Annotated in this window: 424 protein-coding genes, 1 tRNA gene, 6 pseudogenes and 1 riboswitch (1 of these 432 cut by a window edge); of the genes and pseudogenes, 187 read left to right on the top strand and 244 right to left on the bottom strand. The window is 68.3% G+C overall.

What is annotated here, in order from left to right; genetic code table 11:
- Positions 1-1,355: the start of an ATP-binding protein gene (locus tag AC5Y30_RS10705; RefSeq protein ID WP_499918105.1), read on the bottom strand. It extends 1,816 nt beyond the left edge of the window; 1,355 of the gene's 3,171 nt are visible here — the first part of the coding sequence; its start codon is at positions 1,353-1,355; the stop codon falls past the left edge of the window.
- A 189-nt stretch (positions 1,356-1,544) separates the two neighbouring features.
- On the opposite strand from AC5Y30_RS10705, the gene AC5Y30_RS10700 reads away from it, so the two are divergent.
- A complete protein-coding gene (locus AC5Y30_RS10700) occupies positions 1,545-2,780 on the top strand; it encodes a cytochrome P450 (protein WP_499918104.1) in 1,236 nt (411 codons plus the stop codon).
- 10 nt (positions 2,781-2,790) lie between these two features.
- Here AC5Y30_RS10700 and AC5Y30_RS10695 read toward each other — a convergent pair whose 3' ends face one another.
- Genes AC5Y30_RS10695 through AC5Y30_RS10670 form a run of 6 tightly spaced genes read right to left on the bottom strand, consistent with a single transcriptional unit; the run spans position 2,791 to position 9,614 of the window.
- Positions 2,791-3,945 carry a glycosyltransferase family 4 protein gene (locus AC5Y30_RS10695; protein WP_499918103.1) on the bottom strand — a complete coding sequence of 385 codons (1,155 nt, stop codon included), beginning with the start codon at positions 3,943-3,945 and terminating at the stop codon, positions 2,791-2,793.
- A gap of 51 nt (positions 3,946-3,996) precedes the next feature.
- Entirely contained in the window at positions 3,997-4,548 is a 552-nt protein-coding gene (locus AC5Y30_RS10690; RefSeq protein ID WP_499918101.1) for a DUF3592 domain-containing protein, read from the bottom strand.
- A 16-nt stretch (positions 4,549-4,564) separates the two neighbouring features.
- Positions 4,565-6,211: a 2-succinyl-5-enolpyruvyl-6-hydroxy-3-cyclohexene-1-carboxylic-acid synthase gene (menD, locus tag AC5Y30_RS10685; protein WP_499918099.1), complete on the bottom strand. Its 1,647-nt coding sequence runs from the start codon at positions 6,209-6,211 to the stop codon at positions 4,565-4,567.
- Between the two features lie 45 nt (positions 6,212-6,256).
- The gene (locus AC5Y30_RS10680; RefSeq protein WP_499918098.1) at positions 6,257-7,045 is read right to left on the bottom strand and encodes an alpha/beta fold hydrolase; all 789 of its coding nucleotides are present in this window, start codon (positions 7,043-7,045) and stop codon (positions 6,257-6,259) included.
- Positions 7,042-7,959, bottom strand: a complete 918-nt coding sequence (locus tag AC5Y30_RS10675; RefSeq protein ID WP_499918260.1) for an o-succinylbenzoate synthase — start codon at positions 7,957-7,959, stop codon at positions 7,042-7,044. Before AC5Y30_RS10675 ends, AC5Y30_RS10680 begins: the two co-directional genes overlap by 4 nt.
- 50 nt (positions 7,960-8,009) lie before the next feature.
- Entirely contained in the window at positions 8,010-9,614 is a 1,605-nt protein-coding gene (locus tag AC5Y30_RS10670) for an amidohydrolase (RefSeq protein WP_499918097.1), read from the bottom strand.
- Positions 9,615-9,709: 95 nt separating this feature from the next.
- Between AC5Y30_RS10670 and fadD8 the strand changes: the two genes are divergently transcribed.
- On the top strand, positions 9,710-11,344 hold the full coding sequence (gene fadD8, locus AC5Y30_RS10665) for a fatty-acid--CoA ligase FadD8 (RefSeq protein ID WP_499918096.1): 1,635 nt from the start codon (positions 9,710-9,712) through the stop codon (positions 11,342-11,344).
- 74 nt (positions 11,345-11,418) lie between these two features.
- Here the strand turns inward: fadD8 and AC5Y30_RS10660 are convergent, their stop codons facing one another.
- Positions 11,419-11,958, bottom strand: coding sequence for a TetR/AcrR family transcriptional regulator (locus AC5Y30_RS10660; protein WP_499918095.1), 540 nt, complete (start codon positions 11,956-11,958; stop codon positions 11,419-11,421).
- Positions 11,959-12,043: 85 nt separating this feature from the next.
- Here AC5Y30_RS10660 and AC5Y30_RS10655 point away from each other — a divergent pair, with 85 nt between their 5' ends.
- The 10 genes from AC5Y30_RS10655 to AC5Y30_RS10610 all read left to right on the top strand — a co-directional run bounded on the left by AC5Y30_RS10655 (position 12,044) and on the right by AC5Y30_RS10610 (position 20,330).
- Positions 12,044-12,967 carry an aldo/keto reductase gene (locus AC5Y30_RS10655; protein WP_499918094.1) on the top strand — a complete coding sequence of 308 codons (924 nt, stop codon included), beginning with the start codon at positions 12,044-12,046 and terminating at the stop codon, positions 12,965-12,967.
- An 11-nt stretch (positions 12,968-12,978) separates the two neighbouring features.
- Positions 12,979-13,434, top strand: coding sequence for a nitroreductase family deazaflavin-dependent oxidoreductase (locus tag AC5Y30_RS10650; RefSeq protein ID WP_499918093.1), 456 nt, complete (start codon positions 12,979-12,981; stop codon positions 13,432-13,434).
- 13 nt (positions 13,435-13,447) lie between these two features.
- A complete protein-coding gene (locus AC5Y30_RS10645; RefSeq protein ID WP_499918092.1) occupies positions 13,448-14,350 on the top strand; it encodes a 1,4-dihydroxy-2-naphthoyl-CoA synthase in 903 nt (300 codons plus the stop codon).
- Between the two features lie 98 nt (positions 14,351-14,448).
- Positions 14,449-15,345, top strand: coding sequence for an SDR family oxidoreductase (locus tag AC5Y30_RS10640; RefSeq protein WP_499918091.1), 897 nt, complete (start codon positions 14,449-14,451; stop codon positions 15,343-15,345).
- A gap of 26 nt (positions 15,346-15,371) precedes the next feature.
- Positions 15,372-15,779 (top strand): VOC family protein, encoded by a 408-nt coding sequence (locus tag AC5Y30_RS10635; protein ID WP_499918090.1) that lies wholly within the window; start codon positions 15,372-15,374, stop codon positions 15,777-15,779.
- Between the two features lie 97 nt (positions 15,780-15,876).
- Entirely contained in the window at positions 15,877-17,118 is a 1,242-nt protein-coding gene (locus tag AC5Y30_RS10630) for an inorganic phosphate transporter (protein WP_499918089.1), read from the top strand.
- Positions 17,118-17,417 (top strand): hypothetical protein, encoded by a 300-nt coding sequence (locus AC5Y30_RS10625; protein WP_499918088.1) that lies wholly within the window; start codon positions 17,118-17,120, stop codon positions 17,415-17,417. The genes AC5Y30_RS10630 and AC5Y30_RS10625 overlap by 1 nt, the downstream gene beginning before the upstream one ends.
- Positions 17,418-17,473: 56 nt before the next feature.
- Positions 17,474-17,776: a DUF3349 domain-containing protein gene (locus AC5Y30_RS10620; protein ID WP_499918087.1), complete on the top strand. Its 303-nt coding sequence runs from the start codon at positions 17,474-17,476 to the stop codon at positions 17,774-17,776.
- 68 nt (positions 17,777-17,844) lie between these two features.
- Positions 17,845-18,930, top strand: a complete 1,086-nt coding sequence (gene menE / locus AC5Y30_RS10615; RefSeq protein WP_499918259.1) for an o-succinylbenzoate--CoA ligase — start codon at positions 17,845-17,847, stop codon at positions 18,928-18,930.
- A 17-nt stretch (positions 18,931-18,947) separates the two neighbouring features.
- On the top strand, positions 18,948-20,330 hold the full coding sequence (locus AC5Y30_RS10610; protein ID WP_499918257.1) for a hypothetical protein: 1,383 nt from the start codon (positions 18,948-18,950) through the stop codon (positions 20,328-20,330).
- Between the two features lie 34 nt (positions 20,331-20,364).
- Here AC5Y30_RS10610 and AC5Y30_RS10605 read toward each other — a convergent pair whose 3' ends face one another.
- Genes AC5Y30_RS10605 through AC5Y30_RS10590 form a run of 4 tightly spaced genes read right to left on the bottom strand, consistent with a single transcriptional unit; the run spans position 20,365 to position 23,906 of the window.
- Positions 20,365-20,751 (bottom strand): DUF732 domain-containing protein, encoded by a 387-nt coding sequence (locus AC5Y30_RS10605; RefSeq protein WP_499918086.1) that lies wholly within the window; start codon positions 20,749-20,751, stop codon positions 20,365-20,367.
- Between the two features lie 43 nt (positions 20,752-20,794).
- Positions 20,795-21,457 carry a TIGR04282 family arsenosugar biosynthesis glycosyltransferase gene (locus tag AC5Y30_RS10600; RefSeq protein ID WP_499918085.1) on the bottom strand — a complete coding sequence of 221 codons (663 nt, stop codon included), beginning with the start codon at positions 21,455-21,457 and terminating at the stop codon, positions 20,795-20,797.
- Positions 21,454-22,116: a glycosyltransferase family 2 protein gene (locus AC5Y30_RS10595; protein WP_499918084.1), complete on the bottom strand. Its 663-nt coding sequence runs from the start codon at positions 22,114-22,116 to the stop codon at positions 21,454-21,456. Before AC5Y30_RS10595 ends, AC5Y30_RS10600 begins: the two co-directional genes overlap by 4 nt.
- A 2-nt stretch (positions 22,117-22,118) precedes the next feature.
- The gene (locus tag AC5Y30_RS10590) at positions 22,119-23,906 is read right to left on the bottom strand and encodes a DUF7159 family protein (protein ID WP_499918083.1); all 1,788 of its coding nucleotides are present in this window, start codon (positions 23,904-23,906) and stop codon (positions 22,119-22,121) included.
- A 308-nt stretch (positions 23,907-24,214) separates the two neighbouring features.
- On the opposite strand from AC5Y30_RS10590, the gene AC5Y30_RS10585 reads away from it, so the two are divergent.
- Complete coding sequence (locus AC5Y30_RS10585) at positions 24,215-25,933, top strand: DUF7937 domain-containing protein (RefSeq protein WP_499918082.1); 1,719 nt, start codon at positions 24,215-24,217, stop codon at positions 25,931-25,933.
- Between the two features lies 1 nt (position 25,934).
- Here AC5Y30_RS10585 and AC5Y30_RS10580 read toward each other — a convergent pair whose 3' ends face one another.
- Positions 25,935-26,963 (bottom strand): NAD-dependent epimerase/dehydratase family protein, encoded by a 1,029-nt coding sequence (locus tag AC5Y30_RS10580; RefSeq protein ID WP_499918081.1) that lies wholly within the window; start codon positions 26,961-26,963, stop codon positions 25,935-25,937.
- Complete coding sequence (locus AC5Y30_RS10575) at positions 26,960-27,736, bottom strand: S-methyl-5'-thioadenosine phosphorylase (protein WP_499918080.1); 777 nt, start codon at positions 27,734-27,736, stop codon at positions 26,960-26,962. The genes AC5Y30_RS10580 and AC5Y30_RS10575 overlap by 4 nt, the downstream gene beginning before the upstream one ends.
- Positions 27,737-27,820: 84 nt before the next feature.
- Here AC5Y30_RS10575 and AC5Y30_RS10570 point away from each other — a divergent pair.
- Positions 27,821-28,716: pseudogene (locus AC5Y30_RS10570) on the top strand (1,4-dihydroxy-2-naphthoate polyprenyltransferase).
- Positions 28,717-28,789: 73 nt separating this feature from the next.
- Positions 28,790-29,797, top strand: a complete 1,008-nt coding sequence (locus AC5Y30_RS10565; RefSeq protein WP_499918079.1) for a beta-ketoacyl-ACP synthase III — start codon at positions 28,790-28,792, stop codon at positions 29,795-29,797.
- Here the strand turns inward: AC5Y30_RS10565 and AC5Y30_RS10560 are convergent.
- Positions 29,794-30,156: a DUF4229 domain-containing protein gene (locus AC5Y30_RS10560; protein ID WP_499918256.1), complete on the bottom strand. Its 363-nt coding sequence runs from the start codon at positions 30,154-30,156 to the stop codon at positions 29,794-29,796. The two genes, AC5Y30_RS10565 and AC5Y30_RS10560, sit on opposite strands and share 4 nt — an antisense overlap.
- Before the next feature lie 82 nt (positions 30,157-30,238).
- Here AC5Y30_RS10560 and AC5Y30_RS10555 point away from each other — a divergent pair, with 82 nt between their 5' ends.
- Entirely contained in the window at positions 30,239-30,391 is a 153-nt protein-coding gene (locus AC5Y30_RS10555; RefSeq protein ID WP_499918078.1) for a hypothetical protein, read from the top strand.
- A gap of 62 nt (positions 30,392-30,453) precedes the next feature.
- Here the strand turns inward: AC5Y30_RS10555 and AC5Y30_RS10550 are convergent, their stop codons facing one another.
- The 8 genes from AC5Y30_RS10550 to AC5Y30_RS10515 form a co-directional block, all read right to left on the bottom strand.
- The gene (locus AC5Y30_RS10550; protein WP_499918077.1) at positions 30,454-31,770 is read right to left on the bottom strand and encodes a MinD/ParA family ATP-binding protein; all 1,317 of its coding nucleotides are present in this window, start codon (positions 31,768-31,770) and stop codon (positions 30,454-30,456) included.
- 63 nt (positions 31,771-31,833) lie between these two features.
- Positions 31,834-32,817, bottom strand: a complete 984-nt coding sequence (gene ccsB, locus AC5Y30_RS10545) for a c-type cytochrome biogenesis protein CcsB (protein ID WP_499918076.1) — start codon at positions 32,815-32,817, stop codon at positions 31,834-31,836.
- On the bottom strand, positions 32,814-34,415 hold the full coding sequence (locus tag AC5Y30_RS10540) for a cytochrome c biogenesis protein ResB (RefSeq protein WP_499918255.1): 1,602 nt from the start codon (positions 34,413-34,415) through the stop codon (positions 32,814-32,816). Before AC5Y30_RS10540 ends, ccsB begins: the two co-directional genes overlap by 4 nt.
- Before the next feature lie 59 nt (positions 34,416-34,474).
- Positions 34,475-35,254, bottom strand: coding sequence for a cytochrome c biogenesis CcdA family protein (locus tag AC5Y30_RS10535; RefSeq protein ID WP_499918075.1), 780 nt, complete (start codon positions 35,252-35,254; stop codon positions 34,475-34,477).
- A gap of 16 nt (positions 35,255-35,270) precedes the next feature.
- Positions 35,271-35,891 (bottom strand): TlpA disulfide reductase family protein, encoded by a 621-nt coding sequence (locus AC5Y30_RS10530; protein ID WP_499918254.1) that lies wholly within the window; start codon positions 35,889-35,891, stop codon positions 35,271-35,273.
- A gap of 17 nt (positions 35,892-35,908) precedes the next feature.
- Positions 35,909-36,517 (bottom strand): histidine phosphatase family protein, encoded by a 609-nt coding sequence (locus AC5Y30_RS10525; protein ID WP_499918074.1) that lies wholly within the window; start codon positions 36,515-36,517, stop codon positions 35,909-35,911.
- Positions 36,517-37,866, bottom strand: a complete 1,350-nt coding sequence (hemL, locus tag AC5Y30_RS10520; RefSeq protein ID WP_499918073.1) for a glutamate-1-semialdehyde 2,1-aminomutase — start codon at positions 37,864-37,866, stop codon at positions 36,517-36,519. Before hemL ends, AC5Y30_RS10525 begins: the two co-directional genes overlap by 1 nt.
- Before the next feature lie 79 nt (positions 37,867-37,945).
- Positions 37,946-38,290, bottom strand: coding sequence for a hypothetical protein (locus tag AC5Y30_RS10515; RefSeq protein ID WP_499918071.1), 345 nt, complete (start codon positions 38,288-38,290; stop codon positions 37,946-37,948).
- A 73-nt stretch (positions 38,291-38,363) separates the two neighbouring features.
- Here AC5Y30_RS10515 and AC5Y30_RS10510 point away from each other — a divergent pair, with 73 nt between their 5' ends.
- Genes AC5Y30_RS10510 through AC5Y30_RS10500 form a run of 3 tightly spaced genes read left to right on the top strand, consistent with a single transcriptional unit; the run spans position 38,364 to position 40,865 of the window.
- Positions 38,364-38,759, top strand: a complete 396-nt coding sequence (locus AC5Y30_RS10510) for a nitroreductase family deazaflavin-dependent oxidoreductase (protein WP_499918070.1) — start codon at positions 38,364-38,366, stop codon at positions 38,757-38,759.
- A gap of 4 nt (positions 38,760-38,763) precedes the next feature.
- Positions 38,764-39,951, top strand: coding sequence for an enolase C-terminal domain-like protein (locus tag AC5Y30_RS10505; RefSeq protein ID WP_499918069.1), 1,188 nt, complete (start codon positions 38,764-38,766; stop codon positions 39,949-39,951).
- Positions 39,948-40,865: a ketopantoate reductase family protein gene (locus tag AC5Y30_RS10500; protein ID WP_499918068.1), complete on the top strand. Its 918-nt coding sequence runs from the start codon at positions 39,948-39,950 to the stop codon at positions 40,863-40,865. Before AC5Y30_RS10505 ends, AC5Y30_RS10500 begins: the two co-directional genes overlap by 4 nt.
- Positions 40,866-40,933: 68 nt before the next feature.
- On the opposite strand, the gene AC5Y30_RS10495 is transcribed toward AC5Y30_RS10500, so the two are convergent.
- Genes AC5Y30_RS10495 through AC5Y30_RS10485 form a run of 3 tightly spaced genes read right to left on the bottom strand, consistent with a single transcriptional unit; the run spans position 40,934 to position 44,841 of the window.
- Entirely contained in the window at positions 40,934-42,289 is a 1,356-nt protein-coding gene (locus AC5Y30_RS10495) for an amino acid permease (protein WP_499918067.1), read from the bottom strand.
- 42 nt (positions 42,290-42,331) lie between these two features.
- Complete coding sequence (locus AC5Y30_RS10490) at positions 42,332-43,690, bottom strand: MFS transporter (protein WP_499918066.1); 1,359 nt, start codon at positions 43,688-43,690, stop codon at positions 42,332-42,334.
- 5 nt (positions 43,691-43,695) lie between these two features.
- Entirely contained in the window at positions 43,696-44,841 is a 1,146-nt protein-coding gene (locus tag AC5Y30_RS10485) for an LLM class flavin-dependent oxidoreductase (protein WP_499918065.1), read from the bottom strand.
- Between the two features lie 401 nt (positions 44,842-45,242).
- Here AC5Y30_RS10485 and AC5Y30_RS10480 point away from each other — a divergent pair, with 401 nt between their 5' ends.
- Positions 45,243-46,118 (top strand): alpha/beta hydrolase, encoded by an 876-nt coding sequence (locus tag AC5Y30_RS10480; RefSeq protein WP_499918253.1) that lies wholly within the window; start codon positions 45,243-45,245, stop codon positions 46,116-46,118.
- A gap of 51 nt (positions 46,119-46,169) precedes the next feature.
- On the top strand, positions 46,170-48,293 hold the full coding sequence (locus AC5Y30_RS10475) for an acyltransferase family protein (protein ID WP_499918252.1): 2,124 nt from the start codon (positions 46,170-46,172) through the stop codon (positions 48,291-48,293).
- A gap of 246 nt (positions 48,294-48,539) precedes the next feature.
- On the opposite strand, the gene AC5Y30_RS10470 is transcribed toward AC5Y30_RS10475, so the two are convergent.
- The gene (locus AC5Y30_RS10470; RefSeq protein ID WP_499918064.1) at positions 48,540-49,226 is read right to left on the bottom strand and encodes an Rv0518 family GDSL lipase; all 687 of its coding nucleotides are present in this window, start codon (positions 49,224-49,226) and stop codon (positions 48,540-48,542) included.
- A gap of 90 nt (positions 49,227-49,316) precedes the next feature.
- A complete protein-coding gene (locus AC5Y30_RS10465) occupies positions 49,317-50,552 on the bottom strand; it encodes an acyltransferase family protein (RefSeq protein ID WP_499918063.1) in 1,236 nt (411 codons plus the stop codon).
- Positions 50,553-50,910: 358 nt separating this feature from the next.
- On the opposite strand from AC5Y30_RS10465, the gene AC5Y30_RS10460 reads away from it, so the two are divergent.
- Positions 50,911-51,351 carry an STAS domain-containing protein gene (locus tag AC5Y30_RS10460; RefSeq protein WP_499918062.1) on the top strand — a complete coding sequence of 147 codons (441 nt, stop codon included), beginning with the start codon at positions 50,911-50,913 and terminating at the stop codon, positions 51,349-51,351.
- On the opposite strand, the gene AC5Y30_RS10455 is transcribed toward AC5Y30_RS10460, so the two are convergent.
- The 7 genes from AC5Y30_RS10455 to AC5Y30_RS10425 all read right to left on the bottom strand — a co-directional run bounded on the left by AC5Y30_RS10455 (position 51,346) and on the right by AC5Y30_RS10425 (position 57,538).
- On the bottom strand, positions 51,346-51,588 hold the full coding sequence (locus tag AC5Y30_RS10455) for a hypothetical protein (RefSeq protein WP_499918061.1): 243 nt from the start codon (positions 51,586-51,588) through the stop codon (positions 51,346-51,348). The genes AC5Y30_RS10460 and AC5Y30_RS10455 overlap by 6 nt on opposite strands.
- The gene (gene mce1N / locus AC5Y30_RS10450) at positions 51,585-52,130 is read right to left on the bottom strand and encodes a transport-regulating membrane protein Mce1N (protein ID WP_499918060.1); all 546 of its coding nucleotides are present in this window, start codon (positions 52,128-52,130) and stop codon (positions 51,585-51,587) included. Before mce1N ends, AC5Y30_RS10455 begins: the two co-directional genes overlap by 4 nt.
- A 13-nt stretch (positions 52,131-52,143) precedes the next feature.
- Positions 52,144-53,124: a porphobilinogen synthase gene (gene hemB, locus AC5Y30_RS10445; protein WP_499918059.1), complete on the bottom strand. Its 981-nt coding sequence runs from the start codon at positions 53,122-53,124 to the stop codon at positions 52,144-52,146.
- 2 nt (positions 53,125-53,126) lie between these two features.
- Positions 53,127-54,788 carry a bifunctional uroporphyrinogen-III C-methyltransferase/uroporphyrinogen-III synthase gene (locus AC5Y30_RS10440; RefSeq protein ID WP_499918058.1) on the bottom strand — a complete coding sequence of 554 codons (1,662 nt, stop codon included), beginning with the start codon at positions 54,786-54,788 and terminating at the stop codon, positions 53,127-53,129.
- 23 nt (positions 54,789-54,811) lie between these two features.
- Positions 54,812-55,759, bottom strand: coding sequence for a hydroxymethylbilane synthase (gene hemC, locus AC5Y30_RS10435; protein ID WP_499918057.1), 948 nt, complete (start codon positions 55,757-55,759; stop codon positions 54,812-54,814).
- A 13-nt stretch (positions 55,760-55,772) separates the two neighbouring features.
- Positions 55,773-57,143: a glutamyl-tRNA reductase gene (locus AC5Y30_RS10430; protein WP_499918056.1), complete on the bottom strand. Its 1,371-nt coding sequence runs from the start codon at positions 57,141-57,143 to the stop codon at positions 55,773-55,775.
- A gap of 125 nt (positions 57,144-57,268) precedes the next feature.
- Entirely contained in the window at positions 57,269-57,538 is a 270-nt protein-coding gene (locus AC5Y30_RS10425; protein WP_499918055.1) for a glutaredoxin family protein, read from the bottom strand.
- A gap of 60 nt (positions 57,539-57,598) precedes the next feature.
- Between AC5Y30_RS10425 and AC5Y30_RS10420 the strand changes: the two genes are divergently transcribed.
- From AC5Y30_RS10420 to AC5Y30_RS10390, 7 genes and pseudogenes are all read left to right on the top strand, one after another.
- On the top strand, positions 57,599-57,907 hold the full coding sequence (locus AC5Y30_RS10420; RefSeq protein WP_499918054.1) for a WXG100 family type VII secretion target: 309 nt from the start codon (positions 57,599-57,601) through the stop codon (positions 57,905-57,907).
- Positions 57,900-58,190, top strand: coding sequence for a WXG100 family type VII secretion target (locus AC5Y30_RS10415; protein ID WP_499918053.1), 291 nt, complete (start codon positions 57,900-57,902; stop codon positions 58,188-58,190). Before AC5Y30_RS10420 ends, AC5Y30_RS10415 begins: the two co-directional genes overlap by 8 nt.
- Positions 58,191-58,194: 4 nt before the next feature.
- Positions 58,195-60,716, top strand: a pseudogene (locus AC5Y30_RS10410) (TNT domain-containing protein).
- 15 nt (positions 60,717-60,731) lie between these two features.
- Positions 60,732-61,364: a hypothetical protein gene (locus AC5Y30_RS10405; protein ID WP_499918052.1), complete on the top strand. Its 633-nt coding sequence runs from the start codon at positions 60,732-60,734 to the stop codon at positions 61,362-61,364.
- 184 nt (positions 61,365-61,548) lie between these two features.
- Positions 61,549-62,457: an HAD family hydrolase gene (locus AC5Y30_RS10400; RefSeq protein ID WP_499918051.1), complete on the top strand. Its 909-nt coding sequence runs from the start codon at positions 61,549-61,551 to the stop codon at positions 62,455-62,457.
- 43 nt (positions 62,458-62,500) lie between these two features.
- Positions 62,501-63,022 carry an FAS1-like dehydratase domain-containing protein gene (locus AC5Y30_RS10395; RefSeq protein WP_499918050.1) on the top strand — a complete coding sequence of 174 codons (522 nt, stop codon included), beginning with the start codon at positions 62,501-62,503 and terminating at the stop codon, positions 63,020-63,022.
- On the top strand, positions 63,023-63,952 hold the full coding sequence (locus AC5Y30_RS10390) for a cyclopropane mycolic acid synthase family methyltransferase (protein WP_499918049.1): 930 nt from the start codon (positions 63,023-63,025) through the stop codon (positions 63,950-63,952).
- 62 nt (positions 63,953-64,014) lie between these two features.
- Here AC5Y30_RS10390 and AC5Y30_RS10385 read toward each other — a convergent pair whose 3' ends face one another.
- The 9 genes from AC5Y30_RS10385 to AC5Y30_RS10345 form a co-directional block, all read right to left on the bottom strand.
- Positions 64,015-65,103: a lysophospholipid acyltransferase family protein gene (locus AC5Y30_RS10385; RefSeq protein ID WP_499918048.1), complete on the bottom strand. Its 1,089-nt coding sequence runs from the start codon at positions 65,101-65,103 to the stop codon at positions 64,015-64,017.
- A complete protein-coding gene (locus AC5Y30_RS10380; protein WP_499918047.1) occupies positions 65,085-66,212 on the bottom strand; it encodes an SDR family oxidoreductase in 1,128 nt (375 codons plus the stop codon). The genes AC5Y30_RS10385 and AC5Y30_RS10380 overlap by 19 nt, the downstream gene beginning before the upstream one ends.
- 51 nt (positions 66,213-66,263) lie before the next feature.
- A complete protein-coding gene (locus AC5Y30_RS10375; RefSeq protein WP_003402602.1) occupies positions 66,264-66,365 on the bottom strand; it encodes a 30S ribosomal protein bS22 in 102 nt (33 codons plus the stop codon).
- 147 nt (positions 66,366-66,512) lie between these two features.
- Complete coding sequence (locus AC5Y30_RS10370; protein WP_040629292.1) at positions 66,513-66,770, bottom strand: cell division/environmental response transcriptional regulator; 258 nt, start codon at positions 66,768-66,770, stop codon at positions 66,513-66,515.
- Positions 66,771-66,908: 138 nt separating this feature from the next.
- Positions 66,909-67,781: a pyrroline-5-carboxylate reductase gene (gene proC, locus AC5Y30_RS10365; protein WP_499918046.1), complete on the bottom strand. Its 873-nt coding sequence runs from the start codon at positions 67,779-67,781 to the stop codon at positions 66,909-66,911.
- A 27-nt stretch (positions 67,782-67,808) separates the two neighbouring features.
- The gene (locus AC5Y30_RS10360) at positions 67,809-68,660 is read right to left on the bottom strand and encodes a thioesterase family protein (RefSeq protein ID WP_499918045.1); all 852 of its coding nucleotides are present in this window, start codon (positions 68,658-68,660) and stop codon (positions 67,809-67,811) included.
- Between the two features lie 26 nt (positions 68,661-68,686).
- Positions 68,687-69,529, bottom strand: a complete 843-nt coding sequence (locus tag AC5Y30_RS10355) for a sugar phosphate isomerase/epimerase family protein (RefSeq protein ID WP_499918044.1) — start codon at positions 69,527-69,529, stop codon at positions 68,687-68,689.
- 14 nt (positions 69,530-69,543) lie between these two features.
- Entirely contained in the window at positions 69,544-70,521 is a 978-nt protein-coding gene (locus tag AC5Y30_RS10350; protein WP_499918043.1) for an Rv0497 family membrane protein, read from the bottom strand.
- Positions 70,518-71,534, bottom strand: coding sequence for a Ppx/GppA family phosphatase (locus AC5Y30_RS10345; protein WP_499918041.1), 1,017 nt, complete (start codon positions 71,532-71,534; stop codon positions 70,518-70,520). The genes AC5Y30_RS10350 and AC5Y30_RS10345 overlap by 4 nt, the downstream gene beginning before the upstream one ends.
- A gap of 119 nt (positions 71,535-71,653) precedes the next feature.
- Between AC5Y30_RS10345 and AC5Y30_RS10340 the strand changes: the two genes are divergently transcribed.
- The gene (locus AC5Y30_RS10340; RefSeq protein WP_499918039.1) at positions 71,654-72,448 is read left to right on the top strand and encodes a DUF3109 family protein; all 795 of its coding nucleotides are present in this window, start codon (positions 71,654-71,656) and stop codon (positions 72,446-72,448) included.
- A 9-nt stretch (positions 72,449-72,457) separates the two neighbouring features.
- On the opposite strand, the gene AC5Y30_RS10335 is transcribed toward AC5Y30_RS10340, so the two are convergent.
- The gene (locus tag AC5Y30_RS10335; protein WP_499918038.1) at positions 72,458-73,174 is read right to left on the bottom strand and encodes a FadR/GntR family transcriptional regulator; all 717 of its coding nucleotides are present in this window, start codon (positions 73,172-73,174) and stop codon (positions 72,458-72,460) included.
- Between the two features lie 45 nt (positions 73,175-73,219).
- On the opposite strand from AC5Y30_RS10335, the gene AC5Y30_RS10330 reads away from it, so the two are divergent.
- From AC5Y30_RS10330 to AC5Y30_RS10320, 3 genes are read left to right on the top strand one after another with little or no spacing between them, the layout of a single operon-like run.
- Positions 73,220-74,164 (top strand): tocopherol cyclase family protein, encoded by a 945-nt coding sequence (locus tag AC5Y30_RS10330; protein ID WP_499918037.1) that lies wholly within the window; start codon positions 73,220-73,222, stop codon positions 74,162-74,164.
- The gene (locus tag AC5Y30_RS10325; RefSeq protein ID WP_499918036.1) at positions 74,161-74,490 is read left to right on the top strand and encodes a hypothetical protein; all 330 of its coding nucleotides are present in this window, start codon (positions 74,161-74,163) and stop codon (positions 74,488-74,490) included. The genes AC5Y30_RS10330 and AC5Y30_RS10325 overlap by 4 nt, the downstream gene beginning before the upstream one ends.
- A complete protein-coding gene (locus AC5Y30_RS10320) occupies positions 74,487-76,355 on the top strand; it encodes a GMC family oxidoreductase (RefSeq protein WP_499918035.1) in 1,869 nt (622 codons plus the stop codon). Before AC5Y30_RS10325 ends, AC5Y30_RS10320 begins: the two co-directional genes overlap by 4 nt.
- Before the next feature lie 8 nt (positions 76,356-76,363).
- On the opposite strand, the gene regX is transcribed toward AC5Y30_RS10320, so the two are convergent.
- From regX to AC5Y30_RS10290, 6 genes are all read right to left on the bottom strand, one after another.
- Positions 76,364-77,047, bottom strand: a complete 684-nt coding sequence (gene regX / locus AC5Y30_RS10315; protein WP_499918034.1) for a two-component sensory transduction protein RegX — start codon at positions 77,045-77,047, stop codon at positions 76,364-76,366.
- 49 nt (positions 77,048-77,096) lie between these two features.
- Entirely contained in the window at positions 77,097-78,320 is a 1,224-nt protein-coding gene (locus AC5Y30_RS10310; RefSeq protein WP_499918033.1) for a sensor histidine kinase, read from the bottom strand.
- A gap of 154 nt (positions 78,321-78,474) precedes the next feature.
- Entirely contained in the window at positions 78,475-79,224 is a 750-nt protein-coding gene (locus AC5Y30_RS10305) for a phosphoglyceromutase (protein ID WP_499918032.1), read from the bottom strand.
- A 72-nt stretch (positions 79,225-79,296) separates the two neighbouring features.
- Positions 79,297-79,857 (bottom strand): type III secretion system chaperone family protein, encoded by a 561-nt coding sequence (locus AC5Y30_RS10300; RefSeq protein WP_499918029.1) that lies wholly within the window; start codon positions 79,855-79,857, stop codon positions 79,297-79,299.
- Entirely contained in the window at positions 79,854-81,128 is a 1,275-nt protein-coding gene (gene mshA / locus AC5Y30_RS10295) for a D-inositol-3-phosphate glycosyltransferase (protein ID WP_499918026.1), read from the bottom strand. Before mshA ends, AC5Y30_RS10300 begins: the two co-directional genes overlap by 4 nt.
- A 60-nt stretch (positions 81,129-81,188) precedes the next feature.
- Entirely contained in the window at positions 81,189-82,466 is a 1,278-nt protein-coding gene (locus AC5Y30_RS10290) for an ROK family protein (protein ID WP_499918249.1), read from the bottom strand.
- A gap of 235 nt (positions 82,467-82,701) precedes the next feature.
- Between AC5Y30_RS10290 and AC5Y30_RS10285 the strand changes: the two genes are divergently transcribed.
- Positions 82,702-83,451 carry an SDR family NAD(P)-dependent oxidoreductase gene (locus AC5Y30_RS10285; protein WP_499918022.1) on the top strand — a complete coding sequence of 250 codons (750 nt, stop codon included), beginning with the start codon at positions 82,702-82,704 and terminating at the stop codon, positions 83,449-83,451.
- Here AC5Y30_RS10285 and AC5Y30_RS10280 read toward each other — a convergent pair.
- Positions 83,435-84,811: a L,D-transpeptidase gene (locus AC5Y30_RS10280; protein ID WP_499918248.1), complete on the bottom strand. Its 1,377-nt coding sequence runs from the start codon at positions 84,809-84,811 to the stop codon at positions 83,435-83,437. The genes AC5Y30_RS10285 and AC5Y30_RS10280 overlap by 17 nt on opposite strands.
- A 32-nt stretch (positions 84,812-84,843) precedes the next feature.
- Positions 84,844-85,959, bottom strand: a complete 1,116-nt coding sequence (locus AC5Y30_RS10275; protein WP_499918020.1) for a UDP-N-acetylmuramate dehydrogenase — start codon at positions 85,957-85,959, stop codon at positions 84,844-84,846.
- Positions 85,960-85,985: 26 nt separating this feature from the next.
- Between AC5Y30_RS10275 and AC5Y30_RS10270 the strand changes: the two genes are divergently transcribed.
- The 3 genes from AC5Y30_RS10270 to AC5Y30_RS10260 are packed head-to-tail and all read left to right on the top strand — an operon-like array spanning position 85,986 to position 88,415.
- A complete protein-coding gene (locus tag AC5Y30_RS10270) occupies positions 85,986-86,498 on the top strand; it encodes a DUF2505 domain-containing protein (protein ID WP_499918018.1) in 513 nt (170 codons plus the stop codon).
- Between the two features lie 49 nt (positions 86,499-86,547).
- A complete protein-coding gene (locus AC5Y30_RS10265) occupies positions 86,548-87,369 on the top strand; it encodes a carbon-nitrogen hydrolase family protein (protein WP_499918017.1) in 822 nt (273 codons plus the stop codon).
- On the top strand, positions 87,366-88,415 hold the full coding sequence (locus AC5Y30_RS10260; RefSeq protein WP_499918015.1) for an LmeA family phospholipid-binding protein: 1,050 nt from the start codon (positions 87,366-87,368) through the stop codon (positions 88,413-88,415). The genes AC5Y30_RS10265 and AC5Y30_RS10260 overlap by 4 nt, the downstream gene beginning before the upstream one ends.
- Positions 88,416-88,440: 25 nt before the next feature.
- On the opposite strand, the gene deoC is transcribed toward AC5Y30_RS10260, so the two are convergent.
- From deoC to AC5Y30_RS10230, 6 genes are all read right to left on the bottom strand, one after another.
- Entirely contained in the window at positions 88,441-89,118 is a 678-nt protein-coding gene (gene deoC, locus AC5Y30_RS10255) for a deoxyribose-phosphate aldolase (RefSeq protein WP_499918014.1), read from the bottom strand.
- Positions 89,118-89,558, bottom strand: coding sequence for a DUF2599 domain-containing protein (locus tag AC5Y30_RS10250; RefSeq protein WP_499918013.1), 441 nt, complete (start codon positions 89,556-89,558; stop codon positions 89,118-89,120). The genes deoC and AC5Y30_RS10250 overlap by 1 nt, the downstream gene beginning before the upstream one ends.
- Positions 89,559-89,562: 4 nt before the next feature.
- Positions 89,563-89,850 carry a DUF2516 family protein gene (locus AC5Y30_RS10245; protein WP_067122766.1) on the bottom strand — a complete coding sequence of 96 codons (288 nt, stop codon included), beginning with the start codon at positions 89,848-89,850 and terminating at the stop codon, positions 89,563-89,565.
- A gap of 88 nt (positions 89,851-89,938) precedes the next feature.
- Positions 89,939-90,544: a heparin-binding hemagglutinin HbhA gene (hbhA, locus tag AC5Y30_RS10240; RefSeq protein ID WP_499918012.1), complete on the bottom strand. Its 606-nt coding sequence runs from the start codon at positions 90,542-90,544 to the stop codon at positions 89,939-89,941.
- Between the two features lie 276 nt (positions 90,545-90,820).
- Positions 90,821-91,237 (bottom strand): helix-turn-helix domain-containing protein, encoded by a 417-nt coding sequence (locus AC5Y30_RS10235; protein WP_499918011.1) that lies wholly within the window; start codon positions 91,235-91,237, stop codon positions 90,821-90,823.
- 95 nt (positions 91,238-91,332) lie between these two features.
- A complete protein-coding gene (locus AC5Y30_RS10230) occupies positions 91,333-92,715 on the bottom strand; it encodes a DUF445 domain-containing protein (protein ID WP_499918010.1) in 1,383 nt (460 codons plus the stop codon).
- Between the two features lie 135 nt (positions 92,716-92,850).
- Between AC5Y30_RS10230 and AC5Y30_RS10225 the strand changes: the two genes are divergently transcribed.
- Together AC5Y30_RS10225 and pcaA are read left to right on the top strand one after the other, a co-directional pair.
- Complete coding sequence (locus tag AC5Y30_RS10225) at positions 92,851-93,564, top strand: TetR/AcrR family transcriptional regulator (RefSeq protein ID WP_499918009.1); 714 nt, start codon at positions 92,851-92,853, stop codon at positions 93,562-93,564.
- Positions 93,565-93,749: 185 nt separating this feature from the next.
- Entirely contained in the window at positions 93,750-94,613 is an 864-nt protein-coding gene (gene pcaA / locus AC5Y30_RS10220) for a cyclopropane mycolic acid synthase PcaA (RefSeq protein WP_499918007.1), read from the top strand.
- Positions 94,614-94,701: 88 nt separating this feature from the next.
- On the opposite strand, the gene AC5Y30_RS10215 is transcribed toward pcaA, so the two are convergent.
- The 3 genes from AC5Y30_RS10215 to AC5Y30_RS10205 form a co-directional block, all read right to left on the bottom strand.
- Positions 94,702-95,556, bottom strand: coding sequence for a 3-hydroxybutyryl-CoA dehydrogenase (locus tag AC5Y30_RS10215; RefSeq protein ID WP_499918006.1), 855 nt, complete (start codon positions 95,554-95,556; stop codon positions 94,702-94,704).
- 168 nt (positions 95,557-95,724) lie between these two features.
- The gene (gene aceA / locus AC5Y30_RS10210; protein ID WP_499918005.1) at positions 95,725-97,011 is read right to left on the bottom strand and encodes an isocitrate lyase; all 1,287 of its coding nucleotides are present in this window, start codon (positions 97,009-97,011) and stop codon (positions 95,725-95,727) included.
- Between the two features lie 266 nt (positions 97,012-97,277).
- Entirely contained in the window at positions 97,278-98,072 is a 795-nt protein-coding gene (locus AC5Y30_RS10205; RefSeq protein ID WP_499918004.1) for an acyl-ACP thioesterase domain-containing protein, read from the bottom strand.
- A 159-nt stretch (positions 98,073-98,231) separates the two neighbouring features.
- Here AC5Y30_RS10205 and ramB point away from each other — a divergent pair, with 159 nt between their 5' ends.
- Both ramB and AC5Y30_RS10195 read left to right on the top strand, forming a co-directional pair.
- Entirely contained in the window at positions 98,232-99,656 is a 1,425-nt protein-coding gene (gene ramB, locus AC5Y30_RS10200) for an acetate metabolism transcriptional regulator RamB (protein ID WP_499918003.1), read from the top strand.
- Positions 99,653-100,213, top strand: coding sequence for a carboxymuconolactone decarboxylase family protein (locus AC5Y30_RS10195; RefSeq protein WP_499918002.1), 561 nt, complete (start codon positions 99,653-99,655; stop codon positions 100,211-100,213). Before ramB ends, AC5Y30_RS10195 begins: the two co-directional genes overlap by 4 nt.
- Here AC5Y30_RS10195 and AC5Y30_RS10190 read toward each other — a convergent pair.
- The 6 genes from AC5Y30_RS10190 to exaC form a co-directional block, all read right to left on the bottom strand.
- Positions 100,208-100,489, bottom strand: a complete 282-nt coding sequence (locus tag AC5Y30_RS10190; protein WP_499918000.1) for a hypothetical protein — start codon at positions 100,487-100,489, stop codon at positions 100,208-100,210. The two genes, AC5Y30_RS10195 and AC5Y30_RS10190, sit on opposite strands and share 6 nt — an antisense overlap.
- Before the next feature lie 7 nt (positions 100,490-100,496).
- The gene (gene lpdA / locus AC5Y30_RS10185) at positions 100,497-101,906 is read right to left on the bottom strand and encodes a dihydrolipoyl dehydrogenase (RefSeq protein WP_499917999.1); all 1,410 of its coding nucleotides are present in this window, start codon (positions 101,904-101,906) and stop codon (positions 100,497-100,499) included.
- A 49-nt stretch (positions 101,907-101,955) separates the two neighbouring features.
- Positions 101,956-102,525, bottom strand: a complete 570-nt coding sequence (locus tag AC5Y30_RS10180) for a hypothetical protein (protein WP_499917998.1) — start codon at positions 102,523-102,525, stop codon at positions 101,956-101,958.
- Positions 102,518-102,796 carry a putative holin gene (locus tag AC5Y30_RS10175; protein WP_499917997.1) on the bottom strand — a complete coding sequence of 93 codons (279 nt, stop codon included), beginning with the start codon at positions 102,794-102,796 and terminating at the stop codon, positions 102,518-102,520. Before AC5Y30_RS10175 ends, AC5Y30_RS10180 begins: the two co-directional genes overlap by 8 nt.
- Positions 102,793-103,275, bottom strand: a complete 483-nt coding sequence (locus tag AC5Y30_RS10170) for a DUF779 domain-containing protein (protein ID WP_499918247.1) — start codon at positions 103,273-103,275, stop codon at positions 102,793-102,795. The genes AC5Y30_RS10175 and AC5Y30_RS10170 overlap by 4 nt, the downstream gene beginning before the upstream one ends.
- Before the next feature lie 92 nt (positions 103,276-103,367).
- Positions 103,368-104,891, bottom strand: a complete 1,524-nt coding sequence (gene exaC, locus AC5Y30_RS10165) for an acetaldehyde dehydrogenase ExaC (RefSeq protein WP_499917996.1) — start codon at positions 104,889-104,891, stop codon at positions 103,368-103,370.
- A 66-nt stretch (positions 104,892-104,957) separates the two neighbouring features.
- Between exaC and AC5Y30_RS10160 the strand changes: the two genes are divergently transcribed.
- From AC5Y30_RS10160 to AC5Y30_RS10140, 5 genes are all read left to right on the top strand, one after another.
- Complete coding sequence (locus tag AC5Y30_RS10160) at positions 104,958-106,994, top strand: prolyl oligopeptidase family serine peptidase (protein WP_499917995.1); 2,037 nt, start codon at positions 104,958-104,960, stop codon at positions 106,992-106,994.
- Positions 106,970-108,058: a YncE family protein gene (locus AC5Y30_RS10155; RefSeq protein ID WP_499917994.1), complete on the top strand. Its 1,089-nt coding sequence runs from the start codon at positions 106,970-106,972 to the stop codon at positions 108,056-108,058. Before AC5Y30_RS10160 ends, AC5Y30_RS10155 begins: the two co-directional genes overlap by 25 nt.
- 25 nt (positions 108,059-108,083) lie before the next feature.
- A complete protein-coding gene (locus AC5Y30_RS10150) occupies positions 108,084-108,395 on the top strand; it encodes a hypothetical protein (RefSeq protein ID WP_499917993.1) in 312 nt (103 codons plus the stop codon).
- 7 nt (positions 108,396-108,402) lie between these two features.
- Positions 108,403-109,314, top strand: a complete 912-nt coding sequence (locus AC5Y30_RS10145) for a crotonase/enoyl-CoA hydratase family protein (RefSeq protein WP_499917992.1) — start codon at positions 108,403-108,405, stop codon at positions 109,312-109,314.
- A gap of 79 nt (positions 109,315-109,393) precedes the next feature.
- Positions 109,394-109,846, top strand: a complete 453-nt coding sequence (locus AC5Y30_RS10140; protein WP_499917991.1) for a DUF5078 domain-containing protein — start codon at positions 109,394-109,396, stop codon at positions 109,844-109,846.
- Positions 109,847-109,893: 47 nt separating this feature from the next.
- Here AC5Y30_RS10140 and AC5Y30_RS10135 read toward each other — a convergent pair whose 3' ends face one another.
- The 3 genes from AC5Y30_RS10135 to AC5Y30_RS10125 form a co-directional block, all read right to left on the bottom strand.
- Entirely contained in the window at positions 109,894-112,824 is a 2,931-nt protein-coding gene (locus AC5Y30_RS10135; protein ID WP_499917990.1) for an MMPL/RND family transporter, read from the bottom strand.
- The gene (locus tag AC5Y30_RS10130; protein WP_499917989.1) at positions 112,821-113,369 is read right to left on the bottom strand and encodes an MmpS family transport accessory protein; all 549 of its coding nucleotides are present in this window, start codon (positions 113,367-113,369) and stop codon (positions 112,821-112,823) included. Before AC5Y30_RS10130 ends, AC5Y30_RS10135 begins: the two co-directional genes overlap by 4 nt.
- Before the next feature lie 71 nt (positions 113,370-113,440).
- On the bottom strand, positions 113,441-114,127 hold the full coding sequence (locus AC5Y30_RS10125) for a TetR/AcrR family transcriptional regulator (protein ID WP_499917988.1): 687 nt from the start codon (positions 114,125-114,127) through the stop codon (positions 113,441-113,443).
- Between the two features lie 120 nt (positions 114,128-114,247).
- On the opposite strand from AC5Y30_RS10125, the gene AC5Y30_RS10120 reads away from it, so the two are divergent.
- From AC5Y30_RS10120 to AC5Y30_RS10100, 5 genes are read left to right on the top strand one after another with little or no spacing between them, the layout of a single operon-like run.
- Positions 114,248-115,990 (top strand): cytochrome c biogenesis protein DipZ, encoded by a 1,743-nt coding sequence (locus AC5Y30_RS10120; protein ID WP_499917987.1) that lies wholly within the window; start codon positions 114,248-114,250, stop codon positions 115,988-115,990.
- A gap of 38 nt (positions 115,991-116,028) precedes the next feature.
- Complete coding sequence (locus AC5Y30_RS10115) at positions 116,029-117,327, top strand: NAD(P)/FAD-dependent oxidoreductase (RefSeq protein WP_499917986.1); 1,299 nt, start codon at positions 116,029-116,031, stop codon at positions 117,325-117,327.
- Positions 117,321-118,031 (top strand): DUF1365 domain-containing protein, encoded by a 711-nt coding sequence (locus tag AC5Y30_RS10110; RefSeq protein ID WP_499917984.1) that lies wholly within the window; start codon positions 117,321-117,323, stop codon positions 118,029-118,031. The genes AC5Y30_RS10115 and AC5Y30_RS10110 overlap by 7 nt, the downstream gene beginning before the upstream one ends.
- Entirely contained in the window at positions 118,028-119,314 is a 1,287-nt protein-coding gene (locus tag AC5Y30_RS10105; RefSeq protein ID WP_499917983.1) for a class I SAM-dependent methyltransferase, read from the top strand. Before AC5Y30_RS10110 ends, AC5Y30_RS10105 begins: the two co-directional genes overlap by 4 nt.
- A 2-nt stretch (positions 119,315-119,316) precedes the next feature.
- Entirely contained in the window at positions 119,317-120,102 is a 786-nt protein-coding gene (locus AC5Y30_RS10100) for a DUF1295 domain-containing protein (RefSeq protein WP_499918246.1), read from the top strand.
- Positions 120,103-120,112: 10 nt separating this feature from the next.
- Here the strand turns inward: AC5Y30_RS10100 and AC5Y30_RS10095 are convergent, their stop codons facing one another.
- The 3 genes from AC5Y30_RS10095 to AC5Y30_RS10085 are packed head-to-tail and all read right to left on the bottom strand — an operon-like array spanning position 120,113 to position 121,878.
- Positions 120,113-120,967: a hypothetical protein gene (locus AC5Y30_RS10095; protein WP_499917981.1), complete on the bottom strand. Its 855-nt coding sequence runs from the start codon at positions 120,965-120,967 to the stop codon at positions 120,113-120,115.
- A gap of 10 nt (positions 120,968-120,977) precedes the next feature.
- The gene (locus tag AC5Y30_RS10090) at positions 120,978-121,496 is read right to left on the bottom strand and encodes a mycothiol transferase (RefSeq protein ID WP_499917980.1); all 519 of its coding nucleotides are present in this window, start codon (positions 121,494-121,496) and stop codon (positions 120,978-120,980) included.
- Positions 121,497-121,506: 10 nt separating this feature from the next.
- Positions 121,507-121,878 (bottom strand): VOC family protein, encoded by a 372-nt coding sequence (locus AC5Y30_RS10085; protein ID WP_499917979.1) that lies wholly within the window; start codon positions 121,876-121,878, stop codon positions 121,507-121,509.
- A gap of 47 nt (positions 121,879-121,925) precedes the next feature.
- Between AC5Y30_RS10085 and AC5Y30_RS10080 the strand changes: the two genes are divergently transcribed.
- The 4 genes from AC5Y30_RS10080 to AC5Y30_RS10065 are packed head-to-tail and all read left to right on the top strand — an operon-like array spanning position 121,926 to position 125,297.
- The gene (locus AC5Y30_RS10080; RefSeq protein WP_499917978.1) at positions 121,926-123,656 is read left to right on the top strand and encodes an N-acyl-D-amino-acid deacylase family protein; all 1,731 of its coding nucleotides are present in this window, start codon (positions 121,926-121,928) and stop codon (positions 123,654-123,656) included.
- Between the two features lie 38 nt (positions 123,657-123,694).
- The gene (locus tag AC5Y30_RS10075) at positions 123,695-124,276 is read left to right on the top strand and encodes a PPE family protein (protein WP_499917977.1); all 582 of its coding nucleotides are present in this window, start codon (positions 123,695-123,697) and stop codon (positions 124,274-124,276) included.
- A gap of 24 nt (positions 124,277-124,300) precedes the next feature.
- A complete protein-coding gene (locus AC5Y30_RS10070) occupies positions 124,301-124,696 on the top strand; it encodes a pyridoxamine 5'-phosphate oxidase family protein (RefSeq protein WP_499917976.1) in 396 nt (131 codons plus the stop codon).
- Positions 124,697-124,736: 40 nt separating this feature from the next.
- Positions 124,737-125,297, top strand: coding sequence for a carboxymuconolactone decarboxylase family protein (locus tag AC5Y30_RS10065; RefSeq protein ID WP_499917975.1), 561 nt, complete (start codon positions 124,737-124,739; stop codon positions 125,295-125,297).
- On the opposite strand, the gene AC5Y30_RS10060 is transcribed toward AC5Y30_RS10065, so the two are convergent.
- The 3 genes from AC5Y30_RS10060 to AC5Y30_RS10050 form a co-directional block, all read right to left on the bottom strand.
- Positions 125,286-126,110: an SDR family NAD(P)-dependent oxidoreductase gene (locus tag AC5Y30_RS10060; protein ID WP_499917974.1), complete on the bottom strand. Its 825-nt coding sequence runs from the start codon at positions 126,108-126,110 to the stop codon at positions 125,286-125,288. The genes AC5Y30_RS10065 and AC5Y30_RS10060 overlap by 12 nt on opposite strands.
- Positions 126,111-126,266: 156 nt before the next feature.
- Positions 126,267-127,892 carry a chaperonin GroEL gene (groL, locus tag AC5Y30_RS10055; protein ID WP_007768358.1) on the bottom strand — a complete coding sequence of 542 codons (1,626 nt, stop codon included), beginning with the start codon at positions 127,890-127,892 and terminating at the stop codon, positions 126,267-126,269.
- Positions 127,893-128,113: 221 nt separating this feature from the next.
- A complete protein-coding gene (locus tag AC5Y30_RS10050) occupies positions 128,114-128,680 on the bottom strand; it encodes a TetR/AcrR family transcriptional regulator (protein WP_499917972.1) in 567 nt (188 codons plus the stop codon).
- A 111-nt stretch (positions 128,681-128,791) separates the two neighbouring features.
- Here AC5Y30_RS10050 and AC5Y30_RS10045 point away from each other — a divergent pair, with 111 nt between their 5' ends.
- Positions 128,792-129,703: an SDR family NAD(P)-dependent oxidoreductase gene (locus tag AC5Y30_RS10045; protein ID WP_499917971.1), complete on the top strand. Its 912-nt coding sequence runs from the start codon at positions 128,792-128,794 to the stop codon at positions 129,701-129,703.
- Here AC5Y30_RS10045 and AC5Y30_RS10040 read toward each other — a convergent pair.
- Positions 129,700-130,398: a M24 family metallopeptidase gene (locus AC5Y30_RS10040; protein WP_499917970.1), complete on the bottom strand. Its 699-nt coding sequence runs from the start codon at positions 130,396-130,398 to the stop codon at positions 129,700-129,702. The genes AC5Y30_RS10045 and AC5Y30_RS10040 overlap by 4 nt on opposite strands.
- Positions 130,399-130,427: 29 nt before the next feature.
- Between AC5Y30_RS10040 and AC5Y30_RS10035 the strand changes: the two genes are divergently transcribed.
- Complete coding sequence (locus AC5Y30_RS10035; RefSeq protein ID WP_499917969.1) at positions 130,428-130,922, top strand: cupin domain-containing protein; 495 nt, start codon at positions 130,428-130,430, stop codon at positions 130,920-130,922.
- Positions 130,923-130,947: 25 nt separating this feature from the next.
- Here AC5Y30_RS10035 and AC5Y30_RS10030 read toward each other — a convergent pair whose 3' ends face one another.
- Positions 130,948-132,399 (bottom strand): flavin-containing monooxygenase, encoded by a 1,452-nt coding sequence (locus tag AC5Y30_RS10030; protein ID WP_499917968.1) that lies wholly within the window; start codon positions 132,397-132,399, stop codon positions 130,948-130,950.
- On the bottom strand, positions 132,390-132,869 hold the full coding sequence (locus AC5Y30_RS10025; RefSeq protein WP_499917967.1) for a VOC family protein: 480 nt from the start codon (positions 132,867-132,869) through the stop codon (positions 132,390-132,392). The genes AC5Y30_RS10030 and AC5Y30_RS10025 overlap by 10 nt, the downstream gene beginning before the upstream one ends.
- Positions 132,870-132,941: 72 nt before the next feature.
- Between AC5Y30_RS10025 and AC5Y30_RS10020 the strand changes: the two genes are divergently transcribed.
- On the top strand, positions 132,942-133,892 hold the full coding sequence (locus AC5Y30_RS10020) for an SDR family NAD(P)-dependent oxidoreductase (RefSeq protein ID WP_499917966.1): 951 nt from the start codon (positions 132,942-132,944) through the stop codon (positions 133,890-133,892).
- 20 nt (positions 133,893-133,912) lie between these two features.
- On the top strand, positions 133,913-135,118 hold the full coding sequence (moeA, locus tag AC5Y30_RS10015) for a molybdopterin molybdotransferase MoeA (protein WP_499917965.1): 1,206 nt from the start codon (positions 133,913-133,915) through the stop codon (positions 135,116-135,118).
- 6 nt (positions 135,119-135,124) lie between these two features.
- Here the strand turns inward: moeA and AC5Y30_RS10010 are convergent, their stop codons facing one another.
- Positions 135,125-136,330: an MFS transporter gene (locus tag AC5Y30_RS10010; protein ID WP_499917964.1), complete on the bottom strand. Its 1,206-nt coding sequence runs from the start codon at positions 136,328-136,330 to the stop codon at positions 135,125-135,127.
- 63 nt (positions 136,331-136,393) lie between these two features.
- On the opposite strand from AC5Y30_RS10010, the gene AC5Y30_RS10005 reads away from it, so the two are divergent.
- The 3 genes from AC5Y30_RS10005 to AC5Y30_RS09995 are packed head-to-tail and all read left to right on the top strand — an operon-like array spanning position 136,394 to position 140,144.
- On the top strand, positions 136,394-137,116 hold the full coding sequence (locus AC5Y30_RS10005) for a phosphatidylserine decarboxylase (protein WP_499917963.1): 723 nt from the start codon (positions 136,394-136,396) through the stop codon (positions 137,114-137,116).
- Entirely contained in the window at positions 137,113-137,976 is an 864-nt protein-coding gene (gene pssA / locus AC5Y30_RS10000; RefSeq protein ID WP_499917961.1) for a CDP-diacylglycerol--serine O-phosphatidyltransferase, read from the top strand. The genes AC5Y30_RS10005 and pssA overlap by 4 nt, the downstream gene beginning before the upstream one ends.
- Positions 137,973-140,144: an AAA family ATPase gene (locus AC5Y30_RS09995; RefSeq protein ID WP_499917960.1), complete on the top strand. Its 2,172-nt coding sequence runs from the start codon at positions 137,973-137,975 to the stop codon at positions 140,142-140,144. The genes pssA and AC5Y30_RS09995 overlap by 4 nt, the downstream gene beginning before the upstream one ends.
- Here the strand turns inward: AC5Y30_RS09995 and AC5Y30_RS09990 are convergent.
- Positions 140,118-140,714: a TetR/AcrR family transcriptional regulator gene (locus AC5Y30_RS09990; protein WP_499917959.1), complete on the bottom strand. Its 597-nt coding sequence runs from the start codon at positions 140,712-140,714 to the stop codon at positions 140,118-140,120. The genes AC5Y30_RS09995 and AC5Y30_RS09990 overlap by 27 nt on opposite strands.
- 21 nt (positions 140,715-140,735) lie before the next feature.
- Here AC5Y30_RS09990 and AC5Y30_RS09985 point away from each other — a divergent pair.
- Positions 140,736-141,533: pseudogene (locus AC5Y30_RS09985) on the top strand (DUF2867 domain-containing protein); the annotation flags it as partial.
- Positions 141,534-141,538: 5 nt separating this feature from the next.
- Here AC5Y30_RS09985 and AC5Y30_RS09980 read toward each other — a convergent pair.
- From AC5Y30_RS09980 to napA, 7 genes and pseudogenes are all read right to left on the bottom strand, one after another.
- Positions 141,539-141,766: pseudogene (locus AC5Y30_RS09980) on the bottom strand (enoyl-CoA hydratase-related protein); the annotation flags it as partial.
- Complete coding sequence (locus AC5Y30_RS09975) at positions 141,763-142,785, bottom strand: TIGR03617 family F420-dependent LLM class oxidoreductase (RefSeq protein WP_499917958.1); 1,023 nt, start codon at positions 142,783-142,785, stop codon at positions 141,763-141,765. The gene AC5Y30_RS09975 and the pseudogene AC5Y30_RS09980, both read right to left, overlap by 4 nt.
- Before the next feature lie 16 nt (positions 142,786-142,801).
- Positions 142,802-143,440 (bottom strand): LON peptidase substrate-binding domain-containing protein, encoded by a 639-nt coding sequence (locus AC5Y30_RS09970; RefSeq protein ID WP_499917957.1) that lies wholly within the window; start codon positions 143,438-143,440, stop codon positions 142,802-142,804.
- Positions 143,440-144,570 carry a glutamate--cysteine ligase gene (locus AC5Y30_RS09965; protein ID WP_499918245.1) on the bottom strand — a complete coding sequence of 377 codons (1,131 nt, stop codon included), beginning with the start codon at positions 144,568-144,570 and terminating at the stop codon, positions 143,440-143,442. The genes AC5Y30_RS09970 and AC5Y30_RS09965 overlap by 1 nt, the downstream gene beginning before the upstream one ends.
- On the bottom strand, positions 144,560-145,204 hold the full coding sequence (gene sodC, locus AC5Y30_RS09960; protein WP_499917956.1) for a superoxide dismutase[Cu-Zn]: 645 nt from the start codon (positions 145,202-145,204) through the stop codon (positions 144,560-144,562). Before sodC ends, AC5Y30_RS09965 begins: the two co-directional genes overlap by 11 nt.
- Before the next feature lie 21 nt (positions 145,205-145,225).
- Complete coding sequence (locus tag AC5Y30_RS09955) at positions 145,226-145,702, bottom strand: LytR C-terminal domain-containing protein (RefSeq protein WP_499917955.1); 477 nt, start codon at positions 145,700-145,702, stop codon at positions 145,226-145,228.
- 19 nt (positions 145,703-145,721) lie between these two features.
- Complete coding sequence (napA, locus tag AC5Y30_RS09950; RefSeq protein WP_007768412.1) at positions 145,722-146,030, bottom strand: nucleoid-associated protein NapA; 309 nt, start codon at positions 146,028-146,030, stop codon at positions 145,722-145,724.
- Between the two features lie 202 nt (positions 146,031-146,232).
- Between napA and AC5Y30_RS09945 the strand changes: the two genes are divergently transcribed.
- From AC5Y30_RS09945 to AC5Y30_RS09930, 4 genes are all read left to right on the top strand, one after another.
- Positions 146,233-146,826: a peptide deformylase gene (locus AC5Y30_RS09945; protein ID WP_499917954.1), complete on the top strand. Its 594-nt coding sequence runs from the start codon at positions 146,233-146,235 to the stop codon at positions 146,824-146,826.
- The gene (locus tag AC5Y30_RS09940) at positions 146,826-147,668 is read left to right on the top strand and encodes a GNAT family N-acetyltransferase, cg3035/Rv0428c family (RefSeq protein ID WP_499917953.1); all 843 of its coding nucleotides are present in this window, start codon (positions 146,826-146,828) and stop codon (positions 147,666-147,668) included. The genes AC5Y30_RS09945 and AC5Y30_RS09940 overlap by 1 nt, the downstream gene beginning before the upstream one ends.
- 68 nt (positions 147,669-147,736) lie before the next feature.
- Positions 147,737-148,555, top strand: a complete 819-nt coding sequence (locus AC5Y30_RS09935; RefSeq protein ID WP_499918244.1) for an exodeoxyribonuclease III — start codon at positions 147,737-147,739, stop codon at positions 148,553-148,555.
- Positions 148,556-148,673: 118 nt separating this feature from the next.
- Complete coding sequence (locus tag AC5Y30_RS09930; RefSeq protein ID WP_499917952.1) at positions 148,674-149,120, top strand: hypothetical protein; 447 nt, start codon at positions 148,674-148,676, stop codon at positions 149,118-149,120.
- 13 nt (positions 149,121-149,133) lie between these two features.
- Here AC5Y30_RS09930 and AC5Y30_RS09925 read toward each other — a convergent pair whose 3' ends face one another.
- Positions 149,134-149,409, bottom strand: a complete 276-nt coding sequence (locus tag AC5Y30_RS09925; RefSeq protein ID WP_499917951.1) for an Rv1535 domain-containing protein — start codon at positions 149,407-149,409, stop codon at positions 149,134-149,136.
- Positions 149,410-149,472: 63 nt separating this feature from the next.
- Between AC5Y30_RS09925 and AC5Y30_RS09920 the strand changes: the two genes are divergently transcribed.
- On the top strand, positions 149,473-149,748 hold the full coding sequence (locus tag AC5Y30_RS09920; RefSeq protein ID WP_499918243.1) for a hypothetical protein: 276 nt from the start codon (positions 149,473-149,475) through the stop codon (positions 149,746-149,748).
- A 6-nt stretch (positions 149,749-149,754) separates the two neighbouring features.
- Here AC5Y30_RS09920 and AC5Y30_RS09915 read toward each other — a convergent pair whose 3' ends face one another.
- The 3 genes from AC5Y30_RS09915 to AC5Y30_RS09905 all read right to left on the bottom strand — a co-directional run bounded on the left by AC5Y30_RS09915 (position 149,755) and on the right by AC5Y30_RS09905 (position 154,819).
- On the bottom strand, positions 149,755-153,624 hold the full coding sequence (locus tag AC5Y30_RS09915; protein WP_499917949.1) for an ATP-binding protein: 3,870 nt from the start codon (positions 153,622-153,624) through the stop codon (positions 149,755-149,757).
- Positions 153,624-153,983: an STAS domain-containing protein gene (locus AC5Y30_RS09910; protein ID WP_499917948.1), complete on the bottom strand. Its 360-nt coding sequence runs from the start codon at positions 153,981-153,983 to the stop codon at positions 153,624-153,626. The genes AC5Y30_RS09915 and AC5Y30_RS09910 overlap by 1 nt, the downstream gene beginning before the upstream one ends.
- Before the next feature lie 128 nt (positions 153,984-154,111).
- Positions 154,112-154,819: a PAS and ANTAR domain-containing protein gene (locus AC5Y30_RS09905; RefSeq protein WP_499917947.1), complete on the bottom strand. Its 708-nt coding sequence runs from the start codon at positions 154,817-154,819 to the stop codon at positions 154,112-154,114.
- A gap of 107 nt (positions 154,820-154,926) precedes the next feature.
- Positions 154,927-155,037, top strand: a riboswitch (TPP riboswitch).
- Between AC5Y30_RS09905 and thiC the strand changes: the two genes are divergently transcribed.
- From thiC to AC5Y30_RS09880, 5 genes are all read left to right on the top strand, one after another.
- Entirely contained in the window at positions 155,029-156,708 is a 1,680-nt protein-coding gene (gene thiC, locus AC5Y30_RS09900) for a phosphomethylpyrimidine synthase ThiC (RefSeq protein ID WP_499917946.1), read from the top strand. Its footprint overlaps the riboswitch before it by 9 nt.
- Positions 156,709-156,748: 40 nt before the next feature.
- Positions 156,749-157,576, top strand: a complete 828-nt coding sequence (gene thiD, locus AC5Y30_RS09895; RefSeq protein WP_499917945.1) for a bifunctional hydroxymethylpyrimidine kinase/phosphomethylpyrimidine kinase — start codon at positions 156,749-156,751, stop codon at positions 157,574-157,576.
- The gene (locus AC5Y30_RS09890; protein ID WP_499917944.1) at positions 157,573-158,196 is read left to right on the top strand and encodes an alpha/beta hydrolase family protein; all 624 of its coding nucleotides are present in this window, start codon (positions 157,573-157,575) and stop codon (positions 158,194-158,196) included. Before thiD ends, AC5Y30_RS09890 begins: the two co-directional genes overlap by 4 nt.
- Positions 158,197-158,242: 46 nt before the next feature.
- A complete protein-coding gene (locus AC5Y30_RS09885; RefSeq protein ID WP_499917943.1) occupies positions 158,243-158,677 on the top strand; it encodes a MarR family winged helix-turn-helix transcriptional regulator in 435 nt (144 codons plus the stop codon).
- A gap of 16 nt (positions 158,678-158,693) precedes the next feature.
- Positions 158,694-159,569, top strand: a complete 876-nt coding sequence (locus AC5Y30_RS09880) for an LLM class F420-dependent oxidoreductase (RefSeq protein WP_499917942.1) — start codon at positions 158,694-158,696, stop codon at positions 159,567-159,569.
- A gap of 16 nt (positions 159,570-159,585) precedes the next feature.
- Here the strand turns inward: AC5Y30_RS09880 and AC5Y30_RS09875 are convergent, their stop codons facing one another.
- The 6 genes from AC5Y30_RS09875 to AC5Y30_RS09850 form a co-directional block, all read right to left on the bottom strand.
- Positions 159,586-161,031 carry a neutral zinc metallopeptidase gene (locus AC5Y30_RS09875; protein ID WP_499917941.1) on the bottom strand — a complete coding sequence of 482 codons (1,446 nt, stop codon included), beginning with the start codon at positions 161,029-161,031 and terminating at the stop codon, positions 159,586-159,588.
- 112 nt (positions 161,032-161,143) lie between these two features.
- Positions 161,144-162,616 (bottom strand): HNH endonuclease signature motif containing protein, encoded by a 1,473-nt coding sequence (locus tag AC5Y30_RS09870; protein WP_499917940.1) that lies wholly within the window; start codon positions 162,614-162,616, stop codon positions 161,144-161,146.
- Positions 162,617-162,698: 82 nt separating this feature from the next.
- On the bottom strand, positions 162,699-164,168 hold the full coding sequence (locus AC5Y30_RS09865; protein WP_499917939.1) for a M28 family peptidase: 1,470 nt from the start codon (positions 164,166-164,168) through the stop codon (positions 162,699-162,701).
- Positions 164,165-165,655, bottom strand: a complete 1,491-nt coding sequence (locus AC5Y30_RS09860; RefSeq protein WP_499917938.1) for a M28 family metallopeptidase — start codon at positions 165,653-165,655, stop codon at positions 164,165-164,167. Before AC5Y30_RS09860 ends, AC5Y30_RS09865 begins: the two co-directional genes overlap by 4 nt.
- A gap of 53 nt (positions 165,656-165,708) precedes the next feature.
- Positions 165,709-166,134: a DUF2752 domain-containing protein gene (locus AC5Y30_RS09855; protein WP_499917937.1), complete on the bottom strand. Its 426-nt coding sequence runs from the start codon at positions 166,132-166,134 to the stop codon at positions 165,709-165,711.
- 11 nt (positions 166,135-166,145) lie between these two features.
- The gene (locus AC5Y30_RS09850; RefSeq protein WP_499917936.1) at positions 166,146-166,493 is read right to left on the bottom strand and encodes a CD225/dispanin family protein; all 348 of its coding nucleotides are present in this window, start codon (positions 166,491-166,493) and stop codon (positions 166,146-166,148) included.
- A 338-nt stretch (positions 166,494-166,831) separates the two neighbouring features.
- Between AC5Y30_RS09850 and AC5Y30_RS09845 the strand changes: the two genes are divergently transcribed.
- Both AC5Y30_RS09845 and AC5Y30_RS09840 read left to right on the top strand, forming a co-directional pair.
- On the top strand, positions 166,832-167,362 hold the full coding sequence (locus AC5Y30_RS09845) for a serine/threonine protein kinase (RefSeq protein WP_499917935.1): 531 nt from the start codon (positions 166,832-166,834) through the stop codon (positions 167,360-167,362).
- A gap of 91 nt (positions 167,363-167,453) precedes the next feature.
- Complete coding sequence (locus AC5Y30_RS09840; RefSeq protein ID WP_499917934.1) at positions 167,454-167,975, top strand: serine/threonine protein kinase; 522 nt, start codon at positions 167,454-167,456, stop codon at positions 167,973-167,975.
- A 3-nt stretch (positions 167,976-167,978) separates the two neighbouring features.
- On the opposite strand, the gene AC5Y30_RS09835 is transcribed toward AC5Y30_RS09840, so the two are convergent.
- From AC5Y30_RS09835 to thiO, 4 genes are read right to left on the bottom strand one after another with little or no spacing between them, the layout of a single operon-like run.
- A complete protein-coding gene (locus tag AC5Y30_RS09835) occupies positions 167,979-168,746 on the bottom strand; it encodes an SGNH/GDSL hydrolase family protein (RefSeq protein ID WP_499917933.1) in 768 nt (255 codons plus the stop codon).
- Complete coding sequence (locus AC5Y30_RS09830; protein WP_499917930.1) at positions 168,743-169,501, bottom strand: thiazole synthase; 759 nt, start codon at positions 169,499-169,501, stop codon at positions 168,743-168,745. The genes AC5Y30_RS09835 and AC5Y30_RS09830 overlap by 4 nt, the downstream gene beginning before the upstream one ends.
- Positions 169,494-169,691, bottom strand: a complete 198-nt coding sequence (thiS, locus tag AC5Y30_RS09825) for a sulfur carrier protein ThiS (protein WP_499917929.1) — start codon at positions 169,689-169,691, stop codon at positions 169,494-169,496. The genes AC5Y30_RS09830 and thiS overlap by 8 nt, the downstream gene beginning before the upstream one ends.
- The gene (gene thiO, locus AC5Y30_RS09820; RefSeq protein ID WP_499917928.1) at positions 169,688-170,719 is read right to left on the bottom strand and encodes a glycine oxidase ThiO; all 1,032 of its coding nucleotides are present in this window, start codon (positions 170,717-170,719) and stop codon (positions 169,688-169,690) included. Before thiO ends, thiS begins: the two co-directional genes overlap by 4 nt.
- Before the next feature lie 154 nt (positions 170,720-170,873).
- Between thiO and thiE the strand changes: the two genes are divergently transcribed.
- Positions 170,874-171,545 (top strand): thiamine phosphate synthase, encoded by a 672-nt coding sequence (gene thiE, locus AC5Y30_RS09815; protein WP_499917927.1) that lies wholly within the window; start codon positions 170,874-170,876, stop codon positions 171,543-171,545.
- Here the strand turns inward: thiE and AC5Y30_RS09810 are convergent.
- Positions 171,517-172,158 (bottom strand): NUDIX hydrolase, encoded by a 642-nt coding sequence (locus tag AC5Y30_RS09810; protein ID WP_499917925.1) that lies wholly within the window; start codon positions 172,156-172,158, stop codon positions 171,517-171,519. The genes thiE and AC5Y30_RS09810 overlap by 29 nt on opposite strands.
- Positions 172,159-172,298: 140 nt before the next feature.
- On the opposite strand from AC5Y30_RS09810, the gene glnX reads away from it, so the two are divergent.
- From glnX to AC5Y30_RS09795, 3 genes are read left to right on the top strand one after another with little or no spacing between them, the layout of a single operon-like run.
- On the top strand, positions 172,299-173,618 hold the full coding sequence (gene glnX, locus AC5Y30_RS09805; protein WP_499917924.1) for a protein kinase G-activating protein GlnX: 1,320 nt from the start codon (positions 172,299-172,301) through the stop codon (positions 173,616-173,618).
- Entirely contained in the window at positions 173,618-174,595 is a 978-nt protein-coding gene (locus tag AC5Y30_RS09800; RefSeq protein ID WP_499917923.1) for a glutamate ABC transporter substrate-binding protein, read from the top strand. Before glnX ends, AC5Y30_RS09800 begins: the two co-directional genes overlap by 1 nt.
- Positions 174,595-176,883 (top strand): serine/threonine-protein kinase PknG, encoded by a 2,289-nt coding sequence (locus tag AC5Y30_RS09795; protein ID WP_499917922.1) that lies wholly within the window; start codon positions 174,595-174,597, stop codon positions 176,881-176,883. The genes AC5Y30_RS09800 and AC5Y30_RS09795 overlap by 1 nt, the downstream gene beginning before the upstream one ends.
- Before the next feature lie 126 nt (positions 176,884-177,009).
- Here the strand turns inward: AC5Y30_RS09795 and AC5Y30_RS09790 are convergent, their stop codons facing one another.
- The gene (locus tag AC5Y30_RS09790; RefSeq protein ID WP_499917921.1) at positions 177,010-177,864 is read right to left on the bottom strand and encodes an endonuclease domain-containing protein; all 855 of its coding nucleotides are present in this window, start codon (positions 177,862-177,864) and stop codon (positions 177,010-177,012) included.
- 612 nt (positions 177,865-178,476) lie between these two features.
- Between AC5Y30_RS09790 and AC5Y30_RS09785 the strand changes: the two genes are divergently transcribed.
- Positions 178,477-179,793: a DUF1800 domain-containing protein gene (locus AC5Y30_RS09785; protein WP_499917920.1), complete on the top strand. Its 1,317-nt coding sequence runs from the start codon at positions 178,477-178,479 to the stop codon at positions 179,791-179,793.
- Between the two features lie 10 nt (positions 179,794-179,803).
- Entirely contained in the window at positions 179,804-180,979 is a 1,176-nt protein-coding gene (locus AC5Y30_RS09780; RefSeq protein ID WP_499917919.1) for a DUF1501 domain-containing protein, read from the top strand.
- On the opposite strand, the gene AC5Y30_RS09775 is transcribed toward AC5Y30_RS09780, so the two are convergent.
- From AC5Y30_RS09775 to fgd, 3 genes are read right to left on the bottom strand one after another with little or no spacing between them, the layout of a single operon-like run.
- A complete protein-coding gene (locus AC5Y30_RS09775; RefSeq protein WP_499917918.1) occupies positions 180,968-182,131 on the bottom strand; it encodes an acetate kinase in 1,164 nt (387 codons plus the stop codon). The genes AC5Y30_RS09780 and AC5Y30_RS09775 overlap by 12 nt on opposite strands.
- On the bottom strand, positions 182,128-184,191 hold the full coding sequence (pta, locus tag AC5Y30_RS09770; protein ID WP_499918242.1) for a phosphate acetyltransferase: 2,064 nt from the start codon (positions 184,189-184,191) through the stop codon (positions 182,128-182,130). The genes AC5Y30_RS09775 and pta overlap by 4 nt, the downstream gene beginning before the upstream one ends.
- 24 nt (positions 184,192-184,215) lie before the next feature.
- Positions 184,216-185,229, bottom strand: a complete 1,014-nt coding sequence (fgd, locus tag AC5Y30_RS09765; protein WP_499917917.1) for a glucose-6-phosphate dehydrogenase (coenzyme-F420) — start codon at positions 185,227-185,229, stop codon at positions 184,216-184,218.
- Positions 185,230-185,287: 58 nt separating this feature from the next.
- Here fgd and AC5Y30_RS09760 point away from each other — a divergent pair, with 58 nt between their 5' ends.
- On the top strand, positions 185,288-186,034 hold the full coding sequence (locus tag AC5Y30_RS09760; protein WP_499917915.1) for an MBL fold metallo-hydrolase: 747 nt from the start codon (positions 185,288-185,290) through the stop codon (positions 186,032-186,034).
- Positions 186,035-186,169: 135 nt separating this feature from the next.
- Here the strand turns inward: AC5Y30_RS09760 and AC5Y30_RS09755 are convergent, their stop codons facing one another.
- The 3 genes from AC5Y30_RS09755 to AC5Y30_RS09745 are packed head-to-tail and all read right to left on the bottom strand — an operon-like array spanning position 186,170 to position 187,934.
- Positions 186,170-186,664 carry a GNAT family N-acetyltransferase gene (locus AC5Y30_RS09755; RefSeq protein WP_499917914.1) on the bottom strand — a complete coding sequence of 165 codons (495 nt, stop codon included), beginning with the start codon at positions 186,662-186,664 and terminating at the stop codon, positions 186,170-186,172.
- A 9-nt stretch (positions 186,665-186,673) separates the two neighbouring features.
- Positions 186,674-187,555, bottom strand: a complete 882-nt coding sequence (locus AC5Y30_RS09750; RefSeq protein ID WP_499917913.1) for an SAM-dependent methyltransferase — start codon at positions 187,553-187,555, stop codon at positions 186,674-186,676.
- Between the two features lie 7 nt (positions 187,556-187,562).
- Positions 187,563-187,934: a DUF3054 domain-containing protein gene (locus tag AC5Y30_RS09745; protein ID WP_499917912.1), complete on the bottom strand. Its 372-nt coding sequence runs from the start codon at positions 187,932-187,934 to the stop codon at positions 187,563-187,565.
- Positions 187,935-188,003: 69 nt separating this feature from the next.
- Between AC5Y30_RS09745 and AC5Y30_RS09740 the strand changes: the two genes are divergently transcribed.
- The 6 genes from AC5Y30_RS09740 (at position 188,004) to AC5Y30_RS09715 (ending at position 193,831) form a co-directional block, all read left to right on the top strand.
- Positions 188,004-188,750, top strand: a complete 747-nt coding sequence (locus AC5Y30_RS09740) for an SDR family NAD(P)-dependent oxidoreductase (protein WP_499917911.1) — start codon at positions 188,004-188,006, stop codon at positions 188,748-188,750.
- A gap of 4 nt (positions 188,751-188,754) precedes the next feature.
- On the top strand, positions 188,755-189,939 hold the full coding sequence (locus AC5Y30_RS09735) for an acyl-CoA dehydrogenase family protein (RefSeq protein ID WP_499917910.1): 1,185 nt from the start codon (positions 188,755-188,757) through the stop codon (positions 189,937-189,939).
- Between the two features lie 12 nt (positions 189,940-189,951).
- Entirely contained in the window at positions 189,952-191,100 is a 1,149-nt protein-coding gene (locus tag AC5Y30_RS09730; RefSeq protein ID WP_499917909.1) for an acyl-CoA dehydrogenase family protein, read from the top strand.
- Positions 191,101-191,107: 7 nt separating this feature from the next.
- Positions 191,108-191,770: a TetR/AcrR family transcriptional regulator gene (locus AC5Y30_RS09725; RefSeq protein WP_499917908.1), complete on the top strand. Its 663-nt coding sequence runs from the start codon at positions 191,108-191,110 to the stop codon at positions 191,768-191,770.
- A gap of 5 nt (positions 191,771-191,775) precedes the next feature.
- On the top strand, positions 191,776-192,387 hold the full coding sequence (locus AC5Y30_RS09720) for a hypothetical protein (protein ID WP_499917907.1): 612 nt from the start codon (positions 191,776-191,778) through the stop codon (positions 192,385-192,387).
- 64 nt (positions 192,388-192,451) lie between these two features.
- Complete coding sequence (locus tag AC5Y30_RS09715) at positions 192,452-193,831, top strand: NAD(P)/FAD-dependent oxidoreductase (RefSeq protein WP_499917906.1); 1,380 nt, start codon at positions 192,452-192,454, stop codon at positions 193,829-193,831.
- On the opposite strand, the gene AC5Y30_RS09710 is transcribed toward AC5Y30_RS09715, so the two are convergent.
- From AC5Y30_RS09710 to AC5Y30_RS09690, 5 genes are all read right to left on the bottom strand, one after another.
- A complete protein-coding gene (locus AC5Y30_RS09710; protein WP_499917905.1) occupies positions 193,828-195,054 on the bottom strand; it encodes an O-succinylhomoserine sulfhydrylase in 1,227 nt (408 codons plus the stop codon). The two genes, AC5Y30_RS09715 and AC5Y30_RS09710, sit on opposite strands and share 4 nt — an antisense overlap.
- Positions 195,055-195,061: 7 nt before the next feature.
- On the bottom strand, positions 195,062-195,502 hold the full coding sequence (locus tag AC5Y30_RS09705; protein WP_499917904.1) for a rhodanese-like domain-containing protein: 441 nt from the start codon (positions 195,500-195,502) through the stop codon (positions 195,062-195,064).
- A 167-nt stretch (positions 195,503-195,669) separates the two neighbouring features.
- Positions 195,670-196,932 (bottom strand): formate-dependent phosphoribosylglycinamide formyltransferase, encoded by a 1,263-nt coding sequence (gene purT, locus AC5Y30_RS09700; RefSeq protein WP_499917903.1) that lies wholly within the window; start codon positions 196,930-196,932, stop codon positions 195,670-195,672.
- Between the two features lie 39 nt (positions 196,933-196,971).
- Positions 196,972-197,619 carry a PaaI family thioesterase gene (locus AC5Y30_RS09695; protein ID WP_499917902.1) on the bottom strand — a complete coding sequence of 216 codons (648 nt, stop codon included), beginning with the start codon at positions 197,617-197,619 and terminating at the stop codon, positions 196,972-196,974.
- Entirely contained in the window at positions 197,616-198,914 is a 1,299-nt protein-coding gene (locus tag AC5Y30_RS09690; RefSeq protein ID WP_499917901.1) for an adenylosuccinate synthase, read from the bottom strand. Before AC5Y30_RS09690 ends, AC5Y30_RS09695 begins: the two co-directional genes overlap by 4 nt.
- A gap of 176 nt (positions 198,915-199,090) precedes the next feature.
- Between AC5Y30_RS09690 and AC5Y30_RS09685 the strand changes: the two genes are divergently transcribed.
- The 3 genes from AC5Y30_RS09685 to AC5Y30_RS09675 are packed head-to-tail and all read left to right on the top strand — an operon-like array spanning position 199,091 to position 201,470.
- Positions 199,091-199,741 (top strand): peptidase M50, encoded by a 651-nt coding sequence (locus AC5Y30_RS09685; protein ID WP_499918241.1) that lies wholly within the window; start codon positions 199,091-199,093, stop codon positions 199,739-199,741.
- Positions 199,742-199,750: 9 nt separating this feature from the next.
- Positions 199,751-200,533, top strand: coding sequence for a site-2 protease family protein (locus tag AC5Y30_RS09680; RefSeq protein ID WP_499917900.1), 783 nt, complete (start codon positions 199,751-199,753; stop codon positions 200,531-200,533).
- Between the two features lie 40 nt (positions 200,534-200,573).
- Positions 200,574-201,470: a cation diffusion facilitator family transporter gene (locus AC5Y30_RS09675; RefSeq protein WP_499917899.1), complete on the top strand. Its 897-nt coding sequence runs from the start codon at positions 200,574-200,576 to the stop codon at positions 201,468-201,470.
- Positions 201,471-201,474: 4 nt separating this feature from the next.
- Here the strand turns inward: AC5Y30_RS09675 and AC5Y30_RS09670 are convergent, their stop codons facing one another.
- Positions 201,475-201,888, bottom strand: a complete 414-nt coding sequence (locus AC5Y30_RS09670; RefSeq protein WP_499917898.1) for a DUF3151 domain-containing protein — start codon at positions 201,886-201,888, stop codon at positions 201,475-201,477.
- A 120-nt stretch (positions 201,889-202,008) separates the two neighbouring features.
- Here AC5Y30_RS09670 and AC5Y30_RS09665 point away from each other — a divergent pair, with 120 nt between their 5' ends.
- Positions 202,009-202,878 carry an Rv0361 family membrane protein gene (locus AC5Y30_RS09665; RefSeq protein WP_499917897.1) on the top strand — a complete coding sequence of 290 codons (870 nt, stop codon included), beginning with the start codon at positions 202,009-202,011 and terminating at the stop codon, positions 202,876-202,878.
- Positions 202,879-202,963: 85 nt separating this feature from the next.
- Here the strand turns inward: AC5Y30_RS09665 and fbaA are convergent, their stop codons facing one another.
- Positions 202,964-203,995, bottom strand: a complete 1,032-nt coding sequence (gene fbaA, locus AC5Y30_RS09660; RefSeq protein ID WP_499917896.1) for a class II fructose-bisphosphate aldolase — start codon at positions 203,993-203,995, stop codon at positions 202,964-202,966.
- 83 nt (positions 203,996-204,078) lie between these two features.
- Between fbaA and AC5Y30_RS09655 the strand changes: the two genes are divergently transcribed.
- Positions 204,079-204,771, top strand: a complete 693-nt coding sequence (locus AC5Y30_RS09655; protein ID WP_499917895.1) for a DedA family protein — start codon at positions 204,079-204,081, stop codon at positions 204,769-204,771.
- Between the two features lie 12 nt (positions 204,772-204,783).
- On the opposite strand, the gene AC5Y30_RS09650 is transcribed toward AC5Y30_RS09655, so the two are convergent.
- The 8 genes from AC5Y30_RS09650 to clpB form a co-directional block, all read right to left on the bottom strand.
- A complete protein-coding gene (locus AC5Y30_RS09650; protein WP_499917894.1) occupies positions 204,784-206,136 on the bottom strand; it encodes a 3-oxoacid CoA-transferase in 1,353 nt (450 codons plus the stop codon).
- Positions 206,126-207,265 (bottom strand): glycoside hydrolase family 76 protein, encoded by a 1,140-nt coding sequence (locus tag AC5Y30_RS09645; protein WP_499917892.1) that lies wholly within the window; start codon positions 207,263-207,265, stop codon positions 206,126-206,128. The genes AC5Y30_RS09650 and AC5Y30_RS09645 overlap by 11 nt, the downstream gene beginning before the upstream one ends.
- Positions 207,266-207,291: 26 nt before the next feature.
- Positions 207,292-207,939 (bottom strand): TrmH family RNA methyltransferase, encoded by a 648-nt coding sequence (locus AC5Y30_RS09640; RefSeq protein ID WP_499917891.1) that lies wholly within the window; start codon positions 207,937-207,939, stop codon positions 207,292-207,294.
- Positions 207,936-208,838 carry a hypothetical protein gene (locus AC5Y30_RS09635; protein WP_499917890.1) on the bottom strand — a complete coding sequence of 301 codons (903 nt, stop codon included), beginning with the start codon at positions 208,836-208,838 and terminating at the stop codon, positions 207,936-207,938. Before AC5Y30_RS09635 ends, AC5Y30_RS09640 begins: the two co-directional genes overlap by 4 nt.
- Before the next feature lie 36 nt (positions 208,839-208,874).
- Positions 208,875-209,414 carry an orotate phosphoribosyltransferase gene (pyrE, locus tag AC5Y30_RS09630; protein WP_499917889.1) on the bottom strand — a complete coding sequence of 180 codons (540 nt, stop codon included), beginning with the start codon at positions 209,412-209,414 and terminating at the stop codon, positions 208,875-208,877.
- A complete protein-coding gene (locus AC5Y30_RS09625; protein WP_499917888.1) occupies positions 209,401-210,177 on the bottom strand; it encodes an SDR family NAD(P)-dependent oxidoreductase in 777 nt (258 codons plus the stop codon). The genes pyrE and AC5Y30_RS09625 overlap by 14 nt, the downstream gene beginning before the upstream one ends.
- Positions 210,178-210,234: 57 nt before the next feature.
- Positions 210,235-211,116, bottom strand: coding sequence for a trehalose monomycolate transport factor TtfA (gene ttfA / locus AC5Y30_RS09620; RefSeq protein ID WP_499917887.1), 882 nt, complete (start codon positions 211,114-211,116; stop codon positions 210,235-210,237).
- Between the two features lie 112 nt (positions 211,117-211,228).
- Entirely contained in the window at positions 211,229-213,775 is a 2,547-nt protein-coding gene (gene clpB, locus AC5Y30_RS09615) for an ATP-dependent chaperone ClpB (protein WP_499917886.1), read from the bottom strand.
- A gap of 120 nt (positions 213,776-213,895) precedes the next feature.
- On the opposite strand from clpB, the gene AC5Y30_RS09610 reads away from it, so the two are divergent.
- Genes AC5Y30_RS09610 through AC5Y30_RS09600 form a run of 3 tightly spaced genes read left to right on the top strand, consistent with a single transcriptional unit; the run spans position 213,896 to position 216,458 of the window.
- Entirely contained in the window at positions 213,896-214,339 is a 444-nt protein-coding gene (locus AC5Y30_RS09610; RefSeq protein WP_499917884.1) for a DUF3060 domain-containing protein, read from the top strand.
- Between the two features lie 32 nt (positions 214,340-214,371).
- On the top strand, positions 214,372-215,553 hold the full coding sequence (locus AC5Y30_RS09605; protein WP_499917883.1) for an FAD-binding oxidoreductase: 1,182 nt from the start codon (positions 214,372-214,374) through the stop codon (positions 215,551-215,553).
- 2 nt (positions 215,554-215,555) lie between these two features.
- Complete coding sequence (locus AC5Y30_RS09600) at positions 215,556-216,458, top strand: aldose 1-epimerase (protein WP_499917882.1); 903 nt, start codon at positions 215,556-215,558, stop codon at positions 216,456-216,458.
- On the opposite strand, the gene AC5Y30_RS09595 is transcribed toward AC5Y30_RS09600, so the two are convergent.
- The 4 genes from AC5Y30_RS09595 to dnaK are packed head-to-tail and all read right to left on the bottom strand — an operon-like array spanning position 216,459 to position 220,582.
- Positions 216,459-216,854 carry a heat shock protein transcriptional repressor HspR gene (locus AC5Y30_RS09595; RefSeq protein WP_067358310.1) on the bottom strand — a complete coding sequence of 132 codons (396 nt, stop codon included), beginning with the start codon at positions 216,852-216,854 and terminating at the stop codon, positions 216,459-216,461. It abuts the gene before it with no gap.
- Positions 216,854-218,032, bottom strand: coding sequence for a molecular chaperone DnaJ (gene dnaJ, locus AC5Y30_RS09590; protein WP_499917881.1), 1,179 nt, complete (start codon positions 218,030-218,032; stop codon positions 216,854-216,856). Before dnaJ ends, AC5Y30_RS09595 begins: the two co-directional genes overlap by 1 nt.
- Positions 218,033-218,078: 46 nt before the next feature.
- Positions 218,079-218,723, bottom strand: coding sequence for a nucleotide exchange factor GrpE (grpE, locus tag AC5Y30_RS09585; protein ID WP_499917880.1), 645 nt, complete (start codon positions 218,721-218,723; stop codon positions 218,079-218,081).
- On the bottom strand, positions 218,720-220,582 hold the full coding sequence (dnaK, locus tag AC5Y30_RS09580) for a molecular chaperone DnaK (RefSeq protein ID WP_499917879.1): 1,863 nt from the start codon (positions 220,580-220,582) through the stop codon (positions 218,720-218,722). Before dnaK ends, grpE begins: the two co-directional genes overlap by 4 nt.
- A 318-nt stretch (positions 220,583-220,900) precedes the next feature.
- Here dnaK and AC5Y30_RS09575 point away from each other — a divergent pair, with 318 nt between their 5' ends.
- From AC5Y30_RS09575 to AC5Y30_RS09560, 4 genes are all read left to right on the top strand, one after another.
- Complete coding sequence (locus AC5Y30_RS09575; protein WP_499917878.1) at positions 220,901-221,494, top strand: hypothetical protein; 594 nt, start codon at positions 220,901-220,903, stop codon at positions 221,492-221,494.
- 200 nt (positions 221,495-221,694) lie between these two features.
- Entirely contained in the window at positions 221,695-222,921 is a 1,227-nt protein-coding gene (locus AC5Y30_RS09570; RefSeq protein WP_499917877.1) for a putative alpha/beta hydrolase, read from the top strand.
- An 11-nt stretch (positions 222,922-222,932) separates the two neighbouring features.
- A complete protein-coding gene (locus AC5Y30_RS09565) occupies positions 222,933-223,490 on the top strand; it encodes a hypothetical protein (RefSeq protein ID WP_499917876.1) in 558 nt (185 codons plus the stop codon).
- Positions 223,490-224,224, top strand: coding sequence for a hypothetical protein (locus AC5Y30_RS09560; RefSeq protein ID WP_499917875.1), 735 nt, complete (start codon positions 223,490-223,492; stop codon positions 224,222-224,224). The genes AC5Y30_RS09565 and AC5Y30_RS09560 overlap by 1 nt, the downstream gene beginning before the upstream one ends.
- A gap of 9 nt (positions 224,225-224,233) precedes the next feature.
- Here the strand turns inward: AC5Y30_RS09560 and AC5Y30_RS09555 are convergent, their stop codons facing one another.
- The gene (locus tag AC5Y30_RS09555) at positions 224,234-224,884 is read right to left on the bottom strand and encodes a DUF1345 domain-containing protein (protein WP_499917874.1); all 651 of its coding nucleotides are present in this window, start codon (positions 224,882-224,884) and stop codon (positions 224,234-224,236) included.
- 69 nt (positions 224,885-224,953) lie between these two features.
- Between AC5Y30_RS09555 and AC5Y30_RS09550 the strand changes: the two genes are divergently transcribed.
- From AC5Y30_RS09550 to AC5Y30_RS09530, 5 genes are all read left to right on the top strand, one after another.
- Positions 224,954-225,499: a hypothetical protein gene (locus AC5Y30_RS09550; RefSeq protein WP_499917873.1), complete on the top strand. Its 546-nt coding sequence runs from the start codon at positions 224,954-224,956 to the stop codon at positions 225,497-225,499.
- Positions 225,500-225,633: 134 nt separating this feature from the next.
- Entirely contained in the window at positions 225,634-227,325 is a 1,692-nt protein-coding gene (locus AC5Y30_RS09545) for an Hsp70 family protein (RefSeq protein ID WP_499917871.1), read from the top strand.
- 205 nt (positions 227,326-227,530) lie between these two features.
- Complete coding sequence (locus tag AC5Y30_RS09540; protein ID WP_499917870.1) at positions 227,531-230,461, top strand: (Fe-S)-binding protein; 2,931 nt, start codon at positions 227,531-227,533, stop codon at positions 230,459-230,461.
- Positions 230,462-230,493: 32 nt separating this feature from the next.
- Complete coding sequence (locus AC5Y30_RS09535) at positions 230,494-231,786, top strand: pyridoxal phosphate-dependent aminotransferase (RefSeq protein WP_499917869.1); 1,293 nt, start codon at positions 230,494-230,496, stop codon at positions 231,784-231,786.
- A 56-nt stretch (positions 231,787-231,842) separates the two neighbouring features.
- On the top strand, positions 231,843-233,090 hold the full coding sequence (locus AC5Y30_RS09530) for a YibE/F family protein (protein ID WP_499918239.1): 1,248 nt from the start codon (positions 231,843-231,845) through the stop codon (positions 233,088-233,090).
- Here AC5Y30_RS09530 and rfbA read toward each other — a convergent pair.
- The 3 genes from rfbA to AC5Y30_RS09515 are packed head-to-tail and all read right to left on the bottom strand — an operon-like array spanning position 233,035 to position 235,092.
- Positions 233,035-233,907, bottom strand: coding sequence for a glucose-1-phosphate thymidylyltransferase RfbA (rfbA, locus tag AC5Y30_RS09525; RefSeq protein ID WP_499917868.1), 873 nt, complete (start codon positions 233,905-233,907; stop codon positions 233,035-233,037). The genes AC5Y30_RS09530 and rfbA overlap by 56 nt on opposite strands.
- Before the next feature lie 28 nt (positions 233,908-233,935).
- A complete protein-coding gene (locus AC5Y30_RS09520) occupies positions 233,936-234,307 on the bottom strand; it encodes a nuclear transport factor 2 family protein (protein WP_499917867.1) in 372 nt (123 codons plus the stop codon).
- Positions 234,308-234,336: 29 nt separating this feature from the next.
- Complete coding sequence (locus AC5Y30_RS09515; protein ID WP_499917866.1) at positions 234,337-235,092, bottom strand: maleylpyruvate isomerase family mycothiol-dependent enzyme; 756 nt, start codon at positions 235,090-235,092, stop codon at positions 234,337-234,339.
- A 113-nt stretch (positions 235,093-235,205) separates the two neighbouring features.
- Here AC5Y30_RS09515 and AC5Y30_RS09510 point away from each other — a divergent pair, with 113 nt between their 5' ends.
- The 4 genes from AC5Y30_RS09510 (at position 235,206) to AC5Y30_RS09495 (ending at position 240,716) form a co-directional block, all read left to right on the top strand.
- On the top strand, positions 235,206-236,180 hold the full coding sequence (locus tag AC5Y30_RS09510; RefSeq protein WP_499917865.1) for a hypothetical protein: 975 nt from the start codon (positions 235,206-235,208) through the stop codon (positions 236,178-236,180).
- 105 nt (positions 236,181-236,285) lie between these two features.
- Positions 236,286-237,275 carry a hypothetical protein gene (locus AC5Y30_RS09505; RefSeq protein WP_499917864.1) on the top strand — a complete coding sequence of 330 codons (990 nt, stop codon included), beginning with the start codon at positions 236,286-236,288 and terminating at the stop codon, positions 237,273-237,275.
- Positions 237,272-239,833, top strand: coding sequence for a hypothetical protein (locus tag AC5Y30_RS09500; protein ID WP_499917863.1), 2,562 nt, complete (start codon positions 237,272-237,274; stop codon positions 239,831-239,833). Before AC5Y30_RS09505 ends, AC5Y30_RS09500 begins: the two co-directional genes overlap by 4 nt.
- Before the next feature lies 1 nt (position 239,834).
- The gene (locus AC5Y30_RS09495) at positions 239,835-240,716 is read left to right on the top strand and encodes a hypothetical protein (protein WP_499917861.1); all 882 of its coding nucleotides are present in this window, start codon (positions 239,835-239,837) and stop codon (positions 240,714-240,716) included.
- On the opposite strand, the gene AC5Y30_RS09490 is transcribed toward AC5Y30_RS09495, so the two are convergent.
- The 7 genes from AC5Y30_RS09490 to AC5Y30_RS09460 all read right to left on the bottom strand — a co-directional run bounded on the left by AC5Y30_RS09490 (position 240,713) and on the right by AC5Y30_RS09460 (position 249,976).
- Positions 240,713-242,038: a UDP-glucose dehydrogenase family protein gene (locus AC5Y30_RS09490; protein WP_499917860.1), complete on the bottom strand. Its 1,326-nt coding sequence runs from the start codon at positions 242,036-242,038 to the stop codon at positions 240,713-240,715. The genes AC5Y30_RS09495 and AC5Y30_RS09490 overlap by 4 nt on opposite strands.
- Before the next feature lie 92 nt (positions 242,039-242,130).
- Positions 242,131-243,579: a DUF7159 family protein gene (locus AC5Y30_RS09485; protein WP_499917859.1), complete on the bottom strand. Its 1,449-nt coding sequence runs from the start codon at positions 243,577-243,579 to the stop codon at positions 242,131-242,133.
- Between the two features lie 164 nt (positions 243,580-243,743).
- Positions 243,744-244,859 carry a DUF7159 family protein gene (locus tag AC5Y30_RS09480; RefSeq protein ID WP_499917858.1) on the bottom strand — a complete coding sequence of 372 codons (1,116 nt, stop codon included), beginning with the start codon at positions 244,857-244,859 and terminating at the stop codon, positions 243,744-243,746.
- Positions 244,860-245,035: 176 nt separating this feature from the next.
- Complete coding sequence (locus AC5Y30_RS09475; RefSeq protein ID WP_499917857.1) at positions 245,036-246,463, bottom strand: DUF7159 family protein; 1,428 nt, start codon at positions 246,461-246,463, stop codon at positions 245,036-245,038.
- Between the two features lie 208 nt (positions 246,464-246,671).
- The gene (locus AC5Y30_RS09470) at positions 246,672-248,606 is read right to left on the bottom strand and encodes a DUF7159 family protein (RefSeq protein WP_499918238.1); all 1,935 of its coding nucleotides are present in this window, start codon (positions 248,604-248,606) and stop codon (positions 246,672-246,674) included.
- Positions 248,607-248,737: 131 nt separating this feature from the next.
- The gene (gene dcd / locus AC5Y30_RS09465) at positions 248,738-249,310 is read right to left on the bottom strand and encodes a dCTP deaminase (RefSeq protein ID WP_499917855.1); all 573 of its coding nucleotides are present in this window, start codon (positions 249,308-249,310) and stop codon (positions 248,738-248,740) included.
- 30 nt (positions 249,311-249,340) lie between these two features.
- Positions 249,341-249,976, bottom strand: coding sequence for a VldE C-terminal domain-containing protein (locus AC5Y30_RS09460; RefSeq protein ID WP_499918237.1), 636 nt, complete (start codon positions 249,974-249,976; stop codon positions 249,341-249,343).
- A 172-nt stretch (positions 249,977-250,148) separates the two neighbouring features.
- Here AC5Y30_RS09460 and AC5Y30_RS09455 point away from each other — a divergent pair.
- A tRNA-Gly gene (locus AC5Y30_RS09455) sits at positions 250,149-250,222 on the top strand.
- A 139-nt stretch (positions 250,223-250,361) separates the two neighbouring features.
- Here the strand turns inward: AC5Y30_RS09455 and AC5Y30_RS09450 are convergent.
- Positions 250,362-250,922 (bottom strand): TetR/AcrR family transcriptional regulator, encoded by a 561-nt coding sequence (locus AC5Y30_RS09450; protein ID WP_499917854.1) that lies wholly within the window; start codon positions 250,920-250,922, stop codon positions 250,362-250,364.
- A 103-nt stretch (positions 250,923-251,025) separates the two neighbouring features.
- Between AC5Y30_RS09450 and AC5Y30_RS09445 the strand changes: the two genes are divergently transcribed.
- Entirely contained in the window at positions 251,026-251,955 is a 930-nt protein-coding gene (locus AC5Y30_RS09445) for an alpha/beta hydrolase (RefSeq protein ID WP_499917853.1), read from the top strand.
- A 112-nt stretch (positions 251,956-252,067) separates the two neighbouring features.
- Positions 252,068-252,859 (top strand): SDR family NAD(P)-dependent oxidoreductase, encoded by a 792-nt coding sequence (locus AC5Y30_RS09440; protein ID WP_499917852.1) that lies wholly within the window; start codon positions 252,068-252,070, stop codon positions 252,857-252,859.
- A 105-nt stretch (positions 252,860-252,964) separates the two neighbouring features.
- Here AC5Y30_RS09440 and mtnA read toward each other — a convergent pair whose 3' ends face one another.
- Positions 252,965-253,945 (bottom strand): S-methyl-5-thioribose-1-phosphate isomerase, encoded by a 981-nt coding sequence (gene mtnA, locus AC5Y30_RS09435; RefSeq protein WP_499917851.1) that lies wholly within the window; start codon positions 253,943-253,945, stop codon positions 252,965-252,967.
- Between the two features lie 46 nt (positions 253,946-253,991).
- Positions 253,992-254,651, bottom strand: a complete 660-nt coding sequence (locus AC5Y30_RS09430; protein WP_499917850.1) for a cutinase family protein — start codon at positions 254,649-254,651, stop codon at positions 253,992-253,994.
- 174 nt (positions 254,652-254,825) lie between these two features.
- Here AC5Y30_RS09430 and AC5Y30_RS09425 point away from each other — a divergent pair, with 174 nt between their 5' ends.
- Both AC5Y30_RS09425 and AC5Y30_RS09420 read left to right on the top strand, forming a co-directional pair.
- A complete protein-coding gene (locus AC5Y30_RS09425) occupies positions 254,826-256,169 on the top strand; it encodes a lipase family protein (protein ID WP_499917849.1) in 1,344 nt (447 codons plus the stop codon).
- A gap of 141 nt (positions 256,170-256,310) precedes the next feature.
- Positions 256,311-259,505 carry a Kelch repeat-containing protein gene (locus AC5Y30_RS09420; RefSeq protein ID WP_499917848.1) on the top strand — a complete coding sequence of 1,065 codons (3,195 nt, stop codon included), beginning with the start codon at positions 256,311-256,313 and terminating at the stop codon, positions 259,503-259,505.
- Positions 259,506-259,517: 12 nt separating this feature from the next.
- Here the strand turns inward: AC5Y30_RS09420 and AC5Y30_RS09415 are convergent, their stop codons facing one another.
- The gene (locus tag AC5Y30_RS09415; RefSeq protein WP_499917847.1) at positions 259,518-262,133 is read right to left on the bottom strand and encodes an ATP-binding cassette domain-containing protein; all 2,616 of its coding nucleotides are present in this window, start codon (positions 262,131-262,133) and stop codon (positions 259,518-259,520) included.
- A gap of 301 nt (positions 262,134-262,434) precedes the next feature.
- Here AC5Y30_RS09415 and AC5Y30_RS09410 point away from each other — a divergent pair, with 301 nt between their 5' ends.
- Positions 262,435-263,253: a L,D-transpeptidase gene (locus AC5Y30_RS09410; RefSeq protein WP_499917846.1), complete on the top strand. Its 819-nt coding sequence runs from the start codon at positions 262,435-262,437 to the stop codon at positions 263,251-263,253.
- A gap of 170 nt (positions 263,254-263,423) precedes the next feature.
- On the opposite strand, the gene AC5Y30_RS09405 is transcribed toward AC5Y30_RS09410, so the two are convergent.
- Positions 263,424-263,960, bottom strand: a complete 537-nt coding sequence (locus tag AC5Y30_RS09405; RefSeq protein ID WP_499918236.1) for a hypothetical protein — start codon at positions 263,958-263,960, stop codon at positions 263,424-263,426.
- Between the two features lie 352 nt (positions 263,961-264,312).
- On the opposite strand from AC5Y30_RS09405, the gene AC5Y30_RS09400 reads away from it, so the two are divergent.
- From AC5Y30_RS09400 to AC5Y30_RS09385, 4 genes are all read left to right on the top strand, one after another.
- The gene (locus tag AC5Y30_RS09400) at positions 264,313-264,654 is read left to right on the top strand and encodes a DUF732 domain-containing protein (protein ID WP_499917845.1); all 342 of its coding nucleotides are present in this window, start codon (positions 264,313-264,315) and stop codon (positions 264,652-264,654) included.
- Positions 264,655-264,841: 187 nt separating this feature from the next.
- Positions 264,842-265,186: a DUF732 domain-containing protein gene (locus AC5Y30_RS09395; protein WP_499917843.1), complete on the top strand. Its 345-nt coding sequence runs from the start codon at positions 264,842-264,844 to the stop codon at positions 265,184-265,186.
- Between the two features lie 46 nt (positions 265,187-265,232).
- Positions 265,233-266,636, top strand: coding sequence for a mannitol dehydrogenase family protein (locus AC5Y30_RS09390; RefSeq protein ID WP_499917842.1), 1,404 nt, complete (start codon positions 265,233-265,235; stop codon positions 266,634-266,636).
- Positions 266,633-268,075: a xylulokinase gene (locus tag AC5Y30_RS09385; RefSeq protein ID WP_499917841.1), complete on the top strand. Its 1,443-nt coding sequence runs from the start codon at positions 266,633-266,635 to the stop codon at positions 268,073-268,075. The genes AC5Y30_RS09390 and AC5Y30_RS09385 overlap by 4 nt, the downstream gene beginning before the upstream one ends.
- Here AC5Y30_RS09385 and AC5Y30_RS09380 read toward each other — a convergent pair.
- Positions 268,020-269,519 carry a bifunctional phosphatase PAP2/diacylglycerol kinase family protein gene (locus AC5Y30_RS09380; RefSeq protein WP_499917840.1) on the bottom strand — a complete coding sequence of 500 codons (1,500 nt, stop codon included), beginning with the start codon at positions 269,517-269,519 and terminating at the stop codon, positions 268,020-268,022. The genes AC5Y30_RS09385 and AC5Y30_RS09380 overlap by 56 nt on opposite strands.
- A gap of 28 nt (positions 269,520-269,547) precedes the next feature.
- Between AC5Y30_RS09380 and AC5Y30_RS09375 the strand changes: the two genes are divergently transcribed.
- Positions 269,548-270,321, top strand: coding sequence for a hypothetical protein (locus AC5Y30_RS09375; RefSeq protein WP_499917838.1), 774 nt, complete (start codon positions 269,548-269,550; stop codon positions 270,319-270,321).
- Here AC5Y30_RS09375 and AC5Y30_RS09370 read toward each other — a convergent pair.
- From AC5Y30_RS09370 to AC5Y30_RS09360, 3 genes are all read right to left on the bottom strand, one after another.
- On the bottom strand, positions 270,309-270,980 hold the full coding sequence (locus AC5Y30_RS09370; RefSeq protein ID WP_499917837.1) for a GAP family protein: 672 nt from the start codon (positions 270,978-270,980) through the stop codon (positions 270,309-270,311). The two genes, AC5Y30_RS09375 and AC5Y30_RS09370, sit on opposite strands and share 13 nt — an antisense overlap.
- Before the next feature lie 55 nt (positions 270,981-271,035).
- Complete coding sequence (locus AC5Y30_RS09365; protein ID WP_499918235.1) at positions 271,036-271,689, bottom strand: GAP family protein; 654 nt, start codon at positions 271,687-271,689, stop codon at positions 271,036-271,038.
- 74 nt (positions 271,690-271,763) lie between these two features.
- Positions 271,764-272,069 carry a hypothetical protein gene (locus AC5Y30_RS09360; protein WP_067134226.1) on the bottom strand — a complete coding sequence of 102 codons (306 nt, stop codon included), beginning with the start codon at positions 272,067-272,069 and terminating at the stop codon, positions 271,764-271,766.
- A gap of 231 nt (positions 272,070-272,300) precedes the next feature.
- Between AC5Y30_RS09360 and AC5Y30_RS09355 the strand changes: the two genes are divergently transcribed.
- On the top strand, positions 272,301-273,743 hold the full coding sequence (locus tag AC5Y30_RS09355; protein ID WP_499918234.1) for a glycosyltransferase family 39 protein: 1,443 nt from the start codon (positions 272,301-272,303) through the stop codon (positions 273,741-273,743).
- Here the strand turns inward: AC5Y30_RS09355 and AC5Y30_RS09350 are convergent, their stop codons facing one another.
- Positions 273,744-274,571, bottom strand: a complete 828-nt coding sequence (locus tag AC5Y30_RS09350; protein WP_499917836.1) for a glycoside hydrolase family 16 protein — start codon at positions 274,569-274,571, stop codon at positions 273,744-273,746.
- 308 nt (positions 274,572-274,879) lie between these two features.
- Between AC5Y30_RS09350 and AC5Y30_RS09345 the strand changes: the two genes are divergently transcribed.
- Positions 274,880-275,458, top strand: a complete 579-nt coding sequence (locus AC5Y30_RS09345) for a hypothetical protein (protein WP_499917834.1) — start codon at positions 274,880-274,882, stop codon at positions 275,456-275,458.
- On the opposite strand, the gene AC5Y30_RS09340 is transcribed toward AC5Y30_RS09345, so the two are convergent.
- The gene (locus AC5Y30_RS09340; RefSeq protein WP_499917833.1) at positions 275,455-276,474 is read right to left on the bottom strand and encodes an NADP-dependent oxidoreductase; all 1,020 of its coding nucleotides are present in this window, start codon (positions 276,472-276,474) and stop codon (positions 275,455-275,457) included. The genes AC5Y30_RS09345 and AC5Y30_RS09340 overlap by 4 nt on opposite strands.
- Before the next feature lie 57 nt (positions 276,475-276,531).
- Here AC5Y30_RS09340 and AC5Y30_RS09335 point away from each other — a divergent pair, with 57 nt between their 5' ends.
- The gene (locus AC5Y30_RS09335; protein ID WP_499917832.1) at positions 276,532-277,200 is read left to right on the top strand and encodes a DUF3060 domain-containing protein; all 669 of its coding nucleotides are present in this window, start codon (positions 276,532-276,534) and stop codon (positions 277,198-277,200) included.
- Positions 277,201-277,213: 13 nt separating this feature from the next.
- Here the strand turns inward: AC5Y30_RS09335 and AC5Y30_RS09330 are convergent, their stop codons facing one another.
- The 4 genes from AC5Y30_RS09330 to AC5Y30_RS09315 all read right to left on the bottom strand — a co-directional run bounded on the left by AC5Y30_RS09330 (position 277,214) and on the right by AC5Y30_RS09315 (position 282,611).
- Positions 277,214-277,621 carry an Rv0313 family protein gene (locus AC5Y30_RS09330; protein WP_499917831.1) on the bottom strand — a complete coding sequence of 136 codons (408 nt, stop codon included), beginning with the start codon at positions 277,619-277,621 and terminating at the stop codon, positions 277,214-277,216.
- 67 nt (positions 277,622-277,688) lie between these two features.
- Positions 277,689-279,116, bottom strand: coding sequence for a DUF7159 family protein (locus AC5Y30_RS09325; RefSeq protein ID WP_499917830.1), 1,428 nt, complete (start codon positions 279,114-279,116; stop codon positions 277,689-277,691).
- 132 nt (positions 279,117-279,248) lie between these two features.
- On the bottom strand, positions 279,249-281,204 hold the full coding sequence (locus AC5Y30_RS09320) for an Hsp70 family protein (protein ID WP_499917829.1): 1,956 nt from the start codon (positions 281,202-281,204) through the stop codon (positions 279,249-279,251).
- Between the two features lie 153 nt (positions 281,205-281,357).
- Positions 281,358-282,611: a hypothetical protein gene (locus AC5Y30_RS09315; RefSeq protein ID WP_499917828.1), complete on the bottom strand. Its 1,254-nt coding sequence runs from the start codon at positions 282,609-282,611 to the stop codon at positions 281,358-281,360.
- 38 nt (positions 282,612-282,649) lie between these two features.
- Here AC5Y30_RS09315 and AC5Y30_RS09310 point away from each other — a divergent pair, with 38 nt between their 5' ends.
- Both AC5Y30_RS09310 and AC5Y30_RS09305 read left to right on the top strand, forming a co-directional pair.
- Positions 282,650-283,294, top strand: a complete 645-nt coding sequence (locus AC5Y30_RS09310) for a TetR/AcrR family transcriptional regulator (protein WP_499917827.1) — start codon at positions 282,650-282,652, stop codon at positions 283,292-283,294.
- Between the two features lie 106 nt (positions 283,295-283,400).
- On the top strand, positions 283,401-283,877 hold the full coding sequence (locus tag AC5Y30_RS09305; protein WP_499917826.1) for a nuclear transport factor 2 family protein: 477 nt from the start codon (positions 283,401-283,403) through the stop codon (positions 283,875-283,877).
- Positions 283,878-283,881: 4 nt separating this feature from the next.
- On the opposite strand, the gene AC5Y30_RS09300 is transcribed toward AC5Y30_RS09305, so the two are convergent.
- Together AC5Y30_RS09300 and AC5Y30_RS09295 are read right to left on the bottom strand one after the other, a co-directional pair.
- Positions 283,882-284,541: a L,D-transpeptidase family protein gene (locus tag AC5Y30_RS09300; protein WP_499917825.1), complete on the bottom strand. Its 660-nt coding sequence runs from the start codon at positions 284,539-284,541 to the stop codon at positions 283,882-283,884.
- Between the two features lie 99 nt (positions 284,542-284,640).
- Positions 284,641-285,318 carry a phosphatase PAP2 family protein gene (locus AC5Y30_RS09295; protein WP_499917824.1) on the bottom strand — a complete coding sequence of 226 codons (678 nt, stop codon included), beginning with the start codon at positions 285,316-285,318 and terminating at the stop codon, positions 284,641-284,643.
- 134 nt (positions 285,319-285,452) lie between these two features.
- On the opposite strand from AC5Y30_RS09295, the gene AC5Y30_RS09290 reads away from it, so the two are divergent.
- Positions 285,453-285,935: a hypothetical protein gene (locus tag AC5Y30_RS09290; RefSeq protein WP_499917823.1), complete on the top strand. Its 483-nt coding sequence runs from the start codon at positions 285,453-285,455 to the stop codon at positions 285,933-285,935.
- Here the strand turns inward: AC5Y30_RS09290 and AC5Y30_RS09285 are convergent.
- Positions 285,919-286,200, bottom strand: coding sequence for a hypothetical protein (locus AC5Y30_RS09285; protein WP_499917822.1), 282 nt, complete (start codon positions 286,198-286,200; stop codon positions 285,919-285,921). The genes AC5Y30_RS09290 and AC5Y30_RS09285 overlap by 17 nt on opposite strands.
- Before the next feature lie 76 nt (positions 286,201-286,276).
- On the opposite strand from AC5Y30_RS09285, the gene bluB reads away from it, so the two are divergent.
- Both bluB and AC5Y30_RS09275 read left to right on the top strand, forming a co-directional pair.
- Entirely contained in the window at positions 286,277-286,945 is a 669-nt protein-coding gene (gene bluB, locus AC5Y30_RS09280) for a 5,6-dimethylbenzimidazole synthase (RefSeq protein ID WP_499917821.1), read from the top strand.
- A 72-nt stretch (positions 286,946-287,017) separates the two neighbouring features.
- Positions 287,018-288,427: a sulfatase family protein gene (locus AC5Y30_RS09275; protein ID WP_499918233.1), complete on the top strand. Its 1,410-nt coding sequence runs from the start codon at positions 287,018-287,020 to the stop codon at positions 288,425-288,427.
- On the opposite strand, the gene AC5Y30_RS09270 is transcribed toward AC5Y30_RS09275, so the two are convergent.
- A complete protein-coding gene (locus AC5Y30_RS09270; protein WP_499917820.1) occupies positions 288,424-289,206 on the bottom strand; it encodes a trans-aconitate 2-methyltransferase in 783 nt (260 codons plus the stop codon). The two genes, AC5Y30_RS09275 and AC5Y30_RS09270, sit on opposite strands and share 4 nt — an antisense overlap.
- 165 nt (positions 289,207-289,371) lie before the next feature.
- On the opposite strand from AC5Y30_RS09270, the gene AC5Y30_RS09265 reads away from it, so the two are divergent.
- Positions 289,372-290,571, top strand: a complete 1,200-nt coding sequence (locus tag AC5Y30_RS09265) for an alpha/beta hydrolase family protein (protein ID WP_499917819.1) — start codon at positions 289,372-289,374, stop codon at positions 290,569-290,571.
- On the opposite strand, the gene eccE is transcribed toward AC5Y30_RS09265, so the two are convergent.
- The 17 genes from eccE to AC5Y30_RS09180 all read right to left on the bottom strand — a co-directional run bounded on the left by eccE (position 290,561) and on the right by AC5Y30_RS09180 (position 312,798).
- A complete protein-coding gene (gene eccE, locus AC5Y30_RS09260; protein WP_499917818.1) occupies positions 290,561-291,580 on the bottom strand; it encodes a type VII secretion protein EccE in 1,020 nt (339 codons plus the stop codon). The two genes, AC5Y30_RS09265 and eccE, sit on opposite strands and share 11 nt — an antisense overlap.
- Entirely contained in the window at positions 291,577-292,977 is a 1,401-nt protein-coding gene (gene mycP, locus AC5Y30_RS09255) for a type VII secretion-associated serine protease mycosin (protein ID WP_499917817.1), read from the bottom strand. Before mycP ends, eccE begins: the two co-directional genes overlap by 4 nt.
- Positions 292,974-294,392 carry a type VII secretion integral membrane protein EccD gene (gene eccD / locus AC5Y30_RS09250; protein ID WP_499917816.1) on the bottom strand — a complete coding sequence of 473 codons (1,419 nt, stop codon included), beginning with the start codon at positions 294,390-294,392 and terminating at the stop codon, positions 292,974-292,976. Before eccD ends, mycP begins: the two co-directional genes overlap by 4 nt.
- A 75-nt stretch (positions 294,393-294,467) precedes the next feature.
- Positions 294,468-295,370, bottom strand: coding sequence for an ESX secretion-associated protein EspG (locus tag AC5Y30_RS09245; RefSeq protein ID WP_499917815.1), 903 nt, complete (start codon positions 295,368-295,370; stop codon positions 294,468-294,470).
- A 20-nt stretch (positions 295,371-295,390) separates the two neighbouring features.
- Positions 295,391-295,681 carry a WXG100 family type VII secretion target gene (locus AC5Y30_RS09240; RefSeq protein ID WP_067128585.1) on the bottom strand — a complete coding sequence of 97 codons (291 nt, stop codon included), beginning with the start codon at positions 295,679-295,681 and terminating at the stop codon, positions 295,391-295,393.
- A gap of 32 nt (positions 295,682-295,713) precedes the next feature.
- Positions 295,714-296,007 carry a WXG100 family type VII secretion target gene (locus AC5Y30_RS09235; protein WP_066860115.1) on the bottom strand — a complete coding sequence of 98 codons (294 nt, stop codon included), beginning with the start codon at positions 296,005-296,007 and terminating at the stop codon, positions 295,714-295,716.
- Positions 296,008-296,070: 63 nt separating this feature from the next.
- Entirely contained in the window at positions 296,071-297,552 is a 1,482-nt protein-coding gene (locus AC5Y30_RS09230) for a PPE family protein (RefSeq protein ID WP_499917814.1), read from the bottom strand.
- Between the two features lie 3 nt (positions 297,553-297,555).
- Positions 297,556-297,864, bottom strand: a complete 309-nt coding sequence (locus tag AC5Y30_RS09225; protein WP_499917813.1) for a PE family protein — start codon at positions 297,862-297,864, stop codon at positions 297,556-297,558.
- 39 nt (positions 297,865-297,903) lie between these two features.
- A complete protein-coding gene (gene eccCa, locus AC5Y30_RS09220) occupies positions 297,904-301,872 on the bottom strand; it encodes a type VII secretion protein EccCa (protein ID WP_499917812.1) in 3,969 nt (1,322 codons plus the stop codon).
- Positions 301,869-303,476 (bottom strand): type VII secretion protein EccB, encoded by a 1,608-nt coding sequence (gene eccB / locus AC5Y30_RS09215; protein ID WP_499917811.1) that lies wholly within the window; start codon positions 303,474-303,476, stop codon positions 301,869-301,871. The genes eccCa and eccB overlap by 4 nt, the downstream gene beginning before the upstream one ends.
- Complete coding sequence (gene eccA3 / locus AC5Y30_RS09210; protein ID WP_499917810.1) at positions 303,473-305,314, bottom strand: type VII secretion system ESX-3 AAA family ATPase EccA3; 1,842 nt, start codon at positions 305,312-305,314, stop codon at positions 303,473-303,475. The genes eccB and eccA3 overlap by 4 nt, the downstream gene beginning before the upstream one ends.
- Before the next feature lie 419 nt (positions 305,315-305,733).
- Positions 305,734-307,209, bottom strand: coding sequence for a PPE family protein (locus AC5Y30_RS09205; RefSeq protein WP_499917809.1), 1,476 nt, complete (start codon positions 307,207-307,209; stop codon positions 305,734-305,736).
- Positions 307,210-307,356: 147 nt separating this feature from the next.
- Positions 307,357-308,262, bottom strand: a complete 906-nt coding sequence (locus AC5Y30_RS09200; RefSeq protein WP_499917808.1) for a class I SAM-dependent methyltransferase — start codon at positions 308,260-308,262, stop codon at positions 307,357-307,359.
- Positions 308,263-308,404: 142 nt separating this feature from the next.
- Positions 308,405-309,142, bottom strand: a complete 738-nt coding sequence (locus AC5Y30_RS09195) for a TIGR03943 family putative permease subunit (protein ID WP_499917807.1) — start codon at positions 309,140-309,142, stop codon at positions 308,405-308,407.
- A complete protein-coding gene (locus AC5Y30_RS09190; protein WP_499917806.1) occupies positions 309,142-310,134 on the bottom strand; it encodes a permease in 993 nt (330 codons plus the stop codon). The genes AC5Y30_RS09195 and AC5Y30_RS09190 overlap by 1 nt, the downstream gene beginning before the upstream one ends.
- Positions 310,135-310,216: 82 nt before the next feature.
- Positions 310,217-311,797, bottom strand: a complete 1,581-nt coding sequence (locus AC5Y30_RS09185) for a PPE domain-containing protein (protein ID WP_499917805.1) — start codon at positions 311,795-311,797, stop codon at positions 310,217-310,219.
- Positions 311,798-311,889: 92 nt separating this feature from the next.
- Entirely contained in the window at positions 311,890-312,798 is a 909-nt protein-coding gene (locus AC5Y30_RS09180; protein WP_499917804.1) for an oxygenase MpaB family protein, read from the bottom strand.
- An 89-nt stretch (positions 312,799-312,887) separates the two neighbouring features.
- On the opposite strand from AC5Y30_RS09180, the gene AC5Y30_RS09175 reads away from it, so the two are divergent.
- On the top strand, positions 312,888-313,535 hold the full coding sequence (locus AC5Y30_RS09175) for a TetR/AcrR family transcriptional regulator (RefSeq protein ID WP_499917803.1): 648 nt from the start codon (positions 312,888-312,890) through the stop codon (positions 313,533-313,535).
- 22 nt (positions 313,536-313,557) lie between these two features.
- Here AC5Y30_RS09175 and AC5Y30_RS09170 read toward each other — a convergent pair whose 3' ends face one another.
- Both AC5Y30_RS09170 and AC5Y30_RS09165 read right to left on the bottom strand, forming a co-directional pair.
- Positions 313,558-314,106, bottom strand: coding sequence for a hypothetical protein (locus AC5Y30_RS09170; protein ID WP_499917802.1), 549 nt, complete (start codon positions 314,104-314,106; stop codon positions 313,558-313,560).
- A gap of 30 nt (positions 314,107-314,136) precedes the next feature.
- Positions 314,137-314,718, bottom strand: coding sequence for a VOC family protein (locus tag AC5Y30_RS09165; RefSeq protein WP_499918232.1), 582 nt, complete (start codon positions 314,716-314,718; stop codon positions 314,137-314,139).
- Positions 314,719-314,814: 96 nt separating this feature from the next.
- Here AC5Y30_RS09165 and AC5Y30_RS09160 point away from each other — a divergent pair, with 96 nt between their 5' ends.
- The 4 genes from AC5Y30_RS09160 to AC5Y30_RS09145 all read left to right on the top strand — a co-directional run bounded on the left by AC5Y30_RS09160 (position 314,815) and on the right by AC5Y30_RS09145 (position 320,268).
- On the top strand, positions 314,815-315,450 hold the full coding sequence (locus AC5Y30_RS09160) for a TetR/AcrR family transcriptional regulator (RefSeq protein ID WP_499917801.1): 636 nt from the start codon (positions 314,815-314,817) through the stop codon (positions 315,448-315,450).
- Between the two features lie 14 nt (positions 315,451-315,464).
- Positions 315,465-316,595: an alpha/beta hydrolase family protein gene (locus AC5Y30_RS09155; protein WP_499917800.1), complete on the top strand. Its 1,131-nt coding sequence runs from the start codon at positions 315,465-315,467 to the stop codon at positions 316,593-316,595.
- Between the two features lie 128 nt (positions 316,596-316,723).
- Complete coding sequence (locus tag AC5Y30_RS09150) at positions 316,724-318,925, top strand: acyl-CoA dehydrogenase family protein (RefSeq protein WP_499917797.1); 2,202 nt, start codon at positions 316,724-316,726, stop codon at positions 318,923-318,925.
- Between the two features lie 983 nt (positions 318,926-319,908).
- Complete coding sequence (locus AC5Y30_RS09145) at positions 319,909-320,268, top strand: ATPase (RefSeq protein ID WP_499918231.1); 360 nt, start codon at positions 319,909-319,911, stop codon at positions 320,266-320,268.
- 38 nt (positions 320,269-320,306) lie between these two features.
- On the opposite strand, the gene fadD2 is transcribed toward AC5Y30_RS09145, so the two are convergent.
- Positions 320,307-321,986 (bottom strand): long-chain-fatty-acid--CoA ligase FadD2, encoded by a 1,680-nt coding sequence (fadD2, locus tag AC5Y30_RS09140; RefSeq protein WP_499917796.1) that lies wholly within the window; start codon positions 321,984-321,986, stop codon positions 320,307-320,309.
- Between the two features lie 59 nt (positions 321,987-322,045).
- Between fadD2 and AC5Y30_RS09135 the strand changes: the two genes are divergently transcribed.
- Entirely contained in the window at positions 322,046-323,329 is a 1,284-nt protein-coding gene (locus AC5Y30_RS09135; protein WP_499917795.1) for a DNA polymerase domain-containing protein, read from the top strand.
- Between the two features lie 13 nt (positions 323,330-323,342).
- Here the strand turns inward: AC5Y30_RS09135 and AC5Y30_RS09130 are convergent, their stop codons facing one another.
- Positions 323,343-324,737 carry a NarK family nitrate/nitrite MFS transporter gene (locus tag AC5Y30_RS09130; RefSeq protein ID WP_499917794.1) on the bottom strand — a complete coding sequence of 465 codons (1,395 nt, stop codon included), beginning with the start codon at positions 324,735-324,737 and terminating at the stop codon, positions 323,343-323,345.
- Between the two features lie 309 nt (positions 324,738-325,046).
- Between AC5Y30_RS09130 and AC5Y30_RS09125 the strand changes: the two genes are divergently transcribed.
- The 9 genes from AC5Y30_RS09125 to AC5Y30_RS09085 all read left to right on the top strand — a co-directional run bounded on the left by AC5Y30_RS09125 (position 325,047) and on the right by AC5Y30_RS09085 (position 333,792).
- Positions 325,047-326,000 carry an alpha/beta fold hydrolase gene (locus AC5Y30_RS09125; RefSeq protein WP_499917793.1) on the top strand — a complete coding sequence of 318 codons (954 nt, stop codon included), beginning with the start codon at positions 325,047-325,049 and terminating at the stop codon, positions 325,998-326,000.
- Between the two features lie 71 nt (positions 326,001-326,071).
- Positions 326,072-326,656 carry an acyl-CoA-like ligand-binding transcription factor gene (locus AC5Y30_RS09120; protein ID WP_499917792.1) on the top strand — a complete coding sequence of 195 codons (585 nt, stop codon included), beginning with the start codon at positions 326,072-326,074 and terminating at the stop codon, positions 326,654-326,656.
- 57 nt (positions 326,657-326,713) lie between these two features.
- Positions 326,714-327,718 carry an ABC transporter substrate-binding protein gene (locus tag AC5Y30_RS09115; RefSeq protein ID WP_499917791.1) on the top strand — a complete coding sequence of 335 codons (1,005 nt, stop codon included), beginning with the start codon at positions 326,714-326,716 and terminating at the stop codon, positions 327,716-327,718.
- 112 nt (positions 327,719-327,830) lie between these two features.
- Positions 327,831-328,505 carry a 5-oxoprolinase subunit B family protein gene (locus AC5Y30_RS09110; RefSeq protein ID WP_499917790.1) on the top strand — a complete coding sequence of 225 codons (675 nt, stop codon included), beginning with the start codon at positions 327,831-327,833 and terminating at the stop codon, positions 328,503-328,505.
- 67 nt (positions 328,506-328,572) lie between these two features.
- Complete coding sequence (locus tag AC5Y30_RS09105) at positions 328,573-329,484, top strand: 5-oxoprolinase/urea amidolyase family protein (RefSeq protein ID WP_499917788.1); 912 nt, start codon at positions 328,573-328,575, stop codon at positions 329,482-329,484.
- A 365-nt stretch (positions 329,485-329,849) separates the two neighbouring features.
- Positions 329,850-331,262 (top strand): nitrate/nitrite transporter, encoded by a 1,413-nt coding sequence (locus tag AC5Y30_RS09100; protein ID WP_499917787.1) that lies wholly within the window; start codon positions 329,850-329,852, stop codon positions 331,260-331,262.
- An 89-nt stretch (positions 331,263-331,351) separates the two neighbouring features.
- Complete coding sequence (locus AC5Y30_RS09095; RefSeq protein ID WP_499918230.1) at positions 331,352-332,503, top strand: uroporphyrinogen-III synthase; 1,152 nt, start codon at positions 331,352-331,354, stop codon at positions 332,501-332,503.
- Entirely contained in the window at positions 332,494-333,261 is a 768-nt protein-coding gene (locus AC5Y30_RS09090; RefSeq protein WP_499917786.1) for a sirohydrochlorin chelatase, read from the top strand. Before AC5Y30_RS09095 ends, AC5Y30_RS09090 begins: the two co-directional genes overlap by 10 nt.
- Positions 333,262-333,339: 78 nt before the next feature.
- Complete coding sequence (locus AC5Y30_RS09085) at positions 333,340-333,792, top strand: TetR/AcrR family transcriptional regulator (protein WP_499917785.1); 453 nt, start codon at positions 333,340-333,342, stop codon at positions 333,790-333,792.
- A 15-nt stretch (positions 333,793-333,807) separates the two neighbouring features.
- On the opposite strand, the gene nirD is transcribed toward AC5Y30_RS09085, so the two are convergent.
- Both nirD and nirB read right to left on the bottom strand, forming a co-directional pair.
- Positions 333,808-334,176, bottom strand: coding sequence for a nitrite reductase small subunit NirD (nirD, locus tag AC5Y30_RS09080; protein WP_499917784.1), 369 nt, complete (start codon positions 334,174-334,176; stop codon positions 333,808-333,810).
- 10 nt (positions 334,177-334,186) lie between these two features.
- Positions 334,187-336,766, bottom strand: coding sequence for a nitrite reductase large subunit NirB (gene nirB, locus AC5Y30_RS09075; RefSeq protein WP_499917783.1), 2,580 nt, complete (start codon positions 336,764-336,766; stop codon positions 334,187-334,189).
- A 227-nt stretch (positions 336,767-336,993) separates the two neighbouring features.
- On the opposite strand from nirB, the gene AC5Y30_RS09070 reads away from it, so the two are divergent.
- On the top strand, positions 336,994-337,434 hold the full coding sequence (locus AC5Y30_RS09070) for an Hsp20/alpha crystallin family protein (RefSeq protein ID WP_499917782.1): 441 nt from the start codon (positions 336,994-336,996) through the stop codon (positions 337,432-337,434).
- Between the two features lie 69 nt (positions 337,435-337,503).
- On the opposite strand, the gene AC5Y30_RS09065 is transcribed toward AC5Y30_RS09070, so the two are convergent.
- The gene (locus tag AC5Y30_RS09065; protein ID WP_499917781.1) at positions 337,504-338,265 is read right to left on the bottom strand and encodes an isocitrate lyase/PEP mutase family protein; all 762 of its coding nucleotides are present in this window, start codon (positions 338,263-338,265) and stop codon (positions 337,504-337,506) included.
- Positions 338,266-338,372: 107 nt separating this feature from the next.
- Between AC5Y30_RS09065 and AC5Y30_RS09060 the strand changes: the two genes are divergently transcribed.
- From AC5Y30_RS09060 to AC5Y30_RS09045, 4 genes are all read left to right on the top strand, one after another.
- Complete coding sequence (locus AC5Y30_RS09060; RefSeq protein ID WP_064953694.1) at positions 338,373-338,678, top strand: Rv0250c family protein; 306 nt, start codon at positions 338,373-338,375, stop codon at positions 338,676-338,678.
- Positions 338,679-338,759: 81 nt separating this feature from the next.
- On the top strand, positions 338,760-339,587 hold the full coding sequence (gene sdhC / locus AC5Y30_RS09055) for a succinate dehydrogenase subunit SdhC (RefSeq protein WP_499917780.1): 828 nt from the start codon (positions 338,760-338,762) through the stop codon (positions 339,585-339,587).
- Between the two features lie 45 nt (positions 339,588-339,632).
- Positions 339,633-341,552: a fumarate reductase/succinate dehydrogenase flavoprotein subunit gene (locus tag AC5Y30_RS09050; protein ID WP_499917779.1), complete on the top strand. Its 1,920-nt coding sequence runs from the start codon at positions 339,633-339,635 to the stop codon at positions 341,550-341,552.
- Complete coding sequence (locus AC5Y30_RS09045; RefSeq protein WP_067123930.1) at positions 341,549-342,295, top strand: succinate dehydrogenase/fumarate reductase iron-sulfur subunit; 747 nt, start codon at positions 341,549-341,551, stop codon at positions 342,293-342,295. The genes AC5Y30_RS09050 and AC5Y30_RS09045 overlap by 4 nt, the downstream gene beginning before the upstream one ends.
- 13 nt (positions 342,296-342,308) lie before the next feature.
- Here the strand turns inward: AC5Y30_RS09045 and AC5Y30_RS09040 are convergent, their stop codons facing one another.
- The gene (locus AC5Y30_RS09040) at positions 342,309-342,797 is read right to left on the bottom strand and encodes a flavin reductase family protein (RefSeq protein WP_499917778.1); all 489 of its coding nucleotides are present in this window, start codon (positions 342,795-342,797) and stop codon (positions 342,309-342,311) included.
- A 59-nt stretch (positions 342,798-342,856) separates the two neighbouring features.
- Positions 342,857-343,911, bottom strand: a pseudogene (locus AC5Y30_RS09035) (isopenicillin N synthase family dioxygenase).
- Between the two features lie 199 nt (positions 343,912-344,110).
- Here AC5Y30_RS09035 and AC5Y30_RS09030 point away from each other — a divergent pair.
- Entirely contained in the window at positions 344,111-345,946 is a 1,836-nt protein-coding gene (locus AC5Y30_RS09030; RefSeq protein ID WP_499917777.1) for an acyl-CoA dehydrogenase, read from the top strand.
- A gap of 325 nt (positions 345,947-346,271) precedes the next feature.
- Here AC5Y30_RS09030 and AC5Y30_RS09025 read toward each other — a convergent pair whose 3' ends face one another.
- Positions 346,272-347,606: an acetyl-CoA C-acetyltransferase gene (locus tag AC5Y30_RS09025; RefSeq protein ID WP_499917776.1), complete on the bottom strand. Its 1,335-nt coding sequence runs from the start codon at positions 347,604-347,606 to the stop codon at positions 346,272-346,274.
- Positions 347,607-347,758: 152 nt separating this feature from the next.
- Here AC5Y30_RS09025 and AC5Y30_RS09020 point away from each other — a divergent pair, with 152 nt between their 5' ends.
- The gene (locus AC5Y30_RS09020; RefSeq protein ID WP_499917775.1) at positions 347,759-349,123 is read left to right on the top strand and encodes a 3-oxoacyl-ACP reductase; all 1,365 of its coding nucleotides are present in this window, start codon (positions 347,759-347,761) and stop codon (positions 349,121-349,123) included.
- Positions 349,124-349,132: 9 nt separating this feature from the next.
- Positions 349,133-349,975, top strand: coding sequence for a MaoC/PaaZ C-terminal domain-containing protein (locus AC5Y30_RS09015; RefSeq protein ID WP_499917774.1), 843 nt, complete (start codon positions 349,133-349,135; stop codon positions 349,973-349,975).
- A gap of 7 nt (positions 349,976-349,982) precedes the next feature.
- Here AC5Y30_RS09015 and AC5Y30_RS09010 read toward each other — a convergent pair whose 3' ends face one another.
- The 3 genes from AC5Y30_RS09010 to AC5Y30_RS09000 are packed head-to-tail and all read right to left on the bottom strand — an operon-like array spanning position 349,983 to position 353,117.
- Entirely contained in the window at positions 349,983-351,236 is a 1,254-nt protein-coding gene (locus tag AC5Y30_RS09010; protein WP_499917773.1) for a chloride channel protein, read from the bottom strand.
- A gap of 25 nt (positions 351,237-351,261) precedes the next feature.
- Complete coding sequence (locus AC5Y30_RS09005) at positions 351,262-351,900, bottom strand: TetR/AcrR family transcriptional regulator (protein ID WP_499917772.1); 639 nt, start codon at positions 351,898-351,900, stop codon at positions 351,262-351,264.
- Between the two features lie 59 nt (positions 351,901-351,959).
- A complete protein-coding gene (locus AC5Y30_RS09000; RefSeq protein WP_499917771.1) occupies positions 351,960-353,117 on the bottom strand; it encodes a glycoside hydrolase family 3 N-terminal domain-containing protein in 1,158 nt (385 codons plus the stop codon).
- 121 nt (positions 353,118-353,238) lie between these two features.
- Between AC5Y30_RS09000 and AC5Y30_RS08995 the strand changes: the two genes are divergently transcribed.
- The 4 genes from AC5Y30_RS08995 to AC5Y30_RS08980 all read left to right on the top strand — a co-directional run bounded on the left by AC5Y30_RS08995 (position 353,239) and on the right by AC5Y30_RS08980 (position 359,495).
- A complete protein-coding gene (locus AC5Y30_RS08995) occupies positions 353,239-353,442 on the top strand; it encodes a DUF2613 family protein (RefSeq protein WP_499917770.1) in 204 nt (67 codons plus the stop codon).
- An 87-nt stretch (positions 353,443-353,529) separates the two neighbouring features.
- Entirely contained in the window at positions 353,530-353,703 is a 174-nt protein-coding gene (locus AC5Y30_RS08990; RefSeq protein WP_007769006.1) for a DUF2613 domain-containing protein, read from the top strand.
- Between the two features lie 52 nt (positions 353,704-353,755).
- The gene (locus AC5Y30_RS08985) at positions 353,756-357,946 is read left to right on the top strand and encodes an alpha-(1->3)-arabinofuranosyltransferase domain-containing protein (RefSeq protein WP_499917769.1); all 4,191 of its coding nucleotides are present in this window, start codon (positions 353,756-353,758) and stop codon (positions 357,944-357,946) included.
- An 88-nt stretch (positions 357,947-358,034) separates the two neighbouring features.
- Complete coding sequence (locus AC5Y30_RS08980) at positions 358,035-359,495, top strand: lipase maturation factor family protein (RefSeq protein ID WP_499917768.1); 1,461 nt, start codon at positions 358,035-358,037, stop codon at positions 359,493-359,495.
- A 7-nt stretch (positions 359,496-359,502) separates the two neighbouring features.
- Here AC5Y30_RS08980 and AC5Y30_RS08975 read toward each other — a convergent pair whose 3' ends face one another.
- Positions 359,503-360,657: an NAD-dependent formate dehydrogenase gene (locus AC5Y30_RS08975; RefSeq protein ID WP_499917767.1), complete on the bottom strand. Its 1,155-nt coding sequence runs from the start codon at positions 360,655-360,657 to the stop codon at positions 359,503-359,505.
- A gap of 108 nt (positions 360,658-360,765) precedes the next feature.
- The gene (locus AC5Y30_RS08970) at positions 360,766-361,677 is read right to left on the bottom strand and encodes a LysR family transcriptional regulator (protein ID WP_499918229.1); all 912 of its coding nucleotides are present in this window, start codon (positions 361,675-361,677) and stop codon (positions 360,766-360,768) included.
- A 91-nt stretch (positions 361,678-361,768) separates the two neighbouring features.
- On the opposite strand from AC5Y30_RS08970, the gene AC5Y30_RS08965 reads away from it, so the two are divergent.
- A complete protein-coding gene (locus AC5Y30_RS08965; protein ID WP_499917766.1) occupies positions 361,769-361,981 on the top strand; it encodes a hypervirulence associated TUDOR domain-containing protein in 213 nt (70 codons plus the stop codon).
- 18 nt (positions 361,982-361,999) lie between these two features.
- Complete coding sequence (locus AC5Y30_RS08960; protein ID WP_499917765.1) at positions 362,000-362,593, top strand: DUF488 domain-containing protein; 594 nt, start codon at positions 362,000-362,002, stop codon at positions 362,591-362,593.
- Here the strand turns inward: AC5Y30_RS08960 and AC5Y30_RS08955 are convergent.
- Together AC5Y30_RS08955 and AC5Y30_RS08950 are read right to left on the bottom strand one after the other, a co-directional pair.
- Positions 362,570-363,043 carry a DUF309 domain-containing protein gene (locus AC5Y30_RS08955; protein WP_499917764.1) on the bottom strand — a complete coding sequence of 158 codons (474 nt, stop codon included), beginning with the start codon at positions 363,041-363,043 and terminating at the stop codon, positions 362,570-362,572. The two genes, AC5Y30_RS08960 and AC5Y30_RS08955, sit on opposite strands and share 24 nt — an antisense overlap.
- Positions 363,044-363,061: 18 nt before the next feature.
- Positions 363,062-364,708, bottom strand: coding sequence for an acetolactate synthase large subunit (locus AC5Y30_RS08950; protein WP_499917763.1), 1,647 nt, complete (start codon positions 364,706-364,708; stop codon positions 363,062-363,064).
- A gap of 81 nt (positions 364,709-364,789) precedes the next feature.
- Between AC5Y30_RS08950 and AC5Y30_RS08945 the strand changes: the two genes are divergently transcribed.
- Positions 364,790-366,208, top strand: a complete 1,419-nt coding sequence (locus AC5Y30_RS08945) for an NADP-dependent succinic semialdehyde dehydrogenase (RefSeq protein WP_499917762.1) — start codon at positions 364,790-364,792, stop codon at positions 366,206-366,208.
- A gap of 10 nt (positions 366,209-366,218) precedes the next feature.
- On the opposite strand, the gene AC5Y30_RS08940 is transcribed toward AC5Y30_RS08945, so the two are convergent.
- The 3 genes from AC5Y30_RS08940 to AC5Y30_RS08930 form a co-directional block, all read right to left on the bottom strand.
- Positions 366,219-367,154 carry a R2-like ligand-binding oxidase gene (locus AC5Y30_RS08940; RefSeq protein WP_499917761.1) on the bottom strand — a complete coding sequence of 312 codons (936 nt, stop codon included), beginning with the start codon at positions 367,152-367,154 and terminating at the stop codon, positions 366,219-366,221.
- Positions 367,151-367,846 (bottom strand): TetR/AcrR family transcriptional regulator, encoded by a 696-nt coding sequence (locus AC5Y30_RS08935; protein ID WP_499917760.1) that lies wholly within the window; start codon positions 367,844-367,846, stop codon positions 367,151-367,153. Before AC5Y30_RS08935 ends, AC5Y30_RS08940 begins: the two co-directional genes overlap by 4 nt.
- Positions 367,847-368,043: 197 nt before the next feature.
- Positions 368,044-369,744, bottom strand: a complete 1,701-nt coding sequence (locus tag AC5Y30_RS08930) for an acyl-CoA dehydrogenase family protein (protein ID WP_499917759.1) — start codon at positions 369,742-369,744, stop codon at positions 368,044-368,046.
- Positions 369,745-369,868: 124 nt separating this feature from the next.
- Between AC5Y30_RS08930 and AC5Y30_RS08925 the strand changes: the two genes are divergently transcribed.
- Together AC5Y30_RS08925 and AC5Y30_RS08920 are read left to right on the top strand one after the other, a co-directional pair.
- Positions 369,869-370,849 carry a phosphotriesterase family protein gene (locus AC5Y30_RS08925; protein WP_499917758.1) on the top strand — a complete coding sequence of 327 codons (981 nt, stop codon included), beginning with the start codon at positions 369,869-369,871 and terminating at the stop codon, positions 370,847-370,849.
- On the top strand, positions 370,842-372,314 hold the full coding sequence (locus AC5Y30_RS08920; protein ID WP_499917757.1) for an AMP-binding protein: 1,473 nt from the start codon (positions 370,842-370,844) through the stop codon (positions 372,312-372,314). Before AC5Y30_RS08925 ends, AC5Y30_RS08920 begins: the two co-directional genes overlap by 8 nt.
- Here AC5Y30_RS08920 and AC5Y30_RS08915 read toward each other — a convergent pair.
- Entirely contained in the window at positions 372,311-373,483 is a 1,173-nt protein-coding gene (locus tag AC5Y30_RS08915; protein ID WP_499917756.1) for an acyltransferase family protein, read from the bottom strand. The two genes, AC5Y30_RS08920 and AC5Y30_RS08915, sit on opposite strands and share 4 nt — an antisense overlap.
- Before the next feature lie 169 nt (positions 373,484-373,652).
- On the opposite strand from AC5Y30_RS08915, the gene pgfA reads away from it, so the two are divergent.
- Both pgfA and AC5Y30_RS08905 read left to right on the top strand, forming a co-directional pair.
- Positions 373,653-374,957: a cell envelope lipid trafficking protein PgfA gene (gene pgfA / locus AC5Y30_RS08910; RefSeq protein ID WP_499917755.1), complete on the top strand. Its 1,305-nt coding sequence runs from the start codon at positions 373,653-373,655 to the stop codon at positions 374,955-374,957.
- Between the two features lie 21 nt (positions 374,958-374,978).
- Complete coding sequence (locus AC5Y30_RS08905) at positions 374,979-376,697, top strand: MmpA family trehalose lipid delivery protein (RefSeq protein WP_499918228.1); 1,719 nt, start codon at positions 374,979-374,981, stop codon at positions 376,695-376,697.
- On the opposite strand, the gene AC5Y30_RS08900 is transcribed toward AC5Y30_RS08905, so the two are convergent.
- The gene (locus tag AC5Y30_RS08900) at positions 376,677-377,843 is read right to left on the bottom strand and encodes a glycosyltransferase family 4 protein (RefSeq protein WP_499917754.1); all 1,167 of its coding nucleotides are present in this window, start codon (positions 377,841-377,843) and stop codon (positions 376,677-376,679) included. The genes AC5Y30_RS08905 and AC5Y30_RS08900 overlap by 21 nt on opposite strands.
- 65 nt (positions 377,844-377,908) lie before the next feature.
- On the opposite strand from AC5Y30_RS08900, the gene AC5Y30_RS08895 reads away from it, so the two are divergent.
- Both AC5Y30_RS08895 and AC5Y30_RS08890 read left to right on the top strand, forming a co-directional pair.
- Entirely contained in the window at positions 377,909-378,676 is a 768-nt protein-coding gene (locus tag AC5Y30_RS08895; RefSeq protein WP_499917753.1) for a class I SAM-dependent methyltransferase, read from the top strand.
- 95 nt (positions 378,677-378,771) lie between these two features.
- The gene (locus tag AC5Y30_RS08890; protein ID WP_499917752.1) at positions 378,772-380,241 is read left to right on the top strand and encodes an aldehyde dehydrogenase; all 1,470 of its coding nucleotides are present in this window, start codon (positions 378,772-378,774) and stop codon (positions 380,239-380,241) included.
- 73 nt (positions 380,242-380,314) lie between these two features.
- On the opposite strand, the gene AC5Y30_RS08885 is transcribed toward AC5Y30_RS08890, so the two are convergent.
- Positions 380,315-381,130 (bottom strand): crotonase/enoyl-CoA hydratase family protein, encoded by an 816-nt coding sequence (locus AC5Y30_RS08885; RefSeq protein ID WP_499917751.1) that lies wholly within the window; start codon positions 381,128-381,130, stop codon positions 380,315-380,317.
- A 203-nt stretch (positions 381,131-381,333) separates the two neighbouring features.
- Between AC5Y30_RS08885 and AC5Y30_RS08880 the strand changes: the two genes are divergently transcribed.
- Together AC5Y30_RS08880 and AC5Y30_RS08875 are read left to right on the top strand one after the other, a co-directional pair.
- Positions 381,334-381,465 (top strand): hypothetical protein, encoded by a 132-nt coding sequence (locus AC5Y30_RS08880; RefSeq protein WP_499917750.1) that lies wholly within the window; start codon positions 381,334-381,336, stop codon positions 381,463-381,465.
- An 8-nt stretch (positions 381,466-381,473) separates the two neighbouring features.
- The gene (locus AC5Y30_RS08875) at positions 381,474-382,151 is read left to right on the top strand and encodes a TetR/AcrR family transcriptional regulator (protein WP_499917749.1); all 678 of its coding nucleotides are present in this window, start codon (positions 381,474-381,476) and stop codon (positions 382,149-382,151) included.
- On the opposite strand, the gene AC5Y30_RS08870 is transcribed toward AC5Y30_RS08875, so the two are convergent.
- The 7 genes from AC5Y30_RS08870 to AC5Y30_RS08840 all read right to left on the bottom strand — a co-directional run bounded on the left by AC5Y30_RS08870 (position 382,134) and on the right by AC5Y30_RS08840 (position 389,671).
- The gene (locus AC5Y30_RS08870; RefSeq protein WP_499917748.1) at positions 382,134-382,430 is read right to left on the bottom strand and encodes a hypothetical protein; all 297 of its coding nucleotides are present in this window, start codon (positions 382,428-382,430) and stop codon (positions 382,134-382,136) included. The two genes, AC5Y30_RS08875 and AC5Y30_RS08870, sit on opposite strands and share 18 nt — an antisense overlap.
- Before the next feature lie 20 nt (positions 382,431-382,450).
- Positions 382,451-383,977, bottom strand: coding sequence for a class I adenylate-forming enzyme family protein (locus tag AC5Y30_RS08865; RefSeq protein ID WP_499917747.1), 1,527 nt, complete (start codon positions 383,975-383,977; stop codon positions 382,451-382,453).
- Positions 383,978-384,215: 238 nt separating this feature from the next.
- Positions 384,216-385,007 (bottom strand): crotonase/enoyl-CoA hydratase family protein, encoded by a 792-nt coding sequence (locus AC5Y30_RS08860; protein WP_499917746.1) that lies wholly within the window; start codon positions 385,005-385,007, stop codon positions 384,216-384,218.
- Positions 385,008-385,148: 141 nt separating this feature from the next.
- The gene (locus AC5Y30_RS08855) at positions 385,149-386,558 is read right to left on the bottom strand and encodes a WS/DGAT/MGAT family O-acyltransferase (RefSeq protein WP_499917745.1); all 1,410 of its coding nucleotides are present in this window, start codon (positions 386,556-386,558) and stop codon (positions 385,149-385,151) included.
- A gap of 43 nt (positions 386,559-386,601) precedes the next feature.
- The gene (locus AC5Y30_RS08850) at positions 386,602-387,807 is read right to left on the bottom strand and encodes an alpha/beta hydrolase fold domain-containing protein (protein ID WP_499917744.1); all 1,206 of its coding nucleotides are present in this window, start codon (positions 387,805-387,807) and stop codon (positions 386,602-386,604) included.
- Between the two features lie 168 nt (positions 387,808-387,975).
- Positions 387,976-388,629: a class I SAM-dependent methyltransferase gene (locus AC5Y30_RS08845; protein ID WP_499917743.1), complete on the bottom strand. Its 654-nt coding sequence runs from the start codon at positions 388,627-388,629 to the stop codon at positions 387,976-387,978.
- A 313-nt stretch (positions 388,630-388,942) separates the two neighbouring features.
- Positions 388,943-389,671 (bottom strand): alpha/beta fold hydrolase, encoded by a 729-nt coding sequence (locus AC5Y30_RS08840; protein WP_499918227.1) that lies wholly within the window; start codon positions 389,669-389,671, stop codon positions 388,943-388,945.
- A 179-nt stretch (positions 389,672-389,850) separates the two neighbouring features.
- Between AC5Y30_RS08840 and AC5Y30_RS08835 the strand changes: the two genes are divergently transcribed.
- Complete coding sequence (locus tag AC5Y30_RS08835; protein WP_499917742.1) at positions 389,851-390,750, top strand: alpha/beta hydrolase; 900 nt, start codon at positions 389,851-389,853, stop codon at positions 390,748-390,750.
- A gap of 6 nt (positions 390,751-390,756) precedes the next feature.
- Here AC5Y30_RS08835 and AC5Y30_RS08830 read toward each other — a convergent pair whose 3' ends face one another.
- The 3 genes from AC5Y30_RS08830 to AC5Y30_RS08820 are packed head-to-tail and all read right to left on the bottom strand — an operon-like array spanning position 390,757 to position 394,287.
- Entirely contained in the window at positions 390,757-392,070 is a 1,314-nt protein-coding gene (locus tag AC5Y30_RS08830) for an amidohydrolase family protein (RefSeq protein WP_499917741.1), read from the bottom strand.
- The gene (locus AC5Y30_RS08825; protein WP_499917740.1) at positions 392,064-393,245 is read right to left on the bottom strand and encodes a CoA transferase; all 1,182 of its coding nucleotides are present in this window, start codon (positions 393,243-393,245) and stop codon (positions 392,064-392,066) included. The genes AC5Y30_RS08830 and AC5Y30_RS08825 overlap by 7 nt, the downstream gene beginning before the upstream one ends.
- A gap of 31 nt (positions 393,246-393,276) precedes the next feature.
- Positions 393,277-394,287, bottom strand: coding sequence for a MaoC family dehydratase (locus AC5Y30_RS08820; RefSeq protein ID WP_499917739.1), 1,011 nt, complete (start codon positions 394,285-394,287; stop codon positions 393,277-393,279).
- 168 nt (positions 394,288-394,455) lie between these two features.
- Here AC5Y30_RS08820 and AC5Y30_RS08815 point away from each other — a divergent pair, with 168 nt between their 5' ends.
- Both AC5Y30_RS08815 and AC5Y30_RS08810 read left to right on the top strand, forming a co-directional pair.
- Entirely contained in the window at positions 394,456-395,598 is a 1,143-nt protein-coding gene (locus AC5Y30_RS08815; RefSeq protein ID WP_499917738.1) for an acyl-CoA dehydrogenase family protein, read from the top strand.
- Positions 395,599-395,681: 83 nt separating this feature from the next.
- Positions 395,682-396,149, top strand: a complete 468-nt coding sequence (locus AC5Y30_RS08810; protein ID WP_499917737.1) for a CD225/dispanin family protein — start codon at positions 395,682-395,684, stop codon at positions 396,147-396,149.
- On the opposite strand, the gene AC5Y30_RS08805 is transcribed toward AC5Y30_RS08810, so the two are convergent.
- The 4 genes from AC5Y30_RS08805 to AC5Y30_RS08790 are packed head-to-tail and all read right to left on the bottom strand — an operon-like array spanning position 396,134 to position 400,423.
- Entirely contained in the window at positions 396,134-397,093 is a 960-nt protein-coding gene (locus tag AC5Y30_RS08805; protein WP_499917736.1) for an enoyl-CoA hydratase/isomerase family protein, read from the bottom strand. The genes AC5Y30_RS08810 and AC5Y30_RS08805 overlap by 16 nt on opposite strands.
- A 3-nt stretch (positions 397,094-397,096) precedes the next feature.
- Positions 397,097-398,614: a fatty-acid--CoA ligase FadD4 gene (gene fadD4, locus AC5Y30_RS08800; protein ID WP_499917735.1), complete on the bottom strand. Its 1,518-nt coding sequence runs from the start codon at positions 398,612-398,614 to the stop codon at positions 397,097-397,099.
- A 34-nt stretch (positions 398,615-398,648) separates the two neighbouring features.
- Positions 398,649-399,710, bottom strand: coding sequence for an S-adenosylmethionine:tRNA ribosyltransferase-isomerase (locus AC5Y30_RS08795; RefSeq protein ID WP_499917734.1), 1,062 nt, complete (start codon positions 399,708-399,710; stop codon positions 398,649-398,651).
- On the bottom strand, positions 399,707-400,423 hold the full coding sequence (locus AC5Y30_RS08790) for an SDR family NAD(P)-dependent oxidoreductase (protein ID WP_499918226.1): 717 nt from the start codon (positions 400,421-400,423) through the stop codon (positions 399,707-399,709). Before AC5Y30_RS08790 ends, AC5Y30_RS08795 begins: the two co-directional genes overlap by 4 nt.
- A 60-nt stretch (positions 400,424-400,483) precedes the next feature.
- On the opposite strand from AC5Y30_RS08790, the gene soxR reads away from it, so the two are divergent.
- The gene (soxR, locus tag AC5Y30_RS08785; protein ID WP_499917733.1) at positions 400,484-400,951 is read left to right on the top strand and encodes a redox-sensitive transcriptional activator SoxR; all 468 of its coding nucleotides are present in this window, start codon (positions 400,484-400,486) and stop codon (positions 400,949-400,951) included.
- A 21-nt stretch (positions 400,952-400,972) separates the two neighbouring features.
- On the opposite strand, the gene AC5Y30_RS08780 is transcribed toward soxR, so the two are convergent.
- The 3 genes from AC5Y30_RS08780 to AC5Y30_RS08770 all read right to left on the bottom strand — a co-directional run bounded on the left by AC5Y30_RS08780 (position 400,973) and on the right by AC5Y30_RS08770 (position 405,605).
- Positions 400,973-402,799, bottom strand: coding sequence for a phosphoenolpyruvate carboxykinase (GTP) (locus AC5Y30_RS08780; protein ID WP_499917732.1), 1,827 nt, complete (start codon positions 402,797-402,799; stop codon positions 400,973-400,975).
- A 140-nt stretch (positions 402,800-402,939) separates the two neighbouring features.
- Positions 402,940-404,508, bottom strand: a complete 1,569-nt coding sequence (locus AC5Y30_RS08775; RefSeq protein ID WP_499917731.1) for a hypothetical protein — start codon at positions 404,506-404,508, stop codon at positions 402,940-402,942.
- Positions 404,505-405,605, bottom strand: a complete 1,101-nt coding sequence (locus tag AC5Y30_RS08770) for a hypothetical protein (protein ID WP_499917730.1) — start codon at positions 405,603-405,605, stop codon at positions 404,505-404,507. Before AC5Y30_RS08770 ends, AC5Y30_RS08775 begins: the two co-directional genes overlap by 4 nt.
- Positions 405,606-405,797: 192 nt before the next feature.
- Here AC5Y30_RS08770 and trmB point away from each other — a divergent pair, with 192 nt between their 5' ends.
- From trmB to mmpL3, 3 genes are read left to right on the top strand one after another with little or no spacing between them, the layout of a single operon-like run.
- Entirely contained in the window at positions 405,798-406,577 is a 780-nt protein-coding gene (gene trmB / locus AC5Y30_RS08765; RefSeq protein WP_499918224.1) for a tRNA (guanosine(46)-N7)-methyltransferase TrmB, read from the top strand.
- A gap of 13 nt (positions 406,578-406,590) precedes the next feature.
- Positions 406,591-407,304: an NYN domain-containing protein gene (locus tag AC5Y30_RS08760; RefSeq protein ID WP_499917729.1), complete on the top strand. Its 714-nt coding sequence runs from the start codon at positions 406,591-406,593 to the stop codon at positions 407,302-407,304.
- 49 nt (positions 407,305-407,353) lie between these two features.
- Positions 407,354-410,245: a trehalose monomycolate exporter MmpL3 gene (gene mmpL3 / locus AC5Y30_RS08755; RefSeq protein WP_499917728.1), complete on the top strand. Its 2,892-nt coding sequence runs from the start codon at positions 407,354-407,356 to the stop codon at positions 410,243-410,245.
- Positions 410,246-410,281: 36 nt separating this feature from the next.
- Here mmpL3 and AC5Y30_RS08750 read toward each other — a convergent pair whose 3' ends face one another.
- Positions 410,282-411,430, bottom strand: coding sequence for an AI-2E family transporter (locus tag AC5Y30_RS08750; RefSeq protein ID WP_499917727.1), 1,149 nt, complete (start codon positions 411,428-411,430; stop codon positions 410,282-410,284).
- 180 nt (positions 411,431-411,610) lie between these two features.
- Here AC5Y30_RS08750 and AC5Y30_RS08745 point away from each other — a divergent pair, with 180 nt between their 5' ends.
- Positions 411,611-412,780: a lysylphosphatidylglycerol synthase transmembrane domain-containing protein gene (locus AC5Y30_RS08745; RefSeq protein ID WP_499917726.1), complete on the top strand. Its 1,170-nt coding sequence runs from the start codon at positions 411,611-411,613 to the stop codon at positions 412,778-412,780.
- A gap of 104 nt (positions 412,781-412,884) precedes the next feature.
- Here the strand turns inward: AC5Y30_RS08745 and AC5Y30_RS08740 are convergent, their stop codons facing one another.
- Entirely contained in the window at positions 412,885-413,427 is a 543-nt protein-coding gene (locus tag AC5Y30_RS08740) for a hemophore (protein WP_499917725.1), read from the bottom strand.
- A gap of 342 nt (positions 413,428-413,769) precedes the next feature.
- Here AC5Y30_RS08740 and AC5Y30_RS08735 point away from each other — a divergent pair, with 342 nt between their 5' ends.
- Both AC5Y30_RS08735 and AC5Y30_RS08730 read left to right on the top strand, forming a co-directional pair.
- Positions 413,770-416,805: an MMPL family transporter gene (locus tag AC5Y30_RS08735; RefSeq protein WP_499917724.1), complete on the top strand. Its 3,036-nt coding sequence runs from the start codon at positions 413,770-413,772 to the stop codon at positions 416,803-416,805.
- Positions 416,802-417,338 (top strand): XRE family transcriptional regulator, encoded by a 537-nt coding sequence (locus tag AC5Y30_RS08730; protein WP_499917723.1) that lies wholly within the window; start codon positions 416,802-416,804, stop codon positions 417,336-417,338. The genes AC5Y30_RS08735 and AC5Y30_RS08730 overlap by 4 nt, the downstream gene beginning before the upstream one ends.
- Positions 417,339-417,342: 4 nt before the next feature.
- Here AC5Y30_RS08730 and AC5Y30_RS08725 read toward each other — a convergent pair whose 3' ends face one another.
- Positions 417,343-418,026 (bottom strand): hypothetical protein, encoded by a 684-nt coding sequence (locus AC5Y30_RS08725; RefSeq protein WP_499917722.1) that lies wholly within the window; start codon positions 418,024-418,026, stop codon positions 417,343-417,345.
- A complete protein-coding gene (locus AC5Y30_RS08720; protein ID WP_499917721.1) occupies positions 418,023-418,685 on the bottom strand; it encodes an Rv1363c family protein in 663 nt (220 codons plus the stop codon). The genes AC5Y30_RS08725 and AC5Y30_RS08720 overlap by 4 nt, the downstream gene beginning before the upstream one ends.
- 41 nt (positions 418,686-418,726) lie before the next feature.
- On the opposite strand from AC5Y30_RS08720, the gene AC5Y30_RS08715 reads away from it, so the two are divergent.
- A complete protein-coding gene (locus AC5Y30_RS08715; protein ID WP_499917720.1) occupies positions 418,727-420,715 on the top strand; it encodes a M13 family metallopeptidase in 1,989 nt (662 codons plus the stop codon).
- On the opposite strand, the gene AC5Y30_RS08710 is transcribed toward AC5Y30_RS08715, so the two are convergent.
- The 5 genes from AC5Y30_RS08710 to ricR form a co-directional block, all read right to left on the bottom strand.
- Positions 420,699-422,939, bottom strand: coding sequence for a molybdopterin-dependent oxidoreductase (locus tag AC5Y30_RS08710; protein WP_499917719.1), 2,241 nt, complete (start codon positions 422,937-422,939; stop codon positions 420,699-420,701). The two genes, AC5Y30_RS08715 and AC5Y30_RS08710, sit on opposite strands and share 17 nt — an antisense overlap.
- Positions 422,936-423,532, bottom strand: a complete 597-nt coding sequence (locus AC5Y30_RS08705; RefSeq protein ID WP_499917718.1) for a TetR/AcrR family transcriptional regulator — start codon at positions 423,530-423,532, stop codon at positions 422,936-422,938. The genes AC5Y30_RS08710 and AC5Y30_RS08705 overlap by 4 nt, the downstream gene beginning before the upstream one ends.
- Positions 423,533-423,680: 148 nt before the next feature.
- Entirely contained in the window at positions 423,681-424,724 is a 1,044-nt protein-coding gene (locus AC5Y30_RS08700; RefSeq protein WP_499917717.1) for a L,D-transpeptidase, read from the bottom strand.
- 118 nt (positions 424,725-424,842) lie between these two features.
- Positions 424,843-426,075 (bottom strand): MFS transporter, encoded by a 1,233-nt coding sequence (locus AC5Y30_RS08695; RefSeq protein WP_499917716.1) that lies wholly within the window; start codon positions 426,073-426,075, stop codon positions 424,843-424,845.
- A gap of 134 nt (positions 426,076-426,209) precedes the next feature.
- Entirely contained in the window at positions 426,210-426,500 is a 291-nt protein-coding gene (gene ricR, locus AC5Y30_RS08690; protein WP_112634682.1) for a copper-sensing transcriptional repressor RicR, read from the bottom strand.
- Positions 426,501-426,569: 69 nt separating this feature from the next.
- Between ricR and ilvD the strand changes: the two genes are divergently transcribed.
- A complete protein-coding gene (ilvD, locus tag AC5Y30_RS08685; protein ID WP_499917715.1) occupies positions 426,570-428,285 on the top strand; it encodes a dihydroxy-acid dehydratase in 1,716 nt (571 codons plus the stop codon).
- A 69-nt stretch (positions 428,286-428,354) separates the two neighbouring features.
- On the opposite strand, the gene AC5Y30_RS08680 is transcribed toward ilvD, so the two are convergent.
- Positions 428,355-428,795 (bottom strand): SPW repeat protein, encoded by a 441-nt coding sequence (locus tag AC5Y30_RS08680; RefSeq protein ID WP_499917714.1) that lies wholly within the window; start codon positions 428,793-428,795, stop codon positions 428,355-428,357.
- A 160-nt stretch (positions 428,796-428,955) separates the two neighbouring features.
- Here AC5Y30_RS08680 and AC5Y30_RS08675 point away from each other — a divergent pair, with 160 nt between their 5' ends.
- Positions 428,956-429,945: a nitronate monooxygenase gene (locus AC5Y30_RS08675; protein WP_499917713.1), complete on the top strand. Its 990-nt coding sequence runs from the start codon at positions 428,956-428,958 to the stop codon at positions 429,943-429,945.
- Here the strand turns inward: AC5Y30_RS08675 and AC5Y30_RS08670 are convergent.
- Positions 429,942-430,595, bottom strand: a complete 654-nt coding sequence (locus tag AC5Y30_RS08670; RefSeq protein WP_499917712.1) for an O-methyltransferase — start codon at positions 430,593-430,595, stop codon at positions 429,942-429,944. The two genes, AC5Y30_RS08675 and AC5Y30_RS08670, sit on opposite strands and share 4 nt — an antisense overlap.
- 158 nt (positions 430,596-430,753) lie before the next feature.
- On the opposite strand from AC5Y30_RS08670, the gene mymT reads away from it, so the two are divergent.
- Positions 430,754-430,900, top strand: a complete 147-nt coding sequence (mymT, locus tag AC5Y30_RS08665) for a copper-binding metallothionein MymT (RefSeq protein WP_067124138.1) — start codon at positions 430,754-430,756, stop codon at positions 430,898-430,900.
- Positions 430,901-430,942: 42 nt separating this feature from the next.
- On the opposite strand, the gene AC5Y30_RS08660 is transcribed toward mymT, so the two are convergent.
- From AC5Y30_RS08660 to AC5Y30_RS08645, 4 genes are read right to left on the bottom strand one after another with little or no spacing between them, the layout of a single operon-like run.
- A complete protein-coding gene (locus AC5Y30_RS08660; RefSeq protein WP_499918223.1) occupies positions 430,943-433,018 on the bottom strand; it encodes a beta-glucosidase in 2,076 nt (691 codons plus the stop codon).
- 44 nt (positions 433,019-433,062) lie between these two features.
- Positions 433,063-433,575, bottom strand: a complete 513-nt coding sequence (locus AC5Y30_RS08655) for a TIGR04338 family metallohydrolase (RefSeq protein WP_499917711.1) — start codon at positions 433,573-433,575, stop codon at positions 433,063-433,065.
- A complete protein-coding gene (locus AC5Y30_RS08650; RefSeq protein ID WP_499917710.1) occupies positions 433,572-434,321 on the bottom strand; it encodes a DUF2786 domain-containing protein in 750 nt (249 codons plus the stop codon). The genes AC5Y30_RS08655 and AC5Y30_RS08650 overlap by 4 nt, the downstream gene beginning before the upstream one ends.
- A 36-nt stretch (positions 434,322-434,357) precedes the next feature.
- The gene (locus tag AC5Y30_RS08645; RefSeq protein ID WP_499918222.1) at positions 434,358-435,152 is read right to left on the bottom strand and encodes an alpha/beta hydrolase; all 795 of its coding nucleotides are present in this window, start codon (positions 435,150-435,152) and stop codon (positions 434,358-434,360) included.
- Here AC5Y30_RS08645 and AC5Y30_RS08640 point away from each other — a divergent pair.
- Both AC5Y30_RS08640 and AC5Y30_RS08635 read left to right on the top strand, forming a co-directional pair.
- A pseudogene (locus AC5Y30_RS08640) lies at positions 435,145-436,279 on the top strand (sigma-70 family RNA polymerase sigma factor). The gene AC5Y30_RS08645 and the pseudogene AC5Y30_RS08640 sit on opposite strands and share 8 nt — an antisense overlap.
- A gap of 13 nt (positions 436,280-436,292) precedes the next feature.
- Positions 436,293-437,702 (top strand): alpha/beta hydrolase domain-containing protein, encoded by a 1,410-nt coding sequence (locus AC5Y30_RS08635; protein ID WP_499917709.1) that lies wholly within the window; start codon positions 436,293-436,295, stop codon positions 437,700-437,702.
- 2 nt (positions 437,703-437,704) lie between these two features.
- Here AC5Y30_RS08635 and AC5Y30_RS08630 read toward each other — a convergent pair whose 3' ends face one another.
- Positions 437,705-438,838 carry an NAD(P)H-dependent amine dehydrogenase family protein gene (locus tag AC5Y30_RS08630; protein WP_499918220.1) on the bottom strand — a complete coding sequence of 378 codons (1,134 nt, stop codon included), beginning with the start codon at positions 438,836-438,838 and terminating at the stop codon, positions 437,705-437,707.
- Positions 438,839-438,912: 74 nt separating this feature from the next.
- Between AC5Y30_RS08630 and AC5Y30_RS08625 the strand changes: the two genes are divergently transcribed.
- The 4 genes from AC5Y30_RS08625 (at position 438,913) to AC5Y30_RS08610 (ending at position 443,245) form a co-directional block, all read left to right on the top strand.
- On the top strand, positions 438,913-439,791 hold the full coding sequence (locus tag AC5Y30_RS08625; RefSeq protein ID WP_499918219.1) for a MarR family transcriptional regulator: 879 nt from the start codon (positions 438,913-438,915) through the stop codon (positions 439,789-439,791).
- Positions 439,792-439,815: 24 nt separating this feature from the next.
- The gene (locus tag AC5Y30_RS08620; protein ID WP_499917708.1) at positions 439,816-440,541 is read left to right on the top strand and encodes a pirin family protein; all 726 of its coding nucleotides are present in this window, start codon (positions 439,816-439,818) and stop codon (positions 440,539-440,541) included.
- 57 nt (positions 440,542-440,598) lie between these two features.
- On the top strand, positions 440,599-442,056 hold the full coding sequence (locus AC5Y30_RS08615; RefSeq protein ID WP_499917707.1) for a YhgE/Pip domain-containing protein: 1,458 nt from the start codon (positions 440,599-440,601) through the stop codon (positions 442,054-442,056).
- Between the two features lie 79 nt (positions 442,057-442,135).
- Positions 442,136-443,245, top strand: a complete 1,110-nt coding sequence (locus AC5Y30_RS08610; RefSeq protein WP_499918218.1) for a phosphodiester glycosidase family protein — start codon at positions 442,136-442,138, stop codon at positions 443,243-443,245.
- Here AC5Y30_RS08610 and AC5Y30_RS08605 read toward each other — a convergent pair.
- The 11 genes from AC5Y30_RS08605 to AC5Y30_RS08555 form a co-directional block, all read right to left on the bottom strand.
- Positions 443,238-443,903 (bottom strand): YoaK family protein, encoded by a 666-nt coding sequence (locus AC5Y30_RS08605; RefSeq protein ID WP_499918217.1) that lies wholly within the window; start codon positions 443,901-443,903, stop codon positions 443,238-443,240. The two genes, AC5Y30_RS08610 and AC5Y30_RS08605, sit on opposite strands and share 8 nt — an antisense overlap.
- A 73-nt stretch (positions 443,904-443,976) precedes the next feature.
- Positions 443,977-444,762, bottom strand: coding sequence for a mammalian cell entry protein (locus tag AC5Y30_RS08600; protein WP_499917706.1), 786 nt, complete (start codon positions 444,760-444,762; stop codon positions 443,977-443,979).
- The gene (locus tag AC5Y30_RS08595) at positions 444,729-445,289 is read right to left on the bottom strand and encodes an Rv1363c family protein (RefSeq protein WP_499917705.1); all 561 of its coding nucleotides are present in this window, start codon (positions 445,287-445,289) and stop codon (positions 444,729-444,731) included. The genes AC5Y30_RS08600 and AC5Y30_RS08595 overlap by 34 nt, the downstream gene beginning before the upstream one ends.
- Entirely contained in the window at positions 445,286-446,257 is a 972-nt protein-coding gene (locus tag AC5Y30_RS08590) for an RDD family protein (RefSeq protein ID WP_499917704.1), read from the bottom strand. Before AC5Y30_RS08590 ends, AC5Y30_RS08595 begins: the two co-directional genes overlap by 4 nt.
- Positions 446,254-446,997, bottom strand: a complete 744-nt coding sequence (locus tag AC5Y30_RS08585; RefSeq protein WP_499917703.1) for an Rv1363c family protein — start codon at positions 446,995-446,997, stop codon at positions 446,254-446,256. The genes AC5Y30_RS08590 and AC5Y30_RS08585 overlap by 4 nt, the downstream gene beginning before the upstream one ends.
- Positions 446,967-448,517 carry a virulence factor Mce family protein gene (locus AC5Y30_RS08580; protein WP_499917702.1) on the bottom strand — a complete coding sequence of 517 codons (1,551 nt, stop codon included), beginning with the start codon at positions 448,515-448,517 and terminating at the stop codon, positions 446,967-446,969. Before AC5Y30_RS08580 ends, AC5Y30_RS08585 begins: the two co-directional genes overlap by 31 nt.
- Complete coding sequence (locus AC5Y30_RS08575; protein ID WP_499917701.1) at positions 448,511-449,662, bottom strand: virulence factor Mce family protein; 1,152 nt, start codon at positions 449,660-449,662, stop codon at positions 448,511-448,513. The genes AC5Y30_RS08580 and AC5Y30_RS08575 overlap by 7 nt, the downstream gene beginning before the upstream one ends.
- 17 nt (positions 449,663-449,679) lie before the next feature.
- The gene (locus AC5Y30_RS08570) at positions 449,680-451,296 is read right to left on the bottom strand and encodes a virulence factor Mce family protein (protein WP_499917700.1); all 1,617 of its coding nucleotides are present in this window, start codon (positions 451,294-451,296) and stop codon (positions 449,680-449,682) included.
- The gene (locus tag AC5Y30_RS08565; RefSeq protein ID WP_499917699.1) at positions 451,293-452,885 is read right to left on the bottom strand and encodes a virulence factor Mce family protein; all 1,593 of its coding nucleotides are present in this window, start codon (positions 452,883-452,885) and stop codon (positions 451,293-451,295) included. Before AC5Y30_RS08565 ends, AC5Y30_RS08570 begins: the two co-directional genes overlap by 4 nt.
- On the bottom strand, positions 452,882-453,922 hold the full coding sequence (locus AC5Y30_RS08560) for a virulence factor Mce family protein (RefSeq protein WP_499917698.1): 1,041 nt from the start codon (positions 453,920-453,922) through the stop codon (positions 452,882-452,884). Before AC5Y30_RS08560 ends, AC5Y30_RS08565 begins: the two co-directional genes overlap by 4 nt.
- The coding region (locus tag AC5Y30_RS08555; protein WP_499917697.1) for an MCE family protein at positions 453,919-454,345 on the bottom strand (427 nt) is incomplete at its 5' end. The genes AC5Y30_RS08555 and AC5Y30_RS08560, both read right to left, overlap by 4 nt.

Here is a 454,345-nt window from a genome sequence, read left to right as displayed (position 1 = left end):
CCGAGCAGGTGCGAGACCAGTCCTGCGGTCTCCGAATCGCTCAGGGGCGAAAGGGCGATGGTTCGCGCACCGGCGACTTCGCCCAACGCGCCTCGATATTCGGGGCGATAGGTGACCAGCACCAGCGTGGGCGTCCTAGGGATTATGGCGATGAAATCGGTCAGCAGCGACTCGCTGACCTCGTCGATCCAGTGGGCGTCTTCGATGACGAACAGCGCCGGGGTTTCGCGGGCCAGCGACGCGGCGTTGACCAGCCCGGTCAACCGCCGCCTGCGCGCCTCGGGATCGATCTTGGGCAGCTCGACATCGGGATCGGCGATGCCCAGCAGGTCGTTCAAGAGCAGCAAGTCCTCCGGCTCCGCATGGCGAGCCCGACCCCGGATCCGCGCCCGGGCGGTGGGCGGGTCAAGGCCTTTGATGCCCGTGACCGCGCGCAGGAGTCGCCCCACAACGTAAAACGGGATCTGGCTGGTGTGCGATTCGCAGGAGGCGACGAACACGTCGGCACCCCGCACGGCTGCCATGGCCGAGACGTCGCGCACCAGACGGCTCTTGCCGATGCCCGGTGGCCCCGCGACTCCGACAACCGCCCCGTGGCCATCGAGCGCGCGCTCCAGCAAGCCCTCGACCGCCGACATCTCCCCGCCCCTGCCGATCAGCTTCGACTCGCCATGCCAGGCATCGCGCTGCTTCTCGCCCATGCCCAGCAGCCGATGGGCCGGCACTGGCGTGTCAGAACCCTTGATCCGGACCAACTCTGATCCACCCAGATTCGCCGCGCCCTCGACGAGTCGCGCTGTCGGGGCGCTGAGCATCACCCCGCCCGGCGGAGCCGCCGATTCCATCCGCTGAGCCATGCCGACTTGCTCACCAATCGCGGTGTAACCGAAAGGCCCCGAGCCGATTTCGCCGGCGATCACCTGACCGGAGTTGAGGCCTACCCGCAGCTGCAGATGCACACCGTCGCGGGCGTCGACGTCGACGGCTAGCCGCTTCACGTCCTCCTGAACCCCCAGCGCCGCCAAACAGGCGCGAACCGCGTGGTCCTCCAATGCAACCGGCGCGCCGAACACCGCCATGATGCCGTCGCCGGTGAACTTGTCCACCGTGCCGCCGTAGCGCTGCACCACCGCCGCGCAAAGGTCGGCGACGTCGGCCATGATCTCTCGCAGTCGTTCCGCACCCACCGCCGCGGCGATGTCCATCGAATGCACCACGTCGGCGAACAGGACTGTGACCTGCTTGTACTCTGCACGGACATCCGGTCCTTTGACCGGGGATCCGCAGCCGTGGCAAAAGCGGGCGTTCTCCAGCGGCTCGGTGCCGCACGTTTGGCACGCCGCTATGGCCGTCATTCGACCCTCCGCCGGTCCGGGGCCCCAAGGTTTCCAGAGTTCTCAAAGAATAGGCGGTGGGGCACCCGCACGCACCGGGCGGCGAGTACTGCTACGGCAAGACAGGTAGTCGGCTACGCATGTGCTTGAAGGCCGAACCGCCCAGGCTGAGGCGTGAAGGTACTTCGCCGACCAGCCCTGGGGGCCACCATGACCATCACCGTTGACGCGCCGAGCTGCCCGAACGTCTTCGACGCCGGACTTCCGGCGATTGATTATGAGCGTTGCCGAAGCCTGGAAGAGGCGCACCAGATCATCAGCCGCGCACGACGGCAGGCGCCTATCGCGATCGGCCCCCACGGGCCGGAGTTCTTGACCTATGAACTGGTTCGAACCGTCCTGCGCGACCCGCGATTTCGCGTGCCCCAGGGGATGTTCCTGGCCTCACAGGGCATCACCAGTGGCCCGCTGTGGGAGCGGGTGGCAACGAACCTGATCAGCCTCGACGGTCCCGCGCACCAGCGGCTGCGCCGCCTGGTGTCCAAGGCCTTCACACCGCGGGCCACCGCGCGGCTGGGCACCACGATCGTCGACGTGATCAACGAACTCATAGACCACCACAGCGCGGCCGGACGCTGCGACGTGGTCAGCGACATCGCCCGCCAATATCCGATCCCGATCATCTGTGCGCTGTTGGGCGCCCCGGCCGAGGACTGGAAGCTGTTCTCGGAGTGGACAGACGACATCTTCAAGGCCTTCAGCTGGGAGGTCGCGGCGCATGAGCGGGCCATCCTGGCGGCCTGGAATGAGCTCGACGCCTACATCGACGACATGGTCGCCCAGCGGCGGCTCACGCTGACCGACGACCTGCTCTCGGACCTGATCCGCGCGGAGGACGACGGTGATCACCTCAACGCCGAGGAGCTGCGGATGCTGGTAGCGGGCCTGCTGATGGCCGGCACGGACACCACCCGCAACCAGCTGGCCGCCTCCGTGCAGGTGCTGTGCGATCACCCCGACCAGTGGGCGCTGCTGGCCCAGCACCCCGAACTCGCGGCAAACGCGGTCGAGGAGACGATGCGGCATTCACCGATCGCGGGCCTCACCCTGCGCATCGCCCTCGAGGACGTCGAGGTCGCCGGGTTCATGATCCCGGCCGGCACGCTGGTGATCGCCAACACGGCCGCCGCAAACCGCGACCCCGCCGTCTACGACGTTCCCGACCGGCTCGACATCACCCGCGTGGATGCCGCGCCGATGCAGACCTTCGGTGCCGGCATGCACTACTGCCTGGGCGCCAATCTGGCCCGACTGGAGCTGAGCGAAGCCCTGAAGGTCATGGCCCAACGCATGCCCAACGCCCGCCGCACCGGCCCCGCCCCGTGGAAGCCCCTCACCGCTATCAGCGGACCGGCCACGCTGCCAATCGAATTCGACCCGTCATAGGGCCGCTGGCTTACTCGCCCTGCGCGTGCCGCCCGGCGGCGATCTGCCGCCGGACGAACGGCGACAGCACCGCCTCGTAGTGACCCAGCAACTCGTCGCAGATGATCGGCCAGCTCCGGCCGACCACACTGCGCCGCGCGGCCGGGGCGTAGCGGGGCCGTTCGGCGATCAGGTGGGCGACCGCGTCGGGCAGCCGGGACTCGAACTCGTTGACGGCCAGCAGCAGACCGGTACGCCACGGTGTGACGAGGTCACGAGGGCCGCCGGCGTCGGGGGCGATCACCGGCAACCCCGACGCCAGCGCTTCCTGCACGACCTGACAAAACGTCTCGTGCTCGCCGGGATGCACGAACACGTCCATGCTGGCGTACGCCGCGGCGAGTTCGTCGCCGTACAGCGCACCGGTGAAAACCGCTGTCGGCATTGCCGATTGCAGCTTGCTGCGGTCGACGCCGTCGCCCACGATGACGAGCTGAACCGCGTCGTTCGCGGCCAGCCCGGCCAGACGCTCGACGTGTTTCTCGGGCGCGAGGCGACCCACGAACCCGACGACGGGCTTGCCCTGCGGTGACCACTGTCGTCGCAGCGCCTCGTCGCGCGCTGACGGCGCGAACCGCAGCACGTCGACGCCGCGCGCCCATCGATGCACCCGCGGAAACCGGTGAGCGACAAGCGATTCCATGGTCACACTGGATGGCGCCAGGGTGCGGTCGGCGAGGCTGTGCAGATGACGGAACCAGGCCCAGGCGGCGCGCGCGGTCATCGGAATGCCGTAGCTGGCCGCGAAGCCCGGCACATCGGTCTGGTACACCGCGACCGTCGGAATTCCCAGCCACCGGGCCGCCCGCAGCCCGCCGTAGCCCAGCAGCGCCGGCGACGCCAGGTGAACCACGTGGGGATCGAATCCGCGCAGCACCTTCACCAGCCGGGGCGTCGGCACACCGAGCGGCAGGGTCGTCACCTTGGGAAACATCCGGGACGGCACCCGGTGCACCCGGATCCCGTCGTAGATGCGATCCGCCCGCGGCTGCCCGGGAGGGGTGTCGGGGGCGATGACCAGGGCTTCGTGGCCCGTCCGGCGCAGATGCTCGAGCACCCGGATCACCGAGTTGCTGACACCGTTGACCTCGGGGAGAAACGATTCCGCGACGATGGCAACGCGCACATCAACACCGTGTCAGCGCCGACTGTCGACAAGGTTGCCTGCGGGCATACGTCATGCGAAATTTGCAGGTCCGACGCTATCGGCGGGCGGCTTCTCGGTCGCGGCGGGGGGTACGTCACGCCGATCGAGCCACTTGTCGCCCAGCGCCAGCGCGATCAGGATCGCCGCCGCGCCCAGCCAGCCCACCACCGCGATGGACCCGGCCGGGATGATCGCCAGCCCGGCATTGCGATGCTGCACGCGCACCAGGTTCGGATCGTTCTTGTTGTACTCGACGTAGATCCGCATCCCGGTGGCCAAATGCGACGGGTAGAGCACCCCGAGCTCGGGACGATAGGTGACCCGCTCGGGGGTGACGAATTCGATGGTGGACCGGCGCGGTCCGGCGCTGAGCACCTCCGCCTGCGCGACACCCATGTTGTGAGTGATCGCGAGGTCGTCGCGCCAGGCGCCGGCCACCAGCAACATGGACTGCAACGTGACCAGGCCGGCCACGATCAGCACCGCAATTCTGGCCCACCGCAACGCAATTCTGGCTCGCGTTCTCGGCGGTTCGTCCCTTCGGCCATGAATCAGCAAGCGCAGCAGGGCTTTTGGTGACATCGGCACTAGGTGCGCCTCATAGCGCGGCCTTGATCGCGGCGTGCAGCTGCCGCAATGACGACCGGTCGGCTTTGACCTCCAGCACCCGCATGCCGGCGCCGGGTTCGTCGAGCGCGGTGGGCAATTCGCCCACCTCGATCTGCCGGCTCTCGACGTGGTAGGCGCGGCACAGCGCACCCACGTCGACGTCGTGCGGGGTCCCGAAAATCCGCGACGAGACGTCGGAGAACCGCGGGTCGCCCTGTTCGAGCAATTCGAAGATGCCGCCGCCGTTGTCATTGGAGACGACGATGGTCAGCCGGCGCGGGGTGGGCTCGGTGGGCCCGATGAGCAACCCGGAGCTGTCGTGCACGAACGTCAGGTCGCCGATCAGCGCGACGGTGCGCGCCGGGCTGTCCGGGCCGCCCTCGCGTTCGTGGGCGAGCGCCGCCCCGATGGCGGTGGACACCGTCCCGTCGATCCCGGCGACGCCGCGGTTGGACCGCACCCGGATGTCGCGGGTGTCCAGGCCGACCAGCGCGGCGTCGCGGACCGGGTTGGAGGCCCCGAGCACCAGCTGATCGCCGGGCGCCAACGCGTCGGCCACGGCCGCCGCGACGTGCAGGCCGGTGGTCAGCGGGTGGGCGTCGAGCTGTTCGCGGACGGCGGCCAGCGCGTGCCGGTTGGTCTCCGCGCAGCGGCGCAGCCACGCCGGGTTCGGTGCTCCGGTGGTGACCGCCCGGGTCCCGGTGGCCTGCGAGTTGCCCGAAACGTCCGGCCAGCGCGGCCCGGTGGTCAGCGCGAACACCGGCACCTGCGGGTCGGCCAGCAACGCCGACACCGGCCGGTGCAGGGTGGGGCGGCCGAGCATGATCACCTGCTTGGGCCGCAGCAGGGGCAGCGCGAGCGGGTGCAGCGGGTTGGCCGGCGCGGGCGCGGTCGGCTCGGCGACGGTCGGCAGCTGGGCGAGGTTGGGCTGCAGGCCCGCGCCGTGCCCGGCGATGACGACCGTGTCGGGTGACAGGTCGATGTCCAGCGGCTGGTCGAAGCTGACCGGCGGGGTGTAGGTCCACGGCCGCCCACCCGGGCGGCCCTGCGGCGTCGGCGTTTGAGGGTCGGGATCGGGCACCAACGGTTCGCGCAGCGGGATGTCGAACTGCACGGGGCCGGCGTTGGCGGTCCGGGATCCCGTGGCGGCCACCAGCACCCGGCAGGTCGCCGACCGCCAGGTGGCGTTCAGGGAATCAAGCCGCTCGGGTGCGTCCTCGGCCAGGCCCAGGCTGATGGTGGCCCGCACCTGCGTGCCGAAGTAGCCCAGCTGTTCCATGGTCTGGTTGGCCCCGGTGCCCAGCAGCTCGTAGGGCCGGTTGGCCGAGAGCACGATCAGCGGCACCCGGGCGTAGTTGGCCTCGATCACCGCCGGGCCGAGGTTGGCGACGGCCGTCCCGGAGGTCATGGCGATGCAGACCGGCGCGCCGGCGGCGATGGCCAGGCCGATCGCCAGGTAGCCGGCGGTGCGCTCGTCGATGCGGACGTGCAGGCGGATACGTCCGGACCGGTCGGCGTCCTGCAACGCGAAAGCCAGCGGGGCGTTCCGCGAACCGGGGCAGAGCACCACGTCGCGGACACCGCCGCGAATCAGCTCGTCAACGACGACGCGAGCCTGGGTCGTCGAGGGGTTCACTCCTACAGGGTGTCACAGCCGGCTGAGGATGCCCGCCGGGTGCGCTCAGCCGTAGGCCTCGCCGAAGAACTTGAGCATGGCGGCGTTTACCTCGTCCGGTCGCTCGAAGAACCCGAGATGACCGGCGTCGGGTATCTGCACGTAGCGGCCGTTGGGTAGCGCGTCCGCGACCTCGCGGCCCATGTGCGGCGGGGTCAGCACGTCGTCGGAGAAGCCGATCACCAGCACCGGGGTCGTGATGCTGCGGTAGGCGGTCAACCGGCTGGTGTACGGCGCGATATCGAGCTGCGCGCGCGTGCCCGGGGTGGGCTTGAGGGGCCAGGTGGAGAACATCGCGATCCAGTCGGCGACGGCGGTGTCATCGTTGAGCGTCTTGCGGGAGAAGTTCTCCAGCAGGCGGATTTTGGCGTCGTACGCGGCGGGCATCTCGACACCGGTGTCGGACAGCTCGGCCTCGGCGTCGCGGAAGAACTGCCGGGCCCGGTCCATGCGGCCGCGGGTCCCCATCAGCACCGCCGAACTGACCAGCTCGGGCCGGGCCAGCATGAGCTCCTGGGCGATGTACGCGCCCATCGACATCCCGACGATGCGGGCCGGGGCCGCATTCAAGCCCTCGATCAGCGCCGCGGTGTCGGCGACCATGGTTTCCGTCGTGAATCCCTGGGCGTTCTCCGTGGCGCCGATTCCGCGATTGTCGAAGGTGATGACGCGGTATCCGGCCGCCAGAAACGCGGGGACTTGATAGGGGTGCCAGGTTCGTCCGGCGCCGCCGTGGCCGGCGATGAATACCACGGGATCACCGGAGCCGCGGTCGTCGTAAGCCAGGTTGATCACCCGGACGACGGTACAAGCAACCGATGGCACGCCTTGACCCGGTCGATCCACCACTGCCGCCGCTCCGGCGCCGCCCGCAGGGCCCGCAGCCGCTCGGGGTCGGGCGTGACCGGCCCCACCGGCAGGGCGCCGTCGACCGGCGCGGCGGTCTCGGCGACGTCGTCGACGAAGAGCCCGCCGGTGCCCAGACCGCAGGCGTGCCGGAGTTGCGGCAGGGCCGCCGCGGCGTGCAGCCCGGCGCCGATTCCCACCGCCGAATCCAGCGCGCTGGAAATCACGACCGGGATGTCGATCTGCGCAGCGATCTCGAGCATGGCCGAAATCCCGCCCAGCGGAGCGACTTTGAGCACCGCGATGTCGGCGGCGTGGGCGCGGACCACGGCCAGCGGGTCGTCGGCCTTTCGGATGCTCTCGTCGGCGGCGATCGGCACGTCCGTGCGCCGGCGCAGCTCCGCGAGCTCGTCGACGGTCGCGCAGGGCTGTTCGATGTATTCCAGCGGCCCGTCGGCGGTCAAAGCGGCCGCGGCCCGCACGGCCTCCTCGACGCTCCACCCGCCGTTGGCGTCCACCCGCACCGTGGGGACCAGTGCGCGCACGGCGTTGACCCGGGCGACGTCGTCGGCCAGCGACTGCCCGGGCTCGGCCACCTTCACCTTGGCAGTGCGGGCCCCGGGGAAGCGGGCGAGCACTTCCGGAACGTCGGCGGCGAGCACGGCCGGCACGGTCGCGTTGATCGGGACGCGGTCGCGACGGGTCGGCGGCGGCGTCCGGTAGGCGGCTTCGATGCCCGACGCCAGCCACTGCGCGGCCTCGCGCGGCTCGTATTCGACGAAGGCCCCGAATTCGCCCCACCCGGCCGGGCCCTCGATCAGCGCCACTTCGCGGGTGGTGATGCCGCGAAAGCGCACCCGCATCGGCAGCGCCACCACGTGCAGGCGGTCGAGCAGGTCCGCGAGCGTCGGCGTCACGCGCTGTGGACCTGGCGGCCCGCCAGATACGTCGCGCGCACCTGAAGGTCGGCGATCTGCTCGGGCGGCACCGTTCGCGGATCGGCGGAGAGCACCACCAGGTCGGCGTATTTGCCGACCTCCAGCGAGCCGATCACGTCGTCGGAGAACAGCTGCCAGGCCGCGTCGATGGTTTGCGCGCGGATCGCCTGCTCCACGGTCAGGCGTTCCTCGGGTCCGAGCACCCGGCCGCTGGGCGCCGTGCGGGTCACGGCAACGCTGATGTTGCGCAGCGGCTCCTCGGGCGTGACGGGCGGGTCGTTGTGCAGCGAGATGCGCATCCCGGTGGCCACCGCGGATCCGGCCGGCATCCAACGGGTTCCACGTTCTTCGCCGAACAGGCCGTCGACGATGACGTCGCCCCAGTAGTGGATCTGGTCGACAAAGATGCTGCAGGTCACCCCGAGGTCATGGGCCCGCTGGAGCTGCTCGGGCCGGATGGCGCCGACGTGTTCGAGCCGCAGCCGGTGGTCGTCGCGCGGATGGCGCGTGAGGGCCTCTTCGTACACGTCCAGGATGGTGTCCACGCCGGCGTCGCCCTGCACGTGGCAGGCCATCGGCCAGCCCAGCGGGAAGTACGCGCCGACGATCTCGTGCAGCTGCTCTTTCGTGTAATTGGCGCAGCCGCAGGAGCCCGGCACGACGCCGATGATCCGGGTGGCCTCGGTGTCCAGGTACGGAAACGAAAGGTCGATGTTGCCGATCCAGGGCGAGCCGTCGACCCAGATCTTGATGCCGACCTGCCGCAGGATGTCGTCGCCCTGCCCGGGTGTGGCGGCGGTGGACATCTGCGGGTTGGAGATCTCGTAGGTGCGCAGCCGAACCGTGAGTTGCTCGCGGAGCTGTTCGACCACCGGCCGGAAGTTCGGGTCGAACGCCATCTCCGAGCAGGTGGTCAGGCCGGCGCGGTTGAGCCTCGCGCACTCGGCGAGCAGCATCTGCGGGTAGTCGGCGAAGTCGATGGCCCCGGCCAGCAGCGGGAACACCGCGCCGGTCTCCTCGGCGGTGCCGTCGAGTTCACCGTTGGCGTCGCGGCCGTACTTGGCGCCCTTGGGGTCCGGGGTGTCGCGGTCGAGCCCGTGCAGCTTGGCGGCGCGCGAGTTGAAGTAGGCCTTGTGCCCCGAGTTGTGGATGATCACCAGCGGGCTGTCGGGCGCGATACCGTCGAGCCAGTTCAGGGTCGGCTCCGGAAGGCCCTTCTGCAACAGCGGATCCCAGCCGTTGAGGAAGGCGCCGTCGGATCCCCGCCGGGCGACCTCGGAATGAATCGCCCCGACGACCTCGTCGGCGCCGCGCATGGTGACCGGCCGGATGTCGACGAGGCGGTCCGACAGCGCGACCGCCTCCATCAGCGGATGCCCGTGTGCCTCGACGAAGCCGGGCATCACACAGCCGTCGCCGACATCGACGGTCCGGGTGCCGGGGCCGGCGAAGTCCGCTATTTCCGCACGGGTTCCAACGGCGACGATTCTGCCGTCTTTCACCGCGAGCGCCTCCGCGGTAGGCCGTGCCTCGTCGACGGTCAGGATGGTTCCGGTAACGACGAGATCTGCATCGGCCATGGGCAGGAATCGTACTGATTGCCGGTGTCGAACAGGGTGCGGCTGACGCAAATTGCAACACGTTCTAGTCTTGCTCATGAGTCGCGTCGGCGACGATGCAGAGCAAAGCGATGAGGAGGAGCGGCGCCATGACGGACGACCTGTTGCGCAACCCGACCCATAACGGCCACCTGCTCGTGGGCGCGCTCAAGCGCCACAAGACCAAGCCGGTGCTTTTCCTCGGCGACACCACGCTGACCGGTGGTCAGATGGCCGAGCGGATCAGCCAGTACATTCAGGCGTTCGAGGCGCTGGGCGCGGGCACCGGCGTCGCCGTCGGCCTGCTGTCGCTCAACCGCCCCGAGGTGCTGTTGATCATCGGCGCCGGCCAGACCCGGGGCTACCGGCGCACCGCCCTGCACCCGCTGGGCTCACTGGACGACCACGCCTACGTGCTCAACGACGCCGGCATCAGCTCGCTGATCATCGACCCCAACCCGATGTTCGTCGAACGGGCGCAGGCGCTGCTGGAGAAGGTGCCCGGGCTCAAGCAGATCCTCACCATCGGACCGGTGCCCGAGGCCCTCAGCGGGGTGGCGGTCGACCTGGCGGCCGAGGCGGCCAAGTACGACCCGCAGCCACTGACCGCCGCGGACCTGCCGCCGGATCAGGTCATCGGCCTCACCTACACCGGGGGCACCACCGGCAAGCCCAAGGGCGTGATGGGCACCGCGGCGTCGATCTCCTCGATGACCCAGATCCAGCTCTCCGAATGGGAATGGCCGGAGGAACCGCGGTTTTTGATGATCACCCCGCTGTCCCACGCGGGGGCGGCGTATTTCCTGCCCACCCTGATCAAGGGCGGCGAGATGCATGTGCTGCCCAAGTTCGACCCGGCCGAGGTGCTGAAAACCATTGAGGAGAAACGCATTACGGCCACCTTCCTGGTGCCGTCGATGCTGTACGCGCTGATGGACCACCCGGATTCGCACACCCGCGACCTGTCGTCGCTGGAGACCGTCTACTACGGTGCCTCGGCGATCAACCCGGTGCGGCTGGCCGAGGCGATACGCCGGTTCGGCAAGATCTTCGCCCAGAACTACGGGCAATCCGAGGCGCCGATGGCCATCACCTATCTGGCCAAGAACGAGCACGACGAGAAGCGGCTCACCTCGTGTGGGCGCCCGACGCTGTTCGCGCGGGTGGCGCTGCTCGGCGAGGACGGCAAGCCGGTGGCGCAGGGCGAGCCGGGCGAGATCTGCGTCAGCGGACCGTTGTTGGCGGGCGGTTACTGGAACCTGCCGGACGCGACGGCCGAGACGTTCAAGGACGGCTGGCTGCACACCGGCGACATGGCCCGCGAGGACGAGGACGGCTTCTACTTCATCGTCGACCGGGTCAAGGACATGATCGTCACCGGCGGCTTCAACGTGTTCCCGCGCGAGGTCGAGGACGTCGTCGCCGAGCATCCGGCCATCGCCCAGGTGTGCGTCGTCGGCGCGCCGGACGAGAAGTGGGGCGAGGCCGTCACCGCGGTGGTCGTGCTGCGCTCCGATGCGCCCCGCGATGACGCGGCGATCGAGAAGATGACCGCCGAGATCCAGGCCGCGGTCAAGGACCGCAAGGGTTCGGTGCAGTCGCCCAAGCGCGTGGTGCTCGCCGACTCGCTGCCGTTGACGGGGCTGGGCAAGCCGGACAAGAAGGCCGTGCGCGCCCAATTCTGGGAGGGCGCCGCGCGCTCGGTGGGCTGATAGCTCGCGAGCGTGAAACTAACTTCACGTTCGCGCGCGAGCGTGAAAGTAGCTTCACGTTCGGCGGGTAGGGCCTAGGCCGAGATACCCGCGACCAGCAGGTCGAGCATGCGGGCGGTCTGCTCGGGCGAACCGCTGACCAGGAAGATGCCGATCAGGCTGGACACCACGTCGTCGGCCCGCACGTCGGCGCGCAGGGTCGTGTCGTCGGCGCCCGCGCGCAACAGCAACTCGACGGCGCCCACGATGCTGTCGCGAGTCTGGCTGGGCGCAAGAGCGCCCGAGTCGAAAATCGCGTGCAAGGACTCGGCCATGCCGCGTTTGGCGGCCACGAAGCTCGCGTAGCGGTCCATCCACCGTCGCAGCGCAACCTTGGGTCGATGCCGCTTGAGCAGCTGCCCGGCCGCCGCGGCCACCTCGGCGAGCTCGGCACGGTAGATCGCCTCGACGAGGGCCTCGCGGTTGGGGAAGTGGCGGTACAGGGTGCCGATGCCCACCCCCGCGTCGCGGGCGATCGACTCGAGCGACACCGATCCACCGTGCACGGTGAAAGCGGCAGTGGCCGCCTGCAGCAACCGTTCGCGATTGCGACGGGCATCCGACCTTCCAACCAAAGCGGAGGCTCCTCCGTTTCTGCTACGCTGACACAAGCGGAGGACCCTCCGCATTTATCCAGTGTCTCACGATCGAGGGAGCACCATGACTGACCAACCCCGGCCCGGCGGCATCGGCACTCTCGGCACGAGGTCCGTCGCCCGCATGGGCTACGGCGCCATGCAACTGTTCGAGGCACCGACCGTCGACGACGCGGCGGCGGTCCTGCGTCGCGCGATCGAACTCGGCGTCAACCACATCGACACCGCGTCGTTCTACGGCCCCGGCGAGGTGGACCGCCGGATCCGCGCGGCGCTGGCCCCCTACCCGGACGACCTCGTCATCGTCAGCAAGGTCGGCGCCCGCTACACCGGCGAACAACCCATTCCGCTGGCCGCCGCCCAGAAGCCCGCCGAACTGCGCGCCGCCGTCGAGGACGATCTGCGCGAACTCGGCCTCGACCAGATTCCGGTGGTGAACCTGCGCCGGCTTGATCTCGGTCCCGGCCTGGCCGCCGAGGGCGACCAGATCGTCGACCTCGACGACCAACTCGCCGAGATGATCGCCCTGCGCGATGCGGGCAAGATCGGCGGGATCGGGATCAGCGCCGTGCCGCTCGAAATGGTGCGCCGCGCGCTGCCCGCCGGAATCGTCTGCGTGCAGAACGCCTACAGCGTGCTGGACCGCTCCCAGGAAGCGACGCTCGAACCGTGCAAGGCCGAGGGCATCCCGTGGGTGCCGTACTTCCCGCTCGGCTCGGCGTTCCCGGGATTGCCAAAGGTCGCCGACCATCCGGTGGTCGTCGACATCGCCGGCGAAATCGGCGCGACACCGTCCCAGGTCGGGCTGGCCTGGATCGTGGCCCACGCGTCGAACACGCTGCTGATTCCCGGCACCCGGTCGATCGCCCACCTCGAGGAGAACCTCGGCGCGGCCGCGGTGTCGCTGGACGCCGACGCGATGGCGCGGCTCGACGCCGTCGGTACGACGGTGCCCCAGGCTCATGGTGCGGAGCCCTTTCAGAGGTAACGTCGCTGCCTATGGGAAGCGGCAAACGCGTCAGGCCGCCGTGGTGGCTGAAGCCGGCCAACAAGGTCTTCATCCGGATGTCACGGCTGGGCCTGGGCTTCGGCGGCGAGAGCCCGGTGGTGTTGACCGTGCCCGGCCGCAAGTCCGGCACGCCGCGCTCGACGCCGGTGACACCGATGACGGTGGACGGCAAACGCTATGTGGTGGGCGGGTTTCCGGGCGCTGACTGGATCCGCAACGTCCGCGCCGCCGACGTTGTGACGCTGGCCCGCGGCCGGAGCTCCGAGCGGGTGCGGATGGTGGAGTTGTCCGAAGAGGCGGCACGGCCGTTCTTGCGGGCGTTCCCCACCGAGGTGCCCACCGGCGTCGGCTTCATGAAACGCTCTGGGTTGGTGAAGGACGGACGCCCCGAGGAGTTCGAGGCGCTGGCCGGCGTGTGTCCGGTATTCCGGCTTGACCCGGCATAGGAGTTCAAAAACGTTGAGTGGCAACCCCTTTGATGCACAGGCCTGGCGTCCCGTCGACGGCTTCGACGACCTTACCGACATCACCTATCACCGGCACGTCGAGGACGCCACGGTGCGGGTGGCGTTCGACCGGCCCGAGGTACGCAACGCGTTCCGGCCGCACACCGTCGACGAGCTCTACCGGGTGCTCGACCACGCCCGGATGTCCCCCGACATCGGCGTGGTGTTGCTGACCGGCAACGGACCGTCACCCAAGGACGGCGGCTGGGCATTCTGCTCCGGCGGCGATCAGCGCATCCGCGGGCGCAGCGGCTACCAGTACGCCAGCGGCGACACCGCCGACACCGTCGACACAGCCCGCGCCGGCCGGTTACACATCCTGGAGGTCCAACGGCTGATCCGGTTCATGCCCAAGGTGGTCATCTGCCTGGTCAACGGGTGGGCGGCCGGCGGGGGGCACAGCCTGCACGTGGTCTGCGACCTCACCCTGGCCAGCCGCGAGCACGCCCGCTTCAAGCAGACCGACGCCGACGTCGGCAGCTTCGACGGCGGCTACGGGAGCGCGTACCTGGCCCGTCAGGTCGGCCAGAAGTTCGCGCGCGAGATCTTCTTCCTGGGCCGCCCCTACACCGCCGAGCAGATGCACCACATGGGCGCGGTCAACGCCGTCGTCGACCATGCGGAGCTCGAATCCGAGGCGATCCAGTGGGCGCGCGAGATCAACGCCAAATCGCCTCAGGCACAACGAATGCTGAAGTTCGCGTTCAACCTGCTCGACGACGGCCTGGTGGGCCAGCAGCTGTTCGCGGGCGAGGCCACCCGGCTGGCGTACATGACCGATGAGGCCGTCGAGGGCCGCGACGCCTTCCTGGAAAAGCGGGATCCGGACTGGAGCCGGTTCCCCCGCTACTTCTAGCGGCGGGCGCCCACGTCACGCTGGCGTGACGCTCGAGCACCCACGTCACGCTGGCGTGACGCTCGGAGCGACGCGCGCCCCGCCTAGACTCGCGTCACGTGAGCAAAAGTCCTCTCCGCCGGATCGCCGACCAATTCTCCCTGGCGATCATGCGACCGCCCATGGCGCCGCAGATACTGGTCAACCGGCCGTTGATCAAGCCGATCGAGTTGGCCGGCAAGCGCATCCTGCTGACCGGGGCGTCCTCGGGCATCGGCGAGGCCGCGGCCGAACAGTTCGCCCGAGCGGGCGCCACGGTGGTTGCCGTCGCACGCCGCCAGGATCTGCTGGACGCGCTGGCCGGGCGGATCACGGCCGCGGGCGGTGCGGCCATATCGATCCCGTGCGACGTCTCGAACATGGACGCCGTCGACGCCCTGGTCGCCGACGTCGAACAGCGTCTCGGCGGCATCGACATCCTGGTCAACAACGCCGGCCGGTCCATCCGCCGGCCGCTGGCCGAATCGCTGGACCGCTGGCATGACGTCGAGCGGACCATGGTGCTCAACTACTACGCGCCGCTGCGGCTGGTCCGCGGGCTGGCGCCCGGCATGCTCGAGCGCGGCGACGGCCACATCATCAACGTCTCCACCTGGGGCGTGATGTCGGAGGCTTCGCCGCTGTTCTCGGTGTACAACGCCTCGAAGGCCGCGCTGTCAACGGTGAGCCGGGTCATCGAAACCGAATGGGGCGGTAAGGGCGTGCATTCGACGACGCTGTACTACCCGCTGGTCGCCACCCCGATGATCGCGCCGACCAAGGCCTACGAGGGAGTCGCCGCGCTGACCTCGGAAGAGGCCGGCGAGTGGATGCTCACCGCCGCCCGCACCCGGCCGGTGCGGATCGCACCGCGGATCGCGATCGCCGGCCGGGCGCTCGACATCGTCGGCCCGCGCTGGGTGAACGCGATGATGCAGCGCCAAAGCATCCAGCCCAACCGCGCCGGCACTGGCTGATCCGGCCGCATGGTAGACACGACGCTATGGAGATCCTGGCCAGCCGGATGCTGCTGCGGCCGTCGGACTATCAGCGCTCGCTAGCGTTCTACCGCGACGAGATCGGGCTGGCGATTTGGCGCGACTACGGCGCTGGCACAGTCTTTTTCGCGGGCCAGTCGTTGCTGGAGCTGGCGGGTTACGGCGCCCCGGACCCCGCCCAGGCCGCCTTCCCCGGTGCACTGTGGCTACAGGTCCGCGACATCGAGGCCACCCAGGCCGAATTGGCGGGCCGCGGGGTGTCGATCGCGCGCGAGGCTCGCCGGGAACCATGGGGCCTGAAAGAGATGCACGTCACCGATCCGGATGGGCTGACGCTCATCTTCGTCGAGGTGCCGCCGGAGCACCCGCTACGGCGCGACACCCGCGGTGAACAACAGGGAAACGCCGGTTAACTGAGAGGTAACATCTGGCGACGGTTCAAGGTACACCCGCGTTTCGGCCCCCGCATCATTCGACAATGGAAACCTCCTACCACCAGAATCAGGCGCTGTGAACATCCAATTGTTCCTCTTGATCATTGTCGTAATCACGGCACTGGCTTTCGATTTCACCAACGGCTTCCATGACACGGGCAACGCGATGGCGACCTCGATCGCCAGCGGTGCGCTCAAGCCCAAAGCGGCCGTCGCCCTGTCCGCGGTGCTCAACCTCGTCGGCGCGTTCATGTCCACCGCCGTCGCCGCGACGATCGCCAAGGGCTTGATCGACGGCCACATCGTGACGCTGGAGCTGGTTTTCGCCGGCCTCGTCGGCGGCATCGTCTGGAACCTGCTGACCTGGCTCCTCGGCATCCCCTCGAGTTCGTCGCACGCCCTGATCGGCGGCATCGTCGGCGCCACGATCGCCGCCGTCGGCGCGCACGGGGTGATCTGGAAGGGCGTGGTGTCCAAGGCGATCATCCCGGCAGTCGTGTCGGCGATCCTGGCCATCGTGGTCGGCGCGGTGGCGACCTGGCTGGTCTACCGAATCACCCGCGGCATCCCGACCAAGCGCACCGAGGCCGGCTTCCGGTACGGCCAGTGGGGCTCGGCATCGCTGGTCTCGCTGGCCCACGGCACCAACGACGCGCAGAAGACCATGGGCATCATCTTCCTGGCGCTGATGTCCTACGGCTCGGTCAGCAAGACCGCGTCGATGCCGCCACTGTGGGTCATCGTCGGTTGCGCGGTGTCGATGGCGCTCGGCACCTATCTGGGCGGCTGGCGGATCATCCGCACCCTGGGCAAGGGACTGGTCGAGATCCAGTCGCCGCAGGGCATGGCGGCCGAATCCTCTTCGGCCGCGGTGATTTTGCTGTCCGCCCACTTCGGCTACGCGCTGTCGACCACCCAGGTCTGCACCGGCTCGGTGCTGGGCAGCGGGTTGGGCAAGCCCGGCGGCGAGGTCCGCTGGGGCGTCGCCGGCCGCATGGGCGTCGCGTGGCTGGTCACGCTTCCGCTGGCCGGGCTGGTCGGTGCGGTCACCTACTGGATCGTGCACCTGATCGGCGGCTACCCGGGCGCCATCGTGGGCTTCGCGCTGCTGATCGGGGTGTCGGCCACCATCTACGTCCGGTCGCGCAGGGTCAAGGTCGACCACCACAACGTCAACGCCGAGTGGAAGGGCGACCTGACCACCGGGCTCGAGGAGTCCATTGATCAGCACCCGCCCTCGAACGCCGGCCCCACCTCCGGCGGCGGCATGACCTCCCGATTCGACTCCGACGACCCCACGATCAAGGCGAACGCGTGATGAGTCACTTCGGCGATTGGTTCAACTACCAGGCCTCCCTCAAGATCCTGGCGTTCGCCATGCTGGCCGGCGCCGCTTTGCCAGGGCTGTTCGCCCTGGGGCTCCGCTTCCAGGCGATCGGCGCGGGACAGGCCGGCACCGATGGCGGCTCGCCGCAGAAGAACCCGGCGCTGCTGGCGGTCGCGTGGGCAATCTATGCGGTGGTGATCCTCGTGATCGCCTTCGCTTTGCTGTACATCTCGCGCGACTTCATCGCCCATCACATCGGCACCCCGTTCCTCGGCGCCAAACCCAAGTAGCATCGATTGATGCCCACCGAGTTACCACGCCGGACACCGGGGGAAGCTGCAACAGCGTGAACGGATTTCTCAATTCCATCGTCTCCTGGCTTCGTGCGGGATACCCGGAAGGCGTTCCGGCCACGGACACCTTCCCGGTGCTCGCATTGCTGGCCCGCCGGCTGTCCAACGACGAAGCCAAGGCGGTCGCCTGTGAGCTGGTTCGGCGCGGCGAGTTCGACGATGTCGACATCGGCGTGCTGATCACCCAGATCACCGATGAGCTGCCGTCGCCCATCGACGTCGAGCGGGTCCGGGTGCGGTTGGCGGCCCAGGGCTGGCCATTCGACGATGCCGACCAGGCCGGGGACCCGGCATAGCCGTACTGCGCGCGGTGCACGTCCCGCCCGGGTCGGCGGTCTCGTCGCTGTTGCCCGCACTCGAGCGCGTGCTCGACGGGCGCGAACCCGCACTGGTCGCCCTGTCCTCGAGCGACGATCGTGAGTCGGATGCGCTGCGGGTGGGTCTGCGCGTCGGGGAAGCCATCGACGACGACGTCGCCCTGGTCGCGGCGACGTCGGGAACCACCGGAGTTCCCAAGGGCGCGTTGCTTACCGCCGACGCCCTGACCGCCAGCGCGACGGCCACCCATGACCGCCTCGGCGGACCGGGCAGCTGGCTGCTCGCCCTGCCGCCCCACCACATCGCGGGGATCCAGGTGTTGGTGCGCAGCGCGCTCGCCGGCTCGGTACCGGTCGAGATGGACGTCTCCGCGGGGTTCGATGTCGCCGAATTGCCCGGTGCGGTAAGGGCATTGGGACCGGGACGGCGATACAGCTCGCTGGTCGCCACGCAGTTGGCCAAGGCGCTCGGCGACCCGGCGGCGGCGGACGCGCTCGCCGAACTGGACGCCGTGCTGCTCGGCGGCGGACCCGCGCCGCGACCGGTTCTCGACGACGCGGCCGCGGCGGGCGTCACCGTGGTCCGCACCTACGGGATGAGCGAGACCGCCGGCGGGTGCGTGTACGACGGCGTCCCGCTGGACGGGGTGCGGGTGCGCACGGTCGACGGGCGCATCGTCATCGGCGGCGCGACGCTGGCCAAGGGCTACCGCAACCCCGTCGAGCCGGATCCGTTCGCCGAACCGGGCTGGTTTGCCACCGACGATCTGGGCGCCGTCAGCGACGCGGGCGTGCTGACCATCCTGGGCCGCGCCGACGACGCGATCAGCACCGGCGGGTTGACGGTGCTGCCGCAGCCGGTCGAGGCTGCGCTGTCCAGTCATCCCGCCGTCAGCGATTGCGCGGTGTTCGCAGTGGCCGACGACCGGCTGGGCCAGCGGGTGGTTGCCGCGGTCGTGGTGCGCGACGGGTCCGCCGCGCCCACCCTGGACGCCCTGCGCGCGCACGTGGCGCGCACCCTGGACGCCACCGCCGCGCCGCGCGAGCTGCACATCGTCGACGCACTGCCGCGTCGCGGCATCGGCAAGGTCGACCGCACCGCGTTGGCGCGCCGGTTCGCCGGCGATCAATAGGCTGTTCGTCCGTGAGGATCGGTGGGCGGGCGGCAGCGCGGGAAGCGGTGGCGGTCACGGTCGGGCTCGTGCTGGTGGCCGCGGCGTTCGTGCTGCCGCGGATGAACTCAGGCGTGCGCCCGCGCCTCGACATCGCCCGGGAGAAGTTCGCCACCCACGCCGGCTCCGCGCCGATCTTCGGCGAATGGTTGATCCACGCCGGCTGGGGAACCGGGCCCGCGATTGTGATCGCGATCGTCATCGTGGCGTGGGGACCCGTTCTGGCGCAACGCCTTTCGTGGCGTGCCTTGACGCTGGGCAGCTGGGCCACCGCGTGCGGGTGGGCGTTCGCGCTGGCGATGATCGACGGCTGGCAGCGCGGCTTCGCCGGCCGGTTGACCACCCGGGACGAATACTTGTGGCAGGTGCCGGGCATCAGCGACATCGGTGCGACGCTGCGCACGTTCGCGAGCCGGATCGTGGACTACCAGCCGAACTCGTGGACCACGCACGTGTCGGGACATCCGCCCGGCGCGCTGCTGACGTTCGTCTGGCTGGACCGGCTCGGCCTGCACGGCGGCGCCTGGGCCGGGCTGCTGTGCCTGCTGGCCGGCTCGAGCGCGGCGGCCGCGGTGGGGATCGCCGTGCGCGCGCTGGCCGACGAACAGATGGCACGGCGCGCCGCCCCGTTCGTCGCCCTGGCGCCGACCGCGATCTGGGTGGCCGTCTCCGCCGACGGATACTTCGCCGGGGTGGCGGCCTGGGGCATCGCGTTGTTGGCCGTGGCTGTGCACCGTCCGGTCCGCTTCCCCGCGCTGACGGCCGCGGGCGCGGGCCTGCTGTTGGGCTGGGGCGTGTTCTGCAACTACGGCCTGATGTTGATGGGGCTGCCGGCGGTGGCGGTGCTGGCCTCGGTCCGGCAGCCCCCGGGCAGCCGCTTGGCGGACTGGCGAGCGATCCTGCGGGCCCTCGGCCCGGCGGCGCTGGCCGCGATCGCGGTGGCGGTAGCCTTCGCGATCGCCGGGTTCTACTGGTTCGACGGTTACACCCTGGTGCAGCAACGCTATTGGCAGGGCATCGCCAAAGACCGCCCCTTCCAGTATTGGAGCTGGGCCAACCTGGCGTCCGTGGTGTGCGCGATCGGGTTGGGTGGGGTCGCCGGTATCAGCAGGGTTTTCGACTGGCCCGCCATCCGCCGCCGCTCCGGCTTCCATTTGTTGCTGCTCGGCATGCTGGCCGCCATCGTCTGCGCGGACCTGAGCATGCTCAGCAAGGCCGAGGTGGAACGCATCTGGCTGCCGTTCACCATCTGGCTCACCGCATCGGCCGCTCTGCTGCCGACACGGTCACACCGGATCTGGTTGGCGCTCAACGCCCTCGGCGCGCTGGCGCTCAACACGATCATCCTGACGCACTGGTAGAGACCAGTCCGTCCGGCGGACTACCGTTCTCGTGCTACGCGGCCCCCGGCGCCGGCAAGGGAATCCAAGGAATATCCCACCAGGCGGGCGGGGGCGGCGGCTCGGTGGTGGGCTCGCCGAGGTGTTGTGGGCAATAGGCGCTGACGGCGCTGGTCGTGAAGTGGGTCGCGTCCGCCACGGTGAATCCGGCATTTTCCGACGACACACTTTGGATGACATCGGCCTGGGAGTGGCCCTGATCCATCAATTCACAGGCCTTCTTGCCGACCCGAATCGCGATGGCGCCGTTCTTGTATGGCACGCCGGCCTGATCGAGCGCCGCCAAGAAATTCGCATCCGGGTTGCCGCCGGGCTCGGCCTGTGCCGGCGCGGCCGCGCCGATGACCGCGGCGAAGCCCGCCAGCACGAGAAGCGTTCGCACCGCCTCATCCTTGTACAAAACGCCGGTGTTGTCCTGCGGATCTCTAGAGACCGGCGGCGCGGGTGACGCGCGCGAACCGGCTGGCGGGGCCGCAGGCGTCGCGCACCACCGCGACGTCGTCGACGAAGTCCACGTCGGCCAGCGTCTCGAGGGTAACCACATCAATGCCGTTGTCGCGCAATGCCTTCAGGGTCAAACCCCCGGTGTCGGGCACCGACATCGGCACGGTGCGCAGGCACTGCGCCGTCGCGGGGTCCGCGACGCCCAGCACCCACCAGCCGCCGTCTCGGGCCGGCCCGAGGACGGCCGGCGCGTCGAGAAGCCGGCGCGCGCAAGCCGTCAACAGATCCGCGCTCACCTGAGGCGTGTCCATGCCGATCTGCAGCACCGGAAGCCCGCCGGCCGCGTCGGTGTGCGCGTTGGCGAGCCGGTCCGCGAAATCGTCACCGCGCTGGGGAATCACGGTGAACGAAGCGAGCCGCTGCCGTATTTCGGCGGCGTTCACCGCGGCGTCCAGGTCTCCGGTCAGGGCCGCCACCCGCGCCGCCACCGGAGCGGCGGCCACGGCATCGAGGGTGTCAAGCAGTGCGGCGGCGGCGATTTCGGCGGCGACGCGATCGCCGACGGTCGCCGCGAGCCGCGTCTTTGCCCGGCCCGGCTCGGGCGCCTTCGCGACCACCAGCAGGGTGACCGGAAGGACGCTCACGAAATCACTTTCCAGAAGTCCAGGATCGCGGTGATGCTGCCCCGCAGTGAACCGCTGACCTTCGACTTGCCGCCCGTCCGCGGGCCGTAGCTGACGTCGAGTTCGACGACGCGCCAGCCGGCGGCCGCGGCACGCACCAGCAGTTCCAGCGGATAACCCGATCGCCGGTCGGCGACGCCCAGCGCGAGCAGCGCCTCGCGCCGGGCGACTCGCATCGGCGCGATGTCGTGGACCGGTAGGCCGTGGCGGGTGCGCAGTCGCCAACTCATGACCACGGTGCCCACCCTGGCCACCCACGGCCAGTGCAGCCCGGCTACCGGCCGGCGCCGGCCGGTCACCAGGTCAGCGCCGCGTTCCAGCTCCGCGACCAGCCGGGGCAGATCGGCGCCGTCCATCGAGCCATCGGCGTCGATCACCGCCACGATCGGGGTCGTCGCTGCCAGCACGCCCGCGTGGACGGCCGAGCCGTACCCGGCCCGCGGTTCGGCGACGACTTGGGCACCGTGCCTGCTCGCGACCGCGGCGGTGTCGTCGGTGCTGTTGTTGTCCACCACCAACGCCCGGTATCCCGCGGGTATGGCGGTTAACACCGCGGGCAGTGACTCCTCTTCGTTGAGGCAGGGCAGGACCACCGTGACCAGGCCGTCGGTGTCGGCCACCCTCAGAATCCGTGGTGTTGGTGGGGCTGCTGTGGGAACACCGGCTGCTGCTGCGTGGGCGGCGGCAGGGTCTGCTGGGTGTGCGGCGGGAGCGTCGGGGCCTGGGTGGCCTGGGTGCTCGGCGGCGAATACGTGCTCGGCGGCGGCGCCTGGGTGGTCGCCTTGGTGCTCGGTGGCGAATACGTCGTGCTCGGCGGCGAATACGTCGTCGTCGGAGGCGAATACGTCGTGGTCGGCGGCGAATACGTGGTGGTCGGAGGCGAGTACGTCGTGGTCGGCGGCGAGTACGTCGTCGTCGGCGGCGAATACGTGGTGGTCGGCGGCGAATAGGTCGTCGTCGGTGGCGTGTAAGGCGTGATCGTCGGCGACGTGAAGGTCGGCGACGTGTACGGCGGGTAGTTCGGGCCCCACCCCGGGATCGGGATGGGTATCGGAATAGGAATGGGCACAATGGGATTCGGGCGGGGCGCCCAACCCGGATCGGGATTCGGCACGGCGCTGGGATTGACCGGCGCCTCGGGAGCGGGAGCGTTCGGCACTCCGCCACCCGACGGGGGGCCGACCTGCTGTGGGCTCGGGACGTAGCTGGGAGCCTCGACGGTGCCGCCCTGGAATCCGGCGTTGGGTTGGTCGGGCGGCGGCGGGGGCAGTGGGGCCTGCTGCTGGCTCGGCAGGATCGGCATGAACTTGCCCGGGGTGCCGTTCTGGACCCCCACCACCGGCTGCTGGCTGGCGGTCGGGCGAACGGCGACCGCGATCGCGGTGGCCAGCGACGCCAATCCGATGACCGCGAAAGCGATGACGGCGTTACCGATCACCAACGATCGCCGCGACAGCTTCGTCGGCTCGTCCTCGTCGGCCTCGCCGTACTCGTAGTCGTCCAATTCCGCGTCGTACTCGGCGAATTCACCCGGGTACTGCTCGCCCTCGTCGGCCATCGAGTAGGCCAGCTGCTGGTCTTCGGCGCCCGGGTCCGCGAACCCCGATGCTGGCACGAAGGCCGTCTCATCGCCGATCGGTCCCGTCGACGGCACCGCCGTGGTGGCGTCCCCGAACGCCGAAGCCATCGCGGTCTCATCTCCCGTCAGGCCGGGCGCCGGCACCATGGCCGTAGCGCCCCCCGCCTGCAGCGCCGCCGCCGTTGCGGCGGCAATCGCTGCGCCGCGGGCCAACGCGAAGGTGGGGTCCTCGGCGACCTGCACCCGCATGGTCGACGCGTCGCGGAGCTCGTCGGCGACCCGGTTCAGCTCGGGCGACGCACCGAGGAGGTACACATCCTGCGGGGCGTCGGGGTGGGCGCCCAGGTTCGCCATCATCGTGTGGAACGCGGCGGTCGCATCGCCACCCGACCCACCCGCCAGCTGCTGGCTCGCCAGCACGGTCGGCGGCGCGTCCGGATCACCGTCACCCGAATCCACCATCGACAGCGTCGCGGTCGCGTCGTCCATCACCAGCGCGGCGCCGGGCCGGCCGGCCGCGCGCATCAGGGCGGCCACCGCCTGCGACTCCGAGAGCACCGCGACGTTGTGGACGCCGGAATCCTCCAGCGCGCGCCGAAGCTGGTCGGCGGCGGGATGATCGGTCCAGCACAACCGGGTGCCGACCAGGTGGTGGTTCTCACCGGCCAGCAGCCGATTCGTGCCGACCACGGTCTCGGTCAGCGTCCCGATCGGATTGTCAGCGAGGTCGACGACGGATTGGTCGATCACGTCGGTTCCCTGCGCGCCGGACCCGACCAGGGCCAAGCGCGCGACGGGTCCGGTGACCGCAACCCCCAAAACGACGTCCATCCCGGCTCTCCTTCGGCTGGCTACCCCGCAACCAGCAATGTCCCGGCATCATTACACTTGCGATACCGTTGGAGTATCAATCATTCAGGCGACAAGCTTCGTCTACTAGCGCAGCGTAACCAGCTTTTCGAACGACAGGACGATTGCCGCAGGATCATCTCCGCCCCAGCAGCCGGCCACAGCCCCTGCCACGGCATCCGAACGGAGAATATGTTCGCAAGCGAGCAGTGCACTTCGCCCGGCGGGGTAATCCCTCGCCGAACACCGGAAACTGTGCCAAGAATGTCGGTCCTCGCATCCCGGGAGGCATGGTGAGCCAGAGCAGCGACGACGCGCCTACCGGCCCGATCCGCAGTCAGACCCAGCAGGCGCCGGCGCCGCGCATCATCCGCCCGCACGCCACGGCCGGCCCCGCGCCGGCCGCCGCGGGAGCGCAGCGGTACCGGCACGCGGGTGACCTGGCCGCGGTGGCACTGCTGATCCTGGCGGTGTTCCTGCCGTGGAACCTCTACTTCGGAGTCGGCATCCCGAACAGCAGCGCGACGCTGTTCGCGGTGCTGATCGCGGTGACGGTGCTGGCCGTCGCCGCCGTCGCGGTCGCCGGTTCCTGGCGGTCGGCCGGCGCGCGTTTCGATCCCGCGCGGGCCGCCCGGCTTCGCCTGGCGCTCAACGTCCCCTACCTGCTGCTGGTGCTCGCATTCGTCGTGTTCGACGCGTACGAGACCGTCCGCTTCGGTGGCACGGTCAACGTGCCGGGCGGCGTCGGGCCGGGGGCATGGGTCGGGATCGCCGGCTCGCTGTTGAGCGCCCAGGCGATGCCCATTGGCGCACTCGCCGGACCCGTGCCGGCGGGCGACGAATCCACCGGGTGGCACAGGTCCGCACGGATCATCGGCTCGCTGTCGATGCTCGCGGCGGTGCTCAGCTTCGGTTTCAACCTGTACTGGCGGGTCCGGTACGCGCTGCAAAGCACCGGCGGCACCGACCAATTCGGCAAGCAGAACATCGCCGTGATCGCGACCGCGGTGGTGTACGGCGTGGTGGCCCTGGTGGCCGTGCTGGTCGCCTCCAGGTGGTTGCTGCGCGACACCCGGGCGAGCCGGCTCACGATCGTCGCGCTCGGCGCGTCGACGCTCGCCGCCGGGATCCTGGTGTGGCTCTTGCCCGCCGGTCGTGACATCGACGCGTTCCACGGCATCGCGCAGAACACGTCCACCGCCGGCGTCGGGTTCGAGGGCTACCTGGCGTGGGCGGCCGGCGCGGCGCTGTTCGCGCCGCGGGCGCTGTTCGGTCAGCGGAACGCCTCGCCGACGGAGGAGTCGGCGTGGCGCGGGGCGACCCGAAATGGCTTGCTGCTCATCGCCGTTTGGTGCGTGGGGTCGATAGCGATGCGGATCACCGACCTGGTCGTCGGCATAATCCTGAACTACCCGTTCTCCCGGTACGACAGCATCGTGCTGGCCGCGTTCGATCTGGCTACCGCGGTCCTGGCGATCTGGCTGCGCGGCAGGCTGGCCGCCCTTTCGCCAAGGGTGGTCACGTCGCTGTGCGGGCTCGTCGCCACGCTCAGCGTCGCCCGCGTCGTCGTCGGCGTCGTGCTGGCGCCGCGGTTCGCGGACTCACCCAATTCGCCTGCGCTGCACCCGGTCTACGGCAACAACCTGGCCCAGCAGATCACCAGCGTTTTCGACGTGGCGTTGTGCGGCCTGGCGCTGGGCATCCTGGCGGCGGCTATCGTCGCCGGGCAACTGCGCGGTCGCCGGCGGGCCAATCGCGCGGCCCGCAGGCGCGCGGCCGCCGCCAACGCGGCAGCACCGACCACCCGGGTGCCGGTGGCCCAGGGCGCCGCGCCGTCGGCCGCGCCGACCACCCGCATCCCCGCCGGAGTCCCCGGCGGGGACAACGAACCGGCGACCTCGGAGATACCGCCGCTGGCCAACGCCCCGCGGATCTTTAGGGGCGACGACTCCGGAACGCGTCAAATACCGGTGCAGAAGCCGCAGATCTACCGGCCCCCGCAGGGCTGATTCAGCGAAGGGGCGCGAACGCGAATTCGCGCAGCCCGTCGCCCGGTGTGACGGCCGCACGAAAACCCAACACCTCGGCGGCCCTCGACGGATCGGCGACGATGTGGCGCACGTCGCCGCTGCGATACTGCCCGGTGACCACCGGCGACAGCGAGCCGCCGCGCGCGTCGCACAGCGCGCCGGCCACCTCCAGGATCGAAATGGGTTGTCCCGAGCAGACATTGACCGCGGTGAAACCCTCGCGCTGTTGTGTCGCCGCGACGTTGGCAGCGGCCACGTCGTCGACGTGGACGAAGTCGCGCATCTGGCCGCCGTCCTCGAAAACCCTTGGCGATTCGCCTTTTTCCAGCGCCGACCGGAAGATCGCCGCCACCCCGGAGTAGGGGGTGTCGCGCGGCATGCCGGGGCCGTAGACGTTGTGGTAACGCAGCGCCACCACCGAACCACCCGTGGCCTCCGACCACGCCAGCGCGTAATGCTCCTGGGCGGTCTTACTGGCGGCGTACAGGCTTCGTGGCCGCAGGCAGGCATCCTCGCCGACCAGGCGCCAGTGCAGTTCCTCCCCACCGGCCGGGCAGCGGTGCTCGAAGATCCCGGCGTCGAGGTCGCCCCGGCGCCGGGGCAGCGGGTCCACCGCTCCGTGTCGGTCGCAGTGATAACCCCCCTGGCCGTACACCACCATCGACGAGGCCAGCACCAGGTGCCGCACCCCCGCGGCGAACATCTGCGCCAGCAGGACGGTGGTAGCCAGATCGTTGTGGCCGCCGTAAGCCGGGGCGTCGGCGGCGTCCACGCCCGCGCCCACCATCGCCGCCTGATGGCACACCAGGTCCACGCCGGCCAACAGCGGGGCCAGTGCGTCGGCGTCGCGCACGTCGACGCGATGACATCCCTGCGGCAGCACCGGGTTTGGGCCGTGCGCGGCGGGCAGCAACGCGTCGACGGCGACGACTTCGTGACCCGCGGCCCGCAGCTTGGCGTCCACCCGCGCACCGATGAAGCCGGCCGCACCGGTCAGCAGCACCCTCACGGCAGCTCGATCGGCAGGGTGACCCCGGCGTGCGGCAGGCAATGCGTGCAGGTGCGGTCGGCGGCCAACCGGCCGATGGCCTGGCGGACCAGCGCCTTGAACCCGTCGATGTTCTTGGCGAATTCGGCGAACACGTCGACGGTCTTCACACCCCCGCCGGCGCTGACACCGGCGTCCAGATCGGTCACCAACGCGATTGCGGCATAACAGATTTCGAGCTCGCGAGCGAGCACCGCCTCCGGATAGCCGGTCATGTTGACCAGCGAGAAGCCGGCTGAGGCGAACCACTGGCTTTCGGCGCGGGTGGAAAAGCGCGGGCCCTGAATCACCACCATGGTGCCGCCGTCGGTCACGCCCGGCAGGACGGTCACCGCGTCGCGCAGCGTAGGGCAGTACGGGTCGGCGAAGTCGACGTGGATGCCGCCGGAGTCGAAATACGTGTCGGCGCGGCCCCGGGTGCGGTCGACGAGCTGGTCGGGCACCACGAAGGTGCCCGGACCGAGTTCGGGATCGAGGCTGCCCACCGCGCACGGCGCCAGCACCCGCCGCACGCCGAGCTTGCGCAGGGCCCACATGTTGGCGCGGTATGGCACGGTGTGCGCGGAGAATTCGTGTTCGGCGCCGTGGCGCGGCAGGAAAGCGACCTCGTGGCCGCCGATGGTGCCGAGGGTGACCGGGGCGCTGGGCGGGCCGTACGGAGTGTCGACGGTGACGTCGCGGGAGTCGGATCCGAAGAAGGTGTAGAAGCCGCTGCCGCCGATGACTCCGAGCATCCGACCATTGTGGTGCATCACACCGAAGCGATCGCGGGTGCGGGGCCCGGGGATGGGCGGCTTGCATCCTGGCAGGATGGTCGGGTGGCCAATTTCGGGCAGTGGGTTTCCGGTGCGCGGCCGCGGACGTTGCCCAACGCGGTGGCGCCGGTTGTCGCGGGAACCGGTGCCGCAGCATGGCTGCATTCCGCGGTGTGGTGGAAGGCGCTGCTGGCGCTTGCCGTCGCGCTCGCGATGATCATCGGTGTCAACTACGCCAACGACTACTCCGACGGCATCCGCGGCACCGACGACATCCGGGCCGGCCCGGTGCGCCTGGTCGGCTCGCGGCTGGCGGCGCCGAGGGCGGTGCTGGCCGCGGCGATCGTCAGCCTCACCATCGGCGCGCTCGCCGGCCTGGCGCTGGCGCTGTTCAGCGCGCCGTGGCTGATCGCGGTGGGAGCGGCCTGCATCGCCGGGGCGTGGCTGTACACCGGCGGGTCGAAACCGTACGGCTACGCCGGCTTCGGCGAGATCGCCGTGTTCCTGTTCTTCGGACTCGTCGCCGTGCTCGGCACCCAGTACACCCAGGCGCTGCGCGTGGACTGGGTGGGCCTGCTCCTGGCGGTGTCGATCGGCGCGTTGTCCTCCTCGGTCCTGGTGGCCAACAACCTGCGGGACATTCCGACCGATGCCCGCACCGGAAAGATCACCCTGGCGGTGCGGCTGGGCGATGCCCGAACCCGGATCCTGTACCAGGTGCTGTTGGGGACCGCCGGGGCGCTGACCCTGGTGCTCATGCTGGCGACACCCTGGTGCGCCGTCGGATTGGTGGCCACGCCGCTGGCCCTGCGCGCGGCGGCGCCGGTGCGATCCGGCCGCGGCGGCCCGGAGCTCATCCCCGTGTTGCGCGACACCGGGCTGGCCATGGTGGTGTGGGCGATCGCGGTGTCCGCGGCGCTGGCGCTGGCCAGCTGAGCGCCCACCGGGAGTATCTATAGTGCAGACAAAGGTTTTCGAGGGCCCCCCGGTGGAGTACCTTTGCGTCTGCTGGGGCGATAGCGAAGGACCGCGATGAAGCAGATTGCCGCGACCACCGGGCCCACCAACATCGGCTTACTCAGCGTCGGGTCGTACCGGCCGGAGCGGGTCGTCACCAACGACGAGCTCTGCGAGAACATCGATTCGTCCGACGAGTGGATCTACTCCCGTACCGGCATCAAAACGCGCCGGTTCGCCGCCCGCGACGAATCCGCCGCGTCCATGGCGACCGCGGCCGGGCAGGAGGCGATCGCCAAAGCGTCGCTGACCGCGGCCGACATCGACTGCGTGATCGTCGCCACCAGCACGCATTTCCTGCAGACACCCGCGTGCGCCCCATCGGTAGCGGCGGCGCTGGGCGCCACCGGCGTGCCCGCGTTCGACGTCTCGGCCGGGTGCGCCGGCTTCGGCTACGCGCTGGGCGTGGCGGCCGACATGATCCGGGGCGGCACCGCGGCCAAGGTGCTGGTGATGGGTTCGGAGAAACTGTCCCCGACCGTGGACATGCAGGACCGCACCAACTGCTTCATTTTCGCCGACGGCGCCGCCGGCGTGGTGGTGGGTGAGACACCGGACCAGGGCATCGGCCCGACCGTCTGGGGCAGTGACGGCGCGCAGGCCACGGCCATCCGCCAGGACATCGACTGGATCGACTACATGGACCACCCGTCGGGCCCGCGGCCCTTCCTGCGGCTCGAGGGGAGCGCGGTATTCCGTTGGGCGGCATTCGAGATGGGCAAGGTCGGCCGGCAGGCCATGGACGCGGCAGGCGTCCGGCCCGACGAGATCGACGTGTTCCTGCCGCATCAGGCCAACAGCCGGATCAACGACGTGCTGGCCAAGGGCCTCGAGCTGCGTCCGGACGCGGTCGTCGCCAACGACATCGAGCACACCGGGAACACGTCGGCGGCGTCCATCCCGCTGGCGATGGCCGAAGTGCTGGCGACCGGCGCGGCCAAGGCCGGCGATCTGGCCCTGCTGCTCGGCTACGGCGCCGGCCTGAGCTATGCCGCACAGGTCGTGCGGCTGCCGAGCGGCTAACCGGGCCCCGAATCACGGCCGCCCTCGTCCGGCGTGGCCTCGGCGTCCCCGTGCAGCCGGGCTTGCAGCAGTTCGCGCTCCCGGCGCCGCCGCTCCCCGGCGATCGCCAGCGCGGCGGTCGCGCGGCGGCGCAGCGGCGCGAACACCAGCATGCCCAGGGGCATCGCGATGATCAGGGCGAACAGCACCGCCACCACGATCGGGAACTGCGAGATGCCCGCCAAGCGGGCGACGCCGTAGATGACGCCGGTGAGCACGACCGCCAACAGCACCCGCGCCGTCAGGTACGCCGCCACCGGGATGGCGACGCGGCTTGCGCCCTGTCGCGCCGTGCCCTGGTTCGCGGCGTGGTCCCGCATGCCGCCGGTGCTGTCGTCGCTAGCTTCTTGTGACACAGGGTGAGCCTACGGCGCGGGTATATTCGCCCCAAGGAGGTGTTGCGTGCTCTACCTGCTGCTCGTCGTGATTTTGGGGACGCTGATCTACGTCGGCTGGCGTGCCGCGCGGTCGCAGACCCACCGGCCGAAGACGCGCGTCATCGGACCCGACGACGATCCGGATTTCCTGCGGCGGTTGGGTCACGGCGACAGCTGACCGGCACTAGCCGATGGCGGCGGCCCGCGGCGCCCGGCTCCGCCGCGCTTGCGACCGCAGACCTAGCCGAGCACTCCCGGGTTGTGCTGGTCGCCGGGGAACCCGTCGGCGACGATGGCGGCCAGCTCGGTGAGCGCTTCGCGCGTCCCGCGCCGTAACCGGTCCAGTTCGATCTCGGCGCCCTCTTCCAGGTGCGGGTCGAAGGGGACCAGCTGCACCGCGCGGCAGCGCCGGGAGAAGTGGTCGATCACCTTGTTCATGTCGACCTTGCCCGGCCGTGGCTTGACCCCGTTGATGACGGCGATGGAATTGCGGACCAGGTCCTCGTGGCCGTGGGCGTCCAGCCAGTCCAGCGTCGCCGATGCGCTGCGCGCGCCGTCGATGGACGCCGAGCTGACCACGACGAGCGCGTCGGCCTTGTCCAGCACCGAGCTCATCACCGAGTGCAGCAGGCCGGGCCCGCAGTCGGTGAGCACCAGGCCGTAGAACCGTTCCAGGATGTCCAGGACGCGCACGTAGTCGTCGGCGCCGAACGCGTCCGAGATGCCGGGGTCCGTTTCGGACGCCAGCACCTCCAGGCCGCTCGGCCCCTTGGAGGTGTAGCGGCGCACGTCGCTGTAGCGCTCGATGGTTCCCGCGTCGTGCAGCAGCTGGCGCACCGTCGCGGCCGTCTCCAGCGGGATCTTCTGGCTCAACGTGCCGCGGTCGGGGTTGGCGTCCACGGCGACCACACGGTCACCGCGGATGGAGGCGAAGGTGGCGCCCAGCGTCGCGGTGATCGTGGTCTTGCCGACGCCGCCCTTCAACGACAGGAAGGCCACTCGGTAGGAACCCCGCAGCGGCCGGTTCACCTGGGCGACCAGGTTGTTGTACCTCGTGGCGCGAGGGCTCTCGCCCAAGTTGATCAGCCCGCCGGACAGCTTGAACAGCAGCAGCCGCCATCCGTCCGACGGCGGCGGGGCCACCGGCCGCAGCAGCATGCCGGTGGACAGCTCCGGATACGGCGTGTGCGGCAGGTGCTCCGGCCGCTGCGGCGCCCCCTGGAACTGCGTGGGCGGCGCGTCCGGGCCGGTGTAGTAAGCGCCATACGCCGTCGGATCGACCCGTGGGATGCCGGTCACCGGCGTGGCGTCCCAGGGCGGCATCCCGCCCGGCCTGGGGGCAGTGGGCGGTGCGGCCTGCTGGCGTTCGGGACCGGGCACGCGGCGTTCGGTGCGGAAACCGGCGAAGGCGCGGGTCGGGGCCTCGGCACCCGAGCCACCCGATTCGGCCTGGGGTTCGGCGCCCTCGTGCTGGGCCGGCGCGGACTCCGTCTGCGGGGGTATCTGCGTGGTCGGTTGTTCGGGCGCCCCCACGCCCGACGTTGGCTGCTCGGTCACTGCACTCCCCTTTGTTGTGCGGTCTTCAGCGTGTTGTGCGTTGCTTGGGCCGGTTGAGCACCGTCACCCGACGCCCGCATACGAATGCAGGCCCACAGTGACCAGGTTAACGAAGAACAAGTTGAAGACCATGGCCACAAACCCCGCGACGTTGATCCAGGCGGCCTTCCTGTCCCGCCATCCCGCAGTCGACCTGGCGTGCAGGTACGCGGCGTAAATCACCCACGCGACAAAGGACACAGTCTCTTTCGGATCCCAGCCCCAATATCTGCCCCACGCCTCCTCGGCCCAGATCGCACCGAAGATGACGCCGAAACCGAACACCGGAAAGGCGAAAATCGTCGTCCGATAGGCGATGCGGTCCAGCGTCTGCGCGTCAGGGAACCGCTGTATCAGCCGGCTCAGCGCGCTGCGCTCGGTGCGGTCGGGCTCTGCCAGCGGCGACGTCCGCAGCAGGAACAGGATGCTGGCGATGCCGGCGACCAGGAACACCCCCGAGCCGAGGCTGACCACCGACACATGGATCGGCAGCCAGTAGGACTGCAGGGCGGGCATCACCGGCGCGGCGTTGGTGTAGAGCCACCGACCGGACACGGTGAGCAGGATCAACACCGGCAGCAGCAAGAACACCCACAGCGGGCGGTATTGCGGGCGGCGCAGCACGATCGCCCCGGCGATCAACCCGCACAGGCAGGTCAGGTTGATGAACTCGTACATGTTGCCCCACGGCACCCGCAGGGTGGCCAGGCCGCGCAGCACCAGGCAGGCCAGCAGCAGTCCGGTGCCCAGGTAGACCACGGACAGCCCGGCCCGGCCGACACGCTCGTCGATCGGGCGCTGGGCCGCCTCGTCCACCACGCCGGGGGTGGCGGAGTCGGCGCTGACGGCGCCGGCCAAGACCCGGGCCCGCTGATCCGCGCGGCGCCCGCCGGCGTAGGCCAGCTCGAAGGCCAGCAACAGCAGCGCGATCACCAGCGCCACCACCGCCGACGTGAACGCCCAGTCGGAGTAGCGCGCCAGCTCGACGTTGACGTGCACGGTATTCATTTGACGTCCACCTCAGAACTCCTCTTGGACGCTGCGGGTGTCGCGTCGCCGTCGGACGCAGTGGGCGGCTCGGCGCGAGCGACGCCGGAGACCAGCCGCTCGGACAGCCGTTCGAACTCGTCGCCCCAACCGGAGTTGTCGGTGCGCGCGAGGCCGCCCAGTTCGACGTTCACCGTACCGGGCGACCCGCCGGCGTCGGGCGTCAGACGGACCCACACCCGGCGGCGGCGCACCAGCAGCGACACCACCAGACCGCCCATCATCGTGATCGCGAAGACCAGCACCCAGGCCTGCCCGGGGTCGTGCGAGACCTGCAGGTTGACGAACGGGACGGCGCCGTCGAAGCGGACCACGGTGCCGGTCGCCGGCCCCTGGTCGATCCGGACCGATTGACCCGCCCGCAGATTGACCCGCTTCTCCTTGGTCAACCGGTGTTGCTCGATCAGGCGGGGATCCAGCGTGAACAGCGACTGCGGCCGCCCGGTGTCCAGCCCGGTGTCACCGCGATAGATGTCGACGGCCACGGCCGGGGCGTCCAGCGCCGGGAACCGCGAGGACAGCAGCGTGCCCTCGAGCTGCTCGGTCGGGGCCAGCAGTCCCTGGATGGCGATCTCGTGGTTGCGGCGCTCCGCGGGGCTGGGATAGCTGCCGGCGGGTGGATCGATGCGCACCACACCCGACGACAGCAGGGTTTGCGGATTGTCGGGCCGCCACTGCACCGTCGCCGTGCGGATCTGCCCGTCCGGGAAGGTGACGCTGAAGGTGGGTGCGTAGCCGTGTCCCTGCAGGTAAACCCGGTCGCCGCCGAGCCGCAGCGGGTGGTTGACCTCCAGCTGGTAGTGGCGCCAGGTGTTCGCGGTCAGGTCCCTGCCGGACTGGTAGTCGATGTTCGCCGCGAACGACGTGGCCTGCCCCGACGGCAGATAGTGCGCCACGAAGTCGTCGACCCGGATGCACAGGGGGTGCAGCGAGGTGCCGTCGACCGTGTTGCCGGCCCGGAACGAATCGAACGCGGCCGGCGAGGCCGAACAGAAGCCGGGGCCGCCGTCGGCGATGACGATGACGTTGCCCTCGTAGCCGAAGAGCTTGCCGACGGCCACCGCGACCAGCAGGCCCAGCAGGGAGAAGTGGAAGACGATGTTGCCGAACTCGCGCAGGTAGCCTCTCTCGGCGGACACCTCGACGGTGTCGTCCTGATGCCGGATCGCGGTGCGCCACCCGCGCAGCTGCGCGGCCAGCGTGTTCGCCAGGGCGTTCAGCTCGTCGGCGCCGGCCTGGATCTGCCGGCGCGAGTACTTGGGCAGCCGGGCCAGGTTGCGCGGCGCGGCCACCGGGGTGGACCGCAGGCTGCGGACGTGCTCGATCATCCGCGGGGTGAGGCAGCCGACCAGCGATACGAACAGCAGCACGTAGATGGCGGTGAACCAGAAACTGGAGAAGACGTTGAAGGCCTGCAACCGATCCAGCCACGGCCCGATCACCGGGTGGGCTTTCAGGTAGTCGTCGACCTTGCCGGCGTTGAGGCTGCGCTGCGGCAGCAGCGCCCCCGGGATCGCGCCGAGCGCGAGCAGGAACAACAGCACCAGCGCGGTGCCCATCGAGGTCAGTGCGCGCCAGGTGTTGCGGCCTTTTTGAACAAGCCCTGCGACGACGTGCCTCAAATCGGCAACCTCACGTCGGACACGAACGCGTCGCGCAGCCACGCGACGAAGTCATTCCAGACGCCGGTGACCAGCAGCGCGCCGACGGTGATCAGCAAGATGCCGCCGAAGATCTGGATGGCCCGGGTGTGCCGGCGCAGCCAGCCCAGGCCGCCCACCGCGCCCGCCGAGCCGAACGCCAGCAACACGAACGGGATGCCCAGGCCCAGGCAATACGCGATCACCAAGACGATGCCGCGGGCCACGCTCGCGCCGTCGGTGGCCGAGGCGACGGTGATCACACCGGCCAGCGTGGGCCCCAGGCACGGCGTCCAGCCCAGGGCGAACACCGCACCCAGCAGCGGCGCCCCGGCGACCGTGGTCAGCTGGCGCGGACTGAACCGGGCCTGGCGCTGCAGGGCCGGGATGAGGCCCACGAACACCAGGCCCATGACGATGGTCAGCACTCCCCCGGCCCGTTGCAGCAGCAGCTGGTTGGTGATCAGCGTGGTCGTCATGCCGAGGACGGCGACGGTGCCGAGCACGAACACGGTGGTGAAGCCGGCGACGAACAACGCCGCCGATCCCGCGACGCGCCAGCGGGCGCCCGGCGGGGCTTTAACCGCACCCGCCGGCGGCTGTTCGTCCACGCCGACGACCGCGGCCAGATACGACAGGTAGCCGGGCACCAGCGGCACCACGCACGGCGAGGCGAACGACACCAGCCCCGCCAGCAGGCAGGCGCCGAGGGCCACCAGGAGCGGGCCGGCGGCGGCGAGCTGGGTGAATCCGGTCATCGCCGGCTCGAGCCCGTCACGGCGCCGCCTGGCCGACCGGGGTCGGCGAGGCCTCGCCGGCCAGTCGTTGCACCACCGGCCGCAGGTCGGACGCCAGCAGTTCGCGCAGGAAGACCGCCGCGACGCGGTGCTGGCGGTCCAGGACCAGCGTGGACGGGATCACGGTGGTGGGGTATTTGCCGCCGAACGCGATCAAGGTGCGCATCGGCGGGTCGTAGATGGACGGGAACGTCACCGCGCGGTCGTTGACGAAGTCCAGCGCCGCTTGGCGGTTGTTGTCCCGGACGTCGATGCCGAGGAAGGACACCCCGGCGCCGCGGGTGGCGTCGTACACCTGCTGCAGCTGGGTGACCTCGGCCCGGCACGGCCCGCACCACTGCCCCCAGATGTTGATGACCACGACCCGGCCGGCGAAGATCGGGTCGTCCAGCGACAGCGTGTGCGCCGGGTCGGCCAGGTCGGGTCCGGCCAGCGGGCCGGGCCGGCCGCGGCGCGACGGCGGGTCGTAGTAGATGTCGGTCTTGCCGCCGGGCGAGACGAACTCGAAGGTGCCGCCCTGGGCGACGGCGTCGTGGCCCGAGGAGCAACCGGCGACCAGGCCGGGCAGCAGGGCCGCCGCCAGCACGGCCCCGGCCATCGCCTGTCGTCGCGCGGTCAAGGCGCCGCCGGTTCGCTGTACTCGACGTCGAGCAGCCGGTCGCCGTCGTAGACCAGCGTCGTCACCGACGCGAGCCCGCACTGCCGCCGCCGCGGGTCGTGCCACAGCCGGCGGCCCGTCGCGTGTAGCCGCAGCGTCCACACCGGCAGTTGGTGGCTGACGCACACCACCTCGTGGCCGGCGCCGCGGGCGCGGGCCTTGTCCACCGCCGTCTGCATCCGGGCTGCGATCTCGGCGTACGGCTCACCCCAGGACGGCCGGAACGGGTTGCGCAGCTGCCACCACACCCGCGGGTCGCGCCAGGCGCCGTCACCCGGGCTGACCCGTTTGCCCTGGAAGAAGTTGGCCGATTCGATCAGATCCGGGTCGGCGTCCACGGCCAGGCCGTGCTCGGCGGCGATGGGCGCGGCGGTCTCCTGGGCCCGTTCCAGTGGCGAGGCGATCACCGCGGCGATGTCGCGGTGAGCCAGCGCGTCGGCCACCGCGGCAGCTTGCGCTCTGCCGTTGTCGGAGAGGTGAAATCCGGGCAGCCGCCCGTAGAGGATGCCGCTCGGGTTGTACACCTCCCCGTGCCGCACGACGTGCACCCGGGTGCGCTCGGCCATCAGGACTTCCCCTCCTCGGCTTGGGCGGCGGCCCTGGCCGCGGCGGGCAGGGCGTCGGCGATCCGGTCGAACGCGCCGTCGTCGAGCGCGGTCGAAACGAACCACGCCTCGAAGGCGCTGCACGGCGGGTAGACGCCCGCGTCCAGCAACGCGTGGAAGAACGGCGGGTAGCGCCACGTCTGGGTGGCCCGCGCGGACGCGAAGTCCGTCACCGGGGTTTCGGAGAAGAACACGCTGAGCATGTTGCCGGCCCGCGGAATCTGATGCGGCACACCGGCATTCGTGAGCGACTCGGAGAACAGCCCGGCCAGGCGATCGGCGTTGGCGTCCAGGGTGGCGTAGGCGGCGGCGTCGGCGTTGCGCAGGGTGGCCAGCCCGGCGGCCATCGCGACCGGGTTACCCGAGAGCGTGCCCGCCTGATACACCGGCCCCAGCGGGGCCAGCCGCTCCATCACGTCGGCCCGGCCGCCGAACGCGGCCGCCGGCAGGCCGCCGCTCATCACCTTGCCGAAGGTGAACAGGTCGGCCTCGACGGGATCGATTCCGTACCAACCGCTTCGGCTCACCCGGAAGCCGGTCATCACCTCGTCGATGATCAGCAGCGCGCCGTGCTCGGCGGTGATCGCGCGCAGCGCCGCGTTGTAGCCGGGTGCGGGCGGGACCACGCCCATGTTGCCCGGGCTGGCCTCCGTGATCACCGCCGCGATCTGCTCGCCGAACCGGGCGAAGCTCTGCCGCACGGCGTCGATGTCGTTGTAGGGCAACACGATTGTGTCGGCCGCCGTCGCGCCCGTGACTCCCGGCGAGGACGGCAGCCCGAGCGTCGCCACCCCGGAGCCCGCGTCGGCGAGCAGCGCATCGACGTGGCCGTGGTAGCAGCCGGAGAACTTGATGACCTTGGCCCGGCCGGTGAAGCCGCGGGCCAGCCGGACCGCGCTCATGGTGGCCTCGGTGCCGGAATTGACCAGCCGAACCCGCTCGACCGGCGCGACCCGCCCGATCATCTCGGCGGCCAGCTCGCTCTCGGCCGGTGTGGGCGCCCCGAAGGACAGGCCCGACGCGGCGGCCTTGGTGACGGCCTCGACGACGGCAGGGTGCGCGTGACCCAGGATCATCGGGCCCCACGAGCAGACCAGGTCCACGTAGCGGTTGCCGTCGGCGTCGGTCAGGTGGCAGCCGCGCGCCTCGGTGATGAACGGCGGCGTCCCGCCCACCGCGCTGAACGCCCGGACCGGGGAGTTCACGCCACCGGGAATGACGGCGCAGGCGTCCTCGAACAACCGGGCCGACGACGCCGTGGCCCTGGGGACCCCGGTGGCGCGCGCGGTCGCCTGATCACTGCTTCCCATGACGACCAGTGTCCCAGCCCGCGCGGCACGTTCCACTACAGGGTGTAGCAGAACGTGCTATGAGTGGGCGGCGCGCTGGTTAGTCGGCGTCCTGCTGGCCGGCTTCCTGCGCCGCGATGAAGTTGCGGCGCGCGGCCTCGCGTTCTTTTGCCGCCGTCCGCCGGTGCGCGGCGACATCGCCGAGGCCCTCGGCGACGGCTCGTTCCGCGACTTCGGCGGCGCGCTCGTGCGCGGCACCGGCTTCGTAGTGACGCTGGACCGAGCGTTGATGGGCCGCCTGGTCGCGCAGGCTGGATTGCTCGGCGTGCTCGGCGGCACGCTCCACGTCGTCCGCGGTGACGGCCTGGCCCGCGGACAGCTCCTGCCCCCGGCGCAGCAGCTCCTCGGCGCGCTGGGCGGCCTCGTTACCCGCTGCCTCTCCCATGAGACGACAGTAGACCGATTGATGCGCCGAGGCGGGGTTGTCCTCGTCCCGCGCCTGCGAGTTGGATAGCGGTATGCAACTCCCAGAAGGGCTCGCCCGGTTCAACCGTCACGTCACCAACCCGATTCAGCGGATGTGGGCCGGTTGGCTCCCGCCGTTCGGGATCGTCGAGCATGTTGGACGCCGCTCGGGCAAGACGTACCGAACACCGGTGAACGTGTTCAACACCGAGGTCAACGGCAAACCCGGGGTGGCCATCGTGCTGACCTACGGCCCCGACCGGGATTGGCTGAAGAACCTGAAGGCGGCGGGCGGTGGCCGGCTGCGCAGCAAGGGCAAGACCATCGACATCGCGGATCCGCGCGTGGTCACCAGGGACGAGGCGGCGGCGTACGTAACACGCGGGGTGCGACGGGTTTTCGCCCGGCTGCCGTTCGAGCAAGCGGTACTGCTCACGCGGACTTCCTGACACCATGCGGATCGCGGCGATCGTCGAGCGGGCGGTCGCCCTCGCCGGCGGGCCACGCGGCGGTCCGGCCAACGCGGTGGTCGACTTCTCCCACCACACGGTCTCGCTGGTCGCAGTCGTCACCGATGTGATCCGGCACGGGCGGCCCGTGGTGGGCGTGGCTTTCGATTCGATCGGCCGGTTCGCCCAGAGTGGAATCCTGCGCGACCGGATGATCCCGAGGCTGCTCGCGGCGTCTCCCGATGTGCTGCTGGACCCCTCCGGATACCTCGACCCCGCGGCGGTTCTGGCGTGCGCGCTCACCGACGAGAAGCCCGGCGGTCATGGCGATCGGGCGGCGGCCGCGGCCGCGCTGGAACTGGCCTGCTGGGACTTGAACGCGAAACTGCGCGACGAGCCGGCCTGCGTGACCATCGCCCGCCACGCCGGACGCGACCCCGCGCCGTCGGTGCCGGTGTACGCCGCCGGTGGCTACTACTACGCCGACGGCGGCGTCGAGCGGTTGCGCGCGGAAATACGGGGGTACCTCGACGCCGGCTATGACGCGGTCAAGGTGAAGATCGGCGGAGCCGCGTTGACCGAGGACCTCGCGCGGATCGATGCCGTCGTCGACATCGTCGGCGACGCGGGGCGAGTCGCTGTGGACGCCAACGGCCGGTTCGGCCGGACCGAGGCAACCCGCTGGGCGAACGCGCTGGCCCCCTACGGCCTGCGCTGGTACGAAGAGCCGGGCGATCCCCTCGATTACGCGCTCAACCGGGCGGTGGCGGAGTGCTACGACGGAGCGGTGGCCACGGGGGAAAACCTGTTCTCGGTCCAGGATGTGACCAATCTGCTGCGTCACGGCGGAATGCGGCCCAATCATGATGTCTTCCAAATGGATCCGGGCCTGAGCTACGGCCTGACCGAATACATCCGGATGCTCGACGTCGCGGCGTCGCATGGCTTTGATCGCCGCTTCGCGTTCCCACACGGCGGCCACCTGATCAACCTGCATGTCGCGGCCGGGCTGGGCCTGGGCGGATGCGAGGCCTACCCCGGCGTCTTCGCCCCGTTCGGCGGCTACTCCGACGGGTGCGCGCTGTCAACGGGCCGGGTCTCGCCGACCGACGCCGCGGGCTTCGGGCTCGAGCAGAAGGCGGGGCTGGCCGAACTGATCGCCGAGCTGACCGACGGGAGGTGGCGCGGATGAAGATCGCCGTAATCGGTTGCGGTGCCATGGGTTCCATCTATGCCGCGAGGCTGGCGGCGGCAGGCAACGAGGTGCTGGCCGTGGACCGCCATCGGGCCGGCATCGACCAGATCGCCCGGCACGGGCTGCGGGTCACCGGCCCGGGCTACGACCAGGTGGTGGCACTGCGGGCGAGCACCACCGCGCCGGACGAGGCGATGGACCTGATCGTGCTCGCCGTCAAGGCGGCCGACGTGAAAGCCGTTGCGCGACAAGCCCTTTCGATGCTGGGTCCGGCCACGCCGGTGCTGACCATCCAGAACGGCCTGGGATCGGCGGAGACGGTGGCGGGCATCGTCGGCGAGGAGCGGGTCGCGGTCGGAATCGCCAGCGGATTCGGCGCGGCGACCGTGGCCCCCGGACATGTCCGGCACAACGCCATGAAGGCGATGCGGTTCGGCGCGTATTCGTCGCTGCCGCACTCGACCGTCGAAACGATCGCCCGCGCGTGGACGGCCGCCGGATTCGATGCGGCCGCGGTCACCGACATCGCGGCCATGCAGTGGGAGAAGCTCATCTGCAACGCCGCCTACAGCGCCCCGTGCGCGCTGACCGGCATGACCGTCGGGCAGGTGATGGACGACCCGGAGATGGCGCCGGTCAGCCAGGCGGCCGCGACGGAGGCGTGGACCGTCGCGCGGGCGTCGGGCATCGCCGTCGCCGTCACCGATGCGGTCGAACACGTCCGCGCCTTCGGCGCGCAGATGCCCGACGCCAAACCGTCGGCCCTGCTGGACCACGAGGCGCGCCGGGTCAGCGAGATCGACGTCATCAACGGCGCGGTCCCGCGCCAGGGCGCCCGGGTGGGGGTCGCGGCGCCGGTGAACGCGACGCTGACCGCGCTGATCAAGTCGATCGAACGGCGATGGAGCTGACTGGATGTGCGTCACGGCGCCACATCGGCACCGGAACGGTCATTCCTCATGTGCGAGTTCGGAATTGGCTAGCGCGTCTGAGAGGGAGTCCGGCCGCGCGATCGCGCGAGGAAGTACACCCCGATCACCACCGCCCAGGACAGCAGGCTGAGCCACAGCTGGCTGCGCGCGGTGTGGTCGAACGCCATTTGCACCAGCACGGCGGTGATTCCGGTCAAAGTGAGGATGGACAACACCGGGTAGAACCACATCTTCACCGTCAGCTTTTCGGCGGGTGTCCGGCGGCGCAGGATGATCTGCGAGCACGCGATCAGCCAATAGACGAACAAGATGATGGCGCCCGACGAGTTGAGCAGGAAGAGGAACACCGTGTTCGGCGCGACGCGGGCCATGATGACGCACAAGAACCCGACCGCCGACGAACACAGGATCGCGAAGTGGGGCACGCCGCGCCCGCTGAGTTTGACCAATCGGGTCGGCGCTTCACCGCGCTCGGCGAGCACGAACAGCATGCGCGACGCGGTGTACAGACCGGAATTCAGGCAGGACAGCACCGCGGTCAGCACGACGGCGTTCATCACCTGGTCCGCGCCGGGAAGCCCCAGGTGTTTGAGCGCGGCGACGTACGGCGAGGCGCCGAGTTCCACGGAATCGCAAGGCAACAGCGCCGCGAGCAGGAAGACCGAACCGACGAAGAAGATCCCGATGCGGGCCACCACCGATCGGGTCGCCTTCTGGACCGCGAGCTCGGGGTCGCGGCTTTCCGCGGCGGCGACGGTGACGATCTCGGCGCCGACCATGGAAAAGATCACCACCACGATGGCGGCGAACACCGCACCCACGCCGTGGGGAAAGAACCCGCCGTGTGCCTGCAGATTGGTCAGGCCCCCACGATGGCCGGGCACCAACCCCAGAACGTACGCCGTGCCCACGATCAGGAAGATCACGATCGTCGCGACTTTGATTCCGGCGAACCAGAATTCGAATTCGCCAAAGGACGACACCGAGAACAGGTTGGTCGCGGTCATCAACACCATCAGGCACAGCGACAGCAGCCATAGCGGCGCATGGAACCAGTAGTTGAGCACCTTCCCGCCGGCGACCGCCTCGAAGCCCACCACGATCACCCAGAAATACCAATAAAGCCACGCGACGGAGAATCCCGCCCAGCCGCCCAGGGCCTTGGCCGCGTAGTCGGCGAACGATCCGGTCGACGGGTTCGCGGCCGCCATCTCACCGAGCATCCGCATCACCAGGACGATGAGCAGACCGCAAAGGGCGTAGGTGAGGAACGCCGCCGGGCCGGTGTCCTTGATCACCACGCCCGACCCGACGAACAGTCCGGCACCGATCACGCCCCCGAGCGCGATCATGCTGAGCTGCCGCTGCGACAACCCTTGGCGTAGTTGCGGATTGACACCCATGCCCGGACGCTATCCGGCTTTGGGACCCGCAGCAACAACGACTTACAGGTAGAGGTCTCGATCGCGAATCAAAGCAGTGGCGACCACACTGATCACCGCCGTCGCAACCAGGTACCCGCATGCCAGCCACGGCGCACCGCCGAGCGCCGCGATCAGCGCGGTCAGGATCATCGGCGTGACGCCGGAGGCGTAGATTCCCGAGACCTGGTAGACGAACGACAATCCGGTGTAGCGCGTATTCGTGGGATACAGCGCGGAATACAGCGTGCCCTGCGCGCCATAGAACAGCGCGTGCACCGCGCCGAACACGACGATCATCGCCAGCCCGAACCACACCAGGTTTTTGGTGCCGAACAAAGCGAACGCCGGAAAGGCCGCCAGGCCGTAGCAGGCGATGCCGGCCAGGTACACCCGCCGCGGACCGAAGCGCTCGGTCAAGCGTCCCGATACCGGCAGCAGCACCGCCATCACCAGGGCGGCGATCGTCACCACCACAAGCACCGAAACCCGGTTCAACCCCAGGGCGCCGGTGGCGTAACTGATGGCGAAGACGCCCCAGGTGTTGAACGCCGAGCCCTCGGCCCATCGCGACAGCAGGCCCAGCACCGTGTTGCGCCGGGAGCGCGGCTCGCGGACGATGTCGCGGATCGGCACGGTGGACGCGGTCTGCAGGTCCTGCAACTCGCGGAACGCCGGTGTCTCGTCGACCCGCAGCCGGACCACGATGCCGATCACGACCAGCAGCACGCTCAGCAGGAAGCCGACGCGCCAGCCGTAGGAGAGAAACCGCGCCGGCCCCAAGACGACTTGCAGAACGGCGAATATGCCGGTGCCCAAGGCCAATCCGAGCGCCAAACCGATCTGCGGAATCGCCCCGAAGCGGCCGCGCCGGTCGCCGGGGCTGTGCTCGACGGCCAGCAGTACCGCCCCGCCCCACTCACCGCCGAGCGCGAAACCCTGCAGCACGCGCAAGACCAGCAGCAGCACCGGCGCCCACGCCCCGATCTGGGCCGCCGTCGGCAATGCACCGATCAGTGCCGTCGCGCCGCCCATGATGAGCATGGTCAGCGCGAGGCTGCGCTTGCGACCGATACGGTCGCCGATGTGGCCGAACACCAGACCCCCGATGGGCCGCATGACGAACCCGACGGCGAAGGTTGCGAACGCCAATAGCGTTCCCACCAAGGAACTCTCGTTGGGAAAGAACAGCTTGTTGAACACCAGGCCGGCCGCGGTGGCATACAGGAAGAAGTCGTACCACTCGACCGTGGTGCCCAGCAGGCTCGCCGCGACGACGATGCGCAGCCGCCGGCGCTGCTGCTCGGCGGGTTCGTCGACCGCGTCGGCCAGCCCGGTGGCGATCCCGGCGTCGGGAACCGACGCCGGCAAGGTTGCGGCCATGGCCGTCAGTGCGCCGAGGCGACCGCGAACGGCGTCGCCGCTGCCGGGTGCGACTGGCGGTTGGGGTGCCGCCACAAACCCATCCGTTCGAGCAACGGCAGGACGCCCTCACCGAACCAGTAGGCCTCTTCCAAATGCGGATATCCCGACAGGATGAAGTGTCTGATGCCCAATTTGGCGTATTCGGCCAGCCGCTCGGCGACTTCGGCATGCGACCCGACCAGCGCGGTGCCCGCTCCCCCGCGAACCAGCCCCACCCCGGCCCACAGGTTGGGCGCCACCAGCAATTTGCTGCTGTCGCCGCCGTGCAGGTCCAGCATGCGGCGCTGGCCTTCGGATTCGCTGCGCGCCAGGCTGGCCTGCACGCGTTCGACGTCGGCCGGGTCGATCGCGGCCAGCAACCGGTCAGCCTCGGCCCACGCCTCGGCGGCCGTATCGCGGCTGATGACGTGAATCCGTAAGCCGTACTGCAGGATACGGCCGGCATCGACGGCGAGCCCGCGAATCCAGTCGAGCTTCTTGGCCACCGCGGTCAGCGGCTCACCCCAGGTGAGATACACATCGGAGTGCTTGGCCGCCACCGGTCCGGCGGCTGCCGAGGACCCGCCGAAGAACACTGCCGGTATCGGGTCCGGCGGGTTGTTCAGCTGTGCGTCCTGCACCTGAATGTGTTCTCCGGCAAAGGATACCGGCTCCTTGGAGGTCCACAGCTGGCGCACCACATGCAAGAACTCTGCGGTGCGCGCGTAGCGCGCCTCCTTGTCCAGGAAATCACCGTAGGCCCGTTGCTCGTGCGGTTCACCGCCGGTGACCACGTTGAGCAGCAGCCGGCCCTCGGAGTGCCGCTGGAAGGTGCCGGCCATCTGGGCGGCCAGGGTCGGACTCAGCATGCCGGGACGGAACGCGACCAAAAACTTCAATGTCTCGGTCGATTCGACCAGCATCGCCGTCGTCAGCCACGCATCCTCACACCACAGGCCGGTGGGCGTGAGGACGGCGTCGAAACCGTTGTCCTCGGCGGCCGCGCAGATCTGGTGCAGATACTTCAGGGTTGCCGGCCGGTCGCCGGACATCGCCGTGCCGTGCCCGCCCGCGACCAGATTCCGCGAATCGCCGTAGGTCGGCAGAAACCAATGAAACGCGAGACTCAATGCACCATCCTCTTTCGCCTCTGAGCACTAAAGGCTCCATCCTTCTCAAAGCGGCGCCGGCGGGCGAGGGTTGGAACCTGCGAGATTGCATCCCGGGCGGGACGCCGCCTACACCGCGGCGCCCGACGGCCGCGCGCGCCTGACCGCACGGCGAGGCGCCGCGCAGGACGGGCCGCGTGGCCGCGTCTCCCGCTGTCCCGGAAGGCAATACGATCGCAATGATTCGGCGCGCGGCAACCGGCGGAATCGGCGCTACGATGACTACGATCCGGTGCGACAGGCGCAACTCGGCGCCGGGCGGTGGCCGAAAGGATCACCGCTGCGTGACCGAAAGGTCACGCCAGATCACACAATGCTTCCAATACGGCGTGGCTCGGCGGGTAATCCCCGCTCAGCGCGGCATCATTGCGATCATGCCTGACCTCACACGCCGAGCGGTGCTCCGGATGGGCGCCGGTGCCAGCCTCGGAGCCGCCGGCGTGCTCACCTTCAGCTCGCTGCTGGCTCCGGCCGCTTCGCGCGCCGCGACATGGCCGCAGGCTCCCGCGCCGTTCGAGCCGTCGGCGGCGGGCAAGACCCTGCCGACCCGGCTCACCGGGTCGTTCGTGTCGGCGGCCCGCGGGGGCATCAAGACGAATTACGTGATCGCCATGCCGCCGGGCCAGACCGGGGCGCTGCGCCCGGTGATCGCACTGCACGGGATGGACGGCGACGCCAACCAGATGGTCGACATGGGCGTCCCGGACGGGCTCGCCCAGCTGGCCAAGGAGGGCAAGCCGCCGTTCGCGGTCGTCGGCGTCGACGGCGGCAACACCTATTGGCACAAAAGGACTTCCGGCGAGGACTCCGGTGCCATGGTGCTCGACGAGTTGCTGCCGATGCTGTCCACCATGGGTTTCGATACCTCCCGGGTCGGTTTCATGGGGTGGTCGATGGGCGGATACGGCGCGCTGCGCCTGGGGGCCAAACTGGGGCCGGCGCGGACGGCCGGCATCTGCGCGATCAGCCCGGCGTTGTACACCTCGTATCCGCTGAGCGCGCCCGGGGCGTTCGACAGCAACGACGACTTCGTGCAGAACAGCGTGCTGGGCCTGCCCGCGCTGAATTCGATTCCGCTGCGGGTGGACTGCGGCAACTTCGACCGTTTCTATTTCGCCACAAAGCAATTCGTCTATCAGTTGAAGACCCAGCCGGCGGGCAGTTTCTCCCTCGGCGGACACGACGTCGCCTACTGGCGCAGCCAGTTGCCCGGTGAGCTTGCCTGGATGGCGACCTAGCGGAGCCAGATGACACTTCGGGAGGAATCGGTCGCCGGCACCCCACACCAGTTGGGGCGGCGTACTTCTCGAAGGGGCTTCCGGCCCGACATCGAGGGGCTGCGCGCCGTCGCCGTGATCGCGGTCGTGCTCTACCACGCGGGCATCCCGGGAATCACCGGCGGCTACATCGGTGTGGACGTCTTCTTCGTCATCTCCGGCTTCCTGATCACCGGGTTGCTTTTCCGCGAGGCGAGCACCACGAATACCGTTGCGCTGGGCCGGTTTTACGGAGCCCGCGCCCGGCGGCTGCTGCCGGCCGCGGCCATCGTCGGCACCAGCACCGCGATCGGCGCGGCCGCGGTGCTGCCCCCGCTGCAGGCGCGCAGCGTGTTTCTCGACGGCGTCGCCAGCGCCCTGTATGTCGGCAACTACCGGTTTGCGGTGCGCGGCACCGACTACCTGGGCTCCGACGCCCCATCGCCCTTCCAGCACTACTGGTCCCTGGGGGTGGAAGAGCAGTTCTACCTGGTGTGGCCGGTGCTGATCATCGCGGTCGCGTGGTCGGCCGGGCGCATCCCGCGGCTTCGCGGAGCCGCGACGCGCATGACGCCGTATGCGGTGATCCTCGCCGTCGTCGCCGTGGCGTCGTTGACGGCGGGCGCGCTGTGGACCCGCATCTCGCCGTCGTGGGCGTTCTTCTCGCTGCCCACCCGCGCCTGGGAGCTGGCCGCCGGTGGCCTGGTGGCGCTGTCGCTTCAGCAGTGGCGCCGGCTGTCGGTGCGGACCGCCTCGATCGCCGGGTGGGGCGGTTTGGCGCTGATCCTGCTCACCTGCACCCAACTCGACTCCCACACCCCGTATCCCGGCACCGAGGCGCTGCTGCCCGTGCTGGGCACCGCGCTCATCATCGGCGGCGGCGCCGTCACCGGCGGGCTGGGGCCCGGTCGCTTGCTGTGTCGCCCGGCGATGCGCGCGATCGGCCGCATCTCCTACTCGTGGTATTTGTGGCACTGGCCGGTGCTGTTGCTGATGCCCGCGCTGCTCGGGGAGCCGGCGGGGCTACCGGCCCGGCTGAGCGCGACGGCCGTCTCCGCCGGGCTCGCCGTCATCACGCTGCATCTGGTGGAGAACCCCGGCCGCTTCGCCGCGGCGCTGCGCCGGTCGGCGAAGGTCAGCCTGGTCGTGGCGGGCGGCGCCAGTGCCGCCACCGCGTGCGCGTGCATGTTGCTGCTCAACGTCATCCCCGCGCCGGTGGGCCACGGGGTGGCGGCCCCACGCGCCAACATCACCGCGGCGTCTCCGACCAGCATCCCGGCCATCAGCCCCCAGGAAGCGGCGGTTCGTCACGCGTTCGATCAAGCCCGCGAGGCGCTCGCCGCGGCCGTCGGCCTGCGAGCCGTCCCGTCGAACCTGGACCCGCCGCTGGCCAAGGCGCCCGCCGACAAGGCCGCCGTGTTCGTCAACGGCTGCGTGCGGTCCTGGCGCGACGTCGGACAAAGCGAGTGCGCCACCGGTGACACCGCCTCGCCGACCACCGTCGCGCTGATCGGTGACTCGCACGCCGCCATGTGGAATCCCGCCTTCGAAGAACTCGCCGAGCAGCGGCACTGGCGGCTGGAGACGCTGGCCAAGGTCACCTGCCCGCTGCAAGACCTGCACATCGTGAGCCCGTACCTGGGCCGCGAATACACCGAATGCGAGCAGTGGCGCGCGCAGATCATGGATCGGATGAACGCCGAACACCCGCGCCTGATCGTGTTGGACATGAGCCGGCGCTACGGCGCAGACTTCGGCTTCACCTCCTACGACCCGGCATGGATCGACACCGTGGGACGCACCGTGGCGCAGTTGCGCCGCACCGGCGCGACCGTCCTCGTGTTGGGACCCGCCCCCGACCCGCATGCGTCCGCGCCGACGTGCCTGTCCGCCCACCTCGACGACGTAAGCGTCTGTACGCCAACCAAATCCGACGCAGTAGACGGCGACGGGATCGCCGCTGAGCAGGCGGTGACGGTCCGCAGCGGGGGCCACTACGCCGACCTGACCGACATGTTCTGCACGCCCGACCGCTGCCCGATCATCGTCGGCAACACCCTAGTGTTCCGCGACGACAACCATGTGACAACCGAATACGCGCGGTTGGTGGCGCCGCTGATGGGCGCGCTCGCCGACCGCGCCCTGGCGAAGGGATGAGTTGTGAATGAACTTCTCGTGGCTGACCAACGTCAGATCAGTGAAGGACTTTTGGAGGTTTTCGGGTCATGTCACCGCTATTGCTGGTCTGCGTCGCAGTAGCCGCGCCCTTCGCCGGAATCGGGTTCCTCCACGTCCAGGACCGCTTGGAGCGCTGGGACTACGAGCGGCACGCGGACGACTGAGTTCGAAACTCGTTGCCGCGCGGCGGTTTCGGCTCGGCCACCCCGGCGGGCCCGCCCTGAGTCAGGTCGACAGCTGCGACCGGATGAGGGGCGCGATCTTGTCCGCCATGTACTGATGGCCCGCATCGTTCGGATGCACCCCATCGGCACCGATCAGGTCGGGCCGGCCGACGAACCAATGCTCGGCGATCGGGTCGATGAACGTCGCCCCCGCCGCCCCGGCGGCGCCGGCGAGGACGTCGCGAATCAAGAACATCGACGGCGGCACGTCGGCGGTCGGCCACGGCGGTCCGATCACCAGCAACCGCGCCGCGGGGGCCAGCCGGCGCCCCAGATCCAAAGCGGCGTTGGTCTTCACGGTCAGCGTCCCGGGATCGACACCCTGGTCGTTGCGGGAGCCGAAGAACACCACCAGCGCATCGTCGGGCTGGACCGCCCGGGCCGTCAGATCCTCGAAGACGCTGCCGTGGTCGCCCGGGGTGGCATAGCCGGCCCTGCCCTCGGCCGCCACACTGCCTGAGATTCGCGAGCCCCGCGAACTGAGCACCTGCCAGGCGCGCGACGGCCACGATCTCGATCCCAGCCCGCCCTCACTGGTCCCGGTAGTGTACGAATCCCCCACCACCGCGACATGATTCAGCCGAAAGTCGAGCGTCAGTGTCTCGTAGGTGCGCACCTGCGCCGGACATGCGATGCCCACGCCCGCCAGAAAACTCAACCCAATGAGAAAGGTGGCCAGACGACTCACTCTCACCTCCACTGTCGACGGCATAGTCGGGTGCCGCCGAGTCCTCATCAAGTATTCCCCGGGAGTCGCGGCCGGCCGCTGAGGCGGCCGTCACACCGCGCGGGCCGAAACCGCTTCCAGCGGACGGTCGATCGGAAGCAGCTTACTGCCCGACTCGCCGGGATCGCTTGTCGCGGTGACGGCTCTGACATCGACCATCTTGCGCATCCAGCGGCGGGCGGGCTCTTCGACGCCGTGATACAGCAGCACCGAGGCGATTAGGGCAATCGCCAGCAGGCCGATGACGTTCCATTTCCATGGGTCCTCGGAGGTGTTGAGCTCGAATTGCTCCACGGCCCAACCCCAGGCGGTGTGCACCAGCTCATGCACCATGTACAGGCAGAACGAGATCTTGCCGCCGTACACCATCACCCGCGCCGACAGGACCCTCGGCAGGCTGCCGAGCCCGATGGCCAGCGAGATGACCAGCGGAACGAACAACACGTCGACGACGCCGCCGCTGTCGTTCTCCACCACTCCCGATATCGGGTGCGCGCCAAACCAATACAGCACGCCCACCATCGCGGCCAGGAGTAGCAGGGAGACGTATCCCGCGACGCGGCGGCCACGGTCGCTGAGCCGCAGCCTGCGTACGGCGGCACAGGCCAGCGCTCCCGCCGTGAACTGCGTGACGATTCGCGGCAGCCAACTCCACGGCGTGTAGAAGTGGCCGCTGGCGAGCAACATCAACACCGGCGGCAGCGATGCCGCGAATGCCAGGACCATCAGGCTGCGCGCCCTGGTCGCCTGTTTCATCCGCAACAAGACCAGCACCAAGACGGCGAACAGCACATAGGCCAGCCATTCCGCGCTGATCGACCAGGCCGGGCCGTCCCAACTCGAGTCGTCGAAGAACGGCACGAACCACAACTGCACCAACAGGATCTGGCGCACATAGCTGATCGCGGTGAGCTGCGCGGCATCCGGCGACGGCACATGGCCGACGTGCAGGGTGAAGATCACCCACAGGGCGGCGAGGTGCAGCGTGACCAGGTACACCGGCCACACCCGGGCCAGTCGCAGCCACAGGAAATGCAGGGTCGCGCGGGTCGACCAGGATCGCCCCATGCGATCGAGGTAGTTGTACGTCAGCACGAACCCGCTGAGGATGAAGAAGAGGTCGACGCCCTGCGCGCCGCAATTCAGCACCGGCGCGAGAGCGTCGCGGAAGTCGGTGGACACATCGCCGAGCATCGGCCGGAAGTGGAAAAGCACCACCCAGACCGCGGCGACGATACGGAGCCCCGTCAGGGCCGTGATCTCGCCCCTGATCTCTACGCCCCGCACGCTGCTCTTCCCGTCCGAATCCTGCTGTTTCGTCCTGCACTCCGATTGAGTGGAAAATCTCGCCGAGTGAAAGCACCGACCAGCAACCGGCAGCCTTGGCAGCCTAGCAGCGCGATCGCCGCCATGCGGGGACGGTCGTGGTGTGGCACACCGGATTCGGGGTATTCCCTTTGCTCGATATCGCGCTAAGCGTTTGCTCAGCGCAATATCCCGGCCGGCCCGCAAATGTTTCTTAGCAAAGCGTTAGACACGGCTTTCGGTCTCCTTATGCTTGGCGCCTAGCGTCGGAAACGTCCTTTGGCGAGCGTCCAAGCACCGCCGAAGACGGCGCGAGCGCCACGGAGAGTGAGGGGTCCGCATGACGATCGCAGGCAGCCAGACCGGCCACGACAACTGCGTGTTTGACTGCGCGGGCGCGCAGGTCCGGGCGCACCATCGCCACCTCGCGACGGTCGTGCACATTCGCGGCGAAATAACCGATGTGAACGTCGACCGCATCAGCGATCACATTGCGCGTTTCACCCTCGGAGAAAACCCTGTCGTGCTCGACGTGGCCGACGTCAACGGATTTGCTGAGACCGGTATCTCGCTGCTGTACGCGTTCGACGCCGATTGTCGCGCCGCGGGGGTGGATTGGACCCTGGTCGCCAGCTCAGCGGTGACCCAGGTGCTGGACGACACCGGTCATGACGCGAACTTTCCGATCATGCGCTCGGTTCACGAGGCCCTGCAGGATCGTGCGGAGGCCATCGCGCTGCGCCGCCGGATGGCGCTGCCGCTGGTCAAGAAGCCGCTATAGTCGCGCGCGCCGCAGCCTGGCAGCCGCGATGACCGCCAGCACCCCGGCGCTCGTCACCAGCACCAGCGTCAGCAGCAGCAGCTGTGGGTCGTAGGTCAGCGACGTGGTGGCGGGCTCCCCGTTCGCGATGGGAGCCACCGTCACCGTGTGATGCGAGTGCCACCAGCTCAGTGCCGAGCAGATGAGCGCGACGCAGGCCAGGCCGAGCTCGAGCGCTGCGCGGTAGCGGGGGTTCACTGGGCCGTCCCGGCGTCGTCGTCCCGGTCCCCGTCGATCGATGGGGTGGGCTCCACCCGCTCCTGGACCAGCGGGGTCAGCGCGGCTCTCAGCTGACGATGACGGCGTGCCCACGCCTGGGCCGTGCGCTGGTTGGTGAGTTTGAGACCGATGCCGACGCGTCCGCGCGGCACTCCGACCAGTTCGCCGAGCGCCCGGGCCGACTGCCACCTCGCCACCTCTTTCTCGGAGGCTTCGCGGTCGTCGGGCTCGGGATACACCTTGACGATTTCGCGAACCAGAATCGTTTCGGTGCCCTGGCGCAGGGCGTCTTCGGTGAGCTCGACCGAGACGTGGATCCGTGCGGCCTTCACCTGTATCCCCAGGAACGCCGATACCATCACCAGGAAGATCGCGGGCACCACCAGCGACACCGGTGCACCGCTCCAGATTTCGATCAGGACCATGGCTGCCGCCGCGGCCGGGCCGCACGCCAACCACCACCAGCTGGCGCCGGGTTCGTAGAACAACGGCTTGGGCGCGGCGTCGCTGTCGGTAGTCATCGCAAGCCCCATCTCACGAGAGCCACCCTGCCGCATCCGCGGCCCAATAGGTGAGAACGATGTCGGCTCCGGCGCGCCGGATGCTGGTCAGCGACTCCAGCGCCGCGGCGCGCTCGTCGATCCAATTGTTCGCGGCGGCAGCGCAAATCATCGCGTACTCCCCCGACACTTGATAGGCGGCGACCGGAACGGGCGACACGTGTGCCGCGGCCGCGACCACGTCGAGATAACTCATCGCCGGCTTGACCATCACGATGTCGGCACCCTCGTCAAGATCGAGCTCGATCTCGCGCAGCGCCTCCCGGGCGTTGCCTGACTCCTGCTGATAGGTGCGCCGGTCGCCGGAGAGGCTGGAACTGACCGCCTCACGAAACGGGCCGTAGAACACCGAGGCGAATTTGGCGGCGTAGGCAAGGATCGCCACATCGGTGAAGCCTGACGCGTCCAATCCGTCGCGAATCGCCCCCACCTGTCCATCCATCATGCCGCTCGGCCCCACCACGTGAGCACCCGATTCAGCTTGGGCCACAGCGAGTTCCACGTACCGCGCCACGGTGGCGTCGTTGTCGACCCGGCCCCGGTCGTCCAGGACGCCGCAGTGACCGTGGTCGGTGAATTCGTCCAGGCAGGTGTCGGCCATCAATACGGTGGCGTCGCCGAGGTCCTTGGCCAAGTCCCGCAGGGCGACATTGAGGATGCCGTCGGGGTCGGTCCCGGTCGACCCGATCGAATCCTTGTCCTGCTCGCGGGGCACGCCGAACAGCATCAGCCCGCCCACCCCGGCGGCGACCGCAGCGGCGGCCGCGCTGCGCAACGAATCACGGGTGTGCTGCACCACGCCCGGCATGGAACCGATGGGCCGCGGTTCGTCGATGCCGTCGGCGACGAACATCGGCAGCACCAAATGCCTTGGCTCCAAGGATGTTTGCGCCACCAGACGACGCAAGGCCGGGGTGGTGCGGAGCCGACGCGGGCGCTGCCGCGGGTAGGCCACAGCTAGCGCCTGCGGCTCTTTTTGCGCGGCGGTGGCAGCGCACCCTCGGCGCGCAACCGCGCGGCGTGTTCGGCCAGCGCGTCCACCAGCGGGCCAACCGCGGCGGTCTCGGGCTGGACATCCACCCGCAGGCCGAATTCGGCTGCGGTTTCAGCGGTCTTGGGACCGATGCACGCGATGATCGTCCGCGCGTGCGGCTTGCCGGCGATGCCGACCAGGTTTCGCACCGTCGAGCTGGACGTGAAGCAGACCGCGTCGAATCCACCGGTCTTGATCATTTCCCGGGTCTCCGCCGGCGGCGGGGCGGCCCGCACCGTCCGGTAGGCGGTGACATCCTCGATCTCCCAGCCCCGTTCGCGCAGACCCTCGGCCAGCGTCTCGGTGGCGATGTCGGCCCGCGGCAGCAGAACCCGATTGACCGGGTCGAAAATGCTGTCGTAGGGCGGGAAGTCGTCGAGCAGGCCCAACGAGGACTGTTCACCGGCCGGCACCAGTTCGGGGCTGATCCCGAACGCCCGGACCCGGTCGGCGGTCGACTCGCCCACACACGCGATCTTCACTCCGGAGAAAGCGCGCGCGTCCAGACCGAACTCGCCGAACTTCTCCCACACCGCACGCACCGCGTTGGTAGAGGTGAACACCACCCACTGGAAGCGGCCGTCGACCAATCCCTTGACGGCCCTTTCCATCTGGGCCGGGCTGCGCGGCGGCTCGACGGCGATGGTCGGCACCTCGATCGGCAGCGCGCCGTAGGAGGTCAGGCGCTCGCTCATCTCGCCGGCCTGATCCTTGGTGCGCGGCACCAACACGGACCAGCCGTACAGCGCGCGGCTCTCCCACCAGTTCAGCTTCGCGCGGCTGGCGACCGTCTTGCCGATGGTCACCACCAGCGGGCCGGTCAGCGGACCGGCGGGGTCGGTGCCGCCCAGCACCGCCGAGTCGGTCAAGCCGTGCAGCGTGGTTTCGATGGAACGCTGCTGACAGGTGGTGCCGTGCGCGGTCACCACGCACGGGGTGTTCTCGGCCAGCTCGTGCTCGATCAGGGTGCGCGCGGCGTCGGCCAGATGCGACGACGTGGCCTGCAGAATCAGCGGACCGGGCGCCGCGGCCAGCGCCTCCCAATCCACATGTGGGTCACGCACGTCGGCGACCGTGTGCGAGGAGCCCAGCGGCAACCCCGCGTATGTCGGGACGGCATCGCTGGGGGCCAGCCCGGGCACGATCTCGATGTGCAGGTGGCTGCGCGCGATGGCGTTCACCTCGGTGATGACCGCGTCGACCGTCAGCGGGTCGCCCGCCACCAGCCGCACCACGTCGACGCCCGTCTTCGCCTCGGCGGTCAGCGTCTTGGCCACCTCGGCGGGGTCGCCCAGCGCCGGGCGGATATCGGGACCGCCGGATATCACCGCGGGTTGCGCCTTGCCCTGGACGGCGCCGCCGTCGCCGTTCGGGGCGGCCGCCTCGGCCGGGGCCGGGCCGGAAACCGGCGGCAGGTCCTTGCCGATCAGGGCCAGCACCGGCTCAGGCACGTCCGGATCGGTGAACACCAAAGCGGCGTTCGCCAGCACCGTGGCGGCCCGGGTCGTCAGCAATCCCGGGTCACCCGGGCCGGAGCCCACGTACGTGATGCGGCCGGGTGTCGGCTTACGCCCTCGCGTCGTCATTGTCGCTCCCACGTAACTCGCAATTAATTTCCTCGCGCCGGGTCTTGCCGCGCTTCGCTCATCAGCTCTCGGGCGCCCAGCTCGAACAGTTCCGCGGCCACCGAAAGCCCAAGCTCTCGTGCCCGATCGGGACTGCCGATACCGGACGCGCGGATCACGTCGGACCCGTCCAGCGCCGCCACGCAACCGCGCAGCGACAGCTCTTCGAAGATCCGGCCCTCCTCATCGATGGACTCGACCACTTCGGCGATCGCGCCCACCGGTGCGGAACAACCGGCCTCCAGTTCGGCCAGCAGGGCTCGCTCCGCGGTGACCGACGCGCGCGTGTCGGCGTCGTCCAGTTCCGCCAGCACTGCCGCCAACCGGCTGTCACCGGCACGGCATTCGACGGCGAGCGCGCCCTGAGCCGGTGCTGGCAACATCTGCACCGGCTCTAGCGTCTCGGTGACATCGTCGAGGCGACCGATCCGGGCGAGTCCCGCCCGGGCCACCACGATCGCGTCGAGATCACCACTGCTTACCCTGTTCAACCTGGTATCTAGGTTGCCTCGTAGGGGGCGGATTTCCAAACCGAGACCCAATGCTCTAAGCTGCGCGGCCCGCCGCGGCGACGAGGTGCCCACCAGCGAACCGGCCGGCAACTCCGCGAGCACCAGCCCGTCCCGCGCCACCACCGCGTCACGCGGGTCGTTGCGTACCGGTATGGCCGCCACAGCAAACCTTGGGTCGTCGGCGGTCGGCAGGTCCTTGTGGGAGTGCACTGCGGCGTCGACACGCCCCTCTTCCATGGCCTCGCGCAGTGCGGTGGTGAAGACACCCACCCCGAGGGACTCGATGGGCGCCGACGAGCGGTCGCCTTCCGTGCTGATCGTCACCAGTTCCGCCGGGTGTCCCAACGCGATCAACGCGTCTCTGACGACCCCGGCCTGGGTGGTGGCCAGCAGGCTGCCCCGGGTACCTATCCGGATCACGTTCGCCGATCGCCTACTCGGCGGTTTGCTGCGGGTTGCCCGCGTCGAATCCGTTTGCGATGACTGGCAATTCGCCTGCGGCCACGGCATCGACAGCGGTCTGGTCGAGTTCGAAGAGTTCGCGCAGCGCTTCGGCGTAGCTGTCACCGCCGGGTGCGCTGGCGAGCTGTTTGATCCGCACTGTCGGCGCGTGCAGCAGCTTGTCCACCACGCGTCGCACGGTGCGCGCCACCTCTTCGCGCTGGGCGCTCTCGAGCCCGGGCAGCCGGTTGTCGAGACGCAGCAGTTCCGCCTCGACCACGTCGGCGGCGCGCTGGCGCAGCGCCGTGACCGTCGGTGTCACTTCGGCCATCCGCTGTCCGGCCAGATATGCAGCAACCTCGGTGGCGACGATGGTGCGGGCGGCGTCGACGTCCGCGGCCGCGGCGTGCGCCGAGGGTTCATGCTGCACGCGGTCCACGTCGACGACCCAGACGCCGGGCAGTCCGGCCACCGCCGGATCGACGTCGCGCGGCATGCCCAGGTCGCAGATCACCAGGGGGCGCGTCTCTTCGTCGCGGTGCGCGGCGGCCAGCGCGTGGTGCACGTCGGCCAGCGAGATCACCGGCGTCACCGCACCGGTACAGCTGACGACGACGTCGGCGCCGGCCAGAGTGTCGGCCAGGCGGTCCAAGCCCACGGCGTCGGCCCGCACACCGGCGTCGCGGATCTTGCGGACCAGACGCTGGCCCCGGGACAACGACCGGTTGACCACGTGCACGTGCCCGATGCCGGCGCGAGCGAGGTGTCCCGCGGCCAGCGCGCCCATCGCTCCGGCGCCGACCAGGACCGCGGTCTTGCCCGACAGTCCGCCCAGGCGGCGTTCGGCCATGTTGAGCGCGACGGAAACCACCGAGGCGCCCGCGGCGTCGATGGCGGTTTCGGAATGCACCCGCTTGCCCACCGACAACGCCCGCTGCGCCAGCTCGTGCAATATCCGCCCCACGGTGCGGTTGGTCTCGGCGCTGGCGTAGGCGCGACGGACCTGGCCGAGCACCTGCTGCTCGCCGACCACCGCGGAATCCAGGCCGCTGGCGACCGCGAACAGGTGCTCGACGGCGGCCTCGCTGTATCGGACATACGCATACTTGGTGAGATCGGCCATCGACATGCCCGACTGCTCCGACAGCACCTGCCCGATCACCGCCAACCCGCCGTGGAACGCGTCCACCACCGCGTAGACCTCGACCCGGTTGCATGTCGACAGCACCATCGCCTCGGTCACCAGTGGCGACTGCAGCACCCGGTCGACGATCTTGCCCTGATCGGACTCGTCGATGCTGAGTTGTTCCAGGACGGAGACCGGCGCACTGCGGTGCGAAACCCCGAAAAGCAAGACGCTCACGGCAGCATCACCTGGCCAGCTCCCTTGCTTCCTCCAGTAACTGAACTGCTGTCCACGGTAAACGTTTAGCAGCTGGGCTACCAAATAAATGGTCGGCGCTGGACGACCGCCCAGCGCCGGGCAGGTCAGCGGCCCAGATCGGACCGCAGCCGGGGCTCATCGATCTCCCAGTAGCTGTGTTCGCGGCCGTCGAGCAGGATCACCGGCAGCCGATCGCCGAACTCGGCCCGCAGCGCCGGGTTGCCCGCCGCGGCCGCGGCGTCGACGTCGGTCATCGACAACCCGAAGCCCAGCTCGCCGGCCAGTTCGGCCAGCCGGGCGTGCACGCGCTCGCAGATGGTGCAGCCGTCGCGGGTCAACAGCTCCACCTGCGGCCGGCCGGCGTCCTCGGTCATGGACACCAGTGTGGCATCGGTGACTTGTGGGGCCCGTCTACCAGCGGTTATGTTCCGACGATGGCCGACGAGACGGTGCGGGTGGATCCCGTGGTGATGCAGGGCGCCGCCGCCTCGCTGAGCGGTGCGGCGGAGCAGCTTTCGGCTCAGCTGTCCCAGCTTGACGATCAGGTGGGTCAGCTGCTGGGTGGTTGGCAGGGTGCGTCGGGGACCGCCTATGGAGCGGCGTGGGAGCTTTGGCATCGGGGTGCTCGCGAGATCGAGCTCGGGTTGTCGATGCTGGCGCATGTGCTGGGCCGGGCCGGTGACGCCTACCAGAGCAACGAATCCGGGTCCGCCCAGGCGGAGCGGGCGGTGCGTCGTGGCTGAGGCGTTTCGGGTGGATCCGCAGGCGTTGGCCGATGCGGTGCACCGGATGGCGGCATTTCAACGCTATGCCGAAGACATGATCGCCGAAATCGATTCTCGGGTAACACGTTTGCACGCGTCGTGGACGGGTGATGCCGCGGCGGCTCATGCCGAGGCGCATCAGCACTGGGTGCGCGGCGAGGCGATGATGCGCCAGGCGCTGGCGCAACTCGAGAAGGTGGCCACGACCGCGCACGGCAACTACACCGGCGCGATGTCGACGAACCTCGACATGTGGTCGTGAGCGAATGGCGCCGCTGGCGTGTGACCCGACTGCCCTAGACCGCGCCGGTGCCACGGTATTGGCCAGCGGTGTTTCGTTGGGGTCGGTGATCTCGGCCTTGACCTCGGCCCTGGCCGGCACCGCGGGCATGGCCGGTGACGATCCGGTGGGTGCGGCGCTGGGCCGCGCCTACAACGATGCAGCGGCCAAGGTGATCGAGGCGATGACCACCACCCGCAATGGACTGTGCAGCATCGGCGACGGGGTGCGGATGTCGGCGCACAACTACGCGCTGGCCGAGGGGATGTCGGATGTCACGGGCCGTGCCTCAGTTCTGCCGACTCCGCCGGTGACGGCGCCGCTGACCGCGACGTCTCATCCGCCGTCGGCGGTGGGCACCGGCAGCGGCGCGCCGGCGGGATGGAGCTGGGTCGCACCGTATATCGGAATGATCTGGCCCACTGGCGATTCGGCGAAGCTGCGCGCCGCCGCAGCGGCGTGGACGACTGCGGGTGTCAACTTCACGACGACCGAGATCGCGGCAGGCGGCGGCACGATGGCCGCCATTGCCGGGCAGCAGATTCCCGAGGCCGCGGCCATCAACAAAGCGTTGGCCGATGCGACTGTCGCCACCATCAGCGTTGCGCGGCAATGCCAAATGATCGCTACGCAACTTAACAGCTACGCGGCCAAGATCGACAAGGTACACGCGGCGATCCTGGATCTGTTGGCGCGCATCTGCGATCCGCTGACCGGGATCAAAGAGGTCTGGGATCTCCTGACCGACGAAGACGAAGACGAGATCAAAAGGATCGCCGACGACATCAAGACGGTGGTCGACAACTTTTCTCGGGAAGCCGAAACGCTGGGCGACCAGATCAAGGCAACCATGTCCGAAGCCGCCACTGCCACAAAGGATATGGCCCACTGGGCGGACATGGAGTGGGACCACTTCTTGCACGGGACGCCGGTGGGCAGGGCGCTCAATCAGGTGGACCAGACCTTCAAAGGCGTCGGCGTCGAGGGCTGGGATTTCCTCAAAGGCCTGTACGACGTCAGCCAATTCCACGCGCTGCTCGACCCCAAGGGTTACGCCGAAACCATGACCGGCATGGTCGCCGGGGCTGGGACGCTCGTCGGCTTGGGGCCCGACGGAGGGCCCGGAGTCGCCGAGTCCTGGAAAGCGCTGGGGAAGGACATCACGCACTGGGACGAATGGAGCAGCAATCCCGCCGAAGCGCTCGGCAAATCGATCTTCGATGTCGGGACTCTCGCGTTGCCCGGTGGACCCCTTTCCAAGCTGGGCAAAGTAGGACACACCGCGGCGGATGCGCTGAAAGGCTTGAAAAAAGCGCCCGAACTTCTGAAACCACCGGAGGTCAAGCCGCCGGAGGTCAAGCCTCCCCCGGCTGCGCCCAAGCCACCGGAATCGGGCCAACCCGCGCCAGCACCCGCGGGCAAGCCAGGGCCCTCGGGTAAGCCGGCGCCGGGACCCTCAGACGGTCCACTGCCGCACAGCCCCACCGAATCCAAGCCGCCGCCGGTGGCAAAGCCGCCGGCTGTCGAGCCGCCCAAACCGGCCGCGCCGCCGCCCGAGCCTGGGGCAAACCGCCGGTGCCGGTGCCCCCGGGGGACACACCGCTACCCCATCCGAAACCGCCCGAGCCCGTGCCCGCCCACGCGCCGGCGTCGGCCGGCGAACCCCCGGCCGCGCCGGTTCCCCACGGTGGGCCGCCACCGGTAGCAGCAGCCGCGACTCCGGCCGCGCCGCATCTGCCGGGGGCGCCGTCTGCCCCAATGGGTGGGGGGCTCCCCGCCGAGGCGCCTCCCGGCCTAGGTGAGGTTCCCCACGGCGGCGAACCACCCGCTCCCCCGCCGGTACCGCCGCATGATGGCACTCCCCCTCCGCCCGGCGGTCACGATGGGCCACACGAGCCTGGTGACAGCGGTCCACATCCGCCCGCCGACGAACATCCCCCGGGCGATGGCGACGGATCACAAGACTCACATCCAGGCGACGACGGGAGTGCGCCCGGTGACCATCCCGGCGGCGACGGCAGCGACCAGCAGCATCCGAAGGCGCGAGACGTTTTCCCTGACGCCAGTGAATTCGGCGAGCTTACTGAAAGTGAATATCGAGAACTCTTTGAGGACGAGTACGGTAACTTGAGGTATCCTGACGTTAATGACCCGGCAAAGCCTTACGCAATTCCTGGTACAGTTCGCGATTTAACACCGGCTGACATTAAATCATTAGACGGCCGATGGCTCGATCGTATCGGGCATCCGGGTGGGAATTGGCTGGCTTTCGAAGGAACTCCATATGAGGGTCGCGCACTTCCTCATACCAGTTTGGATAAAGATTATTACCGTTTTAAGGTCGATGCATCAGCGGGACTACCGCCGGGTTGGAAAATAGAGTTTTCGAGGGCAGCACCCTGGTTCGGGCATCCCGGCGGCGAACCTCAATTTCTGATCCTCGCACCCGAAGGAGAACGTGCCGACGTTCAGACCCTGATAGATCGGTTCTTCTTGAATGAACCCTAGACACGAGGAGTCGTGATGGCAGATTTCATTGTCGATCTCACCATGTTTCCTGAATCCCTCCACAGACTTGTGAAGTGTTGGTATGTGTGGCAGGTCGTTCATCTGAGGGGTCAAGGGCGTTTGCCGGGTGACACACAGCGCGAGCCGCGGGGCCGGGAGACGCGCGAGGAGATATTTTGGGGACGTCGTCCACCCCAAATGGTCAACCGTAACGAATTGGCTTTGATTGACGTAGGCGACGTTTCTTATTACATGGCCTGTAAAGACGACTGCTACTTTATCGATAGCGAAGAGCGCGGTTCGCGGAAAACCTATTGGATGTTCAGGCGGTTCGAAGATGTTGAAAAATATCTCTTGTTTCTGATCAGTCAGATGAGTCGTCCTGGCCGGTATAACCAATCACCCGCCTTTCGTTGGTATCAGGAAGGCTTGGATCCGAGGGTGACGTTGAGTAACCCGGATCCAGATAATTTTCCGGGACGGGTTAGTTTGAGAGTTGACCAGGAACCTACGGATCGCGGATGGATGGGGCAGAATGACGCCCCTGCGGGTTCTCATGTCTTAGTAATGAGCTTCGAGGAACTCGATTCCGCCCTTCGCGAGGGGATTCCAGCGGATTGGTTCACCGTCAACATTCTCGGCGACTAGCGTTCCCGCGACCCGGCCCCGGCCACGAACGTGACATTGGCGTCACACTCGGCGCCGAACGTGAAGCCAATGTCACGCTCACCGGCCCCGGACACGTAACGCCGGCGCGCCATCTGCCCGATAGGGTTGGGGATCGGGCACCCGCTGGGTCGCCAGGCAGCACAGCGATCTCGGAGGTTTGACGATGACTTCCTCTGGCCCGGCCAACGCAGACCACTCCGGTCACGTTGACCCGGAGTCGCTGGCCGCGGACGCCAGCGCCGCCCGCGCGATCGAGGGCATGCAGGAAGCCGCCGCTTCGCAGGACCATCCCCAGCCCCCGATCGACCTGACCGCCGCCGCGTTCTTCGACGTGGACAACACGCTGGTGCAGGGCTCGTCCGCGGTGCACTTCGGCCGCGGGCTGGCTACGCGCAATTACTTCACGTATCGCGATGTCGTCGGATTCATTTACGCGCAGGCCAAGTTCCAGATCCTCGGGACAGAAAACAGCAACGACGTCGCCGCCGGCCGGCGCAAGGCGCTCGCCTTCATCGAGGGCCGGTCGGTCGAAGAGCTGATCGCGCTGGGCGAGGAGATCTACGACGAGATCATCGCCGATAAGATCTGGCCCGGCACCCGCGAGCTCACGCAGATGCATCTGGACGCGGGCCAGCAGGTGTGGCTGATCACCGCGACGCCGTACGAGCTCGCCGCGACCATCGCGCGACGGCTCGGCCTCACCGGCGCGCTGGGCACGGTCGCGGAATCCGTCGACGGCGTCTTCACCGGCCGGCTGGTCGGGGACATCCTGCACGGCACCGGCAAGGCGCACGCGGTGCGATCCCTGGCAATTCGCGAGGGCCTCAATCTCAAACGCTGCACGGCCTACTCGGACAGCTTCAACGACGTTCCCATGCTGTCGCTGGTGGGCACCGCGGTCGCCATCAATCCCGACGCCCGCCTGCGCGCCCTGGCCCGGGAGCGCGGCTGGGAGATTCGCGATTTCCGGACTGCCCGCAAGGCAGCCCGGATTGGCGTGCCGTCGGCGTTGGCGCTGGGCGCAGCCGGTGGTGCGTTGGCCGCGCTGGCCTCCCGGAGGCAATCGCGCTGATAGGCTGCGCCGCGCAGACACAATTGACGGAGGGCATTGCGTCATGACGACCCCCAAGGAAGCCGAAGGACTCATCGGCAGCCATTACCGCGCGCCGGATTACTTCGAGGTCGGTCGCGAGAAGATCCGCGAGTTCGCGGCCGCGATCAAAGACGACCACCCGGCGCACTTTGACGAGGGTGAATCCGCGAAGGCCGGATACACCGACATGGTTGCGCCGCTGACGTTCCTCGCTATCGCCGGGCGCCGAGTGCAGTTGGAGATCTTCACCAAGTTCAGCATCCCCATCAACATCGCCCGGGTCATCCACCGGGACCAGAAATTCAAGTTCCACCGGCCGATCCTGGCGCACGATAGGCTGTACTTCGACACTTACCTCGACTCGGTTATCGAGTCCCACGGCACGGTGCTCGCGGAGATCCGCAGTGAAGTGACCGACGCCGACGGAAAACCGATCGTCACGAGTGTCGTCACAATGCTGGGAGAGTCTTCAAATCAAGAGGACGTCGAGGCAACCGCCGCAGCAGTTGCATCCATATCCGCAGGAAAGTTAGGGGCCCTGTAAATGTCTGGAGAGCGGGAAACGGGAAGCACGCAACTCAAGCCGCCGGTCGAGAAGGTCCGGTCGCACTACGACAAGTCGAACGAATTCTTCAAGCTCTGGCTCGACCCGTCGATGACCTACAGCTGCGGGTACTTCGACGAAAACCCGGACCCGCAGAATCTGACCAAGACGCTGGAAGAGGCGCAGTACGCCAAGCGCAAGCTCGCCCTGGACAAGCTGAACCTCGAGCCCGGCATGACGCTGCTGGACATCGGCAGCGGCTGGGGCTCGACGATGCGGCACGCAGTGGACGAGTACGACGTCAACGTCATCGGCCTGACGCTGAGCGAGAACCAGTACGCCCACTGCGTGGCGGAGTTCGACAAAATGGACAGCCCCCGCCGCAAGGAGGTGCGGATCCAGGGCTGGGAGGAATTCCCCGGCGACGTCCCGATCGACCGCATCGTGTCGCTGGGCGCGTTCGAGCACTTCGCCGACGGTGCAGGAGACGCCGGGTACGAGCGCTACGCCACCTTCTTCAAGAAGTACTACGACCTGTTGCCCGACGACGGCCGCATGCTGCTGCACAGCATCGTGGTGCCCACCGCCGAAGAGGGCAAGGCAATGGGCTTGCAGGTGAACATGACCCTGTTGCGGTTCATCAGTTTCATCCTCAAGGAGATTTACCCGGGCGGAAAGTTGCCGCAGGTCAACCTGGTCGACAAGTACGCCACCGATGCGGGTTTCAAGATCGAGCGGCATCACTTCATCGGTAAGAACTACGTTCCGACGTTGACCGCCTGGGGGGATGCCCTCGAGGCGCACAAGGACGAGGCCATCGCCCTGAAGGGGCAGGAGACCTACGACATCTACCTGAAGTACTTGCGGGGATGCTCGGACCTGTTCCGCGACGGCTACACCAACGTCTGCCAGTTCACGATGGTCAAGTAATCGGTTCCCGAAAGGTCAACGCCATCGCGGATTTTCCGCGGTGGCGTTTCCTTTTGCGCGGCTCAGCCGAAGAAGATGTTGCGGCGGCCGGCCAACAGCCGGTACAGCGTCTGCTGGATGGTCTCGCGCACCTGGTCGGTCAGCTCGAAGGTGACCATCGGATCCTCGGCGTCGGAGGCCGCGTAGTCGTCGGTGTGGATCGGCTCACCGAACGCGATGTGCCACTTCGAAGGAAGGGGCACCAGGCCCACGGGGCCGGCCAGCGGAAACAGCGGCGTGATCGGGAAATACGGCAGCCCGAACAGCCGCGCCAGCAGCTTGACGTCGGTCAGCATGGGGTAGATCTCTTCGGACCCGATGATCGAGCAGGGAATGATCGGCGCCTTGGTCCGCAGCGCCGCCGTGACGAATCCACCACGGCCGAACCGCTGCAGCCGGTAACGGTCCTCGAAGTGCTTGCCCAGCCCCTTGTAGCCCTCCGGGAACACGGCGGTCAGCTCGCCGGCGGCGAGCAATCGGTGCGCGTCCGTCGTGCAGGCCATCGTGTGGCCGGCCTTGCGGGCCGCCTCCCCCACCACCGGCAGATCGAACACCATGTCGGCGGCCAGCAGCCGCATGTCGCGCTGCGCGGGATGCTCATCGTGCACCGCCACCGAGAGCATCAGCCCGTCGAACGGCAACACCCCGGCGTGGTTGGCGACCACCAGCGCGGCGCCCTCGTCCGGCAGGTTCTCGATCCCGCTCACCTCGACCCGGAACCAGGATCGGAAGAACAACCGCAGCAACGGCCGGACGATCGCGCTGTTGAAGTGCGGGTCGAAGCCGAACTCGTCGACGCTGTAATCACCGGTGAGCCGTTGGCGCAGGAATCCGGCGACCGAGGCGACGCGCTGGGCCAAGTCATTCAGCGGCGCGTCGGCCGACGATGCCCCCGCGGCACGGCGGTGCTCGTCGATTTCGCGGACCACCGCGGCGATCTGCTCCGCAGATGCCCGACCTTTGGGATCGGAAAGCAAGGAGGGATGCTGGCGGGAGGACTCAGCACGTTGGTCCGCTCTCCGGCGCGCCGCTACCCGACCCCGATTCGTGTGCAGCGGAATGACATTCGCTCTGTTTTCGCCCGCCACGATACCTACCTGACCCCACCCCACGGAATTGGATTTCGGCTACCCCAGCGCTGAGCCAGGGCTATCGCGCGATCTTCCCAGGAGCGTACCCGAAGTGGGTCGATAATGGGAGTTAAGCTGCGGCCGCGAACGTAATCGTCAAACGCCTCCGCCGTCGACCATTTCGGCTGGTAGCCGAGCTCCGAACGCATCCGGCTGGTATCCATGACGCGGCCGTAACTCAAATAATCGAACTGATCACGACTGATCTCGTTGTAGCGGTTGGCTCGGCGTAACGAATCCAGGGCCCAGACACCGAAACTCGGTACTGGCAACGGAATCCGGCCGGCCCGCCGAATCGCCTGCGACAGCATGATGATCCCGTCGGCGCCGATGTTGAACGTTCCCGCCTTGCCGGCCATCGCCGCGCGCTCCAGCGCACCGAGCGCATCCTGCTCGTGCAGCAATTGCAGGCGCGCGTCGCGCCCGAACATGGTCGGCACTAAAGGTCCAGCCAGATAACGCGATAGCGTCGTGTCCATCGCCGGGCCGATCATGTTGGCCAGCCGCAGGATCGTCACGGCGATGTCGGGCCGGCGCCGTCCCAGCCCGCGCGCGTAGGCCTCGATGTCGAGGCTGTCTTTGGCGAAACCGTCACGGAACGGTCGACGGCTGGTGCTGTCCTCGGTGAACATCACCGGGTCGTGAGCGCTTGAGCCGTACACCTCCGACGTGGACTTGAGCACGACCCGGCGCACCGAGGGCGCCTTCTGGCAGGCCGCGAACAGCTGCATCGCACCCATCACGTTGATCTCTTTCAACGCGGCGGTGCCACCGGATCGCGGCGCGTAGGACGCCGCCGCCGCGTGCACCACCGTGTCGACATCGCCGTTGCGAATCACCTTGGCTATGAAGGGATTCCGGATGTCGGCCCGGACGAACTCGGCGCGCCCCATCCGGCGCAGCATGTCCTTGCTCGGGGCTATCGCATCCACCGCGATGACCGTATTGATCATCGGGTTCTGCGCGAGCCGAGCCGTCAGGTAGCCGCCCAGAAACCGGCACGCGCCGGTGACCAGCACGATCTTGGGGTAGTGCACGGTGTTGCCTGCGGTGTCGCCCGGCCCGGCGTTCTCCCCGTTCGTCGGATCCACTCGAACAGCCTAGCGGCCAGGCGAGACGGCGGCACTACGCCGCGAGCGGGGTTACTTACCGAGTTTTCTGCGCTGCACCCGGGTGCGACGCAGCAGCTTGCGGTGCTTCTTCTTCGACATGCGCTTGCGCCGCTTCTTGATTACTGAACCCATGAACTCCGCTATCTGACCGTGACCTGCTTCAAAGATTGGACCCGGACACTTTACCCGGCGGAACGCACCGAACACCAAACCGGTATCGGCCCGATCGCCACGCAACCGCGGAGTCTAGGTGCCGCACGCAAGAGGCACCGTTTCCGGTCAGCCGGCGTCGAAGTAGGACGTCTCCAGCATGTCGTGGACGGCCTTGGCGTGCACCCGGAAGGACCGGCCCACGCGGACCGCGGGCAGCTCACCGTTATGCACCAACCGGTACACCGTCATCTTCGAGACCCGCATCAACGCCGCCACCTCGGCGACGGTGAGAAACTGCGTCCTGCCCTGCTGGCTGTCGACGGAACTGGCGTCCCGTGGCTTACCTGCGGCATCTCGCGCTGATGGCCCGTTACTAGACGTCATCGCAACCCAATCGTGTCAGGCACGCGCATGCCAGCGGCTTCCCCTCCGCTGGCACCCACACGTGCTTACAAGAGGAGAATAGCGGGACTAATGGGGTTACTGGTACTGGTGGGGGACAATCAGTTCAAAAAACTTGGATTACTCTGATGTAATTCTTAGCTGCTCAGAGCGCGTTTTGGCGGCCTGAACGGCCGCGTCGACGGCCGCTCGCAGGCCCCCGCGTTCGAGCTCGCGCAGCCCGGCCGCGGTGGTGCCGCCGGGCGAGGTCACCGTCGCTCGCAGCTGCGTCGCCGTGGCGTCCGCCCGCGGGCCGGGCGCCTCGGCGTCGCCCGGCCGGTCGGCGTCCATGCCCTCGAGCAACATGGCGGCCGAGCCGGCCATCGTCTGCGCAGTCAGGTCGGCGGCCACCTCGCGGCTCAGGCCCGCAGCGACACCGGCGTCGATCAGGGCCTCGACCAGCAGGAAGAAGTACGCCGGCCCGGAGCCCGACAGCGCGGTGACGGCGTCCATCTGGCCCTCCGGAACGCTCAGGACGCCCCCGACGGAGTCGAACAGGGCCGAGACGCCTTCGAGCTGCGCCGCCGTGACGTACCTGCCCTTGGCCAGGGCCGTGACCCCGGCGCCGACCAGGGCCGCCGCGTTCGGCATCGCCCGAACCACCGGCGTCCCCGCCGGGAGCTTCGACTCGAAGTAGGTGATGGTGATGCCGGCCGCGACCGTGACGAAGACCTGCTCGGCGGTATCGCCGTCGGCGGCGGCGGCCGCGCGGGCGATCTGCGCCATCACCGACTCGACATCGGCCGGCTTGACCGCGACCACGACGAACGACGCGTTCTCGACCGCGTCCGATACCGAACTGATCAGCACGGAATAGGTATCGGCCAGGTACTTGGCGCGCTCGGGAACCCGCTCGACCACCACCAGATCTTTGACCTGCCGGCCCGCCCGCAGCAGACCCGACAGCAGTGCCTCCCCGATGCTGCCGCCACCGATGATCGCGATTCTTGCCATGCCGGACAGCATCGCAGACACCGCGCTCTAGCGAGCGGCAGGGACCAGTGCCAACTGGCGAGCCTGCACCACAAGGCGGCCCAGGCTGTCGACGACGGTGTGGTCCTCGTCGAACCAGTCCTGACCGATCTCGGTGCAGGTCGCGATGATGCGCAGCCAGCCATCGGCCGGCAGGCCGCGCAGAAACGCCGTGAGCTGGATGGTGGGGGCCCATCCGGTGCGGTCCACCGCGAAGGTCACCGGCGCCGACAGATCCCCGCACATGAGCGCGAACAGCGCGTCCGGGGCCACACCGCGGGGCCGCGCCCACATCTGGATCACCGGTGGACGCCCGTCACCGCGGGGCGCCATCGTCGACAACACCGGCCGCACGTCGCAGCCCTCGCCCAGGTGCACGAGGCCGGCCAGCGGATGCCCCGGCCCGATCGGCTCGATGTCGTCGGGCGGCTCGGGCGCCATCAGGTCAGCCACCGGGTTGGCCGACAGCAGCGGCCTGGCCACCCCTTCAGAACCGTCCCGATGCCAGTGCTCGGGTTCGCCGAGGTTGACCACGGCATGCACCGCGGTGCGGTCGCCCTGGTTGAGCTCGACATCGACGACGCTGATCCGGCGGCCCCGCTTGCGAAGCGAGGTCACCAGCTGCACCGGACCGGGGTCGGGCGCCCACAGGAAGCTCGCCGACACCGCGACCGGCTGCTGGACCGGTTGTAGCGCGTCGGACTGCCCACCCCAGGCGGTGCGGGCGGCGTTGGCGCAGAGCGCCAGCATCGCGCCGCCGTGCACCTTGGGACCAATGGTCCAGCGCTTGTCGAGCTCGCCCTCAAAGACGCCGGGACCGACCTCCCGCAGGGTCATTGCGGTGGTGAATAACGCGCTCATGTTGTCTGGGTTTTCTCCTGGCTGGGTCAGCGCAGCAGATGCGTGCGGGCAAACTGCAGCGATTCGGCGAGCATGGCCTCGCGCTCGTTGGCGGAACGGGCGCTGGACGTCGACACCTCCAGGATGACGTGCCCGGCGAAGTGGCTGCCGGCCAGCATCTGGCACACCTCGGCCGTCGGTTGCGTGCCGCGCCCGGGCACCAGGTGCTCGTCGGCGGGCAGGCCGTTGCCATCACACAGGTGCAGATGCACCAGCCCCTGCCCCATCCGCTCGGCCATGTCCAGCGAGTCGGTGCCCGCGGTCGCGGTGTGGGACAGGTCCAGCGTGTAGTGCGCGTGGTTGCCGTCGAGCGGGTCGTAGGAGGGCGCGAACGCCGATATCGCCGGGCCGGGGCCCCCACCGCGTCGACGCATCCGTTCCAGCGACTGGCCGGCACCGAAGAGCCGGTCCGCGCGGAACGGGAACATGTTCTCCACGGCGACCATCACGTCGCTGGACGCTTCCAGCTCCGCCACCTGCTCGCTGAAACCCTCGGCGTAGCGCCGCTGCCAGCGAAACGGCGGGTGGACCACCACGGTCTGCGCGCCCAGCTGTTCGGCGGCGCGCACGCTGCGATCCAGCTTGGGCACCGGGTTGGCGCCCCACACCCGCTGCGAGATGAGCAGGCAGGGCGCGTGCACGGACAGCACCGGGACGCGGTAGCGCCGCGACAGCTTCTTGACGGCGGCGACATCCTGGCTCACGGCCTCGGCCCACACCATGAGCTCGACGCCGTCATAGCCGAGCCGCGCCGCGTACTCGAAGGCGGCCTCGGCCCGCAACGGGTACACCGAAGCCGTGGACAGGCCGACTTTGATGGCTGGACGCACTGTCTACGGTGCCGCTAGCCCGATTGCAACGACAGCGCCAAGGGCCCCAGGGTGATCAGCGCACCCACCGCGACCGCGATCAACGTGCTGGCGATGTCCTCGGTTTTGCGAACCACCCGGACCCCGGCCACCAGGCCCAGGATGACCAGCACCGATAGCACCAGCGCCACCAGGCTGTTCCACCGCCACAGCTGGTCGAAGGCCACGAACAACCCGCCGCCGAACGCGACGGCGAGCATCGATTGCAGCACGACCACCCCGCCGCGCCACACCGCGTCGAACCTGCCGCCTTCGAGATGGGCATCGGCCTCTGCGTCCGCGTCGCGGTGCCCGATGTCGAGGTGATCGTCGCGGAGCACCCCCGCGGGCAGCGGTCCGGATCCGTCCTCGTCGGCGTCATCGCCCGAATCCCCGGACCGCAGGAAGGAGCGCACGTACGCGGAGTCCTCCAGCGCCGGTTCGGCCTCGCGCACCTCGGAGTCCATGACGTCCACCGGGACATCGGCGTAGTGATCCATCGGGTCGAAGCTCATGTCCTCGGCGCCCGAACCCGGCTCCCCGGTGCCGTTAACGGGCGAACCCGCCCTGCGGGCCTCGGGCAACGGCCGCGGGTATTCGCTGCGCTCGGGCCCCGCCGCCCGCTTGGGCTGCGGCGGTGACTTGGGCCAGCGCGGCTCGGGCTCGGACCAGTAGGGCGCCTTCGGCTCGTCCCTGACTACGGGCTTGGCTACGGGCTTGGCGGGTGAGCCCGGTTCGGCGACGTCGATCGTGTCGGCGGCTTCGGTGGATTCGAATCCGGGCTCGTCGTCATCGCGGATCACCGGGAGGTCGCCGGTCAGTTCGGCGACGGTCACCGCATCGTTGTCGCCGCGCCGACGACGTCGCCGCCGGGTGACGGCCGGGGCGCCGATGGTTCCGTTTTTGGCCAGCAATTCGGCAACCGAGATGGGCCGAGTTCCGGAGTCCTCGGGCTCGGGGTGCGGTCCGGTCATGGTTTGTCGCCTCTCGATCGGTTCTGATTCCGATCAACTACCTGGCCTCCAGCATTGCGCACCGAAGGCTCCATGAGGGCCGATCCGTCGGCTTCGCTGTCGAGTTTGCGCAAGATGAGACCTTCCCGTAATGCCCACGGGCAGATATCCACCGATTCGATCGACAGCGCTCGCATGCTTGCCTCCGCCACCAGGGCACCCGCAACGATCTGCGGTGCCCGCTCGGCGCTCACTCCTTCCAGTTCTGCCCGGTCAGCGGTCGTCATCCTAGAGATGAAAGATATGAGTTGCCTGAGGCCGTTTGCTGTGAGCGTCCTCTTGACGCGCGGTCCGGCGCCCGAGGGCGCCGCACCGGTGAGCCGCGCCAGCGAGCGAAAGGTCTTCGAGGTGGCGACCGTCAGGTCCGGACTACCCGACTCGAGGATGTTCACGCTGGCTTCGGCGAGCTCGGCATCCAGCCAATCGCGCAGCATCGCCACCCGGCGCCGGCCCGGCGGATCGTCGGGCAGCCACTCGCGGGTCAGCCGCCCGGCCCCCAGCGGCAGCGACAACGCGACCTCCGGCTCCTCGTCGACGCCGCTGGACATCTCCAGCGAGCCGCCACCGATGTCGAGGTTGATGATGCGGCCCGCGCTCCACCCGTACCACCGGCGCACCGCCAGGAAGGTCAGCCGCGATTCGTCGACCCCGGTCAGCACCCGCAACTCGACGCCGGTCTCCTTGCGCACCCGGCTCAGCACATCGTCGGAGTTGCCGGCTTCGCGGACCGCGGATGTGGCGAAGGCCATCAGCTCCGCGCAGCCCGAACTGTCGGCGATCTTGGCGAATTCGTCGAGCGTGGAAATCAGTTTGTCGGCACCACGTTTGGTGATCTTGCCGGCGCTGTCGGTGGCCTCGGCGAGACGCAGAGTGGCTTTCGTCGAACTCATCGGCGTCGGGTGGCCGCCCCGGTGGGCATCCACCACCAGCAGATGCACCGTGTTGCTGCCCACGTCGAGAACGCCCAATCGCACGTAAACAACCTAACGAAACCCCGGATGCGCTGCTTTGCGCGACCCGGTCAACCCGTCGCGACCGGGGCCATCCGGGCCCCGAGTGTCAGCGGCTCGGATGGCCCGAACCGTGGTCTAACGTGGACCACGTGGCGAATTCGCACCCGGAACCGGGCCAAGAGGTCGAGCTGGATTTCGCCCGCGAATGGGTGGAGTTCTACGACCCCGACAATCCCGAGCACCTGATCGCGGCGGACCTGACCTGGCTGCTCTCGCGGTGGACATGTGTATTCGGCACTCCGGCCTGCCGCGGCACGGTGGCGGGCCGCCCGGACGACGGGTGCTGCTCGCACGGTGCTTTCCTGTCCGACGACGACGACCGCGCCCGCCTGGATGACGCGGTCAAGAAGCTGACCGACGACGACTGGCAATACCGCGCAAAAGGGTTGGGCCGCAAGGGTTATCTGGAAATCGACGAGCATGACGGGCAACCGCAGTATCGCACCCGCAAGCACAAAGACGCGTGCATCTTCTTGAACCGGCCCGGATTCAGCGGCGGTGTCGGCTGCGCGCTGCACAGCAAGGCCCTCAAACTGGGTGTGCCGCCGCTGACCATGAAGCCCGATGTCTGCTGGCAGCTGCCGATCCGTCGCAGCCAGGAGTGGGTGACCCGGCCCGACGGCACCGAGATCCTCAAGACCTGGGTCACCGAATACGACCGCCGCGGTTGGGGTTCCGGTGGCGCCGACCTGCACTGGTACTGCACCGGCGATCCGGCCGCCCATGTCGGCGCCAAGCAGGTATGGGAAAGCCTGGCCGACGAACTCACCGAGCTGCTCGGCGCGAAGGCCTACTCCGAGCTGGCCGCAATGTGCAAGCGCCGCAGCAAGTTAGGGCTCATCGCGGTGCACCCGGCGACACGCATCGCCGAGTAACCGCGTACTTCAGGCTTCCGTTTGGTAAGCCGCCACCATCCGCAACGCGCTGGCGTTGAGGTACGCCTCGACCGCGGCGGCGGCCGCCGCCGCGTCGCGCGCCAGCACCGCCTCGGTGATCGCGCCCAGCTCGGCTACCACCACGGCGGCGTCGTCATAGGCGGCGGTGAGTTCGTGTTCGCGTCCACCGAAAGCTTGCTCGACCCAGCGGTAGAGCAATCCCAGCGCGCGGTTGCGACTGCTGTGAATGAGCACGCGGAAGTAGTCGAGGTCGGCGGCCTGCCGCGTGGTCGCGCTCTCGGCGTCGCTGACCGCCAGCAGGGCGGCGCGCAGCGCCTCGGCATCCTCGGGCAGGCTGCGCTGCGCCGCCAACCGGCCGATCAATGGACCCAGCGCAGCCCGGATGTCGAGCAGCTCCACCAAGAACTCGGGTCCTAATCGGCGGACCAGCGCCTCGACCACCGCGGGATGGGTGAGCGCCTGCGGATCGCGCACCAGGTTGCCGCTGCCGTGCCGGGTCTCGATCAGGCCCATCTGCTGCAGGCGGGCCAGACCCTGCCGCAACGACGTGCGATTGACCCCGAGTTGCTCGGCCAGGTCCCGCTCCGGCGGCAGGGCGGAACCCGGCGGAAAGGCGCCGTCGAGGATGGCGTCGGCGATCGAGGCCGCGATCTGTTCATCCACCCGCTGGCGGTCCGGCGGTTGAATCGGACTTGACTGGTTCATTGGCTCAACCAATATAGTGGACTGCGTCGGCGACGGGAGCAAGTTATGGATGACGAACAGCGTTCGGCCGCGGCCCCACGCTGGCGCGGCAAGCCAGGGCGCCTCGAGGTCTGGTACGCCACGCTCTCCGACCCACGGACGCGTGCGGGCTTGTGGGTCCATTGCGAGACCGTGGCGCCGCAGCAGGGCGCCGCCTACGCGCACGGCTGGATCACCTGGTTCCCTCCCGACGGCCCACCCCGCACCGAGCGATTCGGCCCCGAGCACACCCAGCCCGCGACCGGCCCCCGATGGTTCGACGCCGACGGCGTGCAGGTGGCCGACGGCCGGCTCTGCGGCCGCGCCGGATCGCTGGCCTGGGACCTGTCCTGGACGGACACCGCGCGCCCGCTGTGGACGTTTCCGCGCCCGGCCTGGGAGCGCGAGCTGCTGCCCGGCGCCCAGGTCGTCCTCGCCCCCGCCGCCGACTTCGCCGGCTCGCTGACCGTCGCAGACGCCGCGGCACGCATCGACGGCTGGCGCGGCGCCGTTGCCCACATCTACGGGCACCGCAACGCCCAGCGCTGGGGGTGGATCCACGCCGACCTCGGTGGCGGCGACGTCCTCGAGGTGGTCACCGCCGTGTCACACAAGCCGGGCCTGCGCAGGCTCGCCCCGCTGGCTTTCGTGCGGTTCCGCATCGACGGAAAGGACTGGCCCGCACGCGCTTTGCCGTCGCTGCGGATGCGGACAACGCTCGGCCCCAGGCACTGGCAGCTGGAAGGACGCATAGGCGCTCGCCGGGTGCTCATCCGGGTCGACCAGCCGCCGGACCGCTGCGTGTCCCTGGGCTACACCGACCCCGACGGCGGCGCCGCCGTCTGCACGAACACCGAACAGGCCGACATTCACGTCGACATCGACGACCGCCGTTGGTCGGTGCTCGGACATGCCGAGGTAGGCCTGCGCGGCGTCGAGGCGCCCGACATCAACGAAAGGATCCCGACATGAGCTTCCTACTCGACCCGCCGCTGCTGATGGCCAGCGGCGCGCTCATCGAGCGGCACGTGCCGCCGGACCGGCGAGACGTCGCCGAGGCCGCGGTCCTTGGCGTCTTCTTCGGCGGGTCGTTCGGCCTCTACCACGACGTGCCCGGCCTCGGACTGCTGTGGCGCCCGTTCCGCGCGCGCAACGGGCGCGACTTCATGTGGAACAGCGGGGTTTTCGGGGTCGACACCGCGAAAGCGGGTTGGCCCCTGCACGCGGCGGCGGCCGCCATCTTCGCGACCTATCCGCTCTTCATCAAGATCGGCCGCCGGTTCGGATTGCTGGCATGAGCCGCGCGGCCGAGCGGGCAGCCGCGTCGTTCGGCACCGCGCTGCTGCCCGAGGAACACGGCGGCCCGCCAGCGGCGGAGCTGGCTGAGCGCATCGAGCGATACCTCACCCAGCTCCCGGCGACATCGAGGCTGGGAGTGCGCGCCGGATTCGCATCAGTCAGTGCCGCAAGCTATCTCACCACCGGCCGGCCACTGTCGCGGCTCGGCCCCGGCGGCCGGGAACGGTTGTTGCGCCGAGTGGCTTCGCTCAGCCCGGAGGCCGGTGCCGCCCTCGAGGCGCTCAAGGCGATCGTGTTGCTCGCAAACGGTGCCGACACCTATGCGCCCGAACTGTTCGCCCGCGCCCGCGAGCACGACGTGGCGCGCCCCGATCCGGATCTGACCGTCATCTCCTCGGCCGACTGCCCGTCGGTCGTCACCGCCGACGCCGTGGTCGTCGGCTCGGGCGCCGGCGGCGCGATGGTGGCCCGCACCCTGGCGCGGGCGGGCCTTGACACCGTCGTAGTCGAGGAGGGACGCCGCTGGACGGTCGAAGAATTCCGCGGCACCCACCCGATCGACCGTTACGCCGGGCTTTACCGCGGCGGCGGGGCCACCGTCGCGCTGGGACGCCCGTCGGTGGTGCTGCCGATCGGCCGCGCGGTCGGCGGCACCACCGTCGTGAACTCCGGCACCTGCTACCGGCCGCCGCCCGCCGTCGCCCGGCGCTGGCGCGACGTGTTCGGTCTCGGCCTGGCCGACCACGACCGGCTGACGAACCACCTCGACGAGGTCGAACGCACGCTGCGGGTCGCGCCCGTGCCGATGGACATCATGGGCCGCAACGGGCGCCTGCTGCTGGACGCCGCCGCGACGCTGGACTGGCAGGCGGCGCCGATCCCGCGTAACGCTCCAGGCTGTGCGGGCTGTTGCCAGTGCGCAATCGGGTGCCCACGCAACGCCAAGTACGGGGTGCACCTCAACGCGCTGCCGCAGGCCTGCGCGGCGGGCGCCCGGATCGTCTCGCACGCCCGCGTGGAACGGGTACTGCACCGGCGCGGGCGTGCCTATGGGGTGCGCGGGCGCCGGGTCGACGGCACCGCACTGGACATCCTGGCCGACACGGTCGTCGTCGCCGCGGGCGCGACAGAGTCACCGAACCTGCTGCGGCGCAGCGGGTTCGGCGACCACCCGCGGGTCGGCCGCAATCTGGCGGTGCATCCGGCGACGGTGCTCGCCGGGCGCTTCGACTCGGACGTCGTCGCCTGGCACGGCGTGCTGCAAAGCGCCGCCGTCCACGAGCTGCACGAGTCCCAGGGTGTGCTCATCGAGGCCACGTCCACCCCGCCGGGGATGGGGTCAATGGTCTTTCCGGGCTACGGCGCCGAGCTACTCGGCTGGCTCGACCGGGCGCCGCAGGTCGCCACGCTAGGGGCCATGGTGGCCGACCGTGGCGTCGGCTCGGTGTCGTCGGTCCGCGGCCAGACGGTGATGCGCTACCCGATCGACAGGGGCGACGCCGCCAAGCTGGTGACGGCGATGGAGGCCATGGGGCGATTGCTGTTCGCCGCGGGAGCCGTCGAGGTCCTCACCGGCCTGCCGCATGCGACGACGGTGACGTCGCTGCCCGCACTGCGGGATGCGCTGCAGCGCGCCGACCCGAGAAGCCTGCACGTCGCGGCGTTTCATCCGACCGGCACCGTGGCGGCGGGCGCCGACGAGCAGTTGTGTCCGGTCGACGCGACGGGTCGGCTGCGCGGCGTGCGCGGTGTGTGGGTGGCCGACGCGTCGATCCTGCCCAGCTGCCCGGAAGTGAATCCGCAGCTGTCGATCATGGCGCTGGCCCTGGGCGTCGCCGACCACATCGTCGGCGCCGCCCGCTGAGCGTGCGGCTAGCCCTCGAGCTTGTAGCCCAGCCCGCGCACCGTCACCAGGTGCACCGGGTTGGCCGGGTCGGCCTCGATCTTGGACCGCAGGCGCTTGACGTGGACGTCGAGCGTCTTGGTGTCGCCGACGTAGTCGGCGCCCCACACCCGGTCGATCAACTGCCCGCGGGTCAGCACCCGCCCGCTGTTGCGCATCAGATATTCGAGGAGATCAAACTCCTTGAGCGGCAACGTGATCGTGTCGCCGTTGACCGAAACTACGTGGCGTTCGACATCCATCCGCACGGGACCGGATTCGAGCACGCCGTCGCTGATCTCGGAATCGTCGTCACCGCCGCGGCGCAACACCGCTCGGATCCGGGCGATCAACTCGCGCGCGGAATACGGCTTGGTCACGTAGTCATCGGCACCGAGTTCGAGGCCGACCACCTTGTCGATCTCGCTGTCCCGGGCGGTCACCATGATCACCGGCACGCTCGAGCGCGCACGCAGCTGCTTGCAGACGTCGGTGCCCGACATTCCCGGCAGCATCAGGTCGAGCAGCACGATGTCGGCGCCGCCCCGATCGAATTCGGCCAGCGCGGCCGTGCCGTCGGTCACCACGGTGGCCTCGAAACCCTCCTTGCGGAGCAGGAACGCCAGCGGATCGGCCAGCGACTCCTCGTCCTCCACGATCAGCACACTGGTCATCGGCGCGATTCCTCCTCATCGCTGCGTTCTGCATCGTCATACGCGCGGGTCATCGACTTAGTTCTTCCTCTCGTTGTGAGCGGTTGGGCCGCACGTCGCGGCCCTGCGACTGCTCGGATTCGCCCTCGTCTGGATGAGACGCCACGGCCGCCGGGATGGAAAGGGTGAATGTCGATCCGGTTCCGGGCTTGCTCCACACGCCGATGCTGCCGTTGTGATTGGCCGCGACGTGCTTGACGATGGCCAGGCCCAACCCGCTGCCGCCGGTGGCGCGCGAGCGCGCCTTGTCCCCGCGGAAGAACCGCTCGAAAACCCGCTCCTGGTCTTCCAGGGCTATCCCGATGCCGCGGTCGGTCACCGCGATCTCGATGTTGTCGCCGCGGCGACGGCGACTGATCGACACCGGCGAACCCGGCGGCGAATAGGCGATGGCGTTGGATACCAGGTTGGCCAGGGCGGTGACCAGCAGCGTCTCGTCGCCCAGCACCCGCAGACCGCTGGGCGCGTCGGTGCGCACCTCGATATCGGCGTTGTCGGCCCCCACCTTGTGGCGCGAAATCGCTTCTCCCACAACCTTGTCGACGTCGACCTCGATGACGTTGGGCAGCCGTTCGGCTCCCTGTAGCCGGGACAGCTCGATCAGCTCGGCGACCATGTCCCCCAGCCGGTTGGCCTCGACGAGCACCTTTTCGGCGAACCGCCGGACGGTCTCGGAGTCGTCGGACGAGGCCAGCAGGGCCTCGGCGAGCAGCGCCATGGCACCCACCGGGGTCTTGAGCTCGTGGCTGACGTTGGCCACGAAGTCGCGCCTGGTCGCTTCCATCCGCGCGTAGTCGGACTGGTCGTGGGCGAACACGATGGCGAACCGGCGGTCTTCTTCGCTGAGCAAACGGGCCTGCCCGTGCACCGAGAGCCCGGAGCGGCCACCCGCCCGTTTCGCCGGCCGCAGGTCGAATTCGACGTCGACGCCGGTCAGGGCCTGCTGTGCGGCCTCCCAGGCCTGGTCATCGAGCTGACGGTCGCGCACCAGGCCCAGCTCCATGGCCCGGTCGTTGAGGTAGACGACGTCGCGATGCGCGTCCACCACCGCCGCGCCCAGCGGCATCAGCGCCACGATGCGTTGCAGCATCTGTGCGACGGTGATCCCGGTCCATTCGACGCGCTGGCGGCGCTGCACCGCCCGCGGTGACAGCCGGGTCCCGACCAGTACACCTGCGGCCAGCGCCAGCGCGGACAAAACCCCGGCCAGCAACAGCGCCGAGAACACAGTCACATAGCAAATCCTACAAATCTTCCTGAACGCTGCCCTAGCGCAACGAGGCCAAAATCGGACAAGTCACACCTTGCGCAACAGGTGTTTCGCTCCCGTTCACGCGATGTTTGGCTAAATGCCCTTCATCTCGCGAAACGGCGTGGGCGCGCCGGCGTCAGCCGCGGCCCTGGCTGGCAACCGCGGCGGCCCCGGCGGCGGCGGCCTCCGGGTCCAGATAGGTGCCGCCGGGCACCACCGGCCGCAGGTCAGCGTCCAGGTCGTAGCGCAGCGGGATGCCGGTCGGGATGTTCAATCCGGCGATCTCGTCGTCGGACACCTGGTCGAGGTGCTTGACCAGGGCCCGTAGCGAGTTGCCGTGCGCCACGATCAGCACCGTCTTGCCGCTGCGCAGGTCCGGGACGATGACGTCGGTGAAATACGGCAGGAAGCGCACGACCACGTCGGCCAGGCACTCGGTGAGCGGGCCGCCGCCGATGTCAGCGTACCGGGGATCGGCGTCCTGACTGTAGGTGCTGCCCCGCTCGATGGGCGGGGGCGGCGTGTCATAGCTGCGCCGCCAGGCCATGAACTGCTCGTCGCCGTAGCGGGCCTTGGTCTCGGCCTTGTCCAGCCCCTGCAACGCCCCGTAGTGGCGTTCGTTGAGCCGCCAAGTGCGCCGCACCGGGATCCACAGCCGGTCGGCGGCGTCCAGCGCCAGGTGCGCGGTGGAGATGGCCCGGCGCAGCAGCGAGGTGTAGAGGATGTCGGGCAGCAGGTTGTTCTCGGTCAGCAGCTCACCGCTGCGCACGGCTTCGGTCCGGCCCTTGTCGGTGAGGCCGACATCGACCCAACCGGTGAAGAGGTTCAGCGAGTTCCATTCGCTTTCGCCATGGCGAAGCAGTACCAGCGTGGCGGTTTCACCCATGCCGGCCAGTCTCTCACGCACTCACTCAGCGGTCGTCGGCGTCGTCGTCGTGCCGCGATGCTCGACTCCTCCTCATCGCGCTTCGCGTCCCCCTCGCCGCTCCGCGGCTGGGGGATCCCCCACTGCATCGTCGTCTTCGTCGATCAGGTGGGCGAAGGCCTGCAGGTTCTTCAGCGACTCACCGCGAGACACCCGCCACTCCCACTCTTTCTGGATCGACGAACGAAAACCCAACTCCAGCAACGTATTGAAGTCCGAATCCACCGCTTCGAGCACCTGCCCGAGCACTCTGTCGAGTTCGTCGGCGTCCACCGAAGCCAGCGACATGCGGCCCACCAGATAGATGTCGCCGACGTTGTCCAGCGTGTAGGCCACGCCGTAGAGGCGGCGATTGCGCTTCAGCAGGAAGCGATAGACGCCTTCGTGGTTCTCGTCGGGCTTGCGGCACACGAACGCCTCGACGCGCACCGAATGCTCGCCGACGCTCAAGATGGTGTTGGTCTTGAGCTTGCGCTCGCCGGGGAGTTCGACCACCAGCCCCGACAAACCGCCATGTGCGCCAGGGTGTTTCGAGTAGTTCAGCCCACTGGCCTGCAGGGCATCCTCGATGACGCGCTCCACGGTGGACGTCATGCGCCCACCCCGCGACGCTCTGCGGTGTATTCGCGAATGGCGCGCCGATAGCTGGACAGCAACGCGTCGGTGGTGTGGTCCCAGGAGAACGTGGCGGCATGCGCGGTGGCCGCGCGGGCCATCGCGCCGGCTTGCGCAGCGGGCAACCGCAGCAACCGGCCCAGGGCATCCGCCCACTGTTCGACGTCGTGGCCGGCCACCAGGGTTCCGGTCACCCCGTCCCGCACGGCCACCGGCAGCCCGCCGACCGCGGCCGCCGCGACCGGCGTCCCACACGCCTGCGCCTCGAGGGCCACCAAACCGAAAGACTCCGAATAGCTGGGCACCGCAACCACATTGGCGGCCTGGAACAGCGTGGCCAGGTTCGGGCGCGACTGCGGGGGCAGGAATGTCACCCGCTCGGCGATACCGAGATCGTCGGCCAGCCGGGCCAATCCGTCCGGGGACGCCAGGCCGCTGCCAGAGGGCCCGCCGGCCACGACGATGCGCACGCCGGGCAGTTTCGCGGCGGCGCGCAGCACGATGTCGGGCGCCTTGAGGGGCTGGATGCGGCCGACGAACGCCACGATGTCGCCATCGGGCGGAAGTCCCAGTGCGGCCCGGGCGGCCCCGCGGTCGCCGGGACGGAACACGTCGAGATCCACCCCGGGATGGACGACGTCGATCCTCGCCGGGTCGGCGTGGTGGATCGAGATCAGTTGGTTGGCTTCGTCATCGGTGTTGACGATCAACCGGTCCGCCTCGTCGACCACCTGTTGCTCGCCGACCGTGCGCAGCGGCGGTTCAGGAGAATCGCCCTGCGCCAGCGCCGCGTTCTTGACCGCGGCGAGCGTGTGCGCGGTGTGCACCAACGGCACCGCCCAGCGATCGCGCGCCAGCCAACCGACCTGCCCGGACAGCCAGTAATGCGAGTGCACGATGTCGTAGTAGCCGGGCTCGTGCGATGCCTCGGCGCGCAACACCCCGGCAGCGAACGCGCACAGCTGGGTGGGCAGGTCGTATTTGTCCAGCCCTTCGAACGGGCCGGCCACGACGTTGCGGACCAGCACCCCGGGCGCCACCCGCTCGACCGGAGGGTCGGCGGACGCGGTCGCGCGCGTGAAGATCTCCACCTCGATGCCCCGCCGCGCCAGGTGCAGCGCGGTCTGCAGCACATAGACGTTCATCCCGCCCGCGTCGCCGGTGCCGGGCTGGGCCAGTGGTGAGGTGTGAACCGCCAACACTGCGACCCGGCGCGGTTCATTCAGCCGGAAAACGTCATCGTGCCGCACCCTGTCATCTTTACAGGATGGTTCGCGGGCCAGCCCAGGCGCGCTGGACAAGGACTCGCGTCAGGCGGACGACTCGTCGCGGGCCACGTCGTGCACCCGGGCATCCAGCGCCCCGGCGCGCCGCATCGCGCCCAGCGGGTCCGCGTACAGCCCGGACAGCGAGACGGTGCCCGCGCCGGCCTCCTGCACCCGGTTGCCGAAGGCGGTGAGGCGGATGTCGCGGGGCCCCAGCACGGAGCGCTCGGCGAAGGCCGCCTCCACCTGCTGCATCGCCTCGGGGTACTCGGTGAATGCCTGGCCGCCGACCACCAGCTCGTCGGGGTTGAGCATGTCGCGCAGCAGCGCCACCGCCTCGCCGAGCACGCGGCCCCGCTCGGCGAGCAGATCCTTGGCCTGCTGGTTGCCGGCCCGCGCCACGCGCAGCAGATCGGAGATGCCGGTGGCGGAGCCGTTGGGGCGGTTCGCCGGGGCGAAGGGCAGGATGCGCAGCTGGCGCGCGATGGCCACGACGGCCTCGTCGCTGACGGTGGACTCCAGTTGGCCGGTGCCGCCGAGCAGCTCCGAGTGGGCCGGAAGCGTGGCGATGGTGCCCGGGCCGCTGGCCGGAACGTGCACCCGGCCGCCGATCACCAGCGCATAGCCCACCGTCTCGCGGGCGTAGACGTACAAGCTGGTCGGCGAGCTGGGCAGGAAGCGCCGCATGCCCAGCAGCAGCTCGGCGCCCGCCATCGCATCGACGTGCGAGGCCACCGAGACCGGCAGGCCCAACGCGTCGGCCAGCACCGGTCCGACCGGCGCCTGGCGCCAGCCCAGCCGCGGGTGGTCCACCTGGCCGGTGGCGCTGTCGACGGTGCCGCCGATGGCGACCCCCACCCACAGCGGCCGGCGGCGGTGCCAACGCCGCAGGTAGCGGCGGGCGCTGTCGGCCAGCGTCGCCAGCGCGGGGCCGGCCGGGTTGCGCGGCGTCGGGGTTTCGACGGTGTCGAGGGTCCGGCCGAACAGGTCGGTGGCCACGATGCTGGTCGTCCGTGCCCCGATGTGGATGCCGAGGGTGACGAACGGCTCGTGGTTGACCTCGACCGGCACGCGGGGGCGGCCGATCGCGCCGGAGACGGCCAGGTCGGCGCGCTCGCGCAGCAGGCCCGCCTCCAGCAGCGCGATGACCTGACGGTTGACCGTGGCGATGCTCAGCGAGGTGACGCCGGCGATGACGTCACGGCCGACGGGGCCCCGCAGCCGGACCGCCCGGAAGACGGAGGCCGCCGCCGAGTCGGGGATGTTGAGCGCCGGCGGCACGATCTGCCGGCGCACCGAGCGGTGGCCCTTTTGACCGGGCAGGTGCCCGACGGCACGACCGGGCGAATGATGGGTATGGGTGAGGGTATTGGTGCGCACGAGCGTCCTTTTGTCCGAATTTTGCTGGCCGTCTTGGCCACACCTGGCTGAGGTCAGGAGCGGCAAAGTGCGCAGCAACAACACGCACCCGCCGCGCAAAGACACGCGGTGGTCGTGGTGTTGGACAGGGCGCTGAGGAGCACACGCAAAATCTAGCACGTTCATTAAGGTTGTTTCGATGGTTAAAACTGGCAGGAATAAGCGAGTCGCAGTAATCACCGGTGCCAGCTCGGGGATCGGCGCAGCTACCGCCCGAAACCTGGCTGCGCAGGGCTTTCATGTCGTCGCAGTGGCGCGCCGGGCGGACCGGATCGAGGCTCTGGCCAGTGAAATCGGGGGCACCGCCGTTGTGGCCGATGTCACACAAGAGGCGGCGATCGAAACATTGGCGAGCAAACTGGATCGGGTCGATGTGCTGGTCAACAACGCCGGCGGCGCCCGGGGGCTGGCGCCGGTCGCCGATGCGGACCTCGAGCACTGGCAGTGGATGTGGGAGACCAACGTGATCGGCACGCTGCGCGTCACCCGAGCGTTGCTGCCCAAGCTGATCGAATCCGGCGACGGGCTGATCGTCACCGTCACCTCCGTTGCGGCACTTGAGGTTTACGACGGCGGCGCCGGATACACCGCGGCCAAACACGCCCAGGGGGCGCTGCACCGCACGCTGCGCGGCGAGCTGTTGGGCAAGCCGGTGCGCCTGACCGAGATCGCCCCGGGCGCGGTCGAAACCGAATTCTCGTTAGTCCGCTTCGACGGCGACCAACAACGCGCGGACTCCGTCTACACGGGCATCACGCCGCTGGTGGCCGAGGACGTGGCCGAGGTGATCGGGTTCGTCGCGTCGCGTCCGCCGCACGTCGATCTGGACTTGATCGTGATGAAGCCGCGCGACCAGGCCACGACCTCGCGGTTTAACCGCCGGGGGTAGCCGGCCCGGTGCTGGCCGGTGTCGACGACGTGGTTCCAGTGCCCGACAGGGTCGGCGCGTTGGACGGCGTGACCGGCGCGGTGACCGGGATCTGCGTTGACGGCGGGCGGGCCGTCGGCGGCGGCAGCGCGGACATGGCCACCCAGGTGTCCCAGTCCACGGCCCAGTCCCAGATGTCGCCGTCGGAGTAGGACAGCTGGATGGTGCTGCCGGTCACCTCGACGGGGTCGCCGTAGATCGCCGACTGGAAGTACTGCTCGGCGTCACCCGTCGAGAGGTTGATGCAGCCGTTGGTGACGTTGGTGTTGCCCTGCGCGCCGGCGCTCGCCGGGTTGGCGTGGATGAACTCGCCGTTGTTGGAGATCCGGACCGCCCAGCGTTCGTGCACGTGGCTGTAACCGGCGGCCGGGTTGGACATGTAGAAGTCGGCGTATTTCTCGCTGACCACGTGGATGCCGTTGCGGGTGACGTTGCGCGCCTTGTCGGCCTCGCCGTAGCTGCACGGAAAGTCCATGATGACGCCCTCGTCGCGGATCACCTGGATGCGGTGCGACGAAACCTCGGCCTTGACCACCTGCCGGCGACCGATCTGGATGTTCAGCGAGATGTCGTCGGCGCCGTAGGCGCTGTCGCCGAACGGCAGGCCGTAGAGCTTGGCCTCGACGTTGACGGTGGTGCCCGCCGGGTAGTACTCGCGAGTGCGCCAGTGCGCCCTGGCGCCGGCCGCCTCATCGGGCAACCAGGCCCAGCTGCCCTCGACGGGCGGGTTGGTGGTGACGGTGAGCGCCTTCTCGACGGCCGCCTTGTCGCTGATCGGCGCATCGAACTGGATGATGATCGGCGCGGCGATCCCGACGGTCTGGCCGTCGGCGAGCTGGAATGCCCCGCCGATCTTCTTGGTGGGCGACACCGTGGTGAATTTGCCCGCCACCGGGACCGCCTTGCCGTCGTGCCCGACGGCCGAGCCGGTCCAGGTGTAGGTCTGGTCGTAGCCCAACGGCTCGGAGGTCGTGTAGACGGTGCGGTCTTGGTTGAAGGCGCCCGCGACGGCCTTGCCCGACGAGTTCGACAGCGTGACGCGCTGGAACCAGCCGTCGCTGACCTGGACGCTGACCGGGGCGATCGGCACGACGTTGTCGGTCGCGTTGGCCGGCTGGTATTTGAGCTGCGGCGCCGGCTGTTCTTTCTTCTCGGCTTGCGTCGCGGTCGTGCCGCCGCACGCGGCCAGCACGTTGGGGGCCAGCACGCCCAGTCCCAGGGTCGCCAAAGCCGCACGCCGGCTGAACGGCCGCGGGGCGTCGGACGGGGTCACGAAAGTCAAAGATACCGGGGAAAAACGGCCGGCCCGGCCACCACAAATCGGGCCCGGGCTCGCGTCGACGAATTTTGCGGCTACAGCCTGCAGCCGAGCAGCACGGGTTCGGGAACCAGTGTGATGCCAAACACACGCTGGACGCCGTCGCGGACGGTCCGCGCCAGCCTAATCACGTCATCGGAGCCGGCGCCGCCGCGGTTGGTCAGAGCCAAAGCGTGCTTGGTGCTCAACCGGCAGGGCGCTTCGGGGTCGCCCGGACCCGGCTGCGGATAGCCCTTGCCGAAGCCCGCCCGCTCCACCAGCCAGCCGGCGGCCAGCTTGACCCCGCCCGGCGCGGGGTAGTTCGGGATCGGGCCGTCGACCGTCGCGGCCAGCCGTTCGTAGACGTCCGGGGCGACCACCGGGTTGGTGAAGAACGAGCCCACGCTCCAGGTGTCATGGTCGGCCGTGTCGAGCACCATGCCCTTGCGCCTACGCAGGGCGAGCACGGCGTCGCGGACGGCTTGCGGGTCGGCGCGCTCGCCGCCGGCGACGTCCAGCGCGGCGGCCAGCTCGCCGTAGCGCAACGGCGCGCTGCGCCCCGACGCATCCAGCTCGAACTCCACTTCCAGTACGACAGAACGGGTTTCGAGTCCCTCGCCGCCGCGTTTGAACACGCTGGTGCGGTAGCCGAAGCCCAGCTCGCTGCTGGGCACCCAGCGCACCTCGCCGCTGCCGCGGTCGAGCACCCGGACCCGGGTGATCGTGTCGGAGACTTCGGCGCCGTACGCCCCGACGTTCTGCACCGGGGTGGCCCCGGCCGAGCCGGGGATGCCGGACAGGCATTCCAGCCCGCCGAGTCCGTGCTCGATGGCCGCGACCACGACGTCGTCCCACACCGCGCCCGCCTGCGCGCGGAGCACGTTGCCCTCGACGGTGATGCCGTCGTTGGCCAGCCGCACCGCGGTCAGGTCGGTGAGGTCGTCGGAGATCACCAGGTTGGAACCGCCGGCGAACACCAGCACCGAATCGCGTTGCGCGCCAGCGGTTTCGGCGTCCAGCCGCCGCAATGCGGCGATCACCTGCTCGCTGCTGGCGCAGGTGATCATGCGACGGGCGGTCGGTCCGACCCGCAGCGTGGTCAGCGGCGCCAGTGGCGCCGCGTCGGCCACCGCCGCACCGGCGAACTCCGCACCGGCTCCGCTGGAATTCATGGGCCGTAACGGTAGCCTGACCTGCTATGCCGCGTTCATTCGACTTGTCGGCCGACTACGACGGCAGTGTTGACGAGGTGCATCGCGCCTTCACCGACGAAAATTATTGGCGGGCCAGGCTGGCCGGGTCGGGCGTCGACATCGCGACGCTGGAATCGATGCGGGTCGGCGACGAGGACACCGTCGAGGTCGTCACCCTGCAGGTGATCCGCAGCGACAAGCTGCCGGGCATGGTGACGCAGTTGCACAGCGGTGACCTGCGCATCCGCCGCGAGGAGGCGTGGGGGCCGGTCACCGGCGGCGCCGCGACGGGGACGGTCGCGGGTTCCATCGTCGATGCGCCGGTGCAGCTGGCCGGCACCGCCGTCTTGGAACCCATCGAACGGACCGGCGGCGCCCGGCTGACGTTTCGCGCCACGGTCCAGGTGCGCGTGCCGATCATCGGCGGCAAGTTGGAGAACATCATCGGCACCCGGCTGGCCCAACTGGTCGCCGCCGAACAACGTTTCACCACGGAGTGGATCGCCAAGACGGCCTGAGATCTCGACCGCGGCGGCCCGCACGGTCACCGCGCCTAAGCTGGCGCTCATGCGAATCGCGTTGGCGCAGATCCTCAGCGGCACCGACCCGCCGGCAAACTTGCGGCTGGTGGCCGAATACAGCCGCCAGGCCGCCGACGCGGGCGCGACGCTGGTGGTGTTCCCCGAGGCGACCATGTGCCGCTTCGGCGTGCCGCTGGGCCCGGTCGCCGAGCCGGTCGACGGGCCCTGGGCGGACGGGGTGCGCCGCATCGCGGCCGATTCCGGCATCACCGTCGTCGCCGGCATGTTCACCCCGTCGGGCGACGGGCGGGTGAAGAACACACTGATCGCGGCCGGCCCGCACGATTTCGCCCATTACGACAAGATCCACCTCTACGACGCGTTCGGCTTCACCGAATCCCGCACGGTCGCGGCGGGACACGATCCGGTGGTGATCACGGTCGACGGCGTCCGGGTGGGGCTGACCGTTTGCTACGACATTCGTTTCCCGGCGCTCTACACCGAATTGGCCCGCCGCGGCGCCGAGGTGATCGCGGTGTGCGCGTCCTGGGGCGCGGGTCCCGGCAAACTCGACCAGTGGACGCTGCTGGCTCGCGCCCGCGCACTCGATTCGATGAGCTACGTCGCGGCCGCCGGGCAGGCCGATCCCGCTGACACCCAGCCCTCCGGGGCGGGGGCACCGACCGGCGTCGGGGGCAGCCTGGTCGTCTCGCCGCTGGGCGACGTCGTCGCGTCGGCCGGCTCTCAACCGCAGCTACTGCTTGCCGACATCGACGTCGGCGCGGTCGCCGAGGCCCGCGAAAGTATCGCGGTCCTTCGCAACCGCTCGGACTTTACTCAGGTTGATAAGGCAGAATCGGTCGGGTGACGAACCCACAAGGACCACCGAACCCGGACCCGTCGAAGTGGGCCCGTCCCCCTCACCAGGGACCCTTCGGCCAGCCTCCCACCGAGCGGCCGACCGAGCGGATCAGCACCGGAGGCCCCGGCCACGTGCCCCCGCCGCCGCCCCCCGCCCAGGGTCCCCCGCCCGGGCGGACCGAGCGATTCGGGACGCCCCAGCCGAACATGCAGCAGCCCGGCTACCCGCCGCCGCCCAACCCGGGCGCCGGCCAGACGGAGCGGCTGACCACTGCGCCCGGCGATGAGGCGGCGCCAGGGAAGAAGAAGCGCCGCTTCGGACGCGACCCGGTCTCCATCCTGCTGATCTTCGTCATCGTGTTCGCGCTGATCATCGCCGCGCTCATCGGGGCGGAGCTGTACGTGCGCCACACCGCAAACAACAAGATCGCCCAGGCGGTGGCCTGCGAGGTCAAGGACCAGGCCACCGCGTCCTTCGGGGTGACCCCCTTGATGCTGTGGCAAGTGGCGACCAAGCACTACACGAACATCTCGGTGGAGACGGCCGGCAACAACCTGCGCGACGCCAAGGGCATGAAGCTCTCGATCAACATCAAGGACGTCCGGCTCCAGGACAGCGCCAACTCGAAGGGCACCATCGGCTCGCTGGACGCGACCATCACCTGGACCAGTGACGGCATCAAGCAGTCGGTGCAGGACGCGATCCCGGTTCTGGGCCCGTTCGTCACCAACACCGTCACCACCCATCCCGCCGACGGCACCGTCGAACTGAAGGGCATGTTGGACAACATCACGGCCAAGCCGGTCGTCTCGGGCACCGGGTTGCAGCTGCAGATCGTGCATTTCAACGCGCTCGGTTTCACCATGCCCAAGGAGTCGGTGCAGTCGACGCTCGACGAGTTCACCTCGAACCAGACGAAGAACTACCCGTTGGGCATCCACGCCGACAGCGTGCAGGTCACCGATACCGGTGTGACGAGCCACTTCTCGACGAGGAACGCCAGCATTCCGAACGGCGGCAACGACAACGACCCCTGCTTCGCCAACCTCTGACGGCGAGCGGCTTCGTCAGTCCGGCTCAACCCAGGCCGTCGAGCACGCCCCGCGTTCCCGACAGCCCCAGGCGGGTGGCGCCGGCATCCAGCATCGCGAGCGCGTCCGCGGCGGTACGGATTCCGCCGCTGGCCTTCACCCCGAGGCGGCCACCGACCGTCTCGGCCATCAGGGCCACCGCGCGCACGGATGCGCCGCCGGCCGGGTGAAATCCGGTTGATGTCTTCACGAAGTCCGCGCCGGCGTCTTCGGCGGCGCGGCATACCCGGGTCAGCGTGGGCCCGTCCGCCAGCGCCAGCAGCGCCGCCGACTCCACGATCACCTTGAGCACGGTGCCGCCGATCGCGCTGCGCACGGCATGGACATCGGAGCGCACCGCATCGATGTCGCCGGCCAGAGCCGCCCCGACATCGATGACCATGTCGATCTCGCAGGCACCGGAGGCGACGGCCAGGGCCGCTTCGTGCGCCTTCACCGCCGGGAGGTGCTTGCCGGACGGAAAGCCCGCCACGCTGGCCACCCGCACGCCGGTGCCCGCCCCCACCGCGACGGGGACCATCGAGGGCGAGACACACACCGCGTAGACCCCCAGTTCGGCCGCTTCGGCGACCAGGGCCACCACGTCGGCTTCGGTTGCCTCGGGCTTGAGCAGCGTGTGGTCGACGAACGCCGCCAACTGCGCTCGGCTGGGTCGGGCTGCCATCAGAAGGATTCTTCCGGACCGCCGGGATTGCAGCCGGAGGCGACCATCTCGGTGTCGTCGACGACGGGCCGCCACGGCTCGAGGTTCCAGCTGATCTTGCCGGGCTGGGCGAGTTCGGCGAACTGCCAGTGGCACAGGAACTGCGCGCGCATGCCCGGGGTGTCGGCGTCCGGCGATAAGGCGAGCACCTCGGCCCAGGCCTCGTCGGCCAGAGCCGCGGTCGCGGGGATTCTGGAGGCGGTTCGGCCGGCCGGCGACGGGAAGACCCGCAGGCTGGGTTTGCCCTGCCACTGCGCCCACCGGGTGTGGTCGATGTAGGGCGGGGCCGGGGCGGACGGATTCGCCGCGCCGCTACCCGGGTCGGGCGTGGCGGCGGCGTGCGGTGCCGGACACGACAAGGCGACGAGCACCGCAACCGGCGCCGTCAGCAGGATCTTCATTCCGCTAGCGCGACTTACCCTGGATCTCAAGCAATTTGGGCCGGACGTCGACCAGATACACCCCGGCGGCACAGGCCGCGATCGCCATACCCAGCACGCCGAAAACGAATCCCAAGATGGATGTCAGGGCGACAGCGCCGCCCAGGATCAGCAACCACACCGGCTTGGTCAGCTTCTCGGCGGCGGTATAGGCGTCGGGTCGTTGCAGCGCGGCATGCACGAACGCATAGATCGCCGTCACTAGAACGGCGATCTGCAAGATCAACATGACGGTTCCCACGAGGTGGTTCACGCCTTAAGGGTATGCGGGCACCCGCCAAAACGTCGACTCCGAGTCACCCGGAGGCGACTCGGAGCCGAACGTCGTGGGACTTCCGGTGCTACTTCTGGGTGACCTTCTTGGCCGGAGCCTTCTTAGCCGGAGCCTTCTTGGCCGGGGCCTTCTTGGCGGGGGCCTTCTTGGCGACGGCCTTCTGGGCCTTCTTGGGGGCCGCTTCGGCCTTGCCCGGCAGCTCGATGCCAACCAGCTTGGCGGCGCGCTCGCCGACCGCGCGGGTCTGCGAAGCGACGGTGCCGAGCGCCTCCTGCGTCAGCTCGACGGCCTGGTCGACGTAGCCCTCGGCGCGAGCGGACGCGTCCTCGAACGCGGTCTGGCTACGCAGCCGCTGCAGGGCCGCCTCGCCGCGCTCCACCAGCTCGTTGTAGCGGGTGGTCGCCGCCTCCAGGTAGCCCTCGGCGGCCTTGCGCAGCTCGTCGGTGGTGAACTTGTCGCGCAGCTCGGTGAACTGCTCGGGCAGGTCCTCCTGGAGCTTCGTCAGGCGAGCGCGACGCTCCTCGACCCGGGTGCGGGTCTCGGCGCGGGTCTCTTCGGCGCGCTCACGCAGGCCGGCGATCAGGTCGTTGACGGTGGCCAGGGCCAGGTCGGCCGCGCCCAGCGCTGCGAGCAGCGGCGCCCGCAAATCTTCGATGTTGGTGTTTTCCGCCATGGTCTTTCCTTTCATGAGGTGTTTCGCTATCGGTGTTATTTGGCGTTGTTAGCTGTCTGGTCGAGAAAGTAGGTGCAAACGTCTCCTTCGCAACTGGGGCCGCCAGTGCCGGGACGGTTCATCCAGCGATCGGCTGTGAACCGGTAGGTTCCCCGTTGGGGTAACCCCGACGGCCGGTCGTCTATACATCACCGACTCGCGACCGCGATGTGACAAGCCCGCCTTCCGGCACGTTCTCCCAGCTCAGCTGCTGCGAGGCCGGGTGAGGCGGACTGATCACTCGCTGTCGGATTCGGTCGGACACTCCTCTTGGATCGATTCGTTTTGCTGCGTGAACGACGAATAGATGTCGAGCAGGATTTGCTTTTGCCGCTCGGTGATCGCAGTGTCAGTGACGATCGCGTCCCGTACCTGACTTTTGTCACTGGGTTCGAGAATCCCGGCGCGCACATAGAGAACCTCGGCGGAGACCCGAAGGGCCTTCGCGATCTGGTTCAAGACATCGGCGGAGGGCTTACGCAACCCGCGCTCCACCTGGCTCAGATATGGATTGCTGACCCCGGACTTTTCGGCGAGTTGGCGCACCGACACCTGCGCGAGTTCACGCTGGGTACGGATGAAGCTCCCGATGTCGGAGGCCATGTCGGAGGCAGCGTTGGACACCTTGGCGGAGAGCTTCTCCTCGGGCGTCATGGCGTGCTCCTGGTCGGCTGACTGGTCGTGACGCGACCCAGGTTACTACAAGTGCTTGCTATTGCAAGCACTTGTTAGCACTGCTAGAAATTCCGCTAGATCAACAACTGCGCGACGGCGTAGATCACCAGACCCGCAAGCGAACCGACCACGGTCCCGTTGATCCGGATGAATTGCAGGTCACGGCCAACGTGCAGTTCGATGCGCCGGCTGGCCTCCTCGGCGTCCCAGCGCTCGATCGTGTCGGTGATGATGGCTGTGATCTCCACCCCATATTGCGACACCAGGTGCTGGGCCGCCCGGACCAGCCAATTGTCGACCTTGTCGCGCAGGTCGGCGTCGTCGCGCAGCGATTCCCCGATGCGGACCACGGTGTCCGCTATCCGGGTGCGCAGCGCGCTGGACGGATCGTCCACCCCCTCGAGCACCAACCGCTTCAGCGTCTTCCACGCCGTCGCCGCGGCGTTGGCGATCTCGTCGCGCGCCATCAGCTGCTCCTTGATCGCGTCGGCGCGCGCGATGGTGTCCGGGTCGTGCTGCAGGTCCTCGGCGAAGTCGAACAGGAAGCGGGTGGCCGACCGGCGCAATTCGTGGTCCGGATTGCGGCGCACCTTGTCGGTGAAGTCCATCAGTTCGCGATGGATACGATCACCGACCAGATGGTCGACGAAGCGTGGGGACCAGGTCGGCGAGTCGCGCTCGACCACCCGTTGGATGACCTCGCCCGCCTTCAGCGACCACTGAAAGGCCCGATCGGCCAGCAACTGGATCAGCGCCTCCTGCCGGTGCTCGGCAAGCAGGGTGGCCAGCACTCGTCCGACCGGTGGGCCCCACTGCGGTTCGGCGATCCGGCGCACGATCATTCGGTCGATCACCTGCTGGACGTCCTCGTCGCGCAGCAGTTCGACCAGCACCCGCAGCACCGTGGCGGTCTCGCTGGCCACCCGCTCCGCGTGGGTGGACTCCGACAGCCACTTGCCGAGCCTGCCGGACACCTGGGCGTCGCGCAGCTTGGTTTCGACGACCTCCGGCGACAAGAAATTTTCCCGGACGAACGTACCCAGACCCTCGCCGAGCTGGTCTTTCTTGCGTTTGATGATCGCGGTGTGCGGAATGGGAATGCCCAGCGGGTGCCTGAAGAGCGCGGTCACGGCGAACCAGTCCGCCAGGGCGCCCACCATGCCGGCCTCGGCGGCGGCGCCGACATACCCCACCCAGGCCCCCAGACTGACATGCGCCTGGGCCCACCGGCAGGCGAGGAACACGACGGTGGCACCGAGCAGAAAGCTCAGTGCCACCAGCTTCATCCGGCGCAACGCCACGCGGCGCTGCGCGTCGGCTTCGGGATCGGCGCCCGCGAAGGACTCGGCGAAAGACGCGCGAAGCGGGCGGGCCGCGGCCGCCGGCGTCAGTGAATCGGGCCTCGCCACCGGCGGGCCCGACGCTTCCTCTCTCACCGAGGCTCGATGTGCCACCACTCCATCATCTATCTTTCCCGCGGATTAGTGTGACGACACTGTTCGCGAGGTCTCACCCGCGCCCGGCCACGGCACGAAACCGACCCCCTCACGCCGTAAGATCAGGGGCGTCTAGGGAATGGGAATTTGGCGACTGTGGCAGAGCAAATCACAGCGGTGAGCGCCAAGATGGATGGGCGCAAGCGGCGCTGGCACCAGCACAAAGTGGATCGTCGTAACGAGCTGGTCGACGGCACGATCGACGCGATTCGCCGGCTGGGTGGCGCGCTGAGCATGGATGAGATCGCCGCCGAGATCGGGGTCTCCAAGACGGTGCTGTACCGCTATTTCGTCGACAAGAACGACCTGACGACCGCCGTGATGATGCGGTTCACCCAAACCACCCTGATCCCCAACATGGCCGGGGCACTGACGTCTGGGCTCGACGGCTTCGACCTGACTCGCGAGGTCATCCGCGTGTACGTCGAGACCGTCGCGAACGAGCCCGAGCCGTACCGGTTCGTGATGTCCAACAGCTCGGCCAGCAAGAGCAAGGTCATTGCCGACTCCGAGCGCATCATCGCGCGCATGCTCGCGGTGCTGATGCGCCGCCGCATGCAGCACGCGGGGATGGACACCGGTGGCGTGGAGCCGTGGGCGTACCTGATCGTGGGTGGTGTTCAGCTGGCCACCCACTCGTGGATGTCGTACCCGCGAATGAGCCGCGATGAGTTGATCGACTACCTGACCATGCTGAGCTGGAACGCTCTCAAGGGAATCGTCGAGGTCGGCGGATCGCTGGAGAAGTTCCGCGGCGAACCCCATCCGTCACCGATCGTGCCGCCGCGACAGGGCGAGTTCGGGCCCTGAAGTTGGCTTCGGCCGCGCCGCGGGTTTTGGGGATTGCACCCGTGCCGTGTGAGGCTGAGCACGCGACTTGCGGGGCGACTCGGCCCGGCGCAGGGACTAGCATGCAGAGGAGTATCGGGGGAAAACAGCGGGGTCGTCGTTCGGCTCCAACCCCTGCCCCCCAATATAGGAAGGCTCGTATCGACATGTCTGTGCAGCTCACGCCGCATTTCGGAAACGTGCAAGCTCATTATGACTTGTCCGACGACTTTTTCCGGCTGTTTCTGGATCCCACCCAGACCTACAGCTGCGCGTACTTCGAGCGTGATGACATGACGCTCGAGGAGGCGCAGATCGCGAAAATCGATCTGGCGCTGGGCAAGCTCAAGCTCGAGCCCGGGATGACGCTGCTGGACATCGGCTGCGGCTGGGGAGCCACGCTGCGGCGAGCCATCGAGAAGTATGACGTCAATGTCATCGGCCTGACGCTCTCGGAGAACCAGGCCGAGCACGTGCAGAAGTCCTTCGACCAGATGGACACCCCCCGCACCCGACGGGTGCTGCTGGAGGGCTGGGAGAAGTTCCACGAGCCGGTGGACCGCATCGTGTCGATCGGCGCGTTCGAGCACTTCGGCCGCCAGCGCTACGGCCGCTTCTTCAAGATGGCCTACGAGGCGCTGCCGCCCGGCGGAGTGATGTTGCTGCACACCATCGTTCGGCCATCGTTCAAAGATGCCCGGGCCAAGGGCATGAAACTGACGCACGAGATTGTCCAGTTCTCGCAGTTCATCCTGGCCGAGATCTTCCCCGGCGGCTGGCTGCCGACCCCGCAGACCGTCGGCGAGTACGGGGTCACGGTGGGCTTCGACTTGACCCGGGTGCAGTCGCTGCAGCTGCACTACGCCAGGACGCTGGACCTGTGGGCCGAGGCGCTCGAGGCGAATCGCGAGCAGGCTCTGGCCATTCAGTCCCAGGAGGTCTACGACCGCTACATGAAGTACCTCACCGGCTGCGCCAAGCTGTTTCGGGAGGGCTACACCGACGTCAACCAGTTCACGCTGGAGAAGTAACCGGCCCGGGTAAAGCATTCAGCCCCCGACGGAGCACCGTTGGGGGCTGAATTGGCTTGTCCTACTTGACGATCACACCCGGCTGGCCTCAGTACGTATAGAAGCCCTGGCCCGTCTTCTTGCCGAGCCGGCCGGCCTCCACCATGCGCAGCAACAGCGGCGGCGCGGCGTAGAGCGGCTCCTTGAACTCGTCGTACATCTTGTCCGCGATCAGCTTGAGGGTGTCCAGGCCGACCAGGTCGGACAGCCGCAGCGGGCCCATCGGGTGCGAGAGCCCGGCCACCACGGCCTTGTCGATGTCCTCGACGGTGGCGAAACCGGATTCGAGCATGCGCACTGCCGACAGCAGGTAGGGCACCAACAGCGCGTTCACTACGAAGCCGGATCGGTCGGAGCAGCGCACGACCTGCTTGCCCAGCACCGCGCTCGCGAATTCCTCGGTGCGCGCGGCGGCGGCGTCGTCGGTGACCAGGGTGCTGACCAATTCGACAAGCGGCAGCACCGGGACGGGGTTGAAGAAGTGCAGACCCAGCACGCGTTGCGGGTTCTTGGTGGCCGCGGCGATCTTCATGATCGGGATGCTGGAGGTGTTGGACGCCAGAACCGCGTCGGGGTCGGTGATGACTCGGTCGAGCTCGGCGAAGACCTGTGCCTTGACGGCGTCGTCCTCGATGATCGCTTCGATGACCAGCTGGCGGTCGGCGAGGTCCGTCAGGTCGGTGGTGAAGGTGAGCTTGCTCAACGCCCGGTCGCGTTCCCGCTCGGTCACCTTGCCGGCACTGACGCCGCGCTCCAGCGACTTCACGATGCGGTTGCGGCCGGCCGTGATGAGGGCCTCGGTGGTTTCGAACACGGTCACGTCCACACCGGCACGGACCGAGACCTCGGCGATGCCGGATCCCATCTGGCCGGCCCCGACAACTCCCACTCGTTCGATTGGCACGTTTCTCCTTTGGCTGCTTTCATGCCTGGCTGACAGCAACAGGCCCCGCCCAACATCGCTGGGCGGGGCCTGCGCTGTCAACTTGTCCCGGGTGCGCCGAACGTGAAGTCAGGGCGAAAAATCGGCCAAAAAATCGCCACAGTTTCACGATCGACGCACGGCGGAATGTCAGTGAAACTGGCCCTCTTCGGTGGAGCCGGTCAGCGCGGTGGTCGACGAGGTCGGGTCCACCGTGGTGGCGATGCGGTCGAAGTAACCGGCGCCCACCTCACGCTGGTGCTTGGTGGCGGTGTAGCCGCGCTCCTCGGCGGCGAACTCGCGCTCCTGCAACTCGACGTAAGCGCTCATCTGGTTGCGGGCGTAGCCGTAAGCCAGATCGAACATCGAGTAGTTCAGGGCGTGGAAGCCGGCCAGCGTGATGAACTGGAACTTGAATCCCATTGCCGCGAGCTCCTTTTGGAACTTCGCGATGGTGGAGTCGTCAAGGTGCTTCTTCCAGTTGAACGACGGCGAGCAGTTGTAGGCCAGCATCTGGTCGGGGAACTCGCTCTTGACGCCCTCGGCGAACTTGGCGGCGAGCTCGAGATCCGGAGTTCCGGTCTCCATCCAGATCAGGTCGGAGAACGGCGCGTAGGCCTTGGCCCGGGCGATGCAGGGCTCCAACCCGTTGCGAACCCGGTAGAAGCCCTCCTTGGTGCGCTCACCGGTGATGAACGGCTGGTCGCGCTCGTCGACGTCGGAGGTGATCAGCGTCGCGGCCTCGGCGTCGGTGCGGGCGATGACGACGGTCGGGACGTCGCACACGTCGGCAGCCAGGCGGGCCGAGGTCAGGGTCCGGATGTGCTGCTGAGTCGGGATCAGCACCTTGCCGCCCAGGTGACCACACTTCTTCTCCGAAGCCAGCTGGTCCTCCCAGTGCGATCCCGCCACACCGGCGGCGATCATGGCCTTCTGCAGCTCGTAGACGTTGAGCGCTCCACCGAAACCGGCCTCACCGTCGGCGACGATGGGGGCCAGCCAGTTCTCGACCGAGGTGTCGCCCTCGACCGCGGCGATCTCGTCGGCACGCAGCAGCGCGTTGTTGATCCGGCGCACCACCTGCGGCACCGAGTTGGCCGGGTACAGGCTCTGATCGGGGTAGGTGTGGCCGGACAGGTTGGCGTCGCCGGCGACCTGCCAGCCGGACAGGTAGATGGCTTTCAGGCCGGCGCGCACCTGCTGCACGGCCATGTTGCCGGTCAGGGCGCCCAGCGCGTTGATGTACTCCAGGTCGTGGAGCTGCTCCCACAGCACCTCGGCGCCGCGGCGGGCCAGGGTGGCCTCCTCGACCACGGTGCCCTGCAGGGCGACGACGTCCTTGGCCGTGTAGGTCCGGGTGACATCCTTCCAACGCGGGTTGGTGTCCCAGTCTTTCTGGATCTGTTCGGCGCTCTTGGGGGTGCCAACGACAGACATTGGGCATGCTCCTTCACGGTCTTCACTACGAGTGCTGGACGCCGCACCGGCGGTAGCTAGAGGCTCAACTTCGCTGGTGTGCTAACTCGAAGATGGCACAGCTCATGCAGGCCGGTCTACCCGTTTCAGTTGCCAATTTAAGTAACGGGAGCGCCGGAATTTGCGAAGTTTGCTAACTTGCTAACTAACTTAACCGTTTCAGAAGCTACCCGTCAGTAACCCTATCACCGCAGGTCAGGCCGCAATTTAACCGGACGCTTGTCCTGTTACCGAGCAAAGATCGAAGCGACGGCTTTCGTCTCGTCGCCGACGGCATATGTGAGCGTTGTAACAGCGCGATCGGCCAGCCCGGGACCGAATTGTTCGGTCGATCCGGCCGGGTGCACGTGCGAGATGATCTCCAATTTGTCGCCCAACGCCACCGGCGCCTCGTGTTCGATGGTGACGCGCAGCGGCACCCGCAGCAGCTCCGGGTGCGACGCCAGGTAGTCCTCGATGACGCTCCAGTACACGGAGTTGTTCATGTGGTCGAACAAATCGATGTCGGTGACCCGGACGGGGAACTCGTGGATCTCGGTCGCGTCGTCGCGGCTACCCGGCTTGAGGTAGGACTTCCACCGCAACCGGTCGACGGAGGTCGTCTTGTGCAGGCCCGCCAGGAAGTCGTCGGCGATGCGCGAGGGCATCTGGGTTTCCCGATTGATGCTGATCCAGAACGCCTCGGACTCGATCAGCCCGCCCTTGCGGCCATCGATGCGCACCCGCATCTCGCACCACCGGTTCGAGGTGCCCGAGCACCATCTGCGCATGCGCAGCATGTCGTTGAACTCGATCGGGCGGACCAGGTCAACCATGGTGCGCCGGACGATCCACAGGGGATGGGTCTCCTCGAAACCCATCTCCCGCAGCTGGTCCTGGCCGATGTCCTGGATGTGGCGGGCGGCAGCGTCCAGCCGCAACCGGCCCGTGCGGTCGATATCGCCGACCCGCAATGGCCACTGGCGATCGAAAACGTCAGGGTGACCGTCGGGCACCGGCATCATTTGTTTGTCCAGGCTCACGCCGCCGCTCCCCGTTCCTCCTCGTGGTCGCCCCAGGCTAAGACAAAAGACCTGGACGAATCATGCCAACGAGGTGCACCGAATACTAATCCCCGACGAGACCGTACCCGATGCCAAGTCTGCGAATGCAATCTTCGCACGGCCGGTAGCCTCGGAGGCGTGTCCAAGACGTTCGTCGGCTCACGCGTTCGCCAGCTGCGCAACGAACGCGGGTTCTCCCAGGCCGCGCTGGCTCAGACACTGGAGATCTCGCCGAGCTACCTCAATCAGATCGAGCACGACGTTCGCCCGCTGACGGTGGCCGTGCTGCTGCGCATCACCAAGGTGTTCGGGGTGGACGCGACCTTCTTCGCCTCGCAGGACGACACCCGACTGGTGGCCGAGCTCCGCGAGGTCACCATGGACCGCGATCTGGACATCGACGTCGACCCGACCGAGGTCGCCGAGATGGTCAGCGCGCATCCGGGGCTGGCCCGCGCCGTGGTCAATCTGCACCGGCGCTACCGGATCACCACGGCGCAGCTTGCCGCCGCCACCGAGGAGCGGTACTCCGACGGCAGTGGCAGCGGGTCGATCACCATGCCGCACGAAGAAGTGCGTGACTACTTCTACCAACGCCAGAACTACCTGCACGAGCTGGACACCGCCGCCGAGGACCTGACCAGCAAAATGCGGCTGCATCACGGCGATCTGGCGCGCGAGCTGACCCGCCGGCTCACCGAGGTGCACGGGGTGCACATCAACCGCCGGATCGACCTGGGCGACACCGTGCTGCACCGCTTCGACCCCAAGACCAAAACGCTGGAGTTCAGCAACCATTTGTCGTTGGGCCAGCAGGTTTTCAAGATGGCCGCCGAGTTGGCCTATCTCGAGTTCGGCGATCTCATCGACACCCTGGTCGAGGAGGGCAAGTTCACCAGCGACGAGTCACACACACTGGCGCGGCTGGGGTTGGCCAACTATTTCGCCGCGGCCACCGTGCTCCCCTACCGCCAATTTCACGACGTCGCAGAGAATTTCCGCTACGACGTCGAGCGGTTGTCGTCGTTCTACTCGATCAGCTACGAGACCATCGCGCACCGGCTTTCGACGCTGCAGCGCCCGTCGATGCGCGGCGTGCCGTTCTCCTTCGTCCGGGTCGATCGGGCCGGGAACATGTCAAAGCGCCAGTCCGCCACCGGCTTTCACTTCTCCTCCAGCGGTGGCACCTGCCCGCTGTGGAACGTCTACGAGACGTTCGCCAATCCGGGCAAGATCCTGGTGCAGATCGCCCAGATGCCCGACGGGCGCAACTACATGTGGGTGGCCCGCACCGTGGAGCGCCGCGCGGCCCGGTATGGTCAGCCGGGTAAGACCTTCGCGATCGGGTTGGGCTGCGAGCTTCGGCACGCTCACCGGCTCGTCTACTCGGAGGGACTCGACGTCTCGGGGGAACCAGGAACAGTGGCCACACCGATCGGCGCGGGCTGCCGGGTCTGCGAACGCGACAATTGCCCGCAGCGCGCCTTCCCGGCGCTCGGACGCGCACTCGATCTCGACGAGCACCGCAGCACGGTGTCTCCCTACCTGGTGACCCAGCCGTGAGCGGCCATCCGGCCGGCCGCATTCCGCCGGGCCGGTTTCGCGAACTGGGGCCGATCAATTGGGTGATCGCGAAGCTGGGCGCGCGCACCGTCGCCGCCCCGGAGATGCACCTGTTCACCACCCTGGGTCAGCGCCGGTTGCTGTTTTGGACGTGGCTGGCGTATGGGGGTCGGCTGTTGCGCGGGAAGCTTCCGACCGTCGACACCGAGTTGGTGATCCTGCGGGTCGCGCATCTGCGCGCGTGCGAATACGAACTGCAGCACCATCGGCGGATGGCGCGGGCGGCCGGATTGGACGCGGACCTGCAGGCCGCCATCTTCGCCTGGCCCGAAAGGCTGGAGCCGGTCGATGCGCGCCTGACCGTGCGCCAGCAGGCGCTGCTGGCGGCGACGGACGAGTTCGTCAAGGACCGGACCGTCACGCCCGACACCTGGCAGCAGCTGGCGACTCACCTGGATCGGCGACAGCTGATCGAATTCTGTTTACTGGCAAGCCAATACGACGGGCTTGCCGCGACCATGTCGGCACTCGAGATTCCGCTGGACCATCCGCTATAGGTAGACGTCGGCCAGGATGGCCAGCGTCAAGATCACCGGAAGTACCGGCAGCGCAAAGGCGAACGCCGCCCATGGCTGCTTGTCGCGCCGGCGCTGGCGCAGGCCCCACACCGCGGCGCAGATCCCCAGCACCACCGAGGCCAGCAACACCAGCGGTCCCCACTGCCCGGCCGTCGCGTTGTCGCCGCTCGAAATGGCCAGCAGCCAAAGGACATAGCCGGTCAACAGGCCACCGATGGCCGCCACGATGGCCTGAGGGGTGACGGTGCGAATCATTGCCCGCTCAGAAGTTGATCATGTGTCCGGTCAGGCCGTGGAAGCATTCCTGCAGCGCCTCGGACATGGTCGGGTGGGTGTGCACGTTGCGGGCCAGCTCGGTCGCGGTCAGATCCCATTTCTGGGCCAGCGTCAGCTCCGGAAGGAGTTCTGACACATCGTGTCCGACCAGGTGTCCGCCCAGCAGCTCACCGTATTTCGCGTCGGCCACCAGCTTGACGAAACCGCTGGGGTCGCCGACACCGTGGGCCTTGCCGTTCGCGGTGAACGGGAACTTCGCCACCACCACGTCGTGACCTTCGTCGCGGGCCTGCTCCTCGGTGAGCCCGAAGCTGGCGACGTTGGGCTGGCAGAACGTCGCGCGCGGCATCATCCGGTAATCACCGAGCGCCAAAGTCTCTGCGCCGGCGATGGTTTCGGCGGCCACCACGCCCTGGGCCTCGGCGACGTGGGCCAGCTGCAGCTTCCCGGTGACATCACCGATGGCGTAGATGTGCTCGATGTTGGTGCGCATGTAGTCGGTGATTCCGATGGCCCTGCGGTCGGTCAGCGCGACGCCGGCCGCCTCCAGGCCGAAACCCTCGACGTTGGGCGCAAAACCGATGGCCTGCAACACCTTCGCGGCCTTGAGTTCCTGTGCGTTGCCGTCCTTGCTGACGGCGACGGTCACCTCCGAGCCGTTGTCGGAGATGGACTCGACTTTCGTTCCGGTGAGGATTTTGACGCCCAGCTTCTTGAACTGCTTTTCGATCTCCTTGGAGACGTCGGCATCCTCGTTGGGCAGGGCGCGCGGCAGGAACTCCACGATGGTCACGTCCACGCCGTAGTTCTTCAGCACATAGCCGAACTCCATGCCGATGGCACCCGCGCCGGCGATGACGATCGACTCCGGCAACTCGCGGGACAGGATCTGCTCTTCGTAGGTGACCACGTTGGCCGACAGCGACGTGCCGGGAACCAGGCGGGTGCTGCTGCCCGTGGCGATGATGGCGTTGTCGAAGGTGACGGTTACTGAATTTCCAGCGCCGCCCTCCTCCGTCAATTCGACCGAGATCGTGTTGGCGTCGGTAAAGCGGCCGTAGCCATGGATTTCGGTGATCTTGTTCTTCTTCATCAGGAAGTGCACGCCGGCGACGCGGCCCTCGGCCACTTTGCGGCTGCGGTCGAACGCGCCGCCGTAGTCGAAGGTCGCCTCGCCGCTGATGCCGAACGTCTTGGCCTCTTTGGTGAAGATGTGTGCGAGTTCGGCGTTGCGCAGCAGCGCCTTGGACGGGATGCATCCGACGTTCAGGCACACCCCACCCCAGTACTTCGGTTCGACGACCGCGGTGGACAGGCCCAGCTGTGCGGCGCGGATGGCTGCGACATATCCGCCGGGACCGGCCCCGAGGACGACGACGTCATAGTGAGAAGGCACGAGCCCACCCTAGTTGGCCACGGCCCCTGGTGGCCGCCCGGGCGAGGCGTCAATACGGAATGAGCCCGACGAGGCAGTGCCCCACCCGCTCGCAGTGGTAATAGCCGTACAGGGGCGCCGACGCCACCAACGAGGCGAACGGCGCGGACATCGTCGCCACCGAGAGCGCCGAGATCAGCGGCCTGCCCTCGGTCATCGCCAGCATCACACCGCAGACGATGCAGACCACGACGTAGACCAGGACCACGAACAGCGCGGGCGTCTTGTGCGCCGAGTGATACCACCAATAGAACAGCCCCAGCCCGAGCACGGCCGCCGCGGCCCACACGCCGAGCAGCACCAGGGCCAACTTCCACCATTTGAGGTAGAGATACCGGCCCGGAACGTTGACCGGTTGCACCGGCCCGACGGGGTCGGCCGGCCCCGGCTCCGATTCGGGCTCCGCCGGTTCGGGCTCGGTTTCCGCAGCAGGCTCGCCGGTGTCCTCGTCGCCGTCGTCGTCATCGAAATCGGGCACCCACGACTGGGTGCCGGTGTGCCCGGAGTCGTCATCGTCGTCGGAGAAGTCCGGCACGAACGCCTCCGTGCCGGGGCTCGAGGCGTCCTTGTCGTCAGCCACCGGCGGTCACCCGCAACGCGACCAGGACGCCGAACCAGCCCGGCGCGACCGACACGAGAAAAGCACCCAGCATCGTGACCCACCGGCGTCCGGAAAACAGGATCGTGGTCAGCCCGACTACGCTGAGGACGCCGACCACCGACGCGATGGCGATGCCCGGGCGGACGCTGGCGTGGATCGCCACGGTGCACGCGACACCCGCCAAAAGTCCGACCGCACTGCCGATCAGCATGGCGCTGGCCAACAACCAGGGACGCGGAAGCGGGATCACTTTCTCGACTGTACTGCGGAGACCGGGCAGGTCGCCGAGGCCGCGTCGGCCACCACCGGACCCCGCGTTGCGGGCCGTTCGCCGCGTTCGTAATCGGCGCCGGTGATCACCGCCGCGGCGGCCAGCGACGCCCGCTCCTGTTCGGTGAAGACGCGGCCGCGGGACAAAAACCGCACCCCGTCGGGCGCTTCCAGGCTGAACCCGCCGCCGCGGCCGGGCACCACGTCGATGACCAATTGGGTGTGCTTGTCGCGATAGTGGGCTGCGTACTGCGGACCCGAAATCCACACCGGCACGCCGTCTGTCCCGACGTCGAGCACGCCGAGCAAGACGTCGCGGTCACCGACGAGGAAGTCGCCGAGCGGGTAACACATGGGCGACGAGCCGTCGCAGCAGCCGCCGGACTGGTGGAACATCACCGGACCGTGGGTGGCCTGCACCCGCGTCAGCACCTCGGCGGCCGGGGCGGTGATGACCACCCCAGCGACATCATGGCGCCGCTCTCCCCCGCGAGCGGGAGGTACCCCCTCCTCATCGCTGCGCTCTGCATCGTCGCCGGCGCGCGCGACCATCAGAAGAACCCGAGCGCCTTGTCGGAGTAGGACACCAGCATGTTCTTGGTCTGCTGATAGTGCTCCAGAGCCATCTTGTGGCACTCGCGCCCGAAGCCGGACAGCTTGTAGCCGCCGAACGCCGCATGCGGCGGATACACGTGGTAGCAGTTGACCCACACCCGGCCGGCCTGGATGTCGCGGCCGGCGCGGTAGGCGGTGTTGCCGTCGCGGCTCCACACTCCCGCGCCCAGTCCGTAGAGGGTGTCGTTGGCGATCGCGATGGCGTCGTCGTAATCGTCGAACGACGTCACCGTCACCACCGGCCCGAAGATCTCCTCCTGGAAGACGCGCATCTTGTTGTTGCCGCCGAAGATGGTGGGCTGCATGTAGAAGCCGCCGGACAGGTCGCCGCCGAGCTCGGCGCGTTCGCCGCCGGTGATCACCTTGGCGCCCTCGTCCTTGCCGATTTCGATGTAGGACAACACTTTTTCCAGTTGGTCGTTGGACGCCTGGGAACCCAGCATGGTCTCGCTGTCCAGGGGATCGCCCTGGCGCACCGCCTTGGTGCGGATCGCGGCCAGCTCGAGGAACTCGTCGTAGATGTCGGCCTGGACCAGGCTGCGCGACGGGCAGGTGCACACCTCGCCCTGGTTGAGGGCGAACATGGTGAAGCCCTCGAGGGCCTTGTCCTGATAGTCGTCGGCCCTGGCCATCACGTCGGAGAAGAAGATGTTCGGGCTCTTGCCGCCGAGTTCCAGGGTGACCGGGATCAGGTTGTGCGAGGCGTACTGCATGATCAGGCGCCCGGTGGTGGTCTCGCCGGTGAACGCGATCTTGGCGATCCGGTTGCTCGACGCCAGCGGCTTGCCGGCCTCGGCGCCGAAGCCGTTGACGACGTTGACCACCCCGGGCGGCAGCAGGTCGCCGATCAACGACATCAGGTAGAGCACCGAAACCGGTGTCTGCTCCGCGGGTTTGAGCACCACCGCGTTGCCGGCCGCCAGTGCGGGCGCCAACTTCCAGGCGCCCATCAGGATGGGGAAGTTCCACGGGATGATCTGCCCGACCACGCCGAGCGGTTCGTGGAAGTGGTAGGCCACGGTGTCGTCGTCGATCTGGCTCAGCGAGCCCTCCTGCGCGCGCAACGCCGCGGCGAAGTAACGGAAGTGGTCGGCGGCCAACGGGATGTCGGCGGCCAGCGCCTCGCGGATCGGCTTGCCGTTGTCCCACACCTCGGCGACCGCCAGCGCGGCGGTGTGCTCGTCGATGCGGTCGGCGATCTTGTTCAGGATCGCCGCCCGCTCGGCCGGCGCCGTCTTGCCCCACGCCGGAGCCGCCGCATGCGCGGCGTCGAGCGCCTTGTCGATGTCGGCCTCATCGGAGCGGGCCACCTCGCAGAACGTCTGGCCGGTGACCGGAGTCGGGTTCTCGAAGTAGCGACCCTTCGCGGGCGCGACCCACTGTCCGCCGATGAAGTTCTCGTAGCGGGATTCATACGACATCAATGCCCCGGCGGAACCTGGACGTGCGAAAACAGTCATCTGCTCTCACTCCTCGTGCGGCTGTGTAATTCACCTCACACTACCGCCGCGGCCACAATGGTTTCCATGACGCCGCAAGCTCACGCCGCGCCCGAAGACAACCAAGACCCGTACCTGTGGCTCGAGGACGTCACCGGTGACGAGGCGCTCGATTGGGTGCGGGCGCGCAACGAGCCGACGCTGGCGCGCTTTCGCGACGAGAACTTCGAACGAATGCGCACCGAGGCGCTCGAGGTGCTCGACACCGACGCCCGCATCCCCTACGTGGTCCGCCGGGGTGACTACCTCTACAACTTCTGGCGCGATGCGGCCAACCCCCGCGGACTGTGGCGGCGCACGACGCTCGACAGTTACCGGACCGACTCCCCCGAGTGGGACGTGCTGATCGACGTCGACAAGTTGGGCCGGGCCGACGGCGAGAAATGGGTGTGGGCGGGCGCCGGTGTCATCTATCCCGAATACACCCGCGCATTGGTCAGCCTGTCCCGTGGGGGCTCGGATGCCTCCATCGTGCGTGAATTCGACATGATCACAAGGGAATTCGTTGACGGCGGCTTCGAACTTCCGGAAGCCAAGTCGCAGATCAGCTGGGCCGATCCGGACACCGTGCTGGTCGGCACCGACTTCGGCGCCGATTCGCTCACCGATTCCGGCTATCCGCGGGTGGTCAAACGGTGGCGTCGCGGCACCCCGCTCGCCGACGCAGAAACGGTGTTCGAGGGCGCGCGTTCTGATGTCAACGTGGCGGCAAGCACCAGCCGGGTTCCCGGTTTCGAGCGCACCCTGATCAGCCGGGCGCTGGACTTCTGGAACGAAGAGGTCTACGAGCTGCGCGGCTCGGAACTCGTTCGCATCGACACGCCCACCGACGCCAGCGTCAGCCTGCACCGCGAGTGGCTGTTGATCGAGTTGCGCAGCGACTGGTCATCGGGCGACGCCACCTACACCGCCGGGTCGCTGCTGGCGGCGAAGTACGAGGAATTCCTCGCCGGCACAGCGCAATTGCAGATCGTGTTCGAACCCGACGAGCACACCGCGCTCAACCACTACGCATGGACCAAGGACCGGCTGCTGATGGTCTCGCTGGCCGACGTGGCGAGCCGCGTCGAGATCGTCACGCCGCGGGGCTGGCGGCGCGAGCCGTTGGCCGGCATCCCCGCCGCGACCAACACCGTCGTGGTCTCCGCCGACGACACCGGCGACGAGTTCTTCCTTGATTCCAGCGGATTCGACTCGCCGTCGCGACTGATGCGGGGTACCGACGACGGCCAACTCGAACAGATCAAGTCCGCCCCGGGCTTCTTCGATGCCGAAAACATCTCGGTGACACAGCATTTCGTGGCATCGCAGGACGGCACCTCGATCCCCTATTTCGTGGTGCGCGGCCCGGAGGCTTCCGACGGACCGGCGCCCACCCTGCTCTACGGCTATGGCGGCTTCGAATCGTCGAACACGCCGGGCTACAGCGGCGTCCTGGGCCGGCTGTGGCTCGCCCGCGGCGGCACGTATGTCCTGGCCAACATCCGTGGCGGCGGCGAGTACGGCCCCGGCTGGCACACCCAGGCGATGCGCGAGGGCCGCCACAAGGTGGCCGAGGACTTCGCCGCCGTGGCAACCGATTTGGTGGAGCGCGGCATCACCACGGTCGAGCAGCTCGGGGCGCAGGGCGGCAGCAACGGCGGCCTGCTGATGGGCATCATGTTGACCAAGTACCCGGAGAGGTTCGGCGCGCTGGTGTGCAGCGTGCCCCTGCTCGACATGAAGCGCTACCACCTGCTGCTGGCCGGCGCCTCATGGGTCGCCGAATACGGCGACCCCGACAACCCCGACGACTGGCAGTTCATCTCGGAATATTCGCCCTACCAGAACATTTCGGCCACGCGCGAATACCCGCCGGTGCTGATGACCACGTCCACCCGCGATGACCGCGTGCACCCGGGCCACGCCCGCAAGATGACGGCGGCGCTCGAGGCCGCCGGCCATCCGGTGTTCTACTACGAGAACATCGAGGGGGGTCACGCCGGTGCCGCCGACAACGAGCAGGTCGCGTTCAAGTCGGCGCTGACCTATTCGTTCCTGTGGCAGATGCTGACGCGCGGATGAACCTGCGCGGGATCGTGGCGCTGCTGGCGACGACCGTCGTGGTCGCCTGCGGTCAGCAGAACGCCCAATCCCACGGGGCCGCAACCTCTACCGGTCTGCTGCCCGCGGGCGTGCCCACCGAGGGGTCCCGGCCGCCGGCCGCGACTCTGCCGCCTGCGGCTGAGCCGCGCAACGCGCCGCCGACCGGGACACCACCGGGCCGGGTGGTGCCGGTTGCCGGTCATCCGGAAGGCGTCGCCGTCGACGCCGCGACCCGTACCGTGGCGCTCGCCACGCACGATCCCGATCAACTCGTCCTGCTCGACGCCGACTCGTTGGGCGTATCCGCTCAGATTCCGCTGCCGGGTACGGCACGTCATGTCGAGTTGGCCGCCCCGGGCGGGCCGGTCCTGGTTCCGGTCGAGAGCGCAAATGCGTTGGTGGAAGTGCAGTTACCGAGTGGCGCCGTGTCGCCGTCGATCGTCACCGGCACGTCGCCGCATGACGCCGCGGCGGCGTCCGACGGCACCATCTTCGTCGGCAACGAACTGGGCGGCACGGTGGCCGCCGTGCGCGGCGGCAAGGTCGTGAAGGTCTTCACCGACAGCGTGCAACCCGCCGGTCTCGCCGCCGCGGGAACGGCCGTCGGAATGCTGGACGCGCGGAGAAACACGCTGACGGTCTACGACGCGCAGCGGCTGGCCGTCGTCGGGTCGGCCCCGGCCGGCGCGGGGCCCACCCACTTGGTCGCCGATCGACGCGGCCGGATGATCGCCACCGACACCCGCGGCGACACCATCCGGGTGTTCGATCCGCTGCCGGCGCCCCGCGAAGTCGCCGCCGTCACGCAGCCCGGCGGCCCCTACGGCATCGCCTACGACGCGGCGCGTGACCTGCTCTGGGTCGCCTCCTCGGGCACCAACGAGGTCGTCGGCTACGACATGAGCCAGCCTGCGCCCCGCGAAATCCGGCGGATCCCGACGGTGCAGAACCCGTACAGCGTGGGAGTCGACTCGCGGACCGGGCGCCTCGTCGTCGCGGGCGTCACCGCGGGGGTGCTGCAGGTCGTCGAGCCCGGCGTCTGAGGGCCCCGCCCTTAGGATCGTCACCGTGGCCGCGATTGAACGCATCGAGCTCACCCTGCTGGCGACGGGATTGATCGGCATCCTGGCCTCGGCGGCCCAGGCCCGCTACCGCTTCATCAAGGACCGGCGCGCCGGCCGGCGGTTCTACTGGGCGACCGCGATCATCGGCATCGTCTGCTTTGCGGCCGGGACCGGCCAGCTGTGGCCGAATGCCATTCTGGTGGCGGCCGTTTTCTCCTGCATCGTTGCCTTCTCCGCCTACCTGACCACGCCGTATTTGAAGATCGGCGGGCGAATCTATGCGTCCTCGCCGGAGAACCGCGAGCCCGACCCCTAAGGACGCAATGCCGACCAGCGACTTCCAGACCCTGCTCTATCGGACGGCCGGCGCGGTCGCCACCATCACGCTGAACCGCCCGGAGCAGCTCAACACCATCGTGCCGCCGATGCCCGACGAGATCGAGGCCGCCATCGGCCTGGCCGAGCGCGACCCGGCGATCAAGGTCATCGTGCTTCGCGGCGCGGGCCGGGCCTTCTCCGGCGGCTACGACTTCGGCGGCGGGTTCCAGCACTGGGGCGAGGCCATGATGACCGACGGGAAATGGGATCCCGGCAAGGACTTCGCGATGGTCAGCGCCCGCGAGACCGGGCCGACGAATAAGTTCATGGCCATCTGGCGCGCGTCCAAGCCGGTGATCGCCCAGGTGCACGGCTGGTGCGTCGGCGGGGCCAGCGACTACGCGCTCTGCGCGGACCTGGTGATCGCCAGCGAGGACGCCGTGATCGGCACGCCCTACAGCAGGATGTGGGGCGCCTATCTGACCGGGATGTGGCTGTACCGGCTGAGCCTGGCCAAGGCGAAGTGGCACTCGCTGACCGGCCGGCCGCTGACCGGGACGCAGGCCGCCGAGATCGAGCTGATCAACGAGGCGGTCCCGTTCGAGCGGCTGGAGGCCCGCGTCGCCGAAGTCGCGGCCGAGCTGGCGCAGATCCCCTTGTCGCAGCTGCAGGCGCAGAAGCTGATCGTCAACCAGGCCTACGAGAACATGGGGTTGGCGTCCACCCAGACGTTGGGCGGCATTCTCGACGGCCTGATGCGCAACACCCCCGACGCGTTGGCCTTCATCGGCACCGCTCAGTCCGAGGGCGTGCGGGCCGCGATCGAGCGCCGCGACGGCCCGTTCGGTGATTACAGTCAGGCCCCGCCGGAGCTACGGCCCGATCCCAGTCACGTCATCGTCCCTGATGGCGACTGATACTGAGACGCACTAGCGAAATCCTGAGAGTGAGCTGGAAACTATTCCGGCCGGGCCAAGAGGTGTTACCGTAATAGCTATGTCTCGGCTGAGTACTGGCCTGCGTGCAGGCGCTGCGTTCCTTGCTCTCGGTATTACCGCTGCGATCTTTCCGTCGACCGCGGTAGCCGACTCCACGGAGGACTTCCCGATCCCCCGGCGAATGATCAACACCACGTGCGACGCCGAGCAGATCCTGGCGGCCTCCCGGGACACCAGCCCGGTGTACTACCAGCGCTACATGATCGACTTCAACAACCACCCGAACGTCCAGCAGGCGACCATCGACAAGGCGCACTGGTTCTACGCGTTGTCGCCGGCGGACCGCCGGAACTACTCCGAGAACTTCTATGCGCCACAGGCCGATCCGCTGTGGCTGGCCTGGCCCAACCACATGAAGATCTTCTGGAACAACAAGGGCGTCGTGGCCAAGGCCACCGACATCTGCAATACATACGCGCCCGGCGACATGTCGGTGTGGAACTGGGCGTAAGCCGCTTCAGGTAGTCGTCACCCCATCGGGGGTCGGGCCGCGCAAGTTCAGCGCGGCTGCACCAATCCGCCCCGCGGGTGCTCGTCGACGTCGTCGAGGATCAGCTCGCGCACGGCGCGACGCGGTCCGTACGGTCGCAACATCGTGCTCGCCGGCCGTGGACGCACGTGCTGCGGCCACCAGAACCAGCGCCCGAGCAAGGTGGCCAGCGACGGTGTCATGAACGAACGCACGATCAAGGTGTCGAACAATAGCCCCAGCGCGATCGTCGTACCCACCTGCGCCATCACCAGCAGCGGGCTGAACATGAACGTGGCCATGGTGGCGGCGAACACCAGACCGGCGGAGGTCACCACCGAGCCCGAACCCGCCATCGCGCGGATCGTCCCCGTTTTCAGCCCCGCGTGGATTTCCTCCTTGAACCGCGATATCAGCAGCAAGTTGTAGTCCGAGCCGACCGCCAACAGCAGGATGATCGCCATCGCCAGCACCATCCAGTGCAACTTCAGGCCCAGGATGTACTGCCATACGAGCACGGAGAGTCCGAATGAGGCGCCCAGCGACAGCAACACCGTGCCAACGATCACGAAGGCCGCCACGACGCTTCGGGTGATCACCAGCATGATGACGAAAATCAAAGTGGCTGCGGCGATTCCGGCGATCATCAGGTCGATGTTGGAGCCGTCGTGCATGTCCTTGTACGTCGCGGCGGTGCCGCCGAGGTAGACCTTCGCGCCCTCCCAGGGCGTGCCCTTGATCGCCTCGTGGACCGCCTGCTTGATCGGTTCGATGTGGTTGATGCCTTCGGGGGTCGCCGGGTCGCCTTCGTGGGAGATGATCAGCCGGACCGCGTGCCCGTCCGGCGAGATGAACTGCTTGAGGCCTCGCGCGAAATCCGGGCTCTTGAACGCCTCCGGCGGAAGGTAGAACGTGTCGTCATTCTTCGCTTTGTCGAAGGCGTCGCCCTGGGCGGTGGCGTTGTCGGACTGGGCTCTGGCCTGTTCGTTAAGACCTTGCGTGATCGCATAGTTCGACATGATGGTGTCGAGGTTGCGTTGCTGGCTCTCGATCTGCGGCGGTATCAGCGCCACCAGCTTGGGCTGGATCTGATCCAACTTGTCGAGGTTCGCGCTGAGGTTCACGATGTTCTGGGCCACCTGGTCGATGCCGTCGAGCGCGTTGAAGATCGACCGAAGCGCCCAGCAGCTCGGGATGTCGTAACAGTGCTTCTCCCAGTAGAAGTAGCTGCGGATCGGCCGGAAGAAATCGTCGAAGTTGGCGATGTCGTCGCGCAACGCCTCGGTGATCTGCACGGTTTCCTTGGTGAGCCTGGTGGTTTCGTGCGTCGTGTTGCTCAGATCCTGGGTCACCTGCATCTGCTCATGCAGCGTTGCCATCGTCTTGCGCAGCTCGTCGGCCTGCTTGAGCAGGTTTGCCGCCTGCTCGTCCTGATAGTGCTGCGTCTGGATTCGCCCCGCTGCCTGCGCGCCCATCTGAAAACCGAGGGTGCTGTGGTCGAGCGGCGTGCCCAGCGGTCGGGTGATGGTCTGCACCCGGCCGATACCGGGGATATGGAAGACCGCCTTGGCGACCTTGTCCAGGACGATGAAGTCGGCCGGATTACGCAGGTCGTGATCGGTCTCGATCATCAACAGCTCAGGATTGAGCCGGGCCTGGTCGAAGTGCCGGTCCGCGGCGGCATAGCCGACGTTGGCCGGGGTGTCCGCCGGCAGGAAGTGGCGGTTGTCGTAGTCCGTCTTGTAACCGGGCAGGGCGAGCAGACCAACCAATGCGACTCCGATGGTCACCGCGAGAACCGGTGCGGGCCAGCGGACGACCGCGGTGCCGATGCGACGCCAGCCCCGGGTCTGCAGCTTGCGCTTCGGGTCCATCAGCTTGAAGAACGACGCCACGGTCAGGACCGCCGGCGCCAGGGTCAAGGCCGCGAGGACCGCGACCAGCATGCCGACTGCGCAGGGTATGCCGAGTGACGAGAAATAGGGCAACCGGCAAAAGCTCAGGCAGTACATCGCGCCGGCGATGGTCAGCCCCGACCCCAGCACGACATGGGCGGTGCTGTGGAACATCGTGTAGAACGCTTCTTCACGCGTCTCACCCAGACCGCGGGCCTCGTGGTAGCGGCCGACCACGAAGATCGCGTAGTCCGTGCCGGCGGCGATCGCCATCAGCACGAGCATGTTGTTGGCGAACGTGGAAAGCCCCATGATGCCGTAGTTTCCGAGCGTCGCGACGACACCGCGGGCCGCTGCCAGCTCGATGAACACCATGGCCAGCATGATCAGAACGGTGGCCACCGACCGGTAGACGATCAGCAGCATCACGATGATCACGACGAAGGTGACGAGCGTGACGACCATGACGCCCTTTTCGCCCGCGTGGGACTGGTCGGCGAACAGCGGACCGGCGCCGGTGACGTAGGCCTTGATCCCCGGCGGCGCCGGCACCGAGTTGACGATCTTGCGGACGGCGTCGCTGGACTCGGAGGACAACCCGCCGCCCATGTTGCCGGCGAGGTAGACCTGGACGTACGCGGCCTTTTGGTCGTGGCTCTGGGATCCCGCGGCGGTCAGCGGATCGCTCCAGAAATCCTGGATGTGCTGAACGTGCTTCTTGTCTTGCTCGAGCCGCCGGACGATCTCGTCGTAGTAGCGGTGCGCTTCGGGCCCGAGCGGCTTGTCACCCTCCAGCAGGACCATCGCCGAGCTGTCGGAGTTGAACTCTTTGAACGTCGATCCGACGCGCATCATCGACTGGAAGGATGCCGCGTCCGTCGGACTCATCGACACCGAATGGGTTTTGGAGACCACCTCCAGCTGAGGCGCCACGGTGTTGGTGACGAAGACGATGCCCAACCACACCAGGACGATCGGCAGCGCCAGCCGGTGGATCATGCGCGGCAGGAACGGCGGGATCAGCGGCTGGTCGACCCGCGGCGCGGCCTCGCTTGGCTGGCTCATGCGGACTTGTCCAGGCAATAGACGAAGGCGTTCACGGTCTGGTTGGGATCTGAGCGATTCGGAGTCTTGATGACGTCACCGCTTCCATCGTGCTTGTTGACCACGAATTGGCAGGCGATCCAACTGCCGTCGCCTTGCGCCACCAGGTTTGCCGGGATGCCGGGCTTCGTTGAACTCAATGTTTTGCTCCAGGGCAAGGGCACGTTGAGGGCCTGCTGCGGATGGGAGTTTTCGTCGAGGTAGTTGATGGTCGCCGTGCTGCCCGGTGAACCCCAGACCTCGAGCGTGATCGTCTTGGCGTTGAACTCATCGAGAACCTCACCCGAGGTGCCGCCGCCGAACGAACCTTTGTGAACGCCGAAGACGCCGTGCAGTCGGTATACGACGAATCCCGACACCGCGACGACGGCTGCGATGGTGAGCACCAGCCAGAAACGCCCCAGAAACCCCTTTTTCCTGGCGCGCTGCGGAGCGGCCGTGTCGCCCTCCCCGCCGGCCGAGCCCTGCGTTTTCAGCGGCTCGGTCCTCGGCTCAGTCGTCGTCATGGGCGTTTCAAGTCCTTCACGTTCACCGGTTGCAGTTCGCCAAGCCACGCCCCCCGGCCTCCTCTCTGCGTTCATTGCGATCCCGAGATGAGCCCGACGCACGTGGCCGTCAGCAGGCGGGTCAGGGCGGACGCGAAGTCCAGATTCCACTCGGGCGGAACGACTTCGGGCTCCTCGGCGTAGACGTCGGTCAGGTGTTCCGGCGGGTTCGCGACCTGCCAGAGCGTCGCGGCCAGCGAGTACGCGGCCAGCAGGATGTCGAGCGAGCCCGATCGCCCGAGTTCGGGCAGTGCGCTGCCGATCGAATCGGCCAGTGACAGTGTGGCCGCGGTGCTGATCCGCCTGACCTCGATAACCCGCTCCGCGTCCACCTCGTGTTCCAGGTGCAGGTGCAGATTGGCCAGCAGGTCGCAGAACAACGGGTCTTGGGCCAGGGCTTCGGCCAGCGTCTCGGCGATGCGCAAGGGCGACTTCGCGCCGGGCTCGGCCAGCTTCTCCGATACCGTGGTCGACCACCGCACCCAGCCCTCGGCGGACAGATGCAGCAGGACTTCCTTGTGCGAGGTGAAGTAACGGCGCACCGCCGAGTAGTGGATCCCGGCGCGACTGGCGACCGCGGTCAGGGTGACCGACGCGACGCCCGTTTCCATCGCCAGCGAGCGTGCCGCTTCCACGAGAGCCTCCGCACGTTGGCGCTTCTTCTCCTCGGTGCGGGCGCGCTGGAATGTTAGTTGCGCCACCGGCTGAGCGTAACGCACGTTGTGTGATTTGCATAACGCACGTCGCGTGATTTGTGCTGGCTCACCGGGGTCACGAAAAACAGGTAAGGGTGTAACCATACCCATCGTCCGGCACCCAAGAGCCCCTCGGAGTAGCGCGTGCAAACCATTGCCCTGATCGGGTTTCTCGGCGGGCTGATCACCGGCATCTCGCCGTGCATCCTGCCGGTGCTTCCGGTGATTCTGCTGTCCGGCATGGACAGCACCCGCGACGGCACACCCACCGCGCGTTCGGCGGCGCGGCCATACCTGGTGATCGCGGGCCTGGTGTGCAGCTTCAGCCTCGCCACGTTGATCGGCTCGGCGCTGCTGACGGCGCTGCACCTGCCACAGGACGGGATCCGGTGGGCCGCACTGGTGGTGTTGGTCCTGATCGGCCTGGGCCTGATCTTCCCGCCGGTGCAGCACCTGATCGAGCGACCGTTCGCCTACCTCCCGCAGCGCCAAATCGGCTCGGGGACAAACGGTTTCGGTCTGGGTCTGACGCTGGGCGCGCTCTATGTGCCGTGTGCGGGCCCGGTGCTGGCCGCGATCGTGGTGGCCGGGGGGACGTCCTCGATCGGGCTCGGCGCGCTCGTGTTGACCGCGACGTTCGCCGCCGGCAACGCGTTGCCGCTGCTGGCCTTCGCGCTGGCCGGACGGCGCGTCGCCGAACGCGTGGCCGCATTCCGCCGTCGCCAGCGGGTGATCCAGGTCGCCGGCGGAATCGCGATGATCGTGCTGGCCGTGGCGCTGGTGTTCAACCTGCCCGCGATGCTGCAGCGCTCCGTCCCCGACTACACGACGGCGATGCAGAACAAGCTGGGGGCCAACAACATCCAGCGCAGCCTGGCACCGGCCGCCGTGCAACAGCCGAACGGCGGCGGCGCGCTGCCGCTCAGCCCGCCCGGCGCCCCAGCGAACGGCGCGCTGAGCGACTGCGCAGGCGTCTCCGCCGGCCTGCAACAGTGCGGACCGGCTCCCGCCCTGACCGGCATCACCGGATGGCTCAACACGCCCGACGGCAAGCCGCTGGACCCCGCGACGGTGCGCGGCAAGGTGATCCTGATCGACTTCTGGGCCTATTCGTGCATCAACTGTCAGCGCGCCATCCCGCACGTAATCGAATGGTACGACCGGTATCGCGACAACGGCTTCCTCGTCATCGGGGTGCACACCCCGGAGTACGCCTTCGAGCGGGTCGCGGCCAATGTGGCCAGCGGCGCCGCAGGTCTGCACATCACCTATCCCATTGCGCTGGACAACGACTACGCGACGTGGAACAACTTTCAGAATCTGTATTGGCCGGCCGAGTACCTGATCGACGCGAATGGGCAAGTGCGGCACAGCAAGTTCGGCGAGGGCGATTACGACGACACCGAAAAGCTGATCCGCAAGCTTCTGCTCGATGCGCATCCCGGCGTCGCGCTGCCCGCGCCGACGAACTCGCCCGACATGACGCCGCAGACCCGGCTCACCCCCGAGACGTACCTGGGTGTCGGTCGTTCTGAAAATTACGGCGGCACTGGGGATTACAAAGCCGGTGCCACCACGCTGAGCCTCCCGCCACGCCTGGCCGACGACAAGTTCGCCCTGGGCGGCCGCTGGAGCCTGGACAACCAGGGGGCAACGGCGGACGGCGACGACTCCATCATCCGCCTGAACTACACCGCGAAAGATGTCTACGTCGTCGTCGGCGGCAGCGGCACCGTCACGGTGACGCGGGATGGCAAGACCACCACGACCCCGATCGGCGGAGCGCCCACGTTGCACCGGATCGTTGCCGACGACTCCGCGCACCGCGACCAGCTGGACATGCGAGTCAGCAAGGGCTTGCAGGTCTTCTCGTTCACCTTCGGCTAGCCGCCCATCCGTCGCATCGGCGGCAACGAATAACCCCCGTGGATCACTCACGCGCCCGCTCAGTGGCGGTCATTGGCAGCGGCGTGGCCGGGCTCACCGCTGCCTACGTGCTGTCCGGCCGTGACCGCGTCTGCCTGTACGAGGCCGACGCGCGCCTCGGCGGCCACGCGCATACCCATTTCATCGACGACGGCTGCGGCCCGATCATGGGCATCGACTCCGCATTCCTAGTGCACAACGACCGCACCTATCCGACCCTGTGCCGATTGTTCAGCGATCTCGGTATCGCCACCCAGCACGCGGAGATGTCGATGTCGGTCAGGGCCGACGACATCGGCCTCGAATATGCGGGCGCACTGGGACTACGGGGACTGTTTGCGTGCCAGCAGTCGTCCCGACCGCGGTATCTGCTGATGCTCGCCGAGATCATCCGCTTTCACCGCGTCGCCTCGCGAGTGCTCGATGACGGCGCGGACAACCATCTCGAGACGCTGGAAAGCTTTGTGAACCGGCACCGCTTCTCCTCGTACTTTGTCGAGTATTTCCTCGCCCCCCTGGTGGCAGCGGTGTGGTCCTGCGCCGGCGGCGATGCGATGCGTTATCCCGCCCGTTATCTGTTCGTCTTCCTCGCTCACCACGGGATGTTGTCGGTTTTCGGGTCCCCGAAGTGGCGCACCGTCACTGGCGGCTCGGCGTCTTACGTCAAGGCGGTCGCCGCTCGCCTGGACGAAGTGTCGGTCCGGACGCCGGTGCATTCGCTGCGGCGGGTGCCCGACGGGGTGATGGTGCAGTCCAGCGGCGAGTCGCCGCGGCTTTTCGACGCCGCCGTCGTGGCCGTCCATCCCGACCAGGCTCTGATGTTGCTCGACCAACCGACGCCGTGGGAGCGCGCCGTGCTGTCCGAGCTTCCGTATACGACCAACCGCGCCCACCTGCACACCGACACCTCGGTACTTCCCCGCCGCCGCCGGGCCCGAGCGTCATGGAACTATTTGGTGACACCCAAGACGGATCACGTGGTGGTCAGCTATGACGTCAGCAGGCTGATGCGCCTGCACGGCGCGCGGCGATATGTGGTCACCCTCGGTGGCGAAGACCTGATCGATCCCGAGTCGGTGCTGGCCGAAATGACCTACGATCACCCGTTGTACACAGCGGAATCCGTTGCAGCGCAACGCTTGCTCCCGACCCTTGACGACGACCGCGTGGTATTCGCGGGCGCCTACCACGGCTGGGGCTTCCACGAAGACGGCGCGGCTTCGGGACTGCGCGCGGCCCGCCGGCTCGGTGCCGACTGGCCGGCCGCGCCCCTCCGCCCGCAGGTGGCCCGGTGCTGAGCCACGTCTTGACCCCAGCCATCTACCGCACCACGATCACCCACAGCCGCCGCGTTCCGGTGCACCACTCCTTTGAATACCGAAGCTACAGCTGGTATGTCGACGTCGACCAGCTGCCCTCCTTGCCCCGCTGGCTTCGGCCGCTGGCGCGATTCCGCCCCGAGGACCACTTCGCCCACCCGCGGCACGGCTCGCTGCGTGAACGACTCAACGCCGTCTTTGTCGACCACGGCTTAGCCGTCCCCGACGGTCCCATCACCGCCCTATTGCAGGCCCGCGTTCTGGGATACGTGTTCAATCCGCTGAGCGTCTTCTGGTGCCACGACCGCGACGGGCGGCTCCGTCATGTGATCGCCGAGGTGCACAACACCTACGGTGAGCGCCACGCATACCTGTTGCCTCCGGCTGATCAACCGGTGGCGGCGGAAAAGTCCTTCTACGTATCACCATTCAACGCCGTGGACGGCTACTACCTGGTGCGCGCCCCGCGACCCGGCGCCGACGTCGACATCACAGTGGCCCTGCATCGTGGCGGCGAGCAGGCTTTCATCGCCAACCTGCGCGGACGGCGACAAGCGGCGTCCACGAGCCGGATTCTGATCAGCAACCTCATGTCACCACTGGCGCCGTGGGTAGTGGCGGCGCGCATCCGAATACAAGGGATCAAACTTTGGTTACGGCGAATTCCGGTGGTACCGCGATGACGGTACCGGCCATCCGCACCCGGCCGATCCGAAAACCCTCAGTGGCAATCGATTCGAGGCGCTGGCCGGCCGTCGCCACTGTGCCCTCCGGGCCGGTCGCCGCGGCGTCGGCCCTGATCGCCGCGGGACTGCTGCGGCGCGCCGCGGATCGGCTTCCACTGCGACTGGTCTACCCCGACGGCACGGTGGCCGGCGCGGCCGACCCCACCGCGCCGACAATGGTGGTCCATCGGCTCGATGCGCTGACCCGCCGCACCGGCCGCTACGGGCTGATCGGGTTCGGCGAGTCCTACATGGCCGGCGAATGGTCGTCGGATGACCTGGTGGCGATGTTGACGGCCTTCGCCACATCGATGGCCGACCTGGTGCCTCGCCCACTGCAATGGTTGCGACCTCTCGGGCCGGCGTTTCGACCGCGCTGGAAAGGCGTCGGCCGCGATCAAGCGCGACGCGACATAGCCGCGCACTATGACCTGTCCAATGACCTCTTCGCGCAGTTCCTCGACGAAACGATGACCTACTCGTGCGCGCTGTACACACAATTGCCGGCCACATCGGACGACCTCGCCGAGGCGCAGCGTCGCAAGATCGATCGGTTACTCGACATGGCCCACGTCCGCCGCGGCAGCCGGGTTCTCGAGATCGGCACCGGTTGGGGCGAATTGAGCCTACGCGCGGCCGCACGCGGAGCATACGTCCACTCAGTGACCTTGTCTGCCGAACAGCACCACCTGGCGCGCAGGCGCGCTGCCGCCGCGGGACTGACCGACCGGGTGCAAATCGATCTGTGCGATTACCGCGACGTCACAGGGTGCTACGAGGCCGTGATATCGGTCGAGATGATCGAGGCGGTCGGCTACCACTCGTGGCAGCGGTATTTCGCAACACTGCAACGCCTGGTGCGCCCCGGCGGCCGGGTAGCGATCCAGGCGATCACCATGCCGCACAACCGGATGCTGGCCAGCCGCAACACCCACACCTGGATCCAGAAGTACATCTTCCCCGGCGGGTTGCTTCCCTCCACGCGGGCCATCTCCGGTATCACCGCGCGGCACACGGATTTGCGGACCGTCGACATGACATCGCTGCGTCCGCATTACGCCGAAACACTGCGGCTCTGGCGGGAGCGGTTCTCACAGCGGCGAGATGACCTGGCGCAGTTGGGCTTCGACGAGGTGTTCGCCCGAATGTGGGAGCTGTATCTGGCACACTCGGAAGCCGGATTCCGATCGGGCTATCTCGACGTATATCAGTGGACATTCGAGCGCGAGGACAGACAGTGAACCTGGCCAACCTGATCGAAGTCTCCGGCGCCTCGCTGTTAGCTCTGGCTGTGGTGCATTCGATCGCGTTCGTAATCGGTTGGCGGATCGGCCGATACAACGTCGTCGACGTGGCATGGGGCATAGGTTTCATAACCATCGCCGCCGTCTGCGCGACGCTCGGACGTGGCGACCCTGCCCGGCGATGGCTGCTGCTGGCATTGGTGACGATCTGGGGCCTGCGGCTGAGCTGGCACATCCAGCGCAAAACAATAGGCAAGGGCGAGGATCCCCGCTACGCGAACTTGTTGCGGGATGCCACGCTCGGTCAGGTGGTTCGCAAAGTCTTTGTGCTACAAGGCTTCATCACGTGGTTTGTCGCATTCCCGTTGCAGCTTTCCGCGGCGACAGGCCCCGCCCCGAGGGCGCTGATGCCCATCGCGGCGCTGGGTGTGGCGACGTGGCTGGTGGGTTTCGTCTTCGAAGCCGTGGGCGACTATCAGCTCATGATTTTCAAATCCGATCCGGCCAACCGGGCCGCGGTGATGGACCGCGGCCTGTGGGCGTGGACCCGCCACCCCAATTACTTCGGCGACGCCGCGGTGTGGTGGGGGCTGTGGCTGATCACCATCAATGGCTGGTGGGCGCTTGTCACTGTCGGCTCTCCCCTGCTGATGACCTACTTTCTGGTGTGGGTGACCGGCGCGCGGTTGGCGGAGAAGTTGATGGCCGGCCGTCCTGGCTTCGCCGAATATCAGCAGCGGACCGCATTTTTCGTTCCCAGGCCGCCCGGGCCGGCGCATCGATGACCGGTGAGCACTAAGACGTCTTCCTCAGACTGCCCAGCATCGCGACCACCACGCCCGATACGACCAGGGCGGCGCCACCGATCAACGTCGCGTCAAGCCATTGGTGCAGACCGGCTTCGGCGTGTTCGATCATCGCCTCGGCGACTTGCCGGACGTTGCCGGTGGTGCGATTCAGCGCATCGTGGACATAGCGGCCGGCGACCTCGATGCCCGCCCATCCGCCCGCACCGACGAGCAGCGCCGAGATGCCCAGGCTGCTCAACGCCTTGCCGCGGCGGCGTGCGGCCGCCACCGTGAGCAGCGCGCAAAAGCCGCACAGCGCGGCCCCACCCAAGGTGATCCACGGGCCCCAGGTGGACAACCGGCTCAGCCGCCCCTGCTGCATCGAATGCGGCACCGAAACGGTCAGCGGGACACTGAGTTTCGCGGGCACTGCCACGTTGTGGCGGGCGAGCAGCGGCTGGATCGAGCCGTCGTTGAGCATCGGCGCCACGTCGACCGCCCACTGGTTGCCGTCCTTGCCGGACCCTGGGTCGCCGAACAACCAGCCGTGCGCCGCGCGATTCGCCTGGGCGAACAGCGGCGGAAACGCCGGGCCGGCGGTGAAGGCGCGCGCGGCCTCCTGCACCTCGGAACCCTCGACTTCAGAGCGGCCCCCGCCACGCTCGGCGATGAGAGTCATTGCCCGGCTGCTCAGTTCGGACGCCATGGCCGACTGGACGGCGGGATCCGTTGCCGCCTGCTGCGCCAGCGCGGCATACCCGTCGGCGTCAACGACGTGCAGCTGCGTCCACGCCGCGGGGATCGTCACCGCCAACGCGAGCGTGGTGATGAGCCACAACAACAGGGTCGCCGCGAAACGCACGCCCGCGAATCTACTGAATGCCCCGCACGTACGCGGCCTGCCCGAGGTGCTGGGCACAGTCGTCGATGATGCTCACCAACCGCGCGCTGGCCGTCACCGGCGGATCCCAGTTGGTGTCCACGACGCGGGCCAGTTCTTCGGCGCTGACCCCGGCGACGTATTCGAGGCTGAGCTCGTGCACCGCGTGGTAGTAGCCGGACAGCAGGTCCGCGGGCGCCTGCACCTTGGCCACGTCGTCGGGCCCGTGTCCGTAACCGGTGTCGTCGCGCGGCAGGTCCAGGCCGAACCGGTCCACCCAGCCGTCGCGGAACCACACCTGCTCGGCGCCGGCGACGTCGGCCAGCTGGAGATCCTGGATCCGAGCGCTGTGCCACAGCAGCCACGCGATGCTGTTGGCGTTCGGCGTCGGCCGGTAGCCGGATTCCTCGTCGCTCAACCCGTCGGTGATCTCATCGACGTGCTCGATCAACCGGGTGAACGCGTCGCGCAGCAGCTCGTGCAGGACGGCGGCGTCGTCGGTGCTGGCCATACTCGCGACACTACGGGAGGGCGCCGTGGCAGACCGCTTCGACGTTGTTGCCGTCGGGGTCGCGCACGAACGCCCCGAAGTAGCCGGGGTGGTATTCCGGCCAGAGCCGCGGCGCATGCAGTGCTTCGGCGCCGAGCTCGACGGCGGCCGCATAGAAGGCGCGCACCGCGGCCTCGTCGGCGGCCTCGAAGGCCAGGTGCACTTCCCGATTGGGTCCCGCCGGCGCCTCGGAGATCCAAAACGTCGGTTTGCCCGCCCGCCCGTACCCGATGGCGGGACCCACGTCCAGCTGCCGGGAGAAACCGAGCGTTGCCAGCACCGCGTCGTAAAACCGCTGAGATTCGGCGTAGTCGGCGCAATTGATTCCCACATGATCGATCACGGGGAAGATCCTGGCACGACCCGCCGCCGCGGTCGTAGATTGTTTGAATGACTTACGACCTCATCATCCGCAACGGCACCATCGTCGACGGGCTGGGGGGTGAGCCGTTCGTCGGCGACGTGGCGGTGAAGGACAGCGTCATCGAGGCGGTCGGCGCGATCAACGGGGCTATTGCCGCACGGGAGATCGACGCCACCGGGCTACTGGTCACCCCGGGCTTCGTCGACCTGCACACCCACTACGACGGCCAATCCATCTGGTCGGAGCGCCTGACCCCGTCCTCTGCGCACGGCGTGACGACGGTGGTGATGGGCAACTGCGGGGTCGGCTTCGCGCCCTGCCGCCAGGAGGACCACGAGGTGCTCGTCGACGTGATGGCAGGCGTGGAGGACATCCCCGGTGTGGTCATGACCGACGGGCTGCCGTGGACGTGGGAGACGTTCCCGGAATACATGGACGCGCTCGAGTCCGGCAAGCGCGACATCGATGTGGCCGCGTACCTGCCGCACTCGCCCCTGCGGGTGTACGTGATGGGCCAGCGCGGCGCTGACCGCGAACCGGCGACCGAGGACGACCTGGCCAAGATGCGCCAACTGGCCAAGGAGGCGATCGAGGTCGGCGCGCTGGGCTTCGCGTCGTCGCGGCTGACCATTCACAAAACCGAAAGCGGTTCGCCCATCCCGAGTTACGAGGCCGCCCGGGAGGAGATCGAGGAGATCGCCCGCGGCGTCGTGGACGGCGGCGGCGGCCTGCTGCAGTTCGTTCCCGACATCCCGTCGGGCGGGTACCAACCCGTGCTGCAGACGGTGTTCGACGTCGCCGAGGACGTCGGGTTGCCCGTCACCTTCACCCTCGTCGTCGCCAACGCCGGCGACCCGACCTGGCCGGACGCCATCACGATGATCGAGAAGGCCAACGCGGCCGGTGGTGACGTCAGCGCGCAGCTGCTGCCGCGGCCGATCGGTCTGATCATCGGGTTGCAGCTGTCCGCCAACCCCTTCGTGCTCTACCCCAGCTACCGCGAGATCGCGCACCTGCCGCTGGACGAGCGGGTCGCCGAGATGCGTAAGCCCGAGGTCCGCGCCCGCATCCTGGCCGACACGCCAGGCCAGGGTCACCCGATTCTGTTCGTGACGCAGATGTGGGACTGGATCTTTCCGCTGGGCGACAACCCCGACTACGAGCCGGACCCCTCGAACAGCATCGGTGCCCGGGCCCGCGCCAAGGGTGTGAATCCGATGGAAGAGGCGTACGACCGGCTGCTGGACGACGAGGGCCGGGCCATGCTGCTGGTCGCGACCAGCAACCTGCAGAACAATTCGCTGGACACCGTCGGAGAACTGCTGCACCGCGACGACGTAGTGCTCGGCCTCGGCGACGGGGGCGCGCACTACGGGATGATCTGCGACGCCAGCTACACGACCTACTTCCTGACGCATTGGGCGCGCGACCGCAAGGCCGGTCGGTTCACCGTGCCCGAAGCGGTTCGCGAGCTCACCTCGGTGCCGGCCCGCATCGCGGGGCTGGGTGACCGCGGGCGCATCGCGGTCGGCTACAAGGCCGATCTCAATGTCATCGACTACGCCGCCCTTCGGCTGCACAAGCCGATGATCAGCTACGACCTGCCGGCCGGGGGCCGGCGCCTGGATCAGACCGCCGAAGGGTATGTCGCCACGATCGTGGCCGGAGAAGTGATCGCCGAAAACGGCGTCCCGACCGACGCCCGTCCAGGCAAGTTGGTGCGTGGGCGTCAGCCCGTTCCCGTACCCGCGGGATAACGCCGCGAAAAGCGGCATATAGCAGCTAAGTTGGGTCGGTGACGAACCCGCATTTTGCGTGGTTGCCGCCAGAGGTCAACTCGGCACTTATTTTTTCCGGTCCCGGTCCCGGGCCGCTGCTTGCTGCCGCGGCGGCATGGGACGGGCTGGCCGGAGAGTTGGCCTCGTCGGCATCGTCATTTTCTTTGGTGACCTCGGATCTGGCCAGCGGGTCGTGGCAGGGCGCATCGTCGACGGCCATGATGTCCGTGGCCAGCCGATACGTGAGCTGGCTCAGCGCGGCGGCCGCGCAGGCCCAGGCGGTCTCGCACCAGGCGTCGGCCATCGCCACCGCATTCGAGGTGGCGCTTGCCGCCACGGTGCAGCCCGCGGTCGTGGCGGCCAACCGCGCCTTGGTGACGGCCTTGGCGGCCAACAATCACCTTGGCCAGAACACCCCGGCCATCGCCGACATCGAGGCCGCCTATGAGCAGATGTGGGCCTCGGACGTGGCGGCGATGTTCGGCTATCACGCCGACGCCTCGGCGGCCGTGGCCAAGTTGCCGCCCTGGAACGAGGTGCTGCGTAACCTCGGCTTCGCCAACGCCGGCGCCGCCGTCACGCGCCCGGTGCCGCAGTAAATCCCGCGCCTATCCTGGAAGGTCATGCGCACCAAGAAGAAGGTCGATCTCCAGGCGCTGGCCAACGCGCTGGCCGACTACCCGTACGCCTACTTGATCACGGTCGACGACGACTACCGGGCGCACACCGTGACGGTCGAGCCGCAGCTGCGCGAGGCCACTCTCGACGTCGGACTCATCGGCGGGCGAACCCGCAACAACCTCGCCCGGCGCGCCGACGTGACCCTGTTGTGGCCGCCCGCCGAACCCGGCGGTTATTCGCTGATCGTCGACGGCACCGCCTCGGTGACCGACGCCGGCGCGGAGACCGCCCGCCTGACCGTGGTTCCCACCCGCGCGCTGCTGCACCGCGACGCCGACTCCCCCGACGCGGCGAGGGGCTGCCTGCACGACTGCGTGGTGTTCTCGCTGCCGGGCTAGCGGGTCGCCGCCATCGGGCCAGGGCCGTACAGTCTCATCCGTGAGCCGCGTCGCACCGCTCGCTCCGCCGTGGAGCGAAGAAGATGCCACTGGCATCAACAGCTGGGGCCACCCCGATCGCACCTATGAGCCGCTGCTGTTGGTGCGTTGCCTGCAGCGCCATCCGGCGCTGGCCTCCCGTTTGCGTAAGCTTGGCGAATCCCTTTATGTCGCAGCGCTTTTGCCGGGCCGGACGCGGACCATCGCCATCCTTCGCAGCTGTGCGCTGCTGCGCTGTCAGTACGAGTGGGGCGGACAGGCGGCGTTCTGGGGCCCGATCGCGGGCGTCAGCGAAGACGAGTGCGACGCGCTGGTCACCGGTGGCCCCGACGACCCACGGTGGAGCCCGGCCGAGCGGACGCTGATCGAGGCGGTGGACGAACTCGAGCGCACCGGCACCTGGTCGGAGGCGACGTGGAGCGCGCTGGGCGGCTTTCTCGACGACGAGCAGCGCATCGAATTGCTCACGGCCGTGGGCTGGTATCGCACGATCTGCACGCTGTGCAACGCGCTCGCGCTGCCGGTGGAGGGCTGGATGCGGCCCTGGCCCTTAGCCCACTGACCGGTCCCTGCGCAGTCCCGGATGCTGGTTCTTCAGTAACGGCAACAGCACCCGCCGCGGCATGAATTGAAACAGCCTGGTGCTGATCTGGCTTGGCAGGCCGGGGATCACGGTTCCGCGGTCGCCGTCGAGCGCGTCGATGCCGGTGCGTGCCACGTCGCGCGCCGGCTTCCACAGGAACTTCGGGAACGCGTCGGCGAAGGTCCGCTCGTCCATGCCGGCGCTCTTCAGGAATTCGGTGCGCACCGGGCCGGGGTTCAGCAACGCGACGGTGATCCCGGTGCCGGTGAGTTCGCCGCGCAGCCCCTCGGTGTAGGTGATCACGAACGCCTTGGTGGCGGCGTAGCCCACCTGCCCCGGGAAGGGGTGGTAGCCCGCGGTGGATCCGACGTTGAGGATCGCGCCCTTCTTGCGCGGCACCATCCGCTGGACCGCGCGGGTGGTCAGATCGATGACGGCCTCGACGTTGACCCGCACCTGGGCGATCTCGTCGTCGACGGACGTGGTCGTCACCGAGCCGATGGTGCCGATGCCGGCATTGTTGACCAGGATGTCGGCGGTCAGGCCGCGACGCTCGACCTCTTCGAAGAGGTCGGCGCGGGAGGCGGAATCGCCGACGTCGCAGGCGATCACCTCGACACGGATGCGGCCGGCCAGCTCGTCGGCCAGCTCGCGAAGCCGCTCTTCGCGGCGGGCGACCAGCGTGACGCCGTGTCCGCGGGCGGCCAGCTCGCGGGCGATGTCGGCGCCGATGCCCGACGAGGCGCCGGTCACGACGGCGGTGCTGGTGGGTGAGGGAGTCGGAAGGGCCACGGCGTTCAACGTACAAGGCGGGTTTCGGGCCCGGCGCGCCGAACGTGAAACCAGGGCGGGCAAATCGCCGGAATCCCGCCCTGAGTTCACGCTCGGCGCACACGAAAAACCCGGCCCCTTGTGGGGGCCGGGCTTTCCCGTACTCGAGTCGTGGACTTAGAAGTCCATGCCGCCCATGCCACCGGTCGGGTCGCCCGCGGGTGCGGCCGCCTTCTCCGGCTTATCGGCGACGACGGCCTCGGTGGTGAGGAACAGGCCCGCGATGGACGCCGCGTTCTGCAGCGCCGAACGGGTGACCTTCACCGGGTCGGCGACGCCGGCCTTCAGCAGGTCCTCGTACTCACCGGTGGCGGCGTTCAGGCCGGTACCGGCGGGCGAGTTGCGGACCTTCTCGGCCACAACGCCGGGCTCCAGACCGCCGTTGAAGGCGATCTGCTTCAGCGGAGCCTCGAGCGCCACGCGGACGATGTTGGCGCCGGTCGCCTCGTCACCGGTGAGCTTCAGCTCGTCCAGCGACGGGGTCGCGTGCAGCAGGGCCACGCCACCACCGGCGACGATGCCCTCCTCGACGGCGGCCTTGGCGTTGCGGACCGCGTCCTCGATGCGGTGCTTGCGCTCCTTGAGCTCGACCTCGGTCGCGGCCCCGGCCTTGATCACCGCAACACCGCCGGCCAGCTTGGCCAGGCGCTCCTGCAGCTTCTCGCGGTCGTAGTCGGAGTCGCTGTTCTCGATCTCGCTGCGGATCTGGGCCACCCGGCCGGCGATGGCGTCGGAGTCACCGGCGCCCTCGACGATGGTGGTCTCGTCCTTGGTGACGACGACCTTGCGGGCCTTACCCAGCAGGGCGACGTCGGCGCTCTCCAGCGACAGGCCGACCTCTTCGCTGATGACCTGGCCGCCGGTGAGGATGGCCATGTCCTGCAGCATCGCCTTGCGGCGGTCACCGAAGCCGGGGGCCTTGACGGCCACCGACTTGAAGGTGCCGCGGATCTTGTTGACGACCAGGGTGCTCAAAGCCTCGCCCTCGACGTCCTCGGCGATGATCAGCAGCGGCTTACCGGCCTGGATGACCTTCTCCAGCAGAGGCAGCAGGTCCTTGACGGTCGACACCTTGGAGCTGACCAGCAGGATGAAGGGGTCCTCGAGGACGGCTTCCTGACGCTCGGCGTCGGTGACGAAGTAGCCCGAGATGTAACCCTTGTCGAACCGCATGCCCTCGGTGAGCTCGAGCTGCAGGCCGAAGGTGTTGGACTCCTCGACCGTGATGACGCCCTCGTTGCCGACCTTGTCCATCGCCTCGGCGATCAGGTCGCCGATCGACTGGTCGCCCGCGGAGATGGCCGCGGTGGCAGCGATCTGGTCCTTGGTCTCGACCTCTTTGGCCGACTTGAGCAGGGTCTCGGTGACCTTCTCGACGGCCTTTTCGATGCCGCGCTTCAGACCCAGCGGGTTGGCGCCGGCCGCGACGTTGCGCAGGCCCTCGCGGACCAGCGCCTGGGCCAGAACCGTGGCCGTCGTCGTGCCGTCACCGGCCACGTCGTCGGTCTTCTTGGCGACTTCCTTGACCAGCTCGGCGCCGATCTTCTCGTAGGGGTCCTCCAGCTCGATCTCCTTGGCGATGGACACACCATCGTTGGTGATCGTGGGGGCGCCCCACTTCTTCTCCAGGACGACGTTGCGGCCCTTGGGACCCAACGTCACCTTTACCGCGTCGGCGAGGGCGTTCAGCCCTCGCTCGAGGCCGCGACGGGCCTCTTCGTCGTACGCAATTGTCTTGGCCATTGCGAAGTGATTCCTCCGAATATATGGGGTGACACTCAGGGCGACCGCTTGTCGGGTCGCCCCATCAACGCTGTGGCCGGGTGCAGTGCCCGCGACGGACGGCTAGGTGTCTTCCGCTTGGCGCGGCCCTGGCCTCACCGTCCCGACCTAGCACTCGCCGGTCGCGAGTGCCAACGTCATTCTTAGCACTCGCCTATGTCGAGTGCAAGAACTGGTCAGCCCTATCGCCGAACGCGTAAACCGTCGACGACGACGTCGGTCACCCGCTCGGCCAAGTCCGAGTTGTAGGCCTCCATCGCCTGGCACCCGACCATGATCGCCTTCACTTCGCGCACCCCGATGTCGCAGCGCGCGGAGCCGGCGCGCTGCGCGGCCCGTAGCAGCTCGTCGAGCATGGCCAGGAACGCGTCCTCGGCGTCGGGGGCGGCGGTGGCGATGTCGATGCCGAGCCCGGCGAGCGCGTCGGCCAGGCCGCGGTCCGTCGCGCCCCAGTGCAGCACCATCGACCGCAGGAAGGTGAAGAGCGCCTCGCCGGACCCTTCGGAATCCAGCAGGGCGCGGCCGTCGTCGACCAGCCGCTGCATGCGGTCCTCGATGACCGCCTGGAACAGCGACTCCTTCGTCGGGAAGTGCCGATAGACGGTGCCGGCCCCCACGCCGGCCCGCCGCGCGATCTCGTCGATGGGCACCGCGAGACCCTCGGCCGCGAAGGTTTCGTAGGCGACTTCCAGCACGCGCGCCCGGTTGCGCGCGGCATCGGCGCGCAGCGGCCGTGCGGGCTGCGCCATCTGTTCACTCCTCGAACCAAAGAAATTGCAAAGCGGGGCGTGCGTTCCATATAGTGGCACAATCAACCGGAGCGATCGCCCCGTTTACTTTACAAGTTCAAGGAGCCTCTCATGGGCAAGTGGACCACCGCGGACATTCCCGACCAGACCGGACGGGTCGCCGTCATCACCGGAGCCAACACCGGCCTGGGCTACGAGACGGCCCTGGCGCTGGCCGACCACGGCGCCCATGTGGTGCTGGCGGTGCGCAACCTGGACAAGGGCAAGGAAGCGGCGGCACGGATCACCGCCCAGAGCCCGCATGCGGACGTCGCGCTGACCGAACTCGACCTCACGTCGCTGGCGTCGGTCCGGGCGGCGGCCGAGCAGCTGCGATCCGCGCACGACCGCATCGACCTGCTGATCAACAACGCCGGGGTGATGTACACGCCGAAGTCGAACACCAAGGACGGCTTCGAGCTGCAGTTCGGCACCAACCACCTGGGCCACTTCGCCCTCACCGGCCTGTTGCTGGACCGGCTGCTGCCGGTCGCCGGCTCGCGGATCGTCACGGTCAGCAGCGTCGGCCACCGCATCCTGGCCGACATCCACTTCGATGACCTGCAGTGGGAACGCCGCTACAACAGGGTGGCCGCCTACGGGCAAGCCAAGCTCGCCAACCTGCTGTTCACCTACGAACTGCAGCGACGGCTTGCCCAGCACGGCGCGACGATCGCCGCGGCCGCGCACCCCGGTGGTTCAAACACCGAATTGGGCCGCTACACGCCCACGCTGCTGAAGCCCGCTGTCGACTTGTTCTTCTCGAGGGTTGCTCAGGACGCGGCCATGGGCGCGCTGCCCACCCTGCGTGCGGCCACCGACCCCGCGGTGCTCGGTGGGCAGTACTACGGGCCCGACGGCTTCGGGCAGACGCGCGGCTACCCGACGATCGTGGGCTCCAGCAAGAAGTCCCACGACGCCGATCGCCAGCGCCGGTTGTGGACGGTGTCGGAGCAACTGACCGGCGTGACGTACCCCGTTTAGCTCACGTCGAGCAGCTGCTCGTAGAAGCCGCCGAAGCCGCGCGCGCGATCGATGAGGTGGATCTCCAGGATCCAGTGGCAGATGCGGCCGCGCGGGTCGGTGCGGCGCATCGGCTTCGTCGACCCGGGCATGATGTACCACTCGACGCCCGGGCCGGCGATCTTCTTGTGCGGGAACTCGCCGATCAGATGGCCCGCGATGCGGCTGCCCCACTCGAACCCCTCGGCGCCGGCCACCCCGACGACGTAGTCGAACAGCTCGGCGCCGGTGATGTCGGGGTGGCCGGCGAAGTGCTCGCGGCCGGCCTCCCACACGCGCGGCAGGGCGTCGCGAACGGCCGCCTTGTGGGGGTCGCCGCCGAGCACGAACGTCCGCCCGAAATCGGCCTCCCACTCCTCGAAGATCGGGCCCAGGTCGAGAAAAACGATGTCGTCGTCGACGATCACGCGGTCCGGCGGGCGTTCCTGGAACGGCTGCAGCGTGTTCTCCCCGGCCCGCACGATCCGCCGATGCCAGTGCCGGGTCACCCCGAACATCTCGCCGGCGAGGTGGTGGATCCGGTCGGAGAGTTCCTTCTCCGCCAGCCCGGGGCGGATCATGGCCCGCCGCTCGATCTCGTCGAACAGCTGCGCGGCTTTGCGTTCGGCGTCGAGCAGCCGTTGCACGCGAACATCTTCGGCGGGCGATCGGTCCACACCGGCGATGCTATGCGCACACTGGAACCATGTCCCTCGTCGTGCCGCCCTACCCACCCGCCCGATACACCAAAGACGAACCGGAGATCAGCGCCTGGCTCAAGCGGGCCGATCAGCCGCCCGACTATGAGACGTCCGGGGTCAAGTACCACTACCTGGCCAACCAGCAAGACACCGCCGGCGACTACGGCCTCTACCGCGTCGACATCGCCCCGGCCGGCGGCGGGCCCCCGGCGCACTTCCACCGCGCCATGTCCGAGGCGTTCTTCGTGTTGTCCGGAACGATGAAGCTCTACGACGGCACACAGTGGGCGGACGGACATCAGGGCGACTTCCTGTACGTCCCGCCCGGCGGCGTGCACGGCTTCCGCAACGAGGCGGACGAACCGGCGTCGATCCTGATGTTGTTCGCACCCGGCGCACCCCGTGAGGCCTACTTCGAGGGCTTCGCGGCGCTGGCCGACATGACCGACGACGAGCGCCGGGAGTGGTTCATCCGCCACGATAATTTCTGGGTGCAGTAGACCTTTGCACTAACGCGAGCGCGGACTACGGGCACAGCAGATAGTCCTCGGCGACCATTCGGCGAGTGCGCTCGAAGAATGCCCTTCCGCTATAGGGCAATTGGGTCACGACCTTCCCACTGGGATGCCGAAAGTAGTTGGTACAGGCCAGCCAGACCTTGCCCGCCATCGCGGCCTGGATCTCGTCGTTGTAGCGGCGCTGCGCCTCGGCCGTCACCTCGACGGTGCGCGCCCCGCGGCCGCCCATCACCTCGAGGATGTGCCGGACGAAGGTGGTCTGCGCCTCGTGGATGTAGATGATCGAGTTGACGCCGTTGGTGTTGGGGCCATACAGCACAAAGAAATTCGGATACCCCGTCACCAGTGTGCCCAGGTAAGCCTCGGCGCCGTCACTCCAGTCGTCGCGAAGGCGGCGGCCGCCGGATCCGTACACGTCGATGCTGGCCAGATAGTCGGCGGCGGTGAACCCGGTGCCGTAGATGATGGTGTCGACGCGGTGTTCGACGCCGTCGGCGGTGCGGACCCCGCGTTCGGTCAATTCGGCGATCGGGGTCGTTTCCAGGCTGACATTGGGCAGCGCGAACGTGGGGTACCACTCGCGCGACATCAGCGGCCGCTTGCATCCGGCGGGATAGTTCGGCGTCAGCTTCGCTCGCAACTCGGGGTCGGTTACCTTGCGGGCCAGGTAACTGCGGGCGAGCTCAGTCGCTTCGAGGGTCTGTGGGTGGTCAACGTCGAAGCTGGCCGACTCGTAAGCGTCGAAGGCCTCATCGCGCAGCTTCTGCGCGGCGGCCGGTTCGCGTTCGAACAGCTCGTGTTGGTCGGTGGTGAACGGGAAGTCGAATCGCGGCGCGATCCATATCGGGGTTCGCTGAAACACGGTCAGGTGGGCCGTCTTTCGCGCTATCGCGGGCACGTATTGGATCGCGCTGGCACCGGTGCCGATGGAAGCGACGCGTTCGCCGTCCGTCGACTTGCTGTGGTCCCAGCGCGAGGAATGAAATCGGCGTCCGCGAAATCGCTTGTCCCCCACAATGTCCGGGACATACGGCACATCGAGCATGCCGACAGCGCTGACCACCACATCGAAGTCGTGCTGTCGGCCGTCAGCACTGGTCAGCGTCCAGCGGCGCCGCGAGTCCGACCAGCGCGCGGTGGTGATCGCGGTGTTGGCCCTTAGGCGCCCCGCCAGCCTGTGCTCGGCCGCCACCCTCTCGAGATAGGCAAGGATCTCGGGCTGATTGGCATAGGTCTTGCTCCAACGCGGGTTGGGCGCAAAGGAATACGAGTACAGATGGGACGGGACGTCACAGGCCGCGCCCGGAAAAGTGTTGTGGCGCCAGGTTCCACCGAATCCGTCGGCCCGGTCGAAGATCGTGAAATCGTAGCCCGCGTCGGCGAGCTGGATCGCCATCGCGATGCCGCCGGCGCCGGCGCCGATGATCCCGACCGACGGCTTCGGGGCCGCTACGTCCATTGCGCGAAGTACGGTCGCTCGGGCCGGCTCTTTTCGACCAGGATGAACACCACCCCCCATGGATCGACGAACCAGGTGGTACGAACCCGCGCGACGTCCGCGATTCCGCTGACCAGGAAGCGCACCCCCTTGGACTCCAGTTCAGCCCGGGTGGCGTCGATGTCCGCACAGACCAGCCCGACGTGCGAGAGCCCGGGATCGGTCAGCGTACGCCCCTCATCGGGGGGCCCGCCGTCGGCTCCGAGGTATTCGATCACCTCGAGCACCCTGTCACCGTCATCCTCGAATCCGAGGATGGCCGCCTTCATGCTGGGATCGGCCACCAGCTCACCCATGTCGTCGCGAATGGCGTTGCCAGACATGACATATGGCGGCGAGAGGACACGCAGCCCGAGCACATCGCGGTAGAACGCCACCGCGGCCTCGCAATCCGGAACGCACACCCCGGTGTGAGCCAAACCGGTGATCACGTTCTCACCATACGTCGCCGTGCCCACCCGCCGATCCGCTCGTCAGCAGAACCGATGGGTATGTTTTGGGCCATGCCTTCCAACGACGCCCAGACCCGCTCATGGTCGGAGGGTGACGTCCCGGATCAGAGCGGCCGCGTCGTCGTCGTGACCGGCGCCAACACCGGCATCGGTTACGAGACGGCCGCCGTACTGGCCTGCCGCGGCGCGCACGTCGTGCTCGCCGTGCGAAACCTGGAGAAGGGCAACGCGGCGCTGTCGCGCATCGTCGCCGCCGGGGGCCAAGGGCGCGGAAAAGTAGACGTCACATTGCAGCACCTGGATCTGACCTCCCTGGACGCGATCCGCTCGGCCGCCGACGCGCTGCGCGCGTCCTACCCGCGCATCGACCTGCTGATCAACAACGCCGGGGTGATGTGGACGCCCAGGCAGGTCACCGCAGACGGGTTCGAGTTGCAGTTCGGCACCAACCATCTGGGCCACTTCGCGCTGACCGGGCTGTTGCTGGAAAGCCTGCTGGTGGTGCGGGATTCGCGGGTGGTGACGGTCAGCAGCCTCGGGCACCGGCTGCGGGCCGCGATCCACTTCGACGACCTGCAGTTCGAGCACGGGTACGACCGGATCGCCGCCTACGGGCAATCCAAGCTCGCCAACCTGCTGTTCACTTACGAGCTGCAGCGCCGGCTGGCGGCCAAGGCCGACGCGAAGACCATTGCCGTCGCGGCGCATCCGGGCGGTTCCAACACCGAGCTGGCCCGCAACCTGCCAAGCGTCTTGCGGCCGGTGCAGGCCGTGCTGGGCCCGGTGCTGTTCCAGAGCCCGGCCATGGGCGCGCTGCCCACGCTGCGGGCCGCCACCGACCCGGCCGTCGAGGGCGGGCAGTACTACGGCCCGTCCGGCTTCCTCGAGCAGCGTGGCCGCCCGAAGCTCGTGAAATCCAGCGCCCAGTCCCACGACGCGGAGCTGCAGCGCCGGCTCTGGGCCGTCTCCGAAGAACTCACCGGCGTCAGCTTCCCGGTCTGACACGGGAGATAATGGCTCCGATGCGCTCAGTCGCCGAACATCAGCGGATCGTCACCGGGTTGATTCGCGCGCGCCCGCCGGCCGCGGTCCCGCTGCCCGATGCCCAGGGCCTGGTGCTGGCCGCGGACGTGGTGGCGCAGCTGGCGCTGCCGGTCTTCGACAACTCCGCAATGGATGGCTACGCGGTGCTCGCCGAAGACACGGCGGGCGCCACGCCCGAGAACCCGGTGGTGTTGCGCGTCGCCGAGGACATTCCGGCCGGGCGCACCGACGAACTGACGCTGCAGCCCGGCACGGCGCACCGGATCATGACGGGCGCGCCCCTGCCGGCCGGGGCGACGGCGGTCGTGCCGGTGGAGGAGACCGACGGCGGCGCGGACGTGGTGTCGATCCGCGCTCCCCGCACGGCCGGCAAGCACATCCGCCGCGCGGGCGAGGACGTCTCCCCCGGCACCACGGTCCTGCGTCAGGGTCAGGTCGTGACGCCGGCGGTGCTCGGCTTGGTGGCGGCGCTGGGCATCGCCGAGTTGCCGGTGATCCCGCGCCAGCGCGTGCTGGTGATCTCGACCGGATCTGAGCTGGTGACCCCGGGCACGCCGCTGCTGCCGGGGCAGATCTACGAGTCCAACTCGATCATGCTGGCCGGTGCCGTCCGGGATGCGGGCGCGGACCTGGTCGCCGTCGCGACCGCGGAAGACGAAGTGGCGCAATTCAGTTCGATCATCGACCGATACGCGGCCGACTCCGATTTGATCATCACCAGCGGCGGCGTCAGCGCCGGCGCCTACGAGGTGGTCAAGGACGCCTTCGGGCGCGAGGGCGACCAGGGCGTGGAATTCGTCAAGGTCGCCATGCAGCCGGGCATGCCGCAGGGTGTGGGACGGGTGGCCGGCGCCACGATCGTCACGCTGCCGGGCAACCCGGTCAGCGCGCTGGTGTCCTTCGAGGTGTTCATCCGGCCCGCGCTGCGCAGGGCCATGGGCCTGCCGGACCCCGAACGCCCGCACCGCACGGCCGTCCTCGCCGAGTCGCTGACGTCGCCGCGCGGCAAGCGGCAATTCCGGCGCGCGGTGCTCGACGACGACGGCAGCACGGTCACCAGTTACGGACCGCCGGCGTCGCACCACCTGCGCTGGCTGGCGTCGGCGAACGGCCTGCTGGACATCCCCGAGGACGTCGTCGAGGTGCCCGAGGGAACCAAGCTGCAGGTGTGGGATCTGCGCTAGCGAGGTCTAACCGGCGGGCGTGGCCACGTCCCGATGGAACTCGTCGGCCTTGTCGAAAGCCGGGGTGCAACGGATCGCGACGCCGACGACCGACATCATCACCGGGATGGTGACCAGCGCCGCCGACAGCCCCACCCGGCCGGACAGGTGGCCGATCAACGGCGGCCCCAGCAGGTAGCCCAGCCAGCCGGTCGCGGCCACGAGGGCGATCGCCGATCCGGCGCCGCTCGCGCCGTAGGCCGCGCTGAAGGCGGTGGGCACCAGCAGCGCCACACCGACGCCCAGGGTGGCGAAACCCAGCACGCTGACCCAGGAGTCGGCGGCGGCCAGCATGACGCTCACGCCCACGACGGCCACCAGCGCCAGCGCCGGCAGCAGCCGGCGGCTGGACACCCGCGCGTGCAGCCGGGGTGCGCCGAACCGGGTGATGACCATCGCGCACGTGTAGGCGGCGTAGCTCAGCGCGGCGACGCCCGGGCCGGCGCCGACGACGCTGCGCAGGTAGTTGGCCGACCAGTCGGTGGCGGCGCCTTCGCACAGAAACGACGCGAACGACACCGCGGCCAGGATCGCCACCGCCGGCGTCATCCAGGCGCGCCTGCCGCGCGCCGGTGCCGGTGACGCGGCGGCGTCGGCCGCGTCGGGGATGAGGCGACGGGTCAGCGGTTCCACCACGATCAGGACGACCAGCCCCAGCCCCGCCAGCTGGGCGGTCAGGCCGACGCCCACGCTGACGCACGCCGCGCCCACCAACGCCCCCGCCAACGCCCCGACGCTCCACATGCCGTGGAATCGCGCCATGATCGGAGCCATGGCGAGGCGCTCGACCGTGCCCGCCTGGGTGTTCATCGCGACGTCCAGCGCCCCCTGGAAAAACCCCCACAGCGCGAGCGCACCGAACAGCGCGGCGGCGGATCCGACGAGGCCCACGGTCGTTCCGGCCGCGACATAGCCCGCCACCGTGATCGGGATCAGCCGGTGGCTGCCCCAGCGCGGCAGCGCCCAGTGGCTGAGCAGCGTGGCCACCACCGACCCCAGCGGCGCGCCGAACAGCGCGGTTCCCAGCGCCGCATCGGACAGGCCGAGCTCGGCCTTGACGTGGGGAATGTGAGCGGCCCAGGAGGAGAACACCAAACCGTGCGCGATGAATACGGCGGTGACCGTCACCTTCGCCCGGGGCAACTGCGGCGCGCGCCGATCGTCCGTTTGCATGTCGAAGGTGGGCGTTCCCTTTGCGGGCGGCTACGAATCAGCCGTGGGCTCTAAGATGGCCGCGTGGCACGACGCCCCCGCACTATCGGCCCCTCGGCTCAAGACCCCGGCTTCAGCCCGCAACATGCGCTGGAGCTGGTGCGCTCCGCCATCCCGCCGGTCCATCCGGCCGGGCGGCCGTTCATCGGCGCCGGACTGGCGCTGGCCCTCGTCGGCCGCAAGCACCGATGGGTGCGACGGGCGGGCCTGCTGGCCGCCGGCGCCTGCGCGGGATTCTTCCGTCATCCACCGCGGGTGCCGCCCACCCGGCCCGGAGCGATCGTCGCTCCCGCCGACGGCGAGGTCTGCGTGATCGACTTCGCCGCCCCGCCCGCCGAACTGAGCATGGGCGACGCCCCCCTGCCGCGAGTCAGCATCTTCCTGTCGCTGCTGGACGCCCACGTGCAGCGCGCCCCGGTCAGTGGCGAGGTGCTCGCCGTGCAGCACCGCCCGGGCCGGTTCGGCTCGGCCGACCTGGCCACCGCCAGCACCGAGAACGAGCGCACCAGCCTGCACCTGCGCACCGCCAGCGGCGCGGACGTGGTCGCGGTGCAGGTCGCCGGGCTGCTCGCCCGGCGCATCATCTGCGACGCGCACGTCGGGGACAAGCTGTCGATCGGTGACACCTACGGCCTGATCCGGTTCGGCTCCCGGCTGGACACCTACCTGCCGGCGGGTTGCGAACCGCTGGTGAAAGTGGGCCAGCGCGCGATCGCCGGCGAGACCGTCTTGGCCGAGCTGCGATGATCAGCAAGCCGCGCGGGCGCCCGGCGGTCAACCTGCAGATCCTGCCGAGCGCCATGACGGTGCTCTCCGTGTGCGCGGGGCTGACGTCGATCCGGTTCGCCCTCGAACACCAGCCCAAGGCGGCGATGGCGCTGATCGCCGCGGCCGCCATCCTGGACGGACTCGACGGGCGAGTGGCCCGCATCCTGGACGCCCAGTCGCGGATGGGCGAAGAGATCGACTCGCTGGCCGACGCGGTGAACTTCGGCGTGACGCCCGCGATCGTGCTGTACGTGACGCTGCTGACCACCTCGCCGGCCGGGTGGGTGGTGATCCTGCTCTATGCGGTCTGCGTGGTGTTGCGGCTGGCGCGGTTCAACGCCTTACAGGACGACGGCACCCAGCCCTCCTACGCGCACGAATTCTTCGTCGGCATGCCCGCGCCGGCCGGCGCGATCTCGATGATCGGTCTCATCGGACTCAAGCTGCAGTTCGGTGACGGCTGGTGGACGTCGCCGCTGTTCCTGTGCATCTGGATCACCGGGACCTCGATACTGATGGTCAGCAAGATCCCGATGCGCAAGATGCACGCCGTCGCGGTGCCGCCGAGCTGGGCGGCGCCCCTGCTGGCGGTCTTGGCGATCTGCGCGGCGGCCGCGGTGCTGGCCCCCTACATGTTGATCTGGGTGATCATCGTCGCCTACCTGTGCCACATACCGTTCGCCATCCGCAACTCGCGCTGGCTGGCCGCGCACCCCGAGGCGTGGGACGACGCACCCAAGCAGCGCCGCGCCGCGCGGCGGGCGATCCGCCGGGCGCAGCCCAACCGCCGGTCGGTGGCGCGGCTGGGCCTGCGCAAGCCGGGCAGGCGCTTGCCGTGAGTGACAGCTCGGCCCGTCAGCTCACCCTGATAGCCCGGCTGAACACCTCCGCCGTCGACTCGAGGCGCGGCGTCATCCGCTTGCACCCGAATGCCATTGCCGCACTGGGGATTCGGGAATGGGACGCGGTGTCGCTGATCGGGTCGCGCACCACGGCGGCCGTCGCGGGGCTGGCCGGCCCGGACACGCCGGTCAGCACCGTGCTGCTCGACGACGTGACGCTGTCCAACGCGGGACTGCGCGAGGGGACCGCGGTGGTCGTCGGCACCGTCACCGTCTACGGCGCGCGGTCGGTGACGCTGTCCGGCTCGGCGCTGGCCACCCAGTCGGTCACGCCGGTCACGCTGCGACAAGCGTTGCTGGGCAAGGTGATCACCGTGGGCGACGCCGTGTCGTTGCTGCCCCGCGACCTGGGTCCGGGCACCTCGACGTCGGAGGCCACCCGCGCGCTGGCCACCGCGGTGGGCATCAGCTGGACCTCGGAGCTGCTCACCGTCACCGGCGTCGATCCCGCGGGACCGGTGAGCGTGCAACCCAACTCGCTGGTCACCTGGGGCGCCGGGGTGCCGTTCGGCGCCGGGGCCGCGCCGCAGATTTCGGTCGAGATCGCCCGGCCGGAGATGGTCGTCGAGGAACTGAAAGGCACTCAGCCGCAGGCGGCCAAGCTCGTCGAATGGCTCAAGCTGGCGCTCGATGAACCGCACCTGCTCAAGGCGTTGGGCGCCGGTGCCAACCTGGGCGTGCTGGTGTCGGGTCCGGCAGGCGTGGGCAAGGTGACGCTGGTGCGCGCGGTGTGCGGCGACCGCAGGCTGGTCACCCTGGACGGCCCGGAGGTCGGCGCGCTGGGCGCCGAAAACCGGCTCAAGGCAGTCGCTTCGGCCGTGCAGACCGTCCGCGACGGGGGCGGCGTGTTGCTGATCACCGACGTCGACGCCCTGCTGCCGGCCACCGCCGAACCCGTCGCCTCGCTGATTCTGGCCGAGCTGCGTACCGCCGTGGCCAGCGAGGGCGTCCCCCTGATCGCCACGTCGGCGCGACCCGACCAGCTCGACGCCCGGCTGCGCGCCCCCGATCTGTGCGACCGCGAGCTGGCCCTGCCGCTTCCCGACGCCGGCACCCGCAAAGCGCTGCTGGAGTCGCTGCTGCGGAACGTGCCCACCGGCGACCTCGACCTCGACGAGATCGCTTCTCGTACACCGGGTTTCGTCGTCGCCGACCTGGCCGCGCTGGTGCGCGAGGCGGCGCTGCGCGCGGCGTCGCGGGCCAGCGCCGACGGCCAACCGCCCGAGCTGAAACAAGAGGATCTGGCCGGTGCGCTGACCGTCATCCGGCCGTTGTCCCGCTCGGCGAGTGAGGAAGTCAGCGTCGGCAACATCACGCTCGACGACGTCGGCGACATGGCCGAGGCCAGACAGGCGCTGACCGAGGCGGTGTTGTGGCCGCTGCAGCATCCCGACACCTTCGCGCGGTTGGGCGTGGAGCCGCCGCGCGGGGTGCTGCTGTACGGGCCACCGGGCTGCGGCAAGACCTTCATCGTGCGGGCCCTGGCCAGCACCGGGCAGCTGTCCGTGCACGCCGTGAAGGGCTCCGAGCTGATGGACAAATGGGTGGGCAGCTCGGAAAAGGCTGTGCGCGAGCTGTTTCGGCGGGCCCGGGATTCGGCGCCGTCGCTGGTGTTCCTCGACGAGGTGGACGCGCTGGCGCCGCGGCGCGGGCAGAGCTTCGATTCGGGGGTGACCGATCGGGTGGTGGCCGCCCTGCTGACCGAGCTCGACGGTGTCGACCCGCTGCGCGACGTGGTCGTGCTGGGCGCCACCAACCGGCCGGACCTGATCGACCCCGCGCTGCTGCGCCCCGGCCGGCTGGAGCGGCTGGTTTTCGTCGAACCGCCGGACGCCGCGGCCCGGCACGAAATCCTGCGCACGGCGGGCAAATCCATTCCGCTGAGCGACGACGTCGAGCTGGACCGGGTGGCGGCAGGACTCGACGGCTACAGCGCCGCCGACTGCGTGGCGCTGCTGCGGGAGGCCGCACTGACCGCCATGCGCCGATCCATCGACGCCACCGACGTGACGGCCGCCGACCTCGCAGCCGCCCACGAAAACGTCCGTCCCTCTTTGGATCCCATGCAAGTCGAGTCGCTACGGGCGTTCGCCAAAGCTCTGTAGCACGGCCCGGGCCGACGCCGCCACGTCCCTTTCCAGCCAGGCCGGCATCGGGTCATCGTGCGCGTGGCGGCGCACCACCGCATACGGCAGGTCGGCGACCGCCCGCGCGACGGCGTCGATCGATCGCGGTTTGGCGTTCCCATACAACTGCTTTGCCAGATCGGCGACGCGCCGCGTCAGCGGGGCGTTCATCGCGGCGAGCGTCCGCTGGAACGCGGCGTCCGGCTCGTCGTCGAGCAGGTCGCCGGGCCGGATCGTCAACAACAGCCGGGCGTCCTCGGGCAGGGAGCGCGCGAAGCCGACGGCGGACACGGCCATCGCCACGGCGGTGTCGGTCGGGGTGTCGCCGTCGGCGGCCAGTGCCCGCGTCTGGAAGCGTTCCAGCGCCCGCAGCCACGCGGCCGTCAGGATGCCGTCGCGGTTGCCGAACCGGTGATACAGCGTGCCCGCGGGTGCGCCACTGGCTTTCGCGATTGCGGCCACACTGGCCGCGCGCGGGCCGCCGTCGAGCACCAGCGCCCGGGCCGCGTCGAGGATCACATCGGTTTCATGCTTCCGCGGAGGCGCCATGATCTAGTACATTCCTTCTATATGGAACGATTACCCTATATCGATGAGCATGCCATAACCATCGACGCCGGCCGCGAAGACACGTGGGCGGCGCTGCTGCGGGTGATGTGTCGCGATCCGCTCGATCCGTCGACCGTGCCGTTCGGCTTCGCCCTGGACGAAGCCCGACCGCCGGCGCGATTCGCGCTCAAGGGTCGCCACTGGTTCGCGGTCTACCGATGGGTGTTCGAGCTGGACGCGCTCGACGGCCCCGCGCGCACCCGGTTGCGGGCGGCCACCTGGGCGGACTTCCCCGGTATCCGCGGCAAGGCCTATCGGGCGCTGGTGATCGGCTCCGGCGGGCATCGCGTCGTCGTGCGGCGAACCCTGAAACGCGTTGCGGCGGCGGTGCTCGACGAGCGCGCGCAGACCGGTGAGACCGCGGCCGATTACGTGGACGTCTTCGAGGTGCCCATCGCCGCCGGCGACGCGCGCACCGCCGAAGAAGCCTTTCGCGACGGGCTCGGCGACAGGCCGGGCGCGGGCGGACGCCTGGTGCTGTGGATCCACCGCAACGTGCTGCGGTTGCGGCTGGGTCCGCCCCGCTCGGCCGGTCACCTCATCGGCTGGCCGATCATTCGTTCGGATCCCGACGAACTGGTGCTGGCGACCCGCGGGCCGCTGATGCTCGGCGAGCTGACGCTGCGCCGCCAGGACGGTCGGCGGGCGGTGCTCACCACCCGCCTGCACTACCGCCGCCGGGTCGCCGCCCGGGCGGTCTGGGCGTTCATCGGCCCGCTGCACCGGGCGGTGGCGCCGCGGCTGATGCGGCGCAGCGCGCGCCGGGGCGCGTCGAACGGGCTTGCGTCGCCGGAGAAGTCGGCCCCGGCGCAGAACGCGCGGCCCGCGCCGGTGAGCACGATGGCCCGGACGTCGTCGTCCTCGTCGCAATCCCGGTAGGCGCGGCTCAGCAGCGCACCCATCTCGGCGGTATAGGTGTTGAGCTGCTCGGGCCGGTTGAGCGTGAGCACCGCCACGCCGCAATCGATTTCGACTGTCAGGTCGGCGCTCATCGCAGGGCCGGCACGCGGTGCAGGGCGCCGATCATGTCGGCGACGTCGGCGGGGCGGGGCGTGTAGCCGGGAAAATAACAGCACACCTCGTCGGCGTGCTCGCCGAACCTCGCGGCGATTTGCCGCGCGCATTCCTCGGGCGTGCCGACGATCCCGATCCGGGCCACCATCTCGTCGGTGATCAGCCGGCGCATCTCGGGGAAGCGGCCCTGCTTGGACAGCGCGTTGAGTTCGGGCTGGGCGTCGGCCCAACCCTCCACCTGCAGCACGGGCAGGTAGGCCGGCGTCGAGCCGTAGAACGCGATGAGGGAAGCCGCGCCGTTGATCGCGGTCGCCAGGTCGGCCTCGTCGCGGCCGACGGCAACCATGGCCGAAGCGATGATCTGAAACTCGTCGAACGTTCGCCCCGAGCGGCGCAGCCCCTCGCCGATCGCGGGCACGGTGCGCTCGGCGAAATGGTCGGCACTGTTGAACGGCATCACCAACAGACCGTCGGCAACCTCGGCGGCGGTGCGGGTCATCACCGGCCCCAGGGCACCCAGCAGCACCGGCGGCGGCCCGAACGGGTTGGGACCGGGATTGAAGTTGGGCGCCATGAGGGTGTGCGTGTAGAAGTCGCCGCGAAAGTCCAAGCGCGCCTGGCCTTCCCACGCAGCGAAGATCGCCTTGATCGCGGCGATGGCTTCGGCCATCCGCGGCGCCGGCCTGTCCCAGCTACTGCCATAACGCTTTTCGATGTGCACCTTGATCTGCGACCCGAGGCCGAGGCGGAACCGGCCGCCGCTGTAGAGCTGCAGGTCGTAGGCGGAGTGCGCCATGTGCAACGGACTGCGCGGCGGGGCGATCGCCACGTTGGTCATCAGGTCCAGGTCCGTCGTCCCGGCGGCGATCAGCAGCGGAAAGAAGACGTCGTGCTGGCCCTCGAAGGTGAACAGTCCGTCCGCGCCGGTCGCGGCGATGTCGGCGGCACTCGCCGCCGCCCGCACCGGTGAACCGCTGACCTGAAGCTGTACCTTCATGCACCCGTCCTTCACGTCATTCCGAAAGCTGAAACTCCACCACCTCGGCGAGCGCGTCCACGGCTTCGCGCAGCGCGATCAGGCGCTCGGCGGCCCCCGGCGCCGACAGCACCGAGTAGCGGTCGGCGGTGCCGATGGGAATGCGAGACGCCAACGCGAACAAGCGCTTCCCCGCCGGTCCGGTCCGGTCCCGCCCCAGGATTACCTCACGGCCGGGGAGCGTGATGTCGCGCGCCTGCGCGATCCGTTCGAACAGGGCCATGGCCCGGTCTTCGAGGTCGAGCAGCTGCGCGTCGGACACCGCGTCGCCGGGCTCGTCGGGCCACAACTCGACCGTCGCCCGCGGATACGGGTCGTCGGGTAGCCATTCGGACACCCGAATGCGTTCTCCGGTACGGCAATTCAACGTGTACCGACCTGCGCCGTGGTCGGCGCACTCGGCAATCCGGGACAACACGCCGACGTCGCACCGCGCGTCACCGCCGCCGACCTCGCGCCCGCGCGAGATCAGTACCACGCCGAACGGGTCGCCGGTGTCGATGCAGTGCCGCACCAGCGCGCCATAGCGCGGCTCGAAGATCCGCAGCGGCAGGTCCTGGCCGGGCAGCAGCGCCGACTCCAGCGGAAACATCGCCAGCACAAGGGTTTCCGTCATCAGATCACCAGTTCGGCCACCAGCGCGTCGACGACCGCACGTAGGTCGCCGTCATGTTCTTCGGCGACCCGGCGCTGCCGCTGGTAGGAGGCGCCCTGCCGCGGGATGTCGGCCACCGCTGCCAGCTCGTCGACGCAATTCAGCTTCTTGGCCACCGGCTCCAGCCGGTTCAGCACGTCGTCGAGATCCTCGGTGACCAACCGCTCGTTGCTGTCGGCGTCCAGGATGATCACCGCGTCCAGGCCGTAACGGGCGGCGCGCCACTTGTTCTCCTGGTTATGCCAGGGCGGCATGCTCGGCAACGACTCGTCGGCTTCCAGCCTGCGGTCGAGGTCGACCACCAGGCAGTGGGTCAGGGCGACCAGCGCACCCAACTCGCGCAGGTTGGACACGCCGTCGCAGATCCGCATTTCGAGCGTACCCAGGTGCGGGGAAGGCCTGATGTCCCAACGGACTTCGTCGACGTGGTCGATGATGCCGGTCTTCTTCTGGTCGTAGACGAAGCGTTCGAACTCCGGCCACGTCTGAAATTGGAACGGCAGCCCCGCGGTGGGCAGCTGCTGAAACATCATCGCGCGGTTGCTGGCGTATCCGGTGTCCACGCCCGTCCACCACGGTGACGACGCCGACAGCGCCAGCAGGTGCGGGTAGTAGTTGAGCAGCGACGTCATGATCGGCATCACCTTGTTCGGCGAGGAGATGCCGACGTGCACGTGGACACCCCAGATCAGCATCTGCCGTCCCCACCATTGTGTGCGCTTGATCAGTTCGGCATAGCGCGGGGCGTCGGTGAACTTCTGAGAACTCCACTGCGCGAACGGGTGTGTGCCGGCACAGAACAACTCCATGCCGCGATCCCGGACGACGCGGCGCGCCGGCCCGAGCGTCTGCCGCAGGTCCTCCATGGCCTCGCCCGCGGTGCGGCAGATGCCGGTCACCACCTCGACGGTGTTGCGCAGCAATTCCTTGTGCACACGCGGGTTTTCGCCGATCTCGGCGATCACCGCGGTGGCTTCGTTGCTCAGGTCGCGGGTGTGCGCGTCGACGAGGGCGAACTCCCACTCGACCCCGAGGGTCGGCCGTGGTGAACGGGCGAAATCGATGCGCGAGCTGGCCCGGTTAGCCGGCACCGATGACACCGCACGCCACCCGCTTGCCGGGGTCACCGGTACTCATCGTCATGTCGTTGGGACCCTGCGTCCCATGGGTCTCCGCACCGGCGTGGATGATGATCGCGGTCTTCTGCCCGGTGAGCAGATCCTCCATGGCGAATGCGTCCGTGGTGGTCATCAACGTTGCCGAGCCGTCCTTGCGAACCTGCAACGGGGGCAGGGCGCCACTGGCGGGCTCGCCGGTGTGCCCGGGCGCCTGGAAGTGGTCGCCGGCGGAAAGGAAGTCTCCCGGCGCGCCGCCGTTCGGGGCCACCGAGTTCGGCTCACACTTGCCGACCTTATGGATGTGCACATCGTGGAAGCCGGGCGTGAGCACGCCGTTGGCGGTCGTCTCGATGGTGATGGTGGCATAGCCGTTGTTGAATTCGAACTTCGCGGTGGCGACCTGGGTGCCGTCCGGCGCCTTCAGGTGCGTGGTCATGCCCGGGGCCGTCTCGGCTGCGGGCTCCGAGGCTTTCTCGCCCGCGGGGGACGGCGATCCGGTCCACACCGCGGGGGTGGTGCCTGGAACCGACGACGCCTGCTGCGGCGACGAACACGCGCCCAGCAGCACGACGCATCCGGCCAGAACCAACGGGGGCAGCTTAGGCATAGCCTGCAGCCTAGCCCTTACCTAGCCCGCGACGAGGACGATGACACCCGGCGGCTCGCCGCTGAGCGCGGGAATTCGCGGTTCGACGGGTGCGCCCAGGTTCTTGCCCACCGCATCGGCCGTGGCGTGCTCGTCACCGGCGTCGGTGTAGTAGACCGTGGTGGCGGAAACGTCGGGCACAACCATGTTGTCGACCTTGGTGACCTTGAATCCCGCGGACGTCAGCTGATCCTTGGTGCGCGATGCCACACCCTCTTTCGAGGAGATGTTGTAGATCTGCACCTCGGCCTGGGTGCTCGCGGGCTTGTTGGTGGCCGACGTCGTCGCCGAGCTGGTGGCGCTGGTGCTGGACACCGCCGACGCGGAATCGTCGTCGGAGCTCCCAGACGACCCCAGCGCCTGCCAACCGAGCAGCAGGAAAATGACGCCGAGGAACAACAGCACCATCACCATTGCCCGCAACGGCAGTCCGGTGGAGTCGGGAACTCGTTCTTTCATCGAGCCCTACTGTAACGAGTCAGGTCACCTCGAAGCCGAGGCGCCGCGCCGCACGCGCCTTCTGCCTGCTGGCGCGCAGCCGGCGCAGCCGTTTCACCAGCATCGGGTCGGCGGCCAGGGCCTCGGGCCGGTCGACGAGCGCGTTGAGCACTTGGTAGTAACGCGTCGCCGACATCGAGAACAACTCCTTGATGGCGTCTTCCTTCACCCCGGCGAACTTCCACCACTGGCGCTCGAAGGCCAAGATGTCGTGCTCGCGGCGGGTCAGCCCATCTGCGATCTCAGAGTCGTCCCCCGATCGATTTGCCCGCGCCATGGCGCTGTCCATATCGCTTCCCCTGGACCCTTTCGGCGAATTCCGAACTGCTCGAATGACTTGACTTAGCTAAGGGCGTGTTTCGGCGAATATTGAAACACGCGCCAAACCCTCAAGCCGTCATCCAGACCCGCGAGTCGGCCGATTGACCAAGATTGCCCAGACGTCGATCGCGGGCCGGGCGGCCCACGGGCGTGCGGTAGCTTAGCCGACCATGGCAGTCGTTCCGATCCGCATCGTGGGAGATCCCGTCCTGCATACCCCGACGCAGCCGGTGCCGGTCGCTGCCGACGGGTCGCTGCCGGCGGATCTGGCCGAGTTGATCGCGAACATGTACGACACCATGGACGCCGCGCACGGGGTGGGGCTGGCGGCCAACCAAATCGGCGTCGGCTTGCGGGTCTTCGTCTACGACTGCGCCGACGACCGCGGCCGCACCGAGCGCCGCCGCGGTGTCGTCGTCAACCCGGTTTTGGAAACGTCCGAGATACCCGAGACCATGCCCGACCCGGACAACGACGACGAGGGCTGCCTGTCAGTGCCCGGCGAGTCCTTCCCCACCGGGCGCGCCAAGTGGGCCCGGGTCACCGGACTCGATGCCGACGGCAAGCCGGTGTCCATCGAAGGCAACGACCTGTTCGCGCGAATGCTGCAGCACGAGACCGGGCACCTGGATGGCTTCCTCTACCTGGACCGCCTCATCGGCCGGCATGCCCGCAGCGCGAAACGCGCCGTCAAATCCCACAATTGGGGCGTTCCGGGCCTGTCCTGGACGCCCGGCGAGGGACCGGATCCGTTCGGCCACTGATGGTTTCGTGGCCCGACCCGGGAACGCGGGTGGCGGTGCGCTACCGCCGCCCGGCCGGTTCGGTGCCGCCGTTGACCGATGCGGTGGGCCACCTGCTGGCGGTCGACCCGATCGTGCGGGTGCGGACGAAGTCCGGCGCGGTCGTCGAGTTCGCGCCCTCCGATGCGGTCGCGCTGCGGGTGCTCACCGACACCCCCATCCGCACCTCGCAGATCCGCGCGCTAGAGCATGCCGCCGCCGCGGCGTGGCCGGGCGCGGAACAGCTGTGGCTGCAGGGCTGGCTGCTGCGCGCCGGTCACGGCGGCGGTCTGGTCGTCAATTCCGCAGTGCCGCTGGATCTTTCGGCTCAGCTGAGCACCGTCCCGGCGATCGTCGAGTGGTACGCGGAGCGCGGCCTGACGCCGCGACTGGCCGTGCCCGACCGCTTGTTGCGGTTGCCGCCCGGTCTGACCGCCGAACACGTGGAGCGGATGCTGGTGCGCGACCTGTCGAGCGTCACGCCGGCGTCACGGCCGGACCCGAGCGTCACGCTGGAGCAGCGTTCGGGCGAGGGCGGGGTTGAGCTGGCGTTCGGCACGCACGCCGGCACCGCGGTCGCGCGTGCCGCCGTGACCGACGCACCCGATGGCACGCGCTGGGTGGGCATCTCGGCGGTAGCGGACGACGACGAGCGGACGGCGGCGGAGGTGTGCGAGGCGTTGTTGGCCTGGGGCGCCGATCGCGGCGCGACGCGCGGCTACCTGTCGATACCCGACACCGGCGCGGCGCCGCTTGCCGCGGCGCTGGGATTCCGGCCGCACCACCGCCGTCGGTACGTCCCGGTGCCCCCGGCTAGCGTTTAGCCATGCCCGACGGGACAACTGATGGCGGCGACCCGCCGCGCCCGGCTGCGCCGCGCTTGCGATCGCCGCTGCGGCTTGCCACCTGGAACGTCAACTCGATTCGTTCCCGGCTGCCCCGCGTCATCGACTGGCTGGCCCGCGCCGACGTCGACGTGCTGGCCATGCAGGAGACCAAATGCTCCGACGGCCAGTTCCCCACCCTGCCGTTCTTCGAACTCGGCTACGAAGTGGCCCACGTCGGTTTCAACCAGTGGAATGGGGTGGCGATCGCCTCGCGCGTCGGCCTGGACGATGTGCAGATCGGATTCGACGGCCAGCCCACCTGGAGCAGCAAGCCAGAAGTCGCGGCCACCGCGGAAGCCCGGGCTTTGGCCGCCACGTGCGGTGGCGTCCGGATGTGGAGCCTCTACGTTCCCAACGGCCGGTCCCTGGGCGATCCGCATTACACATACAAACTCGAATGGCTTGCCGCACTGCGCGATTCGGCGTCGGGCTGGTTGCGCGACGATCCCACCGCGGCGATCGCGCTGGCCGGTGACTGGAATATCGCCCCGCAGGACGACGACGTCTGGAGTATGGAGTTCTACACCGGCGCCACGCATGTCTCGGAGCCCGAGCGCCGCGCCTTCCAAGCCATTGTCGAGGCGCAATTCGCCGATGTGGTGCGACCTTTCACGCCTGGTCCCGGTGTCTACACCTACTGGGACTACACCCAGTTGCGGTTTCCGAAGCGACAAGGCATGCGCATCGATTTCATCCTGGGCTCACCGGCTTTGGCGGGCCGCGTGATCGACGCGCAGATCGTCCGCGAAGAACGCAAAGGCAAGGCGGCCAGCGATCACGCGCCGGTGCTCATCGATGTGAGGCGCGCCGAGCCGAATCCATGACGGCCGGGTTCAACCCCGCCTCACATCAAGCTCACGCAATTCTCATGCGGCTTCTCGTTGTCTGCGCGAAGACATGGTGGCAGGCTTTGAGGATTAGAAACAATGGCAGGGAGTCATCATGAGTGTCATCGGCGGAGCAGTCCGAGGCGTGAGTCAGGCGGTGAACCGCGCGGCGACCGCGACGACCGCGGCCGCCGGTGCCGTGGGCGGCGCGGCGGTCAACGGGGTCATCGGTGGCGTCACCGGAGCCGCGGAGGGCGTCAAGCGCGGCATGAGCAGCGGTAGCCACTCGGCGCCCGCGGCGGCGCTGGCTATCGGCGCGCTCGGCGTCGCCGGATTGGTCGAGTGGCCGCTGCTGCTGGCGGTCGGCGGCAGCGCTCTGCTGTTACAGAAGTTGAGCCGGCACCAGGAGGGCGAGACCCGCGCGGTCAAGGCGAACCTCAAGGCGGTGCCCGCCCAGCCGGCGCCGCGCAAAGCGGCGCCCGCGAAAGCCCCCACGAAGGCCACGGCCAAGAAGACGGCCGGACGCCGAGCGGGCACCACGAAGTTGCGCAGCACCAACTAGCGCCCGCTGCCGATCAGCCGGTTGCCCGGCCGTACACCGCGGAGGCCGACTCCGGCAACGGCAGGCGCACCACGCGACCGTCGGAGTGGGCGGATGGATCCGGACAAATCGGGCCCCGAACCACCCGGGAGTGCGCCTTCGCGCCGCGACGCGGCGCACGATCGTTGTGCCGGATCTCGACAACCCCGGCGCGCCACAACAGCGCATAGAGTTCGAGTAGCGGCACCCTCAGCACCGAAGCAAACGACGAAACTAGCGGATCGCCCCCGGTGCCGGTCATCGTCGACATAAGTCCGACGGTGGACGCGCGACCCAGCGAGATGGGAAACCCTTCGTTACCGAAAGGCAAATGATGGCGGAAAAGAAGTCGCGGCGCGGCACATCCCAGCGCGAGGCGGTGGCGAAGGTCCGCGAAGGTGAGACCTTCGCGGTGAACCTGCCCGCGATCGGCCAGGTGGAAATCCCCAGGCCAGAGCAGCTGGCCTACTTCGGTGGGCTGGCGGCCCTGGCCGCCCTCGAACTCATCGACTGGCCGGTGGCCCTGGTCGTCGCCGCCGGACACTTCCTGGCCAGCAACCACCACAACAAGCTGCTGGAAGAGCTCGGCGAGGCGATGGAGGAGGCCTAGAGCCGGTCAGCTCGCGGCTGAGCTTTCCGCGACCGCGTGGTCGAACCGCAAGGTGACCCGGGTGCCGGCCGGGGTGCGACGCGTTTCGACGTGGTCGGCCAGCCCGCTCATCAGGGTGAGGCCGCGCCCGCGGCGGCGGCTGCGCAGGCTGGCCGACGAATCGCCGACCCACCGGCCGGTGTCACTGACGGTGATCGCGACGGCGTCGTCTCGCAGGAAGGCCTCGATCGACACCGTCTCGCGTGGCTCGTTGCGGCTGCCGTGTTCGATCGCGTTGGTGACCGCCTCGCCGGTTGCCAACAGGATGTCGGTTTTGCGCCCCGGCGCGACGACGATTGAGTCCAGCCAATCCCGCAGCTGGTGGCGTGCGACGGGAATCTGTGCGGGTGCGGCCGGCACCACCGTGGCGAAGCTGCCCGCGGCCGCGTGGCTTGGCCGCAGCGCGAGCACCACGACGTCGTCGCGGTAGCCGGACGGCGGGGCCATTCGGGCCAGCAGCTCCGCGCAGATCTGTTCCACGGGCAGGCCGACGCACTGCGCCGCGACCGCCCGCAGGCGGTCGAATCCGTCGTCGAGCGACTCGCCGGCCCGTTCCATGAGTCCGTCGGTGTAGAGCAGAATCAAACCGCCCGCCGGCAGCTCGGCCGTCGCGGTGTCACCGTGCGGTTGGTCCGACGCCCCGTGCACACTGTTTGCCTTCACCGACACCGGCGCACGCCGGCCGGACTCCAGGTAGACCGCGCGCCCGTCGGGCAGCACCAGCAGCGGATAGGGGTGTCCGGCGCAGCTGTAGCTGATGGTGGCAGCGCCGCCGCGGGCTTCGGTGTCGATCTGGGCGTACGCCACCGTCGCGCAGCGCGCTCCGGCGACGCTCGCGGCATATCGGTCCAGGGCGCCCAGCACCGCGTCCGGCTCGCCCGCGGTGAGCGCGGAGGCGGCGACCGCGGCACGCAGCCTGCTCATCACGATCGCCGCGGCCAGGCCGTGCCCGACCACATCACCGACCGATATCGCGATCCTGCCGGGGTGATCCAGCGGCGTGACCGAATACCAGTCACCGCCGACCCGCATCGCCTCCGCCGCCGGCTGATAGACGGCCGACACGACCGCGGCGGTGGAGCCGCGATCCAGCTCCAGCAGGTGCTCTTGGAAGTCGACGGCGATCTCGTGTTCACGGGCCATCAGACGGACCCGGTCCAGGGCAGCGGAGGTCAGCTCGCCCATGCGGGCGAAGGCTTCGAGGTCGGCGGCGTCGAATTGGCGCGGCGCGGGCCACAGCAACACCAGCACACCCAGGATGCGGTCGGCGCCATCACGCAGCGGGTGGGCTACGCAGGCGCGGATGCTCGCGGCGCTGTCCTGCACGGCGTGCGCGTAGCGCGGGGGCAGGTCGAACGTGTCGGTGACGACCATCGGCTCACCGGTGCGCACGACATCGGCTCCGATCAGCGGGGCGTCGTGGGCGACGACGTGGTAGCGGTCGCGGAACTCCGAGGGCAGATCGCCGGCGTATTCGAAGCGCACGGACTGCTCGGAGTCGACGACTCCGATCGCGACCGCACCGGCGTCGCCCGAGCCGAAGGAGGAACCCAGCAGGGCGTCCATGATCTCGCCGACCGAGCCGGCGCCCTGCAGCGCCGAGTCGAGGTGCACCAGTTCGGCGGCCAGGCCCGACTGTGCCTCGCGACGCTGCCGGTCACGCTCGCGGCCGACGGCGGACAACCTCGACGCCAGCCGGTCGATCAGCTCTTGGGACCGGAACGGCTTGGGCAGATAGTCGTCGGCCCCGCCGGCGTAGCCCTCGTCGACGGCCTCGGCGCCGGCGCGGGCGGACAGCATCAGGATCGGCGTCGCGGCCAATTCCGGGTCGGCGCGTACGGCGGCGACGAAGCCGAAGCCGTCGAGCCCGGGCATCATCACGTCGGTGACGATCGCGTCCGGGCGTAACTTCCGGGTCGCGGCCAGCGCCGACTCGCCGTCGCCGACCAGAGCCGTCTCCCAGCGGGCCGACAACACCCGGTTCAGGTGCGCCCGCATGTCCGCGTTGTCGTCGGCTATCAGCACCAGTTGGCGGGTCCTCTCGGGCCCGGCGGCGACGGGTTCGGCGGCCGTCATCACCCACTGACTGGCCTCGGCGACATACGGATTGGTCGCATCGGGCCCGGCGGGCGACGGGCCGACGACCGCGCCCGACAGCGATCGCGGCACCCTGACGGTCACGATGGTCCCGCGGTCCAACTCGCTGTCGATTTGCGTAGTGCCGCCGTGCAATTCGACCAGGCCCCGGACCAGAGACAAACCGATCCCGGTGCCCTCGACGCTGCGGCCACGAACGTTGTCGGCGCGGTAGAAGCGCTCGAACAACTGCTTCAGATCCTCGGCGCCGATGCCGACCCCGGTGTCGCGCACGGCGATCACGCAGTCCCCCGCCTCGGTTCGTACCTGCACCGAAATCGTGCCGTGCAGCGTGTATTTGACGGCATTGGACAGCAGGTTGAGAAGGATCGTCTCCCACATGCCCGGATCGACGTCGGCCAGGGCCGGCCCGCAGTCCAGCTCGAGCTCGAGCCCGGCCCGGTGACAAAGCTCCGTGAACGACGAGGCGATCTGCGCGGTGAGCGCACCGACGTCGGTGCGCACCAGCCTCGCGTTGGCCCGGCCGGCCTCGATGCGGGAGAAGTCGAGCAGCGAGTCGACCAGGCGCTGCAGCCGCCGCGCATTGCGTCCGGCGGTGGTAAGCCGCTCCGCGAGCACGCTTTCGGGTGCCGCGTCCGACAGCGCGTCGTCCAGCGGCCCCAGCAGCAGGGTCAGCGGGGTGCGGAACTCATGGCTGACGTTGGTCAAGAATGCCGTCTTCGCCCGGTCCAGTTCGGCCAGCGCATCGGCTCGCTGCCGTTGCTGCTCGTAGGAGACGATCGAAGCGAATGCCGACGACAGCTGGTCGGCCAGCAGTTGGCAGAAGCCGCGGTACTGCGTGTCGAGGGGACAGCGCGGGTTCGTGCCGACGACCAACGCCCCAGGCCTCGCCTGCCTACCCACCGGCAGCACCAGCGCGCTCTCGGGGCAGTCGTCGCCCAGGACTTCCTTGATGCGAGGAAACCTTGCCGCGATGCCGCCGATTTCTTGTACATCGCCCCGGGACCACGACGCCCGGTCCGAGTGGGTCAACCGCGCGAGCGAATCCGGCAGGAATGCCAGCGTCGAGGCTGTAGCGCCCCGCAGCGTGGCGTCACCTTCGGGGTCGGCGACATAGACGGCGATCAACGGGAGATCCGCCGGTTGTGCCGCACATATCTCGACGGTCACGTTCACCGCGTCATCAATGGTCTGGGTTTCCATCACTGCGGACGCGACGGCGTTGAGCACGTGCAGCCGCCGTTCCCCCATCACCCGCTCGGTGGTCTCGGTGACCGCACAGAAGATCCCGGAGACATCGCCGTTAGCGGCGATCATCGGGCCGTAAGTGAAGGTGAAATACCGGTCTTGCCGTCGGCCTTCTATCACCATGGTCAGCAAGAGGTCGCGCGCCCACGTCGCCTCACCGGTTGCGACGACTCCGGCGAGCATCGGCGCGATGGAGTCCCAGATGTCCCACCACACCTCCCGTCCGCGCCGCCCCAGCGCGGCCGGATGCTTGTCGGCCAGAGCAGGTATGTAGGCATCGTTGTAGACGAGGAAGAGATCCTGCGGGCCCAGCCACAGCACGATGGGAAACCGCGACGTCAACGCCGTCACCACCGCCACGCGAAACTCGGCCGGCCATTGTTGCGGCGGGCCCAGCGGATGACCGTCCCAGTCGAATTCAGCGAACCGCCGGCCCATCTCGCCGCCCAGGGAAACAGCAGCGGCCAGGTCAGCCGGCAGTCGCGAATCCATCACTGTCGTCTTCGTTGCAACGCCGCGGAAAGCGTGGGGTAGATGTCGAAGACGCGGTCCAGTTCGGTGACCTGAATCGGTCGCAGCACCTGGTCGTGGTCGGCGACCAGGCGAACCGGCGTCCCGCCGGCTTTCCCGCCTTCGTGGGAGTCGAGCACGGCGTTCAGCGCAGCGCTTCCGAAGAACTCGACGGCCAACAAATCGACGACCACGGGTCGGACCGGCTGCACCGACGCCAGCCCGAGCGCGTTGGTCAGCTGAGCGGCGAGCTCATCGACGGTACTCGAGTCGACATCGCCTTTGACGCGGACGATCACTGCATCGTCGTGGGCCTCGTGTTCGACCGCCAACAACTTCATGCCTTCCGCCGCAGCCAACGTGAGGTCTGCAGCCGCGAAGCCCGCTGACGCGACGGTATGCGCGGTGGCGCATAGCAGACCACCAGACATTATCCCCTACCCGAACTGCCCGTTTACCGATTGGCTGGTTACCCGCTGGGCTCGGGGGGGATCCTCTCGTGCACGGTCAGCAGCAGATGGTCGAATTGACCCTGCAGAGCGGCCGCCGGCGCGGGCAAGGTGGGCACCTCGGCAAGCAACTGCTTGGCCAGTGCGCGAAGTTTCACGTTGGTCTCCTGCGAGCGCCACTGCAACACGCGGAACGCCTGCTCGGCGCTCACCCGGTAGACGAACATCAGCACGCCCTTGGCCTGCTCGATGGCCGCGCGGCTCTCGAACAGGTCCGGCAGCGCCTCGTCGAGCACTTCTTGCCTGGTCTCGTCGAAGGTGTTGGTGAGGTCGATGTAGTAACCCTCGGTGCCCAGCACGGCGCCCGACTCGTCGCGCATGCGGTCGGCGACGACGATGGCGTCGTGCACCGTGCCCGCGGTGTCGAGGAACCGGTGCCTGCTCGAGAACGACTCCTCGGACTGCAGCGCGTAGTCGAGCAGCTCCTGCACATGCGCGCGGTCGTCGGGATGCTTGTGCGACATCAGCAGTTTGGTCGTCGGCACGACCTCTCCCGGTTCGTAGCCGTGCATCCTGGCGACCTCGTCCGACCACTCCCAGCGCTGACCCACGAACCAGAAGCGGAACGCGCCGACGTTCAGGTATCCGGGGGCCGGCTCGACGGGATCGGAAAACCGTGCGCCGTCCCCGTTGGATGACGATTCCCCTGTTCGCCTGCGCTGTTGCACGTTTGCATTTTTCCACTACGGGAATGCCCTCGGCTACCGCCCCGGCGGAAATGGCCGTCGATCGTGCCACGCGGTGTCTTGTGGGGGTAACGTCGCGTGCGGACCCATCCATACGACGCGGGAGCGCACGCCGAGTGCGCTGAGAGGACGGCTCGGGGCCGTCGACCGTACGAACCTGACCGGGTAATGCCGGCGTAGGGAGATGAAAAATGACTGATGTCCTTTCCGGAACTGCGTCGGGCACCGCTTCGCCCAATGTTGAGCCGGCCGTGACCACGGGCCCGATCGCGGGCAGCAGCAAGGCCTACCGCGAGATCGCCGGCCCGGACGGGGTCACCCTGCGGGTGCCGCTGCGGCGCGTGCACCTGTCGACCGGCGACGACTTCGACCTGTACGACACCTCGGGCCCGTACACCGATCCGGACGCGACGATCGATCTGACGGCCGGGCTGCCGGCGCGGCCCGGGGTGGTCCGCGATCGCGGCACCCAGCTGCAGCGCGCCCGCGCCGGCGAGATCACCGCCGAGATGGCCTACATCGCCGCCCGCGAGGGCATGCCCGCCGAGCTGGTTCGCGACGAGGTCGCGCGGGGCCGCGCGGTGATCCCGGCCAACCACAACCACCCCGAGATCGAGCCGATGATCATCGGCAAGGCGTTTGCAACCAAGGTGAACGCAAACATCGGCAACTCGGCGGTGACGTCGTCGATCGCCGAGGAGGTCGACAAGATGGTGTGGGCAACCCGGTGGGGCGCCGACACCATCATGGACCTGTCCACCGGCAAGAACATCCATGAAACCCGTGAGTGGATCCTGCGAAACTCCCCGGTGCCGGTCGGCACGGTGCCGATCTACCAGGCCCTGGAGAAGACCAAGGGTGACCCGACCGAGCTCACCTGGGAGCTCTACCGCGACACCGTGATCGAGCAGTGCGAGCAGGGCGTCGACTACATGACCGTGCACGCCGGCGTCCTGTTGCGCTATGTGCCGCTGACCGCCAAGCGGGTCACCGGCATCGTCTCGCGCGGCGGTTCGATCATGGCGGCCTGGTGCCTGGCGCATCATCGGGAGTCGTTCCTGTACACCAACTTCGACGAACTTTGCGAGATCTTCGCCCGCTACGACGTCACCTTCTCCCTCGGCGACGGCCTGCGGCCGGGATCGATCGCCGACGCCAACGATGCGGCGCAGTTCGCCGAGCTGCGCACCCTGGGCGAGTTGACGAAGATCGCGAAATCCCATGGCGTGCAAGTGATGATCGAGGGGCCGGGGCACGTCCCGATGCACAAGATCGTCGAGAACGTGCGCCTGGAAGAGGAGTGGTGTGAGGAGGCTCCGTTCTACACGCTGGGCCCGCTGGCCACCGACATCGCGCCGGCCTACGACCACATCACGTCGGCGATCGGCGCGGCCATCATCGCCCAGGCCGGCACCGCGATGCTCTGCTACGTCACCCCCAAGGAACACCTGGGGCTGCCGGACCGCAAGGACGTCAAGGACGGCGTCATCGCCTACAAGATCGCCGCGCACGCAGGCGATCTGGCCAAGGGGCACCCCCACGCGCAGGAACGCGACAACGCGTTGAGCACGGCGCGATTCGAGTTCCGCTGGAACGACCAGTTCGCGCTGTCGCTCGACCCGGACACCGCGCGGGAGTACCACGACGAGACGCTTCCCGCCGAACCCGCCAAGACCGCGCACTTCTGCTCGATGTGTGGGCCCAAGTTCTGCTCGATGCGTATCACCCAGGATGTCCGCGACTACGCCGCCAAGCACGGCCTGGACAGCGAGGAAGCGATCGAGGCGGCCATGTCCGAGGGCATGGCGGAGAAGTCGCGTGAGTTCGCCGAGCACGGCAACCGGGTGTATCTACCGCTGGCTCAGCAGTGATCGCAAGCGCGGGTATAGCGGGTCGCCACCATTTAGCCCAGTGACGTTCCTGCCGCTGCCCGCTCCGGGCACGACGCCGCGGCGGGTGCTGTCCATCGCCGGGTCGGACTCCGGGGGCGGCGCCGGCATCGAAGCCGACATGCGCACGATGGCTCTGCTGGGTGTGCACGCGTGCGTGGCGGTCACCGCGGTCACCGTGCAGAACACGTTGGGAGTGCAGAGCTTTCACGAGGTGCCCGGCGACGTCGTCGCCGGACAGATCGAGGCCGTGGTCGGTGACATCGGCATCCAATCCGCCAAGACCGGGATGCTGGCGTCGCCGCGGATCATCGACACCGTGGCCACCACCTGGACCCGGCTCGGGTTGACGGTTCCGCTCGTCGTGGACCCGGTGGCGGCCTCCATGCACGGCGATGCGCTGATGGCACCCGCCGCCCTGGATTCGCTTCGCAGTCAACTGTTTCCGTTGGCGACGCTGGTGACACCGAACCTCGACGAGGTGCGGCTGCTGGTCGGCATCGACGTGGTTGACCCGGTGTCGCAGCGGGCGGCGGCCGAGGCGCTGCATGCGCTGGGCCCGCAATGGGTGCTGGTCAAGGGCGGTCACCTGCGGTCATCGAATCGCAGCTGCGACCTGCTCTATGACGGCGCCGATTTCCACGAGTTCGACACCCAGCGAATCGCCACGGGTAACGACCACGGCGGTGGCGACACGCTCGCCAGCGCCGTCGCGTGCGCACTGGCGCACGAGTTCACCGTGCCGGACGCCGTCGGGTTCGGGAAGCGTTGGGTTACTGAGTCTTTGCGCGCCGCCTATCCGCTGGGCCATGGCCATGGCCCCGTCTCCCCCTTGTTTCGGCTGTCATGAATTTGGATCAGATCGCGGGCATCGCGCACGAACCGGACGGTGCCCCCAAGGGCGTGGTCGTCTTGACCCACGGCGCCGGCGGTAACCGCGATGCGATTCTGCTGCAACAGGTTTGCGACGAGTGGGCGCGGCGCGGCTGGCTGGCGGTGCGCTACAACCTGCCCTACCGGCGCCGCCGGCCCACCGGCCCGCCGTCGGGCTCGGCCGCCACCGACCGGGCCGGCATCGTCGAGGCGATCACGCTGTGCCGCGGCATTGCCGGCGGCCCGGTGATCGCCGGTGGGCATTCCTATGGCGGTCGGCAGACGTCCATGGTGGTTGCGGCCGGGGAGGCCGTGGTGGATGCGCTGACGCTGTTCTCCTATCCGGTGCATCCCCCGGGCAAACCCGAACGCGCCCGCACCGAACACCTGCCCGACATCACGGTGCCGACGGTGTTCACGCACGGCACATCCGACCCGTTCGGCACTCCCGACGAATTGCGTGCCGCCGCCGCGCTGATCACCGGGACGACCGCCGTCGTCGAGATCGCCAGTGCCCGACACGATCTGCGATCGAAGACGTTGAACGTCCCGGCGTTGGCCGTCGATGCCGCCCTGCAGCTGCTGGGGCGGAATTAGACAGCTAAAGCTGGACAGTTTTAACTGTCTAGATTAGGGTGGTGGCGTGGATGGCATCAGCGACTCCGCGGTGGCGGCGGCGCGCGACATCAGGGTGGTGTTCAGCCGGCTACGGCGCCGGCTGAAGGGCATCGCGACCGATGGTCTGACGCCTTCACAGACCGCGGTGCTCACCCGGCTCTGGAAAGAGGGGCCGTCGTCGGCCAGCGTATTGGCCGGCGCCGAACAGGTGCGCCCGCAGTCGATGGCCACCATCCTGGCCGCCCTGGGCCAACGCGGGCTCATTGAGCGCACACCGGATCCGAATGACGGTAGGCGCCAGATTGTTTCGCTGACCCCTGCGGGCAAGCGGCGTGCCGAAACCGACCGGCGCGCCCGCGAGGAGTGGTTGGCCTGCGCCATCCAGGAGCGCTACACCGAGGCAGAGCGGCGCGTCATCGTCGACGCGCTGTCGCTACTCGAGCGCTTGACCGAGCAATGAAAGGACAGGTGCCACAATGCAAGTAGGACTGCACTTCATCGACTTTCTACCCGGAGACCCAGCAAGGCTGGGCCCGACGCTGGCCGACGCGGCCAAGGCCGCCGAGCAGGGCGGCGCCACCCTGTTCACCCTCGCCGACCACCTCTTCCAGATGGAAGAGCTTGCGCCCGCGCAGAATCCATTCCTAGAGGGCTACACATCACTGGGCTTCCTGGCCGGCCAGACCACGACGATCGACCTGGCCCTGCTGGTCACCGGCGTGACCTATCGCTATCCCGGTTTGTTGGCCAAGGCCGTCACCACCCTGGACGTGCTGTCGCAGGGCCGGTCGATGCTGGGTCTGGGCGCGGCCTGGTACGAACGCGAGCACACCGCGCTGGGCATTCCGTATCCGCCACTGAGCGCCCGCTTCGAAATGCTGGAAGAGACGCTGCAGATCTGCCGGCAGATGTGGAGTGCGGACGACGGGCCCTACACCGGCACGCACTACCGGCTGGACGAGACAATCTGTGAGCCGCAACCGATTCGGCGACCCCCGATCCTGATCGGCGGTGACGGCGAGAAGAAGACGCTGCGCCTGGTCGCGCAGTACGCCGACATCTGGAACAGCATGTCGAACGATGTCGAGGAGCTCCAGCACAAGATCGAGGTGCTGAACCGGCACTGCGACGCGGTGGGCAGGGATCCTGGTGAGGTCCGCAGGACGTCCGGTGGCCTGGCCGGTGCCGACCCCTTCGACAACACGGACGAATTCCTGAAGATCGTCGAACGCTACGCCGCGCTGGGTGTCGACATGATCAACATCGGCCCGATGCCCGGCACTCCGGATCCGGTCGGGTTCGTCCGCCGCCTGGGCGACGAGGTGATTCCGCGGATCGCCGAAATAGGCTGACGGCGTTCGGTATTCGTCATCCAGGGTAGCGGGAATAGCAGGCGTCCGCGTTGCCGGTCACGCCGCCGCGGAACGCCGCGATCCGAGTGAAACCAGCCGGCACGCTGGTGCCGTCGGCGTCGCTGGCGACCAGATGGTTCGTGAGCAGACCGGCGACCGCCTCGTCCAGATCACCTGCGGTGAGCAGCAATTGGTTGTGCGAGGGGAGGTCGATCGGCTCGGCCATCTTGCGATGCGCCACACCGGTCAGGCATGCGGTCCGCAGCGCGGTCCATGGGCTCTGCATCGCCAGACCGCGCTCGTGCTGCACCGCCAGCGCGTATCTCGACATCACGACGGACAGCGCGGTGTCGTCGCCTTGCGGCAGGGTGTGTTGCTTCTCGTCGGCGACCGCGCCCATTTCGGCGAGCCCGGGCAGGTCGACCACGATCGTGTTGGTGCTCGGACAGTAGGACGCCGGCGGCGTCGCCTTGGCGTCCGGGCAATCGGCCGGCTCGTAGGACAGCGCCGGCGGATTCGTCGGAGCGAAGATCTTTCCCAGCAGGTCCATCAGATTCGACAAGGTGTCCTTGTTGATCGGCACCTCACCGGTCTCCGTCGCCCCGGAGTTGTCGACCCGCAAGGCGTTTGGCAAATCGCCGCGGCGCTTCTCGATTTCGTTGCGGTTGATGGCCGCGCAGGCCGAGGCGCCGTTGAGGAAACCCATCTGGAAGGCGCTGACGCGGTCCAGGGCCGAGCCGTGCGCGTCGTCGTTCTGCGTCTCGCTGTCCATCACCGGGTCACGGGTGGTGATGATGCCCGCCAGCACGTGGTCGAGCCCGTCGGCGGTGCTCAGCGTGAAGCGCGGCGACTTGCCGTCGGCGACCCAGTACAGATAGACACCCGCGAAGCAGTCGGCCTGCTGTTCGCGGATGATGGTCGCGTCCCGTCTGGTCACCAGCTTCGCCATCTGCTGCAGCGCGTGGCCGAATTCGTGCGCCAGCACACCGGTGACGGACATGTCGCCGAAGTACTTCTGCGCGATGGGCATGAATACGCCGCGGTCCCAGGCGATCAGGTTGCATCGGCCGGTGTAGAACGCGTTGACGAGCTTGTAGGTGTCGTTGTTGCACACGATCGGGCTGCGCGGATCGCTCGAGTTGTACGACACCATCTTGCTGACCGGAACGAACTTGCCCTTCAGCGATTGGTCGTACACCGACTGCCAGTAGTCCTCGATGTCGTTGACCGACAGCAGCGCCAAGGTGTCGATGGGCCCGTTGTCGGTGTTGAGCACCTTGCCGTTGGGACTGGGTGCGTTCGAACGGGTTCCGCTGGGCCCGTTGGTCGCGGGCAGACCACCCACCAGAAAGGGGTCGTTGAGCATCGACAGCGCGCGCCCGCCGACGAACGTCGTGCATCCGGCGACCACGAGCACCGCCGCCGCCCACACAACTGCCGACCTGAGCGCATGCCTATTCATGACCAACCTCATCCCGACCGGCTACAGGGCAGCATCAAGGAAACTCATCCTAGAGGCATTGACCCTACACGGCAGCACAAATCGAGGGACCCAGCAAACTTGCGGCAAGGCACTAGAAAGGCGGCGGCTCGCCGTCGCCTTCGGCCGGCGGGGCGGGACCGAGGCACGCGGCCTCGCGCTCTTGACGTTCGGGTTGCCGGGCATGGTGGTTTTGCCGCCGCTCGGCGGCGATGCGTGCGGCCCGGTTTTGGGCGCGGGTGCGCTCGCGTCGGGGCATCATGGCGGTGCGGTCGGCGCAAGGGTCTGGTCTTGGCGGGGCTGGTGCGGGCGCGGCGCCGGTGGCCGTGCACAGCTGGGGAAACAACAGCGCGCTACCCGGAGCGGTGACGTAGGTCTGCCCGTCGGGCAGGCCCCAAATCACGGTCCCGTCGGGCAGCTGCCGGTCGCGCCAGCCCCAGAACGTCTTCATCAGATGGTGAAGACGGCACAGCGCCTTGAGGTTCGAGGCGTGCGTCGCGCCGCCGTCGGCGTAGGGGACCGTATGGTCGAGGTCGCATTCGGTGGCCGGACGGTCACAGCCCGGCGCCCGGCACGTCAGATCCCGGCAGCGCACGAAGTCGGCCAGCGCGGCCGAGGGGGCGTAGCGGGGTTCGGCGCCTGTCGGCGTCGTCAGTGGTACCTGCCGCGCCGACTTGGCCAGCTCGGTGAGCACCTCTGCCGGGATGAGTCCCTCGACGCCGGGCAGGGCACCAGGCGTCGATACCCTGCCCTCCACGCTGGCCTGCTCAGCGATCACGTGGATCACGACATTGCTCTTGGGCTTGCTCACGCTCGGCTCACCCGCAGCACACTCGGCACGCCCGCAGCCGCACACCAGCCGCGAACTTCCGGCGGCCAACGCCCCCAACGCATCCGCGCGCCGCTGCGCGGCGGTGCGCGGATCGGCCTGGCACACCGTGGCGGCCAATTGGTCGAGTCGCCGGTCCAGCGCTAGGCCGTCGGGGCCAAAGACACTGCCCTCCACATACGCCATCCCCGACTCATTGGCCAAGACATCCACATAGCGGTCGGCGACCGCGTCCTTGGCGCGGCGCACCGCATCGGCGTCCACCAATGCCACGACCCGATCCACCGCCGCGGCCAACCCACCCTTGGTCAGCGAGGGACGCCGCGACAGCAGCACCGCCAACCGCGCGTCGACCCGAGCCAACACCTCGGCATCGGTGATCAGATCGGTGCGAAACACGATCGTTTGAAACGCCCGGTAGTCGATATCGCCGTTCTGAAAAACCTTGCCCACCTGGGGCAGCCGCTCCCGCATCGCCATGGCGTAGCGCAAGTAACTGTGGCCCATCGCCACACTGCACCCCAACGCCGCGCCCAACTGCGCAGCCACCGCATCCCACGCGTCCGCCGACCACTCCGCGCGCTCCCCCGACTCGCGGCAGCGCAATACCAGCAAGTCGCCGGCGGCCACCAGTCGCTCGGCGGCCGCCCGTGCCTCCGCGCGCCCCGCGTCACGCACCCGGTCGAGCAGCGCGGCCGACTCCGGGGTCTCCCGCGAGGCATACCACCATTCGAACATAGGTTCGATACTAGCGCGATCTACTGACTCAAACTATTTGGCAGGGTCGCGGCTTGTGGATAAATGCCGCGGCCGGAAGTCGTCAGGGCACGCGTGTGCGATGCCTCTTGTTGTGCGGCGGCACACCGTTGATCCCACCGATCGACTCCGCGTAGCTGCCGACGGCGAACCCGACGCCAGAACCCATGACCGCCAACGCATCCCGGTTGATGTTGTCGACGGTGTCGCGAGGGCTCTGGAAGTTCGGATCGAACGCCACGCCGGCCTGTCCGCCCCATAACCGGGCCTGGATGGGAGTTTTCGGCTGCGAAGCTCCGGTGGTCATGCCCCCGACGGGCACGCCCGCAACCATGAAGGGGTGGTAGTCGGCCCTGGTGTCCAACGGCATGTCCGCGGGCCGCTTGCCGGCGAGGTTCAGATAACCGGCGAGCGTGCGTTCGATGCCGGCCGAGCCTTCGGGCACATCCGCGGCCGAGACGCCGGGTCCGGGTGGCCCGGACTGATCGCCGTCGTCGGTGAAGAATCCGGCGTTGGGCGAACCCAGCATCGTGAAGTTCAAGTACAGCGCGATGTCATTGAGTTGCTCACGGTCCATGCCGAACACGAAATCCATGACGCCGTTGCGCCCGTCCTCGTCGGCACCCCAGAACACGAACCGGACCGCGTTGTTCACCGGCGCCAGCGGGCCCAGTCGCAGCGCCGTCTCCAGCACGGCGGCCACCCCGGAGCCGTCGTCGTTGATCCCGGGTCCGGCGCGCGAGGCGTCCAGATGCGCACCCACTACGACGACGTCGTTGGCCGACCCGGACTTGGTCTGCGCCACGACGTTTCGGGAGGTGATCTTGACGTTCTGCGCATCCAGCACCAGCCGTACCGGTGCGGTCGCGCCCGTCAGCGCGGCGGCGCCGGAGGATCCCAGCACGGCGACCGGCACGGTCAACTGTTTGAAGTAGCCGGTGGTGAACAAAGTGGGTGGAGCTCCGCGCCCGGTCGGGGAGCTGAGCACTATCACCGCACTCGCACCCCTGGCCACCGCGCTGTTCTGTTTGTCGACCACCGAGCACTGGGCGTCGTCGACCACGGCGATCGCCCCCTTGGGCACCACGGCCGGGTAATCGCTGGCCCGGCAACCCGACGGCTGCGCCGGACGGATCGGCTGCCCGGTCAGTCCGCCGGGCGGGGTCTGTACCAGCAGCGAGGCCTGGTCGACGGGATAGGTGCGGCCGGCAACGGTCACCGCCGGCTTGCCCAACGAGACGGTGTAGAGCCGGTCGAACTGCGGCGTCTGAACGTCGAAACCCCTGTCGCGCAAGGCTTTAGCGACGTAGTCCACGCTCGCGTTGAAACCCGGCGTGCCGTCCGCGCGGTTGCCGCCGTTGGCGTTGGCGATGTCCTGCAACGCACGCAGGTGCGTCAGCATGCCCTCGGCAGTCACCTTCTTGGCCAGGCTGTGCCCCAGGTCCGGTGTCGTTGTCGGCAGCGCCAGCCGCGTCGACGAACAACCGGCCACCATCGCGATCGACAGCAGCGTCGCGCCCAGCCGGGAAATCATGACTTGACGAGCACGTGCCGGGTGCGGTCCGCCATCGCGGGAACGCCGTTGTGGCCACCGAGGTCTTGCGCGTAGAGACCGATCGCGTAAGCCACACCGCCGCCGTTGATCCCCAACGCGGTGCGGTCGACGTGGTCGAGGGTGTCGGTTTTCTGGTGGTAATTGGGGTCGAACGGTTGATCGGCCGTCCCGCCCCACAACTTGGCCTGATCCGCGGACATCTTGCCCTCGGCGCCCGAGAACAGGCCGCCGGCGGGAATCCCGGCCAGCGTGAATCCGTCGTAGTCAGACCGGCCGTCGAACGAGGTGTCCTGCGCCGTCTTTCCGGCCGCCTTCAGGTAAGCGACCAGCGTCCGCTCGATGCCTGCCGAACCCTCCGGCACCACCGGCTGGCCACGAGCGTCCAGCGGCAGCGACTGGTCGCCGTCGTAGGTGAAATAGCCGGGGTTCGGCGACGCGAGCATGTCGAAGTTCAGGTACAGCGCAATGTTTTTCAGCGCCGTCAGATCCAGGGACTCGACATAGTTGCGCGACCCGATCAACCCGAGTTCCTCGGCGCCCCAGAAGCCGAACCGCAGCGCGTTGTGCACCGGCGGCGAACTCCCCAGCCGCACAGCTGTTTCCAGCACAGCAGCGACACCCGATCCGTTGTCGTTGATGCCCGGCCCCTCCGGCACGCTGTCCAGATGCGCCCCCGCCATCACCACGTCGGTCGCCGATCCGGTTTTGGTCTGCGCAATCACGTTGCGCGCCCGGAAGCTTTGGGCGGTGGCATTGAGCTTGATCGTGGTGGGTCCCGGTTGCCCGCGCAGCTGCAGCCCCACCGATCGGGTCACGCTCAGCACCGGAATCTTCACGTCAGTGGTTGGCCCCAGCGTGCCGCCCATCTGTTGTTCGTCGACGTTGTCGGCGATGATCATCGCCACGGCGCCACGCTGTGCCGCGGCCTCTTCCTTCTGAGCGAACGGGCAGGTGCCGCGATCGACCAGCACCACCGCGCCGCGCACCGGCAAGTTGGCGTAATCGGAGGCCGCGCAACCGAGGTTGTTCGCCGGCGCGGCGACCAGCGGCCCGGTCACGCCGTCCGGCGCGGTGCCCAGGCTGAAGTCCAGCGCGTGCGCCTCCACCGGCTTGCCGCCGACGGTGACGTCCGGCTTGTCGCCGTGAAACACTCGCGCCGAGAACTCGGGGGTCTGCACGTCAAACCCACTGCCGCGCAGAACTTTAACCACGTAGTCGACGCTGGCCTCATATCCGGGTGTGCCCACCGCCCGGGTGCCGTTGTTGGCGTTGGCGATGTCTTGCAGCTTGGACAGGTGTGCCATCATCGCGTCCGTCGTGACCTTGTCGCGCAATGCGGAGGCGAATTCGCCCGCGGCGGGATGTGTTTGCTGCGAGTCAGACGACCGATGGAAGCAGCCGGTCGACAATGCGGTCAGGGCGACCACGGCGAGCAACGCCGGAATCGTCGTGGATTTGTTCACCATCGCGCCCCAGGTTAGACCGCGGCCCAGGCGGCCGGGTTCAGGACACGGCGGTATCAGACATACAGCGCGCTGAAGGGCGAAACGGGGATGTTGCGCACCACGAACCAGGCCAGCACCAACGACAGCGTCACGACGGCGGCCCAACGTCGGTGCTGCCAACTGCGGACCCGCCGGCCCACCACGCGGCCGTAGGTCCAGGACACATACGCCCACACCAACAGCGCGACAGCCGCCAGGCCCAATGCGTTGAACCTGGCGGCCGCCAACAGATTGCCGTGCATGAGCGAATACACCATGCGCAAGCTGCCGCACCCTGGACAGTCGATACCCAGCAACGCCTTGGTGGGGCATACGGGCAGCGGGCCGTTCGGGGTGGTCGGATCGCCCGCCCAGATGGCGGCGCACATCAGCGTCGTGGATGCCGCCACCACCAGTGGTGCACCCAGATTCGCGTGCGCCGCCCCCCAGCGGGTCACCATGATCCGAGTCTTTAGAACATCGCGGCGAGTGCCGCGTTGGTGTTCGTGTTCAGCGCACCGATCGCCAGCAAGATGCCGTAGATGATGCCTGCGACGACGCCGATGACCACGGACCAGATCACCCATCGCTTGGCGCTCTCGGCGGACGCCTGCGCCTCCGCATAGCGTCCCTGCGCCCACAAACCATTGACCTGGCTCGACTTGACGATCGCCACGATTCCGAAGGGAAGACAGCAGAACAGGGTCGCCAGAATCGACCACACCAGATAGTTATTCGGCGCTTGGCCGGCCGGCGGCTGCGGCGGATAACCCGGAGACGGCGGCGGATAGTCGGGCGGAGGAGGAGGGGGCTGTGTCATGGATTCTCCAGTCAAGAGAAGTTAGCTGACGTAAAGCGGTGCTAACCATACCCGAGCGGGCTCTGATCGGCACCAGCAATGAAAAAATCTTGGTTTAGTCCGCCCCGCGCACGACGCGCCGGCAAGGCCCCCGCCTCGCCAAAAGTCTGAAATACCGCGGCGCCTCAACATAATTCGCGATTCCGCGCGACGACGGGCGTGTCATCACCGTCTGCCTGGTCGTCCGCGGGTTGAGCCGAGGAAGGATGCCCACACAGACAATTGCCAACGGAATGTGTTGCTTTACCGCGACATAGCCCTACTATCCGTGTTTAGAAGCGGCCGTTAAGGAGCCATTCATGTCTGAGTTCAGCAACGCGCTGAGGGCGGCGATCCTAACGACACTCACCGCGAGTTTGGCCTTAGCGGGCGGCGCCCCAGCGAGCGCGGATCCCGCGACCACCGGGAGCTCTTCGGATATCAATGCGCTTGCGGCCTCGCTGTCGAAGGGCTACGGCCTGAACAACTGCACCGCCCAGAACATCGACCGCAGCACACAACTGGCCGTGCTCACGTGCGGGCAGAGCCCCGATCCACGCGGACCGGCGCAGGCCAAGTACGTCCTGTTCACCAATGCCGACCATCTGGCCACCTCGTTCAGGGCCACCATCAACGAGGACGTGCTCAGCCCCTGCGGGGACGCCCACCAGTCACCCTCGAGCTGGCACAAGGACGGCTCGACCGCCAGCGCCGGTCAGGCAGCCTGCGGCACCTATCGAAACGGCGCCGAGATCATCTGGACCACGGACGCAAAGAACACTTTGAGTTACCTGCGCGCGTCCAACACCGACGTTGCGGCGCTTTACCAGTGGTGGCGTGCAAACGGGTGACGCTCCCGCTGCGCCGCAGCCGATTCTTCGAACCGAGATCCGAGAAACGTTCGCCCCTCTTTATTTCCATCAACCGCAGGGAGTCAGGAAAATGTCACATCGGAACACCGCACTGCGAGTCGCGTCGGCCGCAACCATAACGGGCAGTCTGGCTTTCGCGGGCGTCGGCGCCGCGAACGCCGAACCCAACACCGGCAACGCGACGGACATGAACACGTTGGCCGCCTCGCTGTCGAAGGGCTACGGCCTGAACAACTGCAAGCCGCAAGAGCTTTCCGAGACCGGTGAACTGGCCGAACTGGTGTGTGGGCAAAGCCCAGACTCCAACGGACCCGGCTCCGGCGTTTACGCGCTCTTCTCCAACAGCACGAACCTGGGCTCCGCCTTCAGCTCCACCATCAAAGACGTGTCCCTGGCCGCGTGTGGGGACGCCGGGGCGTCGCCGGGAACGTGGAAACAGAACGGCCAGACGGGCGGCCAGATCGCTTGTGGCACCTACAAGAACTACGCCACCTTGACCTGGACCACCGACGCCAAGAACGTGTTGGGCCACCTGACCGCGTCCAATTCGGACGTCAACGCGCTCTATCAGTGGTGGCGCACGAACGGCTGACGTTTACAGCTGGGCCGCAATCAGATCCGCCACCGCCCGCATCCCGGCCGCGTTCGGGTGCAAGGGGGCGGGGCGGCGCGGCAGGCCAATACCGAAGCGTGCGGGCAGCGTCGTCCACGGCTCTGCCGACCATGCGTGATGTTCGCGACCCGCCGCGCCGGCGCGGATGACCTCGCAACCGGTCGCCGCGGCGGCGTCGGCCGTCATCGTCTCCAGCGTGGCGGCCACGTGCCGGCCCAGGTCGGCGTCGGACGGCGAGAGCGGCTCGGCCGGCACGCCCGGCGGCGGCAGCAACGTCAGGTAGTCGACGAAGAAGATCCGTGCCCGCGCCGATCGCTGGCGCAGCGCCCGGCCGACCGCGCACAGCGATTCAAACACCGCGTCCAGGGCGCGATCCCGCGCCCGGCGATCCAGCAGTTCGGAGATGCGATCACCCAGCAGCGGCAGGTGACGCAGCGAATGCGGCAGTGCCGCGGCCATCAACAGCGGAACGTAGCCGACGTCATTGCCGCCGATGGTCACGGTGACCAGGCTCTCGGTGCCGTCCAGGGCGGCGATCTGGGGTGGCGCGCCGTGTTGGCGCTCGGTGAGCACGTGCGCGGTGGTCGCCCCGGAGAAGGTGACGTCGATCAAGTCGTGCCGGTATCGCTGCGCGATCAGGTGCGCATAGTTGCGTGCGGATCGGCCCGACCAGCGCGGGGCCCCGGCGGCGCGGGGGCGGATGCCGGGACCGGCGGCCATCGAACTGCCCAGCGCCACATAACGACTCATGGTTGCGGGCTCGACGCCTGCGCCCAGAACCGCTTCGGGATCCGTCCGGCGCGCCGCGCCAGATACCCGGCGGTGACGGCGGCGGCCATCGCGGCGGCCATCGCGGCCGGATCGGCGGCCCTGGTCACCGCGGTGGCCAACAGCACGGCGTCGCAACCCAATTCCATGGCCAGCGCCGCGTCGCTGGCCGTTCCGATGCCCGCGTCGAGCACCACCGGAACGCCGGCCCGGGCGACGATCATTTCGATGTTGTGCGGATTGGTGATACCAAGCCCGGTGCCGATCGGCGAACCCAGCGGCATGACCGCCGCGCAGCCGGCGTCTTCGAGCCGGCGTGCCAGCACCGGATCGTCGTTGGTATAGGGCAGGACGACGAACCCGTCATCGACCAACTGCTCTGCGGCTCGCACCAATTCGACTCCATCGGGCAGCAGCGTGCGTTCGTCGGCGATCACCTCGAGCTTGATCCAGTTGGTGTCCAGCGCTTCGCGCGCCAACTGCGCGGTGAGCACCGCCTCGGCCGCGCCGCGGCATCCCGCGGTGTTGGGCAACGGCGTGATGCCCAGCCGGTTGAGCAGATCGAGCAGGCCGGTGCCGCCCTCCGCGTCGACCCGGCGGATGGCGACGGTGGTCAGTTCGGTGCCCGAGGCCACCAGCGCCTCCTCGAGCACCGCGAGGTTGCCGGCTCCCCCGGTCCCCATGATCAGGCGCGACGCGAAACTGCGGTCGCCGATGGTCAGTTTTGCATCAGCCACCTTGCACCGCCGTCACTATCTCGAGTCGGGCGCCGTCGAAAAGTTCTGTGCTCCAACGGGATCGCGGTAACACCGCGTCGTCCATGGCCACCGCGACGCCGCGGTCCGGAAAACCCATGGAGTGCAGCAGCGCGGCGACCGTGACATGCGCGTCGACGTCGACCTTCTGCTCGTTGACCATGACGATCATTGGCGTGCTCCCACCGGGGACAGTTCGGACACGATCTGTTCAGCCGTCCAGGGCGCCAACAGGAATCCCGATCGGCCGTGGCCGGCGGCCACCAGCGTTCGCGCATCCAGGCGATGTACCAGCGGCAGATTGTCGGGTGTCATGGGGCGCAACCCGGCGGCGCACTCGGCCAGCTCGTATTCGCCCAGGGCGGGCAGCACCGCGCACGCGTCGTCGAGCAGGTCACGCACCCCCGACACGACCGGGGCGGTGTCGCGCCCGTGCTCGTATTGGGTGGCCCCGACCACCACCCCGTCGGCGCGTGGCACCAGGTACACCTGCCGTCCGTGCACCCGGGCGCGAATGACCCGCTGCGGCAACGGCATACAGCCCTTGCGCCACCGCAGTCGCAGCACTTCGCCCTTCACCGGGCGGACCGGCAGGCCGGGCCACAACGCCGGCGCGTCGATGCCGTTGGCGATCACCACCGCGTCGGCCGCGACGCGCGACAACTCGTGCACCGGCGGCGCCCACGACACCCCGAGACGCTCGCACTGGTCAATCAAGGCGTCCAGCACCGCCCGGTTGTCCACGGCCAGCTCGGTGGGCGCCCGAAAGCCGTGCCGGATGCCCTGCGCCAGCAGCGGCTCGACGTCGCGGGCGGTCGACTCCCAGACCACCGGGTGCCCCTGGGCGGACAACCACTCCGCGACGGTGCGCAGATCGGCGGCATCGGCGCGGTCGACGGCCACCACCAACGACTCGCGCGCCGTGACCACCTCGGCCGGCAACCCGTCCAGGAAGCCTCCCTCGCGCCACAGCCGCAGCGATTCCAGGCCGAGACGCAACAACTGTTCTTCGCCGGGCCAGCCCTCGCTGTGCGGCGCCAGCATGCCGCCGGCGACCCAGGATGCGCCTTTGTGGTCGCTGCGGTGCACCCGCACCGACCACCCGGCCTGCGCGGCGCGGCGCGCCACCGCGAGCCCGATGACGCCGCCGCCGATGACGGCCAGCGACCCCGGCGGCGGGCCCGAGGGTGTCCCGGTCATGCTTGAACCTCCCTTCGCCGGCATTATCCGGATCAGGTGTGACGGTAAGGGCCGGTCGGGCGCAAGCCCGGTGGTGCCCACTCTCAGCCCCGCTCCCGGGACTCCCGTGTCTGGTAATTCTCTGCGCTCCACGCTAGCGCGCTAGCGTCTCGGTGTGCATCCACGTGGTACCCGCCTGTTGGCGGCGCGGCTGTATCTGTGCACCGACGCGCGCCGGGAGCACGGCGACCTGGCCGAGTTCGCGGACGCCGCCCTGGCCGGCGGCGTGGACATCATCCAGCTGCGCGACAAGGGGTCGGCCGGTGAGCAGCGGTTCGGCCCGCTCGAAGCGCGCGAGGAGCTGGCGGCGTGCCGGATCCTGGCCGACGCGGCCCGCCGGCACGGCGCCTTGTTCGCCGGCAACGACCGCGCCGACATCGCCCGCGCGGCCGGCGCCGACGTGCTGCACCTCGGGCAGGGCGACCTGCCGCTGGACGTCGCCCGCGACTTCGTCGGGACGGACGTCCTGCTCGGACTGTCCAGCCATGACCGCGAGCAGGCGGCTGCCGCAGCCGCCGGCCAGGCCGACTACTTCTGCGTCGGCCCCTGTTGGCCCACGCCCACCAAACCGGGACGCCAGGCGCCGGGCTTGGGATTGGTGCGGGCCGCCGCCGAGCTGGGAACCGGCAAGCCGTGGTTCGCGATCGGCGGCATCGACGAGCGGCGGCTACCCGAGGTGCTCGCGGCCGGTGCCCGGCGCATCGTGGTGGTGCGGGCGATCACTGCGGCCGCCGACCCACGGGCCGCGGCCGAACGGCTCAGTTCGGCGCTGGCAGCAGCGAGCTGATCCGGCGGGTCAGCTGCGAGGGCTCCTGACCGGCCCCGCCGGCCTCGCCGGGCATACACCAGACGAAGACGCCGGCCTCGATTTCGATAGTGCGCGGCAGGTATTGGCGTCGTTCGTCGCCGTGGTCCAGCGGCAACACCGTCGGTGCGGTGCGCAGCCGCTGCCAGCTGGCCGCGAAGCCGGGATGCAGTGGCAGGTCGGCCACCTCGTCTTCGGCGACCCAACGCATCTCGGCGCTTTCCCGGTTGGGCACGGTGTGCAGCAACTCCTCGGCGTCGGCGACGACGGTGGTGTAGCTCCAGTGCGTGCCGGCCATCCCGGCGACCTCGGCCGTGACGACGGTCGCACGCACGGCCAGTCGCTCACCCGGGAGACCGGCCTCTTCGTTGGCTTCGCGGACCGCCGTCTCCTCCGGCGTTTCGTGGCTGTCGCGGGCGCCGCCCGGCAGGCCCCAGGTCCCGCCCTGATGACTCCACACCGCGCGATGCTGCAGCAGCACCGCGGGCGTGCCATCGGCCTGCGGGGCCCGCAGCAGCAAACCCGCCGCACCGAAGCGACCCCAGTAGTGGGCGCCGCTGTCGGAGATCACCCAGCCGTCACCGTCGCCCTGCACCGACTCAGGATATGCAGACTTGGTTGGGGCGTCGCGAATTGCGTCCGCCTCCACCCATCCACCCGAACATGCTCTTAGACTTCGCTTATAGAGGTCCGTGCAGCGAAATCCGGTGGCCGAGAGACGAGGGCTGATAAGACGTGACGGTTGAGCTGGCGCACCCGTCGACCGAGCCGCAGGGATCGCGGTCACCGGCCGAACCAGCCCATCCACGCTGGTGGTTCATCTCGACGACGCCGGGCCGCATCCTGACCATCGGCATCGTGCTGGCCGCGCTCGGCGGGATCAGCGCCTTCGCCACCTCGACCACCATCAACCACCGGCAGCAGGTGCTCACCACGGTGCTCAACCACACCGAGCCGCTGTCCTTCGCCGCCGGGCGCCTCTACACGACCCTGTCGGTGGCCGACGCGGCGGCGGCCACCGCGTTCATCGCCGAGGCGGAACCGCAGCCCGTTCGCCAGCGCTACGAGCAGGCCATCACCGACGCGGCGGTGGCGGTGACCAGGGCGTCGAGCGGGCTCACCGACGAACCGCTGGTGCAGTTGCTGGGCCGGATCAACGCCGAGCTGGCCGTCTACACCGGCCTCATCGAGATCGCCCGCACCAACAACCGGGAGGGCAATCCGGTCGGCTCCTCGTACCTGTCGGAGGCGTCGGGGCTGATGCAATCGACGATCCTGCCCGACGCGGCGCGGCTCTACAAAGCGACGTCGGAGCGGGTGGACGCCGAAACCACCGCGTCGACGCAGATCCCCGCGCCGGTCATCATGGTGGTCGGCGCCACCGTGATCTTCGGCGCGTTCTCCCACCGCTGGCTGGCGCGCCGCACGCGGCGCCGAATCAACCCGGGCCTGGTGGTCGGCGCGCTCGCTATTCTCGTCATGGTGGTTTGGGTTGGGACTGCGCTCACCATTTCTACGACGGCCAGTCGTAGCGCGAAGGACACTGCCGCCGAATCCCTCAAGACCGTCACGAACGTCGCGATCACCGCCCAGCAGGCGCGTGCCGACGAGACGCTCTCGCTGATCCGTCGCGGGGACGAAGAGAAACGCAAGCAGTCGTTTTACCAGCGCATCGACTCCATGCACCGGCAGCTCGACCAGTACATGTCGCGCAGCGACGCGGTGGACAAGCCGGACCTGGAAGGCGCCGATCAGCTGCTGCTGCGATGGCGGCAGGCCAACGACCGGATCACCTCCTACATCTCGGTGGGTAACTACCGCGCCGCGACGCAGGTGGCCCTGGGCAGCAGCGAAGAAGACTCCACCCCGGCGTTTGACAAGCTGGATGGCGAGCTGGTCAAGGCCATGGATCAGGGCCGCATCACCCTGCGTAACGACGTCATCAACGCCCGCAGCGGGTTGTCCGGCGCCCAGGTGGGTGGCGTGGTGCTCAGCCTCGGCGCCGCGATCGCGGTGGCGCTGGGGCTGTGGCCGAGGCTGAAAGAGTACCGATAATGGCCCGGCTGCCGCTGCTTCGCCGGGTGTGCGCCGTGGCCGGCGCGGTGGTGGTACTGGCGGGTTGCGGACACACGGAATCGCTGCGGGTGGCCAGCGTGCCGACGTTGCCGCCGCCGACACCGGTCGGCATGGAGCAGTTGCCGCCACAGCCGCCGCTGCCGCCCGACGGCCCGAACCAGGGCTGCGACCTGACGGCTAGCCTGCGGCCCTTCCCCACCAAGGCGGAGGCGGATGCGGCCGTCGCCGACATCCGGGCCCGCGGTCGGCTCATCGTCGGGCTCGACATCGGCAGCAACCTGTTCAGCTTCCGCGACCCGATCACCGGCGAGATCACCGGTTTCGACGTCGACATCGCCGGCGAGATCGCGCGCGACATCTTCGGGGCGCCCTCGCACGTCGAGTACCGGATCCTGTCGTCGGACGAGCGGGTCACCGCGTTGCAGAACTCCGAGGTGGACGTCGTGGTGAAGACCATGACCATCACCTGCGACCGGCGCAAGCTGGTGAACTTCTCGACCGTCTACCTCGACGCGAACCAGCGCATCCTCGCCCCGCGCGACTCGCCGATCGTCAAGGTCTCCGACCTGTCCGGCAAGCGCGTCTGCGTGGCCAAGGGCACGACGTCGCTGCACCGGATCCAGCAGATCGATCCGCCGCCGGTCGTGGTCTCGGTGGTCAACTGGGCCGATTGCCTGGTGGCGATGCAGCAGCGCGAGATCGACGCGGTCAGCACGGACGATTCGATCCTGGCCGGGCTGGTCGAAGAGGACCCCTACTTGCACATCGTCGGCCCCAACATGGCCACTCAGCCCTATGGCATCGGGGTCAATCTGAACAACACCGGACTGGTGCGGTTCGTCAACGGAACCCTGGAACGGATCCGCCGGGACGGTACGTGGAACACGTTGTACCGCAAGTGGTTGACGGTGCTGGGGCCCGCGCCGGCCCCACCCACGCCGAGGTATCTGGACTGATGGCCGAGCCGGACAAGCAAACCGAGCAGCCGGAAACCGGCGCCGAGGACGTGGCGGACGTGGCGCCGGGCACCCAGCCGGCCGACGTGCAGACCGGCGCGGCGACCGGGCGGCTGCAGGCCACCCAGGCGCTGTTCCGTCCCGATTTCGACGACGACGATGACGACTTTCCGCACATCTCGCTGGGTGCCCTCGACACCGATCCGCAGGACCGCTTGACGGTCGCGACGCGGTCGCTGCCCGCGGTCCGGCAGCTCGGCGGTGGCCTGGTCGAGATCCCGCGTGGGCGCGACATCGATCCGCTCGAAGCCCTGATGACCAATCCGGTGGTGCCGGAGTCCAAGCGTTTCTGCTGGAACTGCGGGAAGCCGGTGGGCCGGTCCAGCAAGAAATCCAAAGGCACGTCGGAGGGCTGGTGCCCGTCCTGCGGCAGCCCGTATTCCTTTCTGCCGCAACTGAATCCCGGCGATATCATCGCGGGCCAGTACGAGGTCAAGGGCTGCATCGCACACGGCGGTCTGGGCTGGGTCTACCTGGCGGTCGACCACAACGTCAACGACCGGCCGGTGGTGCTCAAGGGTTTGGTGCACTCCGGCGACGCGGAGGCACAGGCGATCGCGATGGCCGAACGGCAGTTCCTGGCCGAGGTGGTCCACCCGCAGATCGTGCAGATCTTCAATTTCGTCGAGCACGTCGACCAGCACGGGAATCCGGTCGGCCTCATCGTCATGGAGTACGTCGGCGGTCAGCCGCTCAAGCACGGGAAGGGCGAGAAGCTACCCGTCGCCGAGGCCGTGGCCTACCTGCTGGAGATCCTGCCCGCGCTCAGCTATCTGCACTCCATCGGCCTGGTCTACAACGACCTGAAGCCGGAGAACATCATGCGCACCGAAGAGCAGCTCAAGCTGATCGACCTGGGTGCGGTGTCGCGGATCAACTCGTTCGGATACCTCTATGGCACACCGGGTTTCCAGGCGCCCGAGATCGTGCGCACCGGCCCGACGGTCGCCACCGACATCTACACCGTGGGCCGCACACTGGCCGCCCTCACGCTCAACCTGCAGACCCGCAACGGCCGCTACGTCGACGGCCTGCCCGAGCACGACCCGGTGCTGGCCATCTACGACTCGTTCCGCCGGTTGTTGCGCCGCGCCACCGATCCCGACCCGCGGCGCCGGTTCTGCAGCACCGAGGAGATGTCAGCGCAGTTGATGGGGGTGCTGCGCGAGGTGGTCGCCCACGACAGCGGGGTGCCGCGACCCGGGCTGTCGACGATCTTTTCCCCCAGCCGCTCGACGTTCGGGGTCGACCTGCTGGTCGCCCACACCGACGTGTACCTGGACGGCCAGGTCCACTCGGAGAAGCTCACCGCTCGCGAAATCGTCACCGCACTGCAGGTTCCGCTGGTCGACCCCGCCGACGTCGCCGCTCCCGTCCTGCAGGCGACCGTGTTGTCCCAGCCGGTGCAGACCCTGGACTCGTTGCGCGCGGCCCGGCACGGGACGCTGGACGCCGACGGCGTCGAGGTGTCGGAGTCGGTGGAGCTGCCGCTGATGGAGGTCCGCGCGCTGCTGGATCTCGGCGACGTCGCCAAGGCCACCCGCAAGCTCGACGACCTCGCGGAGCGGGTCGGCTGGCAATGGCGGTTGGTGTGGTACAAGGCCGTCGCCGAGTTGCTCACCGGCGACTTCGATTCGGCCACAAAGCATTTCATCGAAGTTCTGGACACGTTCCCCGGCGAGCTGGCGCCCAAGCTTGCGTTGGCCGCCACCGCCGAACTGGCCGGCGATGTCGACGACCACAAGTTCTACGAGACCGTGTGGAAGACGAATGACGGGGTGATCTCGGCCGCGTTCGGATTAGCCAGAACGCTGTCCGCGGAAGGGGATCGGGCCGCCGCGGTTCGCACGCTGGACGAGGTGCCGGCCACCTCCCGGCACTTCACCACCGCGCGACTGACCAGCGCGGTGACGCTGCTGTCCGGCCGCACCAAGAGCGAGATCACCGAGGAGGACATCCGCGACGCGGCCCGGCGGGTGGAGGCGCTGCCGCCCACCGAACCGCGCGTGCTGCAGATCCGCGCCCTGGTGCTGGGCTGTGCGATGGACTGGCTGGAGGACAACAAGGCCAGCACCAACCACATCCTCGGCTTCCCGTTCACCGAGCACGGGCTGCGGCTGGGCGTCGAGGCCTCGCTGCGCAACCTCGCCCGCGTCGCCCCGACCCAGCGGCACCGCTACGCGCTGGTGGACATGGCGAACCGGGTGCGCCCCACCAGTACGTTCTAGGGCTGGGGGCGTCTCGGGCGTTTCGGCCCCGGGCGTTTCGGGCCGGCTTCGTTGAGTGTGAATCGTCGGCTTTCGGTGTGAACGCTGGGCGGCGACACGCCGACAACCCCCGCCGTAGGTTCACGTTCAAAGCCGTTGCTTCACTCTCGATTTCGCCAGCGCCGCCCGCACGCGGCGGACGATGCCTTCGGGCCGGTCCTCCGCGACGACCCGGACGATGATCCACCCCAGCTGCTCGAGCATCTCCGTGCGCTTGATGTCTTTGACGTATTGCCTTCGGTCGGTGCGATGTTGGTCGCCGTCATACTCCACAGCGACCATCGACTCCGGCCAGCCCAGGTCCAGGTATGCGATCGGAAAGCCGTCAACGCCCGGCACTGGGATCTGGGTCTGCGGCCGGGGCAGGCCAGCGTCGATGAGCAGTAGCCGCAGGTAACTTTCGCGCGGCGACTGTGCGCCAGGGTCGACCAGGTCGAGCGCGGTCTCTAGTCGCCGTAGTCCGGGCGCGTGTGGGTGTGACCCGGCGACACCCAGTACGTCTTCCACTTTGAAACCCGTTGCACGCGCGAGCGAATCGAGCCGAACAACCGCCGAGCGGATCGCCCCGCGCCTCCCGATATCGAAGGCGGTTCGCTCCGGTGTGGTGAGGGCCAGCCCGTCACGCAGCTGCATCTCACCGGCACACAGCGTTGCCCGACGCGTCAGTACCCCGTCCGGCGGACGATTGTTGCTGTGTATCAGCTCAACCGGCACACCGTCGGGAATCCACTTGGCGCCGTGCAGGAAAGCGGCGGCAGCCCCTGCGATAACGGCTCGGCCACCAGACCACAGCCATGCAGCGGTGATGCGCACGTCAAGAGAGAGCCTGGCGTCGTTCGAGACGTAGACATCGGGAAACACCGCGCGGTATCGCGTCCGCAGCTGGTGTCGGCTCAACGCCCCACAGCGCAGCACCTCGCTGCCGACAAACGGCTCCTCCACGCCGCGACCATCGCATGTCTGCCACGGTGCGCGAGTACATCTGTGCACAGGGCCACGAGGCCACGTCCGTGACTGACCCTCGCGGGCAGCGCCGGACGGAGAGTGAACTTACCTCCGCACGGACTCCGTCAGTAATTTCGATGGGCGCAGAGAATCCACAGATGCGCGAGAGTCGTCATCTGGAGACAAAGTTCCGGCGGGGTGCTAGCGCTGGCAGCGCTTGCGTTGCCGGCTGCGGCGCCGGCCAGCTGAAAGAGCCGTCGGGCCCGTCATGGTGGTGCTCGAGGGCCCGACCCAGGATTCCCCGCGCCCAGGCGAGTGTCTGGTTCGGGTCGCGGGCTTCACGTTGAATCGGCACGCTCGCGACAGCCAAAAACCTGGTGCCACCGGCGCCTGGGCACCGGCACGATCGGCCTTGTCGCCGACCGCGGTACCCCCACGGCTACTTATTGGCGCGGCGGGGCCAGCCCAGAAGCAAAGCCCACCGAGATGCGCTGGGCCGCCCCCAAGGAACATGAGACCACCGACCGCACACTGATGAAAAGCACCCACTCTCACGCAAATCACAACAAAACACAGCAAAATCTCAGTTGCACGCCGCACAGTTATCTCATGGCAGGCCAGTCCACCAGGTGGGTCAGCACGGCCCGCATGCTGCGCCGGGCCGGGTTCGGAGTGACCGGGCCCGAGGTCGACGCGGTCGTCGGCCGGGACTGGCCGGGCTACGTGGACGCGATGCTGGCCACCGATCCCGACGCCGACCCGGGCGCGGCGGCCACGCCGATGCCCGCCCTCGACGCACCCAGGCCGCCGGGCAAGGGCGCTACGCCGACCGCGCGCCAGCAGTACAACCAGCGGGTGACCCAACAGTTGGACGTGCTGTCGAATTGGTGGATACGCCGCATGGCCGACGTGGGGCAGCCGGTGCACGAAAAGCTGACGCTGTTGTGGCACAACCACTTTGCCACCTCGGCGCAGAAGGTGCGGGTCGCGTCGTACCTGGCCGCACAGAATCAGAAACTGCGCGCCGGGTCGCTGGGCGATTTTCGCGCCCTGGCGTACGCGATGCTGACCGACGCCGCGATGCTGCGCTGGCTGGACGCGTCGCGCAGCACCGCCAAGGCGCCCAACGAAAACCTGGCCCGCGAATTCATGGAGCTGTTCGCGTTGGGACATGGCAACGGCTACACCGAAAGCGACGTGCGCAACGGTGCGCGGGCCCTGACGGGATGGGTCATCGGCCCCGGGGGCGAAACCTCCATGACGCCCAAACGCCATGACGCGGGCGCCAAGACGCTGTTCGGGCAGAGCCGCAACTTCGATGCCGCCGGGTTCTGCGATACCGTGCTGGCGCAACCGAAATCGGCCGAATACGTCGCGGGACGCCTGTGGCGGCAATTGGCGTCCGACGACCCGCCGTCACCGCAGGTGCTCGAGCGCCTGGTCGCCGCCTACGGACCCAACCGCGACCTGCGCGCGCTGACCCGGGCGATCCTCACCGACAGCGAATTCACCAGCAGCCGCGCCGCGGTGGTCAACACCCCGGTCGAGTGGCTCGTCGGCGTCGTCAGGGCGCTGCGGGTGCCGGTCGACGACACCAAGCGCCTGAAGATGATCGACGGCACATTGCGCGCGCTGGGCCAGCGACCGTTCTATCCGCCCAGCGTCGGAGGCTGGCCCAGCGGCCAGCTGTGGCAGTCCACCGCCAGCGCAGGGACCCGCCTGCGCGCCGCGACCGAACTGGCCCGCGCGGGCGACCTCTCCGGCATCGAGGACACCGCCGCCGGCGACCGCGTCGACGCGGTCGGTTATCTGATCGGCGTCGGCTCCTGGTCGGACCGCACCGCCCACGCGTTACAGCCGCTGGTGCGGCAACCGGCGCAATTGGTGGCGGCCGCCGTCAACACTCCCGAATACCTGACGTCCTAGCGAGACAGCCATGCCCCAGATGAACCGTCGCCGATTCCTGATCGCCAGCGCTGGCGTCGGGGCGGCCGGCCTGCTGTCAGCGGTCAGCTGGCCCGACCTGATGCGTGCGGCCAGGGACCGGCCGCTGGCCGATGGCTCCGGTGTCCTGGTGATCGCCACGCTGTATGGCGGCAACGACGGCATCAACACCGTGATCCCCTACGCGGACAACGCCTATCACGACGCTCGCCCCGAACTCGCCTACGCACCGGGCGACGTGTTGCACCTCGATCAGCAGCTGGGCCTCAACCCGGCGATGAAGGGATTGGCGGGCCTGTGGAACCGGGGGCAGCTCGCCATCGTGCGCGGCGCGGGCTACCCGAAGCCCGACCACAGCCACTTTCGGTCCATGGACATCTGGCAGACGGCGTCACCGGCCGAGCCGGTGGCGACCGGCTGGATCGGCCGCTGGCTCGACGCGACCGGAGATGATCCGTTGCGAGCGGTCAACATCGGCGCCGTCCTTCCTCCGCTGGCCGTCGGCGCGAAGTGCACGGCCGCAGCCCTTTCGCCGGGCGGCGCACCGGGCAAGGCGGAGAAGTTCGACGCGGTGATGACCGCGCTGGGCGACGACGATCCCGACGACACCCCGGCGATGGCCGCGGTGTGCAAGGCCTACCGAGCCGCACGCACCGCCGACACCACGTTCGCACCGGTGAAACCCAATGCCAAGGAACCTAATTCACTGGCGGCCCAGCTGAGCACGGTGGCTCAAGCCATCAAGGCCCGCGTGCCCACCCGGGTCTACACGGTGCAGCTGGGCGGCTTCGACACCCACGCCGGCGAACGCGGCACCCAGCAGCGACTCCTGCAGACATTCGACGAGGCGGTTAGCGCGTTCGTCCAGGAGACGGCGGGCCGTGACGTGGTGCTGCTGGCGTATTCCGAATTCGGGCGCCGGGTGCACGCCAACGCCTCGCAGGGCACCGACCATGGCACGGCCGGTCCCGTTTTCATCGCGGGCTCACCCGTCAAGGGCGGTTTCTACGGCGAACAGCCGAGCCTCACCGACCTCGACAATGGAGACTTGAAGTACACCACCGATTTTCGTGACATCTACGCCGAGCTGCTGGCGCGAACGATCGGGACCGATCCCGCCCCGGCGGTGGGCACCGGACGAAGCAGCCTGGGCTTCCTATCGGCCTAGCAGGTTCACGCAGTCGCGGGCGATGGCCAGCTCTTCGTTGGTCGGGATCACCAGCACGGCGATCGGTGAATCGTCCGCGGAGATTTGGCGCGCACCCTTGCCGCCGCCGAGGTTGCGGCGCTGATCGAGGACGATGCCCAGTTCCTCCATGCCGGCGACCGCGTCGTGGCGCACCGCCGGGTCGTTCTCGCCGATTCCGGCGGTGAAGCTGATGACATCGGTGTGCCCCAGCACCGCCAGGTAGGCGCCGATGTACTTGCGCAGCCGATGTGTGAACACATGAAAGGCCAATTGCGCTGACTCGTCGCCGGATTCGATCATCTCCCGAAGCCGGCGAAAGTCGCGCTCGCCGGACAGACCCAGCACACCGGAGCGCTGGTTGAGCATGGACTCGACGTCGTCGACGCCCATCTGGGCCGTGTGGGACAGGTAGCCGATGACGCTGGGATCGATGTCGCCGCTGCGAGTGCCCATCACCAAGCCCTCCAGCGGCGTCAAGCCCATCGAGGTGTCCAGCGGCCGGGTGCCGGCGATCGCCGAGGCGGAGCAACCGTTACCAAGGTGCAGGACAATCTGTTTCAGGTCGCCGACCGATCGGTCCAGGAACGCGGCGGCCTGCTCGCTGACGTAGCGGTGCGAGGTCCCGTGAAACCCGTAGCGGCGAATTTGATACCGCCGCGCCAGGTCGCGATCGATGGCGTAGGTGGCCGCCGCCGGCGGCAGGTCGTGGAAGAACCCGGTGTCGAACACGGCGACGTGGGCGAGGTTTGGCAGCAGTTTGCGCGCGACCTCGATTCCCTTGAGCGCGGGCGGATTGTGCAGCGGGGCCAGCTCCGACAATTCGTGGAGCCTGCCGATCACCGCGTCGTCCAGCAGCGTGGGCTGATAGAAAGTGTTGCCGCCGTGCACCACTCGGTGGCCCACCGCGACGATGCCGCTCGACCGCAGGTCGATACCGTCGTCGGCCAGCGTGTCGAACGCGCGGCGCAGCGCGGCATCATGGTCGGGAACAGACGACGAATCCTCTCCGATTCGCTCCACCAGACCTGTCGCCCGGGCTTCACCCGAATCGGCGTCGACCACTTGATATTTCAGGGATGACGAGCCGGAGTTGATCACCAACACCAGGCGGGCGTCGCCATTGGCCGTCATGGCTGCCTTTGGGCCTGGATCGCGGTGATGGCCACGGTGTTCACGATGTCTTCGACCAATGCGCCCCTGGACAGATCGTTCACCGGCTTGCGCAAGCCCTGTAGCACGGGCCCGATGGCCAGCGCGCCGGCGCTACGCTGGACCGCCTTGTAGGTGTTGTTGCCGGTGTTGAGGTCGGGGAAGATCAGCACGGTGGCGCGGCCGGCCACCGGCGAGTCACGCAGTTTGGTGGCGGCGACCGATGGTTCGATCGCGGCGTCGTACTGGATGGGTCCCTCGACCGGCAGGTCGGGATTCCGTTTCCGCACCAATTCGGTTGCCGTCCTTACCTTGTCGACGTCCGCGCCGGCACCCGAGTCGCCGGTCGAGTACGACAGCATCGCGACCCGCGGCTCGATGCCGAACCGCGCGGCGGTGCGCGCCGACGAGATCGCGATGTCGGCCAGCTGCTCGGGTGTCGGATTCGGGATGATCGCGCAGTCGCCGTATGCCAGCACGCGATCGGGTAGGCACATCAGGAAGACGCTGGACACCGTAGCGACATCCGGGACCGTCTTGATGATCTCGAACGCGGGCCGCACGGTGTGGGCGGTGGTGTGCGCGGCGCCGGACACCATGCCGTCCACCATCCCGGTGTGTACCAGCATGGTGCCGAAATATGTGCCGTCGCGCATGACGTCGCGGGCCTGCTCGACGGTGACGCCCTTCGCCTTGCGTAACTGCGCGTACTGCTCGGCGAACTCGTGGCGCAGCCGGCTGTTACGCGGGTCGATCACCGTGACGTCGCCCAGGTCGACCCCGAGTTCTCCGGCGCGCTGGCGGATTCGGGCCTCGTCGCCCAGGATGGTCAGCTCGGCGACGCGGCGCTGCAGCACCCGGCCGGCGGATTGCAGGATGCGGTCGTCGTCGCCTTCGGGAAGGACGATGTGCTTGCGATCCGACCGCGCCTGCAGCGTCAGCTGGTAGATGAACATCTGCGGCGTGATGACGGTGGGGATCGGGATGGCAAGCTGCGCCAACAGATCGGCGATATCGACATGGCTGTCCATCAGCGCCAGCGCGGTGTCGATCTTGCGCTGCGAGGCCGCCGTGACCCTGCCCCGCGCCGCCGCCGCCGCGCCGGCGGTGTCGTAGGTGCCCAGTGCGGTGGCGACGATCGGCAACCGCAGCCGCAGTCCGGCGACCAGCGCGGCGATGGACGGGTGCAGCGCGAAGCCGCCGTTGAGCACGATGCACGACAGCGACGGAAAGCCTTCCGCGGCATGGGCGCTGGCGACGGCGAGCACCACATCGGAGCGGTCGCCGGGGGTGATGACCGCGATGCCGTCGCGCAGCCGCTCCAGGACGTGGTCGGCGGTCATCCCCGCGACCAGCACGCCGGTGACCTCGCGTTCGCGCAGCGACTCTTCGCCGCTGACCGGTGTTCCCCCGACCGCCTTCTCCAGCTCGGCCACCGTCGGCGCGGACAGCAGCGGCTCGTCGGGCAGCACATAGCTGCGCTGGGAGAATCTGCGCAGCGCTTCGGCCACGTCGGCCAGCTCGGCCGGTTCGCACCGGTTGGCCACCACCGCCGCGGTGTGGGCGTGCTGGGCGTCCAGCTCGGCCAGGCAGACGTCGACGACGCCGGCGATCTCCGCGGCCGTGCGCCCCTTGCCGCTGACCGTCAGCAGCAGCGGCGCACCGAGGTTGACCGCGATGCGCGCGTTGGTCGCGAGTTCCGCGGGCCGGGTCACGTCCGTGTAGTCGCTGCCGACGATCACCACCGCGTCGCACGCCTCGGCCACCGCGTGGTAGGCGTCGACGATGCGGGCGATCGCGGCGTCGCCCTCGGCGTGCAGCTGCTGATAGGTGACGCCCACGCACTGTTCGTACGACAGATCCGCGGTGGTCCGCGTCAGGAGCAGTTCCAGGATGTAGTCGCGCTCGTTTGAATCGGTGCGCGTAATGGGCCGGAACACACCGACTTTGGCGACCGTCGCGGTCAACCGGTGCAGCAGCCCCAGCGCGATCGTTGACTTGCCGGTCTCCGGCTCGGGGGCGGCGATATAGATCGCAGACACGGAACCGGTGGCCACCCCGTGCGCCTATCCGGCCAGCCGCCGCAGCCGCGGCGCCAGGTCCTTCTCGAAGAGTTCCAAGAAGCGACGCTGGTCATGGCCGGGCGCGTGGAACACCAAGTGGTTGAGGCCCCAGTCGACGTAGTCCTTCACCTTCGCGACCGCCTCGTCGGGGTCGGACGCCACGATCCAGCGCTTGGCGACCTGTTCGATCGGCAGCTCGTTGGCGGCCTTCTCCATCTCAAGCGGGTCGTGAATGCTGGTCTTCTGTTCGGCCGTCAGCGACAGCGGCGCCCAGAACCGGGTGTTCTCCAGCGCCTTGTCCGGGTCGGTGTCGTAGGAGATCTTGATCTCGATCATCCGGTCGATGTCGTCGGGGTTTTTTCCGGCCGCCTCCGCGCCCTCCTTCATGGCGGGCATCAGCTTGTCCTTGTACAGCTCCTCGCCCTTGCCGGAGGTGCAGATGAAGCCGTCGCCGGCGCGACCCGCGTATTTGGCCACCTGCGGGCCGCCCGCGGCGATGTAGATCGGGATGCCGCCCTCCGGCACGTCATAGATGGAGGCGCCCTTGGTGTGGTAGTACTCACCCTCGAAGTCGACGCGGTCGCCCAGCCACAGTTCGCGCATCAGCCGCACCGATTCGCGTAGCCGGGCATAGCGTTCCTTGAACTCCGGCCATTCGCCTTCGTATCCGGTGGCTATCTCGTTGAGCGACTCGCCGGTGCCGACGCCGAGGAAAATGCGGTCCGGGTACAAACAACCCATCGTGGCGAACGCCTGCGCGATGACGGCGGGGTTGTACCGGAAGGTCGGCGTGAGCACCGAGGTGCCCAGCTGGAGGCGCTTGGTGCGCTCGCCGACGGCAGTCATCCACGCGAGCGAGAACGGTGCGTGCCCGCCCTCGTGTCGCCACGGCTGGAAGTGGTCACTGACGGTTGCGCTGTCCATGCCGTGCCCCTCGGCGGCGACAGCGAGTTCGACGAGCTCGCGCGGTGCAAATTGTTCGGCGGACGCTTTGTATCCGAGTTTCAGTTCAGCCACCCGTTCTTTCTACTCCTGTCTCGATGGTCGCGACGGGCTGGCTTCTACACTCGCGGGCATGGGATCGGCGCCAACTCTCGTTCAAGTGACCGACACGGTGTACCTCGCGCAGGGCGAGGCCGTGAACTGGACGCTGGTCGTCGACGGCACCGGCGTGATGCTGATCGACGCCGGATATCCCGGCGACCGCGAGGGTGTGCTGTCGTCGCTGCGGGAGCTGAGTTACGGGCCCGGCGACGTGCGCGCCGTCCTGCTCACGCACGCCCACATCGACCATTTGGGCTCGGCGATCTGGCTCGCCAACGAATACGGCACCGACGTGTATTGCCACGCCCAGGAAGTGGGCCACGCCAAGCGCGAGTATCTGGAACAGGCGTCGGTTTTCGATGTGGCCCTGCGCATTTGGCGGCCGCGCTGGGCGACCTGGGGACTGCATGTGCTGCGCAGCGGAGGCCTGATCCGCGACGGCATCGCGTCCACCCGGCCGCTGACCGACGAGGTGGCCGCCGCGCTGCCCGGCCGCCCGACGGCGGTGTTCACCCCCGGGCACACCAGCGGGCACTGCTCGTACGTGGTCGACGGCGTGCTGGTCAGTGGCGACGCGCTGATCACCGGGCACCCGCTGCTGCGCCGCGGTGGGCCGCAGCTGCTGCCGGCGGTGTTCAGCCGCAGCCAGCAGGATGCGCTGCATAGCCTGGACACCCTGGCCCTGCTGGACACCGAGATCTTGTTGCCCGGGCACGGCGACGTGTGGCGCGGCCCGATCCGGGAAGCGACCGCGCGGGCCATCTCGTTGGCTCAGTAGAGGAGAAGTGTTGCTCGAACCGATTGTGAACCAACGGCTTTGAGTGGGAAAGTGCGGTGAGGGATTGTCGGCGTGTCGCCGCCCAGGGTTCACACTCAACGCCGACGATTCACACTCGACGCTGCAGACCTTGCCCTAAGCCAGCCACTTCTCGAACGCGATCGGAATGAACGGTCCCCAGTCGGGCAGGGGGTCCGGCGGTATCCGGGTATACCCCGTCGCGTCATAGAGCGCCTCGGCCTCGGGCTGGCGATTGCCGGTGATCAGGTAGAGCCGCCGATACCCCCGTGCCAGGGCCTCGGCCTCCAGCGCCGCCAGCAGCGCGCGGGCATAACCGCGGCGCCGATGAGCACCGTCTGTCCAGATCCGCTTGAGCTCAGCGGTGTTCGCGTCGTAACGGCGAAACGCCCCGCCGGTCACCGGCACGCCGTCCAGCACACCGATCAGCAGGCCGCCGTCCGGCGGCGCCAGCTCCGCCCGTGGCACCGGCAGCCAGGTCAGGTGGGTGCTCGGCGTGCCGCCGTATCGCTGCGCGTACTCGACGGCCAGTTCGGCCAGCAGCGGTTGCGCCAGCGGGTCGTCGTGGGTTGCCGACACGAACCGCAGTGGTCTAGAGCTTGATTCCGGCATCACGACAGCTCAAACGCGGGTGGCGGTGAGGTATTCCGGGACGAACTCCGCGTCGCCGGGGGCCGTCCGCCGCCTCCTGCCCATCCCCACCGCACCCAGCAGTTCGGTGCCGCCGAGGCCGGCCGTCTGCCAGCCGTTCGACGCCAAATACTCTGGCACATAATGGTATTCGCCGGGGTGGGTCAGGCTGGCCAGGTCGACGTCCAGGCCGCGCCGGCGCCAGCCGTCGACGAAGGCTCGCTCGGCCCCGAGCCGCAACGGATTCCAGGTGGGCATGTGATCGGCGGTGAATCGGCTGCCCGCGGCGCTCGCGGCGGTGACGGCGTCCAGCAATCGTTTCTGCTCGCCGGGCGAGAGGTAGCCGACGAGCAACTGCTCGGCGACCCAGACCGTGGGCGCCGCGGCGTCGAACCCGACCCGCCGCAGCGCCGCCGGCCAATCGTGGTTCAGATCAATGCCGATCGCACACCGGTGGGTGGCCAATTCGGCGTCCAGCCCGCGCAGCACCTCGGCTTTGAAATCGAGCACTTGCGGCTGATCGACCTCATACACCGTGGTCCCGCGCGGCCACCACAGCCGGTAGGGCCGGGTGTCCAGGCCCGACGCCAGGATGACCACCTGCCGAATGCCCGCCCGGACCGCATCGGCCAGGAATTCGTCCACGAATCGCGTGTGCGCCGCCAGCACGTGCAGCAGCGCCGTCAACGCCGGGTCGTCGCCGTCGTCTTCGGCGAACACGCGGTCCTTGATCGCCCGGGTGAGGAAGTCGATCCCGACGGCGCACAGCAGCGGCTCGGCGAACGGGTCGTTCAGCAGCCCCTGGTCGGTGGCCACCGCCCGCGCGGCCGCACCGAAGGTTGCGGTTGCCGCCACGTCGGCCGTCTGCACCATGGTCGCCTCAGACGCCGGAGCGACGCCGCATGGTCAGCCCGGCGGCCACTCGCCAGCCCAACAGCAACAGCGCGGTGACCGTCGCCGCGACCACCACGAAGCTCGCCGCCACACCCGCGGACGTCGCCTTGCGCAGCAGCATGCCGACGACGACGGTGGACAACCACGCGACTATCCCGGTCGGCGCCACCGCGGTCGGCCGCCGCCACCCGCGAGAGACCAGCCATCCGACGACCGTGCCGGTGAGAAACGGCCACGCCGTCGCGGCGATTCCGGTGACATCGAGGCCTTCGTCATGGCTGCGGCGCCCAAGGGCGCAAAAGACCAGCACACCGACGACATCCACCGCGAGCCAGGCCGGCCGCTGGAGCCTAAGCATTCAGGCAGACTACCGGGGCGCCGCGCGATCCTTGACCGCCCGGCCGCGGTGAATCTAGATTCGTCAGCGATGAATGCGCATTCACACGGCGGCCTGGCGGTGGTGACCGGCGCCGGCTCCGGCATAGGCAAGGCAATAGCGCTGGGCCTCGCCGCGCGCGGCGAGCGCGTGGTCGCCGCCGACCTAGACTCGGCGGCGGCGTCGGCCACCGCCGGCGAACGCCCCGAGAAGATCACCGCGCTACCGGTGGACGTGGCCGACCCGGAACAGGTTCGCGCCCTGCGGGACCGGATCCACGCCGACCTCGGCGTGCCCAACATCGTCGTCAACGCGGCCGGATGGGACCGCACCGACCAATTCCTCAACGCCACACCGGAATTCGCTCAGAAGGTGGTGGCCATCAACTACCTGGGGCCGGTGCACGTCTGCTCGGCGTTCCTGCCGGGGATGATCGAGACGCACGGCGGCGGGCGCGTGGTCAACCTGGCCAGTGACGCCGGCCGGGTGGGCAGCGCCGGCGAGAGCATCTACGCCGGCGCCAAGGGCGGGGTGATCGCCCTGACCAAGTCGCTGGCCCGCGAAATGGCCCGCCACCACATCACGGTCAACTGCGTGTGCCCCGGCCCGACCGACACCCCGCTGTTTCATGCGCAACCCGAGAAACTGCGGGAAGCACTGGTCAAGGCCATCCCGTTTCGCCGGCTGGCCCGACCCGAGGAGGTCGCCGCGCCCGTGCTGTTCTTCGCGTCCGAGGCCGCCTCGTTCATCACCGGACAGGTGATCAGTGTCAGCGGCGGCCTGACGATGGCAGGCTGATGACATGAGCACTCACACGCCACCGGCCTTCGACCGCGACGACCCGCTGGGCCTGGACGCCTCGCTATCCAGCGACGAGCTTGCGGTCCGCGACACCGTGCGGGGGTTCTGCGCCGAGCACGTCCTGCCGCACGTCGCGGAGTGGTTCGAGATCGGGGACCTTCCGGTCCGCGAGCTGGCCAAGGGGTTCGGGCAACTCGGCCTGCTGGGCATGCACCTGGACGGGTACGGCTGCGCGGGGGCGTCGTCGGTGCACTACGGCCTGGCCTGTACCGAGCTCGAGGCCGCCGATTCCGGCATCCGATCGATGGTCTCGGTGCAGGGCTCGCTGGCGATGTTCGCGATCTGGAACTTCGGGTCCGAGGAGCAGAAGCAGGAATGGCTGCCCGGCATGGCCACCGGCGAGCTGCTCGGCTGCTTCGGCCTGACCGAACCCGACGTCGGCTCCGATCCCGCCGCGATGAAAACCCGGGCGCGCCAAGACGGTTCGGATTGGGTGCTGAACGGACGCAAGCTGTGGATCACCAACGGCTCGGTCGCCGACGTCGCCGTCGTCTGGGCCGCCACCGACGACGGGATCCGCGGTTTCGTCGTGCCCACCAAGACGCCCGGATTCAGCGCCAACACGATCCACCACAAGCTGTCGCTGCGGGCCTCGATCACCAGCGAGCTGGTGCTCGACGACGTGCGGGTGCCGGCCGGGGCGATGCTGCCCGAGGCCAAGGGGCTGCGCGGGCCGCTGTCGTGTCTGTCCGAGGCCCGCTACGGAATCATCTGGGGCTCGATGGGTGCGGCGCGCTCGGCCTGGCAGGCCGCGCTCGATTACGCCACGCAACGCACCCAATTCGGCCGGCCCATCGCCGGTTTCCAGCTGACCCAGGCCAAGCTCGTCGACATGGCGGTCGAGCTGCACAAGGGCCAGCTGCTGTCGCTGCACCTCGGGCGGCTCAAGGACAGCGGCGGGCTGCGGCCCGAGCAGGTGAGCTTCGGCAAGCTCAACAACACCCGCGAGGCGATCGAGATCTGCCGCACCGCGCGAACCATATTGGGCGGCAACGGAATATCGTTGGAGTATCCCGTGATCCGGCACATGGTCAACCTGGAATCGGTGCTGACCTACGAGGGCACGCCCGAGATGCATCAGCTGGTCCTCGGCCAGGCGTTCACCGGCAGCGACGCCTTCCGCTGACTCCGAGCACCGATGACCGCCCGCCTGGAGTACACCACCGAGCATCACCAGTTCCGGGAACTGGTCAGCGATTTCGTGCGGCAGACGGTGGTGCCCAACCACGAGAAGTGGGAACGGGACGGCCAGTGGGATCGCTCGCTGTTCATCGAGGCGGGCAGACTCGGGCTGCTGGGCTTCTCGGTTCCCGAGCGTCTCGGCGGCCCGGGCGTGCGCGACTTCCGCTACAACGCGATCGTGATCGACGAATTGCAGCGCGCAGGTGCGGCGGCCGAGGCCATCGCCTTCACTCTGCAAAACGACGTGGTGCTGCCCTATCTCACCGACCTGACCACGCCCGAACAGCAACAGCGCTGGCTGCCCGGCGTGGTCACCGGCGAGACGGTGCTCGCCATCGCGATGACCGAACCCGGCACCGGTAGCGATCTGGCCGGCATCCGCACGACGGCGGTGCGAGACGGTGACGACTACGTCGTCAACGGCGCCAAGACGTTCATCTCCAACGGGCAGATCGGCGACCTGTTCGTCATCGCGGTGCGCACCTCGCCGGACCGCCACCAGGGGCTCTCGCTCCTGGTCGTCGACCCGGCCACACCCGGCTTCGCCCGCGGCCGCAACCTGGAGAAGATCGGCCTGCACGCCCAGGACACCAGCGAGCTCACCTTCACCGATATGCGGGTGCAGAGGGCCAACCTGCTCGAAGGCGAAGGCAGGGGTTTCTACCAGCTGATGAAGAACCTGCCCCAGGAGCGGCTCGCGCTCGGGGTGGGGGCGGTGGCCGCCGCCGAAGGCATTCTGGCCGAGACCCTGGACTATGTGCGCGACCGCACGGCGTTCGGCTCACCGATCGCCAGCTTCCAGAACAGCCAATTCGTGCTCGCCGAGCTCGCGACCGAAATCGACATCGCCCGAACCTATCTCGACGACTGCCTGGCCCAGCACCTGGCGGGTGAGCTGACCGCCGCGCGCGCAGCCCGGCTGAAGTGGTGGACCACCGACCTGCAGGTGCGCACCGCCGACCGCTGCCTGCAGTTGCACGGCGGGTACGGCTACATGCGCGAATACGGCGTGGCGCGCGCCTTCGTCGACGCCCGCATTCAGACCATCTACGGCGGCACCAACGAGATCATGAAGACGATCATCGCCAAGGACCTGGGCATCTGAGGCTGTCATGGTCACCGATTACAGCGATCTTCCCGCCGACGAGGCCGTGCGCGCGGCCCGGGCGAGTTCGCGGCGCCGCCAGGTGCTGGACGCCGCCGTAAAGGTCATGGGCCGCAACGGGTTTCACCAGATGTCCATGCAGGATCTGGCCGCCGAGGCCAAGGTCAGCGTCGGCCTGATCTACAAGTACTTCGGCGGCAAGGAGGACCTGCTGCTCGGGACGATCGTGCGGATCCTGGACGTGTTCCGCGATCAGCTGGCACCGGTCATCGCGGCCGCCGGCGACGACGTCGTCGACCAGTTGACCGCGGGCGTGCGCCGCTACGTGCAGATCGTGGACGAGAACCTCGACGGCGTGGTGCTGACCTACCGGGAGAGCCGCACCCTCGGGGCGCCCGGCCGCGCCCAGATCAAGGACCTCGAAATCGCCAGCGCCGCACCCCTGCGCGCGGTGATCGAGGACGGCATCGCCCGGGGGGTCTTTCGTGCCGTCGACGTCGACCTCATCGTGTTCGACATCATGCTGCTCGCCCACGGCTGGGCGCTCAAACACTGGCACTTCGGGACGATTTACGGCATCGATCAATACATCGCGTTGCAGACCCGCCACGTGCTGACCGGATTGATCGCCGACGACCGCCGCGCCGACTACGCGCACGTGCTGAAATAAGGGTCATGAGACGCACCGCCCGCCCGATTCGCGGCGCGATCGCGCTGCTGGCCCTGGGCGCCGCCGCCGGAATGCCCACGGCGGACGCCGATGCGACGCTGCCCGCGATGACGTCCAGCGGCGGTGGACCGATCGTCGGCGGCGGCATCAACGCCGGGATCGCGCAGCAGCTGTTCAGCTTCGGCAAGCCCGACGTGCAGGAGGTCGACGGCTCGGACGCCGCGCAATTCGTCACGACCGCCGCCGCGAGCACGAATTCTCAACTGGCCGCGCCCTTTTCGCTGATGCGCCGGGTGCTGGCGTGCCAGACCAACAACGCCGGATTCGGGGCGCGGGCCTTCCGGCGCAGCGACGGGCAATGGGGAGGCGCGATGGTGGTCGCCGCCAAAAGCGCCACGCCGAATCCCGACGGCCTGGTCGCCTGCGCCAAGACCAATTGGCGCAGAGCCACGGCCGGCACGCCGAGTTCGCTGTGCAACTCCGGGTGGAGCACCCCGAACACCTTCGAGAGCCGCCGCGGCGAGACCTATTACGTCATGCTCGCCGGAACCGCCGACGACTTCTGCAGCGCGGTCAACGCGAAATTCAGGGACAACTCCAACGGCTGGCCTTTCTAGGGCAGCGGAGTCATAGGCTGGGTATGCGCCGCAGGGGGCTTGCGGAAAGACAGAAGGGGTGAGCATGTCGCGTCATCACGTCGTCATCATCGGAAGCGGATTCGGCGGGCTGAACGCCGCCAGGGCGCTCAGGAGGGCCGACGTCGACGTCACCCTCATCTCGAAGACGACGACCCACCTGTTCCAGCCGTTGCTGTACCAGGTGGCCACCGGCATCCTGTCCGAGGGCGATATCGCCCCGACCACCCGGCTGATCCTGCGGCGGCAGAAGAATGTCCGCGTGCTGTGGGGCGAGGTCAACGAGATCGACCTGACGGCGAAGACGGTCACGTCACACCTGATGGGAATGCATACCGTGACGCCCTTCGACAGCCTCATCGTCGCCGCGGGCGCGCAGCAGTCGTACTTCGGGAATGACCAGTACGCGGCCTTCGCCCCCGGCATGAAAAGCGTCGACGACGCCCTCGAACTGCGGGCGCGCATCCTCGGCGCGTTCGAGGCCGCCGAGGTCGCCACCGACCCGGCCGAACGGCAACGGCGCCTGACGTTCGTGGTGGTCGGCGCCGGGCCGACCGGGGTCGAGCTGGCCGGCGAGATCGTCCAGCTCGCCGAGCGCACCCTGGCCGGGGCGTTCCGGACGATCACTCCCAGCGAATGTCGCGTCATCCTGCTCGACGCGGCGCCCGCGGTGCTGCCGCCGATGGGTCCCAAGCTGGGTCTCAAGGCGCAACGCCGGCTGCAGAAGATGGACGTCGAGATCCAGCTCAACGCGATGGTGACCGCGGTGGACTACATGGGCATCACCGTCAAGGAGAAGGACGGCGGCGAGCGGCGCATCGAATGTGCGTGCAAGGTGTGGGCCGCGGGCGTGCAGGCCAGCTCGCTGGGCGCGATGCTCGCCGAGCAGTCCGACGGAACCGAGACCGACCGCGCCGGCCGGGTGATCGTCGAGCCCGACCTGTCCATCAAGGGGCATCCGTACGTGTTCGTCGTCGGCGACCTGATGTCGGTGCCCGACGTGCCCGGCATGGCGCAGGGCGCGATCCAGGGGGCGCACTACGTCACCAAGCTCATCAAGCAGGCGGTGAAGGGCCAGGACGATCCCGCCAACCGCAAGCCGTTCAAGTACCTGAACAAGGGCAGCATGGCGCTGGTTTCCCGGTACAGCGCCGTCGCGCAGGTCGGCAAGCTGGAGTTCGGCGGCTTCATCGCCTGGCTCGCCTGGCTGCTGCTGCACCTGTACTACCTCGTCGGCCACCGCAACCGCATCGCCGCCATGTTCTCCTGGGGAATCTCGTTCCTGGGCCGCACCCGCGGCCAGATGGCGATCACCAGCCAGATGATGTACGCCCGGCCGGTGGTGGACTGGGTGGAGCAGCAGGCGCAAGAGGGAACCCTGGCGGCGGCCGACCGCCTCGACGCGGCCGAGAAACAGGCCGGTTAGCTCAGCGCCCGGTCGATGTCCGCGATCAGGTCGTCGGTGCCCTCCAGGCCGACCGAGATCCGCACCACGCCGTCACCGAGCCCGATCGCCGCGCGACCCTCCGGGCCCATCGCCCGGTGCGTGGTGGTCGCGGGATGCGTGACAAGGGATTTGGCGTCGCCGAGGTTGTTCGAGATGTCGATCAGCGCAAGCTTGTCCAGCACCTCGAAGGCCCGTTGCTTGGCCTTGTCGGCGGGGCAGTCGAGTGCGAACGTGATCACCGTTCCCCCGCCGGACATCTGGCGCTTGGCCAAGTCGTATTGCGGGTGCGAGGACAGATACGGGTAGCGGACCCAGCTCACCGCCGGATGGTCCTCCAGGAATTCCGCGATCCGGAAGGCCGAGTTGTTGCTGTGTTCGACCCGGAGCGCCATGGTCTCGAGCCCTTTCACCAGCACCCAGGCGTTGAAGGCGCTCATCGCGGGGCCGGTGTGCCGCATCAGTTTCTGCACCGGACCGTCGATGTACTCCTTGTCGCCCAGGATGGCCCCGCCGAGCACCCGGCCCTGACCGTCGATGTGCTTGGTGGCGGAGTACACCACCACGTCAACGCCGAGCGGAATGCCCTGCTGCAGAAGCGGTGTCGCAAACACGTTGTCCAACACCACTTTTGCGCCCGCAGCGTGCGCAAGCTCGCTCACCGCTGTGATGTCCACCAGCGACTGCATGGGGTTCGACGGCGTCTCGAAGAACACCGCGGTGGTGGGCACGGACAACGCCTGCTCCCACTGCGCCAGGTCGTCGCCGTCGACGAAGACGGTTTCGACGCCCCACCGCGGCAGGATCTCGTTGCACACCACGAAGCACGAGCCGAACAGGCTGCGCGAGGCGACCAGTCGATCCCCCGCGCCCAGCAGCGCGCCCAACGAGGTGAACACCGCCGCCATGCCGCTCGCGGTGGCGAAGGCCGCCGGGGCCCCTTCGAGCAGGCGCAACCGCTCCTCGAACATCGACACGGTCGGGTTGCCGTAGCGCGAGTAGACGAAGCGGTCCACCTCGCCGGTGAACGACCCCTCGGCGACCGTCGCCGACTCGTAGACGTAGCCCGACGTCAAAAACATCGCCTCGGCGGTCTCGTCGAAATTCGAACGCAACAGCCCGCCGCGCACGCCGATGGTCGCCTGGCTGACGCCGTCGGGCAGCGCCGCGGGCACGCGAACGGAATCGTTGTCGGCCGGGGTCATCGCCGGCTCAGCCCTGTTTCCACGGCAATCCGATGGCCCGCCAACCCGTTTCGCCCCGGTGGCCATTGACGTCGAGTTGACCCTCGAAGCCGTCCAGGATGTTGTACGCCGGCGTGATGCCCAGCTCGGTCGCGACCTCGGCGGCGCCGATAGAGCGGTTTCCGGAGCGACACAAGAACAGCACCGGGCGCTGCGCACCGGTTTCGGCCGGCGCCACCTGCTCGCGCAGTTGGTCGGCGAAATTCGGGTTGCGCTGTCCGTCGGAGGAATTCCACTCCAGGAACAACACCTCGCGGCCGAGGCTGGACAGATCGGGCACACCGACGAAGCGCCATTCGGCGTCGGTGCGCACGTCGACCAGCACGGCGTCGGGGTTGTCGCTGAGCAACTTCCAGGCCTCCAGGGGTGAGATGTCCCCGGCGTAGGAGTGTGCGTGCTCTGTGCTCATGCTCGTTTCCCTCATCGTCCGTCGTCAGCCACCCTATCCGCGCCCGGGCGGTCAAGCCCCGGCCGGAGCGCCCCCCGGCCCGGCAGCGGTATCTGACCTGCGATGGTATCGAGGCCGTCGCCGCGCCCGGCTGGGGGCGGTCGATTCGCCCGAACGGCCGCGCGGGCTCAGCCCTGTGGATCTGGACCGGCGAGTCGAGCAGCGACCTGGCCGGCCCGCTCGCGCGCGGCCGTCACTTCCGGGGCCGTGGCCAGGGCGCGGTAGCCGCGCCCGACCACCCGCAGGTCGCTTTCGGGCACGCTCAGGGCGCCGGTCAGCGCGGCGGCACCGTGGGCGACGGCGTCGATCGCGCGGGCGGCGGCCGGGGAAACCATCATGGTGTCCACCGGCAAGCCCAAGATCGTGCGGGCCTGCAGTTCGAACGCGGAGAGCCGCTGGCTGCGCAGCGTCACCCAGACGGTGTCGGTGGGGCGGGAGGTGACGTCGGCGAAGTACACCTCGTCGCCGTTGATCATCAGTTCGACGGCGAAGACGCCGCGTCCACCCAGCGCCTTCACCATTCGCGCGGCGATCGACTTCGCGGCGTCCGTCGCCGCCGCACTCATTTTCTGGGGTTGCCAGGATTCCAGCACGCGCCCGCCGGAGTCACGATGACCGATGGGCGAACAGAATTCGATCACCGGACCCGCCGGCCCGTCGCTGCGCACGGCCAGCAGCGTCACGTAGAACTCGACCTCGACCACCGTCTCGGCCAGCACCCGCGGCTGTCCGGGGCCCGCGTGACCAGCTACCGCGCGTTGCCACGCCGGTCCGAGGTCTTCGCGGCGCGCGGCGACCGACTGCCCCGGCCCGGTCGGCACAGACACCGGTTTCACCAACAACGGATAGCCGGCGTGCGCACCCACCGCCTCGAGCTCGCCCAGCGACCCGACGAACCAGAACGGCGCGGTGGGCAGCCCCAACTCGTCGGCCGCCAGCCGGCGCAGGCCCTCACGGTCGGCGCTGAGCCGCACGGCGCGGGCGCTGGGGACCAGCTCGGTGTGGTTCCCGCCGGACCCGGAGGCCTCGAGGCTCTCAAGGGCCTCAATGGCTGGGCCGGCGACGGTGTCCGTCGCGGTCACCACGAAGTCGGGTCGCAGCCGCTGCAGCGCAGCGGACAACTCGGCGGCGTCGGTCAGCGGGAGCACCAGGGCCTGGTCGGCCACGCCGTGCGCCGGCGCGTGCGGATCCTGGTCGACGGCGACCACCCGCGCTCCGAGGCGGCCCAGGTCGATCGCCAGCTCCCGGCTGGTCTCGCCGGAACCCAGCAGCACCACCGTCGGCCTGTCATCGGCCGGGGCGGACAAGGCTTCACCGGGCGCGGGAGCCGGCTGAGGTACGGCGAGTACCGTCGTTTCGTCGTCCCGTCCGTCGCTCACGCCGTCAGTCACGGCTCAAGGATAGGTCGATTCCCGCGATGCACCGCCGAGCTAGGGCTGGCCTGGGAGTAGCTGCACCATGAGGCCGTTGGCCTCGGCCAGCAGCGCGCCGGCGTCGTCGAGGAGTTCCGCGGACACGAACGCCTTGCGCCCCTCGGTGCTGGTGACCCGTCCGCGCACCACCAACGGCAGGTCGATCGGGGTGATTTTGCGGTAGTCGACGTGCAGGAATGCCGTCCGGCTGATCGGGCGGTTCGAGGCGTGCGAGACCATCCCGAACATGTGGTCGAACAACAGCGGCAGCACGCCGCCGTGCACCGCGTGGTTGCCTCCGACGTGAAACCGGGTGAAATGGCCGCGCATTTCGCAGCCGTCGGGCTCGTATCGCGTCAACGTCCACGGCGGCAACAGCAGGCTGCCCATGCCGGGCAAGCCCGGCGTCCGTCCGGCCGGGGCCTGACCCTCGACGGCGGCCTGGAACGGGCCGAGCAGCTCGGTCAGGGCCGTGACGCGATCGGCCGCGTCGTCCCACAGGTCGTCGTCGGGATCGGCCGACACGGCGAGGTCCTGCAGCCGCCGCATGGCCGCCACGAACCGCCCGAATCCCGGGCCGGGGCTGGCCACCCCGTATTCCGGGAAGCCGCCGTGATGGGTGTATTCGGGGTCGAGGTCCTTGGGATCGGCAGCGGCATCCGTCACGGACGGGCCGCCAGGACGTCGCGGCGCACGATGGTCTGCTCGCGTCCGGGCCCCACACCGATGCACGAGATGTGCGCTCCGGCAAGCTCTTCCAGCCGCAGCACGTAGTCGCGCGCCTTGGCGGGCAGGTCGTCGAATTCCCGTGCGTGCGAGATGTCCTCCCACCAGCCGGGCAGTTCCTCGTAGACGGGTTCGGCGCGCGACAGGTCGCTCTGCGTCATCGGCATCTCGTGGATGCGCTGACCGTCGATCCGGTAGCCGACGCACACCGGGACCGTTTCCAGACTGGACAGCACGTCGAGCTTGGTCAGGAAGAAGTCGGTGATGCCGTTGACCCGGGTGGCGTAGCGGGCGATGACGGCGTCGAACCAGCCGCAGCGCCGGCGCCGTCCGGTGGTGACGCCGAATTCGCCGCCCGTCTTCGACAGGTATTCGCCGTTCTCGTCGAACAGCTCGGTGGGGAACGGCCCCGAGCCCACGCGGGTGGTGTAGGCCTTGAGGATCCCGAGCACGGCGGTGATCCGGGTGGGACCGATTCCGGAACCCACGGCGGCGCCGCCGGCCGTCGGATTCGACGACGTCACATACGGATACGTGCCGTGGTCGACGTCGAGCAGCGTGCCCTGCGAGCCCTCCAGCAGCACGGTCTCCCCGGCCTCCAGCGCGGTGTTGAGCAGCAGCCGGGTGTCGGCGATGCGGTGTTTGAAGCCCTCGGCCTCCTCGAGCAGGGCCTCGACCACCTGGTGCGGATCCAGCGCCTTGCGGTTGTAGATCTTGACCAGGATCTGGTTCTTCAGTTCCAGCGCGGCCTCGACCTTGTGCGTCAACACTTCCCGATCAAGCACGTCGGCGACCCGGATGCCGATGCGCGCGATCTTGTCCTGGTAGCAGGGACCGATGCCGCGGCCGGTGGTGCCGATCTTCTTGTTTCCCATGTAGCGCTCGGTGACCTTGTCGATGGCCACGTGGTACGGCAACAGCAGGTGCGCGTCGGCGGAGATGAGCAGCTTGGAGGTGTCGACGCCGCGGTCCTCGAGGCCCTTCAGCTCGTCCAGCAGCACGCCGGGGTCGACCACCACGCCGTTGCCGATGACGTTGGTGACACCGGGGGTCAGCACTCCCGACGGGATCAGGTGCAACGCGAAATTCTCGCCGGTGGGCAAGACGACGGTGTGCCCGGCGTTGTTGCCGCCCTGGTAGCGCACCACCCACTGAACGCGCCCACCGAGCAAATCGGTGGCCTTACCTTTGCCCTCGTCGCCCCACTGGGCGCCGATGAGGACGATTGCCGGCATGACACGCTCCCACCTGATCTCGCCTGCGTATTGTGGTCCAGCCGGTGACCCACCCTAGCCTGGTGACCGCACGGGCCACCGGTGGCCGGCTGTGGAGCCGGGCAAATCAGCTTAAGCCAGGAGGTGGCGAGAAAGGCATGACCGAGCCGGTCGAGGCGGGCGCCGACATCGCGGACATGGCCGTGGTGGTGTTCGGCGACCGCCGGGTGCCACGGCCGCTCGCCGGCCTGGCCCTCGTCCGCGCCGACGGCACCGGCGACCCGGAAGCCATCGATGCCGCCATCGGGGCGTTCCGGCGGCTGGTCGTGCTGGGCGGCGACGCCGAGCTGGCCGCCGTGCTGACCCGGCTGCTGCGGGCCGAGCGGTTGGACGTCGAGGTGGCCTACGTGCCGCGCCGCCGCACCCGGGCGACCGGGATCTACCGCCTGCCGGCCGGATTCCGGGCCGCGCGGCGGGCCCGGCGCGGCTCGGCCCGGCGGGTGACGCTGATCCGCGACGAGACCGGGTCGGTGGTGGTCGGGCGGGCCTGCTGGCTGCCGCCGGACGGCGCGCGCTGGATCCACGGCGAGGCGGTGGTCGACGACACCACGCTGTTCGACGGCGACGTCGGCGGCGTGTGGATCGAGCCGATGCCGGCCGCGCCGGGCCTGCGCGCGGCGGTCGCGGGCCGCGGTCCCGGCCGCCTCTGGCGCCGATGGGTCACCGGCCGGGCCGCCCAGCTGGGCAGCACCGGTGTCGCCGTGCTGCGCGACGGCGTTCCCGCGGCGCGTGCCGCCCGCCGCTCGGCGTTCTACCGCAACGTCGAAGGCTGGCTGTTGGTCGGCTAGTTTCGATCGGTGAGCATCCCTGCCTCCCAACACGAATCGGTACGGCCCAGCCCGATCTTCCTGGGCCTGATCGGGCTGACTGGCGTCGGCGCCGCACTCGCCTGGTCGGCCGGGATCAGCACCCGGCCGCTCGCCTATGCCGGCGTGTTCATCTTCGTCATCGCCGGCTGGCTGGTGTCGCTGTGTCTGCATGAATTCGGGCACGCGGTGACCGCCTGGCGGTTCGGCGATCACGACGCCGCGGTGCGCGGCTATTTGACGCTGGACCCGCGCCGCTACAGCCATCCCGCGCTGTCGCTGTTGCTGCCCATGGTGGTCATCCTGCTGGGCGGGATCGGCCTGCCCGGCGCGGCGGTCTATGTGCGGACCTGGTTCATGACTCCTGCACGGCGCACCATGGTCAGCCTGGCGGGCCCGGCGGCCAACCTGGTGCTGGCGGTGCTGCTGCTGGTGGCGACGCGGTTGTTCTTCGACCCCACGCACGTGGTGCTGTGGTCGGGGGTGGCGTTCCTGGCGTTTCTTCAGCTCACCGCCGTGTTGCTGAACCTGCTGCCCATCCCCGGCCTGGACGGATACGACGCGTTGGAACCGCATCTGAGTCCCCAGACCCAGCGGGCGCTGGCGCCGGCCAAGCAGTGGGGCTTCGTCATCCTGCTGTTCCTGCTGCTGGCGCCGGTGCTCAACCAATGGTTCTTCGGGCTCGTGTTGTCCTTGTTCGACCTGTCCGGCGTGCCGGATGTGCTGGTGGGCTGGGGCAACGCGCTGACCCGCTTCTGGAGCCGCTGGTTCTGACCCTTGCCATATATGCGTTTCTGCGCATATATTTCGGCCCATGGGCGCAGGCCACAACCACACCCCCGCCGGCGCGGACGATGCTCGGCTGATCCCGCGCATGATCACGGCCGCGGCAATCCTGGCGGCGTTCTTCGTGGTGGAGCTGGTCACCTCGCTGCTGATCAACTCGATCGCGCTGCTGGCCGACGCCGGCCACATGCTGACCGACGTCGTGGCCGTCTTCATGGGACTGGCCGCCGTGAGCCTGGCGCGCCGCGGCAGCTCGTCGCCCGCCCGCACCTACGGCTGGCATCGCGCCGAAGTGTTCACCGCCGTCGCCAACGCCGGCCTGCTGATCGGCGTGGCGCTGTTCATCCTCTATGAGGCCATCCGGCGGCTGCGCGAAGCGCCCGCCGTCCCCGGCGTGCCGATGATCGTGGTCGCGCTGGCCGGGCTCGCCGCCAACTTCGTGGTCGCGCTGCTGTTGCGTTCCCATTCGTCGGGCAGCCTGGCGGTCAAGGGCGCCTACCTAGAGGTCGTCGCCGACACCGTGGGCAGCCTGGGCGTCCTGATCGCCGGGGTGGTCACCGTGACCACGTACTGGCCCTACGCCGATGTGGTGGTGGCGGTGCTGGTGGCGCTCTGGGTGTTGCCCCGGGCCGTCGCGCTGGCCCGCGACGCGCTGCGGATCCTGTCCGAATCGTCGCCGGCCCATATCGACGTCGAGGAACTGCGCGCCGCGCTCGGCGCCGTCGACGGGGTGAGCGACGTGCACGACCTGCACGTGTGGACGCTTTCGCCCGGCAAGGACATGTGCACCGCACACTTGATCAGCGCCGGCGACTCCGCGCGAGTGCTGCATGACGCGCGCGCGGTGTTATCGGCTCGCGGACTGGAGCACGCCACCGTCCAGATCGACTGCCCGGACGACAACGATTGTTCGGACAGCTTTTAAAGCGTTAGAGCCCCAGCGCCTTACGCGCTTCGGGGTCGCAATCGTCGAGCAGGTCCAGGCAGCGCGAGTACTCGTCGGTTTCACCGATGGTGTCGGCGGCGCGCGCCAGGGCCGCCACGCACCGCAGGAACCCGCGGTTGGGTTCGTGCGAATAAGGCACCGGGCCGAAGCCCTTCCAGCCGTTTCTCCGCAACTGGTCCAGGCCGCGGTGGTAGCCGGTGCGGGCATAGGCGTACGCGGTGATGGCCCGCTCGTCGGCCAACGCCTCTTCGGCCAGCGTCGCCCAGGCCACCGACGCCGTCGGATGCGCGGCGGCCACGATGCCGGGCTCCTCCCCGGCGAGCAGTTCCGCCTCGGCATCGGTATCCCCGGGCAGCAGGATCGGGTCGGGTCCTAGCAGGTCTCCCATCGGCGACATGGCTCTATTCTGCAGCTCGCCCCTTTTGCCCGCGAGACGCACCTCGGCCAACGCCGGAAGCGGGGTACCCGGTCGCTAAGCTCTGCAACTACCCGACGAAGCGGGAGGACAGTAGTACTCATGCCCAAACGATCCGATCCCGACCGCGGCGGCGCGCCGAAACGGCCCGGGTTCGACCCACGCGAGTCTCGCAGCGAACCGGGCGACGAGTGGGGGGCCGAGTCCGGCTTCGAAACCGGAGACGACGCCACCGAGGGCGTTCCCCTGGTCCCCAGCGATCCCGAGACCGAAACCGAGGTCATCAACAGGCCCGAGCCGCAGAGCGGCCCCGAAGAAACACCGGACGGGCCGCAGCGCGAACGTCGCTTCACCGCGCCGGGCTTCGACGCCAAAGAGACCACCGTCATCGCCACCACGCCGGAGCCCGCCACCGAGGTCTTCGGGGCCCCGCCCGGACAGGACGGCACCGCGCAGTTCGGCGTGCCGCCCAAAGCCGCTGTCCCGCAATCGATCCCACCCCGGCTCGGCGGGAAGCTGCGCACGTCGCGGCAATTCAACTGGGGCTGGATACTGGCGCTGGTCGTGATCGTCTTGGCGTTGGCGGCCATCGCGATCCTGGGCACGGTGCTGCTCACCCGGGGCAAACACTCGAATGCCTCGCGGGAAGACCAGGTTCGGCAAACCATTCAGAACTTCGACGTCGCGATCCAGCGGGGTGATCTGACCACGCTGCGCACCATCACGTGCGGCACCACCCGCGACGGCTACGCCGATTACGACGAACACGCGTGGGACGAAACCTATCGCCGGGTGTCGGCGGCCAAGCAGTATCCGGTGATCGCCAGCATCGATCAGGTGGTGGTCAACGGCCAGCACGCCGAGGCCAACGTCACCACGTTCATGGCCTACGACCCGCAGCTACGCTCGACCCGCAGCATGGATCTGCAATATCGCGACGACCAGTGGAAGGTCTGCCAGTCCGCCAGCTAGGTGCTGCCAGGTCGGTCCGCCGAGCGTGAAACTGGCTTCACAGTGGGCGCCGAGCGTGAAGCTGACTTCACGCTCAAGCGATTGATCAGCTGACAGACCTTCCGGCGCAGTGCAGGTCGGTGCAGGCCTGGACCACTCGCTCGGACATCGACGCCTCGGCCTTCTTCAGATAGCTGCGCGGGTCATAGACCTTCTTGACGCCGACCTCGCCATCCACCTTGAGCACGCCGTCGTAATTGGCGAACATGTGGCCGGCGATGGGGCGGGTGAACGCGTACTGGGTGTCGGTGTCGACGTTCATCTTCACCACCCCGTAGCGCAGCGACTCCTCGATCTCCGACGTCAGCGAACCGGAACCGCCGTGGAAGACGAAGTCGAACGGCTTGGCGTCCGCGGGCAGCCCCAGCTTGGCGGCCGCCACCTTCTGCCCCTGCGCCAGGATGTCGGGGCGCAATTTGACGTTGCCGGGCTTGTAGACGCCGTGCACGTTGCCGAAGGTGGCGGCGAGCAGGTACTTGCCGTGCTCGCCGTGGCCCAGCGCATCGATGGTCCTCTCGAAGTCGTCCGGCGAGGTGTAGAGCTTGTCGTTGATCTCGTGGGCGACGCCGTCCTCCTCGCCACCCACCACGCCGATCTCGATCTCCAGGATGATCTTGGCCGCCGCCGCGTCCTTGAGCAGTTCCCGAGCGATGTGAAGATTCTCGTCGATCGGCACGGCCGAACCGTCCCACATGTGCGACCCGAACAGCGGATCTTGGCCCCCGGCCACCCGTTTGGCCGAAATCGCCAGCAGCGGGCGGACATACGTGTCCAACTTGTCCTTGGGGCAATGGTCGGTGTGCAGCGCAACGTTGATCGGGTACCTGGCCGCGATGGAACGGGTGAACTCGGCCAGCGCCACCGCACCGGCCACCATGTCCTTGACGCCCAGCCCGGACGCGAATTCCGCGCCGCCGGTGGAAAACTGGATGATCCCGTCGCTGCCCGCATCGGCGAACCCCTTGATGGCCGCGTTGACGGTCTCCGATGACGTGCAGTTGATCGCCGGGAAGGCGTACGAATGCTCCTTGGCGCGTCGCAGCATCTCGGCGTAAACCTCGGGCGTGGCGATGGGCATGGCAACCCCCTTCTGCGGCCGGGTCCCCTCAGTATCGTCCAGGTGGCTCGGCGGCTCACCCGGGGCCGGTATGTTGAGGGATCATGAGCACCGCCGTGACGGCCCTGCCCGACATCTTCGACCCGATGTATTGGTTGGGCGCCGATGGCGTCTTCGGGTCCGCGGTGCTGCCCGGCATCCTGGTCATCGTCTTCATCGAGACCGGGCTGCTGTTTCCGCTGCTGCCCGGCGAGTCGCTGCTGTTCACCGGCGGCCTGCTGGCCGCGCACCCGAACCCACCGGCCAGCATCTGGGTGCTGGCCCCCGCCGTCGCGACCGTGGCGATACTCGGCGACCAGACGGGGTATTGGATCGGGCGGCGGATCGGCCCGGCGCTGTTCAAGAAGGAAGACTCGCGGTTCTTCAAGAAGCACTACGTGACGGAGTCGCACGCGTTCTTCGAGAAATATGGGCCCTGGGCGATCATCCTGGCCCGGTTCGCGCCCTTCGTGCGGACGTTCGTCCCGCCGGTTGCCGGGGTCTCCTACATGCGCTACACGGTGTTTTTGGGCTTCGATATCGTCGGCGGCATCCTGTGGGGCGGCGGTGTCACGCTGGCTGGCTACTTCATGGGCAACGTGCCGTTCGTGCACCACAACCTGCAGAAGATCCTGTTGGCCATCCTCTTCGTCTCCCTGATGCCGGCGTTCATCGCCGCCTGGCGAAGCTATCGGGGGCGACGGCGCGCGCAGAACACAGACGACCGGGAAGCCGAACGGCTGCCGGCGGCCGAGTAGCCCGCCGCGGGGTCAGACCGCGACGTTGAAGTCACAGCCCGTCTTGGCCCGTACTTCCTCCACCGTGACGCCGGGCTGCAACTCGGTGAGCACCAGCCCCCGTCCCGGCTCGACGTCGAAGACGCACAGGTTCGTGACGATCATGTCGACCACGTTCTTGCCGGTCAGTGGCAGCGTGCACTGACTGAGGATTTTGGGGCTGCCGTCTTTCGCGGTGTGGTCCATCAACACGATCACGCGCTTGACGCCGGACACCAAATCCATTGCGCCGCCCGGCCCTTTGACCATCTTGCCCGGCACCATCCAGTTGGCCAGGTCGCCGTTTTCGGCGACCTCGAGGGCGCCCAGGATGGACAGGTCGATGTGGCCGCCGCGGATCATCGCGAAGGAATCGGCGCTGGAAAAGAAGCTGGACCCGGGCAGGCTGGTGATGGTCTGCTTGCCCGCGTTGATGAGATCGGGGTCGACGGTGTCCTCGCTCGGGTAGGCCCCGATGCCGAGCAAGCCGTTTTCTGATTGCAGCGTGACCTTGATGCCCTCGGGGATGAAGTTGGCGACCAACGTCGGAATGCCGATGCCCAGATTCACGTAGAAGCCGTCGCGCAATTCCTGGGCGGCGCGCTGGGCCATCCGCTCGCGGATGGGGCTGTCGTTCTTCAGCGCGGCGCCGCCGCTCGTGGTGCGGAACTCGATGCGTTTCTCGTAGCCGGTGCCCGCGATGATGCGGTCGACGTAGATGCCGGGGGTGTGGATCAGGTCTGGGTCCAGCTCGCCGACCTCGACCAGCTCTTCCACCTCGGCCACCGTGATCGCGCCGCAGGTGGCGATCATCGGGTTGAAGTTCCGCGCCGTCTTGCGGTAGACGAGGTTGCCGGCCGTGTCGCCCTTCCACGCCTTGACGATCGCGACGTCGGCCCGGATGCCTTCTTCCAGAACGTATTCGGTGCCGTCGAAGACCCTGGTGTCCTTGCCTTCGGCGAGGTTGGTGCCGAAGGCCGTGCGGGTGTAGAAGCCGGGGATGCCCGCGCCGCCGGCGCGCAGCTTCTCCGCGAGCGTGCCCTGCGGCGTCAGCACCAGGTCCAGCTCGCCGGCCAGCACCTGGCGCTCGAACTCCTTGTTCTCGCCCACGTAGGAGGCGATCACCTTCTTCACCTGCCGGCCCTTGAGCAGCAGACCCATGCCGAAATCGTCTACGCCGGCGTTGTTTCCGACGATGGTGAGGTCCTTGATGCCGCTGTCGACCAGAGCCTGGATCAGTTTCTCGGGGATGCCGCAGAGGCCGAACCCGCCCGCGGCGACGGTGATGCCGTCTTCCAGCAGGCCGTGCAGGGCCGACTCCGCGTCGGGGTGGACTTTATTGCTCACCGGGGCTCCTGTTCTTCGACTCGGCGGAGACGTTACAGGCGGCCTCCATGAGCATCCAGCCCGACAGCTGCACCGACAGGTCCCGCTCGGGGACCTCGGACGCCATCACCGCTCCCTCGACGAACTCCGCCTGTTTGCCGCCCGCGGTGGGCAGCTGGGCGTCGCGGTCCCAGAAGGGGCCGAACACCGGCAGCCCGTCCACCGTCTGCCGGTTGTCCCAGGCCGCCTTCGCGCTGGCCAGCACGATCCGCCGGGCGTTGTCGCGGGCCAGCACGTCGTCGGCCGCCTCCCCCGGCAGCGCCGTGGCCACCAGCGCGAGGTACCGCGCGGTCACCCCGGCGAACAGGCCGCCGTCCCCGCCGCCGGCCCCGGCCAGCACCCCGGCCGGCGCCATCTGTTCGTCCACCGCCGCGACCAGCCGGTGCACCCGGGCGGCGTGGCGCTGCCTGACCTCGACCGCGGTGCGGGCGGCGAGTTCGGTCTCCAGGCCCAGCACCACGCCCTGGCAGTAGGTGTACTGCGCGCGCACCAGCGAGCCGGCTTTGATGCCGTCGAACACCAGGTGCGTCTCCGGGTCGATCAGCGTCTGGTCGATCCAATTGCCCATCTGCTCAGCACGTTTCAGATGGTCCCCGTAGCGGGCGAGAAAGATTCCGGCGGGGCCGTTGGCCGGGGCGTTGAAGAACTGGTCGGACTTTCGCCACGGGATGCCGCCGCCGTCCTCGGGCACCCATGCCCGGACGAATTGGTTGGCCAGCTTGGGCAAGGCGCGCCGGCGCTGCACGCCGGCGATCCGGGCGGCGCGTTCGAGCGCCAGTGCCAGCCAGGCCATGTCGTCGTAGTAGCTGTTGATCCACGAGAGGTTGTTGCGCAGCCGGTGCGAGCGGACCTGCCGGTTGATCTCGGCACGCCGGTGCGGCTGCGGATCGCGCGCCTGGGCGTCGATCAGGCAATCCAGCAGGTGGGCCTGCCACCAGTAGTGCCAGGTGCCGAACCAGCGGTCACGCCGCGTCGGCGGCCAGGCCACCACCCCCAGCTGAGTGGCGGGCAGCCCCCACAACCGCTTCAGATGTCGTTGCGTGACAGCGGCTTCGCAGCTGGCCGCGCGGTTGACCCAGAGCTGATCCATAGCTGTCGATCCTGCCCCATCGGGTTTCACCAGGCGCGGGACAGGTCGGCGTGCTGCTGGACCCAGGCGTGCATGGCGATGCCGGCGGCGACGCCGGCGTTGATGCTGCGCGTGGAGCCGAACTGCGCGATCGACACCGTCAGCGTCGCGCCCGTGCGGGTGTCGTCGGTGATGCCCGGCCCCTCCTGACCGAACACCAGCAGACACTCGCGCGGCAGCGCGGCCTCCTCCAGCCGCGCCGCGCCCGGGACGTTGTCCACGGCGACCACGGTCAGGCCGGCGGCGGTCGCGAAGTCCAGCAGCTCGGCGGTGCTGTCGTGGTGGCACAAGCGTTGATAGCGATCGGTCACCATGGCACCCCGGCGATTCCAGCGGCGGCGCCCCACGATGTGCACGGTGTGCACCGCGAAGGCGTTCGCGGTGCGCACCACCGACCCGATGTTGGCGTCGTGACCGAAGTTCTCGATCGCCACGTGCAGCGGATGCCGGCGCCGGTCGATGTCGGCGATGATCGCTTCCCGGGTCCAGTACCGGTAGGCGTCGACGACGTTGCGGGTGTCGCCCTCGCGCAACAGGACCGGGTCATACCGCGGGTCGTCCGGCGGCTCGCCCGGCCACGGCCCGACGCCGGCCGGCGGTGTCGGCGCCCACTCGGTGGGGCCCGGGCCGCTCATCGCGGCGTCCACACGCCGGCGTGCGTGCCGTCGATGGCCAGCGTCGCGTAGAGCAACGCGTCGTTGATCTCGCCCTGGGTGCACAGCGACGCGTTGACGTGCACCGCGTCCAACGAGGCGTCGGGCAGGATCAGCACCGACGACCCGTAGGTCGCGCAGGCCGGGTTCAGTCCCGGGGCGGGCAGGGTCGGCGATGCCAGCAGCATCATGGGCCCCCCGCGTTTGACGGACTCGTCGCGGTAGCGGGCCGCGACGGCGGTGGCTTCCAGCCCGAGCAGCATGTAGCCGTTGCCGGTGAACGCTCCCGGGTCGCCCAGCTGCGCCTTGGTCACCGGGATGCCGTCGGCCCGCCACGCCGACAGGCTGATGGTCTTGACCGCCAGGCCGCCGCTGTCGTTGGCGTTGGTGGGCAGCAGTCCGACCGGGAAGGCGACCGGGTAGGCCGACGAGCTGTTCGGAATCCGGTCGCGCGGCGAGTAGGCGTAGATACCGCGCACCTGACTCCGATCCTTCAGCGGCCCAAGGCAAACCGTGCCCGTGAGCCGGTCACGCGGCGCCGACAGGGGCGCGGGAATGTCGCGCACGCTGGTCTTCGCGGTGTCACAGCTGCCCAGGCCGGCGGCCTCCAGGGGGTGGGCCAGCGCGCCGTAGAGCCCGAAGCGGATGTCTTCGGGTTTCGCGTGCGGGTCCTTGGCCGAGGCCGCGCTGGCGTCGACGTCGACGAGCACGTAATCGCCGTCCCAGCGCAGGTTCGACACCGACATGTTCCACCCCAGCAGGGCCAGCGATTCGCCGAGCCGCGCGCCCTGGGCGCCGTAGGGGCGCACGGGTTGGCCTGAGGAGGAGCAGCCGGCCAGGCACAGCGTTAAACAGGCTGCGAGCGCAAGGAAGGCGCGCATGACTCAGCCGCCCGGGCTACGAAGATCAGCCGGCAACTAGCTCAGCCCCAGATCGGCGAGGCCGAGCACACTTCGGTAGGGCAGGCCTTCGGCCTCGATGGCCTCGGCCGCCCCGGTGGCGCGGTCCACCACGGTGGCCACCCCCACCACTTCGCCGCCGGCCTCCTGGACGGCGCGCACCGCGGTGAGCGCCGAGTTGCCGGTGGTGCTGGTGTCCTCGACCACCAGCACCCGCTTGCCGGACACCTCGGAACCCTCGATAAGGCGTTGCAGCCCATGGGTTTTCGCCGATTTACGTACGACGAAGGCGTCGATCGGGCGGCCCGGTGCGTGCATGACGGCCGTTGCCACCGGGTCGGCGCCGAGCGTCAGGCCGCCGACCACGTCGTAGTCCCAGTCGCCGGTCAGTTCGCGCATCAGCGCGCCGATCAGTGCCGAGGCGCGGTGGTGCAGCGTGGCCCGCCGCAGGTCGACGTAGTAGTCGGCCTCCTTGCCGGAGGAGAGCGTGACCCGCCCGTGCACCACCGAGAGGCGGGACACCAACTCGGCCAGCTCTTTGCGGTCAGGTCCGGCCACGACCACTCCCGATTCGTTTGGTGACCGCCCGCATCAGGGGCCGCGGAATCAGGCGCTCGGCGGCGATGATCGCTTTGTACTGCAGTCCCGGAATGCTGATGACCTTGCCGCGGGCGATATCGGCCAGGCTCTGGCTGACCACGTCGTCGACCTCGAGCCACATGAACGACGGCGACTTGGCCATGTCGATCCCGGCGCGGTCGTGGAATTCGGTGCGCACGTAGCCCGGGCACACCGCGTGCACGGAGACGCCGGTGCCCTGCAGGCCGACCGACAGGCCCTCGCTGAACGAGATCACCCACGCCTTGGATGCCGAATACGTCGACCCACGCCCGGGCACCAGCCCGGCGACGCTTGCGATATTGATGACGGTGCCGTCGCCGGCATCCAGCATGGCCGGCAGGGCGGCGCGGGTCAGGTGCATGACCGCGGTGACGTTGACGTCGAGCTGGGACTGCAGCAGCGCGGGATCGGCCGACCAGAAGTCGCCGGAGGTGCCGAAGCCGGCGTTGTTGACCAGGACGCGCACTCCCCCGGCCGCGAGCCGGTCGCAGACGCGCTGACGGCCGGCGGCATCGGCCAGGTCGGCGGGCAGGATCTCGACGTTGCCGGAGTGTTGGTGCAGCTCGTCGGACAACCTGGTCAGGCGGTCGACGTCGCGGGCGACCAGGACCACGTCGTAGCCGTCGCCGGCGTAGCGTCGCGCGAATCCGGCGCCGATCCCGGACGTAGGCCCGGTGATCAGGGCTACGGGGCGGGGCATGAGCGACATCCTAATGACGGCGGCTGCATCGGGCCCTGAGGTGCCCGGGGCCCGGCGTCAGCGCTGATAGTTGTTGGCCTGGTGGCCGTTGCGCCCGGCGGGAGGTGGACGGCGGATGGTTTCCGAGCGCCCATCGGCCGGCCGGGGCTGGTCGCGCCGGACCGGCTCGGCGGCGCGGCGACCCGGCTGCAGGTCGGGGCCCAGCAGTCCCGCCACGTCCTGCTGCGCGCGCCGGGGCGGCAGCTCCGCGCGGCCCGCCGGCGCCAACGGCCGGCTCGGTGAGGCGTTGCGCGGACCCGACGGTGCCCCGGCCTCCTGCGGGGCCTCCTCCGGCAGCGGGGGCAGCACCCGCAGCAGGTCGTTGAACTGGCGCACGGTGCGCAATCCCTCGTCCCACTCGGTGCGGGTGCTGGTGATCGGCATGGCCACCAGCGTCCAGTTCTGCTCGTTCCACATGATTTCGGCGCTGTCCGGTGCGGTGTGCGCGAAGGTGACCATGCGGCGGTCGCAGGCGCGCCGGGCGGCGTCGAGATTGGTGGAGTAAACCATTCGCGGCCCGATCGCACCCAACAGCCAAATGTCGCTTTCCCGTGGCTCTTTGAGCCCCTTGAGCCGCAGGTCCACCACGACGTTGGTGCCCACCTTGCGGTGCAGCGCGATGACGGTGGCGACCTCTTCGAGGTCGAAGATGTAGACGGCCTCGCCCCGGATCTGACCCAGCACCACGTTCTGGGCGGCGACGTCGCCGACGGTCGACATCACCCCCCGCTTCCACCGCTTGAGGATGTCGGCTGATTCGTTTTCGTAGTCGAACCCGTGCGACCGGGCCCACGACCTGCGGCGCCTGCTGCGCCCGCGCCGCCGATCGATGTCGACGTACAGCAACACCCCCGCGCCGACAAAGCACAGCGCGGAGAGCGTGAACCAGAGGGGGACCATCCAAAACAGGGTATCTGCTATTGGCCAAGAAGATAGAAGGCGACCAGGTCACAACCCAATCACAGCTGGCACCAGCCACCTATCGCCGGACCGCCGATGGTCCCCCCGGGGGTCAGCCCAGGATCAGCGAGTCGCCGTCCGGGCTGACGTTCACCGGAACGGTGTCGCCGTCGTGCACATCGCCGGCCAACAACATCTTGGCCAGCTGGTCACCGATGGCCTGCTGCACCAGGCGGCGCAGCGGCCGGGCGCCGTAGACCGGGTCGAATCCGCGGTGCGCCAGCCACTGCTTGGCCGGCAGCGACACCTCCAGCGTGAGGCGGCGCGCAGCCAGCCGCTTCTGCAGCTGAACCAGCTGGATGTCGACGATCTGCACCAGCTCTCCGGGCTCCAGGCCGTGGAAGATGATCACGTCGTCGAGCCGGTTGATGAACTCCGGCTTGAACGCCGAGCGCACCGCGGCCATCACCTGCTCCTCGCTGCCACCGGATCCCAGGTTGGAGGTCAGGATCAGGATGGTGTTGCGGAAGTCGACGGTGCGGCCCTGCCCGTCGGTCAGCCGGCCCTCGTCGAGGACCTGCAGCAGCACGTCGAACACGTCCGGGTGCGCCTTTTCGATCTCGTCGAACAGGATGACGGTGTACGGGCGCCGCCGCACCGCCTCGGTCAGCTGACCGCCCTGGTCGTAGCCGATGTATCCGGGCGGGGCGCCGACCAGCCGGGCCACCGAGTGCTTCTCGCCGTATTCGCTCATGTCGATGCGGACCATCGCGCGCTCGTCGTCGAACAGGAATTCCGCCAGCGCCTTGGCCAGCTCGGTCTTCCCGACGCCGGTCGGGCCGAGGAACATGAACGACCCCGTGGGCCGGTTGGGGTCGGCGACGCCGGCCCGGGAACGCCGCACGGCGTCCGAGACCGCTGTGACGGCCTTCTTTTGGCCGATGACGCGCCGGCCCAGTTCGTCCTCCATGCGCAGCAGCTTGGCGGTCTCGCCCTCGAGCATCCGTCCGGCCGGGATGCCCGTCCACGCCGACACCACGTCGGCGATGTCGTCGGGACCGACCTCCTCCTTGAGCATCACGTTCTCGCGGGCCTGAGCCTGCGGCAGCGCGGCGTCGAGCTTCTTCTCGACCTCGGGGATGCGCCCGTAGCGCAGCTCGGCGGCCTTGGCCAGGTCGCCGTCGCGCTCGGCGCGCTCGGACTCCCCGCGCAACGTGTCCAGCTGCTCCTTGAGCTCGCGCACGACGTCGATGGCGTTCTTCTCGTTCTGCCAGCGGGTGGTGAGCTCGGACAGCTTCTCCTTCTGGTCGGCCAGCTCGGAGCGCAGCTTGTCCAGCCGCTCCTTGGACGCCTCGTCCTCTTCTTTGGCCAGCGCCATCTCCTCGATCTCGAGGCGGCGCACCAACCGCTCGACCTCGTCGATCTCGACGGGCCGGGAGTCGATCTCCATCTTCAAACGCGAAGCGGCCTCGTCGACCAGGTCGATGGCCTTGTCCGGCAGGAAGCGGGCGGTGATGTAGCGGTCGGACAGCGTGGCGGCGGCCACCAGGGCCGAGTCGGTGATGCGCACCCCGTGGTGCACCTCGTAGCGGTCCTTCAGCCCGCGCAGGATGCCCACGGTGTCCTCCACCGAGGGCTCGCCCACCAGCACCTGCTGGAAGCGGCGCTCCAGCGCGGCGTCCTTCTCGATGTACTTGCGGTACTCGTCGAGCGTGGTGGCACCGACCAGCCGCAGCTCGCCGCGGGCCAGCATCGGCTTGATCATGTTGCCGGCGTCCATCGCGCCCTCGCCGGTCGCGCCGGCGCCGACGATGGTGTGCAGCTCGTCGATGAAGGTGATGATCTGTCCGGCGGAGTTCTTGATGTCGTCGAGGACGGCCTTGAGCCGCTCCTCGAACTCGCCGCGGTACTTCGCCCCGGCCACCATCGATCCCAGGTCCAGGCTGATGACGGTCTTGTCGCGCAGGCTCTCGGGCACATCGCCCGCGACGATGCGCTGGGCCAGGCCCTCCACGATCGCGGTCTTGCCGACGCCGGGCTCACCGATCAGCACCGGGTTGTTCTTGGTGCGACGGCTCAAGACCTGCACGACGCGGCGAATCTCGTTGTCCCGCCCGATGACCGGGTCGAGCTTGCCTTCGCGGGCCCGCTCGGTGAGGTCGGTCGAGTACTTCTCCAGCGCCTGATAGGTCGCCTCCGGCTCCGGGCTGGTGACCCGCCCACTGCCGCGCACCTTGACGAACCCGTCGCGCAACGCCTGGGGCGAGGCGCCGTGGCCGGTCAACAGCTTGGCGACGTCGGAATCCCCGGTGGCCAGCCCCACCAGCAGGTGCTCGGTGGAGACGTATTCGTCGTTCATCTCGGTGGCCAGCTGCTGCGCGGTGGTGACGGCGGCCAGCGACTCGCGCGACAGTTGCGGTTGCGAGCTGGCGCCGCTGGCCTGCGGCAGGCGTTCCACGATGCGCTCGGCTTCGGCGCGAATGGTGGCCGGGTTGACGCCGACGGCCTCGAGCAGCGGAGCCGCGATGCCGTCAGCCTGCGTCAGCAGGGCCATCAGCAGGTGCGCCGGCCGGATCTCGGGGTTGCCGGCGGCCGAGGCCGCCTGCAGCGCCGAAGTCAGCGCCGCTTGGGTCTTGGTGGTCGGGTTGAAAGAGTCCACGACACCTCCGTTCGTAGAAGAAAATGCTTGTCCGCATGTTCAACGCCGTCAAGGTTGAGTCTATTCCGCTCAACTCTACCGAGTTTTGAGCAATATGCCCTTCGGGGTACCCCGGTACCGATGACGCAGACGACGCAGCCACCCGACCACGCCGACGCCGAGCCCGCCAGACCTCCGCGTCGCGTTCCGCGGGCGTTCTGGCTCGCCGCGGTGGCCGCCGGACTGGCGCTCGCGGGCCTGGTCATCGTCGGATTGCACACCGATCTCACCGGCGATAGCCCGTCGACCACCGTGCCTCAAGCCGGCACGCTGCAGGTCAGCGGGACCGGCACCACGAAGACCATCCCCTGTCACGCCGGCTACCTCTCGGTCAGCGGGAAGAACAACACCGTCACCCTCACCGGGCACTGCACCAGCGTCAGCGTCTCCGGCAGCGGCAACCACGTCTCGGTCGACAGCACCGATGCGGTGAACGCGTCGGGCACCGGCAACGTCGTTCTGTACCACTGGGGTTCGCCCAAGATCGACGACGTCGGGACGACCAACATCGTCCGACAGGGCTGAGTCAGCGTCGGCCGAGCCTAGAATCGGGGCCCGTGGGCCTGGAGGATGTCGACGCACTGCGGGTGCTGCGCGATGCCTTCGCATCTGAGGGTGCCGGGCCGGCCGGTGGTTCCGGCGAGCTCGTCCACCGCTTCTACACCCATTGGTTCGCCCTCGACAGCTCGGTGCGCGACCTGTTCCCGCCCGAAATGGCCGCCCAGCGGCGAGCTTTCGGCCACGCGTTGCACTGGGTGTACGGCGAGCTGATTGCGCGGCGCACGCAAGAGCCGGTGGCCTTCCTGGCCCAACTCGGCCGCGATCACCGCAAATACGGTGTGCTGTCCCCGCATTACGAGACGCTGCGGCGGGCGTTGCTGGTGACGCTGCGCGCCCACGTGGGCGCGGCCTGGACCGACGCCCTCGACGATGCGGCCGTGCAGTCGCTGAACCTGATCACCGGGGTGATGAGCGGCGCCGCCGACGCCGAGGAGGGGCCCGCCTGGTGGGACGGCACCGTGATCGAGCACCTGCGGGTGTCGCGGGATCTGGCGGTCGTCCGGCTGCAGCTCGATCAGCCGATGCACTACCACCCCGGCCAATACGTCAACGTCCATGTGCCCCAATGCCCGCACCGCTGGCGGTACCTGAGCCCGGCGATTCCGGCCGACCCGAGCGGCGGGGTCGAGTTTCACGTTCGCCTGGTCCCCGGCGGCCTGGTCAGCACCGCGATCGTCAACGAAACGCGCGGCGGCGACCGGTGGCGGCTGTCCAGCCCGCACGGCGGCCTGCGGGTCGACCGCGACGGGGAGGACGTGCTGATGGTCGCCGGCAGCACGGGCCTGGCGCCGCTGCGGGCGCTGATCATGGACCTGTCGCGGTTCGCGGTGAACCCGCGGATACATCTCTTCTTCGGTGCCCGATACCGCTGCGAACTCTACGATCTGCCGACCCTGTGGCAGATCGCCTCGCACAATCCGTGGCTGTCGGTATCGCCGGTCTCGGAGTACAACAGCGACCCGTCGTGGGCCGCCGACTATCCCGACGTCACGCCGCCGCGTGGCCTGCACGTGCACCAGATCGGGCGCCTGCCCGACGTGGTCACCAAGTACGGCGCCTGGGGTGACCGGCAGATCCTGGTGTGCGGCGGGCCGGCGATGGTCAACGCCACCAAGGCCGCGCTGACCGCCAAAGGTGCTCCGCCCCAACACATTCAGCATGACCCGCTATGGAGGTAGCCATGCACGTCGTCACCCTGCGCGATCCCTCGGGCCCGCTGGTCGCCCAGTTCGTCCCCGGGGCGGGGATGATCGGCACGTCGCTGCGCGACGCCGGCGTCGAGCTGCTGGGCCAGCGCCGCGGCCTGGACGCCTATATCTCCGCCGGCAAGACGATGGGCATCCCGATTCTGTATCCGTGGGCAAATCGGCTGGGCGAGAACACCTATACCGCGCAGGACGTCACCGTGACCCTGACGCCGGGGGAAAACGGGGTGCGCGCCGACCCCAACGGGTTACCCATCCATGGGGTCTTGGCCGCCTACCCCGGGTGGCGGGTGACGGCCGAGAACGCTGAGGAGCTGACCGCCGAACTGGATTTCGGCGCCGATCCCCGACTGCTGGCCAGCTTCCCGTACCCGCATGTGCTGGAGGTGACGGCTCGGCTGAGCAACCGGACGCTGACGGTTCGGACCACGGTCACGGCGACAAGCGACCGGGCGGTGCCGCTGTGCTTCGGGTTTCATCCCTACCTGCAACTGCCCGACGCCCCGCGGACCGACTGGGTCATCGAGACACCCCCGTTGCGGCATCTGGGGCTCGACGACAAGGGCCTGCCGACCGGTGTTTCCGAGTCGCAGCCGGCGCGCCGAGAAGCATTGGGCAACAACACTTTCGACGACGCTTACGACCAGGTCGCCGAAGGCGCGGTGTTCGCGGTGTCCGGCGGCGGGCGGCGCATCGAGGTGCATTTCGAGCAGGGCTACCCGGCGGCGCAGATTTTCGCGCCGGCGCCCGACGATCCCACGAAGACCATCGTGTGCTTCGAGCCCATGACCGCACCCACCGACGCGCTGCGCCGGGGCGGCTACCGCTGCGCGCGCCCGGGCGAACCGGCGGTCACGCAGTTTTCGATCCGGGTGTGATCAGCGTCCCCGGCGCGGTTGCCACACCACCAGCGCGGTGCTCTTGGGCACCACCGCCACATCGCGGCGCTGGCTGACCCGCGTCTGCGCCAGCTCCTCGGTCAATTCCTTGACTCGGGCCTGCAGCGCCTCGACCTGATTGGTCAGCTCGATGATCCGCTTGATGCCGGCGAGGTTGACCCCCTCGTCTTGGGAGAGCCGTTGCACCTCACGCAGCAGGTCGACGTCGTGCTCCGAATACCGCCGTCCCCCACCGGAAGTCCGGCGCGGGCTGACCAGGCCGAGCCGGTCGTAGGTGCGCAGCGTTTGGGCGTGCATGCCGGCCAGCTCGGCGGCCACCGAGATCAAGAAGGTCCGCGCGTCCTCTTTTCTTGAATTGCTCGAACCCTTGGCCATCAGCGATTACCCGCCCATCCGGCCCGCGGGTCGAAGCCGCTGGAACGCTCCGCGGCGGCGTAGGCCTCCAGCGCCTCCTGGGCGGCACCCTCCACATTGGGTGGTACGGCGACCTTTACGGTCACCAGCAAGTCGCCGTTGCCGCCGCTGCGCTTGGGCACGCCACGCCCGCGCACCCGCAGGATCCGACCGTCGGCCGTGCCCTTGGGCACCCGCACACCGACTTTGCCGTCCAGCGTGGGTACCGAAATGGTTGAGCCCAAGGCCAACTCGGTGAAGCTGACCGGAACCGTCACCGTGAGGTCGTCGCCGTCGCGCCCGAACACCTTGTCCGGGCGCACATGCACGGTCACGTACAGGTCACCCGACGGCGCACCGCGTAAACCCGCCTCGCCCTGGCCGGGCAGCCGAATCCGTTGTCCGTCTTCGACGCCCGGCGGGATCCGCACGTTGATGGTGCGCGTGCGGGTGGTGACGCCGGTGCCCTTGCACTCGTCGCAGGGGTGCTCGATGATCGAGCCGCTGCCCCGGCAGTCGGTGCACGGTTCGGAGAAGCCGAACGCGCCCTGGTTGCGGTTGATCACGCCGGAGCCGTTGCAGGTGGGGCACACCTTCGGGCTGGTGCCCGGCCGCGCGCCACTGCCGTGGCAGTTGGTGCACGGTGCCGGGCTGGTCAGCCGCAGCGGCATCGCCACGCCCTTGGCCGCCTCGACGAAATCCAGCTGGGTTTCGGTCTCGAGGTCGTTGCCGCGGCGCGGCCGGCTGGGACGGGCGCCCGAACCGCGCCCGAACAACCCGCCGAACAGATCACCGATGTTGGTGCCGCCGCTTCGGCCGGCGGCATCGAACAAATCGTTGAGGTTGAACTCAGCGCCGTCACCGCCGACGTTGAAGCCCCCGAACCCGCCGCCGTCGAACCGGCGCCCGCCGAAACCACCGCCGGCGAACAGCCTTCGGGTTTCGTCGTATTCCTTGCGCTTGGCCGGATCCGACAAGACGTTGTGTGCCTCGGAAACGGCTTTGAAGCGTTCGCCGGCGGCCGGGTTGTCGGGGTTGGCGTCAGGGTGCAGATCGCGCGCCAACTTGCGATAGGCGCGTTTGATCTCTTCGGGGCTGGCGTCGGAGGAGACGCCCAGCTCCTTATAGAAGTCCTTTTCGACCCATTCGCGCTGGGCCATGTCGCGTCACCCCCTCACCTTTCGTTTGTTGTGCTGATTGTGTGGTCTAGTCACCGGATGCGCCGGCGTTATCGTCCGATTCGGCCGGCCCGGTTTCCCCGGCCGCCGCGGCCGACTCACCGGTCCCGGCGTCGCCCTCGTCGTCGACCGTGTCGACGACGCCGACCAGAGCGTGGCGCAGCACCTGATCGCCCAGTTTGTAGCCCTGTCGCATGACGGTGCCGATCACCGGCCGGGAGCCGTCACCTTCGTGCTGGACGGCTTCGTGCAGCACCGGGTCGAAGTCCTCGCCCTCCTGGCCGAACGCCGACAGGCCGAGGCCGGTCAACGCGCTTTCCAGCTTGTCGGCCACCGACTTCAGCGGTCCGGACTCGAGGTCGCCGTGCTTGCGCGCCCGGTCGAGATCGTCCAGCACGCCCAGCAATTGGTTGACAACCGCGGCCTTCGCCCGATCCGCCGCGGCCTGCTGGTCGCGCAGCGCCCGCTTGCGGTAGTTCGCGAAGTCGGCCTGCACCCGTTGCAGATCGGCGGTGAGCTCGGCGACTTTGCCGTCGCCCTGGTCCGCCGGCTCGGCGGCCGGCGCCCCTCCCGGCGCGTCGCCGGGAGGGACCTGCCGCACTTCACCGGTCTGCGGATCGATTCGCCGCTTGTCGGTGACTGTCACCTGTTCTTGTGGGTTGCTTTCCGTCACTTGGACTCCCGGTCATCGTCGACCACCTCCGCGTCCACGACATCGTCAGCGGAGCCAGACCCGTCGCCGGCCGCACCGCCACCGGCCTGCTCGCCGGCGGCCTGGGTGGCCTCGTAGATCGCCTGTCCGAGCGCCTGGGATTCCTGGCCCAGCTTCTCCATCGCCGCCTTGATCGCGGTGATGTCGGTGCCGGCGAGGGCCGACTTGGCCTCGGCGATCGCGGCGTCGACCTTGGACAGTGTGTCCTCGGGGACCTTCGAACCGCCCTCGGCTTCGCGCTGATCCTTGACGAACTTCTCCGTCTGGTAGACCAGCGATTCGGCCTGGTTGCGGACGTCGGCCTCTTCGCGACGCTGACGGTCCTCCTCGGCGTGCGCCTCGGCGTCCTTGATCATCCGGTCGATCTCCTCCTTGGACAGGCCGGAGCCCTCCTGGATCTTGATCGTGTTCTCCTTGCCGGTGCCCTTGTCCTTGGCCGTGACGTGCACGATGCCGTTGGCGTCGATGTCGAAGGTGACCTCGATCTGCGGGACGCCGCGCGGAGCCGGCGGGATGCCGGTCAGCTCGAAGGAGCCGAGCAGCTTGTTGTGCGAAGCGATTTCGCGCTCACCCTGATAGACCTGGATCTGCACCGACGGCTGATTGTCGTCGGCCGTGGTGAAGGTCTCCGACCGCTTGGTGGGGATGGTGGTGTTGCGTTCGATGAGCTTGGTCATCACGCCACCCTTGGTCTCGATACCCAGGCTCAGCGGCGTAACGTCAAGCAGCAGAACGTCTTTCACCTCGCCCTTCAGCACACCGGCCTGCAGGGCAGCGCCCACGGCGACAACCTCGTCGGGGTTGACGCCCTTGTTGGGCTCCTTGCCCCCGGTGAGCTCCTTGACCAGCTCGGTCACCGCGGGCATGCGGGTGGAACCACCCACCAGCACCACGTGGTCGATCTCGGAGACCGAAATGCCGGCGTCCTTGATCACGGACTGGAAGGGCTTGCGGGTGCGGTCCAGCAGATCCTGTGTGATGCGCTGGAATTCGGCGCGGGTCAGCTGCTCGTCGAGGAACAGCGGGTTCTTGTCCGCGTCGACGGTGATGTAAGGCAGGTTGATCGAGGTGCTCTGCGAACTCGACAGCTCGATCTTGGCCTTCTCGGCGGCCTCACGCAGCCGCTGCATCGCCATCTTGTCCTTGGTCAGGTCAATTCCGCTGGTGCCCTTGAACTTATCGACCAGCCACTCGACGACGCGGTCGTCCCAGTCGTCCCCGCCGAGGTGGTTGTCACCACTGGTGGCGCGGACCTCGACCACACCCTCACCGATCTCGAGCAGCGAGACGTCGAAGGTACCGCCACCGAGGTCGAAGACCAGGATGGTCTGTTCCTTCTCGCCCTTGTCCAGGCCGTAGGCCAGCGCGGCCGCGGTCGGCTCGTTGACGATGCGCAGCACGTTCAGGCCGGCGATCTGGCCGGCTTCCTTGGTCGCCTGACGCTGGGCGTCGTTGAAGTACGCGGGCACGGTGACGACGGCGTCGGTGACGTCCTCGCCCAGGTATGCCTCGGCGTCGCGCTTCAACTTCATCAGCACGCGGGCGCTGATCTCCTGAGCGGTGTATTTCTTGTCATCGATCTCGACGGACCAATCGGTGCCCATGTGCCGCTTGACCGAACGGATGGTGCGGTCGACGTTGGTGACAGCCTGGTTCTTGGCGGGCTGACCGACGAGCACCTCGCCGTTGCGCGCGAAGGCGACGATGGACGGCGTCGTCCGCGAACCCTCGGAGTTGGCGACGACGACAGGGTCGCCACCCTCGAGAACTGCGACGACGGAGTTGGTGGTCCCGAGGTCGATACCGACCGCACGAGCCATAGTGATTCCTCCTGAATGTGTAGAGCTTGTTTGGTGCCACTATGCTGAGTGAACCCCGCTCAAGCCTGCCCTTGGGGCCGGTGGGCTGTCAACCCAGCATTGAGTGTAGTTCGCTCAACTTGTCGTTCATGTTAACGGCGGTCCGTCCCGCCTTGTTCCCGGGGGTGGCAAAAAACTTCGGCGCTGCCGAGGATCGGCGGTCACGCGGAGATAAACCCCGGCCATCGGCTCTGCATCGATCGTCGCGCCGGGGCAGCTAGGTCCGCTTCTCGGTGCGTAACCTAAGTGCCGCTATTCGAATCGTCTGGGGAGCGGCGGGTGCGGTTTTCGGAGAATGGGCGGCGGAGCCTGGCCGGTGGTTCGCTGCTGCTCGTGGCCCTGCTGGCCGGTGCGGAGCCGCTCTCGGGCTGCAGCTCCATCATCGGGGGCCGCCCGGTGGCGTCGCCGGGAGCCGGGCCCACCGAGCCGTCTTTCCCCACGCCCCGATCCACCCCGCCGTCGGCCACCGCCGCCCCGGCCCCCGGCCCGGGCCCGTCCGCCGCGCCGGCGAACCCGACCACTCCGGCGGGCGCCATCCCGCTGCCACCCGACCAGAACGGTTACGTCTTCATCGAGACGAAATCCGGCGTGACGCGCTGCCAGATCAACAAGGACACCGTCGGCTGCGAGGCACCGTTCACCAACTCCCCGCTGCAGGACGGTGAGCACGCCAACGGCGTCAGCATCAACACCGGCGGCAAGGTGCAGTGGGTGCTGGGCAACCTGGGGGCAATCCCGACGGTCACCATCGACTACAAGACCTACGCGGCGCAGGGCTGGACGATCGTCGCCAACGCCGACGGCACCCGCTTCACGAACGACCAGACCAAGCACGGCATGTTCGTGAGCGTCGAGAAGGTCAACACCTTCTGAGCCGGGCTCCATCGCGGGAGCCCGAGCGCGCGTGAATTGATTGCCAACCCGACGTCGGTAATCTTGCCGATGAGCTCGGGAGGGGGCGGCGATGCTTGTCGGTGCCGGTAGGCCGCGGTCGGTTTCCCAGGCGCCCCGCGCGCTGCCCGCCACGTCCGGAACCGGGTGGATCCGAAGTCGGGCGAGCACCTGACGATCTCATGCAACTGCGATACCTGAGCATCCCGGCGCTGATCGGCGCGGCCGGCGGCGACCCGTGGGCGATCAATGGCAGCCTGCAAGCCGGCAGCCCGCTGCAGATTTCCAATCTTGCCCAGGCATTTCTTCGCGCAGGCCGGTGCACGACGGAGGCCAGCAACGCGTTCGAACAGGCCCGTACCCGCTTCGAAGCCGCCTGGAATCACCAGGACGGCGGTCACCCGATCAACGACTCCGACGAAGTTCAGCGGGTGACGAAAGCGCTTGGGGCGCAGTCCCTGCAGATACCGAAGATCGGTGCGGACCTGGAGAGCATCGCCGCGACGCTGGCCGAGGCGCAGAAAGCCGCGGCCGGTCAAATCGCGTCGCTGGAAGCAAGGCTGCAAGAGCTCGACGATTTGATCGGCGAAGCCGACGCGATGGAGGACGACGAGGACCTCAGCCAGGCCGATTTCGATGCGCTGGAGGCGTTTATCGCCACATGCGAAGACGATGCCGTCCGGGCAACCAAGTCGGCGCTAGGCCAGCTGCAGGCGACACGCGACGGTTACTCCAAGTCGTTTCAGGACGCGATGGGGACCCTGCACGCGGACGGATATGACGCTCCCGGTGCCGGGCCGGCACCCGGTCAGCCGGCAGCCGGCCCGGCATCCGGCCAACCCGGCGGGGGTCCCGGCCCGGCGCCACCCGGCCAACCCGGCGGGGGTCCCGCATTGACCCCGTCACCGGGGGAAGTGGCGATCGGGAGCGCGGGTGCGATCGCCGGCGGTACCGCCGACGGTGTGCGTCAGACGACGCTCAACCTGCTCGCTGAGTCCCCGGGTACGGGTCCCGGCAAGGCTGATCCGTGGCTGTTGAAGTGGTTCGAGGATCCCAAGGTCGCCGGAGTTGAACTCCCGGGATTCACCCGTATCGGCGGGGTCGTTGGTGTGGCCAGCGCGGTGCCCGCCGTCCTGTCCGACATCCATGACGGAAACTCGGTGCCAGAGGCCATAACCCGCGAGACTGCTGGTGTCGCCGCCGGGCTGGCCGCGGGCGCAGAAACTGGCGCGCTGATCGGTTCGGTCGTTCCCGGTGCCGGGACCGCGGTCGGTCTGGTGGCAGGCGCCGTCGTGGGAGCGGGCGCCGCCTGGGTGGCGTCTAAAGCAGTCGAAGTGTCCTGGGAGCCGGTCGCCGATGCCGTCGGCAGCGCGGTGCACGGCGTGGAATCCGTCTTCGGGTTCGGGTAGGAGCGACTTCGATGCGATTCGATGACTTCGTGCAGGAGCACAACCTGGCTGTGTACCCGGTCGATCGATTTGCCGGGTTTGTGGTTGAGGTGGGAGTACCACCGGGTTGGGAACCCTTCGACTCGGCTGTCGGGGCGCGGGTGTGGGCCTGGCGCAACGACCCCTGCATCGAAGTGTTTTGCGCTAACGCGGTGTTGACGATGCATCGCGTCGAGGCTGCTTTGGACCCAGCCGGCGTTTTCGCGATGTTGGTCGAACAGCAGTTGCAAGCGGCGCCGGGCTGTCGAGAGCAAAGCCGCGAACTGGGTGCGGCCACCGAAGGTGCCGGCGTCACGGGGTTGCTCGCAATGAAGATCGCGCATGAACTCGGCACGATCGACAGCGAGTCGAAGTCCCGGATCATCACGACGGAGCAGGAGACGTTGATCGCGCAGCTCACGATGACGGCCCTCACCGATTCGCTGGTGGACCGGGCACACATCTGGCTGAAGGCCGTTCCGGGGCCGGTGGTAAGTCCAGCGCTCGCGGGTCACCGCGCCCCGCTGACCGGAAATACGAAAGGGCTCTGATGGCCGATAGCGGGAAGAGAGGCCGTTGGCGGCGGATGCTGCGGTACGCCATAGGTGGCGTCCTATGCCTGCTGGCGGTCATTAACGTGCTGGTCGGAGCGCCATGGCCCCTAGCTCTCGGCGGCGCTGTGACCGGCGGAATCATCCTCATCGGTCACCGCCGGATCTTTCGCGCCGGGGTCAGCCGAACTGGTGACGAGATCGTCTGCCGCTACATTCCCTGGTACGAGGGCAATGCCTACAGCGCGTTAGTGCTCCTCCCGCTGATGGGGGTTGCCATGGTGGCCTTGGGGCTCGCGCCCGGCAATCCGAGATGGCTGCTGTACGGCGGCGTCATCCTCCTGGCGGGTGTGACCCCGCTGTCCCTCTGGGGCATCGTTCGTATGTGGCTGCGTTCTCTTCTCTGCTTTAGCCCGTCGATGTTGACCGTGCGGTTGGCCGAGCGTGGGAGCCAGTTGACCGAAATTCGGCGTGAGCTGGTTGCGTCGATCGAGCCCAAGCTCGTCCCGCTGCCGTCGCGTGCTGACTCGTTGCAAGTCGCAATCGCTTACCGCCCCGCGGAGATCGGCGACGGCACTACCAAGACGGTGCTGCTCGGCCTGCGGCTGACGGTTCCACCGGTCAACCTGCTCAACGCACTCATCGCCTGGCGAGACGGCGCCCGCGACGACCCGGGCGAGCTGCTGGATCGCATCGAAGGGATTCTCCGAGGCCGCTCAACGGCCGGCGTGTGACGGGACCGATCAGAGCTTGGAGCCCAGCCCCGCGATCAGATTGATCGTCACCGCCAGGACCACCGCCCCGAGCAGGTAGGACACCAACGCATGGCGCAAGACCGTCGCCCGGATCGAGGCCAGCCCGATCTCGGTGTCCGACACCTGGTACGTCATGCCGACGGTGAATGCGAGATAGGCGAAATCCCGGAAGCGCGGCGGCTCGGGATCGTGAAAGTTGATGCCACCCGGGTCATCCGAGTAGTAGAGCCGCGCGTAATGCACGGAGTACAGCGTGTGCACGGCGACCCAGGACGCGGCGACGGTCAGGACGCCGACGACGGCGGCGGCCAGGGCTTCGTGGCCCGAGCGTGAGCCCGCGGCCACCACGTAGCCGACTCCGCCCAGGCTCGCGACGCTCGCCGACAGGATGACGGCGTCGGCGACCCATCGGGTGGGGTCCTCCCGCGTTGCCCAGCGGCAGGTCTGCTCGGCATCCATGCCGAGCAGGGTGAGGTGCGTCCATGCCGCATACATTCCGGCGGTGGCGATCCAGCCGGCCAGCGCATAACGCCATCCGGCGGTGTTGCCGACCACGACGGCGACCGCCACTCCGAGGGCCACGCAGACCGATATCCGAACCGCGACCGTGTCTCGCAACAACTTCACCAGGGAATCCACGACCTCGACCTAACCACTACACGGGCCGGCATCAGCAGATTGGCAGGTGCGGTTAGTACCATCGGTGCCGTGGCATCCAATGGCCCACGCGACGACTTCCACAACCAGCCGACCCAGCATGGCGAGTTCGGCGCACCCGAACAGCCGCCGACCGGCCAGGTTCCGTCTTCCGGTCCGCCGCCGAACCCGCCCCGGGAGCCCGAGGGGCCCGGCGATGTCGACCCGTTTGACCAGGAGACCGAGCCCACTCCCTGGTACCGCAAGCCCGCGATGCTGATCGCCTGGCTGATCTCCGTCGTCGTCCTGATCGCGTTGATCGTCTTCGGAGTCATCGAGCTCACTCACGGACAGCAGACCGTCAACCACGTCCCGAAGACGACGACGAGCACGACGACCACCACCACCACGACCCCGACCACCACCACGACCACCACGTCCTCGCCCAGCAGCGAAGAGTCACCGACGCAAGAGCCACCGGCGCAGCCGCCGCAACAGCAACCCACGGGCGGGCAGACGCAGCAGCCGTCGCATCACCACCATTTGCCGCAGCTGCCGCCGGTGATCACCGTTCCGGGGGTGCCGAATCCGGTCACGGTGCCCCCCGGGCTGCGGTAGCGAGTCGGTGGCAGCCTCGATCACGGTTGCGCCGCGCAGCGCGGGCGAAGCCCTACACTCGCTGCAATCCACGGTCGCTGCGGTGAGGGCGACCGCGCGAGGGCAACGGGACAACTGACACAGGGGTGCAGCAGATGAGCGAATCGCTCGGGCTATCGATCGGGGTGGCCAACCTGGTCGCCGCCCGCGCGGGCAGCGCTTCGATAACCCGCAGCTCGGTGGTCACCTTGTTCGAACAGCGACCTACCGAAGTCGGCCTGCCGGAAGAGAATCCGAATCTGACCGAACCCGGACTGGTGCTGCGGGGATTCGTCGAACGCGTCGGCGACCGCGCGCCATTGGTGGCGGCCGACGGCACCAAATACCTCGGCGCGGCGCTGACGGTCGAGGCGATCGAGGCCATGGCCCGCACGGTCGGCTACGGGACACCGATCACCATCGCGGTGCCCGCCTACTGGTCCCACGACCAGTTCACGGCGCTGCGCGAGGAGTTCTTCGCGCAGTCGGACCTAGCGCGCGGCGGGGTGGCGCCCATGCTGGTTTCCGATGCCACTGCCGCGCTCGCGGCGCTGCGCGGCACGCCGGGCTTCAGGGCCGACGGCGTTATTGCCTTGTGCGACTTCGGCGCGGGCGGCACCACCGTCACGTTGATGGACGCCAAGGCCGGCTTTGCGTCCGTCGGCCCGGCCGCGCGGTACACCGAATTCTCCGGCGACGCGATCGATCAGCTCATCCTGGACCACCTGCTGGCCTCCGACGTCAGCACCGCCATGCTGGGCGGCACCGCGCGGGTCGGCCCGCAGGCCCGCCTGCTCGGCGCATGCCGGCGCGCCAAGGAACAGCTGTCGACGGCCGCGGTGAGCACGATCGCCGGGGCTTCCGGTGAGGGTGCCCAGCTCTCCCGCACCGAATTCGACCAACTGCTCTCCGCGCCGCTGGACCGGTTCCTCTCATTTGTCGAGGAGTCGTTGCGCCGCAACGCGATTCCGAACGCAGGGCTGAGCGCCGTGGCGATAGCCGGCGGCGGTGCGAACATCCCGTTGCTCAAAGCGCGCTTGTCGCAGCGCTTCGGGGTGCCGGTGCACAGCACCGTGCAGCCGGCGCTCAGCGCCGCCCTCGGCGCGGCGGTGCTCGGCCCGCACTACACGTCGGGAGGAGCTCCGACCGCCGCGGCCGCCGCCGTGGAAACACCGACCGAACTGGTCGGCACCGCCGGGCTCGACATGACCCAGGCCGCGTGGGGGGCCCAGGCCACCGACGTGGACGACGCCCTGGCGTGGTCGCAGGACGCCGACAACGACGAGCCGGTGCCATATACCGGACGCGACGCCACCGGCGAATATGCCAACGAGGCAAGGGAATTCGACGGCGCGACCGGCAGCCGCTACGCTGCCCCCCAGGCGCGACTGCCCTGGTACAAACGCACGGCGCTGGTGTTGAGCGTGGCGGGGGCGGCCGCGGCGGTGCTGGTGGCCCTGATCCTGGCGATCAACCTGTTGTCGACCAAGTCAACGCCGGTCAGTCCCACGTCGCCGCCTACCCAGCCCCCGCAAACGGTGACCATCACCGGGCCGAACGACAGCACCACCGTCACCGTGATCCCGGCGCCGCCGCCGTCCACCGAGCCGTCGGCCACCACCACGACGCCGGGGCCGGCGCCGTCGACGACGACGACCACCACCACGGCGCCGCCGAGCACGACCACAACCACGACCGCCGCGCCCACCACGACGTCGCAGGCGCCCACCACAACGTCGCAGACGGCCACCACCGCCGCGCCGACGACCACGCGCGGGTGGCCCCTGCCGCCCATCTTCGGGCGCTGACGCACCAGACACGGATGGCCGCCAAGCGGTGGCCGTCGAAGGGCCATTCAGCGAAGCATGGTGGCGCTCATCACTTCGGCGAGCGTCGCGTCTTAAGTTAGGGCAGCCTTTCTCGCGCTGAAAGCCGCAAAGATGTAACTATGAGCGGGGCTTTAGCAGGCAAATAAGCACAGCCGAATTTATCTATGCATTGGGGAGACCTTCTGTGACAACGCAGATGCTCATCAGGCTGATCGTGGGCATGGGCATGACGCTGGTCGTGGCCGCACTCGCCGCACGGCGTGTCCTGTGGCTGTTCAAGCTGATCACGTCCGGCAAGCCGGCCCCGGGTCACACCGACGATCCCGGCAAACGCGTCTGGGCAGAGGTGTCCGAAGTATTCGGTCAGCGCAAGCTGTTGAAGTGGTCCATCCCCGGGCTGGCGCACTTCTTCACCATGTGGGGCTTCTTCATTCTGCTCACGGTCTACATCGAGGCCTACGGTCTGCTTTTCCAGGACAACTTCCACATCCCGATCATCGGGCGCTGGGACGCACTCGGCTTCCTGCAGGACTTCTTCGCGACCGCAGTCTTCCTGGGCATCGTCACCTTCGCCATCATCCGGCTGATGCGCAGCCCGAAGGAGATCGGGCGCCAGTCACGGTTCTACGGTTCGCACACCGGCGGCGCCTGGCTGGTGCTGTTCATGATCTTCAACGTCGTCTTCACCTACGTGTTCGTGCGCGGAGCCGCGGTCAACAACGGCACGCTGCCCTACGGCAACGGCGCCTTCCTGTCCCAGCTGTTCGGTGCCATCCTGCGACCGCTGGGCCAGCCCGCCAACGAGATCATCGAAACGACCGCGCTGCTGCTGCACATCTTGGTCATGCTCGCGTTCCTGATCATCGTGCTGCACTCCAAGCACATGCACATCTTCACGGCGCCGATCAACGTCATCTTCAAGCGGCTGCCCAACGGCCTCGGCCCGCTGCTGCCGCTCGAACACGACGGCAAGCCGATCGACTTCGAAAACCCGCCCGACGACGCCGAATTCGGTCGCGGCAAGATCGAGGACTTCAGCTGGAAAGCCGCGCTCGACTTCGCCACCTGCACCGAGTGCGGGCGCTGTCAGTCGCAGTGCCCGGCGTGGAACACCGGCAAGCCGCTCTCGCCCAAGCTCGTCATCATGGACCTGCGCGACCACTGGATGGCCAAGGCGCCCTACATCCTGGGCAGCAAGGAATCTCCGACCGAAAGCACCCCGGAGGGCGGACTCGGCGACAAATTGGCCGGCGAAGAGCACGCCGAGGCGCACCACGTCCCGGAGTCCGGCTTCGGCCGCGTGATGGGTTCCGGGCCGGAGCAGGCCACCCGTCCGCTGGTGGGGACCGAGGAACAGGGCGGCGTCATCGACCCGGACGTCTTGTGGTCCTGCGTGACGTGCGGCGCCTGCGTCGAACAGTGCCCGGTGGACATCGAGCACATCGATCACATCGTCGACATGCGGCGCTACCAGGTGATGATGGAGTCGGAGTTCCCCTCCGAGCTGTCCGTGCTGTTCAAGAACCTGGAGACCAAGGGCAATCCGTGGGGCCAGAACGCCTCGGACCGCACCAGCTGGATCGACGAGGTCGACTTCGACGTGCCGGTCTACGGCGAGGACGTCGACAGCTTCGACGGCTACGAGTACTTGTTCTGGGTGGGTTGTGCCGGCGCTTACGACGACAAGGCCAAGAAGACCACCAAGGCCGTCGCCGAGCTGCTGGCGATCGCCGGCGTGAAGTACCTGGTGCTGGGCACCGGCGAGACCTGCAACGGCGACTCCGCCCGTCGCTCGGGCAACGAGTTCCTGTTCCAGCAGCTGGCCGCCCAGGCCGTCGAGACCCTGGACGGCCTTTTCGAGGGCACCGAGACCGTCGACCGCAAGATCGTCGTCACCTGCCCGCACTGCTTCAACACCCTGGGCCGCGAGTACCGCCAGCTCGGCGCGAACTATTCGGTGTTGCACCACACCCAGCTGCTCAACCGGCTGATCCGGGACAACAAACTGGTGCCGGTGACGCCGGTGTCGCAGGACATCACCTATCACGACCCCTGCTACCTGGGCCGGCACAACAAGGTCTACGAGGCGCCGCGCGAGCTGATCGGGGCCGCGGGAGCGACCCTGACCGAGATGCCGCGGCATGCCGAGCGCAGCTTCTGCTGCGGCGCCGGCGGCGCGCGGATGTGGATGGAAGAACACATCGGCAAGCGCATCAACCACGAGCGCGTCGACGAGGCGCTGGCCACCGGGGCCGCCACGATCGCCACGGGTTGCCCCTTCTGCCGGGTGATGGTCACCGACGGTGTCAACGACCGCCAGGAGGAAGCCGGACGCAGCGGCGTCGAGGTGCTCGACGTCGCCCAGATCCTGCTCGGGTCCCTCGAGTACGACAAGGCCACGCTGCCGGAGAAGGGCACGGCCGCCAAGGAGGCCGAGAAGCGGGCGGCTGAGGCGCCCAAGGCCTCGGCAGCCACGGTTGAGGCGCCGGCCGAAGCACCCGCCAAGGACGAAGCACCCGCCAAGGCCGAGGCCGCCCCGAAGCCCGAGGCCACCGCGGCTCCCGCCGCGCCCGCCAAGGGCTTGGGTATTGCCGGCGGCGCGAAGAAGCCCGGCGCCAAGAAGGCCGCCCCGGCTGCCGAGCCGGCGAAGGCCGAGGCGCCGACCGACGGCGGAGAAGCCAAGGCACCCGCCGCACCGGCGAAGGGCCTGGGTCTGGCCGCCGGCGCCAAACGGCCCGGCGCCAAGAAGTCCGCACCGGCGGCCGCGGCCCCCGAGGCCAAGGCAACCGCGGACGCGACCCCCGAAGCGGCGACCGATACCAAAACCGAAGCCAAGGCACCCGCCGCCCCGGTCAAGGGCCTGGGCATCGCGGCGGGCGCCAAGCGGCCCGGCGCCAAGAAGTCGGCACCGGCGGCCGCGGCCCCCAAGGCCGAGGAGCCCAAAGCCGAGGAGCCCAAGGCCGAGGCTGCGCCCGCCGGCCCGGCGGACGCCGAACCCGAGCCGGCGCCGAAGGCCGAGCCGGCAGAGCAGACCGACGGCGACGGCGCACCGTCGCAGCCACCGGTCAAGGGCCTGGGCATCGCCCGTGGGGCGCGTCCCCCCGGGAAGCGGTGACCTGCATCGTTGCGGCTTCGTAGCAAATATCAGTGGACAGTGATGGCACCATTGGTGGTGTGACCACCCATCAGCTGCCTCTGCACGCGTCGGCTCATCACCGGCCGCAGCGCAGTTTCGCGCAGTCGTCGAAGCTTCAGGACGTCCTGTACGAAATCCGCGGGCCGGTGCACGCACACGCCGCGCGGCTGGAGGCCGAGGGGCATCGCATCCTCAAGCTCAACATCGGCAACCCGGCGCCGTTCGGCTTCGAGGCGCCCGACGTGATCATGCGCGACATGATCCAGGCCCTGCCGTACGCCCAGGGATATTCCGACTCGCGGGGCATCCTGCCCGCCCGCCGGGCGGTGGTCACCCGCTACGAGGTGATCGACGGATTCCCACGCTTCGACGTCGACGACGTCTATTTGGGCAACGGGGTGTCCGAGCTGATCACCATGACGCTGCAGGCCCTACTCGACAACGGCGACGAGGTGCTGATCCCGTCGCCGGACTACCCGCTGTGGACGGCGTCGACCTCCCTTGCGGGCGGCACGCCGGTGCATTACCTGTGCGACGAGACGCAGGGCTGGCAGCCGGACATCGCCGACATGGAGTCCAAGATCACCGACCGCACCAAGGCGCTGGTGGTGATCAACCCGAACAACCCGACCGGCGCGGTCTACACCAGCGAAGTGCTCACCCAGATCGTCGATCTGGCGCGCAAGCACGAGCTGCTGCTGCTCGCCGACGAGATCTACGACAAGATCCTTTACGACGACGCCAAGCACATCAACCTGGCCACGCTGGCGCCGGACATGTTGTGCCTGACGTTCAACGGCCTGTCCAAGGCCTACCGGGTGGCCGGCTATCGGGCCGGCTGGCTGGCGATCACCGGGCCCAAGGACCACGCCAGCAGCTTCATCGAGGGCATCAACCTGCTGGCGAACATGCGGCTGTGTCCCAACGTTCCGGCGCAGCACGCGATTCAGGTGGCCCTGGGCGGTCACCAGAGCATCGACGACTTGGTCCTACCGGGCGGGCGGCTGCTCGAGCAGCGCGACGTCGCGTGGACCAAGCTGAACGAGATCCCGGGGGTGTCCTGCGTCAAGCCCGCCGGCGCGCTCTACGCGTTTCCCCGGCTTGACCCCGAGGTCTATGACGTCGAAGACGACGAACAGCTCGTCCTCGACCTGCTGCTGCAGGAGAAGATTTTGGTCACCCAAGGCACCGGTTTCAATTGGCCGGCACCGGATCACCTGCGCATCGTGACGCTGCCGTGGGCCCGCGATCTGGCGGCCGCGATCGAGCGGCTGGGCAACTTCCTCGTCGGCTATCGGCCGTAAGCATCCGCGCGGCCGCCTCTACGGTGGAGCGGGTGACGCACTCCCACTCGCACAGCATGGCCCGCTCATCGGAGGGCCCGTCCGGGGTCGATCCGTTGCCCGCCAGGATCGTCGTCGGGTTGTTGGTCGCTATCGGCGTGGCGGTAGCCGTCGGCGCGATCGTGCTCTGGCCCAGCCGCCAGCACGTCGACATCCCGATGCCGCTGCAGAACGCGGCGGGCGGCGCGGTGAGCACGCAGGCCGGGCACGTGCTGTCCAGCGCGGTGGGCGACTGCGGCAGCCCGTCGGCCAGCCAAGTCCTCACCGGCGCGCCGCAGCAGGCCCTGCCCGGCGCGGGACGGTGCGTTTTGACCCAGGTCTCGATCGATTCTGGACCCAATGCCGGGGCCCAGACACTACTGGAGTCCTCGCCTGGCCCCGGCCAACCGAAATTCGCGGTGGGCGACCACATTCGACTCGTCCGTCAGGTCGACGATCAGGGCGCGACCAGCTATGCGTTCTACGACTTCGAACGTGGTTGGGCGCTGGGCGGTTTGGCGATCGCGTTCGCGGTGGTGATCGTGACCGTGGCGCGCTGGCGTGGGCTGCTCGCGCTGGTGGGCATCGTGGTCGCGTTCGTGGTGCTGGTGACGTTCCTACTGCCGGCGCTGCGCGACGGCGCACCGGCTGTTCCGGTGGCGCTGGTGGCGGCGGCGGCGATCCTGTACGCGGTCATCTATCTCGCGCACGGGGTGAACCTGCGGACCAGCGCCGCACTGCTGGGCACCCTCTCGGCGCTGCTGTTGGCGGCCGGATTATCTTGGGCGGCAATAGAACTGGCGCACTTGACCGGTTTATCGGACGAACAGAACAGCACCGTCAGCGCGTATCTTGGCAGCGTGTCGATCAGCGGCCTGCTGCTCGCCGGCTTTATCATCGGGTCGTTGGGTGTGCTCAACGATGTGACGGTGACCCAGGCCTCGACGGTGTTCGAGCTCGCCCACCTCGGCGGCTCGCGGCGGGCGATCTTTGTGGGCGCGATCCGGGTCGGCCGCGATCACATCGCCAGCACTGTTTACACGCTGGTGCTGGCCTACGCTGGCAGTTCGCTGCCGTTGCTGTTGCTGTTCAGCGTCGCCAACCGATCGTTGACTGACGTGCTGACCAGCGAGAGCGTGGCGATCGAGATCGCCCGCTCGGCGGTGGGCGGCATGGCGCTGGCGCTGTCGGTGCCGCTGACGACGGCAATCGCCGCGGTGCTTGCCAAACCTAAAATCGACTCCGCTCCAACAGGTCCAGCAGATAGCCGCCGTAGCCGGACTTGAGCAAGCCCTGTGCGCGCTCGGCCAGCTCGTCGTCGGTGATCCAGCCGCGCCGCCACGCCACTTCCTCTGGGACGCTGACCTTCAGGCCCTGCCGCCGCTCCAGGGTGCGCACGAAATCGCTTGCGTCCAGCAGCGAGTCGAACGTCCCGGTGTCCAGCCACGCGGTGCCGCGGGTCATCACCTCGACCGAGAGCCTGCCCCGGCTCAGGTAGATCTGGTTGACCTCGGTGATCTCGTATTCACCGCGCGCCGATTTCTTCAGGCCCTTCGCGATTTCGACCACGTCGTTGTCGTAGAAGTACAAACCCGGCACCGCGTAGTTGGATTTCGGCGTCTTGGGCTTCTCCTCCAATGACAGCGCCCTACCGTCATCGCTGAACTCGATGACGCCGTATGCCGATGGGTTGGCGACCCAGTACGCGAAAACCGCTCCCCCGCTGACGGATTGGAATCGACTCAGGCTGGTGCCCAGGCCCGGGCCGTAGAAAATGTTGTCTCCCAACACCAAAGCCACCGGCTCGTTCCCGATGTGCCCGGCGCCCAGGACGAATGCCTGGGCCAGACCATCGGGCTGTTCCTGCGTCACATAGCTGATGTTGACCCCGAACTGCGAGCCGTCGGCCAGCAGTCGCTGGAATCCGGGCGCGTCGTGTCGAGTGGTGATCACCAGGATGTCGCGGATGCCGGCCATCATCAGGGTGGACAGCGGGTAGTAAACCATCGGTTTGTCGTAGACCGGCAGCAGCTGCTTACTTATGCCGGTGGTGATCGGATGCAGGCGAGTGCCCGATCCGCCGGCCAGGATGATTCCGCGCATTGGATGGCTCCTGATGCCTTGGTCTGCCCTATTCGACGGCGTCGGACTCGGTCAGCTCGGTCGCCGCCAGCGCCGTCGCCAAGCTGTCGTGCCGGAAAACGGAGGTGACATGGTCGCGGACAACGCGAAATGCCAGCGCGTCGGCGCCCGCCCCCGAGCCGTCAGGGCTGCCCAGTTTCTGTTCGGCGACGACGACGCCGTCGTGCACATACATCTGGCCGAGCTGCGCGGAAGACCGGTGCGAGGTAGCCCAGTTACGCAGCGCTTGGTGGCCCTGCGCCGCTCCGTGCGCGTCGCCGATCTCGATGTCCTCGCTGGACAGGGACTCCAGGGTGGCCAGGTCAGAAGAGTTCAGGGCGTCGTGCCATGCCAGTACGGTGGCGATCTCCGATGTGGTCATGGTGTGCAAATTACCGTGCGGCTCCCCGGCTAGAGAGGAGTACGGGCCAACCAGCGCTCCCACACGGCGTCGTCACCGAACAGCTCGACGCCCGTCTCGGCCAGCGGCCGGCGGCGCAGTATCGCCAGCAGCAACTCGGTCGCGCCACCGCGCAGCGCGGCGCTGCCCTTGCCGTGCTGATGCGACCAGGCGATCCGGCCCTGCTCGACGCCGATCGTCCACTCGCCGTCGTCGCCCAGCCCGGCATCGGTGGCGTGCAGATGCAGGGTGTCGCCCTCCTCCAGCGGAAGCGGTGTCCCTTCGCCACCCGCCTGGATCGCCACCCGCTCCAGCCATTCGGTGATCCCGTCGGCGGCCACGGCGGGTTCCAGGGTGAAGTCGCTGCTCAGCGCGATCGCGGCGTCGGCGCGGTGCACCGCGACCTCGTGCAACCGGCGCCGGACCCACCAGTTCGCCGCGCGCGAACCCAGGAAGGTCCAGACCGGCGTTTCCACCCCGGTCAGCTCGACGGCGTCGATCAGCCGCTGGGCACCGCCGTGCAGCCAGGCGATCGCTCCGGCCGGATCGGGCGGCGGCTTACCGCCTTCCACCGTGCGGGGGTCGAGGTAGCTATCGAGTCGCTCGCGCACGATCTGCGCCGCCCAGCGATCGCCGCGGCCGACGTGACGGAACAGTTGCCGCAGGGTCCAGCCCGGGCAGGTCGGCACGGGCGTCGACTCATCGGCGTCCTGAAAAAGCTCTGCGAATGCCCGATTCTCGTCGAGGAATGCGCCGGCGAAGTCCACGCCGGTCACGCTACCCGCACGGCGTGCCCGCCGGCGCTTTGCCGCTGTGACTTGAGCGCGTTGGGTCGACAGTGCAGTCTTACTAACGAATACGGGTCGGGAGGAGTGCTGGGGTGGATCGCCAAGGGCTCGCCGCCGATTGGAAGAGTGGGATCGCACCGGCCGTAGGCGGGCTGCAGGACAACGCCGCAGCCCGGGGCCTGCAGCTGGACTACTCGATCGAGTCGCTGCGCGCCGTGGAGTCCGTGATACGAACCCTGTTCGACGAACCGGAACACGTGTTGCACGCCGGGGAACGGCCGCTCGTTCAGGCATTGATGGCCTATATCGGGCTTACCCTGATACATCTCACCGGCGGGCGCTGGGACTGGGACGACGAACCGGGCTTCGCGCAGCGGGCCCATCCGCCGCTGACCGACGCCCCGCTTGCCGAAGCGGTCGCCACCCAGAACTGGACGTGGCCCGATGCCGAAGACGCCGCGCCCGGGATTCCCATCGCGGTCCCGGGCGACGGGCTGGGCCTCGAACCCGTTTCTCCATTGCACCTGTTGCTGGCGACGGTCGCGGACCGACCGGAAGATGACAGCGGGCCGGTGGCGCGAACCTACTCCGCTTGGAGAGCGAAGGTGTCCACCCCGCCGAAGCACGGGGTACCGGGTATCGATATCTTCGATTCGCTTACTGCCTCAACGGAATTGGATTCCTGGCTGACCGCACGCCAGCAAGAATTTGCCGGGTGGGCCAGCCGCTACCCCGGCACTTGGGATTACAGTCCCGATAGCATCGACGCCGTCACCGAGCTGGCTTTCAAGCTCACTCCGACCACTGACGAATTCAACGATCCGGCCAACGCAGACTTCGTCGAGGGCGCCTCCTGGTACGTGGGTGAGGTGCTGCTGCGCAGCGTGGGGGTACGTTGGGCGCATCGCCCCCACATGGCGGCGCGCGACGGAGCCCCGGCGGTCGCGGGTTATCAGGTGCAGACGAGCGACGACTCCGACACGGCATCGCCGTTCCGGTTATTGCGCCTCAGCCTCACGACAAAAGAGCACGAGGCGCGCGGACTTCACGATGAGTGGGTCGACTAATCGCAGAACCACCGGCCATGCGGGTCTAGTACAACTACATGACTTGAGCGCGTTGGGTCGACAGTGCAGTCTTACTAACCAATACGGGTCGGGAGGAGTACTGGGGTGGATCGCCAAGGGCTCGCCGCCGATTGGGAGAGTGGGATCGCACCGGCGGTAGCCGGGCTGCAGGACAACGCCTCAGAGCGCGGCCTGCAGCTGGACTACTCGATCGAATCGCTGCGCGCTGTGGAGTCCGTGATACGAACCCTGTTCGACGAACCGGAACACGTGTTGCACGCCGGGGAACGGCCGCTAGTTCAGGCATTGATGGCCTATATCGGGCTTACCCTGATACATCTCACCGGCGGGCGCTGGGACTGGGACGACGAACCGGGCTTTGCGCAGCGGGCCCATCCGCCGCTGACCGAAGCCCCGCTTGCCGAAGCGGTCGCCACCCAGAACTGGACGTGGCCCGATGCCGAAGACGCCGCGCCCGGGATTCCCGTCGCGGTCCCGGGCGACGGGCTGGGCCTCGAACCCGTCTCCCCATTGCACCTGTTGCTGGCAACAGTCGCGGATCGACCGGAAGATGACAGCGGGCCGCTGGCGCGCACCTACTCCGCATGGCAAGCAAAGGTCACCACCCCGCCGAAGCGCGGGGTGATCGGCATCGACATCTACGACAGTCCAGCCGCATCAACCGAATTGGACGCATGGCTCGCCGCGCGCCGGCGAGATTTTCCCGCTTGGGGAACCCGTTATCCGGGCACGTGGGACAACAGCCCGGAAAGCATTGACGCGCTCACCGAATTGACACACAGCGTCACGCCGACCGTGGATAGTCTTTACGACCCGGCCAACGCGGACTTCGTCGATGGCGCGACGTGGTACCTGGGCGAGATGTTGTGCCGCGCCGATCCTGCCCGCTGGGTGGACCGTCCACAGATGGTGCGAGACGGCGAGCCCGCCCTCGTCGGCTATCACATTCAAACCAATGACGAAGCCGCCACTACAAACCCGTTCCTGCTGCTGGAATTGTGCCTGACGACGGGGCAACCAAAGGCGCGAAGCGTTTACGACAAGTGGGTGGGTCACGGGGAGGCGCAATCGTGAAGGCAGCATTCCGAGGGCTCATCGCTGCGCTGCTGTTGGTCTGCTTTGCGTTCCACGCTCTTCCGGTCGCCCACGCGAATTACGGGGGTTACGGCGATTGCGACCCCGGGGTCCCCATGCCCGGCTACGACGCGACGCAGATGGCTCCGCCCGGCGAAATGCACACCTATGATTACGACCCCTTGAGCCCGGAAGTTCGTAACGCTCAAGAGCCTTCGCGAGCCGAACTCGCCGACATCGACGACAAGGGCGCGGTGCGCGGAAACGCGGACACGTTGCAGGGCATGAAAGCGCGCTGGAAGAAGTACGTCCTTGCCGGCGGCCCCAAGCCATGGGACAAGTGGAAAAAGGCCTACATCAACGTGCTCCAGAACCGTCGCGTCGGTCCGGCCTTCGAGAAGTTTATTTTCGAAGGTTGGGAGCTGGACAAGTTGCCGCCCGAAGCCGGCTGGCAGACCAATAAGCAACTGCCCAAAAACATTTCGCCGAACGGTCCCGTCTTCGACATCTTCAACATCGCCGACAGCGTGCCGGTCTCGAAATGGCTCATGATCGAAGCCAAGTCCGGCACCACGCTAGGTGCGCACGCCCGCAACCAATTCGTCGATCACGTCAAGAGAATGGGACAGCTCGGCTCGTCGCTCATGGTCATGTTCGCGGGCAGGCCCACCGACGCGACGCAGCGGTGGATGAAGCAAACGATCGACGATCTGAGGGCCGCCGGCGTCAAGATGCCCCCGGCGTTCTGTGCCCGCTATACACCGGCCAAGCCTCAGGAGAGACAGGGTCCGGGTTCGGCGGCGGGCAATTCGGCTCCGCGACCCGCGCCGGATCCTGTTCTGGATGAATCGGCGGATTCGCCCGAGGACCAAGCGCTCGAGGACCAGATAGCAAGTGGGCTCGAGGCGGAGGACAACCCGACCGAGCAGCAGACGCCCGCGCAGGCACCGACCAACGCGCCGATGCCGGTTGGCGCAAATCCAGCACCGGCGCCGCAAGCACCGGCTCCCGCGCCGCAAGCACCCGTCCCCGCTCAGCCCCCGGCGCTGCCGGCACCACAGGCACCCGCGGCTCCCGCGCCACCACGCCTGCCCGCACCGGCCCTACCGGCGCCACAACTACCCGTGGCGCCCGCACCACCGCGCCTGCCCGCGCCCGCCGTACCCGCACCGCGCCTGCCGGCGCCCGCGTTACCCGCACCACCGCGCCTGCCCGCACCGGCCCTACCGGCGCCACAACTACCCGCGGCGCCCGCACCACCGCGCCTGCCGGCGCCCGCGCTTCCCGCTCCCGCGCCCGCGGTGCCCGCTCCCGCCGCGCCCGTGCCGGCGCCCGCGGTGCCCGCTCCCGCCGCGCCCGTGCCGGTCTCGGCATCGCCTGGTCTCGGCGGCATCGACTTCACCTCGCTCGAGATGCGTTACGTCACCGACTCCGTCAACGGAAAACCGGCCATGCAGTACGCGTTCAGCGCTAACACCCTGCCGGCCACGGAGGCCTCCTACGGTGGGCGGCGCAACGCGAAGATGGCATTGGACGCCTTTTATGTCTGGCTGGCACTGCCACCGCAGAATTTCTGGGTGAACCTCAAGCCCACCGAACCTGACCGCATCATCGAGGCCGCATTCGGCCGGACCGAAGCCGGCGAGGTGCTGCTCGAGGCAGACCTGGAAATGAAACTGGTGTCCGCCCGACTGCAGAAGACCGACACCGAACTCGGTCGTCGTTTCGTCGACGCCATGCAGGGCAACAAATGCTATCTGGGTAGGCGGTTATGGATCGTGCCGCAACCGGCCGAAGTCCACGAAGACGGCGACCAGCTCTACATTCTCGACACGCCGCTCACGGTGAAGATCGGGACGGATCAAAGCGACGTCACTCCGGGCACAGACCTGTGCCAAGACCAGGATCCGGCGGTCACGGACCACAACGGTCAGCTGTACCAGCAGATGATCATGCCCGCGCTCATCGACGCGGTGAATCACAACCCTGATTTCGCCGACCTGCGCCGGGTCTACACCAGTCGGGTGGCGGCCGAGTGGTACCGAAAGCGCAACGCCAACAAGCCAACTCAGTACGCGAAGCTCATCGACTCCGGGAACATCGACGACCTGACGGTGCCATGGGATCCGCGCGCGGTGTGGGAGCGTTATCTGGATTCCACAAAGCACCCCGAGCCTACATTCAGCTGGACCGACGCCAAGGGGACAACGTGGACACGGTCTTGGGGCGGAGTCGATTTCAGTAAGGTGGAGACCCACGACATCGGCGCGCCGGAGTTCACCCAGAAGTACGACGCGGTGGCAAAGACAGCGGGGCCTTCGATCATCGGCCCGCTGGTCCAGGAAAACGCGAAGCAGGTGTGGTTGGGCAACGTGGTCACCTCGGTACCGTTGGACCAGATCTGGCCGTCGAAGCTGAGCCCGTGGGTGCCATTCGTGGCTCCGGCAACGGCGCCGTCAAAGCCGTTGTTCTACTTGGTGATTCTGCCCGCGGTGGCCTGGCTGGGCGGCGGCGGATATCTCCTCTGGCGCCGACGACGAGCGGCTGGGGTGCGCTGACATGGCCGGCCCGCAACATCCAGACCAGCACGCGGCGGGGTCCGACCCGTTCGGTGGCGATCCGTTCGGCAACACCGCATCCGACCCGTTCGGCGCCGATCCGTTCGCCGGCCCCGGCTCCGATCCGTTCGGCCGGAGCGAAGCCACCGCCTGGCTCCAACAGCAGGCCCACAGCGCGCCGCCGCCCCCGGCGGCTCCCCGTCGCGCACGCCCTGCGTCGCAAGCACTTCCGCCACCACCGGCAGCGCCCGCGCGGTCGAACCCGGCGCCACAGGCCGTCGACCCTTCCAAGCTGCCGGACACCGTGGCGTTCGCCAGTTGGTTGTTCGCGGGCATCGGTGCGGTCATGCTGACGATGGCCATCGCGGTCGCGATGGCCATCCCCGAATTCGACTGGTACTACGGCAGCCACACCTGGCTTGCGCTGTCAGCGGCGGCGGCCGGCGTGCTGCTCGGTGCGGCGATCATCTGGCAGGCGATACGGATCGTCAGGCATCGACGTCTCGCTCGGCCGGTCGCCGTGCTCGCGTGCGGGCTGACCTTGGCGCTCGCCGCATTCGGGCTCATCGTCGGACCCGGCGGTGCGGTGGCCTGGTTCACTCACCTGACGCAGGCGGGCGCCGTCACCGCGGCCGTCACCGCGGTCGCCACCGGCGTGCTGCTATTCCTACCCGCGTCCAACGCATACCTGCACCGGGACGCCCACAAGCCGCCTCCCCCTCCGACTTTCGCCGAGATCGTGAACGCGGCGCAGGACGCACCGACAGCCACGGCCCCACCCCAGCATCCACCGGCAAGCAACCGGGCCCCCACACCGCAGCATCCACCGGCAAGCAACCCGGCGCCCCCACCCCGGCCCGCCGATTTCGACCCGTTCTCCTAGGGCCGCGGGGCGCCCAGCCGGTATACCCGCCAGCCCGCCCGCTGCCAGCCGGCGGCATCCAGGCAGTTGCGGCCATCCACGATGACGCGGGCCCGCACGCGGTCGGCCAGGACGTTCGGATCCATGTCGACGAACTGGCGCCACTCGGTGAGCACCAGCACCGCATCCGCGCGTTCGCAGGCCTCTTCGACCGACACGGCGTAGTTCAGCGTCGGGAACAGGCGCTGCGCGTTGTCGAGGGCCTTGGGGTCGAAGACATTCACCGCCGCGCCGTTGAGCTGCAGCTGGCCCGCGACGTTAAGCGCGGGTGAGTCACGCACATCGTCTGATTCGGGCTTGAACGCCGCGCCGAGCACCGCGATGTTGGCGCCCAGCAGCGAGCCACCACAGGCAGCGCTGGCCAGTTCCACCATCCGGGTGCGGCGGCGCATGTTGATGCTGTCCACCTCGCGCAGGAACGTCAACGCTTGGTCGGCGCCCAGCTCGCCCGCGCGCGCCATGAACGCCCGAATGTCCTTGGGCAGGCACCCACCGCCGAAACCCAAACCGGCATTCAGGAATTGGCGTCCGATCCTGGGGTCGTAGCCGAGCGCATCCGCCAGGAGGCTGACGTCGGCGCCAGCGGCCTCGCATACCTCGGAAATGGCGTTGATGAACGAAATCTTCGTCGCCAGAAAGGCATTGGCGGAAACCTTGACCAGCTCCGCAGTCTGCAGATCCGTCACCAGAAACGGCACCCCGGCCTCGAGCAGCGGCCCGTACAGCTCACGAACGGCGGCCTCGGCGCGAGTCGAATCCGGGTTGACGCCCACCACGATCCGGTCCGGATTGAGGGTGTCTTGCACCGCGTAACCCTCGCGCAAAAACTCTGGATTCCAGGCGATTTCGACGTCGACACCATCCGGCGCCAGCGCGGCGGCACGCTGGTTCAGTTCGGCCGCGGTGCCCACCGGAACGGTCGACTTGCCAACCAGCACCGCCGAAGTCGTCAACCGCGGCACCAGCGCATCGATGACGGCGTAGACATGGCGCAGGTCGGCGCCGTATTCGCCCTTCTTCTGCGGTGTGCCCACGCCCAGGAAATGCACGTCGGCGAAGCCGGCCGCCATGTCGTAATCGGTGGAAAAGCGCAGCCGGCCCGCAGCCAGGTTCTCCCTCAACAGCTTTCGCAGGCCGGGCTCGTAGAAGGGGATGTCACCCCCGGCGAGCTTGGCCACCTTGCCGGGGTCGATATCGATCCCGAGCACGTCGTGTCCCAGTGCCGCCATCCCAACCGCGTGGGTGGCGCCGAGGTAACCCGTGCCGAACACGGTGCATCGCATACGTCCGGTGTAGGCGGCTGCTATGAGCTAAGTGCATCGCGGGGCTAAGCGGAAGGCAAACGGCAGATGACAGGTGGCGCCTGCCCCGCGGATTACAGCCCGGGAATGCCCGGGATGCCAATGTGCGGGCCGCCGCCGCCAAATCCTCCGTGACCATGGCCGCCGCCGCCCCCGCGTCCGGGGAAACCGCCGCCGTCGTCCCCGTGGCCACCACCGCCGCCGTGCCCGCCTCCCGGCGGCCCACCGAAGCCTGGCCCGCCGAGACCTGGAATTGGCAGCGGAATTGGTACCGGGACGGGCGCAACCGGCGGGGGTGCTGGCGGCGGTGCCGCCGGCAGCACAGGAGCGGGCGCGGGAGCCTCTGGCACCGGAGCGGGGGCGGGAGCCGCCGGCGCCGGAGCGGGTGCCTGCGGTGCGGCTTCGGGCGCAGGTGCCGGAGCCTGCGGAGCCGGAGCGGGTGCCGCCGGCGCGGGTGTCGGGGCCGCGGGAGCGGGAGCCGGCCGGGTGGGCGCGACGACAACGTTCTGGTTCGGGCTTGGCCGCACATTGGCTGTCGGCCGGATGGCGATGGCCAGCGACACGACCAGCGCCACCACGCCGATGACGAAGATCCCCGCCACCGCGGCCCCAACCGTCTTGAACGACCTGCGCTCGTTGTAGTCCGCTCCGACCAGTGCCGTCGCGGCGGTCTGCGAGCCGGTGAAGAACTCGTCCGGGTCGTCGGGCACGGCGCTGTACGCGAGCCCGTCCACACCGGCCTGGCCCGGGGTCTCGAAGTAACCGGGTGCCACGGCCAGCGGGTCGATCGCACCGGTGCCGGGATCTTGCGCGTAGGCCAAGGCCGCGGTGGACGACGAGAACAAGGGCGCATGCGCCGACGCCAGGGCCGCGCCGCGGGCCAGTGCGGTGTCCGGTTCCTCGGGCGCCGTCAGCGGCAGCGTGGTCGCCGCCTCCAGGGCGGGCTTGATCAGCGGGATGTCGACGCCGGAGCCGACGACGAACACCGCATCCGGGCGCGTCTCCATGTGCTCCGCGCCGGAGATCAGACGAGTCAGCTCGGCTACGGCCGCCTCGTCGTCATCGGGCAGGACCTGCCGCCGGACGTCGGAAATGGATCCGTCCGCGCTGTCGACGACCGCCAGCGTCGCGGTGTCGGGCTCGATGTAGAGCAGCGCCGTCTGTGCGTAGTTGGTCCGATGGCCTACCGCCTGGGCCAGCGCCGCCGCGGCCAAAAAGGCCGAGACGAGCATCACATTTTCGACCTTGTGGGCGGCCAGCTTGTCGCGCAGCGCGGCGGCCTCGAGCGGGTCGGTGAACGTGACGCCGGTCGATGCCAGTTGATAGCCGCCCTCTGCTGCGCCCTGACGCGTGCCCAAGATGGCCGACACTACCTGGTCCGAGGCGGCTACCGTTGCTGCGTCATCAAGCGCAGCGACGTCGAAGTTGTCTTCATCGACGGTCGCGCCGTCGCCATTTTCCCCCTCGACCAGCACCATCCGGACTGCGGTCGGCGCCATCGACACACCAAGTACGGTGTCCAAAGCTCCTCCAATAGTCGGTTGCTAGCCGTTCACGGTGGCGGCAGGCTCGTCGCACTTTGCGGTGACGCGAGACCTCTCCGAGATCCCACCGGTATTCCCCTAAAGACCCGATTTTACGCGCGTTCGGCACTCGGGCGGTGGCTCGGTGCCGGGCCCAGGCGCGGCTACGGGGACGGAATTTGAGTGCCGAGGTGGCGGTGCAGCCAATCCTCCCAGTGTTGATGGTCACCGGAGTGTGGCGAAGGTTGCGGCGGAGGCGGGGGCGCTTGGGGCGGCGCCACTGGAGCGTCCGTCGGCCGGGGTGGGCCGGGCGGGCCGGCATTGGGATTCTGCGGCGCGACGACGTTCGTGCCGACGTTCGGGCGCTGGTCCGCGTGCGGCCGGATACCGACGGCGAGCGCCAGCGCCAGCCCCAGGATGCCGGCGATGAAGACCATCGTGACGGCGGCGATCGTCAACACCGACTTGCGGCTGGGCTGCCGGCGCGACGGGGTGTCGGTAAGCCGGTGGTCGGAGACGGCGTCGCCTTCGGCGCTGTAGGCGAGTTCAGCCGCAGCCGCCGGGGAAGTCTGCGCGGCCGGGATCGATACCGTCCGCGGCGCTCCGAGGTTCGCGTTCGCCGCTGCCAACGAGGCGCCCCGCGCCAGGGCCATCTCGGGTTCCTCGGGTGTGGTCACCGACAGTGCGGTCGCCGCCTCGAGTGTGGGCTTGATCGACGGGATGTCGACCTCCGAGCCGACCAGAAACACCCCGTCCGGCCGCGCCCTCATCGACTCAGCGCGCGAGATCATCGCGGTCAGCTCCGCCAGCGCGGCGTCGTCGCTGCCGGGCAGCGGGTGCCGATGCAAGTCGGTGACCGTTCCGTCGGAGGTGTCGACGACCGCCAGGGTGGCGCTGGCCGGCTCGATGAGCAGTAACGCGGTGCGCGCCCAGTTGGTGGCGCTGCCCACGGCCTGCGCCAGCGCCGCGGCCGCCATGACCGCCGAGACCAGCATCACATTCTCAATCTTGCGTGCTGCCAACGCGTCTCGCAGCGCCGCCGCCTTGACGGGGTCGGTCCAGCTCACTCCACTGGATTTGAGCCGGTACCCACCCTGAGCAGCGCTGTCCCGGGTGCCGAGAATGGCCGCGACGACGTGATTCGCTGCGACAATGGGCGTTTCATCGTCGGCGACAGCAAAACCGTCCTGATCGACAGTCACCCCGCCGGCAGCTTCACCTTCGATGAGCACCATGCGGACTGTCTCAGGTGCCATAGACACGCCCAGTACGACGTCCACCGCTCCTCCAAATCGTCCAAATTGGTTGCTGCGCCATGCCGTACGGCTGCGTTGCCACCGCCTTGGGTCCCGCGATTCGCGAGTCAGCCGAACTCAATCACAGTTCTGGCCGCGGCCACACCCTAGTCCGCCACCCTAGCCCGACGGGTCAGACACGCGCGCGAACCGTGAACGCGCTATCGATGGCCGAATCCGTGACCACCACCGAAGCCGTGGCCGCCGAATCCATGACCACCACCGAAACCGTGGCCACCGCCGAACGGTCCGTGACCCCCTCCGAACGGTCCGTGACCGCCGAATGGACCGTGACCGCCGAACGGTCCATGACCGCCCAAGGGGCCGTGACCCCCACCGCCACCGCCCAGGCCGGGCAGCGGCAGCCGCGGCGGCGGAACGAACACGGGCGGCGGCAGGACCGGTGCGGGCGGCGCCGGCGCGACGGGGTGCGGCACAGCCAACGGCCGCGGCTGCGGCGGCGCGACTTTCGGTTGAGCCTGCACGGGCGGCGCCGGATTGGGCGGGGCCGGCGTGGGGGCTGGGGCGACGATGTTCTGGTTGGGACTGGGCCGCAGCGCGACGGTCGGACGGATGCTGATCGCCAGCGCGATTTCCAGCGCCACCACCGCGGCGATGAAGATCACCGCGAGCGAGCTGCTGACCAGCAACACAGACTTGCGCCGACGCGCGCGTTCATCAAGAGCGATCATGGTTTTGGCGTCGGCGTCTTCGTCGCCCACGGCGCTGTACGCGACGTTGGTCGTGCCCTTGTCGGCGTCGGCGGCCAGGGCCGCGATGTGGCTGCGGTATTCGGGTTGATACGCGGCAAGCAGGCCGGGATGTTGTCCGGCGAGCGCGAGCGGGTCCACTTCGCCGGTGCCCGGGTCCAGCGCGTAGGCCAGGGCGGCCGTCGATGACGCGAACAGCGGCGCATTCGCCGAAGCCAGCGCGGCGCCTCGCGCCAGAGCCATCTCCGGCTCGTCGGGCACGGACAACTCGAGCGAGGTCGCGGCCTCCAGGACCGGTTTGATCATCGGAATGTCGACCCCGGAACCGACGAGAACCAGTCCTTGCGGGTGCGTTTCGAGCGCCTCGGCGCTGGACGCCATGTCGACGAGTTCGGCTACCGCTTGATCCTCGTCGTCCGCGAGCGTTCTGCGCCGCACCTCCGAGACCGAGCCGTCAGCGGTGTCGACCACGGCCAGGGTTGCACTGTAGGGCTCCACGAAGAGCAGGGCGGTGCGCTCGTAGTTGGTGGCGTCACCGACGGCCTGCGTCAGCGCGGCCGCGGCCATGAAAGCCGAGACCAGCATGACGTTTTCGACCTTGTGCGAGATCAGGGCGTCGCGCAGCATCGCCGCTTCGACGTGATCGGTCCACGTCACACCGGTCGAAAGCAGTTGGTAGCCGCCGTCGGCGGCGCCTTCCCGGGTGCCGAGGATCGCCGAGATCACTTCGTTGGGGGCGGTGCCGGGCAGAGCGGTGCGTTGCGTGTCGACGTCGAAATCGTCCTCGTCGACGGTGACCCCGTCGGCGCTTTCGCCTTCGACCAGCACCATGCGCACCTTCGTCGGCGTCATCGAGACGCCGAGCACGATGCCCACCACCGCTTACGCTCCTCCAACACCACTATTGAATCGATCACCAGTGATTTCGTGCCGATAGCAGAGGGCGGGCTGCGAGCCCACACACGATGCTGGGCTGATGAAATTCTGGCGGGTCTGGCGGCATTTTTTGACCAGCCTCAATACCCCGACCCTACTCGTGTGATCTCGACAGCGAGCGCGGAGCGCTGTGGGTTAGTTGGCAATCGGACTAGTGATGTCCGCCGCCACCGCCGCCGCCCCCACCGCTGTGGCCGCCGCCAAAGCCACCGCCGCCGCCGAAGCCCCCAAGACCACCGCCCCCACCGCTGTGGCCGCCACCGAAGCCCCCGAGACCACCGCCGCCACCAGGAGCCGGCGCATGACCGCCACCGAAACCGGGAAAACCGCCGGGGCCACCACCGCCGGGAGCCGGCGCATGACCGCCGCCGAGGCCGGGAAAGCCGCCGGGGCCACCACCGAACCCGCCGAGACCGCCACCGCCGGGGACACCTGCGGGAGGCGTGGGAACGTGACCGCCGCCCAAACCGCCCGGACCGCTACCAGGGGCGGGAACGTGCCCACCACCCAAACCGCCGGGACCGTTTTCCCCAGGCGTGGGATTGTGGCCGCCGCCGTAGTTGCCGGGACCGGTCGGCTTGGGAGGGGTGCCCTCGCCCGGGGGCGTCTGATGCGGTGGTGACTTCGGAACGGTGACCTGCGGCGGTGCCTGCGGAACGGTGACCTGCGGCGGTGACTTCGGAACGGTGACCTGCGGTGGTGACTTCGGAACAGTGACCTGCGGTGGTGACTGCGGAACGGTGACCTGCGGCGGCTGGGGAAGGCGAACCGGCGGCTGGGGCTGCACCGGCTGCGGGATGGACAACCGCGGAGCCTCCAGCATCGGGGGACTCTCGACCGGGTTGGGAATCGGAATGCGGACGGGCACCGGAATCGGCACCGGAGCAACCACGACGGGAACCGGAGCAACCGGGGCCGCGGGCGGCGGAGGCGCCGCCGGCGGGGGAACCGCGGGCAGCGGCGCGGCAACCGGCGGGCTCAACGGCTGGGGCGCGGCCGCGGGGGCGGGCAGGCTGATCTTCGCCAGCGGTTCGGACGCCTGCACCGGCGCCGGGGCCGACGCCTGCTCGGGGACGATCAAGTGCTGACCAGGGGTGGGCTGCAAGGCAACGGTTCCCGTCGTGCGGATGCCGATGGCCAGCGCGATCTCGAGCGCCAGCACGGCGCTGATCCCCACCACCGCCAGCCCGCTGCCGACAAGCAGTGCCGGCCGCCGCCTGGGCTGGCTTTCTTCGGGAAGGAAAAGCTTTTCGATGACGACGGTCGGCGAATCGGCGTCGTCGTCTGCCACCGCGCTGTAGGCGAGTTCGTCGTCGCCGGACTGCTGCCCGAACGGGACATAGAGATACTCGGGAAGGGAGTACTGGTCGACGGCGCCGGTACCGGGGTCTTGCGCGTAGGCCAGCGCGGCGGTCGACGAGGCGAACAGCGGCGCGTTCGCCGACGCCAGTGCCGCGCCGCGGGCCAGCGCCGTCTCCGGCTCCTCGGCCACACTCACATCGAGGAACGTCGTCGACTGCAACACCGGCTTCAACGGCGCGACGTCAACCCCCGAGCCGACCAGGAATAGGCCGCCCGGCGGGAGTTCCAGCTTCTCCATCCCGGCGACCATCGCGCCGAGCTGCGCCGCAACATCGCCGTAGTAGTCGGCGTGCAGCTGTTGCTTGTAGACGTCCGGGATGGAACCGTCGGCGGTCTCGACGACCGCCAGAGTCGCGGTGTCAGGCTCCACCAGGAGCACCGCGGTGCGCTCGTAACCCATTGCGCCGCCGACGTTTTGCGCCAGCGCCGCGGCGGCCAAGAACGCGGAGACGAGCATCACGTTGTCGATCCGGTGAGCGGACAGCGCATCGCGCAGCGCAGCGGCTTCGAGTTGATCCGTCCATGTCACGCCGATGGACGACAGCTCGAGGCCGGCATCAGCGGCACCCTCGCGGGTGCCCAGGATCGCGGAGATCACCTGATCGGGCCCGGTCGTCGCAGCTACATTTTCGACGTCGGCGACGTCGAACGTGTCCTCTTCTACCGTGGCGCCGTCGGCGTATTCGCCTTCCAGGACGACCATTTGGATCGACGACGGTGCCATCGACACCCCGAGCACGATATCCAATACAAACCCCTCCAAAGGTATTGCACGACGAACCATGGCCGGGCGGAGGAAAAAACCATGGCTAACTAAGTATCGCCCACACGGGGAGCGTGAGAGCCCCGCAGAACCTATGTAGTCCGTATGAAGTTCTGATAGGAGCGCGACGGCGTAGGTCCTCGCTGACCCTGATACTTCGAGCCAACTTGCGTACTGCCGTAAGGGTGTTCGGCGGGACTGGTCAACCGCAGAATGCACAGTTGACCGATCTTCATGCCGGGCCACAGGGTGATCGGCAGGTTGGCGACGTTGGACAGCTCCAGCGTGATGTGGCCGCTGAAGCCGGGATCGATGAAGCCGGCCGTTGAGTGTGTCAGCAGGCCCAGGCGGCCCAGCGACGACTTGCCCTCCAGGCGACCGGCGAGGTCGTCGGGCAGGGTGATGAGTTCCAGCGTCGAGCCGAGCACGAACTCTCCGGGATGCAAGACGAACGGCTCCCCGGCGGCGGGTTCGACCAGGCTCGTCAGCTCGTCTTGCTGCTTGGCCGGATCGATGTGGGTGTAGCGGGTGTTGTTGAACACCCGGAACATGGTGTCGAGCCGCACGTCGATGCTGGACGGCTGCACCAGGCTGCCTTCGAAGGGCTCGATGCCCAACCGCCCGGCGGTGATTTCGGCCCTGAGGTCGCGATCGGAGAGCAGCACGCGACGAGCCTAGCTTCTCCCCGATCGAGCTCAGCGGAGATAGACCTCGCTGCCGGTGGGATATCCGCCGCCGGTCGTCGTGACGTGTACGTGGTCGTAGTGGCCGAGCCGGCTCGCCTGCGCTCCGTTCGGCGTGTAGTAGACGCCTCGCCAGATCGCATCCTGGATGCCGAACCGGTTGGCGTTCTGTAGCACGTAGGCGACGATCGCATTGCCCAGCGCGATACCGTCGGCCGATTGCGGGTTCGGAATCATCACATCGATCGCCAGGCCTAGGGGGTGCCACGGCAACGGATCCGGGCGCACTCCCCCCATCTCGTGGATCTGCGGAAATTCCGCGGTGATGTTGCGCGCGGTCAAGATCGTCCGGATCTGCAGCCCCCGTTCCGGGGCGACATCGGCGGTTAGGAAGCGGGCCCGGGTGTGGTAGCGCGACGCCGCCGTCGGCTCGCCGTCAGCGGCTTCTTTAATAAGCCGATTCGATGCCGCGGTGACGATTTGTACGCAGCAGGGGGCGACGTCGCTGATAACGGGCTTAGCCTCGGTACGGGGTGCAAATGGGTGGACGTCCGCCGACACCGCGAAGAACACCGCCGCAGGGGCGACGACTGCTGCCAGGGCCACTGACGGTTTACGCCGCTTCCTGGCTAATCGGTGTCGACCCACCCGCAGCACATTACGGTGCGATAACGGAATAATAAATATGAGCATGTGAATTTGTGAAAGGAATAACTCGGGTTTGGGCGCGATGGCGCACAACGGGCGCGGCGATACCCGTCGATGAGCCGTCCTGACCTCGACGGCTGCCGTCGGGTGCTAGCCTTCCTTGGCGAGAAGTGCCGATGTAGTTCAATGGCAGAACATCAGCTTCCCAAGCTGAATACGCGGGTTCGATTCCCGTCATCGGCTCCACATATGAGCAGGTATTTCGTCCGCTCACTCCGCCTCGGTCGACGGTCGGTCCCGTAACAGTCCCTTGCCAATCGAACTGCTTCCCGGAGCAGTTATCCGGTGCGCGTCGAGGGGGAAGCGTTGAGGGAGACTTGCCTGCTCAGGACGGGTGCGGCTGGGTCACAGTCCAGCGTGAAGCCAGGGTGTCGCAAATGGTGCGTTGCTCAACCTCATTCAGGTCGTGCATGAGGAGTCCTTCGACGGTGAAGATGCCGATCATCACTTCGGCCTCCACGGTCGAAGTCGACACTCCCGCGGTCTCCAATTCGTAACGGAACATGCCGCCGGTGATCAGATGGAAGTTGTGATGCCACTCGGCGATGGCGGCCGAATGTTCGACGCGGGCGTGCACCGTCGTCACCAGGCGGCTCATCTGTTGTAACTGACGAACCACCCACAGCACTCGAGCGGGGATCGGTTCGGTCGCAACCTGTTGGTACTGCGGCCAGACGTCGGCCATGACGGAGTCGAGCACAGCGATGAGAACGTCGTCCTTATCCCCGAAATACCAGTAGATGGTGTTTGGTGCCACCCCGGCCTCCTTCGCGAGGCGACTCATCGGGGTGGCGTCGTAGCCAGTATCGATGAACAGCCGTCGTGCTGCCGCGACGATTTCTGCCCGCTTCTCTTCGGCGGCCTGTGGACGCTTGTTCCGTGCCATGGCTCCCTCTGCATCGACTAGATCACACTATGTTGAACGACATTCAAGAGCTTGGTACCTTTTGTTGAACGTCATTCAAGATACCCGATGGAGACCCGCGACGATGAACCAGCCACTTAGCTACGTCCGACACGACGTGACCTTTTTGTCCGAGGAGACAGCTTGCGCCGCGTGGCTCTACCGTCCCGAAGGCGTCAAGAACCCGCCCATCGTCGTACTGGCCCACGGGTTTGCCGCCTTCCGCGAACTGCGCCTGGACGCCTACGCCGCACGATTCGCCCAGGCAGGTTACGCCGCACTGGTGTTCGACTACCGGCACTGGGGCGCCAGCCAAGGACAGCCCCGCCGCATCCTTGACATCGCCAAACAGCACGCTGACTGGCGGGCCGCCATCGCCTACGCCCGCAGCCTGGACAACGTCGACACCACCCGGGTGGTGGGATGGGGTTCGTCCTTCGGCGGTGGCCACGTTCTCAACTTGGCCGCCCACGACCACGATCTCGCAGCCGCCATCGTCCAGGTGCCCCACGTCACCGGACCCGCATCCGCGTTCTCCCAATCCCCCACTTTGGTCGCACGCCTGATAGCCGCAGCTCTGCGTGATCAGGTCGGCGCATGGCTCGGGCGGGCACCGCACCGGGTGAAGTCCGTCGGCAGGCCCGGCGAGGTCGCGATGATGACCTCACCCGGCGCCTATGAGCTCGTGGAGGAGATGGCCGGGGGCGAAGCGGCCGAGCACAAGCGCGAGCAGCTCCTCGCCGAAAACGACGTCGCCGCGCGCATCGCCCTGCGCGTGCCGTTGTACTCACCGGGACGCAAGGTCGCAGACATCACCGCACCGACACTGGTGCAGCTCGCCGAACGTGACGACGTCACTCCCTACGCCAAAGCCAAGAAGATCGTGGCCCGCATCCCCCACGGCGAAGTCCGCTCCTATGACTGCACGCACTTCGAGCCATACCTGGATCCGCACTTCGACGGGATCGTGACGGACCAGATCGACTTCCTCAATCGCCACGTCCCACTGACGTGACGCAACGCCAAGCGGCCTTCCACCCGCAGAGACTCGACACCCGCCGCGCACCAGAGGCGCACCCCCGATTCGGCCATGGCGGCCGACGCCTATTAGTAAGGAACACCCATCCATGAACACGGCCCGACGTGCCGCCCTGATCACGGGGGCATCTGCCGGCATTGGAGCGGCCTTCGCTCGCCACCTCGCGACCGAGGGCTACGACGTGCTGCTCGTCGCCCGACGCGCCGAGCGCCTCGAAGAACTCGCCACGCAACTACACCAACAAAACGGCGTGCGCGCCGAAGTGTTCGCCGCCGACCTCACCGACCCCTCTGCACCCGCTGCGATCACCACCCGCGCAACGGAATTGGGCCTGCCCATCGACGTGCTTATCAATAACGCAGGACTTTCGGCCAGCACAAAATTCTCCGACACCTCCTGGGACTCGGTCGCCGGAGAACTTCAACTGATGGTCACCGCACTAACCGAATTGATCCACCGAGCCATCCCTGGCATGAAACAACGAGGGTGGGGACGCATCGTCAACCTGTCCTCACTGGCCGCGATGTCCCCACCGGGAGAAGGGCTGCTGTACACCGGCATCAAGTCCTACGTGCTGAACATGTCGCAATCCCTCGACATGGAACTCAAACCCCATGGCATCCATGTGACTGCGCTCTGCCCCGGCTTCACCCACAGCGAGTTCCACGACGTGATGGGCACCCGCGATGCCGCCGACCGCCTGCCGGGCTTCTTGTGGCAACAGCCTGATCCCGTTGTCCGCGAGGGATGGGCCGCCGTGACCAACGGCAAGCCCGTCTGCATACCGGGCATCGTGAACAAACTCACCGCCGCGGCCATACGCCCGGTCCGACAGCGCACTCAGTACTTCCTCGGCCGCACCTTCAATCCCTTCAAATAGACAACATCATGAAGCCTCTGGAGAGGAGCGAAGGACCTTCAAAGCACGCCCTCCTGGGTGGACGGCATGAAAAGATCCGCGGGCGTTGGCGCGTGCAGCACACCCTTAACGCTGGCCATCCTGGGGCCGGTAGGGGCCGTGCTCGGTTACGACGGCGGTGATGAGCCCGGCCGGGGTCACGTCGAAGGCAGGATTGAAAACGTCCGCGTCGGGCGGGGTGATCGTGGTGCCGCTGAACGTCCTGAGTTCGTCGGGCGCGCGTTCCTCGATGGCGATCTCGGCGCCAGTGGCAAGCGATCCGTCGACCGTGGACGAAGGCGCGACCACGACGAGCGGCACGTGGTGATGATGGGCCGCGATGGCCAAGCCGTAGGTGCCGATCTTGTTGGCGACGTCGCCGTTGACGGCGATCCGGTCGGCGCCGACGAGCACGCAGTCGACCAGGCCGCGTGCCATCGCCGCCGCGGCGGCGCCGTCCGGCTGCACCCGGTAGGGCACGCCCGCCTGCGCCAGCTCCCACGCCGTCAGCCGGGCGCCCTGCAGCAACGGACGTGTCTCGTCGACCAGCACCGACTCCACCAGTCCGCGCTCATGCAGATGCCACACGACACCGAGCGCACTGCCCCAGGCCACGGTGGCGAGATGGCCTGCGTTGCAATGGCTTAGCAGCCGCAGCGGGCGGCGATCACATAGTGCGAGCACGATCTCGGCGGCGTGGGCGGATGCCGCACGGTTGAGACGTTCGTCCTCGTCGAGGATTTTCAGCGCTTCGGCGAGCACGGCTTCGGCGCCGTCGTCGAGTTTCTCGAGCGCACGCGCGGCCCCCCAGCTGAGGTTGACGGCGGTCGGTCGCGCCTTCGCAACTCGCTCGGCCGCAGCCCGGATGTCGCCTCCTTCGCGGGCCGCCAGCACGACGCCGAGCGCCCCCGCCGCGCCGAGTGCCGGGGCGCCGCGCACCGCCAGGCGGCGGATCGCGTCGATCAGCTCGTCGACGGTGCGCAGACTGACAACGCGGTATTCCGTCGGCAAGGCGGTCTGGTCGATGATCGTGACGGCGTCGCCGTCCCAGTCAATGGTCCTGCGCACGAGCCGAATCTAGCCCGCGGCTGGCGCAGCCCACCGCACGCTTCACCTATAACTTGCCGGCGACGAAGCTAGCCGCCTGATCCACCAATCCGGAGTCGATGTATGAGGGCTGCAGATGCGACGGCCAATTCGTTCCTCTCCCGCAGATGGGATCGCCGGCCGCGCACTGGTCGATCGTCTTACCGGCGAAGGCAGGGGCGAGTCGCCGAGTGCCGTTACCGAACAACGCGACCGCCGCGATGTGCTGATCCACGCCTGGCGGCAGTGGGTTGGTGAACCCGAATGCCGCGCGGCCCCCGGTCACGAGATCAGCCACCTCGGCCCCCAACGAATAGCCGCCGAGCACTATCCGGGTGTTCGGGCAACTTGCGGCCATGAATTGCACGTGGGCGCTCATATCGTTGGCGCCACTGACGGTCGTTATGTTGGCGGGATAGTTAACTCCATAAACGCCGACCGACATACGCGTCTTGCCACGCAGTGAATTGACGAATGCGTCGCCGACTGCGCCGGCGCCGGGTGGTTCCTCTCGGCCGCGAGCGAAAACCACTTCGGCATCGGGGCACGCCGCCGATGCCGCCGGAATCAGCGCCGATAACGGAAAATGCATGGCTGCCAGGGTGATCACCAAAGCCGCGGCGAGCAGGCCGGCGGCCGCCAAGTTGAAGACACGATGCTCGCCCGGTGTTCTCGCGACAAGCCTCATGACGCGATATTACGGATTCACCGACGATGCGTTGACCAATCCGGTCTAAAGTGTGGTAGCCCAACAAATTGATCGACCGCAAACAGGGTTGAACACGGGCATCGCGGGTAATGCAAAACCGCGGGCGGCGCGAGCGCGCCCCGCCTGCGATATGCCCAGGGGGTCGCCACATCAATGGATAGCCATTCCGCCACGCCGGTGAAAGTCGCAAGCCCGCCACACGATGAGCTTCGACGCGGTGAACGTCCGATCTCACCCGACGATGATCCGTTCTACCGAGCGCCACAGGGCTACGAGCACACGGAACCGGGGACGGTGTTGCGCTCGCGCGACGTGCAGATCGGATTTCTGGGTCTCATCAGTCAGCCGGTGAAGGCCACTCAGTTGCTTTACCGCACCACGAATCTGCACGAAGAACCGGAAGTCGCGGTGACGACGGTGCTTGTCCCGTCGCGGCGCGAGTCGGACGTCGCTGATCGGGTCCTCTCCTACCAATGCGCCATCGACGCTGTTGCGTCGCGCTGCTTCCCTTCATTTGCGATGCGCCGCGGCGCGGGACCGATCGGTGCGTTCGTCCAAGCCGAGTACTTGTTGGTGACGGCCGCGCTGGCCGAGGGCTGGGTGGTTTGCGTACCCGATCACGAAGGTTGCCACGGCATGTGGGGCGCTCCGGTCGAGCCCGGCTACCGGATTCTGGACGGGCTGCGGGCCGCGATGCGGTGTGAGCGCTTGGAATTGTCACCGTCTGCAGCGGTGGGTCTGTGGGGATATTCGGGAGGAGGGCTGGCGTCGGCGTGGGCGGCCGAACTCTGTGAGCGGTATGCACCGGAGCTCAATATCGTTGGCGCCGTTCTCGGTTCGCCCGTCGGCGACCCGGGCAGTGTGGCGCGCCGCCTCAATGGCAGCTTCTTCGCCGGCCTCGCAGCGCTGATGATCTCCGCGTTGACGCAAGTCTTCCCCGGCGCGCAGAGGGTCGTCGATGAGCACGCGACCGACGAGGGCAAGGCGTTGCTCGACGAGTTGCAGACGATGTCGACGGCCCAGGCTGTGTGGCGCTTCCGCAACGTCGACATCGGGTCCTACGTCGACATGACGGCCGACGAGCTGTGGGACCTACCCGACGTGCGCCACATCTTCGATGCGACCAAGCTCGGCAAGTCCAGGCCCAAACCCGCGGTGCTGGTCGTGCAGGCAGTGCACGACGGAATCATCAGCGTCGACGACATCGATGCGCTGGTGGACGAATACGAAGGCCTCGGCGCGGCGGTCACCTATCACCGCGACCGGTTCTGTGGGCATCTGCTGTTGCATCCACTGTCGGCGCCCATGACGCTGAGGTGGCTGCGCGACCGATTCGCCGATCGGCCCGTCGACGAACACAAAACCCGCACGGTGTGGCCGACGCTGTTCAACCCGTCGACGTACTTGGGCATGGCCAAGTTGGGTGTGATCACGGCGAAGGTCGTCCTCGGGCGTTCCGTCGAACGTCAGCCGCTGTCGACGACGGATGCCCGCTAACTACTCACCAGGGGCGACGCCAACGGAGAAATCGTAGCGCCGCTCGCCTCTCAAGATCGTCGCCTGAACCGCCCGGACGACGCGCGGATGTTCGCTACGCTTGACCCGATTCGTAAATCCCTGGGAAGTTGAGGCCAGGTAATGGCTGAAAGACCCAAGACTCGCGCCCCGGCGTCGGGACGGCGCGAGGTCGTGGCGGAGTTAGCCGCTGCCGGATTCGACAACGCGCGCCAGGTCGCTCGAGGCGCCGCCGGAGTGGTGTATTGCTGTCGCGAGACCGCGCTGGGGCGCAACGTTGCGATCAAGGTGCTGCCGCCATTCAGCGATGACGCGGGCCGCGAACGATTTCTCCGTGAGGGTTACGCGATGGGTGGGCTCTCCGGGCATCCGAACATCGTCAACATCCTGCGGGTCGGCGTCACCCCCGAGGGCCGTCCCTACATCGTCATGTCGTACTGCCCCGCGGGTTCGCTGGGCTTACGGGTGCAGCGAGAGGGACCCATCGCCTGGCCCGAAGCCGTGCGGATCGGTGTGAAGTTGTGCGGGGCGCTGGAAACCGCACACCTGAGCGGCACCCTGCACCGCGATATCAAGCCGGCGAACGTACTCGTCAACGACTACGGCGAACCGCAATTGACCGATTTCGGGACCGCCCACGTCCCCGGCGGATACGAGACGGCGGCCGGATTGTTCTCCGGCACAATCGATTACCTGGCGCCCGAGATAATGACGGGCGAGCCCGCGACGGTTGGCAGCGACGTTTACTCGCTCGGCGCCACGATCTATGCGCTGATCGCCGGTAACGCCGCCTACGAGCGCCGCGGAAACGAAGACCTGCTCGCCCACTACACGCGGATCAACAACACGCGGATCCCGGACTTGCGTCATAACGGAATCCCGGACGCGGTGTGCTCGGCGATCGAGATGGCGATGTCGCCCGACCCGGATGAACGCCCGCCATCAGCAGCGGATTTCGGTCGCGGGTTGCAGGAGACGCAGCGCCGCAACGGCCTCAAGCCCGATGCGATGGCCATCACTGCCTCCGCCGGTTCGGGACGCACGGTGGGCACCTCGGCGGGCCTGTCGGAGACGCGGACCCTATCGCCGGCCGGGCGTGGCGGTAAAGCGGGCGCGTCGACCCAAAGGCCGCCAAGAATCGCCAAGCCGGGCCCGCGCAGTGCCGACGCGGAAAACGCCACCTCGCTGATCAATCCGCTGAAAGGCCGTGGGAATACGGCGTCGCCGTCACAGCCCACCGGTCCGCAACCCTCCGGTCCTCGCAGCCCCTTTGTAGACGCCCGCAGACCAAATTCGGCCCCGCCGAACACATCTGAGCCGACCCAAGCGATTGCCGAAGCCACCAGCATGACCGAGGCGATCGCCCCGCCGGCGGACCCACCCGCGGTCGGGCGCCGCGGGCTGGCCGCCGGAGCGGTGGCATGGATGGGCTCGTCGAAAAAGAAGCGCAACCGCGTAACGGCGCCACTGATCGCCGTGGGAATCCTGGTGGCGGTGCTGGTGCTGGGCATCGGTGTCTACGTACTGCTTTCGCAAGGCAACAAGCAGCACAGCACCACCGCGAACCAACCGGGCGGCCAACCGGTGAAATGGCAGCCGATCACCAATGCCCGCATCGCTCGCCAAGCGGCGGCGACCACGCAAGCCGACGGCACCATCTGGATATTCGGCGGAATGGGCAGCAACCGTGCGCTCGTCCCGAACCACGAGGGCTACGACCCGGTCATCGACAGCTGGAAAAGCGGTGACGATCTACCTGTTCCGGTACAACACGCGATGGCGGTGACGTGGCAGGGCAATCCGATCGTCCTCGGGGGCTGGCGCGCCGCGGGCGCGCAAAAGGTTGCCAGCGACCAGGTTTGGCGGGTGGTCAACAGCCATTGGGTTGAACTCCCCCATATGCTGCAGCCCCGGGCGGCAGCGGCGGCGGCGGTGGTGGGCGACCGCATCATCGTCAGCGGCGGGGTCGACTCGAATGGCGCGCTGCTGAACACCGTCGAGATCTTCGACGGCAATTCCTGGACCCTCGGCGCCCCCATACCGACCCCCCGCCAGATGCTGTCCGCGGCGTCGGACGGGAAGGTGGTGTACGCGGTCGGCGGCACCAACGGGACCGCCGAGCTGGCGACGGTCGAGGCGTATGACCCTGCCGCGAAAACCTGGACGCGGTTGCCGGACCTTCCCCAACCGCGCGGAGACCTGGGCGTGGCAATAGCCGACCGGCGCCTGGTCGCCGTCGGGGGGCAGTCGGCGGGGCAGGTCCTCAAGAGCGTGTCGGTGCTCGATCTGACGACCAACACGTGGGCGGGCCTGCCGGACATGGCGACGGCGCGGCACGGCATGTCGGTCGCCGCGGTTGGGCAAGCCGTGTACTCGATCGGCGGGTCGAGCGATGTCGGCGACGGCCAAGCGACCTCGTCCGCGGAGGCGCTGCAACTACCGCCGCGTCGAATGCAGCCGGCCGCGCAGTGGCGTTCCCTGCCCGACGCACCGACGGCGAGATTGATGACGGCGTGGACGGTGCTCGACGACAAGATCTGGATCGTGGGCGGCTTGCGCGACGGGGTCGCGCTGCAAACGGTCGAAAGCTACGACCCCCGCACCGGCATCTGGCAGCCGCAACCCGCATTGCCCGTCCCGCTGCATCACGCCGCGGCGGCAACCTATCGCGGCGAGGTGGTGGTGCTCGGGGGCGCCAGCGGCGACCTCACGCAGGCGTCCGCCAAGGTGTTCGCGCTGCGCGCCGGCAAGTGGGTGGAGTTGCCCAGCCTCGCTCACCCTCGCGCAGCGCTGGCCGCCGCTGCGGTCGGCGACAAACTCGTAGTCGTCGGCGGGCAGAACGCCAAACAGCTGGTCGGCCAAACCGAGGTCTTCGACGGCAGCTCGTGGCACGACGCGGCCAACATGCCCACCCCGCGTGAACATCTGGCCGCGGTGTCTGACGGAACCTACGTGTACGCGGTCGGCGGGAGGTTCCTGTCGTCCGACAAGAACTCCGCGGCGTTCGAACGATTCGACCCGCAGGCCGGGACGTGGACCAAGCTGGTCGACATGCCGACCCCTCGCGGCAGCTACGGCGCCACCTTGATCGACGGCCGAATCCTGGCGGTCGGCGGTGAGCAACCGACGCAGGTGGTGGGCGTGGCCGAGATGTACGACATCGCCAATGGAACGTGGAACACGTTGCCGCCCATGCCAACTCCGCGCCACGCCGAGGCGGTCGCCACGGTGGGCAACACCGTCTACTGCATCGGTGGGGCGAACCGGCCCACCCATGAAGGCCCGGTGGCCACGGTCGAGGCGTTGGACTTCATCTAGCGGATACGTGGGTCAATGGCGCTTGAGCCGGCTGCGCCAACCCACGAAACTCGCGTACACGACCGTCAGCACCCCCAGCATGCCCACGTCGAACAGCCAGGCCTGCGCAGTGTGTTTGAAGTGGCTGTCTTTCGGTGCGAGCGGTCCGGGCTCGATCGTCCACAAGTCGACGGTCGAGGCCTGCGCCGCGAAACCCCAGCGCGAGGGCACCGCCCACGACATCTGGTCGAGACCGAGCCGGTCGGTGACCGGGATCATCCCGCCGCACAGCACCAACTGCAGCATCAGCGAAACCACCAGCAGCGGCATGATCTGCTCGTTGGAGCGGGCGAGGGAGGACAGCACCAACCCGATCATCGCCGCGGTGACGCACATCGCGGCGGTCGCGACGTACAGCTCGAGGGTGGCGCTGCCGAGGAGCAGCGCCGGCCGCGTCGGTGCTCCCTTGCCCAGAATCGTGATGGTCGTCGCGATCGCCGACTGGACGACGGCGAACACGGAGAACACGGCCATCTTCGCGAGCAGGTACGCCTTGGTGGACAGGCCGACCGCCTGTTCCCGACGGAAGATCGGGCGCTCGCCGATGAGGTCGCGGATCGTCAGCGCGGTGCCCATGAAGACGGCGGCCATGGTGAGCAACATCAGTACAGAGCCCGGCTCATCGGAGCCGTCACCGTTTGGATCGGCGACGCGGAAACCCGTCGAGCCCGGAACGGTGAGCGCCAGCGCGCCCATCACAAACGGCAACAGCGCCAGGAAGATGAAGTAGGCGCGGTCGGCGACAATCAACCGAATTTGGCGGCGGGCGATCGTCGCGAACTGGCGGCGGGTGCTGGAGCGGGCCGGGGCGCCCAGGTCCGCGGGCTTGTCCGCCTCGGCTGCGGCCGGGGGTGGTTTGAGTTGGGCCAGAAAACGGCGGTTGGCTTCGTCGGGGTCCGCGCCGACCATGCCAAAGATCTTGGCCCAGTTGGTGGTTCCCATGGTCGCTTCGATTTCGTCGGGCGGGCCGCAATACGCCGTCTTGCCGCCGGGCGCCATCAGCAGCACCTGATCGCAGAGATCGAGGTAGCTCAGCGAGTGCGTCACCACCAACACCACCCGACCGGCGTCGGCCAGCTGCCGCAACATGGTCATGACCTGAAGGTCCAGCGCCGGATCCAGGCCGGACGTCGGTTCGTCCAGGATCAGTAGGGACGGCCCGGTGAGCAGCTCGAGTGCCACCGAGGCACGCTTGCGCTGTCCGCCGGACAGCTTGTCCACCCGGGTATCGGCGTGCTTGGTCAACCCGAGTTCCTCGATGACCTGCGCGACCACCTGTGCGCGGTCCTGCTTGCTGGTGTCGGGCGGCAGCCGCAACTCGGCCGCATAACTCAGCGCCTGTGTCACGGTCAGCTGGCGGTGCACGACGTCGTCTTGGGGCACCATCCCGATCCGGCTGCGCAAGGACGCGAAGCTGGCGTGAATGTCGTGGCCCTCGAAGGTGATTGAGCCGGAGGTGGGACAGGTGGCCCCGGCGATCAGCCGGGACAACGTGCTTTTGCCGGCACCGGACCCACCGATGAGGGCGGTCAGCGTGCCGGGCCTGGCCGTCATGGATACCTTCTGGATCAACCGTTTGCCGTCGACGTCGAAGTCGACCTCGCGCACCTCCAGCCCGCCGGTGCGGGTGGCCGCTTCGGCGCGGCGGAGCAAGATCTCGCCGTTGAACACCAGGTCGACGTTGCCGATGGTGACCACGTCGCCCTCCGTCAGCGGCGCCGACAAGATTCGGGTGCCGTTGACGAAGGTGCCGTTGATGCTGTGCGCGTCGTGGATCTCCGTGCCGGTCGCGCTGGAGACCAAGTAGGCGTGATGGCGCGACGCCAGGACATCCGAGATGACGACGTCGCTGTCTTCGGCGCGACCGATCACGGCGGCGCCCGTGGGTGGCGCAGCGAGCGTCGACCGCGACCGCTGCACGGCCCGCCGCAGGTTGGTGCTATCGAACTGCGCGGCTTCGAGTGCCTCCGCTCCGATCTCGGTCAGTTGGCCTTTTGCCGCCGGCTGAGCGGGCCGTTCGGTCGGCGGCTGGGGCACGCGGGGCGGAGACGATTGGCCCGGATAGCCGACAGCGCGGCGCGGGCCGCCGGCCTGCTGCGGTGCCGGCGGCGGCGGGCCGCCCCGGGCGTAACGGAGCGGGGCGGGTTGCGGTCGCGCGATGCGGGGCGAAGAGCCGCCGGGTTGCTGCGGGTACTCGGGGTGCGCCGGTTTCGGGGCGCCGGGGCGCCTGAGGGCCTGCATACCTTCGACCGTCGGCGGCAGCTGGCCCACCGTCCTGTCGTGGCTTTCGATCACGAAGCTCAACCGCGGCCCGTCGGGACTTCCCACGTTGATGCTCTGGCCGTCGCGGATGTCGACGACGGCGACCCGGCCGCCATTGACGAACATTCCCGTCGGGGATCCGTTGTCGATCGCCATCCATTTGCCGCGATCGAAACGCAACAACAGGTGCGCGCGGGCGATCTGCGGGTGCGCGACGCGCATGTCGGCGCGCAGGTCACTTCCCACGACGACATCGTGACCGGCGGCAAAACTGCGCCGTGACCAGTTCGATTGGACCGTCAGCACGGGCGGTGCGGGCCTACTCATCCACTCAGTATTCGACCCGCCGTCTCCGCGGCGCCAGGGTTTCGCCATATTGGTCTGCAGTTCACCGATCGTCTTTGCTGTCCGGGCCGCCGCGGTCGTGAGTGGCAAGTCCGAGTTCGCGCGGCCGAGCCACGGGCGGGTCACGACTCGATCCCAATTCACCGCCGGCCGCGCAACTGAACGCCCTTGGCCAAAACGTGACCGAGGTGTGGCCAAACATCAACGCGCCCTTGTACTTTCGCAGCTCAGCGCACATTTATCATCCCTACTACAACAAGGTCATTCAAAAGGAATTGGAGCCATGCGGACGGGTGTTCGGTGTGTTCTTGCGGTGATCGGAGCCGCTGCGAGTGTTGTCGTGACGCCGGCCGACGTGAGCCTGGCGGCGTCCAACCAGTCGCGTGGGTTCGCGATCGCGTCGATCCTGCCGGCGCGCGACGAGGTGGTCGGCGTGGCGCACCCCGTGCTGGTGAGATTCACCGCACCCGTAGCCAATCGGCAGGCGGCCGAGCGCTCCATCGAAATCAAATCAACGCCCGCCATGACCGGCAAGTTCGACTGGCTCGACAACGATGTCGCGCAGTGGGTTCCGGACAGATACTGGCCCGCGCACAGTACGATTGCGCTGACAGTCGGCGGCGTGACCACTGAGATCAAAACGGGTCCTGCCGTGGTCGGGGTCGCCAACATCTCCGACCACACCTTCACCGTGAGCATCGACGGGGTCCAAACGGGACCACCGTCCGCACTGCCGGCGCCGCACCACCGGCCGCACTTCGGCGAGCAAGGCGTCATGCCCGCATCGATGGGTAGGCCGGAATACCCGACGCCGGTCGGCACGTACACCGTGTTGTCCAAAGATCCTGCGGTGACCATGGATTCGAGCAGCGTCGGCATTCCCGTCGACGATCCCAACGGTTACCTGCTCACGGTGAACTACGCCGTCCGCATCACCAACCGCGGCCTCTTCGTGCATTCGGCTCCGTGGGCCGTCTCCTCACTGGGACTCGAGAACGTCAGCCACGGCTGCATCAGCCTGAGTCCCGAAGACGCCGAGTGGTACTACGACCACGTCAACGTCGGTGACCCGGTGATGGTCGTGGACTCGACTTACAATTAGGAAGCTCTGCACTTAGGCGTTAGCCCGGTGCGTCGCTTCAATCACCGTGACGTGCGCGGCTTTTGGGACTTTTGGGACGCGGCGACGTTGCCTTGCCTGCGCGCCACGCAACGGGACGGGCCCGCTGGTGACAAACCAGCGGGCCCGTCCCGTTCACTCAAAACTCGGCGTCAGCTCGCGCCCGAGGGGCCGGCGGGAACCGGCTGGCCGGGCACCGGTCCGCCGCTCGGTGCCGGACCGGTTGGCGCATCCTTCACCCCGGACATGTCGATGAGCGGAGCGGCCGCGTCCAGGGGCGCACCGGCAGCCGCCGGCCCACCCAGCGCAATCAGCGGCGCGCCGGCCGGCACGACCGGCACCGGCGGCACTACCGGAATCGGCGGCGCGAGAGGCAGCGGCGGCACGATCGGCACCGGAGCACCGACCGGCACGGGGCCTGGCACGGCCATCGGCACGCCGGACATGTCAATCATGGGCGCAGCGCACATGCCCCCGGCGGCCGGCGCACCAGCAACCACGGGCCCTGCGCCCGCGACCGGACCGCCGGCGGCCGGCGCCTCGCCGGCCTGCCCCTCGATGCACGCGTTGCCGCCCGTGATCAGCGGGGCGGCCGCCGCATTGGGGCTCAACGCGATAGCAGCCCCGCACAACCCAACGCCGGCAACTACTTTGATGTTGAACCGATCGACGATCGCCATCAGCGTCAACTCTCCTTTATTCACGCTCAGCTATTTCGCACTGGTGCAGCAGGCCCGCCTAGCCGTACCGAGGTCACTTTCGCGACCGCGCCAATTGTCAGCACCACGCGCGCGACACGCGCCACGCCGCACCGTGCCGTTTCCAAATGGTGACGTCACAACGGCGTCACGAATCAGAAGTCAAGGCAGATCGCCACTAAACGCCGAAGGCCAGCGGTCGCCGGACGGGTTTCGAATCTCACCGAATTAAATTTTGCGCAGGTGCTTCACAGGAAACTGTTGGTGAACAGTTATCGCGTTAAAGGTTACGGAGAAGTTAACATCGAGATTAGAACTGTTGACGTAACGAGGAGAAGAGGCTATGTCCCCACGTCGTCTCACCACCGGGTTCATCGGTTCGGCTCTGCTCGGCGGCCCGCTTCTCGCCAGCCTTATCTGGGCCGGTCCAGCACAGGCCGACGCGACCACTTTCCTCAATGACATGCACAGAGACGGCGTCCACGCCGTTACCGGCGGTGACGGCGCTCTGCTGCAGGCGGGCCTGAACGTATGCCAGCAACTGTCGTGGGGCGCCCCCGAATCCCAGCTCGTGGGTTTGGCGCTGCAACGGTCCGACGAACGGCAAGGAGCCGGCGGGCTCAGTCCGCAGCAGGCCAACGACATCGTCGGCTACGCCGAGCGTGACCTTTGCCCCAGCGGCTAGGGCTCATCTGACACTTCCGTAGTTTCGCGGCCCATGAGCGTGGTCGCCTGGATTGCGCGCCGGTCCGCGGGTACCCTCAGCCGTTCTTGGCCGACTGTTCACTTCCCCGACTTGTTCGCGCAGCGGGTGTTCGCGGTTTTGTGTAAAAGTGCATCATCGGCATCCGGCGCACACAGGGAGAAGGTTGATGGCGGCACGCAGGCAGTTTGGCCGGTTCGTGGGTGCGGCGCTGGCGAGTGGCCCGCTTGTGCTCGCCGGGGTCCTCTGCGCCGGCCCGGCGCGCGCCGACCAGGCCGCGTTCATCAACGACCTGCACAACGCCGGCATCCACGCCGTCAACGGCGGCGACCCGGAGCTGTTGCAGATGGGTGCCGACCTTTGCCAGCAGCTTTCGTGGGGCGCTTCTCCGCAACAGCTGGAGGCTTTGGCGCTGCAGCGCTCGGACGCCGACCAGGGCACCGGTGGGATCAACGGTCGACAGGCCGCAGACGTGGTGATCTTCGCGCTGCGTGATTTGTGCCCCAACGCCTGACGCGTTTTAGCCCCACGCGCGGCGGTCCGCGCTAGGGTGACCTCGCGTGAAGCTCAACGCAGCGAACGTGACCGGTCTCAAGATCCCGGTCCCGACGTATGACCGCAGTCAAATCGGCGTCGGCATAGCGCATTTCGGCGTCGGCGGTTTTCACCGTTCCCACCAAGCCATGTACATCGACCGGTTGCTCAGCGACGGGTTGGCCCAGGACTTCGGGATCTGCGGAATCGGCGTGCTGCCGGGTGATCGGCGCATGCGCGACGCGCTGCGCGGCCAGGACCATCTGTACACGCTGATCCTCGAACACCCCGATGGCACGCGGGAACCGCGGGTCATCGGCTCCATCGTCGACTACCGTTATGCGCCTGACGATCCCGGCTCGGTGGTCGATCTGCTCGCCGATCCGGCCACCCGGATCATCTCGCTCACCATCACCGAGGGCGGCTATCAGCCACCGCTGAGCGCGGTGTTCGAGTTGGTCGCCGAGGCGTGCGATCGGCGGCGCGAGCGCGACCTGCCCTCCCCCACGATCGTCTCCTGCGACAACATCGCCGGGAACGGCGACATGGCGCGGCGCGTCTTCACGTCGTACGCCGAACACATCAACCCCGAACTCGCGCAATGGATGCGCGAGAAGACCACCTTCCCCAACTCGATGGTCGACCGGATCACACCGGTGACCACGCCCGACGTGGTCGAGCGGCTGGACTCCGAGTTCGGTGTGGCCGATGCCTGGCCCGTCATCGCCGAACCCTTCGCCATGTGGGTGGTCGAAGACGATTTCGCCGCCGGCCGGCCGCCGTTGGATCAAGCAGGGGTACAACTCGTCGACGACGTGGCGCCGTATGAGGCCATGAAGTTGCGGCTGCTCAACGCCTCCCATCAGGGCCTGTGCTATTTCGCGTACCTCGCCGGATACCGGCTGGTGCACGACGCCGCCCAGGATCCGCTGATCGCCGAGTTCCTTGCCCGCTATATGAATTCGGAGGCCATGCCGACGCTGCAGCGCATCCCGGGGCTGGACGAGTTCAAAGCCGGACTCCTGCCGCGCTTCGCCAACGCCTACATCCGCGACACCGTGGCCAGATTGTGCGCCGAATCCTCGGATCGCATCCCGAAGTGGTTGCTACCCGTGGTGCGTGACAATCTGCGCACCGGCGGCGCGGTGCGGCTTTCCGCGGCGATCGTCGCGAGCTGGGCGCGCTACGCCGAGGGCGTCGACGAGCAGGGCCAACCAATCGAGGTGGTGGACCGGCTCGCCGAGTCCCTTGTTCCGATCGCCCGCTCGCAGCGCGACAACCCCGTCGCGTTCCTGGCCAACCGTTCGGTATTCGGTGATCTCGTCGACCACGAACGCTTCCGCGAGTCCTACCTGTGGGCGCTGGACTCGCTGCACCGCAACGGCGCCCGCGCAACGCTGCGGGCGCTGATCGGTGCCGGCGGATCATGACGCTGGTCGCCGGCATCGACTCGTCGACACAGTCCTGCAAAGTGCTGGTGTGCGACGGCGCCACCGGCCGGGTGGTGCGCGAGGGACACGCCGATCACCCGAACGGCACCGAAATCGACCCGGACGCATGGGAAATCGCCGCCCGTAAGGCCATCGACGACGCGGGCGGCCTGGATGGTGTCGAGGCGGTCGCCGTCGGTGCGCAGCAGCACGGCATGGTGTGTCTGGACCGCGCCGGGCGGGTGGTGCGTCCCGCGCTGCTGTGGAACGACGTGCGATCGGCCGGCGCCGCACACGCACTCGTCGGCGAGCTCGGTGGCGCGCATGCCTGGGCCCGGGCCGTCGGCGTCGTGCCGCTGGCCGCGATCACTGTGGCGAAACTGCGCTGGCTGGCCGACCGGGAGCCGCAGCACGCCGACCGCACCGCGGCGGTCTGCCTGCCGCACGACTGGCTGACGTGGCGCCTGCGCGGCGAATCCGACATCACGACCCTGACCACCGACCGCAGCGACGCCAGCGGCACCGGCTACTACGACGCCGCAACGGGCGCTTACCGCTTCGATCTGCTGGAACTGGCGCTGCGCGGCCGTCGGCCCCAGCTGCCGACCGTGCTCGGTCCGTCGGACCGAACCGAAGGCGGCGCAAGCACATTCGGAGCGGGACTCGGTGACAACGCCGCCGCGGCGCTCGGCCTGCGCGCCGAGGAGGGCGACGTGGTCGTCTCCATCGGGACCTCGGGGGTGGCGGCCGCCGTGACCGCGGATCCGGTGCGCGACGACGCGGGATTCGTCGCCGGATTCGCCGACGGCACCGGGCGCTATCTCCCGCTGGTGTGCACCCTCAACGGCGCGCGGGTGCTTCAGGCCGCGGCCACGATGCTGCGAGTCGGGCAGGACGAGCTGTCCGGGCTCGCGCTGTCGGCGCCTCCCGGCAGCGCCGGGCTGGTGCTGATTCCGTACCTGGAAGGCGAGCGAACGCCTAACCGGCCCAACGCAACTGGAGCGGTGCATGGTCTACGCGTCGCGAATGCGACTCCGGCCAATCTGGCCCGGGCCGCGGTGGAGGGACTGCTGTGCTCGCTCGCCGACGGGGTGGCGCATCTGGCCGCGCACGGTGTCGCCGCGCGGCGGATCCTGCTGGTCGGCGGCGGCGCCCAGTCCCGGGCGCTACGCGAGATCGCCCCCACGGTGTTCGGCATGCCGGTGCTGGCACCCGCGCCGGCGCAGTACGTCGCGCTGGGCGCGGCGCGGCAGGCGGCGTGGGCGTTGAGCGGCTCGGACCGTCCGCCGGCGTGGCATCCGCCGCCCACCGACGAATACACCGCGGAGCCCGCGCCCGAGGTGCTGGCGCATTACGCGCGGGTGCGCGACCTCACCGAGGGAGTCACCGGTCGTCGCGAAGCGGACGAAACACCGGAAGGATTCGGTACTTCGCGCTGAAGCTGGCCTTGTCGTACTTGTCGCCGACCTCGCCGTCGCACGCGACGACCGTGGGACCGTCGACGGCACTGAAGCTGAATTCCGGCACCTGCAACTCGTGATAGAGCGGGCTGCGCTGCAGGCGCCCCAGGACGAGCGCGGTCAGGATCCTGGTCCTCGCCCAGCGCCGGCCGGCCTCGAGGATGCGGACGTCGATCAGGCCGTCGTCCATCCGGGTCCGCCGCGCCGGCGCGAACCCGTTCGGCAGGTACAGCGAATTGCCCAGGAAGAACAGCGATGTCAGCAGGGTCTTGTTGTCGTAGCGGATACGCACGGGCTGGTCCGCGCGCAGCGTGCGCAGCATCGCGTAGAGCCCGGCCAGCGGCTTGCCGATGCGTTTCTCGAGTTTCTCGCGGCGCCGCACGAAGGCCGGGTACGCGCCGATGCTGGCGGTGTTGAGGACCATCTGAGTTTCGTTGAGGCACACCAGGTCCACGCACGCGACGTGGCCGCGCCGGATGGCGTCGACCGTCTTGGCCACGGTGTCACAGCCGATGTCCTTGGCGAAGTGGTTGAACGTCCCGGCGGGAAAGACCGCCAGCGGAAGTCCCGCGTCGATGGCCACCCCGGCGGCGGCCGCGACGGTGCCGTCACCGCCGCCCACGGCCAGCACCTCGGCTTGTTCGGCCGCGCCCCGCAGAACCTGCACCGGGTCGTCGTCGGGGCCCAGTTCGCGGATGTCGACCTTGGGCAGCTCGGCGCGCACTTCCTCGACGACGCGGGCGCCGGTGCCGCTGCCCGACTCCGGGTTGATGACCAGGATCACCCCGGCGCCGTCGGGCCGCTGCGGCGCGGCGACGCGGAGCGGTTCGGTTCGCGGCCGGGCGGTTTCGGTGATCGGCGGGACGAGCCGCCCACCCAGCACGGCCAAGCCCGAGCCGATGCCGAATCCCGCGATGACGTCGCCGGGGTAGTGTGCGCCGGTCGCCACCCGCGACAGGCCCACCAGCCCGGCCAGCAGCGCCAGCCCGAAACCCAGCGGCGCGTTCTCCAGCCCCACCCCGACGGCGAACGCGGCGGCGCTGGCGGAGTGTCCGGACGGCAGGGAATTCGACGTCGGGCGCCGGCGGACCTGCCTGATCAGCGGCACCAAGTCATACCCGGGGCGCGGCCGCCGGCGGATCCGCTTCGCGACCTGGTTGGTGACCAGGCTGGTTACGGCCAGCGTCACCAAGCCGCGGGTCGCGCCCCGCTGCGCGCTTTGCCTGCCCGTGGCGAGCAGCGCCGCACCGATGCCGACCCAGAGCTTGGAATGGTCCGCCGCGCGGGTCAGCGGCGGCATGACCCTGTCCAGCAGCGGGGTGTCCGTTTCGGCGATGGCATCGAACAGTTCGCGGTCCAGCGTGCCCAGTCCCCGGGTGATCTGTTTGATGCCGCGTCCGCGTTGGCGGGGCCCCCTGTTCATTCGCTACACCCTAAATTGGTCCGGAGACATGGACGCACAGGGCTATTGCATGAGGTGGCGCGACAACGCCGAACGCCGCGGCGTGGACGCGCACGTCGTCGCCGAGATCGCCCGCCGGCACGGCGTCACGGCCGCACGCTTCGGAGTGCTCGAGGGCATGGCCCAGCTCGAGGACCCGCACGGCAAGTCGTTCTTCCTCATCCCGGCCTACGCCGACGGCGCCCGCGCCCGCGACGCCGCGCTGATGACCTACATCCTCAACGCGGATACCGGCTACGGTAAGCCGGGCGGGCGGCCGACCGACTTTCCTTCCACCCCTTACAGCGCCGCCGAGGTGGCGCGAATCATGTTCCGGCAGAACGCAAATCGCTGGAGCTACCGTCGCGACGTGCCCTTCGTGCACCGCAACGGCGGACGGCTGGTCGCCACCCCCAACGGCATGCTGATGGGCTTGGGCGGCAACTGGATCCAACGGTTGTTCAGCCAGCGCGGCGGCACTACCTGGGGTGACATCTTCATGATGAACACGGGCAAGCCCGCCGACCCCGGCGGGCAGCTCCGCCAAGTCGTCTCATCCGGGCACGCCTGGTATCTCGACGGCAGCCGCACGCCCCGCGTGAGCCGCCTCGACCTGGACCGGGTGTTGCATCACGAAGAGCGGCACGCCGCGCAATGGGCCGACCGGGGCTACCTGGGCATGCTCGCCGGCTACGGCCGGGAGTTGTTCCGCGAGTTGGTGTCTGGCGCGGTGAACAGGTTCGAAGAGGACGCCGGCCTGTCCGACGGTGGCTACAGGGCGTGAATCCCGTGGTAGAGCACCATCGCGCCGATCACCACGAAGACGGCCGCGAGCAGGGCGCCGTTGTTGCGGTCCATCCAGTCCTCGAGCCGCGCCAGCGTGTCGTCGAGGCGGCTACCGGCCGCCACGTACGCCAATATCGGGATCGCGACGCTGGAGGCGGCGATGGCCACGAAGAAGGCCGCGGCCGCCCAGTCGCCGGCGAGGCCCAGTCCGCTGGTGCCGATGCCCAATCCCGCCGGGACGCAGATGAGCGCCACATCCGGGCGCACCACGGCCAGCACCGCGCCGATGATCCCGGCGCGGGCCGGGGTGATGCTGGCGAACGAGCGCATCCAGGCCGGGGATTCGGCCTGGCCGTGCCGGTTGAGCCATCGGTAGATGCCGTAGACGATCAGCGCCGACCCCAGCACCACGCGCAGCCACGATGACCACCGCGGAGGCGCCTTGTCCAGGCCGCCCAGCAGGCCGGAGGCCGCGACAGACAGCGCCGTCAGCGCGGACAGGCTGAGCAGCCAGCCGCCCAGGAACGCAAGGCTGCTCGGCCGCGGCCGCGGCGCCTGCAGCACCAGCACCGCCGGAATGACAGTGAGCGGTGAGAGCGAGATGACCAGTCCGAGCGGAACGAGGCCGGTCAGCACCGTCCCCCAGCTTCCTGCCATGGGCGGCATCCTGCCATCGCCGCGGGCGATGCGACGTCGAACGCGCCGAACCGGGTCAGGCCAGCGTGCGAATCCCGTTGTAGAGCACGATCAACCCGATCAGGAACAGGATGACGGCCATCATCGCGTCGTGGTTGGCCTCCATCCAGGCTTTGAGACGTTCCAGGGCGTCGTCGAGGCGGTCACCGGCGCCGACGTAAGCCAGTATCGGGATGGCGACCGTCGACGCGGCGAGCACGACGAAGATCGCGGCGGCGATCACCTGGGCGCCGGCGCTCAGGCTGCTGTTGCCGACGGCCAGGCCGGCGGCCGCGCACAGGATCAGCACCTCTGGGCGCACCGGCGCCAGCACGGCGCCCATCACTGCGGCGCGTACCGGCGAGAGCGTGGAGAACGAACGCATCCAGCGTGGCATGTTGCGCTGGCGATGCCTGATGAACCAGTGGTAGGCGGCCAGGGCGAGCAGCGCCACGCCGAACGCGAGCCGCACCCAGGCCGCCCATTTCGGTGGGGTCGCGTGGAAGCCGCTGAGCAGCTCCGAGCCGCTGACGAACGCCGCGGTGAGAGCTGCCAACCCCAGCAGCCAGCCGCCCAGGAAGGCGAGGCCGGCCGGGCGTGGGCGCGGCGCATGCAGCACCAGCACCGCGGGAATGACCGTGATCGGTGACAGCGCGATGACCGCCGCCAGCGCGACGACTTTGCCCAGCACCGCGGCCCAACTTGCCTCCACGGGCAGCAATCATCGCATTGGCGTGACGCTCACGCAGCGGTTGACCGCACCGGTCAGCCTTTGCGGCGCAGCGTCCACGCGGGCACCCAGTGCGTCACGGTTCTGCGCTTGGATCCGTACGCGACGGGATAGGTCACCAGGCCCCACCAGTCGCCCTGCTCGCACAGGGCCCAGCAGCTCAGCCACCCCTCGACGACCTTGTGCAGCTGCAGACCGTTGGGCTGATACCGCCCCGAGCGGTGCGGCTCGCGCGGGAAGAGGACGGTCAGGTCGACCAGAACCGCGATCGCGGGACGGACCACCCGAAACGGGCTGCGGACCGGTTGGCCGTTGTACCCGATCGACGCGAGCGGACCCATTGATCGATCATACGTTCGAACAGGCGCATCGTTGAGCCCCCTGATCGGGGCAGTTGGCTTCTGGCAACATAGCGGTGTGTTCAGCCAAACCGCGACGTCCAGGGCGGTTCGGTGAGCATCGCAACCACCGAGGCGTCAGGCGGTCGCCGCGGCGCGCCGGACGGTCGCCGGTGGGCGGCGCCGGCCGCGCTGGACCCGCTGGTGATCGCGATCGTGGCCGCCGCGGTGAGCATGGCCGGCGCCGCCCGGCCCTCGTTCTGGTACGACGAGGCCGCGACCATCTCGGCCGCCTACAGCCGGTCGCTGGGCCAGCTGTGGCACATGCTGGCCAATGTCGACGCCGTCCACGGTCTGTATTACGTCCTCATGCACGGCTGGTTCCAGGTCTTTCCGCCCACCGAGTTCTGGTCGCGCGCGCCCAGCGCGCTGGCGGCGGGCGGCGCGGCCGCCGGCGTCGTGGTGTTGGGGAAACAGTTCTCCTCCCGCAGCGTCGCGGTGGCCTCCGGTGCGTTCTGTGCGATCCTGCCGCGGACCACGTGGGCGGGCATCGAGGCCCGCCCTTACGCGCTGTCGATGATGGCCGCGGTGTGGCTGACCGTCCTGCTGGTTCACGCCGCGCGCCGCGACAACGCGTGGCTGTGGCTGTCGTATGCCGTCGCTCTGGGTTTCTCGATCCTGCTCGACGCGTACCTCGCGCTGTTGCTGGCGGCCTATGTCGTGTTCGTGTGCATCTTCCACCGACGCCGAATGACGTTGCTGGGCTTCGCGATCGCCTCGGCCGCAGCAGTGGCCGCACTGCTGCCGTTCCTGACGGCGGTGGCCGGCCAGGCACACCAGATCAGTTGGGTGGCACCCATCGGTCACCGCACCGTCGAAGACGTGCTGATGCAGCAGTACTTCGAGCGGTGTCCGCCGTTCGCAGTGCTGTCGGCGCTGCTGATCGGCGCGGCAATCGTGTTGTGGCTCAGCGGGTCCGCTCGCCCGGCGGGCCCGCAGCGCCAACTGCTGGTGCTCGCGGCGGGGTGGCTTGCGGCGCCGACGGCCGCGATCGTCACGTATTCGGCGCTGGTTCACCCGATCTACACGCCGCGCTACTTGTGCTTCACCGCCCCCGCATTGGCGTTGATCCTCGGCGTCTGCAGTGGCGCGGTGGCCGCCAAACCATGGGTGACAACGGCGGTCATCGGCCTTTTCGCGGTGGCCGCCGCTCCGAATTATGTTCGCGTGCAACGCAACCCGTACGCCAAATACGGCATGGACTACAGCCAGGTCGCCGACCTGATCAGCGCGAAGGCGGCACCGGGCGATTGTCTACTGGTGAACGACACGGTGACGTTCATGCCGGCGCCCATGCGCCCGCTGCTGGCGGCGCGCCCGGAGGCCTATCGCAAGCTGATCGATCTCACGCTGTGGCAGAAGGCGACCGACCGCAACGACGTGTTCGACACCAATCTCATCCCCGAGGTGGTGACCACGCCGCTGAGCCAGTGCGGCGTCGTCTGGATCATCACCCAGGCCGACCCGTCCCAGCCGCCGCACGAGCAGGGCCCGGCGCTGCCGCCAGGCCCGGTCTATTGGGCGAGCACCGCCTTCGCGGTGCCGCACGACCTGGGCTTCCGGCTGGTGGAGCGCTGGCAGTTCAACCTGGTCCAGGTGCTCGAAGCCCAGCGATAGTCACCAGATGTGGATCCAGTCGACGAGCATGTCCGCCGGGTAGGTCGCCGCCGCGGGATCGCCGGCGCCGACGCCGCCGACCGCCAGGGTGAACATGGGTGTCATCCAATAGCCGGGGTTGTTGAACGGCCACCGGAAGTCGTCGGGGGCGCCGCCGTGAACATGGATGGGTTTGTTCGGAACGCTGAAGTACTGTGCCCCGTCTCGGGCGAATTGAAATCCTTCTTCGCCCCAATGCATGCGCCAGGTGTGCCAGTTGCCGTCGACCATCCCGGGGATCGACTTGCCCTCCCAGGTCTTGCCGTTCGACGCGGCGTGCACGGTCGTCCCCGGAGGCCACGAGCCGTTGCCGTACCACTCGAAGAGGTCAACCTCGCCGTCGGGCAGCGGATCCTCGTTGACGCCCCAGAACGCGGACCACAGGCCCGGCTCCAAGCAGTTCAGCTTTATCCGAGCTTCCCAAGTCTGGTTGATCATGCTGCGGAAGTTGCCCCGCAGTTTGGCGCCGTAGTAGGTGTCCCCTTCCTGGGTGGCGCGCAAAACGAGGTTGGAGTTCCCGTCTTGGAACACATTTCGGCGGTCGTCGCGGTATATCCCCGCGACCGGCGGGAACACGTCGTCCTGCCAGGTCTGAATGGTCCATTTGCCCGGGTCGGGAGCCGAACCCGCGGGGCCGTCGAACTCGTCGGCGAAGATGTAGCCGCCGCCTCCGGCCGCCGGCGCGGCCGGCACCGGCGGGCCCGACGGGGCCGCCCACGCGCCCGGCAAGCGCATCGCAGCCCCGAGCATGCCGAGGCCCGACATCAACATCATGCTGCGACGATCCATCTAATCCACCAATCGTTCGAAGCCGGCTCGTCAAGCTCGGCGGACTCTCCCCAGGCAACTCTCGCAAACGGTGTTATGAAACCACGCGGTGGGGTGGCATGCATGCCGCGGTCGGGGTCCGCGCGCACCCGATCCGCGCGCGGCGTTCCCGCTCACGAGCCGCTGCCGCGATCCCCCTGGCATAAACAAGCGACGATAGCAGCCGAGTGGGCCACTTCTAGGGATTTCGCGACTCAACCATCAACTTAGTTGACATATGCGCCGCCGCTGGTATCAAGGAGGTTGATGGTTTGAGAAAGGAAACAGCCATGTCTCATGGATTCTTCGGTAATTTCGGTGGTCCCGGTTTCGACGGTCCGGGCTTTGGCGCTCCGGGATTCGGCGGCCCGGGCGCCGGCGGTCCCGGCTTCGCCCACTTCGGCAAGAAGGGTCGCCACGGCCTCAAGCGCGCGGCGTTCGTCACCGCGGCATTGCTGCTGGACGGGCCGGCCGACGCCGCGCAAGTGGTGCAACGGGTGTCCGACGCGACCGGCGGCGCGTTCACGCCTCCGCAGGACGTGGCCGAGCTTGCGATCGGCATCCTCGCCGGGCGCGGCGTGGTCACCGTCGACGGCGGCGTGGCGACGCTGACCGAACTCGGCCGAAACGTGTTGGCATGGCGCGGAATCAGCAGCGAGACCGCCCACGCCTTCTTGAGCCGTGCGGCCAAGTTCGGTGACGTGGTGAAGATCCGCAAGGAATTCTTCGAGATCGCCGGACTGGCCCGCACCATCGCATGGACGGGCACCGACGAGCAGAAGCAGCAGCTCGCCGAGGCGCGAACCAAGGTGCTCGAGGCGCTGACCGATGCGCGCAAGGCGCTGCACCGGGCGCTCGGCGCCGCCTAGCGGCGACTGGGTTCGCTCAGCCTGACCAGGGTCTTGCCGACGTTGACGCCGGTGAACAAGCCGTTGAGGGCATCGACACAGGACTCGATGCCCTCAAAGATGGTCTGCCGGTGGTGAAGTCGGCCTTCGGCCGCCCACTGGCGTAGCGCGGCGAACGCCTCGTCGAAGCGGCCCCACTGATCGAGCGCGTTGAACCCCTGCATCAGGGCGGTCTTCGACAGCAGGTTCACGTAGTTGGCAGGCCCGGGGTGATCGCCGGTCAGATAGCTGGAGATGACGCCGCACAGCACGACGCGCGCCCGGGCGGCCAGGCGGCCCAGCACGGCGTTGAGGATGGGACCGCCCACGTTGTCGAAGTAGACGTCGACGCGTTGCGGGCAATGCTTTTTCAGCGCCGCTGCGACGTCGTCGTTCTTGTAGTCGATGCACGCGTCGAACCCGAAGTCCTCGACCACCGCCCGACATTTCTCCGGCCCGCCCGCGATGCCCACCACGCGGGCGCCGGCGATCTTGGCGATCTGCCCCGCGACCGATCCGGTGGCGCCCGCGGCCGCCGACACCACCACCGTCTCCCCCGGCTGCGGCCGGCCGATGTCGGTCATCCCGAAATAGGCGGTGGCGCCGGTCGGCCCGTAGACCGACATGATCGCCAGCTGGTCGTCCTCGCCCGGGATCGGCGTGCTGAACAGGTCGTCGCGGATGATCACGTACTCCTGGAAACCGGTCAGCGTGGTGACGACGTCGCCGACCGCGTAGGCGTCGCATCGCGACGCCACCACCTCGCCGATGCCGGCCGCCCGGATCACCTCACCCAGCTGGACCGGCGGAAGGTAGCTGGGCTGGTCGTCGAGCCAGGTGCGGGCGGCGGCGTCGATGCCGACGTAGGTGGTGCGCAGCAGCGCCTCGCCCTCGGCGGGTTCGGGCGCGGGCGTGGTGACCATTTCGGTGTCATCCGGTTGGACAAGCCCGGACGGACGGCGACGAAGGAGGACCTGGCGATTCGGCAAATCGGGCACGATCGTAAAAACTACCGAACGGCCCGGAAAGCCAGAAGCGAATGGCATATTCATCCCATGGCAGCAAACGAAGACCCGGAGGACCGAATCCGGGAACTCGAGCGCCCGCTCGCCGAGACGGCGCGGGCGTCCGAGCAGGGCAGCTCGCAGCCCGCCGGGCAGCCGGGCGCCCCACCCCCGCCGGCCTCGTGGAATTACGGCGGCCCGCTCCCCGAGCCATTCCAGCAACGCCCGTCGAGTAACCGCGTCTGGTGGATTCTCGGCACGGTCGTCGTCGTCGGCGTGTTGGCCCTGGCGGGGGGCATCGCCGCCTTTGCCGCACACCAAGTTTCCGGCGTGAGGTCGATCATCGGCTCGCCGCCGACCATGTCCACCACGTTGCTCCCGCCGAGCGTTTCGACGAATCCCGTTCCATCACAGAGGAAATCACCTTCGTCGTCGACGTCGACCACCGCCCCGCCGGGCACCGAACTCAGCGTCGCCGGCATCAACGAGAATCGGACCATCGCCTGCAACGACAACATCGTCAACGTCAGCGGAGTTTCCAACACGGTGACGATCACCGGCCACTGCACCAGTCTGTCGGTGTCGGGCGTGCAGAATTCGGTCACGGTCGAGGCCGTCGAGGCCATCGACGCCTCCGGCTTCAACAACAAGGTCACCTACCACTCGGGCGGGCCGAAGATCAGCAACTCCGGCGGCTCCAACGTGGTGCAGCAGGGCTGAGCGAAAACGATTGTTACGCGGGCTCTTCGGCGTCGTCTTCGGTGTCGTCTTGGTCGTCGTCGAGGACGCTGACCGCAATGCCGTAGGGCAGGAAACGCACCTTGCGTTTGGGGTCGACGTTGTCCTTGTTCGCCCGCAGTGCGTCGAGTTCGGTCGCATAGACCTGTTCGACGCGCGCGCCGCCGTCGGCGTCCACCGTGTAGATGGCCCACACGCCCTCACCGGCCTCGCCCGCGGTTTCGGGGGCGCTGCGCGGACGCCGCGACAGGTCGTCGAAAACGGCGGACCACCCCGTCCGGACACCGGGCCCGGCCACGAACTTGCCGACCCGCTCGAATACGTCGCGCAGCCCCTCGCTGCCCTCCCGGATCATTCGGTCGAACTCTTCGGGGTCGAATCCGAATCCACTGTGCTCGCCCACGCGACCTCCTTGGCGCTCGATGTCGTAACTGCCAGTGTGCGCTCAGTCGAGGCCGTTCGCCACGTGGTTACGGGCCGGGCGGCGGCGGGGGATTGATCGGGATAGGCACCGTGACGAACGGGAAATGCAGATACATCGTCACCGGTGGCTGCTGGGGCCGCGGCGGCGCCGCGGGCGGCGGGGGCGGTGCGGCAGGCGGGGGCTCGGGCGCCGCGGCCGGCGGGGGCGCAGCCTCCTGGACCGGTGGGGGCGCCTGCCGGACGGGCGGCGGCACGTACTGCGGTGCCTGCCGGGGCGGGGCGCGGTAGACCGGGGCCGCGGGCGGCTGAGTGACCGGGGCCTGCGGCGCGGACTGCTGCACCGGCGACGGTGCGGGTGCCGGGGCGGCCACCTCGGTTGGGCTGGGCGCGGGCGGCGGGGGCGCCGGGCTCGGGGCGGGCAGCTGCGCCTGCGGGGGGTTGCTCGGCGGGTTCTTCGGCGGAGGCGCGGGCAGCTGGACGCCGGGGGTGGCCACGCTGACGCCCGAAGTGTGACGGTCGGCCGGACGATCCGAGGTCAACGTCACCAGCACCACGCCGCCTATCGCGGCGACGATGCCGACCAGGGCGCTGCCGGCGAGCAGCATCGACCGAGGGCGGCGCGGCGGAGTGTCGTCCTCGTCCGCGACCGCGCTGTAGGCCCGCGCGCCGGTGCCGACGTCGGCGTTGCCCCAGACGTCCAGGTAGCTCGGGCCGAGCGCGGGGAGACTCAGCTCTCCGGTGCTCGGATCCAGTGCGTAGGCCAGGGCCGCCGTCGACGATGCGAACAGCGGTGCGTTCGCCGAGGCCAGGGCCGCACCGCGGGCCAGTGCCATGTCGGGCTCCTCGGGCGCGGTGACCGGAAGCGGGGTGGCCGCCTCGAGCGTGGGCTTCAGCGCCACGATGTCGGTTCCGCAGCCGATCAGGAACACCCCGTCGGCACGAGAGCCCCGCGCGTCCAGACCGGCGACCATCGTCGCGAGTTCGGCGGCCAGGCCTCCCGGGTGGTCGCCGCCGGTCTGGCGCCGGTGCAGATCGACGATCGAACCGTCGGCGACGTCGACCACGGCCAGCGTCGCGTTGGCCGGCTCGACGAACAGCATCGCGAGGCGTTCGTAACCCAGCGCGTAACCGACGGTCTGTGCGAGCGCGGCCGCGGCGAGCAACGGTGCGACCAGCATCACGCCGCCCAGTTCGCAGGTGGCGATCGCCTCCCGCAGCGCGCCGACGCCGGCGGGGTCACTCCAGGTGACCCCCGTGGAGGTCAGCCGGTGGCCGCCCTCCAACACACCTTCGCGGCTGCCGATGATCGCGTCGATCACCTGGTCGACAGCGCCGGCCGCCGAATTAACCGAATTCCCAGCGGCCCCAACCTCGAACTCTTCTTGTTCGACGGTCACGCCGTCAGCATTTTGGCCCTCGATCGCCACCAGGCGGACTGTCCTGGGAGCCATCGACACCCCAAGCACGATGTCCACGTAGCGCCTCCAAAGCCCTTTTCAACGCCCTCTGCGAGGGCATGACGGGAGGAACCCCGCCCGAACTTGGTGACATAAACGTTACGCGCGTGCAGCTAAATGCGCAGGCGGTGTGCGTACGCAGGAATAACGCTAATAACCCGGCCCGAGGTACGGATTCTGCGCGCTCCCCGGGTACTGGGGGTACTGCGGGTACTGGGGGTACTGGGGATATTGCGGGTACTGCGGAGTCGCAGGAGCCTGCTGTTGTGGAACCGGCACCGGGATCGGGACCGGCAGCAGCGGAACGTGGATCCATTCCGTGGTCATCGGCACCGTGGTGGTGGTAGTGGTCGGCGGGGGCGGGGGTGTGGTGGTTTCCACCGGTGGCGGCGGCGCCGTGGTGGTCACCGACGGTGGCGGCGGCACCGTCGTGGTGACCGTCGGTTGCGGCGGCGCGGTGGTCGGCGGCGCCGTATGCCGGGGGGTGTAGACGGGCGCCGGCGGCGCGGTGGTGACCACCACCGGAGGCGGCGGGGGCGGCGGTGACGGCGGCGGTTCCGGCGGTGGCGGCGGGGGGCTCGGGATGGGTTGCGCGCTGGGCGGTGGGGGCGGCGGCACCGCGGTGGGCGGTGGCGGCGCGGCGGGCCGGGGCGCCACCGAGTTCGCCGGGGGCGCAGGCAGGGGCGCGACCGAGGGCGGGGCCGGCCGGTTCTCTATTCCGGTCAGCGTGTAGGCCACGCCACCGATCGCCGTCATGGCGACCACGGCCGACATGCCGATGATCAACTGGGAGAACCGAAGACGCAGCCAGGGTCGGCGTTCCCGGGGCGGCTCAATGACGTTGAGCCGCATCGACCAGCCAGCCGGTCCGTCTTCGTCGTAGGTTTCGCCACCGAACCGCATCCGCAGGTCGCCGGGGTATTCCGTTTGCGACCAAGCCAATTCGCGATCGGTAAGCGCCTCATCATCGATCACCAGCAAATCGCCGGCGCCGAGGTCGACGACGTCACCGGCGGCGTCGGCCGAGGCGAGCAGCCCTATCGACGTCCGCGTGCGCAGATCCAGCTCGCCACCGCGCGATGCCAGGATCAGCGCCCCGCTCGCCGCGGCCAGCGCGGGCTGCGAGGGCGTCAGGATCGGCATCCGGCCGTGGGCCGAAAGTCGTTCGGTGACAAACGGAATGCGTGCGCCGCCACCGACCGTGACCACAGCGACAAGGTCCGTCCAGTTCGTGCGGTAGCGCAGCAGCATGTCGTCGAAGGCGTAGATGAAGCCGGTCAGCCGGTCAGCAATCATCTCTTCGAGGTCGTCTTGCGTCAACGTCAAACTGCAGCTGCGCCCGCCCAGCACCGCGGTGATCTCGGTGGTCATGTCGGTCGAGAGCCGCTCCTTGCCCACCCGGCATTGTTCCCTGAGTTCGACGAGCTGCCCGACGCCGGCGGTGCTGGCCGGGTCCAGGCCGCTGCCATGCCCCAACTCCTCGAACGCACGCAGCTGCAACTCCTGGTCGATCTCGTCACCGGACAACGCGGCGTAACGCATGGTGGCGCTGACGAGTTCGAAGTCCCCCGCGACATTGACCAACGTGGCCGACGTGCCGCTGCCGCCGAAGTCGAGCAGGCCCACCACGCCCTCGTCGGGCAGGCCGAGCTCGGCCTTCACCGCCGTCAGCGACGCGATCGCGTCCGAAACCAGCCGCGGCGCCATACCGCTTCGCACGAAGCCCAGATGGGTTCGCAGCGCGTCGCGCAACGCCTGCACCGTCGCGGGCTTCCAATGCGCCGGAACGGCGATGGAAATCTCCGAGCACGCCGCATCCGCACCGGCCGCGAGCACCATCGCGTCCAGCGCCTCCACCGTCAGCAGCTCCGGGTCGTGCGCCGAACCGTCGGGTGACACCAGCGCAACGGAATCACCGATGCGCTCGATAAAGCCCTTCATCGGTACGCCAGGCTCGGTTAGGTACGGGTTCTCATCGGGCGCACCGATTTTCGGTGCACAGTGCGGGTAAAGGGTCAGCACAGACCGGCGGGTAACCGGTGGGCTTCCATTACGCGCAGCGACCAGGTTCGTGGTCCCGATCGACAACCCGAGTGGGTCGTACATAGAGCGAAACCTTCGTCTATAGGGGTCGGTGGCCAGCGTCAACGATAGCCGCGGACACGCGGAAAGCCGATGCTTCGCAATGTCATTGGTATCCGCTCGATGCCCTTGCGTCACCGAAGCGGTACCGAAAACCCCTTGACAAAACGCCTTTCGTTACAAGACCGTCAGCGGCAGCGAACGCCTCGGCTCGAACTGGAAGGTCGATCCCCCACTGACTCTGACGACGGAAACCTCTGGTAGTTCCTCGGTGGGAGTGTCGGTTTCGACCAGTTCGGCCGTCCAGTCGGTGGCCGTTCCGCTAACTCGAACCGCGATGTGCGGATCCACCGCGGTGGCGATCGCCTGGAGCGGCTGCACCGACTCCGGCGAGCACAGCGAGATCCAGGATCGGTCATCATGCGCCGGCGACGGGTGGACGTGCAGGCGGCTCGAATCCGTCTCGGCGACAACGTAGTCAGTAGGGTTCAGCAGCGGGTGCAGCTCGAGGACGCGCAGCACGCCTTCGATCCCGCCCGGATGGGGGCCCCTCCCGCTTGCGGGGGATTTCAGTGCGCGGTGAATGCGCTCGGCGGCCACACCCGCGATGCCGGTCAGGCCGCGGGTGCACACGCCGACCGCTTCGTCGTCGTTCGCGGCGCGTGCCCGCACCGCGATCGCGAACGACAAGTACAGCAGGTGCATCTGCAGGCATACTTCGTCGGCCATCCGGACCAGCGCCGAATGCGAGAAGGCGGCGAAGTCGAAGTCGGACAGCAACGGCCCGGAGTAATCCGCCTGCCCGTCGTCCGAGGAGTCGATGGCGTCGAGTTCCCATGTCGCAGCGCGCGTTCGGCTGACGATGTCGAGCGCCGGGATGCTTTGCGCTTCGGGATGGGACTCGTCGATGATGACGGTCCACGCGCAGTGCGGATGCCGGTCCGCCGGCGTCCGGGGCGGGCGATGGATGGGACGCACCTGGGCGCGCGGGTTGGTGGCGATCGCGGTGGCGTCGAAGGTGGGGTCCTCGATGGTGTGGCACATGCCGAACACGTACTGCTCGCCCATCGGCTCGACGTCGAGCAGTGCGCCGCAGTGGTCGAGGTGGAATTCGCCGTGCCAGCGGTCGTGGACCGTGTACCGGAAATCCATGAATTGCGGTGGCGCACCGATGTCGAGTTGTAGGCCCTTGAAGATGGTCACCACGTCGTCGCCCTCGTAGTTCAGGGCTTTCTGCATGCGCCGGGTGTAGATCGGGCTGGATCCCGCCCACTCCTCGATGGCGATCTGGACCATCTCGTCGCGCCCGAACGAGGAGATGCACCAGGCCATCCCGGATCGGTCGATCAGCTGCCCGATCAGTAGCAGTTCGGGAACCAAGACGACGAGCTCGTCGCGGGACAATCGCGCGTATCGCGAGGGGCTGCTCACGCCCCAAAAATAGACTCGACTATGTTATAAAGTCAATAATGTCCATCGTCGCTGGCCAGAAGCCGGAACGCCCGGTCGGCCCCACCCGGCGCACCACCGCGCCACGCAAGCGCGGCGATGACACTCGGGCGAAGATCATCGATGAGACGGTGCGCTGCATCGTCGAGGAGGGATTCTCTGCCGCCACCGCCAAGCACGTGGCCGAACGCGCGGGCGTGACGTGGGGGGTCATCCAGTACCACTTCGGGGATCGCAACGGCCTGCTGATGGCAGTGGTGGACGACGGGGTGACCCGGCTGGTCGACAGCCTGTCGTCGGCCGATGTCAGCGAGCTGCCCCTGCGAAAGCGCATCGAGGTCGTCGTCGACACCGCGTGGAGCTGTTACAGCAGCCCGACGTCGATGGCCGCCTTCGAAATCCTGCGCGAGACCCGCGGCGGTCCGGACCCGTCGTCGCGGCGCCACCTGCTCGACATGAACGCTGCTGTCGGCCAGCTGGGGCGACTGATCACCACCGATCCGGCGCATGCCGGTGTGGCCGAGGTCATTTGGGCCACGCTGCGCGGTGTGGTGCTGGCACAGATGGTCACCGGCACCGCGATCGATTGGAGCCTGGAACGGCGCGCCCTCGTCGACATGGTCACCCGCCACCTCTCCGAGGGCCCGGGACACCGCGACACGTAAACCACGCACGCGACACGCCGCGCGAAGTCGCACTGGTTTAAGTCTCGGCGGCCCACCCCGTCCGACCGGCTCAAGCTTCGCATTTCCCGTGTGCTGCAATGACGGGATGACCCTCGACGATCTCGCCGATATCGAAGCGATCAAGCAAGTCAAATACCGGTATCTGCGTGCGCTGGACACCAAGCACTGGGACGACTTCACCGACACCCTGGCCGAGGACATCAAGGCCGACTACGGGCCGTCGATCGGCAACGAGCTGCACTTCACCAACCGGGCCGACCTGGTGGAGTACATGCGTAACTCGCTGCCCGCGAACGTCATCACCGAACACCGGGTGACCCACCCCGACATCACCGTCGACGGCGACACCGCAACGGGCAGTTGGTATCTGCAGGACCGCGTCATGGTCGCCGACTTCAACTTCATGTTGATCGGGGCCGCGTTCTACCGCGACACCTACCGCCGTACCGAGGCGGGCTGGAAGATCAGCGGCACCGGCTACGACCGAACCTATGACGCCACAATGTCTTTGGAGGGCCTGAACTTTACTCTCAAACCCGGACGCGCCATCGCCTCGGACTGAGAAGCTACTTGGTGATGGCGATGACGGCGCCGGGCCGCAGCCATTTCATGATCGACACCAGCTGAGCGTCGTCCACCGCCACGCAGCCCTCGGTGGGCTTTCCGTCGGTGGTGTGGAAGAAGAACGCGGCTCCGCCACCCGGGGCCTTGTTCTTGTTGACGCCCATCACGACGGCGTGTTTGTACTGCGGGATCTGCAGGTTCTCGCTGTCACCGGTGTTGAACGGGCACTGCGCCTTCTGGCAGACCTGCATGGAGTTGAACGTTGGACTGTGGTCGTCGCCGCTCCACCAGTAGTTCGGCCCGGAAACCTGGGTGTAGGGCAACCCGGTGCCGGGATTCGGCGCGGTGCCGAACGCGGAGTCGAGGCTGTACACGCCCATCGGGGTGGCCGGCACACCGCTCTTGGCCTGAGGGGCCATTCCCGCCGAACCGACGTGGGTGGGGATGCCGGATCGCAGCGACTGCCAGCCGGTGCCGGTGCGCTGGAAGATCTCCATGTTCGCGTTGGAACCGCCGGTGCTCACCACCGAAACCACCTGGGTCGCATTGCCGACCGCGTTCGCGAACCAGGGAGCGCCCGCGGCCGCACCGGTCGGCGCCAGCCCCAGCGACGCCAGGATCACGCACGCCGCGGCGCACAGCGAAGCGAGCAGTCGGTGCATGCACTCCATCGTCGAACGGGCACATCTTCGGGGTCAAGTAAAGCTTTAGCTCCGGTTAGGTCACCGCGTCGTGACCAAATAGCCGCCGGCACAGCGCAGTTAGCGCGTGGCGGTGGTTTCGGTTGCGCGCCGCGGGCCGGCGGATAGCGTGATCGAGGGCCGAAAAATCAAGAGACACAACAGGAAATACAGGTAGCCCAGCGACCAGCCGGCCAGCACATCGGACGGGTAGTGCACGTTCAGCGCCACCCGCGAGACGCCGACCGCCAGCAGCGACACCGTCACCACCGCGACCGCGATGCCGCAGATCGTCCGGTTGAGCATCGGAAAGAAAAAGCACAGCACGGCGAGCAGCGCGGCCATCGCCTCCAGCGCATGCCCGGACGGAAAGGAGGTGGAGGGCGCGACGACCAACATGGTCGCCGGGCGGGGCCGGTTGACCAGGGCCTTGGCCGCCGCGGTCGCGAACTCGTTGAGCGGCCCGCACGCGAAAGCCAGCACCAGCGCAGCCCGCAGATTGCGCATCACCAGGGCGGTCACCGTCATCGCGATGCCCAGCGCCGACATCGGGACCGGACCCAATGCATAGGACACGCCTTCCCAAAACCGCAGCCACTGCGGATGTTTGAGCGCGACACCGCGGGCCGCGTTCAGCACCGACCAGTCCATCCGGTACAGCCAGGTCCAGTGCCGGCAGTAACCCGCCCACATCGTCGCGTACACGGCGGCAGCCAGCACCGCGAAGCACAGGGCCACCGGCGTCCTGGGGCGAGTCATAACCAACCGATACCAGCAGTCCCGTCGATGAGATGCCGGCGACCCGCTGCACCCGGCGACAAGCGCCGCGCTTGCGATCACCCGCGTCACCGTGCGACCCGTCCTCGCCGGCGCTCGCGCGTCATACTGTCGATATGGCCGTCTTTGTCCGTAGGTTGTTCGGCATCGGCAAGCTGCCCGACGAGCTGCACGCCCAGCTCGAGTCGGAAGGCCTCATCTACCACGCCGATTACGTGGCCGTGACCCGCCGATTCAGCGGCACCATCCCCGGCGTTCGGTTGCCGCACAGCGTCGCCAGCTACACGGGTTCGCTGGTCTTCACCTCGGAGCGCGCGCTGGCCACGCTGTCGATGCTGCCCCGGCTGGCGGGCCCGACCGTCAACGTGCGTTGGGACGAGCCGCAGGCGGGAGCGGCGCGGGTGGAGGTCTCGCCGACCGGGCTGCAGGTCGACGCCGACGTCTCCCGGGTCGACGAGAAGTTCGCCGGCGAGCTGTCGCTGCACTACAAGGTGGCGATTCCCGACGATGTCCTGGCCGGCCTGCCCCGGCGGTCGCTGGCGTTCGACATGCCGCCGGAATACGTGTTCCGCGCGGTCGGGGTTACCTATAGTCCCTGATCGCGATGCGCGGCCACGGCGGCTGCCGCAGCACCGCGAGGGTGCCGATCACCGCGGCCAGCAGGCCGGTGATCACCCCGATCAGCGCGATCCGGCTGTTGTCCACGGCCGGCGTCCAGGTGGCCTGCCCGTCGCGGATGGCGAACACCCCTAGCGGCTTGGTCGCCACGATGACGGTGGTGCCGTCCGGGGTCTGATAGGGCTCACCGTAATTGCGGCCCGCGCCATCGGCGGCCAGCTGATCGAGCACATCGGAAGGCTTCACTTCACACCGCTCCCTTCCCGGGGTTCACCAGGTCCTTTGGTCTGGGCAGGCTCAACGCTAACGCCGATTTCCTACGATGGCAGGCGTGAGCGGTGAGGCATTCAGCCCGCAAGAGCGGCGGGCCGTCTATCGCGTCATCTACGAGCGCCGTGACATGCGCCGATTCGTGCCCGGTGCGGTGGTGGACGAGGCCGTACTGGCGCGCCTGCTGCAGGCCGCGCACGCGGCTCCCAGCGTCGGGCTGATGCAGCCATGGCGCTTCATCCGGATCACCGACCACTCGCTGCGGCGGCGCATTCACGCCCTGGTCGACGAGGAACGCCCGCGCACCGCCAAAGCGCTGGGCGAGCGATCCGACGAGTTCCTGGCGCTCAAGGTGGAGGGCATCCTCGAATGCGCGGAGTTGTTCGTGGTGGCGCTCGGCGACGGCCGCGACGCGCACGTGTTCGGCCGGCGAACGCTACCGCAGATGGACCTGGCGTCGGTGTCGTGCGCGATCCAGAACCTGTGGCTGGCGGCCCGGTCCGAGGGGCTCGGCATGGGCTGGGTGTCCCTGTTCGATCCGCAACGGCTGGCGGAACTGCTGGGCATGCCCTCGGGCGCTGAACCGGTGGCCATCCTGTGTCTGGGGCCGGTGCCCGAATTCCCCGATCGCCCGGCGCTGGAACTGGACGGCTGGGCCGTCGGGCGACCGTTGCCGGAGTTCGTCTGCGAGAACCGATGGGGCCAGTTGCCGACGCCCTGATACTGAAGAGAAAGCACCCGGGGAAGTTGCGGTAACGTCGCCGGTCGCAAGGCAAGGTGAGAGGTGACGCCATTGGACGACGCCGGGCAAAAACAAAATGCGGGCTCTCGGGACAACGTGCTGATCGTGCACTGGCACGACCTGGGGCGCCACCTCGGTGCCTACGGCCACCCCGACGTGTCGAGCCCGCGACTCGACCGCCTCGCCGCCGAGGGCATCCTGTTCACCCGGGCGCACGCCACCGCGCCGCTGTGTTCGCCGTCGCGCGGATCGCTGTTCACCGGTCGCTACCCGCACAACAACGGCCTCATCGGGCTGGCCCACCACGGCTGGGAATACCGCGACGGGATCCGGACCCTGCCCCAGATTTTGTCCGAATCGGGCTGGTATTCGGCGCTTTTCGGCATGCAACACGAGACCTCCTATCCGAAGCGGTTGGGTTTTGACGAGTTCGACGTGTCGAACTCGTACTGCGACTACGTGGCCGACAAGGCCGGCGAGTGGCTGCGGCAAAGCGCCGAAGGCCTTGTCGGACAGCCGTTTTTGTTGACCGCCGGCTTCTTCGAGACGCACCGGCCCTATCCGCACGACCGCTACACACCAGCCGACAGCGCCACGGTGGATACGCCCGATTACCTGCCCGACACCCCCGAGGTGCGTGGGGACCTCGCCGACTTCTACGGGGCCATCAGCACCGCCGACGCCGCCGTCGGGCTGCTGCTGGACGCGCTGGCCGACACCGGTTTGGACGCCACCACCTGGGTGGTGTTCTTCACCGATCACGGCCCGGCATTCCCGCGGGCGAAATCCACGCTGTATGACGCCGGCACCGGCATCGGCATGATCATTCGCCCGCCGACCGGCCGGGCGATCCAACCGCGCGTGTACGACGAGCTGTTCAGCGCCGTCGACTTGGTCCCGACGTTGCTGGGGCTGTTGGGGATTGACGCTCCAGCCGACGTCGACGGTGTCTCGCACGCGTCCGCCCTGCTGGAACCGGGTCCGCAAACCGCGCCGGTGCGCGAACACGTCTACACCATGAAGACCTACCACGACTCGTTCGATCCGATTCGCGCGATCCGCACCAAGGACTACAGCTACATCGAGAACTACGTGCCCCGGCCGCTACTGGATCTGCCGCTGGACATCCAGGAAAGCCCGTCCGGGCTGGCCGTCGCACCGCTCGTCACGGCGCCGCGGCCGGAACGGGAACTCTACGATCTGCGTACCGATCCCACCGAGACCACCAACCTGCTGGCCGATGACGGGACCGACGCGGCCGATGTCGCGGCCAACCTTGCTGTGCTGCTGGATGATTGGCGCCAGCGCACGGGTGACGTCATTCCGTCGGAATTCGCCGGCACCCGCATCTCCGCGCGCTACACCGAAACGTATCTGCAGATCCATCGCTCGAAACCGACCCCCCGCTCCGGCATCGCCGCCGACCGCGGCATCGAAGAGGGCAAGCCCACGCAGCGCTAATTGCCCTGGCTCGAGCCGCCCACTTCCGCGATGACGAACACCCGCCGGAACGGGAAGATCGTCGCGCCGTCGGAACGCGGCCGGTAGGCGTCCTGCAGCAGCGGGATCAGCTCCTCGCGGAACTGCTCCCACGTGTCGTCGTCGAGGCGCTCGCGCACCGGAACCAGGGCGGTGCCGGTGATCCACTCCAGCACCGGATGCTCGCCGGTCAGCTGATGCAGGTAGGTCGTCTCCCAGACGTCGACCTTGCATCCGGCGTCGAGCAGCAGATTGGCATAGTGCCCCGGCGGCTGAACCACCGCCCCCACCCGAAAGGGTATGTCGCGCAGCAGTTTAGCGTACGGCTCCCGGCGGGCCAGCGCTCGCACCGCGGCGTAGGACGGCGACTCGAAGTTGCCCGGCATCTGCACCCCGATCCACGATCCGGGCGCCAGCTGCCCCGCCCACCGCAACAGCAGGTCGGCATGCTCGGGCACCCAGTGCAGGGCCGCGTTGCTGACCACCACGTCGGTGTCGGGTTTGGGCTTCCAGTCGCGCAGGTCGCCGGTGACGGCGTCGATGCCGCGTTCCTTGGCCGCGGCAACCATCTCCGGTGAGCTGTCCATCGCCTCGATCACCGCATCGGGCCAACGCCGCGCCAGATACTTGGTCAGGTGGCCGGGGCCGCATCCGAGATCGACGACGCGGCGCGCCCGCTCGGCGCCCACCCGCGACAGCAGGTCGTAGAAGGGGCGTGCGCGGTGGTCGGCGAAGGCCAGGTAGACGTCCGGATCCCACATGTCGATCCTCCCGATCCTCGCGCCGCCGCTCGCCGGCCGATAGCAAACCGTATAACTCCTATGGTGCGCCGCCGCGGCCCGGTTGGTCCCGGGATAACACCGCGGCGACCGAAACCGAACGAAACGCCCAGGAAAGGCGCGTTCGTCCGGCTACCATCGGCGTTCGTGGCGCCCGACTCAGATCCGATCGACCCGCCCGTTCCCGTTCCGGACGTTTCCGGCGCCGATCTGCCGGCCGGCGCCGGCGGACTACCCCCCCGCTCGGCGTTGTCGCCCCGCCAGCGAATGGTAGTCGAGGCATCGGCCCTCGGCGATCTGGCCCTGCGCACCTGGGTGGCCTCGCTGCTCTCCACCACGGTGGCGCCGTTCGTGGTGGCCAACGCGCTGCGGCAATCCGATTCCGCTGCCGAGCGCCACAACCTCGACTTCTATGCGGAGTTGGGCGCGGCGAAGGATCCGTCACGGTCCTTTCCGGCACCCACCGATGCGCCCCGGGTCGTATCGCGGCGAGCCAGCCCGCTGGCGGAGTGGATCGCGCGCGGCACGGTCGACAACATCGCGTTCCCCAGCAGTTTCACCGCCATAAACCCGGCCATGCGCGCCCGGTGGGGCGCGTGGCGGGCCAACAACACCGTGCGCGCGCAGCATTGGCGCCACGACGACGGGCCGCGTCCCACCCTGTGCGTGATCCATGGCTTCCTGGGATCGTCGTATCTGGCCAACGGGCGGTTCTTTTCGTTGCCCTGGTACTACCAGTCCGGCTACGACGTGCTGATGTACACCTTGCCCTTCCACGGCAAGCGGGCCGAAAAGTATTCGCCCTTCAGCGGTTTCGGCTATTTCGCCGGCGGCCTCAGCGGTTTCGCCGAGGCCATGGCACAGGCCGTGCACGACTTTCGGTCGCTCATCGACTATCTGCACCGCACGGGAGTCGAGCGCATCGCGCTCACCGGAATCTCGCTGGGCGGTTACACCTCGGCGCTGGTGGCGTCGGCCGACGATCGGCTCGAGGCGGTGATCCCCAACTGCCCCGTCGTCACCCCTTCGACGTTGTTCGACGAGTGGTTCCCGGCCAACAAGCTGGTCCGGCTGGGCCTGCGCGTCTCCGACATCAGCCACGACGACCTGACGGCGGGGCTGGCGTACCACTGCCCGCTGAACTACCGGCCGCTGGTGCCCCGCGACCGCCGGATGATCATCACCGGACTCGGCGACCGGATGGCGCCGCCGGACCACGCCGTCAAACTATGGCGGCACTGGGATCAATGTGCGCTGCACTGGTTTCCGGGCAGCCACGTGCTGCACGTCAGCCAGCTGGATTACCTGCGCCGGATGACCACGTTCCTGCAGGAGGTCATGTTCTGACCACCTCGACGGTGTCGGCGCCGTCGCCGGTTTGGCCGAGCGAGGCGCGATGGGCTCCGCCCAGCAGGGTGGGCCAGTGCAGCTCCGCCAGCAGGTTCTCCGGCACCGGCGCGTGTCCGTCCAGCCGGCGCGCGGACAGCAGGTCCAGGTCCGTCAACGCGGGCAGGTGGTTTCCGCGTTGCGGGGCCAGCCCGTCCACCGGGGCTTTGCCATCCGGGGCGGACTCCGTCTGGAACGCACAGGCCACCGCGACGGTGGGCCTACCCTTGTCACCGGCGAGCTCCAGCGCGGTGCACGTTTCGCGCGCGGAATACGCCCGAATCGCGTCCAAGGTCTGCGGGAGCGCGTCGTCCACCCGAACTCGGTATGCGGCAAGGTAATCCGAGGCACCGCGCTGCACTCCCCGCCACCTCTCGCGGGGGTTGGCAGTCAGCAGCCGCGGGACGTCGTCGGCCCCGACGGTAGTAGCTTCCCAACCGATCTCCCTCAAATGGTCGGCCAGCCGGCGGGCCGCGACCTGTGCGGTCTCGTGCAGCGGGATCCGCGGTGAGCGGGCTTGCAGCGCAGCCAGATTGTCCGGCGCCGACACGGTCAGTCCGATCCACGTCTCGCGTCGTGACACGTCGGAGGCGTTGTCGCGACTGGTGATTCGGATCTTGTCCGCCCGAACGCCGTAACGGTCGAGATAACTCGCGATCAACGGGAGCGGCAGCACTTCCGAGTCATCCTCGGGCGCGCCGAGACGAATCAGGGCGGTTGCCGCCGAGTCGGAGGTGCTCGCGGGTACGGCGTTGCCGCGTCCGATCATCGCCAGGCGGCGGCCGAGGATGGTGGTGAAGTGCAGACCGCGCCACCAGCCGAACAACACGATGACGACGGCGGCGGCGATGCCCAGTAACCAGTAGTCGCGCGGCGTTCGCCACGGGTACGCCATGACGGCGGGCACAACGGCCAGCAGCGCCAACGTGATTCGAGCGCTCCCGGGGATCGATATCCGATGCTTGTTCACGGGGTGGGGTCCTTTCGTCGGCGTGCGGCGATGGCGGTGACTGCGCCCGCCACCGCGACCAGCACGGCCAGCGCGGCGGTACCGGCCACCGCTACGGTCCGCGGTTTGGTGTCCTTGGGCGCCGGGGCCGGAGGCACGGCCACCGGCTTCACCGACGCAGCGCCGGGCTGGTTACCGGCGGGCAGTTGCCAGGTCAGGGCCGCCACCGGATCCACACTGCCGGTGCCGACGACGTTGGACGGGTCGCGGGCGCCGTTATGTGCGGTTGCGGTGAGGCGACGCTGCACGGCGGTGGCGTTCAGCTCGGGATACTTGCTGCGGACCAGCGCCGCCACACCGGCCACATAGCCGGCGGCGTAGTCGGTTCCGCTCACGGCGGCGAGTTGCTGGTGCCCGTCGGGCAGGCCGTTGGCCAGCCCGCCGCCGTCGGCGTTGCCGATCGACACGATGCGTTCGCCAGGCGCGGCGACACCCACCCACGGCCCCGCCACGGTGAATTTCGACGGCTGCCCATCCGGGGTCAGCGATGCCACCGACAACACGTACGGCTGCCACCACGAGGGAATGGACACCGACGTGACACCGCCCCAATTGCGCGGATCGTTGGGGCGGCTCAGGTCGGTCAGCGGATTGGACTCGCACGTGGCGCCACCGGCGCCCGCCCCGCTGTTGCCCGCGCCGGCCACGATCACCGCGTCCTTGTCGACCGCCGCGTAACGGACGGCCGCGCCGAGGGCGGCCTGGTCGACGGGACGGTCCACGGGCATGCAAGTGGCCGAGCCGATGTCGATCACCTTGGCGCCGAGGTCGGCCGCGTGCACGATCGCCCGGGCGAGCGTCGACACCTCGGCCGACACCCGCGCCAGCAGCGGATCACCACCCGGTGTCCGCGGCGAGAATTTGGCCGACGTCGTCCTGATGGCCACCACCCGCGCGGCGGGTGCCACGCCGGAGAACCCGTCGTCGGCCGAGGGCTGGCCGGCGACGAGGCCGGCCACCAGCGTTCCGTGTCCGTCGCAGTCGGTCAGCCCGTCGGTGGTCTCGACGAAATCACCGCCCGGATCCACGTTGGGCAGCCGCGGCCCCGGCCGCACCCCGGTGTCGAGCACGGCCACCAGCTGGCCCTCGCCGCGCGAGAACTGCCATGCCGCAGGAAGATTCAGCATCGACTGGCTGGGCGTGATGGCACCGGGATCGCTGCCGGGAACGACGCCGGACGTGCCGCAGGGGCCGCGTTGTTCCATCGGCTGTCCGGGGCCCGGCGCCCCGCTGGGCGGCGCGGCGCCGGGGTCGACCGTCGGCGGGCTGATCGCGGATGCCGGCGGACTCGTCCACGTCGCGGCGGCCGGCAGCAAGGCCAATGCCGCTGCGACGCAGGCTGATGCCGGCCGAATCATCGATTGAGCACCAAGCCGAACAGACCGACCACGAAAGCCATCACGGGGATCAGCGACGCGTCGAGTCCGGTCGCGACGAAGCCGACCAGCCGGCGCACCGGCAGCGAGTAGCTTTCCGGCGCAGCGATGCCCGGGTTGAGCGCCACCACGATCCACACCGACACGAGTACGAGCAGGACCAGCACCGCACCGAGGGCGGCCGCATAGCGTCCGGTCGAGGTGTAGAGCACCAGCAGCACGCCGGCGGCCAAGAAGGGCTGGGCCAGCAGCCACGCCTTGCACGCGGCCGAGTCCCACACCCGGGCGCGCAGCACCGACGTCGCGGCGGTGGCCGCCACCACGTACCAACCCGCACCGCTGAGCGTCTCGGGCCGCAGCCCGATCGCCACCGAACCCAGGACGCTGAGTAGCACTGCGGCGGCGATGAATCCGCTCTGATGCGCGTCGCTGATCCGGACCCGGCGCGGCAGGTCCTCGAGCACCCGCAGCGACGGCGCCGACGGGGTCGGGTCACCGGGCGCCGGGATGACCGGCAGCGGGAAGCGTGCCCACAGCGCGGACAGTTGGGGCGCCTCGATGGTGACCAGCAACGCCGCCACGATCAGCCCGCAGCCGATGGCGATCGGTTGCAGGTGCCAGAGCAGTGTGGCGCCGGCGGCCAGCAGCACCCCGGCGCCCAGCACCGCGGTCGCGGTGAAGAAGCCGGCGATGCGTTCACGTTCGGCGCTGGGCGCCATCAAGGCGATCAGCGACCACGCGGTGACACCGGCCGCGGCCAGGGTCAGTTGGGCGGCGCCGAATTTGCCCGGTACGGCCAGCGCGAGTGCCGCGGCGATGGGAATTAGTGCGGCGATCGAGAGCGCCATGCCGGTGCGCGCCGAGCGTGCGGTGACCAGTAGCCCGACGATCGCGGTCACCGCCGCGACCGCGCTGACCGCGACCAGTCCCAGCAGCGCACCGGTCGCCACCCGGTAGGCGACGGACAACCCGGTCGCCAGAAAGGCCACCACGATCGCAGCGGCCAACGCGCCACGCTGGATATGCGTCGTGCCCCAAGGCTTGAGCCGCGAGGTCGAGAAGATCATGGCCGCGTCGGCGATGTCCTCGACAATGCCGGGCGCGGCCGGACCGAGCGGCACCGCCTGCAGCGCCAGCAGGTCGCCGTCCACGACTCCGACCGTGTCCAGGCTGGCGTCCAGGCTGAACGGCGCACCACCGATCGGGGCCAGGCTCAACTGGGTCGCCGCGCCGACCTCGGCGGCACCGCGCGATGCGGCGCCGTCTTCCGGGCCGCCGCTGACCGGAACCACCAAACGCTGGACGGCGGGCAGGATCTCGCGCAGCGGCAGCTCCGCGGGCAAGGCCATTTCCGTCAACCTGCTATCCGCCAATATTGCCACGCGGACGATCGGCATGACGGTTCCGGACGTCACCGGACCCTCGAAACATGTTGTGGCCGTTGCTGGAACATCGTGCTCTCTTCTTTCGTATTACGAATGTTGGACGGACAGTGTTGAAGGGGAGAAGTCTCGGGCTAACCGGTGTTCGGAGAACCATCCGGCGTCTGGCAATAGGGCGGTCAGTTGTTCGATCGCGACCGCGATCGCGAATGGCGTTCCGGGCGCGAAGGTCGAGACCCACTCGCCGTCGAAGGCGAGGGACGGACTGACCAGTACCCGCCCCTCGCGTGCGTCGACAATGCTCATCCCCACCTCGCTGGTGGAGTGCCGGCCGTCGCGGTGGCAGCCGGCGACGATCTCGACGTAGCTGCGCGGCCCGTTGAACACCGACTCCACCACCTTTCTTGCCGATTGCGGAATGCCCAGGTAGTCAAGGACTTCGGCGAGTGGGGCACCCGAACGCAGTCGTTCGTCCGCCCTGGCGCCCACTCGCGTCGGCATGCTGAACTCGTCGAACCGAGCGGGCGGCCGCTGCGCGAGGCCGACGGTGAGCACCGGGACCAGCGCGCGCGGGTCATCGATGTCCATGACGGTGAACGTGATGAGCTGCGCGCTGCGCAACGCGACCACCGTGATCGACGCCTTGCCGGGCGCACCGGAGCGCTGTGCGACGACGCCGCGCAGTAACTCGGCACCGTCGCCCGCACCGGTGTCCTTGGCCGGGCCGACGTAACGCAGGTCCAGCCACCGCTCCGGAAAGCACACCACCTTGATCCACTCGGCGACCGCGGGGTTGACGACCCCGGCCGCCGAGACCAGACCGAGTTCGGTGAGCTCAGCCTTCTGACGGTCGAGGAACGCGTTGCGTTCCGCGGCATCACGATAGGGCGAGGTGATCGCCAAAACCCAGGGAAAGCTCCCCGCCCCAATCGTTTCCGCGATGAACCAGGCGTGATCGACCGTCAGCTCGACGGCGTTTGGCGTCGAGTCCATCAGGCTCGTTCAGTCACGACCTAACCGCCCCATTTGGCGGCTTCGGCCTGGTCGCGGGCCAGCATGGACATGGTGTTCGCCTCGTGGGTGCTGGCCATTGACTGGTAGGCGCGCACCAGGCTTTCCATCGCCTGGTTCCACTGGGCCTGCCACACCTGGTAGGTCATACCGGTGTCACCCTGCCAGGCGTTCGACAACGTGGCCTGCTCGCTGGCGATATCGGAACCGAGCCCCTGCATGGTGCCGGCGTAGCCCGACATGTCGGCGGCGTGGTTCAACATCGCCGGGTAGTTGTACATGATCTGCGACATGACAAGTCCTTTCGCGGTTGCTAGCGGTGAGATCAGAAGGCGGTGTAGCCGGACGCGGCGGCGGCATCCGCGGCCACGTAGGTCCCGGCTGCGTCTCCGAGGTTGGCCTGGGCGATGTCCAGCAGGGTGTTGACCCGCGCGGCGACCTCGACGAACCGCGCGTGCGCGGCCTGGAAGGCGGCCGAGGATTCGCCCTGGTGGAATGCCTGCGCCGACATCGCTTCCTGCTCGGCCTGGCTGATCGTGCTGCGCAGCAACGCCGCCTTGGCGCTGAAGGCCGATTGAGCGGCTACCAACTGCGGAATGTGAGCGTCCAACATACTCATGTTGAGTCCTTTCTGTTGCTTCCGTTGGGGTTTCGGTAATTCGCCTTCATCTGGCTGACTGCCTTAACCCCCTTTCCCGGGCTCGGTTGGGCTTGCCCCGTTACCGGATTCGTGCTCCCACGTGCCGGGCACCATCGGCATCCGCGGGCCGCCACCGAAATCGTCCTCTGCCAGCTTGGTCAATCCGGCCGCCTGAAAGGCCTTCTGCCGCTGCGTGGTTCCGGCAAACCCGAGCGCCCCAGCACCCTGGGCGGACGCGACGGCGGTGGCCAGCTGCTCCTCGTCACCGAAATCCGGCGGCACACCGAAATCGGAATCCATGTCCGCGTATTCGTCCGCGTGGTCGTGCAGCGCGGCCCGCCGACGGCGCCGCGCCCGGGACTCGGCCCGGCTGGCCGCCGCTGCGCCGGCCGCCGGGATGGTGGCCGCCGGGGCCTTGGCCCCGCCGCGGCCCCCGAGCGTGGGTCCGACGCCGGCGTCGGGGTCGCCGCCCATGGCCACCAGGTAGGCGAAGTTGCTCGCCGCGGCTGCCGGCGCCGGCGCGGCGGGCGCACCGGAGGCTGCCGGAGCCGGCGCGGACGCGGGAGCCGAAGCGGGCGTCGGCGCCGGCGGGGCCATGGCGGCCACCGGCGGCATCGAGGACGTTTGGGACGCGGGAACCGGGACCGAGACCGGGACCACAGCCGGTAGGTCCGGCGCGACCTCGGGATTCAGATAGAAATAGGCGGCAATGCCGATGATCAGCGGGATGAAGAATGGCGCGGTCAACAGCACGGTCCAGAACGTGGTACCGAACGGAATGAAGAACGCCTCGTATGCGATGAAGAACAGCAGTGGGCCGTTGGCCGCCAGGAACGGCGCCAGATTCTGCAACATCTGCTGGATGTTCTGGAGAAAGTCCTGCAGGAACTTGGACAGCTGCTGGAGGAAATTCTGCAACCAGTCCCCCGGGCCGTTCTGCGCGGCGTTGGCCGCGAGACTGTTCGTCTGGCCGCCGGGATTCACGATCGGCGGCGCCGCCGTCGTGCGCGGCGTCGCGGCCAGGGCCGAGCCCGACACGGCCTGGTAGGTGCCCATGGTGGTGGCCGCCTGCACCCACATCCGTGCGTAGTCGGCCTCGTTGACCGCGATCGGAATCGTGTTGATGCCAAAGAAATTCGTTGCCACCAGCACCCCGTGCACGGTGTGATTGGCGGCCAGTTCGGCCAGCGTCGGCATGGCCGCCAAGGCGGCGGTGTACGCCGTCGCCGCGACCTCTTGCTGCGCGGCCGTACCGGCGCTGTCGGCGCTGGCCTGCTGCAGCCACGCCAGGTACGGCAGGTGGGCCGCCACATACTGCTCGGCGCTGGGCCCCTCCCAGGCGCCGGCCTGCGCCTCCCCCAACAGCCCACCGAGTTCGGCCGCCGCCGAGGCGTATTGGGCGCTCAGCGAGGTCCACGCGCCGGCGGCCGCCAACAGCGGCCCCGGCCCCGGACCGGCGCTGAGCAACGCCGAATGCACCTCGGGTGGCGACGCCATCCAGATGGGCGCGATGGGGGCGGTCATTGGTCAGACGCCCGCGATTCCGAACGTCGCAGCGGCCGCGGTGTCGCCCGCGAGGTAGCTTGCGCCCGCTTCACCGACGCCGACGCCGGCCCGGCCGAGCTCTTCGACGCCCTGGGCCGCCATGGCCGAATGCTCCTGGCCCTGAGCGCTGAATCCGACGGCCGTCTGCAGCGACACCGGGTCGACCGCCGGCGGCACCACCGCCGTAATCGCCGGAGCCGCCGCTGCGTGCGCGGCCGCCAGCCGTGCCGTCAGGGCCTCCACCGCGGCGCTGGTCGCGGCCAGACCTTCGGGAACCACTCGCAGGGTCATGGTTACTCCTTCCCTAGTCCTTCTGGACTTGCGTAAACATCAGTGGGCGAATCCTTCGTTGGCGCCCTCGATCACGGACTCCCCGACCAACGGGTTGACCAGCTGCACGTACGTCGGAGCGTCGCTGTCGCCCAACAGGATCGCCCGCCCGGCGGGCAGCCGGCCGAATCGCTGACCGCGGATCTTGCCGCTGTCCTGCGGATTGCCCGCCAGCATCAACGTGGTCGCCTGCAGGTCGTTGAACCGGCGCAGCAGCGGGTTGGTCATCAAGGCGTGCCCCGAACCGGTGGCACGTGCGGTGACGATCACCCGTAGCCCCAGATCGGCTGCCTGCGAAAGCAATCCGATCAGCGGCGTCCAGGGCCGCTGCCCGACGTAGGGACCGCTCATCGCCGGCGAATCGGGTATCTGGTCGACGTCGTCGATGATCAGATAGTGGGTGTGGCCGGCGTAGCGCCAGTGGGCCAGCTCTGAAGGCGGCAGGCCGGCCGGCGGCCGCCGCGATTCGATGATGTTGGCCAGGCCCAGCATCGCCGGGGTGATCCGGTCGATGTTGGCGGTGTACTCGTTGTCGGCGAACAGCGGCTCGTCGACGAGGTGCAGCCGACGATCCAGCACCGTGAAGGCCACCTGATCGGGCGTGGAGTGCTCGCGCACGGTGCGAATGAGATGGCGCAGTAGCGTGGTCTTCCCGGACTTGCTGTCGCCGAACGCCATCAGCAGCGGGTTCTCGGCGAAGTTGAGCACCACCGGCGCGAGATCTTCTTCGCGCTGGCCGATGACGACCTGCTCCGGCCCCCGATACAACGACCCGACAGACTCCGGCGCGAGGTTGGTCGGCAGCAACCGCACCGGAGGCGCTGTCAGGCCCGAGTAGCGCGCATTGAGCTCGGCCACCTGTTCCAGCTCGGGAGCGGCGAACAGGAAATGTTCTGCGGCCATGGTCAATCCGCGGCCAGGCTGATCGTGCGGCACCGCCTCGGCGGGCCGACGCAGGGCGCCGACCACCCGCACGTTGCTGTCCCGCGGGTCGTGCAGCTTTAGCTCGAGCCGCAGTCCGAGGCCGTCGCGCATGGCCAGCGGCACCTCCAGCCAGCTGGGCGTGGTGACGACGACGTGGATGCCGTAGGCGAGGCCGATGTTGACCAGCTCACTGACCCTGGCCAGCAACGGGTTTCGGGTGTTGAACTGGTCGGTGTTGTCCCGACCGAACGCGTAGAGGTTGTCGATGACCAGGAACACCTCGCCGAACCCGTCGTCGGGGACGCCACCGCGGGAATCCCGGAACGCCTCTCGCCGCTGCCGGGCCAGCAGCAGCTGCTCGAGCTCGCCGAAGGTGCGCCGGATACGTTCGGGTTCCAGCGCCGAGGCCACGCTGCCCACGTGCGCCAAATCTTCGAGCGCCCGCAGCTTGCCGCCGCCGTAATCCAAGCAGTAGAAGGTGGCCTCGCGCGGCGAGTGCAGGTTGGCCGCGGACAGGATGAACGTCTGCAGCGCGGTCGACTTGCCCGATTTCGGGCCACCGTGGATGACCATGTTCCCGGCCGACGAGGCGGCGTCGAACACCAGCGGGTCGCGGCGCATCTCGAACGGCTTGTCGATCTCGCCGAGCGGCCACTGCCACTGCCGGGGCGGCACGCCGGCGCGGGCCAGCATGGCGGTCAACGGGATCGGCTCGTCCAGCGGCGGCAGCCACAGCTGCGGCGCCCGCGGGCCGTAACCCGCCAGCTGATCGCCGATGGTGGCAATCAGCTTGCGCGGCGGCCCGGTCAACTCGTCTTCCTCCGGGGCGGTGATCACGGTGTCCTGATCCGGTTCGACTCGCCCGGCCGTAAACAGCTTCGGCTCCGGGATAGACGGCACCACAAAGGATTTGGCCTTGACCGGCGGGTCGTAGATGCCGTCCACGTAGGTGCTGCGGAACTTGATCGGCGTCGCACCCGGGGCGGGCACCAAGAAGCCCACGCCCTTGTGCTCCTTGCCGGACTCGATGTGGTAGGCGTCCTCGACACCGATGATCTGGCGAGAAACGCTGGGACTGGCCACCTTCAAACCGATGCGGTAGGAGGTGTTCTTGTCGATGTCCTTGATCTTGCCGACGTCCAGCGTCTGCGACGCGAACAGGATGTGGATGCGGAACGAGCGGCCTTTACGCGCAACGTAATCGAACAGCTCCGCGTATTCCGGGTGGTCGGCCAGCATCAGCGTGAACTCGTCGGCGACCACGAACAGCGTCGGGATCGGCGGCAGGTCGTGTCCGGCAGCGATCGCGGCCTCGTACTCCACCACCGAGTTGAACGCGCTGCCCTGCACCTGACGGCCGGCCTCACGCAACAACGTCTCCCGGCGGGCCACCTCGCCGCGCAGCGTGTCGGCGAACCGGTCGGCAAGCGACTTCTTCTCGGCCATGTTGGAGATGACGGCGACGACTTGCGGGAAGTTACGGAAGCTATCGGCCCCGGCCTCACCCTTGAAGTCGGCATAGATGACGATCAACCGATCCGCCGAATGAGTCGTCAACAGCGACAACAGGATCGACATCAGGGTCTGGGACTTGCCCGACCCGGTCATACCGATCATCAGCCCGTGCGGCCCCATCCCGCCCTCGGCTTCGTCCTTGAGGTCGAACATCAACGGCTCACCGGTCGCGGTGACCCCGATCGGAACGCGCAACTCGTCCTCGCGCCGGCGCGGCGCCCACAGCGTGGGCACGTCGAGCTGGGACGCGTCCGAGATGCCCAGCATCGTGGTGAACGTGGCACCGCGGGTGGCCGCCGAGCGCAGCCCGGTGTGGGTGGGATTGGAGTCCCAGCGCGACAACTGGCGCGCCAGGTGCGCGGCCTCGTCGGCACCCAATTCGTCGGCATTGTCGATGTACGGCTGCCAACCGCCGGTCTGCCAGCGTTCGATGGCGCCGCTTGCGACGCGCAGGATCGGCTTCTCCGGATCCGAATACTGGTCACGGTTCGGCGCCGTTGCGCTGCGGTGCACGACGGTGACACCGGCCCGGCCCAGCGCGAGCGTCGACGCGTTCAGGTCGTAGTCGGGGTCGTCGACGACGATCAGCAGATGGCGGAGCGCGGCGGCGGCCTCGCCGGTGAAGGCCGGACGGTCGAGGAGGGCCGAACCGAGGCTCGCCACCAAGTCGTCAACGTTGGTGAACATGAAGCGGGCCGGTCCGACCCCGTCGAGCTGACCGGGAATGTCGATGTGCGGCAACCACTTCAGCCACGACCAGTCCGGGTCCTCCAGGTTCGGGGTGACCAGCGCGACCCCGAGCACGGTCGGGTCATGCCAGGTCACCGCCTGGGCGATCCAGGCGCGCAACGCCGCGCGCGCCTCGTCTTCCGCGCCGACCAGGGTGATCCGGGAAACCTTGGCCAGGTCGATTCCGGTCGGCACGTCGCGCACGGTGCGATGGGTGTCGAGCAGGCTGCGTAATGCGCTGTGCGACACGGGCTCCAGGTCGATTTCGTCCGCGGTGTCGTTGACCCGCAAGGCGGTGGCCAGCGGCACGTGATGGCGGCCGGCCCGCAGCACCAGGAAGTCGGGATCGTGCGGATCACGCTCCCATTGGCGGCGGGATCCCGGCACCGCCGCCAACGCGGTCGGCTCCGGGTGGGACCACTGCGCGGCGGCGCGCTGCGCGGTGGCCTGGGTGCGGATGTTGTCCCGCACCACCGAGAGGTAGCGCAGGTAGTCGGCGCGTTCGGCGTCGACCTCCTCGGTACGCGTCTTGTTGTCGTTGCCGCGATACATCGCGGTCGCGGCGAGCAACAGCACGAACGGGAAGAACAACGTCTGCGGCGAGATCAGCCGCATCCCGGTGGCGAACAGGGCGACGACCATGCCGACGATCAGGATCACCAGCACATAGGGCATCGCCCGCCGCAGGAACGACGGCGGAATCACCCGGGGCAGCTCGGGCGGCGCCTCGATGGCGATGGTGCCCTTGCGGGTCACCGGCGGCGCCAGCCGGCGGCGCGCTTCGAAGATCAGTCGGCTCATCGGGTGGCTCCCTCGGCAGAGGCCACGCGGCCGGGCCTTTGATCGGGCGTCAGCCCGTCATGTGCCAGCAGCGCGTCGGCGCGCGAAAGTGTCGGTCCATTGGCGAACAGCGACAGCACCGACCACGGCGCGGGGACCGGCGATCCGTTAAGGCCCAGCGCCTCAACCGTTTTGCCGTGCCCGGCGGCCGAATGCTCGGCCTCGTTGTCGATGCCGTAGCGGACGCCGGTGTCGGAGACCCAGAACAATGAGCCGGTGCCCGGTGAGTCCGGGCCGCCGCCGACGGTCTGGGTGAAGTAGCCGGTGCCGGGCGCCAGGGCGACCCGGGTGGCGGTTGTCGGCGCGCCGCCGCTCACCAGGTCGACGGTGCGGATCGATTCGGCGATCGGCAGTGCGGAGCCCGACATCAGGTTCAGCGAGCTGGTCGCGGCCCCGGCCGGCTTGCTCCAATAGGCGCAGCTGACAGGGGATTTGGCCGCATCCACGACGCTGATCTGCTGATCGGGATACCGTGCGGTGTCCAGCATCCGCGACACCGGGAGCTTGGCCACCGCGTCGGCACCCAGCCGCGGTGGTTGGTCCAGCCCATAGGAATTGGTGTTGCGCAGGATCGCGGCGAGCACCGGCGAGATCTGCTGTAAACCGTCGGGCATGACCGCGTAGTAGCGCGGCGCGCCCGAAGAACTCTGGTCCAGGGCGTAGGAGACCACCACAGCGCCGATCGGCGCGGGCACGCTGAACGGCGCCGGGGCGCCGGCGTTCGGGATGACCGGCGCGGTCAGCGGCGGCCCCTCGGGTATCGCGTTGAACAGGCCCAGCGCGATGGGCCGCGGCGCGGGCACCTCGGAGTTGTTCTGCCCCAAGCCGAGTGCGTTCGTGATGGCGTGGTCGGTCAGGTTGATCTGCGAACGCCTGCCATCCCACAACAACCAGGTGCCGCCGTCCCTGTCCACGAGGATCGCCTGTCGCGACGGGAGCGTCGCCGCGCGCGCACCGCTGCTGTCCGGCCGGCCCGCGATCACCGTGACGCCGGTGCTGTGGGCGGCATGCCCACCCTGGGCCGGCTCGCTGACCGAGTCGCACACCGTCCAGTTCGCGTCGTGCGAGGGGTTTTGCACCATGCGTTCCGGCGCCCCCGGGATGCCGATCAGGTTGCCGCGCGGAAAGCGGTCCAGTTCACTGCTTTTCACCATGGTGGGATCGACCGCGTGGCCGGTGATCAGCCGGGCGGAGGTCAAGTTGAGCACCGGATGCAGATCCTCGCCGACGCGGACGTACAGAGCGGCCGTCGACCGGTCGGCCAGTATGGCGTTGGTGCCCACCGTGCCGCTCGGCCGGATCAGGGAGAACACGAAGCAACCCGCCAAGCCGGTGATCAGAAGGACCGCCCCCATGGCCACCGCGCGCGACTGTGTGCGCAGCGGGTCGACCAGCATCCTGGTGTCGTGCAGGGCGATACCGGAGGCGATTCGGCGCATCACGAACCGCCAGCCGGTGACCTGGTGGCGCGTGACGAAACCGCGGCGATACTCGACCTGGTCGGGGTTGTCGTTGACCGGCGTGCGAGAGGTGAACGAACGGCGCTCGTCGGACTCGTTGCTCATGCCGGCACCGACAGGCCCAGGCCGCGCAGCAGCGGCTCTACCGACCGTTCGACGTCGCCGTCGGTGATCGTCATCAACTCCTCGTCACTGAATTCGCCGGTGCCGGCGTGTTCCGAATGGTCGAGCCGGAACTCGCGTTCTTCCTCGGAGCGCTCGACGATGTTTCGGACGAATCGACCGTTGCCGGCGATGTCCAGGTTGCGCCGCGAGATTCCGTTCGCGTCCGGAGTCGACTCGGATGCCAGCTTGCTGAACAACGCCTCCATGTGTTGCAGGGCGGATTGTTCGAAGATGCTGTCGCGCTGCTCGGCCATGGTGTTGGCGATCTCGACCAGCTCCGACGGTGCGTAGGAAGGGAAGTCGATGTTGCGGGTGAATCGAGAACGCAAGCCCTCGTTGGTATCCAGGAACTTATCCAGGTCGGCGCGGTATCCGGCGATGATGACCACCAGCCGGTCGCGGTCGTTCTCCATCCGCGCCAGCAGCGTGTCGATGGCCACCAGCCCGAAGTCGTTCTTGGCGCCCGTGGCGACAAGTGCGTAAGCCTCGTCGAGGAACAGCACGCCGTCGAGCGCGCTGTCGATGATCGCGTTGGTCTTGGCCTCGGTCTCACCGATGTGCTGGCCGATGAGGTCGGCGCGGTGCACCTCGCGGATGTTTTCCCGCTTCAAAAGCCCCAGGCCGCAATAGATCTTGGCGACCACGCGGGCGATGGTGGTCTTACCGGTTCCGGGCGGACCGGCGAACACCAGGTGGTGGGCGCGCTGCGCGACCGCGAGGCCACGCTGCTTGCGGACCAGTTCCATGGCGACCGAACTCTTCAGCCGCGATACCTGGTTCTTGACCTCGTCGAGCCCGATGAACTCGGCGAGCTGGCGCTCCGCCTCGTGCAGCAGCACGGCTTTGCGTTCGTGCGCGGCGGGGTCGACGAAATCCTCGGCGCTGGGCTCGGTTTCGGGGTCCCACGGATCGGTACGGGCCTCGATCCGGGCCGCCGTGGTGGTCACGATCCCGAAACTGGTGTCGGTCAAAGCCTGTTCGACTTGCTCGTTTTCGGGATGGGCGGCGTACAGGTCCTGCAAGACCTCGCTCGCCGAGTCCTCGTCCACGTGCGCGCGCAGCACCAGCGCCTTGGCCAGCGCGCCGTCGACGGCGGCCACCGCGACGGGGCCCTCGGGCTCCTCCAGATACGACAGCGACGGGGCGAACATGCCGAGCCGGGCCAGCGCGGTGCCCAGGGCGATCTTGGCGGCGTGCGCATACGCCTCGTCCAGATCCGCGTCGTTGACGATCGGGGTCAGCAGCTTGACGACGTCCGACCAGCGCTCGGCCCGGTAGTTGATGACGACGGACACCCAGCGGGCCTCACGCCAGTTCGGGCGGCCGGCAGTCAGGCCGGCGACGATTTCGTGGGCTTCAGCAAATCGTCCGGCCGTTGCCAGCGCGGCCGCGTAGGCGAGGTGGAAGTCGTCGGGCGCGATGGCGCGAAACTGCAAATACAGTCCGGTGTCGTAGCGGAAGCCCAGCGAGCCGGGCGCCAGATCGACCTGGCGCTGCAGCGTGCCCGCGGTCGCGACGTTGCGCGAGACCGCCTCGAGCACCCGCAGGGACACATCGCCGGCGGCCGCCAGGCCCGTCCATGCGTCGCACTGGTCGTGGGCGACGCGGGTCAGCGCGGTGAAGCCGGAGCGCGCGGCGGCCAGATCGGCGGGGCGCTGACGCTGGTACACGACGATGCCCAGCGCGCGACAGCACGTGGCGAACCGGCTGACGACGTCCTCGTCAACCCGCGAATTGACAGGCTGAGCTGTGAGCATGCCGGTGTCACCGCGCTCCACGGCCGCGTCTTTTCATGTATGTAGTCTCCCCTAACCTAACCCGCCTGAAGTTAGCATTGCATAAGCTAACTGTCGAGACGCTTGGGTCTGTCCGGCTCACCACTGCACTGTCCTTGTTTTACCGCTGTTGAGGTTGCTTTGACCCTGAGTTCTCCGCATTTTCGGCATACTCACAGCCACACGTCGGGCGCTCTCACAGCAAGGCCTTACCTTAATGAAAATCATTTTCATTATCAACTCGGCGTGCGAGCCTCGGGGCCACCCGTTACCGCCGAGCGGATCAGGGACGACACCGTCCGCACCGGCGCGGTCATGACAACGACTCCTTGACGATCGGGTGAACTCGGCTACCGCCACGACCGGTAGCCGCGGAACGATCACGCAGCCAGTAGTCGGCTGGCCGGGCGGAAAAGTTCCCCTTAATCGGTGTCCCAACTGCCCGGCAACATCGGCGCCGCTGGCCCGTTTCCGAACTCGTCACCCGCTAGCGTCGTCAGCCCCGCCGCCTCGGCGCTCCCCACCGGCGCCGTTCCGGCAAAGCCCAGCGACCCCGCGCCGCGATCCGATGCCACCGGCAGGCCAGGATCGGGTACCGGCCCGTCATCCGGTTCCAGGTCCACGTACTCGTAGCCGCGATAGTGGTCTTGCATCGTCGCGCGACGGCGCCGCCGCGCCCGCTGCCTTTCGGACACCGATGCCGCCGCCGGCGCGGCGGCCGCGGCGGAACGCGGCTCGAACGACTTGCGCTGCGCGCCGCTGCCCATGCCGGAATCGGTGCCGATGCCGGGTCCACCGACCAGATAGGGGAAGGCGACTGCCTCGCCGCCGGTCACCGGCGGCGGCGGTGCCGCGGTAACCGGGGCCGAGGTCGGCGTGGGCGCCGGAGCGGGGGCGGAGACCGGGGACGACGCCGGCGCGGCGACGGGAGCGGCGCTCACCACCGGGGCGCTGCTGACGGCCGGCGCGCTGGGCGCCTGCGGCATCGCTGCGGGCACGGCGGCTGGTTCCGGAATCGGGTCCGCGACAGGCTGGATCCCGGCCAGCAGGGTCAGACCGGCTACGCCTCCCCCAAATCCCGCGGGCACGATCAAGGGAATGGCCGCAAGCTGCGGGAAGGTCTGAAGGGCCTCCCCGAGGTGGGTGAATTCGTCGGCGATCAGTCCCGCCGGCCCGAAGATGTCCTCGAGCAGATCCTCGATTGCGTCGGCCGGATCCTCGGGAAATTCCGCCAGATCTTTTCCTATCGTCTGGAAGATCTCGAGGAAGCGGTTCACCCACCAGCTCAGCTGGGTCGGGTCACCGCCGTCGTTGTCGACGATGCCCGTATCGTCGTCGTCTTCGCCGCTGCTGTCGCTGGCGTTCATGATGGGGGGCGCCGGATCGGTCGGCGGCGCGGACGCTACCGCCGCGGTCGAGACCGCCTGATAGGTCGTCATCGTGGTGGCCGCCTGGACCCACATCCGGGCGTAATCCGCCTCATTGAGGGCGATCGGAATCGTGTTGATGCCAAAGAAATTCGTCGCCACCAACACGCCGTGGACGGTGTGGTTGGCGGCCAGCTCCGGCAGCGTGGGCATGGCGGCCAGCGCTGCGGTGTAGGCCGTGGCCGCGGTCTCGTGCCGGGTCGCGGCCACCGCGCTGTTTGCGCTCGCCCGCATCAACCACGCGAGATAGGGCAGGTGGGCGGCCGCGTACCGTTCCGCGGTTGGGCCCTCCCACGCTCCGGCCTGCGCTGCGGCGAGGGTCGCTGAGAGCTCGTCGGCCGCCGACGCGTAAGTAGCGCTCAGCGAGCTCCAGGCGGCCGCGGCGGCCAGCAGGCCGGCAGGTCCGGGACCGGTACTCAGCAGCGTGGAATGGACTTCCGGTGGCAACGCCATCCATACGGGTGCGGTCATCCTCCGGACTCCTTGCCGGCTGAAACCGATGCCGCCCGGGCTGTTGGACGGCGCACCGATCAGCCCGTCATTAGTCGGAGGGCGGCGCGCAAAAGTTCCGGCGCGAGGTCAACTCATCGAAAACTCATGAAAAGGCGACCGCGGAAGTCAGGCCTTTACGGCGCTCACCAGGGTGTTGCGCGCGATCATCGGGCCGGCCTCGGTTTCCGGTCCAGGCACCGGGCGGCCGACCCGCCGAAGGTAGTCGGCCAACGGAGTGCCGACCGCATTCCAGCCGTGGTTGCCGAACCAGTCGGTAGCCGGCGCATGCCGCTCGTTGTATACCAGCTGGAAGAACACGCGCCCGTCGCCCTGCGCGGTGGCCGCGCGTTCTTCGGCGACCGCGGCTTCGAAGTCCTCGGGCTCCATCGGGGCGCCGTCCTCGACGGCGACGTGGCTGCCGTGGCCGGCCAGGCCGTCGATACCGGTGAACAGCTGCTCTTCGGCCGCTGCCGGGAGGTAGATCAACAAGCCCTCGGCAATCCATGCCGACGGTTTGGCGGGGTCAAAGCCGCTGTCGCGCAACGCTTGCGGCCAGTCATCGCGCAGGTCGATGGCGATCTCACGACGCTCGGCACGCGGTTGGGCGCCGGCGCCGGTGAGCACCTCTCGCTTGAAGTCCAGCACTTGCGGCTGGTCGAGCTCGAAGATCGTCGTCGCGGCCGGCCAGTCCAGCCGGTAAGCGCGCGAGTCCAGGCCCGCCGCCAAGACGACGACCTGACGCACGCCCGCGTCCGCGGCACGACGGAAATATTCGTCGAAGAACTTGGTGCGGGCGCCCTGGAAGTTGACGAAGTTCTCGCCGAAGTCGGCGGTCTTCAGCTGGTGGTCGGGCTCCTTGCCGTCGAGGACGTCCGCCCACGAACCGCCGACGGCGCGGCAGAAGACCTCCGCGTACGGATCCACGGCCAACGGGTCGGCCTTTTGCGCCTCCAACGCCCGCGCCGTTGCCACGAACAACGCGGTCGACCCCACGCTCGTGGTGATGTCCCAGGTATCGCCTTCGCTACGCACGAAGACCACACTACGCCCCGCGACCGACAAAGCCTTTCCGGTGGCGCGCAACGGTAATGGCGCTCGTCGTTACCTGCGGCCGCAGCGGCTGCCGTCGGCCCCACCCCCGCGGGGACAGCCGTGAGCCGATGCAACTGATCGCTCAATGCGGGTAGGCATAGGGGTTGGGCGGGGCGTCGATGCGGGTGACCGAGGTGGCCTGCAGTATCGGAATCGCCGGCGAATTCGGTTGTCGCGGAGCGGGTATGACCTGCCCCTGGACCCGCAGCCAGGTGTTGTCCGGCAGGCCGGCCGCGGCGCCGGCGGCCGGTCCGCGCAGGTGAATGCGCGCCAGCTGAGCGTCGGCCGCACAGCAGATGATGACGATGCGACCGAGGTCGACGCCCTGGGCCTCGTTCAATACGAAGCCGGTCATGGTGATCGACCGGTTCGTCAACGATCCGGTCGAGTCGTGCGCTTCGCGCATCAGCACCTCGGGGAGCGAGACCTCTGGAGAAGGCCCGGGCGGCAGCGGCGGAAATGCCCTATTCAGAACATCATTGGATACCGATGTCACGGATGGGGCGGCGGCCGAGGGCCGAAGCGCCGGTGGCGCCACGAACATCAGCACCAGGACGGCGACCACCAGCAACCAGGCGATGCCGGTCCGATGGGAATGCTCGTGGCCCTGATCACCGGTTGCGTCACCGACTCGCGGCCCGCCGCGACGAATGTCACCGATGATCGCGATCAGCGCCAGACCGATGAGTACCACCGCTGATCCGATCAACCATGGCAACAGCCCGGGTTTGACGTAGCGGGTGAACACGCCGGACACGGTGATCATGGCGATGCTGATGCCCACCAGGAGCAGCACGGTGTTCTCGGCTTCGCGGCTCATCACCGGGCGCCCAGGACGAAAAGCCCGATCGCGCAGGCGCTTGCGGTGGCCACCAGGAAGGTGCACGGCGCAAAGCGCGCGGCGAACGCGCGGCCGAACATGCCCGCCTGCATGGCGAACAATTTGACATCGACGGCCGGCCCGACGACCAGAAACACGAGCCGGGGCACCAGCGGCACCATCGTCATGCTGGCGGCCACGAACGCGTCGGCCTCCGAACACAACGCGAGCACCACCGCCAGGGCTGCCATCGCCGCGACGCCCAGCACCAGGTCAGTCGCCAGATGCGTGAACACCCACTGCGGCATCGCGACGTGAAGCAACGCCGCTGCGGCAGCGCCGAGCACCAAATACGATGCGGCCTGCAGAAAGTCGTGACGGGCCGCCTCGACGAAGGCCATCCACCGCGGTTCGGTCCGGATTCCCCCGGCGGGCAACCGGCGGGTGATCCATTCCGCGCGGCCCCACCGCGACCACGCCCAGCCCATGACGACCGCGGTCAGCAGCGACGCCCCCATGCGGGCGAAGACCATGCGGGGTTCGCCCGGGAACGCCACCGCCGTGGCGACCAGGACGACCGGGTTGATCGCCGGCGCGGCCAGCATGAACGTCAACGCCGCGGCTCCGGTTGCCCCGCCTTCGCCGAACAACCTGCGCGCCAACGGAACTGACCCGCATTCACACCCCGGTAGCGCGACGCCACCGAGGCCGGCCGCCACCACCGCCAACGCCGGCCGGCGTGGCAACCAGCTCGCCAGCCGCTGCGGCGACACAAACACCGCGATCAATCCGCTGATTACGACACCGAGCACCAGGAAGGGGATCGCCTGCACGAAGACTCCGCAGAACACGGTGCCCACCGTCGAGAGCGCCGCGCTGTTGAACACCGCGTTGCGCAGGGTCGTGGCGGCCAACGCGCAGGCCAACAGAAGGGCGACCAGCACTTCCATCGACCCGACGCGTAACCGGCGCCCGGACTTCAGCGTCTCCACCGGGTCATTATCTCAGCGCGCACCAACAAGGGGTTTCGGGACGATTCGCCAGGCCGCGATGGTCGACCCGTCGTCACGGGCGCTACTCGTTCCCTTCATCGCTGCGCGGCGCCCGGTCGCCGGCGCCCTCGGTGCTCCAGGTGCCCGGCATCATCGGCAGCGTCGGGCCGCCGCCGTATTCGTCACCGGCCAGTGTGGTCAATCCGGCGGCCGCGGCGGCCATGTCCCGGCGGGCGGTCCCGGCGAAGCCCAGTGTGCCGGCGCCCCTGCCGGACGCCAGTGACGCGCCCCAGTCGGGGTCGACATCGACGTTCATATCCATGAACTCGTCCCCGCTTTGTGTCGCGCGCCGACGCCGGCGCGCCCGGGCGGCTTGCCGCGCGGCCGCGGCCGCCACCGCTGCGGCGCTATCCGGTTCGGGTGCTTTCCTTTTCGCGCTTGTGCCGGCGCTCGCGCTCATGCCCGAGCCCGTTCCCATCCCCGGGGGGCCGATGACGTAGGGCGGAAAGAACCCCGCTCCGGGTGTGACCGGGGCCGGCGCTGCCGGTGGCGCACTGGCCACGGTGTTTGCGGTAGGGGTGGGCGCGGGCGCCGGGGCCGAGGCAGGTGCCGCAGCGGTCGTAACGGAGCTCGGGGCCATTGCGACGGCGGGCAGGGCGGGGGGCGCCGGGGGTGGGATCGGCATGGGCGCCGGGACGACCGCCGGTTGGGGTATGGCCGCCAAGCCGGCCAAGCCGGCGAACCCGCCGACGGCGCCGAAGGGAGCGGCCGCGAGCAGCAGGGCGGGGGCCAGCAACTCCGGCATGCTGGTGAAGATCTCGAGGATGTGCGTCGGCCAGTCGAACAGCGCCAGCTGAACCAGATACTGGAAGGCCAAGGCGGGATTGTGCACCAGGTAGTAACCGAACTGCTCGAAATCCTCCAGCAGTTCCAGGGCGCGCACCACCCAGAAGATGGGGTCCGCGGCGTTGGTATAGGCGTCGTAGTCCAGCCCGTTCACCGTGCCCTCGGCGGGGTCCCAGTCGATCCCGAAGTTTTTCAGGATCTTCGCGATGAAGTCGTTGAGCGGATTGTCGATCTTGGGATCGTGAAACGGGCTCCCCGAATCATCGTTCGAGGCATCGGATTTCACGATCGGTGGGGCCGGATCGGGTTGCGGTGTCGACGCGACGGCCGCGGTGCTCACCGCTTGATAGGTGGACATGGTGGTGGCCGCCTGGGTCCACATTCGCGCATAGTCGGCCTCGTTGACGGCGATGGGTATTGTGTTGACGCCGAAGAAGTTCGTCGCCAGCAGGACTCCGTGCACAACGTGGTTGGTGGCCAGTTCCGCCAGCGTGGGCATGGCCGTCAGGGCTGCCGTGTAGGCCGCAGCGGCCACCTCGTGCTGACCGGCGGCCGTGGCGCTGTCGGCGCTCGATTTCGCCAACCAGGCCAGGTACGGCGCGTGCGCGGCAGCATAGGACTCGCTCGTGGGCCCCTGCCATGCACCGGTCTGCACCCCCGCCAGTAATGTGCTCAATTCGTTTGCGGCAGAGGCATATTCGGCGCTCAGTTGCGACCACGCACTGGCCGCGGCCAGCAATGGCCCGGGTCCGGGGCCGCTGCTGAGCAGCGCGGAATGCAGTTCGGGCGGCGAGGCCATCCAAATTGGCGCCGTCATAGGCACTCCTCAGGCTGGAAGGGTTACCAGGGTGAGGAGCTTAATGAATATGATTATCGTTTTCAAGCAGCCGGGCCTGCCGGCTTGCGCCGTCACACGAGCGGGCGGCCCTTCTTGATCCTGCGGTCCAGGTCGTGCAGCAGGATGTTGAACGGGAACTGCCGGATGAACCGCGGTAGATACCGGTTCACCGCGGCCAGTACGGCGATCAACCTGTCGAAGCGGCGTTGCTTGGTTGCGTCCCAGGGCAGCCGCATCTCGTCACGAAACCGCTGCGGCAAGAAGCCCGTGGTGATCAGCAGCGCGAAGCTGTCGGAGCGGCGCTGCAGCCCACGGGGCAGTCGAACGCCCCGAATCCGGTTGGCGGCAATGGGAAACAGGTACTCACGCACGGCGTCGTCAATGTGCACCTTGGCCAGCGACTCTTCCCAATAACGGTCGAACGCCGCACGGTCGGCGGGCCACATCTCCGGCGGCACCTGCAAAGTGGTGGCCAGTGTCATGCCCTCGCGGTAGTGACGGTCGGCCTCCTCGCCCTCGAGTTCACCGATGAACATGCGGTAGATGTCGACGCCGCCCTTGTACAGGCAGGCCCCCACCCATAGCTGCAACGCGGGATCGAAGGCGTTGTAGGACACCGGGCTTGCCGCGGTGGAGTACACCTGCGCATGGGCGCGGTTCACCGCCCGGCGGAACGCGTCCTTCTGGGCATCGGTGCCATTGGTCGCCACGGCCAGGTAGGTGAAGGTCGTGCGGGCGCGTTTGATGGGGTGCAGGTCGACCCGACCACTTTCGACGCGGCTCTCCATTACGCCGTATCCGACGCCGGGTTGCGCCAATTGCATGATCACGTTCGCCGGGCCGGCCAGCAGTGCGACTCCCATCAAGCCCTCGTCGATACCCAGCAGTCGTCCCCGCCTGCGCCGCCGGGCGCGGGGCGGGTCGGTGACTCTGCGCTCGACGTGCCCAACCGGTTGGTGCACCGGTTCGTGAATTGCCATGGTCAGGTCCTCCCGCAGCGCGTCGCTAATGTGCGAACGCTTGTTTCCTGATATTGTCGCGGCCGGGCGTAAGTGTCAAGATGGTTTCCATGAGCGAGAGCGTGCGGCCGTATCGCGGGGTCGAGGCCGCTGAGCGCCTGGCCACCCGCCGCAACCGGCTGCTCGCCGCGGGCCTGGACCTGCTCGGGGCGGAGCGGCAGAACATCTCGGCGGTCACCGTCCGCGGCGTGTGCCGCAGCGCCGGTCTGGCCGCCAGGTACTTCTATGAGAGCTTCGCCGACAAGGACGAGTTCGTCGCCCGCGTCTTCGACTGGGTTGTCGCCGAGTTGGCCGCCACCACTCAGGCGGCGGTCGCCGCGGTGCCGGCCGATGAGCAAACCCGCGCCGGCATGGCGAACATCGTGCGCACCATCACCGAAGACTCGCGCGTGGGGCGGCTGCTGTTCAGCACGCAGCTGGCCGATCCGGTGGTCGTGCGCAAACGCGCGGAGTCCAGCGCGCTGTTCGCCATGCTGTCCGGTCAACACGTCGGCCAGGCGCTGCAAGTTCCGGCGAACGAACGCATCAAAGCCGCAGCGCATTTCGTGGTCGGCGGCGTGGGACAAACCATCAGCGCCTGGCTGGCAGGTGACGTCCAACTGGAGCCGGACCAGCTCGTCGATCAGCTGGCGGCGCTGCTCGACGAGCTCGCCGAGCCAAACCTGTACCGCCTCATCGAAACACGTGCGGACGCATAGAGCTCGCCGCCAAGTCACCGGATCACGGGAACAGCGGTAAATCCCAGAGCCGCATGCCGGGATGCAGCAGCCACAACCGCATCATGGTGAGCCGCATGATGCGCACCGCGCTGGTGATCAAGAAGATCGCCAGCGGCACCTCGATCAGCACCGCCGTGATCACCGACAGCCAGATGTCCTTGGGCCCAGCGGTCATCAGGTCGAACCAGGCGTCGCAGATCAGCAGGACCCCCGTCGTGAACGCGGCGAGCACCAGCAGCTGACGGCGCAGGTACCCGAGCGCCGCCGTGGTCAACATGAACCCGACCAGCAGCACGTCGAAACCGATCCAGGTGATGGGCCAGTTGTGCGCGACGTAGTTCTCGGGCAGCGTCACCGACAGGTAGCCCAGCCACGGCACCATCGCCATGGAGCCACCGATCATCAGGCTCAACCGGATGCGCCGCACCCGCGCCAGGAAGTCCGGGTCGATCACGTCACCGAGCGGCTGCTCCAGCCTGGTGATCAGGTCCCGGCGCTGCTGGGGCGTGAGCGCCGCGATCTGCGCGTCGGTCAGAATGCCGTCGGTCATCAAAACACCCTCCGGCTCGGCCCGGTCGGATCAGTGCGCCGCACCCACCGGGGGCCGGCGCTCGGCGGCGGTCCTGGGCACCGCCTTGGCATCATCGCTGGCGAATTCCTTTACCCAGCAAGCGAATTCAAGGGTAATGCCGTCCGGGTCCTGGAAGTAGAACGAGCGCACGTAGACGCCGGGATGGACGGTCGCGGACACCTGCATGGGGCTCTCGTCGTGGTTGAGCACGGGCCCGACCCGCACCCCTTTGTCCTTGAGGAGCTGACGGTAGGCGTCGAACTTCTCGGGTGGCACGTGGAAGGCCAAGTGGTTCATGGTGCTGACGGCGCTGGTGATATCGCCGATGCCCGGGATGGCGCCCGGCGACGAGATGCCAGGCACCCGGTCGGGGGCGTCGGCGAACCAGAAGAATGCGACGCAGTCGCCGTTGCCGGCGTCGAAGAAGAAATGCTGACCCGCCCCGCCCGGTAGATCCAGCGATTTGATCAGCGGCATGCCGAGGATATTGCTGTAGAAGTCCACCGTTTTCGCCATGTCCGAACACACCAGGGCGACATGGTTGATCCCGCCGAGTTCGAATTCCGTGTTGGTGTTGTGCGGCTTGATCATCTGGTGGCTCCCCTCGGTCCCCGGCTTGACGATCCTGGCCAAGATCCAAATCTGAATCTAACATCAGTTTCAGTTTTAGCCCAGGGAGGTGCGCAGGTGTCGACCGCGGCGTCCACCGCCGGCCGGGGCGGCCGGCCCGCCGAGCTTCCCACCGTTCGGGGCAGGCGCACGCGGGCGGCCATCGATACGGCCGCCCGGACCGTCATCGCGCGCAAGGGCGTCCTGGCCACGACCATCGCCGACATCGCCGCCGAGGCCGGCCGGTCGGCGGCGTCGTTCTACAACTACTACGACTCCAAAGAGGCGATGGTGCGTCAGTGGGCGCTGCGCTTCCGGGACGAGGCCAACGAGCGCGCGCTCTCGGTGACCGGGCATGGTTTGTCCGATCGGGAGCGCGCGCACGCCGCCGCTTCGGCGCACTGGCACACCTACCGCAATCGGCTCGCCGAGGTGATCAGCGTGTCGCAGCTGGCGATGATCAACGACGACTTCGCCCGATACTGGGCCGAAATCTGTGAAATACCAATATCATTCATAGCCGATTCGGTCCGACGCGCCCAGGCTCAGGGCTATTGCCTCGACGACGATCCGCGGCTGCTCGCCGAGGCCATCGTGGCGATGTTCAACCAGTTCTGCTACCTGCAGCTCGGTGGGACCCGCGCGGCGGAACCCGATGATCGGGCCTGCATCCAAACCCTGGCCAACATCTACTACCGAGCCATCTATGCGTGAGGGGGACCGCTGAATTGACTCGTCGCACCGGTGCCGGAGTGATCCGCGAATTCGTCGGGCTGCCGTCCCCCACCGCGGGGCGCGCGGGCGCGGGCGGGCACCCGTGCCAGGGTCTGTATCACCGGGGGGTCGGACGCAAACCCAAAGTGGCGATGATCGCCACGCACTACCAGATCGACTTCTCCGAGCACTACCTCGCCGACTACATGGCCACTCGCGGCGTCGGGTTTCTGGGCTGGAACACCAGGTTCCGCGGCTTCGAAAGCAGCTTTCTGCTCGACCACGCCCTGGTCGACATCGGCGTCGGCGTGCGCTGGCTGCGTGACGTTCAGGGCGTGGATACAGTTGTGCTGTTGGGAAATTCGGGTGGCGGCTCGCTGATGGCCGCGTACCAGTCACAGGCCGTCGAACCGAACGTCACCCCGCTGGACGGAATGCGTCCGGCGGCCGGGCTGACCGAATTGCCGCCCGCCGACGGCTACGTGGCCACCGCCGCCCATCCCGGGCGTCCCGAGGTGCTCACCGCCTGGATGGACGCCGCCGTCGTCGACGAGAACGACCCCGTCGCCACCGACGCCGACCTCGACCTGTTCAACGAGCGCAACGGCCCGCCCTACTCGCCGGAATTTCTCGCCCGCTACCGCACCGCGCAGGCCGCGCGCAATCACGCGATCACCGACTGGGCCGAAACGGAGCTCAAACGTGTTCGCGCGGCGGGGTTTTCCGATCGCCCCTTTTCCGTGATGCGGACCTGGGCCGATCCCCGCATGGTCGACGCCGGCATCGAGCCCACCAAACGGCAACCCAACATGTGCTACGCGGGCGTCCCGGCCAAGGCCAACCGCTCGGCGCAAGGGATCGCGGCGGCCTGCACGCTGCGCAACTGGCTGGGCATGTGGAGCCTGCGGGTGGCGCAAACCCGCGCCGAACCGCACCTTGCCCGAATCACCTGTCCCGCCTTGGTGATCAACGCCGAAGCCGACACCGGAGTGTTTCCCTCCGACGCCCGGCGCATTTTCGACGCACTCGCCGGCACCGACAAATCGCAGGCGTCGGTGGACACCGACCACTACTTCACCACCCCGGGCGCACGCAGCGAGCAAGCCGACACCATCGCGCAATGGATCAGCAAGCGATGGCGCTGACACGTCTCGACCATGTCGCCGGCGCCTGCGCGAAAGACGCCCTGGCCCATCTCGTCAACCAACCGACTGGTTGTTAGCTTGGAAGGTACGTGGCCGACGCGGCCTCCTGCAGCAACGGAAGGCGACCAATGCCGATCGCGATAAATCCCGAGCATCAAGACCTGGCCGATTCCGTGCGATCACTGGTGACGCGCGTCGCGCCGTCGGAGACGTTGCACGCGGCCATGGAGACGCCCCTCGAGAACCCCCCGCCGTACTGGCAGGCCGCCGCCGACCAGGGCTTGCAGGGCGTTCATCTCGCCGAATCCGTCGGCGGGCAGGGCTTTGGCATCCTCGAGTTGGCCATCGTGCTGGCCGAATTCGGTTACGGGGCGGTGCCGGGCCCGTTCGTGCCGTCGGCGATCGCCAGTGCCCTGATCTCCGCGCACGACCCGGACGCGAAGGTGCTCTCCGAGCTGGCATCGGGCGCCGAAATCGCCGCCTACGGCCTGAATTGCTGCGCGCTGACCGCCACCCGGCACGGTGACTCACTGGTGATCCGCGGCGAGGTCCGTGCCGTCCCCGCCGCGGCGCAGGCCTCGCTGCTCGTGCTGCCCGTTGCGATCGACAGCGGCGAGGCGTGGGTGGTGCTGCGCGCCGACCAGCTCGAGATCGAGCCGGTGAAAAGCCTGGACCCGCTGCGCCCCATCGCCGATGTGCGAGCCAACGCCGTCGAGGTCGCTGACGACGTCGTGCTGACCAACCTGAGCATGGCGACCGCGCACGCGCTGATGACCACGCTGCTGTCCGCGGAGGCCATCGGCGTGGCCCGCTGGGCGACCGACACGGCGTCCCACTACGCCAAGATTCGCGAACAGTTCGGCCGCCCGATCGGTCAGTTCCAGGCGATCAAGCACAAGTGCGCCGAGACGATCGCCGACACCGAGCGGGCCACCGCGGCCGTGTGGGATGCCGCCCGCGCTATCGACGAGGCGCGCGAAAACGGCTGGGACACAGCGGGTTCGCACGTCGCCTTCGCCGCCGCGGTGGCGGCGACGCTGGCGCCCGCGGCCGCCCAGCGGTGCGCCCAGGACTGCATTCAGGTGCACGGCGGGATCGGCTTCACCTGGGAACACGACACGAACGTCTACTACCGCCGGGCGCTGATGCTGGCGGCCTCCTTCGGCCGCAGTTCGGACTACCCACAGAAAGTCGTCGACACCGCGACCACCACCGGCATGCGTCCGGTGGACATCGACCTCGACCCCGACACCGAGAAGTTGCGGGCGGAGATCCGGGCCGAGGTCGCCGCGCTCAAGGAGATCGAGCGCGAGCAGCGCAAGGTCGCCCTCGCCGAGGGCGGCTGGGTGCTGCCCTATCTCCCGAAGCCGTGGGGCCGCGCCGCCAGCCCGGTGGAGCAGATCATCATCGCCCAGGAGTTCACCGCCGGGCGGGTGAAGCGGCCGCAGGTCGGCATCGCCGCGTGGATCATTCCGTCGATCGTCGCGTTCGGGACCGACGAGCAAAAGCAACGGTTCCTGCCGCCGACCTTCCGCGGCGAGATGATCTGGTGCCAGCTGTTTTCCGAACCCGGCGCCGGGTCGGATCTGGCCGGCCTCTCCACCAAGGCCACCCGGACCGACGGCGGCTGGCGCATCACCGGTCAGAAGATCTGGACCACCGCCGCGCAGTACTCGCAGTGGGGTGCGCTGCTGGCCAGGACGGACCCGAGCGCCCCGAAACACAATGGCATCACGTACTTCCTGCTGGACATGAAAAGTGAAGGCGTGACGGTCACGCCGCTACGCGAGCTCACCGGCAACGCGATGTTCAACACCGTCTACATCGACGACGTGTTCGTGCCCGACGGGTGCGTGCTCGGCGAGGTCGACCGGGGCTGGGAGGTCAGCCGCAACACGCTGACCGCGGAGCGGGTGTCGATCGGCAGCAGCGACGCGAACTTCCTGGCCACCCTGCCCCAGTTCGTCGAGTTCGTTCGCGACGGCCACTTCGACCAGATCGCCCAGCATCGGGCGGGCCAATTGATTGCCGAGGGCCATGCGGCCAAGGTGCTCAACCTGCGTTCGACGCTGTTGACGCTGGCCGGTGGGGACGCCATGCCGTCGGCGGCGATCTCCAAGCTGCTGTCCATGCGTACCGGCCAGGGTTACGCCGAGTTCGCGGTCTCGTCGTTCGGCACCGATGCCGCGATCGGCGACCCCGGCCAGCTACCCGGCAAATGGGGCGAATACCTGTTGGCCAGCCGCGCCACCACCATTTACGGCGGCACCTCCGAGGTACAGCTGAACATCATCGCCGAACGGCTGCTTGGCCTGCCCCGGGACCCGTAAAACGTCGCACAAAGCCCCAAAACAGGGCCATGCCGACCTGACTAGGTCAGGCCGGCATGGTTCCCCGGACGCGGTCGGCCATCCCGAGGGTTGGCGTGTCGGCGAGGGCCGTTACCGCGCGGAGATGGTGGTTACCACCACCAGTTCCACCAGTGCTGGGGGCCCCAGTAGCCACCGCCACGGCTCCAGTTGCCGTGCCCCCCATTGCCATTTCCCCGACCATCATGGCCGCCCCATCCGCGACCGCCGGGGCGATCGGGGATGAAGCCCGGTCCGCTGTGCGGCCCAGCACTGGCGAAGCTCGTGGTGGGTGCGGACGCCGGGCCGGCCTGAGCCGTGGGCGCGCCGCAAAAAAGCAGCGCGCCGGCCACAGCTCCGGCACCTATGGCACCTGCGGCCGCGCCGCGCAATGATCGCCGGGAGATCATCGAAGTCATTCCTTCCAACCACTCGCTATCGCTGATTAAAACGTTAGTTGCGCGTTTTCCGGCAAACAAGGCAGATTTGTCTTTTTTGACTGTGAATTAGATAACAATCACGCAACAGCTTTCGATATTCGGCAATATGATTTACGCATTCGTGCAATTTAACTTGTCCTCGAATACTGACGCGTTCTGGCATCAAAAACTCGATTTACGCAGCGCACAAAAGGTTTACTGAGGTACTGATCTGCGGACTACGTGTTCACTGATTTCAGGCTTTCCGTATCGACGGATGCGTTGATTCGGCGGTATTTCGAAAAATAGCCAACCGTGTCATTGGCCGCGCCGATTTAATGGTTGCCGAGCAAACAGCTACTTTCGTAACGTGCGGTGCTGAGGTGCCGCCGCGCATGCAGCAGAGTCCCCGGCCCGCGCGGCTCGTGACCGGAACGTAGGCGCCCGGCGACGCGACTTACGCCGGCGTCGGTGACAGAATCAGTATTGACACAACGGCACCGAGCGCTGATTTACTGATTGGCACTCACGGAGGAAGACACCGAAGTGAACTTCAACAGCGGCCACAGCGGACCCGGCGTTGGGGCCTTTCGCGCGCCTAACTCGGCCAACGGGCCCTCCGGGGACGCCGCCCCCACCGAACGTCTCAGTCTCGGGCAGGGCCGCCCGCGGATCGCCAGCCCGCCGCCGGCCGGCCAGCCGGGACGCACCCAGCGCACGCGCCGAACCGTCGACCTCGCGGCGGCCACTCACCGCGCACTCGACATCTGGCAGCGTGAAGCCGCCGACCGGCTGGGAGTCGCCCGGGTGACCGGGCAAGAGGTGCTCACGGCGCTGATCGATCAACTACTGGTCGACCCCAAGCTCACGGCGCAAATAACCCGCGCCATCAAAGACCGGCGCTAACCCGCCCAACGAACGGACGCCCGCCGCCCCCGAATGGGCTATTCGACGTCCATTTCGCGCAATTCGCGCTTGAGGATCTTGCCCGTCGGGTTACGCGGCAACTCGTCGAGGAAGACCACCTCACGAGGCACCTTGTACTTGGCCAACTGGTCCTTCACGTGCTTCTTCAGGGTGTCCTCGTCGACGTCGGAGCCGTCCTTCTTGACCACGAAGGCGCGCAAGCGGTGACCCCACTCCTTGTCTTCCACACCGATCGCCGTGGCCTCGACCACCTCGGGATGCCCGCTGAGGCAGTCCTCGACTTCCGCGGGGAAGACGTTCTCGCCGCCCGACACGATCATCTCGTCGTCGCGGCCGCTGATGTACAGCAGGTTGTGCTCGTCGAAGTAGCCGACATCGCCCGAGGACAACAGCCCGTCGATGATCTGCTTCTTGCCGCCGCCGGTGTAACCCTCGAACGGGAAGGCGTTGCCGACGAAGATGCGGCCGACCTCGCCCTGCGGCAGCTCCTTGCCGTTTTCGTCGTAGATCTTGACCTTGACGCCTTTGACGACCGGTCCCGCCGTCGACGGGTTGTGCTTGAGGTGCTTGGGTTCGGCGATGGTGGCAAACGCGATCTCCGTCGAGCCGTACATGTTGTAGATGACGTCCCCGAGCTCTTTGAGACCCCGCTCGGCGACATCGGCGTTCAACGCCGAACCGGAGACGAAAACGATTCGCAGGCAAGACAAATCGGGCTTCTCGTCCATCTTCTCCAGGGCGTCCAGCATCCGCGACAACATCACCGGGACGACGACGATCGCGGTCGTCTTGTGCTTCGCGATGTCCTTCAACACCACGTCCGGCTTGAACTTTCGGTGCAGCACCAGCGTCGAGCCCAGGAACGCTCCGATGGTGGCGTGCAGGAAGCCCAGCGCGTGGAACATCGGCGCGGGAAGCGCCGTCACCTCGCCGGCCTTGAACGGGACATGCGACAGGATGCCGCCGATGGGTGCCAAGGTCGGCGGGGTGCTGCGGTTCGCACCCTTGGGGGTGCCGGTCGTGCCGCTGGTCAGGATGATGATCGACGAATGCTTGTCCGCCTTGGGTGCGGGCTTGCCGCTGCTGTGTTCGATCAGCTCGGCAAGTGTCTCGTCTTTGCTGCCCGACTTCTTGTCGGAGTCGGGATTGGTACCCAGCGCCCGCAGCTTGCCCAGCGGCGGGTCGGCCTTGCTGACGTCCTCGCAGTATTCGTCGTCGTAGATGATCAGCTTGGCGTCCTCGCGCTCGGACACCTCCTTGATCTGTGGCCCGGAGAACGAACTGTTCAGCAGGATGATGCGAGCACCGACCCGGGCGCATCCGAACTCGGCGATGGAAAACCAGCGGCTGTTGCGGGCCAGGATCGCGACGCCGTCGCCGCCTTTGACGCCCTTGTCCAGCAGGCCGTGGGCAACCGCGTTGGCGGCGTCGTCGAGCTCCTTCCACGTCAACTCGCCGTCATCGTCGATGATGGCCACCTTGTCCGGGGTGCGCCGGGCGTGCAGGGCAGGAAGCATCCCGATCTCGCCCCATTTGCGGATGTCGCTGACCATCGCGGCAAGGTTCTGGGGAGGCTCCAGCGGAAAGCCCCCGGCTTCGAGAATTTTGCGGACATAGTGCAGCTCCGCTAGACCGCGCTCCGCGTATTGCTGAACCTTGGAAACCGCCTGCCCGGGCAGGCCGATCAGATTAGGCATGGATCCCACCCTATGTGACGTCCGTCGCATTACCAGGGGTAAGTACCCACCGACTTACGATGATGAACATGGGTCCGGTTTCGCTGGAGGTGGCCGGGCGCGAGGTCACCATCACGCACCCGGACAAGGTGGTGTTCCCCCCGGCGAGCGCCGGCGAATCCGCTGGATTCTCCGCTGGCCCGTACACCAAGCTCGACCTGGTCCGCTATTACCTGGCGGTGGCCGACGGCGCACTGCGCGGCGTGGCCGGCCGCCCGATGATCCTGAAGCGCTTCGTCAAGGGCATCACGGAGGAAGCGGTGTTCCAGAAGCGCGCACCGGTCAAACGGCCGGACTGGGTCGACGTCGCCGAACTGCGTTACGCCCGAGGCACTTCCGCCGCCGAGGCGGTGATCCACGATGCGGCGGGGCTGGCCTGGGCGGTCAACCTGGGATGCGTCGACCTCAACCCCCATCCGGTGCTCGCCGAGGACCTCGATCACCCCGACGAGCTGCGGGTGGACTTGGACCCGATGCCCGGGGTGTCCTGGCGGCGCATCGTCGACGTCGCGCTGGTGGCCCGTGAGGTGCTGGAGGACTACGGCCTGACGGCGTGGCCGAAGACGTCGGGATCGCGCGGCTTCCACATCTACGCCCGCATCGCCCCGCGCTGGGAGTTCCGCCAGGTACGGCTCGCCGCGCAGACCGTCGCCCGCGAAGTCGAGCGGCGCCTGCCCGAGGCGGCGACCAGCCGCTGGTGGAAGGAAGAACGCGAAGGGGTGTTCGTCGACTTCAACCAGAACGCGAAGGACCGCACGGTCGCGTCGGCGTACTCGGTGCGGGCGACGCCCGATGCCCGGGTCTCGACCCCGCTGCACTGGGACGAGGTCGCCGGCTGCGACCCCGCGGCGTTCACCATCGACACCGTGCCCGACCGGTTTGCCGAACTGGGCGACCCGTGGGAGGCAATGGACGACGCCGTCGGCGAGCTCGACCGGCTGCTGGTGCTGGCCGAGGAGATGGGGCCGCCCGAACGCGCTCCGAAGGGGTCGGGCACGCGCGGCAGCGGAGCGGCAGGCCGGCGGCAATCGACGATGCCGCTGATCGAGATCGCCCGCACCAAGACGAAGGACGAGGCGCTGGCGGCGCTGGACGTCTGGCGCGACCGCTATCCCGCCGCGGCCCGCCGACTCGAGCCGGTCGACGTCCTGGTCGACGGGATGCGCGGGCCCAGTTCGATCTGGTACCGGATCCGGATCAACCTGCAGCACGTTCCGGGAGACGAACGGCCACCCCAGGAAGACCTGATCGCCGACTACAGCCCTTGGGACGGATACGGCGGAAAGCAGAAGCCGTCGACCTGACGCCGGGCCTCGCCTAGATCCCCACCCGCGTAACCGCGTTGTGCTTGCGCAGGTAGCAGTACCACGTGACGCCGAGCAGCCCGAGGAAGAACACGATGTAGAACCTCAGCGCCGGTTCGATGCCGCCGAACTGCGACTTCGACCACGCGTACGCCAGCGGAACCACGAACCCGCCGAACGCACCCACCGCCGAGATGACGCCCAGCGCCCCGGCGGCCTGGCGGCGCATGGCCACCATGGTCTCCGGATCGCCCCCGGCCAGTTCGCCCTTGATCTTGAAGATCCGCGAAATCATCCGATAGGTCGAGCCGTTGCCGATGCCGGTCGCCACGAACAGGAACATGAAGCTGGCGAAGAACGCCGGCAGGTTGACCGCCTGCACCGACCACAACGCGGCCCCCGCCCCGATCGCCAGCATCACGAAGCTCGCGGCGGTGATGCGGGCCCCGCCGATCCGGTCGGCCAGCTTTCCGCCGAGGGGCCTGATGACCGATCCGATGCCCGCACCCAGGAAGGCCCACGCCAGGGCGATGTCACCGCGCCCGAAAACCGTCTTCAGCAGGGTGGGAAAGGCCGCCGAGTAACCGATGAACGACCCGAAGGTGCCGATGTAGAGCAGCGACATGATCCAGGTGTCGGGGTGCCGCAGCGACTCCAGCACCGGCCGCACGTCGGCCTTGGCCTCGGAGAGGTTGTTCATGAACAGGAACGCGCAGACCGCGGCCACGACGGCCAGCGGCACGTAGCACAGGCCGGCGCGCGACAGCGCCATCCCACCACCGGCGATGACGATGGGCGGAATGATCTTTTGCACTACCGCCACGCCGATATTGCCGCCGGCCGCATTCAGGCCCAGCGCCCAGCCCTTGTCTTTCTCCGGGTAGAAGAACGAGATGTTGGCCATCGACGAGGCGAAGTTGCCGCCGCCGAAGCCGGCGGTCGCGGCGATCACCACCAGGGCGCCGAACGGCAGGCCCGGATGGCTCACCGCCCAGGCCAGCAGCAGGCACGGGATGAGCAGCAACGCCGCCGAGATGGTGGTCCAGTTGCGGCCGCCGAACAGCGGAACCGCGAAGGTGTAGGGCAATCTCAGGAACGCCCCGACGCCGCTGGGGACGGCGACCAGGCACAGGGCCTGGCTGGCGGTCAGCGCCCACCCGGACGCGGCGGGGTGGCCGGGTCCGCCGACCGCGGTCATGTGAACCACCACGATGCTCCACAGCATCCACACGCTGAATCCGACGTGCTCGGCGAAGATCGAGAAGATCAGGTTCCGGCGAGCGATCGGCTTGCCGGTGGTCTCCCAGAAGTCGGGGTCTTCGGGCCGCCAGTCATCGATCCAGTGCCGTCCCGCATGACGCTCGCGCGTGGGCGCGGGCTGCGTTACGGGGCTGATGGTCGTGGTCATCTGGTGGGACTCCTGAGTTTCGTGAGGCGCGGGCAGTGACGACTCGACGCTAGAGATGCCCTGTTACCGGCCGGGGTGTGCACAGTTACGTGGGCGATACGCAGAAATCGCAACGGCCCTGCTTCGTTTGTCAGAACTCCGCAACGCAACGCATCCAGGGCAAGATGGAGGTCGCGTCGCTCTTCGCCGAATCCCGCCGAATCGACCACCCGCGGAGTCCTCAGCGATCTCGACCGCGACACTATGACCGTGCCGGAAGCGGCCGGCTGAGCACCCGACGTTGCCACGGCCCGGATAGGAACTGCATTCATGAGCGATTTCGATGCCCCATGCGTGGGCGAAGGATCGGGTCTAGAACCCCCCGTCTCACCGCGCGTGCGCAGAGCATTCGGCATTCTGGAGCGGACGGCCCCGCGACTGGGTGCGCGCTGGGCCATCGAACTGTGGTGCACACCGCCCGAGACGACATCGGCCCGCATGCCGCCCGGCGTGGGCGCCAGTGAACCTGTGGAAGCGTCATGGTCCGGTCACAGAATCGTCGGCGAAGCCTGGGGCCAGGGGCCGCCGGTGTACCTGATACACGGCTGGGGCGGATGCCGTGCGCACCTCGGAGTGTTCGTCAAACCCCTGCTAGCGGCGGGCCATCGAGTGATTGCCTTCGACCTGCCCAGCCACCAGGAATCCGACCCCGGCGGATTGGCGCCCGGCCGCACGACGATCGGCGAATGTGCCCAAGCGGTGAAAGCCATGGTGGACGCCTACGGGCCCGCGCACGCGATCATTGCGCACTCCCTGGGCGCCAAGGCCACCGCACTGGCGCTGTCCTGGGGAGCACGCGCGGAGCGCCTGGTCTTCCTGGCACCGATGGGCGGCTTCGCGTTCTACCTCGACTGGTTCGCGCAGCGGCACGGCTTCGGCCCGCGCATCCGCGACGCTCTGCACCGCCGACTCGACCGCCGACTGGGATTCCAGTTGCTGCATTCCGACCTGACCCATCTGGCCTCGTGCATCGACGATCCGCCTCCGCTGCTGATCCTGCACGACCCCGACGACCCCGACAGCCCCTTTGCGATGAGCGAGGACTTGGCCTCAGCGTGGCCGGGGGCAAGCCTGACCGCCACGCACGGCCTTGGGCGCCTCGCGCACTACCGGATCCTGCGCAACCCCAAGGCCGTGCGCGCGGCGGTCGCATTCGCCACCCAGGCGACGCCCACCGCGGCGCCGCGACCCGGCGAAACCGTACAAGCGCAGCTAGACCGGTGACTCACTGTCCGCGACTGCGTACTTCCGCAACGCGCGCCCACGACGAGGCGCCGATGCGCGACAATCGGCGCATGCAGGTGACTGGGGCTCCCCCGGGGCTACGGGAGCGCAAGAAGATCAAGACCCGCCGCGCCATCAGGCGCGAGGCGTTTCGCCTCATCGAGCAGAACGGGTACGCCGCCACCACCGTGGAACAGATCGCTGAGGCGGCCGACGTGTCGCCGAGCACCTTCTTCCGCTACTTCGGATCGAAGGAATCGCTGCTGCTGGCCGACGACCTCGACCCGCTGATCCTCGACGCGTTGAAGGCCCAGCCGCGCGACCTGTCTCCGGCGCAGGCCTTCCGCCGGGCCTACGAGGCCGTCATCGCCCAGCTGCCCGACGACCAGCTCGAGTTCGAGAGCACCCGGCAACGCCTGATGTTCTCCATACCCGAACTCAAGGCCGCGATGTACGACGAGTACTACCGCACCGTGACGGTCGCCGCCGAGGCCATCGCGCACCGGATCGGCCGTGCCGCAGACGATTTCGAAGTCCGAGTGTTCGCGGGGGCGTTGACGGGTGCCATGATGGCCGCTTTCGACGGCGCGCCGAAGACCGCCGACACGATCTATCGCGCCCTGGATTTCATGGACGCCGGCATGCCGCTGGGCTGACGGGTCCCAACCGCGCGGCGATGCATCTGAACGGGCGGAACGCGATACTCTCACGCGATGCGACAGGGATGGAATCGACGGGGATTCTTGCAGCTCGCAGGTGCTGCCGGGGTCGCCGCGATCGGCGGTGCGACCGCGTTCTCCTCGGGATGCTCGTCACGCAGTGCGGCCCCCGGAGCGACCCCGGGATCGGTGACGGTCACCCACCTGTTCGGTCAGACCGTCGTTAAAGAACCCCCCAAGCGTGTCGTCAGCGCCGGCTACACCGAACAGGACGACCTGCTGGCGGTCGGCGTGGTGCCGATCGCGGTGACCAACTGGTTCGGTGACCAGCCCTTCGCGGTCTGGCCCTGGGCCGCGCCCAAACTCGGCGGTGCGCAGCCGACGGTGCTGAACCTGGACAACGGCGTTCCCGTCGACCAGATCGCCGGCCTGAAACCGGACCTGATCGTGGCCGTCAACGCCGGCCTGGACGCCGACACGTATCAGAAACTGTCCGCGATCGCCCCGACCGTCGCGCAGTCGGACGGCGACGCCTTCTTCGAACCGTGGAAAGAACAGGCAACCACCGTCGGCCAGGCGGTCTTCAAGGCCGACCAGATGAAGTCGTCGGTCGACGGCGTCGACCAGAAGTTCACCGACATCGGCAAGAAGAATCAACAATGGACCGGCAAGAAGGCGCTGCTGATGCACGGCGCGCCGGAGCAGGGCACCGTCACCGCCACCATGGCGGGCTGGCGGACGGATTTCCTGAACCAGATGGGGCTGGTCATCTCCGACACCATCAAGCCGTTCGGCACCGGTCAGCGGGCCATGATTCCGCGCGACCACATCAAAGCGGTGCTCGAGTCCGCCGACGTGGTGATCTGGACGACCCAGAGCCCGGACGATCAGAAGGCGATCCTGGCCGACCCCGAAGTCGCCGGGTCGCTCACCACCGCGCAGAATCGCCACATCTTCACCACGAAGGAACAGGCCGGCGCCATCGCGTTCGCGTCGCCGCTGAGCTACCCCGTCATCGCCGACCAACTGCCCCCGCTGCTGACCAAGATTCTGGGCTAGCCACCCGGGCTCGCCGCGGCTGTTTGAGCGTTTGCTAAGGCAGCTCTGGCAGTGCTCGAAAATCCGTCGCTACCCCTCGCACAGGCGCCGATCCCGGAGTTACCGTCGAGTAATGAGCGTGACGGATCTTAGCGGCGACCTCGCCCACCACCTGCCGACCGACCTCGTCGGCAACACCGTTGTGGACTACGGCGACCGCGCGCTGATGGTGCAATGCGGCAGTACCGCTGAGGTGCTGGCATGGGCCGACGCGCTGCGCGACGCGGCGATACCGGGCGTGGTCGACGTCGTCCCGGCGGCCCGCACCGTGCTGGTGAAGCTGGACGGCCCGCGCTACCAAGGCGTCATCCGACAGCGGCTGCGTAAGCTGCGCGTGGCCGCCACCCCGGACGCCTCCTCGGAGCGCCGCGCCGACGTGGTGATCGACGTCGTCTACGACGGTCCCGACCTCGCCGAGGTCGCCGGCCACACCGGTTTGAGCATCGCGGCGGTGATCGACGCCCACACCGCCACGCCGTGGCGGGTCGGATTCAGCGGATTCGCACCCGGTTTCGCCTATCTGGTCGACGGCGACCCGCGGCTACGCGTGCCGCGCCGCCCGGAGCCGCGCACCTCCGTGCCGTCGGGTTCCGTGGGCCTGGCCGGTGAATTCAGCGCCGTGTATCCGCGCCGGTCCCCCGGGGGTTGGCAACTCATCGGCCACACCGACGCCGCGCTGTGGGATCTGCAGCGCCCGAACCCCGCGTTGTTGACGCAGGGCATGTGGGTTCAGTTCCGGGCCGTCTAGTCGGTGGCGATCGTGAGCGCGACGTAGCCGGGCGAAGCGGTACGCCACCATAGCTAAGGAGAGAGCCGTGCCAATCCTGGAGATCCTGCGCACCGGACCGTTCGCCGTCCTCCAAGACCGCGGTCGCCCGGGGCTTGCCCACCTGGGGGTGAGCCGGTCCGGAGCCGCCGACCGGCGCGCGCACAGGCTGGCCAACCGGCTGGTGGCCAATCCCGACGACCGTGCCACCGTGGAGGTGACGTTCGGTGGCTTCGCGGCCAGGGTCACCGGCGGTGACGTGGACATCGCGGTGACGGGTGCGGACACCGACCCGACGGTCAACGGAATCAAGTTCGGCACCAACAGCATTCACCATGTGCGCGATGGCGAGGTGATCTCGCTGGGCGTGCCCCGCGCGGGCCTGCGTAGCTATTTGGCGATCCGCGGCGGCATCTGTGTGGACCCGGTGCTGGGCTCGCGCAGCTACGACGTGATGTCGGGCATCGGGCCGGCGCCGCTGCGGAGCGGCGACCGCCTGCCCATCGGCGAGCACACCGATGCCTATCCCGAATTGGACCAGGCGCCGGTCGCGGCCATCACCGGGGGCGCCGTCGACCTGTTCGTGGTGCCCGGGCCGCGTGACGATTGGTTCGTCGAGCCAGACCGCTTGGTGCACACGTACTGGATGGCGTCCGATCGCACCGACCGGGTGGGGATGCGGCTGACGGGCCGGCCGCTGCAGCACTGCTATCCTGACCGGCAGCTGCCCAGCGAGGGTGCTACCCGCGGCGCAATCCAGGTGCCGCCCAACGGTTTACCGGTGATCCTGGGTCCCGACCATCCGGTCACCGGCGGCTATCCGGTGATCGGGGTGGTGGTCGACGAGGACGTGGACAAGATCGCCCAGGTCCGGCCCGGCCAGGCGGTGCGGCTGCACTGGGCGCGGCCCAGGGCTTTGGTCGGCGCCCACTCCGGTGCCGCGAGTTGGCCCTTTTCCTAACTCATTTGGTGCCGGGACGGCACCGTATTCCAGCTCACACGAGCACGCGCCTATGCGTGAAATCACTTGGTGGCGGTGCCGATTCAGGCTGGATGAACCGCACACTCGCGCGCTGAGCAGCCCCCAGGGATCTACCAGACAATTGGTAAACAACTAACAGCCGATAACGGCCCCCTCCGGTTGACCCGCTCGCGTCGTAAATGTGAGCATCGGACCGCACGGCAAGGCATGCCCCATGATCTGGGGTGCCCAAGTGTCGAAAGCCGCCCCTGAACAGCTCTCCCGGTATCGGGCGAGCGCGGTGACCCCTGGCACGGCGGCGGCCGGATGCGGCGATTTCGTGAGACCGGAGGAGAGGAATCTGTATGCGCGCCAACCGGTTCGAGGTCGTTGGGAGACAGGCGGACTGGAATCCGGAGGACGCGGCGGCCTGGGAGGCCGGCAACAAGAACATCGCCCGCCGCAACCTGCTGTGCACCATTGCCGGTGACCACGTGGCGTTTTCGATCTGGACCCTGTGGCCGGTGATGGCGCTGTTCATGCCCGGTTCCGTCTACGGCTTCTCCGCCGGCGACAAGCTGCTGCTCGGCGCGGTCGCGACCCTGGTCGGGGGTTGTGTCCGCATTCCCTACACCCTGGGTATCGCCGCCTTCGGCGGCCGCACCTGGACGACGTTCTCGGCCTTCGTGTTAGTGATCCCGACGGCCCTCACGATTGTGTTGCTGGCCAATCCCGGTCTGCCGCTGTGGTTGTTCGTGGTGTGCGCGGCCATGACCGGGCTCGGCGGCGGCAATTACGCGGCCTCGCTGGCCAACGTCAACGCCTTCTATCCGCAGCGGCTCAAGGGCGGCGCGCTGGCCATCAACGCCGGCGTCGCCAACGTCGGGGTCGCGGTGATCCAGCTGGTCGGCCTGCTGGCGCTGGCCGCGGCCGGGCACAAGGCGCCGTACTGGGTCTGCGCTGTGTATCTGGTGTTCCTCACCATGGTCGGTATCGCGGCCGCGTCGTTCATGGACGACATTCACCACGGCACCCGGTTGAGCACCATGCGCTCGATCCTGTTCGAGCGCGATACCCAGGTGATCTCGCTGCTCTACATCGCCACGTTCGGCTCCTGGATCGGATTTTCCTTCGCCTTCGGGCAGGTGATGCAGGTCAACTTCGCCGAAAGCGGGGAAAGCGCCAAACATGCGGCCCTACACGCCGCCCAGGTGGCCTTCATCGGGCCACTGCTGGGTTCGCTGGCACGCATCTACGGCGGCCGGCTGTCCGACCGCGTCGGCGGCAGCCGCGTCACCCTGGGCGTACTCGCCGGCATGACCGTGGCCGCCGGGCTTCTGGTCACCGTCAGCACCCTCGACGATCACCACGCCGCGGCGCACTCCGCCAGCATGATCGGCTACGTCACCGGCTTCATGGTGCTGTTCGTCCTGTCCGGCATGGGCAACGGCTCGGTCTTCAAGCTGATCCCCTCGGTCTACGAGGCGCGCAGTCGGTCGCTGGACACGAGCGAGGACGAGCGCCGTCATTGGGCCCGCGCCATGTCGGGATCCCTGATCGGCATCTGTTCGGCCGTCGGGGCGTTGGGGGGCGTGGGAATCAACCTGGCGCTGCGCCAGTCGTACCTGAGCACCGGCACGGAAACATCTGCCTACTGGGTCTTTCTGAGCTCGTACATCGTCGCGGCGATCATGACGTGGGTGGTCTACGTACGCCGTCCCGCGTCCGCCCCGGGCTTGTCCGGATCGGCGCCGGATACCGAGGCCGCCCGCGTGTGAGCGGACTCGCAACACGGGCAATGCCACAGCAATTGACAGGTAACGCAACCGAAACGTCGCAGGCATACACAATTCATATGGCCCCCCAACTGGCCCCACCAGACTCCGCGCCGCTGACCGGCTACCGGATCGCCGTCACGTCGGCGAACCGCGCCGAGGAGCTGTGCGCGTTGCTGCGCCGTAACGGCGCGGAGGTCTCCAGCGCCGCGGCCATCAACATCATCGCGCTGCCCGAAGACGCCGAACTGCAGAATCACACCGAAGCGGTGATCGCCGAACCACCCGATATCTTGGTGGCGCACACCGGCATAGGCTTCCGCGGCTGGGTCGCCGCGGCCGACGGCTGGGGGCTGGCGACCCAGCTGCTGGCGTCGCTTGCCAAGTCGCGGATCGTGGCGCGCGGCCCGAAGGCGACCGGCGCGTTGCGGGCCGCCGGGCTGCACGAGGAGTGGTCCCCCAAGTCAGAGTCGTCGCGCGAAGTCCTGCGCTACCTCCTCGAGTCGGACGTCGCCGGCAAGCGCATCGCCGTCCAGCTGCACGGTGCGGCCGACGGTTGGGATCCCTTCCCGGAGTTCATCAACGGATTGCGGGCGGCGGGCGCGCAGGTGGTTCCCATCCATGTGTACCGGTGGAAGCCGACGCCGGCCGGCGGTGACTTCGACCAACTCGTCGCCTCGGTCGCGCGCCGGCAATTCGACGCCGTGACCTTCACCTCGGCGCCCGCCGGCGCGGCGCTGCTGGAACGCAGCCGCGAGCTGGGCATCGAAGACCAACTGCTGCAAGCGCTTCGCAGCGACGTGCATGCGATGTGCGTCGGCCCGGTCACCGCCCAGCCGTTGATCCGCGCGGGGATCCCGACGTCCTCGCCCGAGCGAATGCGGTTGGGCGCGTTGGCCCGTCACATCGCCCAGGAGCTCCCGCCGCTGCGGTCGTGCACCATCCGCGCGGCCGGGCACGACATCGAGATCCGCGGAACGTGCGTGCTGGTCGACGGGTCGGTGCAGTCGCTGTCGGGATCGAGCATGGCTACCCTGCGCGCACTGGCACAACGTCCCGGCGATGTCGTCGCACGCAACGACTTGCTGCGGGTACTTCCCGGCAACAGCAATGATCCCCACGCCGTCGATACCGCAGTGCTGCGGCTGCGAACGGCGCTGGGCGACAAGAACATCGTCGCGACCGTGGTCAAGCGCGGTTACCGGCTCGCGGTCGACCATCCGGGAGACTCCACATGGCATTGATCCTGGTAGCCCACGGCACCCGCAGGCCGGGTGGCGTTGCGATGATCGAAGACCTTGCGGCACAGGTGAGTACGCTCGTCCGCGGCACGGTAGACGTTGCCTTCGTGGATGTTCTCGGCCCCACCCCCAGCGAAGTCCTGGCGCGCGCGAAGGCCGCCGAACGGCCCGCCATCGTGGTGCCCGCGTTCCTGTCGCGCGGATACCACGTACGAGCGGACCTGCCGTCACACGTCGAGATCAGTGGACACCCGAACGTGACCGTCACCCCCGCGTTGGGCCCGAGCGGTCAGATCGCCCGGATCGTCGGCGATCAACTGCTGAAATGCGGTTGGCGGCCGGGCGATTCGGTGATCCTGGCGGCCGCGGGGACATCCGACGACAAGGCCCGCGCCGATCTGCACACCACGGCGACGCTGTTGTCGGCGCTGACCGGGTCCCGGGTGAGCCTGGCGTTCGCGGCCACCGGTGATCCGCCGGTGCCAGAGGCCGTGGATCGGGCACGGGCGCGCCGCACCGGCGGACGCGTCGTGGTCGCTTCGTATCTACTGGCCGACGGCCTGTTCCAACAACGGCTGCACGGGTGTGGCGCCGACCTGGTCAGCGAGCCGCTGGGCACCCACCCGGGGCTCGCGCGGCTGGTCGCGAACCGATTTCGCCGGGCGCTGCCGCCGGTCCTCGCCCGGACGGCCCGGCACGCGTCGCGCCGATCGAGCCCGCATCAGCCGGCCCACCCTCGAACCACAATTGCCGTTCCCTAGCGCAAATCGCCTGCCGGCGAGGCGCGCCGGTGCTCGGCGTTCCTTGATCTTTGGTCGCCGACGGGCGATCCTGGCACCATGCCCCGCCGCGAAGAGCAGTCGCATGGGATCCTCGACCCGGTCGCCAAGATGCTGCGGTTGCCCTTCGGCACACCGGAATTCATCGACCGGATCGTGACGGGCGGTGCCAATCAGGTGGGCCGGCGCACCCTGCGCATGCTGATCACGACGTGGGACGCCGCCGGCGGCGGCCCGTTCGCGGCCAGTGCCGTCGCGTCGACGGGAATGGCGAAGACCGCCGAAATCGTGCAGGGCATGTTCATCGGACCCGTCTTCGGCCCACTGCTGAAGATTCTGGGCGCCGACAAGGCGGCCCTGCGGGCCTCGCTGTGCGCCTCGCAATTGGTGGGCCTGGGCATCATGCGCTACGGCATCCGATCCGAGCCGCTGCACTCCATGCCGGTAGACGCACTCGTCGACGCGATCGGGCCGACGATGCAGCGCTACCTGGTCGGCGACATCACCCGCTGAACCCGGCGTTCGGCCTCAGGCGGCCCGCGGCTGGTAGTCGCGCGCGACCTGAACGTAGCCGTCGTCGGTGATCCGCACCGGGTACACCGGCACCGAAACGGTCGGATCATCCAGGCAGGAACCGTCTTCGAGCGAGAACGCCTGCTTCAAGATGGGCGACTGAACCGTGACGCAGCCGTCGCGGTCACCCACGATCCCGCGGGAAAGCACCGCGGCCCCGGAGAACGGGTCGACGTTGCCGACCGCGTACACCGAGCCGTCGTCGAGCCGGAACAACGCCGCCTGGGAACCGTCGTCGAGCAGCACGCCGACGCCGCGACCCGGAATGAGGTGCTCGTACGCGCACGCGCTGGTCCACACCGCAATGTCGTTGAGAAGTGTCATGATCGGTTCCTCATTCCTCCGTTGTCGCCGCACGGACCCGCGGCATGCCAATGGACACAGGGATTTTGCGGCCGGCGTGCTCGGTGAACGCCACCGTCGAATCGACGGCGTCCGGGGCGTTGACGAACGACACGAACCGTGACAGCTTGTCCGGGTCGTCCAGCACGCCCTTCCATTCGCACTTGTAGTTCTCGACGTGCCGCTCCATTGCGGCCTCGAATTCCCCGGCCAGGCCGAGCGAGTCGTCGCACACCACCTCGCGCACGTGGTCGAGCCCGCCGTCGAGCGAGTCGACCCACGGCGCCGTGCGTTGCAGCCGGTCGGCCGTCCGGATGTAGTACATGACGAACCGGTCGACGTAGCGGACCAGCGTTTCGGTGTCCAGGTCGCTGGCCAGCAGCTGCGCGTGTTTGGGCGTCATGCCGCCGTTGCCCCCGACGTACAGGTTCCAGCCCTTTTCGGTGGCGATGACGCCGACGTCCTTGGACCGCGCCTCGGCGCACTCTCGCGCGCAGCCCGAGACGCCCATCTTGATCTTGTGCGGTGCCCGCAAGCCGCGGTAGCGCAGTTCCAAATCGATGGCCAGCTGCACCGAATCCTGCTGCCCGTAACGGCACCAGTCGGTTCCCACGCAGCTCTTCACCGTGCGCAAGGCCTTGCCGTACGCGTGACCCGATTCCATGCCACCGTCGACGAGGCGCTTCCAGATCTCCGGCAGTTGGTCCACCCGCGCGCCGAACATGTCGATCCGCTGCCCGCCGGTGATCTTGGTGTAGAGCCCGAAGTCTTGGGCGATCTGGCCGATCAGGATCAGGTGCTCCGGCTTGATGTCCCCGCCGGGGACCCGGGGCACCACCGAGTAGCTGCCGTTCTTCTGGATGTTGGCCAGGAAGTGGTCGTTGGAATCCTGCAGCGAGGCCTGCTCGCCTTCGAGGATGTGGTCCGACCCGGTGGAGGCCAGAATGGAGGCGACCACGGGTTTGCAGATGTCGCAACCCTTTCCGCGGCCGAAGCGCTCCAGCAGCCCGGAGAAGGTGCGGATCTCGGTGGCGGAGATGATCTCGAAAAGCTCCGCGCGCGATTGGCTGAAGTGCTCGCAGAGCGCCTTGGACTGTTCCACGCCCTCGGCTTCCAGCAGCTGCTTGAGCAGCGGGACGCATGACCCACACGAGGTGCCCGCCGAGGTGCACGCCTTGAGCGCGGGGACATCGGCGCAGCCGTCGGCGATCGCGCACTTCAGATCGCCCTTGGTAACGTTGTTGCACGAGCAGATCTGCGCCGAATCCGGTAGCGCCCCAACGCCCAACGCGGTGCCGCTGCCGGAGGAGGCCGGTGCGATCAGCGCCAGCGGGTCGCCGGGCAGCTCGCTGCCGACCATGGGCCGCAGCACGCCGTAGGACGAGGCGTCACCGACCAGCACGCCGCCGAGCAGCGTCTTGGCGTCGTCGGAGAGCACGAGCTTGGCGTAGGTGCGGTTGACCGCGTCGTTGATGGCGACCTCGAGGCAGTTCTCGGTGGTCCCCATCGCGTCGCCGAAGCTGGCCACGTCGACGCCCAGCAGTTTGAGCTTCGTGGACAGGTCCGCCTCGCCGAACTCCGCGACGCCGTCCAACAGCCGGTCGGCCACCACCTCGGCGGAGGTGTAGCCGGGACCCACCAGGCCGTAGCACCGACCGCCGATCGCGGCGACCTCGCCGATCGCGTAGATGTCGGGATCGCTTGTCTGGCAAGCCACGTCGGTGAGCACCCCGCCACGCTCGGCGCGCGTCAGTCCGGCGGCGGTCGCGAGCTCGTCGCGCGGCCGGATGCCGGCGGCGAAGATCACCAGACCGGCGTCGATGACCTGGCCGTCGGTCAGACTCACCCGCACCGAGGTGGTGCCGTCCGAATGCTCGACCGCCTCGATCGATTCGGTTCCGGTGCCGACGTGCACCGAGATACCGAGCTCGCCGATCATCCTGGCCAGCAGCCCACCGCCGGCCTCGTCGATCTGCTGGGCCATCAGCCGCGGCATCATCTCGATGACGTGGGTCTGCAACCCGAACTGGCGCAGCGCGTTAGCGGCTTCCAGGCCCAGCAGGCCGCCGCCGATCACGACACCCGCGGTGGCGTGCGAGGTTTCGACTGTGCGCTGGGCGTCGGCGCGGATGGCGTCGAGGTCGTCGAGCGTGCGGTACACGTGGCATGCGGGCAGGTCGTGGCCCGGCACCGGGGGCACGAACGCGTACGACCCGGTCGCCAGGACCAACGTGTCGTACGCGTGCCGCTGGCCGTCCGCCGTCGTCACTGTCTTTGCGGCGCGGTCTATTTCGGTGACGCGCTGGTTGAGCACGAGGCGGACCTGCTCGTCGCCCTCGTATTCGTTGCCGGGCAACGCCAGTAGCTTGCGATCCCAGCTTTCGGTGTAGGAGGTCAGGCCGACGCGGTCGTAGGCGGCGTCGGTCTCCTCGGCGAAAACCGTGATGCGCCAGAGTCCCTCGGCGTCACGGGCGCGCAGCGCCTCGACGAATCGGTGCCCTACCATGCCATGTCCGACTACGATGATGTGACGACGCGCACAGCTGGCGCGCGAAATCCCGTCTGCAGACATGGCTTTGAGAGTAACGGCCAGAAATTACGTTCTTTTCGCCCAATGTGACGGTCCTATGACGAGGATCTCACAACTCACAGGAAGGCCTGTGATTGATCGTTCGCTGCCGGCGAACGACAAGGTGGAACTTCAGCGGGGTCGACTCATGTTTGACCTAGTAGCCGGTCGAACAGGCACCGGTCACAGGAATCTCACAATCAAGTTCAAGGAATTAGAAGGGAAGCGCCATGAGCAGCCTCGCATTGTGGTCGCGGCCGGCCTGGGACACCGACCGGTGGTTGCGCGACTTTTTCGGACCCGCCGCCGCGGCGGACTGGAACACCCCGGCGACCAGCGGCTTCAAGCCCGCCGCCGAGATCGTCAAGGACGGCGACGACGCGATCGTACGGGTCGAGCTCCCGGGCGTTGACGTCGACCAGGACGTCAACGTGGAGGTCGACCGCGGACGGTTGGTCATCCACGGCGAGCACCGCGATCAGCGTTCGGAAGAGAAGGAAGGCCGCACGCTGCGGGAGATCCGGTACGGAGCGTTCCGCCGGTCGTTCCAGCTGCCCGGCCACGTCACCGGCGATGCCATCACGGCCACCTATGACGCCGGCGTGCTGACAGTGCGGGTCGCCGGTGCATACGCCGACAACCAGGCGCAGCGCATCGAGATCACCAAATAGTCTCCGGCCAGTTCGGAGAGAAACAGCCGAATCCGGCGGCGTCACAACGGCTCCGCCGGATTCGGCGCGTCAGCCCCAGCGGGCCAGCAGCTCCTTGGCCCGGGTCGCCAGCGCGGCCTGCAGGAACGGCCCGAAACTGATGCGCGCCACACCCAGCGGACCGAACGTCGCCGGGTCGTCCTGGTCGGGCAGCGCGATCGCGTTGACCGGCAACTCCAGCTCCGCGGTGAGGCGCCGCAACGTGTCGGGGTCGTGGCGGCCCACCGGATAGAGCACATCGGCGCCGGCGGCCGCCGCCTGATTCAGCCGTGCCACCGCCCGCTCGACGCGATCGGACGCCTCGCCGTCCTGGCGCACGAACAGATCCGTCCGGGCATTGATGACGACGTGCACCCCGGCCGCGTCGGCGGCCGACCGCAGCTCGCCGACCAGCTCGGCGTGTTCGCCGGCCGACCGCAACCGCTTGCCCTCCGAGTGCACGGTGTCCTCGATGTTCAGCCCGACGGCCCCGGCGCTGAGCAGGCCCTCGATCAGCCGGGCCGGCGGCTGCCCGTAACCGGACTCGATGTCCACCGACACGGGGACATCGACGGCGGCGGTGATCTGGGCGACCCGGGCGAGGACGTCGTCGAACGACATGCCCTCGTTGTCGGGTTTGCCGATCGAGTCCGCCATCGGGTGGCTGCCCACCGTCAGGGCGGCGAATCCGGCGCCGGTGGCCAGCCGCGCCGACCAGGCATCCCACACGGTCGGCAGGATGACCGGGTCACCCGGCCGGTGCAGTTTCAGCAGCGTGGCGGCCCGCTCGGCCGGCGGGGTGCGTCCCGTCATAAGTGTCTGCTCCCTCGGCATCCGGGCTCAACAAAACTGACGTGTGGCGTGTGCCGTGGATAGTATCGAGGGCGTACTGTGATCCGAAACACTGCCGAGGAGATCCGTTGACGAGCACGACTGGCACGACCGAATTCGCCGAACTCCACGACCTCATCGGCGGCCTGCGGCGGTGCGTGAGTTCCCTGCGGGCCCGATACGGTGACAGCCCGGCCATGCGGCGCATCGTCATCGACGCCGACCGCATCATGTCCGACGTCGACCTGCTCGACACCGACGTGTCCGAATTGGACCTGGCCGGCGCCACCGTGCAGCAGTCCGGCGAGAAGATCGTCATTCCAGACACCCAGTACGACAGCGAATTCTGGCGCGACGTCGACGACGAGGGTGTCGGCGGTCACAACAGGGCCTGAACAACCCAAGCCCCCCAGAAAAGGGGGGCTTTCCTCTGTGTACCCTTCGACCTACAGCCCGTTCGAAGAGGAACACACTAAATGAGCGCACCAACGGCGAACCGTCCTGCGTCCGGTGTCTTTTCACCCACGCGCGCCCGTATCCAGCAACGCACCCTACGCACCGACCGGTGGTGGATGTCGCCGCTGCGAATCGATCTCGGCTTCGCCGCCTTCCTTATCTATGCGACAGCGCGGGCGTTTCAACAGAATTACTTCTTCGTCCCCAAATACCACTACCTGACGCCGTTCTACTCGCCGTGCGTGAGCAAGGGTTGCGGTGAGGCCGGCGACATCTGGCCGCAGTTCCTTCCCGACGTGTGGTGGCTGCCGTACGCGGCGCTGTCGCTGCCGTTCCTCCTGCTGTTCCGGTTGACCTGCTACTACTACCGCGGCGCCTACTACCGCACGGTGTGGCAGTCGCCCACCGCCTGCGCGGTGGCCGAGCCGCGCGCCCACTACACCGGCGAGACGCGGTTCCCGCTGATCATCCAGAACACGCACCGGTACTTCTTCTACATCGCCGGCATCATCTCGGTGATCAACACCTACGACGCCATCGTCGCGTTTCACTCCGACAGCGGACCCGGCGGATTCGGTTTCGGTCTGGGCAATCTGATCCTGCTCGGCAACGTCATCATGCTCTGGATCTACACGCTGTCGTGCCACTCCTGCCGGCACGTCACCGGCGGCCGGCTCAAGCATTTCTCCAAGCACCCTGTGCGGTACTGGATCTGGACGCAGGTCAGCGTCATCAACACCCGGCACAAGATGTACGCCTGGATCACGCTGGGCACGCTGATGCTCACCGACTTCTACATCGCGCTGGTGGCCAGCGGCACCATCCCAGACCTGAGATTTGTTGGCTGACAAGCCATTTCGACATCAATCAGAATTTAGCTAGCGAGGGTTTCAATGGTTGAAATCGAGCGGCACACGTATGACGTGGTCGTGATCGGTGCGGGCGGCGCCGGGCTGCGTGCGGTCATCGAAGCGCGCGAACGGGGTTTGCGGGTTGCGGTGGTGTGCAAGTCGCTGTTCGGCAAGGCCCACACGGTGATGGCCGAGGGTGGCTGCGCGGCGTCCATGGGCAACACCAACCCGAAGGACAACTGGAAGACCCACTTCGGCGACACGATGCGCGGCGGGAAATTCCTCAACAACTGGCGCATGGCCGAACTGCACGCCAAGGAAGCCCCGGACCGCGTCTGGGAGCTGGAAACCTATGGCGCGCTGTTCGATCGCCTCAAGGACGGCAAGATCAGCCAGCGCAACTTCGGTGGGCACACCTACCCCCGGCTGGCCCACGTCGGTGACCGCACCGGCCTGGAGCTGATCCGCACCATGCAGCAGAAGATCGTGTCGCTGCAGCAGGAGGATTTCGCCGAGCTCGGCGACTACGAAGCCCGGATCCGGGTGTTCGCCGAAACCACGATCACCGAGTTGATCAAGGACGGCGACGCGATCGCCGGGGCGTTCGGCTACATCCGCGAAAGCGGAAACTTCATCTTGTTCGAGGCGCCCGCGGTGGTGCTGGCCACCGGCGGCATCGGCAAGTCGTTCAAGGTCACTTCGAACTCGTGGGAGTACACCGGCGACGGCCACGCACTGGCCCTGCGCGCGGGCGCGTCGCTGATCAACATGGAGTTCGTCCAGTTCCACCCGACGGGCATGGTGTGGCCGCCGAGTGTGAAGGGGATCTTGGTCACCGAGGGCGTTCGCGGCGACGGCGGGGTGCTGAAGAACTCGGACGACAAGCGGTTCATGTTCGATTACATCCCGTCGGTGTTCAAGGGCCAGTACGCGGAGTCCGAACAAGAAGCCGACCAGTGGCTCAAGGACAACGACTCGGCCCGCCGCACCCCGGACCTGTTGCCCCGCGACGAGGTCGCGCGCGCGATCAACTCCGAGGTCAAGGCCGGACGGGGCAGCCCACACGGCGGCGTCTTCCTCGACATCGCGTCGCGACTGACCCCGGCGGAGATCAACCGCCGCCTGCCGTCGATGTACCACCAGTTCAAGGAGCTGGCCGGGGTCGACATCACCAAGGAGCCCATGGAAGTCGGGCCGACCTGCCACTACGTGATGGGCGGCGTCGAGGTGGACGCCGACACCGGCGCCGCCACGGTCCCCGGGCTCTTCGCCGCCGGCGAATGCTCCGGCGGCATGCACGGCTCGAACCGGCTGGGCGGCAACTCGCTGTCGGACCTGCTGGTGTTCGGCCGGCGCGCCGGTCTGGGCGCGGCCGACTACGTGCGGGCGTTGAGCAGCCGTCCGGCCATCGCCGACGACGCCGTCGAGGCGGCGGCGAAGCGGGCGCTGTCACCCTTTGACGCGCCGGCCAACGGCGCCGCCGGGGAGAACCCCTACACCCTGCAGCTGGAACTGCAACAGTCGATGAACGACCTGGTCGGCATCATCCGCAAGTCCGACGAGATCACGGAGGCCCTGGCGCGGCTGGACAAGCTGCGGGCGCGGTTCAAGAACCTGCACGTGGAGGGGCAGCGGCGATACAACCCGGCCTGGAACCTCGCCATCGACCTGCGCAACATGCTGCTGGTCAGCGAATGCGTCGCCAAGGCCGCGCTGCAGCGCACCGAGAGCCGCGGCGGGCACACCCGCGACGACCACCCGTCGATGGACTCGTCGTGGCGCAAGGTGCTGCTGGTGTGCGAGGCGGCCGAGGGCGACGAGGTGATTCCGGACATCACCATCACGAAGAAGGATCAGACGCCGATGCGGCCCGATCTGCTGGAGCTGTTCGACATCGCCGAGCTGGAGAAGTACTACACCGACGAAGAACTCGCCGGGCACCCGGGACGGAGTGGCAAATGACCTACAACGCGACGATGCGGGTGTGGCGCGGCGACGACGCCGACGGCGGTTTGCAGGACTTCACGGTCGAGGTCAACGAGGGCGAGGTCGTCCTCGACATCATCCATCGCCTGCAGCAGACGCAGACGCCCGATCTGGCGGTCCGGTGGAACTGCAAGGCGGGCAAGTGTGGCTCCTGCTCGGCGGAGATCAACGGCAAGCCGCGGCTGCTCTGCATGACCCGGATGTCCACCTTCGCCGAGGACGAGGTGGTCACCGTCACGCCGCTGCGGACGTTCCCGGTGATCCGCGACCTGGTCACCGACGTCTCGTTCAACTACGAAAAGGCCCGCGAGATACCGTCTTTCGCGCCGCCCAAGGACCTGCAGCCCGGCGAATACCGGATGGCGCAGGAAGACGTCGGACGCTCCCAGGAGTTCCGCAAGTGCATCGAGTGCTTCCTGTGTCAGAACGTGTGCCACGTGGTGCGCGACCACGAGGAGAACAAGAAGGCGTTCGCCGGCCCACGCTTTTTGATGCGAATCGCCGAGCTGGAAATGCACCCGCTGGACACCCGCGACCGGCGCAACGACGCTCAGGACGAGCACGGCCTGGGCTACTGCAACATCACCAAGTGCTGCACCGAGGTCTGCCCGGAAAACATCAAGATCACCGACAACGCGCTGATCCCGATGAAAGAGCGGGTCGCCGACCGCAAGTACGACCCGGTGGTGTGGCTCGGTAACAAGCTGTTCCGTCGCTAGTCTTCCGCGAGGATTACGCGCCGAGACGGCGAAAGACGCTTCGATGGAACACGATGGGCGCCACCTCGGCGTCCACCGTCACCTCGCTGACCCGCAGCACCACGATGGTGTGATCGCCGGCCGGAATGAGTTGCTCGATCGCGCTTTCCAGCCAGAGGCCGGTGCCCTTGATGAACACCGCGCCGGTGGAACGCGAGACGGTTTCCAACCCCGCGAACCTGTCGCCGGTCTTGGCGGCCAGCGCCCGCGCGGCCGCGTCATGTTCCTCGCCCAGCACACTGATCCCCAGCATCGGCAGATCCTTGAGTTTGGGCCACGTCGTCGAGGTGTTCTGCACGCAGAACGACACCAACGGCGGATCCAGCGATACGGGCACAAAAGTGCTGGCGGCCAAACCTTCCCGCGTTCCGTTCACTTCGGCGGCGATCGCGACGACACCGGACGGGAAGTGACCGAAGGCCTCCCGCAGTGACGACGCTGTCAACTTGTCATTCGAGTTCACCGGACTTATTCGCCCCTAGAGCCGGAGACGGGATTTGTCGGATTTGACCCTACCCGGCTTCACTCGCCCGGGCGCGGCCACCCTCGCCCGTTTTCTAAGCGTTCTGCCGAATATCCGTGCGCCGCGGCGACATCCGGATGCGCCCGCAGCCTGCTCTTCCAGGCGTTGCGGCCGTAGACCGCGAAGATCGGATCCGAGGGATCGTCGATTCGCTGCGCGCGTGCCTCGAGTTCGTCGGGCAGCGACAGCACCGGTATCCGCGCGTCCAGGCGGGGGTTGAAGAAGAAGGGCACCGAGATGCGGTCGCCCGCCGGCCCCTGCAGGTTGACCCGGTGCTCGGTGGCCCGTAAGTACCCGCGCGTCGCCACCTCCAGCAGTTCACCGATGTTGACGATGAATGCGCCCTCGCGCGGCGGCACGTCGATCCAGCCGCCGTTCGAATGGCCGATTCCCGGCGGCCGCACCTGCAGGCCGGTGCTGCCCGGTTCCGCCAGCAGCAGTGTCAACACCCCCGAGTCGCGGTGCGCGCCCACGCCCTGCGGGCCGGCCGCGCGGCCCGGGTAGCGGATGATCTTGATCAGCGTGGCCGGCGCGTCGGCGAAGGCGGCGTCGAACACATCGGGCGGGCCGCCCAGCGCGGCCGCCCACTGCCGCAGCAGGGTGCGGGCCACCGCGGACAACGCGGCGTCCCACTCCGCCACGATCCCGGGCAGGTCCGGCAGCGCGGCGGGCCATTGATTGGGGCCCTGCAGCCACCGATAGTCGGATCCGTCCAGCCCACCGATCGCAGGTCGTTCCGGCCCGACGTCGATCTGCTCGCGCCAATCCACTTCCCCGCGGGTCAACTCGCGCCGAGCCGGGTGTAACCACGGAAGTGGGGACTGCGCACCATGGCGACGGCGTCCTTGTCCGGTTGCGGCAGCGCGAAGAGCCGGCGGGCCGCGTCCAGGACCCGCGTCACCAACTCCGGCGGCACGCCGTGACCGGTGAGATAGAAGAATCCGATCTCGTGGCCGGCGACGCGCAGGGCGTCCCGCAGGCGGCCGGGGTCGGCCCGCAGATCCACTGCGGGCAGCTCCGAGGGCAGCGCAGTGACGCCGCGCACATCGGTCATGTGCCCGTCATCACCGCAGGTAAATCGATTTTCAGGGCGTGACCTGCAGCTTCCCAACCGGTTGGTTAATTAGGCAATGAAATCTAGCTCACATTGGCTTGCATACCGCTGACGCTAGCGATATTTTAGCGGTGTTACTGGTGGGTAACTTAGACCTAGTACCCAACCACAAGTGGCATTCTCAACGAGGAGGACCGTAGTGAGCCACTACAAGAGCAACGTCCGCGACCAGGCGTTCAACCTGTTCGAAGTTCTGGGCGTTGACAAGGCATTGGGCCAAGGCGAATACAGCGATCTGGACGCCGACACCGCCCGCGAAATGTTGAACGAGATCAGCCGGCTGGCCGAAGGGCCGGTCGCGGAGTCGTTCGTCGAGGGCGACCGCAATCCGCCGGTCTTCGACCCCGAGACGCACTCGGTGACGCTGCCCGAGTCTTTCAAGAAGTCGGTTCGCGCCGTCATCGAGGCGGGTTGGGACAAGGTCGGCCTTGACGAGTCGCTGGGCGGCGTGCCCGCTCCCAAGGCGCTGCTGTGGGCCCTGCACGAACATCTCCTGGGCGCCAACCCGGCCGTGTGGATGTACGCCGGAGGGGCGGGCTTCGCCCAGATCCTTCACCACCTCGGCACCGACGAGCAGAAGAAGTGGGCCGAGCTGGCCGCCGAGCGCGGCTGGGGTTCGACCATGGTGCTCACCGAGCCGGACGCCGGCTCCGACGTGGGCGCCGGGCGGACCAAGGCGGTTCAGCAGGAGGACGGTTCCTGGCACATCGACGGGGTGAAGCGATTCATCACCTCCGCCGACTCCGGCGACCTGTTCGAGAACATCTTCCACCTGGTGCTGGCGCGCCCCGAGGGTGCCGGACCGGGCACCAAGGGCCTGTCGCTGTTCTTCGTGCCCAAGTTCCTGTTCGACTTCGAGACCGGTGAGCTGGGCGAGCGCAACGGCGTCTACGTCACCAACGTCGAGCACAAGATGGGCCTGAAGGTATCGGCGACGTGCGAGCTGAGCTTCGGCCAGCACGACGTCCCCGCCAAGGGCTGGCTGGTCGGCGAGGTGCACAACGGCATCGCGCAGATGTTCGAGGTGATCGAGCAGGCCCGCATGATGGTCGGCACCAAGGCCATCGCGACGCTGTCGACGGGTTACCTGAACGCGCTCGAGTACGCGAAGTCTCGCGTGCAGGGCGCCGACATGACCCAGATGACCGACAAGACCGCACCGCGAGTGACCATCACGCACCACCCCGACGTGCGCCGGTCGCTGATGACCCAGAAGGCGTACGCCGAGGGTCTGCGCGCGCTGTACCTGTTCACCGCGACCTACCAGGACTCGGCCGTCGCCGAGGCACTGCACGGTGTGGACGCCGAGCTGGCGGTCAAGGTCAACGACCTGATGCTGCCCGTCGTCAAGGGTGTGGGCTCGGAGCAGGCGTACGCCAAGCTCACCGAGAGCCTGCAGACCTTCGGTGGCTCCGGCTTCCTGCAGGACTACCCGATCGAGCAGTACATCCGGGACGCCAAGATCGACTCGCTGTACGAGGGCACCACGGCCATCCAGGCGCAAGACTTCTTCTTCCGCAAGATCGTCCGCGACAAGGGCCAGGCCCTGGCGCACGTGTCCGAGCAGATCCAGAAGTTCGTCGACAGCGAGTCCGGCAACGGCCGCTTGAAGACCGAGCGGGAGCTGCTGGCCAAGGCGCTGGAGGACGTGCAGGCGATGGCGGCGACGCTGACCGGCTACCTGATGGCGGCGCAGGAGGACGTGACCAGCCTGTACAAGGTGGGTCTGGGTTCGGTGCGCTTCCTGATGAGCGTCGGTGACCTGGTCATCGGCTGGTTGTTGCAGCGCCAGGCGGCGGTTGCCGTGGCGGCGCTCGACGCCGGCGCCAGCGGCGAGGAGAAGTCCTTCTACGAGGGCAAGATCGCGGTGGCATCGTTCTTCGCGAAGAACTTCCTGCCGTTGCTGACCAGCACTCGCGAGGTCATCGACACGCTGGACAACGACATCATGGAGCTCGACGAGGCCGCCTTCTAGGCCAACCTCGAACGCCACGCGCAAATCCCCCGCTTCGACCGCGAAGCGGGGGATTTGTCTTTTGCCGAACCGCGCAATCCCCCGGCAGCGAAAAGGCCGCCGCTGGATCCCCTCACTCCAGCGGCGGCCCTTTTCGCACGCCAGTCCGTGAAACGGGCCGGCACTCGCATTCGGGGGATGCCCCGTATTGCCGTCGGGGTCGGGGGGTCAGACCACAACACGGGGCCATCCGGTGGGTCGAATACCCGCGCCCCGATGGGACTAACCAGGAGTGACCCAACTCATTACGGGCGTCGAGCCCGCGCGGGCGAGGGCCGATGGGCCGTCAGGCCTCCAAGATCGCGGCGACGCCCTGGCCGCCGGCCGCGCAGATCGAGACCAGGGCGCGCACGGTGCCGCCGCCCTTCTGCTCGGCCTTACGCTGCGCCAGCTGCTTGGACGCTTGAGCCAGGATTCGTCCACCGGTGGCCGCGAACGGGTGGCCGGCGGCCAGCGAGGACCCGTTGACGTTGAGCTTGGACCGATCGATCGACCCCAGCGCGGCGTCCAGCCCCAGGCGCTCCTTGCAGTACTCCTCGGATTCCCACGCCTGCAGGTGGCACAGCACCACCGACGCGAACGCCTCGTGGATCTCGTAGAAGTCGAAGTCCTGCAGGCTCAGGCCGTTGCGGGCGAGCAGCCGCGGCACCGCGTAGGTCGGGGCCATCAGCAGGCCGTCGCGCCCGTTGACATAGTCGACCGCCGCGGTCTCCGAATCCACCAGGTAGGCCAGCGGGGTCAACGAATGCGCGGCCGCCCACTCGTCGGTGGCCAGCAGCGCCACCGACGCGCCGTCGGTCAGCGGGGTCGAGTTACCGGCCGTCATCGTCGCGTCACCGGCCTTCACGCCGAACACCGGACGCAACTTCGCCAGCTTCTCCGCCGACGAGTCCGCGCGCAGGTTGTCGTCGCGGTACAGCCCCAAGAACGGCGTGACCAGGTCGTCGAAAAAGCCGCGGTCGTAGGCGGCGGCCATGTTGCGATGGCTGGCGGCGGCCAGCTCGTCCTGGGCGACGCGGCTGATGCCCATCTTCTTCGCCGTCAGCGCCTGGTGCTCCCCCATGGACAGCCCGGTGCGGGGTTCGCTGTTGACCGGGATCTCGACGCCCAGCGTCGCGGGCAGCGTGCCCGCCAGCTTCAGCCGTTGCACGTTGGAGTTCGCGCGGCGCAGCTTGAGCAGCGTGCGGCGCAGGTTGTCGCCCAGGCCGATGGGCGCGTCGGAGGTGGTGTCCACACCGCCGGCTGCGGCCACGTCGTAGCGTCCCGCCGCGATGCCCTCGGCCGCGTTGACGGCCGCCTGCAGCCCGGTACCGCAGGCCTGCTGCAGGTCGAACGCGGGGGTGTGGGACGACAGCTGCGAGCCGAGCACACATTCACGCGTCAGGTTGAAGTCCCGGCTGTGCTTGAGGACGGCACCGCCGACCACCAGGCCCAGCCGCTCGCCGGCCAGCCCGAAGCGATCCACCAGCCCTTCCAGGGCGGCGGTGAACATGTCCTGGTTGGAGGCCTCCGCGTAGGCACCATCGGATCGGGCGAACGGGATGCGGTTGCCGCCGAGGACGGCCACGGGCCGCCGCTCGGAACTGCGTTGCTTGCTTGCCTCAGAACTTGCAGCGGCCACTGTTTTCTCCGTGTTTCTGGCGGTCTATCGGTTTGGGAGTCGCCCGTCTGGGGCCATACTACCCACTGTTCTTACTCTGCAGTAAGTTCGTCCTCGATACGGTTGTGCTGTAGGCATACCCCGACTTCGAAAGAATATGGAAGGTAGCTCCGGTGGCTCCCAAGGCTTCATCCGATCTGTTCTCTCAGATCGTCAACTCCGGTCCTGGATCGTTTCTCGCCAAGCAGCTCGGCGTCCCCCAACCCGAGACGCTGCGCCGCTACTCCGCCGGTGAACCGCCCCTGGCCGGGGCCTTGCTGATCGGCGGGGAGGGCAGGGTCGTCGAACCGCTGCGCGCGGCGCTGGACGCCGATTACGACCTGGTGGGCAACAACCTGGGCGGTCGCTGGGCCGACAAATTCGGCGGCCTGGTGTTCGATGCCACGGGCATCACCACGCCCGAGGGGCTCAGGGGGCTCTACGAGTTCTTCACCCCCCTGCTGCGCAATCTCGGCCATTCGGCGCGCGTCGCCGTGGTCGGCACCACGCCCGACGCCGCCGCGAGCCCGCACGAGCAGATCGCGCAGCGCGCGCTGGAGGGCTTCACGCGCTCGCTGGGCAAGGAGGTGCGTAACGGCACCACGGTGGCGCTGGTCTATCTCTCACCGGACGCCAAACCCGCTGCGACGGGCCTGGAGTCGACGATGCGGTTCATCCTGTCGGCCAAGTCCGCCTACGTCGACGGCCAGGTCTTCTACGTCGGTGAGGCGGATTCCACTCCCCCGGCGGACTGGGAGCGACCGCTGGACGGGAAGGTAGCCATCGTCACGGGCGCGGCGCGGGGAATCGGCGCGACGATCGCCGAGGTGTTCGCCCGCGACGGCGCACGCGTGGTCGCGATCGACGTGGAATCGGCCGCCGAGGCGCTGGCCGAGACCGCCAGCCGCGTCGGGGGCACCGCGCTGTGGCTCGACGTCACCGCCGAAGACGCCGTCGACAAGATCACCGAACACCTACGCGAACACCACGGCGGCCGCGCCGACGTGCTGGTCAACAACGCCGGCATCACCCGCGACAAGCTGCTGGCCAACATGGACGACGCTCGGTGGGACGCCGTCCTGGCGGTCAATCTGCTTGCCCCGCTGCGACTTACCGAAGGGCTCGTGTCCAACGGCACGCTCGGCGAGGGTGGTCGGGTGATCGGCCTGTCGTCGATGGCAGGCATCGCCGGCAACCGCGGCCAGACCAACTACGCGACCACGAAGGCCGGGATGATCGGCCTCACCCAGTCGCTGGCCCCGCAGCTCTACGACAAGGGCATCACGATCAATGCCGTCGCGCCGGGATTCATCGAAACCCAGATGACGGCCGCCATCCCGCTGGCCACCCGCGAGGTCGGGCGCCGGCTGAACTCGCTGCTGCAGGGCGGCCAGCCGGTGGACGTCGCGGAAACCATCGCCTACTTCGCCAGTCCGGCTTCAAACGCGGTGACGGGCAACGTCATTCGCGTCTGCGGCCAGGCGATGCTGGGCGCATAGGAGAATGTCATGAACCAGCCAAGCGGCCTGAAAAACATGTTGCGCGCGGCCGCCGGGGCCCTGCCGGTGGTGTCGCGCGGCAGCGAGTTGCCCACCCGGACGGTGACCATCGAGGAACTGCCGATCGACCGCGCCAATGTGGCCGAGTACGCGGGGGTGACCGGCCTGCGCTACGGCAACCACGTCCCGCTGACCTACCCGTTCGCGCTGACCTTTCCGGCGCTGATGTCGCTGGTGACCGGGTTCGACTTCCCTTTCGCCGCAATGGGATCGGTGCACACCGAGAACCAGATCACGCAGTACCGCCCGATCGCGGTCACCGATACCGTCGGGGTGCGCGTGCACGCCGAGAACCTGCGCGAGCACCGCAAGGGTCTGTTGGTCGATCTGGTGACCGACGTCAGCGTCGGCAACGACACCGCCTGGCATCAGGTGACGACCTTCTTACACCAGCAGCGGACCAGCCTGTCCGACGAACCCAAGCCGCCCCCGCAGAAGCAGCCCAAGCTACCGCCACCGTCGACTGTGCTGCGCATCAGCCCGGGGCTGATCCGGCGCTACGCCGACGTCGGGGGCGACCACAACCCGATCCACACCAACTCGGTCGCGGCCAAACTGTTCGGATTCCCTACGGTGATCGCGCACGGAATGTTCAGCGCCGCAGCTGTATTGGCGAATGTCGAGGCGCAGATCCCCGATGCCGTGCGTTATTCGGTGCGGTTCGGCAAGCCGGTGGTGCTGCCCGCAACCGCGGGGCTCTACATCGATGAACACGATGGCGGCTGGGACATTTCGCTGCGCAACATCGCCAAGGGCTACCCGCACCTGACCGGCACTGTCCGGGCGCTTTAGCGTCCCGCTAGCCCGCGTGCGTCGGGCTGCGGCCCTGTACAAGTACTTTCAAACCGTGGGCGCTGGTCGCGGTCAGCAGGAAAAGCAAAAACAGCCACAGGGGCGGCCGGGCGAGTTCCCAGACGAAGATCGCCGCCCAGATCGGTGAGCCCTGCGTCACCGCCAGCACGCCCGCGGCGCCGGCCAGCGACACCGCCGGCACGTGCAGGTGCGTCCCCGTCGCCCAGTTGATCATCAGCACCAGCGCGGACCCGGCGGCCGCGCCGGTCGCCAGTGAGGGCGTGAGCAGTCCGCCCGCCCCGCCGGCCCGCAGAAACAACGCTGTCAGAAGGGGTTTCAGCGCCAGAATCGCCAGCGCCGACAGCAAGGTCATGCCGCTGGCCAGGCTGACCGTCAGGATGCTGCGGCCGTTGCCGGGCAGCTCGGGCCACCAATGCGAACAGATCCCCATCACCAGGCCCGCCGCGGCAAGCGCGGGGATCAGCATCGGCGTGCGCATCGGACGGGCGGGCCGCGCTGCGGCCATCAACCGGTTGAAGGCCAGCCCCACCGCCAGAGCCACCGGCGCCAGCAGCAATCCGTGCGCGGTCAGCAGATACGTCGACTCCTCGATCGGCCACTGCAGGTTGGGCTGGTCGCGGGTGATCGCCGAGCCGACGGCGACCGCCAGGCCGGAGGAGAGAAACGCCGCGCCCACCGCGCGCGGCTGCCAGGTGCTGAGCAGGATCCGGATCGAGAACAGCGCCCCGGCCAGCGGGACCGCGTACACCGCGCCCAGCCCGGCCCCGGCCGCGCAGGCCAGCAAGACCTCACGATCATGCGGTGAAAGCCGCTTGAGCCATCCGGTGCCGAAATCGCTTAGCGCAGCCGCGAATTGACGCGGCGCCCCTTCTCGCCCCAGTGATGCGCCCGACCCGACGAGCAGCACCTGCAGCAAGGCATCGACGCTCCACGACAACCTGGGCACGGGCTCCCGCGCGGCGATGGTCTGCGCCAGTGGGGGCACCTCCGCCCGGCGCCGCAACAGCCACCACCCCAGGCCCGCCAGGGCGCCGCCGATCATCGGGCCTACGACCCGGCGGATCGGGCTGCTGGCGGCCACCCCCGCCAGTAACGCGCCGAAACTGTAGTGGTAGGTGGCGTGCTGGACAGCGCGCAGCACGAACGTCGTCGCCAATCCGGCGACTCCGGCGAGCAACCCGACGATGGTTACCGCACAAAAGAAGTCGAGGTTGCCGCGGTCCGAGCCGGGGGCGCTCATCCGGGCCACCTGCACGAAGGTAGGCCTAGTCGCCCGCGGCGTCCGAGCCGCCCGCCGCGGCCGCTTCGCGTTCCGCCGGCGAGCCCTTGAGGCCGTACCAGAACAGGTCGACCATCAGCTGGGCCGCCTCCTCGACGTCGACGTCGCCGGCGGACAGCCGGTTGGCGACCGCCTCGCCCGCGCCCACCAGGGCCACGGCCATCATCTCGTGCTCCCGCTCGGAGCGCGGGTTGCGGCTACCCGCCCGCATCAGCCCGGCCACCAGTTCGATGATCTGCTCGCGTCCCTCTCGGACCATGTGGGCGAACGCCTGCGAGCTGGTGGCCTGGGTGTACATCACGATCCAGGAAGCCCGATTGGCGTCGATGTAACGCATGAACGACGCGATGGTGTTACGCAGCATGTCGTTGGGGCTCTGCCGGAAATCGATGTCGGCGCGCACGACGTCGATGAACCGACCCATCTCCCGGTTCAGGCAGGCGCCGAACAGGTCTTCCTTGGAGCCGTAGTACAGGTACAGCATCGGCTTGGAGATCTGCGCCTCGGCGGCGATGGCGTCCATCGAGGTCTCGTGATAGCCGTTGACCGAGAACATCTGCACGGCGGCGTCGAGCATCTGCTGCTCACGGACGGCACGCGGTAACCGCTTGGTACCACCCGCCATCGCATGCCTCTCCGTCTATCTGACTCAAGAGTAAGCAACGCGGCGCCGCGGCACACCCACTAGTGACCGCAGGTGGCGCTGCGGCCCTTCATCGTCGCCACCCGCACCAGCGACTCGTCGACCTGCTGGGCCGGCAATTCCCCCGACGCGACAGCCTTTTGCAACCGGTCCAAGACCGCAGGCACCTCGTCGGTGGTGACCCACAGGGCGACGTCGACGCCGGCCCGCAGGCTGCGCAGCACCGCCTCCGATACCCCGTACCGATCGGAGATGGCGGCCATGCTGGACAGGTCGTCGCTGAACACCGGCCCGGTGAACGGCGGGCCCTTGTAGCCGACGCCGTTGCGCAGCAGCTGCACCGCCTCGGGGCTCAGGCTGGCCGGGGCGTCGCCGGTGAGTCCGGGAACCTGCAAGTGGCCCACCATCACCGCGACCGGCGCAGCGGCCACCAGCGTCCGGTAGGGCACCAGATCGCTGTTCTGCAAACTGTCCAGCGGCGGCGTGACCACACCCCCGGTGTGTGAATCACCCGAGCCATGCCCGTGGCCGGGGAAGTGCTTGAGCACCGGGAGCAGCCCGGCCTCCCGCAACCCCTGCGCATAAGCCCCGGCGTAGTCGGTGACCGTGGCCGGATCCGCGCCGAACGAGCGGTTGCCGATCACGGCGTCGTCAGGCTCGTCGCTGACGTCGACGACGGGCGCGAAGTCGACGGTGATGCCCAGGTCGTGCATCTTCTTGCCGCGGTCGGCGGCCAGGTCATGCACCTGCTGGACGGTTTGCGTCTGTGCCAGCTCCCGGGGCGGCGGCGACGTCCCGATCAGCGATTTCAGCCGCGAGACCCGGCCGCCCTCTTCGTCGACGCTGACGGCCAGCGGCAGGGGGCCCGCCTTGGCCGTGATGTCGGCCAGCGGGCCCTTGAAGATCGACAGGTCGGTCCAGCTGCCGATGAAGATTCCGCCCACGTGATAGCCGTTGACGACGGCCCGGGCGTCGTCGGCGTTCTTCACACCGACCATCAAGAGCTGGGCCAGCTTGTCGCGGATGTTCAGGGTGGCCGGCACCGCCGACGGGTCGGCGCACACCGGCGGCGCCGGGGCGGCCACCGGCTTGCTTGACGTGGAAGTCGACGGGCGGGGCGGGTGTGCGGCGTGGTGGCCGCAGCCGGCCACCAGCGCCAACGCGACTGCGAGCACGGCGAAGGTGCGCGAAAATGCCATCGGGCCATGCTTTCACGACGGGCGTTTCGTACCCGGCTCCAGGGGGCATCAGCGGTACGTTGCTGATCAGGGGTCTGGGGCTTGTCGGGGCGCCTTTTGACTGGCAGGGAGGGAGCCGGCGATGATCCGTTTCACGTTGGCCGCCGCGGTCAGCGTCGCGGTCGGTTTGTCCGCCGGGGTGGCGACGACGGTCGGAATCACGCTCGCCGTCGCCGACCACAGCTTGGTGCAGGTGCCACCCGTTCAGCGCCCCGCGCTCCCGGCCGGTCCCTATCAGGTGGAATACGGCGACCGCTGTGTGCACGGACACTGTCTGCACTGGTGACCGGCGGCCCGGTGGCAGCGCGGGCTTCTGCTAGGTTGGCGCTAGGTTGAAAGTCACGACCGCAAGCCGACACTCAGGAGCCGTCGAATGAACCGGATCGTTGCGCCCGCCGCAGCGAGCGTTGTGGTTGGCCTGTTGCTCGGCGCGGCCGCGATTTTCGGGATCACGCTGATGGTCCAGCAAGACACGAAGCCGCCACTTCCCGGGGGCGATCCGCAGTCGTCAGTGCTCAACCGGGTCGAGTACGGCAACCGTAGCTAGCCGGTCGGAGACGGGGACCGGAGCGCCGGTCTCATGCTCGACGGCCGAGCCGGTGTCGCGGCGATGGTTGTGGTTGGTCGGTGCGTTCGCGCTGGCCCTGACGTTCATCCAATCGCCCGGGCGGATCTCCCCCGACACCAAGCTTGACCTCACCGCCAACCCGCTGCGCTTTCTGGCCCGGGCAACCAATCTATGGAACAGCGAGCTGCCGTTCGGGCAGGCGCAGAACCAGGCCTACGGCTACCTGTTTCCGCACGGCACCTTCTTTCTCCTCGGCCATGCGCTGGGCGTGCCCGGCTGGATCACCCAGCGGCTGTGGTGGGCGCTGCTGCTCACGGTTGGCTTCTGGGGGCTGCTACGGGTCGCCGAGGCGTTGCGGATCGGCAGCCCGGCGTCACGGGTGATCGCCGCGGTCGCATTTGCGCTGTCGCCTCGAGTGCTGACCACCCTCGGCTCGATCTCGTCGGAAACGCTGCCAATGATGTTGGCGCCGTGGGTCTTGCTGCCCACGATCCTGGCGCTGCGAGGCTCCGGCCACCGGTCAGTGCGCGCGCTGGCCGGGCAGGCGGGGCTGGCAGTCGCGCTGATGGGTGCGGTGAACGCCATCGCGACCCTGGCCGGCTGCCTGCCGGCGGTGATCTGGTGGGCGTGCCACCGGCCGAGCCGGTTGTGGTGGCGGTACACCGGGTGGTGGCTGGTGGCGCTGCTGTTGGCCACGCTGTGGTGGGTGATGGCGCTGGTGATGCTGCGCGCGATCAGCCCCCCGTTCCTGGACTTCATCGAGTCCTCCGGCGTGACGACGCAATGGTCGTCACTGGTCGAGATGTTGCGCGGTACCGACAGCTGGACCCCGTACGTTGCGCCGACCGCCACCGCGGGCGCTCCGCTGGTGACCGGGTCGGCCGCCGTGCTCGGAACCTGCCTGGTCGCCGCGGCCGGACTGGCGGGGCTGGCCAGCCCGGCCATGCCGGCGCGCGGGCGGCTGGTGACGATGTTGTTGACCGGGGTGGTGTTGATGGCCGCCGGATACAGCGGCGGCCTGGGCTCGCCGGTGGCGCACGCGGTGCAGGCCTTCCTGGACGCCGGTGGCGCCCCGCTGCGCAACGTGCACAAGCTCGGTTCGGTGATCAGGATCCCGGTGGTGCTGGGCCTCGCGCAGTTGCTGGGCCGGATACCGCTGCCGGGCGGCGCACCAATGTTGGTGTGGCTGCGGTCCTTTGCGCATCCCGAGCGTGACAAGCGCGTCGCGGCCGCGATCGTCGTCGTGACGGCGCTGATGGTCAGCACGTCACTGGCGTGGACCGGCCGGCTGGCCCCGCCCGGAACCTTCACCGCCATCCCGCAGTACTGGCACGAGGCCGCCGACTGGCTCACCGAACACAACACCGGGACGCCGATACCCGGGCGGGTACTCGTGGTTCCGGGCGCGCCGTTCGCCACCCAGGTGTGGGGCACCAGTCACGACGAGCCGCTGCAGGTGCTGGGCGCCAGCCCGTGGGGGGTGCGCGATTCCATCCCGCTGACCCCGCCGCAGACCATCCGGGCGCTGGATTCGGTGCAGCGCTTGTTCGCCGCCGGCCGGCCCTCGGCGGGGCTAGCCGATACCCTTGCCCGCCAAGGCATTTCCTACCTGGCTTTGCGCAACGACCTGGACCCCGACACGTCGCGCTCGGCGCGCCCGATCCTGGTGCACCGCGCGGTCGACGGGTCACCGGGGCTGCGCAAGGTCGCACAGTTCGGCGCGCCGGTGGGGCCGGGCACCCTGGCGGGTTTCGTCGCGGACAGCGGACTGCGGCCGCGATACCCGGCGGTCGAGATTTATCGGGTCGGCGGCGACACCGACCCCGCCACACCGTATTTCGTCGATACCGACCGGCTGGCCCGGGTCGACGGCGGACCCGAGGCGCTGCTGCGCCTCGACGAGCGCCGGCGACTGCTGGGTCAGCCGCCGCTGGGCCCCACGCTGCTTTCCGCGGACGCGCGGGGCACCGGGCTGCCGATGAATGCGGGGGTGATGATCACCGACACCCCGGTGGCGCGGGAGACGGATTATGGCCGGGTCGACCAACATTCATCGGCGATCCGCGCCCCCGGCGATGCGCGGCACACCTACAACCGGGTGCCCGACTACCCCGTCCCCGGCGCCGAGCCGGTCGCCGGCGCCTGGTCCGGCGGGCGGATCACGGTATCGAGTTCGTCGTCGGATTCCACCGCGATGCCCGACGTCGCGCCGGCCACCTCCCCCGCCGCCGCGATCGACGGGGATTCGGCGACGGCCTGGGTGTCGAACTCGCTGCAGGCCGCCGTCGGTCAATGGATGCGCATCGACTTCGACCACCCGGTGACCAACGCGGCGATCACGCTGACGCCCAGCGCCACCGCCGTCGGCGCCCAGGTGCGCCGAATCCTGGTCGAGACCGCCACCGGCAGCACCACTTTGCGCTTCGACGAGCCGGGCAAGCCGCTGGTCGCGGCACTGCCCTATGGCGAGACCCCCTGGGTGCGAATCACCGCCGCCGGAACCGACGACGGGTCCGCCGGGGTGCAGTTCGGCATCACCGACCTGTCGATTACCCAATACGACGCGTCCGGATTCGCCCACCAGGTCGAGCTGCGGCACACCGTGCGGGTGCCCGGGCCGCCGCCGGGATCGGCGGTCGCCGGGTGGGATCTGGGATCGGAACTGCTGGGCAGGCCGGGTTGCGCACCAGCTCCCGACGGTGTGCGCTGTGCGCCGTCGATGGCCCTGGCACCGGAGGAACCGGTCAATTTCAGCCGGACGCTGACCGTGCCGACGGCGACGTCGGTGACCCCGACGGTGTGGGTGCGGCCGCGCCAAGGCCCCAAGCTGGCCGACCTGATCACTGAACCGAATGTCACCGTGGCTCATGGTGATTCGGATACCGTCGACGTTCTCGGCTCCGCGTACGCGGCCGCCGACGGCGACCCCGCCACGGCGTGGACGGCGCCGCAGCGTGTGGTGCAGCACAAGACCCCGCCGACCCTGACGCTCACGCTGCCGCGCCCCACCCAGGTCACCGGGTTGCGACTGGTCCCGAGCAGGTCGACCTTGCCCGCCCACCCGACGATGGTGGCCATCAACCTGGGCGACGGCCCGCAGGCCGCCGCGGTGCGACCCGACGGGACGCAGATTGTGCCGCTGAAACCCCGGGTGACCGACACCGTGACGATCAGCCTGCTGAATTGGCAAGACGTCATCGACCGCAACGCTTTGGGTTTCGACCAGCTCAAGCCGCCGGGGTTGGCCGAGGTCGCGGCGCTGGGCGCCGACGGCAACCCGATCGCACCGGGCGACGCGGCACGCAACCGCGGCCGGGAGATCGGCGTCGGATGCGACCGCGGACCCGTCATCGCGGTCGCGGGCCGGTTCGTGCACACCGCGATTCACACCACCGTGGGGGCCATCCTGGATGACGCGCCGCTGGCCGCGGTGCCCTGCGAGCGCGACCCGATCGCGCTGCCCGCGGGTCAACAGGAGCTCTTGGTCAGCCCCGGCGCCCAGTTCGTCGTCGACGGGGCCGAGCTGACCGCCTCCGCCGCCCCCGAAACCGCACAGCCGGTGCGTGTTTCGTCATGGCGGGCCTGGGGCCCGGCCCGCCGCGAGGTGCAGGCGCCCGCCTCGGCCACATCCCGGGTGCTGGTCATCCCGGAAAGCATCAACCCGGGTTGGGTGGCACACACCAGCGCCGGGACCCGCTTGACGCCGATCGCCGTCAACGGGTGGCAACAGGGCTGGGTGGTGCCCGCGGGCGACCCGGGCACCATCACGCTGACGTTCGCCTCCAACTCGCTCTACCGCGCGGGCCTGGCGGTGGGGCTGGCCCTGCTTCCGCTGCTCGCGATGCTCGCGCTCTGGCGCACCCGGCGAAAGGACGACCCGACCGAGCCCGCACGGCCGTGGCGGCCCGGCGCATCAGCGAGCGTCGCGGCGCTGGCTGCGGCCGGCCTGATCGCCGGGTGGGGCGGTGTGGTGGTGATGGGCATCGCCCTGGGCCTGCGCTACGCGCTGCGCCGGCGGCGTTGGGAACGCTTCAGCGTGGTGTGCAGTGCCAGCGGGCTGATCCTGGCCGGGGCGGCGCTGTCGCGGCAGCCCTGGCGCTCGGCCGACGGCTACGCCGGCCATTCCGCCGGTGTCCAGCTGCTGGCACTGATTTCGGTTGCGGTGCTTGCCGCTTCGGTGGTTGCGGTACCCGAACGTGCGCAGGCGCCGCGCGACGAATAGTCGGCCGGGCTCTTGGCTACCCGTTTACCGGCTGATTGACTGGATACGCGGGTTGGCGTAACCGCCACCAACCGAGGAGTCACGCGCCATGGACTGGTTTTCGGCACCCGAATATTGGGTGGGCAGACTGGTGCTCGAGCGCGGCGCCGCGGTGATTTACCTGCTCGGTTTCGTCGCGGCCGCGGTCCAGTTTCGCGCGCTCATCGGCGAGCGCGGCATCCTGCCCATTCCGCAGTTCTTGGCCAGGCAAACCTTCTGGCGCACGCCGAGCCTTTTCCACCTGCGCTATTCCGATCGGCTGTTTTCGGCCGTCTCGTGGTTCGGCGCGGCACTGTCGGCGGCGATCGCCGTCGGGGCCGCCGACGCGGTGCCGCTGTGGGCGGCGATGGCGATGTGGCTGACGCTGTGGGTGCTTTACCTGTCGATCGTCAACGTCGGACAGACCTGGTACTCGTTCGGCTGGGAATCGCTACTGCTCGAGACCGGGTTCCTGATGATCTTTTTGGGCAACCACGCCGTGGCGCCGCCGGTGCTGACGCTCTGGATGGTTCGGCTGCTGTTGTTCCGCGTCGAGTTCGGTGCGGGGCTGATCAAGATGCGCGGCGACCCGTGCTGGCGTGACCTGACGTGTTTGTACTACCACCATGAGACGCAGCCGATGCCTGGGCCGCTGAGCTGGTTCTTCCACCATCTGCCCAAACCGCTGCATCGGATCGAGGTGGCGGGCAACCATTTCGCGCAGCTGATCGTGCCGTTCGGATTGTTCGCCCCGCAGCCGGTGGCCGGCGTGGCCGCCGCGATCATCGTCGTCACCCAGCTGTGGCTGGTCGCCTCGGGCAATTTCGCCTGGCTCAATTGGGTGACAATCGTGCTGGCGTTCAGCGCAATCGACGACGCGTCGGTGGCGATGCTGCTGCCCGAGGGACTCGTTCCGGCACACGGGGGTCTGGCGGCGCATTTGTCACAGCCGCTGTGGTTCGTCGGCCTGGTAATCGCGGTGACGGCCGCGGTGTTGTTCATGAGCTACTGGCCGTTGGCCAACATGTTGTCGTCGCGGCAGCGAATGAATATGTCGTTCAACTCGTTTCATCTGGTCAACACCTACGGGGCGTTCGGCAGTATCGGGCGGATCCGTCGTGAGGTGGTGATCGAAGGCACCGACGAGGCGCTGATCACCGCCCAAACCGTCTGGAAGGAATACGAATTCAAGGGCAAGCCGGGGGCGGTGCGCCGGTTGCCGCGACAGTGGGCCCCGTATCATCTGCGCCTGGACTGGCTGATGTGGTTCGCCGCGATCTCGCCCGGCTACGCGCAGCCATGGCTGAGGCCCTTCATGCAGCGGTTGCTGCAAAACGATCGGGCGACGCTACGCTTGTTGCGCCACAACCCTTTTCCCGAATCTCCGCCCCGCTTGGTGCGGGCCCAGCTCTACCAGTATCGCTTCACCACACCGGCGGAGCTGCGCCGTGACCGGGCCTGGTGGCATCGCGCCCTGGTCGGCGGTTACGTGCCACCGATGGCCCTGTCGACGGCGACCAGCGCCGGGTGAGGCTGTCCTACTTCTGGTAGGACAGCGCTCCGGTGCCCGCGAGCCGTCCGCCCTCGACGATCAGGTACTCGGGACGGATGGGCTTGCCGGCGAACCAGCTCTCCAGGATCTCCCGGGTGCCGGCGGCGTAACGCGCCTGAGCGGACAACGTGGTACCCGAAACATGCGGCGTCATGGCGTTATTCGGCATGGTCCGCCAGGGGTGGTCGGGCGGCGGGGGCTGCGGGTACCACACGTCACCGGCGTAGCCCGCGAGCTGCCCGGATTTCAGCGCGGCGACGATCGCTTCCGGGACCGTCTCCTCGGCGCGGGCGGTGTTGACGATGTAGGAGCCCCGCCGCATCGTCGAGATCAGCTGCTCGTTGAACATCCTGCGGGTGTCGTCGTACAGCGGTGAATGGACGGACACCACGTCGACGGCCTGCACCAGCGACTCCACGTCGGGGTGAAACGTCACGTTGAGTTGTTTCTCCACGTCCGGCGCCAGCCGGCGGGTGTCGGTGTAATGCAGGTTGACGTCGAACGGCGCCAGCCGGCGCAGTACCGCACGCCCGATCCGGCCGGCGGCGATGACGCCGACGTCCATGCCCTCGAGGTCGTAAGCGCGCTCGACGCAGTCGGCGATGTTCCAGCCGCCTTCGGCGGCCCACCGATGCGACGGCACGAAATTGCGCACCAGCGCGAGGATCTGCATCACCGCGTGCTCGGCGACGCTGATGCTGTTGCTGTACGTCACCTCGGCGACGGTGATCCCGCGTTCTTTCGCGGCGTCCAGATCCACGTGGTCGGAGCCGATGCCCGCGGTCAACGCCAGCTTCAGTTTGGGCGCCTTGGCGATGCGTTCCTTCGTCAGGTAGGCCGGCCAAAACGGTTGCGAGATCACGATGTCGGCGTCGGCCAGCTCACGCTCGAATTCCGAGTCGGGGCCCTCCTTGTCCGACGTCACCACCAACTCGTGCCCGGCGTCTTCGAAGAACTTGCGCAGCCCCAGCTCACCCGAGACGCAGCCGAGCAGCTCACCGGGCGTGAAGTCGATCTTGGACGGAGTCGGCAAGGTGCTGCCGTCGGGATAGGCGTGGATCGTCGGGATGCTGTCGCGCGCGTAGGTCGGCGGGTAGCCATCGACGGGGTCGGGGTAGAGCACCATCACACACTTGGCCATTGAAGTCCTCCTTGAGCGGAATCAATCCCAGTCTCAGAGGGCGCTCACGTCGTGTCAAAGACGCGGTTCCGACCGGCTGATAGGCAACGCCGATCACTCGAGGCTGGGTCAGGGCAACTCGCTGAGCGTCGCACCGATGCGGGCCTCGCGCGCGGTTCGTCGCAATGCGCGCGCCAGCAACGAGCCCGGCTCTGCCCTGTTGGTCACCAGCGCTATCAGCGCCGTGACCGAGGGGCGCCGCAGCCGCAGCACGCTGACCCCGACCGGTACGCCCAGGGTGTGAATCCACGGCTGCGGCACGATACTCGCCCACCGGCCGGTGCGAACGTGCGCGAATAGCGCGGCCACGGAATCGGTTTCCAGCTGCGCGGCGACCTGCAGGCCGTGGGTGGCCAGCGCGTCGTCGATGAGCCGGCGGCCGCGCATGCCCTGAGTGAGCAGACACAGCGGTAGCTGCACCGCTTCGGACCACGCGATGGTTTCCGCTTTATCGCCGAGCAGCTCGGCGGCGGCGATGAGCACCGGCTGCTCGTGGTACAGCGGAGTCACCAGCAGATCGGCCGTGTCCTGCTGGTCGGGGTAGAGGATGCCCGCGTCCAATTCGAAGTTGCGGACCCGGTCGACGATCCCGGCCGAGCGCAGGTTCACCTCGAGCCGAACGCGCACCAAGGGGTGTGCCGCGCAAAACGGATCCGTAAGCAGCGCAACGGTAGTCGAGGCGGCCGGCACCACGCCGAGCCGCAATTCGCCGGTGAGGCCGGCGCGCAACGCGGTGACTTCCTGTTCCATGGCGTCGCGGTCGGCCAGGATGCGCCGCGCCCACGGCACCAGCCGCTCACCTTCTGGAGTCAGGCCCTCGAACTTCTGTCCGCGCCGCACCAGCGGGACGTTGAGTTCGGCTTCGAGCTTGCGGATCGCTTCCGACAGCGCGGGCTGCGACACGTAACAGGCCCTCGCGGCGCGCGCGAAGTGACGCTCCTGAGCGAGCGCGACGAAGTATTCCAGCTGACGGAACAGCATGAGCCATTCGATCATGCCGCCGGCCGTTAGCGGGTACTCGTCTTGGCGACCGAAGGTTCAGCCGTGACACGAAGTATGCGAAGGAGGCGCGGTGCCCAAACAGTTCGAAGTCGGAGATCACGTCAGGTGGAATTCCGAAGCCGGCCGGGTGAGCGGCACCATCGTGAAAAAGCACACCCGCGACACCGAGTACAAAGGCCACAAACGGCACTGCACCGAAGACGACCCGCAATACGAGATCAAAAGCGACAAAACCGACCACGTCGCGATGCACAAGGGCGACGCCCTGGAGAAGATCGACTAGAACGAGCACGGCACAACCATGGGCGAGCACGACGAGATCTGGACCATCGGACACTGGACATGCCCGGTGCCGACCTTCTTGGAGCCCCTGGATGACGCCCGCATCGACCTGCTCGCCGACGTGCGCGCTCAGCCTGGCTCGCGACGCAGCCCCCAGTTCGGCAGCGCAGAGATGGCGCGCTGGCTGGGTGACGCCGGCGTCGGTTACATCCACCTTCCCGAGCTCGGCGGACGCCGCCGTCAGCAAAGCGTCGATCCCGCCATCAACGCCGGCTGGCAAAACGCGAGCTTCAAGAATTACGCCGACTACACCCTCACCGGCGAATACCAGCGCGGCCTCACCCGGCTGATCACCCTGGCCCGGTCACACCGACTGGCGATCATGTGTGGCGAGCCGATGCCCTGGCGATGCCACCGGCAGCTGATCGCGAACAACCTTGTCGCGCAAGGGTGGACGGTATGGCACCTGATGAGCGGGTCGGTCCCGCGTCAGCACCGGCTCGGTCAATGGGGCGCCACCCCCGTCGTCGACGAGCGCGGGCACGTGACGTACCCGGCGGAGCCGACGTTGTCGGAGCTAACCGACGTATCAGATCAGGAGGCGGGGCCGTAGTCGCGACGCGGTGACATCAACTCCGGCGGCAAGATCATCGATCAGCGCGTTGACGTAGTCCACCAATCCGGCGACGTCGATGTCGTGCGGCGCCGGCCGGTCCGCGTGGCCGAGATGGCCTGCCGCGCGACGGAGCAACGTGGTTGCCCCATTCGGGTTGCCCCGCTGGACGTGGGTGATCCCCACCGCGAGCTGCGTCAGGCCTTGCCACAGTGGCTGCTCGTTGGTTGGACCGTTCTTCCATGCGGCCTCTAAAACCTCGTGGGCGTTGAAGGCGAGACCGCGATCCAGCAGATCCTGGGCATACGCGAGGGTCTCGGCCGGCGCCAGCGCCAGGTCATCCGGGACGCGTGGCACACCCGCGCTGCCGGGCGGAAGTGGTCGGCCAAAAGCGTCGCGCGGCCGGGCATTTCGCGGCCGACCCGATTCGTCACGATCGCGCTCCGACATCTGCAACGGTTTCCCGAACTACAGCGTTTCGTCCAGCTCACCGAGGCGGTCGGTCAGCCGCAGGTTCTCGGAGTAGTCGACCGGGCAACTGATCAGCGAGACGCCGTCGTCGTCGAGCGCGGTCCGCAGGGTCGGCAGCAGCTCCTCGGCATGAGAGATCCGGTATCCCTTGGCGCCGAAGCTTTCCGCGTAGGTCACCACGTCCGGGTTGTTGAACTTCACGTAGTAGTGCTCGCCGAGTTCGAGGTCCATCTTCCATTCTATGAGGCCGTAACCGCCGTCCTCCCAAATCAGCACCACCAGCGGGATCCGCTCGCGCACGGCGGTCTCGATTTCTTGCGAGTTCATCAGGAACGCGCCGTCGCCGACGACGGCCAGCACCTTGCACTCCGGCTGGGCCAGCTTGACGCCGAGGGCCCCCGGCAGGGCGAAGCTCATGGTGGACAGGCCATTTGAGATCAGACAGGTGTTCTTTTCATACGTGGGGTAAAGCCGGGCCATCCACATCTTGGTCGCGCCGGTGTCGACCAGGACGACGTCGCTGCGGCCCAGCGCCGCACGGGTGTCGGCCACCACCCGCGCCGGCGCCAGCGGGTAGCGCGAATCCTGTTGTCCCCGTTGGAATTCCTCGGCCAGCAGACCCGAGCCGGGGACGTCGGCGGCGTGAGCGAAGGTGTGACCGGACAGCGCGTCGGTGAGGGCGTTCAAGGAATCGCTGATGTCACCGATGATCCCCACGTCGACCGAGTAGTGCGCGTCGACCTCGGCCGGGAACCGGTGAACGTGGATGATCCTCTTGTCGGCCTGCGGGTTGATCCGCACCGGGTCGAACTCCTGCAGCTCGTAGCCGACGGCGATGACGGCGTCGGCGTTGTCGAACCCGAAGTTGACGTAGTCGTGCCGCATGAAGCCCAGCGTGCCGATGCTGTTGGGGTGATCGTCGGGCATGACGCCCTTGCCGTGGAAGGTGTTGGCGACCTGGATGCCGAATTCCTCGGAGAAGCGCACCAGGGCTTTGGTGGCGTCGGCGCGCGCGGCGCCGTGCCCGGCCAGCAGCACCGGCCGCTTCGCGTTGCGCAGGACGTCGACGGCGCGCGCCACCTGGCGGGGGGCCGGGGCGTCGGCGCGTACGACGTTGCGAGGCAACGGTCGCAGGTCGTAGTCGGCCTCGTCGGCATCGATGTGCTCGGGCACGGCCAGATATACCGCGGCCGGCCGCTCCGCCTCGGAGACTTTGAACGCCTTACGGACCATCTCGGGGATGGCGCGCGCGGTAGGGATGCCGGCCGCCCACCGGGTGATGGGGGCGAACATCGACACCAGGTCGACGTACTGGTGCGACTCCTTGAACTCCCGGTCGTGGCCCACCTGCGCGGAGATGGCGACCAGCGGGGTGCTGTTGGTGGTGGCGTCGGCGACACCGAGTTGCATGTTGATCGCGCCGGGGCCCAATGTGGCCGACACCACCGCGGCCCGGCCGGTGACCCTGCCGTACATCTCCGCCATGAACGAGGCGGCCTGCTCGTGCCGGGTGAGCACATACCGGATGCTCGACGACGCGAGCGCCTGCACGAACCGGATGTTCTCCTCGCCGGGAACCCCGAACACGACGGAAACACCCTCGTTTTCCAGGCACTTGACGATCAGCTCAGCGGCCTTGCTCATCCGACACCTCCCTTAGGGGAACGATAGTGGCAGGCTAGGTGTTGGACTTTTCAGCCACGAACCCGATGAAGGAGGGCCGACGTGCCCATCGCCACCATTAACCCGGCTACCGGCGAAACAGTGAAGACCTTCACCGCGGCCACCGATCAAGAAGTCGATGCCGCGATTGCCCGTGCCTACGACCGCTTCCTCGACTACCGCCACAACACCACGTTTGCCCAGCGCGCCCAGTGGGCAAACGCGACCGCCGACCTGCTGGAGGCCGAGGCCGACGACGTCGCGGCCATGATGACGCTGGAGATGGGCAAGACCCTGAAGTCGGCCAAGGCCGAAGCGCTGAAGTGCGCCAAGGGTTTTCGCTACTACGCCGAAAACGCCGAGCAGCTACTGGCCGACGAGCCGGCCGACGCCGAGGCAGTGGGCGCGAAGAAGGCCTACACCCGCTACCAGCCGCTCGGGGTGGTGCTGGCGGTGATGCCGTGGAACTTCCCGCTGTGGCAGGCCGTGCGGTTCGCCGCACCGGCGCTGATGGCGGGCAACGTCGGGATCCTCAAGCATGCGTCGAACGTGCCGCAGAGCGCGCTGTACCTCGCCGACGTCATCGCCCGCGGCGGCTTCCCCGAGGGATGTTTCCAGACCCTGCTCGTCTCCTCCAGCGCGGTCGAGCGCATCCTGCGCGACCCGCGGGTCGCGGCTGCGACCCTGACCGGAAGCGAACCGGCCGGCCAGTCGGTGGCGGCCATCGCCGGCGACGAGATCAAACCGACCGTGCTCGAGCTAGGCGGCAGCGACCCGTTCATCGTGATGCCGTCGGCCAACCTGGACGAGGCCGCCAAGACCGCGGTGACCGCCCGGGTGCAGAACAACGGCCAATCGTGCATCGCCGCAAAGCGGTTCATCGTGCACACCGACATCTACGACGCGTTCGTCGACAAGTTCACCGAGCAGATGGAGGCGCTAACCGTCGGCGACCCGACCGACCCGGACACCGACGTGGGCCCGCTGGCCACCGAATCGGGCCGCGATGAGATCGCCAAGCAGGTCGACGACGCCGCCGCGGCGGGCGCCAAGGTGCGGCTCGGCGGCAAGCCCATCGATGGGCCGGGGTGGTTCTATCCGCCGACCGTCGTCACCGACATCACCAAGGACATGGCCCTCTACACCGAGGAGGTGTTCGGCCCCGTCGCGTCGATGTACCGGGCCGCGGACATCGACGAGGCCATCGAGATCGCCAACGCCACCACGTTCGGCCTGGGCTCCAACGCCTGGACCAACGACGAGGCCGAGCAGCAGCGGTTCATCGACGACATCGAGGCCGGCCAGGTCTTCATCAACGGGATGACGGTGTCCTATCCCGAGCTGGGGTTCGGCGGCGTCAAGCGGTCCGGGTACGGACGCGAACTCGCGGGGCTTGGCATCCGCGCATTCGTCAACGCCAAAACCGTATGGGTCGGGGAATCCGAAAGCGGCTCCTCGTCGGGCGACGACAAGGTCGAGTGAGGTTCCGCCGCTAGACGGCCGCCAGCGCCCGCTCGTCCTCGTCGGCGAAGGTGTCCTCGAGCTGCAGCGGTGAGTAGTCGAGGTCGATCTCGCCCAGCGGGCGCCCGCGGGCGCTCGAGATGGTGCCGAAGCGTCGCATCCCCTTGTCGGCGGCGTACTGCATGAACTCGTCCACCGACAGCCCGAAGGGCATCGGATCGTAGAGGGCGAAGCCTTCCTCGATCAGACGCAGGCCGAGCGGCATCAGCTCGTTCATCCGGGTTTCGAAGACACCCCAGTTGGCGTCGTCGGCGGCGACGTGGCGCCGGCAGGTGAAGGTGCCCCACGCCATGTGCCGTCGCTCGTCGTCGCCGATGCGCCGCACCAACTCCTGCATGCCGGGCAGGATGCCGCGTTCCACACAGATCTTGTGCCAGCCGAAGTAACCGGTCAGCGCCAGCATGCCTTCGACCATGTGGTTGTAGGTCACCGACGCCCGCACCTGGGCGGCCGGCGACGGATCGACCGTCAGCGCGTGCAGGCAGTCCGGCAGCTCCTCGTAGAAGATCGTGCGGTAGGTCGGCACGCCTTCGAGGAAGTCGTGCAGATCCTCGGTGATGCCGACGGCGTCCAGCCACATGCGGAACACCTGGACGTGCTTGGCCTCCTCGAAGGCGAACTGCGTCAGATACATCTCGTCGCCGAGCCGGCCTTCGGCCCGCATCGCGGCCATGAAGGGCTGGATGTCCTGGGTCACCGATTCCTCGCCGGCGATGAACTCGGCGCACAGCCGCGTCGCGTAGTGGCGTTCGTCGTCGGTCAGGCGTTCCCAATCCTCGCGATCCCGGGAGAAGTCGATGTCGGCCGGATTCCAGAATTTCGCGTTGCCGCCCGCAAAAAGCTTGAGCGGCAAGCTATCCCAGTTCAGACCGCCGTCGACCATCGAGGCTATACGGGTTCTGTTCATGTGACCTCCTCAGATCGTTTAGGGGCTGAGCCGACCGGCGGGGTTTTCGGCGCGGCCGAGAACGCGGCGGCCAGCACGGACACGAGCCGGCGCACCGCCAGTGCGGGCTGCTCCGGGCTGGGCTCGTCGAGCCCCAAAACCGGATCCAGCCCGCGCATGTAGGGCGCCAGCGCCAGGTGCGGAAAGATCAACAGCAGCAACGACAACAGCGCATCGGTGTCGGAATCCGCGCGCAGGTCGCCGCGGATGTGTGCTTCGCGGACGAGCGGACGCATCACTTCCAGGTAGTGGCGGTGGATGACGTTCTGCACGCTGACGCGGGCTTCGGTGTCGACCTCCAGGGTCGCCGCGGCGTGCAGCGCGCGTTCGTGCGGATGGTCCGCGAAGTAGGCCACCCACGCGTCAAGCCAATCGGTGAGAAAGTCGAAGAAGGGCCGGCTCGGGTCGAGTTCGCGAATGCGGTCCTCCATGTAGGCCCGCACCCGCTGGCTGCCGATGTCGGCGATGAACGCATACAGGTCACGCTTGTCCGCGAAATACTGGAACAGGCTGCCCTTGGCGACCCCGGCGCGGCGTGCGATGACGTTCAGGCTGCCCCGGGAGAACCCATGGGCCCCGAACTCCGACTCCGCGGCTTCGATGATCGCGGCGCGACGGGCGGGATCGACGCGCGCCCAGGTGACCGTTGGCAATGACCCTCCTCAACCTAATGACCACTGGTCATCCTACTGTGATGGAGCTCACAGTCAAGGGTGGGCGCGGGGCGTCGCCTCTCGCCTTGACGTCGCCTGACCAGGACCACTGTTGAGCGTGAAACTAACTGCACGCTCGCGGCCCAGCGTTAAACTACCTGCACGCTCGAGGGCGCCAGGCCCGCGGGAGCGCCAGCTCACGGCCGCATCGCGTACGCGCCATTCAGCGGAAGGACGTGATCCTTCCAAATCTGGTCGTAGCGCGCCGGGTCGTGGGCGGGCCGGCGGATCATCCGCAGCGCGAAGCGGGCCTGTTCGTCCGTCGTCGCGGGCTTGTCGGACAACTCCACGGCGTAAGCGTTGAAGTCGCGGACCAGCACGGCGAAGATCTCGTCGATCAACGCCTCGTCGACGCCCGACAGCCCGGCCTCCTCCAGGATGAGCTGGGCGTAGGGGACCGTCGCGAACAACTGGCCGACGGCGAAGGCGAAGTCGATGTCCTTCTGCTGCGCGGCATCCGGGGTCGCGCCGGCCAGCATGTCGGCGAGCACGTCGATCTGCGAGCGCAGCAGCGCGACGTTGGGCAGATGCCCGAAGCTGTCGAACGGCGCGCGCCAGTCATGGAAGCGCACTTTGCCAAGCCCGCCGGTGGGCCCCTGCGCGAACAGGAAGGCGTCGTCGGCCGCGTCGTCCCGGCGGCCGAGCAACGGCAACGCGCTGTTGGGGGCGAACAGGAAGTTGGGCATGAACTTGGCGAGCAGCCCGATGTTGATGTGGACCGTGCCCTCCAGCCTTGGCAGCAGCCCGATTTCACGCGTCATCGCCTCGAAGATGGTGTCCTTCTCCACGCCCTTGGCGGCGATGACATCCCACAGCGCCGTGATCACGCGTTCGCCTTCGCTGGTGATCTTCGCCTTGGTGAGCGGGCTGTACAGCAGGTAGCGGCGGTCCTCGGCCGACGCGCTGCGCATGTAGTCGCACGCTCGGGTGGCGACCAGCCGCATCGCGACCAACCGCGCGTAGGCGTCGGTGAGCAGCCGGCGCACGTGGGTGAAGTCGGTGACGACGGTCCCGTAGAGGATGCGGTTGGACGCGTGGGTGACGGCCTCGTACATCGCGTGGGTGCACATGCCGACCGCGCCCCAGCCGAGGTTGTACTTGCAGACGTTGACGGTGTTGAGGGCGGCGTGGAAGGCCTCGGGACCGCGGTGCAGGATGTCGGCCTCGGTGACCGGGTAGTCGCGCAGCGCGTAGTTGGCCACGAAGTTCTGCGAGTTCACCACGTTCTTGATCAGGTCGTAGCGATCGTGCTGGGAGTCGGCGGCGAAGAACACGTACTCGTCGGTGCCGTCGAACTTGCCGAAGGTCGAGACCATCCGGGCCACGTTGGCGTTGCCGATGTAGTACTTCTCCCCGGTGGCGGTCCAGCCGCCATCCAGCGAAGGCGTCAAATTCATGTCGGTCTGGTAGACGTCCGCGCCGTGCGTCTGTTCCGACAGGCCGAAGGCGAAGACCTCGCCGGCTTCGAGCAACGCGGCCGCCTTGCGCTTGGCATCGGAGTTGGCGCTCATCCAGATCGGGCCCAGGCCCAGCGCGGTGACCTGGAAGGGATACCAGTAGTTCAGCCCGTAGAAGCCGACGATCTCGGCGAACGCACTGATCCGGTAGGTATCCCAGCGGCAGTCGTCGGCCCCGTAGGCGCTCGGGGTCAGCAATGACGCGAAGATGCGCTCCCGGCCGATGTGGTCCAAAAACTCCGAGTACCACACTCGTTCGTGATCGTCGGACTTCAACCGGGCCTTGCCCCGCGACTCGAAGAAGTCGACCGTCGCGGCCATGATCTCCCCCGAGCGACGGTCTGGGTACCGGCGTTGCAGGTTATTCGGATTGAGCAACATGACGTGACTCCCAGCGGGTTCTCGACCAAGACGAGGGTGACGGTACTGCAATAGGGCGGCCCTCGGGGCACCTGAAGCAAAACGGCTCTGTTGGTCACGTGCCGGCCGACCTAGCATCAGTGGCGTGTCAGAACTCAATACCGCTCGCGGGCCCATCGATACCGCCGCATTAGGCGTGACCCTCATGCATGAGCACGTGTTCATCATGACCACCGAGATCGCGGAGAACTATCCGGAAGCGTGGGGTGACGAAGACCAGCGTGTCGCCGATGCCATCGACCGGCTCAATGAGCTGAAGGCCCGTGGCGTGGACACCATCGTCGACCTCACCGTGATCGGCCTGGGCCGCTACATCCCGCGCATCGCCCGCGTGGCAGCCGGGACCGAGCTGAATATCGTTGTGGCAACGGGGCTTTACACGTACAACGACGTGCCTTTCCGGTTCCACTACGAGGGTCCAGGGGGTTTGCTGGGCGGCCCGGAGATCATGACCGAGATGTTCGTGCGCGACATCGAACAGGGCATCGCCGACACCGGCATCAAGGCCGGAATCCTCAAGTGCGCCACCGACGAGCCCGGCATCACCCCCGGCGTCGAGCGGGTGCTGCGCGCCGTCGCCCAGGCGCACAAACGCACCGGGGTGCCGATCTCCACGCACACCCACGCCGGCCTGCGGCGCGGCCTCGAGCAGCAGCGCATCTTCGAAGAAGAGGGCGTCGACCTGACCCGGGTGGTCATCGGGCATTCCGGCGACAGCACCGACATCGGCTATCTCGAAGAGCTCATCGCGGCCGGATCGTATCTGGGCATGGACCGGTTCGGCCTCGACGTGATCTCACCATTCGAGGAGCGGGTCCGGATCGTGGCGGAGATGTGCGAGCGCGGGCATGCCGACAGGATGGTGCTCTCGCACGACGCCAACTGCTACTTCGACGCGCTCCCCGAGGAGCTGGTGCCGCAGATGGCCCCGAACTGGCACTACCTGCACATTCACAACGACGTCATCCCGGCGCTCAAGGAACGCGGCGTCACCGACGAGCAGTTGCACACCATGTTGGTGGAGAACCCGCGCCGCATCTTCGAGCGACAGGGCGCGTATGAGTGAGCCGATCCCGCCGATCGGTACGCAGATTTCGGCGCTGGCCGAACTCGCGCCCGACGAGCCGGCGGTCACCTGCGACGGGGTGACCCTGACCCGCGCCCAACTCGACCGCTCGACGAATTGGTTGGCCCGCGCCTACGCCGAGCGCGGTGTCGGTGTCGGCGATTACGTGACGATGGTGCTGCCCAACTCAATCGAGTGGATCCAGGCCGCGGTGGCGTGCTGGAAGCTGGGCGCGGTGCCGCAGCCGCTATCGGCGCGGTTGCCCGACGCGGAGCTGGCGGGCTTGCTCGAGTTGCGACCGCCGGCCTTGCTGGTCGGGCGCGAGCATCGCCAGATACCCAGCGTGCCAATGGATTTCACGCCCGATCCGGCGCTGTCCGACGCCCCGCTGCCGGAGGCGGTTTCGCCGGTGTGGAAAGCGATGGGATCCGGCGGCAGCACCGGGCGGCCCAAGCTGATCGAGTCCGGCGGCGACAGCCGGATACCGTCGGCGATCGGCTATCCGCTGGGCGCCCAGGAGGGCGACACCACGCTGGTGCCGGTGCCGCTGTCGCACAACACCGGCTTCACCACCGCGACGATCGCGTTGCTGATGCGCCATCACCTGGTGCTGATGAGCCGGTTCGAACCGGAGCGGTTTCTGCGGCTGATCGCCGACCATCGCGTGACGTTCCTGACGACGGTGCCCACGATCATGCAGCGGACGCTACCGGTCTACCAGGCCGACCCGGATGCCTACGACCTGTCCTCGATCCGGCGGTTCTGGCACCTTGGCGCGCCCTGCCCGCCGGCCATCAAGCAGGCGTGGATCGACCTGCTGGGCGCGGAGAAAGTATGGGAGCTGTACGGCGGCACCGAATTACAGGCGCTGACGTTCATCTCCGGGGACCAGTGGCTGGCGCACCGCGGTTCGGTCGGCGTTGTGGTCGCCGGCGAGATGAAGGTGCTCGACGACGACGGCAACCCCTGCCCGCCCGGCGTGGTCGGCGAGATCTACATGCGGCCCGGCCCGGGCAGCGCGCCCACCTACCGCTACGTCGGCGCCACGGCGAAGACCCGCGACGGCTGGGACTCGCTGGGCGATCTCGGCTATTTCGACGCCGACGGCTTCCTGTTTCTCTCGGACCGCCGCGTCGACATGTTCACCGTCGGCGGCCGCAACGTCTACCCCGCCGAAATCGAGAACGCGCTGTCGGCGCACCCGGATGTGTTGTCCTGCCTGGTCGTCGGTGTCCCGCACGAGGATCTCGGCCAGGTGCCATACGCGCTTGTGCATCCGATCGACGGTTCGGAGCTGGATTCCGTTGGGGTGCAAGAGTTTCTGCGTGAACAAGTCGCGGGGCACAAGGTGCCGCACACCGTCGAGTTCGTCGACACCCCGCTGCGCGACGACGCCGGCAAGGCCCGCCGCTCGGCGGTGCGCGCCGAGATCCTGGAGCGCCTGGCGGCCGCGGAGGCGAGCTAGGGCGCGATCGCGTCCGCCTCGGCGTCGACGGCTTGGGCCTTTTCGTCCGGCCTGTCGCGTTTCTCCCAGCGGCGCAACGCTTCTCGGCACGGCGACTCGACCAGCGCGTAGCTCACCGCGGCGATCGCGAATCCGAAGATCAGCGTCAGCACCAGCACCGTGGGCATGCGGCCGGTGAACGGGAACGTCCCGAGCACCGGGAACACCATGGCCAGCGCCGCCAGGTGCCACACGAACAGCCCGTAGGACCACCGCCCCAGGGTCACCATGGCGGTGGTCCCCAGGACGCGATGCGGCGTGTCCACCCGATCGAGCACCAGCGGGGCGACGAGCGCGAAGGCCACCACAGAGCCCATCGCGGTCTTCACCGCGAACTGGCCGGGGGTGCCAGGCACCAGACCCTCGGGACCGGCCAGAGGTGACGCCGCGATCAGGTACGCGATGACCGCGACGGCGGCCATCACCAGGCGCCGGCGCGCGATGCGATGCGGCACCCCGACCCCACTGTTCACCCACTCGGCCAGCAGCATGCCGGCGGCGAACCAGGAGAAGAACGCCGGCGGCCAGTTGAGCGGATTCGTGCCGGACCCGGTATGAATGGGCGCCCAGCCCCACGCCCAGCTGAGGGCCCCCAGCGCGGCGATCGCCGGCACCCGGGCCCGCACCGGCAGCCTGCGGGCCAGCAGGGCCAGAATCGGCAACGCCAGGTAGAAGCTGACCTCCACCGACAGGCTCCACATCTGGGTCAGGCCGCCAGTCAGCGTCAGCGGCACGTAAATCTGGGTGAGCGTGAGGTTGGCCAACCACACCGTCAGGCTGGCGTGATCGGCGTCGGGCAACAGGGTCAGGATCACGACGACGGCGACCACATAGGCGGGCATGATGCGGACCACCCTGGACCGCAGATAGTGGCCAGTGGCCGGGCGGGGACCCAGATCCCTTGCCGCCGCGGCATGTCCGCGCCACAGCAGAAAACCAGACAACGCGAAGAACACCGCCACGGCGAGATCGAAGCGGCCGAACAGCCTGCCGGTGGCGCCGCTGGAGTGCCCGGTCTGGAACGCGACGTGCGTGACGACGACGCCCATGGCCGCGCAGGCGCGCATGCCTTCCACGGCCGGCAGGAAGCTGCGCACCCCGCCCACCCGCTGGTCATCGCTCACCACCACAGTGTGCCTGTGGTGCCATGCACGCCGAATGGGTACACCGGGGGGACCTCAACAGGTTGGTAAGCCGCCGCCTTACTTTCTGCTGTTAGGGTCAAACGAGTTTGCCCCGGGCTGCTGCTCGGGTCGGGTCGCGGCTGATGAAGCAAGGAATCGAGGAGGGCACAGCGACGTGAACCGAGCAGTCATGTTGCGGTTCGCCGCATGCGGGATCATCGGCCTCGGAGCTGCCCTGCTGATCGCCGCGCTGCTGTTGACGACGTACACCACCAGCCGGATCACCAAGGTTCCCCTGGACATCGATGCCACGCTGGTCGGGGACGGCACCGGGACGGCACTGGACTCCTCGTCGCTGTCGACCGACCACGTCGTCGTCAACCAGAACGTGCCGCTCGTCTCCCAGCGGCAGATCAGCGTCGAGTCCCCCGCCAACGCCGACGTGGTCACGCTGCAGGTCGGCAGCTCGTTGCGGCGAACCGACAAACAGAAGGACAGCGGGCTGCTGCTGGCGATCGTCGACACCGTCACGCTCAATCGCAAGACCGCGTTGGCCGTTTCGGACGACACCCATGCCGGCGGCTCGGTCCAGAAGCCGCGCGCCGTCAACGACGAGAACCCGCCCACTGCGATGCCGCTGCGACACGACGGGCTGTCCTACCGGTTCCCGTTCAACACCGAGAAGAAGACCTACCCCTACTTCGATCCGATCGCGCAGAAGGCGTTCGACGTCAACTATGAAGCCCAGGAAGACGTCAACGGGCTTTCCACGTACAAGTTCACCCAGAACGTCGGTTACAACTCCGACGGCAAGCTGGTGGCTCCGGTCGCGTACCCGTCGCTGCTGGCCGGCAACGAGGACGCCAAACAGACCACCTCGGCGTCGATGTGGGGCGTCCAGGGCGGCGATCCGAACGAGCAGATCACCATGACCCGCTACTACGCGGCGCAGCGCACATTCTGGGTGGACCCGGTGTCGGGCACCATCGTCAAGCAGACCGAGCACGCCGACCACTATTTCGCCCGCGACCCGCTCAAGCCGGAGCTCACCCTCGCCGACTACAAGGTCACCTCGAACGAAGACACCGTCGAATCCCAGGTCAACGCGGCCCGCGACGAGCGCGACCGGCTGGCGCTGTGGTCGCGGGTGCTGCCGATCACGTTCACCGCGGTCGGTTTGATCGCACTGATCGGCGGCGGGCTGCTCGCCTCGTTCAGCCTGCGCAGCGAGAGCGCGCTGACCGATCCCGGTCTCGACCGGGGCGACCAGGACTTCTTCGGCCGCAGCGGCCTCGAGGAACGGGTGCCGGGCGCCGAAGCCGAGACCGAGAAGCTGCCCACCCAGCGTCCCGAGGCGCGTGAAGAGTCCGGTCCGCCCGGCTCCGAACCACCTGTCTTACCCGGGAAGGCCGGGCCGGACGCGCCCACCGAGGCGGGACCGGCCGAGCCGCATCCGCCCGGCCCGCACGACCGGGAATAGCCCGGCTCGGATGCGTTGACCGTGCGCTGGACCCGGCCCGGGTACGCACTGGTCTTGGCGCTGCTGGTGGTTGGGCCGGTCCTGGCGCCCGGTTACCTGCTGTTGCGCGACGCGGTGTCGACGCCGCGGTCGTATCTCTCCGACACCGCGCTGGGGCTGACGGCGGCGCCGCGCGCCACACCCCAGGACTTCGCGGTGGCGCTGGCCTCCCATCTGGTCGACGGCGGCATCGTCGTCAAGGCCCTGCTGATTCTCGGGCTGTGGCTGGCGGGGTGGGGGGCGGCCCGGCTGATCGCGGTTGCGCTGCCGTGCGCGGGCGCTTCCGGCCAGTTCGTCGGCACCACCGTGGCGATCTGGAATCCCTATGTCGCCGAACGGCTTCTGCAGGGGCACTGGAGCCTGTTGGTCGGTTACGGCTGTCTGCCCTGGGTGGCGTCGGCAGTCCTGGCGCTGCGGACGACGGCGGCGAACCGGTCTGTGTTCTGCGGGCTGGCCTTCTGGGTCGCGCTGGCCGGGCTGACCCCGACCGGGCTACTGCTGGCCGCGACGGTGGCGCTGGTTTGCGCGGCGGCGCCCGGTACCGGCCGGTCGCGCCGGTGGTGCGCCGCGGCGGCGTCGGGTGCCGCGCTGGTGGCGGCGCTGCCTTGGCTGACGGCGTCGGTGGCGGGATCGTCGCTGACCGCCCACACGGCGGCGAACCGGCTCGGGGTCGAGGCGTTCGCGCCGCGCGCCGAGCCCGGGCTGGGCACCCTGGCCAGCCTGGCCAGTCTCGGCGGCATCTGGAACGGCGACGCAGTACCAGGTTCGCGCACAACGCTTTTCGCGGTGTTCTCGGCCGTGGTGCTGCTGGGGGTGGTGGCGGCGGGCCTACCGACGATCATCCGGCGCCCGGCGGTGGTGCCGCTGCTGGTGCTGGCGGCGGTGTCCGTGCTCGTGCCGGCGGCGCTGGCGACTGGCCCGGGCGTGGCGCTGCTGAGCGCGGTGGTCGACGCCGTGCCCGGTTTCGGGGTGCTGCGTGACGGCCAGAAGTGGGTAGCGCTGGCGGTGCCCGGCTACGCCCTGGCGGGTGCCGGTGCGGTGGTGACGCTGCGCCGGTGGCTACGGCTTTCCTCGAGCGCCGCCCCGGCGCTGGTCTGCTGCCTGACGCTGTTATTGGCCCTGCCCGACCTGGCCTGGGGTGTGTTCGGCAAGGTGGCGCCGGTGTGCTATCCGCGCGGCTGGACCGCCGTCGCCGCGGTGATCGATGCCCAGCCGGGGGCGGTCGCGGTGCTGCCCGCCGGCACCATGCGGCTGTTCTCCTGGTCGGGCCCGGCGCCGGTGTTGGACCCGCTGCCCCGCTGGGTGCGTGCCGACGTGCTCAGCACCGGTGATTTGGTGATCTCGGGGACCACCATTGCCGGGGAGGGAGCGCACGCCCGGGCGGTGCAGGAGCTCCTGCTGTCCGGATCCGATCCGGCGGCGCTGGCCGCTGCGGGCGTGGCCTGGCTGGTGGTGGAATCCGACAGCGCGGGCGACATGGGGGCGGCCGCGCGCACGCTGAACGCGGTGGCCCCCGCCTATCGCGACCACGAGATTGCGCTCTACCGGATCGGCGGTCAGACCGCCGGGGTGGCGGCCGGGCGGCGGACGGCGACGATGGTCGCACATCTCGCGTGGCTGACGATGCTGATCGGCGGTGGCGCCGGCGCGATGATCGGCGCGTGGCGTCGCCGCACCCGCTCAGTCCCGCCCGGTGACTAGCCCGCCGACCATGCGGCCGGCCCGTACGGCTTCCAGTACGCCGCACATCGCGTCCGCGCTCTGCGTCCAGGAGAATTCACCGCTGCGGGTGTGCGCCTTGGCGCCCAGTTGGTCGCGCAGCACCGGATCGGCGATCAGTTCTTCGAGCCGGTCCACCAGCTCGGCGTGGCTGTCCACCAGGATCCCGGTCACCTCGTCGACGATCGAGTCCGACAGGCCGCCCGAGGACCGGTAGCCGATGGTCGGCACCCGGTGCTGGGCCGCCTCCACGACGGCCAGACCCCAGCCCTCCTTGCGGGAGGGCAACAGGTGCACCCACGCCCGTTGCAGGACATGGTGTTTGGTCACGTCGTCGACATGCCCGTGGAACGTCACCGCCGAACCGATGCCGAGCCGCCGCACGTGCTCGACGAGCCGGTCGCGCCACCAGCCGTCGCCGACGATGTCCAGGTGCAGCCCCGGGATCCGCGGCAGCAGCCGCGCGACGGCCTCCAGGGCGTCCTCGATCTGCTTGTGCGGCACCAGCCGCGACAGCACCACCACCCGCGGCGCGGCCGACCGCGGGCCCGTCAGCGACTGCGCGGGCGCGCGGTCAAGACCGTTGCGCACCACCGCGATCTGCGCGCCGTTGACGCCCAGGCTCACCAGGTCGCGCGCGGACGGCAGCGACACCGTGACGTACTGGTTGTGCCGGTTCACCCGCGGCGACAGCGTCGACTCGACGAACCAGCCGAGCCGGCCGAGCACGGGCCCGGCCACCGGCCACTGTTCGCGATGGCAGTGGTGCACCAACACCACCGTGCGGCGGCCATAGATCAGCCGGGCCAGGAAAGGCAGGCCGTTCTGGGTGTCGACGACCACGTCGGGCCGCACCGCGCGCAGCGGCCCGAGCCCCAGCCGCGCCGAGGCCATCGCCAGCAGGGCCCAGACGTACACCGAGTAGCGGCCGCCGGCCCGGTTGATTCGCACGCCGTCGACGACCTCCCGGCGCGGCGCCCCGGGGTAGCGGGCGGTGCGCAGCGTGACGGCGATTCCCGATGCGGCCAGCTGCGCGCCGATGCGCTGCAAATACGCTTCGCTGCCGCCGCCCTGGGGGTGCCCGGTATCGCGCCAGCACAGCAGCAGCACGGAGCGCAAGGAAGACATCGGTCGTCAGCCTAACCGGCGAGGATGTGCATCGGGCAGCGCCACACATCCGTAGGGTGTGGCCGGTGGCGGCCACCGACATCTTCGCGCGCCGGGCGACGCTGGCCCGCTCCATGCGGCTGCTGTCGGAGTTTCGCTACGAGCAGCCGGATCCGGCCCGCTTCTACGGCGCCCTGGCGGCCGACACGGCGGCCATGGTGAGCGACCTGTGGCGGGCCGCCCACGGCGAGCCGCTTTGCGGCCGCACGCTGCTCGACGTCGGCGGCGGCCCGGGTTACTTCGCGGCGGCCTTCACCGATGCCGGCCTGCGCTATGTCGGGGTCGAACCCGACCCCAGCGAGATGCATGCGGCCGGGCCCGCCGTCGCCGCCCGGACGGGGACCTTCGTGCGGGCCTCGGGAATGGCGCTGCCCTTCGCCGAGGACTCCGTGGACATCTGCTTGTCCTCCAACGTCGCCGAGCACGTGCCGCGGCCCTGGCAGCTCGGCGCCGAGATGCTGCGGGTGACCAGGCCGGGCGGGCTGGCCGTGCTGTCCTACACCGTCTGGCTGGGGCCGTTCGGCGGTCACGAGACGGGCCTGGCCCATTACCTCGGCGGCGCCCGCGCCGCCGCGCGCTACGCCCGCAAACACGGCCACCGACCCAAAAACGACTACGGGTCGTCGTTGTTTGGGGTGTCGGTGGCGGAGGGGCTGAGCTGGGCCGAGAACACCGGGGCCCTGGTAGCCGCATTTCCCCGCTACCACCCACGATGGGCATGGTGGCTGACGGGTGTGCCGGTGCTGCGCGAGTTCCTGGTGAGCAATCTGGTGCTGGTCCTGCAACCCCAATAGTGAAACGTGTTCTCGTTTTGCTCTGGCTTGGGTAGGGTGGCGCGCATGCCCGCGGCGACGATGCAGCGCGGAGCAATGAGGAGGAGCGGCGGAACATGACCGACATCAAGACCGAATACGACAAGCTTTTCATCGGCGGCAAGTGGACGGAGCCGTCGACCTCCAAGGTGATCGAGGTGCGCTGTCCGGCCACCGGTGAGTACTTCGGCAAGGCGCCCCTGGCGGCAGCGGCCGACGTCGACGCGGCGGTCGCCGCGGCCCGCGCCGCTTTCGACAACGGCCCCTGGCCCACGACGCCGCCGAAGGAACGCGCGGCCGTCATCGCCAACGCCGCCAAGCTGATGGAGGAGCGCAAGGAGCTGCTGAGCGCGCTGCTCGCCGGCGAGACCGGCCAGCCGCCGACCACCATCGAGACGATGCACTGGATGGGCTCGATGGGCGCGATGAACTTCTTCGCCGGCCCGGCCGTCGACCAGGTCAAGTGGCGCGAGATCCGCAACGGCTCCTACGGACAGACCATCGTGCACCGCGAGCCGATCGGCGTGGTCGGCGCGATCGTGGCCTGGAACGTGCCGCTGTTCCTGGCGGTCAACAAGCTGGGCCCCGCGTTGCTGGCCGGCTGCACCGTAGTGCTCAAGCCGGCCGCCGAAACACCTTTGACCACAAATGCTTTGGCGGACATCTTCGTCGAGGCCGGCCTGCCCGAAGGCGTGCTGTCGGTGGTGCCCGGCGGCATCGAGACCGGCCAGGCGCTGACCTCCAACCCAGACGTCGACCTGTTCACGTTCACCGGCAGCTCCGGCGTCGGCAAGGAGATCGGCCGGCGCGCCGCGGAAATGCTCAAGCCGTGCACGCTCGAGCTCGGCGGTAAGTCGGCCGCGATCGTCCTCGAGGACGTCGACCTGGCGTCGGCGGTCCCGATGCTGGTGTTCTCCGGCATCATGAACACCGGGCAGGCCTGCGTGGGCCAGACCCGCATCCTGGCGCCCCGCTCGCGCTACGACGAAATCGTGGATGCGGTCAGTCAATTCGTGCAGGCGCTACCGGTTGGGCCGCCGTCGGACCCGGCCGCCCAGATCGGGTCGCTGATCTCGGAGAAGCAGCGCGCCCGCGTCGAGGGTTACATCGCCAAGGGCATCGAGGAGGGCGCCCGGCTGGTGTGCGGCGGTGGCCGTCCCGAGGGCCTGGACAGCGGCTTCTTCGTGCAGCCCACCGTCTTCGCCGACGTCGACAACAAGATGACGATCGCCCAGGAGGAGATCTTCGGGCCGGTGCTGAGCATCATCCCGTTCGACACCGAGGAGGACGCGATCAAGATCGCCAACGACTCGGCGTATGGCTTGGCCGGCAGCGTGTGGACCACCGACATTCCCAAGGGCATCGAGATCTCGGAGAAGATCCGCACCGGGACCTACGCCATCAACTGGTATGCGTTCGACCCGTGCTGCCCGTTCGGCGGTTACAAGAACTCCGGCATCGGCCGCGAGAACGGGCCCGAGGGCGTCGAGCACTTCACGCAACAGAAGAGCGTGCTGATGCCGATGGGCTACACCGTCGAAAGCTAGGGCTTGACGCGCAGTGTCACGCCAGGGTGACGCGCGGCGTCCCGCACCACGCTCGCGTGACGCTCGAGCCCGGTCAGCGGCCGCAGAACTGGGCGTCGCGGCGTTCGACGAACGACTGCACTCCCTCGGCGGCGTCCTGGCTGGCGAAGAGTTCGATGACGGCCGGGCGTAGCCGTTCGATCGCCGCAGCTTCCCCGCGATCGCGCGCCAGATGGGCCGACTCCAGCGTCGCCCGCACACCCAGCGGCGCGGCGCGATCGGCGATGGTGTGCGCGATGTCGCGAGCCCGGGCCAGGCCCGCCGCGGCGTCGTCGGCCACCTCCTGGACCAGTCCGATGCGGTGCGCCTCGGCGGCGTCGAACTCCTCGCCGGTGAGCAGCCAGCGCATCGCGTTGCCCCACCCGGCGGTTCGGGGCAGGCGGATCGTCGCACCGCCGAACGGATAGATCCCGCGCTGCACCTCCAGCTGTGTGAACCGGGTGCCGGTCGCCGCGATGCGGATGTCTGCGGCCAGCAACAACTCGATGCCCAGCGTCATGCACCAGCCGTGCGCCACGGCGACCAGTGGCGTGGTCCAGGTGCCGTCGAGGCGCCAGGGATCGCGGCCATCGTCCGGAAAGGACAGCTCCCCGCTCGCGATCCCCGGGCCGACGTCGACCAGATCCAGACCTGCGGTGAAGTGGTCGCCCTGCGCGAACAGCACGCCGGCCCGCACCGAGGGATCGGACTCCAGCACGCCGTAGGCGCGGGAAAGGTCGGCGAGCATCGCCCGGTCCAACGCGTTGCGTTTGTGCGGTCGGTTCAGCCCGATGAGTAGGACATGGCCGTCGCGCCGCAGCGCCACGGTGTCCAGTTCCGGCAGGGGCGGGGGCTCGGGGCTGCTGACCATCCGCCCAGTGAAGCGGAAATCTATGAATTATGCAATAAGACATAATCTCGGACTTGTTTAGGTGCACGTAAGCGGCGGCCTCGTCCACCAGGCAGAAGATTTTGCGACTTACGTCACACCGCGCCTGAGAAATAGATTAATTTACAAATGTCTTATATGGTTCATAGCATAATCTAGGGCCCTACACAGGCCGGGAGAACATCATGTGGATCATCGAGCTCAACGTCGCCGGCTACCAATTCACCCGCGAGATGCCGGACTTGCGGCGCCGCACATTTCGCTTAACCCCACGCCAAATGCACTGGCCGGCGTTGCGGCATTCGCACGCTGCATGAGTCGGGCCATGGAAGGTACTCGAACGCCGACTATCGGGAAGGCCGCGCCGGACCAAGCCCCGGCGAAACGTGGGGGCACCCGGACGAAAATGTTGGCCAGCGCCGCCGAGGTGATGCGCGAACGAGGAGCCGCGGGCGTCACCATCGACGCCGTGCTCGCCCGCAGCGGCGCCCCACGCGGTTCGGTTTATTACCACTTTCCCGACGGGCGCAACCAGATCCTGACCGAGGCGCTGCGGTACTCCGGTGACTCGATCACGGCCATCATCGACGAGGCCGCCGGCCGGGGCGCCCGGGTGTTGTTGCAGGAATTCGTCGGGTTCTGGGAGCGGCTGCTGACCGAGGGCGGATTCACCGCCGGCTGCCCGGTCGTGGCGGCGGCGATCGGCTGTTCGGACGACGACGGCCCTAAGCTCTCCACCGAGGCCGGCGCGATCCTGGGCCGTTGGTGCACCGCGCTCACCCGCGCATTCGTCAACGACGGCTTCGAGCAGGCCGATGCCGCGTCGCTGGCCGTGATGTCGATCGCCGCGCTGGAGGGCGCCATCGTGCTCTCCCGCTCAACGCGCAATGCGGGCCCGCTACACCAGGTGGGCGAGCAGCTCGAATTCCTGATCAAGGCAAAGGAATTCGTCGCCCGGAACAAGATTTCCGGAAAGCAGGGCGGCTCAGTCGCTGGCCGGTAACGGCTTGACCTCTTTGAGCTGCAGGGCGGTCTGCCCGATGCTCAGGCTTCCCGCACCCGGCTTGGTCACCAGTACCTCGGCACCGGTTTCGTCGACGTAGCGCTTGCCCATCACCGTGCCGCCGGCGAACGCCGGGTCCAGTTCGCCCGACCGCTCGCCACCGACCGGCACCATCGGCGCACCCCCACACCGCAGATCGTCCAGGCTGTCGGAACTTCTGACGACGATCACCTGGGTGTCACAGACCTGGCTGGCGAGACGAGTTCCGTTCTTGATCATTGATTTCCGTCCTTGATCGCTTACTGCTGGGCCGGCGCGGCGCGCAATCCGGTCAGGGTCTGGATGATTTCCCGCCGCAAGACCTTGCCGGTGGCGGTGGTGGGCAGCTCGTCGCGAAACACTACCTCGTCGGGAGTGCGCGATCCGCGCAAACTCTTGCGGACGAAGTCGCGCAATTCTTCGGGGTCGGGCTCCACGCCCGCGGCGGGCACCACCACCGCGACGATCGCCTGCCCCCACTGCGGGTCCTCGACACCAACCACGGCGACGTCACGCACGTGGGGGTGCTCGACCAGGACCTCTTCCAGCTCGGCGGGCGCGATGTTCTCGCCGCCGCGGATGATGGTGTCGTCGCTGCGCCCGCCGATGAACAGGTAGCCCTCGTCGTCGAGCATGGCGATGTCCTTGGTGGGAAACCAGCCGTTTTCGTCGAGCACCGAACCGATCCCGGTGTAGCGGCCCGACACCTGCTCGCCCCGCACAAACAGCTCGCCCGTCGCACCCGGCGGCAGCACATGGCCGGCCTCGTCGCGGATCTGCAGCTCGATGCCGGCGACCGCTCGGCCCACCGATCCCAGCCGGCGGGCGACATCGGGCGTATCCGCCGCCTGCGCCGCGCGATGGTCGTCGGGCGTCAACACCGCGATCGTCGAGCTGGTCTCGGTCAGGCCGTACGCATTGACGAAGCCCACGTCGGGCAGCAGCTCGAGTGCACGGCGGACCAGCGGCAGCCCGACCTTGGAGCCGCCGTAGGCCAGGTTGCGCAACGACGGCAGCTCGATGGCCGTCCCGTCGCCGTTCTCCAGCACGGTGACGATGCGGTCCAGCATGGTCGGCACCACCGTCGCGGTGGTCACCTTCTCGGCGTTGATCAGCCGAACCCATTCCCGCGCATCGAAATTCGGCAGGTACACCATCTTGCGGCCGGCATAGATATTCGACAGCGCGGCGCTGACCCCGGCGATGTGATACGGCGGCACGCAGATCAGGGCGGCGTCGGTGCCGGCGGCCGACCCGAATTCCACCGTGCCGGTGACGTAACTGGTCAGGTTGTTGTGCGAGAGTTCGACGGCCTTGGGCTGCGACGTGGTGCCCGAGGTGAACAGCACGATCGCGACGGAGTCCGGGTCGGGGAACGCGAGGCCTTCAGTGGCCGGTTCGGCGGTGCGCGCGGCCGCCAGGAAATCGTCGGACACCATCATCCGGTCCGACACGTCGCCGACGGCGTCGCGGTAGCGACTGTCGACGATCACCAACGGGTCGGGCAGCCGCTCGATCAGCGCCTGGATCCCCTCGGCGGAGAGCCGGTAATTGATCGGGGTGAAGGTCACCCCGGCGCGCGCCGCGGCGAAGATCAGCACCGGCAGCATCGCGCCGCCGGTGCCCACGTACGCGACGTGCTTGGCATTCGATGCGGCGATCACCCCCGCGCCGCCGTCGGCAAGATCGCTGAGCTGTTGCGTGCTCAGCCGCAGGTCTCCGGACACCACCGCGGTGCGCTCCGCGCTGTCCGACGCGGCCATCTCGAGCAGCAGCGAAATGCTCATCTCGGTCTTTCTCCGGTATCAACACGTTACAAAGCCGGCCAAAAGTGTCATGCCCGTCTGTAGTTTAGATCACGCAACATTCCGCGGACCCGGCACCGGTCGCCCGCTGCATCACCCGGGCGTGGCGGCGCGGCCAGGCGCTCGATGCGCGTGGCCGTCCCGCTGCTGGAACTCGGCGCAGTTGCGCGCTCACAACTATCGCAAGCCTTGCGGCACAACAGCTTTGAACCGCCTGATATCAGGTGCCAGTCCACTTGGGTGGGCGCTTCTCGGCGAACGCGATGGCACCCTCCTTGGCGTCGTTGGAGGAAAACACCGGAGTCAGCAGCTTGTTCTGCTCGGCGAACATCTCGTCGGGGCTCCAGCCCCGGGACTCCACGATGATCCGCTTGGTGGCCGCCACCGCGAGCGGCCCGTTCGCCGCGATCTTTTCGGCCAGCTCGACCGCGGCGTCCAGCGCGGCGCCCGGCTCGGCCAGCACGTTCACCATGCCCAGCGCATGCGCGCGCTCGGCGCTCAGGTTCTCGCCGGTCAGCGCCAGTTCCATGGCGATCGCGGACGGGATGCGCTGCGGCAGCCGCAGCAGCCCGCCGCCACCGGCGACCAGCCCACGCTTGACTTCCGGAATGCCGAACGCGGCGTCCTTCGATGCCACGATCAGGTCGGTGGCCAACGCCAGCTCGGTACCGCCGGCCAGCGCGTAGCCCTCCACCGCGGCGATCAGCGGCTTGACCGGGGGACGCTCGGTGAAGCCCATACCCCGGCCCTCGACGATGGGAAGCTCGCCGCGGGCGAAGGCCTTGAGGTCCATGCCGGCGCAGAACGAACCGCCCGCGCCGGTCAGGATGCCCACCGAGAGGCCGGTCTCGTTGTCGAGCCGATCCACGGCCGCGGCCAGGCCATTGGCCACCGCGGAGTTGACCGCATTCTTGGCCTTGGGCCGGTTGATCGTGATGATGAGGATTCGATCCCGTTGTTCGACCAGAACTTCGGGTTCTTCGGTGCCGGCCTCTTGATTTCCACTGCTCACGGTGCCGCGGCTCCTTACACGGATCGGTGGCTCTGGGATAGCTCCTGTCGGACCGATGGTAACGGTCGGCGGAAATGGCGTTAACAGCCCAAAGAGATTCGGCTTACCGCCAACGCCGAGTCGGCCAGGAATCCGTGTCGATCACGCCGGAGCCATTGCCGCTTCGATGACCGTTAGGTTCTCGGAAAGCCCTGCGGCCCTGCGTATCTCGATGAAGTCGGCGACCATGGCGTCGGAAACCTCGTGCGGGTCCTCGAGCGTGGAGCCGTCCGAGAGCACCGAGATGTTGAGCTGATCGACGTAACTCCACACGGTGATGTTGAGGCCGCTGCCGGCGGTCAACGGGCCCACCGAATAGATCTCGGTGACCAGTGCCCCGCCCACCCGGCCGCGTTCCCGGGGGCCGGGCACGTTGGAGATGTTCAGGTTGAGGATCTTGTTGTGTCCGTCGCGACCGGAGGCCCAGCGGAAGAAGGCCTGGGTGGGCGCCGGTGGCATGTAGGCCGCCCACCTGCTGACCAGCTCCGGCCCCATCAGCTGGTTGCTTTCCTTTGCGGCGATGGCGTTTTCGTGGCAGCACCGCACCCGCTCCAGCGGATCGTCGGAGTTCGTCGGCAGGCCCACCAGTACGCCGGTGAAGCGATTGCCCGAGATCCGTTCGGGCGAGAAGTCGAAACTCATCGGCACCGACGCGAGCAGCGGTTCGGCCTTGCCGTCGTATCGCAACAGCAGGGTGCGAAGGGCGCCGGTCGCCATGGCCAGCACCATGTCGTTGATCGTCGCCCCGAGCCGCTTGCCGGTCTCCTTGACGTCGGCCAGGGCCAGGGTGGCGGTCGCGAACCGCCGTTCCGGGGTGATCTTGTGGTTCATGAAGGTCGGCGGCGGCTCGAACGGCCGCGTCAGTTCCGGGGAGAGTTTGCGGGAGCTGCGGCGCACCCGGCCCAGGCCCTGGGCGGTGTAGCGGAAGGTGTGGGGCAGCGCTCCGACATGGCGCATGTGGTCGGCGAATGCCGATGCCATCAGCTGCCGCGTGGTGGGCGCCGGGTCGCACACGTACGGACCGCCCTCCGGGCCGGGCTGCAGGTCCATGCCCCGGGCCAACAGGTTCGCGGACGCGACGCCGTCGGCCAGCGCGTGATGGATTTTGCCGACGACCGCGATCCGGTTGTTGGCCAAACCCTCCACGAAGTACATCTCCCACAGCGGACGGCTGCGGTCGAGTTGCGTGCTGGCGATCTGCCCGATGGCCTCGTCCAGTTCGCGCCGGCCCCCTGGCGGCGACACCCGCCAGGGGCGGATGTGATAGTCCAGGTCCAGGTCGCAGTTCTCTCGCCACATCGGGTGGTGTAAGTGCAGCGGCACCTCGACGAGCTGGTAGCAGAACGGATCGAGCTTGTTCAGCCGCCCGGCGATGACTTCGCGAAACGTGTCGACGTTCAGCGAGCGGCGGTCGGCGTCCAGCTCGATCACGGCCGCTTTGATGGTGTGCATGTGGACGTTCGGCGTTTCGCTGTACAGGAGTACGGCGTCCCACCCGCTAAGCCTCTTCACCGCTGCCCCTTGCCCATAGAGGGACCATACTCAGCGGCGACGTTCAGATGACCTCTTTTGCCCCGACGCGTGTCTTGGTGCGGTAGATCTGGTTGAGGAACAACGAGGTGACGTGCGCGGCGGCGGCGGCGCGCTCGCCGTCGACGAGGTCATACCCGTGGCCGGCGCCGGGGAATTCGAGGTAGCCGACCATCGAATGCGATACCGCCCGAAGCCGCTCGACGAAGCTGCGTGCCTGTTCGACGGGTATCACCGAGTCTTTGCTGCCGTGAATGACCAGGAAGGGCGGCGCGTTGCGGTGCACACGCGCGATCGGCGATGCGTCGTGAAAGATGTCGGGGCGCCGCGCGATCGACTTCTTCACCACGATGCGCTCCAGGAACTCGACGAACCGTTCGCGCTCCGGCGTCGAGCGATCCTCCCAGTCGTAGCGGCCGTAGATCCCGACGACCGCGTCCACGGAGGTGTTCGCGCCCTCGGGCAGCTTGGCCTGAAACTGCGGATCGTCGGGCGTGAGCCCGGCCAGCGCGCACAGGTGGCCGCCGGCCGAACATCCCGCTATCGCCACGAAATCGCGGTCACCGCCGAACTTGTCGACGTTGGCTCGTGCCCAGGCGATGGCGGTTTTGACGTCGATGATGTGGCGTGGCCAGCGGTGGTGCGGGGCGGCGCGGTAGTTGACCGCCAGGCACACCCAGCCCTGCTCCGCGAGCCGCGACATGAGCGCCGAACCCTGACCCATGCACTTGCCGTGCACCCAGGCGCCGCCCGGCAGGAAGATCAGGACCGGCGCGGGCTGCGCGGGCAGGTCTTGGCGCCGCCAGACGTCGAGCACCTGATCGGGGTGGTCGCCGTAGTGCACGGCGCGGCGGTAGAGATAGCGGCGCTGGCGCAGGCCCGCCCAGATCGGCGGTGTCTTTGCGGCGACGGGCCAGTCCGTCTCGAGATCGGCTGCCGACACGACCCCGCGTAGCGCGGCGAGGGATACCCGTTGCGTGCTTTCGCGGTCGCGGCGGCGTACGTCGCTGATCCCCGGCGTGAACCAGTCCCTGGTCGCCGCGGAGATCGCCTCCGGAGCGTGCCGGGCTCCCCAGACGCCCATGGCGGTCAGGCCACCCAGGGGTTCGAGATGCTTGCCGACCACGGGCAGCGAAGTCCCCGCCACGCTCAACGCCAGCGCATAGTCGCCGGGGCGGGCCCGCAGCAACCATTTCACGCAATTGGTAATGCCCGGTCCAGTCACCGTCATGGAGGGGACTGTACCCCTCACCGCGATTGACAAACTGACGTTTCCGTCGAACGGGCGACGGCAGCGAAAACGCTTTGCCCAGTGCGCACGTTGCAGGCGGTATTTACGCTGCTTGAACCGCCTTTCGCGGTTTTCAGCCTGCGACGCATGTTGCTGTGTACGACACGCTTACCTGACCGTCAGGTCGGCGATCACCCGGCCACCGACCAGGCTGACGCCGGTCAGCGTGAGCCCCACCTGCGCGGCCAGCGCGGCAGCGCTGTCCACCCCGACGGATGCCCAGCGAAACCAGGGGCCGACCTCGCCCGACGCCTCCAGCCGGACCCATCGCGAACAGATCCCGATGGCCTCGGCGTCGAATTCGGCAATGCAACGGCCACCGCGGGCCAGCAGTTCGAAGGCGCGCCGGAGAATTCGCAGCGGATCCCCACCCAGCCCGACATTGCCATCGACCAGCAAAACCGTCTGCCACAGGCCCATTCCCGGCAGCGGCTCGAACACATCGCCCAACAGGGCCGGCGCACCGCCGCGGCCCGCCAGCTGAATCGCGGTCGCAGACCGGTCGATGCCGAGCGCCGGGATGCCCCGCCGGATCAGCCTCGCCACCAATCGGCCCGGGCCGCAGCCCAACTCGATCGTCGGCCCGGTGCACATCTGCGTGACGGCTTCGTCGAAGATTTCGTCGAAGGCGCCACCAGATCCATCACCGGGACATCGCACACCCAACCATTTGTGCGTCGGCAGTGGCCGCAGTTCGCCGTCGTCATGACGGATCCAACATCGCTCGCCGCCGAGTGCCCGATCGTAGAGTTGCCCAAGCATTTCACGTCCCTCGCGTCCTGGCCGATCGGGCGGCGCACCGGCGCTCGGTCCCCCCGAAGGACGTTGCGGCGACGTACCGGCAAACCCCAACAAGCTGACGGCAAGCACGTGCGCCAGCACTGCTCCGATACCCCGATCGTGGCTCGGTTAATCCCCCTCTCTTTCAAGGCCCTTCCTGCGGCTACGTTGCAGCGCCGGGCGTGGTTCACCCACGGCGGCGATCGGCGGCAGACCGGCGTGGCCACCGCGCAACCGATAGCGCCCGAATCATGGCCGCCGGCAGGGCTTTTCGCCGCTGCGAATCCTGTCCAAATCAGCCGAACAGGAATGCGTCCAGCAGCTCGTTGACCCGCGCGGGATCTTCCAGCGCCGCCAGGTGGGCCACCCCGTCGAGCACGGTGAAGCATGCGCCGCCGATGGAGTCGGCCATCGCCCGCGTCTCGCGCACCGGGAAGGTGGCGTCTTCAGCGCCCGCGACCACCAGCACCCGGGCCGTGACGCGACCCAGCAGGGCGTGCTGGTCGGGTCGGGCGGACACCACGCTGCGCACCGCCCAACGGACCGAATCGGTGTTCACCGACTGCACGGCTGCCCGCACCGTCGCCACCACGTCCGGGCGGGTGCGCAGCGTCGTCGGGCCCAAGAAGGCGCGGACGGCCGAGCGGGTCAGCGGCGGCCGGATGCCGCCCAGCAGCCTCGCCACCCGGAGCATGGCAGCGTACTGCACCTGTTGCACGACAGGCGCTTTCGAGGCCGTGCAATTCATCAGCACCGCGCGGTCGACGCGGTCGGGGTAGAGGGCGGCGAAGGTGCCGCCGATCATCCCGCCCCACGAGTTGCCGACGAAATGCGCCCTGTCGATGTTGAGGCCGTCCAGTAGTTCGACGACGCAGCGCGCGCAGTCGGTGAAGCTGAACATCGCGCGCAGCGGCGCACTGCGCCCGTGGCCGGGCGGATCGATCAGCACCAGGCGGTGTGAGTCGCCGAAGCGTGCGGCCTGGCCGGCCCACAGATCGCCAGTCATCAACAGGCTGGGCCACATCAGGACGGCGGGCCCGGTCCCCGCACTCACCTGCACCCGGATCGCCCCGAGAGCCGTATCGACCAACCGCGAAGCCAGCCGGGGATTGTCGACGGTCACGCTGCCTCCTGAAGTCCTAGTGGGTACGGCGGACCACGCATCGCCGTCCCTTGATTTTCCGCGTCGGTGATACTTGTCCGGTGACGAACAACGATGTTCATCCCGACCTGCAGCGATTTGCCCGCTTCGCTCCGCGGCGGCTCGTCAGTCCGCGCACCCTGCCGCTGATGCGGGTGGGGATGGCGTGGCGGGGGCGCCTCGGCAAGCCCGTCGCCGGCGTCGAGGCGATCACGCTCGGTTCCGGGGCCGGCGTCCGGCTGTTCCGGCCCGCGGGGGCCACCGAGGCCACCCCTGCGCTGTTGTGGATCCATGGTGGCGGATACGTGATCGGCACCGCCCAGCAGGACGACCGGCTCTGCAGCCGATTCAGCAGGCGGTTGGGCATCACCGTCGCCTCGGTCGAATACCGCCTGGCGCCCCAACATCCCTATCCCACCCCGCTGGAAGACTGCTATGCGGCACTCACCTGGCTGGCCGGGCTGCCATCGGTGGACCGCTACCGCATCGCCATCGGCGGCGCCAGCGCCGGCGGTGGGCTCGCGGCGGCCCTGGCCCTGCTGGCCCGCGACCGTGCCGAGGTGAGCCCGGCGTTCCAGCTGCTGACCTATCCCATGCTCGACGACCGCAGTTCGGCCACCGCGCCCAATGCGAACTACCGGCTGTGGGACAACCGCAGCAACAGGTTCGGCTGGGCGGCCTACCTGGGCGACGCCGACCCGCAGGTGGCCGTCCCCGGCCGCCGCGACGACCTGGGCGGATTGCCGCCGGCCTGGATCGGGGTGGGTACGCATGACCTGTTCCACGACGAAAACCTGGCCTACGCCGAGCGCCTGCGCGCCGCGGGGGTGCCGTGCCAGGTGGAAACCATTCCGGGCGCCTTCCACGGTTTCGACCTGATTTTGCCGAAAGCCCAAGTGTCCCAGCGGTTTTTCGACAGCCAATGCGACAGTCTTCGGGCGGCGTTGGCCCCCGCCGCTTGATCCGCCTCACATCGCGAAGTACACCAGCTCGCCACCGATGATGGTGGCCGCCACCAGCCCCGCGTCCAGGGCCGCCAGCGCCGTAGCCGGCGGCTCGTTGAGCACGCACAGGTCGCCCGGCTGCCCGATCTCCACGGTGCGTGGCCGGCCGGGCTGATCGGCCCTGCCCAGAAACATCGTCAAAGCCTCTCGCGCAGAGACACATTCGCGCGCCCCCAGCACGGCGCCCCGCGGAGTGGTGCGGTGGACCGCGGCGCGCATCGCCGTCCATGGGTCGCCATGGCCGAACGGCATGTCGGTGGACAGCGCGACCGGCACCCTCGCGTAGCGCAGGGAGGCGACGCGCCACAGCTGATCGTGCTCGGCGACGGGGACTTCGGCGAGGTACTGATCGCCGCGCTCGGCGACGAAGTTGGGCTGCGTCACCACCGTGACCCCGAGGTCGGCCAGGTCGGCCAGGTTGTCGTCGGGCACCACGGCGGCGTGTTCGATGCGGTCCTTCGGATGGCCGCCGGCCGCGCGCAGCGCCGCTAGGGCCACCACCAGCTGTGCCGCGGTCACGCAGTGCACCGCGACCGGTTGTCCACTGTCATGTTGGCGCGCAATCCATTCCGTGAGGGCATCGAGGTCGAGGCGGTCGTCGTGCAGGATCTTCTTGCCCGGCGACAGGAAACTCAGCCGGGGCCGGAACTCGCCGCGCTGGTGCGCCGCCGTCAGCGACTCCATGTCGTCGGCATCGAGATCGGGGGTTGCGTCCGTGACGCCGGTGACACCGGTCGCGGTGATCCGGCGGCTCAATTCGGCCAGATCGGTTTCGCGCCGCTGCAGCGCCAGCGACCAGCCCCGGTCGGCGCTGCGCAGCCGCCCATCGGGATGATCGGCCAGGCCGACGCGGCCCAGCGCCTCGGAATTGAGGATCCACAGCGCCCCGCTGCGGTGCTGAATGCGCACCGGCACGTGCGAAACGATGGCGTCGAGGGTGCCCCGATCGAGTTCTCCGGCAACCGAATCGTGGTATCCCACAGCGCGAATCCAGCCGTCGGGTCCCGGGGTGGCGTTCGCGAGCAATTGCGTGAGCTGCGACGCGTTGCTGACCCCCGGCGGCCCGACGAAGAACGAATCGAGCGCCGAGGCCGCAGAACGCACGTGCACATGGTGGTCGTGTAGCCCGGGCAGGACGGCGCCGCCGCCCGCGTACAGCACACCCTCGCCCGCCCGGGGCACCAGACCCTCCCCCGGCGGCGCCATCTCCTCGATCAGCGCGCCCACCCGGATGTCTGTCGTGGTGCCGTCCAGCAGGGTTGCCCGCTGAATCAGCATGACAGCACGCGCCTTTGGCTCACCAAATGGCGCACCGCCGCGTTGTCGGCGCCCGGCCCGGATGCCGGACCCGACGCCGGCGGGGCCGACGGTGCAGACACCGGCGCCGACGACGCCGACGCCTCGACCGGCAGGGCCGCGTAGGTCGCGGCGACCCCGGCCATGGACACGCCGATCAACTCGCCGCCACCGCGGGCCAGGGATTTGGCCACCGCGAGCGTCGCCTCGAGCCCGGTCAACGGGTCGGCGATGGCGTCGCCGCAGAACACCGGCCCGCCGGCGCTGGTGCCGACCAGTCCGCCGGCCACCGCGGTGTCGTCCCCGAATCCCGGCCGGCGGCCGTCATATCCGGTGATCTGCAACCAGATTCGACCCGCGCGTGGGGCGATGTCATCGGGCCCGAGGCCCCGGCGCGCCAGCGCCGCGCGGCGCGAGCCCTCGATGACGACGTCGCTGGCCGCGAGCAGGTCACGCAGTTCGTCGGCCTGGCTGTCGAAATCGGCTTCGTAACAAAGCTTTTGGCCGTTGATCCAATCGAAGAAGGCCGGATGGCCGGCCCGGGTACCGTCTCGGCGGCGCGGGCTTTCGACCTTGACGACGGTCGCTCCGGCGCGGGCCAGCAGCCGCCCGCACAGCGGCCCCGCCCACATCGAGGACAGGTCGGCCACCAGCAGGCCCGGTAACACGCGCGGCGCCGACCGCGGTCCTGTCACGCGTATCCGCGGCGGCGCGGGCGCGGCCTCGCCCAGGCCCGCCACCGGAAGGTCGAGCAGCGCCGCCCGCTCGACGATTTCGGCCACCGGACGGGCCGCCACCCAGCGCCCCAACACCGGCCACGGGTCGGCGTCGACGTCGTCGACCTGCAGCAGGGCCGGGACGGCGGCGAGGTCGTCGGGCCGCGAGAGGGTGAGCGCGCAGCAGCCGTCCCGGGCGGCGAACAGGCGGGTGCCGCCGCCCGGCGACACCCGACCGCGACGAGTCAGCCCCAGCAGTGCGGCCCGCCCGGTCAGCAGGCTCACCGCGTCGACGTCGATACCCAGTCCGCCGCCGATGGCCGTCGCGACCTGGTGCGCGCGGGCCAGCACGCTGGCGCGGGAGAAGTCGGCGGGACCGTCGGGCAGGCCGGTCAAGTAGGCCAGCCCGCTGCTGCCCCAGTTGGTTGCGGCCGAGCTCACGACCCCATTGTGCGCGTGGCGCACGGCGGCCTCAGAACTGCAGCGCGTGAAACCGCCAGTCCAGCACCGGACGGTCCGGTTCTGCGTCGCCGACGGCGTACACCAGCGACCGCAGCCCCAACACGCCGCCGTGATCGGCCGGCTCCGTGGATTCGATGTGCAGCTCGCTGTACAGGGTGTCGCCCTCGTGCACGGGTCCGGTGTGGTCGCAGGACTGCCAGTTCAGCACCGTGACCAGATTGGGCAGCAGCCTGCTCGCCTGCGCCAAAGCCAGCCCGATGGTATGCCCGCCGTACACGAGCCGGCGCCCACCGACTCGCGAATCGTGATGCGTGGCAGCGATATTCAGGGTGAGCCGGGCCAGTTCGGGTGCGCTGCTGACCACGTCGGCGGTGCTGTGCAACACCGAGCCCGCCAAGCCGGCATCGAAGTGCGGCCCGGGCACCTTGTCGCGGAACACCTTTCCGTCCCACTGCGCGGTCGGATCGTGGGCCGGGCCGGGCACGTCGGCGCCGATGGCCGACAGATCGTCGTCGGGCCCGTCCTCCGGCCGCCAATCCGGGCTGGCGGGCAGCATGCCGCAGCGGTAGAAGTCGAGCACCAGCTGATCGGCCTGGTCTATCGTGATCATCCGCAGCGCCGCAAGGCCCGTCGGCGCCCGGCCCGGCTTGGGCGAATTCGCGCGCAGCCCAACCACTTCGGTGCGGGTGTAGAGGGAATCGCCGATCACCGGGAACCGGTGGAACACCAGGTTGCGATAAAACAGGTTGGCCTTGACCCGCTGGGTCACCAACGTCGACTGCCCGATCGCCACGTCGCACACCAGCCCCGGGTGGGCCAGCGGCGCCGGTAGGCCCGTCACCGCGCCGCACAGGTCAGCGTCCAGCGCCAGGCGCAACCGGTCGCCCACGATGGCCTGATGGGCGCCGGCCAGCCCCGACGACAACGTCATCGACGGCGCCCAGTCGAACACCTGCCCAACCGACAGGTCGTCGAAGTAGGGTCCCCCCTCGCGAATCCCCGCATACCCGTCACTCGTCACAACGCCCCATGCTGGCAGGCTGTGGAATCGAGGGTCAACTTCGTGGCGATCGCGAGTGCGGCGAAGCCGGGCGAAGCGGGTCGCCACCATCTGGGCTCGTGGCGATCGCGAGTGCGGCGAAGCCGGGCGAAGCGGGTCGCCACCATCAGGGCTGGAAGGTGATCGCAGGTGAACGACGAAGAAGAGATGCTGGTCGCCACGGTGCGGGCGTTCATCGACCGCGACGTCAAACCGAGCATTCGCGAGGTCGAGCACGCCAACACCTACCCCGAGGCGTGGATCGACCAGATGAAGCGGATCGGCATCTACGGCCTGGCCGTTCCGGAGGAATACGGCGGGTCGCCGGTGTCCATGCCGTGCTACGTGCGGGTCACCGAGGAACTGGCGCGCGGCTGGATGAGCCTGGCCGGTGCGATGGGCGGGCACACCGTTGTCGCCAAACTGCTGACGCTGTTCGGCACCGAGGATCAGAAGCGGACTTACCTGCCGCGGATGGCCAGCGGAGAGGTGCGCGCCACCATGGCGCTGACCGAGCCCGGCGGCGGCTCGGATCTGCAGAACATGACGACCACCGCGCTGCCCGATGCCGACGGGCTGGTGATCAACGGATCCAAGACCTGGATCAGCAACGCGCGCCGTTCCGGACTGATCGCGCTGCTGTGTAAGACCGATCCGGATGCCACACCGCGCCACAAGGGCATCTCGATCGTGCTCGTCGAGCACGGCCCGGGCCTGACGGTGTCGCGGGATCTGCCGAAGCTGGGCTACAAGGGCGTCGAGTCGTGCGAGCTGTCGTTCGACAACTTCCGGACACCCCGCACGGCGCTGCTGGGAGGCGTTGCGGGCGAAGGCTTTTCGCAGATGATGAAGGGACTCGAGACGGGACGTATCCAGGTGGCCTCTCGTGCCCTGGGGGTGGCCACCGCGGCGCTCGAGGACGCGCTGGCTTATGCCCAGCAGCGGGAGAGCTTCGGCCAGCCGATCTGGCAGCACCAGTCGATCGGTAATTACCTGGCCGACATGGCCACCAAACTCACCGCGGCCCGCCAGCTCACCCGGTATGCCGCCGAGCGGTACGACAGTGGCGAACGCTGCGACATGGAAGCCGGCATGGCGAAATTGTTTGCCTCCGAGGTCGCCATGGAGATCGCGCTGAACGCGGTGCGAATACACGGCGGATACGGCTATTCCACCGAATACGACGTCGAACGCTACTTCCGGGACGCACCGTTGATGATCGTCGGCGAAGGCACGAACGAGATCCAGCGAAATGTGATTGCCCGGCAACTGGTGACGCGCGGCGGCGTCTGATCCGGCTCACCAATCTCGCGGCCCGAGAACATAGTTTGGGAGTATATTTACCTGACTCTGAACCAAAGGGAAAGGCAGCCGCCATGAGTTATCCTCCCGTGCCGCCCGGAGGTTCGCCGGAATGGCCAGCGCAGCAACCGGAATGGCAAGGCCAACAACCGGAGTGGCAAGGCCAGCGGCCCGCCGGGTGGCAAGCTCAGTACCCACCGGGATGGCAGGGCCAGCCGCCACCGGCGGGATGGCCGGCGCAGCAGCCGGGAATGCAGGAGCCCGAGAACTATCTGGTCTGGGCGATCCTGTGCACGGTGCTGTGCTGCCTGCCTTTCGGGATCGTGTCGATCGTCTACTCCAACAAGGTGTCCGGGCTGTGGGCCCAGGGCCGGTACGCCGAGGCCTATGAGGCGTCCAACAACGCCAAGAAGTGGGCCATCATCGGTGCGGTCGTGGGCGCCGCCGCCGCGGTGATCGGCGTCGTGCTGTGGTTCGCCATGTTCGCGGCGATCGTCTCTTCCATCCCGTCCACGACCACCACCACCTATTCGGGCTTCTGACCCCAGGCCTCGTCCACCAGCCCCCAGGCCAACGCGGTTTCCGCATCGACGGTGCGACCGGACAATACGAGATACGCTGTGCGCCAACGGCCGATCCGCCGTGTGACGCTGACGGTGCCACCGGCTCCGGGGAGCAGGCCCAACGCCAGCTCGGGTAGCCCGAACATCGCGTCATTGCGGGCGGTGACCCACCCGCAAAACGCCGCCATCTCCAGTCCGCTGCCCATAACCCGCCCGTGCACTTCGGCCCGGCATGCGCGGCCGAGCCTGGTGGCCAGCGCGTCGAGCGCCAGGGCGGGGCTGTGGCGGGTACGCGCCAGGTGCGCACTCGCCGGGTCGGCGAACGTGCCGAACTCGGCCAGGTCCCCACCGCTGCAGAACGACGGACCGTTGCCGCTCAACACGATGCCGGTGACCGACGGGTCCAGCTGAGCCACCGTCAGGGCCTCCAGCAGCGCCGCGCGCGCATCGGTGGAGAACGCGTTGTGCCGCTGCGGCCGGTTGAACGCGATACGCACAACGTCGCCGTCGCGGGTCGCCCGCACCGGGTCGGGGATCTCGGGCATCCGGACCGGGCCCCGCTCGCGTAACCACCGCGCGAACTCCGGGCCGGCCTGCAGGGTCGAGTACGCCAACGACTCCGTCGTCACCCCAGCCAGCGTCGAGCCCCGCGGATCCACCGCGCGCAGCACGTCATCACAGACCCCGCTGGCGTGCGGCCAGCGTTGACAGCGTGCCGTCAGCTCCGCCACGGTCGCCGGCACCGACGCGACGGTGACCACGCGCCGGTCGGCGCAGCGATCCTCGGTCAGCGTGAAAGTCGCTGCGTCGAGCCAGAATTCAGCGTCGGCGATGTCGGTGGCCGAGCCGACGGCGACGATCACCCCGGGCGGCGACGCCGGGCCGTCGTGCGGCGCCTTCGACAGGTCGACCACCCGGAGCATCGGTCACACCGAGTACTTCTCGATCAGCCCGTTCTTGTAGAGCTTGCCCGTGTCGGTGCGCGGCAGCTGTGCTTCGAAGGCGATCGATCGCGGGCACTTGTAGTGCGCCAACCGGTCTCGCAGCCACGCCGTCAACTCCTCGGCGAATCCGTCGGTGGCATCGGCGGCGTCGACGGTCTGCACGGCCGCCACCACGCGCTGGCCCATTTCGTCGTCGGGCACCCCGAACACCGCGGCGTCCAACACCTTCGGGTGGGTGACCAGAAGGTTCTCGGCTTCCTGCGGGTAGATGTTCACTCCGCCGGAGATGATCATGTGGTGCCGCCGGTCGGTCAGGTACAGGTAACCCTCGTCGTCGAGGTAGCCGATGTCCCCGACCGTGGCCCAGCCGTGCTTGTCGCGCGATGAGGCGGTTTTCGCCTCGTCATTGAGGTATTCGAAGGAATAGCCGCCTTCGAAGTAGATCTCGCCGGCCTGCCCGGGTGGCAACTCGTCGCCGTGTTCGTCGAGGATGTGTACGGCGCCGCCCATGGGTTTGCCGACGGAACCCGGGTGCGCCAGCCAGTCCTCGGCCGTGATCAGCGTCGAGCCGTGCGCTTCCGAGGACGCGTAGTACTCGTCGATGATCGGCCCCCACCAGTCGATCATCTGCTTCTTGATCTCCACCGGACACGGGGCCGCCGCGTGCATCACCCGCTGCAGGCTGGACAGGTCGTACGAATGACGCACCCGGTCAGGCAGTTTCAGCATGCGGGTGAACATCGCCGGGACGAACTGGCCATGCGTGACTCGGTGGCGCGCGATGGCGTCCAAGCATCCTTCGGCGTCGAACTTCTCCATCACCACCGTGGTGATGCCGCCGGCCTGCGCGCTCATCGACCACACCGAGGGCGCCGTGTGGTACAGCGGCGCGGGGCTGAGATAGATCGAGTCGGGCGTCATCCAGAAGCCGACGAGTGCGGACATCATGCCGGGCGCGTCGGCCGGTGGCACGTGCGGCAATTCGCGTTTGATGCCCTTGGGCCGGCCGGTGGTGCCCGACGAGTACTGCAGCAGGTCGCCCTCGACTTCGTCATCGATCGGTGTATCGGGCTGCCCGGCAACGCATTCCGGGTAGCGCTCCCAGCCCGGCAGGTCGCCGTCAGCAATCAGCAGCAGCTCGGGTAGCCCGCCCGGCAAATGCTCGCCGAGGCCGGCGAGGGTGTCACGCAGCGCCGCCGAGCCGATGATGGCCTTGGCGCTGCTGTTGTCGATGATGTAGGCGGCCTCTGCCGCGGTCAGGTGCGTGTTGATCGGCACGTAGTACAACCCGCTGCGACGAGCCGCCCACATCACCGCGTGGATGTGCTCGTTGTTCTCCATCAGGATTGCGACGGTGTCGCCTTCGCGCAGGCCCGCGGCGCGGAACCGGTGCGCCAGTCGATTGGCGCGCGCCTCGAGGTCGTCGAAGGTGACGACCGTTCCGGACGGGTACAGGATGACAGCAGGTTTGTCGGCGCCGATGTAGGGGCGGATCTGCATGCGCAAACTGTACCGCCGCGAAACTTGACAGGTGTTAAGTGGGCTCCGGTGCGGGCAGTAGCAGCGCGCTGTCGCCGAATTCATGCCACAGGTAGCCGTGCTCCACTGCCTCCCGATACGCCAGCCCGACCAGCTCGGGGCCGGCGACCGCCTCCAGCAACAGCAGGTGCGAGGCGCCGGCGTCGTGCCAGCCGGTGATCAGGCCGTCGACCACCCGGCACGGCCGGCCAGGGCCGAGCACGAGGTCCGTCCAGCCGTCCACCTGCCGCACCGCGCCGTCCGCGGTGGCCGCGGACTCCAGAGCGCGCGTCACCGTCGTTCCCACCGCGATCACCCGCCCGCCGGTCGTGCGCGTGACGTTCACCAGTCGCGCGGTCGCGGCCGGTACGGCGAAGGGCTCGGGAGTCGGTGGCTCGCCGGCGTCGGCCGACGACACCCCCGCGTGCAGCGTGATCGGTGCGATCGCGATGCCCGCGGAAACCAGGGCGGTGACCAATTCGGTGCTGAAAGGACGGGCCGCGCTGGGCATTTCGGCACTGCCCGGGTGCCGGGCGAACACGGTCTGGTAGTAGCGCAGCGGCCACGGCCGTGGCACGTACGCGTACCGAATGGGCCGGCCGTGGCGGGCCAGATACGACGCGACGTCTCCCTCTACGACGACTCGCGCGGACCACAACCGCGCGCCGCTGATCCCGGGTTGCGGGTAGGAGGCCTCGACGACCAACGCGCCGCCGCCCGGCATGTCGATGCGTTCGCCCGGCCGGACGTCTGGGAGGTGTCCGGCCGCTTCTCCCGCAGGCCGCAGTTCGACCACCCAGACCCTCTCGGCGCGCCGGGTAGAGAAGTGCACTGCGATGGGCCGCCCGTCGCGGCGGCCGTCCACGGCGGCCGGCATGGTGGCGGAGTTATTCACCACCAGCAGATCGCCCGGGCGCAGGTGATCGACGAGGTCGGCGAAGCGGGCATGGCTGACGCCGTCGGGGCGAGCGATCAGTAGCTTGACGCCGTCGCGGGCGACGCCGTGCGCTTCGGGCGGCTCGATGGCATCGGAGTTCGGGGGGCGGTGGAAGCGGGTGTGCGGGGCCGTCAGGGTCATCGCGCCGCTCCGGATGGCGCCAGGTCCGCGGCGCGATAGCGGCCCGCGGGGGGCCGGGTGTCAAGCAATCGCAGTAGCGCCGGCACTTTCGCCTCCGGCTCGGCACGGTCGGAGATGTCCTCGCCCGGGAAGGCGGCCTGGTGCATCTCGGTGCGCATGTCACCCGGGTCGAAGGCGTACGCGGGCACCGTGGGCTTCTCGGCGGCGAGGACGGCCGAGAGCTGGTCGAGTGCGGCCTTCGACGAGCCGTATCCGCCCCAGCCCGGGTACGGTTCGACGGCGGCGTCGGAGGTCAGATTGACGATCGCGCCGCCGTTTTCGGCGAGCGCCGGCAGTGTCGCCTGGATGAGGGCCAGCGGCGCGAACAGGTTCGTCTGGTACACCGTCCACAATTCGCTCGCGGGGTAATCGGCGAGGACCGGTTGCGGGCTGGGCCCCAGCCGACTGGCGTTGTTCACCAACAGGCCAAGCGGCCCGGCGGCTAGCGCGGCCGCCACCACGTCGGCACGGTGCGACGCGTCGGTGACGTCACCGGCCAGCGTGATGAAGTTCGGTGAATTCAGTTCTCGGGCAGTTGATTCCAGTTCGTAGGCGCGTCGGGCATCGCCGACGACCGTCCAACCGCGGTCGAGCAGGGCGGCGGAGACCGCACGTCCGAAGCCGCGCGAGGTGCCGGTGACAATAGCGACGGGTCGCTGTTCGGATTGAGTAATCCCCCCATACTGATAGTTGAAGTAAACTTTAAGTCAAGTCACGAATTCGAGAAGGCCACAATGGATAAGCGAGACTTGTTCACCGTCGGTGAGATAGCGAAGCGCAGCGGCTTCGCGGCATCGGCGATCCGGTTCTATGAGAGTCAGGGGCTGATCACGGCGACCCGGACCGCCGGCGGTCAGCGCCGCTTCGATCGTCAGATGCTGCGACGCCTGGCCTTCATCAAGGCCGCCCGCAACGTCGGCCTGAGCCTGGATGAGGTCGCCGACGCACTCGCCACACTTCCGGACGGGCGCACCCCGACCCGAGCTGATTGGGGCCGGCTGTCCAAAATTTGGCGCGCGCGCCTCGACGATCAGATCGCCGGGTTGATCGCGCTGCGCGACAACCTGGATTCGTGCATCGGCTGCGGCTGCCTGTCACTGAAGCGCTGCGCGATCTCCAATCCGGGCGACCTGGCGGCCAGCTCCGGGGCGGGAGCGGTCTACCTGCCCAGATCGCTACGGCGGCAGGCGATTAGCGGCTGAGGCCTACGTCACCGCGCGGCTTTAACGCGCTTCGGACAGCCGCTGCTTGAGCGCCTCGAACTCGTCGCGCACACCGGTGGGCAGCTTGTCGCCGACGAACTCGAACCACTCCTCGATCAGCGGCAGTTCCTCGCGCCACTCCGCCGGGTTGACGGCGAGCGCCTTGGCCACGTCATCGCCGTCGACGTCCAGGCCGTCCAGGTCCAAATCGTCGGCCGTCGGCACGATGCCGATCGGGGTGTCCTGGCCGCCGGCCTGGTGCTCGATGCGGTCCACGATCCACTTGAGCACCCGGCTGTTCTCGCCGAAGCCCGGCCACAGGAAGCCACCGTCTTCGTCGCGGCGGAACCAGTTGACGAAGAACACCTTCGGCATCTTCGACTCGTCGGAGTTCTTGCCCAGGTCGATCCAGTGCTGGAAGTAGTCACCGACGTGGTAGCCCAGGAACGGCAGCATGGCCATCGGGTCGCGGCGCACGGTGCCGACCTTGCCCTCGGCGGCGGCGGTCTGCTCGCTGCCCATGGTGGCTCCCATGAACACGCCGTGCTGCCAGTCGCGGGCCTGCGTCACCAGCGGCACCGTCGTCTTGCGGCGCGCGCCGAACAGGATGCCGGAGATCGGTACGCCCTGCGGGTCGTCCCACTCCGGCGCCAGGATCGGGCACTGCGACATCGGGGTGCAGTAGCGCGAGTTGGGGTGGGCGGCCTTCTCGCCGGAATCGGGCGTCCAGTCGCGGCCCTTCCAGTCGGTCAGGTGCTCCGGCTCGCCCTCGAGGCCCTCCCACCACACGTCGTTGTCGTCGGTGAGCGCCACGTTGGTGAAGACGGTGTTGCCCCCCTCGATGGTGCGCATCGCGTTGGGGTTGGACTTCCAGTTGGTCCCCGGCGCGACGCCGAAGAAACCGAACTCGGGGTTGACCGCGTACAGGCGGCCGTCCTTGCCGAACCGCATCCAGGCGATGTCGTCGCCGAGGGTCTCGGCGCGCCAGCCCGGGATGGTCGGCTGCAGCATGGCGAGGTTCGTCTTGCCGCACGCTGACGGGAACGCCGCGGCGAAGTAGTAGGCCTTGTTCTCCGGGGAGATGAGCTTGAGGATCAGCATGTGCTCGGCGAGCCAGCCCTCGTCGTGGGCCATCGCCGAGGCGATGCGCAGCGAGTAGCACTTCTTGCCCAGCAGCGCGTTCCCGCCGTAGCCCGAGCCGTAGCTCATGATCTCGCGGGTCTCCGGGAAGTGGGTGATGTACTTGGTGTCGTTGCAGGGCCACGGCACGTCCTGTTGGCCCGGCTCCAGCGGAGCGCCCACCGAGTGCATCGCCTTGACGAAGAATCCGTCGTCGCCGATCTTCTCCAGGGCGGCCTTGCCCATCCGGGTCATCACCTTCATCGAGATGACGACGTACTCGGAGTCGGTGATCTCCACACCCAGCTTGGGGTCGTCGGCGCCCAGCGGGCCCATGCAGAACGGCACCACCCACATGGTGCGGCCGCGCATGCAGCCGCGGTAGAGATCGGTCATGGTGGCCCGCATCTCGGAGGGGTCCATCCAGTTGTTCGTCGGCCCGGCGTCGATCTGGCGCTCGGAACAGATGAAGGTCCGCGACTCCACCCGCGCCACGTCGGACGGGTCGGACAGCGCCAGGTAGGAGTTGGGGTGCTTCTTCTCGTTCAGCTTCGTCAGGGTGCCGGCCTCGACCAGGTGCGTGGCCAGCCGGTTGAACTCCTCGTCGGAGCCGTCAGCGAAAACGACCCGGTCGGGCTGGGTGAGCTCGGCGACCTCCTGCACCCATGACAACAGGCCCGGGTGGTTCGTGGGTGCTGTGTCCAAACCGGGAATGGTCGCTGAGGTCATCGAACTCTCCTGGATTCTTCTGCGTATCGGGCTGGTGTTGCTCGCTATGCTCTCGCCCACACAATTAAGGAATTGGTGGCGTTAACAACAGGTTATCGTGAGGATCTTGTCGGGTGGGTCTCGGGCAGGTATAAGCCTTCTCACAACAACGATTCAGAAGATCCCGACGGGCTGTCATCTTCGCTCCTCGAAGCGGGTTTTCCGGCGTCGTCGTCACCGCCGTCGTCTCCGGAGTGACTTTCGTCTTCTCGTATACCCGGTTCTCCCAGTTCTGCACGTACGACGGCCAGGCCCGCCGCCACCGCGGGCATGTCCCGGTCGCGCGCAGCCGCGGCCCGCGCGGCGGCCAGGGCGTGCTCGCGCAGTTCGGTGTCGATGACGCCCACCGACGCCGACACCTGCGCGTTCTCGGCCTCGTCCTGAGCCAGCAGCGCCCTGCTCAACACCGACTCGACCACCAGCACCCGGGTGGCGACCAGCTCCTCGACGACCGACTGCAGCGAGGACGTGACGCCGCCCGCCCAGCGGTCCAGCAGCGCCCGGTCGTGCAGCAGCGCACGAATGTTGATCACCATGAACGTGAGCCCCACCGAGATCGCCACGCACGCCACAGCCGCGGCGACGGCCAGCGCGGGATTGAGCCGCGAGGCCAGGCCGCTCATCAGCCGGCTCAGTGTCAGCGCCACCCCGAGGCCGAACCCGACGCCCAGCACGATCATCAGCCAGGTTTCGTGTCGGCGCGATTTCAGCGGCGGCGGCGAGATGTCGACTTTTGGCAGCCGCTCGGGCGGCGGTAGCTCCATCGGCAGGCCGACCACCTGCGCCACCTCGGCCAGGCGCGCGTCGGCGCCCTCGCTGACCTCGGCCACCACCGCATCCACCTGATCACGGGTGAGCGCCTCGAAGCCGGACATACCGCGCCGCGACAAACCCGCCGCGTGCTCCTGCAGGTCGGTGCGCACCGCCGCACACCGGTTACGCGCCGAGTGCGACAGGGCGACCCGCGCCTGCTGGATCTGACCGCGCAGCGTGATGGTCCGCTCGCTTTTCGCCTGGCGTTGCTGTTTCAGCGCGGTGCTGCGCTCCTCGCGCAGCGCCTCGACCCGGGCCCGCCGGCCGGACCCCTCGACCTCGCGCTCATGCCTGCGCGCCATCGTTTCAAGCCGAGACTCCCACGCCCGCAACCGGTTCCGGCGCGCGAGATCGGGGGCCTCCAACACCGCCGTGACGGCTTCGACCACGTCGTCGACGTCCGGGTCACCCAGGTCGGGCAGGGCCGCCGCGCCCACCCAGGGCGCCCGGCCGTAGCGGGGCGCGTGCGCGCCGAGCGAGTCTCGGTTGGCGGCGACGATGTCCCGCCAGTTGAGATGCACGTCGATCTTGGACACCACGCCGACGACCGCGTCGGTGTGCTCGGTCGCGGCGTCCAGCAGCGCGCAGTCCGACGGCGTCAGGTTCGCCGCCGCCGACACGACGAACACCACAGCCACCGGTGCCTCGCCGGGACCCAGGTCCGTCGACTCGACGAATTCGCGTTGTGGCAGCCGCTCACGCAGTGCGTCGACCACCGCGCTTACCCCGGCCATCCACGGACCGGTCACCAGCACCGCGTCGCGGCGCTGAATCGCCGGCGGATCCAGCCCGGGGCCGGCCGCCGCGACCAACGCGTCCACGTCGGCGACGGGATCGTGGCTTGTCTCGCCGCTCACCAGGATTCCCCCGGCAGCGACGCGCAGGCCTGGGACCACAGCCGCAGCGACCCCCGGGCGATGTCGGCGCCGCAGGCGCGGTGCAGGTCGCTGGCCGACGCGCGGCTGTAGCGCTGCCACCGCACCGCCCGAGGCAGGTGCGCGGCCGGGTCTCGATGGGCGTCGACGGCCTTCCGGTCGCCCGGCTCCAGGCCGGCCGCCTCGGCCAGGTCCACCGCGGCCGCCATCCTTGCGAGCACGGTCTCGTCGCGGGACAGGAACCCGCCGATGCGCTCACCCAGCCTGCCGCCGCCGGCGGCCAGCGCCTCGAGTTCGGCGACGGCGTCCAGCACCCGCTGGTAGCGCGCCTCGGCGCCCAGCGCGCCGATCCTGGCCACGACGGCCTCGATGCCACTCATCCGGTGCAGCAGGGTCAGCACCTGGGCCGGGGTCCGGCCCTGCCGGAACGCGGCGACCGCCAGCGCGGTGCCGAACAGGTCGAGGGTGTCCAGCAGGCGCCGCCGCACCTCGACCGGAACGGGGACGTCGGCGGACAGGAATCCGGCGAAGGAGCCGGCGAAACACGCGGTGCCGCCGGGGTGCGCGGCGAGCGTGGACAGCGCCGTCCACTGGGTGCTGTCCAGGTCGTCGAGCGCGGCGACCGCGAGCAGGCCGGTCATCGGTTCCATGGGCACGCCGCTCAGCGCCGACAGCTCCACGCACCTCGCGCGCGCGGCGGCGATCGGGCCGTCTCCGCCACGGCCGGACAGCGAGCCCGCCAGGTCGGCCTTGTTCAGCACCGCCAGCACCGGGCGCCCCGCCGCTGCGAGTTGGGCGATCGCCCGGGTGTCCTCGGGCTTGACCACCTCCGTGAGCACGTAGACCACCGCATCCACGCGACCATCCGTCGCCGGGCCGTCGACCGCGATGCCCGCCGCGGGTCCCGCGCCGGACAGGGCGCGGCGCACGGTGCTGCAGCCGACGCCCCGACGGCCGCAAACGGCCACGCGCAACGGGGTGGCGGATCGCGTTGCGATCGCCGTGATGCGCGGGTCGACGTGGCCGGCAGCGAACCGCGCCAGCTCGTCGACGAAAGTTCGGTGTCCTTGTGCCCTCATATCCCGCCTGTTCGGTCTGGATGACCCCCTGCCCGGCCGGCGCAACCGCTAGGCGATGCAGCGCCGGGACCGAGCGGTCCCACCGAATGGTGGCATCCGCGTCACGAAGAAGCGAGCCACCGTTAATCAGTTACCAGTTGAACGCAACTGTTGGGTATCAATCCGGACCAGGGGCGGCTACATCCGGGGTTCATAGGCCACCATGGACAAATGCACGCGCAGCGCGGGGTGGCGATGTCTGCCGACACGTCGACCGGGGACTCCGACCGTCCCGACCAGCGCTATCTCCCGGCAACGGCGTTCCGATCGCGACGCTCGACGCTGTCCGACGCCCAGCGCCAGACCTGGGAGCGACGCTGGCCCGAACTCGGCCTGTCAGTGGCCACCCCCGACGAACCCGACAGCTCCGAGCCCCCGCTGGATACGGCCGCGTGGTTCGGCCGGCAGGCCCCGGTGGTACTCGAAATCGGTTGCGGCAGTGGCATTTCCACCTTGGCGATGGCCAAAGACGAGCCCGATGTCGATGTGGTCGCGGTGGAAATCTACCGCCGCGGGCTGGCGCAACTGCTGTCCGCCATCGACCGCGACCAGGTGAGCAACATCCGGCTGATCCGCGGCAACGCCCTCGATGTCCTGCAACGCCTCATCGCGCCGGGGTCGCTGACCGGGGTTCGCGTCTTCTTTCCCGATCCGTGGCCGAAAGCCCGGCACCACAAACGCCGGTTCCTGCAGCCCGGCACGATTGGCTTGATAGCCGACCGGCTACTCCCTGGTGGTGTCCTGCACGTTGCGACGGACCACGCCGGCTACGCCGAGCACATCGCCGAGGTCGGCGCGGGTGAATCCCGACTGCACCCGGCCGGTCCCGACAGTGCGCTGCCGATCTCGATCGTGCGCCCCAGCACCAAGTACGAGACGAAGGCTCAAGAAGCGGGCAGCGCCGTCACCGAATTCATTTGGCTTAGACGATGAGTAGGCGATGAGTATGAGCCTGACTGAAGAGACCGCGGCGGGAGCGGAGCCCGTCGCGCCGCCGGCGGTGCTGACCGGCGACGAGCTGGGCGACTACGCCCCGCCAGGTGGACGCGTACTGCTGGTGTGGGACGCACCCAACCTCGACATGGGCCTGGGATCGATCCTCGGCCGCCGCCCGACGGCCCTGGAACGCCCGCGGTTCGACGCCCTGGGGCGCTGGCTGTTGTCGCGCACGGCCGAGGTCAGCGCCAGTCGCCCCGGCGTGGTGGTGGAACCCGAGGCCACCGTCTTCACCAACATCGCACCGGGCAGCGCCGACGTCGTCCGGCCCTGGGTGGACGCGCTTCGTAACGTGGGATTCGCGGTGTTCGCCAAGCCGAAGATCGACGAGGACAGCGACGTGGACCGCGACATGCTGGCCCACATCGAACTGCGGCGCACCCAGGGATTGGCGGCGCTGGTGGTGGCCTCCGCCGACGGCCAGGCTTTTCGTCATCCGCTGGAAGACATCGCACGAACCGGGGTCAGCGTCCAGGTGATCGGATTTCGCGAACATGCGAGTTGGGCGCTAGCGTCGGATACCTTGGACTTCGTTGATCTGGAGGATATCGCTGGTGTCTTCCGGGAACCGTTGCCGCGGATCGGCCTAGATTCGCTGCCTGACCAGGGTGCGTGGCTACAGCCGTTCCGGCCGCTCTCCGCGCTGCTGACCGCCCGTGTGTGACACTGGAAAACCTATGCGCGGGTCGTTGACGATCCAGTAAGGAGCTTGCGTGTTCGCCTGGTGGGGTCGAACTGTGTACCGGTACCGGTACATCGTGATCGGGGTCACGGTAGCTCTGTGTCTGCTGGGTGGCGTCTTCGGAGTAAGCCTGGGCAAGCATGTTACACAGAGCGGCTTCTATGACGACGGCAGCCAATCCGTCAAAGCCTCGGTACTGGGCGACCAGACCTACGGCCGCGACCGCACCAGCCACATCGTGGCCACCTTCACCGCTCCCGACGGCAAATCGGCCGACGACCCGGCGTGGCGCGACAAGCTCGTCGGCGAACTCAACAAGTTCAAGACCGACCACCCCGACCAGGTCGTCGGCTGGGCCGGCTGGCTCGCGGCGCCGAACAGCACCAACCCGGTCATCAAGGGGATGGTCAGCGAGGACCGAAAGCACACCTTCGTCAGCATTCCGCTCAAGGGCGACGACGACGACAGCATCCTCAACAACTACAAGGCCATCCAGCCGGATCTGCAGAAGCTCGACGGGGGCACCGTGCAGCTGGCCGGCCTCGAGCCGATCGCCAACGCCCTGACGGGCACCATCGCCACCGACCAGCGCCGCATGGAGGTACTCGCGGTGCCGCTGGTCGCCGTCGTGCTGTTCCTCGTCTTCGGGGGCGCGGTCGCCGCCGGCCTGCCGGCCATCGTGGGCGGCCTGAGCATCGCGGGCTCGCTGGGCATCCTGCGCCTGGTCGCCGTGTTCGGGCCGGTGCACTTCTTCGCCCAGCCGGTGGTCTCGCTGATCGGCCTGGGTATCGCCATCGACTACGGGCTGTTCGTGGTGAGCAGATTCCGCGAGGAGATAGCCGAGGGCTACGACACCGAGGCCGCCGTGCGAAGAACGGTGATGACGGCCGGCCGCACCGTGACGTTCTCGGCGGTGCTGATCATCGCGTCCAGCGCCAGCCTGCTGGTGTTGCCCCAGGGCTTCGTGCATTCGCTGACGTACGCGATCTTCGCCGCGGTGGGCCTGGCGGCGCTGCTGTCGATCACGTTCCTGCCCGCCTGCCTGGGCATCCTCGGCCGCCACGTCGACGCGCTCGGGGTCCGGACCGCATTCCGGGTGCCCTTCCTGCGGAATTGGAAATATTCGCGGGCCTACCTGAACTGGCTGGCCGACCGGTTGCAGAAGACCAAGACCCGTGAAGAGGTCGAGGCCGGCTTCTGGGGCAAGCTCGTCAACTGGGTGATGAAGCGCCCGCTGGCGTTCGCCCTGCCGATCGCCATCGGCATGATCCTGCTGGTCATCCCGCTGGGCAACCTGTCGTTCGGCGGCATGAGCGAGAAATACCTGCCGCCGGACAACCCGGTGCGCATGGCCCAGGAGCACTTCGACAAGCTCTTCCCCGGTTACCGGACCGAGCAGCTGACGGTCGTCATCCAGAGCAGCAACGGCAGCAAGGTCACCGACCAACAGGTCGCCGACATCCGCAACAGGATCTCCTCGATCGGCGGCTTCACCGACAAGCAGTGGGAGGAGCGGGCCTGCCCGACCATCGCCGGCAACCCCTGCGTCGCCGGACCGAACGGGACGACGGTGCCCAAGGACGGCTCGGTGCGGGTGATCCAGAACGGTCTGGTCAACAAGAACGACGCCGCCAAGAAGCTCGCCGAACTTCGCTCGATCAACCCTCCGAAGGGGCTCAACCTGTACGTCGGCGGTACGCCGGCCCTGGAGCAGGACAGCATCCACAGCTTGTTCGACAAGGCTCCGCTGATGCTGGTGCTGCTGCTGGGCGCGACCATGTTGCTGATGTTCCTGGCGTTCGGGTCGGTGGTGTTGCCGATCAAGGCGGCGGTGATGAGCGCGCTGACGTTGGGCTCGACGATGGGCATCCTGACCTGGATTTTCGTCGACGGGCACTTCGCGAACGTGCTGAACTTCACGCCTACCCCCCTGATGGTCGTGGTCATCGCGCTGGTCGTCGCGGTCGGTTTCGGTCTGGCCACCGACTACGAGGTGTTCCTGGTGTCGCGAATGGTCGAGGCGCGCGAGCGCGGCATGTCGACGGCCGAGGCCATCCGGATCGGCACCGCGACCACCGGGCGCCTGATCACGGCCGCCGCACTGGTGCTGGCGGTGGTCGCTGGCTCGTTCGTGTTCTCCGACCTGGTGTTGATGAAGTATCTGGCCTTCGGTCTGATGGCGGCGCTGCTGCTGGACGCCACCGTCGTCCGCATGTTCCTGGTGCCGTCGGTGATGAAGCTGCTCGGCGACGACTGCTGGTGGGCGCCGCGCTGGGCCCGGCGCCTGCAGAACAAGATCGGGCTCGGCGAGATCGACCTGCCCGACGAGCGCAAGCGGCCCACGCTCAACGGCCGGCCCGCGCGGCCGCCGGTCGCCGCAAGCCTGGTCGCGGCCGCACCGCGGCCGCCGCATGACCCCACCCATCCCGGCGCGCTGGAGCCGCCGCGCCCGGCCCGTCCGGGTCCGGCCGAGCCACGGCCCGCGCGGGAACCGTCTTCGGGTGAAACCGCGGGCGGCACCCGCGTCCCCGCCCGCTCCAGCCAGCCCACCGAAGCCAAGACGACGCGCTTCTCCGCGCCGGGCGTGCCCGGGCATGACCGCCCGGCCGAGCCGCGCCCCGCGACCAGCTCCGCACCGCAGCCTGCCCAACGACCGCCGGCGCCGGGCCCGACCGCCCCGCCGTCCGGCGATCAGACGCGGGCCATACCGGTGCCCGGCCACCGGACCGACGACACCAGCGACGCCGCCGAACCCACCACCGCCCTGCCGAAGATGCGCCCGGAGGGCAACGACCCCAACGCGGCCACCGATCAGGCGGACGCGCGCGGGCAGGGCGAGAACGGCGACCCCGCGCGGCAACGCCGGCGTTCCGGCGGCGGCCTGTCCGCGCAAGACCTGCTGCGTCGCGAGGGTCGGCTGTAACCAGGTCTTCGCAACGGCACCGAAAGGACTAGCGGCTCAGCCGGATTCGTCCTTGGGTTTGTCGGGCTCGGCCTGCAAAATCGCGTTCTTTTCGTCCGCTTCCTCGGTCTGCTTCTCGGCTTCGACGGATGGATCGGGTGCCAGCAGCACCTGGATCGCGTTGTTGAGAAAGGCCACCGTCGGCACCGCCAGCAGGGCACCGACGATCCCGGCGATCACTCCTCCGGTGGCAATCGCGAGCACCACCGCGAGCGGGTGAATCGAGACCGCGCGGCCCATCACCAGCGGCTGTAGCAGATGAGCCTCGATCTGGTTGACCGCGATCAGCAGGCCCAGCGTGATCAGGGCGTAGACGAAGCCCTTGGCCAGCAGCGCGACCACCACGGCCACCAGGCCGGAGATCAATGCACCCACCAGCGGGATGAACGCGCCCAGGAAGACCAGCGATGCCAGCGGCAGCGCCAGCGGGATCCCCATGATCGCCAAACCCGTGCCGACCCCCGCCGCGTCGGTCAGGGCCACCAGAAACGTGGCCCGCACGTACCCGATCAGCGACCCGTATCCGGCAGTACCGGCTTCGTGCACCCGGCCGCGCACGTCCGACGGAATGATCTGCACGACGTACTGCCAGATGTTGCGCCCGCCGTAGAGAAAGAAGATCAGCGTGAACAGCACCAGCACCGCCGCCGTGACCAGCTCCGTGACGGTGGCCGCGGTGGAGAGCGCGCCGCTGGTCAGCTTCGCCTGATTGTTGTGCAGCGCCTCGATGGCGGCGTTGCCCACGTTGTCGATCTGTTCGTTGCGCAGATGGGCCGGCCCGTGAGTCAGCCAGCGCCGCGTTGACTCGATGCTGTTCGTCACCTGTTCGGTGAGGCCGGGCAGGCCGTCGATGAATTGCAGGACGACGAACGCCAGAATGCCGCCCAGGATCGCGAAGCCGCCCAGCAACACCAGGGCCACCGCGCCGCCGCGGGGCAGGCCGCGCTTGTCCAGCCAGTCGACCACGGGCACCAAGAGTGCGCTCAGCAGCAGCGCCACCAGGACCGGAACGACGATGACTTCGAGCTTTTTCACCACCCACAACAGCGCGAGCACGGCGATCAGGATGATGAGCAAGCGCCACGCCCAGGCTGCGGTCTTGCGGACAAGGGGTTCGACCGAGGCATCGTCGACGTTTGCTGACATCTGGTCAGCCTATCCGCCGCGGCGCGCGGTCAAACGTAGCCCAAGCCTGGCTCGAGGCTGTCTGCGCGCCTGCTGAGCCGGTAATCGTCGGCACGATCCGGTTACGACCCAAGAACGTCCGAGACACGGTAAGCGATCCGCGGCGATCGCGGCGCCACCTGCACCGTTACCCTAAATCACGTGTCGCACGACGCGCCCGCCCGCAACCTCGACTTGCCGCGCGAAGAAACTTCGCGTGGCAAGTACTGGTGGGTGCGCTGGGTGATCCTGGGCGCGGTAGCCATCGTGCTTGCCGTCGAGGTTTCGCTGGGCTGGGACCAGCTGGCCAAAGCCTGGATGAGCCTGTACGAGGCGAACTGGTTGTGGTTGCTAGCGTCGGTGGCGGCCGCGGCCGCGTCGATGCACAGCTTTGCTCAGATCCAGCGCACGTTGCTCAAGTCGGCTGGCGTGCACGTCAAGCAGTTGCGCTCCGAGGCGGCCTTCTATGCCGCCAACTCACTGAGCACCACGCTGCCCGGCGGGCCCGTCCTGTCGGCGACGTTCCTGTTCCGCCAGCAGCGGCTGTGGGGAGCCTCGACCGTGGTGGCGTCGTGGCAGTTGGTGATGTCGGGCGTACTGCAGGCGGTCGGGTTGGCTTTGCTCGGCCTGGGCGGCGCCTTCCTGCTGGGCGCGAAGAACAACCCGTTCTCGTTGCTGTTCACCCTCGGCGGCTTCGTCGCGCTGCTGCTGCTGGCCCAGGCCGTCGCGTCACGCCCGGAGCTGATCGACGGCATCGGCAGCCGGGTGTTGGCATGGATCAACTCGGTCCGGGGCAGGCCGGCCGACGCCGGCCTGGACAAGTGGCGCGAGACGCTGATGCAGCTGGAATCGGTGAGCCTGGGGCGGCGCGACCTGGGGGTGGCCTTCGGCTGGTCGATGTTCAACTGGATCGCCGACGTCGCCTGCCTGGGCTTCGCCGCGTACGCCGCCGGGGACCACGCCTCGGTTGCCGGGTTGACGGTGGCCTACGCCGCCGCCCGCGCGGTCGGCACCATCCCGCTGATGCCCGGCGGGCTGTTGATCGTCGAGGCGGTGCTCGTGCCCGGCCTGGTGTCCAGCGGGATGTCGCTGCCCAACGCGATCTCGGCGATGCTGATCTACCGGCTGATCAGCTGGTTGCTCATCTCCGCGATCGGCTGGGTGGTGTTCTTCTTCGTGTTCCGCACCGAGAACGTGGCGGAGTCCGACGAGGACCCGATCACGGGTCCACTACCGGTCGTGCCGCCGCAGGGCGACCCCCCGGCCGATCCGACCGAGACCGCGCTGCAGGGGCCGTTGCCGCCCGACCGAAACCCCGAAACCGAGCTCTAGTGGCGATCGCGAGGGCGGCCGCGGCGATCGCAAGCGCGGCGTAGCCGGGCGCGGCGGGTCGCCGCATAGTCCAAGCCGGGCGAAGCGGGTCGCCACCATCGGGACTAGCCGACGGTGTTTCCGCGCGGCGGACCCGGCAGCGGGTTGGTCGCCGCGGGCGGCGCCGCGGCCGGGGCTCCTCCGGTGGTCCCACCCAACGGCGATGCGCCCGCAGGGTTTCCGGGCAGCGCGGGCAGCCCACCGGCCGCGCCCTGCGCCTGTTGCATCAGGCCCATCGCCTGCGGGATCGAGATCGGCAGCTTGCACTGCGTCGACAGGGTGGTCAGCGGCTGCGCGATCGACGTCATGTCACCGGCCACCTTGGGGTTGGCCTCGAAGTAGGACTTCAATCCGTTCACCGACTGCGGCCCGGCCTGCTGCTGCAGCATCGAGGTCATCGTCTGATTGGTCTCCGGATGCGAATCCAGGTAATCACCCATCGACTTGGAGACCGAGCCGATCGTCCGGGCGACCTCACTGGCCGCGCACGGGTCATTGGCGCCCGTCGCCGGTGCTCCGGCGAGCACCGCGAAGGCGACCGCGGGCACCGTGGCGGCGATCAGCCCGGCGAAGATTCTGCGACCCCGTCCAGCGGTGGCTCTCGTCATCGATAACTCCTTAAGAGTTTGCGGCGGATCGCCGGATCGGCGCCGCGCAAACGACTGCAACAGACGGCCCCACTGAGCGCGGGCATCCCCGTGAACCCCGGGGACCGCCTGGCGGGCCATTCGACATCCTGCCACCGCCGGTATCACCGCTGCCAGTTCGGACGGAGCGTGTGACCGAAATCCCGCTTTGGTCACCACTTCACAACGTCTTCGCAGCGTCTTGGCAACAACGCCGTCGCCGCAGCTCAGGAACTAGATAAGCCACATATTCCACAGCCCGCTGCGGTATCGTCGCGAGCACGCGCTACGCGAGAACCGGGGAGCGACAAAATCCAGCAGTTAATGATCCGCCTCAGCCGCAGCCTGCGTAAGTACCGCTGGTTGGTCTTCACAGGCTGGTTGCTGGCATTGGTTCCGGCGGTGTACCTGGCGCTGACGCAGTCGGGCAACCTCACCGGCGGTGGGTTCGACGTCGCCGGATCGCAATCGCTGGCGGTCCATGACCAGCTCGAGGAGCTGTACCACGACCAGGGTGGGTCGTCGCTGGCGCTGGTAGCCGCGCCCCGGCCCGACGCCAGCTACCAGGACATGAACGACGCCGTCGCCCAGCTGCGACAGATCGCCGGCGGCATCCCCGGCACCGCCGAAATCCCCAACCCGACCCAGCGGCCGCCGCAGCCCGACCGCCCGTACGTGCTGTCGGTGCGGCTGGATTCCCGCAACACGAGCGACATCGCCAAGCAGCTCCGCACCAAGGTCGGCATCAAGGGCGATCAGCCCGGCCAGACCGCGAACGGCCGCGTGCGGCTCTATGTCATCGGGCAGGGCGCGCTGTCCGCCGCCGCCGCGGCCAACACCAAACACGACATCGCCGCGGCCGAAAAGTGGAACCTGCCGGTCATTTTGATCGTGCTGCTCGCGGTGTTCGGTTCGCTGGCCGCCGCGGCCATTCCGCTTGCCTTGGGGATCTGCACAGTCGTGGTCACCATGGGCCTGGTCTATCTGCTGTCCGCCTACACCACCATGTCGGTGTTCGTGACCTCGACGGTGTCCATGTTCGGGATCGCGCTCGCCGTCGACTACTCACTGTTCATCTTGATGCGGTTCCGGGAGGAGCTGCGGACCGGGCGCCAGCCCCGCGAAGCCGTCGACGCCGCGATGGCGACCTCCGGTCTGGCGGTGGTGCTGTCGGGCATGACGGTCGTGGCCTCCTTGACCGGGATCTACGTGATCAATACCCCCGCCCTGAAGTCGATGGCCACGGGCGCCATCCTGGCCGTCGCGGTCGCCATGTTGACCTCGACCACTTTGACGCCGGCCGCGCTGGCGACGTTCGGCCGCGCGGCCGCCAAACGGTCGGGCTTCCTGCACTGGTCGCGACGGCCCGAGAGCACGCAGTCGCGGTTCTGGAACCGCTGGATCGGCTGGGTGATGCGCCGGCCGTGGATGTCCGCACTGGCGGCGTCGCTGGTGCTGCTCGTGATGGCCGCGCCGGCGTCCTCGATGGTGCTGGGCAACAGCCTGTTGCGCCAGTTCGACTCGTCGCACGAAATTCGCGCCGGCGTCGGCGCCGCGGCCCAGGCCCTCGGTCCCGGCGCGCTGGGCCCGATCCGCGTGCTGATCAACTTCCCCGAGGGCGGCGCCGCCTCCCCCGAACACAGCCACACCGTCGGCGCGATCCGCCAGCGGATGTCGCAGGCCCCCAACATCGTCTCGGTGTCGCCTCCGCAGTTCGCCGAGGACAACGGCAGCGCGCTGCTGTCCGCGGTGTTGTCGGTGGATCCCGAGGACATGAAGGCCCGCGAGACCGTTGGCTGGATGCGTGCGCAGTTGCCCAAGATCCCCGAAGTGGGCACCGCGCGCGTCGACGTCGGCGGCCCCACGGCGCTGATCAAGGACTTCGACGACCAGGTGTCCAAGACCGAGCCGCTGGTGCTGGGCATCGTGGCGCTGATCGCGTTCGTGATGCTGCTGGTGTCGGTTCACTCGGTGTTCCTGGCGCTCAAGGGCGTCCTGATGACGCTGCTGTCGGTCGCCGCCGCCTACGGCAGCCTGGTGATGGTCTTCCAGTGGGGGTGGCTGAAGGACCTCGGCTTCGCCCAGATCAGCTCGATCGACAGCACCGTTCCCCCGCTGGTGCTCGCGATGACCTTCGGGTTGTCGATGGATTACGAGATCTTCCTGCTCACCCGCATCCGGGAGCGCTTCCTGCATTCCGGCAACACCCGCGATGCGGTGGCCTACGGCGTCAGCACCAGCGCCCGGACCATCACCAGCGCGGCGCTGATCATGATCGCGGTATTCGTCGGGTTCGCGTTCGCCGGCATGCCGCTGGTGGCGGAGATCGGCGTGGCGTGCGCGGTCGCCATCGCGGTGGACGCCACCGTGGTGCGGCTGGTGATGGTGCCGGCGTTGATGGCGATGTTCGCCCAGTGGAACTGGTGGCTGCCGCCGTGGCTGTCCCGCGTGCTGCCGTCGGTGGACTTCGACCGGCCGCTGCCCGAGGTCGACCTCGGCGACGTCGTCGTCATCCCCGACGACATCTCGGCGCTGGTGGCCCCGAGCGCCGACCTGCGGATGGTGGTCAAGTCGGCCGCCAAGCTCAAACACCTGGCGCCCGACGCGATCTGCGTGGCCGATCCGCTGGCCTTCACCGGTTGTGGCCGCACCGCGCAGGCGGCGCTGGGCCCCGACGAGGATCGGTCCCGTGGTCTTGGACCCGGGCAGATCCCCCACCAGGTCGCCCTGGGTGAGGAGAAGGTCAGCGTCGGCGTGGCGGCCGACAGGAAGCCGGGCGCCAACGGCCACACCAACGGCTCCCTGGCGGCCAAGAAGCTGGTCAACGGCCTGACCTCGCGCAACGGCATCGCCAAGGCCATCACGGGCAGGCCCGTTCACCCGGTGACGTTGTGGCGGGGACGCCTGTCGGTCGCGATCGACGCGCTGGAAAGCGACACCGGCGCAGCCGTCGACGACGGGCCGAGATACGAGCGGCGCAGCCCGGTGGAGACCACCAACGTGCAGTTGCCCACCGGCGACCGGTTGCTGGTCCCGACCGGTGCGGAGACGCTGCGGCTGAAGGGCTACCTGATCATGCGCCGTAACAGCCGGCGCGATTACGCCGACTTTGCAGACATGGTCGATACGTTGGAGCCCGAGACCGCCGCGGTGGTGCTGGCCGGAATGGACAGGTACTACTGTTGTAAATCATCCAGGGAGCAGTGGATCGCCACCCAGCTGGTCCGTCGACTCGCAGATCCCGACCCTTGCGACTACCCGGAAGACCAGGGATCGGAAGCCGAGGCCGACTCGGACTGGGAGGGAATCAGGCAACGCTGCATGTCCGTGGCCGTAGCGATGCTGGAGGAGGCGAGGTGACGTTGGCACCCGACCGACGCCCCGCGCCGCCGCCCCGCCGGCCGGCCCCGGCACAACGTCAACCCGGCAACGGACCGTCCGGGTCGCTCCAGGACACCGAACAGCCCGTGGAGTTCTGGCCGACCGCGGCCATCCGTTCCGCCCTGCAGGGCGGTGACATCGCGACGTGGAAGCGCATCGCCGGTGCGCTGAAGCGGGACCCGTACGGGCGGACCGCCCGACAGGTCGAAGAGGTCCTCGAGGGCACCCGGCCGTACGGCATCGCCAAGGCGCTGTGGGAGGTGCTCGAGCGTGCCCGCACCCACCTGGAGGCCAACGAGCGCGCCGAGGTGGCGCGTCACGTCGGGCTCCTGATCGACCGCTCGGGTCTGGCCCCGCAGGAGTTCGCGTCGCGCATCGGGGTCACTGCCGAGGAGCTGGACGGCTATCTCGACGGCAGCACCAGCCCGACGGCCGCCCTGATGATCCGGATCCGGCGGTTGTCGGATCGGTTCGTCAAGGTGAAGTCCGCTCGCTCAGCCGAAGCGAACTGACCCGCTATCTGACCGGCTGCACATCGGCGACCAGCCAGTCGCTGCCCCGCTTGGTCAGCGTCACCCGTAGCGCCGGCGCCGCCTGACTCGGCGGTTGGCCCGGGGTGTTCTGAGTGACCCGCAGGACCACCGCCACACTGGCCGCCGACGGCCCCAGGGCCTCGACTCCGGCCGACACCGTGGTGGCTTGCGCGGTGACATTGTGCTGGGCCAGCTCGGTGCTGGACTTCGTGTACTGCTCCTTGAAGGCGGCCGCGTGCTCGGGGACGATCATCGCCGTCGCCCGGTCGATGGAGCCGGTCGGGGCGGTGGGGCTGAACGATGCCATCGCCTCCGCCATGCCGGTCGCGATCTGAACCACTTGGTGGGAGTCGTCGGTGAAGTCGTTGTCCGCCTCGGTCCAGTGCGTGTAGCCGGTCGCGACGGCCGCGCCCAGGGCGGCCGTGCACAGCAGGACGACCGCCAACCGCAGCCCGGGCGCGTCGTCGTCGGTGCCGAGGCTGACCGAATCGCGGCGCAACAACCAGAAATTGATCGCCACGCCTTCGACGATCAGCAGGATCAGCACCGAGCACGCCGACACCCACCACAGCGGCCAGCCGAGCACCAGCCCGATGGCCAGCAGGGCCGCGATCGCGGCCAGCGGCGCCAAGATGTCGAAGGCGGCCAGCCGCCAGATGTTTCTCATTTGATCGACGCCAATCCGGAGATCATCTGCTTGCCGTCCACGTCGGAGACGTCCAGCCGCAGACTCCAGTGCACGGTCTGCGGTTTGGCTCCGACGTTTTCGCTGACCGACGTGGCGATCAGTATCACCGAGTCGGTTCGACTCGCGAACGGCGGCAGCTTGGTGGTGACGATCTCTCTTGGAGGCCTCGCGCCCGCCGGCTGGGTGTCCAGGTCGTGGTGCACGGTTTCGATCGCCACCGCGTCGATCCGGCCGGCGCTCTTCGACTGCAGCTTCTCCACGACCGCCTTGTATGGCTGCACGGCGGCATCGAAGTCGGTGTTGAGTTCGCCGACCGTCCCGTCGTGCAGCCGTTGCAGGCTGGCATCCACGTTTCCGCTGTTCATGTTGATCAACACGTCCGCCCAGTCCGCGGCGGTCTGCATGGCGCGGCTCAGGTAGCCGCGCTCGGCAATCTGGTCGCGGTGATCGGACCAGATGACGTAGCCGAGCACGACCGCGGCGACCGACAGCACACCGAGAACCGCCGACGCGATGCCGTAATGCGAAAACATTTCGGCTCTTTCGGATTCGTCTGCCACGTCGCTGGAGTCGTTCGAGTCCTCGTCTGGGTCGACGTCAACGGAATCTTCTTGCTCGGTTCGCTCGCCGTCGGACATGGCCCGATCGTCGCACCCGGAAAAGATGGAAGGATGGCGGGGTGACGAATACGGCCATCCGCTCGGGCATCGACCTGAGCTTTGTCGACGAAAGCATCCGCCCCCAAGACGACCTGTTCGGTCACGTCAACGGCCGCTGGCTGGCCGAATACGAGATACCCGCAGACCGGGCGACCGACGGCGCCTTCCGCCAGCTCTACGACCGCGCCGAAGAACAGGTGCGCGACCTGATCGTGGAGGCCAGCCAGCAGGGTTCGGCCGCCACGGACGACGACGCGCAGCGCATCGGCGACCTGTATGCCAGCTTCCTCGACGAGGACACCGTGCAGCGCCGCGGCGTGCGGCCGCTGCGCGACGAGATGTCCGTGATCGACGACGCCGCCGATGCCGACGCGCTGGCCCGGGCCATCGGCGCGCTGCAGCGCACCGGCGCGGGCGGCGGCGTCGGGGTGTACGTGGACACCGACGCCAAGAACTCGGCCCGCTACCTGGTGCATTTCACCCAGTCCGGCCTCGGGCTGCCCGACGAGTCCTACTACCGCGAAGAGCGGCACCTCCAGGTGCTGGAGGCCTATCCGGCGCACATCGCGCGGATGTTCGCCCTGGTGTTCGGCGGGGACCCGGCCGACCACGTCCAAACCGCCGAACGCATCGTCGCGCTGGAGGGCAAGCTCGCCGAGGCGCATTGGGATGTGGTCAAGCGCCGCGACGCCGAGCTCAGCTACAACCTGCGCACGTTCGCGCAACTGCGTGACGAGTCGGTGGGCTTCGACTGGGCGGGCTGGGCCGCCGCGCTGGGTGCGAGCCCCGAGTCGCTGGCGGAAGTGATTGTGCGCCAACCCGATTACCTGCGCACCTTCGCCGAGCTGTGGCGCAACGAGGACCTCGAGGTGTGGAAGAGCTGGGCGCGGTGGCGGCTGATCCGCGCACGGGCCTCCTGGCTGACCGACGAGCTGGTGTCCGCGGACTTCGACTTCTACGGCCGGCTGCTGACCGGCGCCGAGCAGATCCGGGAGCGATGGAAGCGTGCGGTGTCGCTGGTGGAGAACCTGATGGGCGACGCCGTCGGAAAGCTGTATGTGCAGCGGCATTTCCCGCCCGGGGCGAAGGCCCGCATCGACGAGCTGGTCGCCAACCTGCGTGCGGCGTACCGGATGAGCATCAGCGACCTGGACTGGATGACGCCGCAGACCCGGGAGCGGGCGCTGGCCAAGCTGGAGAAGTTCACCGCCAAGGTCGGCTATCCGGCCAAGTGGCGCGACTACTCCACGCTGGTGATCGAGCGCGACGACCTGTACGGCAACTACCTGCGCGGGTACGCGGTCAACCACGATCGTGAGCTGGCCAAGCTGGGCGGGCCGGTGGACAGGGACGAGTGGTTCATGACGCCGCAGACGGTCAACGCGTACTACAACCCCGGGATGAACGAAATCGTCTTCCCGGCAGCGATTCTGCAGCCGCCGTTCTTCGACCCCGAGGCCGACGACGCGGCCAACTACGGCGGGATCGGCGCGGTGATCGGGCACGAGATCGGGCACGGCTTCGACGACCAGGGGGCCAAATACGACGGTGACGGAAACCTGGTCGACTGGTGGACGGATGCCGACCGGACCGAATTCGGTTCCCGCACAAAGGCTCTCATCGAGCAGTACGACGCTTACACTCCGCGGGGCCTGGACGGCGACCACCACGTCAACGGCGCTTTCACCGTCGGGGAGAACATCGGCGACCTGGGTGGCTTGTCGATCGCGCTGCTGGCCTACCAGTTGTCGCTGAACGGCCGGCCCGCCCCGGTGATCGACGGCCTGACCGGCGTGCAGCGCGTGTTCTACGGATGGGCCCAGGTGTGGCGCACCAAATCCCGTGAGGCGGAGGCGATCCGGCGCCTGGCGGTGGATCCGCACTCGCCGCCGGAGTTCCGGTGCAACGGCGTGCTGCGCAACATGGATGCCTTTTACGACGCCTTCGACGGCGCCGACGCCGGCGCGCTGTTTTTGGAGCCGGGCAGCCGGGTCAAGATCTGGAACTGACGCTCACGGCCTCGATCCGCGCGGGCACGTGCTTGTGCCACGGCGTGCCGGCGTAGGGGTCGCGCCACCCGGTCGACGTGAGTACGTTCGGGGCCACACCCGGAGTGACGGTGCGCCCCTCGGCGTCGCGGTAGTCGAGCCCAAAACCGTTGGGCAGGGCGGCATGACCGGCCATCATCGTCTCGGTGATCTCCACGGTGGCCTCGGCGCTACCGGCCGCTGTGCTGATGCGCGCCCGGCACCCCTGCGCCAGACCGAGCATCTGGGCGTCCTCGACGCTGATCCGCAGTGCGCCGTCGGTGTCGCGTTTGCGCCAGGTCGGGTCGCGGAAGATGTCATTCGCGGTGTAGGCGCGCCGCTCCCCCACCGACAGCACGATCGGGAATTCAGGGGTGGTGAGCCGGGACGGGGTGCGGGACAGCGTCTTCAATTCGTCGAGCATGGACGGAATCTCCAGCGCGATCTTGTGATCGGCGTGACCGATCAGCGCGAAGTCGTCCTCGTAGTTGTGCACGGTGAAGGTCACCCCTGACGGGGTGGCCAGGATCGCGTCGAACAGGGCGTTGCCGTCGGCGTGCCCGGCGCGCCGCACCGCATCCGGATAGCTCAGTGCGGTTTTCTGGGCAAGCCCCCACAGGGCGGCCGCGCCGCGCAGCCCCTCGGGCAGTGTCGGCCCGAGCGTTTCGTACAGCACATACGGCAGCAGTTGCGCCACAGTGGGATTGGTCGCGGCGGCACCGAGGAACGTTTCGGTGTATGCCTGCCGGCCATGTCGGGCCGCTTCGTGCAGCGGCCGCAGATCCGCGTCGTCCACGACGCCGAGCGCACGGACCAACCGCGCCCAGATCTCGGGTTCGTCCAGGGTTCCCGGCAGGGGCTCCATCAACGCACGGCGCAGCTGGAAGGTATTGCGCGGGAATTCGAGGTTGAAGAAGGTGGCCTCCGGCTTCTCGAACTGGGACGCCGCGGGCAGCACATAATGCGCGAGCCTTGCCGTCTCGGTCATCGCGACGTCGATCACCACCATCAGTTCCAGCGCCTGAAAAGCCTCCCGGCAGGCGGCCGAATTGGCCAGCGAGTGAGCGGGATTGCTGCTTTCCACGATCATGGCCCGGAACCGGTCGGGATGGTCGGTCAGGATTTCCTCGGGCACCACATTGCTGGGCACCAGTCCGCTGATGATCGGGGCGCCGGTGACGGGGGTACGGCCGGAGAACTGGCCGAACAATGGGGCGAACGACGAATGCAGGTGCTGGCCACCCTTTTTCGCGAAGTTGCCGGTGAGGATCCAGAGCAACTTGTTCAGATAGGAGCACAGGGTGCTGTTGGGTGCCTGCTGCACGCCAAGGTCTTCGAACACCGAGACGCTGGCGGCCGTGCCGATGCGCCGCGCCGCTGCGCGCAGCAGTTCCTGGTCCACCCCGCACTGCTCGGCGTAGTCGGCCACCGACACCTCGCGCAGCGCCGCGCGCACGGCATCCGCGCCGCGCACATGCTCGGCGAGAAATGTTTCGTTGCAAAGGTTTTCCTGCACCAGGATGGCGGCCAGCGCGGCCAGACACCATGCGTCGGTGCCGGGTCGGACCCGCAGGTGGAAGTCGGACATCTTGGCGGTGTCGGTGACCACGGGATCGATGACGATCATCGAACGGGCCGGATCCTTGGCGATCTCGTTGAGCACCACCCGGGCCCGCGGAAAGCTCTGCGACATCCACGGGTTCTTGCCGACGAACACCGCGACCTCGGCGTGTTCGAACTCGCCCCTGGTGTGGCCGCCGTAGAGGTGTCCGTCGATCCAGGCCTCACCGGTCTTCTCCTGCGCCAGCGCATTCGAGCGGTAGCGCGAACCCAGCGCCTTCAAGAAGGCGCCGCTGTAGGCCCCGCCCAGGTGGTTGCCCTGGCCGCCGCCGCCGTAGTAGAAGATCTTGTCGCCGCCGTAGCTGTCGCGAATGCGCTTGAATCCCTCGGCGATCTCCACGATCGCCGTGTCCCAATCGATCTCCTCGTAGCTGCCGTCCGCGCGGCGGCGCAGTGGTGAGGTCAGCCGGGCGCCGCTGTTCTGGTAGTGGTCCAGCCGCAGCGCCTTATTGCAGGTATAGCCCTGCGAGGCCGGGTGCGCCTTATCGCCGCGGATGCGGGCCAGCCGGCGGTCTTCGACTTGGACGACGATGCCGCAGTTGCATTCGCACAGGATGCACGCGCTGGATTGCCATTCACCGGTCATCGCGGATTTCCTTTCCCTGGCCCCGCAGGGGGCGATGCCGCCAGCAGCAGATCGCGCAGCTGGCGGTGGACGACGTCGAGGGGCGTCAGGTCACGACGAACCCGCGCCAGCACGATCGCGCCCTCGAGGGAGGTGGTCGCGAGGATCGCCAGTTCGCGTGCCCGCTCCGGCGGAATCCCGTCCGCGATGAACCGCGTGGCGATCAAATCCGTCCATCGGTCGAAGACCGCGGCGGCGCGCTCGATCACCATGCGTTCGGCGTCGTGCTGCTCGCCCGCTTCGACGGAGACCGCCACGATGGGGCAGCCGGCGCGGAAGTCGCTGTCGAGTAGCTGCCGGCGGTACTTGTCGATCAACGTGTCCAGCAGTTGCGGGCCATCGTCGGCGCCGGCGATCACGGCGGCGACGTGCTCACCCGCATAGTCGACCGCCTCGCAGAGCAATTGCGTGCGGCCGCCGGGGAAGTAGTGGTAGGCCGAGCCCCGCGGCGCGCCGCTGTGCTCGAGCACGTCGGAGATCGCGGTGGCGCGCGCGCCCCGCTCCCGGATAAGCAGCGCGGCGGAGACGACCATCCGCTCGCGTGGACTACGCATCGCAGCTCCTCAGCGGTCTCGGCGTATGTATGATGCTATACATAATCGCCGCGGCCGCGAAAGACCCGCGCACACACGTCCTTAACGCCAAGACGCAAAATCGCCCATTTCCGAGGGAAATGGGCGATTCTGCGCTGTCGCGAAGGGTCTAGTTCATCCAGTCGGCGGAGCCGTCGTTCTTCTTGTACGAGCCGCCGCTGGAGTTCTTCACCACGATGGGATCACCCGGACCGAAGTTGTCGAAGAACCACTTCGCGTTGCTGGGGCTGATGTTGATGCAGCCGTGGCTGACGTCGCGCTTGCCCTGGTCGTCGACCGACCACGGCGCGCTGTGCACGTAGTCGCCGACGTTGTCGAAGCGCACCGCGTCCTCAACCGTCACCTTGTAGCCATACGTCGAGCTCACCGGCACCCCGTAGGTCGAGGAGTCCATCACCACCGAGGCCTTCTTGTCCTGCACGTAGTAGGTGCCGTTGGGGGTCTGGTGGTTGCCCGACGTCATGCCCATCGACATCGGGAAGGTCTTCTCCACGGTGCCGTTGCGGGTGATGGTCAGCTGGTGAGTGGCGTCGTCGGCCGTGGCGATCAGCGTGTCACCGGTCTGGAAGGTGGACACGGTGCCGCCGGCGTCGACGGTCACCGCGGTGTGCGCGGGCCAGAAGTTGATCGGGCGCCAGCGCAGCTGGGTCGGGGTCATCCAGTAGAACTTGCCCGGCACCGGCGGAACCGACGAGACGTGCACGGCGCCGATCGCCGCGTCGGCGTTCTCGACCGTTCCGGGGAAGTTGATGATGATCGGCTGGCCCACACCCACCGTCGAGCCGCTCTTGGGGACGAACGACGGCGGCCCGAACGGCGCCGTGCCGGTGAACGGCGTGGCGTTCTGCCCCTCGGCCGACGTCGCTGCGGGCTGGGCGTTGGGCGGAGCCCACGGCGCCGGCGGCGCCAGCGGGTTGGGCGGCGGCGGGGCCGCCAGCGGGTCAGCCGGAGGCGGGGGCGCCAACGGATCGGGCGGCGGGGGCGGCCCGGGCGGAGCGGCGACGGCACCCGGGTCAGCGGGTGCCGGGTCCGGATCCGCCGATGCGGGAGCCGCACTCAGCACCAGCGCCAAGCCCACGACGGACGCCAAACCGGTTGTGCTCAGAGCGGCGAAAAGGCCCTTCCTCGTCCCGGCCCTCGTCCAGCCTGACATACGCATTACCTCCACTCGGTGTTCTCGACACAGTGTGGCATAGCAGCCACGCCAGCTACCGTCACCGACGGATTGCCGCGACACTAAAGGAGTGCGTTCACGCACTTGACCTGCGCGGCTATGAATCGGGTGAGCTTGTCGGAGCAACGTCCAGCATCCGCCGGTTGGCCGCGATGCCGGCCAGCGCGACGGCCATCAGCGCTGCCGAAGCCGTCAGCATCATCGTGACGCTGCGCTCGTACAGCAGGCCGCCGACCAGTGAGCCGGCCATGATGCCGACCTGGAACGCGGTGACGTAGAACCCCGACGCCCCGTCGGGGTCGTCGGCCCCGTTGCGCATCGCGGCGGATTGCATCATCGGCGAGACCGCGGTGGCCATCGCCCCCCACAGCACGATGGCGGCGGTTCCGATCAGCGCTGTGGCCACGCCGGCCCGGCCACCGAACGCCAGCCCGGTCAGCGCCACGAAGGCCGCCGTCAACCCCGTCATGCACAGGATGACGGCGCTCTTGGGCCGGTGATCCAGCGGCCGCGCCACCAGCGGCAACGACAGCAAACCGGCCAGCCCGTAGGCGGCCAGCACGAAGGCCAGGTTGGGCCCCCGCACGCCGAGGACGTTGCGGATGATCTCGACGATGAACGTGTAGGACACGAAGTGGCCGGTGACCGCGATCATCGCCAGCACGCTCACCAGAATCAGCCGGGGGTTGCGGTGGTGTCGTGACCTGGGGCCGACGTGGGCGAGCTGGTCCTCGGTGAGCACCATCTCCGGCAGCATCAGCCGGGCGGCGAGCGTGACGGCGGCGGCCGCGACGGTGACGCACACGACGGCCAGGCGCCACCCCCACATCAGGCTCAAGGCCGCGGTGAGCGGGCTCCCCACCACCAGCGCGAGGCTGGTACCGACGTAGATCGACATGGTGGCCCGCCCGGCATGGCTCGGCGGCACGAGCCGGGTCGCGATCGGTGCGATGACCGCCCACAGCAGGCCGTGGGTGATCGCGCAGAGCACCCGCCCGGTGGCCAGCACCGCAAAATTAGGCGCCAGTGCCGAGATCGCCTGCGAGGCCGTCAGGCAGGTCAGGCTGAGCATGAGCGCGCGCCGCCGCGGCCAGTGCGCGGTCCAGCGCACCAGCGGAAACGTCGTCAGGGCCGCCACGAAGGCATACCAGGTCAACAGCGTTCCCACCGCGAACAAACTGACGTGCAGGTCGCGAGCGATGGCCGGCAGCGCGCCCACCGGCAGAATCTCGGCGGTGACGTAGGTGAAGGCCGCGGCCGCCAGCACAGCCAACTGAGCCGCGATCCGTGGGGTCCACGTTCGCGCGGCAGCGTTGATTTCGGCAGTCATGGCTTCTGTATCGGCCGGACTACCCACTTCCTGGGTTGTCGCGCCTAATGCGATCACACTGCCTTACCGTACGGACCGCAACTACGCCTCCCCCCGCATCAGGGCCGTAGCGAAGGTCTCAACTGCATCACCGATCAAGAACGAACCAACCGCGCGATCGCGGCGGACGCCTCGTCGAGCTTGGCTTGGGCATCGTCGCCGCCCTCGGCGACGGCGCGGGTGACGCAGTGGTTCAGGTGCTCGTCGAGCAGGTTCAGGGCGACCGACCGCAGCGCGCTGTTGACGGCGCTCACCTGGGTGAGCACGTCGATGCAGTACTTGTCTTCCTCGATCATCCGGGCGATGCCACGCACCTGGCCCTCGATGCGTCGCAGCCGCTTCGCGTAGTTGTCCTTCTGCTGCGAATACCCGTGGTCGTTCGTCACCCCGCCAGCTTATACCCCGTTGGGGTATCCCCCGGTCAGCTGGCCACGGCGTTCCCGCATACTTGAGCGATGCCCCCCACCACCGATTCGGCCCCCGCCGCCGACATCAAGCCGCGTAGTCGTGACGTCACCGACGGCCTGGAGAAGGCCGCCGCCCGGGGCATGCTGCGGGCCGTAGGCATGGGAGACGAAGACTTCGCCAAGCCGCAGATCGGGGTGGCGTCGTCCTGGAACGAGATCACCCCGTGCAACCTCTCCCTGGACCGGCTCGCCAAGGCGGTCAAGGAGGGCGTGTTCTCCGCCGGTGGCTACCCGCTGGAATTCGGCACCATCTCGGTGTCCGACGGCATCTCGATGGGCCACGAAGGCATGCACTTCTCGCTGGTCTCCCGCGAGGTGATCGCCGACAGCGTCGAGACGGTGATGCAGGCCGAGCGGCTCGACGGGTCGGTGCTGCTGGCCGGATGCGACAAGTCGCTGCCCGGGATGCTGATGGCCGCCGCACGACTCGACCTGGCCTCGGTGTTCCTCTACGCGGGGTCCATCCTGCCCGGGGTTGCCAAGCTGTCCGACGGCAGCGAGCGCGAGGTCACCATCATCGACGCGTTCGAGGCGGTCGGCGCCTGCGCCCGGGGCCTGATGCCCCGCGAGGACGTCGATGCCATCGAGCGCGCGATCTGTCCCGGTGAGGGTGCGTGCGGCGGCATGTACACCGCCAACACGATGGCCAGCGCCGCCGAGGCGCTCGGGATGTCGCTGCCGGGCAGCGCGGCGCCACCGGCGACCGACCGCCGCCGCGACGGGTTCGCGCGGCGCAGCGGTGCGGCCGTCGTCGAGCTGCTGCGGCGCGGCATCACCGCCCGCGACATCCTCACCAAGGAGGCCTTCGAAAACGCGATCGCGGTGGTGATGGCGTTCGGCGGCTCGACGAACGCGGTGCTGCACCTGCTCGCCATCGCCCACGAGGCCGGCGTCGAGCTCTCGCTCGACGATTTCAGCCGGATCGGGTCGAAGGTTCCGCACCTGGCCGACGTCAAGCCCTTCGGCCGCCACGTCATGTCCCACGTCGACCACATCGGCGGCGTGCCGGTCGTGATGAAGGCGCTGCTCGACGCCGGTCTGCTGCGCGGCGACTGCCTGACGGTGACGGGCGCGACGGTTGCCGAGAACCTGGCCGAGATCGCGCCGCCCGACCCGGACGGCAAGGTGCTTCGCGCCCTGAGCAATCCCATTCACCCGACCGGCGGGATCACCATCCTGCGCGGATCGCTGGCGCCCGAGGGGGCGGTGGTGAAGTCGGCCGGTTTCGATTCCGACGTGTTCGAGGGCACCGCAAGGGTTTTCGACGGCGAGCGGGCCGCGCTGGACGCTTTGGAGGACGGCACCATCACCAAGGGTGACGCCGTGGTGATCCGCTACGAGGGCCCCAAGGGCGGGCCCGGCATGCGCGAAATGCTGGCCATCACCGGCGCCATCAAGGGTGCGGGTCTGGGCAAGGACGTGCTGCTGCTGACCGACGGCCGGTTCTCGGGCGGGACCACCGGCCTGTGCGTCGGACATATCGCGCCCGAGGCGGTCGACGCCGGACCGATCGCCTTCCTGCAAGACGGCGACCGCATCCGCCTGGATGTGGCCAACCACGTGCTCGACGTGCTGACCGATCCTGCCGAATTCGAGTCGCGCCGAAAGGATTTCACGCCGCCGGAGCCCCGCTACAAGACCGGGGTGCTGGCCAAGTACGTGAAGCTGGTCAGCTCGGCCGCGATCGGCGCGGTCTGCGGCTGATCGCCGCCCCGGGCCGTAAGGTTCGGCCCGGGGCAGGCGAACCGCCTTGCGGTCTAGCGAAGTTCGCGACTACGCGCGCGTGTCCGCCGCGCGAGTGCGCATGCCGAAGTAGGTCGCGTTGAGGCCCAAGAACGTCAACAACGCGCCCGCAACGACATTCGACCAGACCATGCCGGCGCTCAGCGTGACGCCCGGCAGGATCCAGGTCGAGACGATGACCCAACCGCCCAGAACCGGCATCGTCCAGGTCATGCCGTGCGCGCGATCCAGCGCGGTCGCGAACCCGTAGGCCAAGAACGCCGCCGCGATCCCCGCGATCAGGTCGGACGTGGTGAGCGATGCCGTGGCGTTGAATCCGACGATCCACGGCGACGCGGCCACATACAGGCCCGTCAGCAGGGCCAGTCCGAACGTGACATGCGCGCTCATCGACTCGGCGACGCGCTCATAGCGCGCACGCAGAGCCAACAAATCGGGATGGTGATCGATTGATGAATGGACTGTACTCATTTTGTGACCTTTCTGTTATGCAGCAAGCCTTTTGAGCCCAACTGCACCCATCCATCTGGCGTCAAGATTACGCCGGCGCACCATGGCCAGCAACGAAAAGCGGCGCCCGACTGGGCCGCTCCGCGGGGTCGTATCGATAAGGCGCGTAGCGTCTTAGGGCATGGATATCGTCGACCGGCTGCGCCTCGATGTACCAGTCGGGCAGGCCGGCATGGGCGGCGGACTGGCGGGCCCGGCGCTGGCGGGCGCGGTCGCCCGGGCGGGCGGGCTCGGCACGCTGGGCATCGACACGCCCCGCCGGCTACGAACGTCGATCGAACAGGTGCGCGCGCAGGCGCCTGACCGCGCCGTGGCGGTAAACCTGTTGCTGCCCTTCGTTCATCGTCGTCACGTCGCGGTCTGCGTCGACGCCGGCGTGGACGCCGTCGTCCTGGCGTTCGGCGACAAGCGTGGGCTCGTCGCGCACCTGCGCGATGCCGGGGTCTTCGTCTTCGTGATGGTAGGCACCGAGGCGCAAGCGCGTGCCGCGATAGCCGGCGGCGCCGATGGTTTGATCGCTCAGGGACGCGAGGCCGGAGGGCATCTCGTGGGCACGATGGCGGCACTTGATTTTTTACCGCACGCCCTCGCCGTGTCCGCCAACCGCCCGGTCTTCGTGGCCGGTGGCATCGCCACCGGCGCCGACACCCGCGCCGCGCTGGATGCCGGCGCCAGCGGTGTCATCGCCGGCACACGATTCCTGTTGACGCACGAAGCCAACGCGAACCGCGAGTACCAGCGGCGAATCCTGCAGGCGGACAGCACGATCGAAACCAACCTGTTCGGGCTGAGCTGGCCGCTGCGCCACCGCGTCGTGCCCAACGCGGCCACCCGGCGGTGGTGCGGCCACGACGGGAAGGCCAAGGCGCTCCCTTCTGCCCTGAACGCGGCCAGCCGCCCGCTGTCGGCTCTGGGTTATTTCGATGCGGGGCCGCTGATGCGCCTGCAGTCGCCCGCCTTCCCGTTCTTCACGCCGCTGGCGCCGGTGGCGGGCGTGCCCGACTCCTGGTTGGACAGCGCGGCTTTGTACGCGGGCGAAACCGCTTTGCGGATAGGCGAACTCACCTCCGCCGAGCAGGCCGTCGCCGACCTCACCCCGCGCTACACCTAGCGCACCAACGCGAGCGCGAAGCCGTCCCAAGGCTTGGCGCCCACCGTCTGGATCACCGCGGTGTCCAGCCGCGGATCCTCGCCCATCGCCTGCAGCGTTCGCCGGACAGCCTGCGCCTGGGCGTTGGATTCCGGGTCGAGGATCTGTCCCTGCCGAATCACGTTGTCCGCCACGATGACCGCGCCGGGACGGGCCAGTCGCACCGACCACTCCAGGTAGGCGGGGTAGTTCTCCTTGTCGGCGTCGATGAAGATCAGATCGAAGGGACCGGTCACCGTCGGCAGCGTGTCCAGCGCGGCCCCGACGACCACCTCCACCCGATCGGCGAGGCCGGCCCGCTCGAGGTTGGCCCGCGCCACCTCGGCGTGCTTGGGCTCGTATTCCAGCGTCACCACCCGGCCCTGCGGGCCGGCGCCGCGCGCCAGCCAGATGGTGCTGAAACCGCCGAGCGTGCCGAGCTCGAGGATGCTGCGCGCGCCGGTGGCACCGGCGAGCAGGCTCAGGAACTTTCCCTGCTGGACCGATACCGCAATCGGGGGCAATCCGGCCGCACTGCTGGCCTCCAGGGCGGCGCTCAAGGACGGATCGTCCTGCACCACCGTGCTGTCCAGAAATGCGTCGACGTCTTCGGGGGTTGGTTTCTCGGTCATTTCGCCCACGCTAGCCGCGCCCGACCGGGTTGGCACGGCAAGCCGGACCGGTATCGGACCGGTGGTGGCCGTTTACGACATACCCTCGGGGGGTATATAGTGAGGGTGCGGTCGACCCGCACCGCACGAGTCACCACAACGAGAAAAGGGTGAGTTACATGGCAACTTACGAGGCCGGGACCGAATTGACCTGCGGCCACGAAGGCTGCGGCTGTCGCGTCCGCATCGAGGTCCCCTGCCACTGCTCGGGTTCGGGTGAGCCCTACCGCTGCACGTGCGGCGACGCGCTGACCCCCGTCAAGTAGTCCGTCGGGCCGGTCGTGCGTTCGGGTGTGTGCCCGTGTGATTCACCGCCCGAACGTACGGCCGGTCACCTCGACCGTGGCTTCCAGCCGCATCGCTATCGCCGACGCACCCACCGCCGCCGTATAGGCGCCCGGGCTAATCCGCCAGCTTTTGGCGCCGCCGTCGTAGCGGGCGAGCAGGCGCGGGTCCGCCTCGATACTCACCCGGTGGGTCGCCCCGGGCTCGAGCTCCACCCGCGCGAATCCCAGCAGCCGCAAGCACGGTTCACCGGCGGCGGCCGTCAGGTAGAGCTGGGCAACGTCCGTCCCGGCGCGGTCGCCGACGTTGACGACGGTGAAGCTGGCACGGATCGTTTCGCCGCCGCTGGCCACCAGGTCGTGGTAGTCAAACCTGGTGTAGGACAACCCATGACCGAAGGCGAACATCGGCTGGTGGCCTCGCGTGGCAAACCAGCGATAACCGACGTCGGCGCCCTCGAAGTATTCGATGGTGCTCGCCTTCCCCCACGGTTCGCCGGGGTCGGGCAACTGCGGGCGCGGCGTCTGGTCGAGGTCCACCGGAAAGGTGATCGGCAGCCGGCCCGAAGGATTCACCCGGCCGGTGAGGACCTCGGCGATGGCCTGGGCGCCGGCCTGGCCCGGAAACCACGCCTGCACAACGGCGTTCACCGTCTCGCGCCAGGGCATGCTCACCGGATTGCCGGTCTGCAGCACCACGACGGTGTCGGGGTTGGCCGCCGACACCGCGGTGATCAGTTCGTCTTGGCCCCACGGCAGCGACAGGTCGGCGATGTCGAAGCCTTCACCCTCCGCGCGGACCGCGAACACGATCGCGATGTCGGCCCTGTGCGCCGCGCGCACCGCCTCGGCGGGACTGATGCCCGGGTCGAATTCGATCTGCGCGTGTGGCAACTGTTTTCGTAGCTCTTCCAGCGGACTCGGTGGCAGCAGGTACAGATTGCGCATACCGGCCTCCAGGCCCGTGCCGCCGATGGGCACCACGGCCGCGTACCCACCTCGCGGCAGAACGGTGCTGGAACCGTATCCGGCCGGCACACCCAGGTGCGCATATCCCCCGATGACGGCGATACGCACACTCGACCCGGGCTCCAACGGCAACAGCCCCCGGTTCGTCAGGAGCACCGTTCCCTGCCGGGCGATGTTCAGCGCGATCTCGTTGTGCGCGGCCAGGTCCGGTGGCGGCGCCGGCTCGGCATTGTCGACACCGACGGCGAACATGGACCGCAGGATCCGGCGAACCATGTCCGACAATCGCTCCTTTGTCAGCCGCCCGTCGGCGTACGCGTCGCGCAGCGGCGCACCGAAGGACTCGGCCTGCCGCAACAGCGTGTCGATCTGGGCGCCACACTCCTGATCGAGGCCGGCCAGGGCGCACCGCCAGCTCGGCGTGGCACCCCAATCCGACATCACCCACCCCGGGTAGCCCCAGGCATCCTTCAGGACCTCGTTGATCAAGACGGAGTTCGCCGCGGCGTAATCACCGTTGATCTTGTTGTAGGCGGTCATCACGGCGCCGGGTTGCGCGCGCTCGATCGCCAATTCGAAGGCCAGCAAGTCGGATTCGCGGTGGGCATCGGGATGGATGACCGCGTCCAGGAAGTGCCGGTTGGTTTCGTTGCAGTTCAACGAGTAGTGCTTGACCGTCGAGATCACGCCTTGGCGCTGGATGCCGTCGATCGACTCGGCGGCCATCGTGGCGGTCAAAAGCGGGTCCTCGGAATGATATTCGAAGTTGCGGCCGTTGCGCGGGTCGCGGGCCAGGTTCATCGCACCGGCCAGTTGCACGTTGAACCCGCGGCTGCGCGCTTCGCGGCCGATCAGTTCACCCGCGGCCCGGGCCAGTGACGGATTGAAGCTGGCGGCCAGCGCCAGACCGGCGGGCAGCGCAGTGGCCGTGTCGCCCGGGCGGAAACCCGGGTTGGTGATGCCCAGGCCGGCGTCGCTCATCAGCAACGCCGACACACCCAGGCGCGGGATGCCCGGCACGTATCCCGCACTCATCGGCGTGTCCGCGGGGATCCGCTCGTCGCGGACCGGCCACATCTCGCCGGCCCCCAGCACCGACACCAGCAGCCCGAACCGCTCGTCGTCGGTCATCCGGGCCTCGACGTCGCGGGCCCGCGCGTCGGGATCGGCCTGGCTCACCGCACGCCCTCTTTGGCGTAGACCACGCGCAGCACGTGCCCCAGTTCCGGTCCCATCACCAGCTCCGTCAACTCGCAGATCGTCGCAACGAACTCGGGGCCGTGCGGCGGCTCGGCCTGGCACAAATGATGCGCCACTTCGTGCAGCATCACCAGCTCGCGCAGCGCCCAGTCGGCGGTGTCGCGATCGGGAACCGCGATAATGCCTGTGCCCTCACGGTTTTCGTAGTGCGCGGCGCTGGCGGCGCGCCGTTGCCGCACCCGCAGGGTCGACGCGGCCGGCCACCGTTGCCGCACCGCCGGAAGCGCCAGCACGTCATCCACATAGCGCTGCGCGGAGGCCACCGAACCGAATCGCGCCTCCGGCGGCAGCGTCAACTGCGTGCCGAAGAAGTCCACCACCGGTGAGCCGTGCTGGGCGGCACGGTCGAACAGCGTCCGGACGAACTCCTCGGCCGCATAGACCTTGGAGCGTTGAGAATCCCGCCGCGGGGAGTCCCCCGCGGTCACCCGCTCAACGCGCTCCGCGCCCCGGGAAGCTCGGGACTGTTGCCGAGCCGCGCTCGCTTGCCGGCCCGGTCCCCGGCGCGCCGCGCCGCCGACGAATACCCCGCCGATGCCCGGGCGGCCTGCCAGGTGCCGCGCGCCTTCGACGCGCCGCGGTAGTAGTCCACCAGCTCGACCTCCTTGTCCCGCAACGCAATAGCGGTGCCCGGCGCCCGGCTGCGATCTTTGGTGGCTTCCCGCCGGGCCTGGTCGCGGGCCTCGGTCAGCCGCTGGCCGACGCGCGCCCCGAACGCCAGCTGGAAGTTGAGCCGGGCGGTGATCGTCGGCGTGGGACGGTGCGCACCCGAGGCCAGGTAGGCGTCCGACGCGCGGACCATCTGTACGACCAGGCTGGCGTACAGGGCGTGGCTGGCGTCGATGTCCTCGACGAACCCGTAGGCATAAACGAACGTCGAATTCGACGCCACGTCGCATCGCACATCGTTGGCCGCGGCGATGAGCACGAACAGCTGTACATACGTGCGTAACCCCTTGGTGCCGGCGGCCCCGATGGTGATGGTGCGCTGCGTCGGTGCCTGCGCCGCCGACCGCTGGGCGGAATGGGAGCGCGCCACCGCGAGGTCGATGGAAGCGGCCGTCGCGAGCCGCTGCGCGGCGGACATGAACGCGTCGGCTTCGTGGGTGTTGTCGGTGCCCTCGGCCTGACGCAGCAGCGCGGCGATGCGCGCCAGCATCTTGTCGTCAGTCATGGCGCCAAAATACTGGAGCCCGCCGACACGCCCGTCTCACAGGCGCGCGGTGATCCAGGAGACCACGTCATCAAGCACCTGCTGGCGCTCGGGCTCGTTGAAAACCTCGTGGTAGAGCCCCGGATACACCTTCAACTCGACGTCGGTGGACCCCACGCACTCGACGAGGCGCCGGCTGCCCGCGACCGAAATCAGCCGGTCCTGCTCCCCGTGCACCACCAGCAATGGCGCCGTCAGGGCCGGCGCCCGCCGCGGCATGGTCTCGCCGACCAGCAACAACGCGCGGCCGATGCCGGCCGGCACCTTGCCGTGATACACCAGCGGGTCTTCTTTGTAGGCCGCCACCACCGCGGGGTCCCGGGAGATGGCGTCGACGTCGAGTTCCTGCGCCGGCAGCCCGGGCATGACGACCCCGAGCACCTTGGCGGCCAACCCCAGCAGCGGCGAGACCTGGTCCTGGGCCGCGACCGCGGGCCCTGAGAGCACCATCAGGTCGTAGTTGTCCGGGCGTTCGACGCCGTAAGCGAAGACGATTCCGCCGCCCATGCTGTGCCCCAGCACGACGCACTTGAGGCCATGGTGTTCCCGGGTGGCGATGCCGACCAGGGTGTCGAAGTCGGAGGTGTACTCATGGATGTCGCGCACCAGCACCCGCTTGCCGCCGGAGCGGCCGTGCCCGCGATGGTCCAGCGCGTAGGTGACCAGGCCGGCCTCGCCGAAGCGCTGTGCGACGTGGTCGTAGCGCCGGGCGTATTCGCCCAGACCGTGGGAGAGCACCACGACGGCTCGCGGGGCGGTGTCGGGCGTCCAGACGTCGTAGACGATGCGCACACCGCCGAAGCCGTCGAAACTGCGTTCGGTGCGGTTCACTCGGAGGTCCTCGTCATTACCGGCAGCGTAGTGGCTGTTGATTCGGGCCGGATGGCCCGACACTGCGTAGGCTCATGCGGATGAGCCTTCTCGCGCAAAACTCTGAAGGTGACCCGGTGACCGGCGAGGGTTTCTCGGAGCACGCCGAACCCTATCGACGCGAACTGCTGGCCCACTGCTACCGAATGACCGGGTCGCTACACGACGCCGAGGACCTGGTGCAAGAGACCCTGCTCCGGGCCTGGAAGGCCTACGACCGTTTCGAAGGCAAGTCCTCGATGCGGACGTGGTTACATCGCATCGCCACCAACACCTGCCTGACCGCGCTGGAGGGACGCCAGCGCAGGCCGCTGCCGGTGGGCCTGGGCGGTCCGAGCTCGGACCCGACAGCCGAGCTGGTGGAGCGGCGTGAGGTGCCGTGGCTGGAGCCGCTGCCGGAGTTGACCGAGCATCCGGCCGACCCTTCGGTCGTCGTCGGGTCGCGGGAGTCCGTGCGGTTGGCGTTTGTCGCTGCGCTGCAATACCTTCCGCCACGGCAGCGGGCGGTGCTGCTGCTGCGCGACGTGCTGCAGTGGCGCTCCGCGGAGGTCGCCGATGCGGTCGGGACCACCACCACCGCCGTGAACAGCCTGCTGCAGCGGGCCAGGTCTCAGCTCGAGGAGGTGGGGCCCAGCACCGAAGACCAACTGGTGCAACCGGATTCGGCCGAAGCGCAGGACCTGCTGGCACGCTACATCGCCGCGTTCGAAACCTACGACATCGACCGGCTGGTCGACCTGTTCACCGCCGAGGCGATCTGGGAGATGCCGCCGTACACCGGTTGGTATCAGGGGGCGGGGGCCATCGTCACCCTCATTCATCAGCAGTGCCCGGCCGAGGGCAGCGGGGACATGCGCATGCTGCCGCTGATCGCCAACGGCCAGCCCGCCGCGGCCATGTACATGCGCGACGGCGAGGCGCACATGCCCTTTCAGCTGCAGGTGCTGGATGTGCGGGGCGGCAAGGTGTCCCACGTGGTGGCCTTCCTCGACGACACGTTGTTCACGAAATTCGGCCTGCCCAGTTCGCTTCCCGCGGAACGGCATTGAGAAGGACGGCGCCATGACGCACACGACCCAGGTGACCCCCACCCCGGGCAAGCCGGCGCTGCTGCTGAGCGCCTTCGACCTGGCCGACGTCGGGTACTGCGTCGAGGAGTTCCTGGTCGCCGGCACGGCCCGCAGCTACAGCCCGGTGAGCGAGCTGGGTCCCGATGGCCGCTGGGACGTAACACCTTCGGGCTCGGCCGATTTCACCACCCGAATGGTGGTGTTGACGCCGTCCGATCCCGCCCGGTTCAACGGGACGGTGCTGGTCGAATGGCTCAACGTGAGCGGTGGCATCGACGCCGCCGCGGTGTGGATGATGGCGCACCGCGAGATGCTGCGCGCCGGTTACGCCTACGTCGCGGTCTCGGCTCAGCGGGTGGGAGTCGAAGGCGGCGAAAGCCTGCTCGGCACGGACATGTCGTTGAAAAGCCAAGACCCGCAACGGTATGCGACCCTGCACCATCCGGGCGACGCGTTCTCCTACGACATGTTCTCCCAGATCGGCGGGCTCATCAAGGACGGCGAACACGACGCCATCCTGCGCGGGTTGCCCGCCCGGCACGTCATCGCGCTGGGCGAATCCCAGTCCGCGATGTTTCTCACGACCTACGTCAACGCCGTCGACCCGCTGACCCACATCTACGACGGATTCCTGGTGCACTCCCGCTTCGGCCCGGCCGCCCCGCTGGACGGCAGCTCGATCTTCGACGAATCCTCTGCGACACAGCCGGTTATGTTCCGCCCGGAACTGCGTGTCCCGCTGCTGGCGGTGATCACCGAGACGGATGTCTTCGGCGGTCCGCGCGACGGCTACTACTTCGCCAGGCAGCCGGACGGTGAGCGGCTGCGGGTCTGGGAGATCGCCGGCGCCGCACACGCCGACAACTACACGATTCAGGTTGCGTTCATCGACAGCGGCTCGGCACCGCTCGAGACCATCGTGGCGGGCTACGCGCCGACCAACATGTTGATGGGCCAGCGGCTGGCACACAACATCAACTTCGGCCCGCAGCACCACTATGTGGTGCAAGCGGCGGTGGCTGCGCTGAATAACTGGGTCGTCTCCGGCGAACCCGCCCCGAGCGCGGACCCGCTCGAGGTACGCGAAGACGCCGGGCCGCAACCCGTTCCGGATGGCAACGGGCTCGCCCGCGGTGGCATCAGAACCCCATGGGTGGACGTGCCGATCGCCAGGACGTCGGGTCTGGGCGGCGACGAGAGCATCATGTCGTCGATCTTCGGCTCCGGAGAACTGTTCGACGCCAACACGATTCGGCGGCTCTATCCGGATGGCGGCGCGCAGTACCTGGAAGGCTTTACCCCAGCCCTCGACGCGGCGATCGCCGCCGGGTTCATTCTGCCGGCCGACCGCGCCGAAATCCTGCAGCTCGCCGCCGCGACCTTTCCCGACGGCCGGGCTTAGGGCTAGAACAGCCGGCTGTCCGGCGGCGGCCCAGGCACCGGACGCACCAGGCCGCTCCCGGTGATCAGCGGCAGGTCCAGCGCGGACAGCAGTCCCGGCGGGGCCGCACAAACCGCGGGGATGGCGTTGACCATTCGCGACGAGCCGGCGATCCGGGCCCCCAGGTCGTGGTCCGCCCCCTCGGCCATCTCGAATTCACAGCGCATGCTCGGCGAGCCCTCGATCTCCACGCGGTAGAGCCCCTGTCCCGACGCCGGCCCGTAGCCGAGGTCCTTCGGTGTGATGGAGACGCGTGGCTGCGGCCAATCCGGGGCGATGTCGTCACGCATGCGCGTCACGTGGTCGAGCACGAAAGTGGGCTTCCCGTCCACGTAACCGGTGAGCGTCGAACGCATCGCGGCGATGGTTCCGGCGGCGACGTGACCGGTGGGGGTGTCGAAGGACTCGGTGGCGGGGATGCGCTCGTTGCTCTCCTCGACGTTGTCGATCTTGACGCCCAGCCCGGCGGCCAACTGGTGCAGCACCGGACCCCAGCCGAAGGTGAAGATCCCCGGCTGAGCCGCGAAGGCCGGGTAGTCCGGCCGCTGGCCGAATCCGAGAATCTCGTAGACGGCGGAGCGGTCCGGATAGGTGGCGTAATTGAACATCTCGGTGACCCGCACCGACTCGATCACCCGGGAGACTCCGGTAAGGACCAGCGGCAGCACGTCATTGGCGAACCCGGAGTCGATACCGGTGGTGAAGAACGACACCCCTCCGTCGATCGCGGCCTGGCGCAGCGGGTCGGTGAAGGCGGCGTCGACGGCGTCGGGAAATACCAGCGGCACCACTGAACACGACACCACGTTCTTTCCGGCCCGCAGGATCGACACCATGTCCTCGACGGCCTCCAGCGGCCGCAAGTTCGCGGCGGCGGCGTACACCACGACATCGGCATCACCGGCCAGCAGGGCCGCCGGATCCTGGGTCGCCACCACGCCGACGGGCGCGATGCCACACAGCTCCCCCGCATCGCGACCAGCCTTCGCGTCGCTGTGCACGACGACGTCGACCAGTTGCAGCTCCGGATGGTCGATCACCCCGCGCAGGGCCACCACGCCCATCGAGCCCGGGCCCCAAACTCCCACCTTGAACACGGACACTCTCCTAATATTAGGACACATATGACTATATTTAGGCGGATCGTAAGGAGGTGACGGTGGATACGTCAATGGCCGGGACCCGCGGGGGATCGGGTGCCAAATCACCGCCGACCGCCCGGGTAATTAATGTCCTTGTCGCCCTGGCTGATTCGCAACCCGGCTTGACCTCGGCCGAGTTGGCGAAGAGCTGCGCGATCAGCACGTCGACCTGCGCCCTGGTGCTGGCCGAACTGGAAGGGCGGGGCTGGGTGGCGCGCCGCGACGATCGCCGCTACGTATTGGGCAGCGGACTGTTCGGACTTGTTCACGGCCTGCGCCAGCAGTTTCCGCTGCTGGACCGCGGGCGCGACGCGCTGCGCTTCCTGCACCACACGCTCGGCGGGGGCTGCTCGATGTCGAGGATCGGCACCCGGCATCTGACCACCGTCGATGCGGTCGGCCATGCCACCGACGGCGAGCATGCCGTGGGGCAGCGCTTCCCCATCGACCCGCCGTTCGGGCTGGTCGCCATGGCCTGGCGCGATGATGACTTCGTCGAGGCGTGGTTGCATCGCGTGACGCCCAGGCTGACCCGCACCGAGATCGCCGAGCACCGACGGGTACTCGCCGATATCCGCGCCCGCGGCTACGGCGCGTGGCGGTTCGATGACACTCACCGATCGCTGCACACCCGGCTTGCCGATGTGCTGGCCTCGTTGGAGCCGACGGCCCAGGTCACCCGCCAGCTCACCACGCTGATGACGATGGTGACCCTGCGGTCGATCACCGATGTACTCGAGACCGACTTGGCCACAACGGAATTCGTTGTCCTGCCGATATTCGCCCAGGACGGGCAGCCGGAGTATCAGATCGAGATCCACCTGGGCCACTCGGCAGGGCTGACCTTGCCGGAACTCGACGCGGCGCTTCGGCACGCCCAGGGGATGCTCACCGCGGCGGTGGCGTGACGCCACAGACATTAGGCTGAGGCGATGTCCGCGACCACGGAGATCAGGGCTGCGGAAACCCGGGCCGTCACCAGAACCGCGTGGCTGACATCGCGGCACTCTTTCTCCTTCGGTGACCACTATGACCCGCAGAACACCCATTTCGGGCTGCTGCTGGTGAACAACGACGACATCGTCGCCCCGGGAACGGGATTCGACACCCACCCGCACCGCGATATGGAGATCGTGACCTGGGTGCTGCGGGGCGAACTGTCGCACCGCGACTCCGCGGGCAACCAAGGCGTGGTCTATCCCGGCCTGGCGCAACGCATGTCGGCCGGCAGCGGAATCCTGCACTCCGAACGCAACGACTCCCCCACTGAGCCGGTTCATTTCGTGCAGATGTGGGTGGCCCCCGATGAGGCCGGCGTCGAACCGAGCTATCAACAGCGAGAGATCGACCAGAAGCTGTTGGCGGGCAATCTTGTGACGATCGCCTCAGGCATGTTCGCGCATGACGCCGCGATCACCCTGCACAACCGCAACGCCGCGCTGCACGTGACGCGGTTGGCGGCCGGTGTGGCGTTGGGCCTTCCGCAGGCGCCCTACCTGCACCTTTTCGCGGCCCGGGGCCGGGTCGACGTGGAGGGAATCGGCGCGGTGAACGAGGGCGATGCCGTGCGATTCACCGACGCCGACGGCCGGCGCGTGATCGCGAGCGAGCCGTCGGAACTGCTGATCTGGGAGATGCACGCGAAGCTGGGTGACTGAGGCCATAGAGGGCCGGCTCCGCAGCCCATAGAGTGGGCTCGACAGACAGGAGTCGGCATGCCTCAATCGCACCCGCAGCACGCGGCGCCCAACCCCAACCGGAACATCAAGGCGATCCGCACCGTGCGGTTCTGGGCGGCACCCCTGGTGATCACCGTCGCGTTGATGTCGGCGCTGTGCGCGCTCTATCTCGGCGGCATCTTGAACCCGACAACCAACCTGCGTCATTTCCCCATCGCGGTGGTGAACGAGGACGCCGGCCCCGGCGGCGCACAGATCGTCGACCGCCTGCTCAATGGGTTGGACAAGAACAAGTTCGACGTTCGCGTGCTCACCCGAGGCGAGGCCAAGCACCAAATGGACACCGGACGGGTGTACGGCCAGGTGCTGATACCGCCGAGCTTCTCGTCGAAGTTGCGAGACTTCGCGACCAGCGCGGTAGTGCCCGCCCGCGCCGATCGGCCGTCGATCACGGTCTCCACCAATCCGAGGGCCGGCACGCTCGGCGCGAGCATCGCCGGTCAGACCCTCAACACGGCGATGGGAATGGCCAACGGCATAGCAGGGCAACGGGTTATGGCGGAGGTGGCCGCGCAGACCGGCGGCGCGCCGCTGGCCGGGGCGGCCCAGGTGGGTCTGAGCGCCCCCATCGACATCCAGTCGAACGTGTACAACCCACTGCCGAACGGCACCGGTAACGGCCTGTCGGCCTTCTACTACGCCCTCTTGCTGCTGCTGGCCGGATTCACCGGCAGCATCGTGGTCAGCACGCTGGTGGACGCGCTACTCGGTTACGTGCCGGCGGAATTCGGGCCGGTGTACCGGTTCGCCGAGCAGGTCAGGATTTCCCGATTCCAGACCCTGCTGCTGAAGTGGGCCATGATGGTGCTGCTGGGGCTGCTCACCTCGGCGGTGTATCTGGCGATCGCCGACGGGCTCGGCATGCCCATCGACCACAGCTGGCAACTCTGGGCGTTCGGGGTCTTCGCGATCGCCGCGGTGGGCATCACATCCAGTTCCCTGCTCTCGGTGCTGGGCACCGCCGGAATGCTGGTCAGCATGCTCATCTTCGTGATCCTCGGTCTGCCGTCCGCCGGTGCCACGGTGCCGCTGGAGGCCACGCCGTCCTTCTTCCGCTGGCTGGCCGAATTCGAACCGATGCACCAGGTCTTCCTCGGGGCCCGCTCGCTGCTCTACTTCGGCGGCCATGGCGATGCCGGTCTGACCCAGGCCCTGACCATGACGACGATCGGCCTTGTCATCGGCCTGCTGCTCGGCGGCGTCGTCACGCACCTCTACGACCGCAAGGGCTTTCACCGGATTCCGGGCGCGGTCGAACTGGCGATCGCCCAGGAGCACCAGGCGCAGCACCAGGCCCGCCGCGGTAAGCACGCGGGGGCGCCCGCCGCCGCGCCTGCCGGATCCGAGCCGGCGCCTGCCGAATCCGGGTCGGCCGAATCCGGCGCCACCCAACCCGCCGCCGCCGGGCCCGAAAGTTCAAGCGAGCAAGCGTAATTCGCGCGTAGCCCGACCGTCACCCCAACGTTATCTTTGTTGACAGTGTGACTCCTGAGGCTGATGATGTCTTTGTTGCATTCGGCTTCAGGCGGAAAGGGCTAACGTGCTGACCCGACGCGCCAGCTTCCGCCGGCTCGCGGCGTGCTGCGCGTCCGTCGTCGCCTGCTGCACCCTGGCCATCACCTCGGGACAACCCCTGGCCCGGGCCGCAGACGGCCGCGACCTGCTGGCCAACGCCATCGACAGCACCCGTGGTTCCTACCTGGTCTACAACTTCGGCCCCGGCCATCCCGCGCCGATGCTCAACGCCGGGGGCAGCTGGTACGAGATGGACAACGGCGGCCATCTGATGATCATCAAGAACGCGGCGGGTCGCCTGTCGCCGCACCTGCTGGTCGACACGCACCGGGGCGATCAGGCCAGGTGCGAGAACAACCCCGGGGCCCGCACCGGCGAGGGCCTCTGGCAGGCGTCGGAGCTCTACGCGCCGCTGCAGGCCTGGCAGCGCATGGGCCAGCCGACCATCGCGATCAACGCCAACTTCTTCGACGTCCGAGGGCAAAAGGGCGGATCCTGGCGGCAGACCGGCTGCAGTTCTCCGCTCGGCGCCTTCGTCGACAACACCCAGGGGCAGGGTCGCGCCAACCAGGCGGTCACCGGCACCGTCGCCTACCCCGGCAAGCAGGGCCTGTCCGGTGGCGGCGAAAACTGGAGCGCGCTGTCAACCATGATCCTGCCGTCCGGTGGTGCGCCGTATGTGGTGTGGCCCAAGACAAAGAGCGACTATGACGCCGCCACTCCGGTGGTCGCCGACCTGCTGAACAAGAACGAGCGATTCGTCGCGGTCTCGGGAATCGGGCTGTTGGCGCCCGGCAACACCGGACAGCTGCACGACGGCGGGCCCAGCGCGGCGCGAACGGCCATTGCCTATGCCCGGCAGAAGGACGAGATGTACATCTTCGAGGGCGGCAACTACACCCCGGACAACATGCAGGACCTGTTCCGCGGACTCGGCAGCGATAACGCCGTCCTGCTCGACGGCGGCGGCTCGTCGGCGATCGTGCTGCGCCGCGACACCGGGGGCATGTGGGCCGGGGCCGGATCACCGCGCGGATCGTGCGACACCCGGCAGGTGCTCTGCGACTCACACGAGCGGGCGCTGCCCAGCTGGCTGGCGTTCAACTAGCAACGGCCGCAGCAGGTTTCGTCGCAGCCGGCCCCAACCGGAAGATCAGCAGACTCGCTGCTATCACCGCGGCGGTGACCACGAACACCGGGGCGATCACGTATCTCGACATCGTCGCGCCGAAGAACGCGCCGGCGCACATGGTCGCGACGACTCCGATGCGCAGCCTGTGGCGTTCGCCGGTGCCGCCGGCCAGGCGACTGTCCAGCCCGAGGCTGACGATCGTCGACGTCAGGACCGTGGTGGACAGCTCCTGAATGCCGAACTGGCGCGCGCTCGAGTGTTGCAGGCCGAACGTCACCGCGAGGATGCCGATCATGATCAGCTTCGACTTCCCTTGGTAGCGCAGCACTCCCGCGCCGGCCAGGATCGCCAGCGCCACCAGCAGCACGATCTCGGTTGCCAGTACCGTGCTGATCCACGCTCGCGTGCGGACGCCGAAGTGGCGTGCGAGCCGGCCGCTGACGACCGTGGTGCAGATGAAGGTCGGCAGGGCCACCACGACGGCCGTCAGGTCGATGGTGCTTCTCGGAGCCAGCCAGAACCCGAGGAAGATCACGTTGCCGGTCATATTGGCGACGAACACGTGACCGAGCGCCAGGATGCTGATCGAGTCGGCCAGGCCGGTCGCGAAGGTCAACAGCAGCAACGCGGCCACCGTCCATCGTTGCGATACCGGAGACGTGACAGCCATGCGGTGCAGTATATTTCGGCTCCGCCGGCAGCCGCCGCTAAACTTTCGGTGTCAGATCCAGCGACGTGATCGTCGTCATCCTGGTCACCAGCCAACGGTTGTCGGACCGCTTCAAGAACAGCCGGTAGGACAGGTACTTCAGCGACGGGACGTTCTTGGTCAGCGGGCTGGTGGAGGTCGTGTTGGTGTAGACGATGACTGCAGCGTTGGGGCCGTCGAGCGTTTCGACCGCCGCACCGGTGACCTCGGTGCTGTTGGTGATCTTGGCCTGCTTGTTAGGGGCCACGATCGCGTCGACGAATTTGCGGTACTGCGCTTCGAAATCGCCGCTGAGGTAGCGGGATGCGCGGTCGGCCAGCGTGTCCATGTTTTCCGGCGTATACGTCCACAGCGTGGTGATCGCGTTGGCCGCGGTCCGCGCGACGTTGAGTTTCGTTGCCGCGGTGGCCCGGTCGGTCAGGTACGGCTGCATCATCGCGCCGGCGAAGGCGGCGGACCCGACGAACAGCAGAGCGGCGATCGTGGCGACGGCGGCCCAGGCCCTACCGGTCCGCCGCTTCTTGCGCGGGCCATCGCCCGGCTCCGTGTCGGCGGCCTGCTCGGCATCCTGGCCGGTGGCCTCCCCTTCGCCGGTTGCCTCGTCGCTGGCCTCGCCGTCAGCGCCGTCCGGCTCGGCCGCCGTGGCGTCGGATTCCGGTGCCGCGTCGGCAGTTTCGTCGCTCGGGAGCGTGCCGTCGCGCTCTGCCGCCGTGGTCGCGCCGCCTTCGGCGGCGGTGTTCTGCTCGGCGGTCACATCACCTGCTGCAGGTTGCTGATCTTCCACTGGTTCCCTTCCTGCGTCGCGGTTGCCGCCCAACGATTGGCGTTCTGTACCACCTGTTTTTCATCCGGAGACTTGGTGGTGATCGCCGTGGCCACCATGACATTGACGCTGCCGTCGTCGTTCCATCGCTCCAGGCCCGCGTCCAGGACGGTGCCCGTGGCCGGTTCGGCCCGGGCGACCTGGAGGAGAATCTCGTTGGCGTTCTTCTGGTATTGCTTGGCGAAGTCGCCGGTCGCCTGCGCCAAGATCCGATTCACGTAGTCGTTGGCGTGGAACGGATCGATGGAGGTGAACTGCGTCATGAAGCCGCTCACGTAGTTCAGCACCTCGCGGTCCTTCGACGCGGTCCGCTCCCGGGACGCGTGCGAGGCGAGCATCAGCGCGCAGGCGGTGATCGCCGCCACCATCAGCACCGCGGCGACGGTGCTGGCCAACGGCACCAGCCAGGGTCGCGGCGCCTCGGCCTCGACCGGCCGCGCGACGAGCAGGGGTCGCTCGTCGGGGGCGAACCTGCGGCGCGGGCTCATTTACCGGCCCCGGGCTGTTTCGGCTTGGTCAGCACGTTGAGATCGTCGACGCGCCAATCGTTTCCGCCTCCCTTGGCGAAATTCACCCGCACCGTGGCGCTGATGTAGCGCTGCTCGGGCCCGGTCCCGCGGCGGCCCTGCATGAACAGCAGCATCTTCGCCCGGTCCGGGCTGGCCGATTCGATCGAGCTGTTGGTGACCCAATACTCGTTGATGACCGGGTGCCCCTTCTGGACCAGATCCTGCTGGGCCGCGAGCTGGGGCCGATATTTGTCGGTCGCCAGCGACAGTGCCCGGGTGAAGTCGTCGTGCAACGTCTTGGGGTCATACGTCAGCATCTGGGCGACCATCTTGGGTCCCAGCGTCGCGATCTGGGCGCGGGTCTGATCGGTCGCGCGGTCCGCGGAGTACGACACGAAGAAGCTCATGGCGACCCCGGCCAGGCAGAGGATCAGCGCACTCGACACGGCGGCCGCGCTCCAGCGCCGGATGTGAGGTGGCGCCGTCTCCGCTTCCAGGCGGCGCACTTCCGTGCGCACCAACATGTCGGCGAAGGTACGGCGGCGCGAATCCCACAGGGGCCAAAGCCATCCCAAGATCGACACGGTATCGAGCAGGTGGGCTAGCTCCCGGAGCAGCAGCGTCCACGGGCCCGGAGTGGCGCCGGTGCGCCGCGTTACGGTGATGCCCACCAGTGCGCGGCCCAGGCTCCAGCCGGTGATCACCGGCAGCAACAGCCGGTTGACCAGAAGCAGCAGGGTCACTATGCCAAGGACGCAGATGGCCAGCCACCACCACACGCCGCCCGCCGGCACGGTGAACGACACCAACGCCAGGGTCGTCACCACGGCGACGCCGGGCAGCACGTCGACGGCGACGGCGATGGCGCGAGATCGCCAGGGCGCCAAGGTCTCCCGCGGTGACTGTGGGATTGCCGTGGGCGCAGTGGGTTCGGCCACCACCGTCACTTCGTCACCTGGTCGAGCTTGGAAATCTTGTACTGCCCCTCGGCGAAGGCCATTTTCACGCGCAGCCGGTAGCCGGCTTCGTTCTGGTTCTGGTCGCTGGCCACCTTGACGCGCATCGCGACGAGGATGTCGATCGAGCCGTCGGGGTTGTTGCGTTCGACGGCCGCCCGCACGTCCGACACCTGAACGTGGACGTTGGCGGCCTGATACGCCTGCACGAGCATGCTGGTGTACAGCAACGCCTGCGAGCGGAACGCGTCCGTGCCGCAGTCGATGATCTTCTGCTCGCTCGCGGTCATCGCGTTGGTGTCCGGCGCCTGGGTCGCCGACACGCATTCCACCGCGGCCTTCAGCGCCGCGTCGTCGTTGCGGGCGGTCCGTTGGCTTTGCTGGTGGTAGTGCAGAGCGAGGTAGCCACCCGCCCCGATGGCGCCGGCGCAGAGCACCAGCACCGCGGCGATGGCGGCCAGCCACCCGCGACCCACCCGGGACGGACGCCGGGGCGCGGCCACGGCGGGCTCGCCGGATTCAGCGGCGTTGTCGGCAGCGCCGTCGGACTCGGACTCCTCGGCGTCGACGTCGGCGTCACCGTCGGTGGATTCCACGGGATCCCCCGGGGCGTCCTGCGGATCGGTGTGCGCGGTCTCGGGTGCCGTCGAATCCTCGTCCTTGTCCTGCGTGGTCAACGAATCGTCCGTGTCGATGGGGTTCAGCCGGCTGGTGCCAGCATCTCCTTCCATCCATCGTCTCCTGTTCTGGTCGAGTTCTCGACGGAGTATTTCACCCCGTCTGGCCCTACCAGTTCACCGCTTTGGGGACTGTAGATCGCCGAGGGAGGCCCACTGGGTTTGTAGACACAGGGGTTGGGCTGCTGGCCATTGCACTGCACGGTACCCGACCCCGGCCGGGACAGCGGATCGCTGGTGGGCGGGGGTGTGCCGGGAACCCGGTCCGAGGGTGCCGGGTTCAGCCCGTTGTTCACCGACGGCGCGGGAATCACTATGCCTGGCTTGACCGGCTGGTCACACCGCGCCGACGGCGCGGGGCAGGTCAGAATCTGGTTGGGGTCGCCGTACCACGGGTTGGTACCCGCGGGCACGTACGGCTTGGGGTCACGGCATTCCCGCGGAGTCGCGGCGCGTTTACCCGGAACGTCCGTACACGGGATGTTGCGCGATCCGCGCACGCCGTTGGCCGGGGTCTCCATCGGGATCTTGCAGTACGTACCCGTGGGCAATGGCTGAACGCTGGTGTCGGCCGGTGACCGCCACTCCGACGCCGGAATGAAGCCGGTCAAACATGGCGGCGGCTGGTTGATCGACAACGCCAGGTCCAGCGCGGCCATGTTCGGGAACGGCGCCGCCACCGTCTGGGCGATCGATGCGCCCTGCGGGAGGAACACCAGGACCTGCTCGACGCCGGTGTGGTAGCGCTTGAGCAGCTCGATGACGACTTCGAGGTTGGCCAGTGTCTGGGGCAGCGAGTCACGCACGTCGTTGAAGACCGAGTTGACCTGGTCGGCCGTCGGCGCCGCCTGGCGCAGCACGCTTTTCAGGTGTTGATCTTCCTGCGCGGTCTGGGCACCCAGCCGGTTGAGGTTGCGCGCCCAACGTTCGATGGCATCGCCCGATTTGACCTGGCTGTCGAGCACCGGGCCGGAGTTCTGGATGATGTCGTTGACGTCGGTCATCTGGTTTTTGAAGTCACCGACGATCGCCTGCGTGGCATCGACCAACCGCTGCAGGTTGGGGCCCAACCCGCCGACGGCTTGCGCCGTCTCGTCGAGCAGCTGACCGATCTTCTCCTTCGGCAGCACCGCCAGCCCGCGGTTCGCGGTATCCAGGGCCGGCCCGATTTCGGCGGGCACGGTGCCCTTCGTGATGGTCTGGCCCTCCGCCAGGTACTTGCCGGTATTCCCGGACGAGGTCAGGTCCAGGTACTGCTCACCGACGGCCGAGACCGAGTGCACGTTGGCGGTCGCGTCGATCGGGATCTTGTAGTGGCTGTCGATGCTCATCGTCGCCTGCACGCCGTGCTCGGTCGGCTCGACGTCGGTGACCTTGCCGATGGTGATGCCCCGATAGGTGACGTTGGCCGTGGGATACAGCCCTCCCGATGCCGGTAGGTCGGCCTTGAGCGTGTACCGGCCGATGCCCATCAGGCTCGGGATCTGCAGGTAGTAGATACCGAGGACGAGCAGCGAGATGACGGTCAGGACCCCGAAGGCGATCAGCTGGCGTCGGATGAAGGGAGTCAGCAATTCCGGTCCCCCCTTTCCACCAGCGGTCCACCCGGTGCGTCATTCGGGTTCGGCGTGTAGCGCACGTCGGGAATCATCGTCTCCGGGTCGCGCCCGAAGGACTGCTCGAGCGCCCGCAGGGCTCCGGACAATCCCGTCCCGGTGAGGAACGCGTTGTCGACCGCGCTGTAGGTCAGGTCGAGCGTCAGCGAGATGTTGATGTAGTCACCGCGGAACATCTTGGGCACCGTGTCGATGTCGAACGGCTGGGTGAGGATCAACTTCAGCGCACCGATCAGATAAGGCGAGGCCTTGCCGAGCTCCTTGAGGGGGCATTGCAGCGCCTGCAGGTCAGTGTGCAGCGGCCCGCGCGTTTCCGACAGGTACTGGTCGGCGGCCTGGCTGAGCCGTCCCACCGAGTCGGTGGCGTTGATCAGCAGGTTCTTCGTGTCGGCGAAATGCTTGATCAGCGGCGGAATGTCGGTGAGCACTCGATCCAAGACATCGGCGCGGCCGCCCACGTAGGTCAGCAGCCGGTTGGTCGAGTCGATGGCGTGCGTGATGTCGTCGCGCTGCGCGTTGAGCTGGCTGGTGAAGGTGTCCAGCTTGCCCAGCAGTGCCCGGATCTGTTCGCCGCGCCCGTTGAAGATGTTGTAGATCTCGTTCTGCAGCACCTCCAGGTTGGGGATGCCGCCGCCGCGCAGGATGAGCGACAGGCTGGCCAGCGTCTGCTCGGTCGTGGGATACGAGGTCGAGTTCTTCAGCGGAATGGTGTCGCCGTTCTTGAGCAGTTCGGGCGACGGATTCGGCGGCGCGGCGAGCTCGACATGCTGCGAACCCAGCAGTGAGGTCTGGCCGATCCGGGCGGTGGCGTTCTTGGGCAGCTTGACCTTTTTGTCCACGCCCAGGGTCAGGGTGGCGATCCAGTTCTTCAGATTGATCGCCTTGATCGAGCCGACGAACACGTCCGCGACCATCACCTTGCTGTTGCCGTTGATCGCCAGGGTGTCCGGCACCTGCACGTAGATGGTCATGGAGCCCGAGCCGCTGCCGGGGCCGCCCGGGATGGCGACGTTCGAAATGCCTTTCCAGCCACACGAACTCAGCACCATCGCCGCGACCAGCAGGATCAACGTCTGCCACGCCCGGTGCCGGACCAACCTCATCGCGCTCGTCGCGCCCCTCACTGGCCACCTCCAAAGTCAGCGGGTGACGCGGGGCCACCCGCGTTCGGTGCGGGCGCGGACACCGGCGCCGGTGTCGGGGCGACCGGTCCCGGGATCACGCCCGGCCCCGGCGGTGGCGGCGGAATGGGAACCTGCGGCGGAACCTGGCCGATGACCGGCGCTATCGGGTTCTCGTCGTAGGCGTTCGGCGGCCCCGGCGGGGTCTGCAGAGTCGACTGGACCGGCTCGATGTTCGGTCCGCCCATCAGCTCATTGAGCGACTCCGGGGTCATCAGGCCCGCGGTGATCGGCCCGACCTGCTGGCCCTGCATACCCGGGGCGACGATCCAGCCCGGCTGGGTGTTGCGGTGCGACGTCGGGGTGTCGGGCACCCAGATGCCCGGGACGGTGGTGTCCTTGTATCCGTTCGGCGGATGCAGCCGATCCTCCGAATAGGCGACTTCCTTGGGCAGCGTCTCGGCCGTGCTGAACAGGTTCAACCCGAACGGCGGGTAGTTGAACTTGATCGCATCCAGAATCGGCGCGAGGTACTGCGCGCACAGTTCGGCCGACTCCTGATATCCCAGCCGGCTACCGGCCTGGATCGCGCTGCAGATGAACTGCATCGGGTTCGCGAAGTTGGTGATCGACGGGATGGCGACCACCGAACCGTGCGACGGGTGATAGATCTGGTTGATGTTCGCCGCGGCGGTCGGCAGGACGTGCAGCGCGGTCTCCAGCCCGTTCAGCGGATCGGGCTGCAGCAGCGTGTTCGTGACGGTTTCGAGGTTGTTGATGTCGTGAGTCAGCACCTCGCGGTTCTGGTTCAGCCACGGGCGGATGGTGCTGAGCAGGCCGTCGAACTGCTGGATGGCGTTGGCCAGGTCGTTGTCGGAGTGCGCGAGGTGCGTGGTGAAATCGGCCAGGTTCTGGTTCAGCGCGACGAACTGCTGGTCGTCGTTGTGCAGGGCGTTGACGAACAGGGCCAGGCTGCGCACCACCGCGAAGAAGTCGCCGCGACCCTCGTTCAACGCGGTCAGCGCCTGCGACAGGTTGCTCAGCGTGTCGTTGAACTGCTTGCCCTTGCCGGCCAGCCCATTGGCGAACGACTCGATGACCTCACCGAACGGGCCCTTCGGCTGCTCGGGTGTGGGGCCCAGCTTGGAGATGATGTTGGTGATGCTGTTGCGCAGCTGATCCCACTCCACCGGCACCTGGGTGCGCTCTTCGGGGATCACCGCGTTGTCGGCGAGCACCGGGCCGCCCTTGTAGGCGGGTTCGAGCTGGATGGCCCGCGACGCCACCAGGGTGGGGTTGAGGATCACCGCCGAGGCGTTGGCCGGGACCCGGTACTGGTTCTCGTAGTGGAAGGTGACCTTCATCTTGTTGCCGACCGGCTCGATCTTGTCGATCGCGCCCACCCGCAGCCCCATGATCTGGACCTTGTCGCCCGGGTACAGCGCGTTCGCCGCCGGGAAGTAGGCCACCACGGTGTTGGTGGTCACCTTCTGATACAAGCGCCAACCGACGTAGCCGACGACGATCGCCAGGATCACCACCAGCGAGGCGATGATCACCGATGCCCGCGTCAGCTTCGGCAGCCGCAGGTTGCGGACGTCAAAGATGGTGCTCAATTCTGGCTACCTCCCCCCGCTGCGCCACTGCCTCCAGATCCCCCGGGATTGATGAACGGCGCGGGCAGCTGGTTGCCCGGCCCGGGCGGCGCCGGCGGTCCCGGCGGCAACCCCGGCGCGAACGTCGACGGCGGCGGCGTCGGCCCGGCCGGCGCGAGGTTCTCGGTGCGCGCGCCCGGGGGTGCCTGCGCCGGCAACGGCACCGGAGTCCCCGGGACGTCGGGTGGCGGATCGCCCGGCCGGCCCGCGATGTTGATGCCCGGCGTGGGCGGCAGACCGTTCGGGTTCGGCGGCGACGTCATCACGTCGACCGGCGCCGGGAAGCCCGGCCCGCCGAACGGACCCGACGCCGCACCAGCACACGGCAACGGATTCCACGGCCGCGGCAGACCCTCGTCCCCGACCGTGACGTTGCCGCCCGGATTGGCCGGCGTGTACGAGCAGGGCGATCCCGGGGGTACGGCCGGACCCGGGTGGTCGGGCGTGCCCTCGAGCACCGGGGGCGCGGGTGGCGGCGCGCCGTTGGGGAACCGGGTGCCGTTCGGGTCGGGGAACCGGAACTCCGGCAATCCGGCACTGCGCCAGAAGTTCTCCGGATCGATCCCGCGCTTCTTGAAGGCGGCGTCGACCCAGGGCTGCGAAATCTGGTACAGGGCCAGGTTGTGCAGCACCACCTTGAAGAACGGGCCCGAGGCGATGGCCTCGTTCAGGGACGGCAGGAACTTGCCGACCTCGGTGAAACCGTTGGCCAGGTCGTCCTTGCGCTGCACCAGGATGTCGCTGACCGTGCGCAGCTGCTCCAGCACGTGATTCAGGTTCGGGTTGTCGTTGATGAAGCCCTTGACCTGTTCGGAGAACGCCGCGATGTTGCCCAGCAGGGCGTCGATCGCCTGACCGCGTTCGTTGAAGGCGGCCAGCAGCGTCTTGGTGTTGACCAGCAACCGGTCGATCTGATCGCTGCGATCACCGAGGATGCTGGCCACCTTGTTGGCCTGCGCGAGCAGGTGCTTGACCTCTTCGTCGCGCTTGCCGACGGTGGCCGAGAACTTCTCCACCCCTTTCAGGGCGGGGCTCAGGTGCGGATAGGTCTGGTCGATGGTCTGCGAGAGCACGTGCAAGGACTGCTTGACCGTGTCGATGTCCCAGCCCTGGGCGGCCTTGGTGACGTCGAAGAACGCGTCGTAGATCTGATACGGCGTGGTGCTCTGGCCGATCGGCAGCGTCCCGCCCGGCTTCAGCGTTTGGTTGCCGCGCGGCTCGAGTTCGAGGACCTTCTTACCCAAAATGGTGTCGGTCTTTACCGCGATCCGGCTCTCGGTGCCGAATTGTGCTGTGCCGGCGTTGAATTGGACCGCGATGTGATCACCGTCGATCTTGAGGCCCTCTACCTTGCCGACGTCCACCCCGGCGATGCGCACCTTGTCGCCTTTGCTCAGGCCGCCGGTGTCGCTGAACTGCCCGTAGTAGTGCGGTTTGGCCATCAACACCGGGACGCTGGTGAAGCTTTGGCCCACGCCGATCACCAGCACCGTCACGACGATGCCCATCAGGCCGATGCGAACCCGGTTGGGTGGTTCCAGTGTTCTCATTGCGGCGTGCACCTACCCGTCGGCTGCTGGAACAACCGGACCGTGCGGACCGGACCGCCGGCCTGCAGGCCGTTGATCTTCAGAGTGATGTCGCAGGCGTAGAAGTTCACGAAGTCCCCATAGGACCCGATTGCGCGCCCGATCATGTTCAACGCCGTCGGCACCTTCTTCAGGTAGTCCTGCAGTTGGTCCTGCTGATCGATCAGCGGTTGCTGCACCGCGTCGAGGTAGTTGAGCGTCTTGTGCAGCAGCCCGCGGTCCTCGGCCAACAGGTCGGCAACCGTGCCGGTGGCGTTGCTGATGTGCGCGGTCCCCCCGGCCAGCTGGTCACCGTGGTCCTTCAGACCGGTGATCAACACCTCCAGGTTGTTGATGGTCTGGTCGAACTGCTGCCGGTGCCGAACCGTCGTGTCCAGCACCGTGTTCAAGTTCTTGATGACCTCGCCGATGGCCTGGTCGCGTTCACCGAGCTGGTTGGTCAGCTGCGCGGTCTGATCGAGGATGTCGTTGATGGTGCCGCCCTGACCCTGAAAAACCGTGACGAGCGCGGTCGCAATGGTGTTGACCTTTTGCGGGTCGAGCGCCCGGAACAACGGCTTGAACCCACCGATCAGGGCGTCGAGGTCGAGCGCCGGCTGGGTGCGGGCGAGCGGGATGAAGCCGCCCGGCGGCAGAACCTTGTCGGCCCCTTCGCCCTGGCCGCGCTTGAGCTCCAGGTAGCGGTTACCGATCAGGTCGAGGTAGCGGATCTGGGCGCTCGTCGACTGGTACAGCGGTATCGAGCGATCGACGTTGAACTTCACCCGCGCCCGCTTGCCGCCGTCGACCAGCTCGACCGTGTCGACCTTGCCGACCTCGACGCCGGAGGCGCGGACGAATTGGCCCGCGCGCAGGCCGCTGACGTTGCTGAACTCCGCCGAGTATTTGCTGGTGCGGTCGAAGCGCATCTGACCGAACACGACGATGATCATCACAGTGAAGACCAACAGCACCACCGAGAAGATGCTGAGCTTGACAATGGTTCCGGTGATTTTCATGGGTTGATCGTGTTATCCCCTACCTGGCGGCCCCAGACGTACTCGATCGCATACGGCGATCCGGTGTCGAGGTGGTTGTACGGCGCGAGGCTGTTGCCGGTGTCCATCACCAGCTCCGGAGCGGGCCACAGGTCGTGGGTGAGGGGTTGCCAGCACCCCGGCGCCCCGCCCGGGCCGCCGCGCGCGTTCACCCGGGGCAGGTTCTCCGGGTAGACGTAGGGGTTGGGCGCACCACCGATCAGGCCGACCGCGCCGCCGAGCCCGAGCGTGAGCGCGGAGACGGCGACCAGCGACAGGGGGTTCGCGACCAGCCCCAATCCGGACAGCGCCTGGGTGTGGGCGACCAGCGAATAGCCATTGCCGCCCAGGAAGGACGCGGCCTTGGGCTCGATGTCGTGGTAGTTGCGCACGGTGCAGAACAGC

This window comes from Mycobacterium sp. NGS27 (assembly GCF_059813005.1).
Note: the sequence above shows the minus strand (reverse complement) of the source record. Positions and strands in the feature narration are given on the sequence as shown.

What these genes read in the sequence shown, in the direction of transcription:
- AC5Y30_RS08705 (WP_499917718.1), bottom strand. Translation starts at nt 423,532, where the DNA reads ATGCGTAGTCCACGCGAGCGGATGGTCGTCTCCGCCGCGCTGCTTATC.
- AC5Y30_RS10650 (WP_499918093.1), top strand. Translation starts at nt 12,979, where the DNA reads ATGGGAAGCGGCAAACGCGTCAGGCCGCCGTGGTGGCTGAAGCCGGCC.
- AC5Y30_RS09690 (WP_499917901.1), bottom strand. Translation starts at nt 198,914, where the DNA reads ATGCCGGCAATCGTCCTCATCGGCGCCCAGTGGGGCGACGAGGGCAAA.
- AC5Y30_RS09240 (WP_067128585.1), bottom strand. Translation starts at nt 295,681, where the DNA reads ATGTCGCAGATCATGTACAACTACCCGGCGATGTTGAACCACGCCGCC.
- AC5Y30_RS08920 (WP_499917757.1), top strand. Translation starts at nt 370,842, where the DNA reads ATGAGTGAGCCGATCCCGCCGATCGGTACGCAGATTTCGGCGCTGGCC.
- AC5Y30_RS10690 (WP_499918101.1), bottom strand. Translation starts at nt 4,548, where the DNA reads ATGTCACCAAAAGCCCTGCTGCGCTTGCTGATTCATGGCCGAAGGGAC.
- AC5Y30_RS10160 (WP_499917995.1), top strand. Translation starts at nt 104,958, where the DNA reads ATGACGCCGCAAGCTCACGCCGCGCCCGAAGACAACCAAGACCCGTAC.
- dnaK (WP_499917879.1), bottom strand. Translation starts at nt 220,582, where the DNA reads ATGGCTCGTGCGGTCGGTATCGACCTCGGGACCACCAACTCCGTCGTC.
- mce1N (WP_499918060.1), bottom strand. Translation starts at nt 52,130, where the DNA reads ATGACTACCGACAGCGACGCCGCGCCCAAGCCGTTGTTCTACGAACCC.
- fbaA (WP_499917896.1), bottom strand. Translation starts at nt 203,995, where the DNA reads ATGCCCATCGCCACGCCCGAGGTTTACGCCGAGATGCTGCGACGCGCC.
- AC5Y30_RS08900 (WP_499917754.1), bottom strand. Translation starts at nt 377,843, where the DNA reads ATGTCTTCCTTGCGCTCCGTGCTGCTGCTGTGCTGGCGCGATACCGGG.
- AC5Y30_RS09635 (WP_499917890.1), bottom strand. Translation starts at nt 208,838, where the DNA reads ATGCGCGCCTTCCTTGCGCTCGCAGCCTGTTTAACGCTGTGCCTGGCC.
- AC5Y30_RS09795 (WP_499917922.1), top strand. Translation starts at nt 174,595, where the DNA reads ATGGCCGAGCCGGACAAGCAAACCGAGCAGCCGGAAACCGGCGCCGAG.
- AC5Y30_RS10675 (WP_499918260.1), bottom strand. Translation starts at nt 7,959, where the DNA reads ATGCGGGTGCGCTTTCGCGGCATCACCACCCGCGAAGTGGCGCTGATC.
- AC5Y30_RS09685 (WP_499918241.1), top strand. Translation starts at nt 199,091, where the DNA reads ATGGCCGTGGTGGTGTTCGGCGACCGCCGGGTGCCACGGCCGCTCGCC.
- AC5Y30_RS09350 (WP_499917836.1), bottom strand. Translation starts at nt 274,571, where the DNA reads ATGGATCGTCGCAGCATGATGTTGATGTCGGGCCTCGGCATGCTCGGG.
- AC5Y30_RS09890 (WP_499917944.1), top strand. Translation starts at nt 157,573, where the DNA reads ATGAATTTGGATCAGATCGCGGGCATCGCGCACGAACCGGACGGTGCC.
- AC5Y30_RS09740 (WP_499917911.1), top strand. Translation starts at nt 188,004, where the DNA reads ATGAATGCGCATTCACACGGCGGCCTGGCGGTGGTGACCGGCGCCGGC.
- AC5Y30_RS10530 (WP_499918254.1), bottom strand. Translation starts at nt 35,891, where the DNA reads ATGGCCGGGGCCGTGCTGGCGGCGGCCCTGCTGCCCGGCCTGGTCGCC.
- AC5Y30_RS10420 (WP_499918054.1), top strand. Translation starts at nt 57,599, where the DNA reads ATGGCCGACGAGACGGTGCGGGTGGATCCCGTGGTGATGCAGGGCGCC.
- AC5Y30_RS09990 (WP_499917959.1), bottom strand. Translation starts at nt 140,714, where the DNA reads ATGGCGCCTCCGCGGAAGCATGAAACCGATGTGATCCTCGACGCGGCC.
- AC5Y30_RS08795 (WP_499917734.1), bottom strand. Translation starts at nt 399,710, where the DNA reads ATGACCCTGACGGCCCCGCACACCCGCTTCCACCGCCCCCCGAACTCC.
- fadD4 (WP_499917735.1), bottom strand. Translation starts at nt 398,614, where the DNA reads ATGCAGATCCGCCCCTACATCGGCGCCGACAAACCTGCTGTCATCCTG.
- AC5Y30_RS09920 (WP_499918243.1), top strand. Translation starts at nt 149,473, where the DNA reads ATGGCGGAAAAGAAGTCGCGGCGCGGCACATCCCAGCGCGAGGCGGTG.
- AC5Y30_RS09875 (WP_499917941.1), bottom strand. Translation starts at nt 161,031, where the DNA reads ATGAATAGGCATGCGCTCAGGTCGGCAGTTGTGTGGGCGGCGGCGGTG.
- AC5Y30_RS09670 (WP_499917898.1), bottom strand. Translation starts at nt 201,888, where the DNA reads ATGTCGCCGATGGGAGACCTGCTAGGACCCGACCCGATCCTGCTGCCC.
- AC5Y30_RS10560 (WP_499918256.1), bottom strand. Translation starts at nt 30,156, where the DNA reads ATGCGGGACCACGCCGCGAACCAGGGCACGGCGCGACAGGGCGCAAGC.
- AC5Y30_RS10070 (WP_499917976.1), top strand. Translation starts at nt 124,301, where the DNA reads ATGCGCACCAAGAAGAAGGTCGATCTCCAGGCGCTGGCCAACGCGCTG.
- eccCa (WP_499917812.1), bottom strand. Translation starts at nt 301,872, where the DNA reads ATGAGCCGACTGATCTTCGAAGCGCGCCGCCGGCTGGCGCCGCCGGTG.
- AC5Y30_RS08760 (WP_499917729.1), top strand. Translation starts at nt 406,591, where the DNA reads ATGAGCCTGACTGAAGAGACCGCGGCGGGAGCGGAGCCCGTCGCGCCG.
- AC5Y30_RS08940 (WP_499917761.1), bottom strand. Translation starts at nt 367,154, where the DNA reads ATGAACAGAACCCGTATAGCCTCGATGGTCGACGGCGGTCTGAACTGG.
- AC5Y30_RS09150 (WP_499917797.1), top strand. Translation starts at nt 316,724, where the DNA reads ATGCCGATCGCGATAAATCCCGAGCATCAAGACCTGGCCGATTCCGTG.
- AC5Y30_RS09235 (WP_066860115.1), bottom strand. Translation starts at nt 296,007, where the DNA reads ATGAGTATGTTGGACGCTCACATTCCGCAGTTGGTAGCCGCTCAATCG.
- AC5Y30_RS10505 (WP_499918069.1), top strand. Translation starts at nt 38,764, where the DNA reads ATGCGGATCGCGGCGATCGTCGAGCGGGCGGTCGCCCTCGCCGGCGGG.
- AC5Y30_RS08695 (WP_499917716.1), bottom strand. Translation starts at nt 426,075, where the DNA reads ATGACTGCCGAAATCAACGCTGCCGCGCGAACGTGGACCCCACGGATC.
- AC5Y30_RS08725 (WP_499917722.1), bottom strand. Translation starts at nt 418,026, where the DNA reads ATGAGAAACATCTGGCGGCTGGCCGCCTTCGACATCTTGGCGCCGCTG.
- AC5Y30_RS10350 (WP_499918043.1), bottom strand. Translation starts at nt 70,521, where the DNA reads ATGACCGGACCGCACCCCGAGCCCGAGGACTCCGGAACTCGGCCCATC.
- soxR (WP_499917733.1), top strand. Translation starts at nt 400,484, where the DNA reads ATGGATAAGCGAGACTTGTTCACCGTCGGTGAGATAGCGAAGCGCAGC.
- AC5Y30_RS08670 (WP_499917712.1), bottom strand. Translation starts at nt 430,595, where the DNA reads ATGACCGAGAAACCAACCCCCGAAGACGTCGACGCATTTCTGGACAGC.
- AC5Y30_RS09415 (WP_499917847.1), bottom strand. Translation starts at nt 262,133, where the DNA reads ATGAGTAGGCCCGCACCGCCCGTGCTGACGGTCCAATCGAACTGGTCA.
- AC5Y30_RS10035 (WP_499917969.1), top strand. Translation starts at nt 130,428, where the DNA reads ATGTCCCTCGTCGTGCCGCCCTACCCACCCGCCCGATACACCAAAGAC.
- AC5Y30_RS09185 (WP_499917805.1), bottom strand. Translation starts at nt 311,797, where the DNA reads ATGACGGCGCCAATTTGGATGGCCTCGCCGCCCGAACTGCATTCCGCG.
- AC5Y30_RS10670 (WP_499918097.1), bottom strand. Translation starts at nt 9,614, where the DNA reads ATGGCCGATGCAGATCTCGTCGTTACCGGAACCATCCTGACCGTCGAC.
- ccsB (WP_499918076.1), bottom strand. Translation starts at nt 32,817, where the DNA reads ATGAATACCGTGCACGTCAACGTCGAGCTGGCGCGCTACTCCGACTGG.
- sdhC (WP_499917780.1), top strand. Translation starts at nt 338,760, where the DNA reads ATGAGCGCACCAACGGCGAACCGTCCTGCGTCCGGTGTCTTTTCACCC.
- bluB (WP_499917821.1), top strand. Translation starts at nt 286,277, where the DNA reads ATGGCAGGCGTGAGCGGTGAGGCATTCAGCCCGCAAGAGCGGCGGGCC.
- nirB (WP_499917783.1), bottom strand. Translation starts at nt 336,766, where the DNA reads ATGTCTGCAGACGGGATTTCGCGCGCCAGCTGTGCGCGTCGTCACATC.
- AC5Y30_RS09495 (WP_499917861.1), top strand. Translation starts at nt 239,835, where the DNA reads ATGGCCGGCCCGCAACATCCAGACCAGCACGCGGCGGGGTCCGACCCG.
- AC5Y30_RS10635 (WP_499918090.1), top strand. Translation starts at nt 15,372, where the DNA reads ATGGAGATCCTGGCCAGCCGGATGCTGCTGCGGCCGTCGGACTATCAG.
- AC5Y30_RS08975 (WP_499917767.1), bottom strand. Translation starts at nt 360,657, where the DNA reads ATGGCCAAGTGTGTGATGGTGCTCTACCCCGACCCCGTCGATGGCTAC.
- AC5Y30_RS09560 (WP_499917875.1), top strand. Translation starts at nt 223,490, where the DNA reads ATGGCCGATAGCGGGAAGAGAGGCCGTTGGCGGCGGATGCTGCGGTAC.
- AC5Y30_RS09725 (WP_499917908.1), top strand. Translation starts at nt 191,108, where the DNA reads ATGGTCACCGATTACAGCGATCTTCCCGCCGACGAGGCCGTGCGCGCG.
- AC5Y30_RS08885 (WP_499917751.1), bottom strand. Translation starts at nt 381,130, where the DNA reads ATGGTCAGCAGCCCCGAGCCCCCGCCCCTGCCGGAACTGGACACCGTG.
- AC5Y30_RS09225 (WP_499917813.1), bottom strand. Translation starts at nt 297,864, where the DNA reads ATGACCCTGCGAGTGGTTCCCGAAGGTCTGGCCGCGACCAGCGCCGCG.
- AC5Y30_RS08840 (WP_499918227.1), bottom strand. Translation starts at nt 389,671, where the DNA reads ATGTGGCCCAGCCTGTTGATGACTGGCGATCTGTGGGCCGGCCAGGCC.
- AC5Y30_RS09610 (WP_499917884.1), top strand. Translation starts at nt 213,896, where the DNA reads ATGACGCAGACGACGCAGCCACCCGACCACGCCGACGCCGAGCCCGCC.
- AC5Y30_RS10375 (WP_003402602.1), bottom strand. Translation starts at nt 66,365, where the DNA reads ATGGGTTCAGTAATCAAGAAGCGGCGCAAGCGCATGTCGAAGAAGAAG.
- AC5Y30_RS09085 (WP_499917785.1), top strand. Translation starts at nt 333,340, where the DNA reads ATGCCCCGCCGCGAAGAGCAGTCGCATGGGATCCTCGACCCGGTCGCC.
- AC5Y30_RS09005 (WP_499917772.1), bottom strand. Translation starts at nt 351,900, where the DNA reads ATGGCGGGTGGTACCAAGCGGTTACCGCGTGCCGTCCGTGAGCAGCAG.
- aceA (WP_499918005.1), bottom strand. Translation starts at nt 97,011, where the DNA reads ATGTCTGTCGTTGGCACCCCCAAGAGCGCCGAACAGATCCAGAAAGAC.
- AC5Y30_RS09195 (WP_499917807.1), bottom strand. Translation starts at nt 309,142, where the DNA reads ATGAGCCGCGAAGCCGAGAACACCGTGCTGCTCCTGGTGGGCATCAGC.
- AC5Y30_RS09800 (WP_499917923.1), top strand. Translation starts at nt 173,618, where the DNA reads ATGGCCCGGCTGCCGCTGCTTCGCCGGGTGTGCGCCGTGGCCGGCGCG.
- AC5Y30_RS09335 (WP_499917832.1), top strand. Translation starts at nt 276,532, where the DNA reads ATGGCAGCAAACGAAGACCCGGAGGACCGAATCCGGGAACTCGAGCGC.
- ttfA (WP_499917887.1), bottom strand. Translation starts at nt 211,116, where the DNA reads ATGGTCCCCCTCTGGTTCACGCTCTCCGCGCTGTGCTTTGTCGGCGCG.
- AC5Y30_RS09855 (WP_499917937.1), bottom strand. Translation starts at nt 166,134, where the DNA reads ATGGTGACCCGCTGGGGGGCGGCGCACGCGAATCTGGGTGCACCACTG.
- AC5Y30_RS09675 (WP_499917899.1), top strand. Translation starts at nt 200,574, where the DNA reads ATGGGCGCAGGCCACAACCACACCCCCGCCGGCGCGGACGATGCTCGG.
- AC5Y30_RS09100 (WP_499917787.1), top strand. Translation starts at nt 329,850, where the DNA reads ATGCGCGCCAACCGGTTCGAGGTCGTTGGGAGACAGGCGGACTGGAAT.
- AC5Y30_RS09785 (WP_499917920.1), top strand. Translation starts at nt 178,477, where the DNA reads ATGGCAGGCCAGTCCACCAGGTGGGTCAGCACGGCCCGCATGCTGCGC.
- AC5Y30_RS09870 (WP_499917940.1), bottom strand. Translation starts at nt 162,616, where the DNA reads ATGTTCGAATGGTGGTATGCCTCGCGGGAGACCCCGGAGTCGGCCGCG.
- AC5Y30_RS09595 (WP_067358310.1), bottom strand. Translation starts at nt 216,854, where the DNA reads ATGGCCAAGGGTTCGAGCAATTCAAGAAAAGAGGACGCGCGGACCTTC.
- proC (WP_499918046.1), bottom strand. Translation starts at nt 67,781, where the DNA reads ATGGCAAGAATCGCGATCATCGGTGGCGGCAGCATCGGGGAGGCACTG.
- AC5Y30_RS08560 (WP_499917698.1), bottom strand. Translation starts at nt 453,922, where the DNA reads ATGAAAATCACCGGAACCATTGTCAAGCTCAGCATCTTCTCGGTGGTG.
- AC5Y30_RS09305 (WP_499917826.1), top strand. Translation starts at nt 283,401, where the DNA reads ATGACCCTCGACGATCTCGCCGATATCGAAGCGATCAAGCAAGTCAAA.
- pcaA (WP_499918007.1), top strand. Translation starts at nt 93,750, where the DNA reads ATGTCTGTGCAGCTCACGCCGCATTTCGGAAACGTGCAAGCTCATTAT.
- AC5Y30_RS09940 (WP_499917953.1), top strand. Translation starts at nt 146,826, where the DNA reads ATGGTTTCGTGGCCCGACCCGGGAACGCGGGTGGCGGTGCGCTACCGC.
- AC5Y30_RS08735 (WP_499917724.1), top strand. Translation starts at nt 413,770, where the DNA reads ATGATCCGCCTCAGCCGCAGCCTGCGTAAGTACCGCTGGTTGGTCTTC.
- AC5Y30_RS09915 (WP_499917949.1), bottom strand. Translation starts at nt 153,624, where the DNA reads ATGGATTCGCGACTGCCGGCTGACCTGGCCGCTGCTGTTTCCCTGGGC.
- AC5Y30_RS09050 (WP_499917779.1), top strand. Translation starts at nt 339,633, where the DNA reads ATGGTTGAAATCGAGCGGCACACGTATGACGTGGTCGTGATCGGTGCG.
- AC5Y30_RS09170 (WP_499917802.1), bottom strand. Translation starts at nt 314,106, where the DNA reads ATGACCGACGGCATTCTGACCGACGCGCAGATCGCGGCGCTCACGCCC.
- AC5Y30_RS10105 (WP_499917983.1), top strand. Translation starts at nt 118,028, where the DNA reads ATGACGGTACCGGCCATCCGCACCCGGCCGATCCGAAAACCCTCAGTG.
- AC5Y30_RS09015 (WP_499917774.1), top strand. Translation starts at nt 349,133, where the DNA reads ATGAACCAGCCAAGCGGCCTGAAAAACATGTTGCGCGCGGCCGCCGGG.
- AC5Y30_RS08810 (WP_499917737.1), top strand. Translation starts at nt 395,682, where the DNA reads ATGAGTTATCCTCCCGTGCCGCCCGGAGGTTCGCCGGAATGGCCAGCG.
- AC5Y30_RS09835 (WP_499917933.1), bottom strand. Translation starts at nt 168,746, where the DNA reads ATGAGTCGTTATGTGGCGCTGGGCAGTTCGATGGCCGCCGGTCCCGGC.
- AC5Y30_RS10535 (WP_499918075.1), bottom strand. Translation starts at nt 35,254, where the DNA reads ATGACCGGATTCACCCAGCTCGCCGCCGCCGGCCCGCTCCTGGTGGCC.
- AC5Y30_RS10425 (WP_499918055.1), bottom strand. Translation starts at nt 57,538, where the DNA reads ATGACCGAGGACGCCGGCCGGCCGCAGGTGGAGCTGTTGACCCGCGAC.
- AC5Y30_RS10250 (WP_499918013.1), bottom strand. Translation starts at nt 89,558, where the DNA reads ATGAAGATCCTGCTGACGGCGCCGGTTGCGGTGCTCGTCGCCTTGTCG.
- AC5Y30_RS09845 (WP_499917935.1), top strand. Translation starts at nt 166,832, where the DNA reads ATGTCTGAGTTCAGCAACGCGCTGAGGGCGGCGATCCTAACGACACTC.
- AC5Y30_RS09375 (WP_499917838.1), top strand. Translation starts at nt 269,548, where the DNA reads ATGGACGCACAGGGCTATTGCATGAGGTGGCGCGACAACGCCGAACGC.
- AC5Y30_RS09380 (WP_499917840.1), bottom strand. Translation starts at nt 269,519, where the DNA reads ATGAACAGGGGGCCCCGCCAACGCGGACGCGGCATCAAACAGATCACC.
- AC5Y30_RS08870 (WP_499917748.1), bottom strand. Translation starts at nt 382,430, where the DNA reads ATGATCAAGAACGGAACTCGTCTCGCCAGCCAGGTCTGTGACACCCAG.
- AC5Y30_RS10515 (WP_499918071.1), bottom strand. Translation starts at nt 38,290, where the DNA reads ATGGGAGAGGCAGCGGGTAACGAGGCCGCCCAGCGCGCCGAGGAGCTG.
- eccB (WP_499917811.1), bottom strand. Translation starts at nt 303,476, where the DNA reads ATGAGCAACGAGTCCGACGAGCGCCGTTCGTTCACCTCTCGCACGCCG.
- AC5Y30_RS09110 (WP_499917790.1), top strand. Translation starts at nt 327,831, where the DNA reads ATGAGCGTGACGGATCTTAGCGGCGACCTCGCCCACCACCTGCCGACC.
- AC5Y30_RS09355 (WP_499918234.1), top strand. Translation starts at nt 272,301, where the DNA reads ATGGCCGGCGCCGCCCGGCCCTCGTTCTGGTACGACGAGGCCGCGACC.
- mymT (WP_067124138.1), top strand. Translation starts at nt 430,754, where the DNA reads ATGGCAACTTACGAGGCCGGGACCGAATTGACCTGCGGCCACGAAGGC.
- AC5Y30_RS09270 (WP_499917820.1), bottom strand. Translation starts at nt 289,206, where the DNA reads ATGTGGGATCCGGACGTCTACCTGGCCTTCGCCGACCACCGCGCACGC.
- AC5Y30_RS08750 (WP_499917727.1), bottom strand. Translation starts at nt 411,430, where the DNA reads ATGTCAGCAAACGTCGACGATGCCTCGGTCGAACCCCTTGTCCGCAAG.
- AC5Y30_RS09175 (WP_499917803.1), top strand. Translation starts at nt 312,888, where the DNA reads ATGAGCGAGAGCGTGCGGCCGTATCGCGGGGTCGAGGCCGCTGAGCGC.
- AC5Y30_RS09945 (WP_499917954.1), top strand. Translation starts at nt 146,233, where the DNA reads ATGGCAGTCGTTCCGATCCGCATCGTGGGAGATCCCGTCCTGCATACC.
- AC5Y30_RS08675 (WP_499917713.1), top strand. Translation starts at nt 428,956, where the DNA reads ATGGATATCGTCGACCGGCTGCGCCTCGATGTACCAGTCGGGCAGGCC.
- AC5Y30_RS08880 (WP_499917750.1), top strand. Translation starts at nt 381,334, where the DNA reads ATGTGGATCATCGAGCTCAACGTCGCCGGCTACCAATTCACCCGCGAG.
- AC5Y30_RS10390 (WP_499918049.1), top strand. Translation starts at nt 63,023, where the DNA reads ATGTCTGGAGAGCGGGAAACGGGAAGCACGCAACTCAAGCCGCCGGTC.
- AC5Y30_RS09180 (WP_499917804.1), bottom strand. Translation starts at nt 312,798, where the DNA reads ATGGCAATTCACGAACCGGTGCACCAACCGGTTGGGCACGTCGAGCGC.
- AC5Y30_RS09545 (WP_499917871.1), top strand. Translation starts at nt 225,634, where the DNA reads ATGAGCGAATCGCTCGGGCTATCGATCGGGGTGGCCAACCTGGTCGCC.
- AC5Y30_RS08635 (WP_499917709.1), top strand. Translation starts at nt 436,293, where the DNA reads ATGACGCACACGACCCAGGTGACCCCCACCCCGGGCAAGCCGGCGCTG.
- AC5Y30_RS10575 (WP_499918080.1), bottom strand. Translation starts at nt 27,736, where the DNA reads ATGCTCGGAGTCATCGGCGGCAGCGGCTTCTACACCTTCTTCGGATCC.
- dnaJ (WP_499917881.1), bottom strand. Translation starts at nt 218,032, where the DNA reads ATGGCCCAGCGCGAATGGGTCGAAAAGGACTTCTATAAGGAGCTGGGC.
- AC5Y30_RS10045 (WP_499917971.1), top strand. Translation starts at nt 128,792, where the DNA reads ATGGGCAAGTGGACCACCGCGGACATTCCCGACCAGACCGGACGGGTC.
- AC5Y30_RS10090 (WP_499917980.1), bottom strand. Translation starts at nt 121,496, where the DNA reads ATGGCCAGCACCGACGACGCCGCCGTCCTGCACGAGCTGCTGCGCGAC.
- AC5Y30_RS10010 (WP_499917964.1), bottom strand. Translation starts at nt 136,330, where the DNA reads ATGCAAACGGACGATCGGCGCGCGCCGCAGTTGCCCCGGGCGAAGGTG.
- AC5Y30_RS09165 (WP_499918232.1), bottom strand. Translation starts at nt 314,718, where the DNA reads ATGATCAAGCCGCACAACACCAACACGGAATTCGAACTCGGCGGGATC.
- AC5Y30_RS09865 (WP_499917939.1), bottom strand. Translation starts at nt 164,168, where the DNA reads ATGATTTCCCGGCTGGGCGCGACGCTGCTGTCGATCGCGATGGTGGCC.
- AC5Y30_RS10360 (WP_499918045.1), bottom strand. Translation starts at nt 68,660, where the DNA reads ATGAGCGCGTTATTCACCACCGCAATGACCCTGCGGGAGGTCGGTCCC.
- AC5Y30_RS09450 (WP_499917854.1), bottom strand. Translation starts at nt 250,922, where the DNA reads ATGGCACGGAACAAGCGTCCACAGGCCGCCGAAGAGAAGCGGGCAGAA.
- AC5Y30_RS10305 (WP_499918032.1), bottom strand. Translation starts at nt 79,224, where the DNA reads ATGGGTGAAACCGCCACGCTGGTACTGCTTCGCCATGGCGAAAGCGAA.
- AC5Y30_RS10500 (WP_499918068.1), top strand. Translation starts at nt 39,948, where the DNA reads ATGAAGATCGCCGTAATCGGTTGCGGTGCCATGGGTTCCATCTATGCC.
- rfbA (WP_499917868.1), bottom strand. Translation starts at nt 233,907, where the DNA reads ATGCGCGGAATCATCCTGGCCGGCGGATCGGGCACTCGCCTGCATCCG.
- AC5Y30_RS08575 (WP_499917701.1), bottom strand. Translation starts at nt 449,662, where the DNA reads ATGAGGTTGGTCCGGCACCGGGCGTGGCAGACGTTGATCCTGCTGGTC.
- AC5Y30_RS10270 (WP_499918018.1), top strand. Translation starts at nt 85,986, where the DNA reads ATGCCGCGTTCATTCGACTTGTCGGCCGACTACGACGGCAGTGTTGAC.
- AC5Y30_RS09125 (WP_499917793.1), top strand. Translation starts at nt 325,047, where the DNA reads ATGAGCGATTTCGATGCCCCATGCGTGGGCGAAGGATCGGGTCTAGAA.
- AC5Y30_RS09775 (WP_499917918.1), bottom strand. Translation starts at nt 182,131, where the DNA reads ATGACGGCCAATGGCGACGCCCGCCTGGTGTTGGTGATCAACTCCGGC.
- AC5Y30_RS10490 (WP_499918066.1), bottom strand. Translation starts at nt 43,690, where the DNA reads ATGGCCGCAACCTTGCCGGCGTCGGTTCCCGACGCCGGGATCGCCACC.
- AC5Y30_RS08805 (WP_499917736.1), bottom strand. Translation starts at nt 397,093, where the DNA reads ATGCTCCGGGTGGTCGACCTGTCGAAGGCGCCGCACGACGGCCCGGCG.
- AC5Y30_RS10495 (WP_499918067.1), bottom strand. Translation starts at nt 42,289, where the DNA reads ATGGGTGTCAATCCGCAACTACGCCAAGGGTTGTCGCAGCGGCAGCTC.
- AC5Y30_RS09715 (WP_499917906.1), top strand. Translation starts at nt 192,452, where the DNA reads ATGTCGCGTCATCACGTCGTCATCATCGGAAGCGGATTCGGCGGGCTG.
- AC5Y30_RS09445 (WP_499917853.1), top strand. Translation starts at nt 251,026, where the DNA reads ATGAACCAGCCACTTAGCTACGTCCGACACGACGTGACCTTTTTGTCC.
- AC5Y30_RS08585 (WP_499917703.1), bottom strand. Translation starts at nt 446,997, where the DNA reads ATGGAAGGAGATGCTGGCACCAGCCGGCTGAACCCCATCGACACGGAC.
- AC5Y30_RS09520 (WP_499917867.1), bottom strand. Translation starts at nt 234,307, where the DNA reads ATGACCACATCGGAGATCGCCACCGTACTGGCATGGCACGACGCCCTG.
- AC5Y30_RS08780 (WP_499917732.1), bottom strand. Translation starts at nt 402,799, where the DNA reads ATGACCTCAGCGACCATTCCCGGTTTGGACACAGCACCCACGAACCAC.
- AC5Y30_RS08720 (WP_499917721.1), bottom strand. Translation starts at nt 418,685, where the DNA reads ATGTCCGACGGCGAGCGAACCGAGCAAGAAGATTCCGTTGACGTCGAC.
- AC5Y30_RS09000 (WP_499917771.1), bottom strand. Translation starts at nt 353,117, where the DNA reads ATGGCATTTTCGCGCACCTTCGCCGTGCTCGCAGTCGCGTTGGCGCTG.
- mycP (WP_499917817.1), bottom strand. Translation starts at nt 292,977, where the DNA reads ATGATTCGGCCGGCATCAGCCTGCGTCGCAGCGGCATTGGCCTTGCTG.
- AC5Y30_RS09370 (WP_499917837.1), bottom strand. Translation starts at nt 270,980, where the DNA reads ATGGCAGGAAGCTGGGGGACGGTGCTGACCGGCCTCGTTCCGCTCGGA.
- AC5Y30_RS08865 (WP_499917747.1), bottom strand. Translation starts at nt 383,977, where the DNA reads ATGAGCATTTCGCTGCTGCTCGAGATGGCCGCGTCGGACAGCGCGGAG.
- AC5Y30_RS10285 (WP_499918022.1), top strand. Translation starts at nt 82,702, where the DNA reads ATGGTTAAAACTGGCAGGAATAAGCGAGTCGCAGTAATCACCGGTGCC.
- thiC (WP_499917946.1), top strand. Translation starts at nt 155,029, where the DNA reads ATGACTGATGTCCTTTCCGGAACTGCGTCGGGCACCGCTTCGCCCAAT.
- deoC (WP_499918014.1), bottom strand. Translation starts at nt 89,118, where the DNA reads ATGGCAGCCCGACCCAGCCGAGCGCAGTTGGCGGCGTTCGTCGACCAC.
- AC5Y30_RS08890 (WP_499917752.1), top strand. Translation starts at nt 378,772, where the DNA reads ATGACCGACATCAAGACCGAATACGACAAGCTTTTCATCGGCGGCAAG.
- AC5Y30_RS09640 (WP_499917891.1), bottom strand. Translation starts at nt 207,939, where the DNA reads ATGAGCGGCCCGGGCCCCACCGAGTGGGCGCCGACACCGCCGGCCGGC.
- hemL (WP_499918073.1), bottom strand. Translation starts at nt 37,866, where the DNA reads ATGGGAAGCAGTGATCAGGCGACCGCGCGCGCCACCGGGGTCCCCAGG.
- AC5Y30_RS08650 (WP_499917710.1), bottom strand. Translation starts at nt 434,321, where the DNA reads ATGACTGACGACAAGATGCTGGCGCGCATCGCCGCGCTGCTGCGTCAG.
- AC5Y30_RS09720 (WP_499917907.1), top strand. Translation starts at nt 191,776, where the DNA reads ATGAGACGCACCGCCCGCCCGATTCGCGGCGCGATCGCGCTGCTGGCC.
- AC5Y30_RS10400 (WP_499918051.1), top strand. Translation starts at nt 61,549, where the DNA reads ATGACTTCCTCTGGCCCGGCCAACGCAGACCACTCCGGTCACGTTGAC.
- AC5Y30_RS09760 (WP_499917915.1), top strand. Translation starts at nt 185,288, where the DNA reads ATGGGATCGGCGCCAACTCTCGTTCAAGTGACCGACACGGTGTACCTC.
- AC5Y30_RS09860 (WP_499917938.1), bottom strand. Translation starts at nt 165,655, where the DNA reads ATGGTGAACAAATCCACGACGATTCCGGCGTTGCTCGCCGTGGTCGCC.
- AC5Y30_RS09665 (WP_499917897.1), top strand. Translation starts at nt 202,009, where the DNA reads ATGCCCAAACGATCCGATCCCGACCGCGGCGGCGCGCCGAAACGGCCC.
- AC5Y30_RS08990 (WP_007769006.1), top strand. Translation starts at nt 353,530, where the DNA reads ATGAACCGGATCGTTGCGCCCGCCGCAGCGAGCGTTGTGGTTGGCCTG.
- AC5Y30_RS09205 (WP_499917809.1), bottom strand. Translation starts at nt 307,209, where the DNA reads ATGACCGCACCCGTATGGATGGCGTTGCCACCGGAAGTCCATTCCACG.
- AC5Y30_RS09430 (WP_499917850.1), bottom strand. Translation starts at nt 254,651, where the DNA reads ATGAGGCTTGTCGCGAGAACACCGGGCGAGCATCGTGTCTTCAACTTG.
- AC5Y30_RS08980 (WP_499917768.1), top strand. Translation starts at nt 358,035, where the DNA reads ATGGACTGGTTTTCGGCACCCGAATATTGGGTGGGCAGACTGGTGCTC.
- AC5Y30_RS09880 (WP_499917942.1), top strand. Translation starts at nt 158,694, where the DNA reads ATGCAAGTAGGACTGCACTTCATCGACTTTCTACCCGGAGACCCAGCA.
- AC5Y30_RS08615 (WP_499917707.1), top strand. Translation starts at nt 440,599, where the DNA reads ATGCCTCAATCGCACCCGCAGCACGCGGCGCCCAACCCCAACCGGAAC.
- AC5Y30_RS09130 (WP_499917794.1), bottom strand. Translation starts at nt 324,737, where the DNA reads ATGACCACGACCATCAGCCCCGTAACGCAGCCCGCGCCCACGCGCGAG.
- AC5Y30_RS08680 (WP_499917714.1), bottom strand. Translation starts at nt 428,795, where the DNA reads ATGAGTACAGTCCATTCATCAATCGATCACCATCCCGATTTGTTGGCT.
- AC5Y30_RS09850 (WP_499917936.1), bottom strand. Translation starts at nt 166,493, where the DNA reads ATGACACAGCCCCCTCCTCCTCCGCCCGACTATCCGCCGCCGTCTCCG.
- AC5Y30_RS10525 (WP_499918074.1), bottom strand. Translation starts at nt 36,517, where the DNA reads ATGGCCGAGCGCACCCGGGTGCACGTCGTGCGGCACGGGGAGGTGTAC.
- eccD (WP_499917816.1), bottom strand. Translation starts at nt 294,392, where the DNA reads ATGCCGATCGTCCGCGTGGCAATATTGGCGGATAGCAGGTTGACGGAA.
- AC5Y30_RS09705 (WP_499917904.1), bottom strand. Translation starts at nt 195,502, where the DNA reads ATGAGCACAGAGCACGCACACTCCTACGCCGGGGACATCTCACCCCTG.
- nirD (WP_499917784.1), bottom strand. Translation starts at nt 334,176, where the DNA reads ATGACACTTCTCAACGACATTGCGGTGTGGACCAGCGCGTGCGCGTAC.
- AC5Y30_RS09310 (WP_499917827.1), top strand. Translation starts at nt 282,650, where the DNA reads ATGTCCATCGTCGCTGGCCAGAAGCCGGAACGCCCGGTCGGCCCCACC.
- AC5Y30_RS10145 (WP_499917992.1), top strand. Translation starts at nt 108,403, where the DNA reads ATGCCGACCAGCGACTTCCAGACCCTGCTCTATCGGACGGCCGGCGCG.
- AC5Y30_RS10020 (WP_499917966.1), top strand. Translation starts at nt 132,942, where the DNA reads ATGCCTTCCAACGACGCCCAGACCCGCTCATGGTCGGAGGGTGACGTC.
- AC5Y30_RS09120 (WP_499917792.1), top strand. Translation starts at nt 326,072, where the DNA reads ATGCAGGTGACTGGGGCTCCCCCGGGGCTACGGGAGCGCAAGAAGATC.
- AC5Y30_RS09750 (WP_499917913.1), bottom strand. Translation starts at nt 187,555, where the DNA reads ATGGTGCAGACGGCCGACGTGGCGGCAACCGCAACCTTCGGTGCGGCC.
- AC5Y30_RS10235 (WP_499918011.1), bottom strand. Translation starts at nt 91,237, where the DNA reads ATGACGCCCGAGGAGAAGCTCTCCGCCAAGGTGTCCAACGCTGCCTCC.
- AC5Y30_RS08565 (WP_499917699.1), bottom strand. Translation starts at nt 452,885, where the DNA reads ATGAGAACACTGGAACCACCCAACCGGGTTCGCATCGGCCTGATGGGC.
- AC5Y30_RS09345 (WP_499917834.1), top strand. Translation starts at nt 274,880, where the DNA reads ATGTCTCATGGATTCTTCGGTAATTTCGGTGGTCCCGGTTTCGACGGT.
- AC5Y30_RS10585 (WP_499918082.1), top strand. Translation starts at nt 24,215, where the DNA reads ATGGTGAGCCAGAGCAGCGACGACGCGCCTACCGGCCCGATCCGCAGT.
- AC5Y30_RS08770 (WP_499917730.1), bottom strand. Translation starts at nt 405,605, where the DNA reads ATGAGGGCACAAGGACACCGAACTTTCGTCGACGAGCTGGCGCGGTTC.
- AC5Y30_RS09320 (WP_499917829.1), bottom strand. Translation starts at nt 281,204, where the DNA reads ATGTACGACCCACTCGGGTTGTCGATCGGGACCACGAACCTGGTCGCT.
- AC5Y30_RS10320 (WP_499918035.1), top strand. Translation starts at nt 74,487, where the DNA reads ATGAGCCGCGCGGCCGAGCGGGCAGCCGCGTCGTTCGGCACCGCGCTG.
- AC5Y30_RS10655 (WP_499918094.1), top strand. Translation starts at nt 12,044, where the DNA reads ATGACTGACCAACCCCGGCCCGGCGGCATCGGCACTCTCGGCACGAGG.
- AC5Y30_RS09395 (WP_499917843.1), top strand. Translation starts at nt 264,842, where the DNA reads ATGGCGGCACGCAGGCAGTTTGGCCGGTTCGTGGGTGCGGCGCTGGCG.
- AC5Y30_RS10080 (WP_499917978.1), top strand. Translation starts at nt 121,926, where the DNA reads ATGACTTACGACCTCATCATCCGCAACGGCACCATCGTCGACGGGCTG.
- AC5Y30_RS08845 (WP_499917743.1), bottom strand. Translation starts at nt 388,629, where the DNA reads ATGCTTGGGCAACTCTACGATCGGGCACTCGGCGGCGAGCGATGTTGG.
- AC5Y30_RS09755 (WP_499917914.1), bottom strand. Translation starts at nt 186,664, where the DNA reads ATGCCGGAATCAAGCTCTAGACCACTGCGGTTCGTGTCGGCAACCCAC.
- AC5Y30_RS08620 (WP_499917708.1), top strand. Translation starts at nt 439,816, where the DNA reads ATGTCCGCGACCACGGAGATCAGGGCTGCGGAAACCCGGGCCGTCACC.
- AC5Y30_RS09070 (WP_499917782.1), top strand. Translation starts at nt 336,994, where the DNA reads ATGAGCAGCCTCGCATTGTGGTCGCGGCCGGCCTGGGACACCGACCGG.
- AC5Y30_RS10395 (WP_499918050.1), top strand. Translation starts at nt 62,501, where the DNA reads ATGACGACCCCCAAGGAAGCCGAAGGACTCATCGGCAGCCATTACCGC.
- AC5Y30_RS09600 (WP_499917882.1), top strand. Translation starts at nt 215,556, where the DNA reads ATGCACGTCGTCACCCTGCGCGATCCCTCGGGCCCGCTGGTCGCCCAG.
- AC5Y30_RS09910 (WP_499917948.1), bottom strand. Translation starts at nt 153,983, where the DNA reads ATGAAGTTGTTGGCGGTCGAACACGAGGCCCACGACGATGCAGTGATC.
- AC5Y30_RS10300 (WP_499918029.1), bottom strand. Translation starts at nt 79,857, where the DNA reads ATGACGTCCACCGTGGAGCGCGTCATCGAGGATGCCCTGCAGGCCAGT.
- AC5Y30_RS09730 (WP_499917909.1), top strand. Translation starts at nt 189,952, where the DNA reads ATGACCGCCCGCCTGGAGTACACCACCGAGCATCACCAGTTCCGGGAA.
- AC5Y30_RS10330 (WP_499918037.1), top strand. Translation starts at nt 73,220, where the DNA reads ATGGATGACGAACAGCGTTCGGCCGCGGCCCCACGCTGGCGCGGCAAG.
- AC5Y30_RS10370 (WP_040629292.1), bottom strand. Translation starts at nt 66,770, where the DNA reads ATGACGTCTAGTAACGGGCCATCAGCGCGAGATGCCGCAGGTAAGCCA.
- AC5Y30_RS08930 (WP_499917759.1), bottom strand. Translation starts at nt 369,744, where the DNA reads ATGTTGCTCAATCCGAATAACCTGCAACGCCGGTACCCAGACCGTCGC.
- AC5Y30_RS10050 (WP_499917972.1), bottom strand. Translation starts at nt 128,680, where the DNA reads ATGGCGCAGCCCGCACGGCCGCTGCGCGCCGATGCCGCGCGCAACCGG.
- fadD2 (WP_499917796.1), bottom strand. Translation starts at nt 321,986, where the DNA reads ATGCCTAATCTGATCGGCCTGCCCGGGCAGGCGGTTTCCAAGGTTCAG.
- AC5Y30_RS09420 (WP_499917848.1), top strand. Translation starts at nt 256,311, where the DNA reads ATGGCTGAAAGACCCAAGACTCGCGCCCCGGCGTCGGGACGGCGCGAG.
- AC5Y30_RS09840 (WP_499917934.1), top strand. Translation starts at nt 167,454, where the DNA reads ATGTCACATCGGAACACCGCACTGCGAGTCGCGTCGGCCGCAACCATA.
- thiO (WP_499917928.1), bottom strand. Translation starts at nt 170,719, where the DNA reads ATGACCGGGACACCCTCGGGCCCGCCGCCGGGGTCGCTGGCCGTCATC.
- AC5Y30_RS10540 (WP_499918255.1), bottom strand. Translation starts at nt 34,415, where the DNA reads ATGGGCACCGCGCTGGTGCTGTTGTTCCTGCTCGCGCTCGGCGCGATC.
- AC5Y30_RS08830 (WP_499917741.1), bottom strand. Translation starts at nt 392,070, where the DNA reads ATGCTGATTCAGCGGGCAACCCTGCTGGACGGCACCACGACAGACATC.
- AC5Y30_RS09710 (WP_499917905.1), bottom strand. Translation starts at nt 195,054, where the DNA reads ATGACCCCGGCCGACAACGATTCCGTTCGCGTGCCCGCGGCGCTGCCC.
- AC5Y30_RS09735 (WP_499917910.1), top strand. Translation starts at nt 188,755, where the DNA reads ATGAGCACTCACACGCCACCGGCCTTCGACCGCGACGACCCGCTGGGC.
- pssA (WP_499917961.1), top strand. Translation starts at nt 137,113, where the DNA reads ATGATCAGCAAGCCGCGCGGGCGCCCGGCGGTCAACCTGCAGATCCTG.
- AC5Y30_RS09245 (WP_499917815.1), bottom strand. Translation starts at nt 295,370, where the DNA reads ATGGACTCGACGCCAAACGCCGTCGAGCTGACGGTCGATCACGCCTGG.
- hbhA (WP_499918012.1), bottom strand. Translation starts at nt 90,544, where the DNA reads ATGGCGGAAAACACCAACATCGAAGATTTGCGGGCGCCGCTGCTCGCA.
- AC5Y30_RS09135 (WP_499917795.1), top strand. Translation starts at nt 322,046, where the DNA reads ATGATGAACATGGGTCCGGTTTCGCTGGAGGTGGCCGGGCGCGAGGTC.
- AC5Y30_RS09300 (WP_499917825.1), bottom strand. Translation starts at nt 284,541, where the DNA reads ATGCACCGACTGCTCGCTTCGCTGTGCGCCGCGGCGTGCGTGATCCTG.
- groL (WP_007768358.1), bottom strand. Translation starts at nt 127,892, where the DNA reads ATGGCCAAGACAATTGCGTACGACGAAGAGGCCCGTCGCGGCCTCGAG.
- AC5Y30_RS09570 (WP_499917877.1), top strand. Translation starts at nt 221,695, where the DNA reads ATGCAACTGCGATACCTGAGCATCCCGGCGCTGATCGGCGCGGCCGGC.
- AC5Y30_RS08970 (WP_499918229.1), bottom strand. Translation starts at nt 361,677, where the DNA reads ATGCTGTTCCGTCAGCTGGAATACTTCGTCGCGCTCGCTCAGGAGCGT.
- AC5Y30_RS08625 (WP_499918219.1), top strand. Translation starts at nt 438,913, where the DNA reads ATGGCCGGGACCCGCGGGGGATCGGGTGCCAAATCACCGCCGACCGCC.
- AC5Y30_RS09410 (WP_499917846.1), top strand. Translation starts at nt 262,435, where the DNA reads ATGCGGACGGGTGTTCGGTGTGTTCTTGCGGTGATCGGAGCCGCTGCG.
- AC5Y30_RS09645 (WP_499917892.1), bottom strand. Translation starts at nt 207,265, where the DNA reads ATGGATCAGCTCTGGGTCAACCGCGCGGCCAGCTGCGAAGCCGCTGTC.
- sodC (WP_499917956.1), bottom strand. Translation starts at nt 145,204, where the DNA reads ATGCCTAAGCTGCCCCCGTTGGTTCTGGCCGGATGCGTCGTGCTGCTG.
- AC5Y30_RS09090 (WP_499917786.1), top strand. Translation starts at nt 332,494, where the DNA reads ATGGCATTGATCCTGGTAGCCCACGGCACCCGCAGGCCGGGTGGCGTT.
- AC5Y30_RS09470 (WP_499918238.1), bottom strand. Translation starts at nt 248,606, where the DNA reads ATGGCACCGTCGTCGATCCAAATGGTCGTCCTGGAAGGCGAATACGCC.
- AC5Y30_RS09360 (WP_067134226.1), bottom strand. Translation starts at nt 272,069, where the DNA reads ATGGGTCCGCTCGCGTCGATCGGGTACAACGGCCAACCGGTCCGCAGC.
- AC5Y30_RS09565 (WP_499917876.1), top strand. Translation starts at nt 222,933, where the DNA reads ATGCGATTCGATGACTTCGTGCAGGAGCACAACCTGGCTGTGTACCCG.
- AC5Y30_RS09385 (WP_499917841.1), top strand. Translation starts at nt 266,633, where the DNA reads ATGACGCTGGTCGCCGGCATCGACTCGTCGACACAGTCCTGCAAAGTG.
- AC5Y30_RS10275 (WP_499918020.1), bottom strand. Translation starts at nt 85,959, where the DNA reads ATGAATTCCAGCGGAGCCGGTGCGGAGTTCGCCGGTGCGGCGGTGGCC.
- AC5Y30_RS10565 (WP_499918079.1), top strand. Translation starts at nt 28,790, where the DNA reads ATGAAGCAGATTGCCGCGACCACCGGGCCCACCAACATCGGCTTACTC.
- AC5Y30_RS08700 (WP_499917717.1), bottom strand. Translation starts at nt 424,724, where the DNA reads ATGTCAGGCTGGACGAGGGCCGGGACGAGGAAGGGCCTTTTCGCCGCT.
- AC5Y30_RS08960 (WP_499917765.1), top strand. Translation starts at nt 362,000, where the DNA reads ATGGGCGAGCACGACGAGATCTGGACCATCGGACACTGGACATGCCCG.
- moeA (WP_499917965.1), top strand. Translation starts at nt 133,913, where the DNA reads ATGCGCTCAGTCGCCGAACATCAGCGGATCGTCACCGGGTTGATTCGC.
- AC5Y30_RS09745 (WP_499917912.1), bottom strand. Translation starts at nt 187,934, where the DNA reads ATGCTTAGGCTCCAGCGGCCGGCCTGGCTCGCGGTGGATGTCGTCGGT.
- AC5Y30_RS08850 (WP_499917744.1), bottom strand. Translation starts at nt 387,807, where the DNA reads ATGACGGTGACTGGACCGGGCATTACCAATTGCGTGAAATGGTTGCTG.
- AC5Y30_RS09425 (WP_499917849.1), top strand. Translation starts at nt 254,826, where the DNA reads ATGGATAGCCATTCCGCCACGCCGGTGAAAGTCGCAAGCCCGCCACAC.
- AC5Y30_RS09065 (WP_499917781.1), bottom strand. Translation starts at nt 338,265, where the DNA reads ATGACGGGACGCACCCCGCCGGCCGAGCGGGCCGCCACGCTGCTGAAA.
- AC5Y30_RS10030 (WP_499917968.1), bottom strand. Translation starts at nt 132,399, where the DNA reads ATGGACGTAGCGGCCCCGAAGCCGTCGGTCGGGATCATCGGCGCCGGC.
- AC5Y30_RS09290 (WP_499917823.1), top strand. Translation starts at nt 285,453, where the DNA reads ATGGCCGTCTTTGTCCGTAGGTTGTTCGGCATCGGCAAGCTGCCCGAC.
- AC5Y30_RS10140 (WP_499917991.1), top strand. Translation starts at nt 109,394, where the DNA reads ATGTCTCGGCTGAGTACTGGCCTGCGTGCAGGCGCTGCGTTCCTTGCT.
- AC5Y30_RS09400 (WP_499917845.1), top strand. Translation starts at nt 264,313, where the DNA reads ATGTCCCCACGTCGTCTCACCACCGGGTTCATCGGTTCGGCTCTGCTC.
- AC5Y30_RS10325 (WP_499918036.1), top strand. Translation starts at nt 74,161, where the DNA reads ATGAGCTTCCTACTCGACCCGCCGCTGCTGATGGCCAGCGGCGCGCTC.
- AC5Y30_RS08595 (WP_499917705.1), bottom strand. Translation starts at nt 445,289, where the DNA reads ATGAGCCCGCGCCGCAGGTTCGCCCCCGACGAGCGACCCCTGCTCGTC.
- AC5Y30_RS09045 (WP_067123930.1), top strand. Translation starts at nt 341,549, where the DNA reads ATGACCTACAACGCGACGATGCGGGTGTGGCGCGGCGACGACGCCGAC.
- AC5Y30_RS08740 (WP_499917725.1), bottom strand. Translation starts at nt 413,427, where the DNA reads ATGACGAGAGCCACCGCTGGACGGGGTCGCAGAATCTTCGCCGGGCTG.
- AC5Y30_RS08950 (WP_499917763.1), bottom strand. Translation starts at nt 364,708, where the DNA reads ATGAGCAAGGCCGCTGAGCTGATCGTCAAGTGCCTGGAAAACGAGGGT.
- AC5Y30_RS08710 (WP_499917719.1), bottom strand. Translation starts at nt 422,939, where the DNA reads ATGACCGGTGAATGGCAATCCAGCGCGTGCATCCTGTGCGAATGCAAC.
- AC5Y30_RS09490 (WP_499917860.1), bottom strand. Translation starts at nt 242,038, where the DNA reads ATGCGATGCACCGTGTTCGGCACGGGTTACCTCGGCGCCACCCACGCG.
- AC5Y30_RS09655 (WP_499917895.1), top strand. Translation starts at nt 204,079, where the DNA reads ATGAGCACCGCCGTGACGGCCCTGCCCGACATCTTCGACCCGATGTAT.
- AC5Y30_RS10130 (WP_499917989.1), bottom strand. Translation starts at nt 113,369, where the DNA reads ATGACGACGACTGAGCCGAGGACCGAGCCGCTGAAAACGCAGGGCTCG.
- AC5Y30_RS10405 (WP_499918052.1), top strand. Translation starts at nt 60,732, where the DNA reads ATGGCAGATTTCATTGTCGATCTCACCATGTTTCCTGAATCCCTCCAC.
- AC5Y30_RS10510 (WP_499918070.1), top strand. Translation starts at nt 38,364, where the DNA reads ATGCAACTCCCAGAAGGGCTCGCCCGGTTCAACCGTCACGTCACCAAC.
- AC5Y30_RS09780 (WP_499917919.1), top strand. Translation starts at nt 179,804, where the DNA reads ATGCCCCAGATGAACCGTCGCCGATTCCTGATCGCCAGCGCTGGCGTC.
- AC5Y30_RS09625 (WP_499917888.1), bottom strand. Translation starts at nt 210,177, where the DNA reads ATGCCCCGCCCCGTAGCCCTGATCACCGGGCCTACGTCCGGGATCGGC.
- AC5Y30_RS10625 (WP_499918088.1), top strand. Translation starts at nt 17,118, where the DNA reads ATGAGTCACTTCGGCGATTGGTTCAACTACCAGGCCTCCCTCAAGATC.
- AC5Y30_RS09925 (WP_499917951.1), bottom strand. Translation starts at nt 149,409, where the DNA reads ATGTCGACGATGACCGGCACCGGGGGCGATCCGCTAGTTTCGTCGTTT.
- AC5Y30_RS10265 (WP_499918017.1), top strand. Translation starts at nt 86,548, where the DNA reads ATGCGAATCGCGTTGGCGCAGATCCTCAGCGGCACCGACCCGCCGGCA.
- AC5Y30_RS10190 (WP_499918000.1), bottom strand. Translation starts at nt 100,489, where the DNA reads ATGATTCGCACCGTCACCCCTCAGGCCATCGTGGCGGCCATCGGTGGC.
- AC5Y30_RS08955 (WP_499917764.1), bottom strand. Translation starts at nt 363,043, where the DNA reads ATGTCGGAGCGCGATCGTGACGAATCGGGTCGGCCGCGAAATGCCCGG.
- fadD8 (WP_499918096.1), top strand. Translation starts at nt 9,710, where the DNA reads ATGCAGAGCAAAGCGATGAGGAGGAGCGGCGCCATGACGGACGACCTG.
- AC5Y30_RS09975 (WP_499917958.1), bottom strand. Translation starts at nt 142,785, where the DNA reads ATGAAGGTACAGCTTCAGGTCAGCGGTTCACCGGTGCGGGCGGCGGCG.
- exaC (WP_499917996.1), bottom strand. Translation starts at nt 104,891, where the DNA reads ATGACTGTTTTCGCACGTCCAGGTTCCGCCGGGGCATTGATGTCGTAT.
- thiS (WP_499917929.1), bottom strand. Translation starts at nt 169,691, where the DNA reads ATGATCGTCATGGTCAACGAGCAGAAGGTCGACGTCGACGCGCATGTC.
- AC5Y30_RS08660 (WP_499918223.1), bottom strand. Translation starts at nt 433,018, where the DNA reads ATGACCGACGACGAGCGGTTCGGGCTGCTGGTGTCGGTGCTGGGGGCC.
- AC5Y30_RS09115 (WP_499917791.1), top strand. Translation starts at nt 326,714, where the DNA reads ATGCGACAGGGATGGAATCGACGGGGATTCTTGCAGCTCGCAGGTGCT.
- AC5Y30_RS09295 (WP_499917824.1), bottom strand. Translation starts at nt 285,318, where the DNA reads ATGACTCGCCCCAGGACGCCGGTGGCCCTGTGCTTCGCGGTGCTGGCT.
- AC5Y30_RS10700 (WP_499918104.1), top strand. Translation starts at nt 1,545, where the DNA reads ATGACCATCACCGTTGACGCGCCGAGCTGCCCGAACGTCTTCGACGCC.
- AC5Y30_RS10335 (WP_499918038.1), bottom strand. Translation starts at nt 73,174, where the DNA reads ATGAACCAGTCAAGTCCGATTCAACCGCCGGACCGCCAGCGGGTGGAT.
- AC5Y30_RS09530 (WP_499918239.1), top strand. Translation starts at nt 231,843, where the DNA reads ATGGCCCGCTCATCGGAGGGCCCGTCCGGGGTCGATCCGTTGCCCGCC.
- AC5Y30_RS09010 (WP_499917773.1), bottom strand. Translation starts at nt 351,236, where the DNA reads ATGAGCGCCCCCGGCTCGGACCGCGGCAACCTCGACTTCTTTTGTGCG.
- AC5Y30_RS09440 (WP_499917852.1), top strand. Translation starts at nt 252,068, where the DNA reads ATGAACACGGCCCGACGTGCCGCCCTGATCACGGGGGCATCTGCCGGC.
- napA (WP_007768412.1), bottom strand. Translation starts at nt 146,030, where the DNA reads ATGGACAGCGCCATGGCGCGGGCAAATCGATCGGGGGACGACTCTGAG.
- AC5Y30_RS10440 (WP_499918058.1), bottom strand. Translation starts at nt 54,788, where the DNA reads ATGACGACGCGAGGGCGTAAGCCGACACCCGGCCGCATCACGTACGTG.
- AC5Y30_RS08875 (WP_499917749.1), top strand. Translation starts at nt 381,474, where the DNA reads ATGGAAGGTACTCGAACGCCGACTATCGGGAAGGCCGCGCCGGACCAA.
- regX (WP_499918034.1), bottom strand. Translation starts at nt 77,047, where the DNA reads ATGACCAGTGTGCTGATCGTGGAGGACGAGGAGTCGCTGGCCGATCCG.
- AC5Y30_RS09970 (WP_499917957.1), bottom strand. Translation starts at nt 143,440, where the DNA reads ATGACGGAAACCCTTGTGCTGGCGATGTTTCCGCTGGAGTCGGCGCTG.
- AC5Y30_RS09230 (WP_499917814.1), bottom strand. Translation starts at nt 297,552, where the DNA reads ATGACCGCCCCCATCGCGCCCATCTGGATGGCGTCGCCACCCGAGGTG.
- AC5Y30_RS09930 (WP_499917952.1), top strand. Translation starts at nt 148,674, where the DNA reads ATGAGTGTCATCGGCGGAGCAGTCCGAGGCGTGAGTCAGGCGGTGAAC.
- AC5Y30_RS09955 (WP_499917955.1), bottom strand. Translation starts at nt 145,702, where the DNA reads ATGAAAGAACGAGTTCCCGACTCCACCGGACTGCCGTTGCGGGCAATG.
- AC5Y30_RS10590 (WP_499918083.1), bottom strand. Translation starts at nt 23,906, where the DNA reads ATGGACGTCGTTTTGGGGGTTGCGGTCACCGGACCCGTCGCGCGCTTG.
- AC5Y30_RS10460 (WP_499918062.1), top strand. Translation starts at nt 50,911, where the DNA reads ATGACGATCGCAGGCAGCCAGACCGGCCACGACAACTGCGTGTTTGAC.
- AC5Y30_RS10135 (WP_499917990.1), bottom strand. Translation starts at nt 112,824, where the DNA reads ATGAGCCAGCCAAGCGAGGCCGCGCCGCGGGTCGACCAGCCGCTGATC.
- ilvD (WP_499917715.1), top strand. Translation starts at nt 426,570, where the DNA reads ATGCCCCCCACCACCGATTCGGCCCCCGCCGCCGACATCAAGCCGCGT.
- AC5Y30_RS08995 (WP_499917770.1), top strand. Translation starts at nt 353,239, where the DNA reads ATGATCCGTTTCACGTTGGCCGCCGCGGTCAGCGTCGCGGTCGGTTTG.